Below are 461373 nucleotides of genomic sequence, written 5' to 3'. Positions count from 1 at the left end.
CAAAAACAAATCGCTGAAATGATCGAAAAGATCAATAAGCAAGCACGCTCAATGCTGTGATTTTATAGATTTTCTTAAAATTAGAGCATAAATTAAGGGCGATGAATGTCGCCCTTATTGTTTTTTAGGTTTTACAGATCCTATTTTTCTATATTCATAGGCAGATCTTCTTCTGGATGCGCTGCTGCATATGCCGCCAGATGCTCATCATTACAAAAAAAGCGTTCGTTCTCGGCTTTTTCGTGGAACAAATGCCCACGATAAGTGGCAAGCTGATTGCCGCAGTGGTGGCAGGTGCGCAGCGTGGTGTCATCGCCATCTTTAGGAAAAAAAGCTTTGGGTGGCTTTGGGTACATAAATTTGAAAAAAAACCACATGATGATTGCGATGATGATGATATTTAAAATAAATGCAAACATAAGAAAATTTTAAAGTTAATGCGTTAAACAAATGAACTTGAGAGTTTTTTTAATTCACTTGCCATACTATACCACAACCCATCCGATTTTGTGCTATACTATTAAATAGGTTTGTCAAAATCTTGATAAACCATATCATTTGGGGTCATTTTTGCCCAAGATCGGCGGCAAACAGTGAAGTTTGCTCTGCCCACAAAACCGCCCTATTTCGGCGATAACAAACAAATGCAATGCCCTTGAGCATGAAGCACAAGGCATAAACTTTTTTAGGATTATAAAAATGCCAAGAACCAAACAACAGGACGCAGCGAGCGTCGAGACGACTTTACACACCGCCAATTCTGCCGCTGGCAAGATTACTTTTGCGCTGATTCAGACCAATTTTTGGGTCGGTGACATCGCAGGCAATGTCAAAAAAATGCACGCACTTGCCATCGATGCCAAAAATCGCGGCGCAGACATCGTGGTTTTCCCAGAATTATCCTTAGTCGGCTATCCGCCAGAAGATTTGCTACTGCGCCCAACCTTAGGCGAGCGTGTGCGCGGTGCGATGGCGCAGCTTGCTGAAATCGAAGGTATTGTGATCATCCTAGGCTATCCACACATTGATCAACATGGCACCTTCAACTCAGCAGCCATCTTGCAAGGCGGCAGCCAAAAAGGCTTTTATCATAAGCAATGCTTGCCAAATTATGGCATCTTCGATGAACGCCGCTATTTCCAAAAAGGCCGCAATCAAGTGCTGTTCGATTACAAAGGCGCAACGATTGGCTTATTAATCTGTGAAGATATTTGGCACGATGCACCGATCAAAGCGCTCAAAGAAGAAGGTGCGGACATGGTCGTGGCGATCAACGCATCGCCTTTTGAAATCGGCAAACAAACCGCGCGCAAAGAGCTATTAACCAAGCAGTCAGCTACTTATGACTTGCCGATTATCTATGTCAATACCGTCGGCGCGCAAGATGACATCGTCTTTGATGGCGGTTCGCTCATCATGCAAGCAGATGGCACGGTTGCGCACGAAGGTTCGCGCTTTTTGAACCAACTGATGATGGCACAGTACGATGTGGTAAGCCGTCAGTTTGACACCCAAGCCAAAGTACCGCTTGTGTTGTCTGAAGAATCTGAGATGTATCAGGCATTAGTCGTGGGTCTGCGTGATTATGTCAATCGTTCAGGCTTTAAAGGTGTGATCGTTGGCTTATCAGGCGGTATCGACAGTGCCTTGACGCTGTGCATTGCCGTCGATGCATTGGGCTCAGATCGCGTGTATGCGGTGATGATGCCGTACGAATACACCGCGCAAATCAGCCTAGATGATGCCGAAGCGCAAGCGGCACGCCTGAATGTCTCATACACCGTCTGCCCAATCCACGATGCAGTGGCAGGCTTGCGTTCAGCCCTTGCACCACTGCTTGCTAATAGTGAGCCTGATGTCACCGAAGAGAATCTGCAAGCGCGCGCTCGCGGCACGATCTTAATGGCATTGTCAAATAAATTCGGTCATATGGTCATCTCAACGGGCAATAAATCTGAAAACGCGGTCGGTTATGCGACGCTATACGGTGATATGGTAGGCGGCTTCGATGTGCTAAAAGATGTGTACAAAACCGATGTCTATCGCCTTGCCAATTACCGCAACCGCCTAGAAGATAATCCAGTCATCCCAGAACGCGTCATCACGCGCGCACCATCGGCCGAGCTGCGTCCTGACCAAAAAGACCAAGATAGCCTGCCTGATTATGACTTACTTGATAGCATTCTAAAAATGTACATCGACGAAGATTTGGGCTACAAGGCAATCTGTGCGGCAGGCTTTGATCCTGCGACGGTTGAAAAAGTACTGGGCTTGGTCGATCGCGCTGAGTACAAACGCCGCCAAGGGGCAATCGGCACGAAGATCACCAAGAAATCTTTCGGTCGCGAACGCCGTTATCCATTGGTCAATGGTTGGTCGATTAAGGGCTGATTGGCACTAGATCAATCCATCGAACCAAAACAAAAACCGCTCAATGTTTAATTGGTCGGTTTTTTTGATAAAATTTATTAAATAAAACAATAAAATTAGACTGATAAATCACCCCATCACCTGACACACCGCCAAGTCTTTGACGATCAGCTGCAGGCTTTGATTGCCCTGCCACTCGTTAATATCAAGGGTGTATAAAATATGCACGCCACTTGCGCGATAATCCCATACCGCAGGATTATAATTAAACCAAATCGCATCAATCGGATACTGCACGCCAGATAGCTTCAGGGTGAGCTTGAGATGTTTGTCTTTTAGCACGCGATGGTTCAGCACTTCAAATTCACCATCGAAGCTTGGTACAGCAAAGCCATTACCCCAGACGCTTAAATTCTTTAGAGTATCAACAAAATGCAAGCTAAACTCTTGTGGCAAAAGACTGCCATCGGTGAATTTTTCTTCACAAAACACCGACGCATCAAAGCCTACCATCTTATCTTCGAACGCTTTGGCAAATCGCTCAAAATTGCCTTTTTTGATCGTCAGCCCTGCCGCCATCGCATGACCACCAAAATGCTCAATCAGCGACGGCTCATCCACCGCCACCGCTTCGATAACATCGCGAATATGCACGCCTGCGATCGAACGCGCTGAGCCTTTGATCATATCATCATCACCCGTTTCGCTGACATCAGCAGGAGCAAAGATGATACTTGGACGGTACAGCTTTTCTTTTAGCCTGCCTGCGACGATACCGATCACACCTTGATGCCAGTTGTCTTGGTACAGCACGATGGATTTTGGGCTGTCATCAGCGCCAAGCTCAGGTAAGCTGTCGATGATTGCCACCGCTTCATCTTTCATCGCCATCTCGACACTGCGGCGCGAGTGGTTGAGTTTATTAAGCTCAATGGCAAGTCGATGCGCTTCACCCCAATCATCGGTAATCAAGCACTCCACGCCGATTCGCATATTGTCCATACGACCAGCGGCGTTGATGCGTGGCGCGATGGCAAAGCCAAAATCTTCACTGGTGATGCTCTGATACGCGCGCCCTGCCTGCTCCAAGATGGCATAGATGCCTGCGCACGCCTTACCCGCGCGAATCTGCATCAGTCCATGACTGACCAAGATACGATTATTGCGATCAAGCACACCCAGATCAGCAATCGTCCCCAGCGCGACCAGATCCAAAAACTGCGCGACATTTGCCGATGACTTGCCAAGTGCGCGGCGGTGCTTGGCAAGACGCCCCATGACATAAAACGCCACACCGACACCGACCAACCATTTGCTACCAAAGCTACAGCCCAGCTGATTGGGATTGACCACCGCATCGGCAGGCGGCGATGGCTTGGTTGTCAAATGATGATCGGTAATCACCACCCGTATGCCAAGCTTATGCGCCTGTGCCACCCCTTCATGGCTTGAGATGCCATTATCGACCGTGATGATCAGCTTTGGGTCATACTCTGCCGCGCCATAGCTGACGATCTCAGGCGTCAAGCCATAGCCGAATTTAAAACGATCAGGTACCAAGAACTCCACCTTCGCACCCATCTGCCGCAAGGCACGCAGCATCAGCGCGGTACTGGTCGCACCATCACAGTCAAAGTCCCCGATGATCAAAATTTGATCATGATGATCGATCGCCTGATCAATGATGGCAATCGCCTGGTCAATGCCCATCAAGCCATCAGCAGCGATCAGCTTACCGATCGCCATATCCAGCTCATCGACGCTCGCCACCTGCCGCGCCTGCAGCACGCGCGCAAGGCTTGGATAGCCCAACGCCTGCACAAGACTTGGCGAGACTTCATCGGTCATACGGGGCGTAAGTGTCAGCCGATTCATCTGTTAGCCTGCCTTTGTCAATGACTTTGGTAAGCTAAAAGTAACATTCTCTTCAATACCACTTAATTCTACAGGTGGCTCCGCACCCCAAGATTGTAAAGTCTCAAGCACTTCTTGGATCAGCACTTCAGGAGCAGATGCACCTGCCGTCACTCCAACATGACTGACGCCATCGAACCACGCGCGATCCATCTGTCCTGCGTTATCAATCAGATAAGCGCGCTTACCCATACGCTCAGCCAGCTCTCTTAGGCGATTTGAGTTGCTAGAATTGGGACTGCCCACCACAAGCACGACATCACACTCTTTGGAGAGTAGCTTGACCGCATCTTGGCGATTTTGGGTGGCATAGCAGATGTCATCTTTGCGCGGCGCATTGATGCTTGGGTATTTATTTTTCAAAGCATCAATCACCACAGCCGTATCGTCCATCGACAGCGTCGTCTGGGTGACGAATGCCAAATTTTCTTTATTCAAGTCAAGCTTTGCCACATCATCGGCATCTTCGACCAGATGAATGCGACCACCAAAACTGGTGTCAAATCGCCCCATCGTCCCTTCGACTTCAGGATGTCCTGCGTGCCCGATCAAAATCGCATCCATGCCTTCTTTGGCAAATTTCCCCACTTCGATATGTACCTTAGTCACCAGTGGACAAGTGGCGTCAAACACTGTCAAATCACGGCGCGCCGCTTCATCTTCGACCGCCTTGGACACGCCATGTGCCGAGAAAATCACGATCGCCCCATCAGGCACTTCGTCCAGCTCTTCGACAAACACTGCCCCACGACGCGCCAAATCTTCAACAACAAATTTATTATGCACCACTTCATGACGCACATAAATCGGCGGACTGAATCGACGCAAGGCTTCATTGACAATGGCGATGGCACGATCGACACCTGCACAAAAACCACGGGGATTGGCTAATAAAATTTTCATATTTTTCTCAATAATCTCTCATAATCAATCTGATCTATTTTAGCAAATTTCAGCCAATTTGTGCTAAAATATTGTTATTTGACAACCGAAGAAAATTACAGGAAAACCACCATGACTGGCAAATTATTCATCATCACCGCTGCATCAGGCACAGGCAAAACCAGCCTAGTCAAAGAGCTGCTTGCCAATACCGACAATCTCACCGTCAGCGTCTCGCACACCACGCGCAGCCCACGCCCAGGTGAAGAAAACGGCGTACATTATCATTTTGTTAATAAAGATGAATTTGAAACTTTGATCAGCCAATCTGCATTCTTAGAATACGCGCAAGTATTTGACAATTATTATGGCACATCCAAGCAAGCGGTGAGCGATCTGCTTACTAAAGGCATGGATGTGATTTTGGAGATCGATTGGCAAGGCGCGCTGCAAGTCAAAGAGCAATTTGGCGATGCGGTGATGATTTTTATTCTACCACCAAGCCGCGATGCCCTGCGCTCTCGTTTATCAAATCGCGGTCAAGACAGTGATGAAGTCATCGAAAAACGCTTGGCAGGCTCAATCACTGAAATGCGCCAATATGATAAATTCGATTATGTCGTCATCAATGATGATTTTGCCGATGCCTTGAGCGATTTACAAACCATCATCAAAAGCCATCGCCTAAGCCTAGCGGTACAAGCCACGCGCAATCAAGCTTTGATCGCGGATTTGTTGGCGGATTGATGGTTTTGGTCAATTGGGTAAAATCGGTAAAATTTTGGCAAATCACGCAAAAATCACTTAAAAAAGCACAAAAAGCTTGCTATAATAAGCGATTATCTGATTTTTCCCTTTTTAATTGAGAGTAAGCTATGGCACGAGTAACCATTGAAGATTGTCTTGTAAATGTTGATAATCGTTTTGAGCTGATTTTGGTGGCAAGTAAGCGTGCTCGCCAATTGGCAAACGGCAAAGTCGATCCGACCGTAACCGTCGATAACGACAAGCCAACCGTGCTTGCCCTACGCGAAATCGCCGCTGGCAATGTCAATCGCGACATCCTAGACGAGCCAGATGACGATTTGTTCGCCAAGCCACAAAATTACGAAATCACCCCAGAGTCATTGGGTAATCAGCTGTAATCAGCTCGAAGTACATTTATAAGCCATGCATTTTGATGTGTGGCTTTTTATTTTCGCGTGCTTTGATGCTGCATTTACACAACCAAAGACAAAATTCATCGTCAGATATTGACAATCGAGCCAATCGGTGTTTTATTATACATTCTGATTGTATTATTTGATGCCAATCAACTGATGGCATTTTGTAGTGTTTATAAGTCTGTAAACCAAAGCCGCACTGCGGTTATTTTTACCCACCAACCACCAAACCTTGAGAGCCATTATGTTAGACAGCTATCATCCACACGATATTCCGACACACTTAAGCCATCCGCTCGTGGACGATGCTCGTGACAGTTTGATGCGCGCTGTCGCCTATCTTAAGCCCAATGAACGCCAAGATGTGCTGCGCGCGTGTCATTTTGGCGATGTGGCGCACATCAAGGATAAACGCAAATCGGGCGAGCCTTATATCACGCACCCGATCGCGGTGGCGGAGATTTTGGCAGGGTTTCGCCTAGATCGCGACACCATCATCGCCGCCATCTTGCATGATACTGTCGAAGATACCGAAGTTACCGAAGAGCTTGTCACCGCTGAATTTGGTGAGACGGTGGCGCGTCTGGTCGATGGCGTGACTAAGCTAAAATCATCAGGCATGAGCAAGCAGCAAAGCCAAGCGGCGACTTTTCATAAGATTCTCACTGCGACACTCATCGATCCGCGTGTGCTGATCGTCAAGCTATCCGACCGCCTGCACAATATGTCCACGCTAGATGCGGTGAGTGAAGAGAAACAAAAACGCACCGCGCGTGAGACTTTGGATTTTTATGTGCCGTTCGCGCGCTTGATGGGTCTGAATAACATTGCTGATTATATTGAGCTATTGTGCTATCGCAACCTAAACCCTGTGATGTACAATAAATTTACCGACAAGCTGCTACAGCACGGACTTGGGCGTAATTTCCAAAAAACCGAAATCAGCACCTATTTGCAGCAGCTACTTGTTCATCTAAACTTACAAGGTCATGTACAAGTATTGGATAATCGCGCATCGATGTACCGTCAATTTTTCAAAAACCGCGGACAGATTAATCAACTCATTCGTCAATACGATTTCGATGTCGTGCTTGATACCATTGAAGCGTGTGATAAGCTTGCCAGTTATCTAATCCAAAAATATCAAATCGGCGATCGCAATATCCAAGATCATATCCGCAAACCCCTAGCAGGTGGCAATCAGTCATTGACGCTGATTTATGAGCGTGATTATAATCATATTAAAGTAACCCTAATGACTCGCCGTATGCAGGATGCAGCGCGCCTAGGTATCATCAGTAATGATCATAACGACATCAGCCAGTCGGTGATCCAAGCAAGTCTTCGCAATATGCAAGATCTTGCCAATACCGAAGCCATCGACGCTGCCAGCGATGACGATGCACACATCGCCATCATTGAAGAGCTGATCAGCTATCTGCACGAGCGCAAAATCGTCTGCTACAGCCCGCAAGGTCGCGCTTATGAGTTGCCGCGCGGCTCGACAGCGCTTGACTTTGCTTATGCTGTCGGTCCTGCGATTGGTAACATCGCCACGGGTGCCGACATCAATAATGAACATGGTAAACTGGGCTTGGTGCTTGCCGATGGCGATACCGTCAGCATTGATACAGATAAGAATGCCACACCACGCGCTGAATGGCTTGGCTTTGTCGCAACCAACAAAGCACGCAGTGAGATTTTAAAATTCCTAAAACACTTGCCCGAAGATCAAAAAATCCAATACGGCAAACAAGCACTGGATCGCGCCCTACAGACTTATGGCAAATCTATCAATGATCTTAGTGATACCGACTGGGCAGACATCCTGCAATGGCGCGGCATCAAGAGCAATGATGAGCTGTTCATGCAGATATCCACAGGGATTTTGTTGCCGCAGTTGGTCGTCTCGCGCCTATTTAGCGAAGAAGTCGATTATGCCGATGATAATGAAATCACCCAGACCAAGCATTTGCTTGCCGGTATTAAGGGCGTGGAAGTTGATTTTGCGCGCTGCTGCAATCCGATCTATGGTGATCACATCGTCGGACATCTATCGCGTCAAGGCTTGGTCGTGCACCGCCATAAGTGCTATTCGCTACAAAATGTCCGCGCCGAGAACCCATATCAGGTCATTCAGCTCAACTGGAAACCTGCCAGCGCCCTAGAAAAACAGCCTAACTCACTGCGCTTCCCTGCCATGCTGCGAATCTACGCGATGCTCAATGAAGAGCAGATCAGCCAAGTCATCTATGAGCTGCGCGCGATCAATATCGGCGTTGAGCACACTCATGTCAAGGCTGATGGTAAAGCGGATAAAAATGATAAAATCGGCACAACCACGCTGCACATCGTGGTGCGTTCGCGCTCACATCTCGCCGAAGGGATTGAGAAATTACGCCCACTGCTTGGCTATCCGAACATCATGCGCCTATATCAGTGATCACAAGTCGCAAAACTGCACAAAAGCACTTGAAATTACGCCCTGATTTGTTTTATTATAAAGGCAAACCCCACAAGCTAAGGAGGCTGCCATGTGTTGTAAAATTGATTTAAGTAACCAAAAAGACGCTGCGCATTTTCTTGGCAAAGTAGAGCCAACACTTTTGCCAAAAACTGCAGACAATGTTGCGCCGAACATTGAATACACAGGCACGGCGGTTAGCCTGTTCGATAAGCTGTGCGCTTATTTCCAGGCCAAAAAAGCTTAAGTAGAAGCTTAAAATAGCGCGCTTGCATTACTCTAGGATTTTATATGTCAAAACAAGTCATTCACACTGACGATGCACCTGCAGCTGTCGGTACTTATTCACAAGCCATCAAAGTTGGCAACACTGTCTATATCTCAGGTCAGCTAGGTCTTGATCCTAAGACAATGGAGTTAAAAGAAGGCTTTGAAGCACAAGCGCGCCAAGCGTTTGATAACCTTGCAGCCATCGCCAAAGCTGCTGGTGGCAGCCTGAACGACACGGTGAAATTCAATGTATCATTGACCGATTTGGCAGATTTTGCTCTGCTAAATACCGTCTTTGAAGAGCAACTATCAGCCCCTTATCCTGCGCGTGCAGCTGTGCAAGTAGCCGCTTTGCCAAAAGGTGGTGTGGTTGAGATTGAAGCGATTTTACACATCGCCTAATGCTCACCAAAGCTTAAGACATACAGCATAAGCTCTTGATTTTCAAGGGCTTATGTTTTTGGGTATTTGTTAAAAATTTGCTATAATAGATCAGTTATTTAAAATAATTAACCCCATAAGGATACTTCATGCCAACTCCCCAATCAGCCATCATTCCTGATCATTGCCGTGCCAGCATCGTCATGGAAGCAGCCATCACCGACAGCGATCTTGGCAAACTTGCCGCCGCTTGCCGTGCTGCTTTGACAAGCTTACAAGCACTGCAGGACAAATTTCCCAATGAACAATTGGGTCTAACCATCGGCTTTGGGGCGGATCTGTGGGCGAAGATTGCCAAAGATGGCGAAGGCAGTCAGCTTAAGCCATTTCGTCCTTTGGGCGGTGGTCTTGCCCCTGCCACACAAGCCGATTTGCTATTTCACATCCAGTCTTTGCGCCCTGATGTGAACTTTAAGCTTGGCAGTGAAGTGGTCGCGGCTTTTGCAGGTCTTGCCAGTATTGAGCGTGAGACGCACGGCTTTCGCTACATCGAAGATCGCGGCCTAGAAGGCTTCGTCGATGGCACAGAAAACCCACAAGGCGAAAACATCAATTCGGTCGCCGTCATCAATGATGGCGTGGATGCAGGCGGCAGCTATGTGATGGTGCAAAAATACCGCCACGATCTGCCAAAATGGGACAAGATGAGCATCAGCGAGCAAGAAGCGTGCATCGGCCGCTCTAAGACGGACAACATCGAATTTGATAAAGCTGATCGCTTGCCTGATTCACATTTAGGCCGCACCAATTTAAAAGAAGACGGCAAAACCCTTGAAATCGTCCGCCGCAGCCTGCCTTATGGCACGGTGACAGGTGAGCACGGCCTACTGTTCATCGCTTATGCTGCGCGCCTGTGGAATATCGAAGCGCAGCTGCTATCGATGTTTGGTGAGACTGATGGTAAGACTGACTTACTGCTTAAAAATGTCACCACCGCAGTGACAGGGGCGTATTATTTCGCACCATCGCTCGAGCGCTTATCGCAGCTAGATGCCTAAATCAGACGGCAATCCCCCATGACAAGCACTCATGACACGCTGATCCAAGTCACTTTGGCGGTACCTGTGGGGGATTTTTTTGATTATCTATGTCCAAAAAATTTCGCCCTACCTGCCATCGGTAGCCGCGTCATCGCACCCTTTGGCAGACGGCAGCTAATCGGCATCGTCACTGCACACATCGCACGACAAGACAGCCAAGTGCCTGCCGATAAGCTCAAAGCCATCAGTAATATCATCGATACCGCGCCCATCATCGGCGATAATCTGATTCGCTTGGCGCAGTGGCTTGGCAAGTATTATCATCATCCATTGGGTGATGTGTATAGTGTGATGCTGCCGACACTTATCAATCAAGGCAAGCCCATCAGCACGCCATCGACAGTCTATCGGATTGACCCAAGCACACCGATCGATACGCTACTGCAGCACTTGCCCAAAACTGCCAAAAAACAACGCCAACTATTAAGCGCACTTGCCCAGCATGATAACGGTTTGGACTTATCCGCACTCACCGCCATCGGCGCAAGCCGGCAGACGCTCAAAGCCTTAGTGGATAAAGGCTTAATCAGCCAAACCGAGCAAATCACCCCCACCACCATCCCGCCAAAAGCACAGCTCAAACAGTCGCATCTGCCCGCCAATGATGAGCAGCAGCACGCCATTGATGCGATTACTTCTGCTTGTGATCGCGGTCAGTATCAGGGGTTTTTGCTCGATGGTGTGACAGGCTCGGGCAAAACTGAAGTGTATCTGCAGGCGATGGCTCATGTGCTATCACAAGGCAAGCAGGTGCTGATTTTGGTGCCTGAGATTGGGCTTACCCCACAGACCAAATCACGCTTTGCTAATCGCTTCACCGCTGCCATTTGTGTGCTGCATTCTAATCTGAGTGACAGCGAACGCTTGGCAGGATGGCGTGCGTGTCAGACAGGCGCAGCGCAGATTATCATTGGCACACGCTCAAGCGTGCTATATCCTTTTGATCATCTGGGTCTGATCATCATCGATGAAGCACACGACAGCTCATATAAACAGCAAGACCACCTGCGCTATCACGCCTGCGATGTGGCGATGGTACGCGCGATGTTTGCCAAAATCCCTGTACTGCTTGGTACAGCCACCCCAAGCCTTGAGCATCTCAAGCTGGTTAATGATGCCAAGCTTAGTTTGTTAAAACTACATAATAGAGCAGGTAATGCCAACCAAGCCAAACTACGACTGATTGATATGCGACTGGGCAGCCAAGCCATCATGCACACCGATGGCAAGCTTAGCGATACCACATTTTCGCCCGAGACGGTGCGCGCGATGCGTGATACGCTTGCCAAAGGTGAGCAGGTGCTGGTCTTTATCAATCGCCGTGGCTATGCGCCGATTCTGATCTGTGCCGCCTGCGGTCATCAAGCCGACTGCCCAAACTGTGATGCACACCTAACTGTGCATAAGAACAATCTACAGCCGATGTACAGCACCCTGCGCTGCCATCACTGCGGCTACATCACACCACTGCCAAGCCACTGCCCTGAATGTAACAGCAGCAATCTTGATAGCGTCGGCACAGGAACGACACGCCTTGTTGAGCATTTGCACGCTTTATTTGCCAATCCACAGGTCAGCAGTACCGTTTATCCTATCTTGCAAATCGATCGCGACACCATGCGCAAAAAAGGCGCATGGGACGCCCTAGGCGCGCAGATTCACACCGACCGCCCTGCGATCTTGGTCGGCACGCAGATGATCGCCAAGGGGCATCATTTCCCCAATGTCACGCTTGTAGTCATTGCCAATGCGGATTTGGGCTTTTTATCGCCCGATTTTCGCTCGCCTGAGCATACCGCACAGCAGATCATCCAAGTGGCAGGTCGTGCTGGACGCGCGCAAAAACAAGGTCAAGTATTCATTCAGACCATGCAGCCACACAATCCGCTGCTTGTACATCTGGTGCGTGATGGCTATGGCAGCTTTGCCCAAGATCTGCTTAGCGAGCGTGCCAAATTGGGACTGCCGCCCTACAGCCATGCGGTGCTGATCCGCGCCGAAAGCACGCACTATGCGCGCGCCAAAGCTGCCATTAGCGATGCCAAAGCCTGCCTGCCAAATCCGCATCCTTTTGCCATCAATGGCCCGATTGATGCGCCGATGACCAAGAAGAACAACCGCTATCAAGTGCAGATGCTCATTCTTGCCAAAAACCGCAGCGAACTGCACGCCTGCCTAAGCACTTGGTGGCAGCAGGTGCAAAGCCTACCAAGCGTCAAAGCGGTAAAAATTAGTATTGATGTCGATCCGATAGGGTGGTGATATTATTAAATTATTATTACAATTAAAATGGTGGGAATTACCCATAGAAGACATTCGACAAATTGCTCCAACACTCTGTGCACAACCTGATATAGGCACGCTCACGATATTAATCGCACGCTATCGCTAACGGTATGAAAAACGGTATAAAATAAGCACAAAATAGAAGGTTTGCTTAACTACTAAATATCATGTTGTTTTGCGTAAAAACACTTAAAACGGTGAGAATTTGCATTTCTATCGACAGAAATTTTTTATTTATAATTATTTAATAATACTTAATACTTATAAATTAAACCCTAAAATCCCCACCACCGATCATAAATCCACACCATCGCCGCAATCACTGCCATATGCACAGGATAAAACACATAAAAGAAATAGCGACCGCCAAGCCGCCGCCCTTTTGTGCCATTATGTAGTAAAATTAACGGTATCACAAACAGCCAGCCTAGGTGCATAAAGCCTAAGCCTACCGTGGCGTTTACCCCATAAATCAGCAGATAAGCCACAGGCAGGCTCAAGGCAAAGACAGCAAGCATCCGCGCCTTATGCGCCATCAGCCGATCAAAGATACACGCCCACAGTATCATCGCTGCGCCATATTCTGCCAGCTCAGCGACAAAGCACAGAGCAATCACCACAAGCCATTTCGCCCACGATGCCATATTTTGTCGCCACACCATTAACACCGCCAAACTGACAGTCAGCGTAAATAGCACATTGCCCCACATGACATCACTGATGGCATCTACCGTGCCAATTTGGTACTGAAACCACATAAACACAGGCTGTGACATCACAGCAAAGCCAAATAGCCGTCCAAGATAGTGCATCACATCACGACTTTTGGCAAAACCCATTGCCAAAAAATACGCCATCATCGGTGCAACCATCCGCCCAATGATGTGCATCAGCTCGCCTGCAAAACTCTCGGTGGGGACGAATGCCCATGCCACATGGTCAATCACCATCGCCACAAGCATCATCAGCTTTAGGTGATAAGTCGTCAACGCATTTGCTTTGATCATCAACTAGCCCAAACAATGCTTTGGTGATTGTTTCTTGGATAAAGACGACTGGCATCGCCACAGTACAGTGCCGTCACTAGTTTTGTCGTGATAAATCGTCAGCGTCCGCCCATTTAGATAGCGAATCGGATAATACGCCCCTGTAATCCTTGCCACCACCGCACAGTCAGTGCGTATGCCAGCTGGTGCCTTAGTGATGTGAATCTCGGCTCGATGCGTGCTACTCGTGACTTGACGGTCGGTCGGACATTGCCCTGTGCTTGCCATCACCACATCGACCTGTTTGGCGATGGCACTGGCTTCGGTATAGACTTCATGCAGGACTTGTTGTTCTTGATACTTGGCATACATCGGCACAAACACCGTTGCAATCACCGACAACAAAATCCCAAAAATCACAAACGCCACCGACAAGCCCACCAAGCTCACTCCGCCTTCGTACTGTAGATGTGCCCGCTGTGCTTCGTCATCATCAGGGTACAGCTCTAGTGCATCAGCGATCTCACGCCGAGCCATGCGATAATAATACGCATCCGCCCATCTTGCCACCATGCCTGCCCAAAATAGCCACACCAAGAGCCCAATCCCCACACGAGCCATCACCTGCCAAGCATCAGGCAAATGCCCAATCAGCACAAACTCACTCACCGCCAAGATGATGGCAATATTCACCTTGATAAATGACCAACCAGCGACACAATACACCACACAGTCCAAGTAGCGTTTGCGATACAAAAGCCACCCAAAAGTCATAAAAAACGCCGCCCAATGCCAACGCGCGTGTAGCTTGCCCGCCCGATCAAATTCATCAAATCGCTTCAAATAATACGCCTGCGAGCGATGACCGATAAACCACTGATCAAGCTTGCGACGCTTGGCAGCACTGATGGTCGCCTGATAAAATGGCGGCGGCGTGGTATCTTCTAAAAACGGTAAACGAAACATAACTTGGCTTAACTTAATTTGGCTTGGATTGGATTGGCAAATTTGGCAAAAATAAAGATCAGAACAGACGCACGCAAAACAACAAAAGCCGATTGCATCGCAGACCAGTTTGTCCGCTTGTTCAAAATCACAAAACACATTATAATGACGGCTATTTTTAAGCTAACATTTTACGCCCTTTTATGACAAATTCAACCACCCAAGCAGACAGCCCTGTCATCGATACCGACGAAATCAGCACACGACTTGCCAAGCTTGCACAGACACCTGAGCAGTTTCGCAAAATCAATACCTTTATGAAACGCCGTACCCACATGAGCCAGCAGGTCGAGCAAGTGCTGGTGGGTGGTAGTCTTGGACATATTTATGTCAATAGCACAGGCGAGCTTGGTAAGCTTGGCGATGTCAGCCACATCACCGATTTGCGTGCGTTATTCGCCGATACGCCAAATGGCAGTGATGCGCCGCTTACCCTTGAGATCGGCTTTGGGATGGGTGATAGCCTGCTTGAGATGGCAAAAAACGCCCCACAGACCAACTTCATCGGCATCGAAGTGCATGAGCCAGGCATTGGCCGCTTAGCACTACTGGCAGATGAGATGGGCTTAACTAACCTTAAAGTTATCAACGGTGATGCCATCGCCCTACTGGACAATTTGCCTGATAATCATCTGGATACCGTGCAATTATATTTCCCTGATCCATGGCAAAAAAAGCGTCATTATAAACGCCGCTTCGTCACCCATGACCGCATGGACAAAGTCGTACGCGTACTGAATACAGGTGGCAAATTCCATGCAGCGACCGATTGGGAGCATTATGCCTTTTGGATGCTAGAAGTGCTTGACACCATGCCAACCTTGACCAATCCGCATGGCGTGGGGAATTTTGCACCTCGTCCTGACGATCGCCCATTGACCAAATTTGAACAGCGTGGCATCACCCATGGTCATGGCGTGTGGGATTTGATTTATATCAAAGCATAAACCAACAAGCGGTGGCTTAGAGCGTCACCGCCGTCTCAAAATACTCAACCGCTGGAAACGGCTCATAAAAATGATGCAGCAATGCTCGCCATTGCTCGTATTCAGCAGATTTTCTAAATCCATCTTGATGCGATGCGATATCCTGCCACACCACATGAAGTAAATAACGCCCCATGCCATCATGGTGACGGTATAAATTCAGACTGATAAATCCCGACATCTGACTGATGATGTGTTTGGCTTTATCAAAGGCTGCTTCAAATTCTGTTGTCTGACCTGACTTGACGGTCAAATACGCAAATTCGTTAATCATAACGCAACAAATCCCAGCTTGGTGATTTTTGCTTATTGTAGCAAAATTTGCTAAAATGGTCGGATTATTTTCTTTTTCCCAATCGGTAGCGGTTATATGTTTGAAAGTAGCAAACATCACTACCAACGCCAACACTAGGAGTTATTATGGTTGCAATCACCTTACCAGATGGCAGTGTTCGTCAATTTGACGGCCAAACCACCGTCATGCAAATCGCCCAAGATATCGGTCCAGGACTTGCCAAAGCCACCATCGCAGGTCGTGTCGATGGCAAATTGGTAGATGCTTGCGACCCGATTACCGCTGATGCCAGCGTATCAATCATCACTGCTAAAGATCAAGAAGGCGTTGAGATCATCCGCCACTCATGTGCTCACTTGCTTGGCCATGCGGTCAAACAGCTATACCCTGATGTCAAAATGGTCATCGGCCCTGTCATCGAAGACGGCTTTTATTATGACATCTACAGCCCACGCCCATTCACCCCCGAAGACATGAAAGCCATCGAAGAGCGTATGAAACAGCTCATCGACCAAGACTATGATGTCATCAAAAAAATAACTCCACGAGATGAAGTCATCGAAATCTTCAAATCTCGTGGCGAAGATTATAAACTACGCCTAATCGATGATATGCCTGATGAGACAGCGATGGGTCTGTATTATCACCAAGAATACATCGATATGTGCCGTGGCCCACACGTGCCAAATACTCGCTTTCTAAAAGCGTTCCAACTGACCAAAATGAGCGGTGCTTACTGGCGTGGCGATGCCAAAAACGAACAGCTACAGCGTATCTATGGCACGGCTTGGGCAGACAAAAAAGCGCTCAAAGCCTACATTCAGCGTATCGAAGAAGCCGAAAAGCGTGACCATCGCAAGATCGGTAAAGCGCTAGGTTTGTTCCATCTACAAGAGCAAGCCCCTGGCATGGTATTTTGGCATCCAAATGGCTGGACGATTTATCAAGTGCTTGAGCAGTATATGCGTAAAGTACAGCAGGACAATGGCTATCTTGAAATCAAAACCCCACAAATCGTCGATCGTAGCCTGTGGGAAAAATCAGGCCACTGGGAAAACTATGCCGAAAATATGTTTACCACCAGTTCTGAAAACCGTGATTATGCCATCAAGCCAATGAACTGCCCTTGCCATGTGCAAGTATTCAACCAAGGCTTGAAGTCTTACCGTGATTTGCCACTACGCTTGGCTGAATTTGGTTCATGCCATCGCAACGAGCCATCAGGTGCGCTACATGGCATCATGCGTGTGCGTGGCTTTACCCAAGACGATGCACATATTTTCTGTACGCACGCTCAGATTCGTGACGAAGCTCAAGCCTTTATTCAGCTGACCCTTGATGTCTATAAGGACTTTGGCTTTACCGACATCGTGATGAAGCTATCTACTCGCCCAGAAAAGCGTGTCGGCGCTGATCATCTGTGGGATGATGCCGAAAAAGCGTTGGCAGATGCACTAGATACCGCAGGTCTTGCTTGGGAACTACAAGAAGGCGAAGGTGCGTTTTATGGTCCGAAGATTGAATTTAGCCTAAAAGACTGCCTAGGTCGTATGTGGCAATGCGGCACACTACAGCTAGATTTCAACTTGCCAGAACGCCTAGATGCTGACTTTATCAACGAAAACGGTGACAAAGAGCGTCCTGTGATGCTACACCGTGCGATTCTAGGTTCGTTTGAACGCTTTATCGGTATCTTGATCGAAGAATACGCAGGTCTGATGCCGCCTTGGCTTGCACCTACTCAAGCAGTGGTGATGAACATCACCGACAAGCAAGCCGATGCCTGTGATGCTGTCGTCGCCAAGCTAAAAGCCGCTGGCCTGCGTGCGGTGAGCGATTTGCGTAACGAAAAAATCGGCTTTAAGATTCGTGAACGCACCCTTGAGCGTATTCCGTTTATGCTGGTGCTTGGCGATAAAGAAGTCGAAGAAGGCACAGTCAATGTGCGTACTCGTGAAGGTGCAAACCTAGGCAGCATGCCAGTGGATGCCTTTATCACACTACTGAATGACGCCGTCGCCCAAAAAGGCAATTATGTGGCAAAGACTGCTGAAAAAGCTGAAAAATAAGCCTTGATGAAATTTGCCCAATACCCCAAATATTGGGCAAATTTTTTTAAAAGTACATAAAACCATTTGACAAAAATTTAGCAAATGGTTAATAATAGACACTTTAATGCCAAAGTATTGGCAGACAGGTCAATGAGTGATTGCCAAGAGAGCATCAGCGATTGACAAAAGAGCAATTAGATTGGAGTAAGACCCATTAAACCGTCAAACCGTTTAAATATTAACGAAGAAATCCGTGCCAAAGAAGTCCGCCTAGTCAAAGAAGATGGCGAACAGCTTGGCGTGGTAGATATCCAAACCGCACTAAAAACCGCCGCTGATGATGGTCTAGACTTGGTAGAAATCGTTCCTGATGCCAAGCCACCTGTGTGTAAAGTGATGGATTATAAGCGCTATTTGTACGAACAAAAACAAAAAGCCAAAGAAGCCAAAAAGAACCAAAAACAAACCCAAGTGCGTGAAATCAAACTACGCCCAGGTACCGAAGAAGCCGACTATCAAGTCAAACTTCGTAAAATCGTTGAGTTTATCGAAGATAAAGACAAGGTGAAAGTCAGCATCCGTTTCCGTGGTCGTGAGATGGCTCACCAAGAAATCGGTAAAGCACAGCTTGAACGCATCATCGCCGATACTGCCGAGATTGCAAGCGTTGAGCAAGCGCCGAAAGTTGAAGGTCGTCAAATGGGTATGCTACTTGGTCCTGCCAAGAAAAAATAATCGCCCACGATTATCAGACACACTCTGTGGTGATTGCTAATGATTGGCAATCACCTTTTGCGCTTTGATTGATTTGACTATTTTACCAAGTATTCTTGGCACTTAGCCAATCATTCTGAATTGGCATGGCTTGGTGCAACTTGCTTTTGCATGATGATGGCATCATAGCGGCCTGTCGCGGTTTGGTAGTAGCCTTTTCGCACATCAATCTCTATAAAGCCCATTTTTTGATACAGGCTGATGGCAGGCGCATTGTCCGCTCGGACTTCTAGCAGTAGATTATCGCTGTGCCGATGTTGCATTTCATCCACGAGTGCTGTGATGAGTGATGCCGCCACCCCTTGCCTAGCATAGCTTGGATGCGTGCCGATACGATGGATTTCGGCAGTTTCAAAGACGATTTGATAAATGCAATAGCCCTTGATTATTTGGGTATCAGCCCCATCTGCAGCAAGCAACAGCCCTGCCCCAAACTGCCCAAGACTAGAACAAATCTCATCCATCCCCCACGCATCATCAGGCAATAAGACACGCTCAAGCTTGGCAACTTCATCCAGCCACCGAGTTTGGCAAGCCTGTTTATCAGCATCAACATTGCCCTTTGCCAAGTTTATAATCACAATCGACATTTTCACCCCATTCACCTACAACAAACCACAATAAACCAACACAACAACTTAGCAATCGCCGACAAACACCCACAAAACACAGCATCACGCTTGTGGATAAGTGCGATATCCTGCTGAATTTTATAGACCATAAAGCACAATTTTTCAAGCTTTATGTTACAATAGATAAAACACAGAAGAGAAATTTTTAAGGTAAATTATGACCAACAAAACAAAAAAAACCAAATGGAATGACCCAAACGCAGCGGTAGAAGCATCAAAATACCAAAACCCCATCCCATCACGCCTGCTGATTTTGCAGACGGTGGCAGACATCACCAATCAAGGCAATCCTGCCACCCAAGAGTCGCTTGCCATGCATTTTGGCATTTTGGACGATGAAGATAAGTTTTTTGCCCTGACCAATCGCCTAAAAGCCATGCTCAGAGATTCACAGCTTGAGCGTAGTGATGGCATTCATTTTAGTGTCGCCCCTTTGCCGACCATCTTGAGCGGTACAGTATCCGCCAATCCCAAGGGCTTTGGCTTTGTGGTATTGCCTGATATGCCCGACCTATTTTTGCACGAAAAACAAATGCGACTGGTCTTTGATGGCGATAGCATCGAAGTGGTCGCAAGTGAATATCGGGGCAAGGCAGAAGCACGCATCACCGCTGTCACGCACCGCCATCAGCTAGAGTTTATTGGTAAGCTTGCTTATGATGGCGAAGGGTTTTTTGTGCAGTTATCTGGTGCTAACGCCCATCAGCCCATCACCGTCAGCGATGACAATGTGATGGCGATGAATGCTGGTATCGGTGATGATGTCAAAGTTGCTATCATCGATTTGCCGACTTATCAAGAGTTCGCCACCGGCAAAATCACCGAACTACTGAGCAACCTGAATGATCGCGAATTAATCATCGAGACCACGCTGTATAATTATGGCATTCCGCATGAATTTAGCAAAGAGACGCTCAAACAGGCGGCAAGCTTCGATGAGCCATCTGACAAGGACTTTGCTGGCCGTGTCGATTTGCGTCATCTGCCACTGGTGACCATCGATGGTGAAGATTCTCGTGACTTTGACGATGCTGTCTATGCCGAAAAGCGTGCCGGTGGCAACTTCCGTGTCGTCGTCGCCATTGCTGATGTCAGCCATTATGTCACACCACGATCGGCACTCGATATCGATGCTTATGAGCGTGGTACTTCGGTATATTTCCCACATCGAGTCATTCCGATGCTACCAGAAGCCCTATCCAACGGCTTGTGTTCATTGAACCCAAAGGTTGACCGTCTGTGCATGGTCGCTGATATCAAGGTCTCTCGTGGCGGCAAGGTGACTGGCTACAAGTTCTACCCTGCGGTGATGCACTCACAGGCACGCTTGACTTATAATCAAGTCAATGCCTATTTTAATGACCCAACCAACGAAACCCTACCTGATGATTTGGTGCGTAATGGCGATGTGCTCAAATCGATTGACACACTGCATCAGCTGTACCAAATCCTAGATGCCCGCCGTGAAGAGCGCGGTGCGATGGCGTTTGAGACCGCTGAGACTTATATCAAATTTGGCAAAGATGGTGACATCGTCGATATTGTCGCTCGCACTCGTGGTGATGCACACAAGCTCATCGAAGAGATGATGCTACTTGCCAATACCTGTGCGGCAAATTTTGCGCTCAAGCACGAACTGCCTGTGCTGTATCGCAACCACGATAAGCCCAATGACGAAAAATCCGCTCGCCTGCACGAGTATGTCAAAAGCTTTGGCCTATCATTCCCAAGCGAGTCGCCAACGCATGAAGATTATCAGCGTATCATCAAAGCCACTGCCGACCGCCCTGATGCGGTGAGCATCCACAGTATGCTACTTCGCTCGATGATGCAGGCGAATTATAGCCCTGATAATATTGGTCATTTTGGTTTGGCGTATGATGAATATAGCCACTTCACCAGCCCAATCCGTCGCTATCCAGATTTGATGCTGCATCGTGCTATTAAGGACAAGGTCACCGCCCAAAAACCTGCCGATGCACTATACGGCTCGCTCGATGAAGCTGGCGAGCAAACCAGTCTCACCGAACGCCGTGCCGAAGAAGCCTCTCGTGATGTCGAGACCTGGCTAAAATGCCACTATATGCAGCGCCATATCGGTGATGAATTTACCGCAACTGTCGCCACGGTGACAAGCTTTGGGCTGTTTGTCACCCTTAATGAGCTGTTTATCGAAGGTTTGATTCACATCTCAGGACTAGGCAATGAGTACTTTGATTATGATGAGCGAGAACAAAAACTCATCGGCGATAAAGGCTCAAAATTCGGACTGGGTGACAGCCTACTGATCCAAGTGGCAGGTGTGAATATGGATTTATTGCAAATTGACTTTAAGCTGGTCGAACAGCTGAGCCAATTGGGCAGTGATGGCATTGCCAAAGCCATCGACAAACCCAAATCAACAGGCAAAGCAGGTAAATCAGGCAACTCGGGCAAAACCAAAAGCCGCCGCAAATCATAAATCGGCACAACACAAAGATTCATAAGGACATGAAATGGCAACTTCAAAGACCAAACCGCGCTATAACTTTTTAGAAGGCATCACCGATGTGCTGACCGCGTATATGCTCGCTGGCGTATTGCTCATCGTCATCGGTGGTGGCGGATTGTGGTTGCTGTTTGGCACGGCGATCATCTTGATCATACTTTTGACGCTAATGGTGAACTTCCCAAAGGGCAAATTTAAAATTTACGCTTTTGGTCTTGCGGTATATATCGCTCTTTTGATTCACACCGCAATCAAGACCGCCGACCAGCCGATTAATGAGCTGTTTGTACTCATGATTGTACTTGGCATGACCCAAGCGGTGCTGACTGTACGATATTATCAAAATAAACTTAAGAAATAAAATGACTCATCTCACCGAAACTTTGTGCAAAATTAACACACTAAACCAGCTACAATCATGGCAAAGTGCCGAACTTGAACGGGTGATGAATACCGTTTTTGATACGGTCAATCTGCCAGAACCACTCAATGCCGCTTGTCGCTATGCCATCCACAATGGCGGTAAGCGCGTGCGTCCTTTATTGACCGCAGCGACTTTTATCAGCCTTGCAAACCTTGAAAATACTGACTTACAGATGCAAGCACAAATGACCTTGCGTGCGATGCTAGCCGTGGAGATGATACATGGCTACTCACTTGTGCATGATGATTTGCCTTGTATGGATGATGATGAGCTGCGCCGCGGTAAGCCGACTTGCCATGTGGTCTATAGTGAAGGCACTGCCCTGCTTGCTGGTGATGCACTACAATCCATTGCTTTTGAATTATTAAGCATGGATTTACAGTCAATATTTGATACGCCATCTGATGATGACATCGGGCTGCAGCTACTTGGCACACTTGCCCCGCGCGCGCGCCGCATGGTCGCAGGACAGATGTTGGATATTGAAGGTGAGAATAAGACACTGACCCAAGCTGAACTAGAAGCCATTCACCGCGACAAGACAGGTGCACTCATTGAAGCATCTGTGCTGATGGGTGGCATCTGTGCTGATGCTGATGATGCAATGATGCTAAAGCTTGGTCAATACGCTCGCGCGGTGGGACTTGCCTTTCAGGTGCAGGATGATGTCCTTGATGTCATCGCTGATACCGAAACACTTGGCAAACCTGCTGGCAGCGATGAAAAATTGGAAAAATCCACTTATGTCAAGCTGCTGGGTGTCGATGGCGCAAAAGCTTATGCCGATCAGCTGTTTGACGATGCGCGCACGGCGGTAAACGGATTTGGCGAGCAGAATTTATTGGTACAAATTGTCGATTGGTTACAGGCGCGCTCGTTCTAATTTTATCAAATCCTACAGCTAGTCTTGCTACCCTTGTAGCAACTTTACCATTGCAGCAGGTTTGGCAAGCGTTTGGCTACCCACACACCACACAAACTCAGCATGGATGGCGCGTAATTTATCATCAATCTGCGCTGTGACAGCATCATCAATGCGTATTGATAAATGGTACAAATGCCAATGAAAATGCGTCAAAGTATGCTTGATGCGTTTGATTGGCTGTGTGATGATGGGCAGATCAAGCGTGGTCATCAGCTGAGATTCTGCCAAGGATTGTGCTACAGACTGCGTGCTGTCATTCGCTGAATTTTGCCATGCTTTTTCTAGCAGATTTTGTAGATTTTCTACAGACAACTCACCATCCCCGCCATAATCCAAAGCCATCATCGGCAAGCACCACAGCCCATCCCAAATGCCGCCGTCATTGTGCCGATGTAGCCACAGCGTGCGATCATTATGAATCAGTGAAATGACAAGACTGTGGCGATGCGGCTTGGCGGCAGCTTTTTTCTTAACAGGAAAATCGGTCTGTCGCCCCAGCTGCCGCGCTTGGCAGTCGCTTGCCACAGGGCAAATATCGCACTTTGGGCGTGTGCGCGTGCAGATGGTCGCGCCCAAATCCATCATCGCTTGGGCATATTTACCGCTGTCGGTTTGTGGCGTCAATAAGGTCGCAAGCTCCCACAATGCCTTGTCGGTCGCGCTTTTGGTGATGTCATCACCGATGGCACGATGGCGTGTCAGTACGCGTTTGACATTGCCATCACAGATCACGCCAAAGTCGCGCACACCCATCGCCACGATCGCCCCAGCGGTGGATCGTCCGACACCGCGCACCGCCTGCCACTCATCAAGCGTCTGCGGAAAGTGACCATTTTTATCAATAAAATCAGCAACTTGCTTTGCCCCTGCGTGCAGATTACGCGCGCGTGCATAATAGCCAAGCCCTGCCCACAGCGTCGCCACATCTTGCCAATCGGCTGCCGCCAATGCCTGTACAGTCGGAAATTTCTCCAAAAACCGCCCAAAATAACCAAGCACCGTCGCCACCTGCGTCTGCTGCAGCATGATCTCCGACAGCCACACCGCATAGATGTCAGCTTCAGGCTTGTGATGGTATTGCCATGGCAAATCATGGCGTCCAAACTGATGAAACCAAGTCAGTAGGCGCGGTGCAAAGCTGGCAGACAGCGCATCAGTGGATTTTTGGCTTGTGGTCATGGCGGATAACTGCTACAATCAAGGATTTAGCGAATCATTATACCGACAAGCCCCATAATTACAAGCTATACCATGTCCAAAGTTTTTCACAAATTTTATACCATCGCCCTAAGCACTGCTGTTTTACTTGCAGGCTGCAGCGTCAGCATTGAACAAACGCCGCCCACACCACCTGCCAAAACCGGCACGCCCACCATCAGCACGCCCAAAGTTATTGCTTATAATTTTGAAGATAAATTTAATAATTTCGCCCAATGTGATGGGCAGTTTTATCAGCGTACCGCGCCTGTCTTGGTCGGTGATAAAGGGCAAAAGCTGAATCAATCGCTGTATGCCCTATGCTTTGATGGCTTTGCTACGCTGTACTCTGGCGTGTCGCGTACGCCATTTTGGTCAGCATCACACCTAGACCGCAAGCGCGTAGTACAAGCGCGCAGCCTGACACGCGTGGATAATTTTCGCGCCGAAAAACGCCTTGCACCCAATCACCGTGCCGAGCTTGCTGACTATCGCCGCTCTGGATTTGACCGCGGACACATCGCACCCAATGGCGACATGGCGACCAATGATGAGCAGTACGCAAGCTTTAGCCTTGCTAACATTGTCCCACAAAACGGTGAGCATAACCGTAACCTGTGGCGACACATCGAAAATGCCACGCGCACACTAACCAGCAAATATAACGATGTCTATGTAGTCACGGGCGTGGCGTTCATTGGTACGACGAGTGAGCGCATCGGCGGACGCGTCTTAGTTCCGAGTCACTTTTTTAAGGCAATCTACATACCAAGCATCAATCAAGCTGGGGTGTATTTCTCTGCCAATAGTGCATCTGCCGACTATGAAGTCATCAGCTTATCTGAGCTGTCTGCCCGCACTGGCATTGATGCTATGCCAAATTTATCAAGCGATGTCAAGCATCACGCCTTTAATCTGCCTGCACCGATGACCCAAAAACAAGCCGATGCCATCATCCTAAACAATCGAGACACTTGGCTTGCCTTTGGTGGTGAACTTATCGATTATGCTGTGAATTTTTTAAGAAAATCTTAATGAGAAAATGACATGATTCACCCCTTTGACAATGATCATGAAGCGCTGAGTATTGGCGGCTTAAGCGTCGAAAATGGCTTGGATGGCATTGCTATTTATGGTGATTTGACCATTTATCCCAATGCCGATGGGCTTAACCAAGCCAAAGCACTGCAAGCTTTTGCCGATGTATTGGTCACAAAGCTTACAGACAGACTTAACCGCCCATCAGCTGGCGATTCTACAAATGACTTATCGGTCACAGATGGCGATGCTGTACAGACGAAAGAGACGATTAACAATCCATTTGCCTAAGAATCGTACAGCTAAGTGATTGAATTGCTTATATTTTGTGCAAAATTTCTCCAAAAGAAACACTCGTTCACTCGTTGTAACAAAATCAGCCGTAAACCATAACAAAACTTTGTCTAGACAGTTTGCAATTCTCAAATCGCTTGGTTATAATGAATTCAAGCTTGAAACTGCCAGCTAAGCTTTTGGGCTGATTTAAGCGGTTTTCTTAATGATTTTAATCACAGGTGTTTCACCAAGGAGTGTTTTATGAAATTCTCTAGCAAGTTGATGGCAATCGGCGCTGGTCTTGCACTATCAGCATCAGCATTCGCCGCCGACGGTATCGTCGGTCACTGGCAAACTTATGAAGATGGTCAGCCAAAAGCCGTCGTACAAATCAGCCAATCAGGCAATACCTTCACAGGTAAAATCGTCGAAGGCAATACCGCCAAAGCCAAAACTTATGTCGGTCGCACAGTCATCACTGGCCTAAAGGCTGATGGCGGCGGCAAGTATAGCGGCGGTAAAATCACCGACCCTGTCAATGGTAAAACCTATGATCTGAACGCAACGCTAAAAGGCTCAAAGCTTGACCTAAAAGGCGGCTACAAGATCGCAGGTAAAGTGGTTGGTCGCAGCCAAACTTGGCAGAAAAAATAAGCTTCTCGCCTGATAATCAAAAATGCCCGAAGTTCGCTTTGGGCATTTTTGTTTGTCTATTATTTTTATTAACAATAATTACTAAAAATAGCTTTGTGCAAATAATCATTTGTGATATGATAAAAACTCATTCCACTCTCAAGGAAAGATGATGAAACGCACGCTGATTTGTATACTGGCTGCAGCAAGCTTAGTTGCACCGAACATCACCTTTGCCAAAACCAGCACAGAAAACAGTAAGAAAATCGCGGTGGTAAAAAAGGTTTTCCAAAACTTCAATAATCATCGCAGTACGAATATTTTAAAAAATGCTACACCTACCTTTCAGCGCGCAGTACGCAATGACAATGCGCGCACTCCTGATGGCGAGATGAACTGCCAACCTTGGGATATGATGGGTGGCTCTGATCCCATGATTAAAAACCCAAAATTCACCACTAATAAAAAAGGCAATGTGTTGGTCAGCTACCGCAATCACGGTTCTTTAGAAAAATTAGAATTTCAACTGACTAAAACTGGCAGCCGTTACGCGATTGCCGACATTTGGAATACTGATGAGATTTACGAAGGCAAATCATTTATAAGCCTAATGAATGAGTGTCAGCTGTATGGTTTATAAGCCATTACCCAAAACAAAACCCAGCCTATAAGCTGGGTTTTTATCATCTGATTATAAATCAGTTCATCGCCAAGACAGTGCCTGTATTCGCAGATGCATCGATATAACGCGCATCACGCCATACGGTATAGCCATTGTGCTGACGATATGGGCTGAAATTCGGCTGACGAAAATCTGACACCCATTGGTTGCCATCATAGATTTGTATATGGCCGTGTGGGTTTTTGCTAGTGCGGTTAAATACCACGACATCGCCCACTTGTGGCTGATAGTTGTCATTGCTGATTTTTACAAAGCCTGCGCCTGCTAGTGTGCCGTTGGCATATTGATAAGCAGATGGCTGTGGGGTGAATTCATAACCAGCGGCTTGTAGTGCACGGCGCACATACAAAGCGCAACGACCGATACTGCGACCTAATGCAGTGCGTGATGCCTGCATGGCAGCGATACTTGGTGCGCTGTTGCTGGTCAGCTTAGCGGCGACGCTGCTTAGTGCAGAAGAGAAATTTGAGCTGTAATTTGTGGTGGCTTGAGTGAGTAAATTACTGCGCGGATTTTGGTTGCTGCTCGCGATTAGGCTGTTGATGGCGCTGTCAATGTCGATTTCAACATCAGGCACGCTGGCAACATAAGCTTCTTCGGCTGCATAAGTGCTTTGTGCGGCACTTGATTGTGCAATGGTCAAGCCAACGGCTGACATTAGCCAAAATACTCGTTTCATTTAGGTTTCTCCCACGCGCATGGCTTGCTTGGCTCATCAGCTAAAATGGTGAGTGCCGATGTGTCCTGCCGATACCTTAAATACGGCGATTTGACTGCCCCTTTGCGTTGCCTTGTGCGTGTTTTGTTGGTTGGTTTTGTTTAAAGCTCGTGGACGCAGCACACTTCCTTTGCGTACTAGAAAAGCGGCATTCTTCAGAAGAATTACCACTTTTCTCTTTAGGCGTGATACACTTGCTCTGCGGACACCATGTCCATAGGTTCTACAGTTTTATCTGGTGAGATATGTCTGATTCTACAAAAACCACAACGATCAATGATTTATTGGCAAAAACAAATAAGCCCAATCATCTGGCGAGTCGCTTGGAGCATCATGCTGCTGCAGGCGCTGCACTGCCTGCGAATTTATCAAGGCAGTATCATCATCTGCATCAGCTGACCATCATAGTACGCCAAGCATTATCAGAGCTACTGCCCGAATCAGTGCTTGCCGACTGCTATGTCGCTACTGCGTCGCCGACCGAACTGTGTATCTCACTCAGCTCAGCCACCGCGGTGAATCATGCGCGCTATATGATGGTGAATTGTGTTCAAGCTTTGCGCGCTTATGATTCGTGTTTTTGTCATCTGCAGTCGCTCAAGGTAATTTTAGCCCCAAAGCCGATCCAATCAGACGCTCGCCAAGACAGTTCACATAGAACCCTAAGCGAAAACACAAGGCAAAATATAGCACAATCTGCGCAATTTGTCACGAAAAATGAACGCTTGCGTGCAGCTTTACTTAAATTAGCCCAAGACAAACCGTGATTTGTTAATATGACTTTGATGGTTGTCTTAACGATCAAAGTCATTTGATTGTGTTGATTAATTGTTATGATGTTACATGGTTTTTGTAAAGTTTTGTAAATTTACAATCTTGCTGTGATTTTTCACACCATCGCTATCGACAACATTGCACAGTTACTATTTTCCAAACCCTTACCGCCACCACTGTAATCCCTTACTATTATCAGTGTTTTTCGGACCCACAAAAAAAATACCAACGGTGCTATATATGCAACTGTTGGTATTTTTTGCGAAACTTATTGATGCTACGGTCAATATGACAATCTTTCTAGCAGTTTTCTATACCATTTTTGGCATCGGTACAGCCGTTCACTCAGTACATCATTATTCGCCTGCATCGACATAGACGATTGGGCAATCATCTTTGTCATAAAATGTTACAATTTCATAGCTACTTTCATCAGCCAGAACCGCACGGATCAGGTTATTATTAACTGCATGACCTGATTTGTACGCAGAAAACTTACCCAGCAGCTGATGACCGATGACATACAGATCGCCCACCGCATCAAGCATCTTATGGCGCACGAACTCATTTGGATAACGCAGACCGCCTTCATTGACCACTTTGTCATCATCAAGCACAACGGCATTATCAAGGCTGCCGCCTAGGGCAAGATTGTTCTTTTGTAGATATTCTAAATCCTTTAAAAAACCAAAAGTACGCGCCTGCCCCACTTCGATGGCGAAATTTGCGGTATTAAAATCAAGGCGTGTGCTCTGCTCGGTGGCAGCGATGGCAGCATGGCTAAAATCAATCTCAAAATCCATCAAAAAGCCATTATCATACGGTTCAAGGCGCGCCCATTTATTGCCATCGCCCACTTCCACAGGCTTGATGATTTTGATGAATTTTTTGGGTGCGTCCTGCTCTTGGATGCCCGCTTGATCGATCAAGAACAAAAACGGCGCAGCACTGCCATCCATGATCGGAATCTCTGCAGCATCCACTTGGATGATCAGATTGTCAAGTCCACACGCCGCCACCGCTGACAGCAGATGCTCAACCGTACCAACGCGCGCATCGCCCTGCACCAAATTCGATGACATCATGGTATCAACCACCAGATCCGCTTGCATCGGTACGCTTGCGCCCAGATCCGTGCGCTCAAACATGATGCCCGTATTAGGTTCGGCAGGCTTTAGCGTCAGCGTCACTTTTTTGCCACTGTGCAGACCGATCCCTGTCGCCGTAATGGCTTGCGCAACCGTGCGTTGATTTAGCTGTGTCATACTCATTCTCGATCAAAATATTTCAAAATGTGTCATGATAGTTTATCATCGACTGCCGATTTTGTCATCAGTTGCACTTACGGCTTTATCAATAATTGTGTTTAATTTGTTTTATGATTTGTAATTTATATAAATCATTAGAAAATATTTGATTTTATCAATAAAAATTCAGCCCAAAACACAATAAAAAAACAGGTGCCGATCAAGCACCTGTTCGCATGATAAAATGCAAGAATTACGCAGACACGCGCGTTTGGTATTCGCCAGTACGGGTATCGACACGCACAACTTCATTTTGTTGGACGAATAGCGGTACGCGCACCACAGCGCCAGTTTCTAGGCGTGCAGGCTTACCACCGCCACCTGAAGTATCACCGCGTACACCTGGATCGGTCTCAACGATCTCAAGCTCAACGAAGTTTGGTGCAGTCACTGACAAAGGCGCGCCATTAAATAGCGTGATGGTGCATAGCGCGTTTGAGTTTTCTTTTAGCCATTGTGCTGCGTCACCCATCGCAGTTTTGTCCGCTTGTAGCTGCTCAAAAGTCTCTGGGTGCATGAAGTGCCAAAACTCGCCATCATTGTACAGATAGTTCATTTCGGTATCGACAACATCCGCGCCTTCTAGCGTGTCGCCTGATTTGAAGGTTTGCTCAAGCACTTTGCCTGTGCGTAGGTTGCGTAGTTTTACGCGGTTGAACGCTTGACCTTTACCTGGCTTCACATATTCATTTTCGATGATTGAACATGGGTTGCCGTCTAGCATGACTTTCAAGCCAGCTTTAAAATCGTTAGTAGAAAAACTTGCCATAGGAATTACCTGCAACTTATCAATAAAAAATCGAGCAATGCTCAGTTAAAATTTCAATTCGTGGTCAAAAAATGCGTTATAATGACGACAAACGCAATTTTCGCTGCAAACATTGCATTATATAAAGTTTTACTGAATTTTGTCAAAAAATAAACCATGATTTCTACAAAAAAATTTTTCAGTGATGCCGATCTGCCCACTTTTACCGATTGGCAAAGCGAATTGGCAGCGGCAGTAAGTGATGTCGATGAGCTGTATCGCTTGCTTGAGCTGCCTGCGCCGCGTGATGTATATGCACCCAAGCAGTTCGCCCTGCGCGTGCCACACGCATTCATCGCCAAGATGAAAAAAGGTGATGCCAATGATCCGCTGCTACTCCAAGTCCTGCCAAGCCATGCCGAACGCTTGACAACCGATGGCTACAGCACCGATCCCTTGGCAGAAAATCACCACAATCCCATCAAGGGGCTGCTGCACAAATACCGCTCGCGTGTGCTTTTGACCATCACAGGGGCGTGTGCAGTGCATTGCCGTTATTGCTTTCGCCAGCATTTTGATTATGCTGCCAATCAGCCAAGCAGCCGCGAGATTGATGCGGTGATTGATTATATCAACGCCTGCGACGATGTCGATGAAGTACTATTAAGCGGCGGCGATCCGCTCAATGTCAATAATAAAAGGCTTGCGCTGTGGCTAGAAAAGCTTGCCACCATCCCCCATGTCCGCACCGTGCGCCTGCACACACGCCTGCCTGTGGTGCTGCCCAATCGCATCGATGATGAGCTGCTTGGCTTATTTGCCTCTTTCCCAAAAAAGCTTGTGATGGTGCTGCACATCAATCATACCAATGAAATCGATGACAATCTGATCGCCAAATGCCAAGCCCTGCGCGCATCGGGCATCACTTTACTGAACCAAACCGTGCTACTCAAAGGCATCAATGATGATGCTAAAACTTTATGCGCACTCAGCCATGCGTTATTTGGTGCAGGGATTTTGCCCTATTATCTGCACATCTTGGACAAAGTGGCGGGCGCGGCGCATTTTGATCTGCCAATTGAGCAGGCGGTGGCGATTTATTGGCAGCTTTTAGAAAACTTATCCGGCTATCTTGTGCCAAAGCTTGTGCAAGAACTGCCCAATCAACCTTACAAAACCCCTGTCGATATTCACGCATACCGCCCCAATCCACACACCGCCGAAAAAATATGAAATTTATGCAAAAAGTGCTTGCAAAAGACAAAAACTTCGGTATAATAGCCATCACTTATTTAGGCGTATAGCTCAGTTGGTTAGAGCACCACCTTGACATGGTGGGGGTCGATGGTTCGAGTCCGTTTACGCCTACCAAACATTAATTTAAGGGTGTCCATTTCGGTGTGACACCCTTTTATTTTCAAGGCTTTTCGCCATTTTCCTTGTCCCACATTGTCCCATATAATCCCTTTAAATCCTAACAAAATGTTGGTATCATTGTTGGTATCGGTTTTTGTGATACCAACAAAGGGGCTAAAATGCTGACTGATACCGCCATTAAAAAGCTGAAACCATCAGACAAATGCACGCATGGCAAAGTAGATAAATACACCGATGGAAACGGCTTACAACTTTGGGTGAGACATACAGGCGTAAAATCATGGGTGATTGCCTACCGATGACACGGCAAACAGCAAAGCATGACCATTGGCACATATCCAACTATCAGCCTACAGCAGGCACGCATACACGCCCTATCAATCAAAGAGAAAATCAAACAAGGCATTGACCCAAAGCACGCCAAGCCATCAGCGGTGCTATTTGGTGATGTGGCAAACGATTACCACGCCAAAAGAAACCCCAACAACCCCGACAATGCAGGCAAACACACCGTAACTATTGGCACATACAACAGGGATTACAGAGCCTATATTAACGACATAGCCCCAAAGCTTGCCCATATCGATATACAAGCCATCACGCCTGCAATGGTGCTAGATGTGGCAAAGACGATAGAGAAACGGGGGGCGGGTGATATGGCAAGCCGTTCAATACGCCAAATAGGGGCGATATACCAACACGCCATACACAAAGACCAATTCAACGGCGTATCACCGCATACAGGGCTAGAAAAGCAACTAGGCAAACGCCAAAAGCGTAACTATGCACGCATTGAATTTCACGAACTCAACGCCCTATTTGCTGATATTGAAAATTCCAACTGCCAACCATTAACCAAACTTGCTTTTCGGTTTCTTTGTTATACCTTTGTGCGTACCAAAGAAATGCGGTTTATGACATGGGGCGAAATTGATTTGCAGGCGTGTTTGTGGCGTATTCCTGCCAAGCGTATGAAAATGCGTAAAGACCACATTGTCCCACTATCAAGCCAAGCCATACAGATACTACAGACCATCAAGGCTATGGGGCTAAGTGATGAATTTGTTTTTTTCAATCCATCATCACGCAATGTTATCAGTGAAGCCATTTTGACCGCATCACTCAAACGGCTAGGATGGCAGGACAAAATGACGGGGCACGGCTTTAGGGGATTGGCAAGCACTACATTACATGAACGCCAATACAATCACGATGCCATAGAATTGCAGTTAGCACACACAACGGGCAACGCCACAACACAAGCTTATGACCACGCCAAACACATTCCCTACCGCCAACAGATGATGCAAGAATGGGCTGATATGGTGGATGGTGAAATTGGTACAATCAGCGATTTTGTAGAAAATCATTGTTAAGGCGGTAAATTTAAAAATGGTATTCCCAAAAATCCCCTATTTAACCCACTACACCGCTACACAACCGCTACAACCCTTGCTATATAAGGCTTTGAGCGTGTAGCGACTTGAAAAACAGACCCGCTATAAAAAAAGGGTAACCCGCTACACCGCTACATAACCGCTACAACGCCAAGCCTTATGTATCAATGGATTGGGCGATTTATGGCAAAAATGGCGTGCATTTGGCTTGCCTGCAATATGGCATTTGGTGATTTAGGATAGTTAAGCAAGATTAATCAATAGGGGAATGTAGTTTGTTGTAGATTGGCATAATCTAAAACACTTTTGCAGGGCTAGGAGTAGCTACCGAACGGCGGTTATTATTGCACCTTAGACCGCCACGCCCTGCATCCTATTTGGTTAAGGTGCTAAAGGTGCAAATGATGGGATTGACAAACCTTTTGGATGAAGTGGGCTATATTTCATTTGATGATATGGTGAATGCCATTCACCAACATATCGGATTGGATAAAGATATTGAAATGGCAGAAAATATTTTATTACACATTTTGGACAAGCATATTCAACCACATGAAGAAACAATCAAAATATATAACAATATTCAAAATGTTTGGCAGGAATTAATAAGAAATCCATATTCCGAATGGGCTGATTATAGTATATGGTACAAATGGAACGATACAGAAATTCAAATGGATATAGCAAATTATCAGCATATCATTATTGAAATCATGCGAGAACGCAAACACCAAAGAAAACTTTTAAACGAACCAGTATTATTTTAAGAAAGGAATATTTGATGAAAAATTTAGATAAAGTCATAGGATTTAAAAAGTCTGAAATCTTACAAATCATCAAAGAATTTGACCCTACATTTTCTTTTGATAGCCATTCAGATAATGCTATTCACCATCCAAAACCATTAGAAAGCAAGCATCAGCAACAGATAGCAGACCTACAGGCAGAAAATGCACACCTGAAAGCACACATTGCAGAGCTTGAGAGCCAACTCAATCAAGCCAATATCACGCCCGCTATAAAGCACACCAACACGGCATTACAAGCCCTGCATGATGTGCTTGTTACGCATTGGCAGGACTATGACCCATCACAGCCAAAGACACGCCCAAAGCAAGATTTTATTAAAGCTTGGATTGTCGAAAATTACCCCGAGATTGAACCAAGTAAGGCGTTATGGATTGATAAGATTATCCGACATGGCACGCATGATTAATTTTTACCGTTACGGTTTATAGCCCTTGATACACAAGGGCTTTTTTATTGCGTGATGGTGAAAAATGCAGGCGTAACGGTGCTTACCGTAAGCCTTAACGGTATTGCCGTAACGGTACATTCACCGCCTATCATACGCCCATAGCCCCACATGAACGAATGTGGACGAATTAAACAGCTATGGAGTAATTACCATGAACAAACAACCTACCCTATCACCGCAAGGCATGAGCCGATTAAAGGACATTTTGCCGTTATTGCCATTTGGTAAATCTACCCTTTGGCGTATGGTAAAAGATGGCACATTTCCACAGCCTATCAGATTTGGCACGCATTGCACCGCTTGGAAAAATAGCGAAGTCCTAGCATGGATTGAACAACAAGGGGGCAAGGCATGAAAGACCTAGACAGCTACAAAGCTAAGATTTTGGCATACCTAAAGACAGGGGCAACGCTTGAGCCAATGACCGCCTTAAACCTTTGGGGATGTTGGAGCTTATCACAGCGTATCACCGAATTAAAACAGGATGGCTATCCAATCCAATCACGCATGACAACCGCCCCGAGCGGTAAACGCCATGCAGTCTATTGGATAGAACCAAGCGATATTGCCAAACTGACAGGAGTGATGGCATGAAAGGATTAGAGGGATTAATAAAAATTCATGTGATGAATGCAGGCGATGGGCTAAGCATTGATAGCATAAAACAGATAATGAACACATTTAACAGCCGTCAAACGCTAAGCCCATTTGTTATTTTTGTAGATGATACCGCATTGGTTTTTGATCTTGAATTGTCAAACCAAGTGCAACGTTTTTTTGAAGTAAACTTCATAAGGTGTTTTCCAACCTAAACATTTACGCGGTCGTAAATTCAGTTTATTGACCACCTGTTGAATATCAACTTCGCTCCACTGATTGATGTCTTGGTGCTTCGGAAAGTATTCACGAAGTAACCCATTTGTATTTTCATTCGTTCCCCGTGTCCATGGTTGATGCGGCTCGGGGAAGTAAAATTCTACACCCAGTGCTTCTGTTACCAAACGATGTTGGGCAAATTCCTTACCACGGTCTGGCGTAATTGACCGCAATATATGTGAATCAAGCAATTCAATCATGGCTTTTTGGACAGTTTCGGCTTTTTTGGCAGGAATGTTCTTCACCAACTCAAAACGACTTTTGCGTTCCGTCAGCGTCAGCAAACAAGCTCCACCCGCTTTACCCAGTACGGTATCGGCTTCCCAATGTCCAAAGCGACTGCGATTTTGCGCCGAAATGGGACGGTCGTTCAAATGGTTGGATATCTGAATTTTGCCACGTTTTTCATGATGATTTTTTGTATGCCGTGTTTTGCCTTTGTGGCGTAGTTTGCGACTGGCTTTGCGTTCTCCTATATCAAACAGCCCTGAATAAATACCACGATAAATGGTTGAATAACTGATTGATAAATTAGATTGTTCTAATTTCAATCGTGCGCTAATTTGTTCAGGCGACCAGTTTTCTGTCAGAAACTTTTCTTGCACCAAATTGAAATATTCAGGCTGCTCTAATTTGCGCTGTGCTTTGCTGTTTTGACGATGCTTCAAATAGCTGTTTTGTGCGTTCGTTGCACTGTAGCTTTCTAGAGTGTGTCGTTTCAGCTCGCGAGAAATGGTGCTGGAACTACGCCCCAATGCTTTGGCAATTTCGGCTTGTTTTTTGCCCTGTGCGAGTAAAATCATTATCTTTTCTCGCTCGTTTATTGTAAGATGTCGGTAGGAAGTACTCATCATTTGGAAGTGGTTTTTGTGTGGAAACAAAATTATATTCTAGTTGATGAGTACTTCTTTTTTGTTGCACTTGGATTGTAAATTCAGCAATGGAATGGCGCTGAAGAAGTGCAATCTTCATCAGGCATTATTGTATCAACAGGATTGGGATCAACGGGGTGGTTTCAATCTATTCTTGCTGGTGCGATGGCAATTACAGGAGAAGCTTCGCACCCTCTATTACAAGGCTTTAGCTGGAGTGATCGAAAGCTACAATTTAGTGTAAGAGAGCCATTTCCAAGTAGAACAACAGGTGTTGCACTGACTTTTGGCACTATTGAGCCTGACTCACCACTGCAATTAGGATCTTTGATGCCAGAGAATGGCGTAATTTTCTCTGATGGCATCGAAGATGACTATTTACAATTTAATGCAGGTTGTATTGCTCACATTGGTATCGCTGACATACAAGGGCAACTAATTAGCCAAAAAGGGCGTCAGCGAATTTAGATTTATTTAGCGCTCTTTAATACTGTTTCAAGTCCAGAGATCATCACATCAAGGACAAACAAAAATGCAGCATCACCATTATCACTATCCATAATTGCAACGGCTTGGGTTAATAATGGCGGATAGGCAACAGTATCCGTCTCTACTTTTTCACGCTCTTTTTGGCTTTCTTGATGCTCTTGAGTTTCCAGTACGGAGCCTAATGTAAAATGCGCAATAGAGCTTAATGCATACACGGCTTGAGATAGACTAAACCCAGCATCACACAAAAACTGTAGTTGCTGTTCTGATGTCTCAAATTGACTTTCAGAGGGGCGTGTTCCCGCATGAATTTTGCCACCATCACGATACATTAATAAGGCTTGGCGGAAGCTTTTCGCGTTATTTCGCAAAAAGTCCTGCCATGTTTCATTCGGCAATGGCAAAACATGATGATGGTGCTTTTGCAAAATAGTTTCTGCTAATGCATCTAACAAAGCGCGTTTATTTTTTACATGCCAATACAATGTGGGTTGTTCCACACCTATTTTTTGCGCCAGCTTACGCGTTGTTAATCCTTCAATACCAACTTCATTAAGTAAAATCAACGCATTATCAATAACTTGTTCTTTATCTAGCTTTCCCATTACCTACCTCAAAATAAAATAGCCTTGACAATCTATCACTGATAGTGATATTTTACAACCACTCTATCACTGATAGATTTTTAGGATCTCAATGAATAAATCAATTATTATTATACTGCTGATCACCGTATTAGATGCCATTGGTATCGGGCTTATCATGCCAGTACTCCCTACTCTATTAAATGAATTTGTCAGTGAAAATTCACTGGCAACCCATTACGGTGTGCTATTAGCGCTCTATGCTACCATGCAGGTTATTTTTGCTCCTATTCTAGGACGACTGTCTGATAAATACGGCAGAAAACCCATCTTGCTGTTTTCCCTTTTAGGCGCGGCACTCGACTATCTTTTAATGGCATTCTCAACCACACTTTGGATGCTCTATATTGGGCGCATCATTGCGGGGATCACAGGCGCAACAGGTGCCGTATGTGCATCAGCGATGAGTGATGTGACTCCCGCTAAAAATCGAACTCGCTATTTTGGTTTCTTAGGTGGTGCTTTTGGTGTTGGCCTTATTATCGGCCCAATGCTAGGGGGATTATTAGGTGATATCAGTGCTCATATGCCATTTATTTTTGCCGCTATTTCACACTCGATATTATTAATACTCTCTTTGCTCTTTTTCCGAGAAACACAAAAAAGAGAAGCGCTTGTTGCCAATAGGACACCTGAAAACCAAACTGCCTCAAATACAGTCACTGTTTTTTTTAAGAAAAGCCTCTACTTTTGGTTAGCAACCTATTTTATTATCCAGCTTATCGGGCAAATTCCTGCCACCATCTGGGTGCTGTTTACACAATATCGTTTTGATTGGAACACAACTTCTATCGGTATGTCTTTGGCGGTTCTGGGTGTATTACATATTTTCTTTCAGGCGATTGTCGCTGGGAAATTGGCACAAAAATGGGGCGAAAAAACCACCATTATGATCAGTATGTCTATTGATATGATGGGCTGTTTATTATTAGCGTGGATAGGCCACGTTTGGGTCATCTTACCAGCATTAATTTGCTTAGCGGCAGGAGGTATGGGGCAACCCGCATTACAAGGTTATTTATCAAAATCTGTCGATGATAATGCGCAAGGGAAATTACAAGGTACTCTGGTGAGCCTAACCAATATTACCGGGATCATTGGTCCCCTTTTATTTGCCTTTATTTATAGTTATAGCGTCGCTTATTGGGATGGTCTGTTATGGCTGATGGGGGCAATACTTTATGCTATGTTGCTTATTACCGCTTATTTTCACCCTTGAATTGTCAAACCAAGTGCAACGTTTTTTTGAAGTAAACTTCATAAGGTGTTTTCCAACCCAAACATTTACGCGGTCGTAAATTCAGTTTATTGACCACCTGTTGAATATCAACTTCGCTCCACTGATTGATGTCTTGTTGCTTCGGGAAATATTCACGAAGTAACCCATTTGTATTTTCATTCGTTCCCCGTGTCCATGGTTGATGTGGCTCGGGGAAGTAAAATTCTACGCCCAGTGCTTCTGTTACCAAACGATGTTGGGCAAATTCTTTACCACGGTCTGGCGTAATTGACCGCAATATATGTGAATCCAGCAATTCAATCATGGCTTTTTGGACAGCTTCGGCTTTTTTGGCAGGAATTTTCTTCACCAACTCAAAACGACTTTTGCGTTCCGTCAGCGTCAGCAAACAAGCCCCACCCGCTTTCCCCAGTACGGTATCGTCTTCCCAATGTCCAAAACGACTCCGATTTTGTGCCGAAATGGGACGGTCGTTCAAATGGTTGGATATCTGAATTTTGCCACGTTTTTCATGATGATTTTTTGTATGCCGTGTTTTGCCTTTGTGGCGCAGTTTGCGACTGGCTTTACGTTCTCCTATATCAAACAGCCCTGAATAAATACCACGATAAATGGTTGAATAACTAATGGATAATTCAGATTTTTCCAATTTCAATCGTGCACTGATTTGTTCGGGCGACCAGTTTTGCGTTAGGAACTTTTCTTGCACCAAACTGAAATATTCAGGCTGCTCTAATTTGCGCTGTGCTTTGCTGTTTTGACGATGCTTCAAATAGCTGTTTTGTGCGTTCGTTGCACTGTAGCTTTCTAGAGCATGTCTTTTCAGCTCACGAGAAATGGTGCTGGAGCTACGTCCCAATGCTTTGGCAATTTCTGCTTGTTTTTTGCCCTGTGCGAGTAAAATCATTATCTTTTCTCGCTCGTTTATTGTAAGATGTTGGTAGGAAGTACTCATCATTTGGAAGTGGTTTTTGTGTGGAAACAAAATTATATTCTAGTTGATGGGTACTTCTTTTTTGTTGCACTTGGATTGTAAATTCAGCGCCAAAATAAAAAGCAGCGTTTGCTTGCTGTTCAAACGCTGCTAAAATTATGTTCAAATTTGTTCAAAGTTGGTATCAAAGCTGCTTAATTTTTTGCCACTTTTGTGCAAAAAGTATCAAAGCCACCCACAAATCCCAAATCCCCTGAAATACCCATGGATATTAGCATTCAGCGACAATTACCCGCGCTCTACTAGGTATCATAGTTATCACTACCCCATAATTTGATGATATTCAGCCAGCCGTGCGATTAAATTATCATTTAGATGATGGCAGAACGGTTCACATTGAATTGGTTCAATTAGACGACACGCGCACATTATTCCGCGAAACCTTTGAAGCCGATAGTCAGCAAGATATGGCATTACAGCGCAATGGCTGGTTGGCGATTGCCAAACATTTGCGCGATGAATGCGAACGCAGCGCGGCATAAATTTCAGGCAGCCTGAAAATAAAAAATGCCGTTTGAAAGTCGATTTTCAAACGGCATTTTGCGTGTTATCTCATCTCAAAACATTCCTGATGGAATCGGTTGCTGGCTAAACCTTGTTGCATGGCTGCGCTTCGTAACGCTTGTCCAAATTCGTTTACGCCACAATACCATAGCGATGTATTTTGCCAATTTGTGATGTGATTAACTAATTCAGTTGCACTCCAACGACCGTGTTGTGCCGTATCGCGTAGGTGTAGGCGAATATTCGCGGCTTGGGCGGTTTGCTGCAACTGTGCGATAAATTCAGGCGTGTTATCGCGGTAACTGTAAAATAAATCAATAGTTTGTTGATTACCTTGTTTCACTAATTCATCGATTCTCGCTAAAAATGGCGTGATACCGATACCTGTGGCGACCCAAATTTGCGATTCAGACACGGGCGTGTTGAAAGTAAAACGTCCGTATGCGCCTTCTAATCTGACTTCATCGCCCACACGCAAGCGTTGCGCCAAAGTGCTGGTGTAATCGCCTAGATTTTTAATGCAAATTTGTACTGTTTGGCTACCTAAATCCCATGCTGATGACAACGTAAATGGGTGTGGCTTTTCTGGGTCGTTAGCGAAGCGAACAAAAACGAATTGTCCTGCTTGGTGTCCTTGCCATTGTGGTACGCGAATGTGTAATTGCGTGGTGGCGTTGTCAATAATAGGCGTAATATGTTCAATGCTGCCTGAAAACTGGCGTGTTTTGCCTGTTTTGCTGATTAAAATCCAAATCGCTGCAAATGAACCCAACAGCATACACAACGCCATAAACCACGCAATCGGTTGCGCCCAAAAGCTGTATTTCATCAATACCACCGAGTGGAACACCAACACCAAATAACCTACGGCAAGCCATTTATGGCATTTGGCAAACCAGTGATAAGGTATCCATTTTAATATTGCCACAATCATCAATACCGCAACCGCATAAAATGTCCATTCGCCCAAATCTTGAGCCAAGTCGCTCATGCTGCGAAACCATTGTTCTATTGCGCTATTGGGTGCGGTTTTGATTTTGGGTGGTCGGGTGTACCAACCCCATTCTGCGCCCCATTTAATGACTTTTGCGACCCAAAAATGGAGCATACTGGCAACCAATGCCGTCATGCCAAACCATTTATGCAAACGGTAACTTTTATCTAAACCATTCAAATAGCTTTCCAAAAAGGCAGGGCGAGCCGCCAAAATCAAGCAAGCACTCATTGCCATCATAGCAATCATGCCTGTGTATAGGCGAAAGGAAGCGCGAAATGCAAACGGTTCAAAAGGTTGGGGAATGAGTTTGTCTGCCATTAAATACATTAAGGTAATGGCAATAAGGCTTGTCCAAAGAGTAATTTTGCTGGTTTTCATGATATGGTTTAATCCAATTACAATATGACGACATGATATTGGCTGAAAATTAAGGAAAAATTAAGAACCTGTATATGTAAATTAATAGATTGATTTTTTTTGATAATTTTTATGATTTCAGCCCTAAATTTTCACTTTTTCTAACAAAATGAATTTGTTAGTTGAGCTGTAAAGTATGAAATACTTGCTTTGCTGCATCTTCTACTAATTTATTGTTGAATTTGGCTTCTTCGGTAAATTGCGTACTCATGATTGCCATCACAATCGGTTTGCGATTTGGTATGCGAACCACCGCAATATCATTGCGTACACCATATTTTTTACCCGCCCCGCTTTTATCGTACACTTTCCACGATGTTGGCGTAGCAGCGCGAATCAATGGATTGCCTGTTGCGTTATTGTCCAACCAATTCCACAAAATCGTTTTTTGCGATTCGGTTAATGTGTTGCCCAATAAATACGCATTTAAATTCATCGCCATTTGTTTGGGTGTACTCGTATCACGAATATCGTTGGGTTTGGCTTGATTTAAATCGGGTTCTAGCCGATTGGCATGGGTTACGTTATCGCCTAATTGTCGCAAAATACGTTGATATTGTTCCACGCCACCCAATTCTTTGAGCAGCAAATTGGTCGCGGTGTTGTCGCTAAACCGCACGGCTGCTTCACATAATTGGGCAATCGTCATGCCTTTGCCAACGTATTTTTGGGTTTCGGGAGAATAACTAACCAAATCTTTTTGGCTATATGAAATGGTACGATTTAAATCTTTTTCAGGCAGCGATTGCAACACCGCCCCAGCCAACAACGCCTTGAAAGTGGACGCATAAGCAAAGCGTTCATCTGCACGATAAGACAAAGAATGTCCCGTTTCTGTATCCCATACATAAACGCCAATTCGGGCTTGATACTGCTGTTCCAAATTCGCCAAAGCCTGTTGAAAGGTGGCTTGTGTGGCTGATTGTTGCACAGGCGCACTAGCAGGCTGCGGATTAGACGTTACCGAATGAACAGAATTGGGCGAACAAGCCGTTAATGTCAGCAATAATAATGTGCCGATTTTTAACTTATTTAACATAAATTATCCTTTGATTTTACTAAATAAATTTCTTTTCAGGCAGCCTGAAACGTACATTGCGCGGAAATTCGGATAATTTGTTTGTAGAACAAAAAAACAGATTTTGGCGAATTTAAGCGCAAAAGTCTAGCAATTTAGCCTTGAATTGTCAAACCAAGTGCAACGATTTTTTGAAGTAAACTTCATAAGGTGTTTTCCAACCTAAACATTTACGCGGTCGTAAATTCAGTTTATTGACCATCTGTTGAATATCAACTTCGCTCCACTGATTGATGTCTTGGTGCTTCGGAAAGTATTCACGAAGTAACCCATTTGTATTTTCATTCGTTCCCCGTGTCCATGGTTGATGCGGCTCGGGGAAGTAAAATTCTACACCCAGTGCTTCTGTTACCAAACGATGTTGGGCAAATTCCTTACCACGGTCTGGCGTAATTGACCGCAATATATGTGAATCAAGCAATTCAATCATGGCTTTTTGGACAGTTTCGGCTTTTTTGGCAGGAATGTTCTTCACCAACTCAAAACGACTTTTGCGTTCCGTCAGCGTCAGCAAACAAGCTCCACCCGCTTTACCCAGTACGGTATCGGCTTCCCAATGTCCAAAGCGACTGCGATTTTGCGCCGAAATGGGACGGTCGTTCAAATGGTTGGATATCTGAATTTTGCCACGTTTTTCATGATGATTTTTTGTATGCCGTGTTTTGCCTTTGTGGCGTAGTTTGCGACTGGCTTTGCGTTCTCCTATATCAAACAGCCCTGAATAAATACCACGATAAATGGTTGAATAACTGATTGATAAATTAGATTGTTCTAATTTCAATCGTGCGCTAATTTGTTCAGGCGACCAGTTTTCTGTCAGAAACTTTTCTTGCACCAAATTGAAATATTCAGGCTGCTCTAATTTGCGCTGTGCTTTGCTGTTTTGACGATGCTTCAAATAGCTGTTTTGTGCGTTCGTTGCACTGTAGCTTTCTAGAGTGTGTCGTTTCAGCTCGCGAGAAATGGTGCTGGAACTACGCCCCAATGCTTTGGCAATTTCGGCTTGTTTTTTGCCCTGTGCGAGTAAAATCATTATCTTTTCTCGCTCGTTTATTGTAAGATGTCGGTAGGAAGTACTCATCATTTGGAAGTGGTTTTTGTGTGGAAACAAAATTATATTCTAGTTGATGAGTACTTCTTTTTTGTTGCACTTGGATTGTAAATTCAGCAGCAATTAAACTCAAATATATCATCTTAAGTTTTTTCGCTCGTGGTGAGATAAGTTAAACCATAACAAAAAAACCGTTCATCCTTTGACTGACTTAAGGACGAACGGTTTTGGTAGATTTTGGTTAAACAACCATATCAACCACCCCATCACTCAAACCAAATTTTCCCTGGATTCATGATATTTTTGGGATCGATGGCGCGTTTGATGGCTTTCATGACTTCGATGGCAGCGCCATGCTCAGTTTGCATATATTTGCGCTTGCCCTGTCCGATGCCATGCTCACCCGTACAAGTACCACCCATTTCGATTGCGCGATTTGCTAAGCGCTCCAAAATGGTCTCAGCCGCCTGCATCTCACTTGGGTTATTGGTATCGATCAAAAGCAGCACATGAAAATTACCATCACCGACATGACCGACAATCGGTGCAAGCAGCCCAAAGCTTGCGATGTCTTCTTGGGTCGCGACCACACACTCAGCCAGACGCGAAATCGGCACGCAAGCATCGGTAGATAAGGCGCGTGCATCAGGGCGTAATGCACAGCTCGCGAAATAGGCATTGTGCCGTGCTGTCCACAGTTTTTTGCGCGCGGATTCATCACTATCCCACGCAAAATCCGTACCGCCAAAGTCACTGATGATCTCGCCAAATCGCGCCGCCTGCTCAGACACTTCACTGTCTGTACCATGAAACTCCACAAACAGCGTCGCCTGCTCAGGCAGCGTCAAGCCTGAATACTGGTTACACGCACGGATCTGCATCGGATCAAGCAGCTCAATGCGCGCGATCGGCAAGCACAGCTGAATGGTCGCGATCGTCGCCTGACACGCCATGTCAATACTTGGAAAATGACACACACCACTGCCGACACATTCAGGCTGACCGAACAGACGCACCGTAATCTCGGTGACGATGCCAAGCGTCCCTTCTGCACCGACCATCAGACGCGTCAGATCATAGCCTGCCGATGACTTCTTGGCGCGCGTGCCGGTATGGATGATCTCACCTGTCGGCAGCACGACTTCCAGCGCAAGCGTCACATCTTTCATCGTGCCATAGCGTACCGCATTTGTGCCCGATGCGCGCGTCGCCACCATGCCACCGATGGTCGCATTCGCCCCTGGGTCTAATGGGAAAAATAGCCCCGTGGCGCGCAGATACTGGTTGAGCGCCTCACGAGTCACCCCTGCTTGCACGGTCGCGGTCAGATCTTCTTCATTGACTGCGACCACTTGATCCATCTGCGACATATCAATACACAGACCGCCCTGTGGCGCATTCACCTGCCCTTCTAATGATGAGCCAATCCCAAAGGCAATCACTGGCATCTGATACTCATGGCAAATCTTCACCGCATCTGCTACATCGTATTTATCCTTCGCCATCAGTACCGCATCGGCAGGCTCGTTATCCAGCCAAGTCATGGTATGTGCGTGCTGCTGTCGCGTGGTGAGATTGGTCGATAGCTGATCACCGAATCGCTCACAAAGCGCGGTGATGGCGTCGTGAAATCGTGTGTTCTGTGACATAATCATTCCTTAATAAGTGCATGGTTATTTATATGATTTACATAATAATTTTATAAAATTTATATGATAAACGGCATCATAATCCCGATGCATCACTATAACGCAAATGCACCGATGAATCCAGTTTATCACCGATATTTGATGCATAAAAAAGTGCAATTTTAATAAATTTTCTATTCTGATCATGCATAGATCATGGTGCAGAATGCTGATTTTATGGTATATTTTATGTTATATTAAATCGCTCACAATAAGCCACTTAGCATCAGCAGTTATCGACCATGGTTCAGTTAAACTTCCGCCGTTATCCATCCACCACCGCTTTACAGTGCTTTGAGTGCACCGCTCGCCATCTTAGCTTCACTCGAGCCAGTAAAGAGCTACACATGACCCAAAGTGCGGTGAGCAAACAGGTCGCTCAGCTTGAAGAGCTGCTTGCTGTTTCGCTGTTTCATCGCTCAAGCTCGGGGCTGTTTTTGACACCTGCTGGTCAAGCCTACTACCACGATGCCCAAAACATCCTGCAGCAGCTTGAACTCTCCACACTCAATCTGATGGCACACGGCGTCGAAGCTGACACGCTACACATCATCTCGCACGCCACCTTTTGTGCGCAGTGGCTTATCCCTGCACTCAAGGGCTTTCGTCAGGCACATCCACTCATCCACCTAGACATCGCCGAGCAAGCCAGCGCCCTACTTGGTGATAATATCGATATGGGCTTTGTGTATGGTGATGGCGTGTGGGCAGGTATGGAGTCGGTGAAGCTGTTTGATGAATGTTCGGTGGCGGTAGCTGCACCAGATTATTTAGAAAATATCAATAGCCTATCTGATCTTGCCAAGGCACATCTGCTACAAGTCCGCACCCGCCCCCGTGCTTGGTATGATTATTTTATCCAGCAAAATCACCCTGTCGAATCTGCCTTGGTCGGTGTGCGATTTGATACATTCAATGCCTGCATCAAAGCCGCCAAGATAGGCTGTGGTGTCGCATTGGTGCCATTACGATTTGTCAAAGACCAGCTGGCCAAAGGCGAGCTCATCCAAGTACACCCCTATCAGATGGCAGGTCGTGGTGCCTATTATATGGTGTATCGCACGGAGCTTGGCCATAGTCATAAGGTGCTGACGATGTTAGATTGGATTCATAATTATCTTGCACATACGCATGATGACTAAGTGTTTGTCGCCATGACAAAATAGAATACCCCACCGCCAAATATTCGTTTGAAGCCATCATCAAAACTTGCCACAATAACCTTAGTCAAGCCAACTCTTATCATTGAGTTTAAAATAAGGAAATTTTATGGCAACACCAGCACATCTGCCCGATGGCATGGGCATCGTCCACCCCATCACCCTAAGTCATGGCGACAATGATCGTGTATGGGACATAGACGGCAAGGCGTATATTGATTTTTTTGGTGGGATTGGTGTGCTCAATTTTGGGCATTGCCACCCTGCCATCGTTGACGCCATCAGCACACAGGCGAGCAAGCTTACTCATGCTGCTTACAATGCCACTTATCACACCCTTTATACAGACTACATTCAGCGACTGACCGACATCATCCCGATTGATGATGATTTATCCGTCATGCTCACCAATAGCGGTGCTGAAGCAGTCGAAAATGCCCTAAAAATCGTCCGCCAAGCCACAGGCAAAGCAGGCGTCATTGCCTTTGATGGGGCGTTTCATGGGCGTACGCTTGCCACGGTGAATCTCAATGGCAAAGTTGCACCCTATAAATCAGGCTTAGGGCTACTTGCCAGTGGCATCTATCATATTCCCTTTGCCAGTCCTGATACCGGTGTAAGCAGCCAGACGGCGATTGAGGCACTTGAGCGGCTGATTAGTGTTGAAGTGGACATCGCAAATATCGGTGCAATGATCGTCGAGCCTGTGCAAGGCGAAGGTGGTTTTGCGGTGATGGATCATAAGTTTGCCCAGTATCTGCGCGCGTTTTGTGATACGCATGGCATTGTGCTGATTTTTGATGAAATCCAAGCAGGCTTTGGGCGGACAGGCATGCCGTTTGCTTTTAGTCATCTTGGCGTTGAGCCTGATATACTCTTGCTTGCCAAAAGTATGGCGGGCGGTATGCCACTTGGTGCGGTCGTTGGACGAGATAAATTCATGCAAGGGCTGATTAAGGGCAGTCTTGGCGGAACCTATTCGGGCAACCCTGTGGCGTGTGCTGCGGCGATGGCGGTGCTTGAGATTATGGCGGATGATACGCTGTGGCAAAATGCCAAGTGCTATGCCGATACGCTTGAGACGACCATCAGCACTTGGCAACAAGACGGCGTCAGCGACTGGCTGGCAGGCTTGACAGGCATTGGTGCGATGCGCGGCATCATCCTAAAGCATCCCAAATACGGCGCTCATCCTAAGGTCATGGATTATGTGCTGACCTGCGCAAGAGACAAAGGCTTACTGTTGATGCCAAGTGGTAAATATCGCCACATTATTCGTCTATTACCGCCTTTGACCATCAAGATGGATACCCTGCAAGAAGGCTTGGCAATTTTAAAAGAAGTCTTGGCAAGTATTCCTGATGAGTTTGTTCAGTAATTATCACCAGTTGTCATTGTGATTGTAAAATAGCCAATCAATCAATGGAGTTTTTTTATGAGTCAATTTATCCCAAAAGCCGATATTCGCCACGCCTTTTCACTGGCAATGTCAAAAATGTACCAAACCGAAGTGCCATTGTACAAAGACCTAATGGACCTGGTTGCTGACATCAATGCCGACACACTTACCAAAGATAGTGAATTAAAACAACACCTTAGCAATACAGGCGAGCTGTCTCGCATTGATTTGGAGCGACATGGGGCGATTCGCTTGGGGCTACCGAGCGAGCTTGCTACCATGCGTCGTCTATTTGCAGTGATGGGGATGTATCCTGTCGGCTATTATGACCTTGCCCCTGCGGGTGTGCCTGTACATTCAACGGCGTTTCGTGCCATTGATGGTAGCGAGCTACAGATGAGTCCGTTTCGGGTGTTTTGCTCGCTACTACGCCCAGAGCTCATTGATGATGACGCCTTGCGTGCTACTGCCCTACAAACCTTGCAAAACCGCCAAATTTTTAGCGATGGCGTACTAGCTTTGATTGACAAATGCGAACAAGACGGCGGACTGAACGCCGATGATGCTGATAAGTTTGTCAGTGAAGCCATCAAAACCTTTCAATGGCACAAAACATCGCCTGTTTCCAAAGCGTTTTATGAACAACTATTATCACAGCATCGCTTGATTGCTGATGTGGTAGGGTTTTATGGTCCACACATCAATCACCTAACGCCACGCACGCTAGATATTGACGCAGTGCAAGACGAAATGGGTCGCCGTGGTATCACTGCCAAAGACATCATCGAAGGGCCGCCACGCCGCAACTGCCCGATTTTGCTACGCCAAACCAGCTTTAAGGCGCTCAATGAAGCTATTATCTTTACAGGCGATGGTGAAGAAGCAGGCAGTCATACCGCACGATTTGGTGAGATTGAACAGCGTGGCATTGCCTTGACACCAAAGGGTCGCACGCTGTACGATGAGCTACTTACCAAGGCACGAGCCAATCTTGCTACGACACCCGAAAAAGACCCTGATGCGTATTACAAAGCACTATCGGAGAGTTTCGTTGCATTTCCCGACGACTATCAGACGCTGTATGATGAGGGTTTGGCGTATTTTTATTATCAACTGAGCGATGATTTTGCCAGCAAAGATGTGGGCGATGAATCAGTGCAAACGCTACTGAATAATGGCGTATTGCGACTTGAGCCGATTGTCTATGAAGACTTTTTGCCTGTGTCGGCAGCAGGGATTTTTCAGTCTAATCTGGGCGATGATGCCAAGTCAGGCTATGATGGTGCATCCAACCAAGCCGCCTTTGAGCGTGATTTGGGTGCAGCTGTCTATGATGAATGCCAGCTGTATCAAGCGATGATGGATCAATCATTGGCAGAGTGTTTGCAGAGATTGTAAACGCTTTTAGTTCATGCCCTTTCACCATTCCACCTAGGAATGAGTGCATGAATTATCCACGGTTGCACTTTTATGCAAAACACGATAAGTTATTCGTATCAAGCGAACCGTAACTTACAAGGAGTTTTTTATGTCTTTAGCCAATCAAACCCAAGCCCTACTTGCCAAAATGGGTGTCTCAGACACCTATCTAAACGGTGATTATACCGTCCACAGTCCGATTGATGGTAGTGAAATCGCCAAAGTCGCCCTGCATTCTACCGATGATGCTCACACAGCTATCGCACAGTCCAAAGCTGCCTTTATAGCTTGGCGAGTGATTCCTGCGCCCAAGCGTGGTGAATTGGTGCGTATTTTGGGCGAAGTGTTGCGTGAGCATAAGGAAGATTTGGGTGCGTTGGTGTCGATTGAAGCCGGTAAAATCACCGCCGAGGGCTTGGGCGAAGTCCAAGAGATGATTGATATTTGTGATTTTGCGGTTGGTCTATCTCGTCAGCTGTATGGCTTGACCATCGCATCAGAACGCCCTAGCCATCATATGCGTGAGACATGGCATCCGCTTGGGGTAGTGGGCGTGATTTCTGCGTTCAATTTCCCTGTAGCGGTATGGTCGTGGAACGCTGCCCTTGCGTGGGTGTGTGGCAACTCAGTGGTATGGAAACCATCCGAAAAAACACCACTGACCGCCATCGCTTGCCAAGCATTGTTTGAAAAAGCGGCCGCCAAATTCACCCAAAGCACTGGTATCGCCGTACCACAAGGCCTATCAGCACTACTACTTGGCAAAGCCGATGTCGGCAATGCATTAGTGGAAAGCCATGATGTCGCTTTGGTGAGTGCCACGGGTAGTACTCGTATGGGTCGTATGGTTGCCCCAAAAGTCGCCGAACGCTTTGGCAAGTGCTTGCTTGAGCTTGGCGGTAATAATGCCATGATTGTCACCCCAAGTGCGGATTTGGAACTGGCTGTGCGTGCGATTTTATTCTCAGCGGTGGGCACAGCAGGTCAACGCTGCACCACACTACGCCGTCTATTTGTCCATGAGAGCATCAAAGATGTCGTGCTTGAGCGTATCAAAAAATCCTACGCCAGTGTCAGTATCGGCAACCCAATGCAAGGCAATCTGGTTGGACCTCTCATTGACAAAGACAGCTTTGACGCCATGCAAAATGCCATCAGCCGTGCTGTATCCGAAGGTGGCGTGCTGACAGGTGGTGAGCGTGTATTGGCAGATAGTCATCCTGATGCTTATTATGTCAAGCCTGCTATCGTTGAGATGCCAAGCCAAACTGATGCGGTCAAAACCGAAACCTTTGCACCGATTTTGTATGTGATGAGCTATCGTGATTTTGATGAAGTCATCGAGCTACAAAACGATGTCCCACAAGGCTTATCATCGTGTATCTTTAGCGACAGCGTCAAAGAAGCGGAGTATTTTTTGAGTGCTAGTGGCTCTGATTGCGGTATCGCCAATGTCAATATCGGCACAAGCGGTGCTGAAATCGGTGGCGCTTTTGGTGGCGAAAAAGAAACTGGCGGTGGTCGCGAATCAGGCTCAGACGCTTGGAAAAACTATATGCGTCGGCAAACCAACACAGTGAACTATTCATCAGAGCTACCGTTGGCTCAGGGCATTGTGTTTGACTGATTGTTTATAAATTTAGCCACCAATCATTTGGCACAAATAACAACAATGAGTATCAAATCGGTGCTCATTTCTTTGATGAATTTGAGATTATTTTGATAGGATAAGCTACCCCATTTGCCATAGATAAGGTATAATTAACAAATTTCACAAATCATCTAGCCGTCACATAGGAAGCCTCATGAGCACACAAGCTTTTTTGACCGCCCTAAGCAGCGAATTGCCATCGCTTGCCATCAAGACAGATACCGACAGCACTGCCCATTGGGGTCGTGATTGGACCGTGCATTTTTCGGTCGATTGCACCGCTGTGCTTTTCCCAAAAACCACCGAAGAAGTCGCCACCATCGTCCGCCTAGCCAATGAACACGGCACAGCACTGGTGCCAAGTGGTGGTCGCACCGGTCTGTCAGCAGGTGCGGTGGCAGCATATGGTGAAGTGGTGGTGAGCTTTGATAAGATGAACCAAATCGGTACATTTTATGAAGCTGACCGTATGGTCGAAGTCGAAGCTGGCGTCGTCACCAAAGCCCTACAAGAGTTCGCCGAATCAAAAGACCTATATTATGCGGTGGATTTTGCATCGAGTGGCTCAAGCCAAATCGGTGGCAATATCGGCACCAATGCTGGCGGCATCAAGGTCATCCGCTACGGTATGACTCGCAACCAAATTCTTGGCTTAACTGTCGTCACCGGCAAAGGCGATATTCTTGAGCTAAACGGCGGTATGCTAAAAAATGCCACCGGCTATGATTTTCGCCATCTATTCATCGGTGCTGAAGGTACGCTTGGCTTTGTCACCAAAGCGCTGATTAAACTTGAAAAACAACCGGTCAATCTGACTGCAATGGTGCTTGGCGTGCCTGATTTTAACAGCATTACAGGACTGCTTGATAAATTTGGCAAGGCATTAAACTTAACCGCCTTTGAATTTTTTGACCACATTGCCGTAACCAAAGTCATTGAAGCAGGTCATACCAAAGCACCCTTTGAGAGCGAAACACCGTTTTATGTCTTGCTGGAATTTGAAGCACTCAATGATGAAGTGCTGGATACAGCAATGAGCGTGTTTGAAGCGTGTGCCGAAGAAGGTCTGATTGTCGATGGTGTGATGAGCCAAAGCGTCGCTCAGCTACAGGAGCTATGGAAACTGCGTGAGTCAATCTCTGAGACCATCTCAGTATTCACCCCGTACAAGAACGATGTGTCGGTACTGATTAGCCACTTGGGCAACTTTATCAGCGATATTGAGACAATCGTCAAAGACAATTATCCTGATTTTGAAATCTGCTGGTTCGGTCATATCGGCGATGGCAACTTACACCTAAACATCTTAAAGCCTGCCAATCTTAGCAAAGATGAGTTTTTTGAAAAATGCCAAACCGTGAACCAATATGTCTTTGATACAGTCAAAAAATACAAAGGCTCTATCTCAGCGGAACATGGTGTCGGCATGACCAAAAAACCGTATCTCACCTACACTCGCACGCCTGCTGAGATTGAGTACATGAAAGCTGTCAAAGCGGTCTTTGACCCAAATGGCATCATCAATCCAGGCAAGATTTTTGATTAATCTTTGTACACTTACAAAAGCTCTGCTCGTCAGGGCTTTTTGTTTTTGACCTATCAGACTGATTATGAAATGGATTAAAACTTTAGTCAGCTATGTGCTGATTTTTGCCGTCATCTATACAGCGGTGAATTATTGGCGTGCACCACAGTCAGTAGCACTACCATCCCAAGTCAGCACATTACAGACACCCATATCAAAGCTTGGCATCTCGCCTGCTATGCTACAGCAAAGCCATCAAACCCCTGTACTCGTCTATTTTTGGGCGACATGGTGCGGTGTATGTAGCATCACCAGTGGCAACATCCAAGCCCTCAGCCAAACTCATCCCGTACAAAGCATAGCCGTCCAGTCAGGCAATCCTGATGAAGTACACCGCTTTATGCAAAATCACGGCTATGACTTTGCAGTGGTGCATGATGCAGATGGACAGATTTTTGATGCTTGGCAAGGGCAAGTAACGCCATCATTTGTCATCATCAAAGACGGACAAGTCGCTCAGCGTTTTACAGGCATCTCGCCATTATGGTCGCTCAAGGCTCGACTGTGGTGGGCAAATTTCTAAACACGCCCTTATCAACACTCAATCTCATCAATCACACCCTAATCATCTAACAAATAAAAACACCGCCATCATAGCGATAGCGGTGTCCATATCGGCAAAAGCTTAGATTAGCTTAGCTGAGCGACATTGATTTTGTCAGCTTTGCCAGTGTAATCAGCCATTTGGTCGAAGTTTAGATAGTTATAAACTTCCGCTTGCATATTGTCAAGCTTGCCTGCGTACTGCTGATATTCTTCAACAGTTGGTAGCTTACCAAGTACCGCAGCGACTGATGCTAGTTCTGCTGAAGCCAGATAGACATTCGCACCTTGACCTAGACGGTTCGGGAAGTTACGGGTAGAAGTCGAAACAGCCGTTGAGTTTGGTGCGATACGCGCTTGGTTACCCATACATAGTGAGCAGCCTGGCATTTCGGTACGAGCACCTGCTTGCGCGTAGGTGTTGTAGTAACCTTCATCCATCAATTGACGCTCATCCATCTTGGTTGGTGGTGCAATCCACATACGAGTAGATAGGCTACCTGCTGGCACTTCTGATAGCAGTTTACCTGCAGCACGGAAGTGGCCGATGTTGGTCATGCACGAACCGATGAATACTTCATCAATCTTATCGCCAGCCACTTCTGATAGTAGCTTAGCATCGTCTGGATCGTTCGGGCAGCATAGGATAGGCTCTTTGATTTCAGACAGATCGATTTCGTACACTCGTGTGTATTCTGCATCTGGATCTGCTTTCATTAGGCTTGGGTTATCTAGCCATTTTTGCATATTTTCTGCACGGCGAGATAGTGTGCGAGCATCACCATAACCTTCTGCGATCATCCATTTTAGCATGACGATGTTTGAGCGTAGGTATTCAGCCACTTTCTCTTCAGAGACAGTGATCGCACAGCCTGCTGCTGAACGCTCTGCTGATGCATCTGATAGCTCGAACGCTTGCTCAACGGTTAGATCATTTTCCATTTCGGTCAAATCGATCTCAAGGATACGACCTGAGAAAATGTTTTTCTTACCTTTTTTCTCAACAGTCAAATCGCCTGCTTTGATTGCATAGTAAGGGATTGCATGGACTAGGTCGCGTAGAGTGATACCTGGTTGCATTTTGCCTTTGAACTTCACAAGCACAGACTCAGGCATATCCAGTGGCATTACGCCAGTCGCTGCAGCGAACGCAACAAGGCCAGAACCTGCTGGGAATGAGATACCGATTGGGAAGCGGGTGTGTGAGTCGCCACCAGTACCTACGGTATCAGGTAGTAGCATACGGTTTAGCCATGAGTGGATAACACCGTCACCTGGACGCAGCGAGACACCGCCACGGTTCATGATGAAATCAGGTAGTGTGTGATGCGTGATGACATCGATTGGCTTAGGATATGCAGCAGTATGACAGAATGACTGCATAACTAGGTCTGATGAGAAGCCTAGGCAGGCCAAGTCTTTTAGCTCATCACGAGTCATTGGACCTGTGGTGTCTTGAGAACCAACCGTAGTCATCTTCGGCTCACAGTAGGTGCCTGGGCGTACGCCTTGACCTTCTGGCAGACCACAAGCACGACCAACCATCTTCTGAGCTAGGGTAAAGCCCTTGCCAGTGTCAGCAGGTTGCTCTGGTGCACGGAATAGCGTTGATGGTGCTAGACCTAGTGCTTCACGAGCCTTGGCAGTCAAGCCACGACCAATGATTAGGTTGATACGGCCACCAGCACGCACTTCATCTAGAAGCACTGGAGTTTTTAGCTTGGTTTCAGCGATTTGTACGCCATCTTTGACTGCAGTGACAGTTGCAGTGGCATGGTCGATTTTTAGGGTAACTGTGTCGCCCATGTTCATTTCAGACACATCGATCTCGATTGGCAATGCACCCGCATCTTCCATAGTGTTGAAGAAAATTGGTGCGATTTTGCCACCTAGACACACACCGCCGTCACGCTTGTTTGGGATGTGTGGAATGTCATCACCGAAGAACCATAGTACTGAGTTGGTTGCTGATTTACGGCTTGAACCTGTACCGACAACATCACCGACATAAGCAACAGGATTGCCTTTGGCAACCAATTCTTTGATTTGGCTAAGTGGGCCAACTACACCTGGCTGCTCAGGCTTGATGCCGTCACGCTCATTTTTTAGCATGGCGTTGGCGTGTAGTGGGATGTCAGGACGGCTCCATGCATCTTGTGCTGGTGATAGATCGTCCGTGTTGGTTTCGCCAGTGACTTTAAATACAGTGATGGTGATTTCTTCTGGTACATCAGCACGGCTAGTGAACCACTCAGCTTCCGCCCATGATTCTAGCACTGCTTTAGCATTGGCATTGCCTGCTTTGGCTTTTTCTTCAACATCATGGAATGCATCAAATACAAGCAAAGTTTTCTTCAAAGCTTCAGCTGCCAAACCGCCAAGCTCAGCATTGTCTAGTAGCTCGATCAGTGGTGCGACATTATAGCCACCTAGCATCGTGCCTAGTAGATACACAGCGCGCTCTTTTGAGACCAGCGGTGATACCGCTTCACCTTTGGCAACAGCTGACAAGAATGCCGCTTTGACATACGCTGCTTGGTCAACGCCAGCTGGTACACGGTTTTCTAGCAAATCAACCAAATACGCTTCTTCGCCTGCTGGTGGATTTTTTAGCAATTCAACCAAATCCGCCGTCTGCGCGTCGGTTAATGGCTGCGGTGGCACGCCTAGTGCGGCACGCTCTTCGACATGAGCTCTGTATTGTTCTAACATATAAACTTCCTCTTTATCAACAAAAACCATCTCATGAGTGCTTGGTTTGGACTTTCTGCCAAGTGCCGAGAGATGCTAACTGTACGCTGACGATTTTGGCGTTGCGTTCCCACTTCTAATAATAGCGGAAAATTGGCATAAATTCAAAAAATCTGTTGCCATATCCAACATTTTTTTTGTAAATGATGGGAAAAGTTATCAAAATATAGCGACGCACAGCAATGAATTATGCCAAACTGGCATACAGTCTTGTGATCATCATGCCATTGATAGCCACTATTATTTAATACCCAAAAAGTTTAACGCTAAGCAATCTTAATTTTACTCATTGTTCAAAATCAGTATAAAACAAAGCCAAAGCGCAATCAATTCGCCAACCACTTGCCAAGTTTACCCGCCCATAGCCACAACAATGACAAATTTTACCCTGATTGCCGCCCTAAGCGTGCTATTTTTGTCAATTTGGCGTATAATAACGCTACTTTTATCACTATAATTAGGATAAGCCATGACTGTCCAAACCTTTACCCCAGAAGCCAAACCCGCCCCAAAAAAAGCCGTCCAAGGCGAAAAATTGCGTGGCTATGATAAAGTGGCTCGCATCCCAATCAAAGTCATCCCAACGGTCGAAACCCCAAAAAAACCTGACTGGATTCGTGTCAAGCTATCAAGCCCTGCCGAAGTCGATCGCATCAAGGCAACCTTGCGCAAACAAAAGCTCTACACCGTCTGCGAAGAAGCCGCCTGCCCGAACCTACCGCAGTGCTTTGGCGATGGGACAGCAACCTTTATGATTATGGGTGATATCTGCACACGCCGTTGTCCGTTTTGTGAAGTGGCGCACGGCAGACCAAACCCACTGGACAAAGATGAACCACGCCACACCGCCGAGACCATCTTGGGGCTTGGGCTAAAATACGCTGTCATCACATCCGTCGATCGTGACGATCTAAAAGATGGCGGCGCAGGGCACTTCGTCGAAGTCATCACCGAATCCAAGAAGCTTAGCCCAAATTGCTTGATTGAGATTCTTGTGCCTGATTTTCGTGGTCGTGAAGCCATTGCACTAGATTTGCTGACCGAGACCGCACCGGATGTCTTTAACCACAATATCGAAACTGTGCCACGCCTATACAAGGCATTTCGCCCGGGTTCAGACTATCAACATTCACTGAACCTACTCAAGGACTACAAAGCGCGCCGTCCTGATGTAGCAACCAAATGCGGCTTTATGGTTGGGCTTGGTGAGACCGAAGAAGAAGTCTATGCCCTGCTTGACGACCTAAAAGCCCACGATGTCGATATCGTGACCATCGGTCAGTATCTTGCACCGAGCAAAAACCATGCGCCAGTCGATCGCTATGTACACCCTGATGAGTTCGCACGCTATACCGAATACGGCAAAAAGCTTGGCTTTTTTAATATTTGGGCAAACCCAATGGTACGCTCAAGCTACTTTGCCGATCGTCAATATTATGGCGAAGACTGCCCACCGCCTGTGCGTAGTGCTAAAGCATTGGCAGCCGAAGGCAAAACAGGCTGTTAATTCACAAATAGCATCGCAGGTGACTCATGCAAAGTGTGATTTTATCATCCAACCAAGTCCATCGCCTACACCATCGCTTCTATGAGCCGACAGGTGATGTCAAAGCAACCCTGCTCATCGTGCATGGCATGAGTGAGCATAGCGGTCGCTATGATGCCTTTGCCAAATTCCTTGCCGAGCATGGCATTCTTGTCGCGACTTATGATCAGCTTGGGCATGGACAGACGGTCAAGGACAAATACGAGCTTGGGTTTTTTGACGAAAAGCACCCCGTGCAGACTTTGTGCAAAGATGTCATCATCATGGCAGACAGGCTCCAAGAAAAAGTACCCGCCGTGCCGCACTTTATCATGGGTCATTCGATGGGTTCGTTCATCGTGCGTACAGTGCTTGTGCATCATGCCACAAGCTTTGATGGCGTGATTTTGATGGGTACGGGCAATCGCTTTGGGCTGATCAATCAGCTCAGCCTAGGTGCATTAAGCCTAATGAATCGCCTTGCCCCCAAGCAAATTAACGAACGCATGGGCTATCTGCTCAATCAATACCTGCTTAATCAGCTGCGATCGCCAATCAGCGCATCGCCATTTGCGTGGCTTAGCGAGAATATCGATGCCATCAAGGCCTTTGAAGCCGACCCTTTATGCGGATTTTGTTTTACCAATAATGGCTTTGTCACCTTGCAGGCACTCATCGCCCGTGCCTGCCAAAGCGACTGGTATCAGATGATGGATGCCAATTATCCCATACTCCTAGTCAGCGGCAAAGACGATCCCGTCAGCAATCTAGGCACCGATATCAGACAGCTACAGCAAGCACTCATCCGTGCCAACCGACACAATGTGCGAGTGCATCTATACCCGAATATGCGTCATGAGCCACTGCATGAGCGTGATTATCAGCGGGTACACCAAGATATTTTGTGCTGGCTCAAAGACCAGCTTAACACCCATTCACTTCACCAACCTTAAGGAAATTTTATGTCAAATCTAGCCGCCATCATCGAACAAGCGTTCGAAGACCGTGCCAATTTCACCGCCGAAACCGTATCAGCCGAGATTCGTGATGCTGTTGAACAAGCCATCGAAGGTCTTGATAATGGTTCATACCGTGTCGCCGAAAAAATCGACGGTGAATGGGTCGTACATCAATGGCTAAAAAAAGCTGTACTGCTCTCATTCAAACTCAATGACAACGCCCCAATGCAATCAGGCGATTTGCAATTTTTTGATAAAGTTGCTACCAAGCACGCCAACTGGAGCGAAGAAGATTTTAAAGCCGCTGGCGTGCGTGTCGTCCCACCTGCGGTCGCTCGTCGCGGCAGCTATCAAGCCAAAAATGTCGTACTAATGCCATCATATGTCAATATCGGCGCATATGTCGATGAAGGCACGATGGTTGATACTTGGGCGACTGTCGGCTCATGCGCTCAAATCGGTAAAAATGTCCACCTATCAGGCGGTGTCGGCATCGGTGGCGTACTTGAGCCGCTACAAGCCAACCCAACCATCATCGAAGACAACTGCTTTATCGGCGCTCGCTCTGAAATCGTCGAAGGCGTCATCGTCGAAGAAGGCTCAGTCATCTCAATGGGCGTATATATCGGTCAATCAACTCGTATCTATGATCGTGAAACTGGCGAAATCCACTACGGCCGTGTGCCAGCAGGCTCTGTCGTCGTACCAGGCAGCCTACCATCAGCAGATGGCAAATACAGCCTATACGCTGCCATCATCGTCAAAAAAGTCGATGCGCAAACTCGTGCCAAAACAAGTCTAAACGACCTATTGCGTGCCGAATAATCATTCATCTGCATAAAAAAAATTGGGTGTATCTGATGATACGCCCAATTTTTTTACTTCTTGGCAAGTATCTGTAATGCCGTACTTGCCATCACCATGCCCGCTGTTGCCGTCATCACCACCGCCGAGCCATAGCCGCCGCAGTTAAGCCCTGCTTGGCAAGACTTATTCACTGTCGGCTGCTCATCCGAATAGACGCATTTTAGCCCAAATTTTGCCTTGCCACCTTTGGCGATGCCTTTTTCACGCAGTTTGGCACGCAGTCTGGCAAGTAGTGGGTCCTGGGTGACATCACGCAAATCAGCGACTTTTAGCCGTGTTGGGTCAAATTTCGCCCCCGCACCGCCTGAGACGATGCATGGGATTTTGTGGTATCGGCAATGCATGGCGATGGCAAATTTCGCCGCCATATCATCAACACAATCAAGCACAACCACCTGTCTACCATCAGCCGCCAAAGCTTGTGCTTGTGTCTTGCTTGGCAAAATCGATGCCACATTTTCAGGTGTCAAAAAATCATCAATCAGTTCAAGTTCAATCTTAGGATTAATCCCACGGATGCGATCTGCCATCACATCAATCTTACTCTCGCCAATGGTGTCCGTCAGTGCAGGCAACTGGCGATTGATGTTACTGGCCACCAGCACATCCATATCCACAAGCACGATTTTGCCAATCGCTGTGCGTGCAAGACTCTCAGCCGCCCACGAACCGACACCACCGACGCCGATGACATAGACGATGGCATTGGTAAATTTGTCAAATGCATCGCCATACAGCGTCCGCACACCCGTGAACCGGCGTTCATAATCATCAATTTGGGTCATGATATTTCCAATCAACTCGTAATGCTTGGCAACTATTATTCCACAAAATTTGTGCCAATTCATCTTTAGCCATATTAAACAAACTAGATAATTCATCCAGCACATAAGGCAAATTGGCAGGCTCATTAAAACTGCCCAAATGCTGACACGGCAGCGGCATCATATCAGGGCAATCGGTTTCAATCACAAAAGCATCCGCCCCATATTTAGCAAATACCGCCATCACTGCGCGACGCAGTTTTTTGGCATTGGGATTGGTGATTTGACCTGTGATACCAAGCTTAAAGCCCCGCTTAACAAAAGCTAAAGCTTCTTGTTCGCCACCGCTAAAACTGTGTGCGATACCGCCCCGTTCATGCGCATGATACTGATATCGCTCAAGCAGTCGCAACACATCGGCGTGATTTTTGCGAATGTGCAATAAAAGCGGCAATTCATACGCTTTGGCAAGTTTTATCTGCTCAATAAAAAACAGCTCTTGCTTAGCAAAAATTGTTGGCTCTTTTAATTCACTTGGATAAGTATCAAGGCCAATTTCAGCGAGAGCGACTGGCTTGTGATTTTTTATATATTCTTCAAGAATGTATAAATCTTTATGCTGCTGCTCTTGGATATATAAAGGATGTAGCCCAAATGCCAAATGCGACTTGGGTGCACGATCAAGCCCATTAATCTCATCATTAGCAGCGACCATTTGCTCAAAATATTTGGCAACAAAGCCAATCAAAATCAAATGACGCACGCCTTGTTGATAGGCACTATCAGCCATCTTGGCACGAGACTCATCATATTCAGGCACATCAAAATGCGTATGTGTATCAATCAGCTGTAGCATGGCGTTTGTCTTTTTGGTGGGGCTTGACAGGTTTTTTGCTGCTGCGTCTTGGAGCCAGCACCAATGCCAATACGATGGCGATTTTGAGGGCAGATTTCATCATGCTTTTGCCTTTGATTTTTTGACAGGGGTGAACGCCTGATCTTCCATATCAGGCACTGCTTGAGGTGCCAGAATATTAAGCTGAGATTCAGAATGATAAGGCACCAAAGCCGATGGCACGACCGAGCGCGCTGCATCGATGTGCTTGATCGAGTCATCGAAAAAAATGTGCGGTGCAAAGGTCTTTAGCACACCTGTCTTATCAAGCCCACCCAAGAAAAACGCCACATCAACTGTCACGCCCCACTCTCGCAAGGTCTTGATCGCACGCATATCTGCCGGTGCATTGCGCGCAGTGACCAGTGCAATGCGGATAGGGTTGTGCGGCGCATCGGTGCTTTGGTTGGGCAGTTTGGCTTGCAGTTGTGATAATTTGATCAAAAAATCCGCATACGGACCTTTGTCAATTGGCAAATCTGCCTTGCTCACTTCGTGATGATGAAATGCTTGCAAACCTTCTTGCTTGAACACCAATTCGCCCGCATCATCAAACAGCACTGCGTCGCCATCAAAAGCAATACGCAGCTGATCACTGTCCAAATCCTGCACCTTGACCGGTGTCGTATCCAACACCGCACAGGCACAGACGCGCGCGTCGACGACAACCTGCGCATCTTCGCGATTGGTGGTCAAGAACAAATCCACATTAAAATCTTTGATATAATTTGCCACCGAATCGCCGGAAATAAAGGCAGAGCGCGTGATGCCAAGCTCATAAGCACGGATAGAATTAAGCACCTGAATACCCATATCAGGGGATGATTTAGAGATGATCACCACTTCCACAAAAGGTGATTCCACTTCATAATCTTGATTGCTTTGGAATTTGTTCAAATTCAATAAAGCTTCAATCAAAGGATAGCCCGAGCCTTTTTGCAAAATCTCATTTTCGCGCGCTTGCTGATAATCGTGAAATCGGCGCGCAGCAGTCAGCTTGTCTTCTTGGATATACTCGGCAAGCTTAGCTTCATTTTCCGCCAAGTCAAATAACGCCGTCGCAGAAATCGCCACGATCAAAGTATTAGAAAAATCAACTGCCATACAAATCTCAACACATTATTTGGGTCATATTACCAGGACGCACCGTCACCAAGCCATGCATATTGATGGTAATTTGCTGGCTTAGGTTACGGTTATCGGTCTGCGTGCAATAGCGAAAACTACCGAAATGCCCGCGTGGCTTAGCATTGTCGCCCATAAATTTGATATAATGCCGCCCCAAAGAAACCTGCATGGCAATCACACCATGCTGCAGAGTCAGTGGCTGGCGAAAGACCATGGTATCATTATCATCGCGGCGGTTATTACCATTGTTATCCACATAAACCATCACACCAGACTGTCCCAAGCGGTCGCATTGCTCAAGCGTATTATAAGGGCATAAAATCACATCCTTATGACGTGATCTGGCTTCAATCTTCGCACGACGGATGGCTTCTTGCAAGTGCTTTTTTGTTGTATATGATTCCATGCGCGCTATCAGACCTTGATAAGCAGGCAAAGCAATCATCGCAAATACCGATATAATGGCAAGTACCACCAACAATTCAAGCAAAGTAAAACCTTGAGCTTTCATCACCACCCCCAACAAACCCTTTCAAGCTCTATAAACCAAAACCCCCACCAATCATGGCGGGGGTTTTAAATAAGGTGCTGACGATGACCTACTCTCACATGGGCGAACCACACTACCATCGGCGCTAAGACGTTTCACTTCTGAGTTCGGGAAGGGATCAGGTGGTTCCATCTTGCTATTGTCGTCAGCGTAAAAGGATTAACAACGCTGTTATGAGTCTGTTATTTGTTTTTTTATCAAGATTGATTCAAGCTTATAGGTAAAATCTTTACACTTACCATCAACACAATCAGTAGTATTAAACCACTTGGGTGTTGTATGGTCAAGCCAAACGAGCAATTAGTATTGGTTAGCTACACATGTCACCATGCTTCCACACCCAACCTATCAACGTCGTAGTCTACAACGGCTCTTTAGGGAAATCTCATCTTGAGGTGGGCTTCCCGCTTAGATGCTTTCAGCGGTTATCCCATCCGAACGTAGCTACCCGGCAATGCCACTGGCGTGACAACCGGAACACCAGAGGTTCGTCCACTCTGGTCCTCTCGTACTAGGAGCAGATCCTCTCAAATTTCCAACGCCCACGGTAGATAGGGACCGAACTGTCTCACGACGTTCTAAACCCAGCTCGCGTACCTCTTTAAATGGCGAACAGCCATACCCTTGGGACCTGCTTCAGCCCCAGGATGAGATGAGCCGACATCGAGGTGCCAAACACCGCCGTCGATATGAACTCTTGGGCGGTATCAGCCTGTTATCCCCAGAGTACCTTTTATCCGTTGAGCGATGGCCCTTCCATACAGAACCACCGGATCACTAAGACCTACTTTCGTACCTGCTCGACTTGTGGGTCTCGCAGTTAAGCGCGCTTTTGCCTTTATACTCTTTGAACGATTTCCGACCGTTCTGAGCGCACCTTCGTACTCCTCCGTTACTCTTTAGGAGGAGACCGCCCCAGTCAAACTACCCACCATACATTGTCCTTGATACTGTTATATCTAAGTTAGAACCCCAACATAACCAGGGTGGTATTTCAAGGATGGCTCCATAGGAACTGGCGTCCCTACTTCAAAGCCTCCCACCTATCCTACACAAGTTAGGTCAAAGTTCAATGTAAAGCTGTAGTAAAGGTTCACGGGGTCTTTCCGTCTAGCCGCGGGTACACAGCATCTTCACTGCGATTTCGATTTCACTGAGTCTCTGCTGGAGACAGCGCTGCCATCATTATGCCATTCGTGCAGGTCGGAACTTACCCGACAAGGAATTTCGCTACCTTAGGACCGTTATAGTTACGGCCGCCGTTTACTGGGGCTTCGATCAATAGCTTCGCTTGCGCTAACCACATCAATTAACCTTCCAGCACCGGGCAGGCATCACACCCTATACGTCCACTTTCGTGTTTGCAGAGTGCTGTGTTTTTAATAAACAGTTGCAGCAGCCTGGTATCTGCGACTGCCAGTAGCTTACACCGCGAGGGTTTCACCACCGGCAGCGTACCTTCTCCCGAAGTTACGGTACCATTTTGCCTAGTTCCTTCAGCAGAGTTCTCTCAAGCGCCTTGGTATTCTCTACCTGACCACCTGTGTCGGTTTCGGGTACGATTTGTTTATGACTATCGCTTAGAAGCTTTTCCTGGAAGCATGGTATTTGCCACTTCGCCAGTAAACTGGCTTGCTATCAGATCTCAGTAATAGCCTAGCGGATTTGCCTACTAAGCCTACCTACATCCTTCCACCTGGACAACCATCGCCAGGCTGGCATAACCTTCTCCGTCCCTCCATCGCATCATAAACAAGTATCGGAATATTAACCGATTTCCCATCGACTACGCCTTTCGGCCTCGCCTTAGGGGTCGACTCACCCAGCCCCGATTAACGTTGGACTGGAACCCTTGGTCTTCCGGCGAACGGGCTTTTCACCCGTTTTGTCGTTACTCACGTCAGCATTCGCTCTTGTGATACCTCCAGCATACCTTACGATACACCTTCACAGGCTTACACAACGCTCCCCTACCACTTAATTGAAACAATTAAATCCGCAGCTTCGGCTCCTAGTTTGAGCCCCGTTACATCTTCCGCGCAGGCCGACTCGACTAGTGAGCTATTACGCTTTCTTTAAAGGGTGGCTGCTTCTAAGCCAACCTCCTAGCTGTCTGTGCCTTCCCACATCGTTTCCCACTTAACTAGGAATTTGGGGCCTTAGCTGGCGGTCTGGGTTGTTTCCCTCTTGACGACGGACGTTAGCACCCGCCGTCTGTCTCCCGGATAGTACTCATGGGTATTCGGAGTTTGCATCGGTTTGGTAAGTCGGGATGACCCCCTAGCCGAAACAGTGCTCTACCCCCCATGGTATTCGTCCGAGGCGCTACCTAAATAGCTTTCGGGGAGAACCAGCTATCACCGAGTTTGATTAGCCTTTCACCCCTATCCACAAGTCATCCCCTACCTTTTCAACGGGAGTGGGTTCGGTCCTCCGGTGTCTGTTACGACACTTTCAACCTGCTCATGGATAGATCACTCGGTTTCGGGTCTATACCCTGCAACTGAAGTCGCCCTATTAAGACTCGGTTTCCCTACGGCTCCCCTATACGGTTAACCTTGCTACAGAATATAAGTCGCTGACCCATTATACAAAAGGTACGCCGTCACGGAACAAGTCCGCTCCGACTGCTTGTATGCACACGGTTTCAGGTTCTATTTCACTCCCCTAACAGGGGTTCTTTTCGCCTTTCCCTCACGGTACTGGTTCACTATCGGTCAGTCAGGAGTATTTAGCCTTGGAGGATGGTCCCCCCATCTTCAGACAGAATTTCTCGTGTTCCGCCCTACTTAATATGTCTCATAAACAGTTTCGCATACAGGACTATCACCTACTATGGTTGGCTTTCCCACGCCATTTTGCTACTGTAAATTCGATCGGCTCCTCCCCGTTCGCTCGCCGCTACTTGGGGAATCTCAATTGATGTCTTTTCCTCGGGGTACTGAGATGTTTCACTTCTCCCGGTTTGCCTCATAAAATAAATTATGATACCTAAGTTATCTTAGGTGGGTTTCCCCATTCAGAAATCGCCGGGTCACAGGATATTGCCACCTCACCGACGCTTATCGCAGGCTATCACGTCTTTCATCGCCTCTGACTGCCAAGGCATCCACCATGTGCACTTCATTACTTGACCATACAACCCCAAGTAGTCTTGGTGTTATAAGGGTAATGTGTAACGATCTTCACCTATGTTTACGCTTGATTCAGTTCTCTTTACTTTAGGTGATTGTATTTTGGGGTACAATCACCATGGTTAATAAATTACGTTGGATAATTTATTAACCCAGACTCATAATCATGTTGTTAAATAGTGTTATAAACTTCGTCAGTTTATAAAGTAAAAGCATAAATAAGAAATCTCTTATTAAATTGCTTATGTATGCTTTGATGTTTAAATGGTGGAGCCAAGGAGAGTCGAACTCCTGACCTCCTGCGTGCAAGGCAGGCGCTCTACCAACTGAGCTATGGCCCCAATTTAATGGTGGGTCTAATAAGACTTGAACTTATGACCCCCGCGTTATCAACACGGTGCTCTAACCAACTGAGCTATAGACCCGTTTTAAACATCTTACCAAAGAACAACTTGTTGTGGATTCTTGCCAATCAGATATCTTCATTAAGGAGGTGATCCAGCCGCAGGTTCCCCTACGGCTACCTTGTTACGACTTCACCCCAGTCATCGACCCCACCGTGGTGATCGCCCTCTTGCGTTAGGCTAACCACTTCTGGTGAGATCAACTCCCATGGTGTGACGGGCGGTGTGTACAAGGCCCGGGAACGTATTCACCGCAGCATTCTGATCTGCGATTACTAGCGATTCCGACTTCATGGAGTCGAGTTGCAGACTCCAATCCGGACTACGATTGGCTTTTTGAGATTAGCATCACATCGCTGTGTAGCAACCCTTTGTACCAACCATTGTAGCACGTGTGTAGCCCTGGTCGTAAGGGCCATGATGACTTGACGTCGTCCCCGCCTTCCTCCAGTTTGTCACTGGCAGTATCCTTAGAGTTCCCACCCGAAGTGCTGGTAACTAAGGAAAAGGGTTGCGCTCGTTGCGGGACTTAACCCAACATCTCACGACACGAGCTGACGACAGCCATGCAGCACCTGTATCAGAGTTCCCGAAGGCACTAAGCTATCTCTAGCGAATTCTCTGTATGTCAAGACCAGGTAAGGTTCTTCGCGTTGCATCGAATTAAACCACATGCTCCACCGCTTGTGCGGGCCCCCGTCAATTCATTTGAGTTTTAACCTTGCGGCCGTACTCCCCAGGCGGTCTACTTATTGCGTTAACTGCGTCACTAAGTCTTCAAGAGACCCAACGACTGGTAGACATCGTTTACGGCGTGGACTACCAGGGTATCTAATCCTGTTTGCTACCCACGCTTTCGCACCTCAGTGTCAGTATGATGCCAGGGAGCTGCCTTCGCCATCGGTATTCCTCCAGATCTCTACGCATTTCACCGCTACACCTGGAATTCTACTCCCCTCTCACCTACTCTAGTCACCCAGTATCAGATGCAGTTCCCAGGTTAAGCCCGGGGCTTTCACATCTGACTTAAGCAACCACCTACGCGCGCTTTACGCCCAGTAATTCCGATTAACGCTTGCACCCTCTGTATTACCGCGGCTGCTGGCACAGAGTTAGCCGGTGCTTATTCTGTAGGTAACGTCAGGGCTAATGGGTATTAGCCATTAGCTTTTCCTCCCTACTTAAAGTGCTTTACAACCAAAAGGCCTTCTTCACACACGCGGCATGGCTGGATCAGGCTTTCGCCCATTGTCCAATATTCCCCACTGCTGCCTCCCGTAGGAGTCTGGGCCGTGTCTCAGTCCCAGTGTGGCTGATCATCCTCTCAGACCAGCTACAGATCGTCGCCTTGGTAGGCCTTTACCCCACCAACTAGCTAATCCGACTTAGGCTCATCTAATAGCGAGAGCTTGCGCCCCCTTTCACCCGTAGGTCGTATGCGGTATTAGCTTGAGTTTCCCCAAGTTATCCCCCACTACTAGGCAGATTCCTAAGCATTACTCACCCGTTCGCCACTAGGTATCAGGAGCAAGCTCCCTAACCTCGTTCGACTTGCATGTGTTAAGCCTGCCGCCAGCGTTCAATCTGAGCCATGATCAAACTCTTCAGTTTAATCTTGAGTTGCCAATAAAACAAAGAATGTTTGATTGGACTTTAATGTTGGCTCATTTATTATTACTAGCAATATTTGCTCATCGTGTAAATGAATTAACTTTGAGTATTCTTGCTGAATATAAATGATAATTTTTTTAAGATTATCTTGTATTCGCAAAAATCCACACAAGTTGTTCTTTAGTTTTGATTTTAAATAGTTTAAGTCAAAGCATCGTCTGCTTGGTGACATAGGATGCGTATTATACGCTGAAATTTTATTAAGTCAAGCATTTTTTTCAAAGTTTTTTGATTTTTTTCAAAAACTTTCGTTTTTGAAAAGTTTTCAAAATTTTTACTTTGAAGCTCAATAACTTGCTGTAAGTTATTGATTTATCAGCATTTTTTGCTATGCTGTGCTGCTTAAGTGGTGCGTATTATAGACCCAGTATCGGCAGTTGTAAAGTGGTTTTTTGCATAAAAGGGGAGAAAGTTTGTAAGTGGTTGATATTCAAAGATTTTATTTTTTGGGTTGAATTGGTTGTTTTTGCCCTTTTGTTATTTGTTAGATTTATATAGTCAAACAAATTTGAATAAGGCAAGCAAAATTAGCGAAATTGTACAAGTAGTACCACGAGCGAGTTTAACGCAAGCATTATTTTAAAGTTGGCAGACTATGAGATAATAAAAAAGCCTTTCGGTTGGCTGAAAGGCTTTTTGACCAATGCTGCTATTTGGTTTTCTTTTGCATAAAAGTCATCACAAAGCCTGACAATGCATAAGTAACACCAATAGCAAGCAAGCCAACTGGAATGTCATATAGCAACACACCAAAAACAAGCACCGCAATCAGCAGCACCACAAATGGTACTTTTTGTTTGTCAAACTCTTTAAATGAATAATATTTGACATTACTAACCATCAATAAACCGCACGCAATCACCCACGCGGCAAAAAACCACACCAACTGCGCGCCCATGCCTGCCGTAAAATCCGCATAACGCAGTGTCACCAATACCGAGCAAGCGATCAATAACGCCGCCAACGGACTTGCCAAGCCGATGAAATATTTCTTATCCACCACACCGATCTGTACATTAAATCGCGCTAAGCGAAACGCCGCGCACGCCGCATAAACAAAAGCGCACGCCATGCCAAATCTACCCCACGGCTGCAAAGCAAAGCTATAAACCAATACTGCAGGTGCAAGCCCAAAGGCTATACAGTCTGCCAGCGAATCATACTGCTCACCAAAAGGACTTTGGGCGTTCAGCATTCGCGCGGCACGACCATCCATCCCATCCAAAAACGCCGAGATAAAAATCGCAATGCTCGCCTTGATATACTCGCCGCCTGTACTTGACAGAATCGAATAAAATCCAGCAAACAGCGACAAAGTCGTGATCAGATTCGGCACTAGATACACGCCCTTGCTCATCACTTTTTTGCCGTCATTATGCTCAGGCTCAATGACTTCAAAGGTGATGCCGTCGTGTTCTTCTTGATAAGTGTGCGGTTTTTGTTCGTCTGACATAGCGCGCCTATTTCACATATTTTTATGTTTTTCAATGACCTATGGATTATACAATGAATTTTGCTAAATCATTCACCCACAAGCCACTTGACCACCACTTCTTCACCAATGCTCATCGCTGGTGCGTCGCTTGGCTTGAGAATCGGTGCCAAAAATTCCAAAATCTCTTGGGTATGATCGGCAAATTGCCATGGCGGATTGATCACAAACAAACCCGTGCCATTTAAGCCCACCGCCACATCATTAGGGTACAGATTCAGCTCACAAACCAGTTGTTTTTTGATGCCGGTGCGTTTCATTTTTTTATAAAATAGCTCGGTGGCATCAATATTTTTAATCGGATACCACAGCACAAAAGTACCAGTGTTGAACTTTTTATAACTAGCAACAAGCAAATCCACCAAGCGACTAAAATCCTTGTGCTCTTGCTCAAACGGTGGATCTAGCAAGATAATGCCGCGGCGTTCTTTAGGCGGTACAACCGCAGGCACTCCTTCAAAGGCATTGCGATGATGGATGCCGATCGGCAGTTGATACAGCTGATAATTGAGCGCATCATACTCATCCGCCACCGCTTCAAAAGCTTCGGCACGCAGCGGTGCATCAGCAGAGTGATATTCGCCATGATGCGCAATCCACCAAGGTGAACCTGGATAAACATACTGATCGTATTTTTGGCGGGCAAATGCCAAATCGTCCAAATACTGCGCGACCGCTTTTGGCAGATTTGACGCGCCTGCTGCCACCGCTTTTTCGAGTGCGATGATGCCCTGCTCAGCCTCTTTGGTCTTTTGGGTTTCGGTGCTTGCCAATGAGTACAAGCCGCGTCCACCATAAGCATCCAGCACATAAAATGGCTTGGCTTTGGCAGAAAATTGCGCCAATAATTGCAATAATAAAATGTGCTTGGCGACATCGGCAAAGTTACCAGCGTGATAGGCGTGTTTGTAATTCATTCGGCTCTCGATGATTTTTATTAACAAATTTGTGCTTAATATGGTAGCATAGACAGCTTTATTTGGCGAATTTTTTTGTCAAATTTCTCTTAAGTTACTTGCTATACTGTCAGCTTGCAAGCAGCCTTGCCTAAGCTTGAGAATTTTATAAAGAATAATGCAATGAGTACATTACCGATACCTAGTTTCACGACCGATTGGGCGGCACATCTAGATAAGCAGCTGGATGATTTTTTGTGCACGGGTGTGGCGATCATCGATGACTGCTTTGATAAGCAAGTGGTGAGCGCTCTACAAACCGAAAGTGGCTACATCGACTATAAAGAAGCGCACCTGACGCATGGTGAGCGCGCGGCAACGATCCGTGGCGATAGCATTCGCTGGATTGATGATGGCTGCCCTATTGGCATGAATTATTTAGCTAGTATTAACGAACTTGCGCAATATTTCAACCAAACCCTGTACACAGGCATTCGCCGCAGTGAAGCGCATTTTGCCCGTTATCCTGCAGGATTTGGCTATCAATGGCATAAGGACAATCCTGCTGGTCGTGACGAGCGCGTGATTTCGGCGGTGTATTATCTCAATGACGACTGGACAGACAGTGATGGCGGTGAGATTTTGGTCGTGGATAAACTTGGTAATGAGCAAAAACTCTTACCCCAAGCCAATCGTCTCGTGCTGTTTGACAGCAATTTATTACACCAAGTCAATATCACTCATCGCACGCGCTTTTCGATCGCCACTTGGATGCGTCGTGATGATGATGTTTTATAAATTTTCTTATCAATTGAGCAAATAAATGTCCAATAAATTTCCCCCAGTTTTACTTGCTATCAGTGCTGCCGTTGCCCTGAGTGCTTGCTCGCCTGCCGATAATGGCAATAATAACCATACTGATAAATCGGTCAATCAGCCAAGCACACAAACCCAAAGCACGCCTGCCGCCCAAGCTGACAGCGCGCTATTATTCAGCAATCTTGCCGATGATGACAGCCGAAAGCAAGTGCAAGAAATCCTACAAAAACACTTAAACAAATCCGATGTAGATACGGTGATGACTTGGGTTGCTGATTATAACCACACCATTAACAACACCAACCTAACCCAAGGCTTTAGCACTGCCGTGACAAGCCATGATGCAGCCGCCATTGATGAGCTGTGGGCGAAATCCAAAGGTGATTTTATCGGGACAAACTGCCGTATCAACACCTTTAGCCTATTAAAAGATAATATCCAAATCAGTGGTGCTGATACCGCCAACGATCAGATGTTGTTCATGGATCATAATGCCATCGCTACAGGCAAATTATTAAGCGGTGATGAATTATCAAAATTCAATCGTCTATTTGCCAAAGTCAAAACAGAACCGACCAAAGATGTGCAAGTACACGCCAAAAAGATGCAAGCACATTTTGTCGGCATTCAATTTGATGATAATGCTACCATGCTCTCGGTGGTGTTTCACGATGACATCGATGGCGATTATCTGTTTATCGGTCATGTCGGCGTATTAGTGCCAAGCGATACAGGCTATCTGTTTATCGAAAAATTATCCTTCCAAGAGCCGTATCAGGCGGTGAAATTTGCCGATAAAAATACCGCTTATGCATATCCACTTGACAAATATACGGTGGATTTTAATCAGCCGATCGCACAGCCATTCATCATGGAAAATGACAAATTGGTCAAGTGGGCAGATGAAAAGCCTACTGCTGCATCATGATTTTAGTTTAGATAATTTAAAAATTAGGAAAATATTATGACTACCAAAACCTTAGAACTTGCCATTGCCTTGATGCGTGAAGTGTCCGTTACCCCTGATGATAAAAATTGCCAAAATATCCTAGCTGATCGCCTGAATGCACTGGGCTTTGAATGCGAATTTATGTATTTTGGCGATAAAAATGACACAGGCAAAAATGCTGAAGTGAAAAACCTATGGGCGATCAAAAAAGGCACGGATGATACCGCGCCTGTGCTGTGCTTTGCAGGACATACCGATGTCGTGCCGACGGGCGACGAAAGCCGCTGGACTTATCCGCCATTTTCGGCAACGGTGGCTGATGGTAAGCTATGGGGACGCGGTGCATCGGATATGAAAACTGGCATCGCAAGCTTTGTTGTCGCTTGTGAAAATTTCATCAACCATCACCCCAATCACAAAGGCAGCCTTGCCCTACTCATCACCAGTGACGAAGAAGGCGTGGCGATCAATGGCACTGTGAAAGTCGCCGAAACCCTTGCGGCGCGTGGGCAGAAGATGGATTATTGCTTGGTGGGCGAACCATCAAGCACGGCAACGCTTGGCGATATCATCAAAAACGGTCGCCGCGGCTCACTCAATGCTAAGCTAACTGTCACGGGCAAACAAGGTCATATCGCCTATCCACACCTAGCGATCAACCCCATTCATGCCGCCGCCCCTGCCTTAGCAGAGCTTGTGGCGACACATTGGGATGATGGCAATGAGTATTTTCCAGCGACATCGATGCAGATCTCAAACATCAACTCAGGCACAGGCGCGACCAATGTCATCGGTGGTACTTGCGAAGTGCTGTTCAACTTCCGCTACTGCACCGAAAATACCGCCGACAGCCTGATGGCAAAGACACACGAGATTTTTGATAAGCATTTTGCTGATGCGAAGGCAACTTATCACATCGACTGGACGCTGTCTGGCGTGCCATTTTTGACCGAAAAAGGTGAATTTGTCTCAGCGTGTGTCGATGCGATCAAGGCAGTCACAGGCACGACGGCCGAACTATCCACTTCAGGCGGCACATCCGATGGCCGCTTCATCGCACCGATTATGAACGCGCAAGTGGTTGAACTTGGTGTAAAAAATGCCACCATCCACCAAGTCGATGAGCATATCGAAGTGGCAGAACTTGAGCAATTGACCCAAGTCTATGGGGAAATCCTAGAGCGACTGGTGGTGTAATCATGATCACTTTATATCATCTGGAAAAATCGCGCTCGTTTCGCATTGTTTGGTTATTAGAAGAATTAAAGCTTGCCTATGGCTTGGATTATGACTTAATCAGCTTTAATCGCGATAACAAAACTTATCTTGCGCCCAAAGAACTCAAGGCAATTCATCCAATGGGTAAAGCACCAATCTTAGTCGATGACAGCCTGTCAGTCGGTGAGCAAGCCTTGGCAGAATCAGCGTTGATTATTGAGCATTTATTAAAAACTTATGACCATGAGAAGAAATTTTATCCTGCTGATGATAAAGCTTGGCGCGATTATACTTTTTGGATGCATTTTGCCGAAGGCTCGCTGATGCCGCCTTTGGTGATGGGTTTAATCTTAAGTAAGGCGTGTGAAAAATCGCCATTTTTCGCCAAACCCATCGCTCGCAAGCTCAAAGACGGCATTGGCAAAATGATTTTAAATAACAATGTCAGCTCAGCACTTGAATTGATTGAACAAAGCTTGGCACAATCGCCGTGGTTTGCAGGCAGTGAATTTACTGGCGCGGATGTGCAAATGTATTTTGCCGTAGCGGCAGCACGCGAACGCACAGTCTTGCCACCTGCCATGACGGCGACGCGCGCTTGGCTGGATCGCTGCGAATCTCGGGCGGGATTTATTAAGACAGTTGAGAAAGTCGGTACGGTATTTTAATCCTACAGCACTTAAACCAAAAACCATGCTCTATTGAACATGGTTTTTGGTTTGTAGCGGTTTATTTATAACCTGCTTTTTTCATCAGCATGATGGCTTTTTGTTGGTTTTGACCTGCAACAGAGACATTGATCATGTCACGCTTGAAGCTGCTTGGCAACCAGCGAGCCATGTTGCCTGTCACAGCGATGCGCGGGTTGGCTGGGTATTCAAAGTTATTTTGCGCGTATAGGCTCTGGGCTTCTGAGCCACTTAGCCATTCGATGAATTTTTGGGCTTCGGCAACATTATCACTGTGCTTGACCACGCCTGCACCTGAGACATTGACATGAGTACCTTTGCCTTTTTGGTCAGCGAAGAATACTTTGACAGTGTTTGCCACACTTGGTTTTTGGTTCAGTAGGCGACCATAATAATAGGTATTGGCGATACCGACATCACACTGCCCTGCATTGATGGCTTCTAGTAGCGCGGTGTCGTTCGAAAATGGTGAAGTTGCAAGATTATTCACCCAGCCTTTGACCGTCTTTTCGGTGGTAGCTTGACCTTGGTTGGCGATCATCGTCGCGACCAATGACTGATTATAAACATTATTCGATGAGCGTAGGCACAGCTTGCCTTTCCACTTAGCATTTGCCAAATCAGCATAGGTGGAGAGCTGACTTGGGTTTACTTTTTTGGCATTATAAAAAATCGTCCGCGCACGCACCGACAGACCGAACCAATGATTCTTCGGGTCGCGCAGGTTTGATGGGATATTGGCTTTTAGCACCGATGAATTGATCGGACGAAGCAGCCCTGCTTGCGCCGCTTGCCACAGATTGCCGCCATCGACAGTGATGAAGACATCCGCCTTGGTGTTTTTACCTTCAGCCTTTAGCTTCTCCATCAAAGGACCTGCTTTATCGCTGACCAAAGTCACTTTTGTGCCAGTTTTCTTTTGATAAGCTTGGGTCAATGGCTTTAGCAGCTCATCGGCACGCGCAGAATATACCACGATTTCGCTTGCCAATGCAGGGGCAGTCATCGCAAGCATCAGTGAAGTTACTAATAACTTTTTCATCATCTATCCTTATCAAGCCATGCGTCACACGAACGCAAAAAATTTGCTCAAGTTTGCAAGTTTTGTCAAACAATCTTGCTGCCATTTGTGCTATTATAATAGAATATTTTTCAAATAGAAACAAGAAATATTATCATTATCGATTAATTTTTGGACATAATGTCGCATTTCTTGCTTTTATGTTGGTTGATACAGTTTTACAGGTTTGTCAATTTTATTTTAAGCCATTGATATTAATAGGTTTTTTATTTATCCAATCTACTTACCTTTTATAGCAAATCTATGAACTCATCCCTACTTCCCCGCCTTTGGCTGTCGCTGTGCGCTTTGCTTGTCATCATTCCGCTTGCGGTCATTGTCTCATCATTGACCAGCTTCGATGCTGAGATTTGGCAATTTTTGCTGGATTATGAATTGCCGCTGCTGCTTAGCAATACGCTGTGGCTCGTGCTTGGCGTGGGCTTTGGGGTGACGCTGCTTGGCACGACGACGGCATGGCTGACGGCGATGACGGATTTTCCACTGAAGCGATTTTTCGGTTGGGCGATGATGTTGCCACTTGCTATTCCTGCTTATGTACTGGCGTTTGTACAATTGGGAATGTTTGATTATACAGGTTTTATCAGTACATTTTTAAGAGAAAATTGGGGATTTACCAACGGTTTACCCGATGTGCGTAATGGCTTTGGCTTGACTATCGTGATGAGCTTGACGCTGTATCCTTATGTGTATTTGCTTGCCAAAAATGCCTTTGGTAGCATGGGCGCGCGCGCGCTCGAAGCTGGTGCATCTTTGGGATTGTCCGCACCCAAAGCCTTTGTTAAGCTTGCTCTACCGATGGCGCGTCCATGGATCGCAGGCGGTGTGATTCTTGCCTTAATGGAAGTGTTGGCTGACTTTGGTGCGGTGAGCGTGTTTGGCTATGATACTTTTACCACGGCAATTTATCAGGCGTGGTTTGGTTTTTTTTCGATTGATACTGCTAAGCAGTTGGCAAGTTTATTGATCGCATTGGTGTTTGTGTTTTTGGTATTAGAACAGCTAAGCCGTGGTCGTCGCCGCTTTGAGACCACAGGGCGTGCAAGCCATCACCGCGCCATTGTCTTGACGGGCGCACACAAATGGCTAGCTACTTTATACTGCGGCTTGATTTTGTTTTTGGCGTTTGTGCTACCACTGATTCAGCTTGGCTTTTGGGCGTGGGCGAGCCTGCCTGAAGTGGCGATTGATGAGCTTGCAATACAGATTTGGCATTCAGTGAGCGTGAGTCTGATGGCATCGGTACTGGTCGCCGTGGTCGCTCTATTTCTTGCCATCAGCACACGCCAAGACCACAGCAAATTTGCCCTTGCCAGTGCCAAAATCTCAACGCTCGGCTATGCCATCCCAGGCTCGGTGCTGGCTGTTGGCGTGTTTGTCCCTGTGGCATGGCTGGACAATTGGCTGATTGCCTCCCTGCCAAGCTTATCAGATGCCGATGCTATCTTTAAGGGTACGCTTGGTGTGATGCTGATTGCGTTATTGATTCGCTTTTTGGCATTGGGCGTGCAGTCAGTCGATGCAGGCATGAAACGCATCAAATCCACGCACATCGAAGCAGCAGCATCACTTGGAGTGGCGCCATTTGACACCGTGCGTCGTGTCTATCTACCACTCATCAAAGGCTCACTCGGCGTGGCAATGCTGATGGTCTTTGTTGATACGATGAAAGAGATGCCGATTACCTTGATGATGCGTCCGTTTGATTGGGACACTTTGTCCGTGCGGATTTATTCGTTCACCAGTGAAGGCTTATATGATAAGGCATCGCTACCTGCGCTTGCCATCATCATTGCAGGGCTGATTCCTGTGATTTTATTTGCCAAAATGGATCAAAAATAACGCCATTATCAGTAGAATATTAAAAATTTTGAGAAAATTATGCTAAATATTCATCAACTATCCATCAGCTTTGACAAAAAAACCATCCTAAGCGATATCAGCTTTGAACTTCAAAAAGGTCAAATCGCCTGCCTGCTGGGCGCTTCAGGCTGTGGTAAGACGACGCTACTACGCTGTATCGCAGGTTTTGAGACACCTGACACGGGCAGCATCACCCTTGATGGTCAAGCACTATTTGACGGCAAAGGGGCGACGCCTGCTCATCGTCGCCATATCGGTATGGTATTTCAGGACTATGCACTGTTTCCGCATTTGACGGTGGCGGATAACATCGCCTTTGGACTGTCAAACATGGATAAATCTGCACAGGCGGCACGAGTAGATGAGATGCTGAGCCTAATCGATATGCAAGGCTACAAAAACAGCTATCCGCATGAGCTGTCAGGCGGTCAACAGCAGCGAGTGGCATTGGTGCGAGCGCTTGCACCCCGTCCAAGCTTGGTGCTGCTCGATGAGCCGTTTTCAAATCTCGATGTCGAACTACGCACCAGCCTATCCAAAGAAGTACGCCGCCTGCTCAACTCCCAAAATGTCAGTGCCATCATGGTGACACATGATCAGGCCGAAGCCTTTGCGATGGCGGATGTGGTCGGCATGGTTGCTGATGGTAAGCTACAACAATGGGACACACCCACTGCCCTGTATCACACGCCTGCCACCGAGACCGTCGCCCGCTTTATTGGTGAAGGTGTGCTGATTGATATCCAACATGGTGGCGAGCATGGTTTTGATAGCACCTTTGGGCATATCGCACTACCTGTGCCACCACACGCCACCAAAGCACTCATCCGCCCACATGATGTCAAGCCCTACAAGGCTGATCGTGATACGCACGCCATCGATGCCGCAGTGAGCGATCGAGATTTTCGTGGGGGTAATTGGCTCTATACGCTCAGCACAAATACAGGACAAACGCTACTGATGCAATCGTCACTAGCTGCCAATCACGATAGCCACCAAATCGGTGATGATTTGACTGTCGCTATCAGACGGGTCAGCACCTTATAAATTATCCATATCATAAAAAACCGTTCATGGCTGATACCAAGAACGGTTTTATTTCAACTAAAGCATCACAACTCATCAAGCCATGCCATCTGGATGGCTTCTAGGATGCGTTCGTTCGACTTATTTGGGTCATCGCTAAAGCCATCAAGCTCACAGATATAGCGGTGTAAATCAGTAAAGCGAATGTACTGCACATCTTCATCAGGATATTTTTCTGCCAAAGCGATGGCGATATCTAGGGTGTCGTGCCAAGTTAGAGTCATGAGTTTTCTCCATGTGAATATGCGTTTAGTTTAGCATATATTCGCCCAAAAAGTGGATGATAGCAACAATTTTTGGCGATTTGATGAAATTTATAATTGAAAATCCAAAACCATCTTATAAAATTAATATATTTTATCTATTGATACAATCGCTTTATAATTAGACACATCAAAACACTGTTGTACATTTTTTAACATGCTAAGATAGCTTATCGGTGCAGTGACCGCCGATGGCAATTCTCACTCACAAGGAGCAATTTATGACTTCACAAACTTCAGGCTGCCCATTTCATGGTGCCAACACCCAAGACGGACAAACGCCAGTCGCATGGTGGCCAAAAACTCTAAATTTGGACATCTTGCACCAGCACGACAAAAAGGTCAATCCACTGGGCGAAGACTTTGATTATGCCAAAGAATTTGCCAAAATCAATCTTGAAGAACTCAAAGAAGATGTCCGCCAAGTCCTGCGTGATAGCCAAGACTGGTGGCCTGCTGATTATGGCTACTACGGTGGTCTAATGGGTCGCTTGGCATGGCACTCGGCCGGCTCATATCGTGCAACAGACGGTCGTGGCGGTGCCAACACAGGCAATATCCGCTTTGCACCACTCAACAGCTGGCCTGATAACGGCAACCTAGACAAAGCGCGCCGCCTACTTTATCCAATCAAACAAAAATACGGCAACCGCCTATCTTGGGCAGATTTGATCATCCTAGCCGGTACGATGGGCTATGAAGCAGCTGGTCTGAAGGTCTTTGGCTTTGCTGGTGGTCGTGAAGACATCTGGCATCCAGAAAAAGATGTCTATTGGGGCAGCGAAAAAGAATGGCTTGCCAAATCAGGTGGCGAAGGCACTCGCTGGAGCGACAATCGTGAGCTAGAAAATCCACTAGCTGCTGTGATGATGGGCTTGATTTATGTCAATCCTGAAGGTGTGGACGGCAATCCTGACCCACTCAAGACCGCTCGTGATATGCGTATCACCTTTGCTCGCATGGGTATGAATGATGAAGAAACCGTTGCTTTGACTGCTGGCGGTCATACCATCGGTAAAGCACACGGTAATGGTGATGCATCTAAAGTCGGTGCAGAGCCTGAAGCAGCTGACATCGCTGAGCAAGGCTTGGGCTGGCGCTACGAAAAACCAGGCATGATGACTTCTGGTATCGAAGGTGCTTGGACAACCAACCCTACCCGCTGGGATAATGAATTTTTCACCTTGCTATTTAAATACGAAGACCAATGGGCATTGACCAAATCCCCTGCTGGCGCACATCAATGGGAGCCTGCACAGATGGACGAAGCAGATATGCCTGTCGATGCCTTTGACCCAAGCCAAAAGCGCAAAATCATGATGACTGATGCGGATATGGCACTACTTCGTGATCCAGAATACCGCAAAATTTCTGAAAAATTCTTGAATGACCAAGCAGCATTTGATGATGCCTTTGCTCGTGCATGGTTCAAGCTGACACACCGTGATATGGGGCCAAAATCTCGCTACCTAGGCACCGATGTACCAAGCGAAGATCTCATTTGGCAAGATCCAATCCCTGCAGTGGATTACACCCTAAGCGATGCTGAAATCGCCGAACTAAAAGCAAAAATCTTGGCAACAGGTCTAAGCATCCCTGAACTTGTAGCAACCGCTTGGGATAGTGCTCGCACATTCCGTCAATCGGACTATCGTGGTGGTGCTAACGGTGCACGCATTCGCCTTGCCCCACAAAAAGACTGGATTGGCAATGAGCCAGAACGCTTGGCAAAAGTCCTAGCTGTCTATGAAGAACTACAAGCCAGCCTTGACAAAAAAGTTAGCATCGCTGATTTAATCGTGCTTGGTGGCACAGCAGCAGTTGAACAAGCAGCCAAAGATGCAGGTGTAGAAATCGTCGTGCCATTCTTGGCAGGTCGTGGCGATGCAACCCTTGAGCAAACAGATGTAGAGAGCTTTGAATTCCTACGCCCTGTGCACGATGGTTTCCGCAACTTCCAAGAAGCACATTATGCCCCACAACCAGAAGAGCTACTGCTTGACCGCGCTCAACTGATGGGCTTGACCGCACCTGAAATGACTGTCCTAATCGGCGGTATGCGTGTACTAGGCGCAAACCATGGCGGTAGTCAGCATGGCGTATTCACCGACCGTGTCGGCGTACTAAGCACCGACTTCTTCCGCAACCTTGTGGATATGAACAACACTTGGCAGCCAACTGGACGCAATAGCTACAACATCTGCGACCGCAAAACAGGTGATGTCAAATGGACAGCAACCCGTGTGGACTTGGTGTTTGGCTCAAACTCAATTTTGCGTGCGTATAGCGAAGTCTATGCCCAAGATGATGCAAAAGAAAAGTTTGTCAAAGACTTTGTGAATGCATGGGTGAAAGTCATGAATGCAGATCGTTTTGATGTGAAATAATCGGTTTATTCAGCACAAAACAGCATAATCAGTCATGGTTATGCTGTTTTTTGTGAAACACTCCCGGTTCGCACTGATTCGATACTGTACTTTATAATTTAAATATAATTATGATACTAATAATCAAATAAATACAATAAAAATATCCACACCACCCTATCCCTTGCCCCACTTAGCTTTGCACAGCTTTCCACAAAAACTGTGGATAACTTGCGAAAATTAGCTGATTTTTCTTGCCCAATCCCTTGTGCTGTCATGCTTTTGTCGCAATTGGTTAAATTTTGATCAATTTTTTATCATGATATTTTATCTTTATAAATCAATAGTTTATAAAATTTTTTGTAATTACAATGAGTAGATATTGACAAATTTATCAGTATTTTATCCGATAAAATTCATCCGCCCTGTTCCACAATTTATCCACAAAAAATGTGTATAAAATTGTGGATAACTTTTATTTTTTATGAAACATTGAAGTTTTTATCTGAATAATTGTCACAAATATTGACAAACCTTGTATGAAAAATAACTGAGTGGATGATTGGATTTTGATGAAAGTTTTTTAAGATTGATTGGGCGACAAACCACCCGATGATTTTTTCGCGCGTTTGCATGATTTTTCGATTTTTATGCTATAATTGACAGATATTCACCCTATTTTAAAGGAATCCGTTCGTGGACGAAAATAAAGAGAAAGCGCTCAAGGCCGCCCTAGCGCAGATCGAAAAGCAATTTGGTAAAAACACCATCATGCATCTAGGCGACGAATCCGCCAAGTTGGATGTTGATGTGGTCTCAACAGGCTCGCTCGGTCTGGACATCGCGCTAGGCATCGGCGGTCTGCCCAAAGGTCGTATCATCGAGATCTTCGGCCCTGAAAGCTCGGGTAAAACCACCCTAACGCTACAAACCATCGCCGAATGCCAAAAGCAAGGTGGCACTTGTGCATTCATCGATGCTGAACACGCACTCGATCCGATTTACGCCAAAAAGCTTGGCGTGGACATCGATGCCCTATTGGTCTCACAACCTGACAACGGCGAGCAAGCACTTGAAATCGCTGATATGCTCGTCCGCTCTGGTGCGATCGATATGATCGTCGTGGACTCGGTCGCAGCCCTGACCCCAAAAGCCGAAATCGAAGGCGAAATGGGTGATAGCCACATGGGTCTGCAAGCGCGTCTGATGAGCCAAGCTTTGCGCAAAATCACGGGTAATGCCAAGCGCTCAAACTGCATGGTGATTTTTATTAACCAAATCCGTATGAAAATCGGCGTGATGTTCGGCTCACCTGAGACCACTACAGGCGGTAATGCGCTGAAATTCTATGCATCAGTACGCCTTGACATCCGCCGCATTGGCAGCGTCAAAGATGGCGATGAGATTTTGGGCTCAGAAACGCGCGTGAAAGTCATCAAAAACAAGATGGCACCACCATTTCGCCAAACTGAATTCCAGATCATGTATGGCGAAGGCATCAACCGCCTAGGCGAAGTGATTGACTTGGGCGTGGACATCGGTGCTGTCGGTAAATCAGGCGCATGGTACAGCTATGGCGACGGCAAAATCGGTCAAGGCAAGGCCAACACGGTGAAATATCTACAAGAACACCCAGAAATCGCCGCAGAAATCGAAGCCAAAGTACGCGAATCAAAGCTAACCGGTACATCAAGCGCACCAAGTGCAAGCAATGATACTGATGAAGTGCCTGAGTATGTCGAAGGCATGGAAGATAGCGATGCCTTTTAATCAGGTTATGTCATAAATCAAGTGCATGACAATCAAGACCTTATCCGAAATCTTGGCAGAAATGGGCGAGTCGCCTGTTTCTGCCGAGTCGTATCAGCCTACCGTGCTTGATGCGTCCAATTTTTATACACTCACGACTACCAAACCTGCTTATCAACAAAAGCAAAACCTGCGTCCCAAAAAATCTATTTCCACCGCCAAACGCACAACGCCAAAGCCTGCCAGCACTAAGCATCAAGCCAAGTCTGATGATGTGTATGACAACCACCAAACACAGCTCAAGACTCAAGCAGACACCCTATCTGATGGGCAAGCTATATACGATAAAAAACCAATATCTAATAGTCAAGCTGATACAGATAAGTCCACCCCCAAGACTCGCCAAAGTCGCAACCGTCATCACAACCAACACCATGACGACACGCCCAAAATCACAGCCTTACTCAATGATGCCAAGCTTGGTCAGACCAATGCCATCATCACCGATAAGCTTGCCGCTGCTCTAGCTGATGTCGCCATCGAACCGATTGCCACCACTGACCGTGCGACCAACTATATGCGATGGCTGGCGTTCTATTATCTATCGCACCGTGAGCTGTCCCGCCATGAGCTTCGCCAAAAGCTACTCGCCAAAGACTGCGACCCCATAGCCGTTGATGCACTCATCGAAGAATTCGCCGATAAAGGCTATCAGTCCGATGAACGCTGTGCCTATATGCTGATTCGTGAAAATATCCGCAAAGGCCGTGGCAAAATCCATATCCGTGAAGCTCTCAAATCCGCCAAAATCAACCTGCCCTACACGCTTGATGAACTCATTAATAACGCCGATATTGACAGCCTCACCGATGGAACTGCACTGGCTGATCATGAGAGCGACGAAGTGGATTGGCTCAGACTTGCCGTCGAAGCGCGCACCCGCAAATATGGCTACGATCTACCAACCACCCCTAAGGACAAAGCCAAGCAGTTGCGATTTTTGCAGTATCGTGGATTTGAAACGGGCGTTTGTTTGGATGCGCTCAGATACACGCCCGATATGCTCGATGAGCTGGATTCAGTGTAATTGAGTTTGGCTATGTACGAATTTATACTAATGGTTTCACATAGCCAGCATCTGTTGATGTGAAACACTGCCAAGCGATGATAAGATACTGCCATTTCATTCATTAATATTATTAAATATACAATGATATTTTATTTATTAAAAATATTATCCATCACCGCCAAGCCTTGCCCCATAAAGGCTCATTCACTTTTCCCCAAAAAATGTGGATAACTTTATTAATATCACCATTTTTTACATCGCAATCCCTTATTTTTCTTGGTCTGTATCGCAATTGGTCAAAATTTAATCAATTTATAAATTTTCAATTTTTATTATTATAAATCAATAACTTATAAATTTTTATCCCACCAAAAACAAGTAAAATCTTGACAAATTCACCATGATTTTATCCAAAAATAACCGCACCCAAGTGTTTCACAATCTATCCACATAAACTGGGGATAAAACTGTGGATAACTTCATCTGTTACACAAAATTAAGCAAAAATACAGTCAATATCAAGCTGAGAATTTGGTGTGAAAAATCAACAAAAAAACTTCAGACAAATAACTGCTTTAGCAATTTTTATGACATCAGCACAACAAAGCTACAGCAAACTTGTGCAAAATTTGACACATCAAACCAACAAAATTTCGTGCGCCTGTCACACAGCCTGCAGGCAGATATTTTATAATGACTTGGTCATTTGACGATGGATTTTACTGTTTACTTTTTTCTTTTTTAGGAGTGTACGATGAAAAAATTATTCGTAGCATCAGCTGTCGCCGCGATCGCCATCACAGGCTGTGCCAGCAACCAAAACGCAGCACCGCAACACGAAGGTCGCATGATGCAGCATAAACACGGTGAAATGCACAAAGACGGTCATCGCCACGGCGAACACCACAAACGCGGTGAGCACAAGTACGGTGATCGCGATGGCGAACGCGGCGATCGCCTAAGCGCAGAATACACCTGCACCGACAACGCGGTGGTACACGCCAAATACAACCCACAAGCACAAAATGCCGTGATCACCGTCACTGCACCGACTTGGCAGCTGAACAACCAACAAATCACCCTAACGCCTGCGGTATCAGGCTCAGGCATGCGCTTTGTGAACACTGACAACCCACAAGCGGCGTACGAATGGCACAGTAACGGTCGCGATGGTATCTTGACCGTGAAAGCTGGCAACACCGAACAAAGTCTAACTTGCACAGGCAAAGTCAGCGAGAAAAAACCAAGCTAAGTGCCAAAGCAAAAGCTAAGTATAAAAATACAAGATTATCTCGATTAAGCAGCGCGTCCCTGTGATGCGCTTTTTGTTTTTTTAAACCATCTGTTTTGATTTTTTTTGGGAACATATCAGTTATAAGATAACATTGGCAATACGCCAAGATGCGCGTATAATAACTAAAAGCATCTTAACCAAGACAGCAAAAAAACACCAACCACACCAACAAGCATAACAAGGGGTGTATGATGAAATCGGTATTACTCAGCACACTGATCGCAAGTCCACTGCTACTCACCGCCTGCGCCACCACAAGCAGTCACAACACCAAAGTCAGCATCGACTGCCAAGCCCCAAACTGGCAACAAGCAGGCATCAGCGATGGCAAAAATGGTCGCTATCCTTATGAAATCAGCCGCTACAGCAAACAATGCCCAAGCCTTACCATCAGCACCGAAGACCGTGCCGCATGGGAGTCCGGTCGTCAAGAAGGGCTAAAAACTTACTGCACCAAAGCCTACGCCTACGAACTCGGTCAGCGCGGCTACTCGATGAACCAAGTCTGCCCCGAAGAAGGGCTGCTCGAGATCCAACAATCGCACGCACTCGGCTATCAGCACTACTACCAACGCGAACGCCTGTACGATGACTGGTGGCGTCCGTACCCACCGTTTGGCAGTTTCGGTTGGTACGGTCCGCGCTCGCGCTACTGGTGGTAGTGTTTAAAAATGTGTTAATTTGTAAGTGATTGTACAATTTTGTGTTTTTGGCTTATCGTGCGCGACACAAAATGCTATAATGGCGTATCAGCCTGATGCTTTATCGCATCTTTTCATTAGCACTTTTTTGAGATATTCTTATGAAATTGACTCAAGTTCTATTGGCAGGCGCTGCATTGGCAACTGCTGTATCAGCTACCGCTGCTGAGAAAGCTGGCGCTTATAATGCCCCTGTTGTTAAGCATGTTGAAACCACTTTCCTATGTGAAGATGGCAAAACTGTTACCACTCAGCGCGCACCACACCAAGATATGCGTGTGACTGTCGATGGTCAAACTGAAATCCTAGAGCGTAACAAGCGCACTTCATGGCACCTATGGAGCCACAACCCAGCGAACAACTACCTAAAAGCGACTTATAGCAATGCTAATGGTTTCGGCTGGAGCGACAATGGTGAAGTTGGTACACTACACTTCCCACAAGACGGCGTAGTTGCACGCACGACTTGCCAAGTGCCTTCTGTAGAGCCAGTACCTGCAGTTGAAGCGGCTGCTGAATAAGCCAAACGCTGATACTAAAATTGGTGTTATCTAAGAATTGGTGTTATCTAAGTTGATTGGATAACACCAATTTTTGTCTGTTATTTGATAAAAATTTTGACAAAATAATATCTCAACTAAATAAACAAAACCCCAAAGACCATCTGATCTTTGGGGTTTGTCTCATGACTAAGCTAAGTTAAGCTAAGTCATGATAGGACATCTTACCACATCCAGCCTACACCGACGCCGCCTGATGCTTCGCCATTGGTGCTCGCTGAACCTTGGATCTTCATCAGCAATCGACCGTTGTCCGATGTGCTGCTGAAGCCGACTGCGACCGCTTGCTGATCACTGTAGCCACCTGCTGCCACTGCCAGCATAGATTTACCTGGTAGGTAAACTTGTGGCAATGATGCTGATGCTGCTGAGATTGCACCTAGACCGCTGACTTTATCATCCAGATCGTTGATACGACCTTCGATGCCGCCCATGCGGTTGTTGATGTTGGTCACTGCACCAGTCAGCTGCGAGACATTGACTGCATCGTTCGGGTTCTTACCATTTGCCACATTGGTGATGCGGCTTGGTGAGACTTCGCTGCCGATGCTTAGCTCATTGGTGGTAGTGCCATCTGGGTTGGCTACTGTCTTGGCTGTCATAGTGACAGGGCCGACATTCACAGTATTGGCAGTGACTGAATCGACTGCGATGTCTTTTGCCAGTTTTACTTCAAGCTTGCCATTATCAGACACAACACTGATATTGTTGTCAGACAGCTTGGTTGTATCAGCACCGCCTACGACATTCAAGGTAGTGCCTAGATCACGGACAACCACACCTTTGGTATCGCCCTTGAAGTTTAGCTTGCCGCTTGCTGCACCATCTTTACTATCTTTCACTTCGACAATGACAGGAGTGCTGCCATCTTTATTATCTACAGTGATTTTAGTTACGCCATCGGTTTTCTCAGCTTTCACAACTGGAGACTTGCCGTCTTTACCATCTTTGCCAGGTGCACCATCTTTGCCGTTAGCACCATCTTTGATGGTTGCAACTGCAGGTGTGCCATCTGGGTTGGTAAAGGTAATGGTGGTGGTGTCGCCAACTTTCTCGGTCTCAACCTTCGGTGATTGACCATCTTTGCCAGGTGCACCATCTTTACCATCCAGTACAGTCACCTCATTGCTCTTACCAGTGGCAGGATCAGTGGTGGTAATGGTGGTCTTGCCTGCGTCAGTATCTTTGGCGACGCTTACGATAGTGCCCGGTGCACCGTCTTTACCTGGCTTACCTTCAGGGCCTTGTGGACCTACTGGACCTTGAGAGCCTGGCTCACCGTTGGCGGCAGCAGTGGTTGAGATGGTGAACTTACCATCTTTTTGTACGATCTTAATGTTTTCACCAGTAATCAATTCAACTTGACTACCAGGTTTAACCAAATGATCACTCACACCTTCTGCTGTACCACCTGAAGCTGCGCCCGCAGTGACACGCCAGCCTGATTGATTCAATGCAGTAGCCAATACATCAGCAGTCACGAAGCTATTTGCTGTGGTCGGCACTACGAAGCTGCCGCGGATTGGGCTATCAGCTGTTGTAACTGTGCCCAATGTCGTTGTATTGACATCAAAGGTCACTGTATTACCAGTAAGCTTAGCATTGGTGCCTTTGCCATCAGCAAACAGCACTGCATCGCCAAATTTCACATTGGTTGAGTTGCCATTATCGTCTTTGGCGATCCAGTAGCCTTTATTCACTGCATCGATTACATCACCAACAGTTGCTACACCATCTTTTTGAGTTGGTGCAAGCTTGCCACCGTTGGTTACTGAGTTGAACTCACCTTTGTTCACATCGACAGTAAAGGTCTCAACACCATCTTTGGTCTCTGATGTTACTTTTGCAAGACCAGTGCCTTTCACATCGATTGCATCTTGTGCAACTTTGGCAACATCTGCTTTGGTTACACTCACTGTGTACTGCTCGTTCGGCTGACCTGCATCTTTACCAGACTTGGTCGTCACTTTTGCGATGTTTTCTGATGAAGTGTCAGCTACCACAGACTCAACCGCTTTGGCTGTCGCGACAGCATCTTCCAGCTGAGATACATTCACTGCATCTGTGTCAGCATCACCTGCGCCCATATTGGTGATCTTATTACCACCCATATCAATGGTTGCACCAGCATCAACAGCGAAGTTGTTTACTTTGGTATCACCAGTGACAGTTAGGTTAGTAAACTCAACATCATCTTTGGTCGCGATAATCAGCTGACCACCTTCACCACTGATTGCAATGTTTTTACCTGCATCGACATTCAGCGTATCGCCAGCTTTGATATTTGATTTATCGGTGACTTTATAAGTACTTTCACCGCCATCAACGCCGACAGACTTAACATCCCAAGAGACATTGTTGATGGTATCGACGATATCACCCACAGTCGCCACTTTATTCTCTTCAGTGGTGACTGCTCGACCTGCGACCACTTTAGATGTACCTGAAATCACTTCAGCAGTAATCACATTACCTGTTTTGGTAAAGTCGATCGTATCACTATCTTCGACTTCAGTCACAGCACCATCAATCACTTTTTTGGTGTCATAGTCCAAGCCTACTGTGTAATTGATCACACCATCTTCATTTGGCGTACCGCCAGTGACTTCCACAAATAACAAAAAACCCTGCCAAATGACAGGGCTTATATATAACTATGCGACCCGACCGTTATGCTTTTTTGAGCTTCTCACGGATAAAGCCAATCACCATCGGTAATACACTAAAAATGATGATACCGAAAATCACATAGGTGAAGTTCTCTTTAATCACTGGCTGATTACCAAAGAAATAGCCAAGCAGCGTAAACGACGCAATCCAACAAAAGCCGCCGATGATGTTATAGCCGATGAAATACTTATAATCCATGCTGCCTGCCCCTGCGACGAACGGCGCGAAGGTGCGCGCAAATGGAATAAATCGCGCGAAAATAATGGTCTTGCCGCCATGCTTGGCAAAGAAATTCTGCGTCTTGATCAGGTGCTGTTTATTGATCCATTTTGAGTCGATCTCAAAGACCTTCGGACCGATGTATTTGCCAATGTGATAGTTCAGCGTATCGCCCAGTACCGCCGCGATGAACAGCAGCCCAATCAATAAGGCAGGATTGAGCGCACCCGTGAACGCCGCCAACGCCCCAGCCGCGAACAGTAAGCTATCACCTGGTAGAAACGGCATCACCACAAGCCCTGTCTCGACAAAGATAATCAGAAACAAGATGCCATAGATCCACATTCCATAGTCTTTCAAAAACTCCGCCAAATGCAAATCAATATGCAAAATAAAATCGATCATATGCAGGATAATATCCATCACCGCTCACTCGCCAAATCATAAAAGAAGTTGTCTAAAAATTGTGCGTATGTTAGCAGAAAATCATCGATTTTATAGTAATTTTTTATTACAAGGTCGTGCTACATTGTGCCGCGGGTGCGGATTTGGCTGATTATGCGTATTATGCATAATTATAGGTGAATGAGTTGTAAAATTACTTTACAAAGCGATGATAATTCAGTATGTTATACAAGCGAACTGATCTAGTTTTCTGCTTTATATGCATGATGTGCATAGTTATTATTCCCCAATCCATTTTCGGCAAGTGATTGCCCAGTTATCAGGATAGATTACTCATGTTATGGTTCTTTTTTTGTATCGCGGTGCTGATCGTCGGCTATGTGATCTACGGTAAGGTGATCGAACGCATCTTCGTCATCAACCCAAATAAGAACACGCCTGCCTACACCATGGCTGATGGCGTGGACTATGTCCCGATGTCCAAGAAGAAAATTTGGCTCATCCAATTATTAAATATCGCAGGCACAGGCCCGATCTTCGGCCCGATCCTAGGTGCGCTGTATGGTCCTGTGGCGATGCTGTGGATTGTCATCGGCTGTATCTTCGCTGGTGCAGTGCATGACTATATGTGCGGTATGCTGTCTGTGCGTAATGGCGGCGCGTCGATGCCATACCTGACTGGCAAATATCTGGGCGCACCTGTCAAGGCGTTCATCAATGTCCTAGCGGTCGTGCTACTGCTACTGGTCGGCGTGGTCTTCGTGGCAAGCCCTGCGCAGCTGATGAGCACCATCACGATGGATGTCTTCGGCACAGCAGCCACAGGCGCAGTATCGCTCAATAACGCAGAAGACATCAGCGCGGCTGCCAGTGCATCTGCCGCAGCGGACGCATCGACGGTGTTTGGTATGACCAAAGAAACCGTGCTGATCGCTTGGACGGCAATTATCTTCATCTACTACATCATCGCCACCCTACTGCCGATTGACAAGATCATCGGTCGTATTTATCCATTCTTCGGCGGTCTGCTGCTATTTATGTCTATCGGCATGATGTACGGCTTGGTATCTAGCCACCTAAGCGCGACCAATCCGATCAGCTTCTTCGGCACGATCGATGGCTTGAGTGTCGAGAAATTCTTCAGCAACCTACAGCCAAAAGGCGATCTGCCGATCTGGCCGCTGATTTTCTTGACCATCACCTGTGGTGCGCTGTCAGGCTTCCACGCCACACAGACGCCGCTGATGGCACGCTGTGCGATGAACGAATCTGAAGGTCGATTCATCTTCTACGGCGCGATGATCGCAGAAGGTATCATTGCCTTGATCTGGTGTGCGGTCGGTATGTCATTCTACCCTGATTTGATGTCGCTACAAGACGCCATCGCAGCAGGCTCACCATCGAAAGTCGTCTATGACAGCTCGATCTACTTCCTAGGTGCTATTGGCGGTATCTTCGCGGTACTGGGCGTTGTCGTGCTGCCGATCACTTCAGGTGATACAGCATTCCGTGCGGCGCGTCTGATCATCGCTGAGTTCTTCAATATGGAACAGCGTACCTTGATGAAGCGACTGCTGATCGCTGTGCCGTTGTTTGCGATTGGCTTTGCCGTCTCAAAAGTCGATTTCCAAATCCTATGGCGTTATTTCAGCTGGGCGAACCAAACGGTCGCAGCAGTGATGCTATGGACAGCGGCAGGCTATCTGTATCGCTATCGTAAGTTCCATTGGGTATGTACTGTCCCTGCGGTATTCATGACGGCAGTGTGCTTCACTTTCTTGATGTACAATAAGATCGGCTTTGGCTTAGATTATCAGCTGTCGATTTATCTAGGTATCGGTGCGACTGTCTTGACCACCTTGGCGTTCTTCTTCTTCGTCAAGCGTGAGCAAGTGGCAGGCGACCCTGATGCGCTGGTCGTCGAACCAAAAATTGAAATCGCCCAACCTGCTCAGCAGTAATCGGCTTTTTTGATAAGGACACCTGTCGGATTTGGCAGGTGTTTTCATTTGAGTGGTGTTTTTTTGGCAGTGATTTTTGAGTGATGATTTTCAATGGTGTATTTGTGCTGTGTATTTTTGATCGATTGTTTGCTTGATTAATCAGGCAAATCCCAACAACCCAAAGCTGAACAAATCTAACCAATTTCTCAATCATATACAAAAATTTTCATCATAAGCCAATTTGTGCTATACTAAAAACCAAACCCTATCACTATCACACATCATGCTCGAAATTCGCCATCTACAGATGCTCAGCACGCTCAAGCGCCACGGCTCGCTTGCCACTACCGCCGAAGAGCTCAATCTCACCGCGTCCGCCATCAGTCATCAGCTCAAGGAGCTTGAGAGCTATTATGACATCACGCTGGTCAATCGCCGCACGCGCCCTGTCAGCTTCACCCCTGCAGGGCTGCTGGTACTGGAGCTTGCTGATAGCATCCTGCCGCAGGTGGCACGCACCAAGAGCGACATTCGCCGCCTAGCGCATGGGCAATCAGGCAGACTGCGCCTAGCCAGTGAGTGCCACAGCTGCTTTGATTGGTTGATGCCGATTCTGAATGCGTATCGTAAGCAGTATGCTGATGTTGAGCTGGATTTTGCGACTGGGTTTGAGCCTGAGCCGCATCAGATGCTGATGGATGGTGAGATTGATTTGCTGATCACCGCGAGCGATTTGCCGATCGATGGTGTGCATTATCAGCCGCTGTTTACTTATGAAAGTCGCCTAGTACTCTCGCCTGCACATCGCTTGGCACGCCATGAGCGAATTAGCCCTGATGATCTGTCTAATCAGACCTTGATCGCCTATCCTGTGGAGTCGGCGCGCCTTGATGTCATCGCCAAATTCCTTGCTCCTGTCGGCATCAACCCTGCCCACATCCGCACCACCGAGCTGACCGCCATGCTCATTCAGCTTGTCGCATCTGAGCGCGGTGTGGCGGCATTGCCTGATTGGGTGGTGGCAGAATACGAGCGCAAAGGCTGGGTGGTCAGTCGTCCGCTGGGTGCTGGGGTGTACTGTCAGCTGTATGCCGCAGTGCGTACCGCCGATCGTGGATTGGATTTTATGAAAGGGTTTTTGGGGCTGCTCGATGAGATTAAGAAGCCTTGATGGGTTATTGGGAAATAGTTCTCTTTTTTAAGCAGAGTGCAGGGTGTGACATCCGAATCTTTTAGGTAGATGTGATTGATTTTAAGGAAATTTTTTAAAATTTTTACATCGTGTATCTTAACAGTGTGGGGCGCGCTCTATAGTAGATTTTTATTCTTAATTTAAATTAACTATTGATAGGATAAAATATATCATGACCAATCAAACAATCCAACCACGCCAAGATGACACCGAATACCAAATAGAAATTCAGCAACCTGTCATGCAAGTGTATGATAATGTTATGAAAAATGGTTGGCATGGTGTGAGCAACACTGAAGTTCATCAAGACATACGGCAAAAAAAATGAAAGCTTATAAGGATAAAAAGAATTCGGAGTAACCCGTACCATTTCACCGAATATGATTAATTTTCAAAACACCATTAATAATACAGCCACATCACCACCACAAGCAGCACCACTTCACTGATTTCGATACTTGCACCCACCGTATCGCCTGTGATGCCGCCGATTCTCGCCATGAACCGCGCGCGCAAATACGCCATCAGTCCAAGCCACACCACCGCAAGCCCCACCGCCATCTGCCAAGGCAAAATCACAAGCAGCGGCAAATACAGCAGCAGTGCAAGCAGTGTTTTACCCTTGCCAAGCCCCGCCAGCGCCGAACCCAAGCCCTGCTTACGCACATACGGCGTACTGGCAAACAGCACAAGAGCCGACATCCGCGCAAGCATCGGAATGATGATCAGTACAAGCAAAGATCGCAGCTCAAGCAGGCTATAGACAGCCGCCCACTTCACCGCCAGATTCACCACGATGGCAATCACCCCCATCGCCCCCGCATTCGGATCTTTCATGATGGTAAGCGTGCGCTCTTTATCGCCAAAGCCGCCGACCCACGCATCCGCCGTATCCGCCAAGCCATCTAAATGCAGGCCACCCGTCAGCCACACCCACGCTGCCATCACAAGGCAGGATAACAGCATGATGGGCAGCGATACAAAACTTGCCAGCGACCACAGCACACCACCGATCATCACGCCGATCAGCGGATAATACAGCATCGATACGGCATTTTGTTCACGGCTCGGCAAATAAGGCAGCCTAACAGGAATCGTGGTCAAAAACTGCACCGCGATCAATAGCGGAATGATGAGCTTATGATAAATCATGGCAGTGATAATTGACCATTTTGCAAATTGAAGCAATGAAACTCGCCTAACTCAGCAGGCTGCTGTAGAATCTCATCCAGTGACAGATGCTGGGCTTTGCAATACAAATATTTGATCACCCCACCATGACAAATCACGCACAGTCGCTGATGGTGATTTTCGTGAGCAAATTGTGCAATTTGACCCAATACACCATCGATTCGCTTGGCAAAATCCGCCATACTCTCGGCATTGGGCGGTGTAAATTGGCTCGGTGATTGCCACCATCTTGCCATCTCATTGGGAAATTGCGCGAATAAATCCGCGGTGAATTGCCCTTCCCATTCGCCAAAATCCATCTCTTGCAAATCATCCAAAACAAGCAAAGGCAATTGATATTCATCGGATTTTTGCCGAGCAAAATCAGCACAGCGCGATAAAGGCGATGAAACAATCGCCTGCCAGGCTTGCTTGGGAAATTCACCATCAAAAGCAGCTTGCATTTGCGCTTTGCCTTTGGCGGTCAATGGATCATCAAGCCGTCCGCGCAGGATACGCCCTTGCGCTAGCAGCTCGGTTTCGCCATGGCGCAGCATACAGAGCGTCAGCATATCATTCAGCCCCACGCTTTATGAACCAATATTGCGCATCGCCCACGCGAACCACCCATGTCGGTGCGTCTGCTGACGGATTGGCAGCGGTTGCCCAAGCGAACTGATTGTAATCTTGCAATAATTTATTCGCCAAGCTATCAACAGCCATCAAATCAGGCTCGCACATTTTGCGCGTGGACATTAGCGCGCCAAATTTAAGCTGCCCTTGCTCGATGCGGTACGCGCCCGACATCAGATTACAGCCATTCAGTACAGCGACGCGGTCATTGTGGGTAAATTCAATGGTGAGCGCATTGCCATCATCGCCTGTGATGGGTGCGTGCTGCGTGCCATTGCTTGCCCAAGCCACCATCTGCCATGCGCCCACCAGTTGTGCTTTGGTGATCGCAATTGGTGCAGGCGTGCCAACCTTTGGCGCAGGTGAGTGGTGTGAAACCATCCCAGTACACGCGCTGAGTCCCAGTACTGCGATTGATAATAAGCTGATGATTTTTATCATATTTTCCCCTGTTTATCAGTTATAGTTGGCAAGTTTAATCAGCCGTTTTGGTCACTGACCCCAGCTTCACCAAAAGTCGCCATCTGCTCATGCACCGCACAAGCAAGCTGAATGATGCCAAAAGCGGTGGTCGCTCCCGTGCCTTCACCCAATCGCAAGCCTAGATCAAGCAGCGGCGTGGCGTTTAAGGCATCCAGGACTTTTTGGTTACCATATTCGGCAGACTTGTGCGAAAACAGCATAAAATCGCGTGCACTTGGATTGATCCGTACCGCGCACAAGGCACACACCGCACTGATAAAGCCACCGACAATCACAGGCAAGCCAAGCTGTGCTGCGCGCAAATACGCCCCGACCATCGCCACCATCTCAAAGCCTGCCACCGAACGCAAGATCTCTAGCGGATCATCAAGATGTTGATATTTATCAATAGCTTGTGCGATGACTTGGGTTTTATAAGCAAAGGTTTTATCATCAATGCCCGTGCCTAAACCTGTCACACTCTCGGCACTGTCGCGCAATAGCAGTGCCGCCAATGCTGAGCTTGCCGTGGTGTTGCCGATACCCATCTCGCCTGCGATATAAATATCCGCGCCTTTTGCCGCCGCGGTCTCGACACTGTATTTACCGATGTTTAGCACATCTTCACATTGCTCGGCAGTCATGGCAGGCTGTAGTAGGAAATTTTGCGTCTGTGGTGCAATATGAAACTGCTCCACGCCATCGACATGATAAGCCCCACCCAAAGAACCGCAGTCGATGACTTGGGAAATGGCATTATAATGACGCGCCATCACGCTGATACACGCGCCGCCCGTGGCGAAATTGTACAGCATCTGCCGCGTCACCGCCTGCGGAAAGGCCGATACGCCAGTGGCTGCGATGCCGTGATCGCCTGCAAAGGTGCAAATATACAGCTGCTTTGCCACAGGACAAGTTTTGCCCTGCATACCAGCCAATTGAGTCACCACATCTTCCATCTGCCCCAGTGCACCCATCGGCTTGGTTAGGATGTTTTGGCGCGCGATTGCCGCATCACGCGCGGCTTGATCGATTAGTTTGGCTGGACTCAGATACCACATAAAATCTCCTTTTTGTTGTTTATCAAATTTAAATAATTTAACCTTTCAACACCATCGGCAGTCCCGCCACACAGAACACCACTTTATCCGCCATCTGTGCAAGGGTTTGGTGCAGCCAACCGCTTTCATCGATGAATCGGCGGGTCAGCTGCCCCATCGGCACGACGCCTAAGCCCGTCTCATTACTGACCAAAATCACATCTGCTTGGATTTGCGGCAAAGTTGCCAAAAATTGATGTTTGGCATCGCAAAACTGCTCATCGCTATCCAAACATAATAAATTTGACAGCCACAGCGTCAGACAGTCCACCAAAATCACGGTGTTTTTATCGTTATATTGTAGCAAAATTTTCGCCAAATTGTACGGCTCTTCGACGGTATGCCACTGCGCTGGGCGGCTATTTTGGTGATGATCAATCCGTGCCGTCATTTCATCATCATAGGCTTGGGCGGTGGCGACATAGATGACTTGCTTGCCTTGTTGTTCAAGCATTGTGGCAAGGTTCTCGGCATGGCGGCTTTTGCCTGAGCGCGCGCCACCTAAGATCAGATGAATCATGGCATATCCTTATCGGCTCTGATTGGCTCTTGTAGGTATGGGCAAGTGTGTGGTTTGATGATGGTTTTCGATGGTTTTTTGGTGTATTTTGGATGGCTATTTGAGTATGATTTCATGCCGATTGTGCAGTTTACCTTGTAAATCTATTGCATCAAAAGTGGCAAAAATCAGCCGATTAACAGGCAAATTCAGTGACTGGGTCTGTACAGCCGCCAAGCGTTTGATAACATCATCATAAGCATAAGCACGACGATACAGTCCCAAAGTAATGTGCGGTGTATAGGCAGCAGGGGCGATCTCTTGATGCACACTTGCCAAGGCATGACGAACGGCATCGAGCGATGGATGCGGTGCGATACCCAGATACGCGCAATTAATAAAACTGCCAAGCCTTGCCGTATTTAAAGCAAATCTTGGCAATGCCATCTTTTCCAATGCCTTGATTTGACTGGATAAAATCTCATTATCAAAATCATCACTATAACAGCACTCATCGACATAAAAGCCATTGACAAACACCGTGATGTGCCACTGCCGCTCATAGCCATCTGCCAAGATGTCGCAAATATCCATCCGCAGACTTTGGCAATATCTTACTACTTCACCATCATCAATCGGCAGATACCACACGCCATAATACCGCCGCCCTTTATGCCACTGATACCACTTGCTATGCCGCTTGGGGTGATCGGCAGTGGTCAATGGCAGGACAGTGGCGGGATTTGACATGGGTATTTTATTTAAAATTACTTATTAAAACGAACCAATCTTCAATGACTGCATATCCCAGCGTGGCACACACTGCACCGATAAGCCATCAGACTGCCCTGCTTGTAGGCGGCAGTAGCCCGCATAAGCGATCATCGCGCCATTATCCGTGCACAGCTCAGGCGGTGCATAATAGACGCTCGCGCCCATCTTGGCAAGCTCACGCTCTAGCATGGCGCGCAGTTCTTGGTTTGCCGATACACCGCCTGCGATGACTAGGCGCTTAAGCCCAGTTTGCTTCAGCGCGCGCACGCATTTTTTGACAAGCGTATCAACGACAGCAAACTGAAAACTTGCCGCGATGTCCGCACGCACCACAGGATCGCTGTCGGCATTGGGCGTGTCTTTGATCAGATTATGCACCGCGGTCTTCATGCCACTGAACGAAAAATCCAGCCCCTTATGCAGCATTGGACGCGGCAGCTCATAAGCGTGGCGGTTACCCGTTTCGGCAAGCTTGGCGACATTCGGGCCACCAGGATAAGGTAAGTTCAGCATCTTGGCAGCTTTATCAAAGCATTCGCCCGCCGCATCGTCGATCGACTCGCCAAGCACAGTATAGTCGCCCACACCATCAGCGCGTACCAGCATCGTATGACCGCCCGACACCAGTAGGCACACGAACGGAAATGCCACGCCATCGCCCGTCATCACAGGCGCAAGCAGATGCCCTTCCATATGATGCACACCGATTGCAGGCACGCCAAGCCCAAAAGCAAGCGTCCGCCCAAACAGCGCGCCCGTCATCAATGCCCCAATCAGCCCCGGCCCTTTGGTATAAGCCACTGCATCAATGTCGCTTTTTTTGATATTAGCTTTAGTTAATAATTCATTAAACAAAGGAACAAGCTTACGAATATGATCGCGACTGGCAAGCTCAGGCACGACACCGCCATAAGTGGCGTGCAACTCAATCTGACTGTACAGCACCTGCGCCAGCACACCGCCCTTACCATCGTTCAGCGCGTCATCATAAATAGCAAGTCCCGTCTCATCACAGGAAGTCTCTAAACCCAAAATTTTCATCTGTTGCACTTTTAAATCGGCTAAAATTTGCCCTATTATAGCATAAGCCAAGCCAACTTCGCACACTTGTGCTTGTATGCGTGCTTGTCAGCGCGTTAGTTTTATTATACAGATTTTATAAGGTAAATTCTTTATCTAAATTATTCAAAATCATCATCAAGATCTCATATTTGTTCAAAATTTAATCAATTAAATCATTATCTTCTAACATTATTTATTTAAAAAATGGAAATGAAAAAACCATCATAAAAACCAAGTATCAAACCGTCAGTAAACGCTTGTTTTTGGCAATGAAACATAGTACAGTACATTTTACAATGAGTACTATGTACTGATCAGTCAATTTTTTGACATTATGTATGATGAAGTGTTTGTCGATCATAGCACCTTTGATGAAAATCACTGCGAAAAGTAGGCAAAACAGGGAAAATGTGGCATAATACGCCGCGTTTAAGACTTTGAACAACTAAAATCAACGATAAAGGAGCTCGTATGAGTAAATCTACCATCGTCTATACCCACACTGACGAAGCCCCAGCATTAGCAACTTATTCTCTACTTCCAATCATCCAAGCCTTTGGCAACACTGCCAACATCGAATTTGTAACCAGTGACATCTCTCTTGCAGGACGCATTCTAGCCACTTTCCCAGAATACCTAACCGAAGAACAACGCATTCCTGACGCTCTGGCTGAGCTTGCTGTGCTGGTTACTAAGCCTGAAGCGAACATCATCAAACTACCGAACATCTCTGCTTCTGTACCACAATTGGTCGCGGCGATCAAAGAACTTCAAGCACGCGGCTACGCTCTACCTGATTATCCAACCAACCCGCAAACCGACGAAGAAAAAGCCATCCAAAAACGCTACGACAAGATCAAAGGCTCAGCGGTAAACCCAGTACTTCGTGAAGGCAACTCAGACCGCCGCGCACCAAATGCGGTGAAAAACTTCGCCAAAAAATACCCGCACAGCATGGGTGCTTGGAGTAAAGATTCTAAGTCACACGTTGCAACCATGACACACGGCGACTTCTTCCACAATGAGCAATCTTACACCACCGAAGCAGCTGACAGCGTCTCAATCGTCTTCACCGACAAAGCAGGCAACAAAACTGATCTGCGCGAGCCAGTGGCACTAAAAGCAGGCGAAATCATCGACGCGACCGTGATGAGCAAAAAAGCCTTGGTGTCATTCCTAGAAGCACAAATCAAAGATGCCAAAGAACAAGGCGTACTGTTCTCACTGCACATGAAAGCGACGATGATGAAAGTCTCTGACCCAATCATCTTTGGTCATGCGGTCAAGGCATTCTTTGCCCCTGTGTTTGAGCAATATGGCGACGCACTAGCGGCAGCTGGCGTTGATGTCAATAACGGCTTTGGCAACCTGCTGGCTAACCTAGACAAGCTAGATGCGGACACCCGTGCAGGCGTCGAAAAAGCCATCGCTGATGCATATGCAGCCAATCCAAGCCTAGCGATGGTCGATAGCGACAAAGGCATCACCAACCTACACGTACCAAGCGATGTCATCGTCGATGCATCAATGCCTGCAATGATTCGTAACTCAGGCCGTATGTGGGATAAAGAAGGTAAAGCTGTTGATACCAAAGCAGTTATCCCTGACAGCAGCTATGCTGGCGTATATCAAGCAGTGATTGATTTTTGCCGTGAGAATGGTGCTTTTGACCCAACCACAATGGGTAGCGTGCCAAACGTCGGCTTGATGGCTCAAAAAGCCGAAGAATACGGCTCACACGACAAGACCTTTGAAATCAAAGCTGATGGTAAAGTTGAAGTGTACAACCAAGCAGGTCAGCTACTGATGAGCCACGATGTCGAAGCAGGTGACATCTGGCGTATGTGCCAAACCAAAGATGCACCAATCAAAGACTGGGTAAAACTTGCCGTCAATCGTGCACGCCTAAGCAACACCCCTGCGGTATTCTGGCTAGATGAACGCCGTCCACACGACGCAAGCTTGATTGCCAAAGTCAAAGTTTATCTAAACGAGCTTGACACCGACGGTCTAGACATCCGCATTCTATCACCAGAAGAAGCGACCAAGTTCTCATTGGTACGCCTAAAAAATGGCGAAAACACCATCTCTGTGACTGGTAACGTACTGCGTGACTACCTAACCGACCTATTCCCAATCCTAGAGCTGGGCACTTCTGCCAAGATGCTATCGATTGTTCCATTGATGAACGGTGGCGGTATGTTCGAAACAGGCGCAGGCGGTTCTGCACCGAAGCATGTACAGCAGTTCAACGAAGAGAACCATCTGCGTTGGGACAGTCTAGGTGAGTTCTTGGCATTGGCGGTATCGTTTGAGCATCTAGCCCAAACCACTGGCAATACCAAAGCGCAAGTCCTAGCCGAGACGCTAGACACCGCAACCGAGAAACTACTGTTAGAGGACAAATCACCAAAACGCAAAGTCGGTGAGCTTGACAACCGTGGCAGCCACTTCTATCTAGCGATGTGGTGGGCACAAGCGTTGGCAGCACAAACCAAAGATGCGGACATTGCTGCCAAGTTTGCACCAGTGGCAGAAGCACTGACTGCAAACGAAGCAAAAATCGTTGAAGAGCTAAACCAAGTTCAAGGCTCAGCTACTGACATCGGTGGCTACTACAGCCCTGACTTCGCCAAAGCATCGGCAGCGATGCGCCCAAGCGCAACACTAAACCAAGCACTTGAACTGCTGAACTAATCATATAGTAGCAAAAAAACACCTTAACATTGAACCGCACCCCAAAAGTTAGACAACCTTTGGGGTGTTTTTATGACCAAATACACAATTGACTTTAAACTTGAAGTCATTGATCATTATTTAACAGGACATAGTTACCACAACACAGCCAACTCTTTTGGTATTAAACGCTCTATTGTCCAAAACTGGGTGAGACTCTACCAAACTCATGGTGTTGATGGTATTCGTATCAGAAAGAGCAAAGCTAGTTATTCACCAGAATTCAAACACACTGCAGTATTACAACTACTTGCTGGTAAATCCATACGCACTTTGGCGATTGAATTAAATATCAGCAACCCAAGTGTGCTGTTTCAATGGTTAAAAGCCTATCAAACTCATGGTATCATGGGACTATATCCCAAACCCAAAGGTAGAAAATCTGTGCCTAAAACCAGCAAAGCAAAGCAAACATCCAAACCTGATGAACAAAAGACCCAAGCTGAATTGATTGCTGAATTACAACACTTACGCATGGAGAATGACATCTTAAAAAAGTTAGAAGCCTTGGAGCGTCAGCAAAGAAAAAGCAAATCATCATCAATAAAATCACAGTGATTGATGAGCTAAGGCAGATTTATCCATTAAAACAATTACTGACTTATCTTGGTGTTGCCAAAGCAACCTTTTATTATCACTTAAAGCAATTCAAGCAAAAGGATAAACATCAAGACATCAAAGATGCAATCAAAAAGATATATCACACCCATCAAGGCAGATATGGCTATCGCAGAATCACCCTTGCCTTAAAACAGTTAGGCTTTGTCATCAATCATAAAAAAGTGTGGCGACTGATGAACCAAATGGGACTGAAAGCACGGATTCGCTCTAAACGCAGATTTAGTGCTTATCAGGGTAAGGTGGGTAAAATCGCTGATAATGTACTCAAGCGTGATTTTAAAGCAGATCGACCCAACCAAAAATGGGCGACTGATGTCACTGAGTTTAAAGTGTTGGATAAACAAGGTAATGTCAAAAAGCTTTACTTGTCTCCCATCATGGATTTGTTTAATGGAGAAATTGTTAGCTATCAGATGCACAGTAGCCCAAATTATGGCTTGGTTGCCAAGATGCTTGATCAGGCACTAAAGCGACTGCAAGCAGATGATAATGCTGGCAACGATAGCAGCAAACCACAATTGATTCTGCATTCAGATCAAGGCTGGCACTACCAAATGCAAAATTATCAACAAACCTTAAAAGACAACAACATCATTCAAAGTATGTCAAGAAAGGGCAATTGCTTGGATAATGCGGTGATAGAAAGCTTCTTTGGCACATTAAAAGAAGAAATCTTCTTTCATGACAAACATCAAAGAAGATTTACCTCCATTGATGAGCTTAAACAAGCGATTGATGAGTACATCCATTACTACAATCATGATAGAATAAAGAGTAAACTAAAAGGACTAAGTTGTAAGATAAACTACCGTTGTTTACAGTATTAAGGTAAAATACTGCAAATGAACATTCATAAAAATACACGATTGCTTCCCTACCAACGGGAAGCCATTTGGACTGCTTATCACAAGAACAGGCAGTCAGTTACTTCACTAGCATTGGAGTACAAAGTATCAAGACCTACCATTTACAAAGTCTTAAAACTTGCTCGTGTTAAGCTACTCAAGCCCCAAGCCAGTACCAACAATCGCTTTAAACAAGCCAAATATGGTATTAAACGCCTTGCTAAAGTTGAACAATCCATACAGGATAAGCTCAAAAAGCAAGCCAAGCGATACAATAAGTCCTATCCTGGTGAGATGGTGCATGTGGACACCAAACGCCTGCCCTTGCTCAAAGGACAAAATGCCAACAGTCCTAGAGAATATCTATTTGTTGCCATAGATGACTATTCTCGCGAATTGTATGCTGACATCATGCCGGATAAAACAGCCTTTAGTGCAACACAGTTTCTTGTAGAACAAGTGATAGAGCCATGCCCCTACAAAATTGATGTGATTTATTCTGACAATGGCACAGAATATAAAGGCACAAAAGACCATGAATTTTCTCAAGCCTGCTATCAAAACAACATCAATCAAAAATTTACCAAAGTAGGTAGGCCACAAACCAACGGCAAAGCTGAAAGGGTCATACGAACATTAATGGAGCTTTGGCATGATAAACATGAATTTGTCAGCAGTGAGCATAGAAAGCAAGAATTAACCAGATTTCTTAATTTCTACAACACTGTTAGACCGCACTCATCTTTAAGTAAGAAAGATGAGACTACTGGCAAGACTTTAACTTTTACTCCTTATGAGTGGTTAGAGTTTTATTTTAAGCAAAGTGTAAATAACGCTTGAGTTTCTTACAACTAAGTCCTGTAAAATACAGGCGCTTAGTCCTTGACCAAACCACTTAATTTAAACCTAGTCCTTAATCTTAACTTTGTCTAAGATTTGGGGGTCGGTTCACATCAGTTAAGGTGTTTTTTATTGATGCTAATATGATGAACCCTGACAGGTTGTGATAACTTTCAAGCTTTGATGATTACCACAAATCTCTTATCCAATCAGCAAAATCATCCAAAAATCAAATACAATCAAAAACTTACAAATACGGCTTTAAAATATCTGCCATCATCTCAATGTGTAGCTCATCGGTATTGAGTGCAGGTATGTACTCATAAGATTTACCCCCTGCTGTCATAAAATTATCCCGATTCTCCACTGCCAGCTCCTCTAGCGTCTCAAGACAGTCTGCCGAAAATGCAGGGCTTGCCACTTGCACCGAAACACCTTGCGCACCCCAAGTTTCTAAGAGCTCATCTGTATAGGGCTTAAGCCACTCTTGCGCCCCAAAACGAGACTGAAAGCTGATCGCCCATTGATTGGCAGTGAGGCCAAGCTTATCAGCAACCAAGACGGTTGTTTTGCGGCATTGATCTGGGTACGGGTCGCCTTTGTCCGCATAAGGCTTGGGGATGCCATGAAAGCTGAACAACAGCTTGTCCGCCTGCCCATGCTCAGCCCAAAAACGACGCACACTCGCCACCAGTGCATCGATATACAGCGGATGGTCATGATAATCTTTAATAAAATGAATTTCAGGCATATTGCGACTTGCCATCGCAAACTGCGCCACCTTATCAAATGCTGCCGCCGTCGATGTCGCTGAATACTGTGGATACAGTGGCAAAATCACAAACCGCTCAACGCCGTCAGCACTTAGGCGCGCCATCGTATCTTTGATAGATGGATTACCATAAGTGGTCGCAGGATAGACTGGTGTATCAATGCCTTGACGAGCCAGATGTGCTTGCAGTGCATTTACTTGACTCTTTAAAATCGCAAGCAGTGGCGAACCATCAGCCGTCCACACGCTTTGATAAGCATGGGCGACACGCTTTGGGCGTGTGGTCAGCACAAAGGCATTTAGGATAATTTGCCAAATCAACTTAGGTATTTCAATGACCCGAGTATCGCTCAAAAACTCTCGCAAATACGCACGCACCGCCGATGGGGTCGGCTCATCTGGCGTGCCTAAATTCACCAATAAAATGGCTGTTTTTTTTGACATCATACAATGACTTAATAAAAAAATACAATGATGCTTAGTGTAGCATTTTTTAGCCAAAAAATCCGCTAAATTTACCCAATGATTGACTACAACAACTTTTGCAATGTACACATTTGGCGCATAAAGACGCATAAAATATCCCAAAAACATTGCCATTGTCATCATTTCGCTCTACAATATCATCACCAAAGTTTTGCGATTTTACCGTTAGGAATTTTTTAATTTTATACTAAATTATTTTTAAATATATTAGGGGAAATTTGTGCAATCAACCGATTTTTCTGCACCACACCTTGACCCATCGTCCGTTGGCATTGTCACACCACAGACATTGCATTTTGACACGCCTTTATTATTAGAATGTCAGCGAGTTTTGCCATCATTTGACCTAGTCATCGAAACGTACGGCACGCTAAATGCCGACAAAACAAACGCCATCTTAATCTGCCACGCCTTATCAGGCAGTCATCATGCTGCCGGCTTTCACAGTAGTGAAGATACCAAACCTGGCTGGTGGGATGCCTTGATTGGTCCAAACAAAGCCATTGATACCAATCAATTTTATGTCGTCTGTCTCAACAATATCGGCTCTTGCCACGGCTCAACCGGACCGACGACCATCAATCCCGAAACGGGCAAAATTTATGGGGCGGATTTTCCACTCATCACCATCAAAGACTGGGTCAAAACCCAAGTCATGCTCTCAGACCGACTAGGCATCGACAAATGGCACGCTATCATTGGCGGCTCAATGGGCGGAATGCAGGCGCTACAATGGTCTGTCGATTATCCTGACCGCTTGGCACGAGCGGTCATTATCGCAAGCACGCCAAAACTATCTGCCCAAAATATCGCCTTTAATGAAGTGGCACGCCAATCAATCCTGTCTGATCCTGATTTTCACGATGGCTGGTACTTATTACACGACACCTATCCGCGCCGCGGCTTGATCTTGGCGCGCATGGTCGGACACATCACCTACATCACCGAAGAAGCGATGAAGGCTAAGTTCGGACGCGACCTAAAATCGGGCAAATTCATGTACGGCTACGATGTGGAATTCCAAGTCGAAAGCTATCTGCGCTACCAAGGCGAGCGATTCAGCAAAAATTTCGATGCCAATACTTACCTGCTCATGACCAAGGCGCTCGACTATTTCGACCCGACGCGCGGCTATGCTGATGAAAATTTGAGCGAAGAAGATGCGCTAAAAATCGCCCTTGAGCGCACCCAATGCCAATTTTTGGTGGTGTCATTCACGACCGACTGGCGATTCTCCCCTGAGCGATCGATTGAGCTTGTCGATGCTTTGATCGCCAATCAAAAACCGGTAAGCTTTTTGAATGTCGATGCACCGCACGGACACGATTCTTTCTTATTTGACATCCCGCGCTATGTCAATGCCATCAAGGGCTTTTTGCAAGCACCGCTAAACACACATAAGGGGCGCGTATGAACAGCATCGATCATCAACTGGCAGAAAAATGGATCAAGCCAAATTCACGCGTCCTTGATTTGGGCTGCGGTGATGGCACTTTATTAGCCCATCTACAAAGCTCTTTGGGCGTGACCGGCTATGGACTTGAGATTGATGAGCATAAAATCAATGAAGCCGTTGCTAAAGGCTTAAATATCATTGAACAAGATCTAAATGATGGCTTGGCGCGATTTGCTGACAACAGCTTTGATACGGTGGTTATGGCGCGCGCCTTACAAGCGGTGAAATCACCTGATAAGCTACTTGTCGATATGCTCAGAGTCGCCAAAGAAGGCATTGTTACTTTTCCTAATTTTGCCTATTGGCAAAACCGTGTGTATCTTGGCATCAAAGGCATCATGCCGATGAGCGAGACCCTGCCGCACGAATGGTACAACACGCCTAATATCCATCTGTGCACTTTTAAGGATTTTGAGCGCTTGTGCAATGACAATGACATTCGTATAATCGACGCCGTGGCGATCTCAGACAAACCAAGCCCGAAACTGCCCGCCGCACTGATGAATCGCTTGGTAAAACGCGCGCCAAACCTACTTGCCGATGTTGCTATTTATCGTATCAGCAAAAATTGATGGCGCGCCTTTTCGGCACACTTTAATGTATAAAATTGGTTGCCAAAATGGGATTGGCGGTTGAGTTTTTTGGTACAAAATGCTAAGCTAAACCATAATCCCTTTTTAATTTATTTTCATGTTTTTGCCAATGTTTTTTGGCAAAATTCCTATCGATTTTTAAAATACAATTTAAAAAAATTAGCCTAAAAATATCCGCGGAGTTCTTATGAAACTGCTTAAAATCGCCCTACTGACCAGCGTGCTTGGTAGTGCCACTTTGGCTCATGCACAATCATCAGCACAATATCCTGCATCGTATTTCGAAACCATGGATGTCAAAAGCCTGACCAATCAGGCAGCAGGCGGCAATCATCACGCCCAGTTCTTCCTTGCCAAGCGCTTACAAAAAGGTGAAGGTGTCGCCAAAGATGCCAGCAAAGCCGTTTATTGGTACACACGCGCCGCTGAACAAAATATCGCCCCAGCGCAACTGAATCTTGGCATCATGTACCTGCGCGGCGAAGGTGTGAAAGCAGATCTAGCGACTGGTCGTGCTTGGCTTGAGCGTGCCGCCAATCTGGGTGACAACCGCGCAAGCTATGCGCTGGCGATGATCGATGAGCAGCAGCACCGCTTGGTTGATGCCTATAAATGGTACGATCTATCTACGCGTGATGGTATGCTTGATGAAGGTGTACGCAACCGTGCCAAAGCCAAGGTCAGCCAATTGGCATTAAACCTATCATCGAGTGAGATCGAATCTGCCAAACGCAGTGCCAATGCATGGTTTCAGAATCATTAATCACAAGTAATGAGTAAAAAGTGGGCAATTGCTCACTTTTTATGTATTTTTTTTGACCTAATTTTATGCCAAGTGTGATATTTTTGGCAACTAAGGATTTATAATGCGTTCTCAGCAAGGCTTTACCCTAATTGAACTTTTGATCGTCATTGCCATCATTGGCGTGTTGGCAATGTTCGCCATTCCCCAATACCAAAATCGTACCGCTGCCGCACAGGTAAGCCGCGTGGTAATGGAAACCAGCCAACTGCGTACTGTGGTGGATATGTGCCTAATGCAAGGCGCGAGCGATGATGAGTGTGATGTTGGTAATTTTGACAGTGATTTGGTCAAAGAAAAGGATAATGACATCATCACCATCGCTACAGGCAATGGCGATAACTCAACCATTTCAGCGACACTTGATGGCAATGCTGCTGCCAGCATCCAAGGCAAGAAAGTAACTTGGACTTATACACAAGCAGATGGCTGGGTATGCAGCACGGATGTCGATAAGGATTTGGCAGTCAAAGGCTGCGAGCCGAGCACTGCCGCCAATTAATCACACCAATTATACCTTCAACCGCCAGATCTATGATTTGGCGGTTTTTATGGTTGTGAATTGATAGGCTGTGCCATTCGTTATGCAACCAATCGTTTACCCATCTTAAGCTGCCCAGTCGTTATTCGAAAACACACTAGTGCAGATCAAATATTAAAACCCCCACCAATCATGGCGGGGGTTTTAAATAAGGTGCTGACGATGACCTACTCTCACATGGGCGAACCACACTACCATCGGCGCTAAGACGTTTCACTTCTGAGTTCGGGAAGGGATCAGGTGGTTCCATCTTGCTATTGTCGTCAGCGTAAAAGGATTAACAACGCTGTTATGAGTCTGTTATTTGTTTTTTTATCAAGATTGATTCAAGCTTATAGGTAAAATCTTTACACTTACCATCAACACAATCAGTAGTATTAAACCACTTGGGTGTTGTATGGTCAAGCCAAACGAGCAATTAGTATTGGTTAGCTACACATGTCACCATGCTTCCACACCCAACCTATCAACGTCGTAGTCTACAACGGCTCTTTAGGGAAATCTCATCTTGAGGTGGGCTTCCCGCTTAGATGCTTTCAGCGGTTATCCCATCCGAACGTAGCTACCCGGCAATGCCACTGGCGTGACAACCGGAACACCAGAGGTTCGTCCACTCTGGTCCTCTCGTACTAGGAGCAGATCCTCTCAAATTTCCAACGCCCACGGTAGATAGGGACCGAACTGTCTCACGACGTTCTAAACCCAGCTCGCGTACCTCTTTAAATGGCGAACAGCCATACCCTTGGGACCTGCTTCAGCCCCAGGATGAGATGAGCCGACATCGAGGTGCCAAACACCGCCGTCGATATGAACTCTTGGGCGGTATCAGCCTGTTATCCCCAGAGTACCTTTTATCCGTTGAGCGATGGCCCTTCCATACAGAACCACCGGATCACTAAGACCTACTTTCGTACCTGCTCGACTTGTGGGTCTCGCAGTTAAGCGCGCTTTTGCCTTTATACTCTTTGAACGATTTCCGACCGTTCTGAGCGCACCTTCGTACTCCTCCGTTACTCTTTAGGAGGAGACCGCCCCAGTCAAACTACCCACCATACATTGTCCTTGATACTGTTATATCTAAGTTAGAACCCCAACATAACCAGGGTGGTATTTCAAGGATGGCTCCATAGGAACTGGCGTCCCTACTTCAAAGCCTCCCACCTATCCTACACAAGTTAGGTCAAAGTTCAATGTAAAGCTGTAGTAAAGGTTCACGGGGTCTTTCCGTCTAGCCGCGGGTACACAGCATCTTCACTGCGATTTCGATTTCACTGAGTCTCTGCTGGAGACAGCGCTGCCATCATTATGCCATTCGTGCAGGTCGGAACTTACCCGACAAGGAATTTCGCTACCTTAGGACCGTTATAGTTACGGCCGCCGTTTACTGGGGCTTCGATCAATAGCTTCGCTTGCGCTAACCACATCAATTAACCTTCCAGCACCGGGCAGGCATCACACCCTATACGTCCACTTTCGTGTTTGCAGAGTGCTGTGTTTTTAATAAACAGTTGCAGCAGCCTGGTATCTGCGACTGCCAGTAGCTTACACCGCGAGGGTTTCACCACCGGCAGCGTACCTTCTCCCGAAGTTACGGTACCATTTTGCCTAGTTCCTTCAGCAGAGTTCTCTCAAGCGCCTTGGTATTCTCTACCTGACCACCTGTGTCGGTTTCGGGTACGATTTGTTTATGACTATCGCTTAGAAGCTTTTCCTGGAAGCATGGTATTTGCCACTTCGCCAGTAAACTGGCTTGCTATCAGATCTCAGTAATAGCCTAGCGGATTTGCCTACTAAGCCTACCTACATCCTTCCACCTGGACAACCATCGCCAGGCTGGCATAACCTTCTCCGTCCCTCCATCGCATCATAAACAAGTATCGGAATATTAACCGATTTCCCATCGACTACGCCTTTCGGCCTCGCCTTAGGGGTCGACTCACCCAGCCCCGATTAACGTTGGACTGGAACCCTTGGTCTTCCGGCGAACGGGCTTTTCACCCGTTTTGTCGTTACTCACGTCAGCATTCGCTCTTGTGATACCTCCAGCATACCTTACGATACACCTTCACAGGCTTACACAACGCTCCCCTACCACTTAATTGAAACAATTAAATCCGCAGCTTCGGCTCCTAGTTTGAGCCCCGTTACATCTTCCGCGCAGGCCGACTCGACTAGTGAGCTATTACGCTTTCTTTAAAGGGTGGCTGCTTCTAAGCCAACCTCCTAGCTGTCTGTGCCTTCCCACATCGTTTCCCACTTAACTAGGAATTTGGGGCCTTAGCTGGCGGTCTGGGTTGTTTCCCTCTTGACGACGGACGTTAGCACCCGCCGTCTGTCTCCCGGATAGTACTCATGGGTATTCGGAGTTTGCATCGGTTTGGTAAGTCGGGATGACCCCCTAGCCGAAACAGTGCTCTACCCCCCATGGTATTCGTCCGAGGCGCTACCTAAATAGCTTTCGGGGAGAACCAGCTATCACCGAGTTTGATTAGCCTTTCACCCCTATCCACAAGTCATCCCCTACCTTTTCAACGGGAGTGGGTTCGGTCCTCCGGTGTCTGTTACGACACTTTCAACCTGCTCATGGATAGATCACTCGGTTTCGGGTCTATACCCTGCAACTGAAGTCGCCCTATTAAGACTCGGTTTCCCTACGGCTCCCCTATACGGTTAACCTTGCTACAGAATATAAGTCGCTGACCCATTATACAAAAGGTACGCCGTCACGGAACAAGTCCGCTCCGACTGCTTGTATGCACACGGTTTCAGGTTCTATTTCACTCCCCTAACAGGGGTTCTTTTCGCCTTTCCCTCACGGTACTGGTTCACTATCGGTCAGTCAGGAGTATTTAGCCTTGGAGGATGGTCCCCCCATCTTCAGACAGAATTTCTCGTGTTCCGCCCTACTTAATATGTCTCATAAACAGTTTCGCATACAGGACTATCACCTACTATGGTTGGCTTTCCCACGCCATTTTGCTACTGTAAATTCGATCGGCTCCTCCCCGTTCGCTCGCCGCTACTTGGGGAATCTCAATTGATGTCTTTTCCTCGGGGTACTGAGATGTTTCACTTCTCCCGGTTTGCCTCATAAAATAAATTATGATACCTAAGTTATCTTAGGTGGGTTTCCCCATTCAGAAATCGCCGGGTCACAGGATATTGCCACCTCACCGACGCTTATCGCAGGCTATCACGTCTTTCATCGCCTCTGACTGCCAAGGCATCCACCATGTGCACTTCATTACTTGACCATACAACCCCAAGTAGTCTTGGTGTTATAAGGGTAATGTGTAACGATCTTCACCTATGTTTACGCTTGATTCAGTTCTCTTTACTTTAGGTGATTGTATTTTGGGGTACAATCACCATGGTTAATAAATTACGTTGGATAATTTATTAACCCAGACTCATAATCATGTTGTTAAATAGTGTTATAAACTTCGTCAGTTTATAAAGTAAAAGCATAAATAAGAAATCTCTTATTAAATTGCTTATGTATGCTTTGATGTTTAAATGGTGGAGCCAAGGAGAGTCGAACTCCTGACCTCCTGCGTGCAAGGCAGGCGCTCTACCAACTGAGCTATGGCCCCAATTTAATGGTGGGTCTAATAAGACTTGAACTTATGACCCCCGCGTTATCAACACGGTGCTCTAACCAACTGAGCTATAGACCCGTTTTAAACATCTTACCAAAGAACAACTTGTTGTGGATTCTTGCCAATCAGATATCTTCATTAAGGAGGTGATCCAGCCGCAGGTTCCCCTACGGCTACCTTGTTACGACTTCACCCCAGTCATCGACCCCACCGTGGTGATCGCCCTCTTGCGTTAGGCTAACCACTTCTGGTGAGATCAACTCCCATGGTGTGACGGGCGGTGTGTACAAGGCCCGGGAACGTATTCACCGCAGCATTCTGATCTGCGATTACTAGCGATTCCGACTTCATGGAGTCGAGTTGCAGACTCCAATCCGGACTACGATTGGCTTTTTGAGATTAGCATCACATCGCTGTGTAGCAACCCTTTGTACCAACCATTGTAGCACGTGTGTAGCCCTGGTCGTAAGGGCCATGATGACTTGACGTCGTCCCCGCCTTCCTCCAGTTTGTCACTGGCAGTATCCTTAGAGTTCCCACCCGAAGTGCTGGTAACTAAGGAAAAGGGTTGCGCTCGTTGCGGGACTTAACCCAACATCTCACGACACGAGCTGACGACAGCCATGCAGCACCTGTATCAGAGTTCCCGAAGGCACTAAGCTATCTCTAGCGAATTCTCTGTATGTCAAGACCAGGTAAGGTTCTTCGCGTTGCATCGAATTAAACCACATGCTCCACCGCTTGTGCGGGCCCCCGTCAATTCATTTGAGTTTTAACCTTGCGGCCGTACTCCCCAGGCGGTCTACTTATTGCGTTAACTGCGTCACTAAGTCTTCAAGAGACCCAACGACTGGTAGACATCGTTTACGGCGTGGACTACCAGGGTATCTAATCCTGTTTGCTACCCACGCTTTCGCACCTCAGTGTCAGTATGATGCCAGGGAGCTGCCTTCGCCATCGGTATTCCTCCAGATCTCTACGCATTTCACCGCTACACCTGGAATTCTACTCCCCTCTCACCTACTCTAGTCACCCAGTATCAGATGCAGTTCCCAGGTTAAGCCCGGGGCTTTCACATCTGACTTAAGCAACCACCTACGCGCGCTTTACGCCCAGTAATTCCGATTAACGCTTGCACCCTCTGTATTACCGCGGCTGCTGGCACAGAGTTAGCCGGTGCTTATTCTGTAGGTAACGTCAGGGCTAATGGGTATTAGCCATTAGCTTTTCCTCCCTACTTAAAGTGCTTTACAACCAAAAGGCCTTCTTCACACACGCGGCATGGCTGGATCAGGCTTTCGCCCATTGTCCAATATTCCCCACTGCTGCCTCCCGTAGGAGTCTGGGCCGTGTCTCAGTCCCAGTGTGGCTGATCATCCTCTCAGACCAGCTACAGATCGTCGCCTTGGTAGGCCTTTACCCCACCAACTAGCTAATCCGACTTAGGCTCATCTAATAGCGAGAGCTTGCGCCCCCTTTCACCCGTAGGTCGTATGCGGTATTAGCTTGAGTTTCCCCAAGTTATCCCCCACTACTAGGCAGATTCCTAAGCATTACTCACCCGTTCGCCACTAGGTATCAGGAGCAAGCTCCCTAACCTCGTTCGACTTGCATGTGTTAAGCCTGCCGCCAGCGTTCAATCTGAGCCATGATCAAACTCTTCAGTTTAATCTTGAGTTGCCAATAAAACAAAGAATGTTTGATTGGACTTTAATGTTGGCTCATTTATTATTACTAGCAATATTTGCTCATCGTGTAAATGAATTAACTTTGAGTATTCTTGCTGAATATAAATGATAATTTTTTTAAGATTATCTTGTATTCGCAAAAATCCACACAAGTTGTTCTTTAGTTTTGATTTTAAATAGTTTAAGTCAAAGCATCGTCTGCTTGGTGACATAGGATGCGTATTATACGCTGAAATTTTATTAAGTCAAGCATTTTTTTCAAAGTTTTTTGATTTTTTTCAAAAACTTTCGTTTTTGAAAAGTTTTCAAAATTTTTACTTTGAAGCTCAATAACTTGCTGTAAGTTATTGATTTATCAGCATTTTTTGCTATGCTGTGCTGCTTAAGTGGTGCGTATTATAGACCCAGTATCGGCGGTTGTAAAGTGGTTTTTTGCATAAAAGGGGAGAAAGTTTGTAAGTGGTTGGTTTTTAAGGGGATTTTTATTTATTATTTTTTCAAATATTGAGCCAAATTATCTATGTCTATATCATGTATTTACATTGTGCTGATTTATATCTATAATTGATTAAATTTTGTACAATTGGAACTTATTATGGACATCGCTACCCATCCTTTTGCAGATTTTGACTTTGCCAAGCTCAAGCAGTCTGCCTATGAATTTGACAATCCTATCACACAACTGCTTGCTGATCGCATACTTTTCACCCGCACAAATGGCGGCAGCCTCTCTCCGATTGATTTTCCAACAGGGATTGGTAAAACGCATAGCACCATGGTGGTTTTGCTCGAATATATGCTGCATCGCATACACCATCGCTTATATGGCGATCCAAATCCCTACCCCTTGCATCTACCCCTTTATATCACCAATGCTGTTGATAATGTTCGCGAAGCTTATGATAAACTCACCGATCTGATCAATACCGATGAACGGCTTAATCACCCACAAAAACAATGGCTCACCACCCAAACCCTACTTCTGCCAAACAATAATGACATTTTGCTTGACTTAATCATCAATCATCGACTGCCCAATATTTTAAACACTTTAAAGCTCAAACCATCGCAATCCATCACGGATCAAATTTCTAGCGTCAAAAGCCTGCACAAGATGCTACAAATTGAAATTCCCGATCCTATCATTATCAATACCTTAAATGCCAATCTACAAAAGCTGCTACCCAATGTATTCAAAAGTCTTTGCCAATTAATCAATACCGCCAATCATCTTAAATTCAAGACTTTGACACTGCAGCAGATTTCTGCACTATCCCAACTATTTCCCGCCATGCGACTACAAAATCCCGATACGCTTGCAGTATTTTTGACAACCATGAAACTCATGCACGGTGGTAGTTTGCCATTTGATACGCGCTATAATTTTGATGCACAAATGTCCCAACATCTGCTATTGATCGATGAAATCGATCGGCAAAATGGTGAGATTATTAATTTTCTATGCGATCAACAGTCGGTTAATCTACTAAAGCTTGCGTGTGAACTGTGTGTAAAATTACCAGTTTTTGCACCACCTACCACTGCCGAATATGAAGGCATTGCCAAGATTTTTACAAATTATTTTAACAAACTTAACTCGCTTAAAGATCGTTATCGCTTGACCAGCTCATTTTGCTTACATCACAAGATGTCAAATTTTCAAACCGCAGCATTATTTACCGATTATCAGACCACGCATCACGCGAGTTTGGATAAGAAATTTTGGGTATATTTTGATCAAGATAGCCACACCAATATCATCTTTGATGACACTTGCTTTGCACCCGATGAACTGCCTGATGACAAATATCCTTTATACGAACTGTTCAATCAGCTCTCCATCATTGTTGGTCGTGACTTTATCTTTGCTCTAAATCACGCCTGCCAAAAACTTGTTAGCAACGCCAATAAACTAAACTTACCCTCCGATCCGCAAATGCAGCTTAACCTACTGTTTAACATTTATCGCCTTGATGACATTCGCCATCTGATTGATCCATTGCTTAATTTCTATAAAAATCAAGTAATCACAAGCTTGACCAATGATGGTAGTTTTCACACCAATGGCTTTAAGCTCAATGAAATTTACACACCCCTTGCCATGCATCAATTTGTCAGCTTTCACACCACATTATTTACTGAATCGCCCACAGCAATGGTTGCACGCTGGATCGAACGCGGCACGCCGATCATCGGGATCAGTGCTACTGCCAATAATCAAAGCGTTATCCATAATTTTGACATGGCGTATCTTGAGCGGCGAATTGATGATAGACTGATCCGCATTAGTAGCGATGAACTTACGCACATCAATGCCCATTATCACAAACTGCGCGATTATTCACAGATTAAGATTGATTTTCACAGTTTAAACGGTCAAGCTGAAAGCTTTGTTCGCACACACTGCCGCTATTTCTTGGACTTGAACACGCCACCTGTCATACCCAATAACGCACAGCTTCAACAAGTATGGCATCGACTGTATGGCGATGATAAATCACTTGATGATACCGCAGTTGATCATCGCAAAGTGGCGTATTATTTGGGATTACTGGACAATTATTGCCAAGCGATTTGTGCTTTTTTGGATAATCACACAGCCGGTAATCGCTACATGATGTTAATGCTCAATCGCTTGCTTAATGACAATGAGCGTGGATTTTTCCAAAATTTTTTGGATGAATTATCAGCACGCCACCAAATAAACATCGTGTTTGATGTCGTCAATAGTGCCTATCTAAAATCCAAAAAATTCGACAGCATTATCAAAGATAGACTCACTAAAAGCAGTGATAAGGTAATTATTTTTACCACTTACCAAACGCTATCATCGGGTGCGAATCCTGACTATCCCATCCACCCCGCCGACCGCGACTGGATCTGTACTTCAGCCCTACCAAGTCCCAAAATCACTTGCGATATCGATACTCTGTATCTGGACTTACCCACACATCTGATCACCGTGCCATCTTATCAGGATGAAAATCTGCACAGCACCAAGCTAAAATCCTTAGTACAAATCATGAGCCTGACAGATGCTGGCAAAGTCAGTCTCAGCGCCTGCGATGACTGGGTGAAATCTGTCTTAAATATGGAATTTAAACGACTCAGTCGATTAAAAAGTAATCACTATGGTGAAACCAATACCGCCCATGGTGACTACGCTCACGCTGTCTGTCGTCAAGTTGAACAAGCAATCGGACGAATCAACCGAAGCAGCCACAAACGCAAAAATCCGCTGATTTTTATCAGTCAAAAACTGCATGACCTGCTCAAACAAGTGCCAAAACCTACGCACATCACCACGCATGAATATCGCGGCTTGATTGACTTTGTGCATCAAACTGCTACAGCTACTGTACTGCCAAATCTTGCTTTAGCTCGCCTACAGACCGCTGCCAATACCGCCAATTATCGACATCATGTCATGATTCAAAGATTCTTGGATGACTTTAGTAAACTACACCAAGGCATTCCAGATGACACCGACAGCCAAGCCAAAGCCTGTGCCAAAATCCATGCATGGCACACTTTGCGCGAAATTTGCTTAAAACACCCTACCAGCATCAAGCCTGAGCCTACAGTATTTCAATACTATCTAAAGCCACCTACTCCCGCCAGCAGTTATCGTTTTTCGGGTGATTTTGAAGGAAATAAAAATACGCCCTGCAGCTTTTTTGGCTTGGATCATAACAGCCATCTGATCAGTGCCGATGAGATGCGTTTAAATATCCTTATGCAAAATTCCATTATCAAAAATTACTTCATCAAGCACGACTATGCCACCACTTGGCATGACGCCGCTGAATACATTTTGACACCTATTTTGGCAAATAATATCTACAAAGGCGCGCTGGGTGAAGCTGCCGGCAAGGCAATCTTGGAAGAGTACGGCTGTCAATTGGACGACTTGCCACCAGAATATTTTGAGCTGTTTGACTATGTGATCAGCTATCAAGGCAAGCAAGCCCTGATTGATTTTAAGCACTGGAATCTGGATCGTCACGACAGCCGCTCAACTGCCGAGCGTGAAACGGCACTGATGCACATTCTACAAAAGCGAGATTTTATCTTGCGCCACCGCCATCCAAACACAGATATGCCATCGCGCTTGATCATCTGCAATATCCTATCCGATGTCACACGGCAGATACAGCAATATGAGCACAGTCAAGTACTCACCATCCCTGCGCTCATCGATCGGCACACAGGTCAAATCAACCAAGACGCCATAACGGCAATTTTGACCTTTATAAATCAGTCCGCCGATGAAGCTTTTAGCAATTAACTTGGAGCACTTGCCATGACAACATCACAAGTTTTGACAAATTTGATCGATCCTAAGCTGAACTTTGATAAAATTTTTGCTGATTTTTATGTCTATAAAATCCGTACAGATAACCTGCAAGGCCGTTATTTCGCCATCATTGATGAAATCAAACAGACACTCACACCAATCGCTTTGATCAAATCACATAGTGAGTCGCAGACATTTTTTATCTTACGCACCGAGCGTTTGACCACGAATGGTTTTAAGCATTTTACCGCATCCATCATTGATAACCCTGGTGAAATACCCACTATAAACTGGCTGCGGTTACTGTTTCGTACACTCGCCATCACAAAGGAACAAGCAGCAAATCCAGACCCAAGCCTAGACACAGCCATGCCAATGACTTGTGAAACGGGTATTTATTATTGTTTTGAGCATTCGTTTTATCATGGATTTTTGGTTTGTCATGCGCACGCTATCGATGCTGAGACACTGACACATCATAATGATCAGATTGTACTGACGATAAAATCGGTCTGCTTTACACCCAAGCAGGCTTTTGCTTGGCGCAGTGATTTTCAATCAAAATTTGCGCACTTACCAACTTTTAACATTCAAAACTTTGGTGATGTCACTCAATTAACCAAATCCAGAAACAAACAGTCCAAATCCACCACGCCCAATACAAACCGTGATTACATCATGCGATCACCTTATAAAACTCGCACATCCAATCACAGCATCGAGCTGAATGCCAAAAATCCCCAAGCATTTTTCGCATCCAAAAGTGGCAGTTTGGCAAAGTTCATGCAGGATGTTAGGCTGTATTTATCGGATTATGTGACGCTAGATTTTCAGTCGATTAATAAGGATTATCAGGCGGACATTCAGAATAAAAAGCAGTTTGATAAGCATTTTACCATCATGCTTCATGAGCTTGGCAAGCATCCTATTTATTTGTTAAAAACCGATGATATCAGTGATACACTTTGTCAAGCGCTGCAATTATATCTGTACGACACATGGCAAATCTGCGCTCAGCTCATGACACAAATCCATACCGATGATACAAACACAAAGATTTATTTTCTGCTACACCATGAGTCATTGTATTATGATGAACGCGGCGAGCGCGATCCTTATCATACCCTACAGTCAGCGATCGCACACCACAGGGATATTGCTCAGAGCCTGACCTATGAGCAGATATTTACCAATGACAAGATCAATGGCAGCGGTCTTGAAAAATGCTTGTGCGAGCTGTTTATTAAACTTGAAAATCAGCAACAAAAACTACTCTTGGACGACACACCCAATCAAGCTTGTCAAATCATCAAGCCAACACTTTCAGATGATTTTCATAAGCAGATCGTTGGCTTTCATGGCACTGATTATAATCCCAACGATAATCATCTTGCCCACTGGTCGCTAAAGTCTGATATCGATAACCATGCTAAGGATAATCAGCAATTTGATGATTTAAGCCTTCTGTATCAGCAGCTTTGCTATGTCATGACTGGTGCAATGCCTGCTGTTTATCATCATGATGATCATTTGCTGATTTGGCATGGAGATATGATGCCAAAATACTATCTGATCCGTACAAGCAATCTTCTGCCCATTGCAGATGTGGACAATATTCACAAAATCATGACAGATATTGCCAAGGCGCGACAAGCTGGCTTTCAAAAACAATGGGCGATCGATTATCTGACTCAAACTGCAGATATCCCTGATAAATTGCGTGGGCAGCTGATGACAATTTGCCAATATTCAGCACCGATTTTACCCATCGATGCATTCGATAAAATCGGTATTGCATATAAAGGTGCTGGCAAGCTGTTTTTGGACTGGGTTTATGAAAACTATGGCTATCGGTACAATTACAGCTTCAGAACCCAAAACTCAAGCACCGTACAGGCAGCGTGCGGATTTTATTATAACCACCAATATCAAGTTTATACCGCAGGACTGCATGACAGCCCAAAGGGAGTGATTGCTAACTTTAATCATATGCGAAAGGTTGTCAGCTTGCAAGGTGAGCTTGATCAGCTTGCACCCTGTGATGACATGCCGATACAAGTGTTTGGCTTGATTGAAAATTACTTACACATCCGCCATCGACAAAGTACGGTGCTGCCATTTTTATACAAGCATTTGCGCGAATGGATCAAGCAACAACAGTTTGTAGATGAGAAACAATGAAAGCAATACAACAAAAAAGCCTTTCGATTACTCGAAAGGCTTTCTTAATATGGTGGCGAGAGGCAGGATCGAACTGCCGACACACGGATTTTCAATCCGTTGCTCTACCAACTGAGCTATCACGCCAAAGTGGTGCATATTAAACCGCATTTTGATGGCTTTGTCAAGCATTTTTATAATGCTATTTGATAATTTGCAAAAAACCACGATAAGTTGCCCCATCGTGGTTTTGTGCTCATACCGCCGATCAATCGCCTGTATAGCCTTTTAATTTCAAGCGTGCTTTGTGCAGCAATGGCTCGGTATAGCCTGATGGCTGAGTTGCACCCTTAAAGATCAAATCAGCTGCCGCATTAAAGGCGATATTATTGTCAAAGTCTGCCGACATTGGGCGATATTCAGGATCGCTCGCGTTTTGCTCATCAACGACTTTCGCCATGCGTTTTAGTACTTCCCACACTTCATCTTCGGTGACGATGCCATGCGCCAACCAGTTGGCAACATGTTGTGATGAGATACGCAAGGTCGCACGGTCTTCCATGAGACCAATATTGTTGATGTCAGGGACTTTTGAGCAACCAACACCCAAATCCACCCAACGCACCACATAACCCAAAATACCTTGGCAGTTGTTTTCAAGCTCTTTTTGCTTATCACCATCGCTCCAGCTGGTATCTGTCGCCAGTGGAATGGTCAGCAAATCATCGATGGACGGCACTTGAGCAGATTGTAATGCTGCTTGACGCTCAGCCACACTGCACTTGTGGTAGTGGATCGCATGGATGGTCGCACCTGATGGGCTTGGTACCCATGCACAGCTTGCCCCTGCTTGTGGATGCTCAATCTTGGTGCGGTACATATCAGCCAGCTCATCAGGCTTTGGCCACATACCTTTGCCAATTTGGGCACGACCTTTGAGCCCTGCTTTTAGGCCAATGATGACATTGCGGTCTTCATAGGCGGCAAACCATTTTTGACCCTTGATTTCACCTTTTCGTACAAATGCCCCTGCCTTCATAGCGGTGTGAATCTCATCACCTGTACGATCCATAAAGCCTGTATTGATAAAGATGGTACGCTCGCGCGCTGCCGAGATGCAGTTTTTTAAGTTGGCACTGGTGCGTTTTTCTTCGTCCATGATGCCCATTTTGACGCTGTTTTTTGGCAGTTTGAGCAACTCTTCTGAGCGTGTGAACAACTCCACCGCAAAGGCGACTTCTTCTGAGCCATGCATTTTTGGCTTGACGATATACATCGAGCCTGTGCGAGAGTTACGCAAGGTATTTTTGCCCGTGATGTCCACTGTGGACAGCATTGGTGTGATCACCCCATCCATAATCCCTTCAAAAATCTCTTCGCCATCCACCAAAATCGCAGGGTTGGTCATCAAGTGACCTACATTACGCAGTAGCAGCACTGAGCGGCCGTGTAGGGTTTTGGCATTGCCATTTAGGTCGGTAAAGGTGTGGTCGCTATTTAGCGTACGAGTGATGGTTTTGCCATTTTTTTCCAAAGTTTCACTCAAATCACCCTTCATCAGACCTAGCCAGTTGCGATAGCCTTCTACTTTTTCTTCGGCATCGACAGCAGCCACTGAGTCTTCTAGGTCTTGGATGGTGGTTACGGCAGCTTCTAGGATGACATCTTTGACGCCCGCTTTGTCCGATTGACCGATTTGGCTGGTTTTGTCAATTTGGATAATGGTATGTAGCCCATTGTTTTTTAGGATAATTTCTGTCGGCTCATCACTGCTGCCGTTATAGCCTTGTAGTTGCTCGGCAGTTTTGAGCGTGGTGATCGTGCCATCTACCAAAGTAACAGCGAGCACACCGCCATCAATGGCATAGGCAGTCGCATCCGCGTGCGAGCCTGTCGCCAGTGGGTAGGTTTCATCTAGGAAATTTTTAGCAAATTCAATCACCTTTGCCCCACGCACAGGGTTGTAGCCACGACCCTTATCAGCACCACCTTCTTCACTGATGACATCAAAACCATACAGTGCATCATACAGACTACCCCAGCGAGCATTGCCTGCGTTTAGCGCATAGCGAGCATTACGCACCGGCACAACAAGCTGTGCGCCTGCAATGGTGGCGATTTCGTCATCGACATTTTCGGTGGTGATCTCAAAATCCGCTACCTCTGGCTCAAGATAGCCGATGTCGGTGAGAAACTGTTTATACGCTTCTAGCTCATAGGCGTTATTCTCATGCCACTCATCAATCTGCGCTTGCAGCTCATCACGGCGAGCAAGCAAAGCTTTGTTTTTTGGGGTTAGGTCTTTGACAATTTTTTCAAACCCTGCCCAAAACTCATCGCTTGAGACATTTGATAGTGGCAAAGCTTCATTTTCGATAAAATCATACAAAATCTTGTCAATGGCAAAGCTGCCTTTTTGGATGCGTTGTGTCGCCATAGTTTTATCCTTAAAAATCATTATCTTAAACTAAATCAAAAACGGTGCTTTAACCCAAAAGTCAAAACACCGTTTTAATCACCTTTTTAACAAAGGAAAACCAAGTGGGGGGGGGACGCTAATACTAGGAAAACGAGCGAAGTTGTACAAGTAGTACTACGAGCGAGTTTGACGAAGTAGTAGCGTTACCCACGACGGTTTTTAGCCGCCAAATTGGTTCATGGTGTTCTTACTTGCATCCCCTGCTTTTAGAGCGTTTTCGCCAGAGAAGATCTCTTTGTGATCGTCACCGATGTCAGAACCTGCCATGGCTTGGTGCTTGACGCAAGCGATACCGCCACGGATTTCTTTACGCTGAACACCTGCCACATACGCCAGCATACCTTCTTCACCGAAGTAACCTTTGGCAAGCTCATGCGTTGATAGCGCTGCGGTGTGGTAAGTTGGCAAGGTGATTAGGTGATGGAATACACCTGCTTCACGAGCTGCGTCTGCTTGGAAAGTACGGATTTTTTCGTCTGCATCATTGGCAAGCTCAGAACCGTCATATTTGGCGTCCATCAGTTTATCACGCTCATAACCTGAGACATCTTTGCCTTCAGCGACCCAGCGGTCATACGCTTGCTGACGGAAGTTGATGGTCCAGTTGAATGATGGTGAGTTGTTGTACACCAATTTTGCATCTGGAACTTGTTTCTTGATGTCATTAACAAAGCTTGCGATACCTGCCACATCCGGTGTTGGGGTCTCGATCCAAATCATATCAGCGCCGTTTTGTAGTGAAGTTACGCAGTCAAGGACAACACGGTCATGCTGAGTGCCTTCACGGAACTGATACAAGCCTGATGGCAAGCGAGTTGGGCGATGTAGTTTGCCATTACGCTTGATTAGGATTTCATCTTCTTTGGCTTCAGAGATGTCAATTTCAGTGGTTTCTAGGTAGCTGATGTATTTGCTCGCTAGATCACCTGGTTCACGAGATACAGGGATTTTTTGAGTAAGGTCAGCACCTTCTGAGTCGGTACGAGCCACGATTACGCCATCATCGACACCTAGCTCAAGGAATGCATAGCGTACGGCATTGATTTTGGCTAGGAAGTCTTCGTGCGGTACAGTTACTTTACCTGCTTGGTGGCCACACTGCTTAGCATCAGATACTTGGTTTTCGATTTGAATCGCACACGCACCTGCTTCAATCATTTGCTTGGTCAATAGGTAGGTCGCTTCTTCGTTACCAAAGCCTGCATCGATGTCAGCGATGATTGGCACAACATGAGTTTCAAAGTTGTCGATTTGAGCTTCGATTTCTTTTACTTTCGCTGTGTCGCCTGCTGCTTCAGCTTTTTGCATCGCACGGAATAGGTCGTTTAGCTCTTTGGCGTCTGCTTGGCGAAGGAATGTGTAGATTTCTTCGATTAGCTTAGGCACGGCGGTTTTTTCGTGCATTGATTGGTCAGGTAGTGGACCAAACTCTGAGCGAAGCGCTGCCACCATCCAGCCTGATAGGTAGATGTAGCGTTTGTTGGTTGTGCCGAAGTATTTTTTGTTGGCAATCATTTTTTGCTGAGCGATAAAGCCATGCCAGCAGCCTAGTGATTGGGTGTATTTGCTGTTGTCCGCATCGTATTCTGCCATGTCTTTACGCATGATGGCAGCGGTGTATTTGGCGATATCAAGACCAGTTTTGAAGCGGTTTTGGACGATCATGCGTGCCGCATCTTCTGGGCGAATGGCATCCCAAGTGCCGCCCAATTTTTCCTTAACTTTACGAACATGGTCTAGTGCTGATTGATAAGTCATGGCTAACTCCTTTCATTGACAACATAATTTGCATAAATGCACTGAATAAAGGTTGGCAAGTCTTTGCGTGATTCGCTTTGCCTTCCGATGGATACAGAATACCCAAAACTTGCGCATTTATCCAATAGCCTTTGCCAATGTTCGATATTTCATAAATAAATGGGTATTACAAAATCATTTACAAATAGAATAAATCATACTATACCATTTTAACTTGTTGATTTTTTAAGTATAAATGTTCTAATATAGCAATTTTTATTAATTTTTGTAAATTTAAACTATTTAACTATATTTATCAATGTCATAAATTTTACGCTAAATTTGCGCCAATTATGCTAAAATAAAACACCTGTACCGCAAAATTTCGCCGCCTATGCCACAGTTTTTATCTCAGTTACCGTCTGATTTTGCTCATACTCATGCGAATTTGGCAAACTTTTTGACCGCCAAAGGCTCGCTGACGGCACTGCTTGAACAAGTTGCAAATCAGCCGCTGCGTGTCAAAATCGTGCAAGAAGGTCATCGTGCGCTTACTTTCGCCCAAAAAAAGCAGCTTGGGCTTGATGTCAATCGCCCGCAGATCGCTTGGGTGCGCACGGTGCAGCTGTATGGCGCAAGTGATCGCGCTTGGGTGATGGCAAGCAGTATTTTTCCACTTAAAACCTTACAAGGCGAACTAAACCGCCTAAGGCATTTGGGTAGCACACCAATTGGCTATGTATTGTTTAAAAAACATCGCACCCTACCGCACACACGCAGGCTATATCGCACCATTGACGGCGAATATGGGCGCAGCACTTTATATGAATATCATGGCAAAAAATTATTGATTGATGAGCTTTTTTTGGCAGAGTTTTGTGAATTTTTGCAAAATCAATGAAATATTATTCATGTCAAGATGAGAATTTTCCCTGCGAAAAATCATCTTTCTATTAGGCATCATCTGATAAATATGTTACACTAAGCCCACTGTTTTATCCTTCCTTCAATACTCAAGGACATCTCATGTTTAAAGAAATCTCTTTACACCAATACGATCCAGAATTGGCAGTTCATATCGATGCTGAGGCACAGCGTCAAGAAGATCACATTGAGCTGATCGCATCAGAAAACTACTGCTCGCCTGCAGTGATGGAAGCGCAAGGCACAGCTTTGACCAACAAATATGCAGAAGGCTATCCAGGCAAGCGTTACTACGGCGGCTGTGAGCATGTGGATGTGATCGAACAAATCGCCATCGACCGCGCCAAAGAGCTGTTCGGTGCTGATTATGTCAATGTGCAGCCGCATTCAGGCTCAAGCGCCAACAGCGCAGTTTTCCTAGCATTACTTAAGCCAAATGATACCGTGCTTGGCATGAGCCTAGCTCACGGCGGTCACTTGACACACGGCGCGACAGTGAACTTCTCAGGCCGTAACTACAACGCGGTACAATATGGTCTGAACCCAGAAACTGGCTTGATCGATTATGAAGAAGTGGCGCGTCTAGCGCGTGAACATAAGCCAAAGATGATCATCGCAGGCTTCTCAGCATACAGCCAAGTGGTTGATTGGCAAAAATTCCGCGAAATCGCCGATGAAGTTGGTGCGTATCTGATGGTCGATATGGCGCATGTGGCAGGTCTTGTGGCGGCAGGTGTTTATCCAAGCCCAGTACAAATCGCCGATGTGACAACCACCACCACGCACAAAACGCTACGCGGCCCGCGCTCAGGCCTAATCCTAGCCCGCGCCAATGAAGAGATTGAGAAAAAATTGGCATCAGCGGTATTTCCAGGCAACCAAGGCGGCCCACTGATGCACGCCATCGCCGCAAAAGCTGTGTGCTTTAAAGAAGCGATGAGCGATGAGTACAAAACTTATCAGCAGCAAGTGGTTGCAAATGCCAAAGCCATGGCAGAAGTCATTCAATCACGCGGCTATGAGATCGTCTCTGGCGGCACAGAAAACCATCTAATGCTGATCAGCCTAATCAAGCAAGAAATCACTGGTAAAGAAGCGGACAAGTGGCTGGGCGATGCGCACATCACTGTGAACAAAAACGCTGTACCAAACGATCCAAAATCACCATTCGTCACCAGCGGTATCCGTATCGGCACACCTGCTGTGACTACGCGTGGCTTTGGTGAAGCCGAATGCCGTAACTTGGCTGGCTGGATCTGCGATGTGCTAGATGCACGAGGTGATGAAGCCGTTATCGCTGCCACTCGCGAAAAAGTCGCGGCCATCTGCAAAAAACTGCCAGTCTATGAGCGCAATGCTTAATCATTGACTGTGTAAATGATAAAAACTCGTCCATTTGGGCGGGTTTTTATCATTTAGGGATTGGGTTTTGATCGATGGTGTCATTAATTCGGTGTCAGGTGTCATCCTACACAGTTTTGTCAATTTTCAAACATTAACAATTATTAAGCCGATTTATATGGGCGCACTGCATACGCCCACGATGAAGATTTTCACAAATGGCTTATTCAAAGCCAATCATTTGCCAAATCGCTCTGTGCAAAACGCACTTTGATCCTGAAACGGTTTTCAAATTTACAAATACACCGCCACTTCAAAACCTTCACGGATCGCGCGTTTGGCATCGACACGCTCAGCAGATTTCGCCCCACCGATGACATGATATTGCGCTTTTGGCGTATCACCAAGCTGCGGCATTAGGTGATTCACCGATACCTGACCGACGCACAGTACCACAGTATCGACACGCAACAGTTGTGATACGCCATCGACAGTGACCCACAAGCCTTCTTCGGTGATTTTATCATAGCTGACTCCTGCCATTTGGATTACGCCTGCTTGCTTAATCACCGCTTTATGCACCCAGCCTGTGGTCTTGTTCAGGCTTTTGCCAAGCTTGCCCTTGCTGCGCTGCAAGAGATATACTTGGCGCGCAGGCGTATGCGGATTGGCAGTCTGTAGCGCGCCTGCCGTCTGATAATCCGCCGCCGCATCCACACCCCACTGGGTAAAAAAGTCTTCTGCCGTCTGTGCTTGTGGCACAAACTCTGCATCATTAACATCTGCTGATACGCGCGCACCATGGATCAAAAACTCAGCGACATCAAAGCCAATGCCTCCTGCGCCCAGTACCGCCACGCGCTCACCAGCGACTTTCTCACCGCTTAGTAGCTCGCTATAGCTCATCACCTGTGGCAACTCACGCCCTGCAATCTCAATCTCGCGCGGCACAACGCCTGTGGCGATGACGATGTGATCGGCGTTCAAGCTGTCCAAAAACACCTTATCCACCACCGTATTCAGATGTAGCTCGATGCCAAGCTGTGCAATCTGCTCACGAAAATAGCGAATGGTCTCAAAAAATTCTTCTTTGCCTGGAATGACCTTGGCAAAATTAAACTGCCCACCGATAAAAGGCTTAGCTTCATAAATAGTGACCTGATGTCCACGGCTTGCCGCCGTCACCGCCGCTGCAAGACCTGAGACGCCCGCGCCGACGATGACGACTTTTTTGGCTTTTTTGGCTTTTTTGATGATAATTTCACTTTCGTGGCACGCCAAAGGATTGACCAGACACGATGCTCGCTCACCGCTAAAGGTGTGATCTAAGCACGCTTGGTTACAGCCGATACAGGTATTGATAAGATTGGCTTGATTATGATATGCCTTATTAACCCATTCGCTATCAGCCAAAAATGGTCGCGCCATCTGCACCATGTCAGCTTGACCACTGGCGATGATATGAGCGGCGGTCTTCGGCATATTGATGCGATTGGCAGCGATCACAGGAATACTGACCGCTTGCTTGACTGCAGCGGTATAACGCACAAATGCTGCTCGTGGCACGCTGGTGACGATGGTCGGAATGCGCGCTTCATGCCAGCCGATGCCTGTATTTAATAAAGTCACGCCTGCACTTTCAAGAGCTTTGGCAACAGCGATGACATCTGCCATCATCGCACCATCTTCAACAAGCTCAATCATCGATAAGCGAAAGCTGATGATGAAATCTTGACCTGCCGCCGCGCGTACCGCTTGGACGATCTCGATGGCAAAGCGCATCCGATTTTCAAGGCTACCACCATATTCGTCACTGCGCTTATTGCTGCGCGCTGATAGGAACTGATTGATAAGATATCCTTCAGAACCCATAATCTCCACACCATCATAGCCCGCTTTTTTGGCAAGTGTGGCGGTATGGGCGAAATCTTGCACTGTGGCTTTGATATTTTTTACGCTCATCTGCCGCGGCTTGAATGGCGAAATCGGTGATTTGATTGGGCTTGGCGCAACGACAAACGGATGATAGCCATAGCGACCAGAGTGTAGAATTTGTAATAAGATTTTTGCGTCATGCTTGTGTACCGCTCGCGTCACACGCGCATGATGCACAACATCGGCAAGGCGATTGAGTGTACCACCAAGCGGCGTCAGCCAGCCTTGTTTATTCGGTGAAATACCCCCCGTGACGATCAAGCCCACGCCACCTTTGGCACGCGCTTCAAAATAGCTTGCCAATTTGCCATAATGATAAAAACGATCTTCAAGCCCTGTGTGCATCGATCCCATGACAATGCGGTTTTTGAGCACCGTAAAGCCCAAATCCAGCGGCTCAAACAGCTCAGGATATGCCGTCTGCTCAGGCTTGATCGGTGCAGTGTGAGTAGGAATCAGTTTGTTTAGGCGTTTTTTGATAAATGACAATGGCATGGCAAAAATCCGTTTGGCAATCAAGCGAATAAGATGGTTTGAATTGCCAATTTTATCATATTTTGCATACGCCTAAAGATTATTTTTAATAAATGACTGCTCGGTCAGCGTGCCAATTTGCCATCAAATACTGCAAACTTTCGCACAAACCATTTGCCAAACCACAAAAATCAGAGTAAGCTAATCACAGTCAATTTACCCACTTTTTATCGAGAAATATTATGTCAGATACCATTACTATCTCAGGTCAAATCACTGTCGATGATGTCAAATTCTTAGCTGAGCAAGGCTACAAAACCCTAGTGAACAACCGCCCTGATGGCGAAGAAGCAGGTCAGCCGACCAGCGATGAAATCAAAGCTGCCGCGACCGAACACGGCATCATCTACGCCCACATTCCATTCAGTGGTGGAATGCTTGAGATGCGCCATGTGCAAGAATTTGCTGACTTTTTCAATAGCACCGAGCGCCCATTGCACATTTTCTGCCGTAGTGGCAACCGCTCAAGCATCATCCTGCAAGCAGCACGCGAGCAAGATTTGTTAGATGAAGATTGATTGGGTTTTAAATATAAATGCTTAAAACAGCCTGTTTTAGCTGACACGATCAACATAGTACGGCGTTTTCATGGTTGTTTTTCAGTTGATGGTATGAGGTTGGTTTCTATGCCATCTTAAGCCTTGGCTGTAAAAATAGTCAGCATTCAGACAACCAAATCAAGAATAAAAAATCCCAAGTAATTGATTTACTTGGGATTTTTTGGGTAACTTGGTGGAGATGGCGGAAAATAAACTATCTCGTAACCTATTGATTTTAAACCAAGTAAATTCAAATAACTTGCAAAGGTACAAAAAAAGGTACAAAGCATAAAAATGTTTATACTTGTGTAAATGATAGCATCAAACAAATAAAATAGCTACAATCAAGGCTTTTTCATTCATTCGGCAAACTAAAAAATTATTTTTTATATTCAATAAATTTTAAATAATATTAAGTTTATTTCTTTTGATGGATTTTATATTTTGTGAAACAAAAATTTGCGTTTTTTGTGCTTTCCTTAGGCTGTAAAAAATTAGTGGGAATGTGGGAATTTTAATAAAAACAATAATAAAATCAAATATATATCTAAATTTAGTAGTGGGAACAATAGTGGGAACAAATCTAAAATTAGTGGGAACATTCCCACTAATTACCACAAATTTTTACTTGGCACCGCTCAATTTTCATAGTTAAAATTAATTAATTTATATTTAATTTATATGTTTCACAGTAAAAATTATTTAATAGCCGATGGATAAATATATTTTTATAATTAAACAAAAATTAATAATTGTTAATAACCAACCCATGCGCCCATGCCAATGCTTGAGCTGATGCCAAGCGGTGGCATTGCACCAATGATAGGCAGTGTTACCCTTGATTGGCTTATTGCACCCACGCCAAGCCTTGAGCCATTGCCAAATCAGCCGTTGGCAATTGGTTGGCTTATCCAGCGCACCAAATCAGCCGTTGGCAATTGGTTGGCTTATCCAGCGCACCAAATCAGCCGTTGGCAATTGGTTGGCTTATCCAGCGCACCAAATCAGCCGTTGGCAATTGGTTGGCTTATCCAGCGCACCAAATCAGCCGTTGGCAATTGGTTGGCTTATCCAGCGCACCAAATCAGCCGTTGGCAATTGGTTGGCTTATCCAGCGCACCAAATCAGCCGTTGGCATCGCCCATAATAGGCGGTGATGGTGATTGAGCCGTTGCACCCATGCCACGCCATGCGGTGGTATGATTGGCAGTTGTTGAGCGTTGGGCGGTTGTTGGCGGTGATGCCAACCCATGCGCCAATGCCACACCTTAAGCCGTTGGCATCGCCCCATAATGGGCGGTGATGATGATTGAGCCGTTGCCAAGCGGTGGCATTGCACCAATGATAGGCAGTGTTACCCTTGATTTATTCATTGCGCCCACGCCATGCGTTGGCATCGCTTGAGCCGTTGGGCGATTGTTGAGCCGTTGGCATGATAACCGCTTGAGCTGATGCCATCGCCAAAGTATTACCCACGCCATGCGGTGCCATTGCCCCAATGATAGGCGGTGTTGGCATGATTGGCAGTTGTTGGGCGTTGAGCGTTGGCAATTGTTGGCATTGATGCCATTGCCCATAACGGGCAATTGTTGGCATTGATGCCATTGCCCATAACGGGCAATTGTTGGCATTGATGCCATTGCCCATAACGGGCAATTGTTGGCAGTATTGCCATTGCCCATAACGGGCGGTTGTTGAGCCGTTGGCAGTATTACCCTTGATTTATTCATTGCACCCATGCCAAACTATCGCACCCACGCCAAAGTATTACCCCACGCCAAGCGGTGGCATAACGGGCGGTGATGCCACGCCAAGCGGTGGCATAACGGGCGGTGATGCCACGCCAAGCGGTGGCATAACGGGCGGTGTTGCCACGCCAAGCGGTGGCATAATGGGCGGTGTTGCCACGCCAAGCGGTGGCAATTGGTTGGCTTATCCAGCGCACCCACACCGCCAATTTGCCTAGAATGATTTATTTGCCATGATTTATGCTGAAATGCACCAAATCAGCCGTTGGCATCGCCCAATGATAGGCGGTGTTGCCATGATGGGCGATTGATGCCATGCCATGCGTTGGGCGGTGATAATGCTTGAGCCTTTGCCACACCTTAAGCCATGCCAAACCTTGAGCCGTTGGCGGTAATGCCAAACCATGCACCCATGCCAAGCCTTAAGCCACGCCAAACCATTGCACCCATGCCATGCGTTGGCAATTGGTGGCAGTTGTTGAGCTGTTGCCAAGCCTTGAGCCGTTGGGCGATTGTTGGCGGTATTGCCTTTGGTGTTGGCTTGGTGCTGATGATTGAGCCATTGCGCCCACGCCAAGCGGTGGCAATTGGTTGGCTTATCCAGCGCACCCACACCGCCAATTTGCCTAGAATGATTTATTTGCCATGATTTATGCTGAAATGCACCAAATCAGCCGTTGGCATCGCCCATAATAGGCGGTGATGGTGATTGAGCCGTTGCACCCATGCCACGCCATGCGGTGGTATGATTGGCAGTTGTTGAGCGTTGGGCGGTTGTTGGCGGTGATGCCAACCCATGCGCCAATGCCACACCTTAAGCCGTTGGCATCGCCCCATAATGGGCGGTGATGGTGATTGAGCCGTTGCCATGCGTTGGCATGATAGGCAGTATTACCCTTGATTTATTCATTGCACCCATGCCAAACCATTGCACCCATGCCAAAGTATTACCCCACGCCAAGCGGTGGCATAACGGGCGGTGATGCCACGCCAAGCCTTGAGCCGTTGGGCAGTGTTGGCTTGGTGCTGATGATTGAGCCGTTGGCAATTGGTGGCATCGCTTGAGCCGTTGGGCGGTGCTGATGATTGAGCCGTTGCCAAGCGGTGGCATTGCACCAATGATAGGCAGTGTTACCCTTGATTTATTCATTGCGCCCACGCCAAGCGGTGGCATAACGGGCGGTGTTGCCACGCCAAGCCTTGAGCCATTGGGCGATTGTTGGCATTGATGCCATTGCCGAATGATAGGCGGTGATGGTGATTAAGCCGTTGGCAGTATTGCCCTTGATTTGTTTATCGCCCCATGCCAAACCATTGTACCCATGCTATACCTTGAGCCGTTGCACCCACGCCAAGCGGTGGGCGGTGTTGGCATGATAGGCAGTTGTTGAGCCATTGGGCGGTGTTTGCCATGATTGGCAGTGTTGCCCTTGATTTGTTCATTGCACCCACGCCAAGCCTTAAGCCGTTGGGCGATTGGTGGCAATTGGTTGGCTTATCCAGCGCACCAAATCAGCCGTTGGCGGTGTTGGCTTATCCAGCGCACCAAATCAGCCGTTGGCGGTGTTGGCTTATCCAGCGCACCAAATCAGCCGTTGGCGGTGTTGGCTTATCCAGCGCACCAAATCAGCCGTTGGCGGTGTTGGCTTGGTGCCAATGCTTGAGCCATTGCACCCAACCCATGCCAATGCTTGAGCCATTGCACCCATGCCAAGCCATTACCCACGCCAAGCGGTGGCAATTGGTTGGCTTATCCAGCACACCCACACCGCCAATTTGCCTAGAATGATTTATTTGCCATGATTTATGCTGAAATGCACCAAATCAGCCGTTGGCATCGCCCCATAATGGGCGGTGATAATGCTTGCCCCATGCCAAGCGGTGGGCGGTGTTGCCAAACCATTGCACCCATACCAAGCCAAACCATTGCACCCACGCCATGCGTTGGCATGATAGGCGGTGTTGGCATGATTGGCAGTTGTTGAGCGTTGGGCAGTGTTGGCTTGGTGCTGATTGTTGAGCCACGCCAAACCATGCACCCATGCCAAGCCTTAAGCCACGCCAAACCATGCACCCATACCAAGCCAACCCATGCGCCAATGCTTGAGCCATTGCCAAATCAGCCGTTGGCAGTGTTGGCTTGGTGCTGATTGTTGAGCCATCGCCAAACCATGCACCCACGCCAAGCGGTGGCAGTTGGTTGGCTTATCCAGCACACCCACACCGCCAATTTGCCTAGAATGATTTATTTGCCATGATTTATGCTGAAATGCACCAAATCAGCCGTTGGCATCGCCCCATAATGGGCGGTGATGGTGATTGAGCCGTTGCCATGCGTTGGCATGATAGGCAGTATTACCCTTGATTTATTCATTGCACCCATGCCAAACCATTGCACCCATGCCAAGCGGTGGCAATTGGTGGCAGTTGTTGAGCCGTTGCCAAACCTTGAGCCGTTGGGCAGTGTTGGCTTGGTGCTGATTGTTGAGCCGTTGGCAGTATTACCCTTGATTTATTCATTGCACCCAACCCACGCCAAGCGGTGGCATGATTGGCAGTTGTTGAGCGTTGGGCAGTGTTGGCTTGGTGCTGATTGTTGAGCCACGCCAAACCATGCACCCATGCCAAGCCTTAAGCCACGCCAAACCATGCACCCATGCCAAGCCTTAAGCCACGCCAAACCATGCACCCATGCCAAGCCTTAAGCCACGCCAACCCATTGCACCCATGCCACGCCATGCGGTGGCATCGCTTGAGCCGTTGGCGGTGCTGATTGTTGGCATTGATGCCATCGCCCAATGATAGGCGGTGATGGTGATTAAGCCATCGCCATGCCTTGAGCCGTTGGGCGATTGTTGGCGGTATTGCCTTTGGTGTTGGCTTGGTGCTGATTGTTGAGCCGTTGCCCATGCTATGCGGTGGGCGGTGTTGCCAAACCATTGCACCCATACCAAGCCAAACCATTGCACCCATACCAAGCCAAACCATTGCACCCATGCCATGCGTTGGCAATTGGTGGCAGTTGTTGAGCTGTTGCCAAGCCTTGAGCCGTTGGGCGATTGTTGGCGGTATTGCCTTTGGTGTTGGCTTGGTGCTGATGATTGAGCCATTGCGCCCACGCCAAGCGGTGGCAATTGGTTGGCTTATCCAGCGCACCAAATCAGCCGTTGGCATCGCTTGAGCCGTTGGGCGATTGTTGAGCCGTTGGCATGATAACCGCTTGAGCTGATGCCATCGCCAAAGTATTACCCACGCCATGCGGTGCCATTGCCCCAATGATAGGCGGTGTTGGCATGATTGGCAGTTGTTGGGCGTTGAGCGTTGGCAATTGTTGGCATTGATGCCATTGCCCATAACGGGCAATTGTTGGCATTGATGCCATTGCCCATAACGGGCAATTGTTGGCATTGATGCCATTGCCCATAACGGGCAATTGTTGGCAGTATTGCCATTGCCCATAACGGGCGGTTGTTGAGCCGTTGGCAGTATTACCCTTGATTTATTCATTGCACCCATGCCAAACTATCGCACCCACGCCAAAGTATTACCCACGCCAAGCGGTGGCATAACGGGCGGTGTTGCCACGCCAAGCCTTGAGCCATTGGGCGATTGTTGGCATTGATGCCATTGCCGAATGATAGGCGGTGATGGTGATTAAGCCATCGCTATACCTTGAGCCGTTGGGCGATTGTTGGCGGTATTGCCTTTGGTGTTGGCTTGGTGCTGATGATTGAGCCATTGCGCCCACGCCAAGCCTTAAGCCGTTGGGCGATTGGTGGCAATTGGTTGGCTTATCCAGCGCACCAAATCAGCCGTTGGCGGTGTTGGCTTGGTGCCAATGCTTGAGCCATTGCACCCAACCCATGCCAATGCTTGAGCCATTGCACCCATGCCAAGCCATTACCCACGCCAAGCGGTGGCAATTGGTTGGCTTATCCAGCACACCCACACCGCCAATTTGCCTAGAATGATTTATTTGCCATGATTTATGCTGAAATGCACCAAATCAGCCGTTGGCATCGCCCAATGATAGGCGGTGTTGCCATGATGGGCGATTGATGCCATGCCATGCGTTGGGCGGTGATAATGCTTGAGCCTTTGCCACACCTTAAGCCATGCCAAACCTTGAGCCGTTGGCGGTAATGCCAAACCATGCACCCATGCCAAGCCTTAAGCCACGCCAACCCATTGCACCCATGCCACGCCATGCGGTGGCATCGCTTGAGCCGTTGGCGGTGCTGATTGTTGGCATTGATGCCATCGCCCAATGATAGGCGGTGATGGTGATTAAGCCATCGCCATGCCTTGAGCCGTTGGGCGATTGTTGGCGGTATTGCCTTTGGTGTTGGCTTGGTGCTGATTGTTGAGCCGTTGCCCATGCTATGCGGTGGGCGGTGTTGCCAAACCATTGCACCCATACCAAGCCAAACCATTGCACCCATACCAAGCCAAACCATTGCACCCATGCCATGCGTTGGCAATTGGTGGCAGTTGTTGAGCTGTTGCCAAGCCTTGAGCCGTTGGGCGATTGTTGGCGGTATTGCCTTTGGTGTTGGCTTGGTGCTGATGATTGAGCCATTGCGCCCACGCCAAGCGGTGGCAATTGGTTGGCTTATCCAGCGCACCCACACCGCCAATTTGCCTAGAATGATTTATTTGCCATGATTTATGCTGAAATGCACCAAATCAGCCGTTGGCATCGCCCATAATAGGCGGTGATGGTGATTGAGCCGTTGCACCCATGCCACGCCATGCGGTGGTATGATTGGCAGTTGTTGAGCGTTGGGCGGTTGTTGGCGGTGATGCCAACCCATGCGCCAATGCCACACCTTAAGCCGTTGGCATCGCCCCATAATGGGCGGTGATGGTGATTGAGCCGTTGCCATGCGTTGGCATGATAGGCAGTATTACCCTTGATTTATTCATTGCACCCATGCCAAACCATTGCACCCATGCCAAAGTATTACCCCACGCCAAGCGGTGGCATAACGGGCGGTGATGCCACGCCAAGCCTTGAGCCGTTGGGCAGTGTTGGCTTGGTGCTGATGATTGAGCCGTTGGCAATTGGTGGCATCGCTTGAGCCGTTGGGCGGTGCTGATGATTGAGCCGTTGCCAAGCGGTGGCATTGCACCAATGATAGGCAGTGTTACCCTTGATTTATTCATTGCGCCCACGCCAAGCGGTGGCATAACGGGCGGTGTTGCCACGCCAAGCCTTGAGCCATTGGGCGATTGTTGGCATTGATGCCATTGCCGAATGATAGGCGGTGATGGTGATTAAGCCGTTGGCAGTATTGCCCTTGATTTGTTTATCGCCCCATGCCAAACCATTGTACCCATGCTATACCTTGAGCCGTTGCACCCACGCCAAGCGGTGGGCGGTGTTGGCATGATAGGCAGTTGTTGAGCCATTGGGCGGTGTTTGCCATGATTGGCAGTGTTGCCCTTGATTTGTTCATTGCACCCACGCCAAGCCTTAAGCCGTTGGGCGATTGGTGGCAATTGGTTGGCTTATCCAGCACACCAAATCAGCCGTTGGCGGTGTTGGCTTATCCAGCGCACCAAATCAGCCGTTGGCGGTGTTGGCTTGGTGCCAATGCTTGAGCCATTGCACCCAACCCATGCCAATGCTTGAGCCATTGCACCCATGCCAAGCCATTACCCACGCCAAGCGGTGGCAATTGGTTGGCTTATCCAGCACACCCACACCGCCAATTTGCCTAGAATGATTTATTTGCCATGATTTATGCTGAAATGCACCAAATCAGCCGTTGGCATCGCCCCATAATGGGCGGTGATAATGCTTGCCCCATGCCAAGCGGTGGGCGGTGTTGCCAAACCATTGCACCCATACCAAGCCAAACCATTGCACCCACGCCATGCGTTGGCATGATAGGCGGTGTTGGCATGATTGGCAGTTGTTGAGCGTTGGGCAGTGTTGGCTTGGTGCTGATTGTTGAGCCACGCCAAACCATGCACCCATGCCAAGCCTTAAGCCACGCCAAACCATGCACCCATACCAAGCCAACCCATGCGCCAATGCTTGAGCCATTGCCAAATCAGCCGTTGGCAGTGTTGGCTTGGTGCTGATTGTTGAGCCATCGCCAAACCATGCACCCACGCCAAGCGGTGGCAGTTGGTTGGCTTATCCAGCACACCCACACCGCCAATTTGCCTAGAATGATTTATTTGCCATGATTTATGCTGAAATGCACCAAATCAGCCGTTGGCATCGCCCCATAATGGGCGGTGATGGTGATTGAGCCGTTGCCATGCGTTGGCATGATAGGCAGTATTACCCTTGATTTATTCATTGCACCCATGCCAAACCATTGCACCCATGCCAAGCGGTGGCAATTGGTGGCAGTTGTTGAGCCGTTGCCAAACCTTGAGCCGTTGGGCAGTGTTGGCTTGGTGCTGATTGTTGAGCCGTTGGCAGTATTACCCTTGATTTATTCATTGCACCCAACCCACGCCAAGCGGTGGCATGATTGGCAGTTGTTGAGCGTTGGGCAGTGTTGGCTTGGTGCTGATTGTTGAGCCACGCCAAACCATGCACCCATGCCAAGCCTTAAGCCACGCCAAACCATGCACCCATGCCAAGCCTTAAGCCACGCCAAACCATGCACCCATGCCAAGCCTTAAGCCACGCCAACCCATTGCACCCATGCCACGCCATGCGGTGGCATCGCTTGAGCCGTTGGCGGTGCTGATTGTTGGCATTGATGCCATCGCCCAATGATAGGCGGTGATGGTGATTAAGCCATCGCCATGCCTTGAGCCGTTGGGCGATTGTTGGCGGTATTGCCTTTGGTGTTGGCTTGGTGCTGATTGTTGAGCCGTTGCCCATGCTATGCGGTGGGCGGTGTTGCCAAACCATTGCACCCATACCAAGCCAAACCATTGCACCCATACCAAGCCAAACCATTGCACCCATACCAAGCCAAACCATTGCACCCATACCAAGCCAAACCATTGCACCCATGCCATGCGTTGGCAATTGGTGGCAGTTGTTGAGCTGTTGCCAAGCCTTGAGCCGTTGGGCGATTGTTGGCGGTATTGCCTTTGGTGTTGGCTTGGTGCTGATGATTGAGCCATTGCGCCCACGCCAAGCGGTGGCAATTGGTTGGCTTATCCAGCGCACCAAATCAGCCGTTGGCATCGCTTGAGCCGTTGGGCGATTGTTGAGCCGTTGGCATGATAACCGCTTGAGCTGATGCCATCGCCAAAGTATTACCCACGCCATGCGGTGCCATTGCCCCAATGATAGGCGGTGTTGGCATGATTGGCAGTTGTTGGGCGTTGAGCGTTGGCAATTGTTGGCATTGATGCCATTGCCCATAACGGGCAATTGTTGGCAGTATTGCCATTGCCCATAACGGGCGGTTGTTGAGCCGTTGGCAGTATTACCCTTGATTTATTCATTGCACCCATGCCAAACTATCGCACCCACGCCAAAGTATTACCCACGCCAAGCGGTGGCATAACGGGCGGTGTTGCCACGCCAAGCCTTGAGCCATTGGGCGATTGTTGGCATTGATGCCATTGCCGAATGATAGGCGGTGATGGTGATTAAGCCATCGCTATACCTTGAGCCGTTGGGCGATTGTTGGCGGTATTGCCTTTGGTGTTGGCTTGGTGCTGATGATTGAGCCATTGCGCCCACGCCAAGCCTTAAGCCGTTGGGCGATTGGTGGCAATTGGTTGGCTTATCCAGCGCACCAAATCAGCCGTTGGCGGTGTTGGCTTGGTGCCAATGCTTGAGCCATTGCACCCAACCCATGCCAATGCTTGAGCCATTGCACCCATGCCAAGCCATTACCCACGCCAAGCGGTGGCAATTGGTTGGCTTATCCAGCACACCCACACCGCCAATTTGCCTAGAATGATTTATTTGCCATGATTTATGCTGAAATGCACCAAATCAGCCGTTGGCATCGCCCAATGATAGGCGGTGTTGCCATGATGGGCGATTGATGCCATGCCATGCGTTGGGCGGTGATAATGCTTGAGCCTTTGCCACACCTTAAGCCATGCCAAACCTTGAGCCGTTGGCGGTAATGCCAAACCATGCACCCATGCCAAGCCTTAAGCCACGCCAACCCATTGCACCCATGCCAAGCCTTAAGCCACGCCAACCCATTGCACCCATGCCACGCCATGCGGTGGCATCGCTTGAGCCGTTGGCGGTGCTGATTGTTGGCATTGATGCCATCGCCCAATGATAGGCGGTGATGGTGATTAAGCCATCGCCATGCCTTGAGCCGTTGGGCGATTGTTGGCGGTATTGCCTTTGGTGTTGGCTTGGTGCTGATTGTTGAGCCGTTGCCCATGCTATGCGGTGGGCGGTGTTGCCAAACCATTGCACCCATACCAAGCCAAACCATTGCACCCATACCAAGCCAAACCATTGCACCCATGCCATGCGTTGGCAATTGGTGGCAGTTGTTGAGCTGTTGCCAAGCCTTGAGCCGTTGGGCGATTGTTGGCGGTATTGCCTTTGGTGTTGGCTTGGTGCTGATGATTGAGCCATTGCGCCCACGCCAAGCGGTGGCAATTGGTTGGCTTATCCAGCGCACCCACACCGCCAATTTGCCTAGAATGATTTATTTGCCATGATTTATGCTGAAATGCACCAAATCAGCCGTTGGCATCGCCCATAATAGGCGGTGATGGTGATTGAGCCGTTGCACCCATGCCACGCCATGCGGTGGTATGATTGGCAGTTGTTGAGCGTTGGGCGGTTGTTGGCGGTGATGCCAACCCATGCGCCAATGCCACACCTTAAGCCGTTGGCATCGCCCCATAATGGGCGGTGATGATGATTGAGCCGTTGCCAAGCGGTGGCATTGCACCAATGATAGGCAGTGTTACCCTTGATTTATTCATTGCGCCCACGCCATGCGTTGGCATAATGGGCGGTGATGCCACGCCAAGCCTTGAGCCGTTGGCAGTGCTGATTGTTGGTATTGATGCCATTGCCCAATGATAGGCGGTGATGGTGATTAAGCCGTTGGCAGTATTGCCCTTGATTTGTTTATCGCCCCATGCCAAACCATTGTACCCATGCTATACCTTGAGCCGTTGCACCCACGCCAAGCGGTGGGCGGTGTTGGCATGATAGGCAGTTGTTGAGCCATTGGGCGGTGTTTGCCATGATTGGCAGTGTTGCCCTTGATTTGTTCATTGCACCCACGCCATGCGTTGGCATCGCTTGAGCCGTTGGGCGATTGTTGAGCCGTTGGCATGATAACCGCTTGAGCTGATGCCATCGCCAAAGTATTACCCACGCCATGCGGTGCCATTGCCCCAATGATAGGCGGTGTTGGCATGATTGGCAGTTGTTGGGCGTTGAGCGTTGGCAATTGTTGGCATTGATGCCATTGCCCAATGATAGGCGGTGATGGTGATTAAGCCATCGCTATACCTTGAGCCGTTGGGCGATTGTTGGCGGTATTGCCTTTGGTGTTGGCTTGGTGCTGATGATTGAGCCATTGCGCCCACGCCAAGCGGTGGCAGTTGGTTGGCTTATCCAGCACACCCACACCGCCAATTTGCCTAGAATGATTTATTTGCCATGATTTATGCTGAAATGCACCAAATCAGCCGTTGGCATCGCCCATAATAGGCGGTGATGATGATTGAGCCGTTGCCATGCGTTGGCATGATAGGCAGTATTACCCTTGATTTATTCATTGCACCCATGCCAAACCATTGCACCCACGCCATGCGGTGGCAATTGGTGGCAGTTGTTGAGCCGTTGCCAAACCTTGAGCCGTTGGGCAGTGTTGGCTTGGTGCTGATTGTTGAGCCGTTGGCAGTATTACCCTTGATTTATTCATTGCACCCATGCCAAACCATTGCACCCATGCCAAGCGGTGGCAATTGGTGGCAGTTGTTGAGCCGTTGCCAAACCTTGAGCCGTTGGGCAGTGTTGGCTTGGTGCTGATTGTTGAGCCGTTGGCAGTATTACCCTTGATTTATTCATTGCACCCAACCCACGCCAAGCGGTGGCATGATTGGCAGTTGTTGAGCGTTGGGCAGTGTTGGCTTGGTGCTGATTGTTGAGCCACGCCAAACCATGCACCCATGCCAAGCCTTAAGCCACGCCAAACCATGCACCCATGCCAAGCCTTAAGCCACGCCAAACCATGCACCCATGCCAAGCCTTAAGCCACGCCAACCCATTGCACCCATGCCACGCCATGCGGTGGCATCGCTTGAGCCGTTGGCGGTGCTGATTGTTGGCATTGATGCCATCGCCCAATGATAGGCGGTGATGGTGATTAAGCCATCGCCATGCCTTGAGCCGTTGGGCGATTGTTGGCGGTATTGCCTTTGGTGTTGGCTTGGTGCTGATTGTTGAGCCGTTGCCCATGCTATGCGGTGGGCGGTGTTGCCAAACCATTGCACCCATACCAAGCCAAACCATTGCACCCATACCAAGCCAAACCATTGCACCCATACCAAGCCAAACCATTGCACCCATACCAAGCCAAACCATTGCACCCATGCCATGCGTTGGCAATTGGTGGCAGTTGTTGAGCTGTTGCCAAGCCTTGAGCCGTTGGGCGATTGTTGGCGGTATTGCCTTTGGTGTTGGCTTGGTGCTGATGATTGAGCCATTGCGCCCACGCCAAGCGGTGGCAATTGGTTGGCTTATCCAGCGCACCAAATCAGCCGTTGGCATCGCTTGAGCCGTTGGGCGATTGTTGAGCCGTTGGCATGATAACCGCTTGAGCTGATGCCATCGCCAAAGTATTACCCACGCCATGCGGTGCCATTGCCCCAATGATAGGCGGTGTTGGCATGATTGGCAGTTGTTGGGCGTTGAGCGTTGGCAATTGTTGGCATTGATGCCATTGCCCATAACGGGCAATTGTTGGCAGTATTGCCATTGCCCATAACGGGCGGTTGTTGAGCCGTTGGCAGTATTACCCTTGATTTATTCATTGCACCCATGCCAAACTATCGCACCCACGCCAAAGTATTACCCACGCCAAGCGGTGGCATAACGGGCGGTGTTGCCACGCCAAGCCTTGAGCCATTGGGCGATTGTTGGCATTGATGCCATTGCCGAATGATAGGCGGTGATGGTGATTAAGCCATCGCTATACCTTGAGCCGTTGGGCGATTGTTGGCGGTATTGCCTTTGGTGTTGGCTTGGTGCTGATGATTGAGCCATTGCGCCCACGCCAAGCCTTAAGCCGTTGGGCGATTGGTGGCAATTGGTTGGCTTATCCAGCGCACCAAATCAGCCGTTGGCGGTGTTGGCTTGGTGCCAATGCTTGAGCCATTGCACCCAACCCATGCCAATGCTTGAGCCATTGCACCCATGCCAAGCCATTACCCACGCCAAGCGGTGGCAATTGGTTGGCTTATCCAGCACACCCACACCGCCAATTTGCCTAGAATGATTTATTTGCCATGATTTATGCTGAAATGCACCAAATCAGCCGTTGGCATCGCCCAATGATAGGCGGTGTTGCCATGATGGGCGATTGATGCCATGCCATGCGTTGGGCGGTGATAATGCTTGAGCCTTTGCCACACCTTAAGCCATGCCAAACCTTGAGCCGTTGGCGGTAATGCCAAACCATGCACCCATGCCAAGCCTTAAGCCACGCCAACCCATTGCACCCATGCCAAGCCTTAAGCCACGCCAACCCATTGCACCCATGCCACGCCATGCGGTGGCATCGCTTGAGCCGTTGGCGGTGCTGATTGTTGGCATTGATGCCATCGCCCAATGATAGGCGGTGATGGTGATTAAGCCATCGCCATGCCTTGAGCCGTTGGGCGATTGTTGGCGGTATTGCCTTTGGTGTTGGCTTGGTGCTGATTGTTGAGCCGTTGCCCATGCTATGCGGTGGGCGGTGTTGCCAAACCATTGCACCCATACCAAGCCAAACCATTGCACCCATACCAAGCCAAACCATTGCACCCATGCCATGCGTTGGCAATTGGTGGCAGTTGTTGAGCTGTTGCCAAGCCTTGAGCCGTTGGGCGATTGTTGGCGGTATTGCCTTTGGTGTTGGCTTGGTGCTGATGATTGAGCCATTGCGCCCACGCCAAGCGGTGGCAATTGGTTGGCTTATCCAGCGCACCCACACCGCCAATTTGCCTAGAATGATTTATTTGCCATGATTTATGCTGAAATGCACCAAATCAGCCGTTGGCATCGCCCATAATAGGCGGTGATGGTGATTGAGCCGTTGCACCCATGCCACGCCATGCGGTGGTATGATTGGCAGTTGTTGAGCGTTGGGCGGTTGTTGGCGGTGATGCCAACCCATGCGCCAATGCCACACCTTAAGCCGTTGGCATCGCCCCATAATGGGCGGTGATGATGATTGAGCCGTTGCCAAGCGGTGGCATTGCACCAATGATAGGCAGTGTTACCCTTGATTTATTCATTGCGCCCACGCCATGCGTTGGCATAATGGGCGGTGATGCCACGCCAAGCCTTGAGCCGTTGGCAGTGCTGATTGTTGGTATTGATGCCATTGCCCAATGATAGGCGGTGATGGTGATTAAGCCGTTGGCAGTATTGCCCTTGATTTGTTTATCGCCCCATGCCAAACCATTGTACCCATGCTATACCTTGAGCCGTTGCACCCACGCCAAGCGGTGGGCGGTGTTGGCATGATAGGCAGTTGTTGAGCCATTGGGCGGTGTTTGCCATGATTGGCAGTGTTGCCCTTGATTTGTTCATTGCACCCACGCCAAGCCTTAAGCCGTTGGGCGATTGGTGGCAATTGGTTGGCTTATCCAGCACACCAAATCAGCCGTTGGCGGTGTTGGCTTATCCAGCGCACCAAATCAGCCGTTGGCGGTGTTGGCTTGGTGCCAATGCTTGAGCCATTGCACCCAACCCATGCCAATGCTTGAGCCATTGCACCCATGCCAAGCCATTACCCACGCCAAGCGGTGGCAATTGGTTGGCTTATCCAGCACACCCACACCGCCAATTTGCCTAGAATGATTTATTTGCCATGATTTATGCTGAAATGCACCAAATCAGCCGTTGGCATCGCCCCATAATGGGCGGTGATAATGCTTGCCCCATGCCAAGCGGTGGGCGGTGTTGCCAAACCATTGCACCCATACCAAGCCAAACCATTGCACCCACGCCATGCGTTGGCATGATAGGCGGTGTTGGCATGATTGGCAGTTGTTGAGCGTTGGGCAGTGTTGGCTTGGTGCTGATTGTTGAGCCACGCCAAACCATGCACCCATGCCAAGCCTTAAGCCACGCCAAACCATGCACCCATACCAAGCCAACCCATGCGCCAATGCTTGAGCCATTGCCAAATCAGCCGTTGGCAGTGTTGGCTTGGTGCTGATTGTTGAGCCATCGCCAAACCATGCACCCACGCCAAGCGGTGGCAGTTGGTTGGCTTATCCAGCACACCCACACCGCCAATTTGCCTAGAATGATTTATTTGCCATGATTTATGCTGAAATGCACCAAATCAGCCGTTGGCATCGCCCCATAATGGGCGGTGATGGTGATTGAGCCGTTGCCATGCGTTGGCATGATAGGCAGTATTACCCTTGATTTATTCATTGCACCCATGCCAAACCATTGCACCCATGCCAAGCGGTGGCAATTGGTGGCAGTTGTTGAGCCGTTGCCAAACCTTGAGCCGTTGGGCAGTGTTGGCTTGGTGCTGATTGTTGAGCCGTTGGCAGTATTACCCTTGATTTATTCATTGCACCCAACCCACGCCAAGCGGTGGCATGATTGGCAGTTGTTGAGCGTTGGGCAGTGTTGGCTTGGTGCTGATTGTTGAGCCACGCCAAACCATGCACCCATGCCAAGCCTTAAGCCACGCCAAACCATGCACCCATGCCAAGCCTTAAGCCACGCCAAACCATGCACCCATGCCAAGCCTTAAGCCACGCCAACCCATTGCACCCATGCCACGCCATGCGGTGGCATCGCTTGAGCCGTTGGCGGTGCTGATTGTTGGCATTGATGCCATCGCCCAATGATAGGCGGTGATGGTGATTAAGCCATCGCCATGCCTTGAGCCGTTGGGCGATTGTTGGCGGTATTGCCTTTGGTGTTGGCTTGGTGCTGATGATTGAGCCATTGCGCCCACGCCAAGCGGTGGCAGTTGGTTGGCTTATCCAGCACACCCACACCGCCAATTTGCCTAGAATGATTTATTTGCCATGATTTATGCTGAAATGCACCAAATCAGCCGTTGGCGGTGTTGGCTTGGTGCTGATGATTGAGCCATTGCACCCATGCCACGCCATGCGGTGGTATGATTGGCAGTTGTTGAGCGTTGGGCGGTTGTTGGCGGTGATGATGATTGAGCCGTTGCCAAGCGGTGGCATTGCACCAATGATAGGCAGTGTTACCCTTGATTTATTCATTGCGCCCACGCCATGCGTTGGCATCGCTTGAGCCGTTGGGCGATTGTTGAGCCGTTGGCATGATAACCGCTTGAGCTGATGCCATCGCCAAAGTATTACCCACGCCATGCGGTGCCATTGCCCCAATGATAGGCGGTGTTGGCATGATTGGCAGTTGTTGGGCGTTGGCAATTGTTGGCATTGATGCCATTGCCCATAACGGGCAATTGTTGGCAGTATTGCCATTGCCCATAACGGGCGGTTGTTGAGCCGTTGGGCGGTATTGCCCTTGATTTGTTCATTGCACCCATGCCATGCGGTGGCATGATAGGCGGTATTTGTCACGCCATGCGTTGGCATGATTGGCTGTTGTTGGTATTGATGTCATTGCCCCAATGAATGGCGGTATTGCCTTTGGTGTTGGCTTGGTGCTGATGATTGAGCCGTTGGCAGTTGTTGAGCCATCGCCATGCGTTGGCATGATAGGCGGTATTACCCTTGATTTGCTTATTGCACCCATGCCAAACCATTGCACCCATGCCATGCGGTGGCATTGCTTAAGCCGTTGGGCGATTGTTGAGCCGTTGGCATGATGGGCGATTGATGCCATGCCATGCGGTGGCATTGATATCATACCAAATCAGCCCCTTATCCATTAACGGCCATCTATCCAGCACCCCAAATCACCGCTTGAGCCATTACCCACGCCATGCGTTGGCATAATGGGCGGTGATGCCACGCCAAGCCTTGAGCCGTTGGCAGTGCTGATTGTTGGCATTGATGCCATTGCCCATAACGGGCGATTGTTAAACCGTTAAGCCGTTAAGCCGTTAAGCCGTTAAGCCGTTAAGCCGTTGGCATGATAACCGCTTGAGCCATTGGGCGGTGATACTATTTCCCAACCTATAAACACAAAAAAGCCCAAACTGGCAGATTTGGACTTTTTCTCAATAACCCACTTTACAAGACACGGATCTCGGATGTGTGATTAAACTTTAACACATACAACGGGGAATGTCTAGCAAAGATCAATATGATTATTTGTAAAATATAGAAAATACAACTAAATTTTTGATGGTTTGTAGTGATTTATACTATCAAAACACCACGCCAACCCATGCACCCAACCCATGCCAAACCTTATTGATTACCCTTGTGTTGTAAACCGGCTATTTACAACCGCCACAAATGGCAACCAATCACAAAACCGCTTATTATGTTTGTAAATCATTTTTTTACAAATAAACATGAGCAATCAAACAAAACACCGTTTAACTTGCCCGCATTGCGAACAAAGAACGCTATTTGTGCGAACATCACGCCAAATCACCCCACTGTATCGAGAAGAGTATTTGCAGTGCGCAAATGTTGAATGTGGGTGGGTAGGTTATGGCGCCCGTGAAATTCTTTGGGAAACTTCACCATCGGCCAAACCAAATCCAAATATCAAAATTGCACAAAAAAAAGCCTTATCAGCGCCGCATAATCAGACCACAGGAAAAAATTTTTTTTGATGATTACTGTTAATTTTTGCTTAAATTAATGAACTTAATCAATCTTAATCAGACTTAATCAAGCTTTGCATATTTTTGCATATTTTTGCATATTTTTGCGTTTTTTTGTTTTATTTTGCGTTTATTTGTGTTTGCTTGTGTTAGGTGATTTTGCATATTTTTGGCGTGTTTTTTGATGGTTTTTTAGATAGTTTGCATAAACAAAAAAACTTGAAAAAAAATGCTTGGCAACGGTGTAAAGTTTTGGTAGTTTATAAAAAAGCAAGCACAATTTAGCGTATTTTAGCTAAATTTTGCTAAATTAAACTACTTCAATTTTTGAAAATATAAGGTGTAAATCTATGGCAGAAAACAAGCCTTTGTTTGAACAATCAGAATTAACCACCCCTATTCGGGTAAGTCTAAGAACCGCCGCCAAGATGCTAGATATTAGTTTAGCTACGCTAAGAACCCTAATATCTAATGATGCGACTTTTCCACGCCCTTACAAGGCAGGAACCGCACGAACAGCAGGCGTATATATCGACTTTCAAGAACTTAAAAACTGGCATTTGTCCCAACTTAACCGCAACCACTAAGAGAGGTGAACCATGAACCAAATTAACCCAACTGTAGAAATCGAAAAAGCCCACCAAATTGTATTACAAGCCATGTTACAACTTGGATTTGTCAGCCAAGATATTCAAAACGCCACCTTGGATATGGCAGAACGACCAGTACCCGAGAATTTGGACGAGCTGGATATTATGCTAATGATTCACGCACTAAAAGAGCGTATCAAAGATTTTCAAAGCGCCTTGGCAATGGTAGAAAAAGGCTTAAAATTCCCATTTGAAAAAATGGCACAAGTCAGACAATCCACCTATTTGCCACGCCAATTAGAAAAGCGCCAAGCGCAAACAGCAGACGATCAAACAGCAAATGATGAAGAATAATTTTTATCATCAGCCCTTGACAAGATGCGATCAGTTAGTAAATAATAGGCTTACTATCACCAAAAGCGGTAAGCCAAGCCGTCAAATATTGGCTATTTTTACGCCCATTGTTCACGGTTTATCAATCGTGAACAAATCCCAGTAGCGTAAAAATATCAGCACGCCACAAATGCGATCCATCACAGATCACCAGTTTATGGCGGGTTTATAGGGGTAAATATAACACCCGTAAGGGAAATAGCCCCAGCCGACTTTTGGCGGTAGTTGAGACCCGCCAACCCATTATTTGGGTTGGTAACACTAACTAAACCAAAAGGAACCCCACCCATGCGTATTAAACACCAATACCCCGAAACATTCCAAAGTTTTAGCCTTGTTAAGGCGACCAATGCACGCCTAAGCATTAACCCAAAAGCACCACAAATTATCCTATTTGCCCCTAATCCTTTGGCGATTAGTGTAATACTTCATAGCCAACACACTGCCCATCAGCATTCACACATGGCAGGGGGTAAGGCATGAATACAAAATTTTCCCTTGACAAAAAAGCCACAAGAGATAATAATAAAACTCTCTCTAAAATAGTAAGCGATACCGCCAATATCGCTAAAACTTGGCTTTTTTTACGCCCAAATCATGCCACCAATGGCATTGATGCAAGCGCAAACCCATCATATACAGGCGTAAAGCGCCTATCATCTTATGATGGGGTGACACCGCAAAATAAGCCATTTTTTGGCGAATATGTGGGGCGGTTACTTACTATACCGAGAGTGAACCCCATCACCCTATTTGGGCGATTTTCTCAAACTCAAAAAATAGTAGGAGCGTTCAACATGAATGCAATTTCAAATACCATCATTTCAACCATCAATAAATTTGCCATCTTTACCCCAGTGGAAAGCCTTGTTTTGGGCTTCATCTTTGGCTTGCCTATCGCTTGCGTTGTGATTGGCATTCTAGCAGTTATGGGGGTGTAAGATGACTTCAATTCATACACAATCACCATTTGCCCTTGTAGTCATTCCGACCGTTTACGCCTTTTTTATGGCGCTTTGGTTGATGCTTTTTACGCTTGGTGTAGGCTTGCTTTGGCTTGTTGTGCTTGGCATTTCAACAGCTATGCAAATGTTGGGGGTGTAAGATGAAAGTATTTATTGTAGATAGCGTTAAACACAACATTTACAAACCCTTTGCCCAGCTAGACTATGCCATGCGCCATGCCAAGCATTTTGATGATGCTATTATTTATGAGCGCAATTTTGGCGAACAAGAATTACAAGCATGGGGAATTGATGCGCCATTCATTAACCAATGCAACAAACCGCATTATTTCCGTGAATTTGCTGATAAAGATAATGGCGTTATCCATAGTGCAGGGGGTGAATTATGATGCAGACTGACCATTTACAGCCAACCGCCAACAATGACGGCGCATTTCTTGACTTTCGCCAACTTGATGATATTAGCTTTGATATGCTAAAAGCTGGCGAAACCTTGGAAGATTTAGCCGTTGTTATGGGCTTGATTGTTCATGGCAATATCACCGCCACCGCCATTCAAGCTATCGCCCGTTTGGTGCAATATCCGCTTGAGCAGTATGCAAGCGAACTCAAAGCCCATTCCAACAAAATAGGCGATTTAATCAAAGAATAATCACCGCAACAGCGCTAAGGGCGTATTTGATAATACGCCCTTAGGGGGATTTTTTTGTTAATTTTTAGGATTGGAACCATGAACACAAAAAATACTTACTTTGCCAAAGTGGTGATCAGTGGCGCAACCGCTGAACAAGTCAAGCAATCATTGCAAACCACAAGCCAAAAAACGCCCTATGTTATTCATGGCGTTGTTGGCAATGGGTGCGCTGGTAACAGTGCCAATCATGCACCTCATAACCCATTAGGGCAAGCAAACCCAACCAATACCGCCACCAAGCCAAAGCAAGCCAACACCAAAGGCAAGCACCCAACAACCGCCAAATATGGGCGTTTTGACCTATCAAGAAAGCCAAGCCCAGCAGAATTTTATCACCGTTTTGGCTTTCACCTAAAAGGCAATCAAACACTTGTTAAATGCCCCTTTCATGACGACAAGCACGAAAGCATGAGTATTAACGCCACACATGGGGCGTTTAATTGCTTTGCTTGTGGCGCTAATGGTGGTGATATTATTGCTTTTTATATGCGCTGGCATGGGTGCGATTTTATCACCGCTTGCAAACAATTAGACATACCAAAAGAGCTATAAATAAAGAGTAAACGCATGAACAACCAACGCCAAAATCCAAAAACATTCATCAATAAGAACCATCTGATCAATGGCGATAAGCTCAATCAGCTAGTTAATTACTTACTGAAGAATGATAAGGACATTCAAAAGATCGGGGCAACGGGTGCAGATCTAACCCATGTTCATGCTTATACCGACAAAGACGGCAATTTGTTGTATTTCAAGCCAAGATTTAAGGCCGCCAACGGTGATAAATGGATCAAGCCATGCTATGACAACGGCAATTTTTACCGTCTTGGCTTACCACAAGCAATCAAAGACAATTCGAGCAGACCCATTTACAACCTTCAAGACATTATTGCCACCAGCGCAGATAATACGCCCGTTTATATCGTTGAAGGTGAAAAATGCGCAGATATATTAAGCTATTTGGGCTTAACCGCCACCACAACAGGCGGGGCAACCAGCGCAAACAATTATGATTTATCACCCCTAGTTGGGCGCCAAGTTATTATTTGGGCTGATTATGATAATTCGGGCGATAAATGGCAAGGTGAAATGTGCGACATTATCACCGCCATAAATACCAATCAAGGGTGCTTTGGCGATATGGTGCAGATGATAGACCGCCACGCCATCACCCTAGCAGATGGCAACAGGCTAGGCAACCAACCACAGCACCAAGGCAATTACAAAGGCTTTGATTGTGTGGATTTAATCAAACAATACCATGAACAACAGTTATCCCGTGAAGAAATTTGCACCATGATCCAACATTTGCCAACAATCGCCCATCAGTCAAGCAACCAAAGCGACAATGACAGCTTGAGCGGTGAACTGATGCCACCACAATCAACCATCGAACCGCTGGCATACAACGGCAAACAAAAAGGCAATTTTGTTGTTTATGAAGACCACAACCGCCAAGGGATTGGCGCATGGTTTGGCTTATACTGGCTAAGCTATGGCAAAGATGCAGAATTAATTTATAATTTTATTTCTAGCCCCATTTATGTGCTTGGCGTTACTAGGGATAAATTTACCCAAAATTGGGGGCGGTTGCTTGAAATTGTGGATATTGACGGCAACCGCCACCAGTGGATCATGCCAATGGAAATGCTACAAGGTGATGGCGCTGAATATCGCAAAATATTAGCCAACAAAGGGGCTATTATTAGCAGTGATGGCGGTGCAAGAAGGCTATTAGATATTTATTTACAGACATACCCAACCAGTCACCGTTACACCAGTGTGGATAGTGTTGGCTGGCATTTCTCAAGCTATGTACTACCGCACAAAATATTTGGGGCTGATAAAATCGTTTTGCAAGGATTTGGCGATAGTCACGGATACAGCGAAAAAGGCGATTTACAAGATTGGCAAGGGCTTGTATCTTTGCCATGCGCCAATCATGACCGCTTGGCATTTGCCCTATGCGTTGCCTTTAGTGGGCAATTGCTGGATATTTTGCAAGCTGGATCAATGGGCTTTCACTTTGTGGGCTTGTCATCAATGGGTAAAAGCTTGTCTATGCAGTTGGCTTGTAGCGTTTGGGGTGATTTTAATGACTTTATGCGCACTTGGAAAGCAACGGGCAACGGCTTAGAAAGCGTTGCAAGTTTGCACAATGACAGCTTTTTATCACTTGATGAAATCAGTGAATGCAGTGATAAGCAAGTGGGCGATATTGTTTATATGCTTGGTAATGGACAAGGCAAAACCCGAATGGGCAAAGACGGGCAAAATAAAGACACCAAAAAATGGCGTATCGCCTATTTATCCACTGGCGAAAAAACCTTAAAGGAAATGTTGCATAGTGCTGGCGACCATGTAAAAGCAGGTCAAGAAATACGCTTAATCCATATCAATGCAGATGCTGGCAAAGGTTTGGGAATGTTTGACAGCTTGCACGATACAGACGCCCCAACACAAGCCCAACGGCTCAAATATAATGCACGGCTAAATTATGGGGTTGCAGGGGTTGAATGGATTAATTATTTAACCGACTATGACCACATGAATATCTATAAGGAACACCAAGAAACAACGGATTTAATGCTAGCTAATTATCCAAAGCTTAGCCCACAAAAAAGACGGGTATTTAATAACTTTGCAATAGTGGCGACCGCTGGCGAACTTGCCACCAATGCAGGCATCACGGGTTGGAAAAGTGGCACGGCTATCAATTCAGCTTTGGCTTGTTTTAATGATTGGCTTGCCACCTATGGCAGGGCTGACAACCTAGAAGAAAACGAGATTTTGCAAAAAATCATTGCATTTATTCAAGCCAACGAACACGGGGGGCGATTTATCCGATTGGATACAGACAGATCAGAAGACAAATTCAGCAATATTGTTGGCTATGTTGGCGGTTATGAAGGATTGTATTACTTCACTAGAGCGGGGCTTGAAGAAGTGGTTAGCCCGTATTCACTCAATCAAGCTTTGCACATCTTAAAAACCAAAGATTTGTTAAAAACCAACAGCGAAAAAGGCAAGGTTAGATATACGCTTAAATTAAACAGAAAAGGCATTAACGGCACCTTTTACGCCGTTCATGCCAAGGTGCTAGAGTATTTTTCAGATAATGAATAATTAGATCAAGCGCCAACCCCATGCGCCCGCCTTTGCTTTGTGCGCTTGGGTTTTTTTGTCTTATTTGGTGTGATATGTTGTGCGCCCTACCGCCTTTCATGTTATGGGTACTGGCGGTATTCTTGACTTTTGATTAATTGGATTTTATGATAGTTTTTAATATACATAAGGGGGTTAATAAATGTTGAATGCTATTATCAATGGCTTAATAACCGCTTTTTCAATCGCCATGCTTTTGCTATTTGGCTATATCATTTTTGCCATTATTTTACTTGCCTTGAATTTTTTGGGTGTAATTAGCTAAGCCAATCACCCATTATTAAAGGTGTTACCATGCTTAATTTTTTCCTTGAATTTTTAAAAGCGGTTGTTTGGGTTATTATCGTTATTATGGTGTTTCCTATTTTTGTTGTCATGTTGTGGCTTTGTTGGACTGCATTTACTATCCTATTTTCTTAAAATGCACAAATCACCGCCAAATTAGCAAAAAAAAAGAAATAGCATTAATCACCAAGAATTAAAAAAAATTTGGTTATATTTACTATATTTTCCAAATAATAATATTGATTTTTACTAGATATTCCCCATTATATGTGTTAAAATTAATCATACACATCAAGAAAACTCCTTAACTGGTTGGTAAAAAAAGAAAAGCCCAAATCTTTATGATTTGGGCTTTTCTGCGCTTAAGGATTAGGCGTGGCGCATGGTGTAGCAAATACCGCCAATCAGAAACATGGGGCAAGTGCAATTACAAGAATATGGCAACAGCCAAAATAATCATGGAAAACATCACAAAGACCACACAAGCCATTACAACAAGCGAACCGCCAAGCCCTAGGGGGCGACGGGGTAATGAATTAGATAGGCGCACTGCACGCTTGGCGTTACTTTTTTGTAGTTTGTCTAGCTCATCAAATGACTTCATTAGGTCATTATGTTGGCGTCTCATTTTATCAATATCTAAACTCATAGCGGTTGTTACTTTCTCATTGCCTTATCATAGAACATTAACAGGTATTATATTAAGGTTTCAAAATTTGATTTGGTGCGCTGGATAGATGGCTGTTAATGGATAATGGGCTGATTTGGTATGGCAACACCGCCCATTATGCCACCGCATGGCATGGGTTGGGTGCAATGGGTTGGCAACACCGCCCACCGCATAGCATGGGCAACGGCTCAACAATCAGCACCAAGCCAACACCAAAGGCAATACCGCCTATCATTGGGCGATGGATTAAGCGGTGATTTGGGGTGCTGGATAGATGGCCGTTAATGGATAATGGGCTATTTGGCGATGGCTCAAGGCTTGGCATAGGGCGATAAACAAATCAAGGGTAACACTGCCAACGGCTCAATCACCATCACCGCCTATCATGCCACCGCTTGGCGTGACAAACACCGCCTATCACTGCCAACACCGCCTATCATTGGGCGATGGCATCAATGCCAACAATCGCCCAACGGCTCAAGCAATGGCGATGGCTTAATCATCATCACCGCCTATCATTGGGCGATGGCATCAATGCCAACAATCAGCACCGCCAACGCTCAACAACTGCCAATCATACCACCGCTTGGCGTGGGTTGGGTGCAATGGTTTGGCGATGGCTCAATCACCAACACCGCCAACGGCTGATTTGGTGCATTTCAGCATAAATCATGGCAAATAAATCATTCTAGGCAAATTGGCGGTGTGGGTGTGCTGGATAAGCCAACCAACTGCCACCGCTTGGCGTGGGTGCATGGTTTGGCGATGGCTCAACAATCAGCACCAAGCCAACACTGCCAACGGCTGATTTGGCAATGGCTCAAGCATTGGCGCATGGGTTGGCTTGGTATGGGTGCAATGGTTTGGCAACACCGCCCACCGCATGGCGTGGGTGCAATAAACAAATCAAGGGCAACACTGCCAACGGCTCAACAACCGCCCGTTATGGGCAATGGCATCAATGCCAACAATTGCCAACGCTCAACGCCCAACAACTGCCAATCATGCCAACACCGCCTATCATGCCAACGCATGGCGTGGGTGCAATGGTTTGGCTTGGTATGGGTGCAATGGTTTGGCAACACCGCCCACCGCTTGGCATGGGGCAAGCATTATCACCGCCCATTATGGGGCGATGCCAACGGCTGATTTGGTGCATTTCAGCATAAATCATGGCAAATAAATCATTCTAGGCAAATTGGCGGTGTGGGTGTGCTGGATAAGCCAACCAATTGCCACCGCTTGGCGTGGGTAATGGCTTGGCATGGGTGCAATGGCTCAAGCATTGGCATGGGTTGGGTGCAATGGCTCAAGCATTGGCACCAAGCCAACACCGCCAACGGCTGATTTGGTGCGCTGGATAAGCCAACACCGCCAACGGCTGATTTGGTGTGCTGGATAAGCCAACCAATTGCCACCAATCGCCCAACGGCTTAAGGCTTGGCGTGGGTGCAATGAACAAATCAAGGGCAACACTGCCAATCATGGCAAACACCGCCCAATGGCTCAACAACTGCCTATCATGCCAACACCGCCCACCGCTTGGCGTGGGTGCAACGGCTCAAGGTATAGCATGGGTACAATGGTTTGGCATGGGGCGATAAACAAATCAAGGGCAATACTGCCAACGGCTTAATCACCATCACCGCCTATCATTCGGCAATGGCATCAATGCCAACAATCGCCCAATGGCTCAAGGCTTGGCGTGGCAACACCGCCCGTTATGCCACCGCTTGGCGTGGGCGCAATGAATAAATCAAGGGTAACACTGCCTATCATTGGTGCAATGCCACCGCTTGGCAACGGCTCAATCATCAGCACCGCCCATTATGGGGCGATGCCAACGGCTTAAGGTGTGGCATTGGCGCATGGGTTGGCATCACCGCCAACAACCGCCCAACGCTCAACAACTGCCAATCATACCACCGCATGGGTTGGCATGGGTGCAATGGCTCAATCATCAGCACCAAGCCAACACCGCCAACGGCTGATTTGGTGCATTTCAGCATAAATCATGGCAAATAAATCATTCTAGGCAAATTGGCGGTGTGGGTGTGCTGGATAAGCCAACCAATTGCCAACGCATGGCGTGGGTAATGGCTTGGCGTGGGTGCAATGGCTCAAGCATTGGCATGGGTTGGGTGCAATGGCTCAAGCGGTGATTCGGTGCGCTGGATAGATGGCCGTTAATGGATAATGGGATGATTTGGCAATGGCTCAATCATCAGCACCGCCCAACGGCTCAAGGCTTGGCGTGGCATCACCGCCCGTTATGCCACCGCTTGGCGTGGGGTAATACTTTGGCGTGGGTGCGATAGTTTGGCATGGGTGCAATGAATAAATCAAGGGTAATACCGCCCAATGGCTCAAGCATTGGCGCATGGGTTGGGGCAAGCGGTGATTTGGCAATGGCATCAGCTCAAGCGGTTATCATGCCAACGGCTCAACAACTGCCACCAATTGCCACCGCTTGGCGTGGCATCACCGCCCGTTATGCCACCGCTTGGCGTGGGGTAATACTTTGGCGTGGGTGCGATAGTTTGGCATTACCGCCAACGGCTCAAGGTTTGGCATGGCTTAAGGTGTGGCAAAGGCTCAAGCATTATCACCGCCCACCGCTTGGCATGGGGCAAGCATTATCACCGCCCATTATGGGGCGATGCCAACGGCTGATTTGGTGCATTTCAGCATAAATCATGGCAAATAAATCATTCTAGGCAAATTGGCGGTGTGGGTGTGCTGGATAAGCCAACCAATTGCCACCGCTTGGCGTGGGTAATGGCTTGGCATGGGTGCAATGGCTCAAGCATTGGCATGGGTTGGGTGCAATGGCTCAAGCATTGGCACCAAGCCAACACCGCCAACGGCTGATTTGGTGCGCTGGATAAGCCAACACCGCCAACGGCTGATTTGGTGTGCTGGATAAGCCAACCAATTGCCACCAATCGCCCAACGGCTTAAGGCTTGGCGTGGGTGCAATGAACAAATCAAGGGCAACACTGCCAATCATGGCAAACACCGCCCAATGGCTCAACAACTGCCTATCATGCCAACACCGCCCACCGCTTGGCGTGGGTGCAACGGCTCAAGGTATAGCATGGGTACAATGGTTTGGCATGGGGCGATAAACAAATCAAGGGCAATACTGCCAACGGCTTAATCACCATCACCGCCTATCATTCGGCAATGGCATCAATGCCAACAATCGCCCAATGGCTCAAGGCTTGGCGTGGCAACACCGCCCGTTATGCCACCGCTTGGCGTGGCAACACCGCCCGTTATGCCACCGCTTGGCGTGGGGTAATACTTTGGCATGGGTGCAATGGTTTGGCATGGGTGCAATGAATAAATCAAGGGTAATACTGCCTATCATGCCAACGCATGGCAACGGCTCAATCACCATCACCGCCCATTATGGGGCGATGCCAACGGCTTAAGGTGTGGCATTGGCGCATGGGTTGGCATCACCGCCAACAACCGCCCAACGCTCAACAACTGCCAATCATACCACCGCATGGCGTGGCATGGGTGCAACGGCTCAATCACCATCACCGCCTATTATGGGCGATGCCAACGGCTGATTTGGTGCATTTCAGCATAAATCATGGCAAATAAATCATTCTAGGCAAATTGGCGGTGTGGGTGCGCTGGATAAGCCAACCAATTGCCACCGCTTGGCGTGGGCGCAATGGCTCAATCATCAGCACCAAGCCAACACCAAAGGCAATACCGCCAACAATCGCCCAACGGCTCAAGGCTTGGCAACAGCTCAACAACTGCCACCAATTGCCAACGCATGGCATGGGTGCAATGGTTTGGCTTGGTATGGGTGCAATGGTTTGGCAACACCGCCCACCGCATAGCATGGGCAACGGCTCAACAATCAGCACCAAGCCAACACCAAAGGCAATACCGCCAACAATCGCCCAACGGCTCAAGGCATGGCGATGGCTTAATCACCATCACCGCCTATCATTGGGCGATGGCATCAATGCCAACAATCAGCACCGCCAACGGCTCAAGCGATGCCACCGCATGGCGTGGCATGGGTGCAATGGGTTGGCGTGGCTTAAGGCTTGGCATGGGTGCATGGTTTGGCATTACCGCCAACGGCTCAAGGTTTGGCATGGCTTAAGGTGTGGCAAAGGCTCAAGCATTATCACCGCCCAACGCATGGCATGGCATCAATCGCCCATCATGGCAACACCGCCTATCATTGGGCGATGCCAACGGCTGATTTGGTGCATTTCAGCATAAATCATGGCAAATAAATCATTCTAGGCAAATTGGCGGTGTGGGTGTGCTGGATAAGCCAACCAATTGCCACCGCTTGGCGTGGGTAATGGCTTGGCATGGGTGCAATGGCTCAAGCATTGGCATGGGTTGGGTGCAATGGCTCAAGCATTGGCACCAAGCCAACACCGCCAACGGCTGATTTGGTGCGCTGGATAAGCCAACCAATTGCCACCAATCGCCCAACGGCTTAAGGCTTGGCGTGGGCGCAATGGCTCAATCATCAGCACCAAGCCAACACCAAAGGCAATACCGCCAACAATCGCCCAACGGCTCAAGGTATAGCGATGGCTTAATCACCATCACCGCCTATCATTCGGCAATGGCATCAATGCCAACAATCGCCCAATGGCTCAAGGCTTGGCGTGGCAACACCGCCCGTTATGCCACCGCTTGGCGTGGGTAATACTTTGGCGTGGGTGCGATAGTTTGGCATGGGTGCAATGAATAAATCAAGGGTAATACTGCCAACGGCTCAACAACCGCCCGTTATGGGCAATGGCAATACTGCCAACAATTGCCCGTTATGGGCAATGGCATCAATGCCAACAATTGCCAACGCTCAACGCCCAACAACTGCCAATCATGCCAACACCGCCTATCATTGGGGCAATGGCACCGCATGGCGTGGGTAATACTTTGGCGATGGCATCAGCTCAAGCGGTTATCATGCCAACGGCTCAACAATCGCCCAACGGCTCAAGCGATGCCAACGGCTGATTTGGTGCGCTGGATAAGCCAACCAATTGCCACCGCTTGGCGTGGGCGCAATGGCTCAATCATCAGCACCAAGCCAACACCAAAGGCAATACCGCCAACAATCGCCCAACGGCTCAAGGCTTGGCAACAGCTCAACAACTGCCACCAATTGCCAACGCATGGCATGGGTGCAATGGTTTGGCTTGGTATGGGTGCAATGGTTTGGCTTGGTATGGGTGCAATGGTTTGGCAACACCGCCCACCGCATAGCATGGGCAACGGCTCAACAATCAGCACCAAGCCAACACCAAAGGCAATACCGCCAACAATCGCCCAACGGCTCAAGGCATGGCGATGGCTTAATCACCATCACCGCCTATCATTGGGCGATGGCATCAATGCCAACAATCAGCACCGCCAACGGCTCAAGCGATGCCACCGCATGGCGTGGCATGGGTGCAATGGGTTGGCGTGGCTTAAGGCTTGGCATGGGTGCATGGTTTGGCGTGGCTTAAGGCTTGGCATGGGTGCATGGTTTGGCGTGGCTTAAGGCTTGGCATGGGTGCATGGTTTGGCGTGGCTCAACAATCAGCACCAAGCCAACACTGCCCAACGCTCAACAACTGCCAATCATGCCACCGCTTGGCGTGGGTTGGGTGCAATGAATAAATCAAGGGTAATACTGCCAACGGCTCAACAATCAGCACCAAGCCAACACTGCCCAACGGCTCAAGGTTTGGCAACGGCTCAACAACTGCCACCAATTGCCACCGCTTGGCATGGGTGCAATGGTTTGGCATGGGTGCAATGAATAAATCAAGGGTAATACTGCCTATCATGCCAACGCATGGCAACGGCTCAATCACCATCACCGCCCATTATGGGGCGATGCCAACGGCTGATTTGGTGCATTTCAGCATAAATCATGGCAAATAAATCATTCTAGGCAAATTGGCGGTGTGGGTGTGCTGGATAAGCCAACCAACTGCCACCGCTTGGCGTGGGTGCATGGTTTGGCGATGGCTCAACAATCAGCACCAAGCCAACACTGCCAACGGCTGATTTGGCAATGGCTCAAGCATTGGCGCATGGGTTGGCTTGGTATGGGTGCAATGGTTTGGCAACACCGCCCACCGCATGGCGTGGGTGCAATAAACAAATCAAGGGCAACACTGCCAACGGCTCAACAACCGCCCGTTATGGGCAATGGCATCAATGCCAACAATTGCCAACGCTCAACGCCCAACAACTGCCAATCATGCCAACACCGCCTATCATGCCAACGCATGGCGTGGGTGCAATGGTTTGGCTTGGTATGGGTGCAATGGTTTGGCAACACCGCCCACCGCTTGGCATGGGGCAAGCATTATCACCGCCCATTATGGGGCGATGCCAACGGCTGATTTGGTGCATTTCAGCATAAATCATGGCAAATAAATCATTCTAGGCAAATTGGCGGTGTGGGTGTGCTGGATAAGCCAACCAATTGCCACCGCTTGGCGTGGGTAATGGCTTGGCATGGGTGCAATGGCTCAAGCATTGGCATGGGTTGGGTGCAATGGCTCAAGCATTGGCACCAAGCCAACACCGCCAACGGCTGATTTGGTGCGCTGGATAAGCCAACACCGCCAACGGCTGATTTGGTGTGCTGGATAAGCCAACCAATTGCCACCAATCGCCCAACGGCTTAAGGCTTGGCGTGGGTGCAATGAACAAATCAAGGGCAACACTGCCAATCATGGCAAACACCGCCCAATGGCTCAACAACTGCCTATCATGCCAACACCGCCCACCGCTTGGCGTGGGTGCAACGGCTCAAGGTATAGCATGGGTACAATGGTTTGGCATGGGGCGATAAACAAATCAAGGGCAATACTGCCAACGGCTTAATCACCATCACCGCCTATCATTGGGCAATGGCATCAATACCAACAATCGCCCAACGGCTCAAGGCATGGCGATGGCTTAATCACCATCACCGCCTATCATTGGGCGATGGCATCAATGCCAACAATCAGCACCGCCAACGGCTCAAGCGATGCCACCGCATGGCTTGGCATGGGTGCATGGTTTGGCGTGGCTTAAGGCTTGGCATGGGTGCATGGTTTGGCATTACCGCCAACGGCTCAAGGTTTGGCATGGCTTAAGGTGTGGCAAAGGCTCAAGCATTATCACCGCCCAACGCATGGCATGGCATCAATCGCCCATCATGGCAACACCGCCTATCATTGGGCGATGCCAACGGCTGATTTGGTGCATTTCAGCATAAATCATGGCAAATAAATCATTCTAGGCAAATTGGCGGTGTGGGTGTGCTGGATAAGCCAACCAATTGCCACCGCTTGGCGTGGGTAATGGCTTGGTATGGGTGCAATGGCTCAAGCATTGGCATGGGTTGGGTGCAATGGCTCAAGCATTGGCACCAAGCCAACACCGCCAACGGCTGATTTGGTGCGCTGGATAAGCCAACCAATTGCCACCAATCGCCCAACGGCTTAAGGCTTGGCGTGGGCGCAATGGCTCAATCATCAGCACCAAGCCAACACCAAAGGCAATACCGCCAACAATCGCCCAACGGCTCAAGGTATAGCGATGGCTTAATCACCATCACCGCCTATCATTGGGCAATGGCATCAATGCCAACAATCGCCCAATGGCTCAAGGCTTGGCGTGGCAACACCGCCCGTTATGCCACCGCTTGGCGTGGGTAATACTTTGGCGTGGGTGCGATAGTTTGGCATGGGTGCAATGAATAAATCAAGGGTAATACTGCCAACGGCTCAACAACCGCCCGTTATGGGCAATGGCATCAATGCCAACAATTGCCAACGCTCAACGCCCAACAACTGCCAATCATGCCAACACCGCCTATCATTGGGGCAATGGCACCGCATGGCGTGGGTAATACTTTGGCGATGGCATCAGCTCAAGCGGTTATCATGCCAACGGCTCAACAATCGCCCAACGGCTCAAGCGATGCCAACGGCTGATTTGGTGCGCTGGATAAGCCAACCAATTGCCACCGCTTGGCGTGGGCGCAATGGCTCAATCATCAGCACCAAGCCAACACCAAAGGCAATACCGCCAACAATCGCCCAACGGCTCAAGGCTTGGCAACAGCTCAACAACTGCCACCAATTGCCAACGCATGGCATGGGTGCAATGGTTTGGCTTGGTATGGGTGCAATGGTTTGGCAACACCGCCCACCGCATAGCATGGGCAACGGCTCAACAATCAGCACCAAGCCAACACCAAAGGCAATACCGCCAACAATCGCCCAACGGCTCAAGGCATGGCGATGGCTTAATCACCATCACCGCCTATCATTGGGCGATGGCATCAATGCCAACAATCAGCACCGCCAACGGCTCAAGCGATGCCACCGCATGGCGTGGCATGGGTGCAATGGGTTGGCGTGGCTTAAGGCTTGGCATGGGTGCATGGTTTGGCGTGGCTTAAGGCTTGGCATGGGTGCATGGTTTGGCGTGGCTTAAGGCTTGGCATGGGTGCATGGTTTGGCGTGGCTCAACAATCAGCACCAAGCCAACACTGCCCAACGCTCAACAACTGCCAATCATGCCACCGCTTGGCGTGGGTTGGGTGCAATGAATAAATCAAGGGTAATACTGCCAACGGCTCAACAATCAGCACCAAGCCAACACTGCCCAACGGCTCAAGGTTTGGCAACGGCTCAACAACTGCCACCAATTGCCACCGCTTGGCATGGGTGCAATGGTTTGGCATGGGTGCAATGAATAAATCAAGGGTAATACTGCCTATCATGCCAACGCATGGCAACGGCTCAACAATCAGCACCAAGCCAACACTGCCCAACGCTCAACAACTGCCACCGCTTGGCGTGGGTGCAATGGCTTAAGCGGTGATTTGGTGCGCTGGATAGATGGCCGTTAATGGATAAGGGGCTGATTTGGCATGGTAACACCGCCCATTATGCCACCGCATGGCGTGGGGTAATAGCATCAATCGCCTATCATTGGGGCAATGCCAACGGCTGATTTGGTGCATTTCAGCATAAATCATGGCAAATAAATCATTCTAGGCAAATTGGCGGTGTGGGTGTGCTGGATAGGCCAACCAATTGCCAACGGCTGATTTGGTGCAATGGTTTGGCATGGGTGCAATGAACAAATCAAGGGTAATACCGCCCAACGGCTTAAGCAATGGCGATGGCTTAATCACCATCATCGCCTATCATTGGTGCAACGGCATTAATGTCAACAATCGCCCGTTATGGGCAATGGCATCAATGCCACTGCCTATCATGGCAACACCGCCAACGGCTTAAGGTGTGGCGTGGGTGCATGGATAGATCAAGGGTAAGTATTGATAATGGCTAATGCTTAGGCGTTAGCCATCAAGTAGCTTGTCAAGGTACTCAAACAATGCGTCATCTACAATTTCTTTATCACTTTCAGAAATACCAAGTAATTCACGCACGGGGTACTTTACGGGGATTTTTCGTTCACCAACTGGGGTTGTTAGTCCAAACTGGTGAATGTTTGCAACATAGCCAACAAGCCCAACATAACCAATAGAAATGCTATTTTTAGGGTATGTAATGCGCATATGCTTGGCTTGCTTAATCTTTGCAAACATTTTCTTTACCCTACCTTTTTTATTGCGAAGTCCTTTTTTATTATAAACATCTTCTCGCAATGGCTTTCTTGGTCGTCTAGGCTCATAGGGTGAGCCGTCCACATTCTCTTGCCTTGTGATACGCTTTCTTTGTTCGGTGCGTAGTTTGGTGGCGATCTTCCTTTTTGCTCTTGCTAATTGCTTTTCATCAAGTCCAGCAAGTATGCGTTGTAAATGTTCGGGTAAATAATCGAGACTGGTTTTCATTTCTTACCTTAAATTTAAAAATGTATCATGAAATTTATTGATACATTCTAAATTAAAAATCTTGATTGCAAGATATTATTTGTTGTAGAATTAAATTATACAACAAATACCCACCACGCCTACCATAAACCAACTGTTTTATTATTATTTTATAAAAATAATAATAAACAATCCAAAATATTCAATTTTTATAAAAAATAAAATTTCAACAAATTTCCTAGGAAACGCCTAGGTAGGGCGATGCCGGGGGCCCCCCCGCACCTCCTGCCCGCTTTTTTTGTCGCAATTTCATTGCATTATTGGGCTATTGCGCCTATTTTCTCTAATTTGGTTTAAAATCCCTTAACTATTGGGGCTTTGAGTAAGAAAAAGGGCGGTAAAAAGGATAAATAGCGGTATTGCAAATCATTGCATAGTTTGCAAATGGGAAAATCTCAATATATTTATATTATTATTTATTATTATCTTTTTTTATTCCCACTATTATTCCCACTATTTTTCCATCATTCCCACTATTATTCCCACCGCTATTCATCTATAAACTACTGTTTTTTATAGATATTTATCAAAAATTCCCACAATTCCCACCATTTTTGTATTATTTGCCAAAAAAATCGCTTTTTTAAGGGGTAAAAAAATCCCCAAAGTTTGTTACTCTTTGGGGATCGGTTAATTGGGGCTTATGGTTTGGGTGTTATGCTATCAATCCAATCGCTATAATAGTTCATCAATTCAAAACGATCATGGAGATATTGCGCCTTGTTATAAACGCCTTTTACGCCTTGTTTTTTGTGGGATAACTGAAAATGTATAATTCTTTCATCAAATTTAATACCATTTTCCCCAGTGTATTCATTTAGTTTTGTTGTGGCAATATGTCGAAAGCCGTGTAAAGTCTGTTCCCCTTTATAGCCCATCTTGTCTATGTATTTTCTAAATCTTTGCAATGTGCAAGGTTTATTTATATCGTCACGGCTTGGAAACAGAAAAGGACTAGCCCCAGTAATCCCCTTTAGCTCAAGCAATAAACGAATTACGCCATCAGCCAAAGGGATAACAAGTGGGCGGTCTTTTTTCATGCGGTGCGCTGGTATTTCCCAAACCTTTTTTTCAAAATCAAATTCAGCCCAAGGCGCATTACAAAGCATAGATGGGCGCACAAATACCCTAGATAAAAGCTTAAAAAATATTCTGATTATATCAAAGGGGAGTTGTTCAATTTCCCCCAAAAGGGCGGGCAATTCATACTCTGACAAATGCGCCATATTTTCTTTTTCTCTATGTGTTTCTAGTTGCTTATGCAGGTTTCTAATGGGGTTGCTGGTTGCCAATTCCATTGTAATCGCATAATCATAGATGCTTTGGCAATGCCTACGGGTTCTTTCTGCTGTTTCAATTATATTTTTATTGGCTGAATTTTTCTTTTGGGCAATGGCTCTAAATAGCTCTAACCATTCTTGCGGTCTAATGCGTGCAATTTGGCGATCACCCATGACAGGGAAAACATGATTCACCAGTTGCCCCATGTTTCTTTGTTTGGTACCATCTGACCAACCTTTATAATTTGATTCTTCTTCAAACCATTTTAAGGCAACTTCTTTAAACCGCTTATTCATTTTGGCTTTTTTGGCGTTGTTTGTGCCATCATGCAAGCTTTGCATAAATTCGTAGGCTTTTGCCCTTGCTAATTTACCCTTTACTGCGGGATACGATCCAAGCCCTGCATTTTTCCATTTTGCTGTGTCGGGGTCTTTGTATCTGATGCGCCATGTTTTATTGCCGTTGGCGGTAACTCTAAGATATAAGCCACCGCCCAAAACTTTACTATCTAAAATATCGTCTGATTGTAAATGCGGTGGGCATTTTAGGGCTGAAATGACGGTATCTGCCAATGGCTTTTTTTTGATTTCTTTTTTGTACATTTATTTCGCCTTGTACCTTTCAGGATTATCCAAAAAAATAAACTTGTACCTAAAAAAACTTAAACTTGTACCTTTTGAGCTTGAAAACTTAACGACTTAATTTTTCATTGCGTGCTACAATAAAAAAATTTGTACCTTTTAAAATGTAAACTCTAAAAGGAACAAGAAAAGGTACAAGAACCATTCTATTATAATTGTTTTAAATTGTACATATTTAAACAAGAAAAAGCCCCCAAACCTTTGAGTTTAGGGGCTTTTTTGTTTTGTTTTTTCAAAATTGTGTTAATTTAAATAGTTATATGGTGGAGATGGCGGGAGTTGAACCCGCGTCCGCCAGCACTACGCCCATAGCTCTACATGTTTAGAATCTGTCTATGGCTTTAATCCGCACCGAACCGACAGTCAGGATGGATTGGACGATTTGCTGAGAGTTTCGCTCAAGTCATCACAACGCTAACTTGGGCTATCCTTTGTGCGTTCGCTTCGGGGAGAGTGACCAGACCAAAGGCAATCTGCACCGTCCCAAGCTGCCCTTAGGCTGCTAGAGCGTAAGTTTCGTCGTTTGCGACTATTTTAAATGTATGTTGATTTACAAGAGTCACACGCTCTTGACATGCACTATTGAGTTTCATTACCAGCGTCGAAGCCAGAACATCCCCAATGTTGATTTTTGATTATATCAGATTTGAGTGCGTCGTTCAATCGTTATAATCAGGCATTTTGGCTGGGCTGCCGTTTTTGTCGATGAAATACACTTGATTGCCTTCGACCACATAGGCCGCACCCTTGACAAAATCCGACGCATCGTCAAATTTAAAATCAATCACAAGCTCACCGGTTTTATCGATATAGCCGTATTTGTGCAGCTCAACGCCATCGCCATCAGTTTCGCCTGATTTTTTAGTGACGACCGCCAAGCCTTCAGAAAAATCCTTCGCCGAATCAAACTCAGGCTTGATCACCATTTTGCCATCGGTATTGATGTAGCCAAATTTCTTGCCCGATTTGACAACGACCAAACCATCTTCGAACCAGTTGCCCGTGATTTCATAGTTTGGCTTGATGATAACTTTACCAGTTCTATCAATAAAACCGTATTTGCCATTGCTCTCAATTTTGGCTCGACCTTCCCAGAAGCTCCACGCATCTTTGTACTGTGGCTTAATTTTAATTTTACCAGTTTTATCAATAAAGCCATACTGCTCGCCTTGCTTGATCAGCGCCAAACCATCGCTAAACGGATAAGCTTCTTGATATACTGCAGGAATCACAAGCTTGCCTTGGGCATTGACATAGCCGTATTTATCGCCTTTTTGTACCGCAGCCAAGCCTTCGCTATAGCCACAATCAGGCTGAATGGTGACAAAACTTGTCTCATCAGGCAGGCTCGTCTCAGCACAAGCAGGCGTATCCATGGTATCAAAGCCAAAGCTTGCCAGCGTGTTATCATTTGCCAAAGCAGACACACTCATCATCAAGCTTGCGACCAAGACAGCTGCGCGAAACGATGCTAAAGTTTTCATAATTATCTCAATAATTCCAAAAATTTGCGCTAAATTTTGGCACAAAATCCATCAAATTACCAGTGCTGGCGGTAAAGATTTCGTATGGCTTTGGTGGCAAATCTTAACGCAAGTTTGCACAAGTGATGAACCTATCAATGAAACTGCCATCAGCTGAGTGTCTCAATGATCGCCGCTTTTAATACTGCCAATTTATCATCATCAAGACGCTGACCATTTTTATCGCTCAAATAAAACATATCTTCAGCGCGCTCGCCAAGCGTGGTAATGCGTGCGCCATGCACTTCAAGTCCCAATCGACTGAACACCGCGCCGACTTTGGCAAGCAGCGATGGACGGTCTTTGGTAATCAGGTGCATCTGATGATGACCTTGGTGCGCCAAAGCGGTCGCGGCGGTGAACTGCACCTGCGTCGGCACAGTAAAGTGCTTAAGCTTGGTATTAAAGCCATAAGTGCTTGGCGGTACATGGCAGCCGCCTTGGCGCAGCCCTTGTTTTAGGCGGCTGATGATCTCATCGGCGTGCTTGGGATTGCCAAGAATATCGGTCTGATGTGCATTGGCGACGCGGTCGATGACCACATAAGAATCCAGTGCCACCGTCTTATCTGCAATGGTCGCAGTCAAAATATTGGCATCGAGCACTGATAAACCCAACTGATCAAGCACGCACACGGTTGTGGCGAACAGATTGTCGTGATCAGGCGCACAGATCAAGAGCTGAATACCACCAAGGCTCAAATCACTGTGCGCGCGCAACGCCACAATCGGCTCGCCATTGGCAAGTTTGTCTTGTGCTTTTAAAATCTCTGCCGACTGCCACGCGATGTCGAAGTGCTTTTGTTTTAAGAAATATTCTTCGCCAAAATTCGCCCACAGCTGATCCAATTGTTCGCGCTCAATGGTTGGTAAAATATCACAGGCTTTATTTTTGCGATTTTCGATCACCACATCTTTATCAGTCACATGACTGCCAAGGCTATGCACGCGGTGCACCGAGATGTACAGCTGCTTGAGTAGAGCTGCACGCCATGTGTTCCACAGCTGCGAATTGGTGGCATTCATGTCGGCGACGGTCAGCACATATAAGTGATTGAGCCGCGTGATACTGCCGGTAAATTCAGCAAAATTGGCGATGACTTCAGGGTCTGAGATGTCTTGTTTTTGAGCGGTCAAGGACATGGTCAGATGCTCAAGCACAAGCCACTGCACAAGCTTTGCGTCAGCTTCACTCATACCATGACCGATGCAAAATTCATATGCATCGACCGCGCCAAGCTTAGAATGATCGCCGCCGCGACCTTTGGCGATGTCATGGAAAATCGCAGCCAGTACCAAAATGTCTTTGCGGACGATTTTTTGATACACTTCACTGACCAAGCCAAAATCATCGGCGCGCACCTCATCACCAAAGCGGTGCAAAATCCGCACAAGCAGCAAAGTATGCGCATCGACCGTGTAGCGATGGAACAAATCGTACTGCATCAAGCCCATGATTTTGCCAAAGGCAGGCAGATAATTGCCCAACACACCAAATCGCTTCATCAAGCGCAGACGGTGAAACAGATAATTGCTTTCTTGTAAATTTGCCAAAAACAGTGCTTGATGTTCAGGCTTACCGCGGTATTCATCATCAATCACAGGACTTGCCAAATAAATGGCGCGCAAGGTGCTGGCAGTAATTTGCTTAATGCCACGCTGCCCCATAAGTAAAAATACCTTAAGCAAATTGGCAGGATTATCGGTGAAAACATCAGCATGAGTGATGGCGATTTTATCCACCGATGTCGGCATACTGTCATGAATATCGCAGCTGCCATCGCTGTCCATCTGCTCACGCACGATACAAAAATCATTATCGATCGGCGTGATTGTCACCACGGGCTTCAGATAATTTTCATAAAAATAACTGCACAGCATCTCAGAGATCGCCGCCACGCGCATGGCATGGCGATAATACAGACGCATCATCGCTTCAAGCGCGGTGGTGACATCGCTGTGCGTGGTATTACTGCTTTGCAGATAATAGCCCATGCGCTGAGCGATGGTTTTTTGGTGGTCAAACAGCAAGCGATCTTCGTGGCGCGCGGTTTGCATATGCAGATGATGGCGAATGCACCATAAGAATTTCTGTGCATTTTGTAAAATGGTAAATTCAGCAGGACTAATAAATCCTGTCGCTGTCAAACTGTGCAAATCATGCTCGCGCCCAAAATAAAATCGACCAAGCCAAGTGATCATGTGCAAATCACGCAAGCCACCTGGTGCGGTTTTGATGTTTGGCTCAAGATTGTATTCAGTGGCATTGTGCGACAGATACCGCTCTTTGGACTCCGCCATCTTGGCATCAAAATAGGCTTTGGCGCTCCATGCCGTCTTTACCGCTTGATAAGGAAAATCCGCCAGTGTGTCATTGCCTGCCAATAAGCGCGCTTCAAGTAGTGCACTTGCGATAGTCTGATCACTGACGGCAACCTTAGTATCATCAAGGCTGCGTACCGAGATCGCAGGCGTGACGCCAATGTCCCAAAGCTTAGCAACAAAAGCTTCCACCGTCGATTTGGCTTGGGCGACATCATCGCCGATCAGCAAAATATCAATGTCCGATGCAGGCAAAAGCTCACCGCGTCCATAGCCACCGACAGCAAACAGCGCAAAATCATCAGTAAAATCAAACACATTAAAAATCTTCGCCAAAATCGTATCGACAGCCAGCGTGCGAATCGTGATCAGATCAGCGATGTATTCTGCCGCATCGACGCCATAAGCGATCATTTGCTTGTCAATGGCGGTATTGACAGCATCAAGCCAGTGCTTGACAAGCGCACCATCAAAATCGCGTGTGCTGATGACAGGTGGCGGCGCGATGGACAAATGCAAAGCTTGGCAGCGTGTGGCGAGCAGTTGGGCAGATGAAGTTGACATGATTTTCCTTAATTTTACTTGACAAATTCTTTTAAAATTTACAGATTATTTTAACCGTAAAAAAAGGGCATACGAACAAGCGCACGCCCTTTTGATCGACCAAGATGCTTGATCCATCAGCTGTTTAAGAAGCTCAAATCTTCTTCAGGGCGCGCAGTGGTGACGATACAGCCGTCATCGGTGACGATCAGCGTATGCTCCCACTGTGCTGATAGCTTGCGGTCTTTGGTGATCGCTGTCCAGCCATCTTTCATCACTTTGGTCTGCCACACGCCTTGGTTGATCATCGGTTCGATGGTGAACGCCATGCCAGTTTTTAGCTCAACGCCTGTACCTGCTTTGCCGTAGTGTAGCACTTGCGGCTCAGCATGGAAAGTCTCGCCGATGCCATGACCGCAAAATTCGCGGACGATGCTAAAGCGCTCAGGCTCAACGACTTTTTGGATCGCAGCACCGATATCGCCAAGTCTTGCGCCGTTTTTCACCACTTTCATGCCAGCGTACAGCGCTTCTTGGGCAACGCGACAAATGCGCTCAGCCATCACCGAACCTTGACCGACGATCCACATTTTGGATGTATCACCATAAAATCCATCTTTAATCACTGTGATGTCAATATTAATAATATCGCCATCTTTCAGTAGGCGTTCGTGGTCAGGAATGCCATGACAGACCACATGGTTGATGCTGGTGCAGATGGATTTTGGGAAGCCATTGTAGTTCAGCGGTGCAGGGATTGCGCCGTGATCTAGAATATATTCATGGGCGATGTCGTTCAATGCGCCTGTGCTGACGCCTTCTTTGATATATTCATCAAGCATAATCAGCACATCGGCGGCAAGCTTGCCCGCGACTTGCATTTTTGCGATTTGCTCAGCATTTAAAATAGGGATATTTTTACTCATAAGGGTACAATAAAAAAATGGATATGAAATTTCACATCCATTGTACCGTAAAAGCGGGATTTTCACAAATGACTGAGAAATTTTTGTTTTGCGCTTGCTTTTCTTAACACTTAAACAAACCATCAGCATCCTCCGCTCATGGTTTGTTTATAACAAGCTTTATTCTGACAGCACGCACACCGTCTCTGGAGTGCGTTCCATGATGATCTTGCCATGCCGCACGCTTAGTAATGCCTTGGATTGATTTGCCAAAGCTTCATAATCATTCTTGGCATCCAAGATGATAAAATTGGCTGGCTTGTCAATCTCCACACCGTACTGGTCAAGTACATTGAGCGTCTTGGCGCCATTGATTGAGATAAAATCTAAGCATCTTGACAGGTCTTGATAGCCTAACATATGACAAATATGCAACCCAGCATCCAAAATACGCATGATGTTACCATTGCCCATCGGATACCACGGATCTCGGATTGAATCTTGGGCAAAGCAAATATTCATACCTGCAGCATCGATCTCTGGCACGCGTGTCAGCCCGCGACGCTTTGGATAAGTGTCATACCGACCTTGCAGATGGATACTTTCGGTTGGGCAGCTGATAAAGTTGATTTTTGATTCTTTTAGCAAACGAAATAGCTTAAAGCAATACGCATTATCATAAGACCCCATCGCTGTCGTATGACTTGCCGTGGTGCGCTCGCCCATACCGCGCTGCAGTACTTCATCAGCCAGCACTTCTAAGAAACGCGAGTTCGGATCATCAGTTTCATCACAATGCACATCGATTAACTTGTCATATTTTTCTGCCAAAGTTACCAAATACTTGACCGATTCCACCCCTTTATCACGCGTATATTCAAAGTGTGGAATACCGCCCACCACATCCGCGCCCATCTGTACCGCCCGCTCTAACAAGGCGCGACCATTGGCAAAAGACTCAATCCCCTCTTGTGGAAAAGCAACGATCTGAATATCCATCAAATCTTTTACCTCATCCTTAATCTCAAGCAGTGCCTGCATCCCGATCATATTAGGATCTGTGGTATCGGCATGCGTTCTGACATATTGAATTCCGTGACTGGCAAGCATCTGCACCGCTTCTCGCGCTCGTCTTTTGGTATCTTGGATTTGATCGGTTTGTGATTTTTGCACCCATGCTTTGCGCTGACCCCAACGCTCAATCCCCTCAAACAAAGTCCCTGTCATATTCCATTCTGGTTCGCCTGCCGTCAAGACATAATCCAGATGAATGTGCGGCTCAACAAATGGCGCCATCAAAAGATTCTGCTTAGCATCGATGATTTGCTCATTATCAACTGTATGGATTAATCCTTCTTGTAGGCTGATGGCGCTGAATTTGCCCTGAACGCATTCGATGGTGAATAACCCAGTGCGGCCGCGCAATCTTGCATTGATAACTTTCATGACATACTCCTTTTAATATTTAATTAAGATTTGACCAAAGTCATTGATGATTTTTGACCTTTGTGCATCAGTTGCTGGACTTTGACCCCTGCTCCATACACCACCACCGCTGTTACGATACCGACAATCGGCGCAAACCACGGGCTGGTATAAGCCACTGCCGAGCCGACCACATACGCACCCAAACCCAGATAATTAAAATTCGGCAACTTGCTCCATAATTCTGGATACTGACCACGATGCTTAATCCAAAAGTCCGCCATAATCACACCGCCAATCGGTGGCATAAAAGTCCCAAGTAGTACCAAAAACGGAATCAGCATCTCATACATACCACCAACGGCCAAGATAATACCCACGATCGCTGCAGCGAAAGTCATCAGCTTGTGTCGATCTGAGCGCACAAGATGGCACGCAGCTGCCGAGACATTATAAATAGTTGGTCCTTGGATGGTGGCAAGATTCAGACACAGCATCAGTACAGCAGCGATTGATAAACCTTGCAAGATCAATACCTCAACAATATCCGCCTGCTGATAAGCGATCGCCATCCATGCTCCTGCCAGCACCATCGCACCATTACCAATCATAAAACTCACCAAACAAATCCAAATCGCCGATCTGCCACTTTTGGCGGTGCGTGTCCAGTTGGTGATCTGCGTTGCACCTGAAGCAAAAGTACCAAAAACAATGGTCAGTGCTTGTGCGATGGTCAATTTCTCAGTCGGCTCAGCGGTTAGCAGTCCTTGTAAGCCACCAACATCTTTGGTTGCGGTCACCACCGACAGCAACAAAATCACGCCCATCACTGGGATGGATAATTTCGCCAAAGTCGCCAAGCCTTTTGAGCCGATAATCGCCGTCACTGCGAACCCAAGTCCAAATATAACCATCAAAGGAATGGTAAGCGCCTCGGATAAGTTCAGTAATTTTACCAGTGAAATCGCAATGGTTGCCGTACCCCATGCATACCAACCAAGCTCAGCAAAGCCAAGCACCATGTCTGATAACTTTGAACCAATATTCCCAAAACAAAACCGCCCCATCAGTACAGTGTTCAGACCGCTTTTGGCAGAGATATATCCCAAAGTCGCTGCATAACTGGCTAATAAAAAGTTGCCAAGTACCGCGATCCACAAGATATCCACAAAGCTGAACGCAACACCAATCTTACTGCCAGCGAACATCGTGCCTGTAAAAAATGTAAACCCAAAAATCACCAAAGTAATTGGCAAAAATCCTTTTCGGCTGGACTTAGGTGTTTTACTCAGCCAACTTTCATCATGTTCAACCGCAGACATTATGCATACTCCAAATAATTATGACAAGATTACATAGTCAAAATATCATGAAATGATCAATTTTTTTTAGCGCAAAATTCATCTCTCAAACCATGAATAAGATTATAAATACTTATATTTACTGAGTAAAATGGTTATTTTTTGTCAATGATTTTTAATTTATCAGTTTTTATTGTTATATAATTAGTTTATCATATTTATAATTATCATTGTTTTATCTGATTTTATGATAAATATAATTTGTTAATTAAAATATTCCCACTTTGATCCAAACGCGATAATTGTCGTGTAAAAACTATACAAAATAGCACTCTCATCCATTGCTCTTTTTTACAATCCCACCCACCACCTTATGCTATACTAAAGACTTTTATCGATACCAAATCTCCCATGACTCACCTAAGCGACTGGGTGCTACTGATGATGGATAAGCTTGGCTTATTCGGTGTGGCACTGATGATGTTTTTGGAAAATGTTTTTCCGCCCATTCCTTCTGAGCTGATCATGCCTGCTGCTGGCTTTGCGGCGGCGATGGGTCGTATGGAGCTGTGGCTTGTGATTGCTGCAGGGACGGCAGGCTCGGTGATTGGCGCGCTGCCTTTATATTATTTAGGTACTTTGCTTGATGAGCAGCGACTGTTTGCCTTGACGGACAAATACGGCAAATACCTGCTGCTGACGCGCGATGACATCATCAAAGCCCAAAGCTGGTTTGACCGATATGGCAATTCGGTGATTTTCTTTGGACGGATGATTCCTGCCATTCGCTCGCTGATCTCGATTCCTGCAGGCATGGCGCGGATGCCGATGTTGCCGTTTTTGCTACTAACTACGCTAGGCTCAGCCATTTGGTCGGCGCTGCTTGCTTATGCAGGCTTTGTGCTTGGGGCCAATTACCAAAAAGTCGCCGATTATATCGCACCCATCAGCAGTGCGGTTGGCTGGATTGTCGGCGTGGCTTTGCTGTTTATTATTCTTATTCGCTTGAAAAAATTTTTAAAAAATTAACTCATGACAACATCCCTACCCCGCCCAAAAATCGTCTTTTTTGACATCGATGACACTTTATACATTAAAGATGAAAACCGCGTACCATCGAGCATCGCGTCTGCACTGACCGCGCTCAAAGACACAGGCACGCTCGTTGCCATCGCATCAGGTCGCTCAATCGGCGTGATTCCGCCTGTGGTGAAAGATTTGATTGATAACATTGGCATCGATTTATTGCTCACCATCAATGGTGGCTATAATCTATATCAAGGCAAGCCATTTCTAGATTTTCCCTTATGCCGTGAAAAGGTCGAGAGCATCACTGCCAAGCTTGCTGCCGATGGCATTGGCTATGCTTGCATGACGCATGACACCATCTTTGCGATGAGTAATACCGATGAGCTGCGCACCGCATTGGCATCTCTACATATTCCGTATCAGTTCATTGACCGAGATCAGTTTGACTTTGGACAGTCTGTGTATCAGATTTTGGCTTTTTATGCTGAAGGGACTTACACACCCACCCTACCGCCAAATACCAAAACCGTGCGCTGGCATGAATGCGCGGTGGATATTCTTGATCAAGATGGCTCAAAAGCGCGCGCCATCCGTGCCGTCCTGGATAAGCTTGGTATCGATCCACAAGACAGCTGTGCCTTTGGCGATGGACTAAATGACATCGAAATGCTGAAGCTTGTCGGTACGGCGATCGCCATGGGCAATGCACACGAGCAGCTCAAAGCACACGCTGACATCATCTGCGCGCGCCATGATGAAGATGGCATTGCCAAGATTTTGGCTCAATTGGGCTGGATCGCGCCTGCCTGAGAATAAGCTTGGGTGTAGATTTAGAAAATCACCACAAATCTTCACGGTTTTTTCAAATAATCTGATTATAATGAAACAACCGTGCAGGATTTTTCTAAATTTTAAATCACAAACATTGAAAACGCCCAAATAACCACACACAAATACCTATGTCAAAATTCTTATTTTCCACCATCTTTACCGCGCTGGTCTTGACAGGCTGTGCAAGCATACCGCACTATCCGATCGATACCACGCACCGTGCCATCGGACAGTCTGAACGCATTGAGTTCATTATCCTGCACTACACCGCCGAAGATAACGATGGTTCATTGGAGGTGCTGACCCAAGGCGAAGTCAGCAGCCACTATCTGATTCCTGATGGCGATGATGATAAGATCTATCAGCTGGTTGATGATAATAAACGCGCATGGCACGCAGGTCGCAGCAGCTTTCGTGGCAAAAGCGCGCTCAATGACACATCACTTGGCATCGAAATCGTCAGCGATGGCATTAAAGGCAAATACAGCAACTACCGCCCGTATGAAGGCTTTGTGGATTTTCAGCCCAAGCAAATCGCCAAAGCCGCCCAGCTCATCAGTATGCTAAGCAGCAAATACGCCATCGATCCGACGCATATCTTGGGGCATTCAGACATCGCGCCTAATCGCAAAATCGACCCTGGTGCGAAGTTTCCATGGGAATATCTGTATCGCACGCATGGCATCGGCGCGTGGTATGATGATGCGGACAAGGCAGAGTTTTTGACAGCGATCACGCACAGCGCGATTAATTTTAATAATCCTGCCACCATCACCGAGATCAAAGCTGAGCTACAACGCTACGGCTACACGGTGAATGACACAGCAGAATGGGACAGAGCTAGCCAAAATGTCATCTACGCCTTTCAGCTGCACTTTCGCCCACGCCTGCCGACAGGAGTGATGGACGCTGAGACTTATGCGATTTTACAAGCCTTGAACAAAAAATACCGCCCCCTAAAGCAATAAAACAACTATGGCAAATACGCCCAATATCCCAATGAGCGCCAAAGAGCGACTGATCCACACTGTCTTATTTGAGATCGGTGCAGTTGGTGTGTCGGCGGTGGTTGTGCTGTTGTTTTTGCAAATCCATGCAGCGGCAGCCATCGGCATCAGCGTGATGATCTCAGTGATGGCGATGGTGTGGAATGTGGTGTTTAACTTAGGTTTTGATCGCATTTTTACTGCACCCAGACAGACGCGCACTCTGGGCGTACGGCTATGTCATACCATTGCCTTTGAAGGCGGTTTGCTACTGTTCACCCTGCCTGTAGTGGCGTATTTTTTGGCATTGAGCCTATGGCAAGCATTCATCGCTGATCTTGGCATGACCCTTGCGGTGATGGTTTATACGCTGATTTTTAACTTTGTTTATGACCATGTGCGGTTAAGATTTTTGATCAAAAATTAAAAAACCGCCTGAAGATTCAAGCGGTTATGTGACTTTTTAAAAATTTATCATAAAAGACAATCAAGCCTTAGTATTATTCACATAATTAGTCGGATCAACGCCCGCTGTGCCCACTTCAGCATCTTCGCAGAAAAACGCCGCCTGCACACTATCACGCGCGCGCTGATAATCGGCAAACTGCTGACAGGTCGCATCCAGACTGCCTTGCCATGCAGGGATTTTACCTTTCATACGACCAAAGCGATTGTGTGGCAGGGTCTGCATCTGCTTGGCAGTCTCAATCGCAATCAGCGCACCATCACGATCATTACACACCAGCGCCATATCACAGCCAGCATCGATGGCAGCTTGTACGCGCTCACCGACACCACCTGCCACATGCGCCGCTTTCATATTGAGATCATCAGAAAACAGCACACCATCATAGCCAAGCTGATCACGAATAATCTTACCAAGCCATACCTTAGAAAATCCCGCAGGCTTATCATCGACTTGGCTAAAAATCACATGCGCAGGCATCAAAGCATCAAGCTGATCGAGCGTACGCACAAAGGTTTGGGTATCGAAATTAAAAATCTCATCAAAACTACGCTTATCGATGGCATCTGCCACATGAGAATCAGGCGCGATCGAGCCATGCCCTGGAAAATGCTTGCCCGTGGTCGCCATGCCAGCTGCTTTCATGCCTTTCATAAATTCTGATGACAGCGCGACAATAGCATCAGGCGACGCATGAAAAGCACGATCACCAATCACAAGACTTACTCCATCGACATCAAGCACAGGCGCAAAGCTAAAATCCACACCCACCGCCAGCACTTCTGCCGCCATCAGATAGCCGCAGTCATAAGCCAAAGACAAAGCACGCTCAGGGTCACAATCATACAGCTTGCCAAGCTTACCCATCGCAGGCAGCGGCGAGAAACCTTGGCGAAAACGCGCCACGCGGCCACCTTCTTGATCCACCGCGATCAGCACATCAGCACTTGCCGCGCGCATACTGTCGGTCAAAGCACGCACCTGCTCAGGCGACTCAACATTACGCGCGAACAAAATCATCCCACCCACTTCAGGATTCGCCAACAGCGCGCGATCGCTATCATCCAGCACCTTGCCTGCCACATCCGCCATAATGATGCCAACTGCCATACATTCACCTTTAATAATCATCAAAATATCCGCTATTATGCCACGAAACCGCCCAAAATAGCACGCCCAACAATCATTAAATTGTCATCAGTTGGTAAACAAAATCCTTACCCAATTCTCACCCAAAGCCCAAAAATTTACCCCAGTGTAACGCCATCTTAGGCAGTTTCTACAAAAACCATCACTTATGCAAAAAATTCTTGGGATTTTTGTGATAAGATACATCCATTATTTTTATCACCATGATCTTGAATAAGTATTCAAATAAGGATTACCCATGTCGAAGCGCCAATATCTACTTTCTGGCATCGCAACCGCAGTCGCTGGTGTCATCATCACCCAAAGCTACGCTGGCGTTGCCAATGCTGCCGATCAAGCCGCTTTTTCGCCATCGCCTGAACAGCGCATCACCGCACGCCAGGTTGGGATTTTGCTCGATCGCGCGCATTATTTGGATGAGCGCATGGATGAGCAAATGGGCAACAAAATCTTAACGATGTATTTTGATAAACTTGACCCAAATCATACACTATTTTTACAATCAGACATCGATGAATTCACCGCCAAATACGGCGCAAGCTATGCACAGCGTCTGCTGCGTGGCGATCTGAGTGCAGGGATTGAGATTTTTGAACGCTATCGCACGCGCTCAAATGAATATTATGACTTTGCCAAAAACTTCTTGGCAAAACCAATCAATCTGAATACCGATCAAAGCATCGTTATCGATCGCGAAGATGCGCCACACTTTGGCTCAAAGCAAGAGCAGCACGCCTATTGGCAAAATCAGCTGACCTATTCACTGATCAATCTGACCATCAGCCAAGAAGATGACAAAGCCAAAGACCAAGCTTATCTGGACAATCCTGAGCTGTCGCGCGGTCAAGACTTGGTCAAGGCAGAAAGTCGCACGCCAACTGAGATTTTGCTTAACCGCCTAACGCGCCAACAAGAGCAACTTCAACGACTAAAAAATGACGAAATCATGGAATACATCCTAGATTCGGCGACGCTGACCTATGATCCGCACAGTAATTATTTTGCGCCTGTACAAGCCCAAGATATGCAGATCCAAAACAGCCTACAGCTTGAAGGCATTGGCGTATCAATCCGCCCAGATCGTAAAAATCCTGATTATATTCGCATCATCAGCCTAGTCGATGGCGGCCCTGCTGCTAAGTCTGGACAAGTGCGTGCCAACGATCTGATCATCGGCGTCGCCCAAGATGGTGAAGCGATGGTCGATACTGTCGGCTATACCACGCGCGAGATTGTCGCCTTGATCCGTGGTAAGCGCGGCACCAATGTTACCATCCGTGTCAAACAGCCCAACACCCCAGATTCACAAGCGCGCACCGTGACACTCACGCGCGATGTCATCCAACAAGAAGAATCGGGCGTACAGCATCGCATCATCGAAGTGCCATATGAAGGGGTGAACAAACGCGTCGGCGTGCTTGAGATTCCATCGTTTTATCTAAACTTCCAAGCGCGCCGTGAAGGCTTGGACGCCAGTCAATACCGCAGCGTTAGCAATGACACCGAAAAAGCACTCAAAGACATGACTGCCCAAGGCATTGATGGTCTGGTTGTCGATCTGCGTAACAATCCAGGCGGCTCACTCGATGAAGTCGCCAAAATGCTCGGCTTCTTCATCAAAGAAGGCCCACTGGTACAGATCCGTGACAACCGCGGCAATGTGCGTATCTATCGCGATGGTGATGGCGGCAAGCAGCTGTACCAAGGCGATATGGCGGTGCTTGTGAACTTAGGCTCAGCATCTGCCAGTGAGATTTTTGCTGCTGCTATTCAAGATTATGGACTTGGTCTGATCGTCGGTAGCACCACCACAGGTAAGGGCTCAGCACAAGCACAGCGCGATGATTTGGCATTAGGCTCAATGACCATTACCCAAAACAAATTCTACCGCGTCAATGGTGGCAGCACCCAAAACAAAGGCGTCGTGCCTGATGTCGAACTGGTCAATATCTATAAAGGTATGGAATTTGGCGAACGCGAATACAAAAACCCACTACCTTGGGATACCATCGCATCGACCAACTACACCGCTGAAGGTAAGTATTCACAAGCATTAATCGAGACTTTGAACGAGCAATCACAAGCACGCCAAGCACATGATCCACAGTTTATTTTCCTAAATAAACTCAACGACATCCGCGCACTTGATGATGATAAAAAACCTGCCGAAGTCAGCTTAAACAAACGCCGTGCTAAGCTAAAAGACATCGAAGATCAGACCTTGGCTGCCGAAAATGCACGCCGTCAAGCCACGGGCGAAACACCGTTCACCAGTTGGTCCACTTATCAAGCCAACCTAGATGCCATCGCCGAAGAGCGCGCGGCAATGAAAGAGAACGAACGCCCGAAACTGCCAGAGAGCGAAGCCTATGTGCTAGAAGCAGCGCATCTAATGTTTGATGCGGATAAACCACAAACCGCACAGGCTAAATCTGCCAAATAAGCTTGCTTGGCAATAAAAACAGCCGCAAAAAAAATCAGCCATCATCTTTTCAATGATGGCTGATTTTTTATTGGTGTTAAATGAACAACACACTCATCGCATCGTCACAAACTCTTCTGAGCCTGTCGGATGGATGGCGACGGTATTATCAAAGTCTGCCTTGGTTGCACCCATTTTGATCGCCACCGCAAAGCCTTGAATCATCTCATCAACCCCAAAGCCAATACCATGCAGACCGATGATTTTCTCATCACTGCCTAGGCACACAAGCTTCATGCGGCAAGGCTCGCGATGCTGCGTCACCGCGCTGTACATTGGCGTAAAGCTTGAATGATAGACCTTGATCTGATCGGCGCCATAGTACGCCACCGCCTGTTCTTCGGTCATGCCGATCGTCCCAATCGGTGGATGGCTGAACATCACCGTCGGCACAAGGCGATAATCAAGCTTCTCATTTGGTTTGTTATTGAACAGTCGCTCAGACAGACGACGACCTGCCGCTACCGCCACAGGCGTCAGCGCAATGCCGCCTGCGATAATATCACCGACCGCATAGATGCCATCGATGTTGGTATTTTGGTATTCATCGACGATGATTTGCCCTTTGTCATTCATCGCCACGCCGACAGTGTCAAGCCCAATGCCGTCCGTCGCAGGATCGCGCCCAATCGCCCAGACCACACAGTCCGTCTCAATCGTGCGACCATCAGCAAGTGTGATGGTGATGTTGCCGTCATCATTCTTGCTAAGCTTAGATGGCGATGCTGCCGTCACAAGCTCAATGCCATCTTTATCCATCACCTTGACCAAGGTCTCAACAATATCAGCATCAAAATTACGCAGCGGCTTATCACCACGCACCAAAAGCTGCGTATCTGCACCAAGGCTATTGACCACACCTGCCAGCTCAACAGCGATATAGCCTGCACCAACCACCGCAATGCGCTTAGGCAGTGCTGTCAGCTCAAAAAATCCATCCGAATCAATGCCAAGCTCGCTACCTTCGATGTCAGGGCGACTTGGGCGACCGCCTGTGGCGATCAAGATATGATCGGCGGTGATCTGCTCGCCGTTTACTTCAACAGTGTTTTTGTCGATGAATTTGGCAAATCCTGTGATCACTTCCACTTTATTATTATCAAAGCCGCGCTGATAAGACTGATGCACACGCTCGATGTAAGCTTGTCGATTTTTGACCAAAGTTGCAAAATCAAAGCCATTAACCGTAACATCAAAGCCATAATCAGGCGCATGCTTGGCAATCGCATCTGCCAATTGCGCACCATGCCACATGATTTTCTTCGGTACACAGCCGACATTCACACAAGTACCGCCGATGTGTCGTGCTTCGATAATGGCGCATTTTTTGCCATAACTTGCCGCGCGATTGATCGATGCGATACCGCCGCTGCCGCCACCGATAGCAATATAATCATAATGTTTCATAATTAACCTTAATTTGTCCAATCAATAAATTCAGCACAGTCGCTGACCATTTATGAACTATGATGACACCACCATTCTCTCTTTGCAAGCTTTTTTGGCACAAAAAAACAGCCACCCATAGGATGACTGTTCTTGACAATCAGAACTGATGAATTAGTTCTTTTCTTTATCGATGATCTTGTTGCCACCGATCCATGGCATCATCGCGCGTAGCTTAGCACCTGTAGTTTCGATTGGGTGTGCTGCATTGTTGCGGCGACGAGCAGTCATTGATGGGTAGTTGGTCATACCTTCAGCGATGAACATCTTCGCGTATTCGCCATCTTGGATGCGTTTTAGAGCATTACGCATGGCTTTGCGTGATTCTTCGTTGATGACTTCTGGGCCAGTCACATACTCACCGTACTCAGCGTTGTTAGAGATTGAGTAGTTCATGTCAGCGATACCGCCTTCATACATCAAATCAACAATCAGCTTAAGCTCGTGCAAGCATTCAAAGTATGCCATCTCTGGTGCATAGCCTGCTTCTACTAGGGTTTCAAAGCCCATCTTCACAAGCTCAACTGCACCACCGCATAGAACCGCTTGCTCACCAAATAGGTCAGTTTCGGTCTCATCTTTAAAAGTAGTTTCGATGATACCAGAACGGCCACCGCCCACGCCTGCTGCATAAGACAGTGCAAGCTGCTTAGCTGAGCCTGATGCATCACGCCATACAGCGATCAAATCAGGGATACCACCACCTTTGGTGAACTCAGAGCGTACAGTGTGGCCTGGTGCTTTTGGTGCAACCATGATTACGTCTAGATCGCTACGTGGCTCAACTTGGTTGTAGTGGATCGCAAAGCCATGAGCAAATGCCAAAGTTGCACCTTGCTTGATGTTTGGCTCGATGACTTCTTTATAAAGTTGACGTTGGAATTCGTCTGGGGTCAAGATCATGACCACATCCGCACCAGCGACCGCGTCGGCAGTTTCAGCGACTTTTAGGCCAGCGTTTTCAGCTTTTTTCCAAGAAGCAGAACCGGCACGCAGACCAACGGTCACATCAACGCCTGAGTCTTTTAGGTTCAATGCGTGTGCATGACCTTGAGAACCGTAGCCGATGATGGCGACTTTTTTGCTTTGGATGATTGACAAATCACAATCTTTGTCATAATAGATATTTAGGCTCATAAGAGTTTCCTTTTGTTAAAAATCGTTTTCAAATCTAAAACGAGTTGGTTAAAGTTAATTAGTTTTCGGTCCAACTTGGCAGGCTGTCGAAATCAAAGCCCATACTCAGACCTTTTTTCTCAATTGGTGTGCAAATTTCAAGCTTGCCATTGCTTGTCTTATCACAAATCAATGCGCCTTTGGTCTTGAATGCTTGATCTTCGGTCAAAATTTTATAACCTTTAGTTGCTGCACGATATTGAGAAGTTGCATTCTTACCATTGATGGTATGTTCGCTTTCGCACCAATTTTCACGCTCACAAGAAGTGCTATTAATGACAGAAATCACACCATGCTTTGGCGTTTTCACCTTATAATTATCAAAACCATAAGTTGGATAAACTGAATTGGCACCTTCTTCTTTATACATTTGGCATTGTGCTTTGCTTTGTAATTTACCATTACTAAAGACATAGCAAGTGGTTTTGCCAAACATCTGGGCTGCACCAGCCAAAGCACTACCAGATGCTGCTAATCCAAAGCCCAAAAGTGCAATTGCTAGAAATTTTTTCATAACATCACTAATTACAAACTCAAAGTCTTCTCACCACGCGCGATACCGATCACGCCAGAGCGCACCACTTCTAGGATACGATCACGGCCGATGACATCGATAAAGCCATCAAGCTTGCCAGCATCACCAGTAATCAAGATGGTGTACAGATTTGGGGTGACATCGACGATTTGGGCACGGAAAATATCCGCCGTACGCTTGACTTCTTCGCGGTGTGAGCCTGTGGCACGCACTTTAATCAGCATCAGCTCACGCTCGATTTGGCTACCGCCACTGATTTCAGACAGATTTTGTACCTTGACCACTTCAATGAGCTTATGTAGCTGCTTGGTGATTTGTTCAATCTTATCATTGGTGGTGATGGTCGTCAGCGTCAGACGAGAAATCGTCGGATCATCGGTTGCGGCGACATTGAGCGTATCAATGTTGTAGCCACGCTGTGAAAACAGACCAACCACACGAGATAGCGACCCTGCTTCGTTTTCCATCAATACAGAAATCAGATGTTTATGGACTTGATTTGACATTAGGTACGCTCCCCTTTTGATAGCCACATATCACGCATTGACTGACCTGCCACTTGCATCGGATAGACGTGTTCGCTCTTATCCACATACACATCAATGAATACCAAGCCGTCCATCTCAAGAGCGGCTTTTAGCTCTTCTTCCATTGTCGCAGGATTGGTGATTTTTACGCCTTTATGACCATAGCTTTCGGCAAGCTTCACAAAATCAGGCAACGACTTCATATACGACTGTGCATGGCGTGCTTCGTATAGCATATCTTGCCACTGCTTGACCATGCCCAGTTGAGCGTTGTTTAGGTTTAGGATTTTTACAGGTAGATTGTACTGTAAGCAGGTTGACAGCTCTTGGATATTCATCTGAATCGAGCCTTCACCCGTGATACAGACGACAGTCTTTTCGGGACGAGCAAGCTTGGCTGCCATTGCATACGGCAAGCCGACACCCATCGTACCTAGACCACCTGAATTCAGCCATTGGCGCGGCTCATCATATTTATAATACAAAGCGGCGAACATTTGGTGCTGACCGACATCGGATGTGATGATCGCTTGACCATTGGTCAGCTTGTACAGCGTCTCTACCACATGCTGCGGCTTGATGGCGTGGATCTCAGCATTCATGTCGTCTTCATCATAGCGCAGACCGTGGCGCTTACGCCATTCGTTGATTTGTTGCCACCAGTCATTAAGCGCGTGTTCATCGATGCGCTTATCAGTCTCAGCAAGCTGAGCTAACATCTCAGTCAGCACAAGCTTGACATCACCAACGATAGGGATATGTGCGGTGATGGTTTTTGAGATGCTAGCAGGATCGACATCAATATGAATGACGGTTGCATTTGGGCAGAATTTTTTGACATTGTTGGTGACACGGTCATCAAAGCGTGCACCAATCGCCAAAATCACATCCGCATGGTGCATGGTCATGTTGGCTTCATAAGTGCCATGCATACCCAGCATACCGATGAACTGCTCGCCCGAACCAGGATAAGCACCCAAGCCCATCAAAGTATTGGTCACTGGCAGTTTTAATAGATCTGCCAATTGGCGCAGCTCATCGCTGGCATTGCCAAGAATCACACCGCCACCTGAATACAGCACTGGACGCTTGGCAGCCAGTAGCGTTTCGATGGCTTTTTTGATCTGACCGCTATGCCCTTTGTGCGTCGGCTGATATGAACGCATCGACACCGTCTCAGGCATATGATAAGCAAATTTATCGCTCGGGTTGGTCATGTCTTTTGGAATATCGACCACCACAGGACCTGGGCGACCTGAGCCTGCGATATAGAAGGCTTTTTTGATCACTGCAGGGATTTCTTCGGCGCTGCGCACTTGGAAGCTGTGTTTGACGATCGGACGCGAGATACCCACCATGTCACATTCTTGGAATGCATCATCACCGATCAGCGTTGTCGGTACCTGACCTGCCAAGATGACCATCGGGATTGAGTCCATATAAGCGGTGGCAATCGCGGTCACGGTATTGGTCGCACCAGGACCAGAAGTCGCCAGCACCACGCCTGTTTTGCCCGTTGTACGGCTATAAGCATCTGCCATATGACCTGCTGCTTGCTCGTGACGAACTAGGATATGTTCGATTTTATCTTGTTTAAATAAGGCGTCATAAATGTGCAGTACCGCACCACCAGGATAACCGAAAATGTACTCAACACCTTCATCAATCAAGGCTTGAACCAACATTTCGCCACCTGACATCATCACAGTTTCGCCACGCGCCAAGCGTTCTTGGGCATCATGGAACTGCGCGGTTGCATCTTTTTGGGTAGTTTGCGTCATAAGTTACATCCTTTTGCCAATTGGCAATGTGCAGACGAATGGCGAGATAAAATAGCTCTGCGTGCAGATGAACTTGTAGGCAAGATGACAACATAAGCTGCCAAAACAAGAAAGGATGAGAGAAGATTTCTTGTGTCTTGCAGACCGATAAGTCCTAGTGCAATGTACAATCTTGCGTCATCAAACGGTAATCCGATGGCACCAATCGCACAAACGCAGTATCTGATAAAATACCTACGCCGACTTCATGATAAGGCGGTTTGTTTTCACCCTATCAAAAACAATACTGTCTATCTTAACCGAAAAACGATCACTTGCCAAGTGCTTTTTGTCAAATCCACCCGTTTAATTCATAGAAAATTTTTTCATTCAATCATAAGTTTTGGTTATCTTTAGGCTTATGATAGTCTTGCGGATTTGTATGATAAAGTTGCACCCACCAATCCTTGATATGATAAAATAGCCCAATTATTGATGATCAATTGGTGGTTTATGCGATTTTTCTTGTTTGGCTTGATGCTCGCGACCGCGCCTGCACTGGCAGCGCCGATGGTGTATAAATCTATCGGACAAGGCGGCGAGATCGTCTATAGCCAGACGCCGCCTGTGGGTCGCGGCTTTGAGCCTGTGGCGGTTTTTTATGCCAGCGCCCCGACCAAATCAGCCAATACCGCCAATTCCACCGCCGAATGCAAGCAACTGACCGAGAATTTGGCAGTATTATCCGCAGGCGGTGTCATCCACGAAATCACCCCAGATGGCCTCAAAATCAAGCTTGATGATGCACAAGTCGCCGCCCACCAAGCACAAATCCGCGCCTTACTTGCCGAGCAGTGCCGTGGCTAGTACTATGGAAAATCGCATTGAGATGACGCCACTGCCTGATGTCGCTGCCGTACGCGCATGGATTAAGGATAAAGCATTCGAGCTTGGCTTTGCTGATTGCGGTTTTTTAAGTGTGCATCACCCCTTGTTTGCCGAGCAGACAGCCGCGCTTAGGGCATGGCTGGATCAGGGCTTGAACGGCACGCTGGATTTTATGCAGGATAATCACGAACTTAGAGCCAATCCGCATAAGCTGGTCGGTGGTGCTAAGACCATCATCAGTGTGCGCATGGATTATTTGCACGAGCTGCCATCGCCGCGCCGCGTGGATGATAATGAGCGACCCAATCATGCAATCATCGCCCGCTATGCGCGCGGTCGCGACTATCATAAGACAGTGCGTCAGCAGCTGAAAAAATTGGCGCGCGCCATCGAGCAAGAACTGCCCAACTGGGCGCATCTGTCCATCGGCACAGACAAGCCTTTTGTCTTTCGACCGTTCAGCGACTCAGCGCCGATCTTTGAGCGTCCGATCGCTGATCATGCAGGGCTTGGCTGGACAGGCAAGCATACTTTGCTGATCAATCGACAAGCAGGTTCGTTTTTTAATCTTGGTGAGCTATTTATCAGCCTTGAGCTTGCCGAGCCGAATCTCTCCACACAGGTGAAATCGCACTGCGGCAGCTGCCAAGCCTGCATCGACATCTGCCCCACGCGCGCGATCATCGCACCGCATACACTCGATGCTGGCGCGTGCATTTCTTACCTGACCATTGAGCATGATGGCGCGATCGATGTCAAATACCGCAAAGCCATCGGCAATCGCATCTTCGGCTGTGATGACTGTCAGCTGATCTGCCCGTGGAATCGCTATGCCAAAATCAGCACCGTGCCTGATTATGCGCCGCGTCATGGACTGGATGATATTACCCTACTTCAAGTATGGAATTGGAGCGAAGAAGAATTTCTGACCAAGACCGAAGGCTCACCCCTAAGACGCACAGGCTATCTCAATCTTCTGCGCAATACCGCCATCGCGCTTGGCAATAGCCGCCCTGCTGATACCAATGCGCGCGCTGCCATTATCACCGCCCTACGCACACGCCTTGGTATCAGCGCCATGCTCGATGAGCATATTCACTGGGCGGCAAATGAACTAGAATTGTTGGTGATTTAGGGTGTGCCCATTTCCGAAACTGCCAAAGCACCTGCTTTAATATCAATGCGCGAAAAATACGGCAGAGATTTTAACAGCTGCGCCGCTCGCTCAGCATCTGCCGCATCCACACTCACTTGATGTCTCTCGGTCTCAATGTCATAACCACCATTCATTGCAATACCCTGCTTATTGAAAATAGTCGAAATCTGCGCCCATTCCCCATCTGCTTGAGTCTTACTAATAGTCGCTTGCTTTAGCACAAGTTGCTTGCCAAATTTATCCTGCAAATTTGCAAACCAAATCTGCCGACGCTCAGTATTTGCATCGGTAAACAGCACAACTGTTTGCTTCGGATCATGCTTTAAGTGCATATCAACATAAGCAGGGTCATTGATGGCGTTTAAATATTCCGATAAGCCCACCGCATTATTTTGAAAATCTGCCAATTGTACAGAATACAGGCTATCAGTTTGTACTTGATGCCTAGTTACTTCTTGGGGATTTATATCTTGAGCTTGATTAGTGCCATCTTTCACCACAGGCGACTGAATGGTTTGCGCCGTACAAGCAGTCATAACAACAACCGTCATCACAGCAATCAATACAAATTTGGTATTCATTATCTTGTTTTCCTTACCTAATTTTTTATCTTACAATAAATATAAAGCAAATTGCGCATGGTTTAAACGCATGATGCAAAAAATCCCAAGCATTAAACTTGGGATTTTTACTATGAAGCGCAACACTTTAAAAGTATCACTTAGCCAATTAGACTTAAGCAGGGATACGCAATACTTGACCGACATAAATCTTGTCAGGATGCGATAGCATTGGCTTGTTGGCATCGAAGATTTTCATATAGTCATTGGCGTTGCCGTACATTTCTTTGGCGATTTTTGATAGGTTGTCGCCTGATTTGACGGTATAAAAACGCGACTCTTCAGCAGGTGCTTCAACTTCGATATTATCAACAACAGTCTCAACATGCTGCACATTACCCACCGCCAAACGCGCACGCTCGCGGTCTTCTTGGGTCTTGGCAGTACCTTCTAGCGTCACAGTGTCGGTGTCGCCGTTATAATTGACTTTCAAGCCTGCGATATTGACATTTTGTGCTTGGATGCGTGCCAATAGCAAATTAGCGATTTCTTGTGCGGTCGGCTCTGCTGGTGCAGCTTGTGTGGCTGCTGGCGCTTGCTCGGTTGCAGCTTCTTTTTTGTCACGATTAAAGATTTTGTCGCCGATGTCTTTGGCAAAGCTAAAAATACCCATGGTTCACTCCAGATTATTGTAAACTTAAAAATTCCGCCAATCACATATCACGATTGGTTAAGTTTATAATAGCCAATAATTATGACAGAAAACCCTATAAAGTTAAGTAAATGTGTAAACTTGTGTAGCATTGCCACTCAACTGCACAAGTCTTGTAATTGGACAAATAAAAAACCACCAAATGGTGGCTTTTTATCATCTGATGCTCAGCATAAGATTATGCAACTTTTGCAGATACATAGTCGATGGCTTTTTGAACAGTAGTCAGCTCAGCTGAATCTTCATCAGGGATGGTGATGCCAAAGCTGCTTTCGAATGCCATTACTAGCTCAACCAGGTCTAGTGAGTCTGCGCCTAGGTCATCCATAAAAGATGCGTCGTTTTTGATTTCGTCAACGCTCAAGCCTAACTGCTCTGCTACTGCGTCTTTAACTTTAGCTTCGATGTCGCTCATGATACTTTCCTTTGGATAATTAAGCCTGTGGCACGATGCCTACGGCCAAGATGAAACTTAGGGCTATGATAATAGATTTCACAAAAAAGTGCAAGTGTTTTGAATACAGATGTACACTTTTTATTCAGGATAATGGCAAAATTGGGCTTTGTCAATGGTTTTGGGTTGTGGCAATCTTGTGTTTGGGCAATTAAAACCTTATGGAAATTGATACATTGCTTATCTTAATGGTGCGTACAACGCACCCTTGTATCTTACCACCTAAGACTAGCTATCTTGGTGGTAGCATGGTAGATTATACCATCAACCTAAGTTACTTGTGAGTTTTTACGCACCCTAAGTACTTTGATGCTGTTTTGTAGATTAAACCCAAGTAACTTCCTTTTCATCGTAAATCTGAATGGTATCCAAGCACTTGATTGTCATACAATCAATGATGCTGAATGAACAAGGATAGATGCAATGACTTATTACATCGGTGTTGATGTCAGTAAACATAAACTGGATGTGGCTTGGCTCAAAGACTTATCAAGCATGAAAGTCAAAACCAAAATCTTTGACAACACACTTGAAGACTTTATACGGCTTAGCGACTGGCTAGCAGACAATTTGGGTTCTGATGTCAGTTTTAACGACATTCACATCGTCCTAGAAGCCACAGGAGTGTATCATGAAAACCTAGCCTATTACTTATATGACTTAGGCTTTCAGGTGAGTATTATTAATCCTGCTTTTGTCAAACACTATGCTGACAGCTTGGGTGTTAGACAAAAGACCGATAAAAAAGACAGTATCATCCTTGCCAAATACGGTGCAACCACACAGCCCGACATCTGGATTGCCCCAAGTCATGAAGCTCGTCATTTAAAATCTCTGCTGTCTCGTCTTGATGCGTTACATGAAGACTTACAACGAGAAGAAAATCGTAAAGAAAAAGCAGAGGCAACTGACACACCAAAGGCAGTCAAAGACTCCATTGATGCGGTCATTGCCCATCTGAAACAAGCCATCAAAGCATTAAATGACGATATAGATAATCACATCAAACGCCACCCCAAACTCAAAGCCGATCAAGCGTTACTACAAAGCATCAAAGGCGTAGGACAAGTCATCTCAAGACAAATGCTTGCTTTGTTTAATACCAAACAATTTAATAATGCTAAGCAAGTATCCGCCTTTTTAGGACTGATTCCCAAGCAGCAAGAATCAGGCTTATTTAGGGGCAGGTCAAGGCTGGCTAAAACCGGCAATTCAAGCATTCGTGCCAAATTGTATATGGCAGCAGTGGTGGCTACTCAATACAATCCTGATATTAAAGACCAGTACGAACGCTTACAACAAAATGGCAAATGCAAGATGCAGGCTTTATGTGCTGCCATGCGTAAGCTTGTACAAATCTGTTTTGGTGTCATTAAACACCAAAAACCCTACCAACCACAAATTCAGGCAATTTAGGGTTTGACTTTGGGGTTGGGAGATGGTATCTACGCACCTAGTACATTGAGCGAATCTAACGACGCAATAAACCCAACCATTAACAATCATCACAGTAATGAGCTTGTATTGCAAGGCAAACAAGCGGCGGTGTATAAGTAATACATCGAGCGAGTTTAACGCAGCAAGACAAGCTCAGTACGAAGACGATTACATGTACATACCGCCATTCACTGCTAATACCGTCCCCGTAATATAGCTCGCTTCATCACTGGCTAGGAATGATACAGCAGCGGCGATTTCTTCTGGCTGTGCCATGCGACCCATTGGGACGGCGTCGAGCATTGAGTTGATTAGGCGCTCGTCCAGCTCTTCGGTCATGTCGGTTTCGACAAAGCCGGGGGCGACACAGTTCACGGTCACGCCACGAGAGCCAATTTCACGCGCTAATGCACGGCTGAAGCCTTCTACGCCTGCTTTGGTGGCGGCGTAGTTGGTTTGTCCTGCATTACCCATTTGACCGACGACTGATGTGATGTTGATGATGCGGCCATGACGCGCTTTCATCATACCACGCACAGCGCGGCGGCTCATACGATAGATAGAAGTTAGGTTGGTGTCGATGACGCTTGCCCAGTCTTCATCTTTCATACGCATTAATAGACCATCTTTGGTAATGCCTGCGTTATTCACCAGCACATTGATGCCGCCATAGACACTGTCAATTTCTTCAAACAGCTTATCAATATCTTCATCACTGCAGACATCCAGCACGCGACCGATACCGCCTGACTCGCTCAGATATTCACTGATGGTATCTGCGCCTTTTTCGCTGGTCGCTGTGCCGATGACGAAATGCCCTTCATCTGCGAAGCGTTGGGCGATGGCTTTACCGATACCGCGGCTTGCGCCTGTGACTAATACAATTTTACGACTCATGCCAAATTCTCCAGTTTTTCTAGGCGTGCCAATTTATCCGTTGGCAAAGCGGTGATTGGGGTGGCTTGACGCTTGGCAAGGTTTGACAATACATTGCCTGGTCCGCATTCGATGACAAGCTCAATCTCTTGATCGGCAAGCTTCTGCATGGTTTTTGACCACTGCACTGGCATAGACAGCTGCTCGGTCAAGGCAAGCTTGATATCAGCAATGTCGGTATGCACTTTGGCATGGCGATTTTGGATGACGGCGATTTTCGCTTCGTTAAATTGGGTCGCGTTCAATAGCTCTGCCAATGCATCACTGGCAGGATTCATTAGCTGACAATGCGACGGCACAGATACCTTAAGCGGTACGGCTTTTTTGCCAAGTCCTTCGACCGCTGACAGCACACCCGCCACACCGACCGCCGTGCCTGCGACAACCACTTGACCAGGGCTGTTGAAATTAGCAGCATTGACCACGCCCGTGCTGCTACTGACTTCTTCGCATAAGCTTGCCACTTGCTCATCTTCCAGACCGAGCACAGCCGCCATCTGCGTATCCATACCCTTGACCGCTGCCGTCATCAGCTTGCCGCGCTCATGCACAAGCTTAGCTGCATCGCCCAATGACAACACACCTGATGCCACAAGCGCGCTGTACTCGCCCAAAGAATGTCCCGCCAAATACAGCGGCTTTAGTGATTGCTTAGCAAGCATCGGCTCAATGATCTGCCAAATCGCCACGCTCGACACCAATAGCGCGGGCTGCGTGTATTCGGTCTTGTTCAGGCGGCTTTCGTCCTGCGTCACTTCCCACAGATCAAAGCCCAGCGCCGCACTCGCTTCGTCAAAAGCCTTACGCACGCTCTCAAAGCTTTCGGCAAGCTCATTCATCATGCCGACCGTCTGTGATCCTTGTCCGGGAAACACCACCGCCAAACGCTTGGCGATATTCAAATTATCTTGAGTCATTATTCACCTAATTATCGATGGTTTCAACTGATTTTTATAAAGCTAATTACGCTAATTTTATCACAGTTTATCGACAAAAAAATACATTTGTTTACCCAAATGCAGGAAATTTTGCAAAAATAAAAAGCCAAGCTCATTGTGACAATGTAGGCTTGGCTTGTCCATTACTTAAGGTAATGCTTAGCTATCTTGGCTAACCTTGAATAGCTGACGACCACGGTAGAAACCGTCTTTGGTCGCGTGGTGGCGAAGGTGTTTTTCGCCAGTAGTAGAATCGATGCTTAGCTCAGCAATAGCGATATGGTCGTGTGAACGACGCATGTCACGGCGTGAGCGGCTCTTGCGGTTTTGTTGAACTGCCATGATAGCTCCTAATTAAGTCAGTTGGGCAGTTTGCCCATCAAGAAATAAACGGTTCGTGCGTCTTTGTCAATTTGTGTCAATGCGATTAAGCATCAATCGCCGTCCATCATAGACCTATGCACAATAAACGCTGTATTATACGCAAAAATTTTGTAAATTTCAAAGCCTAATCGCAAAAATTTACAAATCTTTTCATCAAAAATTCGCCAGTCCGATGAAATGCGAATTAACTGCTTGATAATTATGAAAATTTACCCTTTAATGCCGCCAAAGCCGCAAAAGGATTTTCACTCTCTTCTTCTTCGATCTCATCACCAACCGACTCAATAAGCAAATCACAATCATCATGGCGCGGCGATAACGGCAATGCCAACATCAGCTCATCTTCCAAAAGTTCTTTGATCGGCAATAGGCGGCGCGCCGACTCGCCAAGCTCATCAATCAGCACAAACTCTTCGCCATCAGTCTTAGCAATCTCATCTTCAGACTGCAACAATGCCAAGCGATAAGTGCCTGATAAATCAAACGACATCGGCTCAAGACAGCGCTGACAGCCGACATCGACCGCGCCTCTCACCGTATAATTCAGCCACAAAACGCCATCAGTTTTTTGTAAATCTGCAACCACCGACAATGCGCCTGCACCCACAGTCTGCTCAGATAAGCGCGGCATCTCACTGATGGCGATCTCTCCGTGCCAATGAAAGCCAATATCCGCCCATTTTTCTAGCAATATATTATTAGGTAAAGTCTGATGTTCGGGGTGTTTGTGCGTCTGCATCATAGCTGTCGATCGTTGTGAATGATTGATTATTATGGCATATTTTCCATGATTTCAAAAGTAAAATTTATCAGCCAAAATCTAGTAAAGGCATTATAATAAAGCAAAATATTTAAAACGACACGAATATGATTGATTTTAACCAACTTTCGCCCGATTTGTCACAGTGCGCCCAAGCAAATGATGACAAGACTGCCGCGCGCATTCATACGCTTTGGCAAAATTTTCATTGTGAAAAGCAGCTGATTAAAGATTATGAACAATTATTTGCCCAAATCAATACCGCCAAGTGGCAAAAACTGTATCAGCATTGGCAAGCGATTAAGGGCAATACCGATGATGAGCACGCTTTGACCGAGTGGCTGATTGAGCTATTTAATGCATTATTTAACAACCCAAAACTTGCCCAGATGCCGACTGTGCTGGTACGCGGTAATGGCGAGCCTGAATATTTCCCTGCATCAGAACATGCGCCTGCACGCATTGAATTTGCGCATGGGTTTTTCCAAAGTGCGCTGCATGAGATCAGCCACTGGTGCGTGGCAGGACGCGAACGCCGCACACAAAATGACTTCGGCTACTGGTACGAAAGTGACGGCAGAAATGAGCAAACCCAAGCCATCTTTGAGCAAGTGGAAGTCATCCCGCAAGCGATCGAGTGCTTGCTAAGCCTTGCCTTGGGGCGGTATTTTTATGTCTCACAAGATAATCTTAATGCCGATTTTGACACATCCAAAAGCACCTTTGCTGCTGATGTCTATGCCAAAGCCAGTGATTATCTGAATCATCCAACAAGCCTACCCCGCGATGCACGCCGGCTGCTTTGGGTATTCTTAAGCTTAAGCCAGCCGACATTTCATCAAGACATTTAAGGATAATTTATGCAAACCTACTACATTCACCCTGACAATCCACAAGATCGCATCATTGCTCAAGTTGTACAAGCGCTCAAGGATGATCAGCTGATCGTCTATCCTGATGCACACGGCTATCAGCTTGCCTTATCACTGAATGCCAAATCCGCACTAAAACAAGCGCAGCGCATGGCAGGACAATCCGCCAAAGCCGTGCTGATTTGCCAAGATTTAAGCCAAATTTCACACTATGGCGAAGTGACCAATTTTGCGCACCGCGTGATGAAAAACAAGCTTGGCACAGGCATTGATTTTGCACTTATTCCCACCAAAGCCACCCCGAAAAAACTTGTGGATGATAAAAGCAAAACCATCGCCGTACGCATCGCCACTACACCAATTGTGACAGCATTACTTGATAAATTAGATGAACCATTTGTAAGCCTGCCTATCATCATTACAAATGAAGTACCGACCTATTACAGCAGCTATGAAGCGGAAATGGCGGTAGAAAATCTGGTCGATGGCTTCATGAATGCAGGCGAACTTACACAAGCCGTGCCAACCTTGATTGACATCAGCCAAGATGACATTGTCATTGTGCAGCAAGGCGACGCAGCTTTTGAAGCATAAATTCAGTTATTACAAATAAGAAAAACCCTGATGCTAAATCAGGGTTTTTACTCATAAAGCGGTTGATTATGGACGATCAACAAGCTCTACATATGCCATAGGTGCATTGTCACCATCACGGAAACCGCACTTGATGATGCGTAGGTAACCACCTGGGCGAGTTTGGTAGCGTGGACCAAGCTCAGCAAATAGTTTACCTACCATATCTTTGTTACGCATACGGCTGAACGCTAGACGACGATTTGCAACGCTGTCTTCTTTTGCCAAAGTGATTAGTGGCTCAGCAACGCGGCGAAGCTCTTTTGCTTTTGGCAAAGTGGTTTTGATTAGCTCATGCTCGAACAGTGAGTTAGTCATGTTCTGGAACATAGCCTTACGATGGCTGCTGGTGCGACCCAGCTTGACTCCGCTTTTACGATGTCGCATGGTCAAGTATCCTTAAAATTAGCGGCTACGATAAGAGAAACGATCATCGACACGCAAATCGCTTGGTGGCCAGTTTTCTAGACGCATACCAAGTTCCAAATCTTTAGATGCCAGTACATCTTTGATTTCGGTCAATGATTTCTTACCCAGATTTGGCGTTTTCAGCAGTTCAGTTTCTGTACGCTGTACCAAATCACCGATGTAATAAATATTTTCAGCTTTCAAGCAGTTAGCCGAACGAACCGTTAGCTCAAGATCATCCACTGGACGCAATAGTACAGGGTCAATCTCTTCTTTTTCTTTGATTGGTTCAGGAGCTTCTTCCGCTTCCAAATCTACGAAAATAGCGATTTGCTGTTGTAGAATGGTTGCAGCTTTGCGAATAGCTTCTTCAGGGTCGATCGTGCCATTGGTCTCAAGCTCGATAATCAATTTATCAAGATCGGTACGCTGCTCAACACGAGCGTTTTCAACATCGTATGCAACTCGTAGAATTGGGCTGAAGCTGGCATCCAACTTCAAGCGGCCAATTACTTTAGAATTCGCATCTTCACGACGCTGATTCGCAGGCTCATAGCCACGACCGGTCACCACACGAAGACGCATCTTCAGATGACCACGCTCACTCAATGTACCTAGCACCAAGTTTGGATTGGCGATTTCGACATTATGTGGCAATTCAAGGTCAGCAGCTGTTACGACGCCTGCACCCTTTTTATCCAAAGTCAAGTAAGCTTCATGCTGATCGTGCAGGATGATCGCCAAAGACTTTAGGTTAAGTAGAAGATCTAGAACATCTTCTTGCAGACCTTCTAGAGTAGAATACTCATGATCCACACCCTCAATCTCAGCCTCAATGACTGCAGCACCAGACAAAGAAGATAGTAGAATGCGGCGTAGAGCATTACCTAGTGTATGCCCAAAACCGCGTTCTAACGGCTCGAGCGTGACCTTAGCAGTCGTTTCATTAACCGTATCAACGCTAATCGCGCTCGGTGTTAGAAACTCAGTTGCATTTGTCATAGTGTCACCTCGAATTAGTTCGGATTATTTAGAATATAGCTCAACAATCAAGTGTTCGTTGATTTCAGCAGGTAATTCGCTACGCTCTGGCGCAGATTTGAAAGTACCTTGTAGTTTGCTGTGATCAACTTCCAACCATGCAGGAATACCGCGTTGTGTCGCTAGCTCAACTGCGTTTTTGATACGAAGTTGCTCTTTTGATTTTTCGTGTACAGCAATCACATCACCATCTTGAACTTGGATTGATGGAATGTTCACACGAACAAATTCGTCACGACCAGCTTTCTTAAGTAGGATTGCACGGTGGCTAACCAACTGACGCGCTTCTGCACGAGTTGCACCAAAGCCCATACGATACACAACATTGTCAAGACGACGCTCTAGAGTTACTAGCAAGTTCTCACCAGTAGCACCGCGTTGGCGAGCAGCTTCTTTATAGTAGTTAGAGAACTGACGCTCTAGTACGCCATACATACGTTTAACTTTTTGCTTTTCACGAAGCTGTGATGCGTATTCAGAAGTTTTATTTTGGCTATTGCCATGCTGACCAGGTACGCGACCTGCTTTTTTAGTCTTCACATCGTAAGCTTTAACGCCTGACTTCAATTGAAGATCAGTGCCCTCACGGCGTGATAGTTTTAGTTTTGGACCAATATAACGGGCCATAAGTCTATCTCCTTAAACGCGGCGCTTCTTAGGTGGGCGGCAGCCGTTGTGTGGAATTGGGGTGACATCGCTGATGCTGTTGATTTTATAACCCAATGCACCTAATGCACGAACCGCAGACTCACGACCTGGTCCTGGACCTTTAACCAAGACATCAACATTCTTAACACCATAAGTTTCTTGTGCTGCTTTACCAGCAACTTCAGCTGCTACCTGTGCAGCAAATGGTGTAGATTTGCGTGAACCGCGGAAGCCTTGTCCACCTGATGTGGCCCAAGCCAATGCATTACCTTGACGATCAGTAATCGTTACAATGGTGTTATTAAAAGACGCATGAATGTGGGCGATACCTTCAGATACCGAACGACGAGCCACTTTTTTGCGGCTACGAGTGTCTTTTGCCATCTTTTAGCTTCCTAAGTTAGTTACTTTTTAATTGCTTTGCGTGGACCTTTACGGGTACGCGCGTTAGTTTTTGTGCGTTGACCATTAACTGGCAGACCACGACGGTGGCGAAGACCACGGTAGCAACCTAGATCGACCAAACGCTTGATGTTCATTGAAACTTCACGACGAAGGTCACCTTCAACTGTGTAGTTTGCAACTTCTGCACGGACAGCATCAAGTTGTGAATCATCTAACGAACCGATTTTGGTAGTTTCAGCGATACCAACTTTAGCAAGGATTTGCTTAGCAGTAGTACGACCAATACCAAAAATGTAAGTTAGCGAAATCACAGCGTGTTTGTTGTCCGGAATGTTTACACCGGCAATACGAGCCATTGATTTCTCTCCATTAGCACAAATGCGAATGCATTTGCTAAGTGTTTAACCGCCATCAAAAAATGATAGCATGGCAAGAAGCGGATAATACATTATCCGCTACCAAATTTCAAGTATTAATTTGTAAAATTAACCTTGACGTTGTTTGTGGCGTGGCTCTGCACTGCAAATCACAAGAACTTTACCCTTGCGACGAACAATTTTGCAGCTACCACAGATTTTTTTGACAGATGCTTGAACTTTCATGTCATGCTCCTAAAAGTCATCAGTTAAGATGATTTGATTAATGCTTGATCATGGTATTGATGCGACATTAAGTGCGCTTGGATCTGTGCAATGAAGTCCATCAACACAACTACCATAATCAACAAAGAAGAACCACCCAATGGAATCGGAATATTAAACGAGTATTGAACAATCATCGGCATCAAACAGATGATGGTCATATACATCGCACCGATAAAGGTCAGTCGGTTCAAAACAAAATCTAAATATCGTCTGGTTTGTAAACCTGGGCGAATACCCGGAATGTACGCACCACTGCGTTTTAGGTTCTCAGCAACTTCAGTTGGATTGAACATCAAAGCTGTATAAAAATAACAGAAAAAGATGATCATCAACGCAAATAACAGCAAGTATAAAGGCTGACCAGGTGCCAACACCAGTGAGATAGTTTGTAGAACCTCTTGAGTGGTTGTTGGATTGGTCGTATTCATTGTCCACTGACCCAAACTTGCTGGCAGTAGTAATAATGAACTTGCAAAGATCGCAGGAATAACACCAGCCATGTTTAATTTCAAGGGCAGATGTGATTGCTGCTGCGCATAGACTTTACGACCTTGTTGCTGTTTTTGTGCGTAATTGACTGGGACACGGCGTTGTGCGCGTTCAATAAAAACAATCGCTGCCGTCACAGCAAGACCCAAGATTGCGAACAACAAAATCACAATCATGTTCATATCTTGTGTCAATGCTTGAGAAATCATGGTAGGTGCTGAAGCAATGATGCTGGCAAAAATCAGCATCGAAATACCATTACCCACACCGCGCTCAGTGATTTGCTCACCCAGCCACATCAAAAACATCGAACCTGCTACCAATGAAGTCACCGCAGGAATATAGAACCCCAAGCCTGTCGTGATGGTCAAGCCGCCAGCGATCAAACCTGTGGACATACCTACCGCCTGAACAAACGCTAAAGCCAAAGTGCCTTGGCGTGTATATTTGTTCAAAATGCGGCGACCTGACTCACCTTCTTTTTTCAACGCTTCAAGCGACGGTACTACCGTGGACATCATCTGCACAACAATCGACGCAGAAATGTACGGCATGATACCCAAAGCCATGATGGACATACGCTCAAGCGCACCGCCTGAGAACATATTCACCATGCCCAAAAAAGTATTTTGGTTGCTTTGGAAAAATTGAGCCAAGCCATTTGGATCCATTCCCGGTACAGGAATGTGCGAACCCAGACGATAAACAATCAGCGCCCCAATCAAAAATAACAAACGACTCCACAGTTCATCATATTTGCGAATGAAAGCAAAAGGATTGAGTGGTAGTCTTGAGCGTGACGCCAACTGCTTAGACATAGATTACTCCTCGACGCTGCCACCAGCAGCTTCGATTGCTTGTTTTGCGCCTTTAGTAACTTTAACGCCTTTGAAAGTCAATGCGCGAGTTACTTCACCTGATAGGATGATACGAGCACGTTTCATATCGCCACGGATGATGTTAGCAGCTTTCAAAGTCTCAACGCTTACTACATCGCCTTCGATTTTATTCAGTTCAGATAGGCGAACTTCAGCAGTCGTCATAGCGATTTTTGAAGTAAAACCGAACTTAGGCAGACGGCGGTAGATTGGCATTTGACCGCCTTCAAAACCCGCTGGAATGCTTGAACCTGAACGAGAAATTTGACCTTTGATACCGCGGCCACCGGTTTTACCGATGCCAGAACCGATACCGCGACCACGGCGAAGTGCTTTTTTCTTAGCACCAACTGCTGGTGACAGTTCGTTTAGTTTAAGACCCATTACACTTCCTCCACTTTAACCATGTAGATCACACGATTTACCATACCGCGAGTAGATGGAGTATCTTCTACTTCTACAGTATGACCGATGCGACGAAGTCCCAAGCCTTTCAAACAAGCTTTGTGGCTTGCCAAACGATGGGCACTCGACTTAATTTGAGTAACTTTCATTTTTTTCATCGTAACTCACCTACTCTTAGCCCAAAATTTCTTCAACAGTTTTGCCACGCTTAGCAGCAACTTGCTCTGGAGAAGTCATGTCACGCAGACCATTGAAAGTTGCGCGAACAACATTAGCTGCATTGGTAGAGCCGTAGCACTTAGCCAATACGTTTTGAACGCCTGCAACTTCAAGTACTGCACGCATAGCACCACCAGCAATTACACCAGTACCTTCAGATGCTGGTTGCATATATACTTTAGATGCGCCGTGACGAGCATTGATTGGGTGCTGGATGGTAGTACCAGCAAGCTCAACAGTGATCATGTTGCGCTTAGCAGCTTCAAGAGCTTTTTGGATCGCAGCAGGTACTTCGCGTGCTTTACCACGACCAAAACCTACACGACCATTACCATCACCAACAACAGTTAGTGCAGTGAAAGAGAAGATACGACCACCTTTGACCACTTTAGTAACGCGATCAACGGCAACCAATTTTTCAACCAAACCGTCTGTTTGTTCTACTTTTGCCATGATTAAAACTCCAATCCGTTCTCGCGAGCTGCGTCAGCTAGTGCTTTTACGCGGCCATGATATTTAAAACCACTACGGTCAAATGCAACTTTAGTTACGCCAGCTGCTTTTGCGCGCTCAGCAATCAAAGCACCAACAGCTTTTGCTGCTTCAACATTACCAGTTGCACCTGAACGAAGCGTTGCATCAAGAGTAGAAGCTTGAGCAACAACAACACCGCCTGTAGGCGAGATGATTTGTGCATAGATGTGACGCGGAGTGCGAGTCACAGTCAAACGATTAACACCCAAATGACGGATGTGTGCACGAGTTTTTTTAGCTCGACGAAGACGAGCTGCTTTTTTATCGAACATTTCGGCTCACCTTATTTTTTCTTAGCTTCTTTACGAAGAACAACTTCATCGCTATAACGAACACCTTTACCTTTATATGGCTCTGGTGGACGGAAGCTACGAATCTTAGCTGCTGCTTGACCAAGTTTTTGCTTATCGCTTGATTTTAGAACGATTTCAGTTTGGCTTGGGCTTTCTGCAGTAACACCTTCAGGAAGTGTATATTCGATTGGGTGAGAGAAACCAAGGCTTAGGTTAACTTTGTTACCTGCAACTTGCGCACGATAACCAACGCCGATCAGTTGTAGGCGACGCTCAAAGCCTTCGCTTACACCTTTAACCATGTTGTTCAATAGAGCACGGACAGTACCAGTGTGCATCCACGCATCTTTGGTGTCAGCAACTGGAGATAGCGTAACAACGCCTTCTTCTTGTTTTAGCTCGACCAATTCATGCAGGCTCAAAGACAGAGTACCATTCTTGCCTTTGACTTCAACCTGCCGATCGTTCAAAGTAACGCTTGTACCAGCTGGTAGCGTTACTGGGGCTTTAGCCACACGAGACATAGGAATTTCCTTCAATTTAAAATTACACCATCCAATAAAAATTATGGATGGCCACAAAAAAACTAACAGGCATTTAAGCCCGTTAGTTTAACACATTTACATCAAAGAGTAAATCAATAATGTAAGTTTTTTGTAAGCAAGTCGCTTACAGATTATGCAACCAGTGCAATAACCTCACCACCGATGCCTGCGGCACGAGCAGCACGATCGCTCATGATGCCCTTGCTGGTAGAGATGATTGCAACACCTAGGCCTTTTTGGACGCTTGGTAGCTCATCTTTACCACGGTATTGACGAAGACCAGGACGGCTGTAGCGTTTCAATTGCTCGATAACACCTTTGCCTTGGTAGTACTTCAATTCGATAGTCAATACTTTTTTGCCGTTTTCAACTTCGCTAACAGTAGCAGAAGTTAGGTAACCTTCAGCAACCAACAAATCAGCGATTGATTTGCGTAGCTTAGAAGCTGGCATTTGTACAGATGGTTTGTTTCGTGATTGTGCGTTGCGAATGCGAGTTAGCATGTCAGCAACTGGATCTTGCATACTCATAGCTTAACTCCTTATTACCAGCTAGCTTTACGAACGCCAGGCACATCGCCTTGCATTACATATAGACGCAACATGTTGCGTGATAGACCAAATTTACGGAAATAACCGTGTGGACGGCCAGTGACACCACAACGATTGCGCAGGCGCACTGGAGATGCGTTGCGTGGCAATGCTTGTAGTGCCAACATGGCATCTAGACGCTCTTCTTCGCTAGCATTGATATCGCTAATGATAGCTTTTAGCTTAGCACGCTTTTCGGCATACTTAGCGACAGTTTTTTCGCGTTTTAGTTCGCGATTAATCATGCTCTTTTTAGCCATAACGTTTTACCTTATCTGAATGGGAAGCCAAATGCTTTTAGCAATGCACGACCTTGATCATCGTTCGCTGCGGTGGTAGTGATGGTAACATCTAGACCACGGATACGGTCGATTTTATCAAAATCTACTTCAGGGAAAACGATCTGCTCTTTGATGCCTAGTGAGTAGTTACCACGACCATCAAATGCTTTAGCAGAAAAACCACGGAAGTCACGAATACGAGGAATTGCAATGGCAATTAGACGATCTAGGAATTCATACATTTGATCGCCACGCAAAGTAACTTTGCAACCGATTGGCCATTCTTCACGAATTTTAAAGCCTGCAACTGATTTGCGAGCTTTGGTTACGACAGGTTTTTGACCAGCGATTGCGGTCATGTCAGCCAAAGCACCTTCTAGTAGTTTTTTATCTTGTGCAGCACCACCAACACCCATGTTTAGTGTGATTTTGGTGATTTTTGGCACTTGCATGACATTTTCTAAGCCCAGCTCGTCTTTGATTTGCTGTTTTAGCTTGTCATTGTATAAAGATTTAAGTCTTGCCATTACTATATACCCTTAGTCTCTTATGCAGTCGCCACTACTTCACCAGTAGAACGATAGATGCGTTGTTTTACGCCTTCTTCGTTTACTTGGTAAGCAATACGATCAGCTTTTTGGGTTTTTGCGTTATAAATCGCAACATTTGAAATATGTAGGAAAGCTTCTTGCTTAACGATGCCACCTTCTTTACCTAGCATTTGGTTAGGTTTTTGGTGTTTGGTGACGATGTTTACGCCTTCAACTTTTACACGGTCTGCTTTCACCGCCAAAATTGTGCCTTGCTTGCCTTTGTCTTTGCCAGCAATCACAACCACGGTGTCGCCTTTACGTAACTTTGCCATAATAAGCCTCTAATACAATTACAGTACTTCTGGCGCAAGTGAAACAATCTTCATGAATTGTTCACCACGCAGTTCACGAGTAACAGGTCCAAAAATACGCGTTGCAATTGGTGCTTTGTTGTTGTTCAACAATACCGCAGCATTGTCGTCAAAACGAAGTACAGAACCATCTGGGCGACGAACGCCTTTTTTGGTGCGTACTACAACTGCATTCATCACGTCACCTTTTTTAACACGGCCACGCGGAATAGCGTCTTTTACTGTTACTTTGATGATGTCGCCAACAGATGCATAACGACGATGAGAACCACCCAGTACTTTAATGCACTGAACGCGTTTTGCACCACTGTTATCTGCAACTTCCAGCATTGTTTCAGTCTGAATCATCGCATTACTCCAATATTAATAAAGCAATAAAAGCCATTTGCTGCCGAAATTGGCAGATATACATCTAAAAAGACATACATTATACAAGCAAATGGCTTAAATTGCAAATAGCTCAAATTTTTACTGCACGCTCAACCACTTCCACCAAAGCCCAAGTTTTGGTCTTTGAGAAAGGACGGGTTTCTTTGATGCGTACGATATCACCTTCTTGGCAAGTATTCGTTTCGTCATGTGCTTTAAGCTTAGTCGAACGGCGAACTTGCTTGCCATACATTGGGTGACGGATTTGGCGCTCAACCAACACCACGATAGATTTGTCCATCTTGTTGCTGATTACTTTACCAGTTACAACGCCAACTTCTTGAGTGGTGTTCTCGCTCATGCGTCACCTCTTTGTTTTTCGTTGATCAAAGTCAAAATCTTAGCGATAGTACGACGATTCGCTTTGATTTCGTGAGTGTTGCCAAGCTGACCCGTTGCTTTTGCCATGCGCAGACGAAATGCGTCAAGTTGCTTTTCGTCAAGCAATTGAGCCAACTCTTCTACTGATTTTTCGCGTAATTCGTTGGTTTTCATTACATAATCGTCCGTTTAACAATGGTAGTCTTGAATGGAAGCTTAGCAGCCGCTAGCGTTAGCGCTTCACGGGCTAGCTCTTCGCTAACACCTTGGATTTCATAAAGCATTTTGCCTGGCTTGATTTCTGCCACCCAGTACTCAACAGGACCTTTACCTTTACCCATACGAACTTCTAATGGTTTTTCGGTAATTGGTTTGTCTGGGAATACACGGATCCAGATTTTACCACCACGCTTAATGCGACGAGTGATAGTACGACGAGCAGCTTCGATTTGACGAGCAGTCATACGACCACGACCGATAGATTTTAGACCAATTTCACCAAAAGCAACTGTGTTACCACGCTGGGCTAGGCCAGTGTTACGACCTTTGTGCATTTTGCGAAACTTGGTACGTTTTGGTTGTAACATATCTTAACCTCTGTCTGTGTTGCGGCGGTTAGTACGGCCACGGCGTTTTGGTGCACGAGCTTTGTCTTCAACAACTGGGTTGTAAGCACTGTTCATGCCATCTAGGATTTCACCACGGAAAATCCAAACTTTAACACCGATAGTACCGTAAGTGGTTTCTGCACGAACTGTTGCATAGTCGATATCAGCACGAAGTGTGTGTAGTGGCACACGACCTTCACGATACCACTCAGTACGAGCGATTTCAGCACCACCTAGACGACCTGATAGTTCAACTTTGATACCTTGTGCACCAGCACGCATACTGTTTTGAACAGCACGCTTCATCGCACGACGGAACATCACACGACGCTCAAGCTGGCTTGAGATACCTTCTGCGACTAGACGAGCGTCTAGGTCTGGAGAAGTGATCTCTTGGATGTTAACCTGTGCAGGTACGCCCATCAACTTGGTCAATTCTTTTTGTAGGCTTTCAATGTCTTCGCCTTTTTTACCAATGATGACACCAGGACGAGCACTGTGAATGGTGATTTTTGCTGCACCAGTAGGACGCTCGATGCTGATGTTGCTAACCATTGCACCTTCTAGTTTTTTGCGTAGGAAAGCACGAACTTGGAAGTCGTTTAGCAGATACTCAGAGTATTGCTTTGGGCTTGCATACCAGTTTGCATTGTGCTTTTTGATAACGCCTAGACGGATACCAATTGGATGTACTTTTTGACCCATGATTATTCCCCTACTTTAACAGTGATATGGCAAGTGCGTTTGCTGATGCGATGAGCATGACCCTTGCCACGGGGCATAATACGCTTCAAAGTGATGCCTTCATCAACATAGATGGTAGTAACACGAAGCTTGTCGATGTCAAGACCATTGTTGTGCTCAGCGTTAGCAATCGCTGAATCTAGGCATTTCTTAACCAATTTAGCACCTTTTTTGTTGCTGAAGGTAAGAATGTCTAAAGCACGCTCGATTGATTTACCACGAACTTCGTCCGCAACCAATCTTACTTTTTGTGCCGAAATGGCGGCACCACGTAATTTTGCAGTTACTTCCATGGTAGCACCTTATCTCTTAGATTTCTTATCAACGCCATGACCGCGATATGAACGGGTCGGAGCGAATTCACCTAGTTTGTGACCAACCATTTGTTCGTTCACGATAACTGGCACATGAGTGCGGCCGTTGTGAACTGAGATGGTTAGACCTACCATTTGTGGTAGAATCATCGAGCGACGTGACCAAGTTTTGATCGGTTTGCGGTTGTTGCTTTCTAGAGCGTCTTCAACCTTGGCAAACAAATGCGCATCGATAAATGGACCTTTTTTCAATGAACGAGGCATGAAACTTTTCCTTTATTTCTTGGCACGACGGCGACGGATGATCATACTGTCAGTACGCTTGTTAGAACGAGTCTTAAGACCCTTAGCTTTCTGACCCCATGGGCTGGTTGGGTGCTTACCGAAGTTACGGCCTTCACCACCACCGTGTGGGTGGTCAATCGGGTTCATCGCAGTACCACGAACGGTAGGACGAACACCACGCCAGCGCGCTGCACCTGCTTTACCTAGTGATTTTAGGTTGTTTTCAGTGTTTGATACTTCACCGATAACCGCACGGCAGTTAGCGTGGATACGGCGAGTTTCACCTGAACGCAAACGAACGATCACATAAGCACCATCACGACCTAGCAACTGAACTGCTGCACCAGCTGAACGAGCGATTTGCGCGCCTTTGCCGATTTTTAGTTCGATGTTGTGGATCACGGTACCAACAGGAATATTTTTAAGTGGCAAGCAGTTACCTGGACGGATTGGTGCTGCTTCACCTGATACTACTTGATCACCTACGCTCAATTTCTTTGGCGCGATGATGTAGCGACGCTCACCGTCAGCATACTTAAGTAGTGCAATGTGTGCGGTACGGTTTGGATCGTATTCAATACGCTCAACAACAGCTGGGATACCATCTTTGTTGCGTTTGAAGTCAACTAGACGATAGTGTTGCTTATGACCACCACCGATGTGGCGAGTAGTAATACGACCGTTGTTGTTACGACCACCAGTTTTAGCTTTTGATTCAACAAGCGGTGCATATGGACGACCTTTGTAAAGGTGTGGATGCACTACTTTCTCAACAAAGCGGCGACCTGGTGATGTAGGTTTTGCTTTTACGATAGGCATTTTGTTAATCCTTATTCGTTAGTCGCTGTTTCACTAGTGATTTCTTCACCAGCACCGATTTGTACGTCTGAACCAGCTTTTAGGGTCACATACGCTTTTTTGATGTCGTTACGCTTACCAACAACACGGCCAAAACGCTTAGTTTTGCCTTTGATGTTTAGCGTGTTTACTTTAACAACTTCAACACCTTCAAACATTAGCTCAACAGCTTGTTTGATTTCTTTTTTGGTAGCTTTGCCATCAACTTTGAAAACCTGCACACCAAGGGTATCACCTAGGCGTTGAGATTTTTCTGAAAATACAGGTGCTTTTAGTACCTGATATAGTCTTGCGTTGCTCATGCAAGTGTCTCCTCAAATTGTTTGGCTGCTTCAACAGTCATAATTACTTTGTCAAAAGAAACCAAGCTTACTGGATCAACTTCACGAGTACCCAATACATTCACATATGGGATGTTGCGTGCAGCTAGGTACAAGTTTTCGTCAACTTCGTGAGTTACGATCAATGCACGCGGTGCGTTTAGGTCAGCCAATTTAGCAACCAATTCTTTGGTTTTTGGTGAAGAAACAGTGATGTCATCAACCAATACCAAACGCTCTTGACGCACTAGCTCAGCTAGGATGCATTGCATTGCACCACGGTACATTTTACGGTTCACTTTTTGTGACCAGTCTTGTGGCTTAGCAGCGAATGCACGACCACCGCCAACCCAGATTGGGCTACGGATAGAACCGGCACGCGCACGGCCAGTACCTTTTTGACGCCATGGCTTCTTGCCACCGCCAGAAACTTCGCCACGAGTTTTTTGTGCACGAGTACCTTGACGAGCACCAGCCAAATAAGCGGTAACTACTTGATGTACCAAGGCTTCATTGAACTCACGGCCAAATGCGACCTCTGAAAGCTCAACCGCTGCACCTGTAACAGTTTTTAAATTCACGTTTAATCCCCTTAGGCTTTAACTGACGGACGTACGATAACATCGCCACCGTTGGCACCTGGAACAGCACCCTTGATGACTAGTACACCTTTTTCGGCGTCAACTGAAACAATTTCCAAGCCTTGAACAGTAACACGCTTGTTACCCATTTGACCTGGCATTTTTTTGCCTTTGAAAACGCGACCTGGGGTTTGGTTTTGACCTGTAGAACCCAATACACGGTGAGAAACAGAGTTACCGTGAGTTGCGTCTTGAGTGCGGAAGTTGTGACGCTTCACACCACCTTGGAAACCTTTACCCTTGCTTTGACCAGTCACATCAACCAACTGACCAACTTCAAAGATATCAGCTAGGATATTGCCGCCAACTTCGCGACCTTCTAGGTCAGCTTCTTCTGCGCGGAATTCCCAAACACCACGACCAGCGGCTACGCCAGCTTTTGCGAAGTGTCCTTTTTGAGCAGCAGTTACGCGGCTGTCACGACGCTCACCAGTGGTGATCTGAATCGCGTTATAGCCATCGGTGTCTACTGTTTTGATTTGCGAGATGCGGTTGGCATCAACCTCAACCACTGTTACAGGGATAGATACGCCTGCTTCAGTGAAGACTCGGGTCATGCCGCATTTTTTACCGACTAAACCAATCGCCATTTTAGACCTCATTTATATTAAAAGTTAATAGTTCAAACCAGACTTATGTTCATTAGCCCAAAGCGATCTGAACATCAACACCAGCAGCTAGATCTAGCTTCATCAGTGCATCAACAGTTTTGTCAGTTGGTTGCACGATGTCGATCATACGCTTATGGGTGCGAATTTCGTACTGGTCACGAGCGTCTTTGTTGACGTGTGGTGATGTCAATACGTTGAACCGCTCAATACGAGTCGGCAACGGTACAGGACCGCAAACTTGTGCACCTGTACGCTTTGCAGTATCGACAATCTCTTGTGCCGACTGGTCAATCAGACGATGGTCGAACGATTTTAGTCGGATACGGATTCTCTGGTTAGCCATGCCAACAAGCTCCTAATTAAGTGCTTTATAAACTTCCATCTATGCGTTTATTGCGTTTTAGACTTCAGTTAAACCGTTAAAATTTGTTCTCGAAAAGCTGAAAACAAAATAATCCTATCCCTGCCAACCTTGCATAAGAATGCTGGTAGCAGGGGTGTTTTGTTCAATAGTGCCAAAATCGATGCTTTGGCTGTGGCGTTGACTTGGTACTTCCTCAACTTTTGAACATTGGTTCATTCATGAAGTAAACTTTTGATTCATTCGGCAAATTCTGCCATCAAAAGCGCAACGCAATACAATGATGGCGTGTATTATACACGAAAATTGGCACAATGCAAGGTATTTATTGGCTTTTTGTGTGTTTTTTGCCAAGTTTTTGAATGATTTTACAAAAGACTAACAAAGCGTGTCTATTGTACAATTTTTAATCATTATTTTTGACATTAATATGCATTTTATTAATTTTTACTATGTTAATTTTTGATAAATATTGGGTAAAAATGGCATTTTTACATTAAAATTATTTATAAAAAATTATTTTTTGATAAATAAAATCAATCTAATGCGATATTATATTGCTCTTGTTGATATAATGGTTCTATCTCAAAACGGATGGGTTTACCAATCAAATACTCCAAATCAGCGACGGTGTTGGCTTCGCTTGATAGCATCAGTTCAATCACTGCACCGTGGGCGATGACGGTAAACTGGCGTGGGGCATTAAAGGTGCGTGCATATCGCATGATCTCACGAAATATCTCAAAGCAGACAGTCTCTGCGGTCTTGATATAGCCCTTGCCTTCACAGACTGGGCAAGGCTCGCACAGCTGTTGTGGTAGCGACTCTCGGGTACGCTTGCGTGTCATCTCAACCAATCCAAGCTCACTGACCTGCGTGATATTGGTTTTGGCATAGTCATACGACAGCTGTTCTTGCAAGCTTGCCAATACATCCGCTCGGTGTGCTTCTTCGAGCATATCAATGAAGTCTAGAATAATAATCCCGCCCAAGTTTCTTAGGCGAATCTGCCTTGCGATGACTTGTGTGGCTTCTAGATTAGTCTTATAGACTGTATCTTCGAGTGAACGCGCGCCGACATACGAGCCTGTATTGACATCGATGGTGGTCATCGCTTCGGTTTGATCGATAATCAGATAGCCACCAGATTTGAGATCAACACGGCGTTTTAGGGCATTTTGGACATCTTCTTCGACACGATATAAGTCAAATAATGGTACTTCGCCTGCATAATGGGCGACCATCGGTGCAATCGATGGGACAAATTCACGGGCAAAATGCGCCACTTCATGATAGACTGCTTCGTGGTCGATCAGCACTTTGGTGGTTTTTTCGTTGACCAAATCACGGATACAGCGAAGTGGCAAGGACAACTCTTGATAGATCAGCTCAGATTTCTTGTTTGAGTGCAGCTTGGCAGCAGCTTGTCGTGTCAAAATCGTCCGCCATAGCTGCACCAAATAATAGATATCTTCTTCAAGCTTAATCTCACTCACCTTTTCGGCGGCAGTGCGAGCAATCAGTCCGCCTTTGAGATTTGCCGATTGTAATAACTTGGTCAATTCGTTCTTTAGGCGGGTGCGTTCGTCACTTTCTTCGATGCGGATTGACACACCGACATATTCATCACTGGTCGGTAAATACACAAGATAGCGAGATGGTAATGAGATATTGGTGGTCAAACGCGCACCTTTGGTGCCAAGCTCATCTTTGATGACTTGTACCAAAATGCGGTCACCTTCTCTGAGACGATATTGGATCAAATCTGTGCTTGGTGTGGGTTTTTTGGTGACGGTCAGTGACTTGACATCAGTGACAGCACTATGTCCTTGCTCAAGCTCACTGCTTTGTGCTGGACTGTGTGCAATAGCTAGGCGTGTGATGGGTGTTTGGATAATCTCATCAGGGCTGTCATTCATGCGTTTAGGTTTTTGCATATCATTGGCGTGCAAAAATGCCGTCCGTGACTGGCCAATATCCACAAACGCCGCCTGCATCCCTGGTAGCACTCGCACCACCGTGCCTAGATAAATATTACCCACTAAGCCCAATTTTTGGTGGCGTTCGATCAGTATTTCGCTCGTCACACCATCGGTCAAGACCGCCACCCGAGATTCCATCGGCGTATAATTAATCAATAACTCTTCTGACATTTTTTACTCAATTTTTATAATTTTCAAATTCTTTATCGCTATCGATTATAGTAAGCGATATTGCCGATTTATGCAAGGTAAAGCGATACGGCTTGCGTACAGCGTGCATGGTGCTTGATTGGCGCTCAAGTGTATGGCTTAAGCCACTTTAAGCCACTATCAGTACTTGTAATTGATGCTTGTGGTGTTTTACTTTATTGATCTGCTTTTGGGCGGTCAAGCATATCATCCAGCGCCTGCACCACTTGTGATAATGGCAAGCCGACCACATTGGTATAGCTACCGTGAATCGCTCGCACCCATGCTGCTGCACCGCCTTGGATGGCATACGCCCCTGCCTTATCCTGTGGCTCGCCTGACTGCCAGTAGCTTGTCTTTTGAGCATCACTTAGGCGGACAAACTCAACCTGTGTCCGCTCGCACAGATAACGCCGATCAATGCACGCACCTTGTGAAAGATGAGTCAAACAAACAGCCGTCCAAATCTCATGCGTCGTATCCGATAGCTTATCCCACATCCGATAAGCATCCGCCTGATCAACAGGCTTGGTCAAGACTTCGCCATCATCAAGCACGCCAATGGTATCGGCTGTGATGACAATGCACTCAGTTGGCAAAGTCGCATCCGCCATCACCGCATCGGCTTTGGTCATCACCATACGGCGAATATAGGCATCTGCCGACTCGCCTGCCAGCCACGACTCATCAACCTCTACGCCCACCGTCATAAACTCAATTCCTGCTTGGCTCAATAGCTCTCTACGGCGTGGTGATGTCGATGCTAGGATAATGACTGGGCGTGCGGCTGTGTTCATGGTGGATGCGTCCAATAGATGACCAATAAAATTGTGGCAATTATCCACCTTTTCATGGCATGGGTCAAATCAAATCTCATCGGCACAGATTTCTATCCATCGCTTTGTACTCATGGCAAGCTATGGTACAATGGTGCTGATTTTTTTCTTATTTTTATCTCAAGGAAAAACCATGAGCCAACTTACTTCGGACGACATCCTATCGGTTGCCAATTTGGCACGCCTAAAAGTGGATGACAACCTAGCAGCTGACTACGCCAAAGACATCAGCAAAATCCTAGCGATGATGGATATCTTAAGCTCGGTCAATACCGACGGCGTCGCCCCACTTGCCAATATTCACGAATCTAGCCAAACCCTGCGTGCTGATGTGCCGACCACCGACATTGACCGCACCGCCAATCAATCCGTTGCACCAAGCACGGCAGATGGCTTGTACCTTGTACCACAAGTGATTGAATAATTGAATAGTTTGATTAAAATTCGTGATAATTAACACTTAGGACACTCCATGTCAAATCTACACACCTTATCTGTTGCCGAAATCGCATCAGGTCTTGCCAACAAAGACTTTAGCAGTCTTGAGATGACCACGCATTTACTGGGTCGTATTGATACTTTAAATAAAGATCTAAACAGCTTCATCACCGTCACCGCCGAACAAGCCCTAGAAAACGCCAAAGCCGCCGATACCCTGCGTGCAGGTGGCGATACTCGTGCGCTACTTGGCGTACCGATGGCACACAAGGACAATCTATGCACCCAAGGCGTCTTGACCACCTGTGGCTCAAAGATGCTGTATAACTTTGTCTCGCCTTATAACGCTACACTGGTAGAAAATGTCGCCAATGCAGGCTTTATTAGCCTAGGTAAGCTGAACATGGATGAGTTCGCCATGGGTTCGGATAACGAAAAATCTTATTATGGTGCTGTGCATAATCCTTGGGATCTTAGCCGTGTGCCAGGTGGCTCATCTGGTGGCTCAGCCGCAGCTGTGGCAGCTAGCCTAGTGCCTGTGGCGACAGGCTCGGATACCGGTGGCTCAATCCGTCAGCCGGCCAGCTTCTGTGGTATCACAGGCATCAAGCCAACCTATGGCCGTGTCTCACGCTATGGCATGATCGCTTATGCATCAAGCTTTGATCAAGCAGGTTCATTTGGCAAATCTGCCCTAGACTGCGCCTATTTACTCCAAGCCATGTCAGGCTATGATGCCAAAGACTCAACCAGCATCGCCAAAGATGTCCCTGATTGGGTCGCAGAAATCCACGCATCACGCACTGCCGATAAGCCATTGGCAGGTCTAAAAATCGGTGTGCCAACCGAATACTTCGGTGCAGGTCTTAACGATGAAGTCTCAAGCACCGTCAAAGCTGCCCTAGCCCAATACGAAGCCCTAGGCGCGACACTGGTCGATATCCACTTGACTAGTCCTGAGATTACGCTGGCCACTTATTATCTACTTGCCCCTGCCGAAGCCAGCTCAAACCTGTCTCGCTTTGATGGCGTGCGTTTTGGTTATCGCTGCGACAATCCAAAAGACCTACAAGACCTATACACCCGCTCTCGCTCCGAAGGCTTTGGCGCTGAAGTACAACGCCGTATCATCATGGGGACTTATGCCCTATCGGCAGGTTATTTTGATGCGTATTATGTCAAAGCTCAAAAAGTACGCCGTCTGATTGCCGAAGATTTTGCCAAAGCCTTTGCAAACTGTGATGTCATCGCAACGCCAACAGCGCCAACCACCGCCTATCAAATCGGTGCCAGCCTAACCCCATCTGAAATCTACATGGGTGATGTCTATACCATCGGTGTCAACCTAGCTGGCCTACCTGCCATCAGCCATCCGATTGGCTTTGATAAACAAGGCTTGCCAGTGGGCTTACAGCTGATTGGTAATCATTGGCAAGAAGGCAAGCTTTTGACCACAACTGATGCTTATCAGCAAGTGACTGATTATCACAAGGCTGTGCCAACGATTGGCTAATCATCGATACGAGCAACCACAAGGATAAGGATATGGGCAAGAAAGCGATAAGCACAAACATCGTGGTTCGACCAACCGAACCCTACGACCATCAAGGGCTATATGACTTATACAGACAGCCTGAAGTCTATCGTCAGACGCTTGCTTTGCCTAGTCAGTCCTTACACAGTTGGGAGAAACGGCTATCTGCCATCCCAAGCCATGTGCATTCATTCGTAGCACTGCTTGATAATGATGACGAATATCGCATCGTGGGTAATGTCGCCTTGACCATCGAGACCGCCGTGCGTCGCCGTCATGCAGGCTCCATCGTCATCGCCGTCAGTGCAGACAGTCACGGACAAGGCATCGGCACGATGCTGATGCAGACCATCGTTGATTTGGCGGATAATTGGCTTGACTTATCCCGACTGGAATTACAAGTTTATACCGATAACACGCCTGCGATTGCTTTGTATGAAAAATTTGGCTTTATCAACGAAGGCACGCTGCGTAACTACGCCTATCGTGATGGCAAGCTGTGCGATTTGTATATGATGGCGAGAACCAAAAATTCATCAGACACCAATTGAAAAGAGAACCACTATGACCAATCAAGCTCCACTTATCGACGGCTATGAAGTCGTCATCGGCATTGAAATTCACTGCCAATTAAACACCGAAAGTAAAATTTTCTCAAATGCGCCGACCGCTTTTGGTGCAGAGCCAAACACCCAAGCCACCATCGTTGATCTAGGCTTTCCAGGTGCTTTGCCTGTGCTGAACGAAGGCGTGATTGAGCGTGCGCTCAAATTTGGCTTAGGCGTCAATGCTGAACTGGGTATGTACAATACCTTTGACCGCAAAAACTATTTTTATCCTGATTTGCCAAAAGGCTACCAAACCACCCAAATGGCAAATCCCATCGTCGGCAAAGGCTATATTGATATCCTAGTCAATGCAGGACAAAAAGACGAATACACCAAACGCATCGGCATCACCCGTGCCCACCTAGAAGAAGATGCGGGCAAATCGGTGCATGACGCTGTGCCCGCCATGACAGGCGTGGATTTGAACCGTGCAGGTACGCCGCTCATCGAGATCGTCTCTGAGCCTGATATGCGTTCGGTTGGCGAGGCGGTCGCCTATGTCAAGACCATTCATGAATTGGTCACTTGGCTAGGCATCAGTGATGCGATTATGGCAGAAGGCTCGTTCCGTGCTGACATCAACATCTCAGTACACAAGCCAAATACGCCATTTGGTACACGCTGTGAGCTTAAAAACCTAAACTCATTCCGCTTCATCGAGCGTGCCATCAAATCAGAAATCGAACGCCAAATCGATGTCATCGAAGACGGCGGAAAAGTCGTGCAAGCCACTCGCCTGTATGACCCTGAGCGTGACGAAACCCGTGCGATGCGTACCAAAGAAGAAGCCAATGACTATCGCTATTTCCCTTGCCCTGACCTATTGCCTGTGGTGATTAGTGATGAGACTTTGGCAAAAGTCAAAGCCGATATGCCAGAGCTGCCAAGCGTGCGTAAAGAGCGATTTGTGAATGAATTTGGACTATCTACCTATGATGCCAATGTGTTAAACGGCAGCCGTGAATTGTCCGATTATTTCTTGGAAGTCATTGCCATCACCGGCAATCAGCACGCCAAAATCGCCGCCAACTGGGTGATGGGCGAGCTGTCAGGCGCACTCAATAAAAATGAGCTGACAATCAATCAATCCCCAATCAGTGCCGAGCGTCTGGCAGGGATGATTGCTCGCATCACCGATAACACCATCAGTGGCAAAATCGCCAAAGAAGTGTTCGGCTATCTGTGGGAATCTGACAAATCAGCCGATGACATCATCGCGGAGCACGGACTCAAACAAGAAACCGACACCGGCGCCATCGAAGCCATCATCAAAGAAGTCTTGGCAAATAATCAAGCGATGGTGGATGAATATAAAGGCGGTAAAGAAAAAGCCTTTAACGGCTTGGTCGGTCAAGTAATGAAAGCCTCTCGTGGCAAGGCAAACCCAGCCCAAGTCAATGAACTGATGAAAAAGCTGATTGGTTAATTAACGGTTAATCAACCAAGCCCCAAATGCTGTGTGTTTGGGGCTTTTATTAGGTTGAGTTTAAGGATTAGTATGTCAAATCAAAAATTTTGTCAATCCGATGATAAATTGCCACAATTTTTATCATTTGACTTTTCAAAGCATCAAATTTATCCAGAATTGCCAAACAATTTCCCATTATTTGACGATTTTTATTTATCACTTGCCCACACCATTCAACATCATTTTGAAAGTTATGCAATTATTTTACATCCAATTGGCTATTATCAAAATGAGCAATACATAGAACCAAAAACCAATAACAGAAAGTCAATATTCAAAGCATTTGGCATATTGGCAAATGATGATATAAATCTAGATAGTTTGACTGATTTATATCATTTGGAAGACAAATTATTTCAAAATAATTGTAATGCACTCTATCTTTCAAATGGCGAATGTTCTGATGTGCAATATAACTTTATTATCAATACTCTAAAAAAATTGGTTAATAATGATATTTACTATTATTATGAAATTTTGAAAATTATCAGTTATTCGGAATATGATTTTCATAAAATATCCGAGCTATTATTTAAAGGCGAGATATTAACACATCAAGAAGTGCAACAGTATTCAAAAATATTCACACAGCCAAGCATGCTGTTTGACAAGAGTGAAACATGGGTTATCGCAACTAATCACGATATACCCTATACATTTATTGGTGGGGACAAATCTTTTGTAGAGAAATTTTTGAATGCTGAATACGATATTTATCCGATTGAACCAAAATATCAATGGATTAAGAAAATTGATTAGCATTGTTATGCAATAAACGCTTTACCACCGACCTTAGAATAATTATCAACCGCCCACAACTTTTTGGCATTACAGCATAACAAATTTTCCACCCCAAAAGCTGTCTTTGGTTATATTTCATGACACACTGACAAAATGGTTGGTTAATCAACTAAGCCCCAAATACTGTGTGTTTGGGACTTATTGCTTTTTATTTATATAAAAATACAAATCTACCATATTTGGTTTGGCTTATGGGCAAAATTTCTTTAACGGTTCTATAAGAAATTCTATTTCTGTCTCAATTCCTGATATCTTCTTAATCGACTGATCGTTCTTGAGCATATTCTGTCGATCGACATCTGGTTCATAAATACTGATGATTATTCTATCCTTAATAGGATCATAACCCATCATGGCAAACCCATCTATACGCTTAGCAAGTGCCACACTGTTATTTGCGATAATATTGGCAATGGCTTGAGCATTATTGGAATTATTTTTTAAGATTGCCACAGGTAGCTTATTTTGAGTGCCTTGCAGATCTCTAAGCTCTGTTAAATCCGCACCCTGCACAGTGGTTCTCACCACCAACCGAAACTCGCCGTTGTTATCAAAATAAATGGATACAATATCATCGCCAAATTTCGCCTGCATCTCATCAATAATGGGCTGGCTATGACTGATTAAATCTAGTCTTCTAGTCGCTTCTTCACGACTGATATCAAACTCTGTGACATATACTTCGATTAGTGACTCATCCCAATCTTGATTTTGTGCATGGCTAATATTGCAAGATAACAAAGCAAAAAAAGATACTAACATCATTTTCTTAAAATACATAACTTACTCCTTGTGAATTTTGGTCAAACTCTTTTAACCAAAATAAGTCAATGCACGCCCATCATCCGTCTTTTGATGTTTTTTATTATATAGCGCATATAAAACGATGGCAATTTTAATCAAAAAAATGGGTGGTTGTGTTGCTAGACTGGTTAAAACTTAGGCACAGCTACCAACCGCCCACAACTTTTTGGCATTACAGTATAACAAATTTTCCGCCCCAAAAGCTGTCTTTGGTTATATTTCATGATACACTGACAAAAAGTTTGGAGATAAATTCCAAAAATTTTAATAGATAACCTAGACAGCCAAGGAGTGGAGATTATGTCAGTATTACATGATTTAGCCGTGTTGCGTTCGCATGGGGGTATGCTCTGCACAGGACTAGACGATGCAAGCATTGAGCGATTTGCAGGCTTTACACCCGAACTCACCCAAGCCATCACGGATGCACTGGCCCGCTATCAAGACATCAAAGCCCAACATCCCGAGCTATTGGCACTGGATGAGCAAGCACAGATTGCTGCCATCCAAGACGGCTTTGTCAATTTTTACGCCAATGATGCTGTCAATCCTTATGTTGCCCTATCTGCTCGTGGCTCGTGGATTGTCACGCTCAAAGGTGCGGTGCTGTATGATACCGGCGGCTATGGGATGCTTGGTTTTGGGCATACGCCTGATGCCGTCATCGATGCGATGGCAAAACCACAAGTCACCGCCAATATCATGACGCCAAATCTCGCCCAATATCAGCTCATTCAAGCACTCAAACAGGAAATCGGACAAACCCAAAACGGCTGTCCTTATACTGGCTTTATGTGCCTAAACTCAGGCTCAGAAGCGGTCGGACTTGCTACACGCATCATCGATGCTCATGCCAAACGCCAAACCGACGCAGGGGCCCGCCATGCCGGTAAAGTCATCAAGCGTCTGACCATCAAAGGCTCATTTCACGGACGCACCGACCGCCCTGCTCTGTACTCAAATTCAAGCCGTAGTAGCTATGACAAATATCTGGCCAGCTACAAAGATGAAGACAGCGTCATCACCGTCGCACCATATGACATCGATGCACTCAAGGCGGTCTTTGCCGATGCTGATGCCAACGGCTGGTTCATCGAAGCGATGCTGATGGAGCCTGTGATGGGCGAAGGCAACCCAGGGCGTAGTGTGCCACGAGCATTTTATGATGCTGCACGAGCCTTGACCCGTGAGCATGGTAGTCTGCTACTCATCGACTCAATCCAAGCAGGTCTGCGTACCACAGGCTATCTGTCGATTGTGGATTCGCCTGAGTTTGAGGGCATTGAACCACCTGATTTTGAGACCTATTCAAAGGCCATCAATGCAGGGCAATTCCCCTTATCCATCCTAGCCATGACCGACTATGCCAGCGGTGAATATCAGCGTGGACTGTACGGCAACACCATGACCACCAATCCACGAGCACTGGATGTCGCCTGTGCGGTGCTGGCTGGTATGACAGATGATGTGCGCGCCAATATCGTCCATCAAGGCAAACAAGCGATTACTAAGCTTACCGCTCTACAAGCCAAGCTTGGCGATGCCATCACCAATGTCCAAGGCACAGGGCTGCTGTTCAGCTGTGAGCTAAATCCACGCTACAAAGCCTATGGCACAGGCAGTGTCGAAGAGTGGCTACGCTTGCACGGCATTGGTGTTATTCATGGTGGTCAAAATGCCCTGCGATTCACGCCACAGTTTGGTATCCGTGATGCTGAACTGGATTTGGTGATTGATAAGCTTGAGCAAGCCTTGGTTGCGATGGCTTAAGTCATTGGCACAATAATCATTCATCAATCCAAGCCCTGCTAAACCCCACTTGGACTTAGCAGGACTTGTTTTATGCTTGCTCGATCAATCAGAATAATGGCGAAAAATTTCCCCAAACCCCTTGTCAATTCGGCAAAATCGGCTACAATAGGCACATCGGAATGTAGCGCAGCTTGGTAGCGCACTTGCATGGGGTGCAAGGGGTCGTAGGTTCAAATCCTATCATTCCGACCAAACAATAATTTAGGGGTGTTGCATAATGTGCTACACCCCTTTATTTTCAAGGCTTTTAGCCGTTTTATGTGTATTATGCAGCAATATAAAGCACCATTCAGCAATGAAAATTATTGGTATCAAAACCCATCCCAATACCCTTTTACTTATCCATTGGTCTGATTGTCCAATGTGCCAATTTCCACTATAATATGCCAATTCCCTATATTTTATAAGGTTTTGGTATGAGCACAAACCACCCTTACGCCAACCGCACCGCCAAGCATTTTGACGGTATTGAGTTCGATGAAGCCTTGATTCAAAAATACAACCGCCAAGGCCCACGCTATACTTCCTATCCGACCGCACTGGAATTTGCCCCGATGGCAGATGGCATGGAAGCTGATATTCTCAAAAATCGTGATGCCACTGTACCACTATCTTTGTACATTCACATTCCATTTTGTCATCATCTATGCTACTACTGCGGCTGCAACAAAATCATCACCAAGAAAAACAGCGATGCTGGTGATTATTTAGAATATCTGTTTAAAGAGATTCGCCATAAGAAATCCCTGCTGCCTGCTGGCAGCATCGTCAAGCAGCTGCATCTGGGCGGTGGTACACCGACTTTTCTTAGTGATAACGAATTGATCGAACTGTGGGAATTTCTGCACGCAGAGTTTGATTTTGCTGCTGATGGGGATTATTCCATCGAAGTTGATCCGCGAGAACTTCGTGAAAATACTTTAGAAATTCTGTGTAATCTTGGCTTTAATCGCTTGAGTTTCGGCGTGCAGGATCTGGACGAAAAAGTCCAAATCGCCGTCAATCGCGTGCAGCCTTTGTCACTCATCACCGCTGTGATGAACGAAGCGAACCGACTGGGTTATCAATCGACCAATATCGATCTGATCTATGGCTTGCCGCACCAGAGCATCGACAGCATGAATGCCACGATCCGTGAGATCATCAAGCTATCCCCTGATCGGCTGTCGGTGTTCAATTATGCGCATCTGCCTGATCGCTTCGTCGCCCAACGACGCATCCGTGATGAATATCTGCCAAGCCCGAGCGATAAGCTTGCTATGTTTGGTAATATCATCACCGCCCTATCAGAAGCTGGCTATCAGTACATTGGCATTGATCATTTCGCCAAGCCGACCGACCAGATGGCGATCGCCCAGCGAAATGGGGAGCTGCATCGTAATTTTCAAGGTTATGCCATCTTGGGTGAGTGTGATTTGATCGGCTTTGGCGTCAGCGCCATCAGTCAAATCGGTGCGCACATCACCCAGAACCCGACCGCGCTTGCCGATTATCAAGCTGCTATCGCCGATGGCAAGCTGCCTGCCGTCAAGCACATCCAAAGCGATGCCAAAGACGAGCTGCGCCGCCATGTGATCATGAATCTGCTTTGCCATGATTATATGAACTTTGCCGAATTGCGCCGTTTATTCGGGATTGAACCTACCGAAGTGTTCGCCAATGAGATCGCCGAGCTGCACGACATGGCGGCTGATGGACTAGTGAGTATCGATGATGATGGCGTCACCATCTTGCCAAAAGGTCGCATCCTAGGCCGTAGCATCACGATGGTGTTCGATGAATATCTGAGCCAAAAACATCAAGGAAGATTCTCAAAGGTGATTTGAAAGTTGGGCAGTTGATTTGGGTGGCTGATTTAGGTTTGTGGCTTGACAAATTGGCAGGGTTTGGGATAATGAAATCATTAGGAGAATTGAGATGATTACATTAGACCTACCCCCAAGCACCGAACAAGCCATCATCGCCCAAGCCCAAAATGCAGGTGTCAGTGTGGAGAGTTATTTGACCGCCTACATCAATCAGCTTATCAGCACGCCCAAACAACGACAGCTCGGCGGTGCCGAAGGCTCGGTACTGTTTATGGCAGATGATTTTGATGCGCCTTTGGATGACTTCAAGGATTATATGTGATGCGCGGTTATTTGCTTGATACGCACGCACTGATTTGGATGCTTGCTAACCCATCCAAATTGGGCAAATCCGCCAAAGCCATCATCGAAAATCCCGACAATCGCTTATATTACAGCCCCTTATCGTTATGCGAAATCGCCATCAAGATTAGCATTGGCAAGCTTAAGCTTGTGGATAATTGGCAAGAAATTTATCAAAAGCAATTCATTCAAAACGACATTTGTCCTTTGGTACAGACTTGGCATGATATTGCCATTTTGCAAAGCCTGCCTTTTCATCATCGTGACCCGTTTGACAGGATGTTAATCAGTTGCGCGATGGCAAACGACCTTGACTTGATTAGTGCAGATGGCAACATTTCATTATACGACTTATCGGTAATTTGGTAATCACGCTTTGAATATATAACAAAAGCCGCTCAATTGAACGGCTTTTATCTTATCCTTTTTTGCGGCGTTTTAGGCTTTGCCACAGCGTTTCATGCTCGATTTTTGGTACTTTGAGCGTGATGGTATTCGACAGCATATCATGTACCGCAAGTCCGCGCGTATTGAACACACAAAAGACAAAGTTAAACAAAAAGCCCAAAAACGCCGCCAACAAAATCGCAAGCTTCGACCCATGAATAAACGCACCAACCGCTGCACACAAGGCAGGCACAAGGCAGGCACTAATGATCCGCATAAAGCTCTGCCCCCAGCTAAGCAGCTGCCCATTGGCATCCACAGTCTTTAGTCGCCAAGTCTGCATACCCAAGGTCTGCCCCGACTTACGCCAAAAAATCCCATAAAAACCCACCAAGGTCAGCACAAATGACGGTGTCATCACCGCATTTTGGTACCATAATGGCAAGGTTTTGGCTTCTTGGGAAGTCGTGCCAATGTCCAAAAACAGCACCGTACCGACTACAGATAGCACCGCCCCCACCAAAAACAGCATCGCCAAAATCAGCATCCCATCATAGATGATGGCGGTCAATCGCACCAAAGGCTTGGCGACGGTGGGCGTTTCAGTTTGGGAAGTTTGTGCAGTCTGCGCGGCAGCTTTGGCGTGTTTTGACATGGGTAGTATTGAAAATTTTAAATAAAAAGATGGATTATTGTAGCACAAAAGCGGGAATTGTGGGTGAAATGCGCCATAAATCAGATCAGCCAATCGAATGTCAATTTGATGGCATCTTTGCCACAAGCCCAAACACCATACGAAAAAAAATCACCGAAATCAATGACTTCGGTGATCTTCGTAATATGGCGCACCCGGAGAGATTCGAACTCCCGACCCCTTAGTTCGTAGCCAAGTGCTCTATCCAACTGAGCTACGGGTGCGTGTTCAACTTACTTTGTTTTCTCAACATCGTTCGTTGTGGCGGCTATTATACAGTGTTTATTTTGTATGTCAAGCACTTTTTTTCATCTTTTTCAAAATTTTTATTTGCAATTTGCATTTTAAAAACTTTAAAAAAAAATGGCGGTGAAGGAGGGATTCGAACCCTCGATACCCGTAATTAGGTATGGTTCCTTAGCAGGGAACTGGTTTCAGCCACTCACCCACTTCACCGAACGCTTGGCTCAGATAAATTGCTATATTTATCTTAGATCATCAATGATGATTTCGCCTGTCGTTGTGGGCGATAATTATAGCAAAGATTGGCAAGAATGCAAGCGTTTTTTGTGAAAATTTTTAAAATTCGCCCAAAGCGTGTATTTTCAAGCAGCCATCTTGATTGACCAATCAAAACTTGCCACAAATTCCGCCAAAATTTTTTATGCAAATTCTGCCAATCATCACGCACAGCAGCGAAATTTTGCTACAATATTCCACAAGAACTTGCCATCATGTATTGGCTATTTATAAAGCGATAAAACCACCACAAACAACAACATCAAGGATTATCACATGAGACCGACCGTATTATGCTTCTCGGGGCTTGATCCATCTGGGGGCGCAGGCCTACAAGCCGACATCGAATCCATCGGCGCAACAGGAGCGCACGCCGCCATTGCCTGCACCGCCATCACCGTACAAAGCTCGCAAAAGGTCTTTGGCTTTGAGCCAGTATCATCGGCGCTGCTTATCGAGCAAGCAAAAGCCGTGCTGAACGACCTACCCGTGCAAGCCATCAAATCAGGAATGCTGGGCACAGTGGAGAATATCCATGCTATCGCTGAGCTGTTCGACACTCGCGTGATCAGACACGGCACGCCTTATGTACTTGACCCTGTACTGGTTGCCAATTCTGGCGGTAGCCTTGGCGATCCTGCAACACTGGTCAAAGCCTTTGGCAAGCTATTACCCCACGCCACCTTAATCACGCCAAACACTCATGAAATCCGCGCGCTCAGCGGTCGCGATGATCTGCACGATGCCGCCAAATATCTCAATGATCAAGGCGTCAAAGCGGTCTTGGTCAAGACTTCACACGATTATCAAACGGGTGATATTGAGCAATTTTTGTACATCAACGGACAAATCGAACACACAAGCCTAGTGCCACGACTGATCGGTGAATATCACGGCTCGGGCTGCTCGCTTGCCAGTCACATCGCCGGCAAGCTTGCCATGGGCGATGATCTCGTTGATGCCATCGTCCATGCCGACGCATGGATTCATCGTACGCTAGAATACGCCGACATCCCCCACCCTGACGATGACGACGCGCAGATGATGCCGAATCGCTTTTTTTATGTCTGATTGACACCTGCCGACATCATGGTGCCTGTCTCATGACTGCCCTGATGTCGCTGCGTTCGCATTACATCTGTGACAATCTGCCGCAGCCACTCATGCGCCACATCTTGCTCGGTGCGTGCGTGCCACACCATCATCATGGTAAAACCGTCCACATCAATCGGCGGTGCTTGCAAATGCACATTCGGCAAAGTTTTCGCTAAATGTTCTGGCAATACCGCTACCAAATCTGAATCTTGCAATAGTTGCGGTAACAGCGAAATGTGATTGACCGACACCATCACTTTACGCTTGCGCCCCAATTTTTGTAGGGCGATGTCGGTCGCACCGCTAAATTCACCACCATTGTACGACAACATGGCAAACGGCAATTCACAAAATTGCTCCAAAGACAAAGGCTGATTTGCCATCGGGTGCGTTTTACTCATGGCACACACATAGTGCTCATCGTACAGTTTGGTTTGGGGCATATCGGCGGTGAGATGTTGCTCGCTAATCAATGCCAAATCTATTTTATTTTGCTCAAATAAACTTTTAACCGATTGATTTTGTGTGGGTAATAATGCCACTTTGACATTAGGAGCAAGCCGTCTTAACCGCAAAATCAGCGGTAAAGCAATGATTTGTTGTACATAATCCATCGCACCAATGCGTACGGTCATATGCAAATGTTCAGGCTCTAACTGCGGTGGTTGGAGCATGGTATTGACATCGTTTAGGATTTTTCTGGCGATTTGCCCAAGCTGCAGTGCTCGGTCGGTCGGTTGCATACCGTGCTGTACACGCACAAATAAAGGGTCGTGAAAACTCTCTCGCAAGCGGTTTAAAATACCGCTCATCGCAGGTTGTGTGATGGATAATCGCTGGGCGGAACGGCTGACATTGCATTCATCAAGCAACACCACAAAGGCTTTGAGTAAGTTTAGGTCCAGGGTTCTAATATCAGTCATGGTTATGCCAAAATAGTTTAATGATAGGTATTTTGGCATAATTGCAATAATATTTTCAACAAAATATATTCTCAGACTAACTAAAAACTACGCTGTCGATTCAACCACGCCACCAGCGACAACATCACAGGCACTTCCACCAACACACCCACCACCGTTGCCAATGCCGCGCCTGAATGCAAACCAAAGAGTGAGATCGCCACCGCCACCGCCAATTCAAAAAAATTACTCGTGCCAATCAAACACGCAGGCGCAGCAATTTGATGGGGCAATTTCAACCATTTCGCCAAACCGTGTGCCAAAAAGAAAATCCCATAAGTCTGCACCAAAAGCGGTATCGCAATCAGCACAATAATGAGCGGATTATCCAAAATCGTTTGCGCTTGAAAGGCAAACAACAGCACCACCGTCAAAAGCAAACCCATGATAGAAAACGGTTTTAATTTTGCCGTAAATTGCGTAATTGGGCGGTTTGATTTTTGCAGAATATGCCGTGTTATCCACCCTGCTAATAAAGGTAATATGACATACAAAATCGTGCTGTACAACAGCGTTTGCCACGGAATATCAATATTACTCACGCCAAGCAAGACGCTGGCAATCGGCGCAAACGCAAAAATCATAATTAAATCATTGATAGACACTTGCACCAGCGTATAATTCGCGTCCCCTTTGACCAACTGCGACCACACAAACACCATCGCCGTACACGGTGCCACACCCAGCAAAATCATGCCTGCGATGTATTCGGTTGCCGATTGTGCGTCTACCCAATTGGCGAAAAATACCCGAAAAAACAACCATCCAACGAGCGCCATCGTAAACGGCTTAATCAACCAATTCACAACAATCGTTAAAGCCAAACCTTTTGGTTTTTTGCCCACATCTTTGATTGCCGACCAATCAATTTGCACCATCATCGGATAAATCATCAGCCAAATCAGAACCGCCACAGGCAAATTGATGTGAGCAATCTCAAGTTTGGCAATGTAGCCAAAAGCATCGGGCATCAGCACGCCAAGCAGTACACCGCAAGCAATCGCCAATGCTACCCACACACTTAAATAACGCTCAAACAAACCCATTTTTATCCCCTTTTCGCAATAATTTCGCCATTTTCTTTCACAAAATCTGCCAAAAGTGGCACAGGCGAAATATCCAAAAACAATTCAGACGGACGACACAATTTCACACCTTTTTCCGTCATAACAATGGGGCGATTGATTAAAATGGGATTTGCCAACATCGCTTTAATCACATCGTCATCGCCCATTTGTTCATTATCCAATCCGCAAGCCATAAATTCAGGCACATTGGTGCGTAACAATTGGCGTGGCGTAATATTCATTGCCGATAATAACCCACGCAAAGTGGTTTCATCAGGCGGATTTTCCAAATAATGAATAACTTGCGGTTCAAATCCCATGTGGCGAATCAATGCCAATGTATTGCGTGAAGTGCCACAGTTTGGGTTGTGGTAGATAGCCATGGAGTGCATTTTGATTTCCTTTCAATATTTCAAGAAATTTTGAAGTAATAAGATAAAAAAATTTAGCAACATTGCTCGTGGCTATGAATACAGCAATTTTGCGTGAGAAAACGGGTCAAATCCATCATCAAATTTAAATTGGCATAATAGCGGACAAATCGTCCTTCTTGTTGGCTGGTAATCAAGCCTGCATGAGTTAAGGTTTTGAGATGAAATGATAAATGATTGGGTGCAAGATTTAAGGCTTTGGCTAAATCGCCTGCAATCATACCTTGCGAACCCATTGCCGAAAGTTCTTGAAAAATCGCCAAACGAATAGGCGATGATAAACTTTCAAATAATTGGCTGGCTTGTTCGGTATTCATAGGTATTGTCCTGTCAATTGTTGTGTCATTATAAAGAATAGCACATTTCATTTCAAGAATGTTTGAAATGAAATGTGCCAATTTATCCAACTTATTTATCACCCTAACTTATACCTACCCATCACAATAATCAATTTGAAATAATAACATAAAACACCTATGATAGTGCCATCTTTCAATGAAGAGTAAATTTATCATGGCAAAATTCCGTAAACTCCTTACCCCATTGCAAATCAAAAATTTAGAACTTAAAAACCGTGTGGTCATGCCCCCAATGTGCCAATATTCTGCCACCGAAGGCGTGCCGAATGACTGGCATTTGGTACATTACACCAGCCGTGCGATTGGCGGTGTCGGCTTGATTATCGTGGAAATGACCAATGTCGCACCAAATGGTCGCATTAGCCCAAATTGCTTAGGGCTTTGGAATGATGAACAACAACAAGCCTTTAAAAAACTGGTGGACAGCGTTCACGCACACGGTGCAAAAATCGGCATTCAGATCGCCCACGCAGGTCGCAAAGCCCAAGATGAACCGAACGCCGTTGCCCCTAGTGCAATCCATTATGGCGAATTGGATTACGCAGGGCAAAATCTCATTACGCCACGAGAATTGACCACCGATGAAGTCAAAGACTTGGTGCAAGCGTTTGCCCATTCGGTCAAACGGGCGGTGGACGCAGGCTTTGATACCATTGAAATACACGGTGCTCACGGCTATCTCATTCATCAATTTTATTCGCCAAAATCCAATCAACGCACCGATGAATACGGTCAAGATAAAATGCTATTTGGCGAGCAAGTGATTAAAGCGTCAAAAGCGGTTATGCCAGCGGATATGCCGTTAATTGTGCGAATTTCGGCTCAAGAATATGGTAAAGATGGCTTTGATTTGGCGTATGGTTTGCAAGTGGCTCAGCGTTTTGCCGAAGCTGGGGCAGATGTGCTTGATGTCAGCGGTGGCGGTGATGGCGTATTGCACGCAGGCAACCACCCTGAATTTTATGCGGGGTATCAAGTGGATTTTGCTCGCCAAGTCAAACAAGCGACAGGCTTGCCTGTGATTGCGGTAGGTATGCTAGATAATCCAAGCGTGGCTGACCATGTGCTTGGCGTGGGTGATGCGGATTTGGTTGCCGTTGGGCGTGGTTTGTTGCGAGACCCGTATTGGGTGCTCAATGCTCAATATCAACAAAATCAATTTGATGGCAGTGAAATGCAGTTTGTGCCAGTACAGTATCAGCGTGGGTTTATGTGATTGATTTAACTTAATTAAAATGCCGTCTGAAATTCATTCAAACGGCATTTCCCATCATTTCAAATCATTAAGCCGCATAAACCGCTTGCCACATTGCATCTTGCACCGCTTGCACCCAATTTTCAGGCTGCTTGGTTGCCACTCCGTCTTTAACCGCTTGTTTGGTAACCGCTTCCGCCACCGTTGCCGAAGACGCACGCAAATTGTCCACAGGCGGCAACAATGACGCGCTCAAATCTTGCGGATTGACTTGGCTGGCAACCGCTTCCGCCGCCGCAAGCAACATACCATCGGTAACGTGTTTTGCGCCCGACACAATCACGCCCAAGCCCAAACCTGGGTAAAGCAAAGCATTATTGCCCTGACCAATCACATATTCCACGCCTTGATAAGACACAAGCGCAACAGGAATGCCCGTTGCAATCAATGCTTTACCGTTTGACCAACGCACTGCGTCATCAGGCATTACTTCAATGCGTTCGGTAGGATTGGACAATGGCGACAAAATCGGACGCTCCACACCCGCACACAAGGCTTGAACCACAGACTCGGTAAACGCGCCATGGTCGGTGGACGCGCCAATCAAAATGATGGGCTTGACTTGTTTAACCACTTCCAACAAATTGATTTTGCCGTTGTCGTGTTGCCAAGCCGCAACTTCGCTGGCTAGACGGGCGTATTCTTGTTGGTAATCGGGCAAGTTTTCCATATCATCGGTTACCAAACCATTGATATCAATCAACCAAACGCGTTTTTTCGCTTCTTCACGGCTCAATCCGTTGCATTCCATTGCCGCGCTGATTTGGTCTGCCATGCCTGTGCCAGCCGTGCCAGCACCGTACACCACAAGGCGTTGTTCGGCAAAAGTCTGCTTGGTTACTTTCAAACCTGAAATCACCGCCACTATCACAATCGCGCCTGCTCCTTGCATATCATCGTTGAAAATGCGGTATTTTTCACGATTTTGCACCAAAATGCGACGCGCATTAGACGGCCCGAAATCTTCAAAATGCAACAAAGCGCTGGGGAGCAATTCTGAAGCGGTTTGTAAATATGCCTGAATTAACGCATCGTAACACTCGCCACGCACACGCGTATGATGGTTGCCCAAATAAGTGGGGTCGTTCAATAATGAACCGCACCCCAAAAGTTAGACAACCTTTGGGGTGTTTTTATGACCAAATACACAATGGACTTTAAACTTGAAGTCATTGATTGTAAGAAACTCAAGCGTTATTTACACTTTGCTTAAAATAAAACTCTAACCACTCATAAGGAGTAAAAGTTAAAGTCTTGCCAGTAGTCTCATCTTTCTTACTTAAAGATGAGTGCGGTCTAACAGTGTTGTAGAAATTAAGAAATCTGGTTAATTCTTGCTTTCTATGCTCACTGCTGACAAATTCATGTTTATCATGCCAAAGCTCCATTAATGTTCGTATGACCCTTTCAGCTTTGCCGTTGGTTTGTGGCCTACCTACTTTGGTAAATTTTTGATTGATGTTGTTTTGATAGCAGGCTTGAGAAAATTCATGGTCTTTTGTGCCTTTATATTCTGTGCCATTGTCAGAATAAATCACATCAATTTTGTAGGGGCATGGCTCTATCACTTGTTCTACAAGAAACTGTGTTGCACTAAAGGCTGTTTTATCCGGCATGATGTCAGCATACAATTCGCGAGAATAGTCATCTATGGCAACAAATAGATATTCTCTAGGACTGTTGGCATTTTGTCCTTTGAGCAAGGGCAGGCGTTTGGTGTCCACATGCACCATCTCACCAGGATAGGACTTATTGTATCGCTTGGCTTGCTTTTTGAGCTTATCCTGTATGGATTGTTCAACTTTAGCAAGGCGTTTAATACCATATTTGGCTTGTTTAAAGCGATTGTTGGTACTGGCTTGGGGCTTGAGTAGCTTAACACGAGCAAGTTTTAAGACTTTGTAAATGGTAGGTCTTGATACTTTGTACTCCAATGCTAGTGAAGTAACTGACTGCCTGTTCTTGTGATAAGCAGTCCAAATGGCTTCCCGTTGGTAGGGAAGCAATCGTGTATTTTTATGAATGTTCATTTGCAGTATTTTACCTTAATACTGTAAACAACGGTAGTTTATCTTACACATTGATCATTATTTAACAGGACATAGTTACCACAACACAGCCAACTCTTTTGGTATTAAACGCTCTATTGTCCAAAACTGGGTGAGACTCTACCAAACTCATGGTGTTGATGGTATTCGTATCAGAAAGAGCAAAGCTAGTTATTCACCAGAATTCAAACACACTGCAGTATTACAACTACTTGCTGGTAAATCCATACGCACTTTGGCGATTGAATTAAATATCAGTAACCCAAGTGTACTGTTTCAATGGTTAAAAGCTTATCAAACTCATGGTATCATGGGACTGACTCCTAAACCCAAAGGCAGGCAATCTATGCTAAAGACCAGCAAAGCAAGCCAAACATCCAAACTTGATGAACAAAAGACCCATGCTGAATTGATTGCTGAATTACAACACTTACGCATGGAGAATGACATCTTAAAAAAGTTAGAAGCCTTGGAGCGTCAGCAAAGAAAAAGCAAATCATCATCAATAAAATCACAGTGATTGACGAGCTAAGGCAGATTTATCCATTAAAACAATTACTGACTTATCTTGGTGTTGCCAAAGCAACCTTTTATTATCACTTAAAGCAATTCAAGCAAAAGGATAAACATCAAGACATCAAAGATGCAATCAAAAAGATATATCACACCCATCAAGGCAGATATGGCTATCGCAGAATCACCCTTGCCTTAAAACAGTTAGGCTTTGTCATCAATCATAAAAAAGTGTGGCGACTGATGAACCAAATGGGACTGAAAGCACGGATTCGCTCTAAACGCAGATTTAGTGCTTATCAGGGTAAGGTGGGTAAAATCGCTGATAATGTACTCAAGCGTGATTTTAAAGCAGATCGACCCAACCAAAAATGGGCGACTGATGTCACTGAGTTTAAAGTGTTGGATAAACAAGGTAATGTCAAAAAGCTTTACTTGTCTCCCATCATGGATTTGTTTAATGGAGAAATTGTTAGCTATCAGATGCACAGTAGCCCAAATTATGGCTTGGTTGCCAAGATGCTTGATCAGGCACTAAAGCGACTGCAAGCAGATGATAATGCTGGCAACGATAGCAGCAAACCACAATTGATTCTGCATTCAGATCAAGGCTGGCACTACCAAATGCAAAATTATCAACAAACCTTAAAAGACAACAACATCATTCAAAGTATGTCAAGAAAGGGTAATTGCTTGGATAATGCGGTGATAGAAAGCTTCTTTGGCACATTAAAAGAAGAAATCTTCTTTCATGACAAACATCAAAGAAGATTTACCTCCATTGATGAGCTTAAACAAGCGATTGATGAGTACATCCATTACTACAATCATGATAGAATAAAGATTAAACTAAAAGGACTAAGTCCTGTAAAATACAGGCGCTTAGTCCTTGACCAAACCACTTAATTTAAACCTAGTCCTTAATCTTAACTTTGTCTAAGATTTGGGGGTCGGTTCAGAACTCAAACGGCATTTTTATCATTCAAGCATTTTCTTAGCTTCTGCCTGTACTCAAGCCTGCCTTGCCATTTTCCCAAAGCGTTTTCGCCAACACTTTCCACGCCGACAATTCAGGATTAGGCGATTTTCCATTGCCAATCAATGCCATTTGCGCCATATACCAATCCATTTCCAGCACCGCGCCGACTTTGCTGTCCACCGCTTTACAGCCTGTCTGAATGCGGTGGGTGGTAACGGTTTGATAAGTGCCATTCTGAATTTTATTCGGCAAATCAGGCACTAACGCCAATGGACGCGCCACGCCCACAAAATCCAAATGCCCACTTTGCAACGCGTCATTCATTGCATTTTCCGAACGAAAACCGCCTGTAATAATCAACGGTACTTGGCTCACCGCACGAGCTTTTTCCGCATAATCCAAGAAAAAGGCTTCTCGTTTTTGGGTGCTTTCTTTGGTGGATAACATTTCAGGACTTTCATAATTGCCACCTGAAATTTCAATAAAATCCATGCCTAACTCTGACATTTTTTGCACCACTTGAATGCTGTCGCTTTCGTCAAAACCGCCTTTTTGGAAATCCGCCGAATTGAGTTTCAAGCCGACCAAAAATTCAGGCTGCACCGCCGCACGAATGCCTTGATAAATTTCCACCAAAAAACGCATACGGTTTTCCAAGCTACCGCCCCATTTATCGTTACGGCGATTGTGATGCGGCGACAAAAATTGGCTAATTAAATAACCGTGTGCGCCGTGAATTTGCACACCGCTAAATCCAGCTTTTTCAGCGATTTGTGCCGTGTGAACAAATTGGCGGATAATCATCTCAATTTCATTGTCCGATAATTCTCGTGGCGGATTGATAAAACCGTCCATGCCTTGTAAGGCGACCGCACTTGGTGCAACAGGCGTTTGATTGACCACTTTAGGTGATTGTTTGCCTGCGTGATTGATTTGCATGATTAAAAGCGTGTCGTTTCGCGTGCCTGCTTTTGCCCATTTTTTCAGCATATCTAGGCTCCGCTCATCGCTTACGACCACATCATTGATTGAGCCTTTGCCCAATTGTGACACCATGACATTGCCCGTTACCAGTACGCCTGTACCGCCTTTTGCCCAAGTGTCGTACAGATTGACAAGCGTTTCGGTTGGCTGATTGGCTCTGGCAAGCTGTTCTTCCATTGCCGATTTAAAAAAGCGGTTTTTGGCAGTTTTGCCGTTTTTAAATTGAAAAGATTGAAATAACATAAGATGTTCCAATTAAGTTGAAAGGTTTAAAAATGTAAACATATGGATGAAAAAAAATTAAGATTGATTAGATGGGCAATGATGTTCCATTGCATAAACCAGTTGCTTTAATTTTTCAATTTCATCGTGCATAGCAATGCTATAAAAACGTTCTTTGCCGATTTGTTCTACGCTGACTGTGTTTGCCTGTAGCATAATTTTTAGATGGTGCGATACGGCAGGGCGTGATAAATGCACTTTTTCGGTGATTTCATTGACATTCATTTTGCCATTTTCCCATAATAAGTATAGGATTTTATGACGGTTTTCATCGGCAAGCACCGTAAAAAGCGGAATGCACTCTTTGAGTAAGTATAGGGTTTGCTTAGGCATTTTGACCTTTTTTAGGTTGATAGGTTTAAAAATTTGAACTTATAATACCCCAAAACAACCCTGAAATAAAGTAATTTTTATGGTAGTTTTGTAAACTGCTCATCGGCTGTCATTTTGGTATAGAAAAACAGCCCAAATATTTCATTTGAGCTGTTCATTCTGATCAAATCAAGCACATTAGCCAAGCCAAATATTTGCAGCGATGATTTTGATAAAATTCTCAAGCAGCATCAGACTGAATAATGCCGCCAAAAATGACAAATCAATCATACCAAGATTCGGCACAAAACGGCGAAACGGCGCGACAATCGGCTCGGACAGCTGCATGATCACGCCAATCACCGCATGATTGATGTTCAAAAACATCACAAGCAAGCTACACACCGCCGATGCAATCATCGTATAGCGCAGCATCTGCAAAAACTGCACGATGCCATTGACCGAACCCAAAAAGAACAGCTCAACAGGACTCATTGATTTGCCCATCGCCATCGCGCCGACAGTGATTTTGATCAAATACAGCAGCAGCATCAGTACCACCGCTGCCGTACTGATGCGTCCGCGTGCAAGCGTTGGGAAAATACGCGCGAACATATCTACCACTTGGGTCAGCTGATAAGTGACTTTGGCAAAAGCATCGCGCCGATCGATCTCAGCAAGCTGAATCATAAAGCGCAAAAACAGCAGCAGCGACGCAAAATTAATCGCAGCAATGGCAAGTCCAAAAGGCAAGGCATTCGTCATGATCATCCGCCCAACTTATGCCTGCGACAACACAGCGCCAAGCTCGACACTGCGATCGCTGCACGCCTGCATCGCACGGGCAAATGCCGCGCCGACATCATCGCTGTATAGACTTTCTAGTGCGGCAGCTGTCGTACCGCCTTTTGAAGTCACTTGCTCGCGCAATGTGGCAGGGTCTTGATCGATGGCAAGCGCGCCTGCACCGCTTAGGCTTTGTACTGCCAGCGCGTGCGCATCGCGTGGTGATAGCCCCATCTCGACAGCCTTGGCGATCATATTTTCCAAAACATAAAAGAAGTACGCAGGGGCAGAGCCTGCCACCGCCGTCACCGCGTGCAGTAGATTTTCATCAGCTACCCATGCGGTGATGCCTGATGCTTGCATGATCTTTTCTGCCATCGCGCGCTCATCGTCAGCGACGCCATCGGCGAACAGACCTGATGCGCCCAAGCCTTTTGATGCAGGCAAATTCGGCATACAGCGCACGATATTGCCATAGCCGCCTAACATCTCAGACAAAGTCGCCACCGACAATCCTGCAGCGATCGATAGCACCAACTGGCCAGACAAATGTGGTGCAACCGATGCCGCCACCGCGCGCATCACCTGCGGTTTGACCGCAAGCACCACGACATCCGCACCTGTAATGATACTATCGGCACTCTCTGGGCTGACAGCACGCACGCCCTTGGCGGTAAACTGCGCCTGCTTATCAACATCAGTATCCGATACCGCAAGGCTGACAGCCACGCCCTGCTCGGCTTTTGCTTTTAATAAGCCGTCAATGATCGCGCCTGCCATGTTACCACCACCGATAAAGGCGATGGTTTTGCCATTTAATACACCAAAATCTTGAACCGCAGTCATATCAATTCCTTAAAAAAATTCGCCTGTCATTTTGACAAAAAAACTTCACCCATTGTACACTATTGCCCCAATCGGTGCAAAATTATCCATCGCCACCCGCTCACCTGTTGGCAGTCGCCATGCCATCATCGGTGCGATTAGCCAAGTTTCATCTTCGCCATCACCGCCATCAATCACCGCTTGCCACAGATGTGTGCGCAGCCACGGTGGTAGGCGCAGTTTTTGTGCCAGTTTTTTGCCTTTATAACTGTGCTTGCCAATGGTGATAGACATCATGCGACTAACTGGCACAAGTGATTTGATAGGTTTATTAGTATTAAATACAAGATGGCATTGCTCATCATTGATCAGCTGCCAATACTGTCCATCACAGCTTGACATCGGCGCGTCATCACCCTTGGCAGTACTGGTAAAAAGCCGCCAAACATCCGCGCGATAACGATATAGATAATCATCATAACGGCAAATCACATAAGCATGACGCTTGCCTTGCCATAGGATTTGGCTTTCATGATCATTATCTGCACGATTAAGTAGCGATAGCACGCTTTGGGTCGTCGCAAAGCTTGGCGGCAGCGGCTCATCGCCCTGTAGCCACTGATGCAGGCTTGATGACTGAGTGGATTTGGGAAGCTGATTAAATGTAGCGATGTTAAGCACGCTTTGATAAGGCAGATGAGCTGTGGTAAAACTTGCCACAGACTCAGCCACGCTCTCCGCTTGCCAATCGGCAGTTTGAGCAAGCAGCTGTGCTGAGCGAGCGATATTGTCAATGGCTTTGGGGTTGATGCTTTGTAAAATCGGTAAAACTTGCGCGCGCAGTATACCACGCACAAATGCCGCATCGGTATTGGTCGCATCATCGACAAAGGGTAGCTGATGTGCGCGTGCAAACTGGGTAATCACATCACGCGATACACCAAGCCAAGGTCGCCACAGGCTGATGGTCTTATTTGAATGCTCGTCAATAGCAATGGTCTTATCTTGCCATATTTTCATCGCTGATAAACCCTGCACGCCTGCGCCATCAATCAGCCGCATCAGTACCGTCTCAGCCTGATCATTGGCATGATGGGCAAGTAATAACACGCCACCATCAATCATCACTGTAGCAAAGGCTTGGTATCGCGCGCTGCGCGCTGCTGTTTCGCTGTTTTTGGGTAAATTTACTCGCAAAATCCGATAGTCAAAGCCATATTCCACCGCCCAATTCGCCACCAAATCCGCCCAATCATCATTGGCACTTTGCCAACCGTGATGCACATGCAAGAGTATCGGCAAGCGCGCTATCTGCCCTGCTGTGTACAGCTGATGACAAGCAAATGCCAATGCCAAAGAATCTCGCCCACCGCTACAAGCAAGGTACAGCGGCGTATCTGCCAGCTGGTCTTTGGCAGTATCAAAGGCAGTCGATAGCGTCTGGATAAGGGTGCTTGGCATAAGATATAATCATCAAACAAAAAGGGCAGAAAAATTTTCCACCCTAATTGTAGCAAATTTATTCACCCAATGCTTATAAAGATACTTTTGAATTATACTGCATCAAGCGGTCATAGCGTCGCTGTAGTAATTCATCTTTTGGCAGTTGTTCAAGTTCGGCAAGCTGCGTAGTCAATAGCTCCTTTAGCGCTGTCATCACAGGCTCTGGCGCTTCGTGCGCGCCCACGCCTTCGGCGATCACTTCATCAATCAGACCCAGCTGATGTAGGTTCACCGCATTTAGTTTCAAGGCTTCTGACGCTGCTGGGGCTTTTTCGGCAGTTTTCCACAGGATAGATGCACAGCCTTCTGGTGAGATCACCGAATAGATGCTGTTTTCTAGCATATTGACGCGGTCTGCCACGCCGATGGCAAGCGCGCCACCTGAGCCGCCTTCACCGATGACGGTGGCGATCACAGGCGTGCCAAGGCTTGAAAATACTGCGATGCTCTTGGCGATGGCTTCGGCTTGACCGCGCTCTTCTGCACCCACACCGGGGTATGCACCTTGGGTGTCGATGAAAGTAAATACAGGCAAGCCAAATCGCTCAGCCATCTGCACCAAGCGAATGATTTTGCGATAGCCTTCTGGATTTGCCATGCCGAAATTATGAGCGATACGCTCACGCGTGCTGCGGCCACGGTGCTGACCGACGACCATCACAGGCTGACCGTTAAAGCGCGCCAAACCACCGATAATCGCGCGATCATCAGCAAAAGCACGATCACCGTGCAGCTCGTCAAACTCGGTAAACAAGGCATCCACATAGTCCAAGAACAAAGGACGCTTCGCATGGCGTGCCAACTGCACACTTTCCCAAACTGTATTCATATTCCACTCTAAAAATTGTACAAATGTAAACTAAGATTTAGTTTAGCATTTTTTTGTTGGCTCGTCATCTGATTTTTGTGAAATTTTGCACATTTGCTTGGACAAGCCCAAGTAAAATCACACAAGACTAGGCGGCGAGCCGCAGATAGTATCATGAATACAGCAAGGGAGCCAACGAAGTATCGTGTGATTTTGGCTGGGTTTATGCAAAGCTATTCGACACCACTTCCAACACCACACCCCACTTAGCGAACTGCGGCGCGTCCTGCTCAAGCTGTGTGGTGATCAGCTCTTCATGCAGACCAAAGCCGACCGTCACCTGCCAATGATCAGGCCCGATGATGGCAAGGTCAATCGCTGCCGCCTTAGTAGTGCGCGACTGGCTCGACTGCGCCGCCAAGCGCAAAATCAAGCACAGATAAGCAAGCTTACGACCGCCAAGATTTTCCACCACTTCAAGGCTGTCTGACTTAAGCTTACGGCGGTGATGTAGCACCAACTGCGCCATCATCGCCTGCCCAATCTGCGAAAAACCTGCGATGTCTGAGTGCTCAAGCAAATAAGCACTGTGGCGTTGGTAGTTGCTATGACCGACCGCAAGACCGATCTCGAACAAATTCGCCGCACGGCGCAGCAGATCGGCATCTTCTTTACTAAAGCCAAGCTCGTCTTTGACATCATCAAACAATCGCGCCGCACGCGTCATCACGCGCCCTGCTTGCTTGACATCGACCGAGTAGCGTTCGGCAAGCGCCGCCACCGAGCGATCGCGCACATCTTCTGAGTTTAGCCGACCTAGCATATCATACATCACGCCTTCACGCAGCGCACCATCAGAATAGCCAAGCTCGCTGATCTCTAGCGTCTGCATGATGGCAAGCAGCTCAGCCACGCCTGCAGGGAAGACCGCTTGACGATGGGCTTTGACACCTTCAAATTCGATCTTGTCAATTGAGCCGAGTTTGATTAAGTGTTTTTTTAGCTTAAGCATACCTTCAAGCGTGATGCTATCACCACTAAAGCCCAATTCTTCGAGCACCAAGCGCGCCGCCTTGATCGTACCTGATGAGCCGATGGCATTATCCCAGCCGACTTTTTTGTAGCGTTTGGCAATGGCAAGCAGCTCGGTTTGGGTGTGTTTGGCGGCTTGTTCAAAGGCTTTTTCGGTGATTTTCCCATCAGCAAAAAACTTCTTGGTATAAGCCACACAGCCCATTTGTAAGCTTTCCATCTCAATCGGCTCAAAGCCTTGACCGATGATGAACTCAGTTGAGCCACCACCAATGTCGATGACCAGACGCGTATCGGTACTGGCATTCGAGTGCGACACACCCAGATAAATCAAGCGCGCTTCTTCACGACCTGCGATGATTTCGATTGGCTTTGGCAGTACAGCATTGGCACGGCGGATGAACTCTTGGGCATTGACCGCCTTTCGCAGCGCATTGGTAGCGACGATACGCAGACGCGCAGGATGTACTTCGGTGACGTGCTGAGCAAAGCGATGCAAACAGTCTAGACCCCGCTGAATAGCTTCTTCACTCAAGACATTATTCTCATCAAGACCTGCCGCCAGCTGTACTTTTTCAGAAATCGATGCCACTTTTCGCACTTCGCCATGATCAAGGCGCGCGATGGCAAGATGAAAGCTGTTCGAACCCAAATCAATCGCACCCAGCAGCTCATCTCGACCAATGGCAGCCGCACTGGTGATGGCACTGGCGATTTGTTGGTGGCGCGCTGTGGTATCAGGGAAAATTGACTGCATGATAAAGCCTTAAAATTTTTGTGGATATAATTTTCATTCTACTGCGAGCGTGGTGCGAACTCAAGCCAATTTTGGCAAAGTTTCTATACCGTCACCCGCTTTATCTTTGTGAATAATTTACGGTAAAAGCCCAAATTTGTCTATTGATTTTTGGTAATGCTGATTAAAAAGCACTCACTTTGCCTGCACCAATGTTAATACCGTCTCAGGCAATAAATCTGCAAAATCAGACGGAACAGGCGCAGTGTAATGCCGTGGGCGCGCATCATTGCCATCATCGGTATTTGCATTGCGATCATCTGCCAAAGTCAGCTGCCATGCGTGCAGGCATAAGCGCTTGACCTGTGGCGCGTTTTTATCCATCTGATATTTATCATCGCCAAGCAGCGCGTGCCCAATGTGCGCCATATGCACGCGAATCTGATGCGTGCGCCCCGTGGCAGGCATCGCAAGCACAAGGCTGACTGGCTGACCGTCTAGCTCAAACCGCGCCAACACCTTAATACGCGTCAGGCTTGGTTTGGCGGTTTCTTCACCTTTGACCGCGCCCAATTTCGCCACCTTCACACGCCGCTCGCCATTATCAAGCGTATAGCGCAGCAACGGCACATCGATGGTTTGGCTATCTGATTTGACAAAGCCATTGACCACGCACAGATATTGCTTGTGGATGGTTTTTTGGCGAAATTGCTCTTGTAAGTGCTTGAGTGTGCTGCGTTTTTTGGCTATCAAAAGCAAGCCTGAGGTATCTTTATCAATGCGATGCACCAGCTCTAAATACCTCTTACCCATCGCCACGCGCATCGCTTCGATCACGCCAAAGCTCTCACCGCTGCCGCCATGCACCGCCATGCCAAAGGGTTTATTAAGCACAATCAAGCCATCATCTTCATGCACCACGCGCACCGCCAAACCCTTGGCAAACTCATCACTGATCACCACATCTTCACGCACCGCCAAGCGAATCGGCGCAACGCGCACCACATCCCCTGCATAGATCTTATCATACGCCTTGCAGCGCTTGCCATTGATGCGCACTTCATCAGAGCGAATCAGCTTATACAGGTGCGAGCGCGGCAAGCCCTTTAAGCGCGCTAATAGAAAATTATCAATGCGCTGCCCGTCTTGGTTGGCAGTCACGGTGATGAAGTTGACTCGCCCAAAATCACTGATCGCAACATCGGCAGATTGCTCGGCTTTTTTCTTAGGTGCAGTTTTATTGGATTGGGCAGTGATCGATTTGGCGGTCGATTTACCATGGGTGCTGGCTGAAAATTTGCCTTGATGTGTGCTTTTTTTGGTGAAATGACGCGAATTGGGCGCAGTTTTGGCGGTTTTTTGTAAATTTTTCATGGTTTTGTCAAATTTTTGTAGGCGTTTGGCAAAAGATTTGGTATAGTTTAGCATGTTGCAACCCGTATGCGGGGAATTTTTGTCATCTGAATAAAATTTCACCCGAAAAATGTGCAAATCCCTGAGCAAGTTTTTCACGCAGTTGTCATTCTGTTTATTAAATTTGGATAAATTTATCAATTAATATAATTTATCAGATGACAAGTTGAAAATCGGCACGCATAGGCAAGTTGTTTGGTAAAGTTTCGATCTTTTTTTAAGACGACTTATGATACCCATTGCCAGTTTATCAGTGCAAAATTTACACAGTGTAAAACGCCCATATTTGCCCTGCAACCGCCAAATAATTTAGCTAAGCTAATAAGCTTAACATAAGCGAATAACGCGCAACTTCGGTATTTTTTGCCGTAGAAGATTTGACAAGCGTGATGGCCGTCATTGGACACTTTCATTGAGACGCATCACAATCTGCTTGGACTTGTTGAGTACCACTGGTTCAAAAGCACAAGACAAACTCTGCTTTTGCAAGGTAAACCCCAGTCGGCTCAAGCCTTACAACGATATTTTTCCTGCATTGGTGCAAGCAATACAGGTGATCATCTACTAAGTTGTAGATGATGTGTAATGACAGTACCGCTATGCCATCTTTATAGTGCTGCGCCTTTTGCAGTCGATGGATGGATATTTAGCATAACTTATAAATCTTTGGAAAATACCGATGTTGCTTAACTTGGGCAGCTGCCCTTATAAGGAACATCATGAAACGCATTTTAATCAACGCCACGCACAACGAAGAAATTCGTGTGGCACTGTGCAAAGACAATCACCTGTACGATTTCGACCTAGAAAATCGTACGCGTGAGCAGAAAAAAGCCAACATCTACAAAGGACACATCACCCGTGTCGAGCCGTCGCTAGAAGCGGCGTTTGTCGAGTATGGTTCTGCGCGCCAAGGCTTTTTGCCCCTACGAGAAATCGCCAGCGAATATCTGCATGGCAATCTCCGCGAAGACAACATCAAACAGCTGATCAAAGAAGGCGATGAAGTCATCGTTCAAGTCGAAAAAGAAGAGCGCGGCAACAAAGGCGCAGCGTTATCGACTTTTATCTCGCTTGCTGGTCGCTATCTGGTATTGATGCCAAACAACGCCAAAGCAGGCGGTATCAGCCGTCAGATCTCAGGCAAAGTCCGCGAAGAGATGAAACAAATCATCGCAGGGCTAAACCTTCCAAAAGGCATGAGCGTCATCGTGCGCACTGCAGGTCTTGGCAAGGGTGCTGAAGATCTACAAAACGACCTTGATCATCTGCTTGATATCTGGAAATCCATCCAAGAACAAAACAAAAACCGCCCAAGCCCTTGCCTTGTCCACCAAGAAGCGGGCGTGGTGACGCGTGCGGTGCGCGACTATCTGCGCGATGACATCGGCGAAGTATGGATCGACAGCGAAAATGCTTACAACGAAGCGGCGAACTTCATCAGCGCGGTGATGCCAGCTCAGATGAGCAAACTGCGTAAATACACCGAATACGAGCCGATGTTTGCACGCTTTGGCATCGAACGCCAAATCGAAACCGCCTATCAGCGCGAAGTGCGTCTGCCATCAGGAGGCTCGATCGTCATCGATCAGACCGAAGCTTTGGTGTCGATCGACATCAACTCATCAAAATCCACCAAAGGCTCGGATGTCGCCGAGACCGCTTATCATACTAACCTAGAAGCGGCCGATGAGATCGCGCGTCAGCTGCGTCTGCGTGATATGGGCGGCTTGATCGTCATTGACTTTATTGACATGAACGATCCGCGCCACCAAAAAGATGTCGAAAAACGCTTGGTCGAAGCCACACGCCATGACCGTGCGCGCGTGCAGTTTGCTGAGATCAGTAAATTTGGTCTGCTTGAAATGAGCCGCCAACGCCTGCGCCCATCGTTAGAAGAAGCCACAGGTTACATCTGCCCACGCTGTCATGGCAATGGTATGATCCGCGATTTGCGCTCATTATCACTATCAATCATGCGCCAAATCGAACAAATCGCCCTAAAAGAGCGCATGGGTGAAATCCAAGCCGAAGTACCGACCGACATTGCGGCATTCTTATTGAATGAAAAACGCGAAAGCTTGGTGTATCTAGAGCAAGACAGTGGCGCGCGCATCACCATCTTGCCGCATGCACACCTAGAAAGCCCGAATTTCAGCCTGCATTTCAATCCTGATGGCTTTGCCCCATCAAGCTATGAGCGCATCGCCGATACCGAAGAAAAAGAAACCATCGATCGCGGCTATGAAGTCAATTGGCAAAGTGATAACGATGGCAAGGATACCGCTCGTTGGCACAAAGCAAGCGATAAAGGTGATAAAAAAGCCGCCAAAGCCGGGCCAGAGCAAGCCAAACCAACCAAGACCGAACCACAAGCTGTGGCATGGCTGTCAAATCTATTCGCACCAAAACCACAAGCCCAACTGGCCGGCAGCCTAGGCACGACCGATGCTGCGTCTGCCATCGAAGCCTTGGTCAATGGTGGCGGTGTCAGCCTAGGCGCAGCAGGCAATATCAATGCCATCATCGAAACTGCCACGCAGCCTGAAAAAGAAGCACGCAGCCACGATGACCGCCGCAAAAAACCTAAGCACAAAAAAGAAGTCGAAGAAAAAGACGCCGCTGAGAAAGTAGAAAAGGCAGAAAAAATCGACCGTAAAGCCAAAAAGGATAAGCCAACCGAGCAACATCCTAAGCGCGAAGCAGGCTCACGCCGCGAGTCACGCGGTGAAATCGCGCGCGGCGAGACCCTAACCGCTAAGAGCGACAAGCACGATAAAGCGGACAAAGCAGAGAAAAAAGAGCGCACCGATAAGCCAAAAGCGGACAAGGCAGAACGCCCTGCACGCCAAAAGCCAAGCGATCCAAATGAAGTCGTACTTCATGTCAGCGCCACCAAAGAAGAAGCGGCAGCAACGCAAGTGGTGCATCTGTCACTTGATGGCAGTAAGCCAAAAAAAGCACGCACTAAGGCGGACAAGACTGAGCATAAAGCTGAGAAAACCGAACATCCAAATGATACTGTCAAGTCTGCCACAGCTGATGTAGTAGATGCAGCAGTCAGCGAATCTGTGCAAGAATCAGTACAAGATGCACCAATCCAAAGCACTGCTGATACCGCACCTGTCACTGTGCTTGATAGCGATAACGAAGCTGTAGCTAAGCCTGAAGCTATCGAGCCTACACCAGTGGCTGACGCTGCGCCTGCGGCAGAGCCTAAACCTGCAATCGATCCTGTATTGAGCGCACGCATCGCAGCACTTGCCAAAGAGATGAACAAGGCAGTGAACGATCCACGCGTTGTGCAAGCAGCCCTGCAAGCCCCTGCAGCACCAATTCGCGGCACAGCAGGTGAGTTCATCGCAAGTGTTTTGGGTGCTAATGCCAGCGGTCAATTCGTCGCTGATTTCATCGCTGCAGTCGCAAAATCACAAGGCGCGACCACCGCCCTTGACTTCGGCAGTTACTTTAGCAACTATGGCTATGCGCCAATGACAGATGTCGCCAAGGCAGAGTTTGACAAGCTGACCCAAGCGGACGCGCAAGCATCTGCCCCACAAGGCAAAACTGCTGTCGCACCGCGTCCGATCGCGCGCCGTGCTGCCAATGACCCACGCGGTCAACATCCTGATTTCATCGAGCCAAGCGACATGGCAGCCGATGAAGTCGCGGAAGTGGTAGCTACTGATACCGCTGTAGAAACTGTGACGGATTATCCTACCAAAACTGCTGAAACTAGTACCCAAGCTGTGGAAGCAGTCAGCCAGACTGATAATAGTGAAACCGCTGAAACGGTCGGTGAAACGGTTGCACACTTAGTCGATGATGCCATCGATGTCGCAAAACTCACCGCCGAGCAGGTCTCAGATACCGTCAGCGAAGTGGTGAGTGAGACTTTGGATAATGTCGCTACCATCGCAACTGCTGCTATGGATCTGTTCGCCCATCTAGGTGATGATAATGCAGCAGCTGAAGCCATTGCGACTGATGCTGTAGAAACTGAGCCGACACGCAGTGATGTTCAAGTAGAAACGGTTGAAGCCACTGAAACTCAAGCTGTAAAGATTACCGAAACTACAGAAAATAGCGAAGCGCTAGAGGTCACCGAAACCACTGAGCAAGCTGAGAAAAAGGTCAGTCAGATCAAAGAAATCACCGCCGAACAAAAGGCGGAGAAAAAATCTAAGGCAAGCAGCTACAAAGACATGATCGAAAATGTCGCCGGTCAGCTGCAGCCACAGGTTGGTATTCTAAACCTAATGACCGCCAAAGCACCAAAGACCCCAAAAGCTCCGAAAACGCGCGCACCACGCAAACCGAGCAAAAAACCAAAGGTCGAAGTGCGTAAAATCAGCAAAACCACCGAAACTGCTGAGCCGACTGATACTTCTGAATAAGTAGCTGATGGTCAGTAATAAAAATTCGCCAAAGTTGTCATTTTGGCGAATTTTTTTGACAATAATTGATAAAAATATAAAAAATACCACAGTAAATGAACCGACCCCCAATTCTTAGACACTAAGATTAACGGTTAAGGTTTGATCAAGGACTGAGTTTCTGTATTGTACAGGACTCAGTCCTTTTAATTTTACTTTTATTCTATCATGATTGTAGTAATGAATATACTCATCAATCACTTGTCTAAGTTCATCGGTTGATGTAAATTTTCTGCTGTTTTTGCCATGAAAGAAGATTTCTTCTTTTAATGTCCCAAAGAAACTCTCTATCACGGCATTATCCAAGCAATTTCCTTTTCTTGACATACTTTGGATAATGCCATTATCTTTTAAGCTTTGTTGGTAGCACTTCATTTGATAATGCCAGCCTTGGTCAGAATGTAAGGTGGGTTTGTCTTCTTCTGTCAGTGTTGTTATGGCTTGGTTTAGCATCTCTTGCACTAACTCATCAGTCGGTCTGTCTTTGATACTGTAGCTGATAATCTCACCGTTATATAAATCAATGATGGGTGATAAGTAAAGCTTCTTTGTATTACCTTGCTTATCCACCACTTTAAACTCAGTGACATCTGTTGCCCATTTATGATTAGGTTTGTCTGCTTTAAAATTACGGTTTAAGACATGATCAGCGATTTTGCCTACTTGTCCACGATAAGTGCTGTATTTGCTTCGCTTGCGACTGTACCGGTGCAGGGAGCAGGAGAAATAAGAACAACCCTAAACCTATCAACGCCTTGGCGTACCATCAACCATCAAAAACCCCAGATATTAATCTGGGGTCGTCTTATGCAATGTAGAAACGTGAACTACCACCCCCTAAAGGGCGTGGCTTCATAAGTCAAAGACTTATTCTTTTTTGACGGTTCTTGTACCAGTGATGATTAATCACTGACACAGGGTATCCTTACCCTCGGGGTTGCGACTTTCGCATGGCTCCAGTCGTCTTATATCCCCTCCATGCTCCTTGCTCCGTCCAGTAGATGGCTTTGCTGAACTAGATTTTCTGCGTTTACCTTTTTTGGCGAGTGCAGCTTCTGTGGTCAGCAAGTTTCCATCCAACACCGTTCCAGTGTCTTTAATGAGCTTAATTGCTCGCTTGGCAATCACTTTCGCTGCATTAGTGTCAGCGTTCTCAGCGCGTCCACAGCTTCGACAAACAAACTTGCCTTGTGTTTGTCTGTTGTCTGGGTGAGTGTGGCCACAACTGGCACACTCTTGAGAAGTGTGATGTGCAGGGACTTTAAACACCGCTTTGTTAAGTTTAGCGGCTTTATAAGTCACAAACAGACCAATCCGATACCAACCTGCATGCAAGATCGCTTTGTTTAAACCTGCTTTCTTACTGGCACCGTTGTATAAAAACTTACCTGTCTTTTCACAACGCTTTGGCTTTGGGCGTTTGGTCATGTTTTTGGTTTTTAAGTCTTCTAACACAAAGACTTGGTTGTCACTATCCACAATCTTTCTTGAGGTTTGATGAGCAAACTCAATACGGGTATTGGCTATTTGTTCATGCACTTTGGATAGACGAAATTTGGTTTTGTTGTAGCGATTTGAGCCTTTGACTTGGCGTGATAATCTACGCTGTAATCGTTTTAGCTTGGTTTGCAGATGTTTAAAACGTTTTAATTGCTTATCTGAGTAACTAAAATTACCGTCATTACCCAAACCTTTATCATTGGTCGCACAAGTAATGGAAACACCCCGATCCATGCCAAGGGTGAGTTTGCCTAAGTCCTCTTCATCCAGTGTGCGTAGTTGTTCTAGCTGTTGTTCTAAGCTTAACAGTGCATTGTCATCAATCAGTGGGTCTGTGTAATTAAATGACACTGACCACCGACCACGACGCTTACTGACCGTAATTGATCGTGGAAACTCATAATCTCGATGTGCTCTGAATTTAAGCAACCCAATGGGCTTAGATTTTGTGCCTAACTCAATACAGGTTTCATCCGACTTTGGGTGTTTAACGAACCGAAACAGCTCACTGGTGATATAAACAGAGGCTTTGTCTTTCTTAGCGTGAAATCTGGGACGACCGCAGACACCACGCAGAAAGTTGATAAAGGTTTGGTACCAACGGACAGCGCCATTTCTTAGAATTTGACTGGGAACATCATAGAACCAAGGTGTCAATTCTTTATCTTTATACTGAGAATAGCTTTGGTCATGTAGTCCATAGGCATATTCTTTGGGAAAGAATTTACGGCATAAACCACGGTAATAAACATCTTCTTGTACTTTGGCATTCCAAATGGCACGCTGACAGCCCATCCATTGACTTAGGATGAGTCTTAATTCGTCTGTTGGATGTGCTTGGAATTTAACGCCAGTGAGCATAAGAAATACCAGTGGTTGATTATGTGGTGATTATAGCATATAAAAGAACAGCTAAACAAAACCACCCCTTGACCCCGACCTAAAGGACGAGGAATGCGGGGCGGGGTTGTTCAAGTATTAGCCTTAAGGGGTATTCTGTTCTTACAAAACCGAATTTGGTGTAATATTCCGCAAGTTTCTCATCTTTAGCATCAACCACAACAAACACAATGCCTGTATCTTGGCTAAGCTTGGCAATCTTCTGTAGGGCATGAGTAAGCAGCATCTTGGAAAATCCTTGACCTTGATGAGTGAGAGACACGCCTATTCTACCAATCAAAATCGCAGGCACTGTATTGGGATAATGCTTGCTTTCTATATTAATCATCAGATTGGATAAGGTATAAAACCCGATGATTTCTGATCCTTGTGCCAACACATGAACTTTAGAGATGCCTTTTTTATGGTGCTGACCAGCTAAGCGGTGTAAATAAGAATTGATCTGCACATTGCCACAATCAAAACTCTGTCTATCATGATGTTTGTTTAAATGCTCAAACTGCATCAAGTCAAATCCTTAATACCAAGATTGGTATGCACGAGTTCTTGAAGTGCAGGCGTGGGTTCTCTTGGGTTTTCCATAAGATCTTGCATTAATGCTTTATCAGCATCGCTTGGATCCCAACAAAGCTGACTGTTAATCAACTCTAGGGATTTTTCATAAGCCAATGTCATCATGAAATGGCTAATACTTACACCCATCATAGAACACGCCTGTTCTACAGTGCTTTTGGCGTGGGGTGTTGTGCGAATGTTAATTCTTGCTGATGATCGCATGACTTTCTTTCCTTTATATATTGTGCGTCTGTCATGCGTACAATCTAACATAGTGAACATAAATTATCAACCTTGTTTACCAAATCATGCATCATCATCGGATGAGCCGTAATAATCCCGTTCATACAATTCGCTGTAGATGGCGTGTAGTACAGGATCTGTGTTTTTTCTGTATCTTTGCATCAGCCGTTCACATAGTGTCCAAAGGTCATAATGACAACCATTAACCGCAAAATGGCAATAGCCATAGCTGTTGGTTGTGATTTCGCCTGCTTTCATCAGTAGCGCAAAACTTGCATTGCATAACGGCTGTTTTGTATCAAGCATATGCTTAACTTGCTCAATCGCTGTTAGGGCTTCTTTGTTGGTGAGCAGTGAAGCAATTGCTTTAATGTGGGCTTGCGCCATTGCTTGTGCCATAGTGCGCATTTTTAAGTTTCCTTGTGTTGTTGGTTGATGTGGTTATTATATTTCCAACAGGAAGTAGGATTTTTAAAAACTTCACCCACAAATTAATACGCCTTGGCGTATTCTGTACAAGCAAAAGCCGCCCATTTGGACGGCTTGCAATATCAACCATGCGTTCACTTGGTGACAAAACCAAGTAACCAAACCCCAAAAGCGGTTGTTACAGATGTCGCAAAAGCGATAAAAGCGGCAGATGTTAGTAGGGCAACCACAGGGTAAAAGCGAGTTTCTTTATTAATTCTATCTCGTTCTGCTTGTGCTTTTTCGAAATCTGCACGAATGCGCATGGTTTCAGCGATAAGCCGCTCATATTCTGCTGCATTCACCGCTTGCATCCGCTGATTTTCAGCCGCCATACGCTCCACTTGTGCGGCAGTTAATGCCACCATTTGTTCAGTGTTTTTCAGCGTTTGCTGTACATCGAAAATGCTCATAACCTTATGTACCTTGTCGAGTTCAACATCTGACAGTCCCATCAGATGGTCAAATTCCAAGTTAAATGCTTGTTTTTGCATAGTAAACTTATCTTAATTCATATTGTAACCTAAAACAGCATCAAAATCGCATCTTTTTTACCGCATTCATGATGAAAAGCAATACTGCTGTGTGTTTGAATTCTGGTGAATAACTAGCTTTGCTCTTTCTGATACGAATGCCATCAATACCATGAGTTTGGTAGAGTCTCACCCAGTTATGGACGATAGAACTTTCTATACCAAACAAATTAGCTATCTGAGTACAACTAAGTCCATTGTGATAATGATCAATGACTTCAAGTTTAAAGTCAATTGTGTATTTGGTCATAAAAACACCCCAAAGGTTGTCTAACTTTTGGGGTGCGGTTCAATGATAACTTGGCGTTTTTTTGTACTGATTGGCGGATTGTTTAGCAGATTATTTATTGGTTGTTTCGCTTTCATCCACCACTTCAGCATCTGCTGTGGCGGTCGCTGCTGCTTCATCATCAAATTCGATGGCTTCAGCGATATCACCATTTTCATCTGCTAACTCATCAGCAGGCACAGGCTCAGCTTCGGTAGCTGTGCCATCTGCTACAGCTACCGTATCGGTGGCTTGTGCGCTGTCAACTGCTGCATCTTCACTGTTGTCCTTAATGGCGACATCAGCAGGGGCGGCGCTCATCGGTACATCAGCAGGCTCGGCGGTTTGTGCGGTTTCTTCAGCTTTTTTGCTGCAAGCAGCCAAAGCAACGGTTGCAGATAACAGTAGGACGCTGAATAATGATTTTTTCATGGGTTGTCCTTGAGTTTTTTGCCATCATGGATGACAATGCGTTAAATTGAATAAATCTAGTATAGCATACTTTTTGTTACATACGATGACATCTTGGTATTTTTTACTTGCTGTAGATTATCCAATCTTACCCATCATCGATTCAAACAAAAAGGCGATTAAAAACCGCCTTTTTACCCAAACTGCACAAGGTTAGCTGAGCTTGCCGTGACATTGTTTGTATTTCAATCCAGAGCCACAAGGACATGGCGCATTGCGGTTGATATTGGCAGGAATAACGAGCTCATCATCGCCCACTTGCGGCTGTACGCTGTCACTTGCAGCGGCTGCACCACCTAGTGTGATGGTCACTTGCTGCTTGATGCGGTGGCGATTTGGCACAGGACCTGTGGTCAATTCAGGATCGCGGCTTTCGCTACCGTCTAGATTGATCTCATTATGCTCAAACATCATCTGCATCCGTTCAGCTTGCAAGCGACGCTCTTCTTCTAAGGCTGCTAACTCTTCTGGGGTCGGCACATGTACGCGCGCAAGGTCTTGTACCAGATCAGACTTGATCGCACCCATCATCGCTTGGAACAGCTCAAATGATTCGCGCTTATACTCTTGCTCTGGATTTTTCTGTGCATAACTGCGCAGATGAATGCCTTTACGCAGCTGATCCATCTGAGTCAGATGTTCTTTCCAGTGACGATCAAGGCTTTGTAGCATAAAGTGACGCTCAAGCGATGCGGCAGTTTCTTCGCCCATCTGCGCGCGGCGTGTTTCGTAGCGTTCGATGGCAGTATTGACGATTTTTTCGCGCAAGCCTTCTTCATCCAAGCGGCGATCAGCGTCTAGCCAGTCATTGATCGGCATATAAAAACGGAATGCTTCTTCAATTTCATCTTCCAGACCATCGATATTCCACTGATCATCGACCGAACCTGGTGGGACGAACTGATTGATCAGCGCATTATACACTTCATGGTGCATTGCCTTGATGCTGTCTTGTAGATCCATCTCGGCAAGCAGCTCATCGCGCTGCCCATAGATGACTTTACGCTGCTCATTGGCGACATCATCGTATTTCAACAGGCTTTTACGCGCATCAAAGTCACGCGCTTCTACTTTACCTTGCGCACCTTCGATCGAGCGCGATACCATCTTATGCTCGATCGCTTCGTCTTCTTTTAGACCCATCGCGCGGAACATATTGGTAATGCGATCACCAGCAAAAATACGCATCAAATCATCTTCTAGCGACAAGAAAAAGCGAGATTGACCTGGGTCACCTTGACGGCCGGCACGACCACGCAACTGGTTGTCGATACGGCGTGATTCATGACGCTCTGAACCGATGATATGCAGACCACCTGCCGCCAGCACTGCATCATGACGCTCTTGCCATGCTGCTTGTGCTGCTGCGCGCATCTCATCGGTCACGCCTTCAATGTCTTCAAGTTCTGCTTGCCAGTTACCGCCTAGGATAATATCCGTACCACGACCTGCCATGTTAGTGGCGATAGTCACTGCCTTTGGGCGACCTGCTTGGGCGATGATGTCAGCTTCGCGTTCGTGCTGCTTGGCGTTTAGGACATTATGCTTGATGCCTTCTTGGTCAAGCAAATAAGACAGTTCTTCGGACGCTTCGATCGTCGCTGTACCAACCAGTACAGGCGCGCCCTTTTCGGTGATTGCCTTGATCTCACGGATGATGCCTTTGTACTTGCCAAGCTTGGTCAAGAAAATCTGGTCATCCATATCAATACGCGCAATCGGACGATGTGTCGGAATGATCACAACATCCAGCTCATAAGTCGATTTCAACTCCGCCGCTTCGGTATCTGCCGTACCTGTCATGCCCGACAGCTTGTCATACAGACGGAAATAGTTCTGGAAGGTGGTGGTCGCCATCGTCTGATTTTCAGCTTGGATTTCCACGCCTTCTTTGGCTTCTACCGCTTGGTGCAGACCATCTGACCAGCGACGACCTGGCATGGTACGACCTGTATTCTCATCGACGATGATCACTTCGCCATCTTGGACGATGTAGTGAATATTTTTGACAAATAAATGATGCGCACGAATCGCCGCCTGTGCATGAGCAAGCAGTGGCAGACGCGCAGGGCTGTATAAGCTTTCTTTTTCGCCCAGCTCACCGACTTCGATTAAGAATTTCTCAATTTTCTCGTAGCCTTTTTCGCTGATTTCTATGGTACGATTCTTCTCATCAATCCAAAAATCGCCATCGGTATTATTCTTGTTCGCTTCTTCATCTTGCGAGTGCACAAGATTTTCAACCACCTTATCAATCAAGGCATACAGATGCGCCGAATCTTCGGCTTGACCTGAGATAATCAGTGGCGTACGCGCTTCATCGATCAAAATTGAGTCAATCTCGTCAATGATGCAATAGTTCAGCGGACGCTGCTTTTTTTCAGCTAGGCTAAACACCATATTATCACGCAGATAGTCAAAGCCGTATTCATTATTCGTGCCATAAGTAATATCAGCACGATAAGCGGCGAACTTCTCTTGTGGTGGCTGCTGGCTATAAATCACACCAACAGTCAAGCCCAAAAATGCAAACAGCGAACGGTTCAGCTCGGCATCACGCTTGGCAAGATAGTCATTGACCGTGACGACATGCACGCCCTTGCCACTGATGGCGTTCAGGTACATTGCTAGAGTTGCCATCAAAGTCTTACCTTCACCCGTCTTCATCTCAGCGATCTTGCCTTCGTGCAAGGTCATACCGCCGATCAGCTGCACATCATAATGGCGCATCCCATTGACACGCAGCGACGCTTCACGACACACCGCAAACGCTTCAGGCAACAGCTTATCAAGGCTTTCGCCTGCCTGATGACGCTCTTTGAACTCTTGTGTTTTTTGGCGCAGCTGATCATCGCTCAGTGCCTGAATGCTTGGTTCTAGGGCATTGATCTTGGCGACTGCTTTGCGCATACGCTTAAGTTCGCGTTCATTTTTGGTGCCGATGACCGCACCGACGATTTTTGCTAACATAATTTTTTCCGTAAAATGGGAAATGCCCATTTATCATCATTTAAAACAAAATAAGACAAAGTAAACCAATTCACCACTGTGTTATTTTGAATTTTTCAACCATTAATCATATTGCTCAGGTTTATGGTTTTGAATGCACTAAAATCAAGCTGCACATCCCATAAATCCGCACAATTTGACAAAATTTTACAAACTGGCAAAGACTTTATCCGCCGCAGCGATGGTCTTATCAAGATCTTCATAAGTGTGCGCCGATGACATGAACGCCGCTTCAAATGCCGATGGCGCAAGGTACACGCCTTCATCAAGCATGGCATGGAAGAAAGTGGCGAATTTTTTGGCATCGCAATTTGTCGCGACATCATTGAAATTCTGCGGCAGAGTCTTACTAAAGAACAGACCGAACATTCCGCCCACCGAGCAGGCTTGGAATGGCACATTGTGCTTGGCGGCGGCAGCTTTTAGCCCTGCAATCAGATATTCGGTTTTAGCGGTTAATTCTTGATAAAAGCCATCAGCAGTCAATTTATCAAACATCGCCTTGCCTGCGCGCATCGCCAATGGATTGCCCGACAGCGTGCCTGCTTGATACACCCCGCCCAATGGCGCGATGCATTCCATGATCTCTCGTTTACCGCCGAACGCACCGACAGGCAGACCTGCGCCGATGATTTTGCCAAATGTTGTCAAATCAGGCGTGATGCCAAAATGCGCCTGCGCACCCCCGAGACCCACACGAAAGCCTGTCATTACTTCATCAAAAATCAGCACCACGCCATGCTCTGTACATAGTGCGCGCAAGGTGTTGTGAAATTCTTGGCTTGGGATGACCATGTTCATATTACCCGCGATCGGCTCTAAAATCACGCACGCAAGCTCACTGCCAAATTTATCAAAGCACGCCTTTAATGCATCAATATCATTATAAGGTAGTGTTAAGGTATGCTTAGCAAAATCAGCAGGCACGCCCTTAGAAGTCGGCTCGCCAATATCTAGCATGCCAGAGCCAGCCTTGACAAGCAAGCTGTCCGAATGCCCATGATAGCAGCCTTCGAACTTGACAATCTTATCACGACCTGTATAGCCACGCGCCAAACGAATCGCCGACATCGTCGCTTCTGTGCCTGATGATACCATGCGCACAAGCTCAATGCTTGGCACGATACTAGCGATCAAATCCGCCATCGTCGTCTCTGATGGCGTCGGTGCCCCAAATGACAGGCCGTCTTCAGCCGCCGCCTTGACCGCAGCGATCACTTCATCATGCGCATGACCCAAAATCATCGGGCCCCATGAGCCGACATAGTCGATATAAGCATTATCTTCGGTGTCGTAAATGTACGCACCCTTCGCGCGCGACACAAACACAGGTGTTCCACCCACGCCCACAAAGGCACGCACAGGCGAATTGACACCGCCAGCGATATGGCGTTTGGCTTTTTCGAACAAGATTTGGTCAGCGGCGCTTTGGTGAGTCATGGGAAATCCTTGTTTTTTGGATGAGTTTACATTTATAGCCAAAGAATGCTAAATTCTTAGGCTTGATATTTTTGTTCATTATTACTGCCAATTAAATCATCTGCAGTAAATTAATTTTGGAAAAAGCGGTTATAAACCGCAATTTCTTTGGCTTTTGCTATAAATCTGTACAATTATCGTGGTCTAATATAAATAGTGCTAGAAAAATAAGCAACGGTGTACAATTAGTACATCGAGCGAAACTTGACGACGCAATATCCCATCAGGCGAAGATAATCAGGCTTTTTTGACCACACTAGATTTTAACTTCATCGCCCCGAAGCCATCAATTTTACAGTCAATATCGTGATCATCGGGTGCATCGTAGATTAGACGGATTGATTTGACTTTGGTACCGACTTTAATAGGCGCGCTTGAGCCTTTAACTTTTAAATCCTTAATAACCGTTACCGCGTCGCCATCGGCCAGCACATTGCCGACTGCATCTTTGATGACTGGCAGCTCATTGCTTGGCTCGCCCTCTTTCCATTCGTGCGCGCACATTGGGCAAATCAGCAGATCGCCGTCGGCATAGGTGAATTCTTCGTGGCATTTTGGGCAAGCTGGTAGTGTCATCGCATCCTCTGTGTTGAAAATTGCAAATTAAAACTTAACTGCTTATTGTAACCGATTTCGGCGTCAATTTGTTGCACTCTATGGCAAATCGTACAAAATTTTAACATTTTTATGCCAATCACCCTTATAATTTTTGCAAATCATCCCCATTAAATGCGCAATACTTTTGATCAGCGATTATGATTTGGGATAAAACAATGACTGATTTTAGCGTTTTTGTGATGACAGGCGGTGATACTGATAAATTTTTGCAAGGACAAATCACCGCAGATATGGGTAAAATCGGTACGGCATTTGTACCGACAGCGATTTGCAATCTAAAGGGGCGCGTACAATTTGGCTTGTGGGTGCGTCGCATCAGTGATAACGCGGATGATGGTGTGCAAATCGTGATCAGCAGTGATTTGGCAGAAGACCTTGCCAAGCATATCAAAAAATTTGGCGCGTTTTCAAAAATCACCCTATCTGCTGCCAAGCCGATTTATCCTGCGATCATTGATGGCGTGGCAAGTTTTGATACCACCGACCATGATCAAACCGCGCAATGGCAAGCCTTGAGTATCGCTACGGGTAATTATTGGATTACCAAAGACACAAGCGAGCTATATCAACCGCAAGAGCTGCGCCTGCATCAGCGTGATGGCGTGGCATATAATAAGGGCTGCTATCTGGGTCAAGAAATCGTTGCGCGATTGTACTTTAAGGCAAGCCCAAAAGCCTATTTGCACCGTGTGGCAAGTGCGGATGTGGACTTTTTTGCCCATCATGCTGAAGAATCGGGCTTGGCTGTGGTAAATAGCATCAGTAGCTTAGATGGTTCAGAAGCTTTGGTCGTCGCGCGCCCTGATGCCATCGAAACTCTGGGCGCGACTCAATCTCTACAGAATCTGCCACTGCCTGATGCCTTGCAAGCCGATGTAGGTCAGGTGTGATTAGTTTGTAGACCAAATAGCATAAGCCATCGCAATGATGGCTTTTTTTGTTGCGTGGCTTTTTTACAAACCGATAAACAAACAAAAAGACAAACCCTTTTCAGGTTTGCCTTTTTGTTTTATGGTTGGTTTGTGACTGTTTAACGATTAGTCTTTAACAGTAGCAACAACACCAGCACCTACGGTACGGCCGCCTTCACGGATCGCGAAGCGAAGACCTTTGTCCATAGCGATTGGGTGGATTAGCTCAACGCTCATCTCAACGTTATCGCCTGGCATAACCATTTCAGTGCCTTCTTGTAGAGTGATTGCACCAGTTACGTCAGTAGTACGGAAGTAGAACTGTGGGCGATAGCCATTTAGGAATGGCGTGTGACGACCACCTTCTTCTTTTGATAGTACGTATACTTCTGCGTCGAACTTGGTGTGTGGGGTGATTGAACCTGGCTTAGCAAGTACTTGACCGCGTTGAACTTCTTCACGCTTAGTACCACGAAGTAGGATACCACAGTTCTCACCTGCACGACCTTCGTCTAGCAGCTTACGGAACATTTCAACACCAGTACAGGTAGTTTTTTGAGTTGGTTTGATACCAACGATTTCGATCTCTTCACCAACTTTGATGACGCCTGATTCAACACGACCAGTTACAACAGTACCACGACCTGAGATTGAGAATACATCTTCGATTGGCATCAAGAATGCTTTATCAACAGCACGCTCTGGCTCTGGGATGTAAGTGTCTAGAGTGTCTAGTAGTTCTAGAACTGCTGGCTCACCGTACTTGCTGTCAGCGCCGTTTAGTGCTTCTAGTGCAGAGCCTTTGATGATTGGGGTGTCATCACCTGGGAAGTCGTAGTCAGATAGAAGTTCACGAACTTCCATTTCAACTAGCTCTAGTAGTTCTTCGTCATCAACCATGTCGCACTTGTTCATGAATACCATGATGTATGGTACACCAACCTGACGAGATAGTAGGATGTGCTCACGAGTTTGTGGCATTGGGCCGTCAGTTGCAGATACAACTAGGATCGCGCCGTCCATCTGTGCAGCACCAGTGATCATGTTTTTAACATAGTCAGCGTGGCCTGGGCAGTCAACGTGTGCGTAGTGACGGTTTGCAGTGTCGTACTCGATGTGAGAAGTGTTAATGGTAATACCACGTGCTTTTTCTTCTGGAGCTGAGTCAATTGCAGCGTAGTCTTTTGCTTCACCGCCGTGGTGCTTAGCAGCAACAGTAGCGATAGCAGCAGTTAGAGTGGTTTTACCATGGTCAACGTGACCGATGGTACCAACGTTTACGTGTGGCTTGTTACGTTCAAACTTGGCCTTTGCCATGATGGTTTCCTCGATTGTTAATTAAACGCCATGGTCGGCTCTCGAGCAACGCCCAAAAACCATGACCATATCCTGATGTATTATACCATAGTGAAATTAGTATTTGAATACATTTGGATGGATTATTTTGTCATTGAATAACTTTTTAATGAACCAAAATCTAATATCGCGACATTTTAATCCCTTGATAAAATGGTTGAACACATCGCCAATCATTTGCTCCACAGGACAAATTTAAAGAATCCGATAGGGTTTTCTAATATCGTCTGATAGGTGATCTTGTCATAAAATTTAAATAAATCAACTGCCTTTTGGACACTCAAGACAAATTGAGACTTTGCTAATGGCTTAACTGAGCCTACAAAATGTATCAAATCTGGTGATGCATTTTCAGCATTGACGCTGCCTGACAAAAAATGCTCCGGTTGGCAGTTATAACGCCAGTCGATAGCAAACCACTGCTCATGAAAATAAACATTCAAGACATCTTGATCGCCATAAACCAGTATTTCTTGTAATTTTTCAGTTAAATGTATCAGCGGCTCTGTGGTACCCGCCCATCGATCTGCATTGATATACAATACACCAGCGTTAAAATAATCACCTTGACGAAATCTATGCTGTGCCAAATTGCTCACAAATGGATCTTGCACCGCACCTAGTGAAAACTGCGAAAACCGTTTATCTTCAAAAGGCCGAAAAATATCGCCGTTGATGACAATATCACAATCTAAATACAGCCATCGATTCGACTGACTGTATTCAAATAACTTGGCGATGTAGTATCGAAGATAGGTCGCCTGCGTGATATAGTCGCTTTGGCGGTATCGCTGAAGCTCATTTTGATTGATATATGCTGAGTATAAGCTTGACTGCCTTTGGGCAAAAAACTGCTGGCGTTCCTCCATCCACTCTGGACTGATATCGCCTGTGTTCAGGATAAATACATTAAATGATTGATGATGTGCCAACAATGATTTGAGCACAATATCCAAGTAGTTTAGATAATTTTTATCACTGGCGACAACAATATTTGTTGTGAGCGTATCAGTCGTCATATGGTGCTCTTTAAAACTCAATGGGACAAAATTACATCATTTCATTATAGCATAGCCCGCCAGAATATACAGTTCAATTTATCTACCAAAACAACTTAATCAACCAATAGATTAGTGCCAATCTTTAGCATTGCGGTCAAATTGCCTAAGCATCTTTTTGGCTTGGTATCGCGACTTGCGATGTTTGGCGGTTGGTTTTTCACTTTCAAACCGCCCGCCTTTTTGCATGAGTGGTGATAAACTTGCCAAATTGCGTGCCTTGCCTGATTTTGGTAATTGGATGGTGTATTTTGCCATGATTTTCTCGTCTTTTATAAACTGAATTAGCATCCCAATGGCGTAAATTTGGCATCAATGAATAAGTATTGATATTCAAAAAAACAAAAAAAGCCTGACCAAATGTCAGGCTAACAACATTTGGACGCATTCAAATTGCTTGATATGCGTCCTAGACATCATGCCAAGCAAATACCTAAAGTCAATAACGGTAAGCTGTTGTGTCGCATGATGCCTCCTTATACATCGTAAAAAAAATGGCTAGAAAATAAAAAACCCTTAAAACGATGCGTCTTAAGGATAATTCAAAATATGGAGCTCTTGACGAGAATTGAACTCGTGACCTCTCCCTTACCAAGGGAGTGCTCTACCCCTGAGCTACAAGAGCGAAATTATGGAGCGGGTGGCGGGAATCGAACCCGCACCATCAGCTTGGAAGGCTGAGGTTCTACCACTAAACTACACCCGCAGGGTAGTAACCAAGGTAGGAAGAATGGTGGTGGGGGAAGGATTCGAACCTTCGAAGCTTTCGCGACAGAGTTACAGTCTGTTGGGTTTGACCGCTCCCCAACCCCACCAAATTGGCTAGGTGTCTCTTTTACTGGTCTGGTAAAAGATTAAGCCCAATGTTGGGCTTTACCTAATATTTTCTTAGGAATGGTGCCGGCTGCCGGAATCGAACTGGCGACCTACTGATTACAAGTCAGTTGCTCTACCAACTGAGCTAAGCCGGCGGTGTATTTCCTAAGTGGTGCGTATGATATCATACTTCGAAATCTATGCAAGCACTTTTTTGGCTGATTTTTAAAATAGTTTATAAGTTATTGATTTTATTGTGTTTTATTTTATATACTTTTGCTGTTTTATTATTCGCTTGATTTATAAGTTGTTGTGATACGATGGCGTTGATATGATAAACCAAATAAAAAAATCAGCCCAAGCACACACTTGAGCTGATGATACTTTGATAAGCCAAAGCCAAATAAGGCTAAGCCTTGTATTGCTCGACTTTATTTAGAATGGTTGTTTCTATACCACTTAGGAATGTAAATTATAAAATGCTTTAAAATCAATAAATTAAATATTAACTTGTTAAAATTGAAGTGTGAATACGTAAAAATAAAGAATAAAAAGACTAGGTTTCAGATTTTATTTTTACACAATGTACTTACTATAAAATACCAAACAGATAATATTTGTCCATAAATTCATTGGGTTGATTATGCCATTTTTACACTTATTGACTAATCACGATTAAATCCACCTCATCAGTCAGTAACTTTTCAAAATTTGACACAATATCAATGTTGGGAAACCATGCTAATGCCCGAGTGGTTGAACGCTCAATAAATTTTATCACGTTAAACCGAAAAAAGGGAACATGGAAAATACGGGTAGAATACCCACTCCTCACAATGGCAACATTAATTTTCTTCATATTTGGCTATCCTTAATTAATAAAATTGTGGCGAGTATAAGATCGTTTCTATCTATCCGCCATTTAGGTTATTTATACAGAATATCTAAATTGTAAGAAACTCAAGCGTTATTTACACTTTGCTTAAAATAAAACTCTAACCACTCATAAGGAGTAAAAGTTAAAGTCTTGCCAGTAGTCTCATCTTTCTTACTTAAAGATGAGTGCGGTCTAACAGTGTTGTAGAAATTAAGAAATCTGGTTAATTCTTGCTTTCTATGCTCACTGCTGACAAATTCATGTTTATCATGCCAAAGCTCCATTAATGTTCGTATGACCCTTTCAGCTTTGCCGTTGGTTTGTGGCCTACCTACTTTGGTAAATTTTTGATTGATGTTGTTTTGATAGCAGGCTTGAGAAAATTCATGGTCTTTTGTGCCTTTATATTCTGTGCCATTGTCAGAATAAATCACATCAATTTTGTAGGGGCATGGCTCTATCACTTGTTCTACAAGAAACTGTGTTGCACTAAAGGCTGTTTTATCCGGCATGATGTCAGCATACAATTCGCGAGAATAGTCATCTATGGCAACAAATAGATATTCTCTAGGACTGTTGGCATTTTGTCCTTTGAGCAAGGGCAGGCGTTTGGTGTCCACATGCACCATCTCACCAGGATAGGACTTATTGTATCGCTTGGCTTGCTTTTTGAGCTTATCCTGTATGGATTGTTCAACTTTAGCAAGGCGTTTAATACCATATTTGGCTTGTTTAAAGCGATTGTTGGTACTGGCTTGGGGCTTGAGTAGCTTAACACGAGCAAGTTTTAAGACTTTGTAAATGGTAGGTCTTGATACTTTGTACTCCAATGCTAGTGAAGTAACTGACTGCCTGTTCTTGTGATAAGCAGTCCAAATGGCTTCCCGTTGGTAGGGAAGCAATCGTGTATTTTTATGAATGTTCATTTGCAGTATTTTACCTTAATACTGTAAACAACGGTAGTTTATCTTACATCTAAATAGATTTAACTTTTGACATTTTTTTTCCTAAATAAAAAATACCAAACCCAAAACCTTGTGCTGTAAGCCAGTGCAATTAAAATCGCAAAAAAGTCAAAATAAAAGACCGCTTGTGGTTCATCATAATTGAAATAGGCAAAATCCACTTTCAGCAATAAATAGGGCAACAACTCTCGTTGCACAAAAACGAAAATACCATAAGCGGCAATAATCAGCTAACAAGCTGGAATAAGCCTGCGTGCAAGCCAATGTTCAAGATCTAAACGGTAGCCATTTGCGAATAAATTAGCAATAGGTTTCCAATGTAACCCCAAATGTACACCCACTAAAATTTGCAACCAATGGGTGTTGGTCATATGAATTTTTCGCATTAAATCTGTGGTAGAGTGGAATAGCATTTCCACCAATAGATGTTTAGAAAGCATAATGCCACTGATACAAGCGGTTAAAAATAACAAAAAAGTTGCAAAATTGACCGCACTTTGCAAAATGCGATAGCTGTTATAACTGCCTGAAAAGGTCTTTTTGAGCCACCAGGTATTCAGTGAAAGATGTGAGATAATCAAAGCAAAAAAAAGACCAAGCCGAGCCATTCGTGCGTGATTTCTTCGTAAAGATGATAGTCAAAAAGAGAAAGCAATATTGCCGTTAGAACCAAATCTTGAGCGAGTTGGAAGAGATATTTTTTCTTCATAAAATTGAAATTTAAATGGTAGAGACATACGCTGTGTGTCCCTACATTTTTATTTTGTATAACCATTTTCGGTTAAGAACTTCGCCAACCGTTTTTCTACTTCAGGCTCTGCTCTGACCGTTTTATGCAAATACGCCTCAAAACCGTTTTTCACGTTGGCTTGTGGTTGAAGTTGCTGAATATCTTTATCCGTTCCACCCAAACGACTGCCTCCGTGACCAACCACTGGCACAATATTTTTCCCACTAAAGTCTACTTGCTCGAGCAAAGAATAAAGCGCCATTGGCATTTTGTACCACCAAATCGGATAGACCAAAAATACCGTATCTGCATCGGTTATCATGCCAAGACAAGTGAAATCATGGCATTTGTTTGGGGCAAACGTGATTTGCAAACCGCTTTGGCTTTAAAGCAGCGTTTAAAAGCACTCAAAGTAAGCTATGAACGTATTGCCGGCGATAATTGGGATGCTTTTGTAAATGCGTTTTCTGATACCGGTGACCAATGGGTGGGTAAGCAACATACTAAAGCGATTGAGGGTAATAACTGTCGGATTCGGCACAGATTAAGTAGAGCCGTCAGGCGCAGTTGCTGTTTTTCCAAATCAATGTTTTATCATGTTAAATCTTTTAATATTGGATTTTAGGCAATCAATCATCCCAAACAAATTTAACCCAGCACACTTTTCAGGACACCACCAATGTTTTAAATAAATAAGGAAATATGCAAATGAATAAATTAACAGCAGGTCGCCCAAGCGCAACTAAAAGCAAACTTTCTGTTGCTGATGTCAGCGAGCAAGAGCGTATTAAGCGGATTAGCTTTGATATGACAGAAGCCAATCATCGTGAACTAAAAAAATATGCGGCGGAACAGGGCGTAACCATTCGGGAAGTGCTGAATGGTTTAATTGATGAGTTATTGGCGAAAAAGAAAAAATAATTGAAAGCAGTGTTGATGGGTAACAACACAGCTTAAAAATTTTACAATATAAAACAATGTTATATGAATAATTTGTAAAAAATCTTCAAAATTATGCAGGATTTGGGTGTTTGCAAATTAAAATAACTTATTTTGCCTTCAATTTTTAACCAGTCAAATTTACCATTTTTGCGCCGTAAAGCCCCGTTCTTCAGGTTGGGGATATAGCTTTTTTGACTTTTTCTCTTGCCCACTCTTCGTATTGGGAAGTTTGATTTTTAACTGGTTTTAAATTCATTTTGCTATGATATTCTGTTTAAGGTTTTTATTATTATACCTAATGAATGTTTAAATTGGGGTGTTCACGCAAAAACACATTGACTGCTTTAAATCCGTATGTGGCATTGTGGTGATGGTTATTTTATTTTCTGATATTTCAAAAGCTTGCGGCTCTATTGTCCAGACAAGTGATTGGGGATGGAATGTGTGCATTATTACTCCTGAGTAATGAGACTGTATTATAGTAAAGATTTCATACATATTGAAAAACAAGCGGTAGGATTTTGAGAAAAATTTGCAAATTATTTTTTCAAATCCCTTGACCTTAACCCTAGGTTAAGCTTTAAAATGATGTCCAATTAATCTCAATAAAAATAAGGACATCTTATGAAATTACATAAATTCCCCCGCTCATTGTTGCTTTTAAGTTTAGGCATAAATGTTGTTTTAATTAAAAAAAAACGGTGAAAGTGAAGTGTTTAAATCCTATAACCAATAGGGGGGGGGAGGAAAGAATGAAACGTCGAGATTTTTTACGTTATGGAATTGGAATTAGCTTAGCCAGTAGCTCGCTTTATAGCCTTGCGAATATGATGAACCACGCACAACATGGCAATATGGCGATGATGCATTCAGTACCTACTGGCCTAATGCCAACTGAGGCAATGCCTTCAGGTTTATCGCTTAATGGGATGTTGCCAAAACTTGCTAATCAATCGACTCAAGCTGGACTATTCAAAGCTACTTTAAAAGCAGAGCCAATTAAAATTCGCCTCGCAGACAATAAAGAAACGGAATTTTGGGCTTATAACGGACAACTACCAGGGCTACAAATTGAAGTATTTGAAGGCGATACCGTAGAAATTGAATTTATCAATCACCTACCACAACCCTCAACAGTACATTGGCACGGCTTAGATGTACCAAATGAGGCGGATGGTAACCCGATGGATATGGTTGAACCGCAAGGGAAAAAAGTCTATCGCTTTACGCTACCTCAAGGCAGTGCTGGGACATATTGGTACCACCCTCATCCACATGACTATGTTTCCGAACAAGTCTATAAAGGCTTAGCAGGCACTTTCGTTGTTAAAGCGAAAAATGATCCGCTTGCACACCTTCCTGAACAACATTGGGTGATTTCCGATCTGCGTTTAAATGCCGATGGCACCATTCCAGCAAACACGATGTTAGATTGGATGAACGGTCGTGAGGGTGAATTTGTGTTAATCAACGGTCAATATCAGCCCCAGATTCAAGTGAAAACGAATGAACGAATCCGTCTTTGGAATGCCACTAGCGCTCGTTATTTTCGTTTAAACATTCCAGGGGTGAAATGGATTGTGGTGGGTACCGAAGGTGGTTTACTTGAAAAACCTCGCTCGCCTGTTGATGAACTACTACTTACACCAGCCGAACGCGTTGAAGTGATTATGGTGGGTGAAACGCAAGGAACAGTCAATTTACAAAGCGGTTATTATGATCGCCGTAAGATGATGGTGCAAGAACAGCCTAAAGATCTCACTTTAGCCACAATTCAGGTGAAATCAGAACCTGTTCAGTTACCTGAAAGCTTAAGGTCCTTGCCTAACTGGGATGAGCCAAAGCAGGTTCGCCAAATTCGCTTTAGTGAAAAAATGATGAACCATACGAATATGCCAATGATGAATCACGGTACACATCACGCTACTACAACACCAACGGACAACCCTATTCCACCAATGATGAATGGTATGTTCTTAATCAACGGTCAAACCTTTGATATGAACCGTATTGATTTTGTTACCAAATTGAATGATGTAGGACGGATTTTGCGGACATTCAAAATAAAAAAGAATGTGGAGGTAACAGACAATGGCAAAGACAATTTTTGAGGAAATGGGCGGCAAATACGAAAGGCAAGGCGATTATTTAATACCGTGCTTAACTGTACCCGCCGAAGAAGAACAGCCGATAGGCATCTGGGGGCAACGGCATTTAGATTATCTAAAACAGTACCGTAAAGTTACATACACCAATCTTCTTACAAGCGGCAGACTTAACGCCTACCTTGCCGACATTGACAGACAGGCACAGGAACGCTTTGAAAGGCTCATAGAGGGTATGAAACAGGCACAGGGCATAACGGAACAGCTAAAGGCAGAAAACGCCTTAGAATGGACAGGATGCCTCAATAACATAAGGGCTTGTGCGAGGGAGATTGTGGAAAAGGAAATTATTTTTGCATAAACAGATGATTAGTGGCAGGGGGAAATCCTGCCGCTTTTTCTGCTTTAGTTTGTCAGCTTGACAAATAAAGGGTTAAGGAATATAATTAGATTCAGTATTATACAAGGAGTTAATAAATATGCGGCAAGGTATTCTTAAATAAACTGTCAATTTGATAGTGGGAACAAAAAGTAGCAGTCCCGTTTCACTTTTAATATGGGGCTTAGTTTTTTGTACCCAGTTTAAGAATACTTTTATCATGTAATTTTATATGCCCGAAAACATATAAGTGTTTTGGGGCTATTGGAGTTATTTACCCAGTGATAGGAGTATTTATCACTGGGTATTTTTATGCCCTTTTTTGGGTGTTGATAGGAGGAAAATCACATGAAAATAATTAACTTAGGCATTCTGGCTCACGTTGACGCAGGAAAGACAACATTAACGGAGAGTTTATTGTATACCAGTGGTGCAATTGCAGAACCAGGGAGCGTAGATGAAGGCACAACAAGGACAGATACAATGAATTTGGAGCGTCAAAGGGGAATCACTATCCAGACAGCAGTGACATCTTTTCAGTGGGAGGATGTAAAAGTCAACATTATAGATACGCCAGGCCATATGGATTTTTTGGCGGAAGTATACCGTTCTTTATCCGTATTAGACGGAGCAGTATTATTAGTTTCTGCAAAGGATGGCATACAGGCACAGACCCGTATACTGTTTCATGCACTACAGACAATGAAGATTCCGACAATTTTTTTCATCAATAAAATTGACCAAGAGGGGATTGATTTGCCAATGGTATATCGGGAAATGAAAGCAAAGCTTTCTTCGGAAATTATAGTGAAGCAAAAGGTTGGGCAGCATCCCCATATAAATGTAACAGACAATGACGATATGGAACAGTGGGATACGGTAATTATGGGAAACGATGAACTATTAGAGAAATATATGTCAGGGAAACCGTTTAAAATGTCAGAACTGGAACAGGAAGAAAACAGGAGATTCCAAAACGGAATGTTATTTCCCGTTTATCACGGAAGCGCTAAAAACAATCTGGGGATTCGGCAGCTTATAGAAGTGATTGCCAGTAAATTTTATTCATCAACGCCTGAAGGTCAATCTGAACTATGCGGGCAGGTTTTTAAGATTGAATATTCAGAGAAAAGGCGGCGTTTTGTTTATGTGCGTATATATAGCGGAACATTGCATTTGAGGGATGTTATTAGAATATCTGAAAAAGAGAAAATAAAAATCACAGAGATGTGTGTTCCGACAAACGGTGAATTATATTCATCCGATACAGCCTGCTCTGGTGATATTGTAATTTTACCAAATGATGTTTTGCAGCTAAACAGTATTTTGGGGAACGAAATGCTGTTGCCGCAGAGAAAATTTATTGAAAATCCTCTCCCTATGCTCCAAACAGCGATTGCAGTAAAGAAATCTGAACAGCGGGAAATATTGCTTGAGGCACTTAAAGAAATTTCAGATGGCGACCCTCTTTTAAAATATTATGTGGATACTACAACGCATGAGATTATACTTTCTTTTTTGGGGAATGTGCAGATGGAAGTCATTTGTGCCATCCTTGAGGAAAAATATCATGTGGAGGCAGAAATAAAAGAGCCTACTGTTATATATATGGAAAGACCGCTTAGAAAAGCAGAATATACCATCCACATAGAAGTCCCGCCAAATCCTTTCTGGGCTTCTGTCGGGTTGTCCATAGAGCCGCTCCCTATTGGAAGCGGAGTGCAGTATGAAAGCAGAGTTTCACTTGGATATTTAAATCAATCGTTCCAAAATGCGGTTATGGAGGGGGTTCTTTATGGCTGCGAGCAGGGGCTGTATGGATGGAAAGTGACAGACTGTAAAATCTGTTTTGAATATGGATTGTATTATAGTCCTGTAAGTACCCCCGCAGACTTTCGGCTGCTTTCCCCTATCGTATTGGAGCAGGCTTTAAAAAAAGCAGGGACAGAACTATTAGAGCCATATCTCCACTTTGAAATTTATGCACCGCAGGAATATCTCTCACGGGCGTATCATGATGCTCCAAGGTATTGTGCAGATATTGTAAGTACTCAGATAAAGAATGACGAGGTCATTCTGAAAGGAGAAATCCCTGCTAGATGTATTCAAGAATACAGGAACGATTTAACTTATTTCACAAATGGGCAGGGAGTCTGCTTGACAGAGTTAAAAGGATACCAGCCAGCTATTGGTAAATTTATTTGCCAACCCCGCCGCCCGAATAGCCGTATAGATAAGGTTCGGCATATGTTCCACAAGTTAGCTTAACAGCTTGCAAAAGTCATATAAAATGAGATTTGAAAGGATTAGAGACTAATTATGATGAAATGCGAATGGATAAGCCAGAAGGCAGAGCGTTAAAAGATGTGGTTAATTTACGCCCTTATGAAAAAGTTATTATTCGCTTTAAGCAAGGACATACTGGGTTGAAAATGTACCATTGCCATATTTTAGAACATGAAAATCTCGGTATGATGGGGATGTTTAAAGTGGAATAGTGGTATCTAACTATAAAAATAGAGGGATTTTCGTGAAAATTTGTAAATTGCGAAAATCCCTCTGCTTGTCATTATTTATTCCAACGGTTTAACAACGCAACAAGTGAGAGCATCACAGGCACTTCAACCAATACACCGATAACAGTGGCTACATATGAACTTATTTAATAACCTATCTGGTAATTCACTTTCCGGTTATATAGATAATATTTTATGGTCTTGATGCTTTAATAAAAGTGAGTATTTTCTTCTCTTGGTTTTTTATGATTTATTTTTACAAAATTTAATTATTGATCTGCCCCCAAAAAGTTAGACTACGTTAATTCAAGGACTGAGTTCTGTATTGCACAGGGCTTAGCCCTTTTAGTCTCACTTGAATACGCTCGTGATTGTAATAATGAATATATTTGTGAATAGTTTGTTCGAGTTGCTCAAATGTTTCAAATCGTTTACCAAAATAACATTCCGTCTTCAATCGCCCGAAAAAGCTTTCCATCGCACTGTTATCCAAGCAATTTCCTTTTCTTGACATACTTTGCACGATGCCATTTTGTTTCAATATCGCCTGATAACCTGCCATCTGATATTGCCATCCTTGGTCGGAATGTAAAATCGGGCTTGCTCCTTGCGGGAGCTTTGCGACAGATTGTTTCATCATTCGCATTATTTGCTCAAAGTTTGGGCTTCGGGCAAGGTCATAGGCGATAATTTCGCCATTAAATAAGTCCTTAATCGGCGAAAGATAAAGTTTGCCTTCCGCACATTTAAACTCGGTAATATCCGTGACGAGCTTTTCATTTGGAGCGTTTGTGTGAAAATCCTGTCGCAATAAATTCTCGGCAATTTTACCCACTTCGCCTTTGTAAGAACGATATTTTCTCTGCTTACATTTTCCTTTTAAATCAAGCTGTTGCATTATCGCTTGCACACGCTTATGGTTAATTGCACCGAACATTTTTCGCAATGCTAACGTAATACGACGATAGCCATAATTGCCGTCATTTTTGCGATAAATCTCAACAATTTCCTGCCTAATTGCCACATTTTTATCAATTTTAAGCTGTAAATGATAAAAGAATGAACAGCGTTTTAAACCTGTCAAATGGAGTAATATTTCCAAGGAAAAATTTACCCTCAACATTTTCATGATGGCTACTTTTTCCGCATTTTTGCTTGGTTGAGTTCCCGCAACTTTTTTAGGTAAGCATTCTCCGCTTCCAGTTCCAAAATCCGATAACGCAAGCGTTCTTCTTCGGTTTTGGGTGGGGGAGGCATTTTCGGGTATTTCGGTTTCATTGCTGGTCGTCCTTTCGGCTTTGGAAATAAGCCGTTTATACCTTGTTTTTCAAAGGCTTGCAACCACTGGCTAATCACCCCTGAATTAGCAATACCAAAATGCAGACAAGCACTTTCTGCAGAAAATTGCCCCTTTTTGACCGCTTGTATGACGGTTAATTTAAATTCTGGGGAATATTTTTGCTTCTTACCCAGTACGGCTAAACTATTGATTCCATTATAGTTATATTGCGAAATCCAACGACGTAGCGTGGAGGCTTTAAGCTGAAATTGCTGGCGAGTGAGTGAGCAATTTTTCCCGTTTTGGAGAAAAAATGCGATCACTTCTTGTTTGAAAGATTGGTTGTATTTCGTCATAAAAAATCTGCACCTTAATCAGTTGGTTTTTAGTCCAACTTTTGGGGTGCAGATCAGACGCTCACTTTGTCGCCGATTTGAAATTCGCCAGCGTCATCGCCCACCGCCACGACCACGCCTGCCCCTACATAACCCAAAGTCGCAGGGAACACAGAGTCAATCACATACGCCCCTTCCCGATACATCATCTCGGCACGGTTTAGTCCCAAAGCGTGCATTTGGATTTGCACTTCGCCCGATTTTGGGCGGGGATTTGTACATCAACGATTTGCAGGACATCAGGCGAACCTGTTTTTGTAAATTGGATTTGTTTGCTCATTGTTTTGACCTATATTAAAAATGGGCGTATTTTAGCGTTTTAAAATAACAATAAGAATGGCGAAAAATGGGAAGTTGGTTTTTAAAAATGGAAAGATTGGGCGTTTTAGTCCGTCTGAAAAAAATGCCGTCTTAAAAAAGCATCAAAGATGTAGGGTGCAACTTGTTGCACCATTTTCCTGATGAAATATTGGGTTGGTGCAATGACGCACACTGCGAAACTGTTTGAAAAACACAATGCCGTCTGAAAAAGTATTAAAGACCTTTTCAGACGGCATAAAAAACACCGCTTTATCAAAAGCGGTGTTTTTGAGGTCGTTTTGTCATTGGAAGAAGCCTGCGGGGCTGTGGTCTACAACTTGCTTTTGCGCAGCCGCAGTGCGTTGCCGACCACGGATGCCGAGCTTAGGCTCATCGCCAGTGCGGCAATCATCGGCGAGAGCAGCCAGCCGGTAAAGGGGTACAGCACGCCGGCGGCAACGGGAACCCCCAGGCCGTTGTATAAGAAGGCAAATAACAGGTTTTCCTTCATATTGCGCACGGTGGCCTCAGACAATTTGCGTGCGGTGGCAATACCCCGCAAATCGCCTTTGACCAGCGTGATTTGCGCACTGCTCATTGCCACATCGGTGCCGGTACCCATTGCGATGCCGACATCGGCTTTGGCCAGTGCGGGGGCATCGTTGATGCCGTCGCCTGCCATTGCGACCACCCGCCCTTCGTTCTGAAGCCGCTCGATCAGTGCCAGTTTGTCGGCGGGCTTGACTTCGCCGTGCACTTCGTCGATGCCCAGTTTTGCGCCCACGGCGTTTGCCGTGGTCAATCCGTCGCCGGTTGCCATAATGATGCGCAGGCCGGCTGCTTTGAGCGAGGCCAATGCTTCGGGGGTGCTGTCTTTTACAGGATCGGAGACGGCAAGCAGTCCCGCAAGATGTCCGTCCGCAGCCAGATATATCACGCTGGCACCTTCACTGCGCAGGGATTCGGCCTGCTCGATCAGTGGTTCGACGCTAAGCCCGTTCTGCTGCATAAACGCCGTGTTGCCCAGTGCCAGCGCACGCCCTTCAACCACGCCGCTCACGCCGATGCCGCTGCCTGAATCAAACTGTTCGGGTTTGCTCAGCTTCAGCTGTTGTGCCCGTGCGGCCTGCACAATGGCGTCGGCCAGCGGGTGTTCGCTGCCCTGATCCAAGCTGGCGGCCAAACGCAGCACTTCTTCGGCGGAAAAGCCTGCTGCCGCAACGGCACGGTCAAAGGCGGGTCGGCCTTCGGTGAGTGTGCCGGTTTTATCAATCACCAAAGTGTCTACTCGCCGCAAGTTTTCGATAGCGGCGGCATCACGGAACAATATACCCCTGCCTGCCCCGCGTCCTGTGGCGACCATCACCGACATCGGCGTGGCCAGTCCCAGTGCACAGGGGCAGGCGATAATCAAGACCGCAACGGCGTTGATCAACCCGAACACCCAAGACGGTTGCGGGCCGAACACGCCCCAGACAAAGAAAGTGGCAACGGCGACGGCGACAACCGCCAGTACGAAATAGCCTGCCACCCCGTCAGCCATACGCTGCATCGGTGCTTTGGAGCGCTGCGCCTGGGCCACCATCTGGACAATCTGCGAAAGCACGGTTTCCGAACCGATGCGCTCGGAGCGGATGACGAGCGCACCGCCGGTGTTGAGCGTGGCGCCGATGACTTTGTCGCCGGTGGCTTTGCGCACCGGCAGCGGCTCGCCGGTCAGCATCGATTCATCTACCGAGCTTGCGCCCTCAACCACCACGCCATCGACAGGCACTTTTTCGCCGGGGCGCACACGCAGAAGGTCGCCGATGTGGATGTGGCTGAGCGGCACATCTTCTTCAGCACCGCCCGAGCCGATACGCCGTGCGGTTTTGGGCGCCAGTCCGAGCAGGGTCTTGATTGCCGCCGAAGTCTGCGACCGGGCTTTGAGTTCGAGCATCTGGCCGAGCAAGGTCAGCGAGATGATGACGGCCGCCGCCTCAAAATACACGCCGACCCGCCCCATCGATACAAACGATGCCGGAAAGATGTCGGGTGCAGCGGTGGCAACAACGCTGTAAACGAAGGCTGCACCCGTTCCCAGTGCAATCAGCGTCCACATATTGGGACTACGGTTTGCCAGCGACTGCCAACCCCGTGAGAAAAACGGCAGCCCCGCCCACAGCACGATCGGCAGCGACAGCACCAGCTCTACCCAGCTTTGTGCGGCCATATCCATCAGGTTCAGACGCTCGCCGAACATCGCCAGCACCAGCACTGCCGCCGTCAGGGGCAGCGTGTACCAAAAGCGTCGGGAAAAATTACGCAGCTCCGGATTGTCGTCGTCCAATTCAGGCATCAGCGGCTCCAATGCCATACCGCAAAGAGGGCAGTTGCCGGGGCGGTCTTGCCGGATTTCCGGATGCATCGGGCAGGTGTAGCCCGAAGCAGCCGCTGCATCGGACGGTGTCTGCACAGGGCGGTGCTGTCCGTGTCCGTGTCCGTGTCGGCACTCGTGGTGTTTGGGCGGTTTGTGTGTTTCTTGCTTCATCACAATTTCTCCTGTTGGGTTCATAGGGTCATCACCGGTCGTTTACCGAAAAAGCAGGTACGGATTGGGCCAGTCAGAATGACGGTTTTTTTCAGGCTGCCTGCAAATACCGATGCCGTCTGAAAAAGCAGAAGGTTCAGAACATCGCTTGCCGATGTGTCCGACAAGTCGGCATCATCATTTCCTTGGGGCTTGTTTTAAAGGCTGCCTGAAAACCCCAAATGCCGTCTGAAAAAGCCTTAAACCTGTTTTCAGACGACCTCAAAAGCACCGCTTTATCAAAAGCGGTGTTTTTGCCTTATTGCCCCTGCTGTTTTAGCCAGTCTTGCATCAGCTTGATTTCAGGTTCTTGGGCTTTGATGATGTCTTGAGCGAGCTTTTTCATTTTTTCGTCTTTGCCGAACTGTAATTGCACTTTTGCCATCTCGACCGCCCCTTGATGATGCGGAATCATACCTTTGGCAAAGGCGACATCAGGGTCGGTCTCATAAATTGCCGTCATCATTTCGCTGTGTGAATTGTCCAAGGCATAGGCTTTGGCGTGTGGGGCTTGCGGGTTTTGGGTTGCGGTGTCTTTACCCGCCAGCCAAGCGTTCATCAGGTCGATTTCACTTTGTTGCCCATCAATAATCGCTTGGGCAAGTTTTCTCATTGTTTCGTCTTTGCCAAATTCAAGCTGTACTTTTGCCATCTCAACTGCTCCGATATGGTGCGGAATCATACCTTTGGCAAAAGCGGTATCAGCATCGGCAAGATTGCCCGCTTTGCTCATCTCATCGCCCATCTTGTTCATCATTGCAAGATAGGCTTGGGTATGGGGCGGAGCATTTTGAGTGTCCATCGCCATAGCAGAGTGGTTCATATGGGCGTGCTCGTTTTGGTTATTTGGGCTGTCGTGGGTGTGGGTGTAGTTATTGTCGCCCGCCATCGAGTGCGTCGGCACTTCGTTTTTGGCGTTGGCACAAGCGGTTAAAGTCGCCAAAACAACAGCGGCAGCGACAAGATGTACGGCACGGTTTTTAAACATTTTCATTACAGTTCTCCTTGTCAAAATGGGCATTGATAACATTGGGCAAATGACAGATTCGCCCAATGTCCATTTCACTATTTGGTTTTACGATTCACACGCACAGCCGTTGCAAGTGCAGTCATCACAAATGCAGGGCTTGCCGTTTTGGCATTGGCAGTCCGGACGGCAGTTTTGCCCCGTGCAAGACTGGCAGCCGCAATGGGCGTGTCGGTTTTGAACAAAATCAGCGTTCATAACAGTTTCTCCGAATGTTAAGTTAAAGTGGATTATTAAAACAAAGTGCTTTTAAGCGATTAAAAGCATTGCTTTTTTGTTCTGATGTGCGTATCATAAACCATAACCTTGCGTTAGGGTCAAGGGTTATTTTTACGGATTGACAATTTTTTACAAACGCCAAAACAAGGAGCAACAATGAACATCGGTCAAGCGTCCAAAGCCACAGGGCTATCCATCAAGCAAATCCGTGATTATGAAAAGTTGGGTTTGTTATCAAACACTTCACGCACATCATCAGGCTATCGCATTTATGATAATGAGACACTAATCCGCCTAAAATTCATCGCCAAAGCAAGGGGCGTGGGCTTTTCGCTTGCCCAAATTGGCGAGCTTTTGGCACTGCAAGACAATCCACACCGCAAAAGCTGTGAAGTTAAAAGCCTGACGGGCGTGCACATTGAATTTTTGACCCAGAAAATCGAAGAACTGACACAGATGAAAGCCACCTTGCAGGCGTGGAGCGACGCCTGCACCGGCGACAACGCCCCCGACTGCCCGATTTTAAAAGGCTTGGCGGAGGGCGGTGAGGATAAGGGCTGACAAAGTTTTTTGGCGGTTTTTTCAGGCAGGGTTAATTTAAGAAGGCCGTCTTAAAAAACACAATTTGTCGTTTTACCGCTGTTTTTTACCGCAAGAAGCACTTATCGGTGGTAAAAAACAGCGGTTTTTGACGCTTTGATGAGAAAAAATTCAGCCTGAAAACCGATGAGCGTTTTCAGGCTGGTTTTTTTGCCGAGCGTTCAAGGATAACTTTGGTACACGCTGTGCGTGCCGTTTTTGCCCAGCAGCAGCACATCGTAGGGGTCTTTTCGGCCGCCGTACGCTTCACCGTCCATTCCCGGCGAGCCAATGGGCATTGCGGGCACGGCGATGCCGACGGCGTCGGGGCGTTCGGCAAGCAGGCGTTTGACTTCTGATGCGGGCGTGTGCCCTTCGACGGCGTAGCCGTCAATCACGGCGGTGTGGCAGGAGCCGTATTTGGGCGATATGCCCATTTGTGTGCGGATTTGGCTGTTGCCGGTGTCGTGGATTTTCACGCTAAAACCGTTGTCCTGCATATGCTTGACCCATTCGCCGCAGCAGCCGCAACTTGGGCTTTTGTACACTTCCAGTACGGGTTTGGCCTCTGCGGGGGCGGGGTTGGCGAGCATCCAGCCTGCGCCTGCCACGCTTGCCAAGACGGCTGATAGGGCCAAGGTTTTGCCAAAAAAGGATTTGTTCATTGTTTTGCCTCGTCGTGGGTTAAGTGGTTTGGGGATTTTTCAGGCAGGCTTAATCAAGCAAGGCCGTCTGAAAAAGCGGTTCGGGGTTTATTTCACTTGCAACATTGCCATCATTCCCAGATTTTCGTGTTCCAAGATATGGCAGTGGAACATTTTGAGACCCTTGTTTCCTTGGATAAAGCGGATGACGGCGGTTTCGCCCGGGCGCAGGTTGACCGTGTCTTTGCGGGCGCGGTAAGGCGCGGGGGCGGTGTTGCCGTTCAGGCTGGTTTGCAGCACTTCAAACTGCGTGCCGTGCAGGTGGAAGGGGTGATCCATATGGCTTTGGTTGGCCAGCGTCCATTCTTCGACATCGCCTTCGTTGCCGACAAAGTCCACGCGCTTCATATCGAAGGTTTTACCGTTGACCAAAAACACGCCTACCATATCTTGGGGAATGGTGTTTTGCATCGCGCCCGCCATTTCACCCGCCATTGCGCCGTGATCCATTCCCTGCATACCGCCTTGGCTTTGCGTGTTTTGCATCGGCTTCATTTGTTCGCTGAACACCACTTCACGCTTGACCACAGGCGCAGGCAGCGCAGGCAGTGTGCGCAAGGCGGCAGGCAGGGCGGCATCGGCGGGGGTGAATTGCACTTCGCCCAGGTTCAGGTCGGCGGCTTTTTCCTGCACCATCATTTTGCGGCGGTCGTAGTACAGGCTGGTGAGTTCGGCCGTGGTCTGCGCCTGACCGACGGCGAACACTTCCACCCGCTCGGCGGGGGCTAAAAACAGCTCGTCGGCGGGGGCAAGCGGTTTTTCCAAGAGGCCGCCGTCGGTGCCGACCACAATCCACTGCACACCTTTGATTTTCAGGCGCAGGTAGCGGGCGCTGGTGGCGTTCCAGATACGCAGGCGCTCGTTGCCGGAGAGCTTGATTTTCGGGCGGTATTGCCCGTTAATCAGCACGAATTCGCCTTCACGCCCGTTCATCCAGTCGAGCATTGTGTTGGGCGGAATGCTGCCGTCTTCATTCAGGCGCAAGTTGGAAATCAGCCAGTGCTGTTCGCTGTGGGCGAGCACATCGTTTTTGGCTTTGACGATGAGCGTACCGGCCAGCCCTTTGTAGACCTGCTCGGAAACATAATTGTGCGGGTGCGGGTGATACCAGTAAGTGCCGGCGCTGCCCTCGGGCAGGGTGAAGCGGTAGGTTTTGCTCTGCCCCGGCTCTATCGGGTCTTGTGGGTTACCGTCGGCGTCGTTGGGCACATCCAGCCCGTGCCAGTGCACGGTGGTGGGCTGCGGCAGGCGGTTGGTTACGGTGATTTCCACCGTATCGCCCTCGTACACTTCAATCTGCGGCCCGGGCAGCTGCCCGTTATACGCCCAAAACTCGGTTTCTTTGCCGCCCGCCATTGTGATTTTCACCGGCGCGGCCGTAATGGCTGCCTGAAACACGCCCGCCTGCGATGAAGCGTTGGCAAGCCTAGGCAAATCTTTAAGCGGCTGGCCCGAAGGCATCATTTCAGACGGCATCAGTTTTCCCGTTCCCTGCATATTGCCCATACCGCCCATCGTGCCGGACGCCATTTGGTGCCCTTGGCCGCCCATATCCATAGGCTGCCCGTTCATTCCGAAGCGCGACAAGGCATACCAAGACGCGCCCGCCGCACCGATGCCGATGCCGTAGAGTAAAAATTTTCTGCGATCCATTATTTGTCTCCTGTGTCAAGATTGGGGCGGTGTGTTATCTTCACCGCTTCGGTTTTGGCATTGTGCGTGCCGTGTCCGCCGTGCATAAACAGGTGCATCAGGGGGCAGAGCATCAACAGGGCGAAGGGCAAAAGTGCGGGCTTGGCAAAGGCGATGACGGCGAAGGCGGCAGCCGCCAATACCAACAGGGCTTTTTTGTTTTTTGCCAGTTTGCTTAGGGTGTTCATCGTCGGTCTCCTTAAAGGTTTGGGTGAAACGGTTTTTTGAAAACTTGGGCTCAGTGTAAGCCCTTACCCTGCGTTAGGGTCAAGGGTTATTTTTACTTGATAACATTTTTTTACACACCACTCAATAAGGAGCAACAATGAACATCGGACAAGCGTCTAAATCTACCCAACTTTCCGTCAAACAAATCCGTGATTATGAAAAAGCAGGCTTATTAATTAACCCATCACGCAGTGAAGCAGGTTATCGGATTTATAACTCCAATGACATCGCTCGGCTAAAATTCATCGCCAAAGCAAGGGGCGTGGGCTTTTCGCTTGCACAGATTGGCGAGCTTTTGGCACTGCAAGACAATCCACACCGCACAAGTGCTCAGGTCAAAACGCTCACCGCCAGTCATATTGATTTTTTATCCAATAAAATCAAAGAATTAAAATCAATGCAATACACCCTGCAAGTGTGGAGCGATGCCTGCGGGGGCGATGACAATCCCGACTGCACCATCTTAAAAGGCTTGGGCGATTTTTAACCACCATCAAAGCAGATGAATGCCATAGCTTGATAACAGACTTTTACGATGGCACTTGTGGGCTGGTTGTTTTTTAAGGTGCTTTTTGCTGGCTGGGTAGATGAACAATCGGCAGGCGAGTACATTGCAGGTATGTTTTGCTTGGGGTGGCGCCTTGTACGGCAATGGTGTTTGTGTGGTCGCAACTGGTCAAAGGCGACCCCAATTACACTTTGGTACAGGTTTCGGTCAATGATTTGATTATGATTGTGGCGTATGCTCCGATTGTAGGCGTATTGCTCGGCGTAAGCGGCATAGAAATTCCGTGGAATACCTTGATTTTAAGCACGATTTTGTATGTGCTGTTGCCCTTGCTGGCTGGGTGGTTTACCCGCTCTTATTTACAAAAATCGGGTAAATTGGTGGCACAATTTTCAGGCAGCCTGAAACCTTTTTCCATTATGGGTTTGATTTTGACGGTGGTGTTGCTGTTTGCCTTTCAAACCCAAACCATTATTGCCAATCCCTTGATTATTTTGCTGATTGCCATTCCCTTGCTGGCACAGACTTACGGCATTTTTGCCTTGGCTCACGTTTTGGCAAAATAGCTCAAATTACCACACGAAATTTCCGCCCCTGCGTGCTTGATTGGCACGAGTAATTTTTTTTGAATTGGCGGTGGCGGTGGCAATTTCTTTGTTCGGTTTGCATTCTGGGGCGACATTGGCAACGGTGGTCGGTGTGCTGGTGGAAGTGCCTGTGATGCTCTCGCTAGTGTGGTGGCTTAATCGGCAGGTAAAATAACGATGTGCCGTCTGAAACTTATTTTTCAGACGGCATATTTACCTTAAAACAATCAAACCTTTACCAAAATCTTCCCAATCTGTGCATTGCTTTCCATATAACGGTGAGCTTCCGCCATTTCATCAAAAGCAAAAACTTTGTCAATTTCTGGTTTTAATTGACCGCTTGCTAAGCCGTCAAACACGAATTTTTTCGCTTGAGCGAGTTTTTCTGGTACGGTAGTGATTTCAAACAATTCATAGCCTCGCACGGTTAAGTGTTTGCCTAAAATTGGGAACACAGGCACGGCGATATCATCGTGGCTTAATGCACCGTAGATGATGTATTTGCCGTCTTGTGTCATTGCGTTGATAATTTTTGCTGCTTCTTTGTCACCCAAAGGGTCGAACACCAAATTCACGCCTTTGCCGTTTGTAATTTCTAGTAATTTAGCCGTAACGTCATCTTCTTTGGTGGCAATCACAAAATCCGCCCCTTTCTGTAAAAGCACATCGCCTTTGGCGTGCGTGCGAGACAGAGCAATCACGTTTGCCCCTTGCATTTTGGCGATTTGAATGGCGGCAATGCCTACCGAGCTGGTCGCTCCGCCCAATACAACAAAATCGCCTTTTTGCACCTTGCCAAATTCAATCAAACCGCCGTATGCGGTTACAAACATCATCCAACTTGCCGCAGCTTGTTCCATTGTGAGGTTTTCAGGGTGTTTTACCACAGCGCGAACGGGCATATTTACGATTTCGCCATAAGTGCCGTATTCGGAACGTGTCCGCCCGATTTTAATGACCACCATTGCAATGGTAGCGGGAATGATCCCGGCCGTGTTTGCCAGCGGTGCAGGCGCGGCATTTAGAGCACCTATGGCAATCGCTGTCATTTGTGGTTTAATCGCCTCAACCTTGTTGAGCCTAGTATTTGTGCCTGTAGTTTATTCCTTAATGGATGACCTCAGAGAATGGCTAGCCCCGAAATTAGCCAAATTAACATCAGTAACACCGGAGGATAGAATCCCAAGAAGAGAAGGATAATCTTTTTGAAAAAATACTGTTTGAAATTTAAATTTCAAACGGTATCTCTTTATCGATGCTGGCGATTAACTGCAATAAGTGGCTTATTTAGCTTATCTTCTGTCATTCCATGCATATATGCATTATACTGCCATACAATGAATTTTTGCTTGTATTGCTCATTGATTTCTTCCAAACGTTGTACTTGAGCTTTTAAATTCTTAACTTGCTTTTGCAGATAATCCATTGTTACATTCGGTTCTGGATTAGCTTTAGCACTTTCTTTTATTTTTTGTTTTCGTCTAGTAAAGGCTGTTTGAATATCTGAATAATTTGCAAGAGACTGTCTCTCAATACTTTTAACATTCAGTAGTTCTGCCACTTTATGACAGAGTAAATCCCATGTTAATTTACCCTCCCAAGTATTAATCAACATGATTATATCTTCTAAATTTTCTTCTGTAATAAGAATTTTAGGCATACTATAACTCCATTAGTCTATATAAATCATCGTCTAACTTAGCTGTTTCTTTCTTCTGTATATCTAGATCCATTCCTCTTGTAGTGGTTCTTTCCAAAGGCATTGTAGGTCTTGCAGGAGTAAATCTGCTGGGGATATTTTGCGTTTGTGTAGCGTACCGTCAGCGACTTCCCAAATCCCATCATTTATCTTATCAGCACCTGCAACTCCTATAACTTTTCCATCTTTAAATGCACAATATGCAATATCTGATACACACTTACCATTTTCAAAAGTTATAATATTTCTTTAACCCACTCATTAACTTGTTTCATTAAATCATATATATCCATTTGTACCACCATTTATAAAACTTTCTTTATTTTATCAACTTGTTCTTCTACTTCTTCCGGATAGTTTTTAACCATATCATCACTTCCTTAATTTTTCATCTTTGCGAGTTCTTATATAAATCTCTTTTCTACCTTTTTCTATAAAATCAGGTCTATTATTTTTAATACCATATACAATAGTTTCTATTGGATAATATTGTTCTACAACATCTTGATATTCCTTTGCTTTTGAAATATCAATATTTCCGTATAATCTTAATATATCTTCTCCAAAAGACACGCCAATTTCTTCTTCACTATCTTCTAGCAAATATATGAAATCACAGTATTCATCTATAATTCCAGAATCTCCAAAATCTATTACACCACATAATCTATTTTCATCATCAAGTAATAAATGATTACAACTAAAATCATTATGGCATAAGCATTTTTTACCATCAAATATAGTTGTACTATTTAATCTTTGCATAAATTCTTCTACATATTGTTTTTCAATATCAGTAAGACTATCATATATTGTTTCTTTAAGTAATTGATATTCTTCTAAAACATTTTGTTTATTGTCTATCGTATATGAACTTATTTCACTATAATCTAAATCGTGCATTTGTCTTAAAAACATAGCAATATCTTGCTTTAATAATTCTTGCTTTTCTTTTGATAAGGCAAAATATATTTCTGGTGTTAAAAAAGTTCCTTTAATTTCTTTATATCCTAAAATAGATAATTCTTCACTTATATATGAATATTCTATATTTGGTATTTTAATATTTGTATTTAATTTTTTGTTTAGAAAATCATATATTGCTTTTTCTTTTTCATACCCTTTTTTCTTATTAGCACTAAATTTGATTTTGAAAACATATTCATTATTTACAATGTATGCTTTGCTGTCATAACCCTCACCAATCAACTTTATACTATCAACAACTATATTGCATTTTTCTTCTATTATCTTTTTTATATCCATTAGTTTTTCTCCTTAAAATCATACACATAAATAATTTCATCATCTACTTTATTTATTCCTCCTGCTTTTTCATAACATTTACAAGCAGAAATATGCCAAGAGTTTTCATTTTCATCAAATACATACCCATCTCTTGACTGTCTAAGACGTTTATTCTGATTCATAATTATCAACCTTTTTTTGAAACTCAATCTGAAGATCTAATAATATCTTGTTAGCTTTTTCTCTTATATAACGTTGATTATAAATATTTCCTGATTTCTCGGATGTATGTCCCATAAGATGTTGTCTCATCTTTGCTTCTTTTTCAGGAGAAATAAAATCTTTATGAGAAGAATCATGATTTACATTTTGATTATTTTTATCCACCTTTCGTGAAAAATCTAAGTTCCATTCATGACGAAAAATATGTGGATGAATAATTGAAAATTTAGAATCTATCTTTTTCATCGTTGGTACAATAACATTATCAAAAGAACTGGTACTAATTGGGTTTCCTTGCGTTTTTCCTTTTCGATGGGTTACAAATAAATATGGATGTTTATTAGCGTTAGGAATCTTAGAGCGATAGTTCATAATATAGTCATTGATAAGTTGAGCTATATTTTGTGAAATAGGAAGTCGCCTTTCTTTCGTTTTACTTACAGCTTGCTTCTTCCTTGTGTCAAATTTATCATCATGCGTTCGTCTAATTGTAATTGAGGATTTAGCTGTTCCTATATCAATAAATGGGATTTGAATTGATAATAGCTCTCCTCTTCTAATCCCTAATTCCTTTAATAAGATAAACATCAAATGGTTTCTTTTTCTAATTCCAATATCTTGAAATGGATTATTAGGATTAGAAAAGTTCGCAATAGACATAAACTCATCTAACAATCCATCAGGTAGCTCACTTTCTGGTTTGATAGATAATGTTTTATGATTTTTAGGTCTTGACTCTTTAATTAACGTAATTTGTTTCATCAATTTTTCAATATATTCATTAGGTACATTAATTACTTTAGATAGAAATAATATGTATTCTGAAAGCGTTGTTAGTCTATTATATTGATGACTAAGAGATACGGCAGAATAAATATCAATAAATTGAGTCCTACCTTTCATTAACACACTTTTTTTTGTATTGATTACATTCTTTCGCTTTTTTACATTTATTCTCATATGTTGGATAAGAGATTCTAATTGGTTTTCTGTTAAGAGTGCTTTGTTATGAATTAGATCGCTAATAACAAGATTATTCTGTTTTTCCCAATTCATTACCCACTGTATAGTTCCCAGCTTATTTCTAATTGTGTTTACTGCGGATTGATTACGTAGTTCTACAGTTACCCATAAGGTTGAATAAAAATCAGGAATACCAGTTTTAACATTAACCAATATAGGAAAACGTTCTCCATTTGAAAAAAGGACTGTTTCTAATCTATGCATATTCATTTAATTTACAAAAATATCATATATAAATACTATCAAATTAAAGATGTTTTGTCAAAATTAATGTAAAAAAAGAGAAGTCTTATTTTATAAGGCTTCTCTCTGGTTTCTACGATGTATTTTTACATAATTTCTGTATATGGAATTCAGAATGGAATATCATCATCGGTGACATTCGCCGCCGGACTGATTACCGCTGCTTGCGGGGCAGGTTTTGGCTGTGCAGGCTGCTGAAACGAGTTATTTTGCGCCATATTATTCTGTGGTGCGCCGCCCATCGACGGCTGACCGAACGCATTATTATCATAACCACCCATTGGCTGTGCCATGCCTTGCTGAGCTTGGTTGTAGCCTTGGTTGTTGAACTGATTGTTATTTGGGTAGCGCGGTTGGTTGTTTTGGTAGCCACGGTTTTGGTTATTATAGCCGCCTTGATTTTGATTGCCATAATTACCTTGATTCATGTAGCCGCCCTGATTGCCTTGATTACCTTGATAATCGCCGCCATTGTTGCGGTTGCCAAGCATCTGCATATTATCCGCGCGAATCTCGGTACTATAACGGTCTTGTCCTGTCTGTGGGTCTTGCCATTTGCGCGTGCGTAGGCTGCCTTCGACATAGACTTGCGAGCCTTTGCGCAAAAAGTCGCGCGCAATCTCAGCAAGGCGATTATTAAACACCACGCGGTGCCACTCTGTCTGCTCGCGCTGCTCGCCTGTGCTGCGGTCGCGCCATCTTTCGCTGGTGGCGATGGAGACTGTGGCGATCATACCGCCGTTATCGAACTGCTTCACTTCTGGGTCGTTACCTAAGTTACCCACAAGAATGACTTTATTTACACTCATGAACATCGTTCCTTAGTTGTTGTTAAAACTGATAAAATTCTTGTAATTTCAATCACTTGGCAAAAATTTCACTCAATGCGCTTATTTGATCAATGCAGCAAATCGTATGCCAAAAATTGCATAAATTTAGTGCATACTTTACGCAATTTAACTCAAAATTGCTAGCGATTTTTGATGGCGTTTACAAATTATTTTGCCGCATCAAGCATCGGTTTTAAAAACCGTCCTGTATGCGATTTATCATCCATCGCCACCGTCTCAGGCGTGCCGACAGCGACGATTTCACCGCCACCGCTACCACCTTCATAACCCAAATCCACGATCCAATCAGCGGTCTTGATGACATCCAAATTATGCTCGATCACCACGACGGTATTGCCCCGATCACGCAAGGTGTGCAAGATGTGCAATAGCTTGGCGATGTCATGAAAATGCAGGCCTGTGGTCGGCTCATCCAAGATGTACAAAGTCTGCCCCGTGTCGCGCTTGGACAGCTCTTTGGCAAGCTTGACGCGCTGCGCTTCACCGCCTGATAAGGTCGTCGCCGACTGCCCAAGGCGGATATAGTCTAGCCCCACTTCGTGTAGCGCCTCAAGTCTGCGATGAATCACTGGAATCGCTTCAAAAAACGCCATCGCTTCTTCGACGGTCATGTCCAGCACATCTGAGATTGATTTGCCTTTATATTTGACTTCCAGCGTTTCGCGGTTGTAGCGTTTGCCATGACAGACATCACACGGCACATACATATCTGGCAAAAAGTGCATCTCAACTTTAATCAAGCCATCGCCCTGACAGGCTTCACAGCGACCGCCTTTGACATTAAAGCTAAACCGCCCTGCCTTATAGCCGCGCGCACGCGCTTCGGGTGTCTGTGTGAACAGGTCGCGAATCAGTGTAAATACGCCTGTATAAGTCGCTGGATTGGAGCGCGGTGTGCGCCCGATCGGGCTTTGGTCGATGTCCACCATTTTATCCAGATGCTCAAGCCCGCTGATTTTGTCGTATTTTTCTGGTGATAAAGTCGTCGCGTTATTGAGCATGGTGGCAGCAAGCGGCATCAAGGTGCGATTGATCAAAGTTGATTTGCCCGAGCCTGACACACCTGTGATACAAGTCATCACACCGATGGGGATGGCCAGATTGACATTTTTTAGATTATTGCCACACGCGCCATCGAGCCTAATGTATAAAGGCTCTTCAGTTGTGGTTTTGCTCTTGCCCTTACCACTTTCGATCAAGGCGGTCTTAGGCATATGGCGCACGCTTGGCACTTCGATGCGGCGCTTGCCTGATAAGTATTCGCCAGTCAATGAGCCTTTGGTCTTGGCGATGTCTTTGGCTGTGCCTTGGGCAACCACACGACCGCCATGCACGCCTGCGCCGATGCCGATGTCGATAATATGATCAGCTTGGCGGATGGCATCTTCGTCATGCTCGACGACGACGACCGTATTGCCCAAATCGCGCAGATGCGTCAAAGTCGAGAGCAGGCGGTCATTGTCGCGCTGATGCAGACCGATGGACGGCTCATCGAGTACATACATCACACCCATCAAGCCTGCACCGATTTGACTTGCCAAACGAATACGCTGCGCTTCACCACCTGACAGTGTCTCGGCACTGCGCGCAAGGGTTAGGTATTCTAGACCCACTTTGGTCAAAAAGCCCAAGCGTTCGCGAATTTCTTTAAAAATCTTATCTGCCACTTCACCTTTTGCGCCACCGATGTGCAGATTTTCATAATACTGCCACGCATCACCGATGGGCATGGTGATGATGTCGCCGATGACTTTATTATCCACTTGCACATGGCGCGCGATGTCGTTTAGGCGCACGCCATCACAGACATTACAGGCGGTATCGGACAGATATTGTGCCAATTCATCACGCACAAGGTTGCTTGTCGTCGTCGCATAACGCCGCTCAAGATAAGGCAAAATCCCTTCAAATGGCACGGTTTTGCTGCTTTTGCGACCATTTTCAAAGACAAAATCAAACTCGATTTTCTCTTTGCCTGAGCCGTGCAAGATGATGTCTTGGTGTTTTTTTGGCAAGTCTTGCCACGCGGTATCCATATCGATGGCAAAGTGGCGACATACGGTGGTCAAAATACCAAAATAATAAGCATGACGCTTATCCCAACCATGAATCGCGCCTTGATTGAGCGACTTCTCAGGGTGAGTAACAATGCGATCAGCGGCGAAATATTGGCGTTTGCCCAGACCATCACAAGCAGGACAAGCACCTGCAGGGTTGTTAAAACTGAACAAGCGCGGCTCAAGCTCACTCACCGCCTTATCACACACAGGGCAAGAATGCTTGGCAGACAGCACCTGCTCATCATCGCCATTGGAATTGCCATCCATATGGCACAAAATAGCAATGTCATTGCCAAGCTTCAATGCCATCTCAAGACTCTCAGCAACGCGATTGCCCAAATCATCTCGCACCTTGAAGCGATCCACCACCACTTCAATGCTGTGCTTTTTATTTTTCTCAAGGCTTGGCAATTCATCGGTATCATAAATCACGCCATCGATGCGCACCTTCGTAAAGCCCTGCGACGGCAACTGCTCAAGCAGCGCGGTATGCTCACCCTTGCGCTCACGCACCACAGGGGCAAGGATCATAAGCTTGGTGTCATTTGGCAGCGCAAGCACGCCATCGACCATCTCGCTCACCGTCTGCGCCACCATCGGCTCGCCGTGCTCAGGGCAATGCGGCGTACCAACGCGCGCGAACAGCAGGCGCAGATAGTCATACACTTCGGTGATCGTGCCGACGGTCGAGCGCGGGTTGTGGTTGGTGGATTTTTGTTCAATAGCAATGGCAGGTGATAAGCCATCGATGCTATCGACATCAGGCTTTTCCATTTGGCTTAGAAACTGGCGCGCATAGGCAGACAGACTCTCGACATAGCGGCGCTGACCTTCGGCGTACAAGGTATCAAAGGCAAGGCTTGATTTGCCCGAGCCTGACAACCCTGTGATGACGACAAATTTATCGCGGGGAATATCGACATCGATGTTTTTAAGATTGTGCGTGCGTGCACCACGGATACTGATTTTGTCGTGTGCCATGAGAGTGCCTTTTGCTTTTTTATTGGGGAATTTTAAAGGCTTATTATAAGGCATTTGCAAGGTGAATTGGGGGATTTTACGGTGAGAAATTGTAACAAAACCAGCCATCAGATTACAAAACAGCCATCGCAACTGCATAAAAATTATGCTACCATGCCAATTGATATTTTTATGAACAATGAGAATTAACGCCATGTTTTTTGTAACTTTTGACACCAAAGATTTTTCGGTAGCATACGCCAGACAAGTGGTCGAACGCATCATTCATTTTGATGATAAGCACAGCATCTTGACCGCTGAACAACGCCAAGAATGCTTGCAAATCCTGCGTCCAACTTTATCAAACAATGAAGCAGAAGTAAAAAAACTGTGCGATCATCTGGTTGATACACTTGTGGTGAAAGACGACAAAGGCGTGATGCGTCGTTTTTATCGTGATAATGAAGCAGGTCTGGTATATTTTGGCGATGAAGAAGGCTGGAAAACCGCCCAAAAACTGCACCGCCACCCTGATCTTGACCCGACACACCTACATCAAGACTGATCCGTGCAGTACCACATCATCTTAGGCGGCTCATTCGATCCTATTCATCATGCGCATCTGCAGATGGCGATGGCAGCGTATGAGCAATTATCCGCGCGGCAGTTACCAGTTACGGTGACGCTCTTACCCACCGCAGGCAATCCTTTTAAGGGTGCGCCCACGCCTGCTGCCCATCGCCTGATCATGATGCGTCTTGCTGCTGCAGGCTTGCCAGTTATCATCGATGAGCGAGAAATCCACGCACCACCGCCTGTGTTTACCATCGATACCGTGCAAGCGTTGCGCGATGAATGCGCCGATGATGTGCTGATTTATCTGATCGGTCAAGACAGTCTCAATAGCCTGCCACGCTGGAAAGGTGGTGATGTACTGCCTGATTTGGTGAAGTTTTGGGCATTTGATCGCGTGGGTGAAGTGCAGCAAGTTGATGATGATATTAAGGTGCGTCTGACCGATGATTTAGATCGGTTTTTATCTTGTGATGGCTTGATTTATCAAGATTCTACGCCAATTGCACAGATGTCATCGAGCCAAATTCGCACACTGATTCGTGATGGCGGTGATGTGACAGCGTATCTGCACCCTGCGGTGATTGAATATATTGGCACACATCAGCTGTACTAAGCCTGCCAAAGTATGTTATACTTACAAGTTTACTGATTTTATATATTTAATTTTATGACTACCCTAACTTTAGAGCAGACCCTAGACCTAGTCGTCGCAACGCTTGACGATCTAAAAGCCAAAAACATCACCACCCTTGAGATCGCGCACCTGACTGAAGTTGCTGAGCGCATCGTGATCTGTGAAGCCACTTCTAAGCGTCATGTTAAAGCCTTGGCAGATAAGCTGGGTGCAGCGACCAAAGAAGCAGGCTTGATGCCGCTTGGTCGCGAAGGTGATAAAGACAGCGACTGGACGCTGGTGGATCTAGGCGCGGTGGTCGTGCATGTGATGACGCCGCAAGCGCGCGAGTTTTATGATCTTGAAGGTCTGTGGTCGTCGCCAGACGCCCTAAAAGCTTTGGCAGTTGCTCCAAAAGACTGATTAAGATAAATGATAAAAAACGCTCAATGTGATATGAACCGCACCCCAAAAGTTAGACCCTAACCTTTGGGGTGTTTTTATGACCAAATACACAATGGACTTTAAACTTGAAGTCATTGATCATTATTTAACAGGACATAGTTACCACAACACAGCCAACTCTTTTGGTATTAAACGCTCTATTGTCCAAAACTGGGTGAGACTCTACCAAACTCATGGTGTTGATGGTATTCGTATCAGAAAGAGCAAAGCTAGTTATTCACCAGAATTCAAACACACTGCAGTATTACAACTACTTGCTGGTAAATCCATACGCACTTTGGCGATTGAATTAAATATCAGCAACCCAAGTGTGTACCGGTACAATATTCCCAGACACCCCATAAGAGGTTATACTACCCCAAACTAGGAGTAATCTCTCATGACAAAACAGCGTAAGCAGTACAGCACTGAGTTTAAACTAGAAATGGTCAAACTCATTGAAGAGCAAAATCAGCGTGTTGTTGATGTTGCTAGGCAATATGATATCGGTAAATCTACTTTAGAAAACTGGCTTAAACGTTATCGTCTTGAACTTCAAGGCAAGCCATTAGCCACAGGTCATGCTCTAACACCAGAACAACGAGAGCTTGAACGACTTCGTAAAGAAAATGCCCAGCTAAGACTTGAGCGAGATATTTTAAAAAAGGCATCCGCTCTATTAGCACAAGACAGCTTACTATCCCGCTAATAGAGCAATTGATGGGGCAATACAGCATCAGTAAAGCAAAGCTGTGTCAGCTATTTGGTATTTGCCGAAGTACTTATTATGTCAAGCAAAAACCAAAACTGCCAACACGTAAAGAGATTAATCTGCGCCTATGGGTAAAACAAGCGTTTGATTGCTCTAAAGGATCGGCAGGCTCTAGAAGTATTGCTGCTATGGTTAGTCGTGCTCATCAGATTAAACTAACACGCTATAAAGCGCGTCAATTAATGAGAGCACAAGGACTCATCAGTCGCCAAAGCATCAAGCATCGCTATCGCTTAGCTGATCAAGCACATACAGCGCATGACAACTTGCTAAAACGGCAGTTTGCACCAGCTGCACCCAATCAAGTATGGGTATCGGATGTGACGTATATTCACACCAAAGCAGGATTTTGTTATTTGGCTGTGGTGATGGATTTATATGCCAGACACATCATTGGCTTTGCCATGAGTGATCATCCAAACAGTGAGCTGACCACCAAAGCATTAACCATGGCTTATACCATACGCTTTCAGCCAACCGGTGTGTTATTTCATTCAGATCAAGGATCTCATTACACCAGTCGCGCCTTTGCTGATGCCGTTGCTAGATGTAAGATGACACACAGTATGAGTAGAAAGGGCAACTGCTGGGATAATGCACCAACAGAGCGTTTCTTTCGAAGTTTTAAATATGAGTGGATGCCAAAACATGGCTATGAGAATATCCAAGAAGCAAAAGTAGACGTGGCAAATTATATCCTTGGCTATTACAGTCAACTCAGACCCCACAGCTTTAATAACTACCTAAGCCCTGTCGAAAAAGAACGACAGTTTTTTAACAAAACCCTCTTAGGGGTTGTTTGAAAATAGTTGACCGGTACAGTGTGCTGTTTCAATGGTTAAAAGCCTATCAAACTCATGGTATCATGGGACTATATCCCAAACCCAAAGGTAGAAAATCTGTGCCTAAAACCAGCAAAGCAAAGCAAACATCCAAACCTGATGAACAAAAGACCCAAGCTGAATTGATTGCTGAATTACAACACTTACGCATGGAGAATGACATCTTAAAAAAGTTAGAAGCCTTGGAGCGTCAGCAAAGAAAAAGCAAATCATCATCAATAAAATCACAGTGATTGATGAGCTAAGGCAGATTTATCCATTAAAACAATTACTGACTTATCTTGGTGTTGCCAAAGCAACCTTTTATTATCACTTAAAGCAATTCAAGCAAAAGGATAAACATCAAGACATCAAAGATGCAATCAAAAAGATATATCACACCCATCAAGGCAGATATGGCTATCGCAGAATCACCCTTGCCTTAAAACAGTTAGGCTTTGTCATCAATCATAAAAAAGTGTGGCGACTGATGAACCAAATGGGACTGAAAGCACGGATTCGCTCTAAACGCAGATTTAGTGCTTATCAGGGTAAGGTGGGTAAAATCGCTGATAATGTACTCAAGCGTGATTTTAAAGCAGATCGACCCAACCAAAAATGGGCGACTGATGTCACTGAGTTTAAAGTGTTGGATAAACAAGGTAATGTCAAAAAGCTTTACTTGTCTCCCATCATGGATTTGTTTAATGGAGAAATTGTTAGCTATCAGATGCACAGTAGCCCAAATTATGGCTTGGTTGCCAAGATGCTTGATCAGGCACTAAAGCGACTGCAAGCAGATGATAATGCTGGCAACGATAGCAGCAAACCACAATTGATTCTGCATTCAGATCAAGGCTGGCACTACCAAATGCAAAATTATCAACAAACCTTAAAAGACAACAACATCATTCAAAGTATGTCAAGAAAGGGCAATTGCTTGGATAATGCGGTGATAGAAAGCTTCTTTGGCACATTAAAAGAAGAAATCTTCTTTCATGACAAACATCAAAGAAGATTTACCTCCATTGATGAGCTTAAACAAGCGATTGATGAGTACATCCATTACTACAATCATGATAGAATAAAGATTAAACTAAAAGGACTAAGTCCTGTAAAATACAGGCGCTTAGTCCTTGACCAAACCACTTAATTTAAACCTAGTCCTTAATCTTAACTTTGTCTAAGATTTGGGGGTCGGTTCAATATTGGGCGTTTTTGTTCATTAAACGATATGCTTACACAACATACCAGTATTTTGGATTTTGTAATTCTAAATCATAAATAAAATGAACTTCATTGAATCAGCACAATCTACACAAGTAACCTTGTCACGCTTACAAGAATTTCGCTCAGGTCAAGCCAAAACAGTGCCAATAGCTACCGCAAAAGCTCGCGGCAAACAAAAGCTGCTTGCCAAAGCAAAATCTATGATTGTAGCTTAAACCTACGCTAGCCGATAATACCACGGATAATGCTTCCCAAAGCCAATCTCAGCCAAATTTGCCAAGATCCGCGCCGTCAAGCCCCATACCACCTGCTCACCTACGCCATCACAGCCAAGCCATGCAGGGGTGCGCAAAATGTATCGCTGATCGCCCACTTGTCGCATCATCTGATGATCGATAGGTGGTGAGAGAATATCAGCAAACGGCAGCCAAAAAATCGCGCCAATCTCATCTTCATTGGCGACCAACTGCCCCATCGCCGCCGCATCGATCGCCATCACCACAGGACGCACAAGTAAGCCTGCACGCGACATCTGCATGGGCAGATAGCCAATCAGCGTCGTATGCACTTCCATCAGTCCCACTTCTTCATGTGCTTCACGCAGTGCTGCAGCACGGCTTGACGCATCCGTCTCATCAACCTTACCACCGACGAACGACACTTCCCCTGCATGACTATTCAAGGTCGCAGCACGCTGCGTCAGCAAAATACGCGGCACAGCTTCATCGGTGATGGCGACCAGCACGCAGGCATCGGGCTTGGGCGTATTCAGACACGCTTGCTCGGATTTGGTGGCAACACTGGCTGAGACCAGCTGATTATCGCCTCTGGATAAAGGCAGCACATCACTGCCGCCATCTTGCCAGTACTGATGAATTTTCTTGGCAAGTGTGGCAAATTGCCCATCGATCGGCGGTGGTGTGTCACGATCGATGAATGACTGCGGTGGTGTGTGGATGGTCGTGTGCATGGCGTTTGTCGGCGCAAATTTTGATTTGTAATTGTGGATTATTTGATTTAAACTAAATCATACCCCTGCAAAAGTCAAGAGCCAAACCATGCCTTATTGCCTACAGTGCGGCACTCAAGCCCAAGAAACCATCCCTGCTGGTGACAGCAAAATCCGCATCGTCTGCCCTGCTTGCGGCTACATTCATTATGACAATCCCAAACTGATCTGCGGCTCACTCGTGCGTCACAAGGACCAAATCCTAATCTGCCGCCGTGCCATTGAACCACAATACGGCAAATGGACGCTGCCCGCTGGCTTTATGGAAATCGGCGAAACCATGCTTGAAGGCGCACTGCGCGAAACCATCGAAGAAGCCGCCGCCATCGCCACCGACGCGCGGCTGTATTGCTTATTTGACATTCCTTATCTGGGGCAAGTGCATGCGATGTATCTATCGACACTGTCTGCCGATGGTCGCTATGGCGTGGGCGTCGAAAGCCTTGAATGCACACTGGTCAATGAAAGGGACATTCCGTGGGATGAGCTTGCATTTCGTACCATTCGCTTGACGCTTGAGCATTTTTTGGCGGATAAGCAAGCCATTATAGATAAAGGGCTTGACCCTGATGATTATGCCAATTATCCACTGCATCAAATCACACTGGATGAGATTGTGGTGGATGAATTGACTTAATGGCATATTAATTTGAGTATTATTATGAAAAATATTGTATTAATCTCTTGTGTATCTAAAAAACTCAACACAAAAGCACAGGCAAAAGATTTATATCAAAGCGCTTTATTTATCAAAAGCTTACAATACGCTCAAGGCTTAAAACCCGATGCCATTTATATTCTATCCGCCAAATATCATTTGCTAAAACTCGATGCAGAGATTAGACCTTATGATCAAACTCTAAGCTCAATGAAAAAAGCCGATAGGCTAACATGGGGCGATGTTGTTGCTGATCAATTATCCAAGGTTGCCGACCTAAAGAATGACCAATTCATCATTCTGGCGGGCAATAAATACATTGAGCCACTACAAAGTCATCTAGAAAACATCCAGCTCCCGTTGCAAGGGCTAAAGATTGGCGAAAGACTCAAATTTTTAACCGGCCATCAAAAACAAGGCTAAAATATGGACTTTGCATTAAAATTACACGAATTATTTAACAAGCAGGCTCGCTACTGCTTTTCCCCTAATGGTAAGCAAACCCATCCTTGCCTCCCCTTTGATGACAAACAAATTCCCAAAAATGGTATTTATATCATTTTTGAAAATGGCGAAACCGTTCAGGGCATGGCTAGAATTGTGCGTGTTGGCACTCATACTGGCAACAACCAATTGCGCTCAAGGCTAAAACAACATTTTATCAATAAGAATAAAAATCGCAGCATCTTCAGAAAAAATATCGGTCGCTGTTTTTTAGCACAAGAAAACCCAGAATATTTGCCTATTTGGGAACTTGACATCACACCAAGACTTGGTAGAGAAGAGAAGCTCAAAAAAATTGATAAAGATTACGAAAATAATCTTGAAGAAAAAATCAGTGAATACATCCAAAACAATCTGTCATTTTGTGTATTTGAAGTGCCAACAAAGGATGATAGACTGTACTGGGAAAGCAAAATCATTTCAACGCTTGCCAAATCAAGTGAAACCAAGCCATCTGACACTTGGCTAGGAAACCATTCCACCAAATTAAAAATCAGACAAAGCGGTCTGTGGCAGGTTAATTCATTGAATAATGAATGCCTGGATAAAGAAGATTTTGAACTACTATCACAATTGGTTCAACAAACCGCAAAACCAAACGAAATGGCGTAAGTGTTGATGTGATATGAATGCTTTGATTTTATGGTGAATTGATAAAAATAACATATCACACACCTTATGGCATGCGATATGTTATTGGTTGCGGTTTTGGATTTATTATCGCAAAATCAAACTTCCAAAATAAAATTAATCGGTCCATCATTTTGGGCGATGACCTGCATATTTGCACCAAACTGCCCTGTAGCAACATTAGGATGCTTACTTTTGGCGTATTCGACCAATTGCTCAAATAATGCACTTGCTAGCGCAGGCGGCATCGCTGGCGCAAAGTCAGGACGGCGACCTTTATCAGTCTTCGCCATCAAGGTAAACTGCGACACAAGCAGCAAGCCACCACCGACATCGGCGACACTTTTATCAAGTTTTCCTAATTTATCCACATCGGTGACATTCTCAAAAATCCGATAAGTCAAAATCTTATCAATCAATCGGCAAGCTGTGCCAAAATCATCATCATGTCCAATGCCGATATAAGCCAATACACCTGCATCAATCGCGCCGATGGTCTGTCCATCGACATCGACCCTAGCAGTAGTGACACGCTGAATTAGGGCTTTCATAGATTTATCCTTTTTATTTTAATTTCAAAATCAAAAATAAAATCCGCTCATCCTGATTTTGTCAAAGGATGGCGGTTTTTTATCATTTATGCCACCACAGGGATTTCCCACCACTGAGTCTGTGGATGATACTTGTGCAGATAGTTTTGTAAATAACGCTTGCTGTCGGTCGCGATCACGGTATCTTGGCTATCATCAGCAAGATTATAAGCGATAGCATGAATAATGATACCTTTATTTTTTAAAATATCTAAAGTAAGTAGCGTGTGATTGATACTGCCAAGCCTGCCTGAAGTCACCACGATCACAGGATAATCGTGCGCTGCGATATGATCAATGGTCAGCACATCGCCCTGTCCATTATTCTGCTCATTATCCAATAATGGCACCATCACACCGCCTGCGCCTTCGAGCAGCACCACCTGATAACGCTTAGCAAGTTCATCGGTGCAGGCGGCAATCTGATCAAGATCAACTGCCACACCATCAAGGCGACTTGCCAGATGTGGTGATGCAGGATAACTTAATAATAGCGGCATGGTCAGCCGTACGCCATCTTGATTGGGCAGATCATCGGGCATCAGCGCCACACTCATCAGCTCTCTGTGCTTGACGATGTCATCACTGATGGTAGCATTGCCTGTCTGCACAAGCTTCTGCGTGATCACCGAAACGCCATCATCCATCAGCCGACGCGCGATCACGCCTGTGGCGATGGTCTTGCCAATGTCAGTATCAATACCCGTCACAAAATAAACGCCTTTCATGGCTTATACCTATAAGTTTTATTAAACAATTAATCTTAAATTTATGATACGATAAATCACGCACGCAGCTTACTTACGCGCGATCACCATCATCGGATGATAAGTCAGCGGCACGCCTTGCTCAGTACTAAGTGACTGATATGCTTGATAAAATTCTTCCAAAGCAGCGCGCGTCCAGTGAAACCCATCACCCGTCGCCGTCACGCCCGTCGCCTTAAGATGTCTTAGCACCGCCATCGGATGCTCAAAATACAGCACCTGCTGCCACTCATCCACCAGTTTGATCTGCCAGCCTTGCGCCGCGACGCATTCTGTCAGCGTATCTTTGGTATAATAGCTCAGCCCCTGCCCTGTCAGCTGCCTGATTTCACTTAGGTTATTCACGCCAAAGGTGCTAAAGGCAAGTATCGCCCCTTGTCGGCTGCTGTGATACAGTTTATTAATTAGATTATCTAATGGATAAATCCACTGTAAACTTGCCCCAGACAGCACCAAATCCACAGTATCAAGCAGCGGCTGCGTGCTGATATCACCGATCAGATAGTGATAATCTGCCTGCGCCATATATCGCGGATTGTCCGTGATGTGCTCGTACAAATCATTCAAAATCAGCGTATTTGCCGTGCAATGGTGAGCAAATTTCTCACTCAACAGACCACTACCACAGCCAATCTCTAGCACCGTATCGTAATGCGTACCACCATACCCCACAAGCTGCGCCACAAGCTTATCCGCCATCTGCGCCTGCACCAGTGCCGCGCCTCGATAGCTGTCATAAGCTTTGGCGAAACGCTGGGCGATGTGTTGGGCAGAGACATTCTTTGGCATATCAATCACTTAGATAAACTTAAAATTCAAGCAATGGTCTTTAGCACTTGGCAAAACTGGGTAAATTCATTATCACCAATGGCAGTATTTAGACAAATACGCAGTCTAGCCTGCCCCACTGGCACGGTCGGTGGTCGCACGCCCAGCACCAAAAATCCCGCCGCCTGCATCTGATCGGCAAGCGCAAGCACGCGATCATTATCATGGACAATCATCGGTACGATCTGACTTGCCGATGGGCAGGCATAGCCCATTGCAGTGATTTGTTCTCTGAGCATCTGACTGCGCTGCTGCAGCTGCGCACGCTCATCACTCATGCCAATGATACGCTCAAGCACAAACTGCGTCCACGCGATATTCAATGGCGGCAGTGCAGTGCTAAAAATCAATGGGCGCATGGTATTGATTAGATAATCTTTAATAATATCATGACAAATCACATAGCCACCGACCGATGCCATTGCCTTGCCAAATGCTCCGACAATCAGCTCAACATCATCAATACAGCCAAACTGCTCAGCACAGCCCAAGCCCATCTCGCCACATACCCCAATCGCGTGCGCTTCGTCGATGTACAGCATGGCTTTGTCATAGCGATTTTTCATCTGCACCAATGCTGGCAAATCAGTGACATCGCCATCCATACTAAAAATACTCTCGGTTAAGATGACGATGCGGTGAATGCTGTCATCGTCTTGGTATTTGGCAAGTAGTTTGTCAAGCTGTGCTAAATTTTGATGTTGATAGCGCACACACTTTGCCCCTGCTGCGGTAGCAAGGCGAATGCCATCGATCATACTGGCGTGCACCAATTTATCCGCCAAAATCATCGTGCCGCCATCACAAATCGCAGGAATGATACCGACATTGGCATGATAACCGCTGTTAAACAGCAAGCAAGCTCGTCCAAACAGCGTGCTCATGCGCTCTTCTAGTGCGGTATAGCTTGTAAAATTGCCTGTCAGAAGCCGTGATGATGACGAAGTCAGCAGTAAGTTTTCGCCATAATTTTTGCTGATTTTATCAATATTATCTAAAAATTCTTCTTGTAATTGACCCTTTTGAGCGATGCCCAGATAATCATTACTGGCAAGATTAACCAGCCGCGTATCTGCCATTTGCACTTGAGATTGATCATGAATCAAAGCGCGAAAAGCACGATGATTGTGCTTGGCTTTGAGCATATCCAGATGATCGCTAAAATGGGCTAAGAGCTTATCATTCATTGAATTTGTATTTTCCTTAATAAATTCATCAGTCCAATTTTAAACCGTTATTTGGTAAATCTTTAATCAATTCAACCAGTTGGCTAAGCAATAATATCAATTCATCATCACTGATGACAAAAGGCGGCATCACATAGACCAGCTTACCAAATGGACGAATCCAAATACCACGAGCAACGCACTGCGTCTGAATCCATGCCATATTCACAGGATGGATCAGCTCCACCACACCAATCGCCCCAAGAACGCGCACATCAGTGACATGGTCAAGATTGATAAGATTGGCTAATTGATCATGGCACATCTGCTCAATGCGACGAACAGCAGCTTGCCAATCGCTATCGAGTAGCAGCTGCGTGCTTGCCAGAGCGGTACGGCACACCAAAGGATTGCCCATAAAAGTCGGACCATGCATGAACACGCCCGCATCGCCGCGACTGATGGTATGAGCGACTTGGCTTGTGGTCAGCACCGCCGACAGCGTCAGATAGCCGCCTGTCAATGCCTTGCCAAGACACAAAATATCAGGCGTGATGTCCGCGTGCTCATAAGCAAATAGCTTGCCTGTACGCCCAAAACCTGTGGCGATCTCATCCAAAATCAAAAGCACGCCATACTCATCGCACAGCTTGCGGATTTCACGCAGATAATTGGGATGATAAAAGCGCATACCGCCTGCACCTTGTACCACAGGCTCGATGATGAACGCGCCGATTTGTTCATGATGCTCCGCAAACGCTGTGCGCACCGCCATCATCTCATCATCGCGCCACGGTTCATCGGGGCGAATCGATGGCGCAGGCACAAAAATCCGCTTAGGTAATGCCGTGCCAAACAGCCCATGCATCCCCGTGACAGGATCGCAGACACTCATGGCATTCCAAGTGTCGCCATGATAGCCTGAGCGCGTGGTGATGATATTGGTTTTGTTAGGTTTGCCAAGCGCGTGCTGATATTGCACCGCCATCTTTAGCGCGACTTCCACCGCTACCGAACCTGTATCAGCGTAGAAAATATGCTGCAAAGGCTTGGCTGTCATCTCAAGCAAGAGCTTACCCAATGCGATCGCAGGCTCATGCGTCAGCCCACCAAACATAATGTGTGACAGCTGCCCGACTTGCTCGGTGATCGCCGCATTGATCACGGGATGATTGTAGCCATGCAGCGCGCACCACCAAGACGACATCCCATCAATCATCACTGTGCCATCAGACAAAGTGATGCGACAGCCGTCCGCGCGAGCCACTTTCAGCGCAGGCAAAGGGTTGATCATCGAAGTATAAGGATGCCACAAATGGGCGGTGTCAAAATCATCCGTGGGTAGCATGGTGGTATCTGTTCGGCAAATAAACACAGATTATAGCATAAGTTCGGCGGTGAGATGGGCGGGAATTGGGGTGGTTTTCAAAGAAAGTCTTGGGGTGGGTTTTGGGCGGATTTGATGAAGGTTTTTTGGAAAAAAAGGCAACAAAAAACCCCTTGAAAGCTAATATTTTCAAGGGGTTTATGGGTTTTTGTACCAGTTTGTCGTTCTTTGCAAATCCTTGCAAAAATCATGTATGGCGGAGACGAAGGGATTTGAACCCTTGATGCGCTATTAACGCATACACACTTTCCAGGCGTGCGCTTTCGACCACTCAGCCACATCTCCAAAGAACCGCTATTATACGGATTTTACGCCCAAATTGCAATCACTCTTAAGCATCAGGCAGCCTTGCCATCCATATCGCCACAGCCAATAATAGCACTGCCACCATGCTAAGCACCCAAAGCGGTGTGCCACCGATCAATAAAATCAGCACCGATACCGTCATCATCGTCCACGCCAAATATTTGGCACGGCGGGGAATGGCACGGCGCGTCTGCCAATCAATAATCATCCGCCCAAAAGTCGGATGCGTAAGCAGATAATCAGAAAATCGCCGCGAGCTTTTGGCGAAACAAAATGCCGCCAATAAAATAAACACCGTCGTCGGCATCACAGGCAGCACCGCACCGATCACGCCCAAAATCAGCGATACCACACCCAGCACAAAGTACATCGCGCGAATCGCTGGATTTTTGGGCAAGGTGGGCGGCGTTGGCATGGTCATGGTATTTCTAAATTTAAGCGTGATGATTGAGCATTTTGGTCTATTGTAGCGGATTTGCCCAAAATTTCTAATCAAAAATTTCAAAATCCATCGTCGGTTTTATTGAATATACGCAATATTTTTCTTCTGTACGCCCCATCGTTCTGTGCTACAATGGGGGCAATTTCATCAGTTTATGGATCGTTATGAGCCTATTTACCCTACTACAAAACATCGTCCCACAACAAGCCTTGAGCGAGCTGGCAGGCAGCCTTGCCAAAAGCCAAAACCCTTATGTCAAAAAAGCCCTAATCCACAGCTTCGCCAAAGCCTACGGCATCACACTCGATGAGTATGAGCGTGGCTCGCTCGATGACTATGCCAGTTTTAATGACTTTTTTACCCGTGAATTAAAAGACAACATCCGCCCGATTGATGGCGATGAGAATAGTATCATCTGCCCTGCTGATGGTACGGTGTCACAAGCAGGCGATATTCACCACCAAGCCATCTTACAAGCCAAAGGCCGTGATTATGAAGTCGGTCAGCTCTTGGCTGATTATGATGATGGTCAGTATTTTATTGATGGCAGTTTTGCGACGATTTATCTAGCACCGAGCAACTATCACCGTGTGCATCTGCCCTTTGATGGCAAGCTGATTGCCACTCGCTATGTACCGGGTACGCTATTTTCGGTGAATAATGCCACAGCCGAGTCAGTACCTGATTTGTTCGCGCGCAATGAACGCTTGGTATGTCTGTTTGAGACTGAGTTTGGTCGTGCTGCGGTGGTACTGGTCGGTGCGATGATTGTAGCGGGCATTGAGTGCGTGGCAACTGGTCAAATTCGCCGTACGCCATACATCCAGTATCGCACGCATGATATGGATATGAAAAAAGGCGATGAGCTTGGCAGATTTTATCTGGGTTCGACAGCGATTGTGGTGTTGCCAAAATCAGCGGACAACACTTGGCTAGATGGCATCACGCACGGTCAAAAAGTGGTGATGGGTCAAGCCATCGGCAAATTGGCATAATTTGGCATCATAAGGATAAATCATGACAGCGGTACTGATTGACACCCTAAAAACCATCGTCGGCAAAGACAATGTCCTAACCCAAGATGGCGATATGCGTTGGTATAATCAAGGGCGACGCTTTGGCAGTGGTAAGGCATTGTGCGTAGTTATTCCTGCGACGCTTTTAGAACAATGGCAAGTGCTAAAAGCCGTGGTTGAAGCCGATTGCATTATCATCATGCAAGCGGCAAATACAGGTTTAACAGGCGGTTCAACGCCCTATGGCGACTATGACCGTCCTGTGGTGATTTTAAGTACTCGTCGTTTAACAGGCATTCAGCCGATTTTAAATGGTGAACAAGTGGTGTGTTTACCGGGGGCAACTTTAGATGCTTTGGAAAAAACGCTTGCACCATTTAACCGTGAACCGCATTCGGTGATTGGCTCGTCCTGTATTGGTGCATCAGTCTTAGGCGGTATATGTAATAATTCGGGCGGTGCACTCGTCCGTCGGGGGCCTGCCTATACCGAACTTGCCCTATATGCCAAAGTCGATGAAAATGGACAATTACAGCTGATTAATCATTTAGGAATTGATTTAGGGGAAACACCTGAAGAAATCCTAACACGATTACAAAATAATGATTACCAAGTGCATGAGTGCTGTCAAAATCACGGACGCACAGCATCTGATAAGCGTTATGCCCACGATGTCCGCCAAGTCGATGCAGACACCCCTGCTCGTTTTAATGCTGACCCAAGCCGATTATTTGAAGCATCAGGTTCGGCAGGTAAAGTGTGTGTGTTTGCGGTGCGTTTAGATACTTTTGAAAAAATTCCTAGCCGAGTATTTTATATTGGCAGTAATGACCATCATGATTTAACCGAAATTCGCCGTTATTTATTAACCGAGTTACCACGCTTGCCGATTGCAGGGGAATATATTCACCGTACCGCCTATGATATTGGGGCAAAATATGGCAAAGATACCTTTTTATTTATTGAAAAATTTGGTACAGCCAAAGTCCCACAGGCCTTTGCTTTAAAAGATAAAGTTGATGGTCTTTGTGAAAAATTACATATGAAAGGACTCACTGACCATACGCTACAAGCCATTACTAGTTTAATGCCTTCACATTTGCCAAAACGTATGAATGAGTTTCGTGATTTATACGAACATCATTTAATTTTACGCATTGAACATCAAGATGTCGAAACGGTCGGACAATTTTTAACAGAATATTTTGCGGGGCATAGCACAGGCAATTATTTCTTATGCGATGATGAAGAAGGTCGCAAGGCATTTTTACACCGTTTTGCGGTTGCAGGAGCGGCAATTCGCTATCGTGATACCCATCGCAATGAAGTGGAAGATATTGTTGCCCTAGACATTGCTTTACGCCGTAATGACCGTGATTGGGTCGAAACTTTGCCTGAAGAGATGGAAAAAAATATTATCCATAAATTGTATTATGGACATTTTATGTGCCATGTGTTCCATCAAGATTATATTGTGAAAAAAGGCATAGACCCGCTGGCAATGGAGCATGAAATGTGGAAATTGTTAGATGAACGTCGTGCAGAGTATCCTGCTGAACATAATGTTGGACATTTGTATGTGGCAAAACCAAGCCTAAAACAGCATTATCAAGCCCTTGACCCAACCAATCAATTTAATGTGGGCATTGGACATACGTCTAAGAAAAAACATTGGGCTTAAATCCACCCATGCAATGTTGCAATAAAAATCACCCGATGGCAATGTAATCGGGTGATTTTTATTGATGGAAGTAATTAGCTAAACATGCCCAAGAAACCTTGCAAGATGGCGACGTTCATCAAATCCACAAAGAATGCACCCACCATCGGCACAATCAAAAACGCCTTATGCGATGGGACATAGCGGTCGGTGATGGCCTGCATATTGGCAATCGCTGTCGGCGTCGCCCCCATGCCAAAGCCGCAATGACCTGCCGCCAACACCGCTGCATCATAGTCCTTGCCCATGACACGGAAAGTGACAAAGTAAGCATAAGCAATCATCACCACTGTCTGCACTGCCAAGACCACGAGAATCGATGGGCCTAAGTCCGCCAATTCCCAAAGTTTCAATGACAATAAAGCCATTGCCAAGAACAATGACAATGCCGCATTACCAAAGACATCGATGGCACGGTCAAACATATCAAAGTTAAAGAAAGTGGTCAAAGTATTACGAATCACCACACCGCCAAACAACGCCCATACGAAGGTCGGCAGCTCAAACCAAGTGTCCTTGGCGATGCCTGTCATGATATCGGCAAATGCCAAACACGCTGCAAATAGTGCCAGCGTCTCGATAGTCGATGATGCAGTAATCAAGCGGATATTATCAGGACGCTCAAACATCTCTTTGTGTGCAGTATCATCATCGATATTATGCTTGGTGCTATATAGCGACTGACTGTCCGCCACTTCTTCGACGGCTGAGCGGTTTTCTTTGTCTTCGCTTGGCTTGATACCCAAATTGGTAATCAATCGTTTGGCGACAGGGCCACCAATGATACCACCTGCCACCAGACCATAGGTCGCACAGGCGATACCTAGCGTGGTCGCACCGATGACGCCGTATTTATCTTCAAAGGTCGTGCCCCACGCACCTGCCGTACCATGACCACCAGTCAAAGAAATCGAACCTGCCACCAAGCCCATCAATGGATCTAGCCCCAGTGCCGATGCCACACCGACACCGACAGCGTTTTGGACAATGATAAATCCTGACACCACCACCAAAAACACGAGCAGCGGCTTACCGCCTGCTTTTAGGCGACCGAAGTCCGCCGACAGACCAATGGATGCAAAGAACATCAGCATACACGCCGTTTGTAGCTCTTTTTGAAAAGTAAAACTATAGCCAAACACTGCGTTTAGCGTATAAACAATCGCTGCCGCAATCAGACCGCCCGCCACAGGCTCAGGGATATTAAAATCTGACAAAAACTTGATACGCTTGACCATCGCTTTACCAAGCAATAGCACCATCGTTGCCAAAATCAGCGTATAGTAGCCGTTGAGTGTAATTTCCACACAACTCTCCTTCAAAAACTCATCACACGCCTGCCAGTCTTCACCGACAAGCCATGATCAATAAGAAAATCAGAACAATTATTGCAAGACTCATGACATCATGAGTAAACCTTATCATTATAAGTGATTTTTGGGATAAATTGGGCAGAATTTACGCTAATATCTTATTGATTTGTAAATTATTTTTTTATAGCTTAAAATTGCGTAAAATTTAAACAGACTTATGCAAATTTTCTCTACAATTATTCATAGGATATTCATATAAATGATAACAAGCCAAAACAAAGCCCCAAACCACCATAAGTGATTTGGGGCAAGTTGTTATTCAGCTATTAACCTGTGCTTAACGCAAGAACGCACGCGCATTGCGGAACAGACGCATCCACGCACCGTCATTTTGCCATTCATCAGGCTTCCATGAATGATTCACCGCTCGCAGATTACGCTCTGGATGTGGCATCATCAAGGTAACACGGCCATCATTACTACATACACCCGTGACACCTTCTGGTGAGCCGTTCGGGTTCAGCGGATAATGCTCGGTTGGCTGACCTTGGCTATCGACATAGCGTAGTGCGATTTGACCATGACGCACCAATTCTGCCATTGATTTATCATCCAAATCCGCATAGCCTTCACCATGTGCGATGGCGATTGGCAAGATACTGTCTTGCATACCTTTTAGCAGGACTGATTTGGTACGCTCAACACGGACATTGACCGTGCGTGCTTCAAAGCGGGCAGATTTGTTGGCTCTAAAGCGTGGGAAATGCTCAGCACCGACCATCAAGTCCTTGAGCTGACTCATCATTTGACAGCCATTACACACACCCAATGCAAAGGTCTCAGGGCGATGGAAGAAACGAGCAAATTGCATACGCAGCTCATCGTGGAACAGTACCGAGTTCGCCCAACCTGAGCCTGCACCCAAGACATCGCCATAGCTAAAGCCACCGCACGCCACCAAACCTTCAAAGTCACGCAGGTTGATGCGGCCACTCATCAAGTCGCTCATATGCACATCAATGGCATCAAAGCCTGCACGCACAAAGCCTGCACCCATCTCAAGATGACCGTTCACGCCTTGTTCACGCAAGATGGCAACTTTTGGTAGGCTGGTGCGGCTGTTGATGTATGGTGCTTCGACCGCCAAATCTAGGTCATAATTGGCATCAGCAATCAAACCATGATGGTTGATGTCGCTGATTAGGGCAAATTCTTGGTCGGCACAGGCAGGGTTGTCACGCAGACTTTGGATGGCATGGCTGACTTTTGCCCATTCTTGTTGTAGCTCACTGCGATCAAAGGCAAGCTGTACCGTTGGCGTCGTGATGGTCAATTTATCCACGCCTGCACCACCTGCTGGTGTCGCCTTGGCATCACCAACAAGACTTGTCAATGCTGATACGCCATGCTCTGCTGCTAATGCCACAAAGGCATCGACATCTTCAGGCAATACCTGCACCACCGCACCCAGCTCTTCGGCGAATAGCTGACCCAATAGATTATCATCGCTTAGAGCAAGATTCATCGCCATACGGCTGGCAAACTGCATCTCAGCCACCGCCGCCACAAGGCCACCATCACCGATGTCATGATAAGCCTTAATCACGCCTGCTTTGGCAGCCGCTTGGATAAAGGCAAAGAAATTGGCAAGGTCTGATGCATTGTCCAGATCAGGGCAATCATTACCCAGCTGGCTTAATGTCTGCGCAAAAATCGAACCGCCCAAACGCAGCTTACCGCCTGACAAATCAATGCGATACAGCACCGAATCGCTATTGACAAGCGCAGGGGTCAGCGTACCTGCAACATCTTGGACAGGGGCAAAGGCAGTGATAATCAGACTCATCGGCGAGCTGACTGACTTATCCACGCCATCATCTTGCCAGTTGGCTTTCATAGATAGGCTGTCCTTGCCCACAGGGATGGTGATGCCAAGCGCAGGGCACAGCTCTTCGCCGACTGCGTGCACTGCATCAAATAGTGCAGCGTCTTCTTTTTCGTCGCCACAAGCCGCCATCCAGTTGGCTGATAGGGTCACATCGCTAATCTTGGCAATGCGGGCCGATGCGATATTGGTCACTGCTTCACCGACCGCTAGGCGAGCTGATGCAGTTGGGCTGATCAATGCCACAGGCGCACGCTCACCCATCGCCATCGCTTCACCTGTGATGGCGGTTAGGCTCGTGCTCGTCACCGCACAATCTGCCACAGGCACTTGGTAGCGACCCACATACTGATCTTGGGTCACCATACCGGTGATTGAGCGGTCGCCAATGCTGATTAGGAACGACTTGCTAGCGACTGTTGGGTGGCGTAGGACATCTTTGATACTCGTTGCCAAATCCACTGATGAGACATCGAGCGCTCGCAGTTCATTGTCACGACGGCTAAAGCTACGCTTCATCTTTGGCATACCACCAAGCAGCACTTGCATTGGCATATCGACAGGTTGCTCTGGTAATAGGCTGTCATCGACTTGTAGCTGACGCACTGCGGTCGCTATACCCAAGATAGCATATGGGCAGCGTTCACGAGCACAGATGTCATCAAATAGCTTTTCGCTCTCAGGACGGATAGCCAGCACATAACGCTCTTGGGCTTCGTTTGACCAGATAGCCATCGGCGACATACCTGCTTCTAGTGATGGCACTTTACGCAGGTTTAGGTGTGCACCCAGCTCATGATCATCGACAAGCTCAGGCATCGCATTTGACAGGCCGCCAGCACCGACATCATGGATTGAGATGATTGGGTTGTTATCATTGCCATCTTTTGCCATCGCCCAACAGGTGTCAATGACTTCTTGGCAGCGACGCTCCATCTCAGCATTATCACGCTGTACAGATGCAAAATCCAAACCTTCGTCCAACTCACCACTATCCACTGAGCTTGCCGCACCACCGCCCAGACCGATTTGCATCGCAGGGCCACCCAGTACAATGAGCAAATCCCCTTCTTGGATGGCATTTTTTTGAACCAAATTACGCTTGATATTACCATAGCCACCGGCAATCATGATTGGCTTATGATAGCCACGCATTTGACTGCCGTCTTGCTCAGCGGATGTATCCAGCTGGAAGGTACGGAAATAGCCGTTTAGGTTCGGACGACCAAATTCGTTAGCAAATGCCGCACCGCCCAATGGGCCTTCGATCATGATATCTAGCGCCGATGCCATGCGTGATGGCTTGCCATAGTCGGCTGCCGATACCTTGCCTGATGTTTCCCATTTTTCAGGCATCGTTGGCAGGTGCAGATGCGAGACGCTAAAGCCTGTCAAGCCTGCTTTTGGCTTACCGCCACGACCTGTCGCACCTTCGTCACGAATCTCACCGCCAGCACCTGTCGCCGCACCTGCAAATGGGGCAATCGCCGTTGGGTGGTTGTGCGTTTCGACTTTCATCAAGATATCGACTTGTTCATTATGAAAACCGTACTGTGCTTCGCCTGCATCATTTTTGGTTGGATAAAAACGCTCAGCCACAAAGCCTTCCATCACCGCTGCGTTGTCCTTGTAGGCCGATAGGATGCCTTCAGAGTGCTTTTCGTGGGTGTTGCGAATCATCTTGAACAGTGATTTTGGCTGTACTTCGCCATCAATCGTCCATTCGGCATTAAAAATCTTGTGACGGCAATGCTCCGAGTTGGCTTGGGCGAACATCATCAGCTCGACATCAGTCGGATTGCGACCAAGCTTGGTGAAATTTTCGACCAAATAATCAATATCTTCGCTCGATAACGCAAAGCCAAACTCAGTATTAGCAGACACCAGTGCATCACGGCCTTTACCCATGATATCCACCGTGCTTAGGTGTGCAGGCTCGCCATCGACGAACAAGGCTGATACATCACCAAGCTCATAAACCAAGCTTTGGGTCATGCGATCGTGCAAGATAGCTTCGGCAGCAGGTGGCAGACGGCTTGGCAGATTTTCGCCTGTCAAGGTATAAACCACCACACGCTCAACACGGTGAATATCCACGCCACAGTTATTAAAAATATCGGTCGCCTTCGATGCCCATGGGCTAATCGTGCCAAAACGCGGTGCAACCACAACTTGCACCTGTCCATCACCAGCACCCATAAGCTCTGGCGCTTGTCCTTGGTTCAATAGATCCAAGGCTTTTTTGCGGTCGCTATCAGACAATGGTGCATCAAATACATAAACCTGCTGACTGCTCAATGCACTCACAGTGAGATTTGCTTTGTCTTTGAGCTGTTCGGCTAATTTTTGTGCTTGAAAATCGGTCAAAAAACCCAAACCGGCGATGGTGCTCATCATGGTGTTTACCCTTGCAAATGACGCCATTAAACTGGCAAGATGATCAAAAAATAAATACTGTCTATTATAACAGAAAATTAAGGCAAAATTTTTGACAAGTGATAAAAAAGGACGAAAATTTCAGCATTTTCGCCCTTTTGAAGTTGTCTTAGCAAGTCATATCAAAACTGACACTGCAAACCTAGCCACCAAAAGCAAAAGTCGGCGGTCTATCATCAGATGCCCAATATTGTTCTTGTTCGTCAAGCTTACCATGATGTGGCGTGATACGATACAGATTTTGGATGGCACATAAACGCACGAGCTCATCATGATTATCAATTCGCCAAGTCATCTTATCAATGGTTATTGTCGCAGGCATGGATTGGTCTTTAAGCTGTTGATAAATCGCTGCATCTTGACCAAAAATATGCGGACGCATCTCTTCGACACGATAGCCTGTTTGATAAAACATCTTGCGCGCATCAAAATCGGTAAAATAGCGAATATGGGTAAAATCCAGCAAACCCCAATTTTGATAACGCCATTGCCCACGCATGGCATCGAGTAACACCAAAAGATTGGATGCATTTGGCAAGCTAATCAGCACCTGTGCATCATCGCTGATTTTGTCACGCAAACCAACCAACAACTCCCATGGATTATAAAGATGCTCTAAGACATCAAATAAGCATACCGTATCAAACTTCTCCGTCAAACCTGCTTTGGCAAAATCCACCTGCATCACATCTTCTTCGATGACATGGTCATAGTGCGTGCGAGCCACTTTGGCAGCTTCGGGATTAAACTCACAGCCCCACACTACCACGCCTTCGTAACGACGCTTGAGCTCACGACCCACTGAACCGACATTACAGCCAATGTCCAAAACGCGCGTCGGCGCACGCTCAAGCAATGCCAAGCACTCAGGGCGCGGATTATCATCATAAGTCAAGCCATTGCTCGCGCGCTGCCAAACATACTGTGTCATACCATTCTCTTTATTTCAATGAACAAAAAGCGCATGATATCAAACCATTAACAAACCATCTATAAGCAAATTGTTAATATACCAAAAAGCGTCTGTCTCCGATGGCTTTGACACGGTTTGCCTCGCTCTCATAGTGGCTGATGTCGTTCTCAAGCTTGCGGATTTTCTCTGGCAGCTCAAGCATATAAGCGCGCGCTTCTTTTTCGCTCTTAAATTCCAGATTGTCGCCTTCTTGCAGTTTCTTAAGCTGATCTTGTAGTTTTTTTAAGTCGCGTTTGCTACTATCGACCATGTTGCGCAGCTTATAGATGTTATGACCATATCGGTTGGCGATGTTCAGATCTTCTTGGATCTCGACTGGACAGACATCGTTCAGATAGTTGCCGCTAAGCCCACGGCGATAGGCATTCGGCATGGTGCAATAGGTCTTTAGACCCTTTTGTCGTCCTTGCTCCCATGTTTTTTGGTCAGGTACGACGCCGACACGGGCGCAGGCTTTGGCATGGTCTGCGATACGACCCCAGTCATAGCCTTGATAGCCATCGCGTTCGCCGATCTGTAGCCAGTCTGCGACTTGGCATTCTGCCTTGGACAAGGACGCACACCCTGCCACTGTCGCCATCATCGCAAGAGCTGTCGCATAAACCACCACTTTCATCATTTCCATTCCTTAGCAAAATTTCTGAGTGTCATTAACTGTACTACGCATCTTTGTAGCAAATTTTTGGGAAAAATCCCATCGATTTTTAAGCCAAAGTTACTGATCGATCGCCTGCAAATCCACCGCTTGCAGGGCATCGAGCGCATCGATGAGCGCGCGGTATTCTGGGCGCATGGCGATGAACTGACTTGCACTGACCGCATCGACATCAGCGCGGCATTTACTTTCAAAGGCTTCTGCCGCCGCACGCAGTCGTGGTACGCCCGAATAGCGCGACGCACCGACCATGCGATGGCTGATTTGTGCCAATTTATCACGCTCGCGATCCGCCCATGCGCGCTCTAGGGCTTGTTTTTCGCTATCGGCGCTGTCGATGAGCATACCCAATAGCTTCATCGCAAGCTCAGGCTTATTCGCCGAACGCGCCAACGCATCTGCCCAATCGACATCCGCCAGCGCATGACTTGGCGGTGTATCTTGGGCGACGATCGGTTCTTGGGGCATTGCACCAAAAATATCTGCAGCATCGTCCAGATCGTCGATTTCACTGGTATGACGCGACAGCCATTTTTGCAAAGTCTGCACCAGTTGCACCTGCCCGATGGGCTTGCCGACATAGTCATTGAGTCCCGCTGAGACCAAGCGGTCTTTCTCATCGGACAGTCCATGCGCGGTCAAAGCCACGATCGGCACAGGTTCAGACAGATGCGCCTGCTCGATCTTGCGAATCTGAATCGACGCTTCAAGCCCTGACATCCGCGGCATCTGCACATCCATAAACACCAAATCAATCGGCGGGCTGGCACCTGTGATGCTGTTGGTCATCATTTCGATGGCATCAAAACCGCTGCTTGCTGTCACCACTTCGATGCCAAGCTCACCAAGTAGCGCATCGAGCACCAGCAGATTTGGCAAATGATCATCGACAGCGAGCACACGACAGCCATCAAAGCGCGCTTGGCGAGTGCTTTGGCTGATGGCGGTATCGATTTGATTGCTAAATAATGCATACAACTGACGCGCATCCATCGGCTCATACAACCCGTGAGTTTTATATTTTTCTAATAAATCTGCATCCATGCCGACTTGATAACCATAGCTAGCAAGCTTACCTGTATAACGCAAGCGAATCTGACGCAGAATCGCACCGACATCATCTTTGGCGGCATCTTGACCGAAATAATCAACCAACACCCAATCAAACTGCACTTCTTGTTTATCAAGTTGTTCTAATAAGTCAGCCAGACCAATGGCAATAGTGATATTCACCGGTGTCTCTGCCAAGCTTGCGCGCAAGACTTGCAGTGCTGGCGCATGGTTGATCCATACAAGCACATTCATCGCAGGCAAAGTCGGCACGCAAGATAACAAGGTCGTATCACCTTGATCACCTGTGCCACCGATGTCTGTCGGCATCTCGAACCAAAAGGTCGCGCCTGCATTGGCGATGTTTTCGCTTTGATTATCAAAAAACCCAATCGAGCCACCCATCAGTAGCGTCAGCTGCTTGGAGATCACCAAGCCAAGTCCCGTGCCACCATAACGACGCGTGACCGACAGATCACCTTGGCTAAAGCTTTGGAACAGCTGCGCTTTATCACTTTCGCTGATGCCCTTACCCGTATCTTCGACCGAAATGTGCAACAAGCCTGTTTTCTCAGACAGCCCAACACGCACGATCACACCGCCCATATCGGTGAATTTGATGGCATTGCCCACCAGATTGGTTAAGATTTGCTTCACACGCAGGCTATCACCGACCACCGTCGTCGGCACATCACGATAAAACAGCACCGCCAAGCGCAGCCGCTTTTCTAATGCGGCAGGTGACAGCATATCAACGACATCATAGACCACCGAATACAGATCAAAATCATGGCGATCCAATTCAAGCTTGCCTGCTTCGATCTTCGAAAAATCCAATACATCATTTACCAAGGCCAATAAATGCGCGCTGGATTTTTTGATCGTTTGCACATACAGATCCTGCTCACTTGATAGACCTGATTTGCGCGCAAGTAAGTTGATAAAACCATCGATACTGTTCAGCGGTGTACGCAGCTCATGGCTGATATTAGCAAGAAACGCGGTCTTGGCTTGGCTTGCTGATACGGCGGCGTCGCGCGCATTACGAATAGAGATGTTCTGCATTTCCATCTCATCAAAGGCCTGCTGCAAGTCGCGTTCGGTCTCTTCGGCGTGGGTTTTTAGCTCAGTAAAACTGGTGTCAAGTCGCTTGATCGCGCGTGAAAAATCATCAAGCAGCAGCGCAAATTCGCCATTGGTCTTAAGCTTGGGTTTTTTGGATAATTGATCGGCGGTGAGTCGTTGCAGATACAGGCGCATCTCATAAATCGGCGCGATCCATCGCTTAGAATAGATATTCAAAATCAACAGCAGCAGCAAAATCGTTAAAAGCCCTGTCGTCGCAAGCGCCAGTGCCACACGATAATACGCGATGATCAAAGGCTGCTTGTCCATATCCACGAACAGCCAGTAGCGCTTATTATTAAAAATAATCGGCGTGCCATACGCTGTGCCGACGACGGTCGGATGGCGCATGATTTTCTTGGCGTGCGTATCGAACACACCCCACGAGCTGTCCGACTGCATCCCTGTGGTGATCAGCACGCGCCCGACTTCATCCATCACTGCGACCCTAAGTACATGCTGACTGCGCGATTGCTGTAGTTGATTGAGCCAATGCTCGGTCGCAACCGTGGGGCTTGGTATCGGTGCGATGGTGCTGAGCGTGCTGCTTTGGTTCATCTCTTCGATCTGTAGATTCAGCAGGGCTTGTGCTTTTTCCAGATCCATCAATAGCGGACGCACGATCGGCTCATAGCGCACCAACGCCGCCTGCGCCAAGGCATCTTGCTCGGACAAAATCGCGCGCCGAGTCTCACTCATCACCAGATACGAGCCCACCAACGCCAACACCACAATCGGCAAAAACACCAATAAAATCAGCTGTCCATAGGCGCTTTTGACGCCATAACTTTTCTCAATCGACATAATCGCGCTACATTGATTATTTGTAAGCACTATATCAAAAATTTGTAAAAAAAGCATCATTTTACTGATCGTGGCATCACAGCTTTTATTCTGCCAAGATGTGACATAGATTTGATATAATGCCTGTAGCGGCTTATGCTTAGCAAGACCACTTTTTATAATAAGGAATGTGCCATGACACTTGCCAACCACCTAAACAACCCCTCTCTTATCCGTGAATCTTGCCACATCGATGGCACATGGATCACCGCCCAAAGTGGCAAAACCGTTGACATCATTAATCCATTTGATGGCTCGTATCTTGGCTGTGTGCCTGATTTATCTGCCGATGAAGTGCGTACTGCGGTTACCGCTGCCGATACCGCCCAACACGCATGGGCAAAGCTCACCCCCAAGGCTCGTGGCGAGATTTTGCACAAATGGGCAGATTTGATTGATGCCAATATGGATGATTTAGCAGTCATCATGACGCTTGAGCAAGGCAAGCCGCTTAGCGAAGCTCGTGGTGAAGTGGCGTATGCCAACAGCTTTATCCGCTGGTTTGCCGAAGAAGGCAAGCGCGTCTATGGTGATGTCATCGCAGCCACCAACCCTACCTTACGCTACACCATCCTAAAGCAGCCCGTCGGTGTCTGTGCTGCCATCACCCCGTGGAATTTCCCAGCGGCGATGATTACTCGTAAAGCCGCTCCTGCACTCGCAGCTGGCTGTACTATGATTGTCAAGCCAGATAGCCAAACGCCATTTTCTGCCATCGCCATGATGGTACTTGCCGAACAAGCAGGCCTGCCAAAAGGCGTACTGCAAATCGTCACAGGTGATGCCCCAACCATCGGCAGTGTGCTAACCAAAGACGAACGCATTCATAAGCTATCCTTTACAGGCTCGACCGCTGTCGGTCGCCTACTGATGGAGCAATGTGCCAGTACCGTCAAAAAACTCTCGCTAGAGCTTGGCGGTAATGCCCCATTCATCGTCTTTGAAGATGCTGACCTTGAAAAAGCTGCTACTGGTTTGATTGGCTCAAAATACCGCAATGCAGGACAAACTTGCGTCTGTGCCAACCGTGTCTATGTCCAAGACAGCATCAAAGATAAATTCTTAGAAATTTTTAAAGCAAAAGTTGATGCCCTAAAAGTCGGTAACGGCATGACATCAGGCGTGGAAGTTGGGCCACTCATTAATGATAAAGCCCTACAAAAAGTGGAACATCTTTTAACTGATGCCTTAGGTAAAGGCGCAACACTCATCACCGGTGGCAACAAAAATGATGCCAGTAAATTAACCTTCAACCCAACCATCATCAGCAATATCACCCCTGAGATGGACATCTACCGTGAAGAGATTTTTGGCCCAATTGCGCCTGTATTCACCTTCTCAAGCGAAGAAGAAGTCATCACTATGGCGAACGATACCATCTATGGCTTGGCGGCATACTTTTATACCAATGATTTGGGTCGCTCATGGCGAGTATCTGAAGGTCTAGAATACGGCATGGTCGCCCAAAACACAGGGCTACTCTCCACCGAAGTTGCCCCCTTTGGCGGTGTCAAGCAATCAGGCTTTGGGCGTGAAGGCTCAAAATACGGCATCGAAGAATACATCACCACCAAATATTGGTGTGCGGATATTAGTTAGTATTCACCACACAAACAAAACCCCAAATCATCGATTCGGGGTTTTGTTTTAAGACCGCTATGTGTCTTGGGTTTGCATTTGTGATTGCCTTATGGGCGAATCACTGGTGCAGTTTCACCTGGATTTAGGATACCTGAGCCATCAACATCGACAGTCACACGGCGGTTAGGCTGTAGACATTCGATCAGTTGTGGGCGTGGTAGTTTCATATCACAGGCTTTGATTTGTTCAGTTTCGCCTGCACCGTATGAACGGATTAGGTTCGCTGGGATGCCTTGGCTGACTAGGTAGTTCACCACAGTCTTAGCACGGTTTAGTGATAGGCGTTGGTTGTACGCATCAGTACCTAGTAGGTCAGTGTGACCAGTAACGACCAGACCGTTTAGTTGGTCGAAAGTCTTCAGACGAGCTGCTAGCTCATCTAGGTCACGGCGACCACCTGGTAGCATATCGTTTAGAGTGTGCTTGTCGAAAGCAAACAGAGCGTCAGCATTTAGCGTGTAGCGTTGTAGGCTTGGTGCTTTTGGTGCTGGTGCAACTGGTGCAGGCACTTCTTTTACAATGACTTCTGGCGCTGGTTGTGCTGGTGGGCAAGCACCATCCACAGGATCTACTGGATTCCAGTAGAAGGTACGGGTGAACTTGTCTTTGTCAAATAGGACTTTGAATTGGCAAGTGGTCACATCATCAGTACCAACACCTGGGGTGTGGAAGTGGAATAGATAGTTCCACTCACGTGGACGCCACACTTCATCATAGTGTGGACGGCCAAGTAGTTGGTATAGTTGGTCTTTGGTCATGCCAGCTTTGACTTCTTTTAGGCTAGCAAGATTTGGGAAAGTACCACGGTTTTTGTCAAAGGTGACAGAATCCCAACGAGGCCATACTGGGTTATCAGTTGTACCTTCAGCAGTGACTTTGGTTGGAGTAGTACCACAAGCAGTCATGGCAGCAGCTAGTGCTGAGACTGCTAGGGCTTTGTAGATGGTTTTCATAAAAAAATTCCTTACAATGGAGGATTGGGCATCAAGTCATCTAAAAGACTAAGATGACCTGATACGATTATACAATTATTTGGCAGAAATATTCAAGAAAATATCTGTAAGATTTCTGCAATTATACAAAGTGATTACAAGTAATTACAAATAATTACCAGAAGTAACCCAAGCCTAAGTTACCCGCATTTTCATTTTGGGTGTTGGTTGAGTACGCACCACGGAATAGCCATTTGCCATTGTCAGAGATCGAAGTGAAACCAACAGCAACTGCTGATTCGCCTTCATACTGACCGATGGCAGCGACGACACCTGATTGACCTTCGCGGTATGCTTGTGGCAGACCTGCTGCAGCCATCGCTGATGCGGCACCTGCTTTACGACCATCGTCTAGATCATCGATGCGGTTGTACACATCGCCGAAACGCTTGTCATTGTTTGCTTGGATGTTGTACAACTGGCTACCATTGATCGCATCTGTCGAAGATGGGCTGATCGCACCATTTGCGACATTGGTGATTTGGCTACCGCCAACGCTTAGAGCTGGTACAGCGGTGTCATCAATCTTCTGACCTGCACTGTTATAGTTGCCACCTGCGACTGTAGTTAGCGCTGTATTACCTGCATCGCCACCGACATTGACTGTTGTCGCATTTGCAGTTGTAAACGACACATTCTCAGTCGTTGAGATGTTGAAGGTCTTACCCTTTTGCTCGATGCGGATGTTATTGCCTGCATTTAGCGTCACAGTATCACCTGCTTTGACAGCGGTAGATGCACTGCCATCTACTTCACCATTAGTGTCTGCGACCTTACCTGCGGTGGCATTCCAAGAGACATTGTTAATCGTCTTAACGATATCACCTACCGTAGCGATGTCTGTTGCATTCGCACCATCAAGACCTGCTTTGCCGTCTTTCGTGGTAGTCGTCTTACCTGTCACGACTTCTAGCGCACCTGTGGTTGCATTTGGCTTGATAGTCGTGCTATCAGTTTTCACAGACAGATCATAGATGGTTTGACCTTTAGTACCTGATTTCTGGGTCACTGTCACAGTCTTATCAGTTGAAGTTACTTCAGTCTTGGCTGCTGCCACAGAAGCATTTAGCTGATTTAGATTGACAGCGTCAGTACCTTTCTTACCTGCACCGACATTGGTGATGACATTGCCGCCCATATTCACGGTAGAATTTGGCTGAACAGTCAGATTGCCAAGCGTCGTGTTGCCAGTGACATTCATGTTCTTGAACGACACATTGTCAGTCGTTGAGATGTTGAAGGTCTGACCTTTTTGCTCGATGCGGATGTTATTGCCTGCATTTAGCGTCACAGTATCACCTGCTTTGACAGCAGCGGCGGCATTACCTTCTACTTCACCAGTAGAGCCTGCGACCTTACCTGCGGTGGCATTCCAAGAGACATTGTTAATCGTCTCAACGATATCACCTACAGTTGCAATCTTGCCTTCATCACCTTTTTTCACAGTGGCTTGGCCATTTTCTACTGTGGTATCGCCTGTGACGACTTCAACTTTTACATCACCTGTAGTAGAGTTGTAGCTGATATTGGCTGTAGTGCTGTTGGCAAAGTTGATATTGCCTGTTGTTGCACTGCCATTGACTTTTGGTCCAATAGCAGAGATTTGGCTTACCACATTTTCAACCGGTTTTGCATCAGCTTTTGGTGTACCATCTGCATTTAGATCAGCTGGGTTGTAGAATTTATCACCAACTTTTTTCACAGTAATACCATCAGCATCTGCATAAGTGATTTGCGTGGTCTTGCCATCAACATTCACATTATACTGGATGGTGCTGACATTGCCGTCTGAGCTGACGACAGCTGTCGTACCTTCGCCATTTTTGAAGTTCACTGTGTCGTATGGCTTGACGAAATCAACTGGATCACCATTACCTTGTAGATTCCAGCCTGCATTTAGTACATCACCCAGAGTCGCTGCATTACTGCCTGAAGTGTTGGCAATATTCTGTGCTTCTTGTGCAGTAATTGGTGCTGCTTTGTTTGGTGCAGTTACTACTTCGCCTGCATCATTAGTGATGTTGAAGCTTGTGGTTGGTGGCAAGACAGTGGTCAAGTTAGTGATCACATTCTTACCTTCAGGCGTAGTCATGATGGTGATTGGGCTAGTCTTGATAACATCGCCTGCTTCATTCGTATAAGAACCGCCGATGGTTGTGCTATTCACAGTGGTGCTATTCAGCACAAGATCATCTTTGGTTGCATAGGTATAAGAAATCACGCCTGTAGTCGTATTGATCTCTTGAGTAACTTGCATATTGTTACCAGCTTCGAAGTTCACCTGATCGCCTGGATTGACTAGGGTTTCTTCAGCTGTAACCGTTGCTGTGGTTGAGTTGGTTCTCCAACCTGATTGGTTGATGATATTGACTACATTGCCCGCAGTAACAAAACCAGTTTCGTTCTCATCAACAGCCAGTTTACCGCTTGGCTCAGTTGTGCCGTTTGCGGTAGTCATGTTTGCGATTTCGACAGCACCTGCTGCTGATAGCTTAACAACGACATCATACGCACCAGTTGTTGCGTTGGTCTTACCATTCACGACCACACCGCCATCACCGATGAAGTTTACTTGATCTTGGCTCTTGACTGCTGCATCATAGCTGTTGTTTGGCGTCGCTACGATCCAGCCGTAGTTCGCTAGATCTTTGGCGGTGACGACAGAGTCTGGATTCGCTGATGTTAGATTTAGAATCTGTGTTTCTGTCTTATTGCCTGCATCGCCGACCTTAATATCATCAGTTGGTAGTTTTGAAGTGACAGTAACATTGGTGAATGACACATTCTCTGCTGTCGCATAGGTGATCTTACCGTTCGCTTCTTGCTTCACGGTCATGTTCTTACCAGCGATCATCTCAACGACATCACCTGGATTGATGACTTCAGGATCAGTACTAGCCTTATCTTTTTCACCGCCTGTTACTGCAGATGATTTTAGCGTGAAGCCAGACTTGTTAATCGCATCAACTACAGTTGAGACATTGGCTAGTTTGTCACCGCCGGCTGTACCATTTGATACTGTACCGTTAGTGTTGTAAGTGATGTTACCGACCAAGGTTGAAGTATCGACATCTACTTTGATGGTGCTGACATTACCGTCAGAAGTGATGTTTACAGTAGTGCCTGTACCGTTTTCGAAGTTCACTGTGTCATATGGCTTAACGAAATCAACCGCTTCACCTTTACCTTGCAGGTTCCAACCAGCATTTAGGATATCGCCGACAGTAGCTGCATTATTGTACATCGCAGCAGCTGTGGTCGCATTTGGACCTTTTTGTGACTTGGTGTATTCCGTTGATGCAACATCACTAGGTACTCCAGTTGTTACATTGATTGTCATGTCGCCCACATTATAAGTCGGCGTCAAGTTGCCTTTAACATTTGCCAAAGTTTTTGGTGAATCTGCAACATTATCACCATCATTCATCGAAGCAATCACATCACCTGCATCGACTGGGGTCGCTGGCGTCACTGTGCCGTCTGCAACTTGCTCTGGCGTTGTACCTTTTGGGTAGTATTTACCATCGATCAATACAGTATCTTCTGGGTAGAAATTACCATCCGGTGCTTTGACCAGTTTATTACCATCAACATCGGTATAGATCACTGGGAATTGATCCAATGTACCTTTTGTCACTAGATACAATTGTGAGCCGTTGATTGCATCAGTAGAAGTAGCAGAAATATTACCTGCAGCGACATTTACTAATTGACGCTCTTCACCTGCTTTACCGAAAGATACAACTGATTTCGGTGCATTACCAGCAAAGCCGCCATAAGTCACGCCATTTACTGTTGCTGTATTTTCAGAAGTGGCTGCACGAGTGATTGAGCCACTACCTAGAGCCACTGCATCTGCGTGTGAAGCGACAGCCAAACGGCCAAGTGCTGTTGCATTGGTTTCAGTAGCTTTAGCACTACGTGCTACTGCAAGAGAGTTAATACCAGATGCCACTGCACGATAACCATTTGCAGTTGCACCTTCAGCTGTTGCTTCAGCACCTGTACCAGAAGCAGTAGCCAAATAAGCTGCTTGTGCTTGAGCACCTAAAGCCGCACCAAAATCACCCGTTGCTTTAGCCTGGAAACCTACTGCTGTCGCGCGGTTGCCAGACGCTATCGTGTTAACACCCAAAGCTGATGCACCCTGGTTTGATGCAGTTGAGTTATAACCAAATGCTGATGCATAAATCGATGATGCTTTCGAATCTACACCAACCGCAGTTGTTTGATTGAGAGTAGCTCGTGATGCAAAACCTATCGCTGTTGAGCGGTCACCCAATGCACGAGCATCCACACCCACCGCAGTAGCATATTGTGCCAAACCTGCATCCGCCGCTTGACCAATCGCAACACCCGCATCGATTGCTTTAGCATTGGCACCAATTACCGTTGCTGTACCGACTGCAATCTTTTCGCCTGTACGAGTGGTAAGATTGCTAACATGTGCCCCTTTTGCATGGGCTTCGCTACCAATAGCGATTGAGGCTGGAGCAGAGCCTGTTGGTGCTTCTACCATTGCTTTTTCACCGATAGCAACTGCACCGCCTGCGCCTTTCTGAACATCTTCTGGGTTTGGTGTGTTTGGATCATCAGATAGACCTGTCGCAGAAGCATTTACACCAATAACAACCGCTGAGCCTGTTGAGTTCGCATTTTTACCAATTGCGATACCATAATCCGCCAATGCACGTGCTTCCACACCAGCAGTGACAGAATACTGACCTCTTGCGCCTGCTTTATCGGTGATATTACCCAAGTTGGTTGCAAAATCACCTGCGCCCTGACTCGCACTTGCATTATTTACATGGAAATAAGTTGAATTAAAGACTTGACCGCCTAATTTATCAGCTACCGCATATAACTGTGAACCATTGATCGCATCGGTAGAAGTTGCAGAAATTTCGCCTGCTGCCATGTTTACAATACGGCGTTCGCTACCTGATGCACCAACTGAAACAGCACCTACTGATGTTGCGCCTGCAAAATCACCATAAACAAGACCCGATACATTTGCTTCTGTTACAGTACCTTTTGAACCTGCTGTACTCGTTGCACCAGCATCGCCATTAGTATTTAGGTTTTTCACTGTACCTGCAGTTGTTGCATCAATTGTCGCAGTGCTTGATGTGATTGTGCTGTCGTTACCAAGGTAAACCGAGTTTTCGACAGTATCCATAAACGAAGTGCCGTCATCTTTCACACCTACGCCACTACCTAATACATAGGTGTTTGACGAGCTGATGTAGTTGTTGTTACCCACAACTTTTGAGTTGGTTACTGCAGCTGTATCAGCGATAGATGCACTCTGAGTTATACCATTACTTGCAAACGTTGCCGTTGCACCAATAAGGTTCTTGCTACCAAATGCAGAAACATCGCTTGATGTAGAACCAACTACGTTAGAATAACCAACAGTACTAGATCCATCACCTCTCACAGCCGTTCCCGTACCAACAGCTACTGAGTAAGTACCGTTGGCATGAACGCTACGACCAATAGCAACACCACGCACGCCATTAACTTTAGCTGCACCACCAAGCGCAAGACCTGAAGTTGCCCCATCAGCTACCCCTGCGCTCCAACCGACCGCGACAGAACCCTCAGTCGCATTGGCTTCAGCCGACGCCCCGATAGCAACTGCATAATCTTTCAATGCTTTAGATCCCGCGCTACCTGCATAAGAACCATATCCTGTTGCTAAGCTTCTGTCACCTAAAGCGATAGCTAATGAGTTATTTGCAGTTGATTCATAACCCATAGCAAGTGCTGAACCACCTGTTGCATTTGCCCCTTTACCAATCGCAACTGCATATCTTGCTGAAGTTTTCGCACCTTCGCCGATTGCAATATCATTGCTACCTGTTGCTGTAGCACCGATACCAATAGCCATTGACCAGTCACCTGTTGCTAGAGAGCTTTGACCAACTGCAGTAGTTGCATTACCTGATGCATTAGCATTTGCACCAATTGCTAATGATAATGTAGCATCTGTATTAGCTGGGTTAGTTGCATAAGCATTTTTACCAAATGCTGTATTTCCATCTGCATCAGTTGCAATATAAATATCATTTCCTGAAATAGAAATAGGGGTATTTGCTGCCGCTGCTGCCATAGCCTGACTACTCATCATTGCAGAACCAGCTGTAACTGCAACCGCAACTGCTGTCTTGGCAGTCTTCACTGACTTGGTTTTACCCTTGGCACGGGCGATTTCTGAAACTGCTGTCCAACTTTGCGTGGCATGGTTCCAAATGACTTTAAAAGCTTTGTTCATAAATTCACTTCTATCAATAAAGGTGATATTACTGCTCGGTGATGATAGTGACATATCAGCTTAATATGCTTACTACCGTGTAACCCCCAAGCGTCCCAAACTAACGATAGCATGGCTTAAAATATCGCTAGTGTAATGTCTTCATTATAGCATTACAATTTATTATTACCACACCCCCCCCCTGCGGAAATTACAAAATTGGTACGACATAACATTTCTGTTAAAAATTTGATAATAATGTTATATTTCAATTAGTTATAAAATATATGTACAATTTTTGGACAACTTTTAGCCTTGAAAATTTTACACATAATTACATAATTTACATAAAATCAACTTAATCTAAGCCTGTTTCACTGATGAGATTTGATTAAAATTCACTCATTCAAACTTAATAAATTATGCTGTATCTGTGTAACTGACATGCTATCTAGCACATATGATCTCTTACAAATGGTTGATTTTTAGCAAGTTTTGATGAATATAAGCAAGATTAGGCGGTGAGATGATGGGTGGGGATTTTTTGGTGAAATAATACGTAATCTGCGTAATATATTTTATCAAATACAATCATTGGGAATATCAATCAAAATCTACAAAAAATAATGTATCAAAATATGAGAATATGACATCCGTATGACAATACGACCGTTTTTATGCTGATACGCTTTTGGGTGATGACTATTAAGACAATCTGCCTTTTTCTACCATGAATATGCTATAATCTGCCATTATATCGACAGGAAAAACCCATGACAGACTTTATCCATCATACCACCACGCTATCTGACTGCGTGGGCAATACACCACTGGTCAAGCTATCCACACTTGGCAAGAATACAGGTGCGACACTGCTCGCCAAACTAGAAGGCAACAACCCAGCAGGCTCAGTCAAAGATCGTCCTGCCTTTAATATGATCTATCAAGCCGAGCAGCGTGGCGATATCAAACCAGGCGATACACTCATCGAAGCCACCAGTGGCAATACAGGCATTGCTCTAGCAATGGTCGCTGCCATGCGTGGCTATCAGATGACTCTACTGATGCCTGCCAACTCCACCCAAGAGCGTAAAGATGCAATGACCGCCTATGGCGCGACACTGATCGAAGTCGCTGACGGTATGGAAGCAGCACGAGATCTGGCACTACAGATGCAAGCTGAAGGCAAGGGTATCGTGCTCGATCAGTTTAACAACGCTGACAACAAGCAAGCCCACTACCTAACCACAGGCCCTGAGCTGTGGGAGCAGACTGATGGCAAGATTACACACTTTGTCAGCAGCATGGGCACCACAGGCACCATCATGGGCGTGAGCCAATATCTCAAAGAACAAAACCCCACCATCCAAGTCATCGGACTACAGCCAGATGACGCTTCAAGCATCGCAGGGATTCGCCGTTGGCCTGCTGAGTACCTGCCAGGGATTTTTGATGCGTCATTGGTCGATACCATCATGGATGTCAGCCAAGCTGATGCCGAACGCTATATGCGTAAGCTGGCTCGCGAAGAAGGCATCTTCTGCGGTGTATCATCAGGCGGTGCGGCATGGGCAGCACATCAGATCGCCAAAGATAATCCTGATGCCGTGATTGCCTTTATCGTGTGCGACCGTGGTGATCGCTATCTATCCACAGGACTGTTTGGTGTCGTCGATGCGCCATCAGAGTCAGAGTAAGCCGATATGAATAGCCAATCACCGATACTGGTCTTTGACATTGAGACCATCCCTGATGTTGAGACGGGTCGCCGTCTGTATCCGACACTCAAGGACTTGGATGATGCCGATGCACTGTCTGCCTTGACCGCACTGCGTCAGGCTGAAGCAGGCACGGATTTTATGCGTCTGCCCTTGCATAAGGTGGCGTGCCTGTCGTTTTTGTGGTTTGATGGGGTGAGTTTTCGTCTCAAATCGCTATCACTTGAGACGATGAGCGAAGATCAGATTTTGGCGACTTTTTTGCGTGCCTTTGACAAAAAACCCACCTTAGTCAGCTGGAACGGTGCAGGCTTTGACATTCCTGTCATCATGTACCGAGCCATGCATCACAAGCTGTCCGCCCCTGCCCTGTTCAATCCTGCCGTCAAGCCTGATTATCTGTATCGCTATGGTGAGATGCACATTGATTTGATGGATAAGATGTCTTTGTATAACGGCTATCAACGCCAAAAGCTCGACACCATCGCAAGCTTATGCGGGTTCGCTGGCAAAGGTGATATCGATGGCTCACAAGTCGTACCAATGGTGCAAGCAGGCGACTGGCAAAAGCTTACCACCTATTGCGAATCAGATGTACTGAACACTTGGCTGATTTACCTTAGATGGCTGATATTGACTGGCAAAATGGACACGCCTGCCGCTGATGGGCTGATCGATGCCACTTATGGCTTTGTGGAGAGTCTGAGTGATAGTGACGGCAGGAATCGCCACCAGAATTTCTTGGATGCGTGGGTGCGGTGAGTAACGGTTTGTTGCAATCACCATGCACAGCCTGCCCGTATGTCCTACGCTTACGAACAACAAGCCCGTCGATGATGGGCTTATTTTTTTATCCAAAATTAACACACAAAATCCCCAACTTACAAAGTCAGGGATTATAAAAAATCAACGCAATGCGTGAATTTTTATCGGCAAATTAGCCAATACCAGTTGAGATTTTTGCTAAGCCAAGTGAGCGATGATGTATATGAAATACTTCGAGCAAACTTGGCGACACAAAAACCAATTGGGGAAGGTTATTAGATTTTACCAACTAGGTCTAGGCTTGGCTTCAAGGTTTCTTGACCTGCTTCCCAAGCTGCTGGGCAGACTTCGCCGTCGTTTTCACGGACATATTGTGCTGCTTTTACTTTACGAACCATGTCTTTTGCGCTACGGCCGATGCCTAGGTCGTGGATTTCTGCTACTTTGATTAGACCGTCTGGATCCACTAGGAAAGTACCGCGTAGTGCTGCGTGCTGACCTTCGATCATGATGTTGAAGCCACGAGTGATTTCGCCAGTACCGTCACCTAGCATTGGGTATTGTACTTTTGAGATCGCTGGAGAAGCGTCATGCCATGCTTTGTGTACGAAGTGAGTGTCAGTAGATACTGCATATACTTCTACGCCTAGGCCTTTTAGCTCGTCGTAGTGAGCAGCCATGTCTTCTAGCTCAGTTGGGCATACGAAAGTGAAATCGTGTGGGTAGAATAGGAAGATTGCCCACTTGCCTTTTACATCAGCAGTAGAGATGGTTTTGAATTCGCCATTTACATAGGCTTGAGTTGAGAACTCAGGAATGTGTTGATTGATGATAGCTGCCATGATGACATCCTTTTATGTTGATTAAATTTACAAACAACTAAGAAAAACCAAACAATGCAAGCACCGCCTCTTTTTCCTTAGCTCACCCCCTATAATACAACAAAAAAACATAATTTCAACAGTTAAAACTTTCAATTCTATTGTTTTATTTTATCAAACTTGGGTAAAATAGCGGGATAAAATTATCAATCATAAGGATCGCCATGATTACGCTACGCCAACTGGAATTTGCCCTAGCTGTCGCCAAGCATCGCCACTTTAAACGCGCTGCTGAAGAGTGCAACATCTCCCAATCCGCCCTAAGCCTTGGTATCGCCGAGCTAGAAAAGCAGCTGGATACACAGATTTTTGAGCGCAATAACAAGCAAGTGCTGATCACGCCGATCGGCGAAGAGCTGCTTGAGCGCGCCCAACGCGTGTTCAGCGAAATCAGCGATCTGACCACGCGTGCGCACAGCCATCAGATTCCGCTTGCCTATCCGATGACCATCGGCATCATCCCGACCATCGCGCCTTATCTGCTGCCAAAGGTACTGCCTGCCCTACGCGAACAGTACCCAAGCTTTGAGCTGTCCGTGGTCGAAAAACAAACCGAACGCCTGATCGATCAAGTGCGCTATGGACACATCGACACGGCAATCATCGCGCTGCCTTATCCGCTAGAAGGCTTGCACGCGTTTGAGTTTTGGGCGGAAGATTTTTTTGCGATCTTGCCCGAAGGTGATGCACACATCGAGCTTGGTAAGATTCACAGCGATGATTTGTCCAAGACCAATTTATTACTGCTTGGCGAAGGGCACTGCCTGACCGATCAAGTGCTGTCGGTGTGTTCGCTGAATAAAAATGAGATTAAATCTGGCTTTTCAGATGCCAGCCTAAACACACTGATTCAAATGAGCCTTGCTGGCATGGGCACGACGCTTGTGCCGAAGATGGCACTGGATCAAATCAGCGCAACCAACAAAGTGCGCGCCGTCGCCCTAGCCGAACAAGGCCCGCACCGCAGACTTGCCTTTATCACCCGCCTAAACTATGCGCGCGTCAATGATGTTAAGCTGTTGAGCGAGATTTTTGGGCGAGCATTGGCACAGACTGAGCAGTGATTTTTGGCAAATAAGCTGCCTAAACCGCTTAAAAAAATCACCCATTGCTGATACTTTGGGTGATTTTTATTTTAAATTATTAATAAATTAAATTATCAATAATTACAGATGCTTATCCAGCAATGCCGCAAATTCTGACTTTGGACGGCCGCCAACGACTGCTTCCACACGCTCACCACCTTTGAAGACAAATAGCGTCGGGATGCTGCGGATACCAAAGCGCGCTGCTGATTCTGGGTTGGCATCGACATCGACTTTGACGATTTTGACTTTGCCCGCATAATCATCGGCAAGCTCTTCTAGGATTGGCGCGATTTGGCGGCATGGACCACACCAAGTTGCCCAAAAATCTACCAAAACCACTTCATCAGAGCCTAGTACTTCAGCATCAAAGCTGGCATCAGTTGCATTTACGATTGACATAATGTTCTACCTTTTAACTGTATGAATGAACGGAATGTTCATTAGATAAGGATATGCGGCGAAATTTCAAGGGCTGATTCACCACAAGTCATGCTATAATAACAGGCTTTATCGCCAATGGCATAGCCTTGGTGATTGATTTTATCAAAGACACCGATTGATTGAACAGATTATGACCTTAACCGACGACGCCATTGCTCAGATGAATGCGCTTGAAGACACCCAAGCCATTGAATTTTTTCAAGATTTTGCCAAATCGATCACCATCTATGAAGATGATGACATCTGGGTGCTGGATAAGCCTGCGGGTCTATTGAGCGTCGATGGTCGCCTGCTCAAGGTCAGCTTACAGTCTCGCCTGCTGCGCGTCAATCCTGAAGTCAAGCTCATTCATCGGCTGGATATGGATACTTCAGGTTTGATTATTTTTGCTAAGCACAGTGATGCACAAACGCACATCAGCAAACAGTTCATCGATCGCCTGCCCCAAAAAGAATATCAAGCCGTGGTGATGGGCACAATCCAGCACGATGACAAAAAAGGCATCATCGATGTGCCTGTGCGCTACGAGCCAAGCACCAAGCCGCGTCATATCGTCGATCACGACTGGTCAAAGCGCGCGCTGACGCATTATGAAGTCCTGCACCATGAGCTGCGCCGCGATACATCGGGCAAGGCGCACCCTGTCACGCGCGTGGCGCTAAAGCCAATCACCGGCAGAAGTCATCAGCTGCGCGTGCATATGGTGCATATCGGTCATGTGATGATCGGTGATCCGATTTATGCTGAAGACACTGCGCTTGAGCTGTCACCGCGGCTGAATCTGCACGCGCATAAGCTGCGACTCAAGCACCCTAGACATGGCGTATGGATGGAATGGGAAAGCAATGTGCCGTTTTGATTTAAACTAAAAATCTCAAAACCTGCATAATAAAGGTGCGTATAACGCACCCAAATTTTTATTTTATAAATATTTTTATTATTAATATTAAATAATCATCAAATCAATCCAGAAATCAGCGCGCATTGATACAAGCGTTTGGCGCGCGCACCTGTACCGCAAAATACCATCACAGGCTTAGGCAGCTCGCTGACCAGCTTGGCAAATTCATGCACCACTTTTTTGTCCACGCACGCGCTGCCATCAATCGGCAGATGCGCATAGCGAATGCCTGCTTGCTTGGCACTGCGCTCGATGGTTTGGCTGCTTGGCTGATGATCGATCTCATCATCAAAACGCAGATTGATCAGGCTTTGAAAGCCAAGATTGGCAAGGGTTTGGCACTGCGCAGGATGGATTTGCTTGTATAAGGTGATGGCTTGATGGTTCATAATACACTCACTGAATTTCGCAATTATATATTCCAAAAATGACTTTATAGTCTTGATGATTTGCAATTTTTGAATATATTAGCGAAATCCATCACGCTTTGCAATGGTGATTTGGCATAAGCTTATGACCGTTTAAGCGCCTGTACCGCCAAATTGACACTCAAAAACACCTGCCCTGACAGCGACTGCATCACAGGACTACCTGCCAAGACATCCATCACAGGACCTTTGACTTCGGCTAAGTGCAGGCATTTGTCTTGCTGTCGGCATTCTTGGTTAAGATCTTCTAGCATCTCTTGGGCGGATAAATCAATGTGATTGACCGCGGTCATCACCAGCACCACATCGCGCACATCAGGTGATTCGATGAGCTTTAATAAATCATCATGCACTGTCTTAGCATTACCAAAATACAAGCTCTCATCAATACGCAAAAGCAGCACGCCATCAAAAGTCGTCACCTGATGCCGCTCGATATTGCGAAAATGCTCACTGTCACCGACGCGCCCAAGCGTGGCGATATGCACCTTGTGCGTGCGATACACCATCAAGGCAAAACTGGCAAGCAGACCTGCCACCAAGCCCATATTCAGCCCAGAGACGATACAGATGATAAAAGTGATGATAAAACACAGCGCGTCAATCTTATCAAGTCGCCATGCTTGCTTGAGCGTCTCAATATCCATCATCGAGATCACCGAGCTTGTGATGATCGCTGCTAAGATCACATAGGGCAAGCCAACGAGCATCTGCCCCAAAAACAGCACAATCAGCAGCACGCCAAAGGCGCAGACCATCGATGACAGCTGAGATTTTGAGCCGACAGACAGATTTAGCCCCGTGCGCGAGATGCCACTTGCCACAGCAAAACCACCGAACAAGCCGCTTGCGACATTGGCAAGCCCAAGCCCGAGCAGCTCTTTGTTGTCACTATACGGCTGTTTTCGAAGGCGCGCTTGCTGACTTGCAATGGTCGAGCTTGAGATGAACGCCACCAGTGCGATCAAAAGTGCCGATGGTAACAACTCAAGTAAAGTTGAGATGGATAAAGCAGGCAGGGTAAGACTGGGCAGCCCTGTCGGCAGATCGCTTAGGACATTCACCCCTTGTGCGCCAAGCCCCCAATGATGACTGAGCCAAATCGATGCTGCGACCAGCACGATGACAAAAAATCGATTGGCAAAACCTTGATACTTAGCAGGCAGCCATCCCCACACAATACGGCTACCATAGCGGCTGATAATCAATAGCAATAATGCGCCCAATCCTACGATGATGGTCGCTGTATGCACAGGCTTGGTGTTGGTCATGCCAGTGGCAATCAAGGTCATCAGATTATCACCAACAAGTGGAATACCAAGCAAATGCTTGACCTGACTAAACATAATCAGCACCGCCGCCCCACTGATAAAGCCTGCCGATACCCCACGACTGACAAACTGCATAATCCAGCCTAGGCGCATGATACTACTTAGGCACAAAATCATCCCGACCATACACGCCAGTGTCACCGCCAGCTGAATGTACTGCAAGCTGCCACCAGCATAGTTCGACAGCGCACCTGCGGTCATGATCGCGGTGATCGCTACAGGTCCAACCGATGATGTGCTGCTTGAGTTGATCCACGCATAGACCATCACAGGCACGATGGCGGTATATAGCCCCATGATCGGCGGTAAGCCCGCCAATGCAGCATAACCTAAGCTCTGCGGAATGACCAATATCGCCATCATCACGCCTGCTTGCACTTCGCTCATCGCTAGGCGTACATCGCCCATTGCATCAAAAGCCCAAGTCGGTATCAAGCTGCGCCATTGCATGGTTGTTTTTCCGTTGTTGTTATTTTTACCAAACTGGTATTATGAGTAAAAATGTGCCAATTTGCAATGTTTTGCCCATCTGTATGCTTGAGTTTGTCTTTTTCTTGAAAATCAACCAATAAAAAAGCCTGCAACGCGTGTGCAAGCTTTTTTTAAGGATAACTACGATTATTCGCCGTAGATTTTCATGCCTTGGGCGAATGCACAGCCTTTTTGGCGTGCAGAAACAACCATCGCGTCATGCTCGCCATATAGGCGTGACAAGGTGTTTTGCTTAGCGGCGCGCTGACCACTGCCTGCACCCATGCCTAGGCTGATGCTTGGGTAGATGCCATGACGACCACCGGTCAGACCGATGCCGATGCCTGATGCTGACAAGCCCACTTGTTGGTTTTGGGTTTGTTCCACAAGCTTGGTAATACGGCTGACTTCTGATTGCAGACTTTGGCAATCATAGCTTTGGTAAGTGTTTGGGTTGATGTATTGTGGTGCGACTTTGCCAGTAGATGCACAGCCTGTCAGTACCACAGCAGCAGCGGCTGCACCGAAAATTAATGCTTTCATAACAATCCTTACAATAAGGGATAACACTCAAGGAAAACAGCTTGACACACATCAAGCCAACTGATGGTCAATGACCTAAAATTCTCAACTTCAAGTACGACGCGACGCACACAGCGGACTGTCAGGTACGGCACTCATATTCGCCCACTCATCAGGCGCATAAGCATGGATCGCAAGCGCGTGCACCGTACCGCCATTTGTCATCAAAAATGGATTGGCGATGGCATAGACCTTTTGGTGGCGTGCTGCCAATCTTAAGCCTGTGAATGCATCACTGACGATGGTCAGCTTAAAATGGCTTTCTTTACCTTCAAAATAGCCTGCGTGCATATGGCTTTCGTTCTCTAGGCTGATATGCGTCGGTGCAAGTGCTTGTAATGCGTGCTGTAGTGCGTCAGCGGTCGTTGTCATGGTATTATCCTTATTGGCTGATAACTGCTTAACGCTTATTAACGCTTGGCGGCTTGGTACAGCGGCATGACTGTCGGAATCAGCGCTTGCATATTCTTGATACGCGTGCCACTGCTTGGGTGCGTGCTCAAAAACTGCGGCGGCGCACTTTGGTTGGCAGCGTTCATTTTTTGCCATAAAGTCACAGCGGCATTTGGGTTATAGCCTGCGCGCGCCATCAGCTCAAGACCAATCTTATCCGCTTCAGCTTCTTGGGTGCGCGAATGTGGCAAATCCAAACCAAGCTGCTGCGCCAAACCCACTAGCTGCTGCTGACCACTTGATAATCCTAAAGCACTGGCAGCAATGCCAAGCACACCTGTGGTCGCCATCTGACGACTCATCTTCTCACGCGAATGCTCGCGCAATGCGTGCGCCATCTCATGCCCCATGATCGCTGCGATCTCATCATCGGTCAGGTTCAGCTTATCGATGATGCCACTATAAAATACGATCTTACCACCTGGCATGACATAGGCATTGACTTCATTTGACTTAATCGAATGCACTTGCCAACGCCAATTCACCGCATCAGGACGATAGATGCTCGTCTGTGGAATCAGACGATTGGAGATATTTTTTAGGCGGCGCACTTGGGCAGCATCGACATCGAGCGTGCCTTTTTGGCGAGCTTCGCTGATGGTCTCAGCATACATCTGACTGGTCGCTTGCATGATCTGATCGCTCGATACCAATAACAGCTGCTTACGATCAGCACCGACCACCCCTGACTGTGTCGAGCTACTGCAGCCCACGACTGCTGTGGCACTGGTGGCGATCAGTGCCGTTGCGATCATGTGTTTTTTTAGTGTGCGCATACCTATCTCCTTTTTTTATTAAAATCATCAATTGATGACGATTATAACCAAAGCTTGTGCTTTCGCCTAGCCCATCAACACAAAAAGCTACAATTTCACAAACCAAACTGGACAGTTTCATAACACGCATTACGCACCATGACGCGTCATCACGGCGATTTGATATGCTATGTCATCAAACTGTCACACAATATTCATCAAATTGTCATCATTTTATCATCAAACTGTCATCAAGAATACCTAAAATGACAGCCATACAAAAGCACTGTTAGATGTTTTATTTTTCACTTTTCAATAAGGAAAACCCAATGAAATTGTCACTAAAAACCCTAATCATCAGCATGGCGACGGTCACTGCACTTGCCGCTTGTAGCAAACCTGCCGAGAAGCAAGCAGCCGCTGCAGACACCGCCACAACCACCACCAGCACTGCTGATAATGCCGCTGCTAGCATGGAGCAAGTCGGCATCAACATCACAGGCGCTGGTGCTTCTTTTCCACAGCCAATTTATGCCAAATGGTCGGCTGACTTTAAAGCTGCCAATGGCGGTCAGGTCAATTACCAATCAATCGGCTCATCAGGCGGCATCAAGCAAATCATCGCCAAGACCGTCGATTTTGGCGCATCAGACGCACCGCTTAGTATTGATGAGCTGAACAAAGAAGACCTAATCCAGTTCCCAACCGTCATCGGTGGTGTTGTTCCTGTGGTGAACATTGACGGCATCGAAGCAGGCGCACTAAAGCTTGACGGTGAGACTTTGGCAAATATCTATCTTGGCAAAATCACCACTTGGGATGATGCTGCGATCAAAGCACTAAACCCAGATTTGAACCTGCCAAGCGACAAAATCACCACCGTGTTCCGCTCAGATGGTTCAGGCACGACCTTTAACTTCACCGATTATCTTGCCAAAGTATCATCAGATTGGCAAAGCACTGTGGGTGTGGATAAATCAATCAAATGGCCAACCACATCAACAGGTGCCGCCGGTAAAGGCAACGAAGGCGTGGCAAGCTATGTTGGTCGTATCAAAAACTCGATCGGCTATGTCGAATATGCCTACGCCAAACAAAATGGTATGGCGCATGTCTCACTTAAAAATGCCGCCGGTGAATTTGTTCAGCCATCAGCAGATAGCTTCGCCGCTGCCGGTGACATCGAGTGGACCAAAGACAATGGCTTTAACCAAGTCTTGACCAACTCAGCAACCGCAGGCGCATGGCCAATCGCTGCAGCGACCTTCATCCTAGTACACAAAAACCCACAAAACCCTGAACAAGTCGCAGGCGTACTGAAATTCTTTGACTGGGCGTATGCCAACGGTGACCAATCAGCCATCGATCTTGATTATGTACCATTTAGCGACAAAGCGGTAGCGACTTTCCGCGAAAGCTGGGCAGACATCAAAGATGGCAGCGGCAACGCCGTCTATCAAGCGCAGTAATTCTGCACTGATCTGTGGTAATCGTTCATGGCATCGCACCATGAACGATTTGCCCCATCAAGATTTCGATAATTTTTATCATCAAATTTTATCACTAATTTATAACCACAATGCGATCGTCAGACAAATCCGTCGTTGTTATACATTAGTCATAATACACAGATCAATAAATACAGATTAATAATTTTGGAAAAAGTGTCATGATCAGTCAAAATCCCACACTCAGTGCCAAATTAAACCGCCAAAAACGCCTAGACACCGCCTTTGTGTGGTCCACACGCCTATCAGCTTTACTTGTGCTATTGACCTTAGGCGGCATCATGCTGTCTTTGGTCATTGGTGCACTGCCGAGCATTCAGGCATTTGGGCTAAATTTCTACACCAGCAGCAACTGGGACCCTGTGGCGGGTGAATTTGGTGCGCTGGCACCGATTTACGGTACGCTTGTCACATCAATCATCGCTGTGGTGATCGCTGTACCAGTCAGCTTTGGGATTGCGGTATTTTTGACCGAATTATGCCCAACTTTTTTAAAACGGCCGCTTGGCATCGCCATTGAGCTATTGGCAGGCATTCCATCGATCATCTATGGTATGTGGGGCTTGTTCGTGTTCGCGCCGTGGTTTGGTGAAACGGTGCAACCATGGCTGATTGAGAATCTTGCTCGCCTACCGATCATCGGTCAGATGTTCGTCGGCGCACCGATTGGTATCGGTCTATTTACCGCAGGTCTTGTACTTGCCATCATGATCATTCCTTTTATCACCGCGACCATGCGCGATGTATTTTTGGTCGTGCCAAATATGCTCAAAGAATCTGCCTACGGCATGGGTGCGACCACTTGGGAAGTGATGACCAAAGTCGTGCTGCCTTATACCAAAGCTGGCGTCGTCGGCGGTCTGATCTTAGGCTTAGGTCGTGCGCTCGGTGAGACGATGGCGGTGACTTTCTTGATTGGTAATGCCTTTAATATCAATGCAAGCCTATTCACATCAGGCGTCTCGATCACATCAGCACTTGCCAATGAATTTGCCGAAGCATCCAGTGAGCTGCACTTATCATCGCTCCTGCACTTAGGTTTGATCCTGTTTGTCATCAGCTTTATTGTGCTAAGCCTATCGAAACTGATGCTGATGAAACTTGATAAAAACGCTGGTAAATAATTGTAAATCTAAAAATTTTAAAACAATGGAAAAACCCATGACGCAAAGCACTGCCATCACAAGCCGCATTCATCTGCCGAAGTACCAACGCCGCAAAGCCACGAACCGCATTGCCATGACCGCGACCATCTTGTCTGTCATCTTTGGTTTGTTTTGGTTGGTGTGGATTTTGATCACTTTATTTGGTCATGGCTTATCAGGCATGATGTCGATGCCGATTTTCACCATGGACACGCCTGCACCGATGACAGACGGCGGTCTGCGTAATGCCATCGTCGGCTCAGCATTGCTGTCGTTTTTTGGTTTGCTGATCGGTACACCGATTGGTATTTTGACAGGCGTGTATTTGGCTGAGATCGACCAAAAAAGCTGGTTATCTCGCTCAACACGATTTATGACCGATGTTCTACTATCTGCACCATCAATTGTCATTGGTTTGTTCGTGTTTGCCTTGATGGTGCATGGTCGCGGCTTTTCGGGTTGGGCAGGCGTTGTCGCACTTGCGATCATCGTCATTCCTGTGGTCATTCGCACCACCGAAAATATGCTGATGCTGATCCCGAACCACTTGCGCGAAGCAGGCTATGCCTTGGGCGCACCAAAATACAAACTCATCGGTAAAGTCACCCTAAAATCAGCGCAAGCAGGCATCATCACAGGTGTGCTACTTGCCTTTGCTCGCATTGCAGGCGAAACCGCGCCATTATTGTTCACCGCCTTGAACAACCAATATTTCAGCACCGATATGTCGCAAGCCATCGGTAACTTGCCAAATACCATTTACCAATTCGCCATGAGTCCGTATGACAACTGGCACGCCCTAGCGTGGGCAGCGGCACTACTGATCACCTTTGCGGTACTGACGCTCAATGTCATCGCGCGCATCATCTCAGCACGCGCCGAGAAATGATAAATTTGCTTAATAGATGTTGCTATAGAAATTCACTTAAATTGAAGTACAAGGATACACCATGCTAAACTTTAACTCAGCCACCATGCCACAAACCATGAACACCACCAACGAACGCAGCCAAGCACAAGCCACCGCCACCGCCAAAGTACAAGTCAAAAACCTAAACTTCTACTACGGCGATTATCACGCGCTCAAAAACATCAATCTTGACATCGCTGACAAAAAAGTCACCGCGTTCATCGGTCCATCAGGCTGCGGTAAATCAACGCTACTGCGCACCTTCAACCGTATGTACGACCTGTATGACGGCATGAAAGCCACAGGCGAGATCATCCTTGATAATCACAACATCCTAGATGGCAATGTCGATGTCAATCTGCTGCGTGCTCGTGTTGGTATGGTATTCCAAAAACCAACCCCTTTTGCCATGTCAATCTATGACAATGTTGCCTTTGGTGTGCGTCTGTACGAAAATCTTTCAAAAGCTGAGCTGGATGAACGCGTCGAATGGGCATTGAAAAAATCTGCACTGTGGAATGAAGTCAAAGACAAGCTGAAAAAATCAGGTCTGTCACTGTCAGGCGGTCAGCAGCAGCGTCTGTGCATCGCGCGCTCTGTCGCCACACGCCCTGAAGTACTGCTATTGGACGAGCCGACTTCAGCACTTGATCCGATCTCAACAGGCGCAATCGAAGAGTTGATCCACGATCTGAAAAAAGACTACACCATCGCCATCGTCACGCACAATATGCAGCAAGCAGTGCGCTGCTCGGACTACACTGCATATATGTATCTGGGTGATATGGTCGAGATGGGCAAAACTGAGCAAATCTTTAACGCACCAAAAATGCAAGCCACTGCCGACTATATCGCTGGTCGTCACGGCTGAGATTGGTCAAGCCATTAAAATAGTGCAGCTGTCACAAGCTGGGTGAATAAGCTGAATATTGATAAGTTTAAGTTTTTGATATCATTCGATTTTTATCATTTCAATCCCAGTTTGGCTGCACGATTTTAAAATCCATTTAGCAAAGCAAGATTAAGCACTTAATCATACCAAGTGGCAAAATCTTGCAAAAACACACTTTGACAGCCACAAACATTTGACATCAGCCCAAAAACCATTAGACTATAAAGACATCGCCAAAGCATTGTTGGACGCATACAACGACGCACGCACAAGGAATTTTATGAGCACGCCCACCATTTTAGTTGTCGAAGACGAACCTGCCATCAGTGAGCTGATTGTCAATACCTTAGAATTGGCGGATTTTCAAGCCGTTCAAGCCTTTGACACCCATGCTGCTGCCGTGGCGGTGGTCGATACCAAGCCTGCTTTGATTTTACTTGATTGGATGATGCCATTTGGCGAATCGGGCATTGACTTTGCCAAACGCCTAAAAAAAGACGCCACCACCGCCGACATTCCCATCATCATGCTCACCGCAAAAGGCGAAGAAGACAATAAAGTGCTTGGCTTTGACATCGGTGTCGATGACTATATCACCAAGCCATTTAGCACGCGCGAGCTGGTCAGCCGTGTCAAAGCAGTGCTGCGCCGCGTGCATGGCGTCGGTAATGAGCAGCGCACCAGCATTGGCAATCTTGTCATCGATGCCGCAGGTCAGCGCGTGATGGCGAATGATACTGAGATCGCCATGAGCAGTACCGAATATCGCTTGTTGTTATTTTTCATCAATCACGCCGAACGCGCCTACACCCGCGCGCAGATTCTCGATGGCGTATGGGGCGGCAATGTCTATATCGATGAGCGCACGGTCGATGTGCATATCCGCCGTTTGCGCAATTTGCTCAAGCCTTATGGCGCGGATGCTTATATCCAAACGGTGCGCGGTACGGGCTATCGCTTTTCGGATAAATAGGGTTTGCCCCAGTTTTATACAGAGTAATCATGACAATCCAGCCCATCCATCCCTTGCTATTAGAACACATTGACGAAGGCGTGGTGCAATTAAAAGACCAACAAATCGTGTACCAAAACACCATCGCAAGCACGCTTTTGCACCAGACAAGCACCGCCATCACCGTGCCAAAGACGCTGTTTGGTACACAGATTTTTGACACCATCACCCAAAAAATCCACGAAAACACCGCCATCAGCCACGAATTTCGCGCACCATCGCCAAGCGTGGCAGGTGATGTGTTGCGCATTCAAATCAAGCCTTTGTCCGATGGCTCGCACCTGATTACTTTACAAGACTACACGCAGCAGCAGCACCTTGAGCAGATGAAGACAGACTTTGTAGGTAATGTCTCGCATGAGCTGCGCACGCCTTTGACGGTGATTTTGGGTTATCTTGAAAATTTCTCACATGCAGATGATATCAAGCCTGCATGGGCGCGCGGCATTAAGCTGATGCAAGAGCAAGCGGTGCGTATGAATGATTTGATCAATGATTTATTGATGTTATCGCGCCTAGAAAGCGATGAGACCAAGCCTAAAGTCGCGGTCGATATGCCGCGGCTGTTGATGCAGGTTTTTGACAATGCCCAAGCCAGCAATCAGCAAGGACATCTGATCGATGTGCATCTGGATACCAATAAAAATGTACTGGGCATTGAAGGCTATCTGTACAGCGCGATCTTAAACCTTGTGACCAATGCCATCAAATACACCCCTGCTGGCGGCGAGATCGACATCATCTGGGAAGAAGTCGGCGATGAAGCGCATTTGAGCGTCATTGACAATGGCATCGGCATCAGTCATGAACATCTGTCGCGGCTGACCGAGCGGTTTTATCGCGTTGATAGCGGTCGCAGTCGCGCGACAGGCGGCACAGGGCTTGGACTTGCCATCGTCAAACATGTGCTCAATAAACACGACGCACGCCTTGAGATTGATTCTAAAGAAGGACATGGCTCGACTTTTCGTATCATTTTCTCAAAAAGCCATCTGATCGACCCACACGCACACAGACAGGCGCACTGATATGCTTGAAAATACCGAAAAATTAGCATCGGTCGATATCGGCTCGAACAGCATCCACCTTGCCATTGCCGAACGCCACGGCGATAAACTCAAAAAAATCGCATCGATGAGCGAAAAAGTGCAGCTGGGCGCAGGGCTTGATGAATACGATCAACTGTCTGATGATGTGCAATTGCGCGGATTGGACTGCTTGGCGCGCTTTGCTGAGCGGCTGACCGACATCAATGCCGATCATGTGCGCGTGGTCGCCACCAATGCTCTGCGGCGTGCGGTCAATGGCGATCAGTTCATCCAAAAAGCCAATGCTATCTTGCCAAGCCCCATCGAAGTCATCTCAGGTCGCGAAGAGGCGCGTCTGATTTATCTTGGCGTGTCGCACACTTGCCCAAGCAGTCGGCAGCGACTGGTGGTGGACATCGGCGGCGGCTCAACCGAGCTGATCATCGGTAAACAAGCCTTGCCGATTCTCACCGAAAGCGCGCAGATGGGTTCGGTCAGCTTTACTCAGCGGTTTTTTAAATCAGGTCAAATCACTGCACTGGATTTTGAAAAAGCCATCTACGCTGCCCAAAAAGAGATCATCCACCACGCCAATCGCTACAAGAAAACAGGCTTTGATGAAGTCATCGGCTCATCAGGCACGATCAAGACCATCAAGCAAGCACTTACAGGTTTTGGCTTTGGCGATGAGATCACCCTAGCAGGCGTTGAAGCACTCAAAGACGCACTGATCCGCTGGCAGCATATCGATGAGATTGACCTAGATGGTGTCAAGGCTTATCGCAAGGCGATTTTTCCTGCCGGTGTGGCGATTTTGCTAGCGGTGATGAAAGTCTTTGGCATTCGCCGAATGCGCTATTGTGATGGCGCGCTGCGTGAAGGCGTGATGTATGATATGCTTGCGCGCTTTGGTAATGATGATGTGCGCGATGACAGTGTGCAGGCGCTGATGATGCGGTTTAATGTCGATAAAAAACAAGCCAAACGCGTCGCCAAAACCGCGCAATCTCTTTTTGAGCAAGTCGAAAGTACGCTAAAACTTCCGCTTGGTGCTGAGCAGATGCTCAGACGCGCAGCTTTTTTGCACGAAATTGGGCTTGCCATCGGTCACGGCAGCTATCATCAGCACAGCGCTTATATGCTCAAGCACGCTGATATGGCAGGCTTTAGTCGCACCGACCAAGAACAGCTGTCACATCTGGTGCGCCACCATCGCCGCGCGATCACCAGTGTCGATTATGGCGTCATCACCAAGGCTGGCGGTGTTGCTTTGGCGCATCTGGCGCTGATTTTGCGCCTAGCAGTCGTTGCTAATCACACGCGTACCGAGCTTGGCAAGCAGCAGCTGCGCCTGATCATCACTGACAGCGATCATTGGCACATCCAAGTGCAGATCGATAAACCGGAACATCAAGCCTGCGTCATCGACATTGGCGATGAAACGCCGTGGTTCGCCAAATGGGGGATTGATTTGTCGGTTGCTGGGGTGTGAGTTTTTAAAATTTATTCATCACAAGATATTGATTTATATGATAATTTTTAAAAATATCAAAAATTTTCGCAAAAATCGCAAATTTTTTGAAAAAAGTGCTTGACGGAGAAATTTAATCCTGTATAATACGCACCCATACAGCGACAGATGCTAAGCAAATAAGCAAAACGCTGATATGCGGGAATAGCTCAGTTGGTAGAGCACAACCTTGCCAAGGTTGGGGTCGCGAGTTCGAATCTCGTTTCCCGCTCCAAATTTTAAAAAGCCCAAATCGAACGGTTTGGGCTTTTTTGTTGTTTAAAATCAAAGGTTTGGGCAGTTGTTTCTTTGTGCTGTTGCGTGACCACTTTTGATAAGTTGGGCACATGCAAATTTTTGTGTGCCCAAATTGTGCCTAAAATGTGCCCATTGGCTCTTTTTCAATAAGTCAAAATATTGGAAAAATTACCCCAACTCAATTTTAAGCAGTAAGCTACATTATTAAGCCAAAATATACATCGATTGCACCGGTACAATATTCCCAGACACCCCATAAGAGGTTATACTACCCCAAACTAGGAGTAATCTCTCATGACAAAACAGCGTAAGCAGTACAGCACTGAGTTTAAACTAGAAATGGTCAAACTCATTGAAGAGCAAAATCAGCGTGTTGTTGATGTTGCTAGGCAATATGATATCGGTAAATCTACTTTAGAAAACTGGCTTAAACGTTATCGTCTTGAACTTCAAGGCAAGCCATTAGCCACAGGTCATGCTCTAACACCAGAACAACGAGAGCTTGAACGACTTCGTAAAGAAAATGCCCAGCTAAGACTTGAGCGAGATATTTTAAAAAAGGCATCCGCTCTATTAGCTCAAGACAGCTTACTATCCCGCTAATAGAGCAATTGATGGGGCAATACAGCATCAGTAAAGCAAAGCTGTGTCAGCTATTTGGTATTTGCCGAAGTACTTATTATGTCAAGCAAAAACCAAAACTGCCAACACGTAAAGAGATTAATCTGCGCCTATGGGTAAAACAAGCGTTTGATTGCTCTAAAGGATCGGCAGGCTCTAGAAGTATTGCTGCTATGGTTAGTCGTGCTCATCAGATTAAACTAACACGCTATAAAGCGCGTCAATTAATGAGAGCACAAGGACTCATCAGTCGCCAAAGCATCAAGCATCGCTATCGCTTAGCTGATCAAGCACATACAGCGCATGACAACTTGCTAAAACGGCAGTTTGCACCAGCTGCACCCAATCAAGTATGGGTATCGGATGTGACGTATATTCACACCAAAGCAGGATTTTGTTATTTGGCTGTGGTGATGGATTTATATGCCAGACACATCATTGGCTTTGCCATGAGTGATCATCCAAACAGTGAGCTGACCACCAAAGCATTAACCATGGCTTATACCATACGCTTTCAGCCAACCGGTGTGTTATTTCATTCAGATCAAGGATCTCATTACACCAGTCGCGCCTTTGCTGATGCCGTTGCTAGATGTAAGATGACACACAGTATGAGTAGAAAGGGCAACTGCTGGGATAATGCACCAACAGAGCGTTTCTTTCGAAGTTTTAAATATGAGTGGATGCCAAAACATGGCTATGAGAATATCCAAGAAGCAAAAGTAGACGTGGCAAATTATATCCTTGGCTATTACAGTCAACTCAGACCCCACAGCTTTAATAACTACCTAAGCCCTGTCGAAAAAGAACGACAGTTTTTTAACAAAACCCTCTTAGGGGTTGTTTGAAAATAGTTGACCGGTACATACATTATTCGGCGGCGTTACTCTTTTACCGAGATTTATGCTACAGTCATCAGAAACAGACTTTTTGATTACTAAGCCTCTATCAGAATCTATATTTTTGGGGCTGTAGTAGATAAGGTCTAAATCCCACACCATTTTCTCAATATTTTAAGCTGATTAGATGGTGTACTGTAGTTAAATCTAAACTCACATTCTTTGATAAAAAGATGGAAGTTTTTCTTGTCAATGCCATTGTATTTTCTAAGTACTCGTTTAGCTTGAGACCAGAAATTTTCAATGCCGTTGATGTGGTTGTGGTCTTTGACAAACTCTTTGGAATGATTGATGCGAAAGTGTTTAAACTCACTCACATCAAGAGCATTATAGCTTCTGTAACTATCTGTGTAAACGATGCTATCTGGCTTGATTTTGCTTGAGATGATAGGCATTAAGGTGCTTTGCTTGGTATCTTTTACCACAACAGTATAAACCTTGCCATTACGCTTCAAAAGACCAAATACAGCTGTTTTACCACCAGCGCCACGACCTCGCTTACCTTTGCGAATGCCACCGAAGTAGCTTTCATCAAGCTCTACTTCACCATCAAACAAAGTGTGAGCTTCAAGGTTGAGATTATATTCTATCACAAGTCTGATTTTGCGGTAAAATAAAGCTGCTGAATTGTGCTGAATGCCAAGCAAATCACTTGCTGTTCTAGCAGTAACTTGTGCAACAAAAAATTCAAGCAGTTTTATTTGAACTTTTTTACTTAATTTACAACGAGTTATCTTCATGTTTGTAGTATAGCATAAGTGCTAATCTACTACAGCCCCATATTTTTAAATCCCGAATCTCAAATTATTTCACGAAGAGGTGCGATACTGTCGCCAGTTAGTCAAGCTTTACTCATAGAACTTGCAATTATGCTAAAAAATTTATAGCTAGGCATCTTGCAACCCACTATAATTGACTAACACCCTTTTGTCTAATTCATCATGATTGTTAGCCCAAAACCCATGAAAGACCTACCAACGCGTATCTTTGATGCCTTTTGTGAAGGGATATTGGATACTGCTGTGTTTTATAGCAGTGATGATGCGTATTTGTATCGATTGGATGACTATAAACAAGTCTTTGAAAGACTGGCTAAAGATACTGACATTCATGTGATTTATTATGACTTTGCTGATGTGCAAGTATCTATTTATCAGCATTTTATGTCGCAGATGATTGCAGCTGTTTGTCCCAATCAAGCAGATAGCTGTTATTCTTTAAGAGTTGTATTTGAGCAAATTATCTCAGGTAATCAGCGATATTTGTTAATACTAGATAATATTGAGTGTTTATATCAACCATCTAATCTTCAATCATCTGAAATCAAAGACTTCATCGGCTCATTACGCACCTGCCTAGATGTCTATCGAACAAATATCCGCACCGCCATGCTTTGCCGAGATACAACAAATTTAAGAAAACTGTATCATGATTACCATGAGCCATTTTATCGTTTTGGGTATTTGCAGGATGTGGGGAGGTAAAAGGATTTCATTGCTTGACACTAAACTGGATGAAATTATCCCAAGTGGTTATCAAAGCAGCGAGCGCAGTTTTTATCATAGCCATAAAAATATTCAAATAATGAAGTTTTTTATGGTTATACCCATAAAAAAATGATGAAATTGGCTTAACATTTGGCATATAACCCAAAAGAACTAGAGAGATTAATTAGGTCACCAAAATCTCAAACTATGTAAAACAAGCCTTAACTTAAAGCACTTAAAGGCAACATCAATCCTACTTCACCAACAAATACCCCTTACCACGACCATTACGCACAGTGGTTGCCAATCCCATGCTCTCAAGTTCATTGAGTAGCTTACGAGCGGTACTGTCTGAGATGCCAAGCTCATTAGATACTTGTTTGGCGGTCAAAACCTGATCAGCTGGCGTATTGGTGAGTAGCTGATACTGATGGATACTAAGATTGCTATAATCAACAGCCAGATTTGCAGGTGCGGACTTTGGCATAGATTGTGATGCTTGGTCAATCGATAGCAACGCCTGCAAATCGTTAATGGCACGATTAATGATAGTAAGCTGATAAGCAATAAAATAAGTCATATCCAATTCATCAGTTTCTACATCAATATAGCTTTGCGCATACTGCTTGGGCGCTTTGTGCAATAAGCGACTGATGGAGATATAATCAAAATGCGTATAGCCTGATTTTTGTAGCGACCAATAAAACAAAGCTCGGGCAGTTCTACCATTGCCATCACCAAAAGGATGAATAAAGCCGAGTAAAAAATGCAGAATAATCGCTTTGACAATCGGATGGATAAAGTCATCCCCCTGATGATCGGCATTAGCAAAATCACAATACGCCTGCATCAAGGTCGGTAGCGTCTGCCATGCAGGGGGTTGATGGACAATTTGCCCATCATAATCAGCAATGACAATCTCATCATCTTGGCGAAATTCACCCGAAATCGCATCATTGTCAATCGCACCTTCTGTGGCGATGCGATGTAATTGCAAAATCATAGCGATATCAAGCGGTTGATTTATTTGTTGTTTCACTGCTTGCATCAAGTGATAATTATTGACAATCATCACTTCGCTTTTGTTTATAGGTGCACGGCGACTGCCGAGAAGTTCTTTGGCAACCTTGCGTGTGGTGGATGCACCTTCAAGCTGAGCACTGGTAATCGGCTCTTCAAAGAGCAGTTCTTCGGTATCAATGGACCATTGCCATTGATGATAGCGATGCTCAATATGATATAGCTTGGCTTGTAGGCTGTGTGGTAAGCAATATGAGAATTGATAACCGCCAATATGCATCGACTGCATGATGGTATGACGGTTGAGTTTTTGAGCAAGCCAGCGCCGTTTGCTGTTAGTTGGGTGACGATAGCGAAACTGCTCCCATGACAAATAACGCCCCTTGGCATCTGTCGGTGGATGCTCTGCCAAATATCCCAAAAGCACAGGCGAAATATCACTTGCTTCTAGTTCTGATAAAGTAGGTGGCTTGGGTAATTTCATCGTTATTTCCCATAAAATGTCGCAACTTATCGTATTTTACCTTATTTTATCGTAATTTGTCGTAAATTATCGTATTTTATCGCAATTTATCATCAATTTACTTTTGGGTAATTAGTTTATACTTGAAACTTTTTTATTTATAGAAAAAGTTTCAAGTATAATTGAAACTTTTTCTATATTAAGCTAAAATAGCAATTATAGTTTTAGGATTTTACCGTGAAAAAAGATTTAGTTTATCGTCAAAAATACCTTGAAGCGGTACGCCCGTTTATCGGAAAGCGTTTGATTAAAGTGTTTACTGGGCAACGCCGTGTGGGTAAAAGCTATTTGCTGTTTCAGATTATGCAAGAGATTCAAACAGTGGATGAAAATGCCCACATTATTTATATCAACAAAGAAGACTTGGCATTTAGTCACATTACAACCGCAGAGAGCCTGAATGATTTTGTGCAAGAGCAGAAAAAGAGCGGTCAAAAAAATTACATTTTTATCGATGAAATTCAAGAAATTACAGATTTTGAACAAGCGTTGCGTTCGCTTTTATTAGATGACGAATTGGATTTGTATTGCACGGGTAGCAATGCTCATTTGCTTTCACGGGATATTGCAGGTAGCCTGAGTGGGCGAGCGATTGAAATTAATGTCCACTCCCTGTCCTATTTTGAATTTCTTGAATTTATGAAACTGGACGATAGCGATAAGTCGATGTCGCTGTTTTTGAAATATGGCGGTTTGCCTTATTTGAAAGACTTGCCGTTGCAAGACAATATTGTGTTTGAATATCTACGAAATATTTATTCTACCATTGCCATTCGGGATATTGTGAACCGTTATGCGTTACGAAATGTGCAATTTTTAGAGCAACTTACGCAATTTTTAGCGAGTAATATCGGCAATCTGTTTTCCGCAAAAAAAATCTCTGATTTTTTAAAATCGCAGAAAATTACCACATCAAGCATGCAGGTACAAAATTATGTGGAATATCTTGCCAACGCCTTTTTAATTCACAAAGTACCACGCTATGATATTGAAGGTAAACGCATTTTTGAGATTGGCGAAAAATACTATTTTGAAGATTTAGGTTTGCGAAACGCCCTGATTGGCTATCGGGTACAAGATCGTGGCAAATTGCTTGAAAACTGCATATTCAATCATCTTCAAATCGCAGGTTATGATGTCAAAATCGGCGGTTTAAATAGCCAAGAAATTGACTTTGTAGCAGAGAAGAATGGCGAACGTATTTATGTGCAGGCCGCGCTGACCATTAATGAAGAAAGAACGCTTGAGCGAGAATTTGGCAACCTGCTGAAAATCCAAGACAACTACCCGAAATATGTGGTGACAATGGACGAATTTGATGGCAATACTTTTGAAGGGATACAGTGTTTGAGTTTGAGGGTATTTTTGAGAGAGATTTTGGGTGGATGATGCGCCGGTACACCAAAGTGATTGATGAATACATTCACTACTACAATTGTACCGGTCAACTATTTTCAAACAACCCCTAAGAGGGTTTTGTTAAAAAACTGTCGTTCTTTTTCGACAGGGCTTAGGTAGTTATTAAAGCTGTGGGGTCTGAGTTGACTGTAATAGCCAAGGATATAATTTGCCACGTCTACTTTTGCTTCTTGGATATTCTCATAGCCATGTTTTGGCATCCACTCATATTTAAAACTTCGAAAGAAACGCTCTGTTGGTGCATTATCCCAGCAGTTGCCCTTTCTACTCATACTGTGTGTCATCTTACATCTAGCAACGGCATCAGCAAAGGCGCGACTGGTGTAATGAGATCCTTGATCTGAATGAAATAACACACCGGTTGGCTGAAAGCGTATGGTATAAGCCATGGTTAATGCTTTGGTGGTCAGCTCACTGTTTGGATGATCACTCATGGCAAAGCCAATGATGTGTCTGGCATATAAATCCATCACCACAGCCAAATAACAAAATCCTGCTTTGGTGTGAATATACGTCACATCCGATACCCATACTTGATTGGGTGCAGCTGGTGCAAACTGCCGTTTTAGCAAGTTGTCATGCGCTGTATGTGCTTGATCAGCTAAGCGATAGCGATGCTTGATGCTTTGGCGACTGATGAGTCCTTGTGCTCTCATTAATTGACGCGCTTTATAGCGTGTTAGTTTAATCTGATGAGCACGACTAACCATAGCAGCAATACTTCTAGAGCCTGCCGATCCTTTAGAGCAATCAAACGCTTGTTTTACCCATAGGCGCAGATTAATCTCTTTACGTGTTGGCAGTTTTGGTTTTTGCTTGACATAATAAGTACTTCGGCAAATACCAAATAGCTGACACAGCTTTGCTTTACTGATGCTGTATTGCCCCATCAATTGCTCTATTAGCGGGATAGTAAGCTGTCTTGAGCTAATAGAGCGGATGCCTTTTTTAAAATATCTCGCTCAAGTCTTAGCTGGGCATTTTCTTTACGAAGTCGTTCAAGCTCTCGTTGTTCTGGTGTTAGAGCATGACCTGTGGCTAATGGCTTGCCTTGAAGTTCAAGACGATAACGTTTAAGCCAGTTTTCTAAAGTAGATTTACCGATATCATATTGCCTAGCAACATCAACAACACGCTGATTTTGCTCTTCAATGAGTTTGACCATTTCTAGTTTAAACTCAGTGCTGTACTGCTTACGCTGTTTTGTCATGAGAGATTACTCCTAGTTTGGGGTAGTATAACCTCTTATGGGGTGTCTGGGAATATTGTACCGGTACAAGCTCAATATATGGCAGTCAATCAAACACTAAAGACCAGGCTTGATGTTAGTGATGATGGGCAAATTATTGGCAAAACTCCTGCAGAAATGTTTGGTGACAAGCAAGGGGGAGAGTATATGGTGCAAGACTTAAAAGTTTTGGAAGGTTCACCCATTGTGGACAAGCTCGAGCTACATACCTATCCATCAGGCAAGTTGGGTTGGTGTATTACGCACAAAATCCCAATTTATAATAAAACAAATGAAATCATTGCAATGGTAGGTGTTTCTATTGACATTGATAAGGATAATAGCTACCAATTAAAAAATCACGAGAAGCTAGCGACTGTCATTCGCTATATGCAAGATAATGCTGAACATAAAATTACCATCAGTGAACTTGCAAACATAGCAGGACTTAGTATTTCTAGATTGGAAAGGCTTTTCCGTTCAGTATTAAATTTATCACCACAGCAAATGCTGCAAAAAATCCGCTTAGAAAAATCCATCAAACTGCTACAAAGCCCCGATGAATCCGTGATTGAGATCGCTATTCAGTGTGGATACTCTGATCATAGTGCATTTAGTAGGCAGTTTAAGCAGCTAACAGGTTTATCGCCCAGTGATTTTCGCAAAAGAATGATGTAGCAATCGCATAGATATATACCAGCACAACATTCCTAGACACCCCATAAAAGCTTATACCCCAAGCTAGGAGAGTATTCTCTCATGACAAACAGTGTCAGCAGTACAGTATCGAGTATAAGCTGAGAATGGCAAAGCTTGTCATATAAAATATTGCAATATATGAGTGGGATAATCGAACTATTGGGTACGCAGTGCTAAACTGGATTAAATCAGTCTTGAGCTATTTCAAAAGAAGAACACATAAAGATGTTTTTTTCTTGTTATAACCCTAATAATACACAAATAATTAAAGTTTTTATGGTTATATCCATAAATAAATGATAAAATCATCTTGATATTAAGGATACAACCCAAAAATTGATTCAAGATGATTAACCGCCCAAACTATCTCAAACAACTAAAACCCTTTATCAATATGCCTTTAATCAAAGTGATTACAGGCATTCGCCGTTCAGGAAAATCAACGGTTATCAAGCTATTGCAAGCACAATTATTGGCACAAGGCATTGCCGAGCAACAAATTATTCATATTAATTTTGAAAGTTTTGCCTATGCTGATTTTAAAACTGCAGACAAGCTTTATACCCTTGTGAAAGAGAAAATTCAGACCGCTGAAAAATACTACCTTTTGCTTGATGAAATTCAGGAAGTGGCTGATTGGGAAAAAGCTGTTAATGCCTTTATGGTGGATTTCAATCTTGACCTTTATATCACAGGCTCAAACTCGCATTTATTGTCGTCTGAATTGGCAACTTATCTTGCTGGGCGTTATGTAGAAATCCCGATTTTTACCTTATCGTATCAAGAATTTTTGGATTTTAAGGCAGGCTACTCACAGCAAACTATACAAAATCCCACCGCGCTTTTCACAGAATATTTACGCAAAGGCGGTTTTCCGATGGTGCATACGGCAGATTATGAGCAGGAAACTGTCTATAAAATCGTGCAAGATATTTATGCATCTGTGATTTTACGAGATACGGTGCAACGCCACAAAATTCGTGATGTGGAGCTGCTCGAACGTATCGTTAAATATGCTTTTGACAATATCGGCAACACATTTTCAGGCAAAAATGTAGCGGATTATTTCAAAAGCCAACAGCGAAAAGTGGATTTAAACACCGTTTATAACTACTTAAAAGCTTTAGAAAGTGCCTTTATTTTACACCGTGTTGAGCGGTTTGATATTAAAGGTAAAGAGATTTTGAAAACCCAAGAAAAGTTCTATTTAGGCGATGTGTCCTTACTTTACGCCACAATGGGTTTTCGCACAAGTCTAATTTCAGGTATTTTGGAAAATCTGGTTTATTTAGAACTCAAACGCCGTGGCTATCAAGTGTATATTGGTAAATTGGGTACGCAAGAAATTGATTTTATCGCCCAAAAGCAAAGCGAGAAAATCTATATCCAAGTAGCGTATAAATTAGAAAGCGAACAAACCGTCCAGCGGGAATTCTCGCCTTTGCAGGCCATTGCGGATAATTATCCAAAATATGTGATTACAATGGATGATTTTTGGCAGGAAAATATTGATGGGGTTGTGCATCAGCATATTGGTGAGTTTTTGTTGGGTAATTCATAATAAAGCGGTCAAAGCGTGTAGTGGTATACCAATCCCTCATTTCCAGCTCCAATAAAGTGGGAGGTTTAGACAACTTCATCGCAATTTGCCATATTTTATCGTAATTTGCCGTAAATTATCGTATTTTATCTCAGCTTGTCGCTAATTGACTTTTGGGCAATTAGTTTATACTTGAAACTTTTGTATATATAGAAAAAGTTTCAAGTATGATTGAAACTTTTTCTATATTAAGACAAGTTTTCAATGATCATTTTAGAAAAGTTTAGCCTTGAATTGTCAAACCAACAAACTCTTATTTTGTTGATATATCTCATCTAAATGCTGAGCAATCATTGAAATGGTATATGCCAGTACAAAACACTCAAATACCGAGTCGGCTGATAGTTACTTATCATAAGCAAGCACCTCGGCGATGGTTTTGGGTTTGATTGCTACAGGTTTGGTTAATTCCATAAACCGAGCAATGTCATCCAAAATCATCCACAATAACAAAAAGTTCTTCAAAGAAATATGACCTGTATTCTCAAACCGACGAATGGTTGGCTCAGGAATCAAGGATTTTTCAGCCAGTGCTCGGCGTGACAGCTTGGCATCTTTGCGTTTTTGTTTTAGATACGCTGCCAAAGCCAAGCGTGCATCAATATCGTCATACAGATGAAGCATAACCACCTCAACTTGGTTTAATTTTGATATTATTTTATCAAATTTACGGGATTTTTGGTAGTTTTTGATAATATTTAATCAAATTCATGCATGAATAACTTTTGGGGCTGTAGTAGATAAGGTCTAAATCCCACACCATTTTCTCAATATTTTAAGCTGATTAGATGGTGTACTGTAGTTAAATCTAAACTCACATTCTTTGATAAAAAGATGGAAGTTTTTCTTGTCAATGCCATTGTATTTTCTAAGTACTCGTTTAGCTTGAGACCAGAAATTTTCAATGCCGTTGATGTGGTTGTGGTCTTTGACAAACTCTTTGGAATGATTGATGCGAAAGTGTTTAAACTCACTCACATCAAGAGCATTATAGCTTCTGTAACTATCTGTGTAAACGATGCTATCTGGCTTGATTTTGCTTGAGATGATAGGCATTAAGGTGCTTTGCTTGGTATCTTTTACCACAACAGTATAAACCTTGCCATTACGCTTCAAAAGACCAAATACAGCTGTTTTACCACCAGCGCCACGACCTCGCTTACCTTTGCGAATGCCACCGAAGTAGCTTTCATCAAGCTCTACTTCACCATCAAACAAAGTGTGAGCTTCAAGGTTGAGATTATATTCTATCACAAGTCTGATTTTGCGGTAAAATAAAGCTGCTGAATTGTGCTGAATGCCAAGCAAATCACTTGCTGTTCTAGCAGTAACTTGTGCAACAAAAAATTCAAGCAGTTTTATTTGAACTTTTTTACTTAATTTACAACGAGTTATCTTCATGTTTGTAGTATAGCATAAGTGCTAATCTACTACAGCCCCTAACTTTTTTGTAGCTACTCTATAAGACAACTCAGCTCATAACTTTGACTGCGCCCAGAAGCTAGTGACTTCACCAAAATTCCTTTTTCAACCAAATCATTGATGTGACTTAGGATCGCCATTCTCAATTTTGCCATATGTGTAGCAATTACACCACATATTCTCCGCAAAATATGCGGTGAACAACACCATCAATCACCGCAAAATTGACATACCAAATCCCAAACCAAACTGACAATTTACAAGATTTTAATAAAAAAAATTAAGGGGCTGTACTAGATTAGCAACAATGCTATACTAGTTTTATGAAGATAACCCGTTGTAAATTAAGTAAAAAAGTTCAAGTTAAACTGCTTGAATTTTTTGTGCTTGAAGTCACCGCAAGATCAGCTGCTGATTTGTTAGAGATACATCATAATTCAGCTGCTTTGTTTTATCATAAAATTCGCTTGGTGATTGAATATCGCTTAAACCTTGAAGCTTGTGAATTATTTGACGGTGAAGTAGAATTGGATGAAAGCTATTTCGGTGGCATTCGTAAAGGCAAGCGTGGGCGTGCTGCTGCTGGCAAAGTTGCCGTATTTGGTCTTTTAAAACGCAATGGTAAGGTTTATACTGCCTGTGTTAAAGATACCAAAGCTAAGACATTAATGCCTATTATTGCCAGTAAAATCAAACCTGATAGCGTGGTTTATACAGATAGCTATCGAAGTTATAATGCTTTAGATGTGAGTGATTTTAAACACTTTAGAATTAATCATTCCAAAGAATTTGCAAACAATCATAATCATATTAACGGCATTGAAAACTTTTGGTCGCAATCCAAACGCATTCTAAGAAAATATAACGGTATTGACAAAAAGCATTTTCATTTATTTATCAAAGAATGCGAGTTTAGATTTAACTATGGCACACCATCCAATCAATTAAGATTGTTAAGAAAATGGTGTGGGGTTTAGGGGTTTATCTAGTACAGCCCCAAAATTAATATTATTAAATAGAAAATATAAAATTAAAATAATTCAAATCCATCAATACCTACAACTTTCATCAGCAATCACAAGAGCAAAAAATTCAAAATTATGATAAAATACGAAAAATGATGGGGTAAATTTACCCTATTGTTTTTCGTGCCAAAAAATAAAAAGTCATCAAAGCGTGCAATCAGCATCCACACTGATAATAATCATAAGATATTGATATATAAAGAGATTATTTAAGGTAAAATAAGGTTATTCGTCGAAAAATAGTCGCCCAAGATTGCCAAGGTTGGGGTCTCATCGCCAAACCCATCGATGGGCAGTCAGGCGCAGGATTTTTGTTTTTACAATTAATGAGCTCATTAATCCATGAGCTAAGTGATGATGCCGCACTCAGCACTCAGCAAATGACAGGGATCAAGCGGGGGTTGTTTGAGCTTTTGGCAGCAACACTGGCAACCGAGCAGCAGTCCACACCTACGCCATCATTGGAGCTGTACCATATTGAGCGTATCAAGCGGCACATTAATGCCAGACTGATGGATGCTGATCTCACCATCAAAACCATCGCCCAAGAGCTCAATATCTCAACCAGCTATCTGCATCGATTATTTCAAAGCCAAGAAATGTCCGCTTCACAGTACCTATGGCGTCAAAGACTCGAAGCCTGCCGCCAAGATCTAAGCAACACCCAACATCGGCTGAGCATTTCGCAGATTGCGTATAAGTGGGGATTTAATGATGCTGTGCACTTTAGGCCGCAGTTTCAAGACACAATTCGGCTGCTCGCCCAAGCAATACAAGCAGCAACTGGTGCTTAATCCACTGTGTTGTGAATTTGGGTAAGGGGGTAATGCTTGCAACCCACCATTGCATTTTTGAAATGTTATGTTGTAAAAATGCCCCTATATTTGGCGATGCGATTTTCTTACAATGGCAGCACTTTTCTCTCATTATAAGGAAATCTAATGCCAAGCCCTAATCAGCTCATTGACAAAATCCTAGCCCATCCCACCATCGGTAGCATTGTCGCCTTAGTTGCGCGCCTGCTGCTGTCGTATCTGTTCATCACATCAGGCTGGGCGAAAATCACCAACTACGCGGGTACTGCCGCGTATTTTCAGGCAGGTGGCGTGCCCACTACCCTATTGCCATTGGTCATCGTCGTCGAGTTCATCGGCGGTTTGATGATTTTATTTGGCATACAGACACGCTTTGTGGCGCTTGTCATTGGTACATTTGCCATCGCAGCGGCATTCATCATGCACAGCGCGCCCGAGCAGGCGATGGATTTTATGAAAAATTTCGCCATCGGCGGCGGCTTTTTTGCACTGATGCTGCACGGTGCGGGCAGCTTTAGTATCGACGGTATTTTGTCCAAATCATACGATCGTTAATTTTTCTATGGCAGATTTGACCATCAAATTTGCCATGCTCACTTCTGGTTGCTCATATTTTGGCTGATTGACCAAAAACAGTCGCTATATCACTTGACAATATCACGCTTTCGCCTTAATATGAGCAGGCTTGCAATCTGTGTCTCATGATTGCATTTTTCTTTTTTCTCTCACCTATTTTTCGGTGCATCATGCACTGATTGTCATTTTTTTGTCTATATATTGACTTAATTCTATGAACTTAACCGAACTTAAAAGAAAATCTGTCGGCGAACTGCTTGCCATCGCCGAAGCCATGGGTCTTGATAACATGGCAAGAAGCCGCAAACAAGACATCATCTTCGCTATTCTAAAAACCCACGCCAAAAACGGCGAAGCCATCTACGGTGATGGTGTGCTTGAGATTTTGCCCGATGGTTTTGGCTTTTTGCGCTCATCTGAAGGCTCGTACTTGGCAGGCCCTGACGATATCTATGTCAGCCCAAGCCAAATCCGCCGCTTCAATCTACAAACAGGCGACTCCATCGCAGGTCAAATCCGCCCGCCCAAAGACTCGGAGCGTTATTTTGCACTATTAAAGGTGAGCGAAATCAACTTTGACACCCCTGATCGCAGCCGTCATAAGCTGATTTTTGAAAACCTAACCCCGCTTTTCCCAACCGAGCAACTGGTACTAGAGACAGGCAACGGCACAACCGAAGACTTGACCGGTCGCATCATCGATCTGATCGCACCGATCGGTAAAGGTCAGCGCTCGATCATTGTCGCTCCGCCAAAAGCCGGTAAAACGGTGCTGCTACAGACCATCGCCCAATCCATCACCAAAAACCACCCAGAATGCTATCTGATCGTACTGCTGATCGACGAACGCCCAGAAGAAGTCACCGAAATGCAGCGCACCGTACGCGGTGAAGTCGTCGCATCAACTTTCGATGAGCCGCCACAGCGCCATATCCAAGTGGCTGAGATGGTCATCGAAAAAGCCAAACGCTTGGTTGAGCATAAGCAAGATGTGGTGATTTTGCTAGACAGTATCACGCGTTTGGCGCGCGCTTATAACACCGTCATCCCATCAAGTGGTAAGGTACTGACAGGCGGTGTTGATGCCAATGCGCTTGAGCGTCCTAAGCGCTTCTTCGGTGCAGCGCGTAATGTCGAAGAAGGCGGCAGTCTAACCATCATCTCAACTGCTCTGATTGACACAGGCTCGAAGATGGACAGCGTGATTTTTGAAGAATTTAAAGGCACAGGCAACCAAGAAATTACCCTTGAGCGTGATTTGGCGGAACGCCGCATCTTCCCTGCAATTAATATCAAAAAATCAAGCACGCGCCGCGAAGAGCGACTGCTTGATGAAGATACCCTGCGCCGTGTCTGGGTACTGCGCAAATTGATGCAGCCAATGGATGACTCGCAAGCGACCGAATTTTTGCTAGAACGACTCAAAGATTCTAAGACCAATGATGAATTTTTTGAGCAAATGGTCAAAAAAGCCCAAAATAGCTGACGCCACCATCCATCAGCGACAATCTACCCCAAGCTTGACAATGTCTGGCTTGGGTATTTTTTGTACAAAATTTGAGCAAATATTACAATTTTATGGCAAAATTGGCGATTTTTTGATATCGAAATATTGTAAGACTGTCAATCTTATGTTACCATAGTTTTAACACCGAACTGTCAGCGTATGTTTAGCATGATCATTGATAGGGTCATTTGCTTGTTTAGTCTGCAAACAGTGAAGTAGAAACATTTTGTTACAACTTCTATGATAGCTTGTAAAGAAAATTGTTTTTATTTATGCTAAATTGCATTATACTAATCTAATGCGCAACACACAGTGTATTACCTATGGATGAGTAATAAGGGCTATTCGGCAGCGCGGCTGTCCGAAGGTTTTTATGTCGTTCATGGGTGTTTTTCTGTCAAAACATCTTATCTCTTAATTGGAGTTTACCATGCAAACTAAACTAATCGCATCTGCACTAATCGCTGCTCTAGCCCTAACTGCTTGCTCAAAGCCAGCTGAAGAAAAAGCTCAAGAAGCTGCTGCTACCGCTACTGAAGCTGCTGCAACTGCAACTGAAGCTGCAGGCGAAGCTGCTGCTGCAACTGGTGAAGCTGCTGCTGACGCTGCAAACACTGCTGCTGACGCTGCACAAGCTGCTACTGAAGCTGCTGGCGACGCTGCTAAAGCTGCAGGCGAAGCTGCTGCTGACGCTGCTACCACTGCAGGCGCTGCTGCTGCTGACGCTGCAACTGCTGCTGCTGACCAAGCTCAAGCTGCTGCTGAAACTGCACAAGACGCTGCAACTGCTGCAACTGAAGAAGCTCCAAAAGCTGAAGAAGCTGCTAAAGAAGAAGCTAAATAATTTTAACGCAGTCTTAACTGCTTAAATTATTCTTCATAAAAGAGAATCCATTTCGGGTTCTCTTTTTTATTGTCTTAGTTTTACCGCTAAATTATCACCAAATAAATCACAATAAAAAAATCACCCAAACCGTGATGATTTGGGTGATTGTGTGGTGACAATACTTAAGCTTCAACCACTGGGATTTTACCGATTTTGGCTTGCCAAATCTTCGGTGCAGTCGCGTGTACTGAGCTACCGCTGCTATCGACAGCGACGGTCACAGGCATATCTTTGACTTCAAATTCATAGATCGCTTCCATACCAAGCTCAGGGAAAGCAACCACTTGTGCTTTTTTGATCGCTTTTGAGACCAGATAAGCTGAGCCACCCACCGCCATCAGATACACCGCTTTATTATCCGCGATGGCTTCACACGCCGCTTGACCACGCTCAGATTTACCGATCATGCCAAGCAGACCAGTTTGCTCCAGCATCTGACGGGTGAATTTATCCATACGCGTCGCTGTCGTCGGGCCAGCAGGACCAACCACTTCATCACGCACAGGATCGACAGGGCCGACATAGTAGATCAGTTTATTGGTGAAATCAACTGGCAGCTCTTCACCATTATTCAGCATATCAGTCATGCGCTTGTGCGCAGCGTCGCGGCCAGTATAGATTTTACCGCTTAGTAGCAGCACATCGCCTGTTTGCCATGTTGCCACTTCTTCTTTGGTTAGGGTATCGACATTGACACGCTTGCCATTTTCTGGATTATAGGTAATGTCTGGATACACATCCAGATTTGGCGGTGTCAGCTCCACAGGACCTGAGCCATCCAGTTCAAACTCGACATGGCGCGTCGCTGCGCAGTTTGGAATCATCGCCACAGGCTTAGATGCTGCGTGCGTTGGGTAGTCTAGGATCTTGACATCCAGTACTGTGGTCAAGCCGCCCAAGCCTTGTGCACCAATACCTAGCGCATTGACTTTCTCATACAGCTCAAGACGCAATGCTTCGGTAGTGCTCAGCTCAGCACCTGATGCTGCCTTATCTTTTAGCTCATAAATATCGATGTGGCTCATCAGTGATTCTTTGGCAAGTAGCGCCGCTTTTTCTGGCGTACCGCCAATACCGATGCCTAGGATACCTGGTGGACACCAGCCTGCGCCCATGGTCGGGACGGTTTTGAGCACCCAATCCACGATGCTGTCTGATGGATTTAGCATGGCAAGTTTTGATTTATTCTCAGAGCCGCCACCTTTTGCCGCACAAGTCACTTCCACTTTGTCGCCAGCGACGATTTCCATGTGGATGACCGCTGGGGTGTTGTCCTTGGTATTTTGGCGCTTGCCCGCAGGATCGGCCAGAACTGATGCACGCAAGGTATTGTCAGCATTTTTGTACGCGCGGCGCACGCCTTCATTGACCATGTCCGCGACGCTCATGCTTGCATCCCATTGTACATTCATGCCGACTTTCAAAAATACGGTCGCAATGCCTGTATCTTGGCAAATCGGGCGATGACCTTCGGCACACATACGGCTATTGACCAAAATCTGCGTCATCGCGTCTTTTGCCGCTGGGTTTTCTTCTTTTTCCAAGGCTTCAACCAAGGCTTCAATGTAATCAGTCGGATGATAGTAGCTGATGTACTGGAACGCGTCGGCGATACTTTGGATAAAATCATCTTGTTTAATAATCGTCATAATGACTTCCTTTTTGGCGAATTTGCAAACTGCAAACGGCTAATTTTACTTGGCACGCACTGCCAAGACCCTGTAAACTTAAGCTATTCTATCATTATTTGCATAAAAAATTCATGCTAATAACAAATTATTATGATTGAAAAAATTGCAAGGTTTATAAAATTTATTATAAATTTTCAATCAATTCACACTCACAACACCTGCTTGAGCACTTTGATCAAGCGCGCGTTTTGTGCAGCTGTACCGACACTGATGCGCAGATAATCTTTGATACGCGCTTGCTTAAAATGACGGACGATCACACCATCTTCGCGCAGTTTGGCAGCGATATCAGCAGCGTCCGTGCCTTGTTTGGTAGCAAAGACAAAGTTTGCCGCTGATGGCAGTACATCAAAGCCAAGTGCGGTCAAATCAGCCGTTAGCTGATTGCGAAGATGAATCACTTCGGTGCGACGACTTTCAAAATACTCGACATCCGCCACACTTGCCGCCGCGCCTGCTTGCGCCACGCGATCGAGCGGGTAACTGTTGAAGCTGTTTTTCATGGCGGTCAGTGCAGCGATCAGGCTTGGATTGGCAAATGCCATACCGACGCGCAGACCGGCTAGAGCGCGAGATTTTGAGAAAGTTTGTGTTACCACCAGATTATCAAACTCACGGATTAGACTGATCGCACTTGCCGCCTTGACATCATCGGCATAGTCGATATACGCTTCATCGATCACCACCACCGCATCAGGATGCTGAGTAAGCAAAGTGCGAATGTCGTCAAGCGGCAGCAGTCTGCCTGTCGGCGCGTTTGGATTGGCAAGAATCACACCATCGCACGGCTGGGCATAGTCAGCAACATGGATAGAAAAATCATCAGCAAGCGGCACAGTCTGCGCCGCCACCCCAAAAGTATCAGCATACACAGGATAAAAACTGTAGCTGATGTCAGGGGTCAATAGCGGCTTGTCTTTGGTAAAAAAGCAAGCAAACACCAGTGCAAGCACCTCATCTGAGCCATTGCCAACAAAAACTTCGCTACTATCTAGACCATAATACGCCGCCAACGCCTGACGCAAACCATCTGACTCAGGCTCAGGATACAAGCGCAGTGCTGCAGCATCATCAGCAAGCACTACCTGCATGGCAGCGACAGCTTTTGGACTTGGCGGAAATGGGTTTTCGTTGGTGTTTAATTTGCACAGATTGTCATGCTTGGGCTGCTCACCGGGTACATACGGCGTCAGACTTTTTGCCTTGGCGCTCCATAGGCGATTGTCGATGGTCATTGGATTTTCCTTAAAAAATTCTTTAAATCAAGCTGTATGAAGTTTGTGGCAAAGTTCAATTTCTCCCCTTGCCACAAACCCAAATCACTGATGACGATAACGCGCCGATAAGGCGTGCGCTTCCAAATTTTCTTCGATCGCCAAAATATCCGCCGTCTTTGCAAGCGGTACTGCACCATCTTGGGTGCAATAAATCAATGATGATTTCTTTTGAAAATCATACACCCCAAGCGGTGATGAGAATCGCGCCGTGCCTGATGTCGGCAAGACATGGTTGCTGCCTGCGCAATAATCGCCGATGGCTTCAGGGGTGTGGCGACCCATAAAAATCGCCCCTGCATGACGAATATCGCCAATCACCGACTCAGGATCATCCAATGACAGCTCCAAATGTTCAGGCGCAACTTGATTGATCACCGCCATGCCTTCGGCGCGATCTTTGACCAAAATCAACGCCCCGCGCGCTGCCAGTGCGGCTTTGGCAATGTCTGCCTTTGGTAAGCGAGCCAATGCCGACTCAATCGCCGCTTCCACTGCCAGTAGCTGCTCGCTGCTTGTCGTCACAAAAATCGCCTGTGCCACCGTATCATGCTCAGCTTGTGACAATAAATCCATCGCCAACCACTCAGCATTATCCGCAGCTTCACCTTCGGCATAGACCAGCACTTCAGATGGCCCTGCGATCATATCAATACCCACTTGCCCAAAGACCGCGCGCTTTGCCGCTGCGACAAATTTATTACCAGGGCCTGTGATTTTATCCACTTTCGCGATCGATGCCGTGCCATAAGCCAATGCCGCCACCGCCTGCGCGCCACCGATGGTAATCACCGTATTGACGCCCGCCAAGTGTGCCGCCGCCAATACCAAAGGATTGAGCTGTCCATCGGGTGCTGGCACGACCATGGTGATGTTCGCCACGCCTGCGACCTTGGCAGGAATGGCATTCATCAGCACCGATGATGGATAACTTGCCAAGCCACCAGGGACATAGATGCCGACGCTGTCAAGCGGGGTGATTTTTTGCCCAAGCATATTGCCAAGGCTGTCGGTAAAGCGAAAGCCGTCCTGCACTTGATACTCATGAAAAGCAAAAATCCGCTCAGCAGATAATTTCAATGCCGCGCGCACTTCATCGCTTAAGTCATCAAATGCTGCCTTTAGCACGGCTTGGCTGATGAATAATTCACTCATCGATGTCGCAGGATGGCGGTCAAATTTTTGGGTAAGCTCAAGCACCGCATCATCACCACGGCGGCGCACATCGGCGATGATGTTATCGACGGTCGCAACCAAATTGGCATCAGTCACCGTTTCAAAAGCCAATAATTCTGCCAATTGTGCGTCAAAATCTGCTTGTGCGGAATCTAATTTTTTCATTCAATTATCCTTATTCTTATTCAACGATACTTAGCGATTGGCTTTGACCGCATCTTCTAAAATCTGCAAAATCGGTTCAAGCTTGGCAAGTTTGCGCTTATGGCTGACAGGATTGGCAATCAGGCGTGATGACACTTGGCAAATAGTCTCAAGCGGCTCAAGTCCATTGGCGCGCAAGGTGTTACCCGTATCGACGACATCGACGATTAGATCGCCCAAGCCCACCAATGGCGCAAGTTCCATCGAGCCATACAGCTTGATGATATCCACCTGCTCGCCTAGGCTTGCAAAATACTGGCGCGCAACATTGACATATTTGGTGGCGATACGCAGGCGGCGATTGGGCAGACTCACTCCCTTGATGCCTGCAGTCATCAGGCGGCATTTGGCGATGTCAAGGTCAAGTAATTCATAGACTTGGGCATCATATTCCATCAAGACATCTTTACCCGCCACGCCAATATCGGCCGCTCCATGCTCAACATAAGTCGGCACATCAGATGCGCGCAAAATCAGCAAACGCACTGCAGGATCTGTGGTCTCAAAAATCAGCTTGCGTGATTTTTCCATATCTTCAAGCGGCGCAATGCCTGCTTTGGCAAATAGCGGTAAAGTTTCGTTCAAAATTCGCCCCTTAGATAGAGCGATGGTTAAGCCGTCAAATTGGCTTGTTTGCATTGGATCAGCCATGACAATTCTCTAAGGTTTTTCTAATTTTTTTGTCTAATTTTATCTATACAAATTAAGAAAAAACGCACCGCCTAGACAGTGGTGCGTTCTGGCTTAGCCTTTGATGCGTTCGATATTCACGCCCAAGGCACGCAGTTTGTTTTCAACATCATCATAACCGCGATCAATGTGATAAATGCGGTCAATGATACTCTCGCCTTCGGCACACGCTGCCGCCATTACCAGCGACATCGATGCGCGCAAGTCCGTCGCCATCACAGGCGCTGGGCTGAAGCTCTCCACCCCTTCAACGATGGCGGTATGACCATCGACGCGGATGTTTGCACCCATGCGCTGCAGCTCTGGCACATGCATGAAGCGGTTTTCAAAGATATTTTCGATGATGGTACTTGTACCTTCAGCTAGGCAGCACACCGCCATCAGCTGTGCTTGCATATCGGTTGGGAAGCCTGGATGCACTTGCGTACGGATATCCACCGCCTTTGGACGACCTTTCATCACCGCGCGAATCCAGTCATCGCCTGTGGTGATGGTCGCGCCCATCGCTTCAAACTTCTTCAAGACAGGATGTAAAAACTCAGCCGATGTATTGGTGGTCAGTACATCACCTTCGCTCATCAGCGCACCCGCCAAATACGAACCTGTCTCAATACGGTCTGCGATGACACTATACTCACAGCCGTGCAAGCTTTCGACACCTTCGATGACCATCGTCGTCGTGCCGATGCCGCTGATTTTTGCACCCATTGCCACAAGCATATTGGCAAGATCAACGACTTCAGGCTCGGTCGCGCAGTTCTCTAGGCGAGTCGTGCCACGCGCCAAAGTCGCCGCCATGATGACATTCTCAGTACCGCCAACTGTCACCATATCAAAGCTAAAATCACAGCCAATCAGACGACCACCTGCAGGGGCTTTGGCTTTAACATAGCCATTTTCGACCGTGATGGTCGCGCCCAACGCTTCAAAGGCTTTTAGATGCTGATCCACAGGACGCGAGCCAATCGAGCAGCCACCTGGTAGCGACACTTCGGCTTCACCAAAGCGCGCAAGCAATGGGCCAAGCACCAAAATTGATGCACGCATGGTGCGTACCAGCTCATACGGCGCATAATAATCTGTCACAGTGCGCGCATCTGCGGTGACTGTATTGCCTTCTTTGACGATTTTTACGCCTGTGCCTGCGATCAATTTCACCAAAGTGTCGGTGTCTTTGAGCGTCGGGACATTGTGCAAAACGGTTTCGTCATTTGGCAACAGCATGGCAGCAAGCAGCGGCAAGGCGGCATTTTTTGAGCCAGAAATGGCAACTTCACCTGCGATACGGCTTTTGCCTGTGATTTTAAATTTATCCATGAAATATCTCTTAAAATAACTTATTATGCTTTTTTGGCATCATATTCAGCAGGGGTCAGCGCGTGAATAGTCAAGGCGTGCATCGCGCCACTTTGGATATGCTCATTCACCAGTGCAAAAATCATCTGCTGACGCGCGACCAAACGCTTGCCTTCAAAGGCACCATCTACGATCAGTAGCTCAAATTTATTACCCTGATTCACCGCTTCGATGTGCGCATCGGCAAAATACGGGCGAAGTAGTGCGATTAGATCATCTGCATTCATAGTTTTCTCTTTTTTCAATATAAATCATGATAGCCAAAGCATATACCAAGCCATCTAAATCATGGCTATTATAGCAAATTTTCAACCATACAACGCGAAAAATTCACAATTTTGCATCAATTCTACTTATTGTGCAGGCTGAAAAACAGGTGCTGTGTTGATCGGCGCGGTCGTGCTGGCTTCTGGTGTATAAATCTCTTGTAGCGTATAAGCATCGCTGCTTGGAGCGGCAACAGGTGCAGCAGCTTCACCGCCATAGATTGTACCGCCTTGATCAGCAGCAGATGTATCATTTGGCAGGCTTGTCACTTGACCATCAGTGACCAAAGTCGTCAAAGTCACCGCCATCTCTATACCAGATGTGGCTTGTACCGCGTTTAAAATATCCACCTGCTGATCTGGGGTCATATAACCCATCACATAGGCGGTGCGGTCGCGGACGATGACTTTATATTGTGATGATTTGATGTTGCGATCAGTAAGTAGACGCGCGTTGATCTTGGTGCGCAGATAATTTTCTTGGACGGTGTGGCTTTGGCTGCGCGGCGTCTCGGTGACAGTCAGATAATTGTACACTTTTGCGACATCACGCATCGACTCGATGGTGCGGCCGACTTCGACCTTGATTTGCTCGCTTGGCACTTCACCTGTTAGTAGAACTTCACGGCGATAGCTGTCGATGGCGATGCGGACATTGTTGGCATCGATCCCTGGTACGGTGGCCAGATTACGGCGTGCAGTCAGCTCAATGCTGCTGTCACTGATACGCTCAGGGATAGTGCGACCCATAGCATCCGCGCCCACGCTTTGGTTTGCACCACCTGTAGCACAGGCGCTCATCACAGCAGCAGACAACACCATCATCGATACGGCTAATACTTTTTTCATAAGACACTTCCAGTACTTTTTTGTAAAATAAATCCAAACAAAGATCAAATCTATTGTTTAATCAATTGATAAAATCTGAGCATTAATAAGCAATCTAAAATGCCGACACAATCCATTCATGCGTGATCGCGCCATCTTGAGCGATATCAAACGCCATCACATCAAAGCGTATGGATAAATCAGCAAACTGCGGATAAGCTTGTAAAAAATGCTCCGCTGTCCGTCTAATTTTCTGTACCTTAGCATGATTGATGCTATCAATCGCCGTGCCGAACTCTGACCGCGTGCGACTGCGCACTTCGACAAAGACAAGCTCACGCACGCATCTGCCCCGCACCGTCTTATCAGCGATGGCAATGATGTCAATCTCACCGACTTTTGCCACCAGATAATTTTGGGCGATGATCTTAAGTCCTGCCGCTACCAGTATTTGTACCGCTTGCGTCTCAAAAGCATCACCCTGCCTGCGCTTGGCGGTCTTGGTGGTCATTTAGCGCACTCGCTTGACGACGACCGTCCCTGCGATTTTATCATGCCAGCCTTGTTTTTTCTTATCAAAACCCGCCCAGATATAGCCTAGGCAAAACACAATCGCCGACACAGTATAGCCAACCAAATACCGCAGCAATGCGCGCGGTACAGTGATGAACTGCCCTGTCTTAGCATCTCGGATTTGTAAACCGAACAGCATCTTACCAGGCGTTGCGCCTTTTTTCACCCAAAACCAAATAAACAGCGCAATCACCGCCACTGTCAGCACCAGATCCATCGGCGTATAAGCAGGTATTTCATCGATCGGCACATCCGCATACTGCATATAACTATAAAAATAGTACGGCAGCATCAACACCGAAATCAGCAGGCTGTCCACACAATAAGCGGCAAAACGCACCCAGAAGCCCGCGTATTCAAATTCACTGTCGTCCGTGCGTGGATCGTGCATGGCGCTCACCTTTATTTAATTTGTAAAATCATCAATTATAAAAGATCTTTTAGCATAGCAAAGTTTTACGCTTTTCGCCATAGATTGATGATTTTTTCGATGAATTTTTGCAAAAATTTGGGTAAACTATCGGCAAATAATTTGGAATAAAACCATGAAATTACGCATTTTAAGTGTCGGGCATAAGATGCCAAATTGGGTGCAGACAGGCTTTGAAGAATATTTTAAGCGCATTCAGCCGATGATGACGGTGGAATTGATCGAGCTACCCCCTGCCAAGCGCAGTAAAAATCCATCGCCTGCCGAGATTGATAAATATAAAGCTATAGAAGCTGTGACGATTTTGAACGCCAAACAGCCCAAAGAGCTGTTATGGCTACTGGAAGTCAAAGGCAAAATGCTCTCCACCGAAAAGCTTGCCGATAAGCTTGGGGTCGCCATGCAAGATGGTGTGGACATCGCGCTGGTCATCGGTGGTGCTGATGGTGTGGCAGCAGAAGTCTTGCAAGCGGCGGATTTTAAATGGTCGATGTCAGATCTTACCCTGCCACATCCCTTGGTGCGCGTGATTTTGATGGAGCAGCTGTACCGTGCGATGAGTATTATCAACAACCACCCATATCATCGGGGCGGTTGATTTTCTACTTTACATAAAAATTAACAATGATAAAATATTAGGGACTGTACTAGATTAGCCTAAATTCCACACCATTTTCTCAGCACTTTAAACTGATTAGATGGTGTACCATAATTAAATCTAAACTCGCATTCTTTGATGAATAAGTGAAAATTTTTCTTATCAACGCCATTGTGCTTTCTAAGTACTCGTTTGGCTTGACTCCAGAAATTCTCAATACCATTGATGTAATTGTGGTCTTTGGCAAATTCTTTAGAGTGATTAATTCTAAAGTGTTTAAAGTCAGAAACATCAAGAACATTGTAGCTTTTGTAGCTGTCCGTATAAACAATGCTATCAGGCTTGATTTTGCTTGAAATAATAGGCATTAGCGTATCTGTTTTGGTATCTTTTACAATAGCGGTATAAACTTTACCATTGCGTTTTAACAAGCCAAATACAGCAGTCTTACCACCTGCACCACGCCCACGCTTGCCTTTGCGCATTCCACCAAAATAGCTTTCGTCAAGTTCAATCTCGCCATCAAACAAGGTGTGAGCTTCAAGATTAAGATTGTATTCTATCACAAGCCTGATTTTATGGTGGAATAAAGCTGCTGAATTTGGGTGTATTTGTAGCAAATCAGCTGCCGAATGAGCAGTTACTTCAAGCACAAAAAAATTCAAGCAGTCTTTTTTGTACTTTTTTACTTAGTTTACAATGGGTTACCTTTATAAAACCAGTATAACATGAGAGTTATTCTAGTACAGCCCCTATTTTTTAAATCCATTTTTTATTTGAGCCGCCATCATGAAACTTCATACCATCACACTTTTGGCTACAAGTCTGGCTGCCACCACCCTAACCGCCTGCACCACACCACAAGTCATACCATCACAAACAGCCAATGCTACAGCCCAAACCAAAAGCTATGTTAGTGATGATTATCACAAACGCCACCAAGGCTATGACTGGGCCGCCGTTGAAACCACTCGGCAAGCCAACAACACACTCAAAGTACAAATCCGCTCTCGCATTGATAAGAAAAAACCAACCTGTACATTTGACGGTATCGCCTACCCTGTGAGTACTACTCTTTACCAAATCAGACAAGGCGATATGACACTTAATCTGACATTAACTGCCAACAGTATTGACATAAAACCTGCCCAAGACAGCGACCGTCATAAAGCGATGATGTATTGTTCAGGCGGTGGCAGTTTGATCGGTACTTACAAACAAGTTGCAAAGCTTGACCGTACGGGGCTAGACACCACCAAATACGCCCAAACGCTGTCTTTACAAAATGTCCACTTTTTTATTGAGCATAAAGATGATGCTGTGAATGTGCGTACCAGTGGTTTGGCTCATGAATATAATGAAAATTTCACCATCAAAAATCAACGCATCACCCATGCCGACATTGCAGATATGAACCGCGATGGTTATCCAGAAGTGTTGATTTATCTACAACATATCAAACAACCTTTTTATGGTGATGTGTTGGCATTTTCAGCCAATGGCAATCAATCTTTAAGTCAAATGAGCTTTACCCCTGCCAAAGATCATCCTGAGTTACGCGCTTATTATCATGGTGGTGATGAGTTTAGTTTGGTGGAACATGATTTAGTTCAGCGTTTCCCTGAATATATCAATGGCAAAGCCACAGGACACACCAAACAAGTGGCATATAAAGTGCAAAATGGTGAAGCATCTCGTCAATTGGTGCTTGTTAAGTAAATCAAAATGCCGTTTGAATCTAACATCAAACGGCATTTTTTAAATTTTACGGCTTAGGCTGCCTGAAAATAAATTCACCAATCCCTATCTTCAAAATACCCCACCAAAAAATCCACCAACTTCCGCACCGCCAACGGCAATTTATGCCGAGACGGATACAGCAAATAAATCGTGAATTTGGGTAATTGCCAATCGGTTAGCACAGCAGTCAGTTGCCCAGTTTGCAGATAATCTTCCAGCAAATATTTCGGCAACATCGCCACGCCACTATGCGACAACACGCTGTTTAACAAAACCGTGGTTTCGTTGGTGGTTAATTGACTGGTTAATTCTAATACGACTTCTTGATTTTCTTGATAAAAATACCATTCTTTGCGGTTGATATTGGCATGGGTCAAATAGCGATGATGTCGCAAATCTTCGGGGTGCTGTGGCGTGCCAAACCGTGCCAAATACTCGGGCGTGGCGACAATCAACGAATGACAATCCGCCAATTTGCGTGCCACTAAATTTGGGTCGGGTTGATTGGTAATGCGTACCGCCAAATCAATGCGTTCAGCCACCAAATCCAGCAATTTATCGCTTAATTCTAAATGAATGTTTAAATTGGGGTGTTCACGCAAAAACACATTGACTGCTTTGGTCAAATGGGTTGTCCCAAACGAACCACTACTGCTCAAACGAATATTGCCCCGCAAATCGCCTTGTTGTGCTGATAATTCTTGTTCTAATTCAATGCTTAATGCCAACATTTTTTGGCAAACAATCACGGCTTGTTCGCCAGCGTCTGTTAATTGCACTTGCCGTGTGGTGCGTTGGAACAAACGGGCGTTGAGCCATTCTTCCATTAGGGTAATATGCCGTGTAATCATGGGCTTGGACATATCCAAACGGTCGGCGGTGGCGGTAAAACTGCCTGTTTCAGCAACCGATAAAAACACTTTGATGGCGGTTAATTTGTCCATGTATGCTCCTAATTATTTCAAATAAAGAAATAATGATATTCAAAAATCGGTATTTTTCGTAAATTTTATTTCATTATAATACGCATATTCAATGATTTTTTAACTTTTAAGGTGAATAGTATGAACTTGAAAACAGTCTTTTTAACATTAACATTAGGTCTTTCTGCTGCTGCACACGCTGAATTAAATGTGAAAGTGTATCAAGCAGATAGCAATAGTTTTAATGTTACTTCTACGTTGGTAACAGGAGAAAAAGAAGCCATTTTGATTGATACGGGGTTTACTCGTGCGGACGCGTTGCGTATTTCTGCCGATATTTTGGACAGCAAAAAGACGCTGACTACCATTTTAGTCAGTCAAGCCGACCCTGATTATTATTTTGGGGTAGAAACCATTAAAGAAATTTTCCCAAATGTTCAAGTGGTTACGACACCTGCGGTATTGGCAAAGATTGAAGCGAAATTACCCAATAAATTAGCCACTTGGTCGCCAAAAATGGGAGCAAATGCACCCCGTAAGCCGATTTTACCAACGGCATTAAACGGTACAACTTTGACGTTGGAAGGCGAAACCATTGAAATTCGTGGGACAAAAGGTCTGTTGGCACATCGCCCTTATGTGTGGATACCGTCTATTCAAACGATTACTGGCAATATTGGCGTATTTGGCAATATGCACGTTTGGACTACCGATACGCAAACTAAATCATACCGTCAGGCGTGGATTGCCCAATTAGATGAGATGAAAGCGTTAAATCCGCAAAAAGTGATTGCAGGGCATATGGCACAAGGCACAGCATTGGATAGCACCGCCATTGATTTTACAAAAACTTATTTGCAAACTTTTGAGCAAGCCTTAAAGGGCAAAGACAGTAGCACCGTGATTGCCACGATGGATAAGGCGTATCCCAATTTGCCTGCCAAATTCAATTTGGAATTAGGTGCAAAAGTGAATAAAGGCGAGATGAAGTGGTAAAAAACCTTTCAGGCCGTCTGAAAATTGGAAAAATCATGAAAATTTATTATTTATTTGACCCTTTATGCGGTTGGTGCTATGGGGCGAAACCTGCGTTAGAAACGGTTACGTCTCAATATCCTGTGGAGCTTATGCCAACGGGTTTGTTTTTTCGTAGCGGTCGCGTGATGGACGCCGATTTTGCCCAATACGCATGGGGCAACGACCAACGCATTCAACGCTTAACAGGGCAAGCATTCAGCACCGCTTATCGTGAAAATGTGTTGCAAGGCGGTGGGCAATTTGATTCCCAAAACAGCTTATTGGCTTTGACTGCCGTCCGTGAAATGGCACCTGAACAAGAAATTGCCATATTGAGTGCCTTGCAAACAGCGCGTTATGTTGATGGGCGTGATAATGCCGATTTGAACGTGATTACCGATGTGTTGCAATCGCAAGGTTTGGGCGATGCCGTGCCAAAATTACACGACCCAGCAACCGAACAAACATTGTTGGCGAGAATCAACTTCGGGCAACAACTGGCACAGCGTCTGGGCGTGTCGGGCGTACCGCAGTTGGTGCTGGAACGTGATGGGTGATTTGAAGTAGCACCGAGTCATTTATTGTTTGGCGATGGCGGTGGGTTGCTGAATGCTTTGGGTAAGGGTGTTGGTTAAAATAAAAAATGCCGTTTGAATCAACATTCAAACGGTATTTTTTTAAATTTTACGGCTTAATTTGCACATCTTGCCAAAGCCCATTTTGCTGAATTTCAGGATTGACACCAACAAACGCTTTGCCTGCATTCGCATCATTCAACAGGGTATAAAGAAACCAAGCCGTCATATAGCCATCGCCAATATAAAGCATTTGACCGTGGTCAGCATCTTTACGGCGAGCCATTACATTTAGTTTTTGGCTGTTGATTTGCTTGGCATTTTCTTGCATAGACGAAAGCGGTGTAATGCCTGATTTTTTGTCATCGCCATTACCTGCATCTACGCCCCCCATACCTGCGGTAGCAAAATACGGTACGGAAATTTTGTTGACGTGGTAATCCCATTTCAACTGTTGTGCCAAAGGTAATTTTGTCGTGCTGGCAGTATGCACGGATTTAAATTGACGGCTATTGGCAAACTCGGTTGCGCCATTGATTGCACCGACACCGCCTTGAGAATGCCCTGTAATGCCTGCATTATGGGTATCCAATTTTTTGTAAAAAATACTGTTTTTATCCGCATTAAGCTCATCTAATTTTGCCAATGATTGCGATGATGATAAACCGCTCCAACTGGTGCCGTCATCATTGCCAATGACCACAAAGCCCCAACTTGCCAAACGTGCCAATACTGGTTCATATTTTTGATACGCAAACCCTGAACCATTTGCCGAAACAATCACAGGAAATGGCTTGGTACTTTGAGCAATATCCGCTGGATACCAAACTTTATAAGTTTTAAAACGAGCGTCATCACTTGGGAAAACTTGGCTTTGTACCGCATATTTGCCCATGCCTGTATATTGGCGTTCAATTGGGTAATTGGTTTGTGTTTGGGTGTAATAATTGGGCTGAATGGCAAATGCTTGCTCTATTTTTTTGACAATGCTTGTACAGCCCACTGCCAACAAACTGGCACCCAATACCGCACAAAGCGTCCATTTTTCAATTGCTTGCATGATGATTTTCCTGTGAATATGAAAGATTTGTCTATTGTAATGACATTGATTATTCCATGCAATTCAATGATAAAAAACTGCAACAAAAAGCAGATTTTGTTGCAGTTTTTAAAATGGACTTGATTTTGCTAAAATATGCTTAGAATTGCACAATTATTTGTTTTAAAATGAAAAATACGCTGAATACTCATATTAAAGATTATATCGCCCAATCATTGATTTTGTTGTTAAAACAAAAGCCTTTTGATGACATTAAAATCAATGAAATTTGTCAAAAAGCAGGCGTTAATCGTTCATCTTTTTATCGCAATTTTGCCAATAAAGAACAGGCGATTGTGTTTTATTTACAGCTCAATATGATACCTGCGTATTTGGCTCGTCCGCTGAATAATACAAGGGCTGTTTTTATCGCCATGTTTGAAAGCATTAACGAAATGGGCGAAGTGGTGGATTTGTTGTATGCCAATGATTTATCGCACATATTTTTGCAATACATCAAAGAGTGTTGTGGGGTCAAACCGCATTTTGATGACGATGAAGCCTATCGCACAAGCTTGATTATGGGGTTGGTATTTGGTTCGCTTGATGAATGGATTGTGCGTGGACGCAAGCAGCCGCCTAATGAAATGGCAAATAAAATTGGCGAACATTTACAAAGAATTGGTGCAAATTGGGATAAATGAGTTTTTCATCACTCCATCTAAGTTATGATAAGCACCGCTTACATTTTTTGTAAACGGTGTTTTATCAACTCAAACGACTTCAATCCAATCTCTATCCGACAACGCCCCAAGTGCGATTTGATGAATCAGCTCAGTCGGTGCGGTACAAAGACTTGATAATACACGGATTTTATAATCTTTGGCAAAAGGTGAAAGTGCGGTATGGGTAACGCAGTTTTGGGTCATCATGCCACAAATATCTACTTGCTCAATGCCATTTTCTTGCAAGATTTCAACAAGATTGGTATTTAAAAAACTATCAGCGTGAACTTTTTGCACAAGTGGCTTATCCGCCAAAATGCCTGCGACCGATGAATGCAACTCTGCACCAATCGAGCCTTCGGCAAACAGCGGATAATCTTTTGCCATGATATGCTGAACGCCAATAATGAGCGTGCCGTTTTGCTCGGCAGCCTTGGCATAATCGGCGATGTCTTTGGCAATATTATCTACATTAAACTGGTCAAATTGACCACCTGCGGACGCAAAATATTCGTTTTGAACATCAATGATTAACAGAGCTGTTTTCATAAGATTTCTCCGATTATTGAATAAAATTATTTAAAATCAATAACTTCACTATCATTAGGCACAATCACTTTATCCGTTAATTTTTCACCAATGACAAATTTACGCATATCATCACGACTTGTTGCGGTGTGATTGACCGTATCCATATGTACGGTGATAATCTTGGCATTCGGGACGATTTGTGTGGCTTTTAGCACATCTTCCACACCCATAATAATACTGTCTGATAATCCATTCACACGGGCAAAACCGGTATTCATCACCAAAAAATCAGGCTGATATTTGTGCAAAGCTTTATTGACATCAGCCGTCCAAACGGTGTCACCTACGATATAAGCGGTCTTATGTCCATCTTGTTTGATGACCACGCCCATTGCTTCGCCCAAAAGCGTGGCAAGCTGTGGATTGGCGTACATTTGCTCTGTACCGTGCGAACCACCTGTTTTATGGAGTTCTACGCCATTAAAGGTTAATTTTTCATGCAACACTTGTACATTTTTAAAGCCTTGATTTTTGATTAATTTGGCATCGCTCTCATTTTGTACAAAAATCGGCAAATGTTTGGGTATGGCTTTTTGGGCAACTTCATCCCAATGGTCTTCGTGAGTGTGGGTTACAATGACCGCATCCACACCTTTTAAAATCTCATTTGTGGACATCGGCAAATCAATCAAAGGCATACGCAAATGACTGTTGAAGGTTCCTTCAAAACCTGCCATAGATTCTTTTTTGGCAAAAAATGGATCCACCAAAAAGGTTTGTCCTGCGTATTCAATTTTGGCAGTAGCGTTACGAATATGTTGATAGCTATCAAAAGCAAAAGCGGAGACGCTCATTGTCAAAGCAAGAGCGGATAAAGCAAGTTTTTTTAGCATTTTAAAGTTTCCAATAGGGTTAAAATTTATGAGCATTTTAACCCTATTTTGGTTATGCTAAAATAGGCAATATTGCCAATCAACGCAAGGATTTTGCCAAAATGACTTTCACCCATCAACCACCAAAACTTATCCTTTACGCCCAAAACGGCTGTAACGATTTTGTTTTTAATATTCCCTTTTCGCTGTTTCAAGCCACTTATCAAGGGCAAAAACTGTTTGATTTTGGGGTATGTAGCGACAATGGCAAGGCGATTGTCAGCGAATTTGGTGCAAAAATTGCGGTCAATGGCGATTTGTCACTGCTCAACACGGCGGACATCATAGTCATTAGTGGCTTTGTGGGCGATGTACCCAGTGCCAAATTATGCCAAAAATTGCAAACCGCCCACGCACAAGGCAAAAAAAATCATTGGGCTGTGTTATGGCACTTTTGTGCTGGCTTTTGCGGATATATTGCAGGATAAAACAGTGGTGACACATTGGGCGGGTGAGCGAGCATTTAAGGATAAATTCCAAAATATTCAATTAGATAGCAATCGGCTTTATATTGATGACGGCAATATTTTGACATCAGCTGGAGCATTTGCAGGCTTAGATTGTTGCTTGTATTTTATCCGTACACTGTATGGGGCAAAGGTAGCCAATGAGTTGGCTCGGAACTTGGTTTCTGCACCGCACCGTGAAGGCGGTCAAGCCCAGTTCAATGCTATCAGCCCAATTAGCCACGCAAAAGATAAAAAAATCAATGAATTATTGCAATTTTTAAGCGACAATTTGGACAAACCCCATACGCTTGATGAATTGGCAGAGCGAGTACATTTGTCCAAAAGAAGTTTTCATCGTCATTTCAAATCCGCCACGCACATGACATTAACCGAGTGGCTGACAGCCAAACGCCTAAGCCTTGCCCAAGAGCTGTTGGAAAGTACAGATTTTTCCATTGAAGTTATCGCCCATCAAACAGGCTTTGGTACGGCAAGCCATTTTAGAATGCAATTCAAGACACGCTTTGGCGTATCACCACAAAGTTTTAGGAAAAGTTTTGGCGGATAAAAACCACCATTTATCATCATAAACGGTGGTGTATTTTTCAAATCATCCCATTAATTCATCAACCAATTTTTGTACACTTTTTATTCTCACGCCACAAAGTGCGTATCGCCCTGTGAATGTGCAGGCGGTGATGGTTTTTTTTGTGGAAAAATGGGATGGGGGGGGGGGGAGAAGTTGGGCGCTTCAGGCAGGCTGAAAACTTATTTTTGCAAAATTCCCAAACAAAAACACCGCTTGAAAATCAAATTCAAACGGTGTTTTAAATTAACTGACTTTTAATTCTGTCCAAGCCCTTTTGATGATTTCTTGACTGGCTTGTAATGCTAACAATGCCAAAATAAACGCCACAATTAAATCAGGATATTTTGATTGAAAAAAATAAACTGCTATACCAGCCAAAATTACCGCCACATTACCAATCGCATCATTGCGAGAACAAAGCCATACACTTCGGACATTACTGTCGCCATCACGGAATTTTAATAATATCAACACCGCTGACACATTTACCAATAACGCCAAAAATCCCACAATACTCATTTCGCTATAACTGGGAATTTCCCCATAAAACACACGATAAATGGTTGTAATTAAAATAAATAAGCCAAAAACGCCCATCGTTAGCCCCTTAACCATAGATGCTTTGGCACGGTAACTTAATGCCATTGGCAAAACAATCAAACTTATCAAATAATTGGCACTATCGCCCAAGAAATCCAAACTATCTGACAACAGTGAAGTTGAACCTGATTTAACCCCCATTACAATTTCCACAAAGAACATTGATAAATTTAATATCAAGACAATCCACAAGGCTTTTTTGTACTTGGGTGATTGATGAATGGGCTGATTTGAACTGCAACAACTTTGGCACGCCATAATAAACTCCTAAAGGTGATTGAAATTTGCTATAATATAAACTCCGTAGTTATTACAGGGTCAAGTACAATGTCAAAAATTTTTCAAATTAAACAAGCCAGCGAACAAACAGGCGTGCATTTGGAAACCATTCGTTATTATGAAAAACAAGGCTTAATCAAGCCAACTTTTCAAGCTAATGGCTACCGAGTTTTTGATGAAAATCAGCTAGAACAATTACGCTTTATTAAAACTTGTCGCGATATCGGTTTTTCTTTAAAAGACATTCAGGTCTTATTGACATTCCAAACAACTCCCAATCATCAATGTGATGATGTTGATGAATTAACCCAAAAACATTTATCGCATATCAACGAACAAATTAAGCAATTACAAGAAGTTAAATCATTTTTGGAACAAATTATTGGTTGTCAAAATAAAAAAATTGAAAATTGTCAAATCATTAAAAGTATTAAAGATAGAGGATAATGTTTCAGCCAGCCTGAAAATATTTTGCCAATAAAAAACACCGCCTGAATTTCTCCAAACGGTGTCTAAATCCCATTATTTCACTTCAAAATACGCCATTTTATCTTTATAAAATGAGCCTAAATAATAAGTGTTATTCACAGGCAATACGGTAGAAATGCCACTAAAATCAGCCGTATATTTACCTTTCATCACAGGATTGGTTGCCAAATTATCGGGGTTAATGGTGGTGATGTGATAATCTTTTAAGCAATCAAAGCTTAAGCCATTTTGACACATCAAAGCCATAGACCCTGCCGTAATCAGCTTGTCGCCTGCCCAATGCAAATTGTCAAATACGCCATAATCAAGCCTAGCGGTTGCCACTACTTTGGCTGGATTGGTGTTCGTGATTTTGCTTAAACTTTGCATATGCGCCACATAGATGAATTTGCCGTCTTTTGATAATTCAATGCCATTATTGCCATTAAATTCAGAGCCTTGTAATTTTTCAAATTGGCGAGTGGTGGGCGTCCAGCGATAAACCGCTCCCGTAACTTTGCCTGCAAACATATCATCTAGCGAATGCTTAGGGTGCATCATCACCGTAGCATAAATTGAACCGTCAGCCCCTGCAACCACCGCATTTCCTGCATAATCGTTCGGCATACGCACATTGCCCAACCAAGTCAAAGTTGGCGTGGCATGATTGGTATTCACTTCAAAAATTTCAATGGTTTCGCGTGTGATATTCTTATCAACGCCATTGTGATTGACGGCATACAAATGGTATTTACCCTGCCCAATTTCACGAATGCTAATCCCATGAATTTGCATTTCATCAGCGTGTGGTTGCGGTGCGCTATCAGGGTATAAATGGGACGGCTGGCTGGCTTTTGGGGCAATCAGCCTTTGGGCTTTTTTGCTTTGGCTATCAATTAAATGCAAACCGCTTTTGGGAGCCATGCCGCTGGCGATAATCCATTTGGTATTAGGAATTTGCACCAAATCTTCGGGGCTTTGAATGCCTGCAATATAGCTTAATTGCGAAACGTCCTTGACGGTGTCAAGGCTGGCTGTTGGTGTAGTTTGAGTATGAGATGAAATGGTGTGGTTGATTGGCGTACAAGCCACGCCAAGTGAAGTCAATGTTAATGCCATTAGGCTGATTTTAAAAATGTTTTTCATGGATTTTCTCTGGGATTAAATGAAATAAGCGTATTTTAGATTATTGAATTTGATAAATGAATAGCGAATTCTGGGAAGTTGGTTTTTCATTTATGGAAAAAATGACTATAATAACTATATAATTCGATTACTCAAGGAGAAATCAATGTCTCAAGTTATTTTGAAAGAAGAATTATCTCAAAAATGCGATGAAGCGTTCTCGAAATACACCGAAGAAAATGATGGCGATGCTATTAGCATGCAGTATTTAGCTCACATTTTTCAGCAATTAGCAAATAATGAAAATGATTTAAAAGTTAAGCAAGCATTAGAGCTAATAGGGAAAGTTTGCTCTTGTGTATTAGACCTAAATAGCAAAGATATTTTTAAGCCGTATATGCTATTTAATAATCCATATCAGCGTTCCTTTATTCCTAGTGATTTAACTAAAAGTGATTTCAATTGTTTAATTGAAATTCTTAACTGTGTCGACCAACCAATTTTGAAAGCAAGAATTGCGGATATTTTATGGTCTTATAACAAACCTAAAGATATAGTACATGTTCGTACAGCAATAGAAAATTATATATTGACAGATTTTAATAAATTTTCTATTGACACTTACCATTTTTGGCATAGAGCTACTTCTTTAGCTAAATCTATAAATCAACAAGATTATTTGTATAGAATAAAGAATATTTTATTACAAGAAATTGATAATCCAACAAGTGATTGGGAATTTCATAAATTTCAGATAGCAGAAATTTTTTTAAAAACAGAGTTAAGTAAAGATATTTTTGAAAATTTAGCAGAAAAAATGTTATCAGAGAGCAAAAAATTTAGTGCAAAGTCAGATGATTTTAAGAAAGTGGGAGATTATTTAAGTATCGCAAAAAAATTATTTGATAAGGCAAATGATGAAGATAAAAAAAGGGGCTGTACTAGATTAGCAACAATGCTATACTAGTTTTATGAAGATAACCCGTTGTAAATTAAGTAAAAAAGTTCAAGTTAAACTGCTTGAATTTTTTGTGCTTGAAGTCACCGCAAGATCAGCTGCTGATTTGTTAGAGATACATCATAATTCAGCTGCTTTGTTTTATCATAAAATTCGCTTGGTGATTGAATATCGCTTAAACCTTGAAGCTTGTGAATTATTTGACGGTGAAGTAGAATTGGATGAAAGCTATTTCGGTGGCATTCGTAAAGGCAAGCGTGGGCGTGCTGCTGCTGGCAAAGTTGCCGTATTTGGTCTTTTAAAACGCAATGGTAAGGTTTATACTGCCTGTGTTAAAGATACCAAAGCTAAGACATTAATGCCTATTATTGCCAGTAAAATCAAACCTGATAGCGTGGTTTATACAGATAGCTATCGAAGTTATAATGCTTTAGATGTGAGTGATTTTAAACACTTTAGAATTAATCATTCCAAAGAATTTGCAAACAATCATAATCATATTAACGGCATTGAAAACTTTTGGTCGCAATCCAAACGCATTCTAAGAAAATATAACGGTATTGACAAAAAGCATTTTCATTTATTTATCAAAGAATGCGAGTTTAGATTTAACTATGGCACACCATCCAATCAATTAAGATTGTTAAGAAAATGGTGTGGGGTTTAGGGGTTTATCTAGTACAGCCCCTAAAAAAATAGAATGCATTTTTTTATTGGCAAATGCGATAGAACAGCATGGTGATTTCAAATCTGAAAATAGTCATATGGTATCTAACCATTTCTATAAACTTGCTTTAAAGACTTATCTTGAAATTCCAAATTCTTATCGTACAAAATATAATATAGAAAGATATTTAGATAAAATTAAAGAAAAAATTACTCTGTCAGGGAATAATATTATTGATGAAATGGAAGCAATAAAAATAACAAAGGACATTTCTCCATTGCAAAATCAAAGCATCAATCATGTTAAAAATAAAAATTCTTTATGTGAAGCACTTTTATATTTTTCAGGAGTTTTTACTCATAATGGTTGTCAGACTATTTTAAACGAAACAAAAACTCAAATAAGTCAATCTGTTTTAACTCATATAGCACCTTTTACAGCCATATCACAAGACGGTAGAGCGATTGATAAAATAGAAAGTTTAAGTTTTGATGGCAGGAATCAAGAAGAAGTAATTTTTAAAACAGCAATTAAGAATTTTGGTGCTATCAGAATGAATATTGCTGTATCTGGTTGTATTTTACCTGCATTAAAACAAATACAAGAAGAATTTATTATTAGTAAAGATTTTCTAATAGAGTTATGTCGTTATTCATCTATTGTTCCTGAAAAAAGAGAGAATTTAGTTGCAGCAGCATTATATTATGGATTTGAATGGGATTTTGCTACTTGTATTCACTTGCTTGCTCCACAGGTTGAAAATATAGTCAGACAGTTATTGAAAAAGAATGGTATAACAACAACTACTGGTGCAGAAGCTATAGAGCATGAAATAGGACTATCAGCATTGCTAGAAAAGTCAGAAGCAAAAGAAATTTTAGGAGATGATTTATGGTTTGAGTTACAAGCAGTATTTACTAGTTCGTTAAGTGCCAATTTAAGAAATATGGTCGCTCATAGCTTATTGGATGACGAAACTAGCAATGCTTATTATAGTGTGTATGCTTGGTGGTTAATTTTTAAATGGGTTATTCGCTCTATTGGAGAAGAACAATGAACCTAAACGCTCTATCCCTATTTGTTTCTGTCGTCCAAGACGGCAGTCTCTCCAAAGCGTCCGAACGGCTGAATGTACCGATTGCCACCATTAGCCGTCAAATCACAGAATTGGAAAAATCACTCAATATTCAACTATTTGACCGCAAAAAATCAGGCGTTAAGCCGACCATGGCAGGGCAAAAGCTTTATGAGCAAGTGTATCAAAACATTGATAATTTATTGCAAGTAGAAAAAGCATTCTCTGAACACCAAGAAATTAGCGGAACATTACGCATTTCCACCTTTACAGGATTGGAAGAAGTTTGGGCATGGCTAGATGAATTTGGCACGAAATATCCCAAAGTGAGCATTTATTGCCAAGTAACCGACCGAGTTTTGGATTTGGTGGAAGATAATATTGATTTTGCGTTTCGGGCAGGTGATTTGCATACCGATCATGCGGTGGCGCGTTTGGTGCTGACGGCAAAAGTCAAATGCGTGGCACATCCGCATTTATTGGCACAATACGGCACACCGACAACGCCTGATGATTTGGCGCGTTTTCCTTGTGTGGGTTTTGCCAAAGCGGAGCAAAAAGAGTTGATAATTTCATTAGAAAATAAGGTGTTGAAATTGCCTTATGTGTTTGCGTCCAACGATGTGTATGCCATCGCTTATTTAATTCAACAAGGGCGTGGCGTGGGGCATTTACCTGAAACGATTGCCAATCGTTTGATTAATGAATATGGCTTGGTGGAAGTGTTGCACGATTACCCAATGCGGACTTATCCTGTGCATTTGCTGTATTTGAAACATCGTTATCCGTCTTCGGTGATGCGTGTGTTTTTGGATTTTGTGATGGAGAAAGTGGGGTTTTTGGTAGTTTAAAGTGGTTTGATGGATGCTTTGTAAGAAATTTCGTACACAGATTGCCGATTTTTGCCACTTTTTACGACACTGTCATTTTGGCATAATACGCATAACAGCAATGGAAACTGATACAGGATGTATCAAGCAAGGATGATCAGCTGTTCGTATGGAAACACCGTAAGGATGCACGCAGGATATGCACCAAAAAGCCACAAGTTAACGTGAACCGCACCCCAAAAGTTAGGCAACCTTTGGGGTGTTTTTATGACCAAATACACAATGGACTTTAAACTTGAAGTCATTGATCATTATCACAATGGACTTAGTTGCAATCAGATTGTACCGGTACGCTGATGCGGCAATTGCTTGGATAATGCTGTGATAGAGAGTTTCTTTGGGACATTAAAGAAGAAATCTTCTTTAGTGGCAAAAAAGTAGAAGATTTACATCAACCGATGAACTTGGACAAGTGATTGATGAGTGTATTCACTACTACAATCATGATAGAATAAAAGTAAAATTAAAAGGACTGAGTCCTGTACAATACAGAACTTAGTCCTTTATTAAACCTTAACCGCTAATCTTAGTGTCTAAGAATTGGGTTGGTTCACCGACGATAAAGCGGTTTTTTGATTGATCAATAAATCAATTATTGCTCAATGCCTTTCATGGTCAGCTTGATGCGGCCACGGTTATCGATGTCTTGGACTTGGACTTTGACCACTTGACCTTCTTTTAGGTAGTCACTGACATTCTCGACGCGCTCATCTGAGATTTGGCTGATGTGTACCAGACCATCAGTACCTGGTAGGATGGTCACGAACGCACCAAAATCAACGATACGCGCCACTGTACCTTCATAGACAGTGCCCACTTCCACTTCAGCGGTGATCGCTTCGATTTGTGTCATTGCTGCACGCGTCGATGCTTTATCCATACCAAAGATGCGGATTGTGCCGTTGTCTTCGATGTCGATGGTTGCGCCAGTGTCTTCGGTCAGCTGACGGATGGTCGCGCCGCCTTTACCGATGACATCGCGGATTTTTTCTGGGTTAATGTTCATGGTTGCGTAGTTTGGCGCATAGGCATTGATCTCGGTGCGGCTTGTTGAGATAACTTCATTCATCGCAGCCAAGATGTGGATACGGCCAGCATGAGCTTGTTTCAGCGCTTGCTCCATGATGTCGGCGGTGATACCTTCGATTTTGATGTCCATCTGTAGCGCGGTGATGCCTTCGGTTGTACCTGCTACTTTAAAGTCCATATCACCCAAGTGGTCTTCGTCACCTAGGATGTCAGATAGAACCGCGAAACGATCGCCTTCTTTGACCAGACCCATCGCGATACCTGCCACAGGGGCTTTTAGTGGTACGCCTGCATCCATCAATGATAGCGATGCACCACAAACTGATGCCATCGATGATGAACCGTTTGATTCGGTGATTTCTGATACCACACGGATAGTATAAGGGAAGCGATCAGCGGCTGGTAGCATGGCTTGGACACCACGGCGAGCTAGGCGACCGTGACCGATCTCACGGCGTTTTGGTGCGCCTTCACGACCTGTCTCACCTACTGAGAAATGTGGGAAGTTGTAGTGTAGCATGAAGTGGTCTTGCTTAGTGCCTGCCAAAGTATCTACCAAGTTCACATCACGGCTGGTACCTAGCGTGGTCACGACCAAAGCCTGTGTCTCACCACGAGTAAACAGTGCTGAGCCGTGCGTATAAGGCAACACGCCCACTTGGATATCCAATGCGCGCACAGTCTCAAGGTCACGACCATCAATACGCGGCTTGCCTGATAGGATGTTGTCACGCACGGTGCGGTATTTTAGCTCTTCGAACAATGCTTTGATGTCATCAACACGCTCAGCATAGCCTTCGCTCTCAGCATCACCTGCCAATGCTTCGATGGCTTCGTTTTTGATTTCATCTAGGCGAGCATAGCGATCTTGCTTGACGGTGATGGTATAAGCTTCGCTCACTTTGTCAGTAAAGCCTACTTTTAGGGCATTATTTAATTCTTCGTTAATTGCAGGAGCAACAAATTCTTGCTTGGCATTGCCGACAGCTGCAGCAAAGGCATTGATGTTATCAATCACGATTTGTTGTTGTGCATGGCCATACAGTACCGCACCCAGCATTTGATCTTCTGACAGTTCACGCGCTTCAGATTCAACCATCAAAACGGCCGATTTGGTACCAGCAACAACCAGATCAAGATCGCTTTGCTTCATCTGAGCCAGATTTGGGTTTAGGACATATTCACCATTGATAAAGCCGACACGAGCGGCACCGATTGGGCCATTAAATGGTGCAGGTGAGATTGCCAATGCTGCTGATGCACCAATCATCGCTGCGATATCTGCATCTTGTGTCTTGTCCGATGAGATGGTGGTAGCAGTGATTTGGATTTCGTTGTAGTAGCCTTCTGGGAATAGTGGGCGGATTGGACGGTCGATCAAACGAGATGTCAGCGTCTCAAACTCGCTGGCACGGCCTTCACGCTTGCCATAGCCACCTGGGATTTTGCCTGATGCGTACATTTTTTCTTGATAATTGACGGTCAATGGGAAGAAATTTTGACCAGCAACAGCTTCTGGACGCACAACCACAGCAACCAGTACAGACACACCACCCATATGCACAAGCACTGAGTTTGCTTGGCGTGCGATACGGCCAGTTTCTAGGACAACTTGTTGGTTGCCATATTGAAATTCTTGACGAATGGTATTAAACATAAACTTTTCCTAATAAATGAACTTTGGCAATATCTAAAGCCCTAAGCCATTACACCGATTGGAAATCCAACTTGTGCCATGCCTTAGAGTTCTAAATACCTGCCAAATTTTGCTTAAAATTAACGAAAAAACGGCACGCAAAAAGCACGCCGTTTTTTATTATCGTAAACAGGACTTACCTGTCGCCACAAGAGCGAATTAACGACGCAGACCTAGTGAACCGATTAGGTCGGTATAACGATTAAGGTCTTTACCTTTTAGGTAGTCAAGTAGCTTACGACGTTGGTTAACCATACGGATTAGACCACGGCGGCTGTGATGGTCAGCTTTGTGAGTTTTGAAGTGGTCTTGTAGGTCGTTGATACGAGCAGTCAATAGTGCTACTTGCACTTCTGGGCTACCAGTGTCATTTTCAGCGCGCTTGTATTTAGCGATGATGTCGATACGATCTTGATTTGTTAGCATAACAATTTCCCAATAAGCAATGCAGTGATATTCGGGCAAGCATTGCATTGCTAAAGCTTGCCTAAGCCAATTGGCACTTAAACGCTGATTATAACAGATTTTTAAGCTGATGTCAGCTGATTTTGTGATTTTTGACAAAAAACCCATCAACGAGTGATGGGCTTGGGATGGCTATACCGCCTAAATGATCAGATTAGAAATTATAACGCAGACCGACTTTAGCGCCGTACTGGTTAAGTTTGATGTCTTCAACTTTACCAAGATAGTTATATTCAACACCTGCATCAACGGCCAATTGTGGATTGATGGCATATTGAACGCCAGCTAACACACCCGCACCAACTTGAGTTTTCTTGAATGACTCATTGCCAGATAGGGTAGTATAAGTGCCATCTGGCATAATGGTATATGTTGAGTAATTGTCATCAAGTTTTAGCTGATTAATACCAACACGAACACCTGCATAAGGTGTGAAACCTGATACTGTCTGGAAGTCATAGATCGCAGACAGACCCAAAGATTGAGCCTTTAAGGTTGCTTCCCACTCATCGTAGCCAACCACGCCAGCAGTACCTTCCGAACCTTTTTCTTCAATTTTGCCAAAATTGGTATAATCGGCTTGATAGCGAACATTACCAGTATCTGTACCAACGGCAATACCATAAGAGGTAGCATTGTCTTTGGTTTTAACACCGTCGGCTTTCGCTTCAAGTTTTGAATAGCCAACATCACCTTGAACATAGTATTGAGCAGATGCAGCGGTTGATAATGCAGCGATGGCTGTAGCAAGTACGATCTTTTTCATAACAATTCCTTAATAAACACCCTGTCATTGTGGGTAAATTCATTCTACCCCCCCTGCAATACTTGTCAAGAATTTTGACACAATTTAGCAATCATGTTACAAAATTTTTCAAGGCTATGAAAAAAACCCATCAACGAGTGATGGGTTCTTAAGCCTAATAATGCATTAAAAATTCATACGCACGCCGACATTAGCACCTGTTTGGGTGACTTTGGTATCGCCAACTTTACCCAAATAGTTATATTCGCCGCTGACATTGACCGCCACCGCAGGGGTTGCTTGGTAGCTGACGCCCACGATACCGCCGACGCCGACACGCGTGTCAGTATTGGTGTCGTCGCTATAGCCACAGACCGAACCCAAACCTACCGATGACACACAGCGGCGCAAATCTTGGCTCAAGAAGTTCACACCCACGCGCGCGCCAACATATGGCGTGACGCGACTAGTATTTTTGAAATCATAAAACGCGCTTGCGCCGATCGAATGTGCATAAGTATCATATTCGTCGCGCACATAAGTGGTGCCGCTGCGCCAGTGGTAGTTGTCTTCAGCATTGCCAAAATAGCTGTAATCATAGGCATAGCGGTAGCTGCCTTTATCTTTACCGACGCTGATGCGACCACCGACACCATCTTCATCACGCTCGGCATCACCGAAGTCGAAATTTAGATCCGAGTAGCCGATGTCCGCTTGCCAATACCATTGATTGGTGCTTTGTTCGATGTCATAAATAGATGCCTGTGCAGCGCTGGTAGTGAAAATCGCCACTGCCAAAAGTGCTAATTTTTTCATAAATTCACCGTATTTTTTGTGATTGGTTGGGTGCATTGTACGCACAATCTGCCTAGATGACAAGCTGACTTGATGATGAAACAGGGCTTTTGTTGAAAAATTTTGTAACATTTGCCGAAAATTTAGACAATCGCCAAACAGCTGTCTAAACTTTGTGCAATTCTCCAAAACTGCTTAACAAACAAGCCCTACGCCACCAATTTTTTCGGCTGTAATCGCCCTGTATTTGCCACTTCACCCAAGCCCAAAAATTCGCCATCGGCATACAGTCTGACTAGGCAAGTCTCTGTAAAGCTTGGCAAGGTATTCACGCGGTCTTTGACATTCAGCCGCTGCCCAAGCTTAAGGCGCGCTGCCTCATCATCATTTACCGCCAAAATCGGCAAATGCATTAGCATCGCATCGATCGGCAGCAGCCTGCCAAGCCGCTCAGCCATCGGCAAAGCGTCTAGCGCATCGATCGTGATGGCATCATCCACACCAAAACCGCCCGTCATCGTGCGATGCAGCCGTGTCAGATGCCCCACCGTGCCAAGTCGTTTGGCAATGTCTTCGCCAAGTACACGCACATAAGTACCTTTTGAGCAGACGACATCAAGCGAGATGGCATCATCACCGAGCTTGGTTAGGCTCAAATGGTGAATGGTGATGGCTCGTGGCGCACGCACAATCTCGATGCCGTCTCGGGCATATTCGTAGAGCTTTTTGCCGTCTTTTTTGAGCGCCGAATACATCGGTGGGATTTGACTTTGTGCGCCCGTCATAGTATCAGCGATGGCATCGAGCATCGCTTGATCAAAGCTTGGCACAGCCTGATGATCAATCACCTGTCCATCAGCATCACCCGAATCGGTCGCTACGCCTAGGCGAATGGTCGCCGTGTAGCCTTTATCAGCATCCAGTCCGTACTGGGCAAATTTAGTCGCTTCGCCAAATACCAACGGCAAAAGCCCAGTCGCCATCGGATCAAGCGTGCCCGTATGCCCTGCTTTTTTGGAATCTTGGCTGTCTGATTTGAACAAAAACTTCGCCTTTGCCAATGCCGAATGCGAGCTGATGCCTTGGGACTTATCCAATAATAAAATCCCTGAAATGACGGTCTTAGCACTCATCACTCACTCTGCCGTCTCATCATCATAATGCTGTTCGCTCTCATGCGTCTTTTTCATCGCCTGATTGACCAAATCCATCATGTGATTGCCGTGCGCCGTCACTTCATCATAATGAAATCTTAGGCGTGGCGTGGTACGAGTTTTCATCGTGTGCGATAATTCGGTACGCAAAAATCCTGACGCACGGTTCAAGATGGCGACACTCTCACGGTGGCTATCAATGTTCATGCCTGTGTCATTATGCGGCTCAAGGATGGTCACATACACATCAGCATAGCCCAAATCAGGGCTGACCTTGACGCTTGAAATGGTCACAAATCCCGTCAAGCGTGGATCGTTAATCTCATCACGAATCAAGGTGGCAAGCGTTCGCTGAATTTGATCAGCAAGTCGTTGTAAGCGTTGGCTCATTGAATTTTTTCCAATAAATAATAAATTTTAACTTATCCATCAAAGACAACTTGGATAAAGGTCGTCTTTTATGCTGGGTAGTATAACAAATTTCACCTATCTATGGCGACAAAACCCCATCATGCGACAGGGTTTTGGCAAGGGTATGGCGATTATAGTTCGCGTTTGATTTCGTGGATTTCAAAGACTTCAATCTTATCACCCACAGCAACTTCATAACCCTTGACGGCAAGACCACATTCCATGCCAGCTTTGACTTCATTGACATCGTCTTTATAGCGACGCAGTGACTGCAGCTGACCTGTGAAGATGACTTTATCATCACGCAAGACACGGATTGGCTTGTTGCGATGGATGGTACCTTCTTGCACCATACAGCCTGCTGCCGCACCGAATTTGCTTGAGCGGAAGACTTCACGCACTTCAGCGATACCCAAGATTTTCTCACGATGTTCAGGGGCAAGCATACCGCTCATCGCTGCCTTGACATCATCGATCAGACCATAGATGACGCTATAGTAACGGATATCCAAGCCTGCTGCATCGGCTTTTTTCTTGCCTTGGTTGTCAGCACGGACGTTAAAGCCTAGCAGTACCGCTTCTGAGGATTCTGCCAAGATGACATCAGATTCGGTAATCGCGCCGACACCAGAGCTGATGACACGCACTTTGACTTCATCAGTTGATAGCTCATCAAGCGCACCAAGCAATGCTTCTAGCGAGCCACGCACATCGGTCTTCAAGATGATGTTCAAGGTGGCAACTTCTGCACTACCCATGCTGTCAAATAGAGTGTCTAGGCGCATCTTGTTTTGACGCTCAAGGATGCGATCACGCTCACGAGCGGCACGGAAATCAGCCACTTCACGGGCTTTTTTCTCATCTGAGACAACCAAGAATTCGCTACCTGCTGCTGGTGCTTCAGGCAAGCCTAGAATCTCAACAGGAATCGATGGGCCAGCTGATTTGATACGCTGACCGTTCTCATCAGTCATCGCACGCACTTTGCCATAGTATTCACCCGCCAAGACCAAATCGCCTTGGTTCAATGTACCTTTTTTGACCAATAGACTTGCGACTGCACCACGGCCTTTATCCAAGCGAGACTCAATCACCACACCTTGGGCAGCGCCATCGACAGGTGCTTCTAGCTCCATCAATTCTGCTTGGATGCTGATGACTTCAAGTAGTTCATCAATGCCCATGCCTGATTTGGCAGAGACTTTGACCATCGGGGTATCACCGCCCCACTCTTCAGGGATGACTTCTTTGACAGACAGCTCATTGATGACGCGATCAGGATCGGCAGTGTCTTTATCCATTTTGTTAATAGCGACAATCAGCGGCGTACCTGCTGCACGGGCGTGGTCAATTGCTTCTTCAGTTTGTGGCATCATGCCGTCATCGGCTGCAACCACTAGGACAACGATATCGGTCGCCTGCGCACCACGAGAACGCATTGCTGTAAAGGCAGCATGGCCTGGGGTGTCAAGGAAAGTAATCACGCCACGATCTGTCGTCACATGGTATGCACCGATGTGCTGAGTGATGCCACCCGCTTCGCCAGATGCCACCTTGGTCGCACGAATCTTATCCAGTAGTGAGGTTTTACCGTGGTCAACATGGCCCATGATGGTCACAACCGGTGGGCGAGTTTGGATATTGCCCGATTTTTCATCGACTGCTACTTGCAGATCATCTTCAAGCTGTGTGTCGCTGACTGGGATAAAGTTATGGCCAAATTCTTCGATCACCAATGCCGCTGTCATCTGATCGATGGTATCAGATTCACGCACCATCTCACCCATCTTCATCAAGGCTTTGATGACTTCACGCACTTTGACCGCCATTTTTTGAGCCAAATCAGACAGGACGATACTTTCACCCACTTCAACATTGTGGACGATTTTTTCGACAGGCATTTCAAACTTATGCTTGTTGGCTTGTGATGACTTCAAGCCCTTTGAACGCGTTTTGATTTCACGCTCTTCTTGCTGGCCTTTGCGGCCTTTTTTGGCGCCTTTGCCTGTAGTACCTGCTGTACCACGCTTGATTTCACGGCGTTCTTTTTCGAACGACTCTTCAAGCGCTGCACCCACCAAGCCATCTGCGAGCGGTGCATCATCTTTGGTACGCACGATGGTGCTGCTTGTCGCATCATCACTATCACTATAACGAGATGCCATTTGTTTCATCTGCTCAAGTGTGCGTTTTTGGGCTTCTTCAGCAGCCTTACGGCGGGTTTCGGCTTCCATCTGACGCAAGCGTTCTTCTTCGGCTTCACGAGCTTCACGAGCCGCTTTATCTTCGGCAGACTCTTGTTTGACAGGCTTGGCTGGTTTTTTCTTGTCAGCTTTATTGTCTGCTTTTACTTCTGCTGCGTCGTCTTTTTTGGCTTTTTTGACCACGACACTGCTTGAGCTGTCAGATTTTTCGCTTGGTGCACTGCTGGCTCGCATCGCTGCCAAGGTTGCTGCTTGACGCTCAGCCGCTTCTTTTTTGCTACGCTCAGCGGCTTGTTTTTCTTCAGCAGCTTTTAGGCGCGCTTCTTCAGCGGCGCGTGCTTGGGCAGCGATTTCAGCTTCGATTTTGGCAGGGTCTGGTTTTTCGTACACGACTTTTTTGGTACGCACGACATTGACTGTCTTGGCTTTGCCTGATGTACCTGTCACTTGAGCGGTAGAAGTGGTTTTTGATTTTAGACTGATGCGAGATTTTGGTTTTTCGCCGTGGCTTTGTTTTAAAAATGCCACCAGTTTTTCTTGTTCAACATCGCTGACGCTGTCATCTTCGCCACGCGCTGGCAGACCTGCATCGCTTAATTGCTTGAGAATGGTCTCAACATTGGTATTAGAAAGTTGGGCTAGTTCTTTGACTGTTTTCGCCATTATATCACCTAAAATTATTGGTTTGGCAAGTGGATTGATAAGCATCGCCAATATGTATCATCGATGCTTATCAAGAGTATCCACTATTAAATTTGCTGCCAAACCGCTTTTTCGGCTTGGCAAAATTAGTTCAATGCGTGCATGATCATGACAGTATTCATCATCATGCACCAACGCCTGTGGCACGCATGGTTAGGCAAACCACGATTGGCGAGCCTGCATGATCAGCTTGCCTGCGCTATCAGCATCCAAGCCTTCGATATCTTCGATGTCAAACACCGCTTGCTCAGCCAAATCATCCAACGTGATGATGTCGCGCTCAGCCAGCTTGTAGGCGATTGCAGGGGTCATGTCATCTAGGGCAAGCAGCTCAGCGCTTGGCTCTTTGATGTTTTGTTGTTTTGCCAATTCATCCGAAATGATGACTTCTTTGGCACGAGCTTGGATCGCAGCGATGGTCTCATCATCCAAACCATCGATTTCATAAAATTCTTCGACAGGTGCATAAGCTACTGTTTCGATATCGCTAAAGCCAACTTCAGCCAGCACTTCTGCTAAGTCACGATCCACTTCCAGACGCTCATAGAACATCTCGATGACCGCTTGATTTTCTGACTCTTGGCGCTCGTTGTATTCAGATTCTAGGATCATGTTCAGCTTATAGCCTGTCAATTCTGACGCTAGGCGGACATTTTGACCTTGAGAACCGATCGCACGCGCCAACTGATCATTGGTCGCAAAAATCACATCGGCAGTCTTGGTATCTTCATCAAGTACAAGACCGCTGACATCAGCAGGCTCAAGCGCGCTGATGATGTACTGCGCAGGGTCTTCGTTCCATACGATGACATCGATGCGCTCACCGTCCAGCTCTTGTTGTACCGCTTGGATACGCGTGCCACGCATACCGATACACGCGCCCACAGGATCGATGCGATGGTCATTGGTCTTGACCGAAATCTTGGCACGCAAACCTGGCAAGCGAGCCACATCACGAATCTCGATGATTTGTTCGCTGATCTCTGGGACTTCTTTTTGCATCAATGCGATCAGCATCTCTTTATTGGTGCGAGACAGCACCAACTGTGGGCTACGGCCATCGCGATTAACTTGTGCCAAGATCGCTGTGACGCGGCTTTTTGGGCGCAGGCTTTCGCGTGGTAGCGTTTGGTCTTTGGCAAGATAACCTTCACCACCTTCGCCCAGATCAATGATATAAGCATCGCGGCTTTGTTTTTTCACTTCGCCAGTGACAAGCTCGCCCAGGTGCGATTCAAAGGCATCAGCGACAAGCGCACGCTCAGCTTCGCGAATCTTTTGGATGATGACTTGCTTGGCTTGGGTAGCAGCGATACGACCGAACTCGATCGACTCGATTTGCTCTTCGACGATGTCGCCGATTTTGTATTCATTTTCGTCAAGATCGCTGATGGCAAGCTGACACGCAGGCATCTCGTGGTCTTCGTCCGCCACCACAGTCCAAAAACGGAAAGTGTCATAATCGCCTGTTTTGCGGTCGATATGCACACGAATCGCCACTTCTGGCTGCTCGGTATAGACTTTTTTCTTGGTAGAAACGACCAACGCTTGTTCAATCGCTTCAAAGATGTCTTCAGGATTTAGCCCTTTTTCGTTACTGACGGTTTCAACCACGGTCAAAATTTCGCGACTCATCTGTGGATTCCTTGGGTTAATTGTTAATAATAATTACAAATCTATAAGAAATTTTGTATCAGATTATACGGATAAAGCTTATGATAAAACTGGCAAAGCAATGCCATTTATAAGCTTGATTAATCTTCATAAACCAAATGCGCTTTATCCACACTATCAAAAGCAATGTCAAACTCAAGCTTATCTTCGGTAACGACTTTCATCGTATCGCTGCCAACTTCTGTCAAGCGACCCACCACTTTACGGCGTTTGGCATCGCCTGTACCGATGGCGTGAATTAAGCGTAAGTTTACAATCTCACCGACATATTCTGCCACTTGCTCACGGGTAAATAGCGGACGGTCAAAGCCAGGGCTTGACACTTCCAGCACATACTCGCCTGCGATCGGATCATGAACATCAAGCACGCCTGAGACTTGGTGATTGACCGCTGAACAGTCTTCGATGGTCACATGCACGCCGCGCGCGCGATCTTCTGGCAGGGTCTCAATATAAATGCGCAACAGCGACTTTCGTCCTTGGGGCATGAACTCAATACCCCACAGATCCACGCCACAGGCGGCAACTGCAGGGGCGATTAACTCGGTTAATTCAGCAATTTTGCTTGATGGTTTCATGATTGAATGTTAATTCCTAAAAAAATTCAATAAGCCTATCGGCACATCATTCGCCATCATAAGTGCAAGCACCCAAAGATGGACAACGACAGATACAAAAAAGCCCACAAAACACTCAGGTTGGTGGGCGATCATAATACCAGCCGACAGCTTGACTGTTTTGTCAAACTACCTAAGAACTTATCTCAATCAACTTGATTATCAAAGCCTTTCTTAGGATTTTAAAAAGTGGTAGCGGGGGCTGGATTTGAACCAACGACCTTCGGGTTATGAGCCCGACGAGCTACCAGACTGCTCCACCCCGCATCAATTTAGGTTGCCTATTATACGGCAAATTTTTTCAATGTCAAGCTTTTTTGATGAGATTTTTTGGAATTTGGTGAAAATTAATACTTGAAGACAATTTAGTAAGCAAAAAAAACCTTTCATTAACTCATCCAAGCGTACAAAAAACTGAATTTTCTACGCAAATTATGCGTCAAATATATGCTACAATCAACGCAAAATCTATTTTTTCTAGCTAACTATGACGCAATCTTTATGCATCTACGAATATGACAATTGGACAAATTAACAAATTGACAATGCCACCTTGTTGCCCATCGTCGCTCGCATACGCCTACTACAAGGCAGACTACTTGGGTAAATTCACAGTCTTGGGTTTGATTTGCCATTGCAAATGCAGCTTGAGACACTAAGTCTAGAAGTGGTAAAAACCTCTGAAATTGAAGGCGAGATTTTAAATACCGAGCAAGTGCGCTCCTCTGTGGCGCGCCAGCTTGGAATTGAACACCTATATAGCAACTTGGTTGCACCAAGCCGAGAGATTGATGTCATTGTTGAGATGATGCTGAAGGCAAGCTATGATTATGACAAACCACTAACTCTTGATGAGCTGTTTCGTTGGCATAAAGCACTTTTTCCGACGGGCACAAGTGGCTTATATAATATCAAAACAGGTGCATTTCGCGATGATAGCAATGGCGTCATGCAAGTAGTATCAGGGGGCTATGGCCGCACAAAAGTGCATTTTGAAGCCCCCAAAACTGAGAGATTGCCCGATGAGATGGTTAAGTTTTTGGCATGGTATAATGATGAAGATGCCACACTTGACCTAACCATTAAAGCTGGACTTGCTCATTTGTGGTTTGTCACTTTACACCCTTTTGATGATGGCAATGGGCGACTGACACGAGCTATCACTGAGCGTATGCTTGCCAAGAGCGATGATAGCAAACAGCGATTTTATAGCATGTCGGCACAGATTTTAGCCTGTCGAAATGAATATTACCAAATTCTAGAACACACCCAAAATGGCATCGCATCAGTCAATGATTGGCTTATTTGGTTTTTATCAAGTCTAGAAAACAGTCTGATTAAGTCATTGGAAATGCTACAAAAAATCATGGGTCAAGCCAAGTTCTGGCACGCTCATCATGACACTATATTAAATCAACGGCAAATTCTGATGATTAATAAGCTATTCGGTAATTTCTATAGCAACTTGACCAGTAAAAAAAATGGGCGAGTATCACCAAAGTGTCTCACGATACCGCCTTAAGAGATATTAATGATTTGATTGATAAAGGAATTTTGAAAAAATCTGAAGCATCTGGGCGTAGTCAAAGTTACGAATTGTGATAAATGAAGCATCCTAGGAATAAAACAAGCCTTGCATTTATGGCACACTGAGTGGTACACACAACTGCAAGGCTTGCTAATTTTTTATATATTTCAATGACTTATCAGTCGAATTTGGTGCGATCGGAGGGACTTGAACCCTCACGCCGTGAAGCACCACCCCCTCAAGATGGCGTGTCTACCAATTCCACCACGATCGCAAACTTGGGCGTATTCTACCCAAAAAAGCCGCCGAGCGCAAGTGCTTTGGCGAATTTACGCAATGACGCTCAGTTGTTGCCTTGGGCTGGCGTGGTCGATGTTGGTGCTGGTGTGCTACTCACCGCCGGCACATCCAGACGCAGCTGATCTGCCGCTTGTTTTTGGGCAAAATGCGCCAAAGCAAGGCTTGTGATGAAAAAAATCGTCGCCAAAACCGCCGTGGTACGCGTCAAAAAGTTCGCCGAACCTGCCGCACCAAATACCGTACCCGATGCGCCTGCACCAAATGATGCACCTGCATCCGCACCCTTGCCATGCTGAATCAAGATAAATCCAATCATCACAATGGCAACGATAATATGAACGGCTAATAGAATGTTAAATAGCATAAAAAACTCTTTGGTAAACTTACCAGTTACTGATCAATAAATTTAAAATCACGCACTTGTGGCAAATGCTGCTGCAATCACCGCAAAGCTGTCGGCTTTTAGGCTGGCACCGCCCACAAGCGCACCGCCCACTTCATCAGCAGCGGCAAAATCTTTGGCATTATCCGCATTGACACTGCCACCATACAGTACGCAGATATTTGGCAAGTCTTTTTCTGCCAATTTCGCTTGGATATGGCGATGCACCGCCACCACTTCTTCAACCGTCGGTGTCAGTCCTGTGCCGATCGCCCACACAGGCTCATAGGCGATGATCAGCGATTTGGCAGGGACGCCCAAACCATCCAAGACCGACAGCTGCGCATCCAACACTTGCAAGGTTTGACCGCTTTGGTAGTCGTCCTTGGTCTCGCCGATACACAGCACAATTGCCAAATCAGCAGCCATCGCTTGCTTGATTTTTTCGCTTAAGATGGCATTGTCTTCGCCATGATATTGGCGGCGTTCTGAATGCCCTAGGATGACGAATTTTGCCCCAGCGTCGATGATTTGCGCTGCAGAAATATCACCCGTGAATGCACCTGTCACACCTGTCTTGGCGGATAAATCCTGCGCACCCACCCACAATGGCGAGTCTGCCAATACATCTGCCACCACAGGCAAATGCACAAAACTTGGCGCACAGCCAAGCTTGACAGTATCCATATCAAGGCTGTCTTTAAGCGCGTTTGCCAATGCCTTAGCTTCTGCTAAGCTTGCTGGGTTTAATTTCCAATTGCCGATGACATATTTTGCCATATCGATGTCCGTGTCAAATTTTTTAATCAGAATATCAAAATAAAACTGTGATACGCTCAAATGCGCACTGTGAACACGATATTATAACCCAAATTCTGATAATGCCAAAAATATTTTGTGGTATTTGGATAAAAAATTTGCTATTTTTGTAACTGTTGTTGTTTTTTCTTAAGGATCGTCGTCATGCTGACCGCGTTTCATCATCGACTCATTGCACAGTTATCACAGCTTGGTTGTGATGCTGACGCGCTCACCACCATCATGACTGATGCATATGCCAACTCTACCCCATGGACAGATGCTGTAATCAATGCACAGCTTGTCAGCCCAAAGCTGCTTGGTGATACGATGGCGATACTGCTCAATATGCCACTTGTCGATTTGGATCGTCATGATACGCGCGATGCTGGCACGCTGATCGATCCTAAGCTCATTGCGCGCCATCGCGTCTTGCCACTTAGCAAGGATAATAGCACGCTGACCCTTGCCATGAGCGATCCGACTGACCGCGATGCCATTCAGTCTATTCGCTTTCACACACATCTGAATGTCACGCCAGTACTGGTTGAAGCTGACAAATTGTCGCGACATCTTGATAAGCTGAGTCTGGGCGCGCCCGTGGTGCTCGATGAACATCTGGATGATGAAGACATCGAAGACGATCCCATCGTTGATGCGCCGACGGTACAATTTGTCCAAAAAATCCTAGCCGACGCGGTGCAACTGGGCGCATCTGACATTCATTTTGAGCCATATGAAAACAGCTTTCGCGTGCGCTATCGCATCGATGGCGTGATGAGCAGTGTCAATACACCACCCAAAAGTCAAGCGGGTAAAATCACCACGCGGCTTAAAGTCATGGCGCATTTGGACATCGCCGAGCGACGCAAACCCCAAGATGGGCGTATCAAATTTCGCTTATCTGAACATAAATCGGTGGATTTTCGCGTCAGTACTTTGCCTACTTTATTCGGTGAAAAAGTCGTCTTACGAATCTTGGACTCAGCGCAGACGCTCATCGGCATGGACGCGCTAGGGCTTAATGCCACACAAAAACAGCAGTTCACCGACGCCCTGCACAAGCCCCAAGGCATGATTTTGATCACAGGTCCGACAGGCAGCGGCAAGACCATCTCGCTCTATACCGCGCTTGGGTTATTAAACCGTGGCGATAATAATATCTTGACCGCTGAAGATCCTGTGGAAATCAATCTTGACGGCATTAACCAGACTAACATCAATCCAAAAATCGGCTTGGATTTTGCCGACTTATTACGCGCGTTCTTACGCCAAGATCCTGATGTGATCATGGTCGGTGAAATTCGCGATACCGAGACGGCTGAGATCGCGATCAAGGCAGCACAAACAGGGCATTTGGTGCTATCGACCCTGCATACCAATTCTGCCGCTGCCACCTTGACGCGTCTTGGCAGTATGGGCGTGCCAAGCTTTCAACTTGCCAGTGGCGTCAATCTCATCATCGCCCAACGCCTAGCGCGGCGGCTGTGTGATGACTGCAAGCGCGCGGTAGTACTACCGCCACAGGTGCTGCGTGAAGCAGGCTTTGGTGATGATGACATCTCACGCACCCATCAGCTGTACGAGCCTGTGGGCTGCCATCGCTGCCGTGATGGCTATCGTGGGCGCGTGGGTATCTTTGAGCTGCTGCCGATCACGCCCAATATTCGAAAGTTGATTTTTGATCGTGCTGACAGCGATGTCATTGATCATGCCAATCGCCAAGCAGGTAATATCAGCTTGCGCCAATCAGGAATCGCCGCTGTCATGGCAGGCATCACAAGCTTGACTGAAATGCACCGCGCGACATCGGACTGATCGCATGAAACCATCATCTCAAAGTCCAACACAGCGCTTTAGTTATAAAGCCATCAACGCGCGCGGCAAAGCTGTTACAGGCGAGATCAGCGCGGCAAATCTTGCACTCGCCAAAGTCATGCTGCACAAGCAAGGCTTAGCACAAATCACGCTCAAGCCTGCAGCGGTGCGCGTATCGTGGCGAAAATCGCGCGTACGCCCTGCTGATGCTTTGCTTGGATTAAGAACACTTGCCACGCTGATCAGCTCAGGACTGGTGCTCACTCAAGCACTGGACATCGCCAAGCAAACCACCAACAGCACCGCCTTGGCAGCTTATCTGACCAAGCTAAAAACCGACATCGAAACAGGGTATAGTTTTGCCGCTGCCATCGACAATGCACCGCCTGTGTTTGGTGCACTTGCCTATCCACTGATCGATGCCGGCGAAAAATCAGGTGCGCTCGATGTCATGCTTGATCGCCTAGCTACCTATAGCGAACAGCAAGCCACCCTTAGAGCCACCGTCAAGCAAGCTGTGCGCTATCCGTTGATCGTGCTGATCGTTGCACTGGTGGTGATGGCGATTTTATTATTAAAAGTTGTGCCAAGCTTTGCCATGACTTTTGCATCAATGGGTGAAACTTTGCCTTTACCGACACGCATCGTGCTTGGCTTATCACAGTTTTTACAAAGTTATTTTTGGCTCATTTTTATGAGCATCATCGGCGTTATCGTCATTGGTGTGACAGCTTATCAACGATCTGCCGCCTTGCGCCATCGATGGGCTGTGTTCTCCCTGCGCCTGCCTGTCATCGGCGCGCTGATTCGCTTGGTTGGCAGCGCACGATTTGCACGCACTTTATCGACGACTTTTGGCGCAGGCGTACCCTTGCCACAAGCCCTAAGCCTAGCAGCACGCGCCACCGATCATCCTATTTTTATTAGCGCAACCGAACAAATCATCAGCCAAATCCACAGTGGTCACAGCTTATTTGCCGCGATCAAAAATACCGATCTGTTCTCACCGATGAGCGTGCAGATGATCGGCGTCGGCGAAAGCTCAGGCAAGCTTGTGCCCATGCTTGAGAAAGTCGCTGATTATCACGAACAACAAATCCACGCCAAAGTCAGCACCATTACTGGCATGATCGAGCCTGTGATGATCGTGGTGCTGGGAGTATTGATCGGTGGTTTGGTGTTGGCGATGTATCTGCCACTGTTTAATCTGGGAGCGGGCTTGTGATGATTTATTTGGTATTTATTGGTGTGCTTGGGCTGTGCATTGGCAGTTTTTTGAGCGTTGTCATTCATCGCTTGCCGATCATCATGCAGTGGCAATGGCAACAAGACGCGCAAGATTTCATTGCACAATCTGCCCTGTCAAGTACCACCAAAGACGATGTCAAACAGCACTTTGCCACGCCCTTGCCTGTATCAATGTCGCATCCGCGTTCGCAGTGTCCGACTTGTCATACGCCGATTGCTTGGTTTGATAATCTGCCTGTACTCAGCTTTGTGCTGCTGCGCGGGCGTTGTCGTGCTTGTTATGCGCCGATCGCTTGGCGGTACCCTGCTCTTGAGCTGATCACCGCCATCTTAAGCGTACTGGTTGTGCTGCGCTTAGATCTTGGTTTACAAGGCGCGCTTGGTTTGGTGTTTGTGTGGCTATTGATCGCTTTATCAGGGATTGACTGGCGGATGCAGATTCTACCCGATCGCTTGGTGCTGCCGCTTGGGATGATTGGCTTGGCTGCCAATGGCTTTGGGATTTTCACCACGCCAAGCGATGCGATCTTTGGGGTGGTGGCAGGTTTTGGTGCGCTGTGGCTGGTTAATGTGATTTATAAACTGCTGCGCGGTCATGATGGTATGGGTCTGGGGGACGCTAAGCTATTTGCCGCCATCGGTGCGTATTTGGGCGTATGGCAGCTGCCCTTGGTGTTACTGATTGCAGCCTTGATAGGCGTGGTGGTCGGTATCATTCACAGCGTTAAGCATGGGCACGCGCCGTTTGCTTTCGGGCCATATCTTGCCATCGGTGCGGTGGTGGCGTTATTATTTGGCAAATCTATGATGACATGGTATGTGTCGTTATTTTAAATGGCAATTTAAATGACAATTTAAATAATAAGGGGAAAGTAATGTCAAAATTCATCGTCGGACTAACAGGCGGTATCGGCAGCGGCAAGACAGCGGTGAGTGATTATTTCACCACCCAAGGCATGGATGTCATCGATGCTGATGTCATCGCCCATCACCTAACAGCAAAAGGCAGCCCGCTACTTGACACACTCAGACACGCCTTCGGTGACTGGGTCGTCGATAATGATGGCAATTATGACCGCGCTGCCATGCGTGCTTATATCTTTGGGCGTGATGATGAGTTGGCGCGGCTCAATGCCATCATTCATCCTGCCATCCGCCGTGCGATCATCGATGAGCTTGCGCGCGCGACATCGCCTTATGCTATCTTGTCCGTGCCGCTGCTGCTTGAAGGTCGCCACAGTACGCCCAATCTGCTTGAGCTGTGCGATCATCTGCTCATCGTCGATGTGCCTGTCGTTGTGCAGCTTGAGCGCGCAAGCCGCCGTGATGATAATGCCATCGTGCAGATTCAAGCCATCATCGATAAGCAAATCAGCCGCGATGAACGCCTAAAGCTTGCTACCAAGCTTGGTGCAGATATCGTGGATAACAGCCAAGATCTGCCTACTTTATACGCACAGCTTGCACCACTACACCAGCGATATTTGGCTATGGCAAAATAACTTGGCACAAAAATACAAAATATTTAACAAAAAACCCTTGAAATCTCCACCCAATGACAACAATAAGATAGCAGCGTTTTTGGGCGATTGATGCCAAATTCGCATAATAATATTATAAACATAATTAATTTACAGATATTGCATATCTTACACAATCGGTATATTATATATTACGATAACTTACCATTATAAATACCGTTATCATTCAATAATTAGTACTATGACCAATCAGGAGAATAACAATGGATAATCACAACACCACAGAACAAGCAGAACCAACCGTTTCTCTATCTCGCCGCAAGATGCTTGCCGCAACTGGTATCAGTCTTGCCGCCCTGCCATTAATGAGCAAAACTGCCTTTGCTGCAGATGGCGTCACCAAAACTGTCGCCCCTGCTGCTGCCATTCCAAAATTTGCCGCCACCGCATACGGCGCAAGCACGCGTGAAGGCAAAATCAATGTCGTAAACTTCAACCTGCTAGAAGACCAAGCCAAAAAAGTCATCCCGCAAGCGGGCTATACTTTCGTCTCTGGCGCAGCAGGCGATGAATGGACCTTGCGCGAGAACCGCCGTTCATTCGATGATTATCGCATCGCATCAAAACGCCTAGTCGGACTGTCGGCATCAGACATCAACATCTCAACCAAACTACTGGGTCACGACCTACCAATGCCAATCATGGTCACACCAATGGGCGTACACGGCATGGTACATGAAGGCAAAGAAGTCTTGACCGCTAAGGGTGCTGGTCTTGCAGGTACGCTATACTGCTCATCAGGTGCATCACACGCATCACTAGAAGAAATTGCAGCAGCGACCACTGGCCCAAAATGGTTCCAACTATACTACAATAAAGACGAGCAAGTAACACGCTCACTACTGACTCGCGCCAAAAAAGCAGGCTTTACCGCCATCGTGCTGACCGCTGATGCGCTTGGTCCAGGTCAATCAGATGCCTTCATCGCGCTAGGTCGCCCATTCCGTACTGACCTGCCATTCGGCAACCACGATCCAAAACGCGGCGGCAGCGGTGATTTCTTTGCCCAAAAAACCGACCTAACACCTGAAACCATCAAATTCATCAAAGAATTCACAGGTCTGCCTGTCATCGTCAAAGGCGTCCTACGCGCTGATGATGCGGTGCGCTTCGTCAATGCAGGCGCAGACGCGATCCAAGTATCGAACCACGGCGGTCGCCAAATCGACGGCGTACCTGCCAGCATGACTGCACTGCCTGCAATCGCCAAAGCAGTGAACGGTCGCGTGCCTGTACTACTAGACGGCGGCGTGCGTCGCGGTATCGATGTGGTACGCGCCATCGCGATGGGTGCAACTGCCGTAATGGTCGGTCGCCCAATGCTATATGCACTGGCGATGGGTGGCGCTGAAGGTGTACAATCAGCTCTAGAATGGCTAGCCAACGACACCAAAACTGCCATGCTGCTAGCAGGCGCAGGCAAGCTGTCAGACCTAGACGCAAGCTACATCGACATCGTCGGTGAAAATGCTCGCTTCAATGTCGCAAAAGGCTAATTAGCCCACGCTACAAGCATAAAAACTGGCACAGAATTCTGTGCCAGTTTTTTATTGTTTGTCGTTTAGGCGGGTGTAGCATTCGTGCCAATCACACCAATGCGCATCAATATTTGATTTATGATAAATTTTACAAATATCTTTGGAAAATTTATACATCACATATCTTATTGGTGCGTATAACGCACCCTATGGACTGCTCATTTGACATCATGATTTATAAAATCAAGCTTCAACTACCGACCCCTAATATATAAAATCACCCTACCGCCATTTTTTAATAATTGACAAAACAACTGCCAATTCGATGCTTTTATTTCATCAATAAAAAACTGCCCAGAAATCTTCTGAGCAGTTTTGCTTTGGGGTGATTGTCAATCAATTACCAGTTACCACGGCGGTGGTTTGATACCCAACGATACATACCCAAAGTATTTGGAATGCGCATGGTATCAAAGCCAATCCAGCTTTGGACTTCTGGGCTAAACTTCACATTGCGATACAGCTGATCCCATGATTGACCTTGGCGAGTCAGATCCAGCACTTGCTGATGCAGATCAACCATATAATCGCGCAGTGCTTGTTGGTCTTTTTTGGTCGCTGGGCTGTAGTGGCCAACATCGATCACTTCGACATCTTGTTCTAGTACCCAGTTTAGCGTATCGATCCAACCAGTGTAGTAAAAGTCTAGGAAGTCATTGTATGGCATTGATTTGCTTTCGCAAACATCGGTACATTGTAGTGCTTTTTGGCGTGGGAATAGTACCATCACCATGCTGTCAGAGTGGCTTGGTGATACATGATGTAGCAAGACTTTTTCGCCGCCAAGCTCGATTTCCATGTCTTTATCAAACACTTTATCAGGCACTGGTACAGGCAGTTTCTCACCAACGATCGGCTCAACCGCGCGCTTGTTCGCTACAACGATCGCACCAGCATCTTTAAACACTTGAGTGCCTGTGATGTGGTCAGCGTGTGCGTGCGTTTGGATCACATATTTGACAGGTACGCCAAAACGCGTCTTGATCTCTTTGTTCAGCCATTCAGCTGCACAGGTCGCACCACTATCCACCACCAGCGCGCCTTCTTTAGTGATCATCACAAGACCACTGTGTACAGCCAAACCACCGCCATTGGTATGGCGATAGATGTTATCCTTGATGTGTACCAAAGTCGGAGCATAAGTATCACACATCGCACCAGTGAAGTCAGGCAGCGTCTCACGGTTAAGATAAGGAGTGTGATCAAGCGGTGTGCCAGTATCTGAAGCAGCCATGGCTGATAGTGACAGGGTCGCGCCCACGAAGGCAGCAAGTGCTTTTTTTAACATGATAGACCTCGGTATTGTTGTTTTTAATTCTTGTTCGATCGCTGATGATTTTTCAATGATGTAGTTACAATTGGTATAATAGACATCAGCCTTGGACATAATACTCCTTGTTTGTAAATTTAGCAAGACAAAACTTGCTATTTTGTTGCGTGATTGCTCAAGATTTACACAATTTGACATATTTCGCTACAAAATCAGTCATGACAACTGATGTTTTTGGTGTGCTATTACAAGTGTCTTGTACCAATTTTCATCGGTTGCACAGATCTTGATTGCCTTATTTTTAATCATTCAATGATCAACATATCAATAAAAATCGCCAAATAAAAACCGCCCAAATCATTGAGCGGTCTTGATCGTGCCATCTATCCGTCATACAGATCAGCGAATCGGCGTCACCGCGCCATCTTGTACGCAGCGTCACTGAATCTAGTGCCAAAAAGCTGCGCGTAATGGCGATGTGCGCGGCGCGATTGTCGATGGCTTGGGTCAGTTCGTTATAATTGGTGACTTTAGTAATCGTAGTCATGATGATTTTCTTGTGTTGTTATTGTTGTTGAATGATCCGATTAAAAAACCGATGCCATCAGTATAGCACCAATGGCATCGGTTTGGATAATAAAATTCGTGTATTTTTATGAAGTTTACTTACACAAAAATTACTTGCAAAATGGATAAATTAAGATTATGCCGCAGATTTTCTCTGAAACACCCTACCCAAATCATCCATCAGCGTATAAAACACAGGAATCACCACAAGGCTTAATAGCGTCGATGTGATCAAGCCGCCTAGCACCGCCACCGCCATCGGACGGCTGAAGGTCGAATCGACACCGCCAAAGCCAATAATCAAAGGCAGCATCCCCGCACCCATCGCGATGGTGGTCATGATGATCGGCTGTGCGCGCTTACGGCAGGCATCGATGATGGCATCTAGGCGCGATAAGCCGTGTTCGTCTTGGGCAATGATGGCATAATCAACGAGCAAAATCGAGTTTTTGGTCGCAATCCCCATCAACAGAATAAAGCCAATCATCGCAGGCATCGACATACTACTGCCAGTCAATAATAAGCCCACGAACGCCCCACCGATCGACAGCGGCAGCGCCATCAAGATGGTCAAAGGCTGCAGCACACGGTGGAACAACAGCATCAGCACCGCAAAGATACAAAATACCCCCACACTCATCGCCATCACAAAGCCTGTGAATAGCTCCGCCATATTCTCCGCCTGCCCTTCATCAATGATATTCACACCGGCAGGCAGTGCGCTCATGATCGGTGTCGCCTTGACATCTGCCATCAGACTGCCAAGTTCGCCGCCAGCAGGTAGCACGGTGATCTTGATCGCGCGTTCACGATTTAGGCGACTGACCGACGACTCACCTGTGCCGAAGCTCAGCGATGCAACATCTTTGACTTGCACCGCTTGCCCTTTGCTGTTTGGCACATACAGATTGGCAAGTTCAGTCAGGCTTTTTTTGTGCTGATCATTAAGACGAATCACGATCGGGATTTGGCGCGTGTCTAGATTCAGCTTCGGCAAGGCTTGATCATAATCGCCCATCGTCGCCACTCTCAATACATCCGCCAGATCGCGCGTGGTCACGCCTTTATCCGCCATCGCAAGCTCATTGGGCGTGATCGACAGCTCTGGGCGCGGCAAGGCGCGGTTATTGATAACATTGGCAACACTTGGCAAGGCGCGCACCTGCTGCATGATCTCTTGTACCGTCTGCTCAAGCAGCTTATTATCACTGCTCGTCACCGAAAAGCCATAGCCTGTCTCGCTGCCACCTGTGGAGATGCCGACATTAAAGCGCGCAGACGGCACGGTCAGTAGCGCTTGATTGATCTGATTTTCGATCACGGTCTTGGTAGCGCGTTCTGTGCGATTAACCAGCTTCACTTCCAGCGTCGCCACATTCACCGAACCACCACGCATACTGCTTGGGTCGCCCGTGCTTTGCCCCTGTCCGATGGTCAAAAGCACACTATCCACGCCATCGATGGCTTCGACCTTGGCAAGTGCCATTTGACTGATACGCAGCGTATCATCGATGGTAGCATCAGGAGTCAGCTCAATCGTCACCTGCGTCTGATTCATCTCATCAGGCGGAATGAACGCCGATGGCAACAGGCTTGCCAAGCTTAACGATCCCACAAAAAACGCCAACGCCGCAAACACCGTCAGCGCGCGGTGCTTGAGCGTCCAGCGTACGGCATTTAGGTAGCGTTGCATGATTTTGCCTGCAGGTTTTTCTTCATGTTTACTTGGCTTAAGCAAATACGCCGCCATCATTGGTGTCAAAAGCCGCGCGACCAAAAGCGACATAAAAATCGCAATCACCGCCGTCCAGCCAAATTGACTGAAAAACTGCCCGACAATCCCGCTCATAAATGCTGTCGGCAAAAACACCGCGATCAAAGTAAAAGTCGTGGCAATCACCGCAAGCCCAATCTCATCAGCCGCTTCCATTGCTGCTTGCATCGGAGTTTTGCCCATATTCAGATGCCGCACGATATTCTCAATCTCAACGATGGCATCATCGACAAGCACACCGATGACCAAAGTCAGCGCAAGCAGCGAAATCATATTCAGGCTAAAGCCGAACAGATGCATGATAAAAAATGTCGGAATGATCGACAATGGCAACGCCGTCGCTGCAACGAAAGTCGCACGCCAATCTCGTAAGAACACAAAGACCACGATCACCGCCAAAATACAGCCTTCGATCAGCATACGCATGGTGGCGTGATAATTTTCTTCGATCGGCGCGGCATAATCGACGATTTTGTCAATATGCACTGTCGGCATCTGCGTCTGTAGCTCGGCGATGGCAGCATCGACAGCGGCGACCACTTCCACTTCACCAGCACCCTTAGCACGCGTGATATTAAACGCCACCACAGGCTCGCCTGCCAGTAGCGCCATCGATGTGATGTCAGCATGGCCATCTTCGATGCTCGCAAGGCTGTCTAGTCGCACCGCTGTGCCTGTCGGTGTGGTGATTTGTAAATCATTCAAATCACTGACGCGTGTGCCTGAGCCAAGTACGCGGATGGTTTGGTTTTGGTTGCCGATCTTCGATTCACCACCTGCTGCGTCTTGCCACTTGGCAAAAATCTGCTGCGATAAGCTGCTGATCGGCATCGATAAGCTCGCCAATAAATCAGGCTTGGGCTGCACCAAAATCTGCCGCTCCACACCGCCCACGCGCGCGACACTGCCGACGCCTGTGATGTCTGATAGCCGCTTGGTCAAGGTATCATCAACGAACCACGACAGCTCGCTATCGCTCATATTATCAGCACGCACCGAATAAGTCACCACAGGAAATCCTGCGGTCGAGACTTTTGAGACGATCGGCGGATTGGCAGCGGCAGGCAGATCGCCTTGTACTTCACTCACCGCTGAGCGCACATCATCTAGTGCTTCATCATTGGGTTTTTCTAATTCAAACTCGGTAAAAATCGTCACCACCCCAGTCTGTAGCGTGGTGCGGATATTTTTCACCCCTTCGATGTTGGTGATTTTGTTTTCGACTTTTTTGGCGATGTCGCTCTCAAGCTGATCAGGTGTCGCCCCTGGTAAGGTAATGGTCGTCACCACCCCCGGTAGGTCAATATCGGGAAACTGCTGCACTTTCATCTGATGAAAGCCGAAAATCCCAAGCAAGGTAAATAAGCTGAAAAATAAGATGGCGACCAGTGGATTTTTGATCGAATAGGCAGAAAAATTCATCACACCCCCTATTGTGCTGCGGTCGGCACAGGGGTGGTTTCGCCGTTAATGCTTGCCACCGTCACCAGATCATTGTCATTTAAGAAACTAACACTACTTGCGACGATCAGCGCATCATCAGGCAGATTGGCAGCGATTTTATTGTCCTTTTGGGCAAGGATGGTGATCGGCTCGCGCTTAACTTGGTAGCGACCATCTGCCACAGGGGTCAGACGCCATACATAGTCATAGCCATCGCTCGTCATCAGTGCGCTGATCGGCACGGCGCTGACAGTCTGCGCACCGAAGATGAATTTGCCCGATTGATACATTCCTGCTGACAGCGCGCCATCATTAGGCAGGCGCACATGGACAGTCATGTCGCGGCTGTCATTCGCCACAGGGCTTAGGCGCGTGACACGCCCTGCGATGATGCGATCACCGATGGTAAGATGCGCGGTTTGTCCGATTTGGATGCGTGATGCTTCAATCGGCGCGACTTGCGCTTGCCATTCTAGTGTACCATTTTTGATGATGCTAAATAGCGGCGCGCCTGCGACTTGCGTACCGACTTGGGCATTTTTGGCACTGATGATGCCATCGACAGGGGCGGTGACATTGCCGTCTTGCTGTCGAGTGCGCGCGGTGATCAGATTGGCTTCGGCGGCAGCGACATTGGCTTTGGCTTGGGTAAGCGCCGTGCGATAGGCGTCGATCTCTTGGTGGCTGATGGCATCGATGGCAAGTAGCGGCTCTGTACGCGCAAGATCAGCAGCGGCGCGAGCTTCAGCGGCTTGTGCGGTGGTCAGCTCTGCTTCAGCAGCACGCGTCTGCTGCTGAAGCGTACGCGTATCAAGCACAGCAAGCACCTGTCCTGCGCGCACGCGATCCCCTTCTTCAACCAGCACCTGATCGATGGTGACACCTGTCAGCTGACCGCTCACTTCTGCCGTATCGACTGCAGCGATCAGCCCATTGGCATCCAAGCTATGCTCAACCTGCGTCATCTCAGGCGTCACTGCTTCGACCGCCATCACCACCGCTTGGGACTGCTCAGCCTGCGGCGCATCCTGTGGCGATGTCGTCTCAGGTGCGGTACTGCCACGCCCGATCAGCACGCCTGCTGCAAGTAGCGCGACGGCGAGCACAGGCTGCCACCAAGCAAATTGGGGGTTTTTATATGATGCTGTCATGTTCTTGCCACCATCTTATGATTTAAAATAGCTTATTATACTGTATTTTGGCGACGTGCTGATGACACATTTGTGTCACTATGTAGTCACGATTTATAATTGGTGTAATATAGTGATTTAACTTCAAAAATCGCCATAACCGTTCGCTCTGAGCTTGTCGAAGGGCAATGGTTTTTCATCATGGTTCGACAAGCTCACCACGAACGAAAACCCAATCGTGGTGCATTTTGGAGTTAAGTAACTATAAATGAATTTTGGAAAACTGGGTTATTAAGCCATTGGCAGTTTGATAAAGTCAGATAAATTTGAAGAAAAATCTTAGGAAAAATTGATGTCATGATAAGATTTTTATCCAATTAACTGACATCGCTAAATTTTATCAACCCAGCCCATCACCATAACGCACCGACCACACCACACAGCACCACCACCGCCCACGGCGGCACACACCACGCCATCAGTGCTGTCATCGCCACAATCACCACTGCAAAATCCGCCGCCGTCGCCACCGCACTCGTCCAAATCGGCTGATACAGCGCCGCAAGCAAAATCCCCACCACACACGCATTCACACCCATCAATGCCGCACGCGCCCGAGCATGATGGCGAATCGTCTGCCAAAATGGCAACGCACCAAACACCAGCAGAAACGATGATAAGAAAATCGCTACCGTCGCCACCACAGCTCCTGTCACGCCTGAGACTGCTGCGCCCAAAAAGCTGGCAAAAGTAAACAGCGGGCCGGGTACTGCCTGCGTCGCGCCATAGCCTGCCAAAAAGGTGCTATTATCCACAAGCCCTGCGCCCACCACTTCTGACTGTAGTAGCGGCAGCACCACATGACCCCCGCCAAAGACGAACGCCCCCGTCCGATAAAAGCTATCAAACATCGCAAGTAGTGACACATCGAACGCCTGCACCAACATCGGCAACAGCACAAGCAAAGCAGCAAAGATCATCAGCCACACCGCACCTGCCGACCGACTGACAGGCGCCGTCATCGTCTCATGCGTCTGCGCCATCACCGGCCGCAAAAACGCCATGCCAAGCACCGCCCCAAGCCCAATCACCACAAACTGCAGCCACGCCACAGGCATCAGCAGTAGCGCACACGCACTCAGCACCGCCAGTGACAGCGTCTGCACCGTCGTGCACAGCTGCCGCGACATTCCCCACACGGCCTGCGCGACCACCGCCACCGACGCAAGCTTCAGCCCATGCAGCACGCCTACCCCAAGCAGATCTGCGTGCGTCGCCACACCAAAGGCAAATAAAGCAAGCACCGCCGCTGATGGCAAGGTAAAGCCAAGCCATGCCGCACGCGCACCCAAATAACCTGCGCGAGTCAGCCCAATGGCGATACCCACTTGGCTACTGGCAGGGCCGGGCAAAAACTGGCACAAAGCAACAATCTCGGCATAGTACGCTTCGCTCAGCCACCGTCTGCGCGCGACGAACTCTTCGCGAAAATAGCCCAAATGCGCCACAGGACCGCCAAAACTTGTCAAGCCAAGTTTCAAAAACACCGCCCAAACTGATTGATCGGTGCTGTTGTTTTTGTGAAATTTATCTTGAAAATCGTTTTGAAAGCTGTTTTGAGAATTGTCTTGCAATTTGGTCATCGCCACTACCTGTCAGTCGATTTTTGGGTCAGTCCCAGATTTTTTCGGATACGGGTGATACTTTGGCGCGTCATACCAAGATATGAGCTCAGATCTGCCAAAGACAGCCGCTCGACAAGCTTGGGATTATCTTTGATAAAACTTAAATAACGCGCGGTATTATCCGCGATCAAAAAACTCTCCGTTCTCTCGATATGTCTGAACAACAGTGCCATCGTCTGCCCATGCACATAGCGCAAAAAATCAGGATATTTATCACAGCACGCTTCAAAATGCGCCTTATCCAAAATCATCAAAATGCTCGGCTCAATGGTCTGCATATTGTATTTGGTCGGCAAATCCTTGAACACCGCCATAAAATCCCCCACCGCGTCCTGCTCTGCTATGAACTGCACATTGATCTCGCTACCATCAGGCATTTGATAAGATAATTTACACAATCCAGATAAAATAAAACCCAGCTTATCAATGCTCTGCCCTGCACTCGCCCAATAATGCTTGGCAGGCAGCCGCTCGATGGAAAATGACGCGCTGATCCATGCGACATCATCAGTACTGAGCATCGGTAGCACGCTTTGTAGATATTGCCGATGCAGTGTGAAAATCTCGCTGTCATTGAGCCGCCAAATCACCTTGGGGTCAATCTCAAGCATCGGTTTTTCATAAAGGATTGGCATGGTTATTACATCCATTTAACAGTGGATAAGTTGGGAGAAGTTACGGTTATTTGTTATAACTTATTGATATTATTTGGTTTTTAAAGTTAATCCAACAGGTTAAAATTTCACTCATCTAAAGCCAAAACACCCTAACGACTTTATAAAAAATCACACATTCACATATTCTTGGGCAGATGGAATCCAAGTCTGCATAATCCGCGCTGCCTTGTCAATCTGTGCACCATCAGCAATCAAGCGATGCGCGATTTTGCCTGCCGCCTCAAGCAGCACTTCATCACGCACGATGTCTGCCAGATAGTAGCCCATATCGCCTGTTTGTCGCTTGCCCAGTAGCTCGCCTGCCCCACGCAGCTCAAGGTCTTTTTGGGCGATGACAAAGCCATCGGTGCTATCACGCAGGACATTGAGCCTTTCGATCCCTGTCGGTGATAATGGCGCTTGGTACAGTAGCACGCAGAAGCTCTTGGCACTACCACGACCGACACGCCCACGCAGCTGATGTAGCTGAGATAAGCCGAGTCGTTCGGCATTTTCGATCACCATCAATGACGCATTTGGCACATCCACACCCACTTCGATGACTGTCGTCGCGACAAGCAGATCGATGTCACCCTGTTTGAACGCCATCATCACCGCTTGCTTATCCACAGGTTTCATCTTGCCGTGCACAAGCCCTGTGCGGATATCTAGCCTATCGGTCAAATCCTGATACAACAGCTCTGCCGACTGCGCGTCCAAGACGCTTGACTCTTCGACCAGTGGACAGACCCAGTAGGCTTGCTTGCCCTGTTTGCAGTTTTCGCGGATACGCTCGATGACTTCATCACGGCGATCACGATTGATGGTCACAGTGGTAATCGGCGTACGATTGGGCGGCAGCTCGTCAATCACCGACACATCCATATCGCCATACATACTCATGGCAAGCGTTCTAGGAATCGGTGTCGCTGTCATGGTCAGCTGATGCGGTGTGCCACCTGCGACGCCTTTATTGGTCAGCTTGAGCCGCTGCTCCACCCCAAAGCGATGCTGTTCGTCAATAATCACCAGCCCAAGCTTGGCAAAAACCACCGTATCTGAAAACAGTGCGTGCGTCCCCACCACCACTTGCACATCGTTATTTGCCACTTGTTCAAGGGCGGCCGCTCGCTCTTTGGCGGTTTGCTTACCAGCAAGCCAACCGACACCGATACCCAGTGGCTCAAACCATTTTTTAAAATTCATCAAATGCTGTTCGGCCAAAATCTCCGTCGGTGCCATCACCGCCACCTGCCAACCGCTATCAAGCGCATAGCACGCCGTCATCGCCGCCACCAAAGTCTTGCCCGCACCGACATCACCTTGGATGAGCCTGAGCATCGGCTGCGATGTCGCCATATCCGCCACCGCTTCACCGATCACTCGCTGCTGTGCGCCTGTGAGTGCAAACGGCAAACTGCCTGCCAGACTCTGTGCCAACGGGCTATGACTCTGGCATTTTGGCGCTTTGTGATGATAGACATTATTACGACGAAATAAGAAACTCAGCTGATGCGCCACCAGCTCCTCGATGATGATACGCCGACACGCAGGGTGTGAGCGGTCTTTGAGTCCGTTTAGCAGTGCTGTCTGCCCAAAAATATCCGCATCTTGCTTGGGCAAATGAATCTGATGCAAAGCAGGCAACAAATCGCCCGACAGCCCCACGCCCACCGCACGCAGCTCATCATCCGACAGACAGCTGATGCCCTCACGGCTCACGGCTTGTAGTGCCAATCGCACCAGTTGGCGCAGCTTATTTTGATGCAGTCCTTTGACTGCAGGATAAATGGGTAACAGCCCGGTCTCAAAGGACTTGCTGCCTGTGATGTGATACTCAGGATGCGACATCTGCGTACCAAAACGACTGATCTTCACCTCACCAAAAGCGGTGATTTTCGCCCCCACTTCCATCGTCGATAGCAGACTGGCATAAGTCTTAAAAAACCTGAGCACCACAAGCCCAGTCTTATCCTCCAAAGTCACCGACAGACCAGTTTTGTTTTTTTCGACCCAAGTCACCGTCCCTGACACCAACGCACTCATCCCATGCTCAAGCTCGCCGATCGGCACGATACGGCTGCGATCTTCATAATCTCGTGGCAAGTGCATCAGCATATCAAAAATGCGATAAATCCCAAGCTCTGCCAAGCGATTTGCCAAGGCTGATCCCACCCCAGCAAGGGCAGTGACAGGCAGATGAATGGTCATGGCAGATGCGTTCATGATGATACCTAGTATGAATCGGATGATGAGAGAATTTTAAAATAATTCACCCAAAAAAGCAAAAAGCCGACACCCTGCCGACTTTTTTGCCATGATGATGACTTTGGTAGATTACCAATCATCATCTTCGCTATCATTTTGTAGAATCATACCGCCTGCAACGGTATGGTAGGTTGCTTCATCAATCAAAATAAATGACCCTGTTGCTGTATTTTCGGCATATGGTGTCGCTAAAATTGGCTTTTGTAGGCGTAAAGTAACTTCACCTAAGTCATTCATATTTAAAGTATCTTTATCACTAAAGTTGCTTAAAGTATGTACGTCCCACACATGGTCAATGCTATCGACTTTGGCAAACACAGTTTGCGTGGTGTGTTTTAATAAATATTTGCGTACAGGGTTTAACGCACGGCTATCAAACCAGCATAAAGTCGCTTTAATTTCTTTGGTTGGCATACTCTTTGAATGGCTTGAGATCAGCGTATCACCACGAGAAATGTCGATGTCATCGGCAAGGCGAATGGTAACTTGTTCACCACTGCTGGCAGATTGTACAATCCCATTTGGACTGATAATTTCGCTCACGGTGCTCACACGACCTGATGGCTCAACACGAATTTCATCGCCAACAGCCACTTGACCTGCTTCAATACGCCCTTGATAACCACGGAAATCATCTTGTTTATCACCATCTGCACGCAGAACAAATTGTACAGGGAAATGGAAATTCGCTTTATCTTCTTGGACAAATTCGCCTGTCGGTAAATCTTCTAAAATACCGAGCAATGCACCGCCTTGATACCACGGTGTATTATCACTCTCGTGGACGATATTATCACCATTTAACGCTGAAATTGGGATAAATCGTACATCATTTAAGCCTAATTGTTCCGCTAAAGTTTCGTAAGCACGGACAATGGCATTAAATTTATCTTCACTAAAGCCAAGTAAATCCATTTTATTGACCGCCACCAGTACGTGTGGGCAGCGTAAATGTTTTAAAATGGCTGAATGGCGTTTGGTTTGTGGTAATAATTGGACGGGTTCTTGACTAAAATCAATTTGTGATGCGTCAAGTAAAACCACCGCCGCATGAGCAGTTGATGCCCCTGTTACCATGTTGCGGGTATATTGTTCATGCCCTGGCGTATCAGCGATGATAAATTTGCGTTTTGCCGTTGAAAAGTAGCGATACGCCACATCAATGGTAATGCCTTGCTCTCGTTCGGCTTCTAAGCCATCAGTTAACACAGAGAAGTCAATCACTTCAGATTGATTTTTGGTTTTAGCAAGGTTATTGAGTTGGTCGGTCAATAATGCCTTGCTATCGTATAGCAGGCGCCCAATGAGCGTACTTTTACCATCATCCACGCTACCTGCAGTAATAAAGCGTAATGGTGCATATTGATTTAAATTTGACATCTTGTTATCCTTTTTAATTCTGTTTAATCTCGGTCAAGTCATTTGGCAGGCAATTTAGAAATAACCCTGTTTCTTGCGTTCTTCCATCGCCGCTTCGCTGACTTGGTCATCAAGGCGAGTGGCACTGCGTTCAGAGATTTCAACCACAGCAGTTTCAGCAATAATTTCTTCTGGGGTGCTTGCCGTACTTGCAACAGGACAAGTACATGAAATATCACCAACCGTACGGAAACGCACTGAGCGAATTTCGCTGACATCATCAGCACCTTTTGGCGTTAATGGGGTCACAGGCACAAGTAAGCCATTTTTTGCCACAACTTCACGTTCATGTGCATAGTAAATCGATGGTAATTCTAAGTTTTCACGGGCGATATATTGCCAGATGTCTAATTCTGTCCAGTTTGAAATTGGGAAAACACGCATATTTTCGCCTTTATGGTGTTTGGCATTGTACAATGACCATAATTCTGGGCGTTGGGCTTTCGGGTCCCATTGTCCAAATTCATCACGGAAAGAGAAAATACGCTCTTTGGCACGGGCTTTTTCTTCATCTCGTCTTGCACCACCCATCAAAGCATCAAATTTATGCTCGGCAATGGTTTCAAGCAAAGTGACGGCTTGAGCACCATTGCGTGAATCGGTTTCTTTACGCAAAACGACCGTGCCTTTGGCAATCGAATCTTCAACATGACCCACCACCAAGCGAGCATTTAATTTTTTGACTTGTTCATCACGGAAGGCAATCACTTCTGGATAGTTATGCCCTGTATCGATATGCACAAGTGGGAACGGCAGTTCAATGTCTCGTCCTTCGATGGCAAAGGCTTTGCGTGCCAATGCCAAAAGCACCACCGAATCTTTACCGCCCGAAAATAGCAAAGCAGGGTTGCTACATTCGGCAATCACTTCTCGAATAATATAAATCGACTCAGCTTCGAGCCAGTCAAGGTGTTTATTTTGCAGGGTTGTTTGTTCTGTCATAATCAGTACCTAATTTTATTAACTGTAAGAAACTCAAGCGTTATTTACACTTTGCTTAAAATAAAACTCTAACCACTCATAAGGAGTAAAAGTTAAAGTCTTGCCAGTAGTCTCATCTTTCTTACTTAAAGATGAGTGCGGTCTAACAGTGTTGTAGAAATTAAGAAATCTGGTTAATTCTTGCTTTCTATGCTCACTGCTGACAAATTCATGTTTATCATGCCAAAGCTCCATTAATGTTCGTATGACCCTTTCAGCTTTGCCGTTGGTTTGTGGCCTACCTACTTTGGTAAATTTTTGATTGATGTTGTTTTGATAGCAGGCTTGAGAAAATTCATGGTCTTTTGTGCCTTTATATTCTGTGCCATTGTCAGAATAAATCACATCAATTTTGTAGGGGCATGGCTCTATCACTTGTTCTACAAGAAACTGTGTTGCACTAAAGGCTGTTTTATCCGGCATGATGTCAGCATACAATTCGCGAGAATAGTCATCTATGGCAACAAATAGATATTCTCTAGGACTGTTGGCATTTTGTCCTTTGAGCAAGGGCAGGCGTTTGGTGTCCACATGCACCATCTCACCAGGATAGGACTTATTGTATCGCTTGGCTTGCTTTTTGAGCTTATCCTGTATGGATTGTTCAACTTTAGCAAGGCGTTTAATACCATATTTGGCTTGTTTAAAGCGATTGTTGGTACTGGCTTGGGGCTTGAGTAGCTTAACACGAGCAAGTTTTAAGACTTTGTAAATGGTAGGTCTTGATACTTTGTACTCCAATGCTAGTGAAGTAACTGACTGCCTGTTCTTGTGATAAGCAGTCCAAATGGCTTCCCGTTGGTAGGGAAGCAATCGTGTATTTTTATGAATGTTCATTTGCAGTATTTTACCTTAATACTGTAAACAACGGTAGTTTATCTTACATATTAACTCTTAAAACTTAAACTGGGATTTTTCCGCATTTTTCTAAATTTTTCTGCGTTAAATTATTCAAGGCTTGATCAGCAAGTTTTGCGACGCCATTGGACAATTTAACAAGAAAATAATTATTTGTGCAAACCACATTCTTTACTATCTCGGTTTTCCCACCACCAACGCCCAGAGCGAATGTCTTCACCTTCTTTGACAGGCATGGTGCATGGCTCACAGCCAATGCTTGGATAACCTTGACGGTATAATTCATTAAATGGAATGTTAAACTTTAAAATATATGCCCAAACATCGATTTCTGACCAGTCATAAATCGGATTATATTTAGCAATATTACGACCATCATCATGCTCTTCAAAGGGTAAATCCGTGCGGGTGACTGACTGTTCACGGCGTTGTCCTGTTAGCCATGCATCAGCATCTGCCAATGCTCGGTTTAATGGCTCAACTTTGCGGATAAAACAGCATTGTTTGCGCGCATCGACACTGTCATAAAAGGCATTGAGACCCTGTGTTTTGACATACTCATCGACTGCCGTATCGATGGGATGATACAGCTTAAAATTTAGGTCTGGATAGCAAGTTTTGACCACATCAATCAAAGCCAGCGTTTCAGCATTCAGACGCCCTGTCTCAAGGGTAAAGACTTCAACTTTGGCGTTAAGATTTGCCAATGCGTCTGTAATTACCATGTCTTCAACTGCCAAAGATGATGCAAATTTGACCATATCATGCTTGGCGATGATTTCAGTTAGGCGATGTTTTAGTGTACTAATTTTATCTTCTAAGGCAGTAAAATCCGCTTCGCTTGGCGTGGGGATTTGCCAAAATTGTGGCTTTGTAATCATTATCTGCTCCCTTGCGGTGGCTTTTTTATGGCAAGTTTTGTGATAACTTTGCATGGCATTTGGTATGGCAACAAAGTATCATTTTGCCACCAAAATCGAAAATACCATTTTGTACAAAGTAAATCGCTTTTTGGCATTAAGGGTGCAAACAGGCGGCAGATAGATGGTGAATGGAGCAGCGCAAGGCTACAAATTTGGTACACAATGCGCGTAAATCTCAAAATTTACACACAAAAACTGTGCTATATTGGCAGCATCTTTTGCCAATTTCATCCAGTGAACAAGGATATTGCCATGATGACACGCCTGATGCCACTTGCTGCCGCTGCGCTTGCCTTGAGCGCGTGTGCGACCAACGCCCCTACCACGACCAAAACCAGCACGCCTGCTGCCAATGATGATCGCCCTGTGGTGGCATTGGTCTTGGGCGGCGGTGGCGCGCGTGGCTTTGCCCATGTGGGTGTCATCGAATCGCTCGAAGCGCATGGCATTCGCCCAGATCTCATCGTCGGCACCAGTGCAGGCGCAATGGTCGGCTCACTGTATGCCAGCGGTATGTCACCGCAGCACTTGCACGACATCGCAACCACGCTCAATGAGCGCGATTTGATCAACATCACACCATCCAAACAAGGCTTCATCGATGGCTCTCGCCTGCGCGATTACATCAATGCGCGCGTCAATCGAAGACCGATTGAGCAGTTTCCCATCCGCTTTGCCGCTGTCGCGACCGAAATGCACTCAAAGCAAGCGGTTGCCTTTCGTCAAGGGGAAGCAGGGCTTGCAGTACAAGCATCATCAAGTGTGCCGAATCTATTTATCCCGCCACGCATCCCCGAAAACGGCGGTCACAAATACATCGACGGCTCACAGTCTGCCCTACTGCCTGCACGCATCGCGCGCAGCCTTGGTGCGGATGTGGTGATCTCGGTGGATCTGATGGCAAAGCCTGTCACCGCCGATGAAGCAGACAGCCAAGCCAACACAACCACCGCCAAGCCAAACACTGTCGGCATCACGCGCGATGACACAGGCGTCGGCATCAAATGGGGTGAGCAGTCGGTGAATATTCCAATCGACATTGCCAAGATGAATGAAGTGAGCAAGGGCTTGCCGTTCGAGCTGCCTTTGGGGGATATTTTTGGTAATATGATAAAGACTTTGCCTGCCAAGCAAGAGATCGAACTGCCCAAAGAGCTGCCGACTCGCCTGCCAAGCAATGCCAGTGAGTTTTGGCAACTATTTGGTCAAGTGGGTGCAAATCTTAAGGCAAATCCTGCCGATATCGCCGCAAGCGATGTGGTGATCGCCCCTGATTTATCAAAGGTTGCGGTATTTGATACCACAGGTCGTACCGCACTGATTCAAGCTGGCAAAACCGCCACCGATGCCCAAATCGATGCCATCAAACAAGCCATCGCCACCGCACAATATCACTATGTGGACAACACTCAATAATGCTTTGCTTATTTCAAACAACGGTCAATGGTATATTGACCGTTTTTGTTGAATTAAAATAATGCAGGTAACACGCTTTCCACCAATAAAACAATCAAGGAAATTAGAAACGGTTTGGATTTATGGTGCGTGGTATGCGTCCTACCACTATCAAAGTCAATGATAAATTTATCAAAGATTACCGACTTCTGTCTATCTCATAACCAGTTAAAACCAAGTTTGGCGTTCCATTATATAAACAAAATACGCCTTGTGGGTATCTACTATCATTAGCAATAATAAAACCAAAACCATTGTATTTACTTCGCCAAGTGCCTTCAGGGTAGTCCATATACCAAGTTCTATCAATATACCAACCATCATCTTGAATCGGACTAATAAGTTGATGTTTTAAAGTGCCATCTGAATAATAGATGGCGGCATTGTTGGGTGGTGGGAAGTACCAAGGAGGTTCTTTGATTTGACTAAAACAACTAGGTTCTTTATCAAAGATAACCAAGAATTCTTTACCGCTCTTCAAAGGGGATATATTGTCAGATATTGGTAGGATATATTCAGAGCCATTGGTATAAATTATTTTTATCCTGCTGTCTACTACTGGAATTTTTTTCTTCAAGACATAATCGTTTAATATTTTAATGCTTTCAATAGATGAATTTGGATGTACCTCATATTCAAAAACATCTCCATTTTGAAATACACCCATGGTTATTACTTTAGTAATTGATAACATCACTTAATTTCCTTAATACTATCAAAATCAATGATAAATTTATCAAAGATTACCAACTTCTGTCTATCTCATAACCAGTGCGTAGGGTGCATACAACGCACCATTGAAACAGATTTATGGTGCGGTGCACGTACCTTACCACTTAATTAAAAAGGGGTTTGTTTGTTATGTCCAGCCATTTTGTTCTGCCATTTCTAGCCATTTATCAAAATTATCGCAATAGCTAACATATTTAGGGTTACCTAAATCAACAACAATGACTTGGGGACTACCTGAAATGTCATTGGCATTAAAGCAAGCAGCCCAATCTCCGTTTCTAGCAAAAGGGATTAAATTATTTAACTTGGCAAGCTCTTGATGAATGTTCATTACTTCTGTCAGCTCTTCTTGACAGTCCTCAAACCACCAAGGAAACATAAATTCGCTGTCCCAGTTGATCGTGGATGTGTCTTTGGATAAGTTAAGATAGCTTTTTGGGTATTTAAATCCCCCTGGTAGCATTTCTTGGGAATAGGGATTAAAAGAGATTTGTTTTTTCATAAAAAATCCACTATTTTTTAGGTTGGCAAATTTGGATTTCTTGATTGCCTACTTTCACTTTCTGACAATCATAGTGCGTAGGGTGCATACAACGCACCATTGGAACAGATTTATGGTGCGTGGTATGCACCTTACCACTAATCCCATAACCAATGATCGATTGGACAACATCGGATTTACACCCACCATTTGCCACCCAACAAAAAACCCAATTGCATTGTACACAATTGGGTTTGGCGTTGTAAATACGGTCAATCCATCACACACGCTCAATGATCGTGGCGATACCTTGACCCAGACCGATACACATGGTGGCAAGACCGATTTGGGTGTCTTGTTGCTCCATGACATTCAGTAGCGTCGTGGTGATACGAGCACCCGAGCAGCCCAGTGGATGACCCAGCGCGATCGCACCACCGTTGTGATTGACGATATCTTGCTTGTCTAGCAGATCTAAGCCTTTTAGCACCGCCAAGCCCTGAGCGGCAAAGGCTTCGTTCAGCTCGATGGTCTGAATGTCAGACAGCTGCAAGCCTGCGCGTTTTAATGCTTTTTGGGTCGCTGGCACAGGACCATAGCCCATGATCGCAGCATCACAGCCTGCGACCGCCATCGCACGAATGCGCGCGCGTGGTTTTAGACCCAGTGCTTTGGCTTTGGCTGCACTCATCACCAACATCGCTGATGCACCATCTGACAGCGCTGATGAAGTGCCTGCGGTGACCGTGCCGCCTTTTGGATCGAAGACAGGTTTTAGTGCTTGGAAAGCTTCGATATTGGCATCAGGGCGGATGACTTCATCGACGGTGCATAGCTGCAGATTACCATCAGCATCATGCCCTTCGATACCGACGATTTCATTGGCAAATCGCCCTTCGGTGGTTGCCACCCATGCTTTTTTGTGCGAATTGACACCAAACTGATCTTGCTCTTCTCGAGTGATGCCGTTTAGGCGACCCAGCATTTCTGCAGTCAAGCCCATCATGTTTGACGCGCGCGCATAGTGCTTAGATGCTTTTAGGTTCAGGTCAATGCCGTGCGTCATCGCCACATGACCCATATGCTCAACGCCACCGATGATGAACACATCGCCTTGATTGGTCATGATCTGTGCCGCTGCCGTGTGCAGTGCTTGCATCGATGAGCCACACAGACGGTTCACGGTTTGGGCGGCGACTGATTTTGGCACGCCTGCGATCAGCGCGGCATTACGGCCGATGTTCATGCCCTGCTCTAGCGTTTGGTTCACACAGCCCCAAATCACATCTTCTAAAATCGCAGGATCAATGTCATTGCGCTCAATCAGCGCACGAATCAGTGCCGCTGACAAGTCATCAGCGCGCACATTGCGAAACATACCATTTTTGGTCTTGCCCATCGCGCTACGCACGCCATCGACGATCACCACATCTTTTGGACTTAATACTGTCATTGTAATATCCCTTGTTATCAATTAGTAAAATGTCTTGCCAGCTTGTGCCATCTCAACCAGTTTGGCTGGTGCTTCGTACGCCTTGCCAAGATGCGCGTATTTATTGCACAGCTCGACATAGTTCGCCACGCCGATTTGGTCGATATAACGACAAGGACCGCCGCGGAACGGTGGGAAACCTACGCCCATGATCATCGCCATGTCCGCTTCGCCTGCTGATGCGACGATGTTGTCTTCTAAGCAGCGCACGGTCTCGTTACAAAATGCGATCATCATACGATTAACGATTTCTTGATCATCGACGCTGCGGCTGTCGGTTTGAACCGCTTTTAATAGCTCATAAGTGGCATCATCGGCAAGTTTTTTCGGTTTGCCTTTTTTGTCCATTTCGTATTTATAAAAACCAACACCGTTTTTCTGACCCAAGCGATTGTTTTCAAACAGATGCTTGATGCCGCCTTTATAATCAGGCTTCATGCGATCAGGGAAACCTTCTGCCATCACTTCAGCGCCATGCACGCCTGTATCCAGACCGACGACATCGATCAGATAAGCAGGGCCCATCGGCCAGCCGAAACGCTCCATCGCCTTATCCATCTGTACAAAGTCCACGCCCTCTTTGAGCAGCAAATCAAACGCGCCAAAGTATGGGAACAGCACGCGATTCACCAAGAAACCTGGGCAGTCATTGACCACGACTGGGGTTTTGCCCATTTTTTGTGCCAAAGCAACCGTGGTCGCGATGGCTTTTTCGCTCGTCTGCTCGCCACGGATGACTTCCACAAGTGGCATACGATGCACAGGGTTAAAAAAATGCATACCGACGAAGTTTTCTGGGCGTTTTAATGCTTTGGCAAGGCGCGTGATTGAGATGGTCGAAGTGTTCGATGCCAAGATGGCATCTTCTTTGACCAAGCTTTCGACTTCGGCAAGCACCGCTTCTTTAACCTTTGGATTTTCGACCACGGCTTCGATGACGATGTCAGTCTCACCAAAATCGCCGTAGTTGAGCGTCGGGCGAATGCGAGATAGGGTCTCACCCATCTTGGCAGGGGTGAATTTACCGCGCTCCACTTGCTTAGATAGCAGCTTGGTCGCTTCATTCATACCAAGCTCAAGCTGCTCTGACTTGATGTCTTTCATGATGATCGGCAAGCCTTTGCTCGCGGCTTGATAAGCAATACCACCGCCCATGATGCCTGCGCCCAGTACCGCCGCTTCGCTGATCTCGTGCGCATCTTGACTGTGCTTGCCGGCAAGTTTTTTCACCAATTGATCATTTAAGAACAAGCCCACCAAAGCCGCTGCTTGCGGTGTCTTGGCTGCTTTGGCAAAGCCTGCTACTTCTACCTTGATCGCTGCATCGCGTGGCAGATTGATGTGTTTTTCGATCGCTTCGACCGCAAGCGCAATCGCAGGATACTGCTTTGGATTTGCCTTAGCAAAAATCATGCCCTTACCCGTATTGATGCTCATCGCTTGTTCAAGCTGATTAAGCTTCACTGGCTCAAGTTTTTCTTGGCGTTTGGCTTGCCAATTGATCTCGCCTGCGATGCATTTTTTTACAAGGTCAATCGCCGACTCGCGCAGTGCATCATCTGCCACCACCGCATCGACCAAGCCGACTTTCAAGGCTTCTTCAGGCTTATAAAATTTACCCGTCGATACCGCTTCTAGGATATTATCCACGCCGATCAAACGCGCACCACGCACCGTACCGCCCCAACCAGGGAAGATGCCAAGCTTGGTCTCAGGCAGACCAATCTGACCTGATGTGCCCATCACGCGGTATTCGCAGACCAAGGTCATCTCACAGCCGCCGCCCAATGCCGCGCCATTGATCGCTGCAACTTTTGGGAATGGCAAATCTTCAAAGCCGCTAAAGACTTGGTTAAAATCATACAGCCATGATTCTAGCTTGTCTTGTGGCCATTCAAAATATTCAACAAACTCGGTGATGTCCGCCCCTGCGATGAAGACTTTTTTACCCGATGTCAAAACCAAGCCCTTGATATCATCGCGCGCTTTTAGCAGCTCAACCACTTGGGCATATTCTTCACTGGTCGCACGGTCAAATTTATTGACGCTGCCATCTTTGGCATCATAACAAAACTCGACAATGCCTGCGGCCTGATCGATAAAATCAACCCAGATTTTATTTCCTTGAAAAATCATAAAAGCTCCTTGATGGATGTTTTGATAAAGTCGTTTTGATCAATGATCGCTTGCAGGCTACTATACCACAAGGCTGTGACAATCTGACTTGCCCAAAGATGACCAATGGGTCATGATTTTGCACGCTGATTATCAGTAATAAAAAACACCCGATAGCATATCTATCGAGTGTTGATGGTTTGTATCGTCAAGCGATTATTTGCGCTCGCCAAGCTTGGCACTGATTTCGCGCAGTAGCAGTACTTCTTCTGATGGTTCAGCTGGTGCTTCTTCAGCCGCTTCAGCTTTGCGCAGCTTGTTCATGCCTTTGACCATCATAAAGATGATGAACGCTAGGATGATGAAGTTGATCACCACGGTGATGAAGCTACCATAGGCAAGCATTGGCGCGCCCGCTTCTTTTAGTGCGTCGTAATTATTCGCTACGCCCGCTGGCGCATCGCCCAATAGGATGTACATATTTTTGAAATCGATCTCACCGCCGACGATGAATGATACGATCGGCATGATGATGTCTTCAACCAATGAAGTGGTGATCTTGCCAAATGCTGCACCGATGATCACACCGACTGCCAAATCCATCACATTGCCTTTTAGGGCAAACTCTTTAAACTCTTGAACCATGCTCATGGTAAATACTCTCTTAACTTGATATTAATAATAAAGTACCTAAGCAATCTGTTTAGGTACTTTATTGTATAAACTGTACAACTTGTCAATCTGTCAGCATAACGCTTAAAAGTTGTGCAATTTTAACACAACCAAACAACCAAACTGTATCAAATGATGGTAGCTTTGTTATCTTATGTTAAAAAACAATACTACCTTCGTCGGATACGGTGTTTAGTCTTTTTTGCGACCTAGGCGTTTACGCTCGTTTTCGGTCAAGTAGCGTTTGCGGATACGGATTGATTGTGGCGTGACTTCTACCAGCTCATCATCTTCGATGAATTCTAGCGCCTGCTCAAGGGTATATTCTAGTGCAGGGGTTAGAATGATCGCATCGTCTGAGCCTGACGCGCGGATGTTGGTCAGCTGCTTGGCTTTGGTTGGGTTTACCACCATGTCATCTGAGCGTGAGTTGATACCGACGATCATGCCTTCATAGACTTCCAGCTGCGGCTTGGCAAACAGACGGCCACGCTCTTGTAAGCTAAATAGCGCATAAGCTAGGCAAGTACCTGTCACCATCGAGATTAAGACACCATTTTGGCGACCTGCGACGCTACCGCCTTTGGTCGGACCATAGTGGCTGAAGCTTGAAGTCATGATGCCCGTGCCTGATGTCATGGTCAAGAACGCTGAACGGAAACCGATCAAGCCACGCGATGGCACAGTCGCTTCGATGCGGATACGGCCTTTGCCATCGACTTCCATATTGGTCAAATCGCCCTTACGGTTGCCCATCTCTTGCATTACCGCGCCTTGGTGCTGTTCTTCGACATCGAAAGTGACATTTTCGTATGGCTCACACATCACGCCGTCGATCTCTTTCATGATCACTTGCGGACGCGATACACCCAGCTCAAAGCCTTCGCGGCGCATATTCTCAATCAATACTGATAAATGCAGCTCACCACGACCAGAGACTTTGAACTTCTCTGGACTGTCGGTATCTTCGACGCGCAAGGCAACATTGTGAATTAGTTCACGATCCAGACGCTCACGGATATTGCGCGAAGTGACAAATTTACCTTCTTTACCAGCAAATGGTGAATCATTCACTTGGAAGGTCATCGAGACAGTCGGCTCATCGACAGACAGCGCAGGCAGTGCTTCGACATTTTGTGGATCGCAGATGGTGTCTGAGATGTTCAGCGCATCAAGACCTGTCACACAGACGATATCGCCCGCTTGTGCAAAATCAACATCCACACGCTCAAGGCCATGATAGCCCATGATTTTTAGGATACGGCCATTGCGCTTATTACCATCTTTATCGATCACAGTCACTGGCGTATTGGTTTTGACCGAACCGCGCTGGATACGACCAACACCGATGACGCCCACGAAGCTGTTGTAGTCAAGGCTTGAGATCTGCATTTGGAATGGGCCATCGACATCGACCTTTGGCGGCTCAACGATATCAACGATGGTCTCAAACAGTGGCGTCATGTCTGATGCCAAGTTATCAGGCTCAAGACCTGCGATACCGTTAATGCCTGATGCATAGACGATTGGGAAATCCAACTGCTCATCGGTCGCGCCTAGGCTATCAAACAGATCAAATACTTGGTCAATCACCCAATCAGCACGCGCTGCTGGTTTGTCAATTTTATTGATGATGACAATCGGTTTTAGACCACGCGCGAAAGCTTTTTGGGTTACAAAGCGCGTCTGTGGCATCGGGCCTTCTTGTGAATCGACAAGCAATAGCACGCAGTCCACCATCGACATCACGCGCTCCACTTCGCCACCGAAGTCGGCGTGGCCTGGGGTATCGACGATGTTAATGCGGTATTCGGTATTGGTGCGCTTGTCTGTCCATTTGATGGCGGTGTTCTTGGCAAGGATGGTGATGCCACGCTCTGATTCCAAAGCGTTTGAGTCCATTACGCGCTCAATCTCGCCTGAGCGATCGCCCAATGCACCTGATTGCTGTAGCAGCTTATCAACAAGAGTGGTTTTACCATGGTCAACATGGGCGATGATTGCGATGTTGCGCAAATTTTTGATAGTGTCTGACATAAAATCTCAATTTAACTTAAGGAGCGCACCGATATGCATCATATCAATGCCTAGGAGAAATTTGTGATATAGCCAAACAAATTTGAAATAAAACAAGCAAATCGAGCGAAGCTGTATATGCGGCACTATGAGCGCCTTAGCTTAAGCATTATTTCAAAGTTAGCAGACTATAATTCATAAAAAACCGTTTATTATAGCATATATTTAGGGTAAATTAAACCAACATTTGCCATCATCACACCAATCACACACCCCATAATAAAAAAGAACCACCCCGATGGGATGGTTCTTGATTGATCCAATCAATCTAAAGATTATTGAACTTGCATATCTTTAGTTTGTGGAACGGTAGTTACTTTGCTACCAGAGATAACCGCTTCTACACGACGGTTCATTGCTTTACCTTCGTCAGTGGTGTTTGGAGCGATCGGACGATCGAAGCCATAACCAACAGCGCTTAGACGGTTTGGAGCAATGCCGAACTCGTTAGATAGAACTGCTTTGATTGCGTTCGCACGAGCTTCAGATAGGCGTTGGTTGTAACGCGCATTTGAGCGTGCTGAATCTTTAGAAGCGTGACCTTCGATTTGTGCAGTTGCATTCGGGAATTCACGCATTTTTTCTGCTACTTTAGCGATTTCTTCACGGTATTGTGGTTTAACCGCTGATTTGTCGTAGTCGAAGAATACGCGTAGTTCTAGGCGTAGGTCTTCACGAACATCTACATCTACTGGGCAGCCGCGCTCATCAACAACAACATTTACTGGAGTGCCTGGGCAAGCGTCTAGGTGATCAGGTACACCGTCTTGGTCAGCGTCAGCAGTAGTGTCAGCGATTACAGTTGGCTCAACCAATGCAGGTGCAGCAACTGCAGGAGCTAGACGACCACCTAGAGTAACTTCTAGACCAGCTAGAGCTAGAGCTTCCCACCAGCTGTTATCGAAGTTGTAGATACCACGAGCTTCACCGCGTAGTGCTAGTGCATCATTGATTAGGTAGCGAGCACCTAGACCAACATTACCGATGGTGTCTTTTGATTGTGCAACTTGTTGACCAGCTTTAACTGTTTGACCAGCTTTGATGCCTTGAGCGTTGCTGTCGTCAGCTACATATTGCTCTTGTGCTTCAACTTCGATCTTAGAACGACCAGCACCGATCAATGCATATGGCTTGAATTTGTTGTCAGCGTTGTAGCCAGTGATTTGTTCTAGACCAACTAGGAAGTTACCAGTGATCATTTCTTGCTCAACATCAAAGCGGTTCTCGCCTTTTTTTGCTGAGTATTCAGAAGCTTCACCATTTGCGTTAGATACGCCGTATTCTACTTGGAATTGAGTAGATGGCGTTAGTTCGATACCAACTGCTGCACCCGCGTATAGGCTGCTTTCTTTAGCAACGCCGCCATTTTTTGGGTTAGTGACATGTGATTGATTCACATAGTTGTTGTTTAGTTGCTTACCAGTACGAAGTACTTCGCGTTGCTCATCATCAGCCATGTTAGTGATGTGTGCACCGACTAGTGGAGTTACAGTAACGCCAGCTTGCGCAGCAACTGGAGCAACTGCAGCAGCAAGAACCGCTAGAGCGATTTTGTTCAGTTTCATAAATTCCTCCAAAGGAATGGTTGGGTTTTTTGAAAAAAGTGTAACATAACATTACTACGGTCTATTTTAGCACAAAGATCCCCAACTGCCAAACATATCTTAACGATATTTTTGCACTTGCATCACCTTGACATCGTATAGACCAAGACCGATGGGTAAAGCTTAACCGCAAATGTGATATTTTACAACCTTTTTTTTGCTGATTGATACACATTATTACATAAAAATTACCAATTTTTACGATGTAACGGCGCGTTTGTACAGAATTTGAACAATCTTAGTGGGGTTTGACATATTTTGTAGCATTTTTGCTCAAACTGCCCAAGATACAAAGTGTTCAATATTTATACAGGATTGGCAAACGCCTGCTTCATCGCCTTGACTGCACTGTCTAAGCCCATAAATACCGCATCAGCAATCAGCGCATGGCCGATGTTCAGCTCATGAATGCCATCAATCTGCGCGATGGCAGCGACATTGTCTCGCGTCAAACCATGCCCTGCATTGACCAGAAGATCAGAATTTGCCTTGGCATGAGCGACCGCTACCTTGATGCGTGCCAATTCTTCTTGGGTCTTGGCGGCATCACGATCCAAAGTGGCGTGCGCATAAGTACCTGTGTGCAGCTCGATGGCATCGGCTTTGAGCGCGATTGCGGTGTCGATTTGGTGCAAATCAGGATCGATAAACAGCGACACCAAAATGCCCGCTGCCTGTAGCCTAGCGATAAACTCACCCAGATTTGGCAAATTGGCAATGTCCAGACCGCCTTCTGTGGTCAGCTCTTGGCGCTTTTCTGGGACAAGGCACACCCATGCAGGACGCACATCCAGCGCGATGGCAAGCATCTCATCGGTGACCGCCATCTCAAGATTCATGCGCGTGGTTAGGCGTTTTGCCATCTCATAGACATCAGCATCGCGAATGTGGCGACGGTCTTCGCGCAGATGCAAGGTGATGCCTTCTGCGCCCGCCTGCTCACAAATCAGCGCGCCTGCAATCGGGCAAGGATAGCCCACGCCGCGTGCATTTCGCAAGGTGGCGATGTGGTCGATATTGACGCCCAATAATGGTGTATTCATGGCTTTTCCTTTATGTTTTAATAAAATTTATAGCATCAATCAATTTAGATTATTTAACCATAGCGTAAGCTTTGTTGCCACAATGTGCGGCTGTGCAAAGGCTTATAATCCAGTAGGCTATCCATCAGTTGCCGCTGCAGCTGATTGAACTGCTCCAAAAATGGCAATACCGCCGCCTGCTCATCATCGACATCGAGCGCAGCCCCCATCTGCATCAGCTCATCGCCGCTGTAGCGGTGGCGACTGACTTTGGTGGTCAATTTGGCATCATTAATCAGCTCTGCCCGATCAGGCAAAAAACCCATCTGCGGCACGAAGCGATACACGCCATCAGCAGTAATCAGCGCGCCTGTGCCATCGGTAACAAAATCCAATGCCACGCCAAGTTCAGCGAAAATCACACGCTCAAAGGCACGCAGATACACACAAGTGGCAACAAATTCATCACTCTGCGGTAGATTAAGTAGATCAAGGCTTTGTAATTTTGCCAATTTATGATGGTAAGTCTGCCACAGCATGGGACATGGATTTTCTGCTGCCAAAAGCCGCGTCAAAACTTCATTCATATAAAGCAGCGCATAGCGCACACGCCCTTTGATCACCCCAAATCCTGTCGGCACGGCAGGCAATGCCATCGCATCGACAAATTCACTGGCAAATCCTAAGCTTGGCTGACTAAAGCTTTTTAGGGCGTGATTGCCCGTCGCCAAAAGCCACACAGGGCTAAATAAAGGCAAGCCACGCGTACCCACGCCATGCACCACGCCATGCTCATGACTGAAAAACTGGTAGATCGCCCGTTTTTCTTGATAAGCCCGACTGTGTAGCACATAGCCATTGAGTGCCGTGGCACGCATAACTTTTTCCTAACTTAGCAAGGTTGCGATGGGTTATACAGGTGTCAAATTTTTAATAACCCAAACTGTTCAGCGCGCGCTCATCATCCGACCAGCCGCGCTTGACTTTCACCCACAGCGTCAGCATGATTTTGCGGTCAAACAGCACTTCCATATCCTTACGCGCATCGATGCCCACTTGCTTGATTCGCGCGCCTTTATCACCGATGATGATGGATTTTTGACCTGCTCGCTCAACGAAAATTGTCGCATCGATGAAAGTCACCGCACGACGCCATTTGCCTGTCTCAGGATCTTGGTGCGCAGGTTCATCTTTAAAGGTGTCAATCTGCACGGTCAGATCATACGGCACTTCATCGCCTGATGTGCGCATTATTTTTTCGCGGATAATCTCCGATGCCAAGAAACGCTCTGAGCGGTCGGTGATTTGCTCAGCATCAAAAATTGGCGGGCGCATCGGCAGATATTCACCGATGACTTGCACCAATCGCTCAAGATTATGGCGGCGCAGCGCCGATACTGGCACGATGTCAGCAAAATCAAAGCTTTCATTGAAACTTTCGATCAATGGCAACAGCTGCGCTTTATCCTTAATCGTGTCTGATTTATTGATCACCAGCACCACAGGCAGATTGGTCTGTGACAGCTTTTCTAGGGTCAATAAATCATCTTCGCGCCACTGCAGACTATCGACGACGAACAGCACCAAATCAACATCTTGCAGTGCTGAGATCGCCGCCTTATTCATGCGCTCATTGATCGCGCGCACTTCTTTACTGTGAATCCCTGGTGTATCGACAAAGACGATTTGCTTGGCTTCATCGGTCAAGATGCCGTGAATGCGATGGCGCGTGGTTTGTGGTTTGCGCGAAGTGATGGATAATTTTTGACCCAATAAATGGTTCATCAAAGTCGATTTACCGACATTTGGACGACCAACGATCGCCACAAAACCTGCCTTAAAAGCATCATTGACAGAGGTTGATTGAGTTTCAAAAAACGCCGCAATGGTGTCTTCGTTGTTTGGATTTGTGTGATCAGTCATACATTACCTTTTTGGGCTTAATATTTGCTGTAAAAAAGCGAGATTAGATTTTGATAGAAAGTTTGTGCAGCTGATTGATCATCAATTCAGCGCATTTTTGTTCGGCGATACGGCGCGACGCCCCAGTCTCAGTGATGGCTTTTGCTCCTACGACCGCGACCGAGCAAGTTACGACAAAGGTTTGATTGGGTGCATTGCCCTGGGTGTCAATCAGCTCATAAGTCGGTAGCGCCAAGCGATTGCCCTGCAACAGCTCTTGTAGGCGTGATTTGGCATCTTTTAGCACCGTTTCTTGACCAACTTCATCGATCAGATCACCATACCAAGTCAGCACCAAATCATTGACCAGCTGACTGTCACCACTGTCCAGATAAATCGCTGCAATCAGTGCTTCGACCGCATCAGCTAGGATGGATGCGCGATGACGACCGCCGCCTTTACGCTCGCCCACGCCCAAGATCAGATGGCGTGATAATTCCAAGCGTTCGGCAATCTGCACCAAAGTCTCTTGGCGCACCAAAGTGGCACGCATACGCGTCAGCCGCCCTTCATCATGATTAGGATAACGCAAAAATAAGCCACGCGCAATCACCACGCCAAGTAGTGCATCTCCCAAAAACTCCAGTCGCTCATAGCTGTTTTTTGGGTCGTATGAGCGATGGGTCAAGGCTTGGCGCGGCAAGGCAGGATTGGCAAAGTGATGACCCAATTTTTGGCACAAAATGGGCAATCCTTGCTCAAAATCACTAAAATGCGGCTGCTGACTGGGCAATTTGCTGATTTTTTTGGTCACTTGCGCCCCTTAGTTGTAAGATAAACTACCGTTGTTTACAGTATTAAGGTAAAATACTGCAAATGAACATTCATAAAAACACACGATTGCTTCCCTACCAACGGGAAGCCATTTGGACTGCTTATCACAAGAACAGGCAGTCAGTTACTTCACTAGCATTGGAGTACAAAGTATCAAGACCTACCATTTACAAAGTCTTAAAACTTGCTCGTGTTAAGCTACTCAAGCCCCAAGCCAGTACCAACAATCGCTTTAAACAAGCCAAATATGGTATTAAACGCCTTGCTAAAGTTGAACAATCCATACAGGATAAGCTCAAAAAGCAAGCCAAGCGATACAATAAGTCCTATCCTGGTGAGATGGTGCATGTGGACACCAAACGCCTGCCCTTGCTCAAAGGACAAAATGCCAACAGTCCTAGAGAATATCTATTTGTTGCCATAGATGACTATTCTCGCGAATTGTATGCTGACATCATGCCGGATAAAACAGCCTTTAGTGCAACACAGTTTCTTGTAGAACAAGTGATAGAGCCATGCCCCTACAAAATTGATGTGATTTATTCTGACAATGGCACAGAATATAAAGGCACAAAAGACCATGAATTTTCTCAAGCCTGCTATCAAAACAACATCAATCAAAAATTTACCAAAGTAGGTAGGCCACAAACCAACGGCAAAGCTGAAAGGGTCATACGAACATTAATGGAGCTTTGGCATGATAAACATGAATTTGTCAGCAGTGAGCATAGAAAGCAAGAATTAACCAGATTTCTTAATTTCTACAACACTGTTAGACCGCACTCATCTTTAAGTAAGAAAGATGAGACTACTGGCAAGACTTTAACTTTTACTCCTTATGAGTGGTTAGAGTTTTATTTTAAGCAAAGTGTAAATAACGCTTGAGTTTCTTACACCTTAGTCAATCGCGCCATTGCGGCTAAAGCTTGGCAGATTCAAACCCGGTTCTTTGTGCATCCAGATATAAGTCGCTTTGCCTGACAGGTTTTTTTCTGGAACAAAGCCCCAAAAACGCCCATCTTCACTGCGATCGCGGTTATCACCCATCACAAAATATTGCCCTTCAGGTACGGTAATCGACCACTGCACGCCTGCCGAAGCGGTCAGCTCTGGCGAGTTTTCGAGTAAAAATGGCGCATAGGCAGACGCATTGACATTCGCCACATAGCGCGCATTAAAGCTGTGCTTGCCTAAGGTTTCTTGTTGATAACGCGCATGGCTTTCTTCTTCACGACCCAAAGCAGCGCGCTGATCATCGCTCACCGACTCGCCATTGATCGCCGCAGGATACATCTGATCGATCAGACGCGGCTGCATTTGATAAGTGACTTTTTGGGTATCGATCGCTTTGCCATTGATGCTGATGATGCCATTATTAAAGCTCACCGTATCACCTGGTAAACCAATCACGCGCTTGATGAAATAGATATTTTCTTTCATTGGATAGCGAAATACCGCGACATCGCCATGCTCAGGGCTGCCCGTATCGGCAATCTTAGTATGGGTAATCGGCAGACGCAGACCGTAGGCGGTCTTATCAACCAAGATAAAATCACCCGTATAAAGCGTCGGCACCATCGATGACGATGGGATATTAAACGGCTCAACGATGAACGAGCGAACGATGACAATCACCGCAAGCACTGGCAAAAACTCATACGCCCAGCGCACCAAGAAATTCTCACTCGGTGGATTGCCTTGTAAAGTGGCTTGTTTGGCTAGGTTGTTTTGGTGCGTTTGATATGCTTGCTTGACCGCATCAGGCGTGCTGTCATCAGGGCGAAAATTCTCCACTGTCGCAGTTATTCCTGCCGCTGATAACGCCGATGCCAATGCCGCTTGGTTGTCTTTGCTTTGTGCTTGCAATGCCTTGCTGTCTTTATCAAATTGCTTGACGGCACGATGCTGCTTGAGTGCAAATTTATCCACCAACCAAATGAGCAAAAACACCAATGTCACAGGCACAATGACAAGATTAATATCAAAATCCACCAAACTCTCCTACAGTTGAAATTCTCACGATCAGCGGGGCGTTGCACACCGTGCGGATATTATAACAACTGCTTGTATCTTCAGTTAAAATCAATGGTATAACAAATGTATAAACGCAAACCCCTACGCAAGCAATGCGTAACGATTTACCGTCAGCTATCAACTTTAAGCACCGCCAAGAAAGCTTCTTGTGGGATCTCAACGCTACCCACTTGTTTCATGCGTTTTTTACCTGCTTTTTGCTTTTCAAGCAGCTTTTTCTTACGGCTGACATCACCGCCATAACACTTGGCAAGGACATCTTTACGCATGGCTTTGACCGTGCTGCGTGCGATGATTTGGCTGCCGATAGCCGCTTGGATGGCAACATCAAACATTTGGCGTGGAATCAGCTCTTTCATCTTCTCAACAAGCTGACCACCACGGCGACGCGCGTGCTCTTGATGGCAAATCATTGCTAGAGCATCGACTTTTTCGCCATTGATCAAGACATCGACACGCACCAGCTTATCGGTCTCATAGCGTTCAAAATTATAATCCAAAGAGGCAAAACCACGGCTGGCAGATTTTAATTTATCAAAGAAATCCATCACCACTTCGCCCATCGGAATGTCAAATACCACCTGCACTTGGCGTGCCATAAACTTCATATCCACCTGCACACCGCGACGCTCAATGGCAAGCGTGATGACATTGCCCAGATATTCTTGGGGTACTAGGATATGACAACGAGCGATCGGCTCACGGAACTCTGCGATTACGCCGACATCAGGCAGTTTTGATGGGTTATCAACATAGACGATGTCGCCATTTTTCTTGACCACTTCATAAATTACCGATGGCGCGGTGGTGATCAGATCCAAGTCATATTCGCGCTCAAGGCGTTCTTGGATGATCTCCATGTGCAGCATACCAAGGAAACCACAGCGAAAACCAAAGCCCAACGCTTCAGAAGTATCTGGCTCAAAAAACAGCGCCGCATCGTTGATTTGTAGCTTTTGTAGCGCTTCACGGAATTTTTCAAAATCACTTGAGTCAATCGGGAACATCCCTGCATAGACCTGCGGTGTCACTTTTTGAAATCCAGGGATATTATCAACATCTGGCGTCTTGGCGTGCGTGATGGTATCACCAACTGGCGCACCTTGAATGTCCTTAATTCCTGCAATCACAAAACCCACTTCGCCTGCGTACAAAACATCCGTCTCAAGCGATTTTGGGGTAAAGACACCGATCGATGTGACGATGTGGCTTTCGCCTGTCGATTTGATAAAAATCTTATCGCCTTTTTGTACGCTGCCTTCACGAACGCGCACCAATGAGACGACGCCCAAATAATTATCAAACCACGAATCAATGATCAGCGCCTGCAACGGTGCATCGCGATCACCAACAGGCGCAGGAATACGCTCCACCAGCACTTGTAGCAGCTCATCCACACCAAGACCTGACTTAGCTGAAACGCGCGGTGCGTCCGCTGCTTCGATGCCGATGATGTCTTCGATCTCTTCGATAACGCGCTCAGGCTCAACTTGTGGCAGATCGATTTTGTTCAGTACGGGCAATACTTCTAAGCCCTGCTCAACCGCGGTATAGCAGTTGGCAACTGATTGTGCTTCTACGCCTTGGGCTGCATCGACGACCAATAGCGCACCTTCACACGCTGCCAATGAACGCGACACTTCATAGCTGAAATCCACATGACCAGGGGTGTCGATGAAGTTTAGCTGATAACGCTCGCCATTAGGATGATCATAGTGCAAAGTCACCGACTGCGCCTTGATGGTAATGCCGCGCTCACGCTCAATGTCCATCGAATCAAGCACCTGCGCTTGCATTTCACGGTCAGACAGACCGCCGCAGACTTGGATAAAACGGTCGGCCAGAGTCGATTTGCCATGGTCAATATGGGCAATGATCGAAAAGTTACGAATCTTGGTAATGTCAGTTGGTTTTTTGGTGCTCATACGATCAACGCTCAGCGTATAAAAAATGATAAAATAGCTATCTATTTTACATGATTTGTATGACTTTCGCCATATAATTTAAAGGATGGATAAAGAAAATCCCACCGTTTTGGCAGGATTGATTTGGCAAATGAATGGGAGCGCTTGGCGACAATAATGCCAAACTCTCGCTTAGTGCAGTCCGTGTTTGCTGGATTTTTTTGGTGGCACGCCAACATCTTGAGCATGGATATACGGCAATGCCCATGGCGATGTACCATAAAACGAGCCGTTCAGCTGTGTTTGTTCAATCAGATATTCACGAAATTTTAGATAAAATTCATGATCAGGCGCAACAGGATTGCCCCAAAACTCATCCAATGACTGCTGATCAGTCAGACGCTCAATGTCATACAGCGCGCGACCCATGATTTTGGTGGGTTTTTGGTGATAAATCGACTGCAAGCCTGTGGTGCTATTGACCGTAATCATGCCGATGCTGTGGCGAATCAAGCTTGGCAGATGCATATCACAGCCATAATGCGCACGCCCTTGTAAACCCAATTCATCCGCCCATTGGTGAATCAGTGCTTTATAATCGCGATGTCCCCGATCAAGCGGATGGTGTTTAAATAAAATTTGCGTGTCTTTGGGTGCGAACTTGGCAAACGACACCATCACTTCACGAATAAAGTCAGTGACATCATCATAATCACTGTGATGGGTGATTTGTGAATCGTTATGCACTTGTAAGCTGACCAGATAATACTGCTCGCTTGCGGTGCGCGTTAGGCGTTTTTGTAGCCATTTATCAGGATAATATCGTGCAATTTTTCTAAACGGTGCAATCAGCCACGCAACCATTTCTTGCCAAATCGATAAGCCGCGATAATGCTCATAATGCGGATAACGCCACTGCCCCAAAAAGACGATGGCATAATAGACGATGCTTGCCACACACAGTCGCCAAAAACGATTGGCGGTGTATTTGGGCTTGTCATTGGCTTGATCAAAGCTTTCGATCATCGCAGGATTGAGCTGCGAAAACCCATTGATACCACCTTCTTCAAGCGTGATATAATCAGGGCGCAGATAGCCTTCTTCAAAGACAAAAAACGAGACGCCAAGCCGCGTGGTGACATCTTTGGCGATCATATGATACGGGCGGCAGTCATTAAAACACACCACCGCATCGATCTGATGTTCTTGGATAATCTTTGTAATGAATGCGTCAAATTCATCCAAACGGCCACGAAAGTTGGACATCTTATCCTTGTGGCAGTAGAAAAACGCATCGCCAGCATTGAAGTTAATCTTATGAACCTGTCTGCCGCCGTCCATCAAAAAAGTCGCAAAACGACAAAAAAACGCCCCCATCTTGCCTTGTAATAGCAAGATGTTTTGGTGGTCAAGCAGTCGTTTCATGGATGCGGACATGACAAGCCCTGTGGCAAAATGGCTAAATAGCGACTAAATACTGGCGATTGCACCGTGTTAGACATATAAACTGTCTAAATTTTGTGCAAAGTAAGCACTTATTGTAACATAAGTTTTGCCAAAGTTTAGTATCAAATCGTAAATTTGCGCAATTGCATGAATTTGGTCTTGGCAAAGCGCGAGATACGCTTGGCGAGTGTCGGTGTGGGCTTAGCGTGCGTGGATTGATACAGATAGTCAATCACCTGCTCGACGCTAGCAAGCCCATGACCGTGCGGCAGGCGATACACAGGATAATCAATCAGCGTACCATGAATCAGCGCAGATAGACTCAGCGGAGTTTGGCGTTGTCGCCGTGCGATGGCGGCAAGCTTGGGCATGTTATCAGGCTCGATGATGTCAGTGGTCAAGCCAAAACCTGCATAAAACGGCAAGCCATAGCACACCACTGACACCCCGCGCAGCAGTGCTTCAAAGCCTGTCAATGAGCTGATGGTCTGCACCACATTGACCACTGCCAAGCACTGCGGCATGGCGGTATCATGCGCGATGATATCAGCAAGCTTAAGCGTCTGATCATCCACCTTGCCCAAGCGTAGCCCTGCTTCGATATCGGGATGTGGCTTATAGATGATGATGTCATTGGGGTGATCGGCGCGCACACGCTTAAGCAGATCAGCATTGGTCTTGATGATACTGGTGCAGTTTTGTACCGATGCATCATCTTCGACTTGTCCAACCACCAGATGGATGGTCGCACTGGGATTGGCTTGTTTCAGCTTAGCAATTTGCGCGCCAAGCTGATCATTGTGCGTACCGACATTGTATTTACTGACTTGATTGGCAAGTAAAGTTTGCTGCAGTGCGGCAGCTCGCTTAGCCTGCTCATCAGTCAAATCAATGCTTTGTAAAATCATCTCCAGTCGAGATGGCGCGGTGGCATCATAATATATGCCAACATCATCCATCACCACAGACAGCGGCTCAAGCAAGGTTGCGCCCAAGCCATTTGAACGGATAAAACCATCTTCCATGCAGATGATGGCAGGATTTGACTGATTTTGGTAGGTGTGAATTTTGTTTGCTAATTTGCGCTTGGCAGCCAAACCCCAAACGAGATATTTGGTATCTACAGGCAAGCCGCTTAAGGCTTTTTGATCATCTTTTTTGGCACGCTTGGCATTGTATTGATCGGTGAAAAACAAGCGCATTTTGGTTTTGGATTTAAATTTAAGCTGAGTTTGTGGAAATTGGCTAAAGCCCTTAACAAACCCTGTTTTCCAGCGGCTAAAATCATATGCCAAAACATCGCCTGCGACAAAGCTTTGCTGATCACGATTGCGAATCAAATAGTCAATCACCGTTTCAATTTGGCACGCCTTGGCTGTCGCAGGGTCGGCATAATAACTATAATCAATATACGCTGCAAAAAATGCCCGCTCAAGCGTCACGGTGGTTAGACCTAATGCCGCTCGCCGCGCCTTGACCTGTTGGTACAGATCGCGCATGGCGGGATTGTCTTGCAAATAGGTATCATCAGTTAGCCCTAGACCTGCATACCAACTCATACCAAAACTTGCCACTGATTTGCCCAGCATTAATGCTTCAAAGCCTAGATGCGAGCTGACGGTATAAACAGCTTTGGCATTTTCAAGTAATACAATGGGATTGACAGCTTGTTTGATAATCAGAATGCGATCAATGGTATCTTGGCTGATGCCATGACTGCTAAGACAATTGACAGCTTGGGTGTGTAATTTGCCCGTGCTATTGACCAAAAAACCAAAATTGGATGCTGGATGCGCCTTGATGCACACTTGCCCGCCGTTTGCCATTGCTGATTGACACGCGTTTAGCAGCATGGCAAAAAAATTTTCATCGCGTGCACCTGCACCCGCGATGGATGCATCACCCGCCACTTGATCAATCACCAGATGCAAATCGGTAGGTAAATTGGTCGCAAGTGTAAGGCTTGGATTGTATTTAGAAAGCTTATGCGCGATAATTTTATGGATCAGATACTTGGCGCGCTGCTGCTTATCATCATCAAAATCAGCCGCGCGATTTGCCAACAGCCACTCTAAGCGTGATGGCGCGCGCAAATCAAAATAAATACCCACATCATCAAGCACAAAGCTTGCCCCATAACGGCTTTTGATACCGCTATCTAATGAGCGCAAAAAACCATCTTCGGCTGTCCATAGTGGCAAATTTCGCTGATTGGCAAGTTTTTGTGCTTGTTTTGCAGAAGGTTTTTGCCCCCATGCCAAAACTGCTTGCGTACCTGCAATAGCATGATTAAGAGATGGCTGCGATTGTCCAGATTGCTTGCCAAATGATAAGGATTTTTTCACTGACAATACAGGACATACAGGCACACCAAGGGCAGTTGCCAAAAGCTGATTATTTTTGGCAATGCCCACAGTTGCAAGCAAAAACTTACTTGGCAAAGGCGCAATGGTCATTACAACGCCGCAATCACGCCAGCTGCCACAGCGATTTGATAAAAGATTTGTGAAATACCGCGTGCGATCTCAACACGACGCGTTTTCACTTTTGGCAAGACCATGATCTCATCGCCCTGCTGTACACGATAGGCGGCATTGACCACTTTGGTCTCGCCATTTTGCTGCATCACTAGGATGTTTTCAGGATCGGCATTAGCATCCATACCGCCTGATTTAGCGATATAATCCGCAACGGTCAAATTCGGATCAAAGGTCAGCGCCCCTTGTGCGCGCACCTGACCATTAACAGTGATGACCGAAGTCTGCTCAGGAATCTCAATGATGTCGCCTTGTTGTAAAATCACATCCTGCCATGAATTTGGCACAACCACAATGCGACCTTTTGGCTCGACACGGCGCGCTTTGGCGATAAACTGCTCAACAAGCTTAGCATCTTCAGCGCGCAATTGCGCTTCTTCACGCGTGATTGATTGCGTAGCAAGTGTCATTTCTTCCAAGCGATCCAAGGCTTGATTGATCGATTGTTTTTGTTGTTCGGCGACTGATTTACGATAAATTGATAGGTTTTGTAAATTAGCAAGGCTAGATGGTTCAAGCTGCGCGATGACATCTTTTAGACGCGCACCATGTGGCAAAATCACCGCGCCATTGCCCTTATGCGCACCCGTCACCTGCACCGCGATTGTGCCTGCATAGCGATCTGAAGTCACCACAAGCACATCACCATTATTGACAGGCACTTGGCTTGCTTCTGATAAGGCATAATATTCTGCCGTCTGCGCACGGCCAGCGGCGCGCGTGATGCTGACATTGGTAGCATCCGCCAAAGGATTGGCAATTGACAACACATCAGCGATGGTCAGATTTGGAACACCAAATTCGAAAGCATATTCATTCTGCACACGACCTGAGATGCTAAAGGTTTGCTTTTGCGGCGCAACAGTGATCACATCACCATCACGAAACGCAAACGGCTGCAGACGACCCGAGATCAAGAAGTCATACAAATTCACCTGCTGCACCACTTGTCCATTACGGCGAATTTGAATATCAATATAACTGCCGCGCTCAGGATCGACACCGCCTGCACGATCCAAGTAGCTAAGCACCGAATCTGCTGCCAAGCCACCATAATAACCGGGTTGATTGACAAATCCTGTGACAAATACTTTGACGGGTTGCGCCTGCTCAAGCGATGCATAAACGCCGACATTCGAGCGATAAATACGCGCAATCGCACTTTGTACCACCGACTGCAGGCGACCATTTTGAATGCCTGCCACGCGTACTGGTCCGACATTTGGCAAGAAAATATTGCCCTGTGGATCAACCGTCATCGTTGCAGCGTACTGATAAGCACCCCACATACGCACCTGCACATTATCACCAGGGTTGATGACATAGCTGTCATTGAAAGTTGAGCCTGAAGTGGTCGAAAATGCGCCACGGAACAGCTGCTCACCGAAGATCTTTGGCGTGGTACTCACAGGCGTGCCAACATCTTGAAAAGTGCGCTCGTTATTGATAATGGCATTGCTGCCAAGACTTGCGGCGGCAACCGCTTCAGCTGCTGTCGCTTCAGCAGGCACTTGATTAGCACTCACCACCCCTGCTAGGCGACCAACCCCATCATCCGCCGCCATCGCTTGCGCGCTCATCGCCATTGCTACAAGCGCTACTAATGAATGTTTTTTTAGCATCATAAGAAAATTTCCAAATCTAATTCAAAATTCGTCGGCTTATTTGCCATGATCGCGGATAATTGCCAAAATCAGCACCACAAAACCGTACAAAATCAACAACAGCGCCAATGAAGTGCCAATCACATAGCCTACACGCGGATATTTGGCTTCTTCAGCCTTGTGCGGCGATGAAATGACGATCAAATTTTTCATCTTACGAATCGCTTCGATGCGCGAGCTTTCTAGCGAAGTCAAAGCCAGCTTATACAACTCATTGGCAAATTCCACTTCCGCTTTGATTGCTTCAAACTCTGCAGTTTTGGCATTCAGCTTGGCATCTTTTGGTGATGTCAATTTGGCTTGTTCGTCTTGAATTTGTTTTTCAACCGATGCGATTTGGCTGCGCAAACTCACCACTTGCGGCGCTTCAGGGTTCAAATAGCTCAACAATTGACGCTCTTCGGTGCGCAGGCTACTTAATTGACCTTGCAGACCTGCAATCACTGAATTAACCATCTCGACATTGGCTTTCGGGTCGATGATCTCATTGCTGTTTTGGTAATCGAGCAGTTTTTGCTTGGCAAGATTCAGCTTATTTTCCGCTTCGCCAACTTGTGTCGTCACAAACGCAAGCTGCTCTGCCGCCACTTGTTTTGAGATATCATTGACAAATTTCTCAGATTCACTCAAGATCGCTTGGTTCAATTCTAAAGCAAAATCAGGAGTGAAGCCTTGGGTTGATAAAGTCAAAATCGAGCTGGTTTCATCAAGACTGATCGAGACACGCTTTTTAAAATAATTATTCAGCTCTTCTTGTGTGGCATCTTCTGGAATTTCATTAATAAAATCCGAGCCACTTAAGCGATAATTTTTCCGAAAATCAAAACGCTCATCAAGCTTGGCAATCAAATCATCAGACAAGATGTATTCGGTCAAGTATACTGCATCATCGCGATTGGTATTATTCACGCCAAGCAGTGCCGACAGACCAGTTGCTGAAACGCCCTGCTCACTGACCTGCTTAATGACCACATTCGATTCACTGACATACCGTGGCTGTGCCACAGTCATCATATAGGCGATGACAGCAATCCAAGGCACGATGACCAGCACCACAAAAAGCAGCTGATTGATGCGTTTATTTCTTAGCTTGATGGACATGCTCGTTATATACCTCAATTGCTTCTTTTACATTATAAAAAACTTGCGCCGTCTGGTTCATCAGCACTACGCCAATGTCGCAGTTACGCTCGATATCACCCAAATTATGTGACACCACCAAAAATCCCGCTTGTTCGCGGCGCGCTTGCAAGATCTCTTCACTGCGCTTACGAAACGCCGCATCACCTACCGCACCCGCTTCATCCAGCATATAATAATCAAAGTCAAATGCCAATGACAAACCGAAGGTTAAGCGCGCGCGCATCCCCGATGAATAGCTTTTGACTGGCATATCAAAATATTTGCCAATGTCGGCAAACTCTTCGACAAAGCGAATTTTTTCTTCGATATAATCACCGCTAGAATACAGGCGGCAAACAAAGCGGACATTTTGACGACCTGTCAAGCTGCCCTGAAAGCCACCTGCCACGCCCACAGGCCATGAGATGGTGGAATTAGTAATAACTTCACCACTGTCAGGTTCATCTAAGCCACAGATGATGCGCAGCAAAGTAGATTTGCCCGCACCGTTGCGCCCAAGCAGACCGACGCTTTGTTTGTCTTCAATAATAAAATCCAAATCCTTAAACAAATAATGTCTGCCATGCGGCGTCATAAAAGACTTGGTGATATTTTTAACATGAATCATCTTATCATCACTTACTGCGGATCAAATCACGCTCGCACGCCTTGTACAATGCCAAGCCAACAAACATCACACACACAACCCATCCCCAAAAATAACCCATGCTCACATGATAAATCGGATAAGAAGGCGCAAGTGCATGACGCATCATTTCAAGATTGTGAATGAATGGGTTATACATCAGATAGCTTAAATATGGCTCAGGAATCATATGTACCGAATACATCACCCCTGAAGTAAAATATAAAATCGTGAACAAAACACTGATAACTTTGCGAATCTCACCACCATAATAGCCAACGATCATCAAAACCAGTGCCAAACCTAGGCTAAATAGAAACATCCCCACCCAACCAATAAGCACAACATGCAGATGCTCTAAGCTAAAGCCAATCCCAAAAAAGGTTAATCCAATCAATAATAAAACAAAGGTGAAAAAATAAATAACCAATTCCAAAAAAGCACGCGCAATAATAACATCAATATGTCTCACCGATCGATACATCAGTAAGCCCTGATTGGCTTCCACCGCACCCAATGAACGCGTTGCGATATTTTGCATCATATAAAATGGAATAATGCCCGCCACCAAGAATAAAGAATATTCCATACCAGGTAAGACGCGCTGCATGACCGCACCAAAAATCACCAACATGATCGCCACTTGGAAAAATACTTCCAATGGCGCCCATAGATATCCCAGACGAAATCCGCCAAAGCGCGTCTGCAGCTCACGCATTAAAAGCGCATGCAGTGCAGCAAGCATTACTTTGATGCCGCTACGCTTCTTAATTGGTCGGTAAGGTGGTAATTGTATCGACATAAACACAGGTCAGAAAAATTTGGTTTATTTTATCACAGTCATTTGCCCTATACTAGCCGTCAAGACAAAACCACAACAAAACCCAATTCTTAATGGTCGATCAGCATACAAACCAAAACCCCCACCAATCATGGCGGGGGTTTTAAATAAGGTGCTGACGATGACCTACTCTCACATGGGCGAACCACACTACCATCGGCGCTAAGACGTTTCACTTCTGAGTTCGGGAAGGGATCAGGTGGTTCCATCTTGCTATTGTCGTCAGCGTAAAAGGATTAACAACGCTGTTATGAGTCTGTTATTTGTTTTTTTATCAAGATTGATTCAAGCTTATAGGTAAAATCTTTACACTTACCATCAACACAATCAGTAGTATTAAACCACTTGGGTGTTGTATGGTCAAGCCAAACGAGCAATTAGTATTGGTTAGCTACACATGTCACCATGCTTCCACACCCAACCTATCAACGTCGTAGTCTACAACGGCTCTTTAGGGAAATCTCATCTTGAGGTGGGCTTCCCGCTTAGATGCTTTCAGCGGTTATCCCATCCGAACGTAGCTACCCGGCAATGCCACTGGCGTGACAACCGGAACACCAGAGGTTCGTCCACTCTGGTCCTCTCGTACTAGGAGCAGATCCTCTCAAATTTCCAACGCCCACGGTAGATAGGGACCGAACTGTCTCACGACGTTCTAAACCCAGCTCGCGTACCTCTTTAAATGGCGAACAGCCATACCCTTGGGACCTGCTTCAGCCCCAGGATGAGATGAGCCGACATCGAGGTGCCAAACACCGCCGTCGATATGAACTCTTGGGCGGTATCAGCCTGTTATCCCCAGAGTACCTTTTATCCGTTGAGCGATGGCCCTTCCATACAGAACCACCGGATCACTAAGACCTACTTTCGTACCTGCTCGACTTGTGGGTCTCGCAGTTAAGCGCGCTTTTGCCTTTATACTCTTTGAACGATTTCCGACCGTTCTGAGCGCACCTTCGTACTCCTCCGTTACTCTTTAGGAGGAGACCGCCCCAGTCAAACTACCCACCATACATTGTCCTTGATACTGTTATATCTAAGTTAGAACCCCAACATAACCAGGGTGGTATTTCAAGGATGGCTCCATAGGAACTGGCGTCCCTACTTCAAAGCCTCCCACCTATCCTACACAAGTTAGGTCAAAGTTCAATGTAAAGCTGTAGTAAAGGTTCACGGGGTCTTTCCGTCTAGCCGCGGGTACACAGCATCTTCACTGCGATTTCGATTTCACTGAGTCTCTGCTGGAGACAGCGCTGCCATCATTATGCCATTCGTGCAGGTCGGAACTTACCCGACAAGGAATTTCGCTACCTTAGGACCGTTATAGTTACGGCCGCCGTTTACTGGGGCTTCGATCAATAGCTTCGCTTGCGCTAACCACATCAATTAACCTTCCAGCACCGGGCAGGCATCACACCCTATACGTCCACTTTCGTGTTTGCAGAGTGCTGTGTTTTTAATAAACAGTTGCAGCAGCCTGGTATCTGCGACTGCCAGTAGCTTACACCGCGAGGGTTTCACCACCGGCAGCGTACCTTCTCCCGAAGTTACGGTACCATTTTGCCTAGTTCCTTCAGCAGAGTTCTCTCAAGCGCCTTGGTATTCTCTACCTGACCACCTGTGTCGGTTTCGGGTACGATTTGTTTATGACTATCGCTTAGAAGCTTTTCCTGGAAGCATGGTATTTGCCACTTCGCCAGTAAACTGGCTTGCTATCAGATCTCAGTAATAGCCTAGCGGATTTGCCTACTAAGCCTACCTACATCCTTCCACCTGGACAACCATCGCCAGGCTGGCATAACCTTCTCCGTCCCTCCATCGCATCATAAACAAGTATCGGAATATTAACCGATTTCCCATCGACTACGCCTTTCGGCCTCGCCTTAGGGGTCGACTCACCCAGCCCCGATTAACGTTGGACTGGAACCCTTGGTCTTCCGGCGAACGGGCTTTTCACCCGTTTTGTCGTTACTCACGTCAGCATTCGCTCTTGTGATACCTCCAGCATACCTTACGATACACCTTCACAGGCTTACACAACGCTCCCCTACCACTTAATTGAAACAATTAAATCCGCAGCTTCGGCTCCTAGTTTGAGCCCCGTTACATCTTCCGCGCAGGCCGACTCGACTAGTGAGCTATTACGCTTTCTTTAAAGGGTGGCTGCTTCTAAGCCAACCTCCTAGCTGTCTGTGCCTTCCCACATCGTTTCCCACTTAACTAGGAATTTGGGGCCTTAGCTGGCGGTCTGGGTTGTTTCCCTCTTGACGACGGACGTTAGCACCCGCCGTCTGTCTCCCGGATAGTACTCATGGGTATTCGGAGTTTGCATCGGTTTGGTAAGTCGGGATGACCCCCTAGCCGAAACAGTGCTCTACCCCCCATGGTATTCGTCCGAGGCGCTACCTAAATAGCTTTCGGGGAGAACCAGCTATCACCGAGTTTGATTAGCCTTTCACCCCTATCCACAAGTCATCCCCTACCTTTTCAACGGGAGTGGGTTCGGTCCTCCGGTGTCTGTTACGACACTTTCAACCTGCTCATGGATAGATCACTCGGTTTCGGGTCTATACCCTGCAACTGAAGTCGCCCTATTAAGACTCGGTTTCCCTACGGCTCCCCTATACGGTTAACCTTGCTACAGAATATAAGTCGCTGACCCATTATACAAAAGGTACGCCGTCACGGAACAAGTCCGCTCCGACTGCTTGTATGCACACGGTTTCAGGTTCTATTTCACTCCCCTAACAGGGGTTCTTTTCGCCTTTCCCTCACGGTACTGGTTCACTATCGGTCAGTCAGGAGTATTTAGCCTTGGAGGATGGTCCCCCCATCTTCAGACAGAATTTCTCGTGTTCCGCCCTACTTAATATGTCTCATAAACAGTTTCGCATACAGGACTATCACCTACTATGGTTGGCTTTCCCACGCCATTTTGCTACTGTAAATTCGATCGGCTCCTCCCCGTTCGCTCGCCGCTACTTGGGGAATCTCAATTGATGTCTTTTCCTCGGGGTACTGAGATGTTTCACTTCTCCCGGTTTGCCTCATAAAATAAATTATGATACCTAAGTTATCTTAGGTGGGTTTCCCCATTCAGAAATCGCCGGGTCACAGGATATTGCCACCTCACCGACGCTTATCGCAGGCTATCACGTCTTTCATCGCCTCTGACTGCCAAGGCATCCACCATGTGCACTTCATTACTTGACCATACAACCCCAAGTAGTCTTGGTGTTATAAGGGTAATGTGTAACGATCTTCACCTATGTTTACGCTTGATTCAGTTCTCTTTACTTTAGGTGATTGTATTTTGGGGTACAATCACCATGGTTAATAAATTACGTTGGATAATTTATTAACCCAGACTCATAATCATGTTGTTAAATAGTGTTATAAACTTCGTCAGTTTATAAAGTAAAAGCATAAATAAGAAATCTCTTATTAAATTGCTTATGTATGCTTTGATGTTTAAATGGTGGAGCCAAGGAGAGTCGAACTCCTGACCTCCTGCGTGCAAGGCAGGCGCTCTACCAACTGAGCTATGGCCCCAATTTAATGGTGGGTCTAATAAGACTTGAACTTATGACCCCCGCGTTATCAACACGGTGCTCTAACCAACTGAGCTATAGACCCGTTTTAAACATCTTACCAAAGAACAACTTGTTGTGGATTCTTGCCAATCAGATATCTTCATTAAGGAGGTGATCCAGCCGCAGGTTCCCCTACGGCTACCTTGTTACGACTTCACCCCAGTCATCGACCCCACCGTGGTGATCGCCCTCTTGCGTTAGGCTAACCACTTCTGGTGAGATCAACTCCCATGGTGTGACGGGCGGTGTGTACAAGGCCCGGGAACGTATTCACCGCAGCATTCTGATCTGCGATTACTAGCGATTCCGACTTCATGGAGTCGAGTTGCAGACTCCAATCCGGACTACGATTGGCTTTTTGAGATTAGCATCACATCGCTGTGTAGCAACCCTTTGTACCAACCATTGTAGCACGTGTGTAGCCCTGGTCGTAAGGGCCATGATGACTTGACGTCGTCCCCGCCTTCCTCCAGTTTGTCACTGGCAGTATCCTTAGAGTTCCCACCCGAAGTGCTGGTAACTAAGGAAAAGGGTTGCGCTCGTTGCGGGACTTAACCCAACATCTCACGACACGAGCTGACGACAGCCATGCAGCACCTGTATCAGAGTTCCCGAAGGCACTAAGCTATCTCTAGCGAATTCTCTGTATGTCAAGACCAGGTAAGGTTCTTCGCGTTGCATCGAATTAAACCACATGCTCCACCGCTTGTGCGGGCCCCCGTCAATTCATTTGAGTTTTAACCTTGCGGCCGTACTCCCCAGGCGGTCTACTTATTGCGTTAACTGCGTCACTAAGTCTTCAAGAGACCCAACGACTGGTAGACATCGTTTACGGCGTGGACTACCAGGGTATCTAATCCTGTTTGCTACCCACGCTTTCGCACCTCAGTGTCAGTATGATGCCAGGGAGCTGCCTTCGCCATCGGTATTCCTCCAGATCTCTACGCATTTCACCGCTACACCTGGAATTCTACTCCCCTCTCACCTACTCTAGTCACCCAGTATCAGATGCAGTTCCCAGGTTAAGCCCGGGGCTTTCACATCTGACTTAAGCAACCACCTACGCGCGCTTTACGCCCAGTAATTCCGATTAACGCTTGCACCCTCTGTATTACCGCGGCTGCTGGCACAGAGTTAGCCGGTGCTTATTCTGTAGGTAACGTCAGGGCTAATGGGTATTAGCCATTAGCTTTTCCTCCCTACTTAAAGTGCTTTACAACCAAAAGGCCTTCTTCACACACGCGGCATGGCTGGATCAGGCTTTCGCCCATTGTCCAATATTCCCCACTGCTGCCTCCCGTAGGAGTCTGGGCCGTGTCTCAGTCCCAGTGTGGCTGATCATCCTCTCAGACCAGCTACAGATCGTCGCCTTGGTAGGCCTTTACCCCACCAACTAGCTAATCCGACTTAGGCTCATCTAATAGCGAGAGCTTGCGCCCCCTTTCACCCGTAGGTCGTATGCGGTATTAGCTTGAGTTTCCCCAAGTTATCCCCCACTACTAGGCAGATTCCTAAGCATTACTCACCCGTTCGCCACTAGGTATCAGGAGCAAGCTCCCTAACCTCGTTCGACTTGCATGTGTTAAGCCTGCCGCCAGCGTTCAATCTGAGCCATGATCAAACTCTTCAGTTTAATCTTGAGTTGCCAATAAAACAAAGAATGTTTGATTGGACTTTAATGTTGGCTCATTTATTATTACTAGCAATATTTGCTCATCGTGTAAATGAATTAACTTTGAGTATTCTTGCTGAATATAAATGATAATTTTTTTAAGATTATCTTGTATTCGCAAAAATCCACACAAGTTGTTCTTTAGTTTTGATTTTAAATAGTTTTAGTCATACTATCGTCTAGTGGATGACTTGAGCTCTCTATTATAACCGATTGGTTTTTTATGTCAAGCTTTTTTTTGAATTTTTTTCAATTCGTTTCGCTGTATTTATCAGCGATTCAGACCAACTATTATACAGTATTTGATTTCGGTGTCAAGCACTTTTTCAAATTTTTTAATAGTTGGTGGCGATGAAGAGACTTGAACTCTTGACCTCACGATTATGAGTCGTGCGCTCTAACCAGCTGAGCTACATCGCCGTTACAGGACGCACATTATAGGCACAAAGTTTGTCCTTGTCAATAACAATTTGCAAAAATTTTGAAAAAATTTGGCAGACCGATAAGCCGGGTTCTGTCGTGGACAATCATTCATCTAGGCGCACCGTCGCCGATACGCTCAAGCAACCTACCCGTATCCTCGGCGGGCAACCGATTGGACACCTATTTGGTCTTGCTACGCGTGGAGTTTACCTTGCCATGAGCTGTTGCCAGTCATGCGGTGGGCTCTTACCCCACCGTTTCACCCTTACCGTGCCGATTGGCGTTGGCGGTCTGTTCTCTGTTGCACTGGTCGTAGGCTTTCGCCCCCTAGCCGTTAGCTAGCACGCCGCCCTGTGTAGCCCGGACTTTCCTCTCGCACTTGCGTGCCAGCGATTGCCTAGTCTGCCAGTCGGCTATTCTAGCACAGATTTACGCCTTTGCGGTGAGTTTTTGGTATTTGGCGAGCAATTCTTCTTCGCTCTCTGGATGCTCTGGATCTTTTGGAATACAATCAACTGGACAAATATCCACGCACTGCGGCGTGTCGTGATGCCCAACGCACTCGGTGCACAACTCAGGATTGATGACATAAATGTCTTCGCCTGCATAAATCGCGTCATTTGGGCAAACAGGCTCGCAGACATCGCAGTTGATGCATTCTTCGGTAATTTTTAATGCCATGATTTTCTACTGTTATTAAAATTGTCGTTTTTATCTTTATATAAAAAGTCAAAACTTAGCGATTGGCAAACTTTTCGGCAAAGCCTGTCAGCACAGCTTGCGGGACAAATTTACTGACATCGCCGCCCAATTTCGCCACTTCGCGCACCAAAGTCGATGACACAAAAGAATATTCTTGTGACGGGGTCAAAAACACCGCTTCAAAATCATCATCAAGGCTGCGATTCATGCTTGCCAAACCAAATTCGTACTCAAAATCACTGACCGCACGCAGACCACGCAGCACCGCACTCGCCCCCTGTTCGCGTGCAAATTCTACCAAAAGCCCTTCAAAACCCACCACCGAAATGTGTGGATTATCCGCAAAAGATGCCTTGACCAATGCTACGCGCTCATCGAAACTAAATAAGGGTTTCTTATGGTGCGCGAACGCCACAGCAATCACCACTTCATCGAATAATTTTAGGGCGCGATTGACCAAATCAATGTGTCCATTGGTAATCGGATCAAAAGTCCCTGGGTACAGCACGCGTCTTGGGGTATGGCTCATCGCACTACCTTTTATTGTCATTAAAATGGCTTATGGTAACAAATTTTGACAGTGATGAGAATATTTGGCGTAGGATTTTGGGTAAATTTATCCCTATATAAGTCAATTAAGCTGATAAAAACCACCCACCCCAAACTTCTCAAAGGACTTAACTTGTATTTTGCTTGGTATAATTGACCCATATAAAAAGCAGAATGACGCTTGCCACTCTGCTTTTTTGCTTATAAATCGGTAAATGCACGATCAACGCTTACAAAAACCTTGCTCTTGTAAATACTCAAGCATAAACGGACGCACATCCGAGCCAAAGGTGCTGGCAATTTGCGCCTTCCAATCCATCTCGATACCACGACCATGATAATAGCCTTTGACCACTTCATTATAAGCATCCAAAGTCGCATCATCGGCAGGCTGATAAGTATCCGTCGATACCAAAACTTCTAGCGGTAAGCGCGGACGCTGTGACTGGTTGATTTTTGATGACATATCAGGATGGCCTAGACATAGACCAAACAGTGGCACGACGTACTTTGGTAGGCCAAGCACCGCACCTGCTCGGGCAATGTCATTACGCAGGCTGCCGATATACACACCGCCAAGTCCTAGGCTCTCGGCAGCCGCTAGGACATTTTGCGCCATCAAAGCAGCATCAATTGCACCAATCACCGCCACTTCTGTCCAATCGGTCTGTACATCCGCCAGCTGATTATGACGGTGTGCATCCATACAAAATACCAAATATTCTGCGCAATCTTCAACATAAGCATGGCCCAAACGCTTACCATCTGCCAGCGCTTGCTGATATTGCTCATCACTCATGTCGCACGAAATCTGACGCAGCGCGGTACGCTTGGCAGGATCGACGACGCGGATGATGCTCGTGGCTTGTAGAAAACTGGAAGTTGAGACCGCGCGGCCTGCTTCTAGCACTGCCGTCAGCATCTCATCGGAGATCGGCTCGCCTGTGTATTTGCGGATTGAGCGGTGATCAAGCAAAGTTTCTAGGGTAGGTTTGCTGTCTAGCATGGGGTTTCCTTGATGACTATGATGAATGATAACTGTTGATGGCATATTAGCAAAATTTTACCCATCGATGCAAGCATAGGTTGGGTCAAATTGGAATTTGGCAAATCTCGCCCATTTACCAAAAATTTTGTTATAATGCCATCAATCAACAAATTTAAAAGTATTAGGATAACACATGGCAAAAAAACCAAGCAATCAAATCTGCGCCAACAAAAAGGCACGGCATGAGTTTTTTATCGAAGAAACATTTGAAGCAGGTCTTGTGCTAGAAGGTTGGGAGGTCAAATCCATCCGCGCAGGCAAAATGAGCATCACAGACAGCTATGTGATTTTTAAAAACGGCGAAGCATTCTTGTTCGGTGCGCACATTCAGCCGCTATTGACCAGCTCAACCCACATCAATCCTGACAATATTCGCACCAGAAAGCTTTTGCTTAATCGCCGCGAAATTGACAAGCTGTTTGGTATGGTCAATCAAAAAGGCTATGCGGTCGTTGCCCTATCTTGCTATTGGAAAAATAGCCGCGTCAAATGCGAAATCGCACTTGCCAAAGGTAAAAAACTGCACGACAAACGCGCCACCTTAAAAGATCGTGATTTTGCTCGTGATAAACAGCGTGGCTTTAAAAACCAAGGCTACTGACAAACTATAAATTCATGGACAGGGATGAATCAGAATGAACATCACCGCCATTGACCATATCGTACTGACTGTGGCTGATATGGAGCGTACGATTGCGTTTTATACCCAAGTGCTTGGTATGACGCTAACTACCTTTGGCGACAATCGCAAGGCATTGTGCTTTGGGCAACAGAAATTCAACCTACACCAAAAAGGCAACGAAATCCTGCCTAATGCCCAGCACGCCAACACAGGCACGATTGATATTTGCCTATTGACCGACACGCCACTGGCTCAAGTGATGGCGATGTTGCAGTCGCATGATATTGAGATTCTAGAAAATGGTATCGTGCCACGCACTGGTGCGGTGGGCAAGATTCACTCGGTGTATTGCCGTGACCCTGATGGTAATTTGGTCGAGATCAGTCAATATATCGATGACGAAATTGACGAATAAGTATCGATGAGTAAGCTATAATAACCACTGATAGCAAAAAGCCGATTGTCAAACCAATCGGCTTTTTGGATGTTTAAGCTTTTTTGCGATTGGCAAGCCACCCTTGTGCCATCAGACACATCACCGCAAGCCAAATCAAGCCATAGCTAATCAACATCGATGGGCTAAACACCGCACCCAGCACCGTGATGGACAAGAAAAACAAGAGCACAGGCTCAAGGTAGCTGAGCATCCCAAACAGGCTCACAGGCAGCAGTCGCCCTGCTTGTAGATTGGTCGCCATCGCAAGCACGCTGATTGCCCCAAGCCCCACCGCCTTGGCAAGTAGCACGCCATTTGACGCCACATCGATGGCATCAGTGCTGATGATCCAAATCAGACAAATCGGCGCAATGATGGACAAATCAAAAAACAGGCCTGTCAAAGCACGAATACCCTGCTTGCGACGCATCACATAATAAATCGGATAAGTGCCACACACCCACAAAGTCGCAAAACTCACCCCGCTGGTGCGATAAATCTCAAACGCCACGCCTGCCGCTGCTAATGCCACCGCCAGTGACTGTAGTCGGCTTAGGCGTTCACGAAACACCAAAAACCCAGCAAGCACCATCGCCAATGGAAACAAAAAATAACCCATCGACACCTGAATGCTCTGCCCATTGACCGGCGCCCACATAAACAACCACAGCTGACTGGCAAGAATTGGAGTCGGCACAAGCAGATACAGCCATGACTTGACGCCCTTGATGGCGCCAATCTCAGCACGAAACTCTGCCATCTTGCCCGTCATCGCCAAAAACAACGCCAAGCACCCCCACATCATTACCATCCGCCACAAAAACACCTGCGTCCCTGACAGTGGTGCCATCCATTTGCCATACGCATACAGCACGCCAAATAGGACATTGGATAATACCGCCAAAAACACGCCGAATGCCATGCTGTTGGCTTGGCTTGTGCTGCTAAAACGGCTGAAACTTTGGGCATAACGCGTGGTGTATTTGCTAACGATGCTGGTCATGGTTATTTCTTATGATGAGTGATTGAATGCGCTTATTGTAAAAAATTCTTGTGAATAAATAATGCGTGATTTGCGTGATTTTTGGGTTTATTTTGCATATTTTTATGATTTTTGATAAAATTTCTCATATTTTTGGATAAATTTATCAATCAAACCATATTTGCCAACCAAATTCATACCATGCACGCACTTGACCATATTGACCGCAAAATTTTAAATCTCTTGCAAGACGATGCCACTTTACCGCTCAAAGTCATCGCCGAAAAAGTCGGCACTTCCACCGCGACCACACAGCGCCGCATCAGCCAGCTTAATGACGCCAAAGTCATCGAGCGCACCGTCGTCATCGTCAATCCCATCAAGGTGCAGCGACCTTTGACCGTGCTTGTGCTGATTAAGATGGTTAATTCAAACACGCCGATGCAGCACCGCTTCGAGCGCGTGATGGCGGCACATCCGCAGGTGATGAGCTGTTATGAGATCTCGGGGGATTATGATTTTGTGCTGATCGTCGCCAATCAAGATATGCAGGATTATCACCGATTCACACGGCAAATGCTCACAAGCGACAATAATGTTGCAACTTTTAATAGCCAATTTGTGATGAATTCGGTAAAATCTAGCACCAAGATTTTCTTAGATGATGAGTAATGTGATGAAAACGCGATTTTTGATGATGACAGCATTGGCAGCAAGCCTTGTTATCGCAGGCTGTGCGGATAATTCTGCCAAAGAAAACTTCGCCAAAATCGAGCGCGAAGCCCAAGGCAAAACAGCGGAACAAGACCCTGCTGCTCAAGCTGCGAGCACCGAGCAAGCTGATCCGCATCAGTTTGATGAACTTTTAAAGCAAATCGATACGAGCGATTATCCTGAAATCGAGACCGCCAAGCCCATCATCACCGCTGATGGCAAGACACAAATCGACTGGTCACAAATCGATGTCAAATCGGTGAAAAAAATTGACCCTGCTGCCTTTGCTTATCCGTTTGCCAAAGATTCTGTACCTGTCAGCAACTACGCCAAAAGCTTTGGTATCAGTCCAGAGCAAGCCCAGCTGTCGATGACTTTATCCATGGCAAGCCCTGAAGTACTGGGCAAACTTTTGGATCAATTGGGCGGTAAATACATCGCGCACAGCTTTCGCGATGGCGCAAATCCCGCGCTCGTCGTGCAAGTCGCCCCTGATGTTATTACCGAGACGCATGACTATGTGATCGCGGATAAATTCGGTGAAGGCTTGGTGCTGCCTGTGGAGCTGGTCTCAGGGAAATGATGGTGTGGCAAGTCTTGCCATCAAAAATCCCCATAAGTTTCACATGAAACCTATGGGGATGATCAATAGGATTTTGGGTGATTCATGCCGTCTTTTTGGACTTAGCCGAACCCAGATAAATCGCAAGCATCGTCAAAAACGCCCCCAACCACTGCATACCACTGATGGCTTTATCGAGCCAAAAATAATCGAGCACCAATGCCGCCACTGGCTCAGACAGCAGTAACAGCCCCGTCAAAGCAAGGCTTAGCTTGGGAATGCTATAAGCAATCACACCCCACGCCATACACTGCATGACAATGCCATACACCAAAATCCAGCCCACATCACTCATCGAAGTCGGCATAATCCGCCCTGCGTCAAACACCAACATCAACGGCAACACCGCTGCCGCCCCACCGATACCCACCAGTGTCATCAATGGCAAAATCGCCACCGTCTGATGACTGTGCACCTGCCGCACCCAAGTCATCGAAATGGCAAGACACGCACCTGAGACGATGCCTGCGACAAAGCCCCAACCCGCTAAGTCATTGTGCGCAAATTCAGGACTTGCGATCAAACCCACGCCCGCCACTGCAATCACAAGACTGACAAGCTGCATGATCGACTGCTTTTCTTTATAAAACACAAAGCCGATGAACGCCAAAAAGAAAATCTGCAAGCTATTAAGCAATGTCGAAATCCCCGGTCCCACCGCATGAATGCTCTCATGCCACAGCGCCAAATCCAGCCCCAGTGCCGCCCCTGATAATAAGGCAAAGCCGATGGCCTTAGGGTGCATGGGAAACGCTTGGCGCAATAATTTTGATAACACCACAAATACCAGTGTCGATACCACCAGTCGCCAAAACGCCATCGCATACGCGCCGACCGACACATGCGCGACGATCAGGCTACCCATGCCAAACAGCACGCAGCCAACCACAAGCCCAAGCATGGCATGGCTATTGGCAGTATTCGCAGTCTGTGTCATGTGCCATCCTTATTGATTATCCGCCGTATTCGCTAAGCAGTGCCAAAAACTCATCTTCGCTCACGACCGTCACACCAAGGCTCGTGGCTTTCTCAAGCTTGCTGCCTGCTTTTTCACCTGCCAAGAGTCGCGTGGTCTTGGCAGACACACTACCAGCAACTTTCGCGCCCAATGCCACAAGCTTATCTTTGGCTTCATCGCGCCCCATACTGCCAAGCGTACCTGTCACCACCCAAGTCTCGCCTGCCAAGGGCAAATCTGCCTTATCTGACGCATCCACCACTTGCCAATGAATGCCTGCTGCCAAGAGCGCATCGAGCACTTCTAAATTATGCGGCGCGCGGAAAAATTCATAAATCGCCTGTGCGGTCACTTCACCGATGTCAGGCACGCTTTGTAATTTCTCCAAATCAGCAGCAATGATCGCTGGCAAATCACCAAATTCTTGGGCAAGTGACAGCGCGGTACTCTCGCCAACACCACGAATGCCTAAGGCAAAGATAAATCGCGGCAAAGTCGTCACCTTAGATGCATCGATCGCGGTCAGCATCTTGGTGACAGATTTTTCGCCAAGCCCTTCAAGCGTCATAAGCATATCCGCTTGGGTGTGCAGCTGATAAATGTCCGCGACGGTCTTAATAATCCCCATCTCAAAAAACTTAATCAGCCAAGAAGTACCAAGCCCATCAATATCCATCGCACGGCGCGCGACAAAGTGAATCAAAGCTTCTTGCTGCTGCGCCTTACAGTACAGACCACCGGTACAACGCGCCAACGCTTCGCCATCAGGCAGCACCACAGGCGAATCACACACAGGGCAAGTGCTTGGCAAAGTGATGCTGCGCGCATCGACAGGGCGCAGCTCGATGATATTGCCCGAGACTTTCGGGATGACATCACCAGCGCGATGCACATTGACCATATCGCCAATCATCAAACCCAATCGCCCAATCTCACCAAAATTATGCAGCGTCACATTACTCACCGTCACACCGCCGACATTGACAGGCTCAAGCTTGCCCACTGGCGTCAGCGTCCCTGTGCGCCCCACTTGCCATTCGACATCGATAAGGCGTGTCGGCACCGTCTCGGCAGGGAATTTGTACGCCGTCGCCCAGCGCGGTTCGCGGCTCAAAAAACCCAGTCGCTCTTGTGTGACAAGGCTATTGACCTTCACCACCATGCCATCAATCTCAAACGGCAGCGTAGCACGACGCGCGATGGTCTCTTGATAAAATGCCTGAATCTCATCAAAGCCACTCACTACCGCAAAAGGCGAAGTCTCAAAGCCAAGCTTGCCAAGCCAAGTCATCGCCGCGGACTGCGTGGTGATGGCACTTGGCAAGCCTTGGTTCACCGAATAACCAAAAAATGCCAACGGACGCGCAGCTGCGATGGCAGGATTAAGCTGACGCAATGAGCCTGCCGCGGCATTACGCGGATTGGCAAAAGTCTTCTCGCCGCGCTCGCCAAGTTCACGGTTCATCTTGGCAAAACCTGCTTTTGGCATCAAGACTTCCCCACGCACTTCTAATAGCGCAATGTCAGCGCACTCTGACAGTGACAAAGGCAGATTGCGAATGGTGCGGACATTGTGCGTGATGTCTTCGCCCACTTGTCCATCGCCACGCGTCACCGCTTGGACAAATTGTCCGTGTTCGTATTTGAGCGATACCGCCAAGCCATCAAGCTTTAGCTCCATTTCATATTCATCAATACTACTGCCGATACGCTCACTGGCACGGCGCAAAAAAGCCGCCAACTCATCACCATCAAAGACATTGCCCAATGACAGCATCGGAACATCGTGCGCCACTTGCGTGAAAAATGGCAAAGGCTCACCGCCAACAGTCTGAATCGGACTGTCCACCTGCACAAGTGTAGGGTGCGCATTTTCTAAAGCGATCAACTGCTTGCGCAAACCATCGTATTCGCCATCACTGATGCTTGGATTGTCCAGTACATAATAAGCGTGGTTGTGCTTTTTTAATAACGCGATCAATGCGCGCATTTGACTGATGATGGCTTGTTCATCAGCATCTTGGCTGTCTGAGATGGTATCAAATAAATCATTCATGGTATTGTTATTAAGCTTTTTAATTGTTTATTTAAAAAATATCATAGGAAAAACCGCCCATAAGAGCGGTTGATGTCGGTTTGGCTAGGTTATTGATGGTTTGCCAAAATACCACGCAAACGCGCAAAAGCTTCATCATCCATCAAGTTGCGATTTTCATCGGTCAAAGTCGCGTTCAGTTCGCGCGCCAGCATATTGGCGGTCGATACCATGCTGTCATAGCCGCGTAATAGCTGCTTGTGCGGCAGTACCAAAAATAGGATTAAGCCTGTGAAATGATCATCCGCCAAAGTATTTAGGTCAAATGCAGTCGGGCCTTCGCTGTTTTCTGCCATCATGCTGAACCAACGATCGCCGCGGCCATCTTCCAGTTCATGACGGTGGAACATATTCATCACCCCATGACGCAAGCCATAGTTACGGCTGATCTCAAGCACCTTGCGACCACTGATCGGCGCGCCAAACTGCGGCGTAATAACGATCGTCACCGTGCCTTCACATTCGCCGAGTGGGTTATTGGCTTCATCGAAATTTTGTTGCTCATCCATGTGCTGATTCAGCACGGCTGACTCTTCATCAAAGCCATTATCCACCTGCTCGATGGCAACCTGCGCCTGTACAGGTTTATCATGATTGGCTTGAGTTTGGGCGGCTTGGGCAGTTTGCGTGGTCGGCTCAGCGACAGGTGCAGCAGTTTTTAGGGTATCGACAGGCGTCGCTTCCATGACTTGCGCCATGTTTGATAAGGCATCTTGTTCATGCTCGGCATTTTTTTCGACATCGATGGTCTCAAAAACGCGCTCATCGCGTGGCGTAATCGGCAGACCATGCTTGTGAACGGTATCGCCATTTTCTAGTGTGTCATTTTTTAGGCGCATACCACGCACAATGATGTACAATCCAACCAACATCACAACGACGGTCAGCAACATCCAAAACCACGATCCTTGCATATTTACCCCAGCGCATGAAAAGTTTGAAAAATTATGATAAAAAGCAGATAGCTATAGTTTATCACGGCTTGTCACATTCGTCATCTGTTGTACACTGTATTCATGAAAATTGTTACAATTTTTGATGGCTTGGGTCAATTGTACGACGATATTGGCGAAAATCTGGCAGCAAATCGATAAAATGACAGAAAATCAGCACAAAAAAAATCGCCCCATATAGAGACGATTTTTAGCATCAAACGATGGCTTATTTTTTGCCACGGTTTGCAAAAGCACCGAAACGCTTGTTGAAGCTTGCAACACGACCTTCGTTCGCAGTTTTACGCTGTTCGCCAGTGTAGAATGGGTGCGATGCACTTGAGATATCTAGTGGGAAGTATGGGTACTCTTGACCTTCGTATTCACGAGTAGTCTTAGTCGCTACAGTTGAACGAGTTAGGAAGTACACATCAGCGTTGGTGTCGTGGAACAATACTTCGCGGTATTCTGGGTGGATGTCTTTACGCATGATAAATCTCTTATCCAATTAACCTAAGCACTAATAAGCACTGCTGGTCTTGCCAGATCAGTGGAACATAGCCACGCCATCACCAACCTATTTTGGTATGCCGCACCATGTCTGTCTGTGTTATTAGCCAACTTAAGTGGGAAAAATGAGCCGATATTTTAGCAAATTTATCCCAGTTTATCAAGCTTTTTATAAGCTGTGATGAATCAGCTGTTTTGGCTATCGACCCAACCGCGCAGCTTTTGTCCTGCCTTAAAAGTCACCACACGGCGCGCTTCGACAGGGATGGATTCGCCTGTTTTTGGGTTGCGACCAGGGCGAGATTTTTTGTCTTTTAATTCAAAATTGCCAAATCCTGACAGCTTGACTTCTTTGCCATCAGCAAGATTTTGGCTGATTTCTTCAAAAAAGCCATCAACAAGCTTACGGGCTTGCTGGCGCGTCAATCGCAGGCGAATGGTCAGCTGATCGACCATGTCCGCTTTGGTCAATGCACTCATGATTTAATCCTTATGTATCAATAAGCTACCGAATATTTGTCATAGCATAGCACATTTTTTGTCATTTTACACTTAAGTTTATGCTTAAATCAAATCAATTTTGACAAAATAATTAATTAACAACAAATCAATCATCGCAGACAAAATTTTTCAGCCATAATAAAAATCACCACAAACGCATGCTTGTGGTGATTGATCGCACATCAGTCGCGCAAGGTGGCTTGGTGCTGCTCTGCCAGTGCGGCGATGACTTTATCCACTGACTTTTTGATTTGCTCTTCTTCAAGCGTTGCACTTGCATCTTGGAAGACCATCGCAAATGCCAGTGATTTTTTGCCCGATGGCAGTCTCTCGCCAGTATAGACATCAAATAGCCACACATCTTGTAGATAACCACCTGCTGCCGCACGGATGTCTGCTTCAAGCGACTGCCAAGCAATATCAGCATCCACAAGCACCGCCAAATCACGGCGTACGCTTGGGAATTTGCTTGGCGCTTTGATGGCAGACTGCGTGTGATTGAGTGCAATCAGCTTATCTAGGTTCAGCTCAGCGATCCAAACGCTCGGCAGATCCATCGCTTTGGCAATGCTTGGATGCAGCTGACCAAACCAGCCCAGACGCTCACCATTCACTGACAGATAAGCACTTTGACCTGGGTGCAAGAAGTCCAAATCAGCACGCTCATAGCTGATGTGTGCTTTATTTAAGGTCGCAGGCAACAGACTTTCGACATCACGCTTTAGATCAAAAAAGTCCATCGCACGGTTGGCATGGTGCTGCTCAGGATATACCGTGCCTGTCGCCACGATGGCAAGGCTTGGTGTCTGTACGAGACTTGCCACATCTGCCCCAACAAAGCTCAGACCTGTCTCAAACAGACGCACACGAGCCTGCTGACGGTTTAGGTTGTAGCTGACCACAGGCAATAGGCTTGATAGTAGTGTACGACGCATCACCGCCAAATCACTTGAAATTGGATTGGCAAGCGGTAATACCGCACCCAGACTTTCATCATCAAATAGCGATTCAATCTTAGCATCGCTAAAGCTAAAGCTCACCGCTTCATGGTAGCCAGCATCAGCTAGGGTAAGCTTGGCAACATGAATCAAATCCGCCGTATCATCATAACGCATATCCACAGCAAAGCTTGGCAGGCGTACGTCGATATTATCATAACCATAGATGCGAGCGACTTCTTCGACCACATCTTCGGCGATATTCATATCAAAGCGATGGCTTGGTGCTTGGCAGATGAGTGTATCACCCTCCAAGCTGGTGGCGATTTCTAAGCGGTTTAGAATATCGACAATCTCATCGCTTGAGATAGCCACACCCAGTAGCTGCTCAACTTTTGCCACAGGTACACGGATGCTGTGGCGGGCAGGTAGCTTATCTATCGCTTCGACTGTGGTGATTGATCCTGCTGCACCGCCTGCGACACTGATAATCAGACTGGTCGCTCGATCAAGCGCCGCGCGTGGCAGCTCAAAATCCACCCCACGCTCAAAACGCTGTGATGCATCAGTATGCAGACCAAAGCGACGCGCACGCCCTGCGATGGCAAGCTGATCAAAATGCGCACTTTCTAGCACGATACTGGTCGTCTCATCGCTCACCGCTGAGCGAGCACCACCCATAATCCCTGCCAAGGCAAGTACCCCTGCATCATCAGCAATCACCAGCTCATCACCTGTCAATGTGATGGTCTGCTCATTCAACAGCTCAACCGTCTCGCCTGCCACAGAATCACGCACCACGATATCGCCGACTATCTTATCAGCATCAAAGGCGTGCAGTGGCTGACCCAGCTCAAGCAGGACAAAATTGGTCACATCCACCAAGAAATTATGCGTACGCACACCTGATGCGACGAGTGCCGACTCCATCCATTCAGGCGTCGCCACAGAGCGATCAATACCATCGATACGCTGCGCCAAATAGCGTGGGCAAGCGGTCGTATTCGCCACTTGTACGCCTGTGCTTGCTGTCGTACTTGAGCTGATGACATCGAACTGTACACGGTTAAGCGGCAAGCGATTAATCACTGCGATCTCACGGGCTAGACCCAGTACGCTTAGGCAGTCGCCACGGTTTGGCGTGATGGCGATCTCAAAAATCTTGGCATCTAGGTTCAAATAATCACGCACATTCACACCAATCGGTGCATCATCAGCCAGCTCAAGCAGGCCATCGATTTTATCTTCAAGTCCAAGCTCAGATGCGCCGCACAGCATCCCTTGCGACTCCACGCCACGCAGTTTGCCTTTTTTGATCTTAAAGCCCTTGTCATCATCGCTTGGTAGCACTGCACCGATGGTTGCCACGGCAACTTTTAGACCGACACGCACATTAGGCGCACCGCAGACGATTTGTAACAGCTCGCCCGTGCCGATATTGACACGCGTGACACGCAGACGGTCGGCATCAGGATGCTGAGTACATTCGATGACTTCACCGACCACGACACCACTAAACGGTGGTGCGACCATCTCCATGCCATCAAGCTCAAGCCCTGCCATGGTCAGCTGTTCGCCCAAAGTCTGGCTATCAACGCTTGGATTTGCCCATTGTCTTAGCCATTGTTCACTGATTTTCATACGATTTTTCTCTTTGTAATTTTTAAATTTTGGTTGAATTGTTGAAAAACTTGTTCAATGTTTAGCCAAATTGCTTTAAGAATCGCAAATCATTTTGGAAGAACAATCGCAAATCATCAATGCCATAATACAGCATCGCAAATCGCTCAATCCCCATACCAAAGGCAAAGCCAGTGTATTCATTTGGGTCAATGCCACAGTTTTTGAGCACTTGTGGATGCACCATACCACAGCCAAGCACTTCTAACCATTTGCCATTGTCTGATAAGATATCTACTTCAGCTGACGGCTCGGTGAATGGGAAAAATGATGGGCGAAAACGCACGGTCATTTTTTTGCCAAAAAACGCATCCAAAAACTCATGAATCAAGCCTTTAAGCTCAGCAAAATTGCTTGATTTTGAGATCATCAAGCCTTCCATCTGATGGAACATCGGTGAATGCGTCTGGTCAGAGTCGCAGCGATACACACGGCCTGGGCAGATGATACGAATCGGCGGCTCGCTCTTTTCCATCGTGCGAATCTGTACGCTACTGGTGTGTGTGCGTAGCAAATAATGCGTATCAAAATAAAAGGTATCATGCATCGCACGGGCAGGATGATGACCAGGGATATTTAGGGCTTCAAAGTTATAATAATCGCTTTCAACTTCAGGGCCTGTCGCGACACTAAAGCCAGCTTGCACAAAGAACTGCTTCATGCGTTCGGTCGTCTGGGTAATCGGATGTAGCGTACCTTTTGTCGCACCGCGTGCTGGCATGGTGATGTCCACTTGCTCGCTGGCAAGCTTGGCATTCATTGCCGCTGCCGCTAGGCTTTGGGCTTTGGCATCCAAAGCACTGCCGATACGCGTACGCAAGTCGTGCAGATAAGCACCGTATTGCTTCTTGGCATCGGCATCTAAGCTACCCATTTGCTTAGACAGTGCGGTCAGGGCGGCTTTTTTACCCGTCAAATTCACACGAAACTCTTGCAAAGTCTTTTCGTCACAAGCAGTCTCAATCAACGCCACCGCCTGATCGCCAAATGCGGTCAGCTCATCAGGACTGATGGTGGCAAGCGGTGCGTCCAAAGTGGGCAAATTCACGGTAATCTCAGGCTGTGTCATAATATCTCTTTTATCAATCTTGCCCAAATAGGCAGGCGTTATTTAATCATAGTAAAACTGATTATTCTAAAGAATTGGGTCTATTTTGTAAATGATTTTGGGTTGGTAAATCGGCAAAATTAAAAAACTTTTCTGTATCTACCTGATTTTTGCCATCTGTCTACCCATCTCTAGCATTCAGTGACTTGATTGCTTATCAAGCATGACAATTCAAACAGCACTAAAAACAAAAACCCCGCTCAATGAGCAGGGCTTTGTGTCTGATTGACAGCTTATGCTAGAGCAGCTTTTGCTTTTTCTGCGATTGCAGTGAAAGCAGCAGCATCATGCATAGCGATGTCAGCTAGAATACGGCGGTCAATCTCAACATTTGCCTTTTTAAGGCCGTTGATTAGACGGCTGTATGACAAACCGTTTAGGCGAGCACCAGCATTGATACGAGCAATCCACAGACGGCGGAAAGAGCGTTTTTTGTTACGGCGGTCACGATAAGCGTATTGACCAGCTTTCATAACAGCTTGTACTGCTACACGATACACACGAGAGCGTGC

The 461373-nt window shown here is 46.2% G+C and carries 505 protein-coding genes, 20 tRNA genes, 9 rRNA genes, 2 other RNA genes and 5 pseudogenes (2 of these 541 running past the window's edge); 215 read left to right on the top strand and 326 right to left on the bottom strand.

The annotated features are described in order from the left end of the window. Positions 1-60, top strand: the 3' portion of a protein-coding gene (locus tag NKU06_RS07565; RefSeq protein ID WP_254729757.1) for a cell division protein ZapA. Its footprint begins 288 nt before the window's first position; the window shows 60 of its 348 coding nt (coding positions 289-348); its start codon lies off the left edge, out of view; it ends in the stop codon at positions 58-60. Positions 61-140: 80 nt separating this feature from the next. Here NKU06_RS07565 and NKU06_RS07560 read toward each other — a convergent pair whose 3' ends face one another. Beyond that, positions 141-356, bottom strand: coding sequence for a hypothetical protein (locus NKU06_RS07560; protein ID WP_254729755.1), 216 nt, complete (start codon positions 354-356; stop codon positions 141-143). 343 nt (positions 357-699) lie between these two features. Here NKU06_RS07560 and NKU06_RS07555 point away from each other — a divergent pair, with 343 nt between their 5' ends. After that, positions 700-2391, top strand: a complete 1692-nt coding sequence (locus NKU06_RS07555; protein WP_254729753.1) for an NAD+ synthase — start codon at positions 700-702, stop codon at positions 2389-2391. 108 nt (positions 2392-2499) lie between these two features. Here NKU06_RS07555 and recJ read toward each other — a convergent pair whose 3' ends face one another. Both recJ and ispH read right to left on the bottom strand, forming a co-directional pair. Then, positions 2500-4245 carry a single-stranded-DNA-specific exonuclease RecJ gene (gene recJ / locus NKU06_RS07550; RefSeq protein WP_254729751.1) on the bottom strand — a complete coding sequence of 582 codons (1746 nt, stop codon included), beginning with the start codon at positions 4243-4245 and terminating at the stop codon, positions 2500-2502. A 3-nt stretch (positions 4246-4248) separates the two neighbouring features. After that, positions 4249-5187: a 4-hydroxy-3-methylbut-2-enyl diphosphate reductase gene (ispH, locus tag NKU06_RS07545; protein WP_254729749.1), complete on the bottom strand. Its 939-nt coding sequence runs from the start codon at positions 5185-5187 to the stop codon at positions 4249-4251. Between the two features lie 111 nt (positions 5188-5298). Between ispH and gmk the strand changes: the two genes are divergently transcribed. The 7 genes from gmk (at position 5299) to NKU06_RS07510 (ending at position 12806) form a co-directional block, all read left to right on the top strand. Then, positions 5299-5913: a guanylate kinase gene (gmk, locus tag NKU06_RS07540; RefSeq protein ID WP_253223126.1), complete on the top strand. Its 615-nt coding sequence runs from the start codon at positions 5299-5301 to the stop codon at positions 5911-5913. A gap of 128 nt (positions 5914-6041) precedes the next feature. Further along, positions 6042-6311 (top strand): DNA-directed RNA polymerase subunit omega, encoded by a 270-nt coding sequence (rpoZ, locus tag NKU06_RS07535; protein WP_253223125.1) that lies wholly within the window; start codon positions 6042-6044, stop codon positions 6309-6311. 262 nt (positions 6312-6573) lie between these two features. Then, on the top strand, positions 6574-8772 hold the full coding sequence (locus tag NKU06_RS07530; RefSeq protein ID WP_254729747.1) for a bifunctional (p)ppGpp synthetase/guanosine-3',5'-bis(diphosphate) 3'-pyrophosphohydrolase: 2199 nt from the start codon (positions 6574-6576) through the stop codon (positions 8770-8772). Positions 8773-8863: 91 nt separating this feature from the next. Continuing rightward, positions 8864-9040 carry a hypothetical protein gene (locus NKU06_RS07525; RefSeq protein ID WP_254729744.1) on the top strand — a complete coding sequence of 59 codons (177 nt, stop codon included), beginning with the start codon at positions 8864-8866 and terminating at the stop codon, positions 9038-9040. A 44-nt stretch (positions 9041-9084) separates the two neighbouring features. Beyond that, a complete protein-coding gene (locus tag NKU06_RS07520) occupies positions 9085-9465 on the top strand; it encodes a RidA family protein (protein ID WP_253223122.1) in 381 nt (126 codons plus the stop codon). Between the two features lie 128 nt (positions 9466-9593). Then, complete coding sequence (locus NKU06_RS07515) at positions 9594-10502, top strand: Dyp-type peroxidase (protein ID WP_254729742.1); 909 nt, start codon at positions 9594-9596, stop codon at positions 10500-10502. 18 nt (positions 10503-10520) lie between these two features. Further along, the gene (locus tag NKU06_RS07510) at positions 10521-12806 is read left to right on the top strand and encodes a primosomal protein N' (RefSeq protein WP_254729740.1); all 2286 of its coding nucleotides are present in this window, start codon (positions 10521-10523) and stop codon (positions 12804-12806) included. A gap of 299 nt (positions 12807-13105) precedes the next feature. On the opposite strand, the gene NKU06_RS07505 is transcribed toward NKU06_RS07510, so the two are convergent. Beyond that, positions 13106-13837, bottom strand: coding sequence for a TraX family protein (locus NKU06_RS07505; protein ID WP_254729738.1), 732 nt, complete (start codon positions 13835-13837; stop codon positions 13106-13108). A gap of 3 nt (positions 13838-13840) precedes the next feature. Continuing rightward, positions 13841-14782: a DUF2628 domain-containing protein gene (locus NKU06_RS07500; RefSeq protein WP_254729736.1), complete on the bottom strand. Its 942-nt coding sequence runs from the start codon at positions 14780-14782 to the stop codon at positions 13841-13843. 182 nt (positions 14783-14964) lie between these two features. On the opposite strand from NKU06_RS07500, the gene trmB reads away from it, so the two are divergent. Then, positions 14965-15768 (top strand): tRNA (guanosine(46)-N7)-methyltransferase TrmB, encoded by an 804-nt coding sequence (gene trmB / locus NKU06_RS07495; protein ID WP_253223116.1) that lies wholly within the window; start codon positions 14965-14967, stop codon positions 15766-15768. Positions 15769-15784: 16 nt separating this feature from the next. On the opposite strand, the gene NKU06_RS07490 is transcribed toward trmB, so the two are convergent. Then, positions 15785-16081 (bottom strand): antibiotic biosynthesis monooxygenase, encoded by a 297-nt coding sequence (locus tag NKU06_RS07490; protein ID WP_254729734.1) that lies wholly within the window; start codon positions 16079-16081, stop codon positions 15785-15787. Positions 16082-16227: 146 nt separating this feature from the next. On the opposite strand from NKU06_RS07490, the gene thrS reads away from it, so the two are divergent. Together thrS and infC are read left to right on the top strand one after the other, a co-directional pair. Next, complete coding sequence (gene thrS, locus NKU06_RS07485; RefSeq protein WP_254729733.1) at positions 16228-18171, top strand: threonine--tRNA ligase; 1944 nt, start codon at positions 16228-16230, stop codon at positions 18169-18171. 219 nt (positions 18172-18390) lie between these two features. After that, positions 18391-18888 (top strand): translation initiation factor IF-3, encoded by a 498-nt coding sequence (infC, locus tag NKU06_RS07480; RefSeq protein WP_199174105.1) that lies wholly within the window; start codon positions 18391-18393, stop codon positions 18886-18888. Positions 18889-18998: 110 nt separating this feature from the next. On the opposite strand, the gene rimI is transcribed toward infC, so the two are convergent. After that, positions 18999-19517 carry a ribosomal protein S18-alanine N-acetyltransferase gene (gene rimI, locus NKU06_RS07475; RefSeq protein WP_254729731.1) on the bottom strand — a complete coding sequence of 173 codons (519 nt, stop codon included), beginning with the start codon at positions 19515-19517 and terminating at the stop codon, positions 18999-19001. A 199-nt stretch (positions 19518-19716) separates the two neighbouring features. Here rimI and rnr point away from each other — a divergent pair, with 199 nt between their 5' ends. The 3 genes from rnr to NKU06_RS07460 are packed head-to-tail and all read left to right on the top strand — an operon-like array spanning position 19717 to position 23354. After that, positions 19717-22020, top strand: a complete 2304-nt coding sequence (gene rnr / locus NKU06_RS07470; protein ID WP_254729729.1) for a ribonuclease R — start codon at positions 19717-19719, stop codon at positions 22018-22020. A gap of 34 nt (positions 22021-22054) precedes the next feature. Next, entirely contained in the window at positions 22055-22408 is a 354-nt protein-coding gene (locus NKU06_RS07465; protein ID WP_253223111.1) for a hypothetical protein, read from the top strand. A 1-nt stretch (position 22409) separates the two neighbouring features. Further along, positions 22410-23354, top strand: a complete 945-nt coding sequence (locus tag NKU06_RS07460) for a polyprenyl synthetase family protein (protein ID WP_253223110.1) — start codon at positions 22410-22412, stop codon at positions 23352-23354. Positions 23355-23381: 27 nt separating this feature from the next. On the opposite strand, the gene mutY is transcribed toward NKU06_RS07460, so the two are convergent. Beyond that, entirely contained in the window at positions 23382-24575 is a 1194-nt protein-coding gene (gene mutY / locus NKU06_RS07455) for an A/G-specific adenine glycosylase (RefSeq protein ID WP_253223109.1), read from the bottom strand. Between the two features lie 72 nt (positions 24576-24647). Between mutY and NKU06_RS07450 the strand changes: the two genes are divergently transcribed. The 4 genes from NKU06_RS07450 to NKU06_RS07435 all read left to right on the top strand — a co-directional run bounded on the left by NKU06_RS07450 (position 24648) and on the right by NKU06_RS07435 (position 27180). Then, entirely contained in the window at positions 24648-25628 is a 981-nt protein-coding gene (locus NKU06_RS07450) for a DNA/RNA non-specific endonuclease (protein ID WP_254729727.1), read from the top strand. A 12-nt stretch (positions 25629-25640) separates the two neighbouring features. Then, positions 25641-25922 carry a hypothetical protein gene (locus tag NKU06_RS07445; protein ID WP_253223107.1) on the top strand — a complete coding sequence of 94 codons (282 nt, stop codon included), beginning with the start codon at positions 25641-25643 and terminating at the stop codon, positions 25920-25922. A 246-nt stretch (positions 25923-26168) separates the two neighbouring features. Next, the gene (locus NKU06_RS07440) at positions 26169-26561 is read left to right on the top strand and encodes a DUF2147 domain-containing protein (RefSeq protein WP_253223106.1); all 393 of its coding nucleotides are present in this window, start codon (positions 26169-26171) and stop codon (positions 26559-26561) included. Between the two features lie 151 nt (positions 26562-26712). Next, positions 26713-27180, top strand: coding sequence for a hypothetical protein (locus NKU06_RS07435; RefSeq protein WP_254729725.1), 468 nt, complete (start codon positions 26713-26715; stop codon positions 27178-27180). 58 nt (positions 27181-27238) lie between these two features. Here the strand turns inward: NKU06_RS07435 and NKU06_RS07430 are convergent, their stop codons facing one another. Beyond that, complete coding sequence (locus NKU06_RS07430; RefSeq protein WP_254729723.1) at positions 27239-27901, bottom strand: CHAP domain-containing protein; 663 nt, start codon at positions 27899-27901, stop codon at positions 27239-27241. 284 nt (positions 27902-28185) lie between these two features. Between NKU06_RS07430 and NKU06_RS07425 the strand changes: the two genes are divergently transcribed. Then, positions 28186-28707 (top strand): hypothetical protein, encoded by a 522-nt coding sequence (locus NKU06_RS07425; protein ID WP_253223103.1) that lies wholly within the window; start codon positions 28186-28188, stop codon positions 28705-28707. A gap of 363 nt (positions 28708-29070) precedes the next feature. Here the strand turns inward: NKU06_RS07425 and lpxC are convergent, their stop codons facing one another. Together lpxC and efp are read right to left on the bottom strand one after the other, a co-directional pair. Beyond that, positions 29071-29979, bottom strand: a complete 909-nt coding sequence (gene lpxC / locus NKU06_RS07420) for a UDP-3-O-acyl-N-acetylglucosamine deacetylase (RefSeq protein WP_254729721.1) — start codon at positions 29977-29979, stop codon at positions 29071-29073. A 235-nt stretch (positions 29980-30214) separates the two neighbouring features. Next, complete coding sequence (efp, locus tag NKU06_RS07415) at positions 30215-30790, bottom strand: elongation factor P (RefSeq protein ID WP_253223101.1); 576 nt, start codon at positions 30788-30790, stop codon at positions 30215-30217. A 156-nt stretch (positions 30791-30946) separates the two neighbouring features. Between efp and epmB the strand changes: the two genes are divergently transcribed. From epmB to NKU06_RS07375, 8 genes and pseudogenes are all read left to right on the top strand, one after another. Further along, entirely contained in the window at positions 30947-32002 is a 1056-nt protein-coding gene (gene epmB / locus NKU06_RS07410; protein ID WP_254729719.1) for an EF-P beta-lysylation protein EpmB, read from the top strand. A gap of 61 nt (positions 32003-32063) precedes the next feature. Next, positions 32064-32140: transfer RNA gene (locus tag NKU06_RS07405), tRNA-Val, on the top strand. A gap of 164 nt (positions 32141-32304) precedes the next feature. Then, positions 32305-32805: pseudogene (locus NKU06_RS11715) on the top strand (Arm DNA-binding domain-containing protein); the annotation flags it as partial. Next, complete coding sequence (locus NKU06_RS07395) at positions 32803-33522, top strand: site-specific integrase (RefSeq protein WP_254732179.1); 720 nt, start codon at positions 32803-32805, stop codon at positions 33520-33522. The pseudogene NKU06_RS11715 and the gene NKU06_RS07395, both read left to right, overlap by 3 nt. A gap of 416 nt (positions 33523-33938) precedes the next feature. Next, entirely contained in the window at positions 33939-34310 is a 372-nt protein-coding gene (locus NKU06_RS07390) for a hypothetical protein (protein WP_254769548.1), read from the top strand. A gap of 14 nt (positions 34311-34324) precedes the next feature. After that, positions 34325-34759, top strand: a complete 435-nt coding sequence (locus NKU06_RS07385) for a hypothetical protein (protein WP_254729715.1) — start codon at positions 34325-34327, stop codon at positions 34757-34759. A 193-nt stretch (positions 34760-34952) separates the two neighbouring features. After that, positions 34953-35156 carry an AlpA family transcriptional regulator gene (locus tag NKU06_RS07380; RefSeq protein WP_254729713.1) on the top strand — a complete coding sequence of 68 codons (204 nt, stop codon included), beginning with the start codon at positions 34953-34955 and terminating at the stop codon, positions 35154-35156. Next, positions 35153-35395 carry a helix-turn-helix domain-containing protein gene (locus NKU06_RS07375; protein WP_254729711.1) on the top strand — a complete coding sequence of 81 codons (243 nt, stop codon included), beginning with the start codon at positions 35153-35155 and terminating at the stop codon, positions 35393-35395. Before NKU06_RS07380 ends, NKU06_RS07375 begins: the two co-directional genes overlap by 4 nt. Positions 35396-35556: 161 nt before the next feature. On the opposite strand, the gene NKU06_RS07370 is transcribed toward NKU06_RS07375, so the two are convergent. Further along, positions 35557-36531, bottom strand: coding sequence for an IS30 family transposase (locus NKU06_RS07370; protein WP_254729709.1), 975 nt, complete (start codon positions 36529-36531; stop codon positions 35557-35559). A gap of 105 nt (positions 36532-36636) precedes the next feature. Here NKU06_RS07370 and NKU06_RS07365 point away from each other — a divergent pair, with 105 nt between their 5' ends. After that, complete coding sequence (locus tag NKU06_RS07365) at positions 36637-37017, top strand: hypothetical protein (protein ID WP_253224312.1); 381 nt, start codon at positions 36637-36639, stop codon at positions 37015-37017. Positions 37018-37019: 2 nt separating this feature from the next. Here the strand turns inward: NKU06_RS07365 and tetR(H) are convergent, their stop codons facing one another. Beyond that, positions 37020-37643, bottom strand: a complete 624-nt coding sequence (gene tetR(H), locus NKU06_RS07360; protein WP_254729707.1) for a tetracycline resistance transcriptional repressor TetR(H) — start codon at positions 37641-37643, stop codon at positions 37020-37022. A gap of 91 nt (positions 37644-37734) precedes the next feature. Here tetR(H) and tet(H) point away from each other — a divergent pair, with 91 nt between their 5' ends. Beyond that, the gene (tet(H), locus tag NKU06_RS07355; RefSeq protein ID WP_254729705.1) at positions 37735-38901 is read left to right on the top strand and encodes a tetracycline efflux MFS transporter Tet(H); all 1167 of its coding nucleotides are present in this window, start codon (positions 37735-37737) and stop codon (positions 38899-38901) included. A gap of 4 nt (positions 38902-38905) precedes the next feature. Here tet(H) and NKU06_RS07350 read toward each other — a convergent pair whose 3' ends face one another. Then, complete coding sequence (locus tag NKU06_RS07350; RefSeq protein WP_254729703.1) at positions 38906-39880, bottom strand: IS30 family transposase; 975 nt, start codon at positions 39878-39880, stop codon at positions 38906-38908. Positions 39881-40209: 329 nt separating this feature from the next. On the opposite strand from NKU06_RS07350, the gene NKU06_RS07345 reads away from it, so the two are divergent. Further along, positions 40210-40398, top strand: a complete 189-nt coding sequence (locus NKU06_RS07345; RefSeq protein ID WP_254729701.1) for a hypothetical protein — start codon at positions 40210-40212, stop codon at positions 40396-40398. 65 nt (positions 40399-40463) lie between these two features. Here NKU06_RS07345 and NKU06_RS07340 read toward each other — a convergent pair whose 3' ends face one another. The 4 genes from NKU06_RS07340 to NKU06_RS07325 all read right to left on the bottom strand — a co-directional run bounded on the left by NKU06_RS07340 (position 40464) and on the right by NKU06_RS07325 (position 45612). Then, on the bottom strand, positions 40464-41795 hold the full coding sequence (locus NKU06_RS07340; RefSeq protein WP_254729699.1) for a ferric reductase-like transmembrane domain-containing protein: 1332 nt from the start codon (positions 41793-41795) through the stop codon (positions 40464-40466). A gap of 157 nt (positions 41796-41952) precedes the next feature. Further along, positions 41953-42873 (bottom strand): ROB family class A beta-lactamase, encoded by a 921-nt coding sequence (blaROB, locus tag NKU06_RS07335; RefSeq protein ID WP_254729697.1) that lies wholly within the window; start codon positions 42871-42873, stop codon positions 41953-41955. 148 nt (positions 42874-43021) lie between these two features. Then, positions 43022-43996: an IS30 family transposase gene (locus tag NKU06_RS07330; RefSeq protein WP_254729695.1), complete on the bottom strand. Its 975-nt coding sequence runs from the start codon at positions 43994-43996 to the stop codon at positions 43022-43024. Positions 43997-44229: 233 nt separating this feature from the next. Then, complete coding sequence (locus NKU06_RS07325) at positions 44230-45612, bottom strand: FAD-binding oxidoreductase (RefSeq protein ID WP_254729693.1); 1383 nt, start codon at positions 45610-45612, stop codon at positions 44230-44232. A gap of 281 nt (positions 45613-45893) precedes the next feature. Between NKU06_RS07325 and NKU06_RS07320 the strand changes: the two genes are divergently transcribed. From NKU06_RS07320 to NKU06_RS07295, 6 genes are all read left to right on the top strand, one after another. Continuing rightward, the gene (locus NKU06_RS07320) at positions 45894-46793 is read left to right on the top strand and encodes a LysR substrate-binding domain-containing protein (protein ID WP_254729691.1); all 900 of its coding nucleotides are present in this window, start codon (positions 45894-45896) and stop codon (positions 46791-46793) included. Between the two features lie 127 nt (positions 46794-46920). Further along, positions 46921-48189, top strand: a complete 1269-nt coding sequence (locus NKU06_RS07315) for an aspartate aminotransferase family protein (protein ID WP_254729689.1) — start codon at positions 46921-46923, stop codon at positions 48187-48189. Positions 48190-48246: 57 nt separating this feature from the next. Next, positions 48247-49608: a VOC family protein gene (locus NKU06_RS07310; protein WP_254729687.1), complete on the top strand. Its 1362-nt coding sequence runs from the start codon at positions 48247-48249 to the stop codon at positions 49606-49608. A gap of 130 nt (positions 49609-49738) precedes the next feature. Next, on the top strand, positions 49739-51256 hold the full coding sequence (locus NKU06_RS07305; protein ID WP_254729685.1) for an aldehyde dehydrogenase family protein: 1518 nt from the start codon (positions 49739-49741) through the stop codon (positions 51254-51256). Between the two features lie 178 nt (positions 51257-51434). After that, on the top strand, positions 51435-52826 hold the full coding sequence (locus NKU06_RS07300; protein WP_254729683.1) for an FAD-binding oxidoreductase: 1392 nt from the start codon (positions 51435-51437) through the stop codon (positions 52824-52826). Between the two features lie 64 nt (positions 52827-52890). Continuing rightward, the gene (locus NKU06_RS07295; RefSeq protein WP_254729681.1) at positions 52891-53388 is read left to right on the top strand and encodes a protein disulfide oxidoreductase; all 498 of its coding nucleotides are present in this window, start codon (positions 52891-52893) and stop codon (positions 53386-53388) included. Positions 53389-53495: 107 nt separating this feature from the next. On the opposite strand, the gene NKU06_RS07290 is transcribed toward NKU06_RS07295, so the two are convergent. Further along, on the bottom strand, positions 53496-56120 hold the full coding sequence (locus NKU06_RS07290) for a bifunctional aconitate hydratase 2/2-methylisocitrate dehydratase (protein WP_254729679.1): 2625 nt from the start codon (positions 56118-56120) through the stop codon (positions 53496-53498). 508 nt (positions 56121-56628) lie between these two features. Here NKU06_RS07290 and lipA point away from each other — a divergent pair. The 3 genes from lipA to dapD are packed head-to-tail and all read left to right on the top strand — an operon-like array spanning position 56629 to position 59468. Then, positions 56629-57666: a lipoyl synthase gene (gene lipA / locus NKU06_RS07285; RefSeq protein WP_078253238.1), complete on the top strand. Its 1038-nt coding sequence runs from the start codon at positions 56629-56631 to the stop codon at positions 57664-57666. Positions 57667-57692: 26 nt separating this feature from the next. Next, the gene (locus NKU06_RS07280) at positions 57693-58637 is read left to right on the top strand and encodes an alpha/beta fold hydrolase (RefSeq protein WP_254729677.1); all 945 of its coding nucleotides are present in this window, start codon (positions 57693-57695) and stop codon (positions 58635-58637) included. 9 nt (positions 58638-58646) lie between these two features. Continuing rightward, positions 58647-59468 carry a 2,3,4,5-tetrahydropyridine-2,6-dicarboxylate N-succinyltransferase gene (dapD, locus tag NKU06_RS07275; protein WP_078253236.1) on the top strand — a complete coding sequence of 274 codons (822 nt, stop codon included), beginning with the start codon at positions 58647-58649 and terminating at the stop codon, positions 59466-59468. Between the two features lie 53 nt (positions 59469-59521). Here the strand turns inward: dapD and NKU06_RS07270 are convergent, their stop codons facing one another. From NKU06_RS07270 to NKU06_RS07220, 11 genes are all read right to left on the bottom strand, one after another. Continuing rightward, a complete protein-coding gene (locus NKU06_RS07270; protein WP_254729675.1) occupies positions 59522-60295 on the bottom strand; it encodes a ThiF family adenylyltransferase in 774 nt (257 codons plus the stop codon). Beyond that, the gene (locus NKU06_RS07265; RefSeq protein WP_254729673.1) at positions 60282-61130 is read right to left on the bottom strand and encodes a TatD family hydrolase; all 849 of its coding nucleotides are present in this window, start codon (positions 61128-61130) and stop codon (positions 60282-60284) included. Before NKU06_RS07265 ends, NKU06_RS07270 begins: the two co-directional genes overlap by 14 nt. A 99-nt stretch (positions 61131-61229) precedes the next feature. Further along, on the bottom strand, positions 61230-62273 hold the full coding sequence (locus NKU06_RS07260; protein WP_254729671.1) for a 5'-nucleotidase: 1044 nt from the start codon (positions 62271-62273) through the stop codon (positions 61230-61232). A 7-nt stretch (positions 62274-62280) separates the two neighbouring features. Next, entirely contained in the window at positions 62281-62808 is a 528-nt protein-coding gene (locus NKU06_RS07255) for a GspH/FimT family pseudopilin (RefSeq protein WP_253223088.1), read from the bottom strand. Between the two features lie 75 nt (positions 62809-62883). Then, positions 62884-62997 (bottom strand): 5S ribosomal RNA (gene rrf, locus NKU06_RS07250). A gap of 129 nt (positions 62998-63126) precedes the next feature. Beyond that, a 23S ribosomal RNA gene (locus NKU06_RS07245) occupies positions 63127-65983 on the bottom strand. 263 nt (positions 65984-66246) lie between these two features. Continuing rightward, positions 66247-66322 (bottom strand) — tRNA-Ala (locus tag NKU06_RS07240). A gap of 7 nt (positions 66323-66329) precedes the next feature. Continuing rightward, positions 66330-66406: transfer RNA gene (locus NKU06_RS07235), tRNA-Ile, on the bottom strand. Positions 66407-66467: 61 nt separating this feature from the next. After that, positions 66468-67996, bottom strand: a 16S ribosomal RNA gene (locus NKU06_RS07230). The 16S, 23S and 5S rRNA genes sit together here with 2 tRNA genes alongside, the layout of an rRNA operon. Before the next feature lie 709 nt (positions 67997-68705). Next, positions 68706-69509: a CDP-diacylglycerol--serine O-phosphatidyltransferase gene (gene pssA / locus NKU06_RS07225; protein ID WP_254729669.1), complete on the bottom strand. Its 804-nt coding sequence runs from the start codon at positions 69507-69509 to the stop codon at positions 68706-68708. Between the two features lie 68 nt (positions 69510-69577). Continuing rightward, positions 69578-70465, bottom strand: a complete 888-nt coding sequence (locus tag NKU06_RS07220) for a 23S rRNA (adenine(2030)-N(6))-methyltransferase RlmJ (RefSeq protein ID WP_254729667.1) — start codon at positions 70463-70465, stop codon at positions 69578-69580. 162 nt (positions 70466-70627) lie between these two features. Between NKU06_RS07220 and NKU06_RS07215 the strand changes: the two genes are divergently transcribed. From NKU06_RS07215 to NKU06_RS07200, 4 genes are read left to right on the top strand one after another with little or no spacing between them, the layout of a single operon-like run. Beyond that, the gene (locus tag NKU06_RS07215) at positions 70628-71242 is read left to right on the top strand and encodes a 2OG-Fe(II) oxygenase (protein ID WP_254729665.1); all 615 of its coding nucleotides are present in this window, start codon (positions 70628-70630) and stop codon (positions 71240-71242) included. 25 nt (positions 71243-71267) lie between these two features. After that, on the top strand, positions 71268-72191 hold the full coding sequence (locus NKU06_RS07210; protein ID WP_254729663.1) for a DUF4300 family protein: 924 nt from the start codon (positions 71268-71270) through the stop codon (positions 72189-72191). Between the two features lie 36 nt (positions 72192-72227). Beyond that, positions 72228-73409: a succinyl-diaminopimelate desuccinylase gene (gene dapE / locus NKU06_RS07205; protein ID WP_254729661.1), complete on the top strand. Its 1182-nt coding sequence runs from the start codon at positions 72228-72230 to the stop codon at positions 73407-73409. 2 nt (positions 73410-73411) lie between these two features. Continuing rightward, a complete protein-coding gene (locus tag NKU06_RS07200; protein ID WP_254729659.1) occupies positions 73412-74098 on the top strand; it encodes a glutathione S-transferase in 687 nt (228 codons plus the stop codon). Positions 74099-74159: 61 nt separating this feature from the next. Here the strand turns inward: NKU06_RS07200 and NKU06_RS07195 are convergent, their stop codons facing one another. Continuing rightward, positions 74160-75161: an extracellular solute-binding protein gene (locus NKU06_RS07195; protein WP_254729658.1), complete on the bottom strand. Its 1002-nt coding sequence runs from the start codon at positions 75159-75161 to the stop codon at positions 74160-74162. Between the two features lie 282 nt (positions 75162-75443). Here NKU06_RS07195 and NKU06_RS07190 point away from each other — a divergent pair, with 282 nt between their 5' ends. Both NKU06_RS07190 and NKU06_RS07185 read left to right on the top strand, forming a co-directional pair. Then, a complete protein-coding gene (locus NKU06_RS07190) occupies positions 75444-77042 on the top strand; it encodes an iron ABC transporter permease (RefSeq protein ID WP_254729655.1) in 1599 nt (532 codons plus the stop codon). Between the two features lie 39 nt (positions 77043-77081). Then, positions 77082-78110: an ABC transporter ATP-binding protein gene (locus NKU06_RS07185; protein ID WP_254729653.1), complete on the top strand. Its 1029-nt coding sequence runs from the start codon at positions 77082-77084 to the stop codon at positions 78108-78110. 65 nt (positions 78111-78175) lie between these two features. On the opposite strand, the gene iscX is transcribed toward NKU06_RS07185, so the two are convergent. Further along, the gene (gene iscX, locus NKU06_RS07180) at positions 78176-78373 is read right to left on the bottom strand and encodes a Fe-S cluster assembly protein IscX (protein ID WP_254729651.1); all 198 of its coding nucleotides are present in this window, start codon (positions 78371-78373) and stop codon (positions 78176-78178) included. A 260-nt stretch (positions 78374-78633) separates the two neighbouring features. On the opposite strand from iscX, the gene katG reads away from it, so the two are divergent. The 6 genes from katG (at position 78634) to NKU06_RS07150 (ending at position 86112) form a co-directional block, all read left to right on the top strand. Further along, positions 78634-80799 carry a catalase/peroxidase HPI gene (katG, locus tag NKU06_RS07175; protein WP_254729649.1) on the top strand — a complete coding sequence of 722 codons (2166 nt, stop codon included), beginning with the start codon at positions 78634-78636 and terminating at the stop codon, positions 80797-80799. Positions 80800-81474: 675 nt separating this feature from the next. Beyond that, positions 81475-82548, top strand: a complete 1074-nt coding sequence (gene recA, locus NKU06_RS07170; RefSeq protein WP_254729647.1) for a recombinase RecA — start codon at positions 81475-81477, stop codon at positions 82546-82548. A gap of 25 nt (positions 82549-82573) precedes the next feature. Beyond that, positions 82574-83614, top strand: coding sequence for a regulatory protein RecX (locus NKU06_RS07165; protein ID WP_254729645.1), 1041 nt, complete (start codon positions 82574-82576; stop codon positions 83612-83614). A 736-nt stretch (positions 83615-84350) separates the two neighbouring features. Next, the gene (locus tag NKU06_RS07160) at positions 84351-84848 is read left to right on the top strand and encodes an MliC family protein (RefSeq protein ID WP_254729643.1); all 498 of its coding nucleotides are present in this window, start codon (positions 84351-84353) and stop codon (positions 84846-84848) included. Between the two features lie 233 nt (positions 84849-85081). Continuing rightward, positions 85082-85552 (top strand): DUF2799 domain-containing protein, encoded by a 471-nt coding sequence (locus NKU06_RS07155; protein WP_254729641.1) that lies wholly within the window; start codon positions 85082-85084, stop codon positions 85550-85552. 140 nt (positions 85553-85692) lie between these two features. Then, the gene (locus NKU06_RS07150; protein ID WP_253223073.1) at positions 85693-86112 is read left to right on the top strand and encodes a hypothetical protein; all 420 of its coding nucleotides are present in this window, start codon (positions 85693-85695) and stop codon (positions 86110-86112) included. Between the two features lie 203 nt (positions 86113-86315). On the opposite strand, the gene NKU06_RS07145 is transcribed toward NKU06_RS07150, so the two are convergent. Together NKU06_RS07145 and NKU06_RS07140 are read right to left on the bottom strand one after the other, a co-directional pair. After that, positions 86316-88763, bottom strand: coding sequence for a YadA-like family protein (locus tag NKU06_RS07145; RefSeq protein WP_254732177.1), 2448 nt, complete (start codon positions 88761-88763; stop codon positions 86316-86318). Positions 88764-88821: 58 nt separating this feature from the next. Next, positions 88822-89451: a DedA family protein gene (locus NKU06_RS07140; RefSeq protein ID WP_253224653.1), complete on the bottom strand. Its 630-nt coding sequence runs from the start codon at positions 89449-89451 to the stop codon at positions 88822-88824. Positions 89452-89780: 329 nt separating this feature from the next. Here NKU06_RS07140 and NKU06_RS07135 point away from each other — a divergent pair, with 329 nt between their 5' ends. The 3 genes from NKU06_RS07135 to NKU06_RS07125 all read left to right on the top strand — a co-directional run bounded on the left by NKU06_RS07135 (position 89781) and on the right by NKU06_RS07125 (position 92908). Then, positions 89781-91406 carry a carbon starvation protein A gene (locus NKU06_RS07135; RefSeq protein WP_253223072.1) on the top strand — a complete coding sequence of 542 codons (1626 nt, stop codon included), beginning with the start codon at positions 89781-89783 and terminating at the stop codon, positions 91404-91406. Positions 91407-91671: 265 nt separating this feature from the next. Beyond that, positions 91672-92559, top strand: a complete 888-nt coding sequence (locus NKU06_RS07130; RefSeq protein WP_253224652.1) for a LysR family transcriptional regulator — start codon at positions 91672-91674, stop codon at positions 92557-92559. Between the two features lie 193 nt (positions 92560-92752). Then, positions 92753-92908 (top strand): hypothetical protein, encoded by a 156-nt coding sequence (locus NKU06_RS07125; protein ID WP_253223071.1) that lies wholly within the window; start codon positions 92753-92755, stop codon positions 92906-92908. A gap of 74 nt (positions 92909-92982) precedes the next feature. Here NKU06_RS07125 and NKU06_RS07120 read toward each other — a convergent pair whose 3' ends face one another. The 7 genes from NKU06_RS07120 to tsaD form a co-directional block, all read right to left on the bottom strand. Next, entirely contained in the window at positions 92983-93714 is a 732-nt protein-coding gene (locus NKU06_RS07120) for an adenosylcobinamide-GDP ribazoletransferase (protein WP_254732175.1), read from the bottom strand. A 14-nt stretch (positions 93715-93728) separates the two neighbouring features. After that, positions 93729-94337: a histidine phosphatase family protein gene (locus NKU06_RS07115; protein WP_254729640.1), complete on the bottom strand. Its 609-nt coding sequence runs from the start codon at positions 94335-94337 to the stop codon at positions 93729-93731. Next, positions 94324-94824, bottom strand: a complete 501-nt coding sequence (locus NKU06_RS07110) for an META domain-containing protein (protein ID WP_254729639.1) — start codon at positions 94822-94824, stop codon at positions 94324-94326. The genes NKU06_RS07115 and NKU06_RS07110 overlap by 14 nt, the downstream gene beginning before the upstream one ends. A gap of 38 nt (positions 94825-94862) precedes the next feature. Beyond that, positions 94863-95906 (bottom strand): nicotinate-nucleotide--dimethylbenzimidazole phosphoribosyltransferase, encoded by a 1044-nt coding sequence (gene cobT / locus NKU06_RS07105; protein WP_254729638.1) that lies wholly within the window; start codon positions 95904-95906, stop codon positions 94863-94865. A gap of 37 nt (positions 95907-95943) precedes the next feature. Beyond that, positions 95944-96465, bottom strand: coding sequence for a bifunctional adenosylcobinamide kinase/adenosylcobinamide-phosphate guanylyltransferase (cobU, locus tag NKU06_RS07100; RefSeq protein ID WP_254729637.1), 522 nt, complete (start codon positions 96463-96465; stop codon positions 95944-95946). Positions 96466-96561: 96 nt separating this feature from the next. Beyond that, positions 96562-97194, bottom strand: coding sequence for a 2'-5' RNA ligase family protein (locus NKU06_RS07095; protein ID WP_254729636.1), 633 nt, complete (start codon positions 97192-97194; stop codon positions 96562-96564). A 24-nt stretch (positions 97195-97218) separates the two neighbouring features. Beyond that, on the bottom strand, positions 97219-98259 hold the full coding sequence (gene tsaD / locus NKU06_RS07090; protein ID WP_254729635.1) for a tRNA (adenosine(37)-N6)-threonylcarbamoyltransferase complex transferase subunit TsaD: 1041 nt from the start codon (positions 98257-98259) through the stop codon (positions 97219-97221). Positions 98260-98751: 492 nt separating this feature from the next. On the opposite strand from tsaD, the gene NKU06_RS07085 reads away from it, so the two are divergent. The 4 genes from NKU06_RS07085 (at position 98752) to NKU06_RS07070 (ending at position 103322) form a co-directional block, all read left to right on the top strand. Beyond that, the gene (locus tag NKU06_RS07085) at positions 98752-100977 is read left to right on the top strand and encodes an NADP-dependent isocitrate dehydrogenase (protein WP_254729634.1); all 2226 of its coding nucleotides are present in this window, start codon (positions 98752-98754) and stop codon (positions 100975-100977) included. A gap of 72 nt (positions 100978-101049) precedes the next feature. Continuing rightward, on the top strand, positions 101050-101574 hold the full coding sequence (locus NKU06_RS07080; RefSeq protein WP_254729633.1) for a helix-turn-helix domain-containing protein: 525 nt from the start codon (positions 101050-101052) through the stop codon (positions 101572-101574). Continuing rightward, positions 101550-102464: an IS3 family transposase gene (locus NKU06_RS07075; protein ID WP_371928041.1), complete on the top strand. Its 915-nt coding sequence runs from the start codon at positions 101550-101552 to the stop codon at positions 102462-102464. Before NKU06_RS07080 ends, NKU06_RS07075 begins: the two co-directional genes overlap by 25 nt. A 15-nt stretch (positions 102465-102479) precedes the next feature. Continuing rightward, positions 102480-103322, top strand: a complete 843-nt coding sequence (locus NKU06_RS07070) for an integrase core domain-containing protein (RefSeq protein WP_254729032.1) — start codon at positions 102480-102482, stop codon at positions 103320-103322. 247 nt (positions 103323-103569) lie between these two features. Here the strand turns inward: NKU06_RS07070 and hemH are convergent, their stop codons facing one another. Further along, entirely contained in the window at positions 103570-104538 is a 969-nt protein-coding gene (gene hemH, locus NKU06_RS07065; RefSeq protein WP_371928002.1) for a ferrochelatase, read from the bottom strand. Positions 104539-104800: 262 nt separating this feature from the next. Here hemH and NKU06_RS07060 point away from each other — a divergent pair, with 262 nt between their 5' ends. The 4 genes from NKU06_RS07060 (at position 104801) to NKU06_RS07045 (ending at position 107933) form a co-directional block, all read left to right on the top strand. Then, positions 104801-105994: a homoserine O-acetyltransferase gene (locus tag NKU06_RS07060; RefSeq protein ID WP_254729631.1), complete on the top strand. Its 1194-nt coding sequence runs from the start codon at positions 104801-104803 to the stop codon at positions 105992-105994. Further along, positions 105991-106608, top strand: coding sequence for a methionine biosynthesis protein MetW (gene metW / locus NKU06_RS07055; protein WP_253223060.1), 618 nt, complete (start codon positions 105991-105993; stop codon positions 106606-106608). Before NKU06_RS07060 ends, metW begins: the two co-directional genes overlap by 4 nt. 208 nt (positions 106609-106816) lie before the next feature. Then, positions 106817-107392 (top strand): tetratricopeptide repeat protein, encoded by a 576-nt coding sequence (locus NKU06_RS07050; protein ID WP_253223059.1) that lies wholly within the window; start codon positions 106817-106819, stop codon positions 107390-107392. Positions 107393-107495: 103 nt separating this feature from the next. Continuing rightward, positions 107496-107933 (top strand): pilin, encoded by a 438-nt coding sequence (locus tag NKU06_RS07045; protein WP_253223058.1) that lies wholly within the window; start codon positions 107496-107498, stop codon positions 107931-107933. A gap of 193 nt (positions 107934-108126) precedes the next feature. Here the strand turns inward: NKU06_RS07045 and rrf (NKU06_RS07040) are convergent. From rrf (NKU06_RS07040) to NKU06_RS07020, 5 genes are all read right to left on the bottom strand, one after another. Next, positions 108127-108240, bottom strand: a 5S ribosomal RNA gene (gene rrf / locus NKU06_RS07040). 129 nt (positions 108241-108369) lie between these two features. Continuing rightward, positions 108370-111226 (bottom strand): 23S ribosomal RNA (locus NKU06_RS07035). Positions 111227-111489: 263 nt separating this feature from the next. Then, a tRNA-Ala gene (locus NKU06_RS07030) sits at positions 111490-111565 on the bottom strand. 7 nt (positions 111566-111572) lie between these two features. Beyond that, positions 111573-111649 (bottom strand) — tRNA-Ile (locus NKU06_RS07025). A gap of 61 nt (positions 111650-111710) precedes the next feature. Then, a 16S ribosomal RNA gene (locus NKU06_RS07020) occupies positions 111711-113239 on the bottom strand. A gap of 615 nt (positions 113240-113854) precedes the next feature. Here NKU06_RS07020 and NKU06_RS07015 point away from each other — a divergent pair. Together NKU06_RS07015 and NKU06_RS07010 are read left to right on the top strand one after the other, a co-directional pair. Then, positions 113855-117547, top strand: a complete 3693-nt coding sequence (locus NKU06_RS07015) for a hypothetical protein (protein ID WP_254729630.1) — start codon at positions 113855-113857, stop codon at positions 117545-117547. A gap of 15 nt (positions 117548-117562) precedes the next feature. After that, positions 117563-119737 (top strand): hypothetical protein, encoded by a 2175-nt coding sequence (locus tag NKU06_RS07010; protein ID WP_254729629.1) that lies wholly within the window; start codon positions 117563-117565, stop codon positions 119735-119737. 50 nt (positions 119738-119787) lie between these two features. Here the strand turns inward: NKU06_RS07010 and NKU06_RS07005 are convergent. From NKU06_RS07005 to NKU06_RS06995, 3 genes are all read right to left on the bottom strand, one after another. After that, positions 119788-119863: transfer RNA gene (locus tag NKU06_RS07005), tRNA-Phe, on the bottom strand. Positions 119864-119984: 121 nt separating this feature from the next. Further along, positions 119985-122153 (bottom strand): malate synthase G, encoded by a 2169-nt coding sequence (locus NKU06_RS07000; protein WP_254729628.1) that lies wholly within the window; start codon positions 122151-122153, stop codon positions 119985-119987. Between the two features lie 201 nt (positions 122154-122354). Next, a complete protein-coding gene (locus NKU06_RS06995) occupies positions 122355-123953 on the bottom strand; it encodes an isocitrate lyase (RefSeq protein WP_254729627.1) in 1599 nt (532 codons plus the stop codon). A 373-nt stretch (positions 123954-124326) separates the two neighbouring features. Between NKU06_RS06995 and NKU06_RS06990 the strand changes: the two genes are divergently transcribed. From NKU06_RS06990 to NKU06_RS06980, 3 genes are all read left to right on the top strand, one after another. Further along, positions 124327-124833 carry a chorismate lyase gene (locus tag NKU06_RS06990; RefSeq protein ID WP_254729626.1) on the top strand — a complete coding sequence of 169 codons (507 nt, stop codon included), beginning with the start codon at positions 124327-124329 and terminating at the stop codon, positions 124831-124833. A gap of 125 nt (positions 124834-124958) precedes the next feature. Continuing rightward, positions 124959-126218: a serine hydroxymethyltransferase gene (gene glyA / locus NKU06_RS06985; RefSeq protein WP_254729625.1), complete on the top strand. Its 1260-nt coding sequence runs from the start codon at positions 124959-124961 to the stop codon at positions 126216-126218. 67 nt (positions 126219-126285) lie between these two features. Then, positions 126286-126471: a hypothetical protein gene (locus tag NKU06_RS06980; RefSeq protein WP_254729624.1), complete on the top strand. Its 186-nt coding sequence runs from the start codon at positions 126286-126288 to the stop codon at positions 126469-126471. A 20-nt stretch (positions 126472-126491) separates the two neighbouring features. Here the strand turns inward: NKU06_RS06980 and NKU06_RS06975 are convergent, their stop codons facing one another. Further along, positions 126492-128627, bottom strand: coding sequence for an NADPH-dependent 2,4-dienoyl-CoA reductase (locus NKU06_RS06975; protein WP_254729623.1), 2136 nt, complete (start codon positions 128625-128627; stop codon positions 126492-126494). Between the two features lie 221 nt (positions 128628-128848). Here NKU06_RS06975 and NKU06_RS06970 point away from each other — a divergent pair, with 221 nt between their 5' ends. Both NKU06_RS06970 and NKU06_RS06965 read left to right on the top strand, forming a co-directional pair. Further along, complete coding sequence (locus NKU06_RS06970; protein WP_253223051.1) at positions 128849-129184, top strand: TIGR01244 family sulfur transferase; 336 nt, start codon at positions 128849-128851, stop codon at positions 129182-129184. Between the two features lie 798 nt (positions 129185-129982). Next, the gene (locus NKU06_RS06965) at positions 129983-130372 is read left to right on the top strand and encodes a hypothetical protein (RefSeq protein ID WP_254769547.1); all 390 of its coding nucleotides are present in this window, start codon (positions 129983-129985) and stop codon (positions 130370-130372) included. Here NKU06_RS06965 and NKU06_RS06960 read toward each other — a convergent pair. The 63 genes from NKU06_RS06960 to NKU06_RS11590 all read right to left on the bottom strand — a co-directional run bounded on the left by NKU06_RS06960 (position 130330) and on the right by NKU06_RS11590 (position 146098). Continuing rightward, the gene (locus NKU06_RS06960; RefSeq protein WP_254729567.1) at positions 130330-130470 is read right to left on the bottom strand and encodes a hypothetical protein; all 141 of its coding nucleotides are present in this window, start codon (positions 130468-130470) and stop codon (positions 130330-130332) included. The two genes, NKU06_RS06965 and NKU06_RS06960, sit on opposite strands and share 43 nt — an antisense overlap. Before the next feature lie 3 nt (positions 130471-130473). Next, the gene (locus NKU06_RS06955; protein ID WP_254729621.1) at positions 130474-130935 is read right to left on the bottom strand and encodes a hypothetical protein; all 462 of its coding nucleotides are present in this window, start codon (positions 130933-130935) and stop codon (positions 130474-130476) included. Next, a complete protein-coding gene (locus tag NKU06_RS06950) occupies positions 130932-131150 on the bottom strand; it encodes a hypothetical protein (protein WP_254729620.1) in 219 nt (72 codons plus the stop codon). Before NKU06_RS06950 ends, NKU06_RS06955 begins: the two co-directional genes overlap by 4 nt. Before the next feature lie 27 nt (positions 131151-131177). After that, the gene (locus NKU06_RS06945; protein ID WP_254729563.1) at positions 131178-131354 is read right to left on the bottom strand and encodes a hypothetical protein; all 177 of its coding nucleotides are present in this window, start codon (positions 131352-131354) and stop codon (positions 131178-131180) included. A gap of 21 nt (positions 131355-131375) precedes the next feature. Then, positions 131376-131516 carry a hypothetical protein gene (locus NKU06_RS06940; RefSeq protein ID WP_254729618.1) on the bottom strand — a complete coding sequence of 47 codons (141 nt, stop codon included), beginning with the start codon at positions 131514-131516 and terminating at the stop codon, positions 131376-131378. A gap of 107 nt (positions 131517-131623) precedes the next feature. Further along, on the bottom strand, positions 131624-131764 hold the full coding sequence (locus tag NKU06_RS06935; RefSeq protein ID WP_254729567.1) for a hypothetical protein: 141 nt from the start codon (positions 131762-131764) through the stop codon (positions 131624-131626). Positions 131765-131767: 3 nt separating this feature from the next. Further along, positions 131768-132145 carry a hypothetical protein gene (locus tag NKU06_RS06930; RefSeq protein ID WP_254729609.1) on the bottom strand — a complete coding sequence of 126 codons (378 nt, stop codon included), beginning with the start codon at positions 132143-132145 and terminating at the stop codon, positions 131768-131770. Beyond that, positions 132096-132263 (bottom strand): hypothetical protein, encoded by a 168-nt coding sequence (locus tag NKU06_RS06925; RefSeq protein WP_254729576.1) that lies wholly within the window; start codon positions 132261-132263, stop codon positions 132096-132098. Before NKU06_RS06925 ends, NKU06_RS06930 begins: the two co-directional genes overlap by 50 nt. Then, entirely contained in the window at positions 132247-132396 is a 150-nt protein-coding gene (locus NKU06_RS06920; protein ID WP_254729616.1) for a hypothetical protein, read from the bottom strand. Before NKU06_RS06920 ends, NKU06_RS06925 begins: the two co-directional genes overlap by 17 nt. Positions 132397-132579: 183 nt before the next feature. Next, the gene (locus tag NKU06_RS11635; RefSeq protein ID WP_256521228.1) at positions 132580-132714 is read right to left on the bottom strand and encodes a hypothetical protein; all 135 of its coding nucleotides are present in this window, start codon (positions 132712-132714) and stop codon (positions 132580-132582) included. Between the two features lie 63 nt (positions 132715-132777). Continuing rightward, on the bottom strand, positions 132778-133065 hold the full coding sequence (locus NKU06_RS06915) for a hypothetical protein (RefSeq protein WP_254729615.1): 288 nt from the start codon (positions 133063-133065) through the stop codon (positions 132778-132780). Then, positions 133005-133169, bottom strand: a complete 165-nt coding sequence (locus tag NKU06_RS06910) for a hypothetical protein (protein ID WP_254729614.1) — start codon at positions 133167-133169, stop codon at positions 133005-133007. The genes NKU06_RS06915 and NKU06_RS06910 overlap by 61 nt, the downstream gene beginning before the upstream one ends. A gap of 29 nt (positions 133170-133198) precedes the next feature. After that, complete coding sequence (locus NKU06_RS11630) at positions 133199-133327, bottom strand: hypothetical protein (protein ID WP_256521229.1); 129 nt, start codon at positions 133325-133327, stop codon at positions 133199-133201. Next, positions 133324-133473 carry a hypothetical protein gene (locus NKU06_RS06905; protein ID WP_254729555.1) on the bottom strand — a complete coding sequence of 50 codons (150 nt, stop codon included), beginning with the start codon at positions 133471-133473 and terminating at the stop codon, positions 133324-133326. The genes NKU06_RS11630 and NKU06_RS06905 overlap by 4 nt, the downstream gene beginning before the upstream one ends. Then, the gene (locus NKU06_RS06900) at positions 133466-133633 is read right to left on the bottom strand and encodes a hypothetical protein (protein WP_254769542.1); all 168 of its coding nucleotides are present in this window, start codon (positions 133631-133633) and stop codon (positions 133466-133468) included. Before NKU06_RS06900 ends, NKU06_RS06905 begins: the two co-directional genes overlap by 8 nt. After that, entirely contained in the window at positions 133620-134063 is a 444-nt protein-coding gene (locus tag NKU06_RS06895) for a hypothetical protein (protein ID WP_254729613.1), read from the bottom strand. The genes NKU06_RS06900 and NKU06_RS06895 overlap by 14 nt, the downstream gene beginning before the upstream one ends. A 50-nt stretch (positions 134064-134113) precedes the next feature. Continuing rightward, a complete protein-coding gene (locus tag NKU06_RS06890) occupies positions 134114-134326 on the bottom strand; it encodes a hypothetical protein (protein ID WP_254729612.1) in 213 nt (70 codons plus the stop codon). Between the two features lie 171 nt (positions 134327-134497). Then, positions 134498-134692 (bottom strand): hypothetical protein, encoded by a 195-nt coding sequence (locus NKU06_RS06885; RefSeq protein ID WP_254729561.1) that lies wholly within the window; start codon positions 134690-134692, stop codon positions 134498-134500. 69 nt (positions 134693-134761) lie between these two features. Continuing rightward, complete coding sequence (locus NKU06_RS11625) at positions 134762-134896, bottom strand: hypothetical protein (RefSeq protein ID WP_256521228.1); 135 nt, start codon at positions 134894-134896, stop codon at positions 134762-134764. A 29-nt stretch (positions 134897-134925) separates the two neighbouring features. Beyond that, complete coding sequence (locus tag NKU06_RS06880; protein WP_254729563.1) at positions 134926-135102, bottom strand: hypothetical protein; 177 nt, start codon at positions 135100-135102, stop codon at positions 134926-134928. After that, entirely contained in the window at positions 135062-135532 is a 471-nt protein-coding gene (locus tag NKU06_RS06875) for a hypothetical protein (RefSeq protein ID WP_254729610.1), read from the bottom strand. The genes NKU06_RS06880 and NKU06_RS06875 overlap by 41 nt, the downstream gene beginning before the upstream one ends. A gap of 107 nt (positions 135533-135639) precedes the next feature. After that, positions 135640-135780, bottom strand: a complete 141-nt coding sequence (locus tag NKU06_RS06870) for a hypothetical protein (protein ID WP_254729567.1) — start codon at positions 135778-135780, stop codon at positions 135640-135642. A 3-nt stretch (positions 135781-135783) separates the two neighbouring features. Beyond that, positions 135784-136161, bottom strand: a complete 378-nt coding sequence (locus NKU06_RS06865) for a hypothetical protein (RefSeq protein WP_254729609.1) — start codon at positions 136159-136161, stop codon at positions 135784-135786. Then, positions 136112-136279 (bottom strand): hypothetical protein, encoded by a 168-nt coding sequence (locus NKU06_RS06860; protein WP_254729576.1) that lies wholly within the window; start codon positions 136277-136279, stop codon positions 136112-136114. The genes NKU06_RS06865 and NKU06_RS06860 overlap by 50 nt, the downstream gene beginning before the upstream one ends. Beyond that, the gene (locus NKU06_RS06855; RefSeq protein WP_254729571.1) at positions 136263-136475 is read right to left on the bottom strand and encodes a hypothetical protein; all 213 of its coding nucleotides are present in this window, start codon (positions 136473-136475) and stop codon (positions 136263-136265) included. The genes NKU06_RS06860 and NKU06_RS06855 overlap by 17 nt, the downstream gene beginning before the upstream one ends. A gap of 44 nt (positions 136476-136519) precedes the next feature. After that, a complete protein-coding gene (locus NKU06_RS11620) occupies positions 136520-136654 on the bottom strand; it encodes a hypothetical protein (protein ID WP_256521228.1) in 135 nt (44 codons plus the stop codon). A gap of 63 nt (positions 136655-136717) precedes the next feature. Next, entirely contained in the window at positions 136718-137005 is a 288-nt protein-coding gene (locus NKU06_RS06850; RefSeq protein WP_254729615.1) for a hypothetical protein, read from the bottom strand. After that, entirely contained in the window at positions 136945-137109 is a 165-nt protein-coding gene (locus NKU06_RS06845) for a hypothetical protein (RefSeq protein ID WP_254729614.1), read from the bottom strand. The genes NKU06_RS06850 and NKU06_RS06845 overlap by 61 nt, the downstream gene beginning before the upstream one ends. 29 nt (positions 137110-137138) lie before the next feature. Continuing rightward, a complete protein-coding gene (locus NKU06_RS11615) occupies positions 137139-137267 on the bottom strand; it encodes a hypothetical protein (protein WP_256521229.1) in 129 nt (42 codons plus the stop codon). Continuing rightward, positions 137264-137413 (bottom strand): hypothetical protein, encoded by a 150-nt coding sequence (locus tag NKU06_RS06840; RefSeq protein WP_254729555.1) that lies wholly within the window; start codon positions 137411-137413, stop codon positions 137264-137266. Before NKU06_RS06840 ends, NKU06_RS11615 begins: the two co-directional genes overlap by 4 nt. Next, positions 137406-137573 (bottom strand): hypothetical protein, encoded by a 168-nt coding sequence (locus tag NKU06_RS06835; RefSeq protein ID WP_254769542.1) that lies wholly within the window; start codon positions 137571-137573, stop codon positions 137406-137408. Before NKU06_RS06835 ends, NKU06_RS06840 begins: the two co-directional genes overlap by 8 nt. Continuing rightward, on the bottom strand, positions 137560-138051 hold the full coding sequence (locus tag NKU06_RS06830) for a hypothetical protein (RefSeq protein ID WP_254729606.1): 492 nt from the start codon (positions 138049-138051) through the stop codon (positions 137560-137562). The genes NKU06_RS06835 and NKU06_RS06830 overlap by 14 nt, the downstream gene beginning before the upstream one ends. A 135-nt stretch (positions 138052-138186) precedes the next feature. Further along, positions 138187-138378 carry a hypothetical protein gene (locus tag NKU06_RS06825; RefSeq protein ID WP_254729559.1) on the bottom strand — a complete coding sequence of 64 codons (192 nt, stop codon included), beginning with the start codon at positions 138376-138378 and terminating at the stop codon, positions 138187-138189. 37 nt (positions 138379-138415) lie between these two features. After that, complete coding sequence (locus tag NKU06_RS06820; RefSeq protein ID WP_254729561.1) at positions 138416-138610, bottom strand: hypothetical protein; 195 nt, start codon at positions 138608-138610, stop codon at positions 138416-138418. A gap of 69 nt (positions 138611-138679) precedes the next feature. After that, positions 138680-138814 carry a hypothetical protein gene (locus NKU06_RS11610; RefSeq protein WP_256521228.1) on the bottom strand — a complete coding sequence of 45 codons (135 nt, stop codon included), beginning with the start codon at positions 138812-138814 and terminating at the stop codon, positions 138680-138682. Positions 138815-138843: 29 nt separating this feature from the next. After that, positions 138844-139020 (bottom strand): hypothetical protein, encoded by a 177-nt coding sequence (locus tag NKU06_RS06815; RefSeq protein WP_254729563.1) that lies wholly within the window; start codon positions 139018-139020, stop codon positions 138844-138846. Then, positions 138980-139486, bottom strand: a complete 507-nt coding sequence (locus tag NKU06_RS06810; RefSeq protein ID WP_254729604.1) for a hypothetical protein — start codon at positions 139484-139486, stop codon at positions 138980-138982. Before NKU06_RS06810 ends, NKU06_RS06815 begins: the two co-directional genes overlap by 41 nt. Positions 139487-139593: 107 nt before the next feature. Then, entirely contained in the window at positions 139594-139734 is a 141-nt protein-coding gene (locus tag NKU06_RS06805) for a hypothetical protein (protein WP_254729567.1), read from the bottom strand. 3 nt (positions 139735-139737) lie between these two features. Further along, entirely contained in the window at positions 139738-140007 is a 270-nt protein-coding gene (locus tag NKU06_RS06800; RefSeq protein ID WP_254729602.1) for a hypothetical protein, read from the bottom strand. Next, on the bottom strand, positions 139991-140248 hold the full coding sequence (locus tag NKU06_RS06795) for a hypothetical protein (protein ID WP_254769546.1): 258 nt from the start codon (positions 140246-140248) through the stop codon (positions 139991-139993). Before NKU06_RS06795 ends, NKU06_RS06800 begins: the two co-directional genes overlap by 17 nt. Continuing rightward, entirely contained in the window at positions 140236-140448 is a 213-nt protein-coding gene (locus tag NKU06_RS06790) for a hypothetical protein (RefSeq protein ID WP_254729599.1), read from the bottom strand. Before NKU06_RS06790 ends, NKU06_RS06795 begins: the two co-directional genes overlap by 13 nt. A 197-nt stretch (positions 140449-140645) precedes the next feature. Further along, on the bottom strand, positions 140646-140795 hold the full coding sequence (locus NKU06_RS06785; RefSeq protein WP_254729598.1) for a hypothetical protein: 150 nt from the start codon (positions 140793-140795) through the stop codon (positions 140646-140648). Beyond that, positions 140792-140941: a hypothetical protein gene (locus NKU06_RS06780; RefSeq protein ID WP_254729555.1), complete on the bottom strand. Its 150-nt coding sequence runs from the start codon at positions 140939-140941 to the stop codon at positions 140792-140794. Before NKU06_RS06780 ends, NKU06_RS06785 begins: the two co-directional genes overlap by 4 nt. Continuing rightward, entirely contained in the window at positions 140934-141101 is a 168-nt protein-coding gene (locus NKU06_RS06775; protein ID WP_254769542.1) for a hypothetical protein, read from the bottom strand. The genes NKU06_RS06780 and NKU06_RS06775 overlap by 8 nt, the downstream gene beginning before the upstream one ends. Further along, entirely contained in the window at positions 141088-141579 is a 492-nt protein-coding gene (locus NKU06_RS06770) for a hypothetical protein (protein WP_254729606.1), read from the bottom strand. The genes NKU06_RS06775 and NKU06_RS06770 overlap by 14 nt, the downstream gene beginning before the upstream one ends. A 135-nt stretch (positions 141580-141714) precedes the next feature. Beyond that, positions 141715-141906, bottom strand: a complete 192-nt coding sequence (locus NKU06_RS06765; RefSeq protein ID WP_254729559.1) for a hypothetical protein — start codon at positions 141904-141906, stop codon at positions 141715-141717. Positions 141907-141943: 37 nt separating this feature from the next. Beyond that, the gene (locus NKU06_RS06760) at positions 141944-142138 is read right to left on the bottom strand and encodes a hypothetical protein (protein ID WP_254729561.1); all 195 of its coding nucleotides are present in this window, start codon (positions 142136-142138) and stop codon (positions 141944-141946) included. A 69-nt stretch (positions 142139-142207) separates the two neighbouring features. Beyond that, positions 142208-142342 carry a hypothetical protein gene (locus NKU06_RS11605; protein ID WP_256521228.1) on the bottom strand — a complete coding sequence of 45 codons (135 nt, stop codon included), beginning with the start codon at positions 142340-142342 and terminating at the stop codon, positions 142208-142210. A gap of 29 nt (positions 142343-142371) precedes the next feature. Continuing rightward, positions 142372-142548 (bottom strand): hypothetical protein, encoded by a 177-nt coding sequence (locus NKU06_RS06755; protein WP_254729563.1) that lies wholly within the window; start codon positions 142546-142548, stop codon positions 142372-142374. After that, positions 142508-143014 (bottom strand): hypothetical protein, encoded by a 507-nt coding sequence (locus NKU06_RS06750; protein ID WP_254729604.1) that lies wholly within the window; start codon positions 143012-143014, stop codon positions 142508-142510. The genes NKU06_RS06755 and NKU06_RS06750 overlap by 41 nt, the downstream gene beginning before the upstream one ends. Before the next feature lie 107 nt (positions 143015-143121). Continuing rightward, entirely contained in the window at positions 143122-143262 is a 141-nt protein-coding gene (locus tag NKU06_RS06745; RefSeq protein WP_254729567.1) for a hypothetical protein, read from the bottom strand. A gap of 3 nt (positions 143263-143265) precedes the next feature. Continuing rightward, positions 143266-143535 (bottom strand): hypothetical protein, encoded by a 270-nt coding sequence (locus NKU06_RS06740; protein ID WP_254729602.1) that lies wholly within the window; start codon positions 143533-143535, stop codon positions 143266-143268. Further along, positions 143519-143731: a hypothetical protein gene (locus tag NKU06_RS06735; RefSeq protein ID WP_254729571.1), complete on the bottom strand. Its 213-nt coding sequence runs from the start codon at positions 143729-143731 to the stop codon at positions 143519-143521. Before NKU06_RS06735 ends, NKU06_RS06740 begins: the two co-directional genes overlap by 17 nt. Before the next feature lie 44 nt (positions 143732-143775). Beyond that, positions 143776-143910 carry a hypothetical protein gene (locus tag NKU06_RS11600; RefSeq protein WP_256521228.1) on the bottom strand — a complete coding sequence of 45 codons (135 nt, stop codon included), beginning with the start codon at positions 143908-143910 and terminating at the stop codon, positions 143776-143778. A 63-nt stretch (positions 143911-143973) separates the two neighbouring features. Further along, positions 143974-144261 (bottom strand): hypothetical protein, encoded by a 288-nt coding sequence (locus NKU06_RS06730; RefSeq protein ID WP_254729615.1) that lies wholly within the window; start codon positions 144259-144261, stop codon positions 143974-143976. Then, positions 144201-144365: a hypothetical protein gene (locus NKU06_RS06725; RefSeq protein ID WP_254729614.1), complete on the bottom strand. Its 165-nt coding sequence runs from the start codon at positions 144363-144365 to the stop codon at positions 144201-144203. Before NKU06_RS06725 ends, NKU06_RS06730 begins: the two co-directional genes overlap by 61 nt. Before the next feature lie 29 nt (positions 144366-144394). Next, complete coding sequence (locus NKU06_RS11595) at positions 144395-144523, bottom strand: hypothetical protein (protein ID WP_256521229.1); 129 nt, start codon at positions 144521-144523, stop codon at positions 144395-144397. Continuing rightward, positions 144520-144669 (bottom strand): hypothetical protein, encoded by a 150-nt coding sequence (locus NKU06_RS06720; protein ID WP_254729555.1) that lies wholly within the window; start codon positions 144667-144669, stop codon positions 144520-144522. Before NKU06_RS06720 ends, NKU06_RS11595 begins: the two co-directional genes overlap by 4 nt. Then, on the bottom strand, positions 144662-144829 hold the full coding sequence (locus tag NKU06_RS06715) for a hypothetical protein (protein ID WP_254769542.1): 168 nt from the start codon (positions 144827-144829) through the stop codon (positions 144662-144664). The genes NKU06_RS06720 and NKU06_RS06715 overlap by 8 nt, the downstream gene beginning before the upstream one ends. Next, positions 144816-145052 (bottom strand): hypothetical protein, encoded by a 237-nt coding sequence (locus NKU06_RS06710; RefSeq protein WP_254729597.1) that lies wholly within the window; start codon positions 145050-145052, stop codon positions 144816-144818. The genes NKU06_RS06715 and NKU06_RS06710 overlap by 14 nt, the downstream gene beginning before the upstream one ends. Before the next feature lie 73 nt (positions 145053-145125). Continuing rightward, positions 145126-145665, bottom strand: a complete 540-nt coding sequence (locus NKU06_RS06705; protein WP_254729596.1) for a hypothetical protein — start codon at positions 145663-145665, stop codon at positions 145126-145128. Further along, the gene (locus NKU06_RS06700; protein ID WP_254729595.1) at positions 145619-145954 is read right to left on the bottom strand and encodes a hypothetical protein; all 336 of its coding nucleotides are present in this window, start codon (positions 145952-145954) and stop codon (positions 145619-145621) included. Before NKU06_RS06700 ends, NKU06_RS06705 begins: the two co-directional genes overlap by 47 nt. 21 nt (positions 145955-145975) lie before the next feature. Beyond that, complete coding sequence (locus tag NKU06_RS11590; protein WP_256521230.1) at positions 145976-146098, bottom strand: hypothetical protein; 123 nt, start codon at positions 146096-146098, stop codon at positions 145976-145978. Between the two features lie 469 nt (positions 146099-146567). Here NKU06_RS11590 and NKU06_RS06695 point away from each other — a divergent pair, with 469 nt between their 5' ends. From NKU06_RS06695 to NKU06_RS06650, 10 genes are all read left to right on the top strand, one after another. Beyond that, positions 146568-146834, top strand: a complete 267-nt coding sequence (locus tag NKU06_RS06695; RefSeq protein ID WP_254729594.1) for an ogr/Delta-like zinc finger family protein — start codon at positions 146568-146570, stop codon at positions 146832-146834. 341 nt (positions 146835-147175) lie between these two features. After that, positions 147176-147412, top strand: a complete 237-nt coding sequence (locus tag NKU06_RS06690) for a transcriptional regulator (RefSeq protein ID WP_254729593.1) — start codon at positions 147176-147178, stop codon at positions 147410-147412. 12 nt (positions 147413-147424) lie between these two features. Next, complete coding sequence (locus tag NKU06_RS06685; protein WP_254729592.1) at positions 147425-147769, top strand: hypothetical protein; 345 nt, start codon at positions 147425-147427, stop codon at positions 147767-147769. A 327-nt stretch (positions 147770-148096) separates the two neighbouring features. Next, positions 148097-148291, top strand: a complete 195-nt coding sequence (locus tag NKU06_RS06680; RefSeq protein ID WP_254729591.1) for a hypothetical protein — start codon at positions 148097-148099, stop codon at positions 148289-148291. Continuing rightward, a complete protein-coding gene (locus NKU06_RS06675; protein ID WP_254729590.1) occupies positions 148288-148749 on the top strand; it encodes a hypothetical protein in 462 nt (153 codons plus the stop codon). The genes NKU06_RS06680 and NKU06_RS06675 overlap by 4 nt, the downstream gene beginning before the upstream one ends. A gap of 1 nt (position 148750) precedes the next feature. After that, positions 148751-148912, top strand: coding sequence for a hypothetical protein (locus tag NKU06_RS06670; protein ID WP_254729589.1), 162 nt, complete (start codon positions 148751-148753; stop codon positions 148910-148912). 1 nt (position 148913) lies between these two features. Beyond that, complete coding sequence (locus NKU06_RS06665; RefSeq protein ID WP_254729588.1) at positions 148914-149162, top strand: hypothetical protein; 249 nt, start codon at positions 148914-148916, stop codon at positions 149160-149162. Then, positions 149159-149425 carry a hypothetical protein gene (locus NKU06_RS06660; protein WP_254729587.1) on the top strand — a complete coding sequence of 89 codons (267 nt, stop codon included), beginning with the start codon at positions 149159-149161 and terminating at the stop codon, positions 149423-149425. The genes NKU06_RS06665 and NKU06_RS06660 overlap by 4 nt, the downstream gene beginning before the upstream one ends. Before the next feature lie 78 nt (positions 149426-149503). Then, entirely contained in the window at positions 149504-150019 is a 516-nt protein-coding gene (locus NKU06_RS06655; RefSeq protein WP_254729586.1) for a CHC2 zinc finger domain-containing protein, read from the top strand. 15 nt (positions 150020-150034) lie between these two features. Further along, positions 150035-152596, top strand: coding sequence for a DUF927 domain-containing protein (locus NKU06_RS06650; RefSeq protein ID WP_254729585.1), 2562 nt, complete (start codon positions 150035-150037; stop codon positions 152594-152596). 751 nt (positions 152597-153347) lie between these two features. On the opposite strand, the gene NKU06_RS06645 is transcribed toward NKU06_RS06650, so the two are convergent. Beyond that, positions 153348-153569, bottom strand: coding sequence for a hypothetical protein (locus tag NKU06_RS06645; protein WP_254729584.1), 222 nt, complete (start codon positions 153567-153569; stop codon positions 153348-153350). Positions 153570-153689: 120 nt separating this feature from the next. Here NKU06_RS06645 and NKU06_RS06640 point away from each other — a divergent pair, with 120 nt between their 5' ends. From NKU06_RS06640 to NKU06_RS06515, 34 genes are all read left to right on the top strand, one after another. After that, on the top strand, positions 153690-153875 hold the full coding sequence (locus tag NKU06_RS06640) for a hypothetical protein (RefSeq protein WP_254729582.1): 186 nt from the start codon (positions 153690-153692) through the stop codon (positions 153873-153875). Positions 153876-154045: 170 nt separating this feature from the next. After that, positions 154046-154258 carry a hypothetical protein gene (locus NKU06_RS06635; protein WP_254729580.1) on the top strand — a complete coding sequence of 71 codons (213 nt, stop codon included), beginning with the start codon at positions 154046-154048 and terminating at the stop codon, positions 154256-154258. A 43-nt stretch (positions 154259-154301) separates the two neighbouring features. Next, positions 154302-154739 carry a hypothetical protein gene (locus NKU06_RS06630; protein ID WP_254729578.1) on the top strand — a complete coding sequence of 146 codons (438 nt, stop codon included), beginning with the start codon at positions 154302-154304 and terminating at the stop codon, positions 154737-154739. A gap of 63 nt (positions 154740-154802) precedes the next feature. After that, positions 154803-154937, top strand: coding sequence for a hypothetical protein (locus NKU06_RS11585; protein WP_256521228.1), 135 nt, complete (start codon positions 154803-154805; stop codon positions 154935-154937). A 44-nt stretch (positions 154938-154981) separates the two neighbouring features. Then, entirely contained in the window at positions 154982-155194 is a 213-nt protein-coding gene (locus NKU06_RS06625; protein ID WP_254729571.1) for a hypothetical protein, read from the top strand. Continuing rightward, positions 155178-155345, top strand: coding sequence for a hypothetical protein (locus tag NKU06_RS06620; protein ID WP_254729576.1), 168 nt, complete (start codon positions 155178-155180; stop codon positions 155343-155345). The genes NKU06_RS06625 and NKU06_RS06620 overlap by 17 nt, the downstream gene beginning before the upstream one ends. Before the next feature lie 100 nt (positions 155346-155445). Continuing rightward, the gene (locus NKU06_RS06615; RefSeq protein WP_254729575.1) at positions 155446-155601 is read left to right on the top strand and encodes a hypothetical protein; all 156 of its coding nucleotides are present in this window, start codon (positions 155446-155448) and stop codon (positions 155599-155601) included. 322 nt (positions 155602-155923) lie between these two features. Continuing rightward, entirely contained in the window at positions 155924-156283 is a 360-nt protein-coding gene (locus tag NKU06_RS06610; RefSeq protein WP_254729573.1) for a hypothetical protein, read from the top strand. Positions 156284-156326: 43 nt separating this feature from the next. Beyond that, positions 156327-156461, top strand: a complete 135-nt coding sequence (locus NKU06_RS11580; RefSeq protein ID WP_256521228.1) for a hypothetical protein — start codon at positions 156327-156329, stop codon at positions 156459-156461. A 44-nt stretch (positions 156462-156505) separates the two neighbouring features. Continuing rightward, positions 156506-156718: a hypothetical protein gene (locus NKU06_RS06605; protein ID WP_254729571.1), complete on the top strand. Its 213-nt coding sequence runs from the start codon at positions 156506-156508 to the stop codon at positions 156716-156718. Continuing rightward, positions 156702-156935, top strand: a complete 234-nt coding sequence (locus tag NKU06_RS06600) for a hypothetical protein (RefSeq protein WP_254729569.1) — start codon at positions 156702-156704, stop codon at positions 156933-156935. The genes NKU06_RS06605 and NKU06_RS06600 overlap by 17 nt, the downstream gene beginning before the upstream one ends. Positions 156936-157030: 95 nt before the next feature. Beyond that, positions 157031-157171, top strand: coding sequence for a hypothetical protein (locus tag NKU06_RS06595; RefSeq protein ID WP_254729567.1), 141 nt, complete (start codon positions 157031-157033; stop codon positions 157169-157171). A gap of 107 nt (positions 157172-157278) precedes the next feature. Continuing rightward, positions 157279-157725: a hypothetical protein gene (locus NKU06_RS06590; RefSeq protein WP_254729565.1), complete on the top strand. Its 447-nt coding sequence runs from the start codon at positions 157279-157281 to the stop codon at positions 157723-157725. Then, positions 157685-157861: a hypothetical protein gene (locus NKU06_RS06585; RefSeq protein ID WP_254729563.1), complete on the top strand. Its 177-nt coding sequence runs from the start codon at positions 157685-157687 to the stop codon at positions 157859-157861. The genes NKU06_RS06590 and NKU06_RS06585 overlap by 41 nt, the downstream gene beginning before the upstream one ends. A 29-nt stretch (positions 157862-157890) precedes the next feature. Then, a complete protein-coding gene (locus NKU06_RS11575) occupies positions 157891-158025 on the top strand; it encodes a hypothetical protein (RefSeq protein ID WP_256521228.1) in 135 nt (44 codons plus the stop codon). Between the two features lie 69 nt (positions 158026-158094). Beyond that, positions 158095-158289 carry a hypothetical protein gene (locus NKU06_RS06580; RefSeq protein WP_254729561.1) on the top strand — a complete coding sequence of 65 codons (195 nt, stop codon included), beginning with the start codon at positions 158095-158097 and terminating at the stop codon, positions 158287-158289. A 37-nt stretch (positions 158290-158326) separates the two neighbouring features. Further along, entirely contained in the window at positions 158327-158518 is a 192-nt protein-coding gene (locus NKU06_RS06575; protein ID WP_254729559.1) for a hypothetical protein, read from the top strand. A gap of 135 nt (positions 158519-158653) precedes the next feature. Continuing rightward, the gene (locus tag NKU06_RS06570) at positions 158654-159097 is read left to right on the top strand and encodes a hypothetical protein (protein ID WP_254729613.1); all 444 of its coding nucleotides are present in this window, start codon (positions 158654-158656) and stop codon (positions 159095-159097) included. Beyond that, a complete protein-coding gene (locus NKU06_RS06565; protein ID WP_254769542.1) occupies positions 159084-159251 on the top strand; it encodes a hypothetical protein in 168 nt (55 codons plus the stop codon). Before NKU06_RS06570 ends, NKU06_RS06565 begins: the two co-directional genes overlap by 14 nt. Continuing rightward, positions 159244-159393 carry a hypothetical protein gene (locus NKU06_RS06560; protein ID WP_254729555.1) on the top strand — a complete coding sequence of 50 codons (150 nt, stop codon included), beginning with the start codon at positions 159244-159246 and terminating at the stop codon, positions 159391-159393. Before NKU06_RS06565 ends, NKU06_RS06560 begins: the two co-directional genes overlap by 8 nt. Further along, complete coding sequence (locus tag NKU06_RS11570; RefSeq protein ID WP_256521229.1) at positions 159390-159518, top strand: hypothetical protein; 129 nt, start codon at positions 159390-159392, stop codon at positions 159516-159518. The genes NKU06_RS06560 and NKU06_RS11570 overlap by 4 nt, the downstream gene beginning before the upstream one ends. A gap of 29 nt (positions 159519-159547) precedes the next feature. Then, positions 159548-159985: a hypothetical protein gene (locus NKU06_RS06555; RefSeq protein ID WP_254729578.1), complete on the top strand. Its 438-nt coding sequence runs from the start codon at positions 159548-159550 to the stop codon at positions 159983-159985. Between the two features lie 63 nt (positions 159986-160048). Further along, on the top strand, positions 160049-160183 hold the full coding sequence (locus tag NKU06_RS11565) for a hypothetical protein (protein WP_256521228.1): 135 nt from the start codon (positions 160049-160051) through the stop codon (positions 160181-160183). Positions 160184-160227: 44 nt separating this feature from the next. Beyond that, a complete protein-coding gene (locus NKU06_RS06550; RefSeq protein ID WP_254729571.1) occupies positions 160228-160440 on the top strand; it encodes a hypothetical protein in 213 nt (70 codons plus the stop codon). Then, the gene (locus tag NKU06_RS06545) at positions 160424-160729 is read left to right on the top strand and encodes a hypothetical protein (RefSeq protein WP_254769545.1); all 306 of its coding nucleotides are present in this window, start codon (positions 160424-160426) and stop codon (positions 160727-160729) included. Before NKU06_RS06550 ends, NKU06_RS06545 begins: the two co-directional genes overlap by 17 nt. Next, positions 160689-160865, top strand: a complete 177-nt coding sequence (locus tag NKU06_RS06540) for a hypothetical protein (RefSeq protein WP_254729563.1) — start codon at positions 160689-160691, stop codon at positions 160863-160865. The genes NKU06_RS06545 and NKU06_RS06540 overlap by 41 nt, the downstream gene beginning before the upstream one ends. Positions 160866-160894: 29 nt before the next feature. Beyond that, positions 160895-161029 carry a hypothetical protein gene (locus tag NKU06_RS11560; protein WP_256521227.1) on the top strand — a complete coding sequence of 45 codons (135 nt, stop codon included), beginning with the start codon at positions 160895-160897 and terminating at the stop codon, positions 161027-161029. Positions 161030-161098: 69 nt separating this feature from the next. Then, positions 161099-161293, top strand: a complete 195-nt coding sequence (locus NKU06_RS06535) for a hypothetical protein (protein WP_254769544.1) — start codon at positions 161099-161101, stop codon at positions 161291-161293. 144 nt (positions 161294-161437) lie between these two features. Continuing rightward, positions 161438-161572: a hypothetical protein gene (locus NKU06_RS11555; protein ID WP_256521226.1), complete on the top strand. Its 135-nt coding sequence runs from the start codon at positions 161438-161440 to the stop codon at positions 161570-161572. 50 nt (positions 161573-161622) lie between these two features. Continuing rightward, on the top strand, positions 161623-162042 hold the full coding sequence (locus NKU06_RS06530) for a hypothetical protein (RefSeq protein ID WP_254769543.1): 420 nt from the start codon (positions 161623-161625) through the stop codon (positions 162040-162042). Beyond that, positions 162029-162196: a hypothetical protein gene (locus tag NKU06_RS06525; protein ID WP_254769542.1), complete on the top strand. Its 168-nt coding sequence runs from the start codon at positions 162029-162031 to the stop codon at positions 162194-162196. The genes NKU06_RS06530 and NKU06_RS06525 overlap by 14 nt, the downstream gene beginning before the upstream one ends. Beyond that, entirely contained in the window at positions 162189-162338 is a 150-nt protein-coding gene (locus NKU06_RS06520) for a hypothetical protein (protein WP_254729555.1), read from the top strand. The genes NKU06_RS06525 and NKU06_RS06520 overlap by 8 nt, the downstream gene beginning before the upstream one ends. Further along, positions 162335-162460, top strand: coding sequence for a hypothetical protein (locus NKU06_RS11550; RefSeq protein ID WP_256521224.1), 126 nt, complete (start codon positions 162335-162337; stop codon positions 162458-162460). Before NKU06_RS06520 ends, NKU06_RS11550 begins: the two co-directional genes overlap by 4 nt. A gap of 222 nt (positions 162461-162682) precedes the next feature. Next, positions 162683-162889, top strand: a complete 207-nt coding sequence (locus NKU06_RS06515; RefSeq protein ID WP_254729544.1) for a hypothetical protein — start codon at positions 162683-162685, stop codon at positions 162887-162889. Between the two features lie 62 nt (positions 162890-162951). Here the strand turns inward: NKU06_RS06515 and NKU06_RS06510 are convergent, their stop codons facing one another. The 8 genes from NKU06_RS06510 to codB all read right to left on the bottom strand — a co-directional run bounded on the left by NKU06_RS06510 (position 162952) and on the right by codB (position 173446). Beyond that, entirely contained in the window at positions 162952-163446 is a 495-nt protein-coding gene (locus NKU06_RS06510; RefSeq protein ID WP_254729542.1) for a phage virion morphogenesis protein, read from the bottom strand. Between the two features lie 680 nt (positions 163447-164126). Continuing rightward, entirely contained in the window at positions 164127-165368 is a 1242-nt protein-coding gene (locus NKU06_RS06505) for an integrase arm-type DNA-binding domain-containing protein (RefSeq protein ID WP_254729540.1), read from the bottom strand. Between the two features lie 300 nt (positions 165369-165668). After that, positions 165669-166027, bottom strand: a transfer-messenger RNA (tmRNA) gene (ssrA, locus tag NKU06_RS06500). 39 nt (positions 166028-166066) lie between these two features. Next, a complete protein-coding gene (locus NKU06_RS06495) occupies positions 166067-166891 on the bottom strand; it encodes a WG repeat-containing protein (protein ID WP_254729538.1) in 825 nt (274 codons plus the stop codon). Between the two features lie 149 nt (positions 166892-167040). Further along, positions 167041-169815, bottom strand: a complete 2775-nt coding sequence (gene glnD, locus NKU06_RS06490; RefSeq protein ID WP_254729536.1) for a [protein-PII] uridylyltransferase — start codon at positions 169813-169815, stop codon at positions 167041-167043. Positions 169816-169931: 116 nt separating this feature from the next. Then, a complete protein-coding gene (gene map / locus NKU06_RS06485) occupies positions 169932-170720 on the bottom strand; it encodes a type I methionyl aminopeptidase (RefSeq protein WP_253223048.1) in 789 nt (262 codons plus the stop codon). Between the two features lie 159 nt (positions 170721-170879). Further along, positions 170880-172145 (bottom strand): cytosine deaminase, encoded by a 1266-nt coding sequence (codA, locus tag NKU06_RS06480; protein WP_254729534.1) that lies wholly within the window; start codon positions 172143-172145, stop codon positions 170880-170882. A gap of 23 nt (positions 172146-172168) precedes the next feature. Further along, positions 172169-173446: a cytosine permease gene (gene codB, locus NKU06_RS06475; RefSeq protein WP_253223046.1), complete on the bottom strand. Its 1278-nt coding sequence runs from the start codon at positions 173444-173446 to the stop codon at positions 172169-172171. Positions 173447-173836: 390 nt separating this feature from the next. Between codB and NKU06_RS06470 the strand changes: the two genes are divergently transcribed. The 4 genes from NKU06_RS06470 to NKU06_RS06455 all read left to right on the top strand — a co-directional run bounded on the left by NKU06_RS06470 (position 173837) and on the right by NKU06_RS06455 (position 176698). Continuing rightward, positions 173837-174454, top strand: a complete 618-nt coding sequence (locus NKU06_RS06470; RefSeq protein WP_254729532.1) for a DedA family protein — start codon at positions 173837-173839, stop codon at positions 174452-174454. Between the two features lie 3 nt (positions 174455-174457). Then, positions 174458-175264 carry a Cof-type HAD-IIB family hydrolase gene (locus NKU06_RS06465; protein ID WP_254729530.1) on the top strand — a complete coding sequence of 269 codons (807 nt, stop codon included), beginning with the start codon at positions 174458-174460 and terminating at the stop codon, positions 175262-175264. A gap of 149 nt (positions 175265-175413) precedes the next feature. Beyond that, entirely contained in the window at positions 175414-176253 is an 840-nt protein-coding gene (locus NKU06_RS06460) for an N-acetylmuramoyl-L-alanine amidase (RefSeq protein ID WP_253223043.1), read from the top strand. Between the two features lie 7 nt (positions 176254-176260). Next, positions 176261-176698, top strand: a complete 438-nt coding sequence (locus tag NKU06_RS06455) for a PACE efflux transporter (protein WP_254729528.1) — start codon at positions 176261-176263, stop codon at positions 176696-176698. A gap of 60 nt (positions 176699-176758) precedes the next feature. Here the strand turns inward: NKU06_RS06455 and nagZ are convergent, their stop codons facing one another. Next, on the bottom strand, positions 176759-177847 hold the full coding sequence (gene nagZ, locus NKU06_RS06450) for a beta-N-acetylhexosaminidase (protein WP_254729526.1): 1089 nt from the start codon (positions 177845-177847) through the stop codon (positions 176759-176761). Positions 177848-178124: 277 nt separating this feature from the next. Here nagZ and NKU06_RS06445 point away from each other — a divergent pair, with 277 nt between their 5' ends. Then, positions 178125-180329 (top strand): carboxy terminal-processing peptidase, encoded by a 2205-nt coding sequence (locus tag NKU06_RS06445; RefSeq protein ID WP_254729524.1) that lies wholly within the window; start codon positions 178125-178127, stop codon positions 180327-180329. A gap of 93 nt (positions 180330-180422) precedes the next feature. Here the strand turns inward: NKU06_RS06445 and gorA are convergent, their stop codons facing one another. The 5 genes from gorA to NKU06_RS06420 form a co-directional block, all read right to left on the bottom strand. Next, a complete protein-coding gene (gorA, locus tag NKU06_RS06440; RefSeq protein ID WP_254732171.1) occupies positions 180423-181778 on the bottom strand; it encodes a glutathione-disulfide reductase in 1356 nt (451 codons plus the stop codon). A 150-nt stretch (positions 181779-181928) separates the two neighbouring features. Beyond that, entirely contained in the window at positions 181929-182951 is a 1023-nt protein-coding gene (gene ilvC / locus NKU06_RS06435) for a ketol-acid reductoisomerase (RefSeq protein ID WP_078254878.1), read from the bottom strand. 58 nt (positions 182952-183009) lie between these two features. Then, positions 183010-183504: a hypothetical protein gene (locus NKU06_RS06430; RefSeq protein WP_254729522.1), complete on the bottom strand. Its 495-nt coding sequence runs from the start codon at positions 183502-183504 to the stop codon at positions 183010-183012. An 11-nt stretch (positions 183505-183515) separates the two neighbouring features. Beyond that, a complete protein-coding gene (ilvN, locus tag NKU06_RS06425; RefSeq protein ID WP_078254880.1) occupies positions 183516-184031 on the bottom strand; it encodes an acetolactate synthase small subunit in 516 nt (171 codons plus the stop codon). Then, positions 184031-185755, bottom strand: a complete 1725-nt coding sequence (locus tag NKU06_RS06420) for an acetolactate synthase 3 large subunit (protein ID WP_254732169.1) — start codon at positions 185753-185755, stop codon at positions 184031-184033. Before NKU06_RS06420 ends, ilvN begins: the two co-directional genes overlap by 1 nt. Positions 185756-186325: 570 nt before the next feature. Here NKU06_RS06420 and NKU06_RS06415 point away from each other — a divergent pair. Together NKU06_RS06415 and queG are read left to right on the top strand one after the other, a co-directional pair. Next, positions 186326-186679, top strand: a complete 354-nt coding sequence (locus tag NKU06_RS06415) for a DUF4124 domain-containing protein (RefSeq protein ID WP_253223035.1) — start codon at positions 186326-186328, stop codon at positions 186677-186679. Beyond that, positions 186657-187835, top strand: coding sequence for a tRNA epoxyqueuosine(34) reductase QueG (queG, locus tag NKU06_RS06410; RefSeq protein WP_371928040.1), 1179 nt, complete (start codon positions 186657-186659; stop codon positions 187833-187835). The genes NKU06_RS06415 and queG overlap by 23 nt, the downstream gene beginning before the upstream one ends. On the opposite strand, the gene NKU06_RS06405 is transcribed toward queG, so the two are convergent. The 3 genes from NKU06_RS06405 to acpP form a co-directional block, all read right to left on the bottom strand. Beyond that, positions 187832-188437: a hypothetical protein gene (locus NKU06_RS06405; protein ID WP_253223033.1), complete on the bottom strand. Its 606-nt coding sequence runs from the start codon at positions 188435-188437 to the stop codon at positions 187832-187834. The two genes, queG and NKU06_RS06405, sit on opposite strands and share 4 nt — an antisense overlap. A gap of 154 nt (positions 188438-188591) precedes the next feature. After that, a complete protein-coding gene (lysM, locus tag NKU06_RS06400; protein ID WP_254729518.1) occupies positions 188592-189089 on the bottom strand; it encodes a peptidoglycan-binding protein LysM in 498 nt (165 codons plus the stop codon). 217 nt (positions 189090-189306) lie between these two features. After that, positions 189307-189543, bottom strand: coding sequence for an acyl carrier protein (gene acpP / locus NKU06_RS06395; RefSeq protein WP_078318466.1), 237 nt, complete (start codon positions 189541-189543; stop codon positions 189307-189309). Between the two features lie 462 nt (positions 189544-190005). Between acpP and NKU06_RS06390 the strand changes: the two genes are divergently transcribed. Then, positions 190006-190998, top strand: coding sequence for an IS110 family transposase (locus NKU06_RS06390; RefSeq protein WP_254729516.1), 993 nt, complete (start codon positions 190006-190008; stop codon positions 190996-190998). 189 nt (positions 190999-191187) lie between these two features. Here NKU06_RS06390 and fabG read toward each other — a convergent pair whose 3' ends face one another. From fabG to NKU06_RS06370, 4 genes are all read right to left on the bottom strand, one after another. After that, complete coding sequence (gene fabG / locus NKU06_RS06385; protein ID WP_254729514.1) at positions 191188-191916, bottom strand: 3-oxoacyl-ACP reductase FabG; 729 nt, start codon at positions 191914-191916, stop codon at positions 191188-191190. Next, positions 191913-192872, bottom strand: a complete 960-nt coding sequence (fabD, locus tag NKU06_RS06380; RefSeq protein WP_254729512.1) for an ACP S-malonyltransferase — start codon at positions 192870-192872, stop codon at positions 191913-191915. Before fabD ends, fabG begins: the two co-directional genes overlap by 4 nt. A gap of 180 nt (positions 192873-193052) precedes the next feature. Beyond that, positions 193053-193235 (bottom strand): 50S ribosomal protein L32, encoded by a 183-nt coding sequence (gene rpmF / locus NKU06_RS06375; protein WP_003656952.1) that lies wholly within the window; start codon positions 193233-193235, stop codon positions 193053-193055. 241 nt (positions 193236-193476) lie between these two features. Continuing rightward, positions 193477-194019 carry a DUF177 domain-containing protein gene (locus NKU06_RS06370; protein WP_254729510.1) on the bottom strand — a complete coding sequence of 181 codons (543 nt, stop codon included), beginning with the start codon at positions 194017-194019 and terminating at the stop codon, positions 193477-193479. Positions 194020-194144: 125 nt separating this feature from the next. On the opposite strand from NKU06_RS06370, the gene NKU06_RS06365 reads away from it, so the two are divergent. Both NKU06_RS06365 and NKU06_RS06360 read left to right on the top strand, forming a co-directional pair. Then, complete coding sequence (locus NKU06_RS06365) at positions 194145-194888, top strand: elongation factor P hydroxylase (protein ID WP_254729508.1); 744 nt, start codon at positions 194145-194147, stop codon at positions 194886-194888. A 9-nt stretch (positions 194889-194897) separates the two neighbouring features. Further along, positions 194898-195503 carry a Sua5/YciO/YrdC/YwlC family protein gene (locus NKU06_RS06360; protein ID WP_254729506.1) on the top strand — a complete coding sequence of 202 codons (606 nt, stop codon included), beginning with the start codon at positions 194898-194900 and terminating at the stop codon, positions 195501-195503. 66 nt (positions 195504-195569) lie between these two features. Here the strand turns inward: NKU06_RS06360 and rplQ are convergent, their stop codons facing one another. The 30 genes from rplQ to NKU06_RS06210 all read right to left on the bottom strand — a co-directional run bounded on the left by rplQ (position 195570) and on the right by NKU06_RS06210 (position 212286). Next, on the bottom strand, positions 195570-195929 hold the full coding sequence (gene rplQ, locus NKU06_RS06355) for a 50S ribosomal protein L17 (RefSeq protein ID WP_078254892.1): 360 nt from the start codon (positions 195927-195929) through the stop codon (positions 195570-195572). An 18-nt stretch (positions 195930-195947) separates the two neighbouring features. Further along, positions 195948-196952: a DNA-directed RNA polymerase subunit alpha gene (gene rpoA, locus NKU06_RS06350; protein ID WP_253223025.1), complete on the bottom strand. Its 1005-nt coding sequence runs from the start codon at positions 196950-196952 to the stop codon at positions 195948-195950. A gap of 24 nt (positions 196953-196976) precedes the next feature. After that, positions 196977-197618 carry a 30S ribosomal protein S4 gene (gene rpsD / locus NKU06_RS06345; protein WP_078254894.1) on the bottom strand — a complete coding sequence of 214 codons (642 nt, stop codon included), beginning with the start codon at positions 197616-197618 and terminating at the stop codon, positions 196977-196979. Positions 197619-197630: 12 nt separating this feature from the next. After that, positions 197631-198023, bottom strand: coding sequence for a 30S ribosomal protein S11 (rpsK, locus tag NKU06_RS06340; protein WP_036364258.1), 393 nt, complete (start codon positions 198021-198023; stop codon positions 197631-197633). A gap of 20 nt (positions 198024-198043) precedes the next feature. Then, positions 198044-198400 carry a 30S ribosomal protein S13 gene (gene rpsM, locus NKU06_RS06335; protein ID WP_078254895.1) on the bottom strand — a complete coding sequence of 119 codons (357 nt, stop codon included), beginning with the start codon at positions 198398-198400 and terminating at the stop codon, positions 198044-198046. A 129-nt stretch (positions 198401-198529) separates the two neighbouring features. After that, entirely contained in the window at positions 198530-198646 is a 117-nt protein-coding gene (gene rpmJ / locus NKU06_RS06330) for a 50S ribosomal protein L36 (protein ID WP_049236838.1), read from the bottom strand. Between the two features lie 23 nt (positions 198647-198669). Then, complete coding sequence (gene secY / locus NKU06_RS06325; protein ID WP_253223024.1) at positions 198670-199995, bottom strand: preprotein translocase subunit SecY; 1326 nt, start codon at positions 199993-199995, stop codon at positions 198670-198672. Positions 199996-199998: 3 nt separating this feature from the next. After that, complete coding sequence (rplO, locus tag NKU06_RS06320) at positions 199999-200439, bottom strand: 50S ribosomal protein L15 (RefSeq protein WP_254769541.1); 441 nt, start codon at positions 200437-200439, stop codon at positions 199999-200001. Then, positions 200439-200618 carry a 50S ribosomal protein L30 gene (gene rpmD / locus NKU06_RS06315; RefSeq protein WP_253223023.1) on the bottom strand — a complete coding sequence of 60 codons (180 nt, stop codon included), beginning with the start codon at positions 200616-200618 and terminating at the stop codon, positions 200439-200441. The genes rplO and rpmD overlap by 1 nt, the downstream gene beginning before the upstream one ends. A gap of 16 nt (positions 200619-200634) precedes the next feature. After that, positions 200635-201132, bottom strand: coding sequence for a 30S ribosomal protein S5 (gene rpsE, locus NKU06_RS06310; protein ID WP_254729502.1), 498 nt, complete (start codon positions 201130-201132; stop codon positions 200635-200637). A 2-nt stretch (positions 201133-201134) separates the two neighbouring features. Continuing rightward, positions 201135-201485 carry a 50S ribosomal protein L18 gene (gene rplR / locus NKU06_RS06305; RefSeq protein WP_253223021.1) on the bottom strand — a complete coding sequence of 117 codons (351 nt, stop codon included), beginning with the start codon at positions 201483-201485 and terminating at the stop codon, positions 201135-201137. An 11-nt stretch (positions 201486-201496) separates the two neighbouring features. After that, positions 201497-202030, bottom strand: a complete 534-nt coding sequence (rplF, locus tag NKU06_RS06300; protein ID WP_253223020.1) for a 50S ribosomal protein L6 — start codon at positions 202028-202030, stop codon at positions 201497-201499. Between the two features lie 152 nt (positions 202031-202182). After that, the gene (rpsH, locus tag NKU06_RS06295; protein WP_253223019.1) at positions 202183-202581 is read right to left on the bottom strand and encodes a 30S ribosomal protein S8; all 399 of its coding nucleotides are present in this window, start codon (positions 202579-202581) and stop codon (positions 202183-202185) included. 14 nt (positions 202582-202595) lie between these two features. Continuing rightward, entirely contained in the window at positions 202596-202901 is a 306-nt protein-coding gene (rpsN, locus tag NKU06_RS06290; protein WP_253223018.1) for a 30S ribosomal protein S14, read from the bottom strand. 11 nt (positions 202902-202912) lie between these two features. Further along, positions 202913-203449, bottom strand: coding sequence for a 50S ribosomal protein L5 (rplE, locus tag NKU06_RS06285; RefSeq protein WP_253223017.1), 537 nt, complete (start codon positions 203447-203449; stop codon positions 202913-202915). 20 nt (positions 203450-203469) lie between these two features. Beyond that, positions 203470-203787, bottom strand: a complete 318-nt coding sequence (gene rplX / locus NKU06_RS06280) for a 50S ribosomal protein L24 (RefSeq protein ID WP_253223016.1) — start codon at positions 203785-203787, stop codon at positions 203470-203472. Between the two features lie 18 nt (positions 203788-203805). After that, a complete protein-coding gene (rplN, locus tag NKU06_RS06275) occupies positions 203806-204174 on the bottom strand; it encodes a 50S ribosomal protein L14 (RefSeq protein ID WP_078254905.1) in 369 nt (122 codons plus the stop codon). 112 nt (positions 204175-204286) lie between these two features. Beyond that, entirely contained in the window at positions 204287-204556 is a 270-nt protein-coding gene (rpsQ, locus tag NKU06_RS06270) for a 30S ribosomal protein S17 (RefSeq protein WP_253223015.1), read from the bottom strand. Continuing rightward, positions 204553-204750: a 50S ribosomal protein L29 gene (gene rpmC / locus NKU06_RS06265; RefSeq protein ID WP_078254907.1), complete on the bottom strand. Its 198-nt coding sequence runs from the start codon at positions 204748-204750 to the stop codon at positions 204553-204555. Before rpmC ends, rpsQ begins: the two co-directional genes overlap by 4 nt. After that, complete coding sequence (gene rplP, locus NKU06_RS06260) at positions 204750-205163, bottom strand: 50S ribosomal protein L16 (RefSeq protein WP_064603324.1); 414 nt, start codon at positions 205161-205163, stop codon at positions 204750-204752. Before rplP ends, rpmC begins: the two co-directional genes overlap by 1 nt. A 3-nt stretch (positions 205164-205166) precedes the next feature. Continuing rightward, positions 205167-205889, bottom strand: coding sequence for a 30S ribosomal protein S3 (gene rpsC, locus NKU06_RS06255; protein ID WP_254729500.1), 723 nt, complete (start codon positions 205887-205889; stop codon positions 205167-205169). Between the two features lie 2 nt (positions 205890-205891). After that, positions 205892-206221, bottom strand: coding sequence for a 50S ribosomal protein L22 (rplV, locus tag NKU06_RS06250; protein ID WP_078254909.1), 330 nt, complete (start codon positions 206219-206221; stop codon positions 205892-205894). 9 nt (positions 206222-206230) lie between these two features. Continuing rightward, on the bottom strand, positions 206231-206506 hold the full coding sequence (gene rpsS, locus NKU06_RS06245; protein ID WP_036364316.1) for a 30S ribosomal protein S19: 276 nt from the start codon (positions 206504-206506) through the stop codon (positions 206231-206233). A 12-nt stretch (positions 206507-206518) separates the two neighbouring features. Further along, positions 206519-207346: a 50S ribosomal protein L2 gene (gene rplB, locus NKU06_RS06240; protein ID WP_078254911.1), complete on the bottom strand. Its 828-nt coding sequence runs from the start codon at positions 207344-207346 to the stop codon at positions 206519-206521. An 11-nt stretch (positions 207347-207357) separates the two neighbouring features. After that, positions 207358-207687 (bottom strand): 50S ribosomal protein L23, encoded by a 330-nt coding sequence (rplW, locus tag NKU06_RS06235; protein WP_078254912.1) that lies wholly within the window; start codon positions 207685-207687, stop codon positions 207358-207360. Further along, on the bottom strand, positions 207684-208286 hold the full coding sequence (gene rplD / locus NKU06_RS06230) for a 50S ribosomal protein L4 (protein ID WP_103034399.1): 603 nt from the start codon (positions 208284-208286) through the stop codon (positions 207684-207686). The genes rplW and rplD overlap by 4 nt, the downstream gene beginning before the upstream one ends. An 11-nt stretch (positions 208287-208297) precedes the next feature. Then, positions 208298-208936, bottom strand: coding sequence for a 50S ribosomal protein L3 (gene rplC / locus NKU06_RS06225; protein WP_078254914.1), 639 nt, complete (start codon positions 208934-208936; stop codon positions 208298-208300). 52 nt (positions 208937-208988) lie between these two features. Continuing rightward, positions 208989-209300, bottom strand: a complete 312-nt coding sequence (gene rpsJ, locus NKU06_RS06220) for a 30S ribosomal protein S10 (RefSeq protein ID WP_003656991.1) — start codon at positions 209298-209300, stop codon at positions 208989-208991. A 554-nt stretch (positions 209301-209854) separates the two neighbouring features. Next, the gene (locus NKU06_RS06215; RefSeq protein WP_254729498.1) at positions 209855-211471 is read right to left on the bottom strand and encodes an Rne/Rng family ribonuclease; all 1617 of its coding nucleotides are present in this window, start codon (positions 211469-211471) and stop codon (positions 209855-209857) included. 194 nt (positions 211472-211665) lie between these two features. After that, positions 211666-212286, bottom strand: coding sequence for a nucleoside triphosphate pyrophosphatase (locus NKU06_RS06210; RefSeq protein WP_254729496.1), 621 nt, complete (start codon positions 212284-212286; stop codon positions 211666-211668). 172 nt (positions 212287-212458) lie between these two features. On the opposite strand from NKU06_RS06210, the gene gatC reads away from it, so the two are divergent. From gatC to NKU06_RS06185, 5 genes are all read left to right on the top strand, one after another. Then, positions 212459-212749, top strand: coding sequence for an Asp-tRNA(Asn)/Glu-tRNA(Gln) amidotransferase subunit GatC (gene gatC, locus NKU06_RS06205; RefSeq protein WP_078254917.1), 291 nt, complete (start codon positions 212459-212461; stop codon positions 212747-212749). A 48-nt stretch (positions 212750-212797) separates the two neighbouring features. After that, complete coding sequence (gatA, locus tag NKU06_RS06200) at positions 212798-214276, top strand: Asp-tRNA(Asn)/Glu-tRNA(Gln) amidotransferase subunit GatA (RefSeq protein ID WP_254729494.1); 1479 nt, start codon at positions 212798-212800, stop codon at positions 214274-214276. A 62-nt stretch (positions 214277-214338) separates the two neighbouring features. Beyond that, complete coding sequence (locus NKU06_RS06195; RefSeq protein WP_254729492.1) at positions 214339-214848, top strand: GNAT family N-acetyltransferase; 510 nt, start codon at positions 214339-214341, stop codon at positions 214846-214848. A gap of 13 nt (positions 214849-214861) precedes the next feature. Continuing rightward, a complete protein-coding gene (gatB, locus tag NKU06_RS06190; RefSeq protein WP_254729490.1) occupies positions 214862-216331 on the top strand; it encodes an Asp-tRNA(Asn)/Glu-tRNA(Gln) amidotransferase subunit GatB in 1470 nt (489 codons plus the stop codon). 72 nt (positions 216332-216403) lie between these two features. Further along, positions 216404-217132 (top strand): hypothetical protein, encoded by a 729-nt coding sequence (locus tag NKU06_RS06185; protein WP_254729488.1) that lies wholly within the window; start codon positions 216404-216406, stop codon positions 217130-217132. Positions 217133-217363: 231 nt separating this feature from the next. Here NKU06_RS06185 and NKU06_RS06180 read toward each other — a convergent pair whose 3' ends face one another. Continuing rightward, the gene (locus NKU06_RS06180; protein ID WP_253223004.1) at positions 217364-217954 is read right to left on the bottom strand and encodes a hypothetical protein; all 591 of its coding nucleotides are present in this window, start codon (positions 217952-217954) and stop codon (positions 217364-217366) included. A 324-nt stretch (positions 217955-218278) separates the two neighbouring features. Here NKU06_RS06180 and NKU06_RS06175 point away from each other — a divergent pair, with 324 nt between their 5' ends. The 5 genes from NKU06_RS06175 to NKU06_RS06155 all read left to right on the top strand — a co-directional run bounded on the left by NKU06_RS06175 (position 218279) and on the right by NKU06_RS06155 (position 222309). After that, positions 218279-219748 carry an aminotransferase class III-fold pyridoxal phosphate-dependent enzyme gene (locus NKU06_RS06175; RefSeq protein WP_254729486.1) on the top strand — a complete coding sequence of 490 codons (1470 nt, stop codon included), beginning with the start codon at positions 218279-218281 and terminating at the stop codon, positions 219746-219748. A 157-nt stretch (positions 219749-219905) separates the two neighbouring features. Then, a tRNA-Pro gene (locus tag NKU06_RS06170) sits at positions 219906-219982 on the top strand. A gap of 224 nt (positions 219983-220206) precedes the next feature. Then, positions 220207-221616, top strand: a complete 1410-nt coding sequence (hemN, locus tag NKU06_RS06165; protein ID WP_254729484.1) for an oxygen-independent coproporphyrinogen III oxidase — start codon at positions 220207-220209, stop codon at positions 221614-221616. A 91-nt stretch (positions 221617-221707) separates the two neighbouring features. After that, on the top strand, positions 221708-221920 hold the full coding sequence (locus tag NKU06_RS06160) for a DUF2281 domain-containing protein (protein WP_254729482.1): 213 nt from the start codon (positions 221708-221710) through the stop codon (positions 221918-221920). Further along, complete coding sequence (locus tag NKU06_RS06155) at positions 221920-222309, top strand: type II toxin-antitoxin system VapC family toxin (RefSeq protein ID WP_254729480.1); 390 nt, start codon at positions 221920-221922, stop codon at positions 222307-222309. The genes NKU06_RS06160 and NKU06_RS06155 overlap by 1 nt, the downstream gene beginning before the upstream one ends. Positions 222310-222358: 49 nt before the next feature. Here NKU06_RS06155 and NKU06_RS06150 read toward each other — a convergent pair whose 3' ends face one another. The 3 genes from NKU06_RS06150 to NKU06_RS06140 all read right to left on the bottom strand — a co-directional run bounded on the left by NKU06_RS06150 (position 222359) and on the right by NKU06_RS06140 (position 223477). Continuing rightward, positions 222359-222907 carry an RDD family protein gene (locus tag NKU06_RS06150; protein WP_371928039.1) on the bottom strand — a complete coding sequence of 183 codons (549 nt, stop codon included), beginning with the start codon at positions 222905-222907 and terminating at the stop codon, positions 222359-222361. Positions 222908-223168: 261 nt separating this feature from the next. Continuing rightward, positions 223169-223245 (bottom strand) — tRNA-Arg (locus NKU06_RS06145). A gap of 140 nt (positions 223246-223385) precedes the next feature. Next, positions 223386-223477: transfer RNA gene (locus NKU06_RS06140), tRNA-Ser, on the bottom strand. A gap of 339 nt (positions 223478-223816) precedes the next feature. Between NKU06_RS06140 and NKU06_RS06135 the strand changes: the two genes are divergently transcribed. Further along, the gene (locus NKU06_RS06135; RefSeq protein WP_254729475.1) at positions 223817-224611 is read left to right on the top strand and encodes a hydroxymethylpyrimidine/phosphomethylpyrimidine kinase; all 795 of its coding nucleotides are present in this window, start codon (positions 223817-223819) and stop codon (positions 224609-224611) included. On the opposite strand, the gene NKU06_RS06130 is transcribed toward NKU06_RS06135, so the two are convergent. The 4 genes from NKU06_RS06130 to NKU06_RS06115 form a co-directional block, all read right to left on the bottom strand. Continuing rightward, positions 224602-225558 (bottom strand): LysR family transcriptional regulator, encoded by a 957-nt coding sequence (locus NKU06_RS06130; RefSeq protein WP_254729472.1) that lies wholly within the window; start codon positions 225556-225558, stop codon positions 224602-224604. The genes NKU06_RS06135 and NKU06_RS06130 overlap by 10 nt on opposite strands. Before the next feature lie 80 nt (positions 225559-225638). Next, positions 225639-226643 carry an ACR3 family arsenite efflux transporter gene (arsB, locus tag NKU06_RS06125; RefSeq protein ID WP_254729469.1) on the bottom strand — a complete coding sequence of 335 codons (1005 nt, stop codon included), beginning with the start codon at positions 226641-226643 and terminating at the stop codon, positions 225639-225641. Positions 226644-226645: 2 nt separating this feature from the next. Next, on the bottom strand, positions 226646-227056 hold the full coding sequence (arsC, locus tag NKU06_RS06120) for an arsenate reductase (glutaredoxin) (protein WP_254729467.1): 411 nt from the start codon (positions 227054-227056) through the stop codon (positions 226646-226648). Between the two features lie 53 nt (positions 227057-227109). After that, entirely contained in the window at positions 227110-227502 is a 393-nt protein-coding gene (locus NKU06_RS06115; protein WP_254729464.1) for a helix-turn-helix transcriptional regulator, read from the bottom strand. Positions 227503-227590: 88 nt separating this feature from the next. Here NKU06_RS06115 and NKU06_RS06110 point away from each other — a divergent pair, with 88 nt between their 5' ends. Continuing rightward, complete coding sequence (locus tag NKU06_RS06110; protein ID WP_371928001.1) at positions 227591-228670, top strand: NADH:flavin oxidoreductase/NADH oxidase; 1080 nt, start codon at positions 227591-227593, stop codon at positions 228668-228670. A gap of 67 nt (positions 228671-228737) precedes the next feature. Here the strand turns inward: NKU06_RS06110 and maeA are convergent, their stop codons facing one another. Next, on the bottom strand, positions 228738-229799 hold the full coding sequence (maeA, locus tag NKU06_RS06105) for an oxaloacetate-decarboxylating malate dehydrogenase (protein WP_254729461.1): 1062 nt from the start codon (positions 229797-229799) through the stop codon (positions 228738-228740). Positions 229800-229896: 97 nt separating this feature from the next. Continuing rightward, positions 229897-230739: an integrase core domain-containing protein gene (locus NKU06_RS06100; RefSeq protein ID WP_254729032.1), complete on the bottom strand. Its 843-nt coding sequence runs from the start codon at positions 230737-230739 to the stop codon at positions 229897-229899. Between the two features lie 40 nt (positions 230740-230779). On the opposite strand from NKU06_RS06100, the pseudogene NKU06_RS11710 reads away from it, so the two are divergent. The 3 genes and pseudogenes from NKU06_RS11710 to NKU06_RS06090 form a co-directional block, all read left to right on the top strand. Continuing rightward, positions 230780-230854 (top strand): annotated as a pseudogene (locus NKU06_RS11710) (hypothetical protein); the annotation flags it as partial. Positions 230855-230869: 15 nt separating this feature from the next. Further along, complete coding sequence (locus tag NKU06_RS06095) at positions 230870-231277, top strand: helix-turn-helix domain-containing protein (protein ID WP_254729458.1); 408 nt, start codon at positions 230870-230872, stop codon at positions 231275-231277. Then, positions 231253-232176 carry an IS3 family transposase gene (locus tag NKU06_RS06090; protein ID WP_371928037.1) on the top strand — a complete coding sequence of 308 codons (924 nt, stop codon included), beginning with the start codon at positions 231253-231255 and terminating at the stop codon, positions 232174-232176. Before NKU06_RS06095 ends, NKU06_RS06090 begins: the two co-directional genes overlap by 25 nt. Positions 232177-232264: 88 nt before the next feature. Here the strand turns inward: NKU06_RS06090 and NKU06_RS06085 are convergent, their stop codons facing one another. From NKU06_RS06085 to NKU06_RS06050, 8 genes are all read right to left on the bottom strand, one after another. After that, a complete protein-coding gene (locus NKU06_RS06085) occupies positions 232265-233476 on the bottom strand; it encodes an NADH:flavin oxidoreductase/NADH oxidase family protein (protein ID WP_254729456.1) in 1212 nt (403 codons plus the stop codon). Between the two features lie 57 nt (positions 233477-233533). Then, a complete protein-coding gene (locus NKU06_RS06080; RefSeq protein ID WP_254729454.1) occupies positions 233534-233848 on the bottom strand; it encodes a helix-turn-helix transcriptional regulator in 315 nt (104 codons plus the stop codon). 177 nt (positions 233849-234025) lie between these two features. Continuing rightward, a complete protein-coding gene (locus NKU06_RS06075) occupies positions 234026-234592 on the bottom strand; it encodes a YggT family protein (protein WP_254729452.1) in 567 nt (188 codons plus the stop codon). A gap of 15 nt (positions 234593-234607) precedes the next feature. Then, on the bottom strand, positions 234608-235459 hold the full coding sequence (proC, locus tag NKU06_RS06070; protein WP_254729450.1) for a pyrroline-5-carboxylate reductase: 852 nt from the start codon (positions 235457-235459) through the stop codon (positions 234608-234610). A gap of 45 nt (positions 235460-235504) precedes the next feature. After that, positions 235505-236899 carry a tRNA lysidine(34) synthetase TilS gene (tilS, locus tag NKU06_RS06065; RefSeq protein ID WP_254729447.1) on the bottom strand — a complete coding sequence of 465 codons (1395 nt, stop codon included), beginning with the start codon at positions 236897-236899 and terminating at the stop codon, positions 235505-235507. Between the two features lie 73 nt (positions 236900-236972). Beyond that, a complete protein-coding gene (locus NKU06_RS06060) occupies positions 236973-237770 on the bottom strand; it encodes an acetyl-CoA carboxylase carboxyltransferase subunit alpha (RefSeq protein ID WP_254729445.1) in 798 nt (265 codons plus the stop codon). Positions 237771-237972: 202 nt separating this feature from the next. Continuing rightward, positions 237973-239538 (bottom strand): exopolyphosphatase, encoded by a 1566-nt coding sequence (ppx, locus tag NKU06_RS06055; RefSeq protein WP_254729443.1) that lies wholly within the window; start codon positions 239536-239538, stop codon positions 237973-237975. Between the two features lie 174 nt (positions 239539-239712). Further along, positions 239713-240945: an RluA family pseudouridine synthase gene (locus tag NKU06_RS06050; protein WP_254729441.1), complete on the bottom strand. Its 1233-nt coding sequence runs from the start codon at positions 240943-240945 to the stop codon at positions 239713-239715. Positions 240946-241649: 704 nt separating this feature from the next. Between NKU06_RS06050 and NKU06_RS06045 the strand changes: the two genes are divergently transcribed. Continuing rightward, positions 241650-245327, top strand: a complete 3678-nt coding sequence (locus tag NKU06_RS06045) for an Rne/Rng family ribonuclease (RefSeq protein WP_254729439.1) — start codon at positions 241650-241652, stop codon at positions 245325-245327. Between the two features lie 114 nt (positions 245328-245441). On the opposite strand, the pseudogene NKU06_RS06040 reads toward NKU06_RS06045, so the two are convergent. From NKU06_RS06040 to NKU06_RS05990, 11 genes and pseudogenes are all read right to left on the bottom strand, one after another. Beyond that, a pseudogene (locus NKU06_RS06040) lies at positions 245442-246053 on the bottom strand (IS3 family transposase); the annotation flags it as partial. A gap of 219 nt (positions 246054-246272) precedes the next feature. Next, positions 246273-247727 (bottom strand): transposase, encoded by a 1455-nt coding sequence (locus NKU06_RS06035; RefSeq protein ID WP_254729437.1) that lies wholly within the window; start codon positions 247725-247727, stop codon positions 246273-246275. A gap of 79 nt (positions 247728-247806) precedes the next feature. Further along, complete coding sequence (locus NKU06_RS06030) at positions 247807-248271, bottom strand: GNAT family N-acetyltransferase (RefSeq protein WP_254729435.1); 465 nt, start codon at positions 248269-248271, stop codon at positions 247807-247809. After that, positions 248271-248543, bottom strand: coding sequence for a DUF1778 domain-containing protein (locus NKU06_RS06025; protein ID WP_254729433.1), 273 nt, complete (start codon positions 248541-248543; stop codon positions 248271-248273). Before NKU06_RS06025 ends, NKU06_RS06030 begins: the two co-directional genes overlap by 1 nt. An 84-nt stretch (positions 248544-248627) precedes the next feature. Beyond that, positions 248628-248972, bottom strand: coding sequence for a hypothetical protein (locus NKU06_RS06020; RefSeq protein WP_254729431.1), 345 nt, complete (start codon positions 248970-248972; stop codon positions 248628-248630). A 155-nt stretch (positions 248973-249127) separates the two neighbouring features. Continuing rightward, positions 249128-249526 (bottom strand): hypothetical protein, encoded by a 399-nt coding sequence (locus tag NKU06_RS06015; protein WP_254729429.1) that lies wholly within the window; start codon positions 249524-249526, stop codon positions 249128-249130. A gap of 40 nt (positions 249527-249566) precedes the next feature. Then, complete coding sequence (locus NKU06_RS06010; protein WP_253222975.1) at positions 249567-249815, bottom strand: helix-turn-helix domain-containing protein; 249 nt, start codon at positions 249813-249815, stop codon at positions 249567-249569. 90 nt (positions 249816-249905) lie between these two features. Beyond that, positions 249906-250265 carry a hypothetical protein gene (locus tag NKU06_RS06005; protein WP_254729427.1) on the bottom strand — a complete coding sequence of 120 codons (360 nt, stop codon included), beginning with the start codon at positions 250263-250265 and terminating at the stop codon, positions 249906-249908. 192 nt (positions 250266-250457) lie between these two features. Continuing rightward, positions 250458-253274: a preprotein translocase subunit SecA gene (secA, locus tag NKU06_RS06000; RefSeq protein WP_254729425.1), complete on the bottom strand. Its 2817-nt coding sequence runs from the start codon at positions 253272-253274 to the stop codon at positions 250458-250460. A gap of 186 nt (positions 253275-253460) precedes the next feature. Then, positions 253461-254753 (bottom strand): glutamate-1-semialdehyde 2,1-aminomutase, encoded by a 1293-nt coding sequence (hemL, locus tag NKU06_RS05995; protein ID WP_254729423.1) that lies wholly within the window; start codon positions 254751-254753, stop codon positions 253461-253463. Positions 254754-255029: 276 nt separating this feature from the next. Then, positions 255030-255368, bottom strand: coding sequence for a zinc ribbon domain-containing protein YjdM (locus tag NKU06_RS05990; RefSeq protein WP_254729421.1), 339 nt, complete (start codon positions 255366-255368; stop codon positions 255030-255032). A 197-nt stretch (positions 255369-255565) separates the two neighbouring features. On the opposite strand from NKU06_RS05990, the gene NKU06_RS05985 reads away from it, so the two are divergent. Then, positions 255566-256300: a folate-binding protein YgfZ gene (locus tag NKU06_RS05985; protein ID WP_254729419.1), complete on the top strand. Its 735-nt coding sequence runs from the start codon at positions 255566-255568 to the stop codon at positions 256298-256300. Positions 256301-256447: 147 nt separating this feature from the next. Here NKU06_RS05985 and tuf read toward each other — a convergent pair whose 3' ends face one another. The 10 genes from tuf to NKU06_RS05935 all read right to left on the bottom strand — a co-directional run bounded on the left by tuf (position 256448) and on the right by NKU06_RS05935 (position 262391). Next, positions 256448-257638, bottom strand: coding sequence for an elongation factor Tu (tuf, locus tag NKU06_RS05980; protein ID WP_253222969.1), 1191 nt, complete (start codon positions 257636-257638; stop codon positions 256448-256450). A gap of 212 nt (positions 257639-257850) precedes the next feature. Continuing rightward, the gene (locus NKU06_RS05975) at positions 257851-258696 is read right to left on the bottom strand and encodes a glycosyltransferase family 8 protein (protein ID WP_254729417.1); all 846 of its coding nucleotides are present in this window, start codon (positions 258694-258696) and stop codon (positions 257851-257853) included. 111 nt (positions 258697-258807) lie between these two features. Beyond that, positions 258808-258993, bottom strand: coding sequence for a hypothetical protein (locus tag NKU06_RS05970; protein WP_254729414.1), 186 nt, complete (start codon positions 258991-258993; stop codon positions 258808-258810). A gap of 292 nt (positions 258994-259285) precedes the next feature. Continuing rightward, positions 259286-259360 (bottom strand) — tRNA-Thr (locus NKU06_RS05965). Positions 259361-259367: 7 nt separating this feature from the next. Further along, positions 259368-259441: transfer RNA gene (locus NKU06_RS05960), tRNA-Gly, on the bottom strand. Between the two features lie 25 nt (positions 259442-259466). Next, a tRNA-Tyr gene (locus NKU06_RS05955) sits at positions 259467-259550 on the bottom strand. 80 nt (positions 259551-259630) lie between these two features. Beyond that, positions 259631-259706 (bottom strand) — tRNA-Thr (locus NKU06_RS05950). A gap of 805 nt (positions 259707-260511) precedes the next feature. Continuing rightward, positions 260512-261354 carry an integrase core domain-containing protein gene (locus NKU06_RS05945; protein WP_254729032.1) on the bottom strand — a complete coding sequence of 281 codons (843 nt, stop codon included), beginning with the start codon at positions 261352-261354 and terminating at the stop codon, positions 260512-260514. A 269-nt stretch (positions 261355-261623) separates the two neighbouring features. Beyond that, the gene (locus NKU06_RS05940; RefSeq protein WP_254729412.1) at positions 261624-262001 is read right to left on the bottom strand and encodes a DUF4405 domain-containing protein; all 378 of its coding nucleotides are present in this window, start codon (positions 261999-262001) and stop codon (positions 261624-261626) included. Between the two features lie 150 nt (positions 262002-262151). Then, on the bottom strand, positions 262152-262391 hold the full coding sequence (locus tag NKU06_RS05935; RefSeq protein ID WP_253224319.1) for a flavodoxin: 240 nt from the start codon (positions 262389-262391) through the stop codon (positions 262152-262154). On the opposite strand from NKU06_RS05935, the gene NKU06_RS05930 reads away from it, so the two are divergent. The 6 genes from NKU06_RS05930 to NKU06_RS05905 all read left to right on the top strand — a co-directional run bounded on the left by NKU06_RS05930 (position 262317) and on the right by NKU06_RS05905 (position 268047). After that, entirely contained in the window at positions 262317-262748 is a 432-nt protein-coding gene (locus NKU06_RS05930) for an IS1 family transposase (RefSeq protein ID WP_254769540.1), read from the top strand. The two genes, NKU06_RS05935 and NKU06_RS05930, sit on opposite strands and share 75 nt — an antisense overlap. An 83-nt stretch (positions 262749-262831) precedes the next feature. Further along, on the top strand, positions 262832-263044 hold the full coding sequence (locus NKU06_RS05925; RefSeq protein ID WP_005653483.1) for a hypothetical protein: 213 nt from the start codon (positions 262832-262834) through the stop codon (positions 263042-263044). A 773-nt stretch (positions 263045-263817) separates the two neighbouring features. Next, positions 263818-265176 carry a multicopper oxidase family protein gene (locus tag NKU06_RS05920; RefSeq protein WP_254729409.1) on the top strand — a complete coding sequence of 453 codons (1359 nt, stop codon included), beginning with the start codon at positions 263818-263820 and terminating at the stop codon, positions 265174-265176. Continuing rightward, entirely contained in the window at positions 265157-265531 is a 375-nt protein-coding gene (locus NKU06_RS05915; protein WP_105210566.1) for a TnpV protein, read from the top strand. Before NKU06_RS05920 ends, NKU06_RS05915 begins: the two co-directional genes overlap by 20 nt. Positions 265532-265897: 366 nt before the next feature. Further along, entirely contained in the window at positions 265898-267817 is a 1920-nt protein-coding gene (gene tet(O) / locus NKU06_RS05910; protein WP_254729408.1) for a tetracycline resistance ribosomal protection protein Tet(O), read from the top strand. A gap of 65 nt (positions 267818-267882) precedes the next feature. After that, entirely contained in the window at positions 267883-268047 is a 165-nt protein-coding gene (locus tag NKU06_RS05905) for a multicopper oxidase domain-containing protein (protein ID WP_254729406.1), read from the top strand. Positions 268048-268366: 319 nt separating this feature from the next. On the opposite strand, the gene NKU06_RS05900 is transcribed toward NKU06_RS05905, so the two are convergent. From NKU06_RS05900 to NKU06_RS05880, 5 genes are all read right to left on the bottom strand, one after another. Next, a protein-coding gene (locus tag NKU06_RS05900; RefSeq protein ID WP_202936979.1) for an IS3 family transposase occupies positions 268367-269700 on the bottom strand; the annotation gives its coding sequence in 2 pieces (ribosomal slippage) (positions 268367-269247 and positions 269247-269700; 1335 coding nt in all). Between the two features lie 53 nt (positions 269701-269753). Beyond that, a complete protein-coding gene (locus NKU06_RS05895) occupies positions 269754-269918 on the bottom strand; it encodes an alcohol dehydrogenase catalytic domain-containing protein (protein WP_254729404.1) in 165 nt (54 codons plus the stop codon). Positions 269919-270370: 452 nt separating this feature from the next. Then, on the bottom strand, positions 270371-272446 hold the full coding sequence (locus NKU06_RS05890) for a copper-translocating P-type ATPase (RefSeq protein WP_253224621.1): 2076 nt from the start codon (positions 272444-272446) through the stop codon (positions 270371-270373). Between the two features lie 421 nt (positions 272447-272867). Next, positions 272868-273602 (bottom strand): DUF305 domain-containing protein, encoded by a 735-nt coding sequence (locus NKU06_RS05885; RefSeq protein WP_254729402.1) that lies wholly within the window; start codon positions 273600-273602, stop codon positions 272868-272870. 71 nt (positions 273603-273673) lie between these two features. After that, positions 273674-273820, bottom strand: a complete 147-nt coding sequence (locus tag NKU06_RS05880; protein ID WP_005612067.1) for a hypothetical protein — start codon at positions 273818-273820, stop codon at positions 273674-273676. A 190-nt stretch (positions 273821-274010) separates the two neighbouring features. On the opposite strand from NKU06_RS05880, the gene NKU06_RS05875 reads away from it, so the two are divergent. Further along, positions 274011-274415, top strand: coding sequence for a Cu(I)-responsive transcriptional regulator (locus NKU06_RS05875; protein WP_253224325.1), 405 nt, complete (start codon positions 274011-274013; stop codon positions 274413-274415). Between the two features lie 200 nt (positions 274416-274615). On the opposite strand, the gene NKU06_RS05870 is transcribed toward NKU06_RS05875, so the two are convergent. From NKU06_RS05870 to NKU06_RS05860, 3 genes are all read right to left on the bottom strand, one after another. Then, positions 274616-275026 (bottom strand): DUF411 domain-containing protein, encoded by a 411-nt coding sequence (locus tag NKU06_RS05870; protein ID WP_317485588.1) that lies wholly within the window; start codon positions 275024-275026, stop codon positions 274616-274618. 159 nt (positions 275027-275185) lie between these two features. Next, a complete protein-coding gene (locus NKU06_RS05865) occupies positions 275186-276790 on the bottom strand; it encodes a multicopper oxidase family protein (RefSeq protein ID WP_078318301.1) in 1605 nt (534 codons plus the stop codon). Further along, positions 276790-277017 carry a DUF2933 domain-containing protein gene (locus NKU06_RS05860; RefSeq protein WP_254729400.1) on the bottom strand — a complete coding sequence of 76 codons (228 nt, stop codon included), beginning with the start codon at positions 277015-277017 and terminating at the stop codon, positions 276790-276792. Before NKU06_RS05860 ends, NKU06_RS05865 begins: the two co-directional genes overlap by 1 nt. A 137-nt stretch (positions 277018-277154) precedes the next feature. Between NKU06_RS05860 and cueR the strand changes: the two genes are divergently transcribed. The 3 genes from cueR to NKU06_RS11670 all read left to right on the top strand — a co-directional run bounded on the left by cueR (position 277155) and on the right by NKU06_RS11670 (position 278327). Beyond that, positions 277155-277544 carry a Cu(I)-responsive transcriptional regulator gene (cueR, locus tag NKU06_RS05855; protein WP_254729398.1) on the top strand — a complete coding sequence of 130 codons (390 nt, stop codon included), beginning with the start codon at positions 277155-277157 and terminating at the stop codon, positions 277542-277544. 164 nt (positions 277545-277708) lie between these two features. After that, on the top strand, positions 277709-278131 hold the full coding sequence (locus tag NKU06_RS11675; RefSeq protein ID WP_305884632.1) for an arsenic resistance protein: 423 nt from the start codon (positions 277709-277711) through the stop codon (positions 278129-278131). 40 nt (positions 278132-278171) lie between these two features. Next, entirely contained in the window at positions 278172-278327 is a 156-nt protein-coding gene (locus NKU06_RS11670) for a hypothetical protein (protein WP_305884395.1), read from the top strand. A gap of 52 nt (positions 278328-278379) precedes the next feature. On the opposite strand, the gene NKU06_RS11665 is transcribed toward NKU06_RS11670, so the two are convergent. Further along, positions 278380-279201 (bottom strand): zinc-dependent alcohol dehydrogenase family protein, encoded by an 822-nt coding sequence (locus tag NKU06_RS11665; protein ID WP_305884394.1) that lies wholly within the window; start codon positions 279199-279201, stop codon positions 278380-278382. On the opposite strand from NKU06_RS11665, the gene NKU06_RS11660 reads away from it, so the two are divergent. After that, on the top strand, positions 279107-279352 hold the full coding sequence (locus NKU06_RS11660) for an efflux RND transporter permease subunit (RefSeq protein ID WP_005653491.1): 246 nt from the start codon (positions 279107-279109) through the stop codon (positions 279350-279352). The genes NKU06_RS11665 and NKU06_RS11660 overlap by 95 nt on opposite strands. Positions 279353-279401: 49 nt before the next feature. Here NKU06_RS11660 and NKU06_RS05835 read toward each other — a convergent pair whose 3' ends face one another. From NKU06_RS05835 to uvrA, 6 genes are all read right to left on the bottom strand, one after another. After that, positions 279402-279812, bottom strand: coding sequence for a hypothetical protein (locus NKU06_RS05835; RefSeq protein WP_254729396.1), 411 nt, complete (start codon positions 279810-279812; stop codon positions 279402-279404). Between the two features lie 411 nt (positions 279813-280223). Further along, the gene (locus NKU06_RS05830; RefSeq protein WP_021424053.1) at positions 280224-281117 is read right to left on the bottom strand and encodes an aminoglycoside O-phosphotransferase APH(2'')-If; all 894 of its coding nucleotides are present in this window, start codon (positions 281115-281117) and stop codon (positions 280224-280226) included. After that, entirely contained in the window at positions 281117-281281 is a 165-nt protein-coding gene (locus NKU06_RS05825; RefSeq protein ID WP_162857400.1) for a hypothetical protein, read from the bottom strand. The genes NKU06_RS05830 and NKU06_RS05825 overlap by 1 nt, the downstream gene beginning before the upstream one ends. Further along, positions 281268-282554 (bottom strand): site-specific integrase, encoded by a 1287-nt coding sequence (locus NKU06_RS05820; protein ID WP_254729394.1) that lies wholly within the window; start codon positions 282552-282554, stop codon positions 281268-281270. The genes NKU06_RS05825 and NKU06_RS05820 overlap by 14 nt, the downstream gene beginning before the upstream one ends. A gap of 143 nt (positions 282555-282697) precedes the next feature. Then, positions 282698-283396: a single-stranded DNA-binding protein gene (gene ssb / locus NKU06_RS05815; RefSeq protein WP_305884393.1), complete on the bottom strand. Its 699-nt coding sequence runs from the start codon at positions 283394-283396 to the stop codon at positions 282698-282700. A 188-nt stretch (positions 283397-283584) separates the two neighbouring features. Further along, entirely contained in the window at positions 283585-286479 is a 2895-nt protein-coding gene (uvrA, locus tag NKU06_RS05810; protein ID WP_254729390.1) for an excinuclease ABC subunit UvrA, read from the bottom strand. A 193-nt stretch (positions 286480-286672) separates the two neighbouring features. Between uvrA and NKU06_RS05805 the strand changes: the two genes are divergently transcribed. From NKU06_RS05805 to NKU06_RS05765, 9 genes are all read left to right on the top strand, one after another. Continuing rightward, on the top strand, positions 286673-287023 hold the full coding sequence (locus tag NKU06_RS05805) for a hypothetical protein (protein WP_254729388.1): 351 nt from the start codon (positions 286673-286675) through the stop codon (positions 287021-287023). Between the two features lie 3 nt (positions 287024-287026). Beyond that, complete coding sequence (gene nadD / locus NKU06_RS05800) at positions 287027-287647, top strand: nicotinate (nicotinamide) nucleotide adenylyltransferase (RefSeq protein ID WP_254729387.1); 621 nt, start codon at positions 287027-287029, stop codon at positions 287645-287647. Positions 287648-287701: 54 nt separating this feature from the next. Further along, the gene (rsfS, locus tag NKU06_RS05795) at positions 287702-288070 is read left to right on the top strand and encodes a ribosome silencing factor (RefSeq protein WP_253224335.1); all 369 of its coding nucleotides are present in this window, start codon (positions 287702-287704) and stop codon (positions 288068-288070) included. Between the two features lie 79 nt (positions 288071-288149). Continuing rightward, positions 288150-288479: a helix-turn-helix domain-containing protein gene (locus NKU06_RS05790; protein ID WP_254729386.1), complete on the top strand. Its 330-nt coding sequence runs from the start codon at positions 288150-288152 to the stop codon at positions 288477-288479. A 12-nt stretch (positions 288480-288491) separates the two neighbouring features. After that, on the top strand, positions 288492-288800 hold the full coding sequence (locus NKU06_RS05785) for a transposase (RefSeq protein WP_254729037.1): 309 nt from the start codon (positions 288492-288494) through the stop codon (positions 288798-288800). Then, a complete protein-coding gene (locus NKU06_RS05780) occupies positions 288761-289666 on the top strand; it encodes an IS3 family transposase (protein WP_371928038.1) in 906 nt (301 codons plus the stop codon). The genes NKU06_RS05785 and NKU06_RS05780 overlap by 40 nt, the downstream gene beginning before the upstream one ends. After that, on the top strand, positions 289663-289938 hold the full coding sequence (locus NKU06_RS05775) for a hypothetical protein (RefSeq protein ID WP_254729385.1): 276 nt from the start codon (positions 289663-289665) through the stop codon (positions 289936-289938). Before NKU06_RS05780 ends, NKU06_RS05775 begins: the two co-directional genes overlap by 4 nt. Beyond that, entirely contained in the window at positions 289914-290837 is a 924-nt protein-coding gene (locus NKU06_RS05770) for an IS3 family transposase (protein ID WP_371928037.1), read from the top strand. The genes NKU06_RS05775 and NKU06_RS05770 overlap by 25 nt, the downstream gene beginning before the upstream one ends. Positions 290838-290973: 136 nt before the next feature. Then, positions 290974-291129, top strand: coding sequence for a hypothetical protein (locus tag NKU06_RS05765; RefSeq protein WP_253224336.1), 156 nt, complete (start codon positions 290974-290976; stop codon positions 291127-291129). Positions 291130-291131: 2 nt separating this feature from the next. Here NKU06_RS05765 and NKU06_RS05760 read toward each other — a convergent pair whose 3' ends face one another. Continuing rightward, on the bottom strand, positions 291132-291884 hold the full coding sequence (locus NKU06_RS05760; protein ID WP_254729384.1) for a CoA pyrophosphatase: 753 nt from the start codon (positions 291882-291884) through the stop codon (positions 291132-291134). Between the two features lie 88 nt (positions 291885-291972). On the opposite strand from NKU06_RS05760, the gene NKU06_RS05755 reads away from it, so the two are divergent. From NKU06_RS05755 to NKU06_RS05745, 3 genes are read left to right on the top strand one after another with little or no spacing between them, the layout of a single operon-like run. After that, complete coding sequence (locus NKU06_RS05755; RefSeq protein WP_254729383.1) at positions 291973-292560, top strand: NUDIX hydrolase; 588 nt, start codon at positions 291973-291975, stop codon at positions 292558-292560. 12 nt (positions 292561-292572) lie between these two features. After that, a complete protein-coding gene (locus tag NKU06_RS05750; RefSeq protein ID WP_254729382.1) occupies positions 292573-293004 on the top strand; it encodes a DUF6884 domain-containing protein in 432 nt (143 codons plus the stop codon). A gap of 3 nt (positions 293005-293007) precedes the next feature. Then, entirely contained in the window at positions 293008-293697 is a 690-nt protein-coding gene (locus tag NKU06_RS05745; RefSeq protein ID WP_254729381.1) for a hypothetical protein, read from the top strand. Between the two features lie 116 nt (positions 293698-293813). Here NKU06_RS05745 and dtd read toward each other — a convergent pair whose 3' ends face one another. The 7 genes from dtd to NKU06_RS05710 all read right to left on the bottom strand — a co-directional run bounded on the left by dtd (position 293814) and on the right by NKU06_RS05710 (position 299174). Continuing rightward, a complete protein-coding gene (gene dtd / locus NKU06_RS05740; RefSeq protein WP_253224341.1) occupies positions 293814-294266 on the bottom strand; it encodes a D-aminoacyl-tRNA deacylase in 453 nt (150 codons plus the stop codon). An 86-nt stretch (positions 294267-294352) separates the two neighbouring features. Next, entirely contained in the window at positions 294353-295033 is a 681-nt protein-coding gene (gene bioD / locus NKU06_RS05735; RefSeq protein ID WP_253224342.1) for a dethiobiotin synthase, read from the bottom strand. A 69-nt stretch (positions 295034-295102) separates the two neighbouring features. Then, positions 295103-295861, bottom strand: coding sequence for a malonyl-ACP O-methyltransferase BioC (gene bioC, locus NKU06_RS05730; protein WP_254729380.1), 759 nt, complete (start codon positions 295859-295861; stop codon positions 295103-295105). Between the two features lie 26 nt (positions 295862-295887). Further along, positions 295888-297087 (bottom strand): 8-amino-7-oxononanoate synthase, encoded by a 1200-nt coding sequence (locus tag NKU06_RS05725; protein ID WP_254729379.1) that lies wholly within the window; start codon positions 297085-297087, stop codon positions 295888-295890. A 28-nt stretch (positions 297088-297115) separates the two neighbouring features. Then, complete coding sequence (gene bioA, locus NKU06_RS05720) at positions 297116-298414, bottom strand: adenosylmethionine--8-amino-7-oxononanoate transaminase (protein ID WP_254729377.1); 1299 nt, start codon at positions 298412-298414, stop codon at positions 297116-297118. A 233-nt stretch (positions 298415-298647) separates the two neighbouring features. Continuing rightward, positions 298648-298738, bottom strand: a tRNA-Ser gene (locus tag NKU06_RS05715). A gap of 46 nt (positions 298739-298784) precedes the next feature. Further along, complete coding sequence (locus tag NKU06_RS05710) at positions 298785-299174, bottom strand: YbaN family protein (protein WP_371923541.1); 390 nt, start codon at positions 299172-299174, stop codon at positions 298785-298787. A gap of 191 nt (positions 299175-299365) precedes the next feature. Between NKU06_RS05710 and asd the strand changes: the two genes are divergently transcribed. Continuing rightward, a complete protein-coding gene (gene asd, locus NKU06_RS05705) occupies positions 299366-300196 on the top strand; it encodes an archaetidylserine decarboxylase (protein ID WP_254729375.1) in 831 nt (276 codons plus the stop codon). 22 nt (positions 300197-300218) lie between these two features. Beyond that, positions 300219-301898, top strand: coding sequence for a D-lactate dehydrogenase (gene dld / locus NKU06_RS05700; protein ID WP_254729372.1), 1680 nt, complete (start codon positions 300219-300221; stop codon positions 301896-301898). Between the two features lie 74 nt (positions 301899-301972). Here dld and gltS read toward each other — a convergent pair whose 3' ends face one another. The 5 genes from gltS to NKU06_RS05675 all read right to left on the bottom strand — a co-directional run bounded on the left by gltS (position 301973) and on the right by NKU06_RS05675 (position 312178). Then, the gene (gene gltS, locus NKU06_RS05695; RefSeq protein WP_254729370.1) at positions 301973-303244 is read right to left on the bottom strand and encodes a sodium/glutamate symporter; all 1272 of its coding nucleotides are present in this window, start codon (positions 303242-303244) and stop codon (positions 301973-301975) included. Positions 303245-303587: 343 nt separating this feature from the next. Next, entirely contained in the window at positions 303588-307532 is a 3945-nt protein-coding gene (gene purL / locus NKU06_RS05690; protein ID WP_254729368.1) for a phosphoribosylformylglycinamidine synthase, read from the bottom strand. Between the two features lie 181 nt (positions 307533-307713). Beyond that, positions 307714-308502, bottom strand: a complete 789-nt coding sequence (locus NKU06_RS05685; protein ID WP_254729365.1) for a bifunctional 2-polyprenyl-6-hydroxyphenol methylase/3-demethylubiquinol 3-O-methyltransferase UbiG — start codon at positions 308500-308502, stop codon at positions 307714-307716. A 73-nt stretch (positions 308503-308575) separates the two neighbouring features. After that, on the bottom strand, positions 308576-309160 hold the full coding sequence (locus NKU06_RS05680) for a DUF2799 domain-containing protein (RefSeq protein WP_254729363.1): 585 nt from the start codon (positions 309158-309160) through the stop codon (positions 308576-308578). A gap of 99 nt (positions 309161-309259) precedes the next feature. Continuing rightward, a complete protein-coding gene (locus NKU06_RS05675; protein ID WP_254729361.1) occupies positions 309260-312178 on the bottom strand; it encodes an ATP-binding protein in 2919 nt (972 codons plus the stop codon). A 174-nt stretch (positions 312179-312352) separates the two neighbouring features. Between NKU06_RS05675 and NKU06_RS05670 the strand changes: the two genes are divergently transcribed. Then, on the top strand, positions 312353-313816 hold the full coding sequence (locus NKU06_RS05670) for an NAD-dependent succinate-semialdehyde dehydrogenase (RefSeq protein ID WP_254729359.1): 1464 nt from the start codon (positions 312353-312355) through the stop codon (positions 313814-313816). An 89-nt stretch (positions 313817-313905) separates the two neighbouring features. On the opposite strand, the gene NKU06_RS05665 is transcribed toward NKU06_RS05670, so the two are convergent. After that, positions 313906-314811 (bottom strand): OmpA family protein, encoded by a 906-nt coding sequence (locus NKU06_RS05665; RefSeq protein WP_254729357.1) that lies wholly within the window; start codon positions 314809-314811, stop codon positions 313906-313908. A 154-nt stretch (positions 314812-314965) separates the two neighbouring features. Beyond that, complete coding sequence (locus NKU06_RS05660; RefSeq protein WP_254729355.1) at positions 314966-321181, bottom strand: ESPR-type extended signal peptide-containing protein; 6216 nt, start codon at positions 321179-321181, stop codon at positions 314966-314968. 698 nt (positions 321182-321879) lie between these two features. Between NKU06_RS05660 and cysM the strand changes: the two genes are divergently transcribed. Next, positions 321880-322803 (top strand): cysteine synthase CysM, encoded by a 924-nt coding sequence (gene cysM, locus NKU06_RS05655; protein ID WP_254729353.1) that lies wholly within the window; start codon positions 321880-321882, stop codon positions 322801-322803. 6 nt (positions 322804-322809) lie between these two features. Continuing rightward, positions 322810-323586, top strand: coding sequence for a 3'-5' exonuclease (locus tag NKU06_RS05650; protein WP_254729351.1), 777 nt, complete (start codon positions 322810-322812; stop codon positions 323584-323586). A gap of 278 nt (positions 323587-323864) precedes the next feature. Here the strand turns inward: NKU06_RS05650 and ahpC are convergent, their stop codons facing one another. Further along, the gene (gene ahpC, locus NKU06_RS05645; protein ID WP_253224361.1) at positions 323865-324431 is read right to left on the bottom strand and encodes an alkyl hydroperoxide reductase subunit C; all 567 of its coding nucleotides are present in this window, start codon (positions 324429-324431) and stop codon (positions 323865-323867) included. A 203-nt stretch (positions 324432-324634) separates the two neighbouring features. Between ahpC and NKU06_RS05640 the strand changes: the two genes are divergently transcribed. Then, positions 324635-325534 (top strand): hydrogen peroxide-inducible genes activator, encoded by a 900-nt coding sequence (locus NKU06_RS05640; protein WP_253224362.1) that lies wholly within the window; start codon positions 324635-324637, stop codon positions 325532-325534. 102 nt (positions 325535-325636) lie between these two features. Here NKU06_RS05640 and trxA read toward each other — a convergent pair whose 3' ends face one another. Next, complete coding sequence (trxA, locus tag NKU06_RS05635; protein ID WP_078317257.1) at positions 325637-325957, bottom strand: thioredoxin; 321 nt, start codon at positions 325955-325957, stop codon at positions 325637-325639. A 172-nt stretch (positions 325958-326129) separates the two neighbouring features. Between trxA and NKU06_RS05630 the strand changes: the two genes are divergently transcribed. Beyond that, positions 326130-326858 (top strand): RluA family pseudouridine synthase, encoded by a 729-nt coding sequence (locus tag NKU06_RS05630; protein ID WP_254729349.1) that lies wholly within the window; start codon positions 326130-326132, stop codon positions 326856-326858. A 98-nt stretch (positions 326859-326956) separates the two neighbouring features. Here NKU06_RS05630 and NKU06_RS05625 read toward each other — a convergent pair whose 3' ends face one another. From NKU06_RS05625 to NKU06_RS05605, 5 genes are all read right to left on the bottom strand, one after another. Further along, a complete protein-coding gene (locus NKU06_RS05625) occupies positions 326957-327289 on the bottom strand; it encodes a beta-lactamase hydrolase domain-containing protein (protein ID WP_253224364.1) in 333 nt (110 codons plus the stop codon). Between the two features lie 122 nt (positions 327290-327411). Next, a complete protein-coding gene (locus NKU06_RS05620) occupies positions 327412-329109 on the bottom strand; it encodes a SulP family inorganic anion transporter (RefSeq protein WP_254729347.1) in 1698 nt (565 codons plus the stop codon). Between the two features lie 168 nt (positions 329110-329277). Then, positions 329278-329673: a hypothetical protein gene (locus NKU06_RS05615; protein ID WP_254729345.1), complete on the bottom strand. Its 396-nt coding sequence runs from the start codon at positions 329671-329673 to the stop codon at positions 329278-329280. Positions 329674-329763: 90 nt separating this feature from the next. Further along, entirely contained in the window at positions 329764-330084 is a 321-nt protein-coding gene (locus NKU06_RS05610; protein WP_254729343.1) for a BolA family transcriptional regulator, read from the bottom strand. Between the two features lie 38 nt (positions 330085-330122). Then, the gene (locus NKU06_RS05605) at positions 330123-330941 is read right to left on the bottom strand and encodes a M48 family metallopeptidase (protein WP_253224368.1); all 819 of its coding nucleotides are present in this window, start codon (positions 330939-330941) and stop codon (positions 330123-330125) included. A 308-nt stretch (positions 330942-331249) separates the two neighbouring features. Here NKU06_RS05605 and pstS point away from each other — a divergent pair, with 308 nt between their 5' ends. The 10 genes from pstS (at position 331250) to NKU06_RS05555 (ending at position 340652) form a co-directional block, all read left to right on the top strand. Next, entirely contained in the window at positions 331250-332389 is a 1140-nt protein-coding gene (gene pstS / locus NKU06_RS05600; protein ID WP_254729341.1) for a phosphate ABC transporter substrate-binding protein PstS, read from the top strand. A gap of 200 nt (positions 332390-332589) precedes the next feature. Then, the gene (pstC, locus tag NKU06_RS05595) at positions 332590-333552 is read left to right on the top strand and encodes a phosphate ABC transporter permease subunit PstC (RefSeq protein WP_254729339.1); all 963 of its coding nucleotides are present in this window, start codon (positions 332590-332592) and stop codon (positions 333550-333552) included. Between the two features lie 37 nt (positions 333553-333589). Continuing rightward, entirely contained in the window at positions 333590-334462 is an 873-nt protein-coding gene (gene pstA, locus NKU06_RS05590) for a phosphate ABC transporter permease PstA (RefSeq protein WP_253224371.1), read from the top strand. Positions 334463-334547: 85 nt separating this feature from the next. After that, positions 334548-335354 (top strand): phosphate ABC transporter ATP-binding protein PstB, encoded by an 807-nt coding sequence (gene pstB / locus NKU06_RS05585; RefSeq protein ID WP_254732165.1) that lies wholly within the window; start codon positions 334548-334550, stop codon positions 335352-335354. Between the two features lie 301 nt (positions 335355-335655). After that, complete coding sequence (gene phoB, locus NKU06_RS05580) at positions 335656-336348, top strand: phosphate regulon transcriptional regulator PhoB (protein ID WP_254729337.1); 693 nt, start codon at positions 335656-335658, stop codon at positions 336346-336348. Positions 336349-336377: 29 nt separating this feature from the next. After that, on the top strand, positions 336378-337415 hold the full coding sequence (gene phoR, locus NKU06_RS05575) for a phosphate regulon sensor histidine kinase PhoR (protein ID WP_253224373.1): 1038 nt from the start codon (positions 336378-336380) through the stop codon (positions 337413-337415). 1 nt (position 337416) lies between these two features. Further along, a complete protein-coding gene (locus NKU06_RS05570; protein WP_254729335.1) occupies positions 337417-338907 on the top strand; it encodes a Ppx/GppA phosphatase family protein in 1491 nt (496 codons plus the stop codon). Between the two features lie 177 nt (positions 338908-339084). Beyond that, a tRNA-Gly gene (locus NKU06_RS05565) sits at positions 339085-339160 on the top strand. A gap of 317 nt (positions 339161-339477) precedes the next feature. Further along, positions 339478-339786 (top strand): transposase, encoded by a 309-nt coding sequence (locus NKU06_RS05560; RefSeq protein ID WP_254729037.1) that lies wholly within the window; start codon positions 339478-339480, stop codon positions 339784-339786. Further along, positions 339747-340652, top strand: coding sequence for an IS3 family transposase (locus NKU06_RS05555; RefSeq protein WP_371928036.1), 906 nt, complete (start codon positions 339747-339749; stop codon positions 340650-340652). The genes NKU06_RS05560 and NKU06_RS05555 overlap by 40 nt, the downstream gene beginning before the upstream one ends. A gap of 137 nt (positions 340653-340789) precedes the next feature. Here NKU06_RS05555 and NKU06_RS05550 read toward each other — a convergent pair whose 3' ends face one another. After that, a complete protein-coding gene (locus NKU06_RS05550) occupies positions 340790-341443 on the bottom strand; it encodes an IS1595 family transposase (RefSeq protein ID WP_254728721.1) in 654 nt (217 codons plus the stop codon). A gap of 222 nt (positions 341444-341665) precedes the next feature. Between NKU06_RS05550 and NKU06_RS05545 the strand changes: the two genes are divergently transcribed. Then, entirely contained in the window at positions 341666-342187 is a 522-nt protein-coding gene (locus NKU06_RS05545) for a hypothetical protein (protein ID WP_254729334.1), read from the top strand. Between the two features lie 256 nt (positions 342188-342443). Here the strand turns inward: NKU06_RS05545 and NKU06_RS05540 are convergent, their stop codons facing one another. Next, complete coding sequence (locus NKU06_RS05540; protein WP_254729333.1) at positions 342444-343694, bottom strand: Fic family protein; 1251 nt, start codon at positions 343692-343694, stop codon at positions 342444-342446. Between the two features lie 216 nt (positions 343695-343910). Between NKU06_RS05540 and NKU06_RS05535 the strand changes: the two genes are divergently transcribed. Continuing rightward, positions 343911-345122 carry an ATP-binding protein gene (locus NKU06_RS05535; protein ID WP_254729331.1) on the top strand — a complete coding sequence of 404 codons (1212 nt, stop codon included), beginning with the start codon at positions 343911-343913 and terminating at the stop codon, positions 345120-345122. Between the two features lie 65 nt (positions 345123-345187). Here the strand turns inward: NKU06_RS05535 and NKU06_RS05530 are convergent, their stop codons facing one another. Further along, a complete protein-coding gene (locus NKU06_RS05530; protein WP_305884402.1) occupies positions 345188-346054 on the bottom strand; it encodes an IS3 family transposase in 867 nt (288 codons plus the stop codon). Then, complete coding sequence (locus NKU06_RS05525) at positions 346054-346362, bottom strand: transposase (protein ID WP_254729037.1); 309 nt, start codon at positions 346360-346362, stop codon at positions 346054-346056. The genes NKU06_RS05530 and NKU06_RS05525 overlap by 1 nt, the downstream gene beginning before the upstream one ends. Positions 346363-346440: 78 nt before the next feature. On the opposite strand from NKU06_RS05525, the gene NKU06_RS05520 reads away from it, so the two are divergent. After that, on the top strand, positions 346441-347058 hold the full coding sequence (locus tag NKU06_RS05520; RefSeq protein WP_254729326.1) for a helix-turn-helix domain-containing protein: 618 nt from the start codon (positions 346441-346443) through the stop codon (positions 347056-347058). Positions 347059-347488: 430 nt separating this feature from the next. After that, on the top strand, positions 347489-348640 hold the full coding sequence (locus NKU06_RS05515) for an ATP-binding protein (RefSeq protein WP_254769566.1): 1152 nt from the start codon (positions 347489-347491) through the stop codon (positions 348638-348640). 384 nt (positions 348641-349024) lie between these two features. Here the strand turns inward: NKU06_RS05515 and NKU06_RS05510 are convergent, their stop codons facing one another. Next, complete coding sequence (locus tag NKU06_RS05510) at positions 349025-349303, bottom strand: helix-turn-helix transcriptional regulator (RefSeq protein WP_254729324.1); 279 nt, start codon at positions 349301-349303, stop codon at positions 349025-349027. A gap of 123 nt (positions 349304-349426) precedes the next feature. Beyond that, the gene (locus tag NKU06_RS05505; protein ID WP_254728721.1) at positions 349427-350080 is read right to left on the bottom strand and encodes an IS1595 family transposase; all 654 of its coding nucleotides are present in this window, start codon (positions 350078-350080) and stop codon (positions 349427-349429) included. 344 nt (positions 350081-350424) lie between these two features. Here NKU06_RS05505 and NKU06_RS05500 point away from each other — a divergent pair, with 344 nt between their 5' ends. From NKU06_RS05500 to NKU06_RS05480, 5 genes are all read left to right on the top strand, one after another. Next, positions 350425-351078: an IS1595 family transposase gene (locus tag NKU06_RS05500; RefSeq protein ID WP_253223938.1), complete on the top strand. Its 654-nt coding sequence runs from the start codon at positions 350425-350427 to the stop codon at positions 351076-351078. A gap of 359 nt (positions 351079-351437) precedes the next feature. Continuing rightward, the gene (locus tag NKU06_RS05495; protein WP_254729321.1) at positions 351438-351920 is read left to right on the top strand and encodes a helix-turn-helix domain-containing protein; all 483 of its coding nucleotides are present in this window, start codon (positions 351438-351440) and stop codon (positions 351918-351920) included. A 147-nt stretch (positions 351921-352067) separates the two neighbouring features. Next, entirely contained in the window at positions 352068-352496 is a 429-nt protein-coding gene (locus NKU06_RS05490) for a DoxX family protein (RefSeq protein ID WP_254729319.1), read from the top strand. A 235-nt stretch (positions 352497-352731) separates the two neighbouring features. After that, positions 352732-354003, top strand: coding sequence for a transcription termination factor Rho (gene rho / locus NKU06_RS05485; RefSeq protein ID WP_253224400.1), 1272 nt, complete (start codon positions 352732-352734; stop codon positions 354001-354003). Between the two features lie 451 nt (positions 354004-354454). After that, on the top strand, positions 354455-354868 hold the full coding sequence (locus tag NKU06_RS05480) for a hypothetical protein (protein ID WP_254729317.1): 414 nt from the start codon (positions 354455-354457) through the stop codon (positions 354866-354868). A gap of 164 nt (positions 354869-355032) precedes the next feature. Here NKU06_RS05480 and NKU06_RS05475 read toward each other — a convergent pair whose 3' ends face one another. The 9 genes from NKU06_RS05475 to NKU06_RS05435 all read right to left on the bottom strand — a co-directional run bounded on the left by NKU06_RS05475 (position 355033) and on the right by NKU06_RS05435 (position 363359). Continuing rightward, on the bottom strand, positions 355033-356559 hold the full coding sequence (locus NKU06_RS05475) for a fumarate hydratase (RefSeq protein WP_254729315.1): 1527 nt from the start codon (positions 356557-356559) through the stop codon (positions 355033-355035). Between the two features lie 191 nt (positions 356560-356750). After that, a complete protein-coding gene (hisC, locus tag NKU06_RS05470; RefSeq protein WP_254729313.1) occupies positions 356751-357836 on the bottom strand; it encodes a histidinol-phosphate transaminase in 1086 nt (361 codons plus the stop codon). Between the two features lie 84 nt (positions 357837-357920). Next, positions 357921-359216: a histidinol dehydrogenase gene (hisD, locus tag NKU06_RS05465; RefSeq protein WP_254729311.1), complete on the bottom strand. Its 1296-nt coding sequence runs from the start codon at positions 359214-359216 to the stop codon at positions 357921-357923. 30 nt (positions 359217-359246) lie between these two features. After that, positions 359247-359906, bottom strand: coding sequence for an ATP phosphoribosyltransferase (gene hisG, locus NKU06_RS05460; protein ID WP_253224405.1), 660 nt, complete (start codon positions 359904-359906; stop codon positions 359247-359249). 93 nt (positions 359907-359999) lie between these two features. Next, positions 360000-361262 (bottom strand): UDP-N-acetylglucosamine 1-carboxyvinyltransferase, encoded by a 1263-nt coding sequence (gene murA, locus NKU06_RS05455; RefSeq protein ID WP_253224406.1) that lies wholly within the window; start codon positions 361260-361262, stop codon positions 360000-360002. Between the two features lie 23 nt (positions 361263-361285). Next, on the bottom strand, positions 361286-361528 hold the full coding sequence (locus NKU06_RS05450; protein WP_254729309.1) for a BolA family protein: 243 nt from the start codon (positions 361526-361528) through the stop codon (positions 361286-361288). A gap of 126 nt (positions 361529-361654) precedes the next feature. After that, positions 361655-362416 carry a BON domain-containing protein gene (locus NKU06_RS05445; protein ID WP_254729307.1) on the bottom strand — a complete coding sequence of 254 codons (762 nt, stop codon included), beginning with the start codon at positions 362414-362416 and terminating at the stop codon, positions 361655-361657. 94 nt (positions 362417-362510) lie between these two features. Beyond that, positions 362511-362906: a YraN family protein gene (locus tag NKU06_RS05440; RefSeq protein ID WP_253224409.1), complete on the bottom strand. Its 396-nt coding sequence runs from the start codon at positions 362904-362906 to the stop codon at positions 362511-362513. Next, complete coding sequence (locus NKU06_RS05435) at positions 362907-363359, bottom strand: RDD family protein (protein WP_253224410.1); 453 nt, start codon at positions 363357-363359, stop codon at positions 362907-362909. A gap of 154 nt (positions 363360-363513) precedes the next feature. Here NKU06_RS05435 and rlmH point away from each other — a divergent pair, with 154 nt between their 5' ends. After that, positions 363514-363996, top strand: a complete 483-nt coding sequence (gene rlmH, locus NKU06_RS05430; protein ID WP_253224411.1) for a 23S rRNA (pseudouridine(1915)-N(3))-methyltransferase RlmH — start codon at positions 363514-363516, stop codon at positions 363994-363996. Between the two features lie 59 nt (positions 363997-364055). Here the strand turns inward: rlmH and NKU06_RS05425 are convergent. Beyond that, a pseudogene (locus NKU06_RS05425) lies at positions 364056-364710 on the bottom strand (IS1595 family transposase). Between the two features lie 75 nt (positions 364711-364785). Between NKU06_RS05425 and NKU06_RS05420 the strand changes: the two are divergent. Beyond that, positions 364786-365715, top strand: a complete 930-nt coding sequence (locus NKU06_RS05420; RefSeq protein ID WP_254729305.1) for a hypothetical protein — start codon at positions 364786-364788, stop codon at positions 365713-365715. 74 nt (positions 365716-365789) lie between these two features. On the opposite strand, the gene NKU06_RS05415 is transcribed toward NKU06_RS05420, so the two are convergent. Further along, a complete protein-coding gene (locus tag NKU06_RS05415; RefSeq protein WP_254729303.1) occupies positions 365790-366680 on the bottom strand; it encodes a LysR family transcriptional regulator in 891 nt (296 codons plus the stop codon). 120 nt (positions 366681-366800) lie between these two features. Here NKU06_RS05415 and NKU06_RS05410 point away from each other — a divergent pair, with 120 nt between their 5' ends. Continuing rightward, on the top strand, positions 366801-367655 hold the full coding sequence (locus NKU06_RS05410) for an MBL fold metallo-hydrolase (protein ID WP_254729301.1): 855 nt from the start codon (positions 366801-366803) through the stop codon (positions 367653-367655). 35 nt (positions 367656-367690) lie between these two features. Then, positions 367691-368233 (top strand): DsbA family protein, encoded by a 543-nt coding sequence (locus NKU06_RS05405; RefSeq protein WP_254729299.1) that lies wholly within the window; start codon positions 367691-367693, stop codon positions 368231-368233. A 127-nt stretch (positions 368234-368360) separates the two neighbouring features. On the opposite strand, the gene NKU06_RS05400 is transcribed toward NKU06_RS05405, so the two are convergent. Continuing rightward, entirely contained in the window at positions 368361-369311 is a 951-nt protein-coding gene (locus NKU06_RS05400; RefSeq protein ID WP_254729297.1) for a hypothetical protein, read from the bottom strand. A 167-nt stretch (positions 369312-369478) separates the two neighbouring features. On the opposite strand from NKU06_RS05400, the gene NKU06_RS05395 reads away from it, so the two are divergent. Then, positions 369479-369994, top strand: coding sequence for a TetR/AcrR family transcriptional regulator (locus NKU06_RS05395; RefSeq protein WP_254729295.1), 516 nt, complete (start codon positions 369479-369481; stop codon positions 369992-369994). Between the two features lie 69 nt (positions 369995-370063). Here the strand turns inward: NKU06_RS05395 and NKU06_RS05390 are convergent, their stop codons facing one another. After that, positions 370064-370564, bottom strand: coding sequence for an isochorismatase family protein (locus NKU06_RS05390; protein WP_254729294.1), 501 nt, complete (start codon positions 370562-370564; stop codon positions 370064-370066). 26 nt (positions 370565-370590) lie between these two features. After that, positions 370591-371439, bottom strand: coding sequence for an MBL fold metallo-hydrolase (locus NKU06_RS05385; RefSeq protein WP_254729293.1), 849 nt, complete (start codon positions 371437-371439; stop codon positions 370591-370593). Positions 371440-371540: 101 nt separating this feature from the next. Here NKU06_RS05385 and NKU06_RS05380 point away from each other — a divergent pair, with 101 nt between their 5' ends. Further along, positions 371541-371906 carry a hypothetical protein gene (locus tag NKU06_RS05380; protein ID WP_254729292.1) on the top strand — a complete coding sequence of 122 codons (366 nt, stop codon included), beginning with the start codon at positions 371541-371543 and terminating at the stop codon, positions 371904-371906. Positions 371907-371910: 4 nt separating this feature from the next. Then, on the top strand, positions 371911-372495 hold the full coding sequence (locus NKU06_RS05375) for a GlxA family transcriptional regulator (protein WP_254729291.1): 585 nt from the start codon (positions 371911-371913) through the stop codon (positions 372493-372495). Positions 372496-372759: 264 nt separating this feature from the next. On the opposite strand, the gene NKU06_RS05370 is transcribed toward NKU06_RS05375, so the two are convergent. After that, complete coding sequence (locus NKU06_RS05370; RefSeq protein WP_254729290.1) at positions 372760-373374, bottom strand: cation diffusion facilitator family transporter; 615 nt, start codon at positions 373372-373374, stop codon at positions 372760-372762. A 69-nt stretch (positions 373375-373443) separates the two neighbouring features. Here NKU06_RS05370 and NKU06_RS05365 point away from each other — a divergent pair, with 69 nt between their 5' ends. Continuing rightward, positions 373444-373842: a MerR family transcriptional regulator gene (locus tag NKU06_RS05365; protein ID WP_254729289.1), complete on the top strand. Its 399-nt coding sequence runs from the start codon at positions 373444-373446 to the stop codon at positions 373840-373842. A 75-nt stretch (positions 373843-373917) separates the two neighbouring features. Here the strand turns inward: NKU06_RS05365 and NKU06_RS05360 are convergent, their stop codons facing one another. Continuing rightward, the gene (locus NKU06_RS05360) at positions 373918-375009 is read right to left on the bottom strand and encodes an SMP-30/gluconolactonase/LRE family protein (RefSeq protein WP_254729288.1); all 1092 of its coding nucleotides are present in this window, start codon (positions 375007-375009) and stop codon (positions 373918-373920) included. Between the two features lie 145 nt (positions 375010-375154). On the opposite strand from NKU06_RS05360, the gene NKU06_RS05355 reads away from it, so the two are divergent. The 5 genes and pseudogenes from NKU06_RS05355 to NKU06_RS11705 all read left to right on the top strand — a co-directional run. Then, entirely contained in the window at positions 375155-375955 is an 801-nt protein-coding gene (locus tag NKU06_RS05355; protein WP_254729287.1) for a hypothetical protein, read from the top strand. A 4-nt stretch (positions 375956-375959) separates the two neighbouring features. Further along, complete coding sequence (locus tag NKU06_RS05350) at positions 375960-376613, top strand: IS1595 family transposase (RefSeq protein ID WP_253223938.1); 654 nt, start codon at positions 375960-375962, stop codon at positions 376611-376613. Next, positions 376603-377670 (top strand): DUF4209 domain-containing protein, encoded by a 1068-nt coding sequence (locus tag NKU06_RS05345; protein WP_254729286.1) that lies wholly within the window; start codon positions 376603-376605, stop codon positions 377668-377670. The genes NKU06_RS05350 and NKU06_RS05345 overlap by 11 nt, the downstream gene beginning before the upstream one ends. Then, positions 377667-378539 carry a LysR family transcriptional regulator gene (locus NKU06_RS05340; protein WP_254729284.1) on the top strand — a complete coding sequence of 291 codons (873 nt, stop codon included), beginning with the start codon at positions 377667-377669 and terminating at the stop codon, positions 378537-378539. Before NKU06_RS05345 ends, NKU06_RS05340 begins: the two co-directional genes overlap by 4 nt. Positions 378540-379002: 463 nt before the next feature. Continuing rightward, positions 379003-379077: pseudogene (locus NKU06_RS11705) on the top strand (IS3 family transposase); the annotation flags it as partial. Positions 379078-379170: 93 nt separating this feature from the next. Here the strand turns inward: NKU06_RS11705 and pnp are convergent. From pnp to NKU06_RS05285, 10 genes are all read right to left on the bottom strand, one after another. Further along, positions 379171-381264: a polyribonucleotide nucleotidyltransferase gene (pnp, locus tag NKU06_RS05330; RefSeq protein WP_254729282.1), complete on the bottom strand. Its 2094-nt coding sequence runs from the start codon at positions 381262-381264 to the stop codon at positions 379171-379173. Between the two features lie 198 nt (positions 381265-381462). Then, positions 381463-381729 (bottom strand): 30S ribosomal protein S15, encoded by a 267-nt coding sequence (rpsO, locus tag NKU06_RS05325; protein ID WP_078317272.1) that lies wholly within the window; start codon positions 381727-381729, stop codon positions 381463-381465. 193 nt (positions 381730-381922) lie between these two features. Beyond that, the gene (locus NKU06_RS05320) at positions 381923-382534 is read right to left on the bottom strand and encodes an opacity family porin (protein WP_254729280.1); all 612 of its coding nucleotides are present in this window, start codon (positions 382532-382534) and stop codon (positions 381923-381925) included. Positions 382535-382699: 165 nt separating this feature from the next. Then, positions 382700-383329: an opacity family porin gene (locus tag NKU06_RS05315; protein ID WP_254729278.1), complete on the bottom strand. Its 630-nt coding sequence runs from the start codon at positions 383327-383329 to the stop codon at positions 382700-382702. A 188-nt stretch (positions 383330-383517) separates the two neighbouring features. Continuing rightward, positions 383518-384441, bottom strand: coding sequence for a tRNA pseudouridine(55) synthase TruB (gene truB, locus NKU06_RS05310; RefSeq protein ID WP_254729276.1), 924 nt, complete (start codon positions 384439-384441; stop codon positions 383518-383520). Positions 384442-384444: 3 nt separating this feature from the next. Further along, the gene (locus tag NKU06_RS05305) at positions 384445-384852 is read right to left on the bottom strand and encodes a ribosome-binding factor A (RefSeq protein ID WP_078317276.1); all 408 of its coding nucleotides are present in this window, start codon (positions 384850-384852) and stop codon (positions 384445-384447) included. Between the two features lie 152 nt (positions 384853-385004). Continuing rightward, on the bottom strand, positions 385005-387743 hold the full coding sequence (infB, locus tag NKU06_RS05300) for a translation initiation factor IF-2 (protein WP_254732161.1): 2739 nt from the start codon (positions 387741-387743) through the stop codon (positions 385005-385007). A gap of 189 nt (positions 387744-387932) precedes the next feature. After that, on the bottom strand, positions 387933-389414 hold the full coding sequence (gene nusA / locus NKU06_RS05295) for a transcription termination factor NusA (protein ID WP_254729274.1): 1482 nt from the start codon (positions 389412-389414) through the stop codon (positions 387933-387935). Between the two features lie 119 nt (positions 389415-389533). Then, complete coding sequence (rimP, locus tag NKU06_RS05290) at positions 389534-390031, bottom strand: ribosome maturation factor RimP (protein ID WP_253224441.1); 498 nt, start codon at positions 390029-390031, stop codon at positions 389534-389536. Between the two features lie 229 nt (positions 390032-390260). Next, positions 390261-390337, bottom strand: a tRNA-Met gene (locus tag NKU06_RS05285). Between the two features lie 361 nt (positions 390338-390698). Here NKU06_RS05285 and NKU06_RS05280 point away from each other — a divergent pair. Continuing rightward, entirely contained in the window at positions 390699-391592 is an 894-nt protein-coding gene (locus NKU06_RS05280; protein ID WP_254729272.1) for a Fic family protein, read from the top strand. A 195-nt stretch (positions 391593-391787) separates the two neighbouring features. On the opposite strand, the gene NKU06_RS05275 is transcribed toward NKU06_RS05280, so the two are convergent. The 3 genes from NKU06_RS05275 to tpiA form a co-directional block, all read right to left on the bottom strand. Next, positions 391788-391872: transfer RNA gene (locus tag NKU06_RS05275), tRNA-Leu, on the bottom strand. A gap of 69 nt (positions 391873-391941) precedes the next feature. Further along, positions 391942-392262: a preprotein translocase subunit SecG gene (gene secG, locus NKU06_RS05270; protein WP_254729269.1), complete on the bottom strand. Its 321-nt coding sequence runs from the start codon at positions 392260-392262 to the stop codon at positions 391942-391944. A 48-nt stretch (positions 392263-392310) separates the two neighbouring features. Continuing rightward, positions 392311-393066 carry a triose-phosphate isomerase gene (tpiA, locus tag NKU06_RS05265; RefSeq protein ID WP_254732159.1) on the bottom strand — a complete coding sequence of 252 codons (756 nt, stop codon included), beginning with the start codon at positions 393064-393066 and terminating at the stop codon, positions 392311-392313. Positions 393067-393243: 177 nt separating this feature from the next. On the opposite strand from tpiA, the gene pilB reads away from it, so the two are divergent. The 5 genes from pilB to NKU06_RS05240 all read left to right on the top strand — a co-directional run bounded on the left by pilB (position 393244) and on the right by NKU06_RS05240 (position 399181). Beyond that, positions 393244-394896 carry a type IV-A pilus assembly ATPase PilB gene (gene pilB, locus NKU06_RS05260; protein WP_254729267.1) on the top strand — a complete coding sequence of 551 codons (1653 nt, stop codon included), beginning with the start codon at positions 393244-393246 and terminating at the stop codon, positions 394894-394896. A 4-nt stretch (positions 394897-394900) separates the two neighbouring features. After that, positions 394901-396121 carry a type II secretion system F family protein gene (locus NKU06_RS05255; RefSeq protein ID WP_254729264.1) on the top strand — a complete coding sequence of 407 codons (1221 nt, stop codon included), beginning with the start codon at positions 394901-394903 and terminating at the stop codon, positions 396119-396121. Continuing rightward, positions 396121-396978: an A24 family peptidase gene (locus tag NKU06_RS05250; protein WP_254732157.1), complete on the top strand. Its 858-nt coding sequence runs from the start codon at positions 396121-396123 to the stop codon at positions 396976-396978. The genes NKU06_RS05255 and NKU06_RS05250 overlap by 1 nt, the downstream gene beginning before the upstream one ends. A 41-nt stretch (positions 396979-397019) precedes the next feature. Continuing rightward, positions 397020-397646, top strand: coding sequence for a dephospho-CoA kinase (coaE, locus tag NKU06_RS05245; RefSeq protein ID WP_254729262.1), 627 nt, complete (start codon positions 397020-397022; stop codon positions 397644-397646). A 242-nt stretch (positions 397647-397888) separates the two neighbouring features. Next, a complete protein-coding gene (locus NKU06_RS05240; protein ID WP_254729260.1) occupies positions 397889-399181 on the top strand; it encodes an alpha-hydroxy-acid oxidizing protein in 1293 nt (430 codons plus the stop codon). 382 nt (positions 399182-399563) lie between these two features. Here the strand turns inward: NKU06_RS05240 and NKU06_RS05235 are convergent, their stop codons facing one another. The 11 genes from NKU06_RS05235 to NKU06_RS05185 all read right to left on the bottom strand — a co-directional run bounded on the left by NKU06_RS05235 (position 399564) and on the right by NKU06_RS05185 (position 414155). After that, the gene (locus NKU06_RS05235; protein ID WP_253224449.1) at positions 399564-400511 is read right to left on the bottom strand and encodes an MBL fold metallo-hydrolase; all 948 of its coding nucleotides are present in this window, start codon (positions 400509-400511) and stop codon (positions 399564-399566) included. Between the two features lie 298 nt (positions 400512-400809). Next, the gene (locus NKU06_RS05230) at positions 400810-401040 is read right to left on the bottom strand and encodes a hypothetical protein (protein ID WP_254729257.1); all 231 of its coding nucleotides are present in this window, start codon (positions 401038-401040) and stop codon (positions 400810-400812) included. A 156-nt stretch (positions 401041-401196) separates the two neighbouring features. After that, entirely contained in the window at positions 401197-404256 is a 3060-nt protein-coding gene (locus tag NKU06_RS05225) for an efflux RND transporter permease subunit (RefSeq protein ID WP_254729255.1), read from the bottom strand. 8 nt (positions 404257-404264) lie between these two features. After that, positions 404265-405428, bottom strand: coding sequence for an efflux RND transporter periplasmic adaptor subunit (locus NKU06_RS05220; RefSeq protein WP_254729253.1), 1164 nt, complete (start codon positions 405426-405428; stop codon positions 404265-404267). Positions 405429-405820: 392 nt separating this feature from the next. Beyond that, the gene (gene chrA / locus NKU06_RS05215; protein WP_254729251.1) at positions 405821-407050 is read right to left on the bottom strand and encodes a chromate efflux transporter; all 1230 of its coding nucleotides are present in this window, start codon (positions 407048-407050) and stop codon (positions 405821-405823) included. A gap of 5 nt (positions 407051-407055) precedes the next feature. Then, on the bottom strand, positions 407056-407727 hold the full coding sequence (locus NKU06_RS05210) for a Crp/Fnr family transcriptional regulator (RefSeq protein ID WP_253224454.1): 672 nt from the start codon (positions 407725-407727) through the stop codon (positions 407056-407058). A 150-nt stretch (positions 407728-407877) separates the two neighbouring features. Then, positions 407878-409974, bottom strand: coding sequence for an ATP-dependent DNA helicase RecG (gene recG, locus NKU06_RS05205; protein WP_254729249.1), 2097 nt, complete (start codon positions 409972-409974; stop codon positions 407878-407880). A gap of 111 nt (positions 409975-410085) precedes the next feature. After that, the gene (locus NKU06_RS05200; RefSeq protein ID WP_254729247.1) at positions 410086-411396 is read right to left on the bottom strand and encodes a sulfate adenylyltransferase subunit 1; all 1311 of its coding nucleotides are present in this window, start codon (positions 411394-411396) and stop codon (positions 410086-410088) included. A 54-nt stretch (positions 411397-411450) separates the two neighbouring features. After that, positions 411451-412377 carry a sulfate adenylyltransferase subunit CysD gene (gene cysD / locus NKU06_RS05195; protein ID WP_078318238.1) on the bottom strand — a complete coding sequence of 309 codons (927 nt, stop codon included), beginning with the start codon at positions 412375-412377 and terminating at the stop codon, positions 411451-411453. A 33-nt stretch (positions 412378-412410) separates the two neighbouring features. Continuing rightward, positions 412411-413253, bottom strand: coding sequence for an integrase core domain-containing protein (locus tag NKU06_RS05190; protein WP_254729032.1), 843 nt, complete (start codon positions 413251-413253; stop codon positions 412411-412413). A 170-nt stretch (positions 413254-413423) separates the two neighbouring features. Next, complete coding sequence (locus NKU06_RS05185; protein ID WP_254729245.1) at positions 413424-414155, bottom strand: phosphoadenylyl-sulfate reductase; 732 nt, start codon at positions 414153-414155, stop codon at positions 413424-413426. Positions 414156-414449: 294 nt separating this feature from the next. On the opposite strand from NKU06_RS05185, the gene NKU06_RS05180 reads away from it, so the two are divergent. Further along, positions 414450-415613: a patatin-like phospholipase family protein gene (locus NKU06_RS05180; protein ID WP_254729243.1), complete on the top strand. Its 1164-nt coding sequence runs from the start codon at positions 414450-414452 to the stop codon at positions 415611-415613. Between the two features lie 178 nt (positions 415614-415791). Here the strand turns inward: NKU06_RS05180 and NKU06_RS05175 are convergent, their stop codons facing one another. The 11 genes from NKU06_RS05175 to rnc all read right to left on the bottom strand — a co-directional run bounded on the left by NKU06_RS05175 (position 415792) and on the right by rnc (position 428562). After that, positions 415792-416346 (bottom strand): hypothetical protein, encoded by a 555-nt coding sequence (locus tag NKU06_RS05175; protein ID WP_254729241.1) that lies wholly within the window; start codon positions 416344-416346, stop codon positions 415792-415794. Between the two features lie 165 nt (positions 416347-416511). After that, positions 416512-416886 (bottom strand): SMI1/KNR4 family protein, encoded by a 375-nt coding sequence (locus NKU06_RS05170; protein WP_254729239.1) that lies wholly within the window; start codon positions 416884-416886, stop codon positions 416512-416514. Positions 416887-417145: 259 nt separating this feature from the next. Continuing rightward, the gene (fadA, locus tag NKU06_RS05165; RefSeq protein WP_254729237.1) at positions 417146-418318 is read right to left on the bottom strand and encodes an acetyl-CoA C-acyltransferase FadA; all 1173 of its coding nucleotides are present in this window, start codon (positions 418316-418318) and stop codon (positions 417146-417148) included. 21 nt (positions 418319-418339) lie between these two features. After that, positions 418340-420493 (bottom strand): fatty acid oxidation complex subunit alpha FadB, encoded by a 2154-nt coding sequence (gene fadB, locus NKU06_RS05160; RefSeq protein ID WP_254729235.1) that lies wholly within the window; start codon positions 420491-420493, stop codon positions 418340-418342. Between the two features lie 195 nt (positions 420494-420688). Then, positions 420689-421123 carry a large conductance mechanosensitive channel protein MscL gene (gene mscL / locus NKU06_RS05155; protein WP_253224464.1) on the bottom strand — a complete coding sequence of 145 codons (435 nt, stop codon included), beginning with the start codon at positions 421121-421123 and terminating at the stop codon, positions 420689-420691. A gap of 213 nt (positions 421124-421336) precedes the next feature. Continuing rightward, a complete protein-coding gene (typA, locus tag NKU06_RS05150) occupies positions 421337-423181 on the bottom strand; it encodes a translational GTPase TypA (RefSeq protein WP_253224465.1) in 1845 nt (614 codons plus the stop codon). Positions 423182-423495: 314 nt separating this feature from the next. Continuing rightward, on the bottom strand, positions 423496-424785 hold the full coding sequence (locus tag NKU06_RS05145) for an OmpA family protein (protein ID WP_253224466.1): 1290 nt from the start codon (positions 424783-424785) through the stop codon (positions 423496-423498). A 344-nt stretch (positions 424786-425129) separates the two neighbouring features. Then, positions 425130-425867: a pyridoxine 5'-phosphate synthase gene (locus tag NKU06_RS05140; protein WP_254729233.1), complete on the bottom strand. Its 738-nt coding sequence runs from the start codon at positions 425865-425867 to the stop codon at positions 425130-425132. Between the two features lie 53 nt (positions 425868-425920). Further along, positions 425921-426724, bottom strand: coding sequence for a DNA repair protein RecO (locus NKU06_RS05135; protein ID WP_254729231.1), 804 nt, complete (start codon positions 426722-426724; stop codon positions 425921-425923). A gap of 52 nt (positions 426725-426776) precedes the next feature. Then, positions 426777-427769, bottom strand: coding sequence for a GTPase Era (gene era / locus NKU06_RS05130; RefSeq protein WP_253224469.1), 993 nt, complete (start codon positions 427767-427769; stop codon positions 426777-426779). 43 nt (positions 427770-427812) lie between these two features. Next, entirely contained in the window at positions 427813-428562 is a 750-nt protein-coding gene (gene rnc / locus NKU06_RS05125) for a ribonuclease III (RefSeq protein ID WP_254729230.1), read from the bottom strand. Between the two features lie 62 nt (positions 428563-428624). Here rnc and NKU06_RS05120 point away from each other — a divergent pair, with 62 nt between their 5' ends. Continuing rightward, complete coding sequence (locus NKU06_RS05120) at positions 428625-429467, top strand: integrase core domain-containing protein (RefSeq protein WP_254729032.1); 843 nt, start codon at positions 428625-428627, stop codon at positions 429465-429467. A gap of 12 nt (positions 429468-429479) precedes the next feature. Here NKU06_RS05120 and lepB read toward each other — a convergent pair whose 3' ends face one another. From lepB to nfsA, 18 genes are all read right to left on the bottom strand, one after another. Further along, positions 429480-430574: a signal peptidase I gene (lepB, locus tag NKU06_RS05115; RefSeq protein ID WP_254729229.1), complete on the bottom strand. Its 1095-nt coding sequence runs from the start codon at positions 430572-430574 to the stop codon at positions 429480-429482. A 152-nt stretch (positions 430575-430726) separates the two neighbouring features. After that, positions 430727-432541, bottom strand: a complete 1815-nt coding sequence (gene lepA / locus NKU06_RS05110) for a translation elongation factor 4 (protein ID WP_254729228.1) — start codon at positions 432539-432541, stop codon at positions 430727-430729. Positions 432542-432712: 171 nt separating this feature from the next. Beyond that, the gene (locus NKU06_RS05105) at positions 432713-433957 is read right to left on the bottom strand and encodes a capsule biosynthesis protein (protein ID WP_253224473.1); all 1245 of its coding nucleotides are present in this window, start codon (positions 433955-433957) and stop codon (positions 432713-432715) included. Between the two features lie 131 nt (positions 433958-434088). Beyond that, positions 434089-436422: a capsular polysaccharide biosynthesis protein gene (locus NKU06_RS05100; RefSeq protein ID WP_254729227.1), complete on the bottom strand. Its 2334-nt coding sequence runs from the start codon at positions 436420-436422 to the stop codon at positions 434089-434091. Continuing rightward, entirely contained in the window at positions 436422-438128 is a 1707-nt protein-coding gene (locus NKU06_RS05095; RefSeq protein WP_254729226.1) for a polysaccharide biosynthesis/export family protein, read from the bottom strand. The genes NKU06_RS05100 and NKU06_RS05095 overlap by 1 nt, the downstream gene beginning before the upstream one ends. Before the next feature lie 36 nt (positions 438129-438164). After that, positions 438165-439268 (bottom strand): capsule biosynthesis protein, encoded by a 1104-nt coding sequence (locus NKU06_RS05090; protein ID WP_254729225.1) that lies wholly within the window; start codon positions 439266-439268, stop codon positions 438165-438167. Beyond that, positions 439246-439917 (bottom strand): ABC transporter ATP-binding protein, encoded by a 672-nt coding sequence (locus NKU06_RS05085; protein WP_253224477.1) that lies wholly within the window; start codon positions 439915-439917, stop codon positions 439246-439248. Before NKU06_RS05085 ends, NKU06_RS05090 begins: the two co-directional genes overlap by 23 nt. 7 nt (positions 439918-439924) lie before the next feature. After that, positions 439925-440737 (bottom strand): ABC transporter permease, encoded by an 813-nt coding sequence (locus NKU06_RS05080; protein ID WP_254729223.1) that lies wholly within the window; start codon positions 440735-440737, stop codon positions 439925-439927. A 152-nt stretch (positions 440738-440889) separates the two neighbouring features. Continuing rightward, positions 440890-441003, bottom strand: a 5S ribosomal RNA gene (rrf, locus tag NKU06_RS05075). Between the two features lie 129 nt (positions 441004-441132). Beyond that, positions 441133-443989, bottom strand: a 23S ribosomal RNA gene (locus NKU06_RS05070). Between the two features lie 263 nt (positions 443990-444252). Then, positions 444253-444328: transfer RNA gene (locus NKU06_RS05065), tRNA-Ala, on the bottom strand. 7 nt (positions 444329-444335) lie between these two features. Next, a tRNA-Ile gene (locus NKU06_RS05060) sits at positions 444336-444412 on the bottom strand. Positions 444413-444473: 61 nt separating this feature from the next. Next, positions 444474-446002, bottom strand: a 16S ribosomal RNA gene (locus NKU06_RS05055). Between the two features lie 382 nt (positions 446003-446384). After that, positions 446385-446461 (bottom strand) — tRNA-Met (locus NKU06_RS05050). A 67-nt stretch (positions 446462-446528) separates the two neighbouring features. After that, positions 446529-446873: RNase P RNA component class A (gene rnpB / locus NKU06_RS05045), an RNA gene on the bottom strand. A 20-nt stretch (positions 446874-446893) separates the two neighbouring features. Next, complete coding sequence (locus tag NKU06_RS05040; protein WP_254729221.1) at positions 446894-447145, bottom strand: YfhL family 4Fe-4S dicluster ferredoxin; 252 nt, start codon at positions 447143-447145, stop codon at positions 446894-446896. A 55-nt stretch (positions 447146-447200) separates the two neighbouring features. Further along, positions 447201-447695: a pantetheine-phosphate adenylyltransferase gene (coaD, locus tag NKU06_RS05035; protein ID WP_254729219.1), complete on the bottom strand. Its 495-nt coding sequence runs from the start codon at positions 447693-447695 to the stop codon at positions 447201-447203. Positions 447696-447938: 243 nt separating this feature from the next. After that, complete coding sequence (nfsA, locus tag NKU06_RS05030) at positions 447939-448721, bottom strand: oxygen-insensitive NADPH nitroreductase (RefSeq protein WP_254729217.1); 783 nt, start codon at positions 448719-448721, stop codon at positions 447939-447941. 175 nt (positions 448722-448896) lie between these two features. Here nfsA and smpB point away from each other — a divergent pair, with 175 nt between their 5' ends. Then, positions 448897-449364 carry an SsrA-binding protein SmpB gene (gene smpB, locus NKU06_RS05025; RefSeq protein ID WP_254729215.1) on the top strand — a complete coding sequence of 156 codons (468 nt, stop codon included), beginning with the start codon at positions 448897-448899 and terminating at the stop codon, positions 449362-449364. Between the two features lie 34 nt (positions 449365-449398). Continuing rightward, positions 449399-449800, top strand: a complete 402-nt coding sequence (locus NKU06_RS05020) for a VOC family protein (RefSeq protein ID WP_253224481.1) — start codon at positions 449399-449401, stop codon at positions 449798-449800. Positions 449801-449873: 73 nt separating this feature from the next. Here the strand turns inward: NKU06_RS05020 and rarD are convergent, their stop codons facing one another. Beyond that, the gene (gene rarD / locus NKU06_RS05015; RefSeq protein ID WP_253224482.1) at positions 449874-450824 is read right to left on the bottom strand and encodes an EamA family transporter RarD; all 951 of its coding nucleotides are present in this window, start codon (positions 450822-450824) and stop codon (positions 449874-449876) included. A gap of 180 nt (positions 450825-451004) precedes the next feature. On the opposite strand from rarD, the gene NKU06_RS05010 reads away from it, so the two are divergent. Further along, positions 451005-451475 carry an Lrp/AsnC family transcriptional regulator gene (locus NKU06_RS05010; RefSeq protein ID WP_253224483.1) on the top strand — a complete coding sequence of 157 codons (471 nt, stop codon included), beginning with the start codon at positions 451005-451007 and terminating at the stop codon, positions 451473-451475. A gap of 4 nt (positions 451476-451479) precedes the next feature. After that, complete coding sequence (locus NKU06_RS05005; RefSeq protein WP_253224484.1) at positions 451480-452100, top strand: hypothetical protein; 621 nt, start codon at positions 451480-451482, stop codon at positions 452098-452100. Between the two features lie 82 nt (positions 452101-452182). Here NKU06_RS05005 and NKU06_RS05000 read toward each other — a convergent pair whose 3' ends face one another. The 8 genes from NKU06_RS05000 to rplT form a co-directional block, all read right to left on the bottom strand. Then, a complete protein-coding gene (locus tag NKU06_RS05000; protein WP_254729213.1) occupies positions 452183-453076 on the bottom strand; it encodes a DMT family transporter in 894 nt (297 codons plus the stop codon). 16 nt (positions 453077-453092) lie between these two features. Continuing rightward, on the bottom strand, positions 453093-455153 hold the full coding sequence (ligA, locus tag NKU06_RS04995; protein ID WP_254729212.1) for an NAD-dependent DNA ligase LigA: 2061 nt from the start codon (positions 455151-455153) through the stop codon (positions 453093-453095). An 89-nt stretch (positions 455154-455242) separates the two neighbouring features. Continuing rightward, complete coding sequence (locus NKU06_RS04990) at positions 455243-456085, bottom strand: cell division protein ZipA C-terminal FtsZ-binding domain-containing protein (protein WP_254729211.1); 843 nt, start codon at positions 456083-456085, stop codon at positions 455243-455245. A 268-nt stretch (positions 456086-456353) separates the two neighbouring features. Further along, on the bottom strand, positions 456354-456614 hold the full coding sequence (locus NKU06_RS04985) for a type B 50S ribosomal protein L31 (protein ID WP_078318193.1): 261 nt from the start codon (positions 456612-456614) through the stop codon (positions 456354-456356). A 206-nt stretch (positions 456615-456820) separates the two neighbouring features. After that, the gene (locus NKU06_RS04980; RefSeq protein WP_254729208.1) at positions 456821-457114 is read right to left on the bottom strand and encodes an integration host factor subunit alpha; all 294 of its coding nucleotides are present in this window, start codon (positions 457112-457114) and stop codon (positions 456821-456823) included. 203 nt (positions 457115-457317) lie between these two features. After that, positions 457318-459714 (bottom strand): phenylalanine--tRNA ligase subunit beta, encoded by a 2397-nt coding sequence (gene pheT, locus NKU06_RS04975; RefSeq protein WP_254729206.1) that lies wholly within the window; start codon positions 459712-459714, stop codon positions 457318-457320. 61 nt (positions 459715-459775) lie between these two features. Continuing rightward, positions 459776-460822: a phenylalanine--tRNA ligase subunit alpha gene (gene pheS / locus NKU06_RS04970; RefSeq protein ID WP_078318196.1), complete on the bottom strand. Its 1047-nt coding sequence runs from the start codon at positions 460820-460822 to the stop codon at positions 459776-459778. 272 nt (positions 460823-461094) lie between these two features. Continuing rightward, positions 461095-461373: the 3' portion of a 50S ribosomal protein L20 gene (gene rplT / locus NKU06_RS04965; protein ID WP_078254653.1), read on the bottom strand. The gene runs 78 nt beyond the window's last position; only the last 279 of its 357 coding nucleotides appear in the window; the start codon falls outside the window, past its right edge; its stop codon occupies positions 461095-461097.

The sequence above is a fragment of the Moraxella sp. FZLJ2109 genome (assembly GCF_024296965.1).
Classification (GTDB): domain Bacteria; phylum Pseudomonadota; class Gammaproteobacteria; order Pseudomonadales; family Moraxellaceae; genus Moraxella.
Note: the sequence above shows the minus strand (reverse complement) of the source record. Positions and strands in the feature narration are given on the sequence as shown.

Coding starts and splice junctions, on each gene's coding strand:
- NKU06_RS07560 (WP_254729755.1), bottom strand. CDS start 356: ATGTACCCAAAGCCACCCAAAGCTTTTTTTCCTAAAGATGGCGATGAC.
- NKU06_RS07555 (WP_254729753.1), top strand. CDS start 700: ATGCCAAGAACCAAACAACAGGACGCAGCGAGCGTCGAGACGACTTTA.
- recJ (WP_254729751.1), bottom strand. CDS start 4,245: ATGAATCGGCTGACACTTACGCCCCGTATGACCGATGAAGTCTCGCCA.
- ispH (WP_254729749.1), bottom strand. CDS start 5,187: ATGAAAATTTTATTAGCCAATCCCCGTGGTTTTTGTGCAGGTGTCGAT.
- gmk (WP_253223126.1), top strand. CDS start 5,299: ATGACTGGCAAATTATTCATCATCACCGCTGCATCAGGCACAGGCAAA.
- rpoZ (WP_253223125.1), top strand. CDS start 6,042: ATGGCACGAGTAACCATTGAAGATTGTCTTGTAAATGTTGATAATCGT.
- NKU06_RS07530 (WP_254729747.1), top strand. CDS start 6,574: ATGTTAGACAGCTATCATCCACACGATATTCCGACACACTTAAGCCAT.
- NKU06_RS07525 (WP_254729744.1), top strand. CDS start 8,864: ATGTGTTGTAAAATTGATTTAAGTAACCAAAAAGACGCTGCGCATTTT.
- NKU06_RS07520 (WP_253223122.1), top strand. CDS start 9,085: ATGTCAAAACAAGTCATTCACACTGACGATGCACCTGCAGCTGTCGGT.
- NKU06_RS07515 (WP_254729742.1), top strand. CDS start 9,594: ATGCCAACTCCCCAATCAGCCATCATTCCTGATCATTGCCGTGCCAGC.
- NKU06_RS07510 (WP_254729740.1), top strand. CDS start 10,521: ATGACAAGCACTCATGACACGCTGATCCAAGTCACTTTGGCGGTACCT.
- NKU06_RS07505 (WP_254729738.1), bottom strand. CDS start 13,837: ATGATCAAAGCAAATGCGTTGACGACTTATCACCTAAAGCTGATGATG.
- NKU06_RS07500 (WP_254729736.1), bottom strand. CDS start 14,782: ATGTTTCGTTTACCGTTTTTAGAAGATACCACGCCGCCGCCATTTTAT.
- trmB (WP_253223116.1), top strand. CDS start 14,965: ATGACAAATTCAACCACCCAAGCAGACAGCCCTGTCATCGATACCGAC.
- NKU06_RS07490 (WP_254729734.1), bottom strand. CDS start 16,081: ATGATTAACGAATTTGCGTATTTGACCGTCAAGTCAGGTCAGACAACA.
- thrS (WP_254729733.1), top strand. CDS start 16,228: ATGGTTGCAATCACCTTACCAGATGGCAGTGTTCGTCAATTTGACGGC.
- rimI (WP_254729731.1), bottom strand. CDS start 19,517: ATGTCGATTGTGATTATAAACTTGGCAAAGGGCAATGTTGATGCTGAT.
- rnr (WP_254729729.1), top strand. CDS start 19,717: ATGACCAACAAAACAAAAAAAACCAAATGGAATGACCCAAACGCAGCG.
- NKU06_RS07465 (WP_253223111.1), top strand. CDS start 22,055: ATGGCAACTTCAAAGACCAAACCGCGCTATAACTTTTTAGAAGGCATC.
- NKU06_RS07460 (WP_253223110.1), top strand. CDS start 22,410: ATGACTCATCTCACCGAAACTTTGTGCAAAATTAACACACTAAACCAG.
- mutY (WP_253223109.1), bottom strand. CDS start 24,575: ATGACCACAAGCCAAAAATCCACTGATGCGCTGTCTGCCAGCTTTGCA.
- NKU06_RS07450 (WP_254729727.1), top strand. CDS start 24,648: ATGTCCAAAGTTTTTCACAAATTTTATACCATCGCCCTAAGCACTGCT.
- NKU06_RS07445 (WP_253223107.1), top strand. CDS start 25,641: ATGATTCACCCCTTTGACAATGATCATGAAGCGCTGAGTATTGGCGGC.
- NKU06_RS07440 (WP_253223106.1), top strand. CDS start 26,169: ATGAAATTCTCTAGCAAGTTGATGGCAATCGGCGCTGGTCTTGCACTA.
- NKU06_RS07435 (WP_254729725.1), top strand. CDS start 26,713: ATGAAACGCACGCTGATTTGTATACTGGCTGCAGCAAGCTTAGTTGCA.
- NKU06_RS07430 (WP_254729723.1), bottom strand. CDS start 27,901: ATGAAACGAGTATTTTGGCTAATGTCAGCCGTTGGCTTGACCATTGCA.
- NKU06_RS07425 (WP_253223103.1), top strand. CDS start 28,186: ATGTCTGATTCTACAAAAACCACAACGATCAATGATTTATTGGCAAAA.
- lpxC (WP_254729721.1), bottom strand. CDS start 29,979: ATGACACAGCTAAATCAACGCACGGTTGCGCAAGCCATTACGGCGACA.
- efp (WP_253223101.1), bottom strand. CDS start 30,790: ATGGCAAGTTTTTCTACTAACGATTTTAAAGCTGGCTTGAAAGTCATG.
- epmB (WP_254729719.1), top strand. CDS start 30,947: ATGATTTCTACAAAAAAATTTTTCAGTGATGCCGATCTGCCCACTTTT.
- NKU06_RS07395 (WP_254732179.1), top strand. CDS start 32,803: ATGGCAAGCCGTTCAATACGCCAAATAGGGGCGATATACCAACACGCC.
- NKU06_RS07385 (WP_254729715.1), top strand. CDS start 34,325: ATGAAAAATTTAGATAAAGTCATAGGATTTAAAAAGTCTGAAATCTTA.
- NKU06_RS07380 (WP_254729713.1), top strand. CDS start 34,953: ATGAACAAACAACCTACCCTATCACCGCAAGGCATGAGCCGATTAAAG.
- NKU06_RS07375 (WP_254729711.1), top strand. CDS start 35,153: ATGAAAGACCTAGACAGCTACAAAGCTAAGATTTTGGCATACCTAAAG.
- NKU06_RS07370 (WP_254729709.1), bottom strand. CDS start 36,531: ATGATGAGTACTTCCTACCGACATCTTACAATAAACGAGCGAGAAAAG.
- NKU06_RS07350 (WP_254729703.1), bottom strand. CDS start 39,880: ATGATGAGTACTTCCTACCAACATCTTACAATAAACGAGCGAGAAAAG.
- NKU06_RS07340 (WP_254729699.1), bottom strand. CDS start 41,795: ATGAAAACCAGCAAAATTACTCTTTGGACAAGCCTTATTGCCATTACC.
- blaROB (WP_254729697.1), bottom strand. CDS start 42,873: ATGTTAAATAAGTTAAAAATCGGCACATTATTATTGCTGACATTAACG.
- NKU06_RS07330 (WP_254729695.1), bottom strand. CDS start 43,996: ATGATGAGTACTTCCTACCGACATCTTACAATAAACGAGCGAGAAAAG.
- NKU06_RS07325 (WP_254729693.1), bottom strand. CDS start 45,612: ATGTCACAGAACACACGATTTCACGACGCCATCACCGCGCTTTGTGAG.
- NKU06_RS07320 (WP_254729691.1), top strand. CDS start 45,894: ATGGTTCAGTTAAACTTCCGCCGTTATCCATCCACCACCGCTTTACAG.
- NKU06_RS07315 (WP_254729689.1), top strand. CDS start 46,921: ATGGCAACACCAGCACATCTGCCCGATGGCATGGGCATCGTCCACCCC.
- NKU06_RS07310 (WP_254729687.1), top strand. CDS start 48,247: ATGAGTCAATTTATCCCAAAAGCCGATATTCGCCACGCCTTTTCACTG.
- NKU06_RS07305 (WP_254729685.1), top strand. CDS start 49,739: ATGTCTTTAGCCAATCAAACCCAAGCCCTACTTGCCAAAATGGGTGTC.
- NKU06_RS07300 (WP_254729683.1), top strand. CDS start 51,435: ATGAGCACACAAGCTTTTTTGACCGCCCTAAGCAGCGAATTGCCATCG.
- NKU06_RS07295 (WP_254729681.1), top strand. CDS start 52,891: ATGAAATGGATTAAAACTTTAGTCAGCTATGTGCTGATTTTTGCCGTC.
- NKU06_RS07290 (WP_254729679.1), bottom strand. CDS start 56,120: ATGTTAGAACAATACAGAGCTCATGTCGAAGAGCGTGCCGCACTAGGC.
- lipA (WP_078253238.1), top strand. CDS start 56,629: ATGACTGTCCAAACCTTTACCCCAGAAGCCAAACCCGCCCCAAAAAAA.
- NKU06_RS07280 (WP_254729677.1), top strand. CDS start 57,693: ATGCAAAGTGTGATTTTATCATCCAACCAAGTCCATCGCCTACACCAT.
- dapD (WP_078253236.1), top strand. CDS start 58,647: ATGTCAAATCTAGCCGCCATCATCGAACAAGCGTTCGAAGACCGTGCC.
- NKU06_RS07270 (WP_254729675.1), bottom strand. CDS start 60,295: ATGACCCAAATTGATGATTATGAACGCCGGTTCACGGGTGTGCGGACG.
- NKU06_RS07265 (WP_254729673.1), bottom strand. CDS start 61,130: ATGCTACAGCTGATTGATACACATACGCATTTTGATGTGCCTGAATAT.
- NKU06_RS07260 (WP_254729671.1), bottom strand. CDS start 62,273: ATGGCAGTTGATTTTTCTAATACTTTGATCGTGGCGATTTCTGCGACG.
- NKU06_RS07255 (WP_253223088.1), bottom strand. CDS start 62,808: ATGAAAGCTCAAGGTTTTACTTTGCTTGAATTGTTGGTGGTACTTGCC.
- pssA (WP_254729669.1), bottom strand. CDS start 69,509: ATGTCAGACGAACAAAAACCGCACACTTATCAAGAAGAACACGACGGC.
- NKU06_RS07220 (WP_254729667.1), bottom strand. CDS start 70,465: ATGAATTACAAACACGCCTATCACGCTGGTAACTTTGCCGATGTCGCC.
- NKU06_RS07215 (WP_254729665.1), top strand. CDS start 70,628: ATGAGTACATTACCGATACCTAGTTTCACGACCGATTGGGCGGCACAT.
- NKU06_RS07210 (WP_254729663.1), top strand. CDS start 71,268: ATGTCCAATAAATTTCCCCCAGTTTTACTTGCTATCAGTGCTGCCGTT.
- dapE (WP_254729661.1), top strand. CDS start 72,228: ATGACTACCAAAACCTTAGAACTTGCCATTGCCTTGATGCGTGAAGTG.
- NKU06_RS07200 (WP_254729659.1), top strand. CDS start 73,412: ATGATCACTTTATATCATCTGGAAAAATCGCGCTCGTTTCGCATTGTT.
- NKU06_RS07195 (WP_254729658.1), bottom strand. CDS start 75,161: ATGAAAAAGTTATTAGTAACTTCACTGATGCTTGCGATGACTGCCCCT.
- NKU06_RS07190 (WP_254729655.1), top strand. CDS start 75,444: ATGAACTCATCCCTACTTCCCCGCCTTTGGCTGTCGCTGTGCGCTTTG.
- NKU06_RS07185 (WP_254729653.1), top strand. CDS start 77,082: ATGCTAAATATTCATCAACTATCCATCAGCTTTGACAAAAAAACCATC.
- iscX (WP_254729651.1), bottom strand. CDS start 78,373: ATGACTCTAACTTGGCACGACACCCTAGATATCGCCATCGCTTTGGCA.
- katG (WP_254729649.1), top strand. CDS start 78,634: ATGACTTCACAAACTTCAGGCTGCCCATTTCATGGTGCCAACACCCAA.
- NKU06_RS07165 (WP_254729645.1), top strand. CDS start 82,574: ATGACAATCAAGACCTTATCCGAAATCTTGGCAGAAATGGGCGAGTCG.
- NKU06_RS07160 (WP_254729643.1), top strand. CDS start 84,351: ATGAAAAAATTATTCGTAGCATCAGCTGTCGCCGCGATCGCCATCACA.
- NKU06_RS07155 (WP_254729641.1), top strand. CDS start 85,082: ATGAAATCGGTATTACTCAGCACACTGATCGCAAGTCCACTGCTACTC.
- NKU06_RS07150 (WP_253223073.1), top strand. CDS start 85,693: ATGAAATTGACTCAAGTTCTATTGGCAGGCGCTGCATTGGCAACTGCT.
- NKU06_RS07135 (WP_253223072.1), top strand. CDS start 89,781: ATGTTATGGTTCTTTTTTTGTATCGCGGTGCTGATCGTCGGCTATGTG.
- NKU06_RS07130 (WP_253224652.1), top strand. CDS start 91,672: ATGCTCGAAATTCGCCATCTACAGATGCTCAGCACGCTCAAGCGCCAC.
- NKU06_RS07125 (WP_253223071.1), top strand. CDS start 92,753: ATGACCAATCAAACAATCCAACCACGCCAAGATGACACCGAATACCAA.
- NKU06_RS07110 (WP_254729639.1), bottom strand. CDS start 94,824: ATGATAAAAATCATCAGCTTATTATCAATCGCAGTACTGGGACTCAGC.
- cobT (WP_254729638.1), bottom strand. CDS start 95,906: ATGTGGTATCTGAGTCCAGCCAAACTAATCGATCAAGCCGCGCGTGAT.
- cobU (WP_254729637.1), bottom strand. CDS start 96,465: ATGATTCATCTGATCTTAGGTGGCGCGCGCTCAGGCAAAAGCCGCCAT.
- NKU06_RS07095 (WP_254729636.1), bottom strand. CDS start 97,194: ATGTCAAATCCCGCCACTGTCCTGCCATTGACCACTGCCGATCACCCC.
- tsaD (WP_254729635.1), bottom strand. CDS start 98,259: ATGAAAATTTTGGGTTTAGAGACTTCCTGTGATGAGACGGGACTTGCT.
- NKU06_RS07085 (WP_254729634.1), top strand. CDS start 98,752: ATGAGTAAATCTACCATCGTCTATACCCACACTGACGAAGCCCCAGCA.
- NKU06_RS07080 (WP_254729633.1), top strand. CDS start 101,050: ATGACCAAATACACAATTGACTTTAAACTTGAAGTCATTGATCATTAT.
- NKU06_RS07070 (WP_254729032.1), top strand. CDS start 102,480: ATGAACATTCATAAAAATACACGATTGCTTCCCTACCAACGGGAAGCC.
- hemH (WP_371928002.1), bottom strand. CDS start 104,538: ATGTCAAAAAAAACAGCCATTTTATTGGTGAATTTAGGCACGCCAGAT.
- metW (WP_253223060.1), top strand. CDS start 105,991: ATGAACAGCATCGATCATCAACTGGCAGAAAAATGGATCAAGCCAAAT.
- NKU06_RS07050 (WP_253223059.1), top strand. CDS start 106,817: ATGAAACTGCTTAAAATCGCCCTACTGACCAGCGTGCTTGGTAGTGCC.
- NKU06_RS07045 (WP_253223058.1), top strand. CDS start 107,496: ATGCGTTCTCAGCAAGGCTTTACCCTAATTGAACTTTTGATCGTCATT.
- NKU06_RS07015 (WP_254729630.1), top strand. CDS start 113,855: ATGGACATCGCTACCCATCCTTTTGCAGATTTTGACTTTGCCAAGCTC.
- NKU06_RS07010 (WP_254729629.1), top strand. CDS start 117,563: ATGACAACATCACAAGTTTTGACAAATTTGATCGATCCTAAGCTGAAC.
- NKU06_RS07000 (WP_254729628.1), bottom strand. CDS start 122,153: ATGGCGACACAACGCATCCAAAAAGGCAGCTTTGCCATTGACAAGATT.
- NKU06_RS06995 (WP_254729627.1), bottom strand. CDS start 123,953: ATGACTTATCAATCAGCACTAGACCATGTTCGTAAAGTTAAGGAAAAA.
- NKU06_RS06990 (WP_254729626.1), top strand. CDS start 124,327: ATGCCACAGTTTTTATCTCAGTTACCGTCTGATTTTGCTCATACTCAT.
- glyA (WP_254729625.1), top strand. CDS start 124,959: ATGTTTAAAGAAATCTCTTTACACCAATACGATCCAGAATTGGCAGTT.
- NKU06_RS06975 (WP_254729623.1), bottom strand. CDS start 128,627: ATGCCATTGTCATTTATCAAAAAACGCCTAAACAAACTGATTCCTACT.
- NKU06_RS06970 (WP_253223051.1), top strand. CDS start 128,849: ATGTCAGATACCATTACTATCTCAGGTCAAATCACTGTCGATGATGTC.
- NKU06_RS06965 (WP_254769547.1), top strand. CDS start 129,983: ATGCCAATGCTTGAGCTGATGCCAAGCGGTGGCATTGCACCAATGATA.
- NKU06_RS06955 (WP_254729621.1), bottom strand. CDS start 130,935: ATGAATAAATCAAGGGTAATACTGCCAACGGCTCAACAACCGCCCGTT.
- NKU06_RS06940 (WP_254729618.1), bottom strand. CDS start 131,516: ATGGCTCAATCATCAGCACCAAGCCAACACCAAAGGCAATACCGCCAA.
- NKU06_RS06920 (WP_254729616.1), bottom strand. CDS start 132,396: ATGAACAAATCAAGGGCAACACTGCCAATCATGGCAAACACCGCCCAA.
- NKU06_RS06915 (WP_254729615.1), bottom strand. CDS start 133,065: ATGGCTCAAGCATTGGCGCATGGGTTGGCTTGGTATGGGTGCATGGTT.
- NKU06_RS11630 (WP_256521229.1), bottom strand. CDS start 133,327: ATGAATAAATCAAGGGTAATACTGCCTATCATGCCAACGCATGGCAAC.
- NKU06_RS06905 (WP_254729555.1), bottom strand. CDS start 133,473: ATGAATAAATCAAGGGTAATACTGCCAACGGCTCAACAATCAGCACCA.
- NKU06_RS06895 (WP_254729613.1), bottom strand. CDS start 134,063: ATGGCTCAATCATCAGCACCAAGCCAACACCAAAGGCAATACCGCCAA.
- NKU06_RS06890 (WP_254729612.1), bottom strand. CDS start 134,326: ATGCCAACAATTGCCCGTTATGGGCAATGGCATCAATGCCAACAATTG.
- NKU06_RS06885 (WP_254729561.1), bottom strand. CDS start 134,692: ATGGCTCAATCATCAGCACCAAGCCAACACCAAAGGCAATACCGCCAA.
- NKU06_RS06875 (WP_254729610.1), bottom strand. CDS start 135,532: ATGGCTCAATCATCAGCACCAAGCCAACACCAAAGGCAATACCGCCAA.
- NKU06_RS06850 (WP_254729615.1), bottom strand. CDS start 137,005: ATGGCTCAAGCATTGGCGCATGGGTTGGCTTGGTATGGGTGCATGGTT.
- NKU06_RS11615 (WP_256521229.1), bottom strand. CDS start 137,267: ATGAATAAATCAAGGGTAATACTGCCTATCATGCCAACGCATGGCAAC.
- NKU06_RS06840 (WP_254729555.1), bottom strand. CDS start 137,413: ATGAATAAATCAAGGGTAATACTGCCAACGGCTCAACAATCAGCACCA.
- NKU06_RS06830 (WP_254729606.1), bottom strand. CDS start 138,051: ATGGCTCAATCATCAGCACCAAGCCAACACCAAAGGCAATACCGCCAA.
- NKU06_RS06825 (WP_254729559.1), bottom strand. CDS start 138,378: ATGAATAAATCAAGGGTAATACTGCCAACGGCTCAACAACCGCCCGTT.
- NKU06_RS06820 (WP_254729561.1), bottom strand. CDS start 138,610: ATGGCTCAATCATCAGCACCAAGCCAACACCAAAGGCAATACCGCCAA.
- NKU06_RS06810 (WP_254729604.1), bottom strand. CDS start 139,486: ATGGCTCAATCATCAGCACCAAGCCAACACCAAAGGCAATACCGCCAA.
- NKU06_RS06795 (WP_254769546.1), bottom strand. CDS start 140,248: ATGGCGTGGGTAATACTTTGGCGATGGCATCAGCTCAAGCGGTTATCA.
- NKU06_RS06790 (WP_254729599.1), bottom strand. CDS start 140,448: ATGGCTCAATCATCAGCACCAAGCCAACACCAAAGGCAATACCGCCAA.
- NKU06_RS06785 (WP_254729598.1), bottom strand. CDS start 140,795: ATGAATAAATCAAGGGTAATACTGCCAACGGCTCAACAATCAGCACCA.
- NKU06_RS06780 (WP_254729555.1), bottom strand. CDS start 140,941: ATGAATAAATCAAGGGTAATACTGCCAACGGCTCAACAATCAGCACCA.
- NKU06_RS06770 (WP_254729606.1), bottom strand. CDS start 141,579: ATGGCTCAATCATCAGCACCAAGCCAACACCAAAGGCAATACCGCCAA.
- NKU06_RS06765 (WP_254729559.1), bottom strand. CDS start 141,906: ATGAATAAATCAAGGGTAATACTGCCAACGGCTCAACAACCGCCCGTT.
- NKU06_RS06760 (WP_254729561.1), bottom strand. CDS start 142,138: ATGGCTCAATCATCAGCACCAAGCCAACACCAAAGGCAATACCGCCAA.
- NKU06_RS06750 (WP_254729604.1), bottom strand. CDS start 143,014: ATGGCTCAATCATCAGCACCAAGCCAACACCAAAGGCAATACCGCCAA.
- NKU06_RS06730 (WP_254729615.1), bottom strand. CDS start 144,261: ATGGCTCAAGCATTGGCGCATGGGTTGGCTTGGTATGGGTGCATGGTT.
- NKU06_RS11595 (WP_256521229.1), bottom strand. CDS start 144,523: ATGAATAAATCAAGGGTAATACTGCCTATCATGCCAACGCATGGCAAC.
- NKU06_RS06720 (WP_254729555.1), bottom strand. CDS start 144,669: ATGAATAAATCAAGGGTAATACTGCCAACGGCTCAACAATCAGCACCA.
- NKU06_RS06710 (WP_254729597.1), bottom strand. CDS start 145,052: ATGGCTCAATCATCAGCACCAAGCCAACACCAAAGGCAATACCGCCAA.
- NKU06_RS06700 (WP_254729595.1), bottom strand. CDS start 145,954: ATGATATCAATGCCACCGCATGGCATGGCATCAATCGCCCATCATGCC.
- NKU06_RS11590 (WP_256521230.1), bottom strand. CDS start 146,098: ATGCCAACAATCAGCACTGCCAACGGCTCAAGGCTTGGCGTGGCATCA.
- NKU06_RS06695 (WP_254729594.1), top strand. CDS start 146,568: ATGAGCAATCAAACAAAACACCGTTTAACTTGCCCGCATTGCGAACAA.
- NKU06_RS06690 (WP_254729593.1), top strand. CDS start 147,176: ATGGCAGAAAACAAGCCTTTGTTTGAACAATCAGAATTAACCACCCCT.
- NKU06_RS06685 (WP_254729592.1), top strand. CDS start 147,425: ATGAACCAAATTAACCCAACTGTAGAAATCGAAAAAGCCCACCAAATT.
- NKU06_RS06680 (WP_254729591.1), top strand. CDS start 148,097: ATGCGTATTAAACACCAATACCCCGAAACATTCCAAAGTTTTAGCCTT.
- NKU06_RS06675 (WP_254729590.1), top strand. CDS start 148,288: ATGAATACAAAATTTTCCCTTGACAAAAAAGCCACAAGAGATAATAAT.
- NKU06_RS06670 (WP_254729589.1), top strand. CDS start 148,751: ATGACTTCAATTCATACACAATCACCATTTGCCCTTGTAGTCATTCCG.
- NKU06_RS06665 (WP_254729588.1), top strand. CDS start 148,914: ATGAAAGTATTTATTGTAGATAGCGTTAAACACAACATTTACAAACCC.
- NKU06_RS06660 (WP_254729587.1), top strand. CDS start 149,159: ATGATGCAGACTGACCATTTACAGCCAACCGCCAACAATGACGGCGCA.
- NKU06_RS06655 (WP_254729586.1), top strand. CDS start 149,504: ATGAACACAAAAAATACTTACTTTGCCAAAGTGGTGATCAGTGGCGCA.
- NKU06_RS06650 (WP_254729585.1), top strand. CDS start 150,035: ATGAACAACCAACGCCAAAATCCAAAAACATTCATCAATAAGAACCAT.
- NKU06_RS06645 (WP_254729584.1), bottom strand. CDS start 153,569: ATGAGTTTAGATATTGATAAAATGAGACGCCAACATAATGACCTAATG.
- NKU06_RS06640 (WP_254729582.1), top strand. CDS start 153,690: ATGGCAACACCGCCCATTATGCCACCGCATGGCATGGGTTGGGTGCAA.
- NKU06_RS06635 (WP_254729580.1), top strand. CDS start 154,046: ATGCCAACAATCGCCCAACGGCTCAAGCAATGGCGATGGCTTAATCAT.
- NKU06_RS06610 (WP_254729573.1), top strand. CDS start 155,924: ATGAATAAATCAAGGGTAATACCGCCCAATGGCTCAAGCATTGGCGCA.
- NKU06_RS06590 (WP_254729565.1), top strand. CDS start 157,279: ATGGCTCAATCATCAGCACCAAGCCAACACCAAAGGCAATACCGCCAA.
- NKU06_RS06580 (WP_254729561.1), top strand. CDS start 158,095: ATGGCTCAATCATCAGCACCAAGCCAACACCAAAGGCAATACCGCCAA.
- NKU06_RS06575 (WP_254729559.1), top strand. CDS start 158,327: ATGAATAAATCAAGGGTAATACTGCCAACGGCTCAACAACCGCCCGTT.
- NKU06_RS06570 (WP_254729613.1), top strand. CDS start 158,654: ATGGCTCAATCATCAGCACCAAGCCAACACCAAAGGCAATACCGCCAA.
- NKU06_RS06560 (WP_254729555.1), top strand. CDS start 159,244: ATGAATAAATCAAGGGTAATACTGCCAACGGCTCAACAATCAGCACCA.
- NKU06_RS11570 (WP_256521229.1), top strand. CDS start 159,390: ATGAATAAATCAAGGGTAATACTGCCTATCATGCCAACGCATGGCAAC.
- NKU06_RS06535 (WP_254769544.1), top strand. CDS start 161,099: ATGGCTCAATCATCAGCACCAAGCCAACACCAAAGGCAATACCGCCAA.
- NKU06_RS11555 (WP_256521226.1), top strand. CDS start 161,438: ATGCCAACACCGCCTATCATTGGGGCAATGGCACCGCATGGCGTGGGT.
- NKU06_RS06530 (WP_254769543.1), top strand. CDS start 161,623: ATGGCTCAATCATCAGCACCAAGCCAACACCAAAGGCAATACCGCCAA.
- NKU06_RS06520 (WP_254729555.1), top strand. CDS start 162,189: ATGAATAAATCAAGGGTAATACTGCCAACGGCTCAACAATCAGCACCA.
- NKU06_RS11550 (WP_256521224.1), top strand. CDS start 162,335: ATGAATAAATCAAGGGTAATACTGCCTATCATGCCAACGCATGGCAAC.
- NKU06_RS06510 (WP_254729542.1), bottom strand. CDS start 163,446: ATGAAAACCAGTCTCGATTATTTACCCGAACATTTACAACGCATACTT.
- NKU06_RS06505 (WP_254729540.1), bottom strand. CDS start 165,368: ATGTACAAAAAAGAAATCAAAAAAAAGCCATTGGCAGATACCGTCATT.
- NKU06_RS06495 (WP_254729538.1), bottom strand. CDS start 166,891: ATGAAAACTTTAGCATCGTTTCGCGCAGCTGTCTTGGTCGCAAGCTTG.
- glnD (WP_254729536.1), bottom strand. CDS start 169,815: ATGTCAACTTCATCTGCCCAACTGCTCGCCACACGCTGCCAAGCTTTG.
- map (WP_253223048.1), bottom strand. CDS start 170,720: ATGAGTAAAAATATCCCTATTTTAAATGCTGAGCAAATCGCAAAAATG.
- codA (WP_254729534.1), bottom strand. CDS start 172,145: ATGAAAGTTATCAATGCAAGATTGCGCGGCCGCACTGGGTTATTCACC.
- codB (WP_253223046.1), bottom strand. CDS start 173,446: ATGTCTGCGGTTGAACATGATGAAAGTTGGCTGAGTAAAACACCTAAG.
- NKU06_RS06470 (WP_254729532.1), top strand. CDS start 173,837: ATGACTCACCTAAGCGACTGGGTGCTACTGATGATGGATAAGCTTGGC.
- NKU06_RS06465 (WP_254729530.1), top strand. CDS start 174,458: ATGACAACATCCCTACCCCGCCCAAAAATCGTCTTTTTTGACATCGAT.
- NKU06_RS06460 (WP_253223043.1), top strand. CDS start 175,414: ATGTCAAAATTCTTATTTTCCACCATCTTTACCGCGCTGGTCTTGACA.
- NKU06_RS06455 (WP_254729528.1), top strand. CDS start 176,261: ATGGCAAATACGCCCAATATCCCAATGAGCGCCAAAGAGCGACTGATC.
- nagZ (WP_254729526.1), bottom strand. CDS start 177,847: ATGGCAGTTGGCATCATTATGGCGGATGTGGCAGGCAAGGTGCTGGAT.
- NKU06_RS06445 (WP_254729524.1), top strand. CDS start 178,125: ATGTCGAAGCGCCAATATCTACTTTCTGGCATCGCAACCGCAGTCGCT.
- ilvC (WP_078254878.1), bottom strand. CDS start 182,951: ATGAGCCTAAATATCTATTATGACAAAGATTGTGATTTGTCAATCATC.
- NKU06_RS06430 (WP_254729522.1), bottom strand. CDS start 183,504: ATGAAAAAATTTCTAGCAATTGCACTTTTGGGCTTTGGATTAGCAGCA.
- ilvN (WP_078254880.1), bottom strand. CDS start 184,031: ATGTCAAATCAAGTCCATAAACATCTGATTTCTGTATTGATGGAAAAC.
- NKU06_RS06420 (WP_254732169.1), bottom strand. CDS start 185,755: ATGATGTCAGGTGGCGAAATGTTGGTTCAAGCCTTGATTGATGAAGGT.
- NKU06_RS06415 (WP_253223035.1), top strand. CDS start 186,326: ATGCGATTTTTCTTGTTTGGCTTGATGCTCGCGACCGCGCCTGCACTG.
- NKU06_RS06405 (WP_253223033.1), bottom strand. CDS start 188,437: ATGAATACCAAATTTGTATTGATTGCTGTGATGACGGTTGTTGTTATG.
- lysM (WP_254729518.1), bottom strand. CDS start 189,089: ATGGGTATTTTTAGCTTTGCCAAAGACATCGGCGACAAAATCTTTAAT.
- acpP (WP_078318466.1), bottom strand. CDS start 189,543: ATGAGCGACATCGAAGCTAAAGTTAAAGACGCAGTAGCAGAGCAGTTA.
- NKU06_RS06390 (WP_254729516.1), top strand. CDS start 190,006: ATGACTTATTACATCGGTGTTGATGTCAGTAAACATAAACTGGATGTG.
- fabG (WP_254729514.1), bottom strand. CDS start 191,916: ATGAGTCGTAAAATTGTATTAGTCACAGGCGCAAGCCGCGGTATCGGT.
- fabD (WP_254729512.1), bottom strand. CDS start 192,872: ATGACTCAAGATAATTTGAATATCGCCAAGCGTTTGGCGGTGGTGTTT.
- rpmF (WP_003656952.1), bottom strand. CDS start 193,235: ATGGCAGTTCAACAAAACCGCAAGAGCCGCTCACGCCGTGACATGCGT.
- NKU06_RS06370 (WP_254729510.1), bottom strand. CDS start 194,019: ATGATGCAGACGCACAAACACCCCGAACATCAGACTTTACCTAATAAT.
- NKU06_RS06365 (WP_254729508.1), top strand. CDS start 194,145: ATGATTGATTTTAACCAACTTTCGCCCGATTTGTCACAGTGCGCCCAA.
- NKU06_RS06360 (WP_254729506.1), top strand. CDS start 194,898: ATGCAAACCTACTACATTCACCCTGACAATCCACAAGATCGCATCATT.
- rplQ (WP_078254892.1), bottom strand. CDS start 195,929: ATGCGACATCGTAAAAGCGGAGTCAAGCTGGGTCGCACCAGCAGCCAT.
- rpoA (WP_253223025.1), bottom strand. CDS start 196,952: ATGACAAATGCAACTGAGTTTCTAACACCGAGCGCGATTAGCGTTGAT.
- rpsD (WP_078254894.1), bottom strand. CDS start 197,618: ATGGCCCGTTATATTGGTCCAAAACTAAAACTATCACGCCGTGAGGGC.
- rpsK (WP_036364258.1), bottom strand. CDS start 198,023: ATGGCAAAAGACACTCGTAGCCGCAAAAAAGTGGCTCGTCGTTCGGTA.
- rpsM (WP_078254895.1), bottom strand. CDS start 198,400: ATGGCTCGTATTGCCGGTGTAAACATTCCGGACAACAAACACGCTGTG.
- rpmJ (WP_049236838.1), bottom strand. CDS start 198,646: ATGAAAGTTCAAGCATCTGTCAAAAAAATCTGTGGTAGCTGCAAAATT.
- secY (WP_253223024.1), bottom strand. CDS start 199,995: ATGTCTAAGCAGTTGGCGTCACGCTCAAGACTACCACTCAATCCTTTT.
- rplO (WP_254769541.1), bottom strand. CDS start 200,439: ATGGGTCTTAAACTAAACGAACTGTCACCAGCAGTTGGTGCTAAGAAA.
- rpmD (WP_253223023.1), bottom strand. CDS start 200,618: ATGAAAAAAATGAAAGTTACTCAAATTAAGTCGAGTGCCCATCGTTTG.
- rpsE (WP_254729502.1), bottom strand. CDS start 201,132: ATGGCAAAAGTAGAACAAACAGACGGTTTGGTTGAAAAATTGGTTGCC.
- rplR (WP_253223021.1), bottom strand. CDS start 201,485: ATGTTCGATAAAAAAGCAGCTCGTCTTCGTCGAGCTAAAAAAACTCGT.
- rplF (WP_253223020.1), bottom strand. CDS start 202,030: ATGTCTCGTGTGGCTAAAGCCCCAGTAACGCTACCAGCTGGTACAAGC.
- rpsH (WP_253223019.1), bottom strand. CDS start 202,581: ATGAGTATGCAAGATCCAGTTGCTGACATGCTAACTCGCATTCGCAAC.
- rpsN (WP_253223018.1), bottom strand. CDS start 202,901: ATGGCTAAAAAGAGCATGATTAATCGCGAACTAAAACGCGAAAAAACT.
- rplE (WP_253223017.1), bottom strand. CDS start 203,449: ATGGCAAGACTTAAATCTTTATACAATGACAAGCTAAAACAGCAAATC.
- rplX (WP_253223016.1), bottom strand. CDS start 203,787: ATGGCAAAGTTACGTAAAGGCGACACCGTGGTTGTGATTGCTGGCAAA.
- rplN (WP_078254905.1), bottom strand. CDS start 204,174: ATGATTCAGACTGAAACAATGCTGGAAGTTGCAGATAACAGTGGTGCA.
- rpsQ (WP_253223015.1), bottom strand. CDS start 204,556: ATGAGCGAGAACACCACTCAAGAAGTTGGCGTTGTAACTGGTAAAGTA.
- rpmC (WP_078254907.1), bottom strand. CDS start 204,750: ATGAAAACCAACGAATTACGCGAAAAATCAGTAGAAGAGTTGGCTCAA.
- rplP (WP_064603324.1), bottom strand. CDS start 205,163: ATGTTACAACCAAAACGTACCAAGTTTCGCAAAATGCACAAAGGTCGT.
- rpsC (WP_254729500.1), bottom strand. CDS start 205,889: ATGGGTCAAAAAGTACATCCAATTGGTATCCGTCTAGGCGTTATCAAA.
- rplV (WP_078254909.1), bottom strand. CDS start 206,221: ATGGAAGTAACTGCAAAATTACGTGGTGCCGCCATTTCGGCACAAAAA.
- rpsS (WP_036364316.1), bottom strand. CDS start 206,506: ATGCCTCGTTCATTGAAAAAAGGTCCATTTATCGATGCGCATTTGTTT.
- rplB (WP_078254911.1), bottom strand. CDS start 207,346: ATGCCTATCGTAAAAGCAAAACCTACATCACCAGGTCGCCGCTTTGTT.
- rplW (WP_078254912.1), bottom strand. CDS start 207,687: ATGAGCAACGCAAGACTATATCAGGTACTAAAAGCACCTGTATTTTCA.
- rplC (WP_078254914.1), bottom strand. CDS start 208,936: ATGGCGATTGGTTTAGTCGGTAAAAAATGCGGCATGACCCGAGTCTTC.
- rpsJ (WP_003656991.1), bottom strand. CDS start 209,300: ATGGCTAACCAGAGAATCCGTATCCGACTAAAATCGTTCGACCATCGT.
- NKU06_RS06215 (WP_254729498.1), bottom strand. CDS start 211,471: ATGTCAGAAGAGTTATTGATTAATTATACGCCGATGGAATCTCGGGTG.
- NKU06_RS06210 (WP_254729496.1), bottom strand. CDS start 212,286: ATGAACACAGCCGCACGCCCAGTCATTATCCTAGCATCGACATCACCA.
- gatC (WP_078254917.1), top strand. CDS start 212,459: ATGAGCCAACTTACTTCGGACGACATCCTATCGGTTGCCAATTTGGCA.
- gatA (WP_254729494.1), top strand. CDS start 212,798: ATGTCAAATCTACACACCTTATCTGTTGCCGAAATCGCATCAGGTCTT.
- gatB (WP_254729490.1), top strand. CDS start 214,862: ATGACCAATCAAGCTCCACTTATCGACGGCTATGAAGTCGTCATCGGC.
- NKU06_RS06185 (WP_254729488.1), top strand. CDS start 216,404: ATGTCAAATCAAAAATTTTGTCAATCCGATGATAAATTGCCACAATTT.
- NKU06_RS06180 (WP_253223004.1), bottom strand. CDS start 217,954: ATGTATTTTAAGAAAATGATGTTAGTATCTTTTTTTGCTTTGTTATCT.
- NKU06_RS06175 (WP_254729486.1), top strand. CDS start 218,279: ATGTCAGTATTACATGATTTAGCCGTGTTGCGTTCGCATGGGGGTATG.
- hemN (WP_254729484.1), top strand. CDS start 220,207: ATGAGCACAAACCACCCTTACGCCAACCGCACCGCCAAGCATTTTGAC.
- NKU06_RS06160 (WP_254729482.1), top strand. CDS start 221,708: ATGATTACATTAGACCTACCCCCAAGCACCGAACAAGCCATCATCGCC.
- NKU06_RS06155 (WP_254729480.1), top strand. CDS start 221,920: ATGCGCGGTTATTTGCTTGATACGCACGCACTGATTTGGATGCTTGCT.
- NKU06_RS06135 (WP_254729475.1), top strand. CDS start 223,817: ATGAGACCGACCGTATTATGCTTCTCGGGGCTTGATCCATCTGGGGGC.
- NKU06_RS06130 (WP_254729472.1), bottom strand. CDS start 225,558: ATGACTGATATTAGAACCCTGGACCTAAACTTACTCAAAGCCTTTGTG.
- arsB (WP_254729469.1), bottom strand. CDS start 226,643: ATGGGTTTGTTTGAGCGTTATTTAAGTGTGTGGGTAGCATTGGCGATT.
- arsC (WP_254729467.1), bottom strand. CDS start 227,056: ATGCACTCCATGGCTATCTACCACAACCCAAACTGTGGCACTTCACGC.
- NKU06_RS06110 (WP_371928001.1), top strand. CDS start 227,591: ATGAAGAGTAAATTTATCATGGCAAAATTCCGTAAACTCCTTACCCCA.
- NKU06_RS06100 (WP_254729032.1), bottom strand. CDS start 230,739: ATGAACATTCATAAAAATACACGATTGCTTCCCTACCAACGGGAAGCC.
- NKU06_RS06085 (WP_254729456.1), bottom strand. CDS start 233,476: ATGTTATTTCAATCTTTTCAATTTAAAAACGGCAAAACTGCCAAAAAC.
- NKU06_RS06080 (WP_254729454.1), bottom strand. CDS start 233,848: ATGCCTAAGCAAACCCTATACTTACTCAAAGAGTGCATTCCGCTTTTT.
- NKU06_RS06075 (WP_254729452.1), bottom strand. CDS start 234,592: ATGACGAATGCCTTGCCTTTTGGACTTGCCATTGCTGCGATTAATTTT.
- proC (WP_254729450.1), bottom strand. CDS start 235,459: ATGACTGCGGTTCAAGATTTTGGTGTATTAAATGGCAAAACCATCGCC.
- tilS (WP_254729447.1), bottom strand. CDS start 236,899: ATGCCAAGCACCCTTATCCAGACGCTATCGACTGCCTTTGATACTGCC.
- NKU06_RS06060 (WP_254729445.1), bottom strand. CDS start 237,770: ATGAATACAGTTTGGGAAAGTGTGCAGTTGGCACGCCATGCGAAGCGT.
- ppx (WP_254729443.1), bottom strand. CDS start 239,538: ATGCAGTCAATTTTCCCTGATACCACAGCGCGCCACCAACAAATCGCC.
- NKU06_RS06050 (WP_254729441.1), bottom strand. CDS start 240,945: ATGCTAAACTATACCAAATCTTTTGCCAAACGCCTACAAAAATTTGAC.
- NKU06_RS06045 (WP_254729439.1), top strand. CDS start 241,650: ATGAAACGCATTTTAATCAACGCCACGCACAACGAAGAAATTCGTGTG.
- NKU06_RS06035 (WP_254729437.1), bottom strand. CDS start 247,727: ATGCTCACTGGCGTTAAATTCCAAGCACATCCAACAGACGAATTAAGA.
- NKU06_RS06030 (WP_254729435.1), bottom strand. CDS start 248,271: ATGCAGTTTGAGCATTTAAACAAACATCATGATAGACAGAGTTTTGAT.
- NKU06_RS06025 (WP_254729433.1), bottom strand. CDS start 248,543: ATGCGATCATCAGCAAGAATTAACATTCGCACAACACCCCACGCCAAA.
- NKU06_RS06020 (WP_254729431.1), bottom strand. CDS start 248,972: ATGCGCACTATGGCACAAGCAATGGCGCAAGCCCACATTAAAGCAATT.
- NKU06_RS06015 (WP_254729429.1), bottom strand. CDS start 249,526: ATGCAAAAACAAGCATTTAACTTGGAATTTGACCATCTGATGGGACTG.
- NKU06_RS06010 (WP_253222975.1), bottom strand. CDS start 249,815: ATGACCAAATACACAATTGACTTTAAACTTGAAGTCATTGATCATTAT.
- NKU06_RS06005 (WP_254729427.1), bottom strand. CDS start 250,265: ATGAAAAAATCATTATTCAGCGTCCTACTGTTATCTGCAACCGTTGCT.
- secA (WP_254729425.1), bottom strand. CDS start 253,274: ATGTTAGCAAAAATCGTCGGTGCGGTCATCGGCACCAAAAATGAACGC.
- hemL (WP_254729423.1), bottom strand. CDS start 254,753: ATGACTCACCAAAGCGCCGCTGACCAAATCTTGTTCGAAAAAGCCAAA.
- NKU06_RS05990 (WP_254729421.1), bottom strand. CDS start 255,368: ATGACACTACCAGCTTGCCCAAAATGCCACGAAGAATTCACCTATGCC.
- NKU06_RS05985 (WP_254729419.1), top strand. CDS start 255,566: ATGACTGATTTTAGCGTTTTTGTGATGACAGGCGGTGATACTGATAAA.
- tuf (WP_253222969.1), bottom strand. CDS start 257,638: ATGGCAAAGGCCAAGTTTGAACGTAACAAGCCACACGTAAACGTTGGT.
- NKU06_RS05975 (WP_254729417.1), bottom strand. CDS start 258,696: ATGACGACTGATACGCTCACAACAAATATTGTTGTCGCCAGTGATAAA.
- NKU06_RS05970 (WP_254729414.1), bottom strand. CDS start 258,993: ATGGCAAAATACACCATCCAATTACCAAAATCAGGCAAGGCACGCAAT.
- NKU06_RS05945 (WP_254729032.1), bottom strand. CDS start 261,354: ATGAACATTCATAAAAATACACGATTGCTTCCCTACCAACGGGAAGCC.
- NKU06_RS05940 (WP_254729412.1), bottom strand. CDS start 262,001: ATGGCTCGGCTTGGTCTTTTTTTTGCTTTGATTATCTCACATCTTTCA.
- NKU06_RS05935 (WP_253224319.1), bottom strand. CDS start 262,391: ATGCCAATGGCGCTTTATTCTTTGCTCGAGCAAGTAGACTTTAGTGGG.
- NKU06_RS05925 (WP_005653483.1), top strand. CDS start 262,832: ATGAATAAATTAACAGCAGGTCGCCCAAGCGCAACTAAAAGCAAACTT.
- NKU06_RS05920 (WP_254729409.1), top strand. CDS start 263,818: ATGAAACGTCGAGATTTTTTACGTTATGGAATTGGAATTAGCTTAGCC.
- NKU06_RS05915 (WP_105210566.1), top strand. CDS start 265,157: ATGGCAAAGACAATTTTTGAGGAAATGGGCGGCAAATACGAAAGGCAA.
- NKU06_RS05905 (WP_254729406.1), top strand. CDS start 267,883: ATGGATAAGCCAGAAGGCAGAGCGTTAAAAGATGTGGTTAATTTACGC.
- NKU06_RS05895 (WP_254729404.1), bottom strand. CDS start 269,918: ATGCACGCTTTGGGACTAAACCGTGCCGAGATGATGTATCGGGAAGGG.
- NKU06_RS05890 (WP_253224621.1), bottom strand. CDS start 272,446: ATGCATCCGGAAATCCGGCAAGACCGCCCCGGCAACTGCCCTCTTTGC.
- NKU06_RS05885 (WP_254729402.1), bottom strand. CDS start 273,602: ATGAAAATGTTTAAAAACCGTGCCGTACATCTTGTCGCTGCCGCTGTT.
- NKU06_RS05875 (WP_253224325.1), top strand. CDS start 274,011: ATGAACATCGGTCAAGCGTCCAAAGCCACAGGGCTATCCATCAAGCAA.
- NKU06_RS05870 (WP_317485588.1), bottom strand. CDS start 275,026: ATGCTCGCCAACCCCGCCCCCGCAGAGGCCAAACCCGTACTGGAAGTG.
- NKU06_RS05865 (WP_078318301.1), bottom strand. CDS start 276,790: ATGGATCGCAGAAAATTTTTACTCTACGGCATCGGCATCGGTGCGGCG.
- NKU06_RS05860 (WP_254729400.1), bottom strand. CDS start 277,017: ATGAACACCCTAAGCAAACTGGCAAAAAACAAAAAAGCCCTGTTGGTA.
- cueR (WP_254729398.1), top strand. CDS start 277,155: ATGAACATCGGACAAGCGTCTAAATCTACCCAACTTTCCGTCAAACAA.
- NKU06_RS11675 (WP_305884632.1), top strand. CDS start 277,709: ATGGTGTTTGTGTGGTCGCAACTGGTCAAAGGCGACCCCAATTACACT.
- NKU06_RS11660 (WP_005653491.1), top strand. CDS start 279,107: ATGACCACCATTGCAATGGTAGCGGGAATGATCCCGGCCGTGTTTGCC.
- NKU06_RS11665 (WP_305884394.1), bottom strand. CDS start 279,201: ATGACAGCGATTGCCATAGGTGCTCTAAATGCCGCGCCTGCACCGCTG.
- NKU06_RS05835 (WP_254729396.1), bottom strand. CDS start 279,812: ATGCCTAAAATTCTTATTACAGAAGAAAATTTAGAAGATATAATCATG.
- NKU06_RS05830 (WP_021424053.1), bottom strand. CDS start 281,117: ATGGATATAAAAAAGATAATAGAAGAAAAATGCAATATAGTTGTTGAT.
- NKU06_RS05825 (WP_162857400.1), bottom strand. CDS start 281,281: ATGAATCAGAATAAACGTCTTAGACAGTCAAGAGATGGGTATGTATTT.
- NKU06_RS05820 (WP_254729394.1), bottom strand. CDS start 282,554: ATGAATATGCATAGATTAGAAACAGTCCTTTTTTCAAATGGAGAACGT.
- ssb (WP_305884393.1), bottom strand. CDS start 283,396: ATGAGTGTAAATAAAGTCATTCTTGTGGGTAACTTAGGTAACGACCCA.
- uvrA (WP_254729390.1), bottom strand. CDS start 286,479: ATGGCACACGACAAAATCAGTATCCGTGGTGCACGCACGCACAATCTT.
- NKU06_RS05805 (WP_254729388.1), top strand. CDS start 286,673: ATGTTTTTTGTAACTTTTGACACCAAAGATTTTTCGGTAGCATACGCC.
- rsfS (WP_253224335.1), top strand. CDS start 287,702: ATGACTACCCTAACTTTAGAGCAGACCCTAGACCTAGTCGTCGCAACG.
- NKU06_RS05790 (WP_254729386.1), top strand. CDS start 288,150: ATGACCAAATACACAATGGACTTTAAACTTGAAGTCATTGATCATTAT.
- NKU06_RS05785 (WP_254729037.1), top strand. CDS start 288,492: ATGACAAAACAGCGTAAGCAGTACAGCACTGAGTTTAAACTAGAAATG.
- NKU06_RS05765 (WP_253224336.1), top strand. CDS start 290,974: ATGAACTTCATTGAATCAGCACAATCTACACAAGTAACCTTGTCACGC.
- NKU06_RS05760 (WP_254729384.1), bottom strand. CDS start 291,884: ATGCACACGACCATCCACACACCACCGCAGTCATTCATCGATCGTGAC.
- NKU06_RS05755 (WP_254729383.1), top strand. CDS start 291,973: ATGCCTTATTGCCTACAGTGCGGCACTCAAGCCCAAGAAACCATCCCT.
- NKU06_RS05745 (WP_254729381.1), top strand. CDS start 293,008: ATGGACTTTGCATTAAAATTACACGAATTATTTAACAAGCAGGCTCGC.
- dtd (WP_253224341.1), bottom strand. CDS start 294,266: ATGAAAGCCCTAATTCAGCGTGTCACTACTGCTAGGGTCGATGTCGAT.
- bioD (WP_253224342.1), bottom strand. CDS start 295,033: ATGAAAGGCGTTTATTTTGTGACGGGTATTGATACTGACATTGGCAAG.
- bioC (WP_254729380.1), bottom strand. CDS start 295,861: ATGCCAAAGAATGTCTCTGCCCAACACATCGCCCAGCGTTTCGCCAAA.
- NKU06_RS05725 (WP_254729379.1), bottom strand. CDS start 297,087: ATGAATGATAAGCTCTTAGCCCATTTTAGCGATCATCTGGATATGCTC.
- bioA (WP_254729377.1), bottom strand. CDS start 298,414: ATGCTACCCACGGATGATTTTGACACCGCCCATTTGTGGCATCCTTAT.
- NKU06_RS05710 (WP_371923541.1), bottom strand. CDS start 299,174: ATGCCAACGCCGCCCACCTTGCCCAAAAATCCAGCGATTCGCGCGATG.
- asd (WP_254729375.1), top strand. CDS start 299,366: ATGAGCCTATTTACCCTACTACAAAACATCGTCCCACAACAAGCCTTG.
- dld (WP_254729372.1), top strand. CDS start 300,219: ATGACAGCGGTACTGATTGACACCCTAAAAACCATCGTCGGCAAAGAC.
- purL (WP_254729368.1), bottom strand. CDS start 307,532: ATGATGAGCACCATCGCCGGTTTGGGTTTTTTGACCGATTTTCAAGCA.
- NKU06_RS05685 (WP_254729365.1), bottom strand. CDS start 308,502: ATGACACAGTATGTTTGGCAGCGCGCGAGCAATGGCTTGACTTATGAT.
- NKU06_RS05680 (WP_254729363.1), bottom strand. CDS start 309,160: ATGAAAGTGGTGGTTTATGCGACAGCTCTTGCGATGATGGCGACAGTG.
- NKU06_RS05675 (WP_254729361.1), bottom strand. CDS start 312,178: ATGTCGATTGAGAAAAGTTATGGCGTCAAAAGCGCCTATGGACAGCTG.
- NKU06_RS05670 (WP_254729359.1), top strand. CDS start 312,353: ATGACACTTGCCAACCACCTAAACAACCCCTCTCTTATCCGTGAATCT.
- NKU06_RS05665 (WP_254729357.1), bottom strand. CDS start 314,811: ATGAAAACCATCTACAAAGCCCTAGCAGTCTCAGCACTAGCTGCTGCC.
- NKU06_RS05660 (WP_254729355.1), bottom strand. CDS start 321,181: ATGTCACTATCATCACCGAGCAGTAATATCACCTTTATTGATAGAAGT.
- cysM (WP_254729353.1), top strand. CDS start 321,880: ATGACAGACTTTATCCATCATACCACCACGCTATCTGACTGCGTGGGC.
- NKU06_RS05650 (WP_254729351.1), top strand. CDS start 322,810: ATGAATAGCCAATCACCGATACTGGTCTTTGACATTGAGACCATCCCT.
- ahpC (WP_253224361.1), bottom strand. CDS start 324,431: ATGGCAGCTATCATCAATCAACACATTCCTGAGTTCTCAACTCAAGCC.
- NKU06_RS05640 (WP_253224362.1), top strand. CDS start 324,635: ATGATTACGCTACGCCAACTGGAATTTGCCCTAGCTGTCGCCAAGCAT.
- trxA (WP_078317257.1), bottom strand. CDS start 325,957: ATGTCAATCGTAAATGCAACTGATGCCAGCTTTGATGCTGAAGTACTA.
- NKU06_RS05630 (WP_254729349.1), top strand. CDS start 326,130: ATGACCTTAACCGACGACGCCATTGCTCAGATGAATGCGCTTGAAGAC.
- NKU06_RS05625 (WP_253224364.1), bottom strand. CDS start 327,289: ATGAACCATCAAGCCATCACCTTATACAAGCAAATCCATCCTGCGCAG.
- NKU06_RS05620 (WP_254729347.1), bottom strand. CDS start 329,109: ATGCAATGGCGCAGCTTGATACCGACTTGGGCTTTTGATGCAATGGGC.
- NKU06_RS05615 (WP_254729345.1), bottom strand. CDS start 329,673: ATGAAAGCATTAATTTTCGGTGCAGCCGCTGCTGCTGTGGTACTGACA.
- NKU06_RS05610 (WP_254729343.1), bottom strand. CDS start 330,084: ATGACAACGACCGCTGACGCACTACAGCACGCATTACAAGCACTTGCA.
- NKU06_RS05605 (WP_253224368.1), bottom strand. CDS start 330,941: ATGCGCACACTAAAAAAACACATGATCGCAACGGCACTGATCGCCACC.
- pstS (WP_254729341.1), top strand. CDS start 331,250: ATGAAATTGTCACTAAAAACCCTAATCATCAGCATGGCGACGGTCACT.
- pstC (WP_254729339.1), top strand. CDS start 332,590: ATGATCAGTCAAAATCCCACACTCAGTGCCAAATTAAACCGCCAAAAA.
- pstA (WP_253224371.1), top strand. CDS start 333,590: ATGACGCAAAGCACTGCCATCACAAGCCGCATTCATCTGCCGAAGTAC.
- pstB (WP_254732165.1), top strand. CDS start 334,548: ATGCCACAAACCATGAACACCACCAACGAACGCAGCCAAGCACAAGCC.
- phoB (WP_254729337.1), top strand. CDS start 335,656: ATGAGCACGCCCACCATTTTAGTTGTCGAAGACGAACCTGCCATCAGT.
- phoR (WP_253224373.1), top strand. CDS start 336,378: ATGACAATCCAGCCCATCCATCCCTTGCTATTAGAACACATTGACGAA.
- NKU06_RS05570 (WP_254729335.1), top strand. CDS start 337,417: ATGCTTGAAAATACCGAAAAATTAGCATCGGTCGATATCGGCTCGAAC.
- NKU06_RS05560 (WP_254729037.1), top strand. CDS start 339,478: ATGACAAAACAGCGTAAGCAGTACAGCACTGAGTTTAAACTAGAAATG.
- NKU06_RS05550 (WP_254728721.1), bottom strand. CDS start 341,443: ATGAAGATAACTCGTTGTAAATTAAGTAAAAAAGTTCAAATAAAACTG.
- NKU06_RS05545 (WP_254729334.1), top strand. CDS start 341,666: ATGAAAGACCTACCAACGCGTATCTTTGATGCCTTTTGTGAAGGGATA.
- NKU06_RS05540 (WP_254729333.1), bottom strand. CDS start 343,694: ATGAAATTACCCAAGCCACCTACTTTATCAGAACTAGAAGCAAGTGAT.
- NKU06_RS05525 (WP_254729037.1), bottom strand. CDS start 346,362: ATGACAAAACAGCGTAAGCAGTACAGCACTGAGTTTAAACTAGAAATG.
- NKU06_RS05520 (WP_254729326.1), top strand. CDS start 346,441: ATGGCAGTCAATCAAACACTAAAGACCAGGCTTGATGTTAGTGATGAT.
- NKU06_RS05510 (WP_254729324.1), bottom strand. CDS start 349,303: ATGCTTCATCTGTATGACGATATTGATGCACGCTTGGCTTTGGCAGCG.
- NKU06_RS05505 (WP_254728721.1), bottom strand. CDS start 350,080: ATGAAGATAACTCGTTGTAAATTAAGTAAAAAAGTTCAAATAAAACTG.
- NKU06_RS05500 (WP_253223938.1), top strand. CDS start 350,425: ATGAAGATAACCCGTTGTAAATTAAGTAAAAAAGTTCAAGTTAAACTG.
- NKU06_RS05490 (WP_254729319.1), top strand. CDS start 352,068: ATGCCAAGCCCTAATCAGCTCATTGACAAAATCCTAGCCCATCCCACC.
- rho (WP_253224400.1), top strand. CDS start 352,732: ATGAACTTAACCGAACTTAAAAGAAAATCTGTCGGCGAACTGCTTGCC.
- NKU06_RS05480 (WP_254729317.1), top strand. CDS start 354,455: ATGCAAACTAAACTAATCGCATCTGCACTAATCGCTGCTCTAGCCCTA.
- NKU06_RS05475 (WP_254729315.1), bottom strand. CDS start 356,559: ATGACGATTATTAAACAAGATGATTTTATCCAAAGTATCGCCGACGCG.
- hisC (WP_254729313.1), bottom strand. CDS start 357,836: ATGACCATCGACAATCGCCTATGGAGCGCCAAGGCAAAAAGTCTGACG.
- hisD (WP_254729311.1), bottom strand. CDS start 359,216: ATGAAAAAATTAGATTCCGCACAAGCAGATTTTGACGCACAATTGGCA.
- hisG (WP_253224405.1), bottom strand. CDS start 359,906: ATGGCTGATCCAATGCAAACAAGCCAATTTGACGGCTTAACCATCGCT.
- murA (WP_253224406.1), bottom strand. CDS start 361,262: ATGGATAAATTTAAAATCACAGGCAAAAGCCGTATCGCAGGTGAAGTT.
- NKU06_RS05450 (WP_254729309.1), bottom strand. CDS start 361,528: ATGAATGCAGATGATCTAATCGCACTACTTCGCCCGTATTTTGCCGAT.
- NKU06_RS05445 (WP_254729307.1), bottom strand. CDS start 362,416: ATGAAAAAAGTATTAGCCGTATCGATGATGGTGTTGTCTGCTGCTGTG.
- NKU06_RS05440 (WP_253224409.1), bottom strand. CDS start 362,906: ATGACCACCAAGACCGCCAAGCGCAGGCAGGGTGATGCTTTTGAGACG.
- NKU06_RS05435 (WP_253224410.1), bottom strand. CDS start 363,359: ATGCACGATCCACGCACGGACGACAGTGAATTTGAATACGCGGGCTTC.
- rlmH (WP_253224411.1), top strand. CDS start 363,514: ATGAAATTACGCATTTTAAGTGTCGGGCATAAGATGCCAAATTGGGTG.
- NKU06_RS05420 (WP_254729305.1), top strand. CDS start 364,786: ATGAAACTTCATACCATCACACTTTTGGCTACAAGTCTGGCTGCCACC.
- NKU06_RS05415 (WP_254729303.1), bottom strand. CDS start 366,680: ATGGACAAATTAACCGCCATCAAAGTGTTTTTATCGGTTGCTGAAACA.
- NKU06_RS05410 (WP_254729301.1), top strand. CDS start 366,801: ATGAACTTGAAAACAGTCTTTTTAACATTAACATTAGGTCTTTCTGCT.
- NKU06_RS05405 (WP_254729299.1), top strand. CDS start 367,691: ATGAAAATTTATTATTTATTTGACCCTTTATGCGGTTGGTGCTATGGG.
- NKU06_RS05400 (WP_254729297.1), bottom strand. CDS start 369,311: ATGCAAGCAATTGAAAAATGGACGCTTTGTGCGGTATTGGGTGCCAGT.
- NKU06_RS05395 (WP_254729295.1), top strand. CDS start 369,479: ATGAAAAATACGCTGAATACTCATATTAAAGATTATATCGCCCAATCA.
- NKU06_RS05390 (WP_254729294.1), bottom strand. CDS start 370,564: ATGAAAACAGCTCTGTTAATCATTGATGTTCAAAACGAATATTTTGCG.
- NKU06_RS05385 (WP_254729293.1), bottom strand. CDS start 371,439: ATGCTAAAAAAACTTGCTTTATCCGCTCTTGCTTTGACAATGAGCGTC.
- NKU06_RS05380 (WP_254729292.1), top strand. CDS start 371,541: ATGACTTTCACCCATCAACCACCAAAACTTATCCTTTACGCCCAAAAC.
- NKU06_RS05370 (WP_254729290.1), bottom strand. CDS start 373,374: ATGGCGTGCCAAAGTTGTTGCAGTTCAAATCAGCCCATTCATCAATCA.
- NKU06_RS05365 (WP_254729289.1), top strand. CDS start 373,444: ATGTCAAAAATTTTTCAAATTAAACAAGCCAGCGAACAAACAGGCGTG.
- NKU06_RS05360 (WP_254729288.1), bottom strand. CDS start 375,009: ATGAAAAACATTTTTAAAATCAGCCTAATGGCATTAACATTGACTTCA.
- NKU06_RS05355 (WP_254729287.1), top strand. CDS start 375,155: ATGTCTCAAGTTATTTTGAAAGAAGAATTATCTCAAAAATGCGATGAA.
- NKU06_RS05350 (WP_253223938.1), top strand. CDS start 375,960: ATGAAGATAACCCGTTGTAAATTAAGTAAAAAAGTTCAAGTTAAACTG.
- NKU06_RS05340 (WP_254729284.1), top strand. CDS start 377,667: ATGAACCTAAACGCTCTATCCCTATTTGTTTCTGTCGTCCAAGACGGC.
- pnp (WP_254729282.1), bottom strand. CDS start 381,264: ATGTTTAATACCATTCGTCAAGAATTTCAATATGGCAACCAACAAGTT.
- rpsO (WP_078317272.1), bottom strand. CDS start 381,729: ATGCTAACAAATCAAGATCGTATCGACATCATCGCTAAATACAAGCGC.
- NKU06_RS05320 (WP_254729280.1), bottom strand. CDS start 382,534: ATGAAAAAGATCGTACTTGCTACAGCCATCGCTGCATTATCAACCGCT.
- NKU06_RS05315 (WP_254729278.1), bottom strand. CDS start 383,329: ATGAAAAAATTAGCACTTTTGGCAGTGGCGATTTTCACTACCAGCGCT.
- truB (WP_254729276.1), bottom strand. CDS start 384,441: ATGAGTGCTAAGACCGTCATTTCAGGGATTTTATTATTGGATAAGTCC.
- NKU06_RS05305 (WP_078317276.1), bottom strand. CDS start 384,852: ATGAGCCAACGCTTACAACGACTTGCTGATCAAATTCAGCGAACGCTT.
- nusA (WP_254729274.1), bottom strand. CDS start 389,414: ATGAGTCGCGAAATTTTGACCGTGGTTGAAACCGTCAGTAACGAAAAA.
- rimP (WP_253224441.1), bottom strand. CDS start 390,031: ATGAAACCATCAAGCAAAATTGCTGAATTAACCGAGTTAATCGCCCCT.
- secG (WP_254729269.1), bottom strand. CDS start 392,262: ATGCTATTTAACATTCTATTAGCCGTTCATATTATCGTTGCCATTGTG.
- pilB (WP_254729267.1), top strand. CDS start 393,244: ATGCTGACCGCGTTTCATCATCGACTCATTGCACAGTTATCACAGCTT.
- NKU06_RS05255 (WP_254729264.1), top strand. CDS start 394,901: ATGAAACCATCATCTCAAAGTCCAACACAGCGCTTTAGTTATAAAGCC.
- NKU06_RS05250 (WP_254732157.1), top strand. CDS start 396,121: ATGATTTATTTGGTATTTATTGGTGTGCTTGGGCTGTGCATTGGCAGT.
- coaE (WP_254729262.1), top strand. CDS start 397,020: ATGTCAAAATTCATCGTCGGACTAACAGGCGGTATCGGCAGCGGCAAG.
- NKU06_RS05240 (WP_254729260.1), top strand. CDS start 397,889: ATGGATAATCACAACACCACAGAACAAGCAGAACCAACCGTTTCTCTA.
- NKU06_RS05235 (WP_253224449.1), bottom strand. CDS start 400,511: ATGTTAAAAAAAGCACTTGCTGCCTTCGTGGGCGCGACCCTGTCACTA.
- NKU06_RS05230 (WP_254729257.1), bottom strand. CDS start 401,040: ATGACTACGATTACTAAAGTCACCAATTATAACGAACTGACCCAAGCC.
- NKU06_RS05225 (WP_254729255.1), bottom strand. CDS start 404,256: ATGAATTTTTCTGCCTATTCGATCAAAAATCCACTGGTCGCCATCTTA.
- NKU06_RS05220 (WP_254729253.1), bottom strand. CDS start 405,428: ATGACAGCATCATATAAAAACCCCCAATTTGCTTGGTGGCAGCCTGTG.
- chrA (WP_254729251.1), bottom strand. CDS start 407,050: ATGACCAAATTGCAAGACAATTCTCAAAACAGCTTTCAAAACGATTTT.
- NKU06_RS05210 (WP_253224454.1), bottom strand. CDS start 407,727: ATGCCAATCCTTTATGAAAAACCGATGCTTGAGATTGACCCCAAGGTG.
- recG (WP_254729249.1), bottom strand. CDS start 409,974: ATGAACGCATCTGCCATGACCATTCATCTGCCTGTCACTGCCCTTGCT.
- NKU06_RS05200 (WP_254729247.1), bottom strand. CDS start 411,396: ATGTCAAATTTAAATCAATATGCACCATTACGCTTTATTACTGCAGGT.
- cysD (WP_078318238.1), bottom strand. CDS start 412,377: ATGACAGAACAAACAACCCTGCAAAATAAACACCTTGACTGGCTCGAA.
- NKU06_RS05190 (WP_254729032.1), bottom strand. CDS start 413,253: ATGAACATTCATAAAAATACACGATTGCTTCCCTACCAACGGGAAGCC.
- NKU06_RS05185 (WP_254729245.1), bottom strand. CDS start 414,155: ATGATTACAAAGCCACAATTTTGGCAAATCCCCACGCCAAGCGAAGCG.
- NKU06_RS05180 (WP_254729243.1), top strand. CDS start 414,450: ATGATGACACGCCTGATGCCACTTGCTGCCGCTGCGCTTGCCTTGAGC.
- NKU06_RS05175 (WP_254729241.1), bottom strand. CDS start 416,346: ATGTTATCAATTACTAAAGTAATAACCATGGGTGTATTTCAAAATGGA.
- NKU06_RS05170 (WP_254729239.1), bottom strand. CDS start 416,886: ATGAAAAAACAAATCTCTTTTAATCCCTATTCCCAAGAAATGCTACCA.
- fadA (WP_254729237.1), bottom strand. CDS start 418,318: ATGACAGTATTAAGTCCAAAAGATGTGGTGATCGTCGATGGCGTGCGT.
- fadB (WP_254729235.1), bottom strand. CDS start 420,493: ATGATTTTTCAAGGAAATAAAATCTGGGTTGATTTTATCGATCAGGCC.
- mscL (WP_253224464.1), bottom strand. CDS start 421,123: ATGAGCATGGTTCAAGAGTTTAAAGAGTTTGCCCTAAAAGGCAATGTG.
- typA (WP_253224465.1), bottom strand. CDS start 423,181: ATGTCAGACACTATCAAAAATTTGCGCAACATCGCAATCATCGCCCAT.
- NKU06_RS05145 (WP_253224466.1), bottom strand. CDS start 424,785: ATGAAACTGAACAAAATCGCTCTAGCGGTTCTTGCTGCTGCAGTTGCT.
- NKU06_RS05140 (WP_254729233.1), bottom strand. CDS start 425,867: ATGAATACACCATTATTGGGCGTCAATATCGACCACATCGCCACCTTG.
- NKU06_RS05135 (WP_254729231.1), bottom strand. CDS start 426,724: ATGCGTGCCACGGCACTCAATGGCTATGTGCTACACAGTCGGGCTTAT.
- era (WP_253224469.1), bottom strand. CDS start 427,769: ATGACTGATCACACAAATCCAAACAACGAAGACACCATTGCGGCGTTT.
- NKU06_RS05120 (WP_254729032.1), top strand. CDS start 428,625: ATGAACATTCATAAAAACACACGATTGCTTCCCTACCAACGGGAAGCC.
- lepA (WP_254729228.1), bottom strand. CDS start 432,541: ATGAGCACCAAAAAACCAACTGACATTACCAAGATTCGTAACTTTTCG.
- NKU06_RS05105 (WP_253224473.1), bottom strand. CDS start 433,957: ATGTCCGCATCCATGAAACGACTGCTTGACCACCAAAACATCTTGCTA.
- NKU06_RS05100 (WP_254729227.1), bottom strand. CDS start 436,422: ATGACCATTGCGCCTTTGCCAAGTAAGTTTTTGCTTGCAACTGTGGGC.
- NKU06_RS05095 (WP_254729226.1), bottom strand. CDS start 438,128: ATGATGCTAAAAAAACATTCATTAGTAGCGCTTGTAGCAATGGCGATG.
- NKU06_RS05090 (WP_254729225.1), bottom strand. CDS start 439,268: ATGTCCATCAAGCTAAGAAATAAACGCATCAATCAGCTGCTTTTTGTG.
- NKU06_RS05085 (WP_253224477.1), bottom strand. CDS start 439,917: ATGATTCATGTTAAAAATATCACCAAGTCTTTTATGACGCCGCATGGC.
- NKU06_RS05080 (WP_254729223.1), bottom strand. CDS start 440,737: ATGTCGATACAATTACCACCTTACCGACCAATTAAGAAGCGTAGCGGC.
- NKU06_RS05040 (WP_254729221.1), bottom strand. CDS start 447,145: ATGGCATTAAAAATTACCGAAGAATGCATCAACTGCGATGTCTGCGAG.
- coaD (WP_254729219.1), bottom strand. CDS start 447,695: ATGAGCCATACCCCAAGACGCGTGCTGTACCCAGGGACTTTTGATCCG.
- nfsA (WP_254729217.1), bottom strand. CDS start 448,721: ATGCTAGACAGCAAACCTACCCTAGAAACTTTGCTTGATCACCGCTCA.
- smpB (WP_254729215.1), top strand. CDS start 448,897: ATGGCAAAAAAACCAAGCAATCAAATCTGCGCCAACAAAAAGGCACGG.
- NKU06_RS05020 (WP_253224481.1), top strand. CDS start 449,399: ATGAACATCACCGCCATTGACCATATCGTACTGACTGTGGCTGATATG.
- rarD (WP_253224482.1), bottom strand. CDS start 450,824: ATGACCAGCATCGTTAGCAAATACACCACGCGTTATGCCCAAAGTTTC.
- NKU06_RS05010 (WP_253224483.1), top strand. CDS start 451,005: ATGCACGCACTTGACCATATTGACCGCAAAATTTTAAATCTCTTGCAA.
- NKU06_RS05005 (WP_253224484.1), top strand. CDS start 451,480: ATGAAAACGCGATTTTTGATGATGACAGCATTGGCAGCAAGCCTTGTT.
- NKU06_RS05000 (WP_254729213.1), bottom strand. CDS start 453,076: ATGACACAGACTGCGAATACTGCCAATAGCCATGCCATGCTTGGGCTT.
- ligA (WP_254729212.1), bottom strand. CDS start 455,153: ATGAATGATTTATTTGATACCATCTCAGACAGCCAAGATGCTGATGAA.
- NKU06_RS04990 (WP_254729211.1), bottom strand. CDS start 456,085: ATGTTGCTGACCGTCGTTGTGATGTTGGTTGGATTGTACATCATTGTG.
- NKU06_RS04985 (WP_078318193.1), bottom strand. CDS start 456,614: ATGCGTAAAGACATCCACCCAGAATACCGCGAAGTATTGTTCCACGAC.
- NKU06_RS04980 (WP_254729208.1), bottom strand. CDS start 457,114: ATGAGTGCATTGACCAAAGCGGACATGGTCGATCAGCTGACCATTCGC.
- pheT (WP_254729206.1), bottom strand. CDS start 459,714: ATGAAAATCAGTGAACAATGGCTAAGACAATGGGCAAATCCAAGCGTT.
- pheS (WP_078318196.1), bottom strand. CDS start 460,822: ATGACACAGCCTGAGATTACCGTGAATTTGCCCACTTTGGACGCACCG.